The organism is Romboutsia sp. LXY-2, assembly GCF_056171995.1.
The window spans coordinates 57672-490690 of the sequence record NZ_JBKFGI010000006.1 but is presented as its reverse complement, the minus strand read 5'-3'; the positions used below and the strand labels follow the sequence as shown (position 1 = coordinate 490690).

421 protein-coding genes, 2 tRNA genes, 6 riboswitches and 3 other annotated features (1 of these 432 only partly in view) are annotated in these 433019 nt (G+C 28.9%); of the genes, 365 read left to right on the top strand and 58 right to left on the bottom strand.

The genetic code is table 11. The features are described 5' to 3' along the window. The coding region (locus ACI48P_RS13530) for a LysR family transcriptional regulator (protein WP_475216530.1) at window positions 1-307 on the bottom strand (307 nt) is incomplete at its 3' end. A gap of 321 nt (window positions 308-628) precedes the next feature. Between ACI48P_RS13530 and ACI48P_RS13525 the strand changes: the two genes are divergently transcribed. The 3 genes from ACI48P_RS13525 to ACI48P_RS13515 all read left to right on the top strand — a co-directional run bounded on the left by ACI48P_RS13525 (window position 629) and on the right by ACI48P_RS13515 (window position 3505). After that, window positions 629-1369, top strand: a complete 741-nt coding sequence (locus ACI48P_RS13525; protein ID WP_475216528.1) for a hypothetical protein — start codon at window positions 629-631, stop codon at window positions 1367-1369. Window positions 1370-1527: 158 nt separating this feature from the next. Further along, complete coding sequence (locus ACI48P_RS13520; RefSeq protein ID WP_475216526.1) at window positions 1528-3228, top strand: ABC transporter ATP-binding protein; 1701 nt, start codon at window positions 1528-1530, stop codon at window positions 3226-3228. A gap of 94 nt (window positions 3229-3322) precedes the next feature. Continuing rightward, window positions 3323-3505 carry a hypothetical protein gene (locus tag ACI48P_RS13515; protein ID WP_475216524.1) on the top strand — a complete coding sequence of 61 codons (183 nt, stop codon included), beginning with the start codon at window positions 3323-3325 and terminating at the stop codon, window positions 3503-3505. A gap of 93 nt (window positions 3506-3598) precedes the next feature. Here the strand turns inward: ACI48P_RS13515 and ACI48P_RS13510 are convergent. Further along, window positions 3599-3685, bottom strand: a tRNA-Leu gene (locus ACI48P_RS13510). Window positions 3686-3837: 152 nt separating this feature from the next. Between ACI48P_RS13510 and polA the strand changes: the two genes are divergently transcribed. The 26 genes from polA (at window position 3838) to ACI48P_RS13380 (ending at window position 29400) form a co-directional block, all read left to right on the top strand. Beyond that, a complete protein-coding gene (polA, locus tag ACI48P_RS13505) occupies window positions 3838-6486 on the top strand; it encodes a DNA polymerase I (RefSeq protein ID WP_475216522.1) in 2649 nt (882 codons plus the stop codon). An 8-nt stretch (window positions 6487-6494) separates the two neighbouring features. After that, on the top strand, window positions 6495-7097 hold the full coding sequence (coaE, locus tag ACI48P_RS13500; protein ID WP_475216520.1) for a dephospho-CoA kinase: 603 nt from the start codon (window positions 6495-6497) through the stop codon (window positions 7095-7097). Then, on the top strand, window positions 7090-7644 hold the full coding sequence (locus ACI48P_RS13495) for a lytic transglycosylase domain-containing protein (RefSeq protein WP_475216518.1): 555 nt from the start codon (window positions 7090-7092) through the stop codon (window positions 7642-7644). Before coaE ends, ACI48P_RS13495 begins: the two co-directional genes overlap by 8 nt. Further along, window positions 7644-9332 (top strand): ABC transporter substrate-binding protein, encoded by a 1689-nt coding sequence (locus ACI48P_RS13490; protein ID WP_475216516.1) that lies wholly within the window; start codon window positions 7644-7646, stop codon window positions 9330-9332. Before ACI48P_RS13495 ends, ACI48P_RS13490 begins: the two co-directional genes overlap by 1 nt. 146 nt (window positions 9333-9478) lie before the next feature. Next, entirely contained in the window at window positions 9479-9691 is a 213-nt protein-coding gene (locus ACI48P_RS13485; RefSeq protein WP_475216514.1) for a heavy-metal-associated domain-containing protein, read from the top strand. A gap of 285 nt (window positions 9692-9976) precedes the next feature. Next, the gene (locus ACI48P_RS13480) at window positions 9977-10582 is read left to right on the top strand and encodes a hypothetical protein (RefSeq protein WP_475216512.1); all 606 of its coding nucleotides are present in this window, start codon (window positions 9977-9979) and stop codon (window positions 10580-10582) included. An 88-nt stretch (window positions 10583-10670) separates the two neighbouring features. Then, on the top strand, window positions 10671-11426 hold the full coding sequence (locus ACI48P_RS13475; RefSeq protein ID WP_475216510.1) for an endonuclease/exonuclease/phosphatase family protein: 756 nt from the start codon (window positions 10671-10673) through the stop codon (window positions 11424-11426). 111 nt (window positions 11427-11537) lie between these two features. Continuing rightward, window positions 11538-12524, top strand: coding sequence for a C40 family peptidase (locus tag ACI48P_RS13470; RefSeq protein ID WP_475216508.1), 987 nt, complete (start codon window positions 11538-11540; stop codon window positions 12522-12524). A 109-nt stretch (window positions 12525-12633) separates the two neighbouring features. Further along, window positions 12634-13611, top strand: a complete 978-nt coding sequence (locus ACI48P_RS13465; RefSeq protein WP_475216506.1) for a hypothetical protein — start codon at window positions 12634-12636, stop codon at window positions 13609-13611. Between the two features lie 166 nt (window positions 13612-13777). Further along, a complete protein-coding gene (gene rsxC, locus ACI48P_RS13460) occupies window positions 13778-15115 on the top strand; it encodes an electron transport complex subunit RsxC (protein ID WP_475216504.1) in 1338 nt (445 codons plus the stop codon). A gap of 21 nt (window positions 15116-15136) precedes the next feature. Next, window positions 15137-16132 carry an RnfABCDGE type electron transport complex subunit D gene (locus ACI48P_RS13455; protein ID WP_475216502.1) on the top strand — a complete coding sequence of 332 codons (996 nt, stop codon included), beginning with the start codon at window positions 15137-15139 and terminating at the stop codon, window positions 16130-16132. Next, a complete protein-coding gene (locus tag ACI48P_RS13450) occupies window positions 16132-16704 on the top strand; it encodes an RnfABCDGE type electron transport complex subunit G (protein ID WP_475216500.1) in 573 nt (190 codons plus the stop codon). Before ACI48P_RS13455 ends, ACI48P_RS13450 begins: the two co-directional genes overlap by 1 nt. Window positions 16705-16717: 13 nt before the next feature. Then, window positions 16718-17311 carry an electron transport complex subunit RsxE gene (gene rsxE / locus ACI48P_RS13445; protein WP_475216498.1) on the top strand — a complete coding sequence of 198 codons (594 nt, stop codon included), beginning with the start codon at window positions 16718-16720 and terminating at the stop codon, window positions 17309-17311. Between the two features lie 14 nt (window positions 17312-17325). Continuing rightward, window positions 17326-17901 (top strand): electron transport complex subunit RsxA, encoded by a 576-nt coding sequence (gene rsxA / locus ACI48P_RS13440; protein ID WP_475216497.1) that lies wholly within the window; start codon window positions 17326-17328, stop codon window positions 17899-17901. Window positions 17902-17919: 18 nt separating this feature from the next. After that, complete coding sequence (locus tag ACI48P_RS13435; protein WP_475216496.1) at window positions 17920-18891, top strand: RnfABCDGE type electron transport complex subunit B; 972 nt, start codon at window positions 17920-17922, stop codon at window positions 18889-18891. A 167-nt stretch (window positions 18892-19058) separates the two neighbouring features. Beyond that, the gene (locus ACI48P_RS13430) at window positions 19059-19643 is read left to right on the top strand and encodes a Maf family protein (RefSeq protein ID WP_475216494.1); all 585 of its coding nucleotides are present in this window, start codon (window positions 19059-19061) and stop codon (window positions 19641-19643) included. A 35-nt stretch (window positions 19644-19678) separates the two neighbouring features. Beyond that, on the top strand, window positions 19679-20347 hold the full coding sequence (radC, locus tag ACI48P_RS13425) for a RadC family protein (protein WP_475216492.1): 669 nt from the start codon (window positions 19679-19681) through the stop codon (window positions 20345-20347). 29 nt (window positions 20348-20376) lie between these two features. Next, a complete protein-coding gene (locus tag ACI48P_RS13420; protein ID WP_475216490.1) occupies window positions 20377-21453 on the top strand; it encodes a rod shape-determining protein in 1077 nt (358 codons plus the stop codon). A gap of 9 nt (window positions 21454-21462) precedes the next feature. Beyond that, window positions 21463-22359 carry a rod shape-determining protein MreC gene (mreC, locus tag ACI48P_RS13415; RefSeq protein WP_475216488.1) on the top strand — a complete coding sequence of 299 codons (897 nt, stop codon included), beginning with the start codon at window positions 21463-21465 and terminating at the stop codon, window positions 22357-22359. Between the two features lie 15 nt (window positions 22360-22374). Continuing rightward, window positions 22375-22863: a rod shape-determining protein MreD gene (gene mreD / locus ACI48P_RS13410; RefSeq protein WP_475216486.1), complete on the top strand. Its 489-nt coding sequence runs from the start codon at window positions 22375-22377 to the stop codon at window positions 22861-22863. An 11-nt stretch (window positions 22864-22874) separates the two neighbouring features. Beyond that, the gene (locus tag ACI48P_RS13405) at window positions 22875-25889 is read left to right on the top strand and encodes a penicillin-binding transpeptidase domain-containing protein (RefSeq protein ID WP_475216484.1); all 3015 of its coding nucleotides are present in this window, start codon (window positions 22875-22877) and stop codon (window positions 25887-25889) included. Between the two features lie 59 nt (window positions 25890-25948). Then, complete coding sequence (locus tag ACI48P_RS13400) at window positions 25949-26629, top strand: septum site-determining protein MinC (protein ID WP_475216482.1); 681 nt, start codon at window positions 25949-25951, stop codon at window positions 26627-26629. A gap of 38 nt (window positions 26630-26667) precedes the next feature. Next, window positions 26668-27465 (top strand): septum site-determining protein MinD, encoded by a 798-nt coding sequence (gene minD, locus ACI48P_RS13395; RefSeq protein WP_475216480.1) that lies wholly within the window; start codon window positions 26668-26670, stop codon window positions 27463-27465. An 18-nt stretch (window positions 27466-27483) separates the two neighbouring features. Then, on the top strand, window positions 27484-27768 hold the full coding sequence (minE, locus tag ACI48P_RS13390; RefSeq protein ID WP_475216478.1) for a cell division topological specificity factor MinE: 285 nt from the start codon (window positions 27484-27486) through the stop codon (window positions 27766-27768). An 80-nt stretch (window positions 27769-27848) separates the two neighbouring features. Next, a complete protein-coding gene (gene rodA, locus ACI48P_RS13385; RefSeq protein WP_475216476.1) occupies window positions 27849-28967 on the top strand; it encodes a rod shape-determining protein RodA in 1119 nt (372 codons plus the stop codon). A gap of 19 nt (window positions 28968-28986) precedes the next feature. Beyond that, window positions 28987-29400 carry a methylglyoxal synthase gene (locus tag ACI48P_RS13380; RefSeq protein ID WP_475216474.1) on the top strand — a complete coding sequence of 138 codons (414 nt, stop codon included), beginning with the start codon at window positions 28987-28989 and terminating at the stop codon, window positions 29398-29400. An 86-nt stretch (window positions 29401-29486) separates the two neighbouring features. On the opposite strand, the gene ACI48P_RS13375 is transcribed toward ACI48P_RS13380, so the two are convergent. Continuing rightward, window positions 29487-30680 (bottom strand): FprA family A-type flavoprotein, encoded by a 1194-nt coding sequence (locus tag ACI48P_RS13375; RefSeq protein WP_475216472.1) that lies wholly within the window; start codon window positions 30678-30680, stop codon window positions 29487-29489. 359 nt (window positions 30681-31039) lie between these two features. Between ACI48P_RS13375 and ACI48P_RS13370 the strand changes: the two genes are divergently transcribed. From ACI48P_RS13370 to ACI48P_RS13330, 9 genes are all read left to right on the top strand, one after another. Beyond that, window positions 31040-32887, top strand: a complete 1848-nt coding sequence (locus tag ACI48P_RS13370) for a TIGR03960 family B12-binding radical SAM protein (protein WP_475216471.1) — start codon at window positions 31040-31042, stop codon at window positions 32885-32887. 1 nt (window position 32888) lies between these two features. Then, window positions 32889-33587, top strand: coding sequence for a TIGR03936 family radical SAM-associated protein (locus tag ACI48P_RS13365; RefSeq protein ID WP_475216469.1), 699 nt, complete (start codon window positions 32889-32891; stop codon window positions 33585-33587). Window positions 33588-33691: 104 nt separating this feature from the next. Next, window positions 33692-35095: an Rne/Rng family ribonuclease gene (locus ACI48P_RS13360; protein ID WP_475216467.1), complete on the top strand. Its 1404-nt coding sequence runs from the start codon at window positions 33692-33694 to the stop codon at window positions 35093-35095. Window positions 35096-35211: 116 nt separating this feature from the next. Further along, window positions 35212-35523, top strand: a complete 312-nt coding sequence (gene rplU, locus ACI48P_RS13355) for a 50S ribosomal protein L21 (protein ID WP_475216465.1) — start codon at window positions 35212-35214, stop codon at window positions 35521-35523. Between the two features lie 7 nt (window positions 35524-35530). Continuing rightward, entirely contained in the window at window positions 35531-35848 is a 318-nt protein-coding gene (locus ACI48P_RS13350) for a ribosomal-processing cysteine protease Prp (RefSeq protein WP_475216464.1), read from the top strand. A 13-nt stretch (window positions 35849-35861) separates the two neighbouring features. Next, entirely contained in the window at window positions 35862-36152 is a 291-nt protein-coding gene (rpmA, locus tag ACI48P_RS13345) for a 50S ribosomal protein L27 (protein WP_475212533.1), read from the top strand. Between the two features lie 118 nt (window positions 36153-36270). Then, window positions 36271-37548: a GTPase ObgE gene (obgE, locus tag ACI48P_RS13340; RefSeq protein ID WP_475216462.1), complete on the top strand. Its 1278-nt coding sequence runs from the start codon at window positions 36271-36273 to the stop codon at window positions 37546-37548. A 23-nt stretch (window positions 37549-37571) separates the two neighbouring features. Then, on the top strand, window positions 37572-37940 hold the full coding sequence (locus ACI48P_RS13335; protein ID WP_475216460.1) for a YhbY family RNA-binding protein: 369 nt from the start codon (window positions 37572-37574) through the stop codon (window positions 37938-37940). Window positions 37941-38311: 371 nt separating this feature from the next. Next, window positions 38312-39646, top strand: coding sequence for a CoA-disulfide reductase (locus tag ACI48P_RS13330; protein ID WP_475216458.1), 1335 nt, complete (start codon window positions 38312-38314; stop codon window positions 39644-39646). Window positions 39647-39734: 88 nt separating this feature from the next. On the opposite strand, the gene ACI48P_RS13325 is transcribed toward ACI48P_RS13330, so the two are convergent. After that, on the bottom strand, window positions 39735-40652 hold the full coding sequence (locus ACI48P_RS13325) for a ribonuclease Z (RefSeq protein WP_475216456.1): 918 nt from the start codon (window positions 40650-40652) through the stop codon (window positions 39735-39737). Window positions 40653-40831: 179 nt separating this feature from the next. Here ACI48P_RS13325 and ACI48P_RS13320 point away from each other — a divergent pair, with 179 nt between their 5' ends. Beyond that, complete coding sequence (locus ACI48P_RS13320) at window positions 40832-41176, top strand: hypothetical protein (protein ID WP_475216454.1); 345 nt, start codon at window positions 40832-40834, stop codon at window positions 41174-41176. A 235-nt stretch (window positions 41177-41411) separates the two neighbouring features. Here the strand turns inward: ACI48P_RS13320 and recX are convergent, their stop codons facing one another. Beyond that, window positions 41412-42050, bottom strand: coding sequence for a recombination regulator RecX (gene recX / locus ACI48P_RS13315; protein ID WP_475216453.1), 639 nt, complete (start codon window positions 42048-42050; stop codon window positions 41412-41414). Between the two features lie 246 nt (window positions 42051-42296). On the opposite strand from recX, the gene nadD reads away from it, so the two are divergent. From nadD to sdaAA, 9 genes are all read left to right on the top strand, one after another. Then, a complete protein-coding gene (gene nadD / locus ACI48P_RS13310; RefSeq protein ID WP_475216451.1) occupies window positions 42297-42986 on the top strand; it encodes a nicotinate-nucleotide adenylyltransferase in 690 nt (229 codons plus the stop codon). Continuing rightward, a complete protein-coding gene (gene yqeK / locus ACI48P_RS13305; RefSeq protein WP_475216449.1) occupies window positions 42987-43571 on the top strand; it encodes a bis(5'-nucleosyl)-tetraphosphatase (symmetrical) YqeK in 585 nt (194 codons plus the stop codon). An 80-nt stretch (window positions 43572-43651) separates the two neighbouring features. Continuing rightward, window positions 43652-44002 (top strand): ribosome silencing factor, encoded by a 351-nt coding sequence (gene rsfS, locus ACI48P_RS13300; protein ID WP_475216447.1) that lies wholly within the window; start codon window positions 43652-43654, stop codon window positions 44000-44002. Window positions 44003-44047: 45 nt separating this feature from the next. Next, window positions 44048-44235: a binding site (T-box leader), on the top strand. Between the two features lie 122 nt (window positions 44236-44357). Beyond that, on the top strand, window positions 44358-46778 hold the full coding sequence (leuS, locus tag ACI48P_RS13295) for a leucine--tRNA ligase (RefSeq protein ID WP_475216445.1): 2421 nt from the start codon (window positions 44358-44360) through the stop codon (window positions 46776-46778). Between the two features lie 202 nt (window positions 46779-46980). Beyond that, complete coding sequence (ilvA, locus tag ACI48P_RS13290; RefSeq protein ID WP_475216443.1) at window positions 46981-48198, top strand: threonine ammonia-lyase; 1218 nt, start codon at window positions 46981-46983, stop codon at window positions 48196-48198. 318 nt (window positions 48199-48516) lie between these two features. Further along, window positions 48517-49734: a threonine ammonia-lyase gene (gene ilvA / locus ACI48P_RS13285; RefSeq protein WP_475216441.1), complete on the top strand. Its 1218-nt coding sequence runs from the start codon at window positions 48517-48519 to the stop codon at window positions 49732-49734. A gap of 130 nt (window positions 49735-49864) precedes the next feature. Then, window positions 49865-50245, top strand: a complete 381-nt coding sequence (locus tag ACI48P_RS13280; RefSeq protein ID WP_475216439.1) for a RidA family protein — start codon at window positions 49865-49867, stop codon at window positions 50243-50245. A 369-nt stretch (window positions 50246-50614) separates the two neighbouring features. Beyond that, window positions 50615-51289, top strand: coding sequence for an L-serine ammonia-lyase, iron-sulfur-dependent subunit beta (gene sdaAB, locus ACI48P_RS13275; protein WP_475216437.1), 675 nt, complete (start codon window positions 50615-50617; stop codon window positions 51287-51289). A 20-nt stretch (window positions 51290-51309) separates the two neighbouring features. Next, on the top strand, window positions 51310-52188 hold the full coding sequence (gene sdaAA / locus ACI48P_RS13270) for an L-serine ammonia-lyase, iron-sulfur-dependent, subunit alpha (RefSeq protein WP_475216435.1): 879 nt from the start codon (window positions 51310-51312) through the stop codon (window positions 52186-52188). A 40-nt stretch (window positions 52189-52228) separates the two neighbouring features. Here sdaAA and ACI48P_RS13265 read toward each other — a convergent pair whose 3' ends face one another. After that, a complete protein-coding gene (locus ACI48P_RS13265) occupies window positions 52229-52474 on the bottom strand; it encodes a hypothetical protein (protein ID WP_475216434.1) in 246 nt (81 codons plus the stop codon). 203 nt (window positions 52475-52677) lie between these two features. Next, window positions 52678-53997, bottom strand: a complete 1320-nt coding sequence (locus tag ACI48P_RS13260) for a D-alanyl-D-alanine carboxypeptidase family protein (RefSeq protein ID WP_475216432.1) — start codon at window positions 53995-53997, stop codon at window positions 52678-52680. Window positions 53998-54078: 81 nt separating this feature from the next. On the opposite strand from ACI48P_RS13260, the gene ACI48P_RS13255 reads away from it, so the two are divergent. The 9 genes from ACI48P_RS13255 to ACI48P_RS13215 all read left to right on the top strand — a co-directional run bounded on the left by ACI48P_RS13255 (window position 54079) and on the right by ACI48P_RS13215 (window position 67070). Then, window positions 54079-54732, top strand: coding sequence for a helix-hairpin-helix domain-containing protein (locus ACI48P_RS13255; protein ID WP_475216430.1), 654 nt, complete (start codon window positions 54079-54081; stop codon window positions 54730-54732). 83 nt (window positions 54733-54815) lie between these two features. After that, the gene (gene selD, locus ACI48P_RS13250) at window positions 54816-55856 is read left to right on the top strand and encodes a selenide, water dikinase SelD (protein ID WP_475216429.1); all 1041 of its coding nucleotides are present in this window, start codon (window positions 54816-54818) and stop codon (window positions 55854-55856) included. Window positions 55857-55908: 52 nt separating this feature from the next. Continuing rightward, the gene (gene selA, locus ACI48P_RS13245; RefSeq protein ID WP_475216540.1) at window positions 55909-57288 is read left to right on the top strand and encodes an L-seryl-tRNA(Sec) selenium transferase; all 1380 of its coding nucleotides are present in this window, start codon (window positions 55909-55911) and stop codon (window positions 57286-57288) included. A 45-nt stretch (window positions 57289-57333) separates the two neighbouring features. Further along, the gene (gene selB, locus ACI48P_RS13240; RefSeq protein WP_475216427.1) at window positions 57334-59217 is read left to right on the top strand and encodes a selenocysteine-specific translation elongation factor; all 1884 of its coding nucleotides are present in this window, start codon (window positions 57334-57336) and stop codon (window positions 59215-59217) included. A gap of 240 nt (window positions 59218-59457) precedes the next feature. After that, a complete protein-coding gene (locus ACI48P_RS13235) occupies window positions 59458-62211 on the top strand; it encodes a sensor histidine kinase (RefSeq protein ID WP_475216425.1) in 2754 nt (917 codons plus the stop codon). A 180-nt stretch (window positions 62212-62391) separates the two neighbouring features. Next, window positions 62392-65010 (top strand): sensor histidine kinase, encoded by a 2619-nt coding sequence (locus ACI48P_RS13230; protein WP_475216423.1) that lies wholly within the window; start codon window positions 62392-62394, stop codon window positions 65008-65010. Between the two features lie 20 nt (window positions 65011-65030). Further along, a complete protein-coding gene (locus tag ACI48P_RS13225) occupies window positions 65031-65705 on the top strand; it encodes a uracil-DNA glycosylase (RefSeq protein WP_475216421.1) in 675 nt (224 codons plus the stop codon). Between the two features lie 207 nt (window positions 65706-65912). Beyond that, on the top strand, window positions 65913-66776 hold the full coding sequence (locus ACI48P_RS13220; RefSeq protein ID WP_475216419.1) for a G5 domain-containing protein: 864 nt from the start codon (window positions 65913-65915) through the stop codon (window positions 66774-66776). Between the two features lie 197 nt (window positions 66777-66973). Further along, window positions 66974-67070: transfer RNA gene (locus tag ACI48P_RS13215), tRNA-Sec, on the top strand. A 17-nt stretch (window positions 67071-67087) separates the two neighbouring features. Here the strand turns inward: ACI48P_RS13215 and ACI48P_RS13210 are convergent. Continuing rightward, window positions 67088-67867: a hypothetical protein gene (locus ACI48P_RS13210; RefSeq protein ID WP_475216417.1), complete on the bottom strand. Its 780-nt coding sequence runs from the start codon at window positions 67865-67867 to the stop codon at window positions 67088-67090. Between the two features lie 83 nt (window positions 67868-67950). On the opposite strand from ACI48P_RS13210, the gene ACI48P_RS13205 reads away from it, so the two are divergent. Continuing rightward, on the top strand, window positions 67951-68658 hold the full coding sequence (locus ACI48P_RS13205; RefSeq protein ID WP_475216415.1) for a tRNA threonylcarbamoyladenosine dehydratase: 708 nt from the start codon (window positions 67951-67953) through the stop codon (window positions 68656-68658). Between the two features lie 36 nt (window positions 68659-68694). Here ACI48P_RS13205 and ACI48P_RS13200 read toward each other — a convergent pair whose 3' ends face one another. Next, complete coding sequence (locus ACI48P_RS13200) at window positions 68695-69444, bottom strand: ComEC/Rec2 family competence protein (protein WP_475216414.1); 750 nt, start codon at window positions 69442-69444, stop codon at window positions 68695-68697. Window positions 69445-69782: 338 nt separating this feature from the next. Here ACI48P_RS13200 and ACI48P_RS13195 point away from each other — a divergent pair, with 338 nt between their 5' ends. From ACI48P_RS13195 to holA, 4 genes are all read left to right on the top strand, one after another. Next, entirely contained in the window at window positions 69783-70688 is a 906-nt protein-coding gene (locus tag ACI48P_RS13195; protein WP_475216412.1) for a DUF2156 domain-containing protein, read from the top strand. A gap of 1 nt (window position 70689) precedes the next feature. Then, window positions 70690-71856: a GNAT family N-acetyltransferase gene (locus ACI48P_RS13190; RefSeq protein WP_475216410.1), complete on the top strand. Its 1167-nt coding sequence runs from the start codon at window positions 70690-70692 to the stop codon at window positions 71854-71856. Between the two features lie 81 nt (window positions 71857-71937). Next, a complete protein-coding gene (locus ACI48P_RS13185) occupies window positions 71938-73194 on the top strand; it encodes a ComEC/Rec2 family competence protein (RefSeq protein WP_475216408.1) in 1257 nt (418 codons plus the stop codon). Then, window positions 73172-74215, top strand: coding sequence for a DNA polymerase III subunit delta (gene holA, locus ACI48P_RS13180; RefSeq protein WP_475216406.1), 1044 nt, complete (start codon window positions 73172-73174; stop codon window positions 74213-74215). Before ACI48P_RS13185 ends, holA begins: the two co-directional genes overlap by 23 nt. 204 nt (window positions 74216-74419) lie before the next feature. Here the strand turns inward: holA and rpsT are convergent, their stop codons facing one another. Continuing rightward, the gene (gene rpsT / locus ACI48P_RS13175; protein ID WP_475216404.1) at window positions 74420-74686 is read right to left on the bottom strand and encodes a 30S ribosomal protein S20; all 267 of its coding nucleotides are present in this window, start codon (window positions 74684-74686) and stop codon (window positions 74420-74422) included. Window positions 74687-74971: 285 nt separating this feature from the next. Here rpsT and gpr point away from each other — a divergent pair, with 285 nt between their 5' ends. The 10 genes from gpr to dnaJ all read left to right on the top strand — a co-directional run bounded on the left by gpr (window position 74972) and on the right by dnaJ (window position 86919). Further along, entirely contained in the window at window positions 74972-75931 is a 960-nt protein-coding gene (gene gpr / locus ACI48P_RS13170; RefSeq protein ID WP_475216403.1) for a GPR endopeptidase, read from the top strand. A gap of 12 nt (window positions 75932-75943) precedes the next feature. Then, window positions 75944-76912, top strand: a complete 969-nt coding sequence (gene spoIIP / locus ACI48P_RS13165; RefSeq protein WP_475216401.1) for a stage II sporulation protein P — start codon at window positions 75944-75946, stop codon at window positions 76910-76912. Between the two features lie 23 nt (window positions 76913-76935). Beyond that, window positions 76936-77193: a hypothetical protein gene (locus tag ACI48P_RS13160; protein ID WP_475216399.1), complete on the top strand. Its 258-nt coding sequence runs from the start codon at window positions 76936-76938 to the stop codon at window positions 77191-77193. 174 nt (window positions 77194-77367) lie between these two features. Further along, complete coding sequence (lepA, locus tag ACI48P_RS13155; protein ID WP_475216397.1) at window positions 77368-79173, top strand: translation elongation factor 4; 1806 nt, start codon at window positions 77368-77370, stop codon at window positions 79171-79173. Window positions 79174-79353: 180 nt separating this feature from the next. After that, entirely contained in the window at window positions 79354-80673 is a 1320-nt protein-coding gene (locus ACI48P_RS13150; RefSeq protein ID WP_475216395.1) for an APC family permease, read from the top strand. Between the two features lie 160 nt (window positions 80674-80833). Next, on the top strand, window positions 80834-81973 hold the full coding sequence (gene hemW / locus ACI48P_RS13145) for a radical SAM family heme chaperone HemW (RefSeq protein WP_475216393.1): 1140 nt from the start codon (window positions 80834-80836) through the stop codon (window positions 81971-81973). Window positions 81974-82074: 101 nt separating this feature from the next. Continuing rightward, on the top strand, window positions 82075-83094 hold the full coding sequence (gene hrcA, locus ACI48P_RS13140) for a heat-inducible transcriptional repressor HrcA (RefSeq protein WP_475216391.1): 1020 nt from the start codon (window positions 82075-82077) through the stop codon (window positions 83092-83094). Window positions 83095-83112: 18 nt separating this feature from the next. Continuing rightward, entirely contained in the window at window positions 83113-83697 is a 585-nt protein-coding gene (grpE, locus tag ACI48P_RS13135; RefSeq protein WP_475216390.1) for a nucleotide exchange factor GrpE, read from the top strand. 61 nt (window positions 83698-83758) lie between these two features. Then, complete coding sequence (gene dnaK / locus ACI48P_RS13130; protein WP_475216388.1) at window positions 83759-85597, top strand: molecular chaperone DnaK; 1839 nt, start codon at window positions 83759-83761, stop codon at window positions 85595-85597. Window positions 85598-85764: 167 nt separating this feature from the next. Next, window positions 85765-86919: a molecular chaperone DnaJ gene (dnaJ, locus tag ACI48P_RS13125; protein WP_475216387.1), complete on the top strand. Its 1155-nt coding sequence runs from the start codon at window positions 85765-85767 to the stop codon at window positions 86917-86919. An 84-nt stretch (window positions 86920-87003) separates the two neighbouring features. Here the strand turns inward: dnaJ and ACI48P_RS13120 are convergent, their stop codons facing one another. Continuing rightward, window positions 87004-87543, bottom strand: coding sequence for a hypothetical protein (locus ACI48P_RS13120; protein ID WP_475216385.1), 540 nt, complete (start codon window positions 87541-87543; stop codon window positions 87004-87006). A gap of 352 nt (window positions 87544-87895) precedes the next feature. On the opposite strand from ACI48P_RS13120, the gene prmA reads away from it, so the two are divergent. The 8 genes from prmA (at window position 87896) to hpf (ending at window position 93462) form a co-directional block, all read left to right on the top strand. Further along, entirely contained in the window at window positions 87896-88834 is a 939-nt protein-coding gene (gene prmA / locus ACI48P_RS13115) for a 50S ribosomal protein L11 methyltransferase (protein ID WP_475216383.1), read from the top strand. 8 nt (window positions 88835-88842) lie between these two features. Next, the gene (locus ACI48P_RS13110; protein ID WP_475216381.1) at window positions 88843-89595 is read left to right on the top strand and encodes an RsmE family RNA methyltransferase; all 753 of its coding nucleotides are present in this window, start codon (window positions 88843-88845) and stop codon (window positions 89593-89595) included. After that, window positions 89596-90894 carry a tRNA (N(6)-L-threonylcarbamoyladenosine(37)-C(2))-methylthiotransferase MtaB gene (gene mtaB / locus ACI48P_RS13105; RefSeq protein WP_475216379.1) on the top strand — a complete coding sequence of 433 codons (1299 nt, stop codon included), beginning with the start codon at window positions 89596-89598 and terminating at the stop codon, window positions 90892-90894. It begins immediately after the preceding gene. Window positions 90895-90935: 41 nt separating this feature from the next. Then, a complete protein-coding gene (locus ACI48P_RS13100; RefSeq protein WP_475216377.1) occupies window positions 90936-91286 on the top strand; it encodes a histidine triad nucleotide-binding protein in 351 nt (116 codons plus the stop codon). A 161-nt stretch (window positions 91287-91447) separates the two neighbouring features. Continuing rightward, a complete protein-coding gene (rpsU, locus tag ACI48P_RS13095) occupies window positions 91448-91627 on the top strand; it encodes a 30S ribosomal protein S21 (protein WP_021125460.1) in 180 nt (59 codons plus the stop codon). Between the two features lie 27 nt (window positions 91628-91654). After that, window positions 91655-92098, top strand: coding sequence for a GatB/YqeY domain-containing protein (locus tag ACI48P_RS13090; RefSeq protein WP_475216372.1), 444 nt, complete (start codon window positions 91655-91657; stop codon window positions 92096-92098). Window positions 92099-92235: 137 nt separating this feature from the next. Next, window positions 92236-92733: a TspO/MBR family protein gene (locus tag ACI48P_RS13085; RefSeq protein WP_475216370.1), complete on the top strand. Its 498-nt coding sequence runs from the start codon at window positions 92236-92238 to the stop codon at window positions 92731-92733. 183 nt (window positions 92734-92916) lie between these two features. Further along, window positions 92917-93462: a ribosome hibernation-promoting factor, HPF/YfiA family gene (gene hpf, locus ACI48P_RS13080; protein ID WP_475216368.1), complete on the top strand. Its 546-nt coding sequence runs from the start codon at window positions 92917-92919 to the stop codon at window positions 93460-93462. A 93-nt stretch (window positions 93463-93555) separates the two neighbouring features. On the opposite strand, the gene ACI48P_RS13075 is transcribed toward hpf, so the two are convergent. After that, the gene (locus ACI48P_RS13075) at window positions 93556-94554 is read right to left on the bottom strand and encodes a hypothetical protein (protein ID WP_475216366.1); all 999 of its coding nucleotides are present in this window, start codon (window positions 94552-94554) and stop codon (window positions 93556-93558) included. A gap of 235 nt (window positions 94555-94789) precedes the next feature. On the opposite strand from ACI48P_RS13075, the gene ACI48P_RS13070 reads away from it, so the two are divergent. The 17 genes from ACI48P_RS13070 to ACI48P_RS12990 all read left to right on the top strand — a co-directional run bounded on the left by ACI48P_RS13070 (window position 94790) and on the right by ACI48P_RS12990 (window position 111037). Continuing rightward, window positions 94790-95026: a YabP/YqfC family sporulation protein gene (locus ACI48P_RS13070; RefSeq protein WP_475216364.1), complete on the top strand. Its 237-nt coding sequence runs from the start codon at window positions 94790-94792 to the stop codon at window positions 95024-95026. Window positions 95027-95038: 12 nt separating this feature from the next. Further along, window positions 95039-96334, top strand: a complete 1296-nt coding sequence (yqfD, locus tag ACI48P_RS13065; RefSeq protein ID WP_475216362.1) for a sporulation protein YqfD — start codon at window positions 95039-95041, stop codon at window positions 96332-96334. A gap of 27 nt (window positions 96335-96361) precedes the next feature. Then, on the top strand, window positions 96362-97363 hold the full coding sequence (locus ACI48P_RS13060; protein WP_475216360.1) for a PhoH family protein: 1002 nt from the start codon (window positions 96362-96364) through the stop codon (window positions 97361-97363). Between the two features lie 56 nt (window positions 97364-97419). Then, the gene (ybeY, locus tag ACI48P_RS13055; protein ID WP_475216358.1) at window positions 97420-97878 is read left to right on the top strand and encodes an rRNA maturation RNase YbeY; all 459 of its coding nucleotides are present in this window, start codon (window positions 97420-97422) and stop codon (window positions 97876-97878) included. Between the two features lie 6 nt (window positions 97879-97884). Beyond that, window positions 97885-98601, top strand: coding sequence for a diacylglycerol kinase (locus tag ACI48P_RS13050; protein WP_475216356.1), 717 nt, complete (start codon window positions 97885-97887; stop codon window positions 98599-98601). Window positions 98602-98788: 187 nt separating this feature from the next. Further along, window positions 98789-99199 carry a cytidine deaminase gene (locus ACI48P_RS13045; RefSeq protein ID WP_475216354.1) on the top strand — a complete coding sequence of 137 codons (411 nt, stop codon included), beginning with the start codon at window positions 98789-98791 and terminating at the stop codon, window positions 99197-99199. A gap of 27 nt (window positions 99200-99226) precedes the next feature. Beyond that, window positions 99227-100117, top strand: a complete 891-nt coding sequence (gene era / locus ACI48P_RS13040) for a GTPase Era (protein ID WP_475216353.1) — start codon at window positions 99227-99229, stop codon at window positions 100115-100117. Window positions 100118-100128: 11 nt separating this feature from the next. Further along, complete coding sequence (gene mgtE / locus ACI48P_RS13035; protein ID WP_475216351.1) at window positions 100129-101508, top strand: magnesium transporter; 1380 nt, start codon at window positions 100129-100131, stop codon at window positions 101506-101508. A 72-nt stretch (window positions 101509-101580) separates the two neighbouring features. Next, on the top strand, window positions 101581-101736 hold the full coding sequence (locus tag ACI48P_RS13030) for a YqzL family protein (RefSeq protein ID WP_475216349.1): 156 nt from the start codon (window positions 101581-101583) through the stop codon (window positions 101734-101736). Beyond that, window positions 101702-102475 (top strand): DNA repair protein RecO, encoded by a 774-nt coding sequence (recO, locus tag ACI48P_RS13025; RefSeq protein WP_475216347.1) that lies wholly within the window; start codon window positions 101702-101704, stop codon window positions 102473-102475. Before ACI48P_RS13030 ends, recO begins: the two co-directional genes overlap by 35 nt. Then, window positions 102468-103070, top strand: a complete 603-nt coding sequence (locus tag ACI48P_RS13020; protein ID WP_475216345.1) for a DUF4342 domain-containing protein — start codon at window positions 102468-102470, stop codon at window positions 103068-103070. Before recO ends, ACI48P_RS13020 begins: the two co-directional genes overlap by 8 nt. 141 nt (window positions 103071-103211) lie before the next feature. Next, window positions 103212-104090 (top strand): glycine--tRNA ligase subunit alpha, encoded by an 879-nt coding sequence (glyQ, locus tag ACI48P_RS13015; protein WP_475216343.1) that lies wholly within the window; start codon window positions 103212-103214, stop codon window positions 104088-104090. Then, window positions 104090-106156 carry a glycine--tRNA ligase subunit beta gene (glyS, locus tag ACI48P_RS13010; protein ID WP_475216341.1) on the top strand — a complete coding sequence of 689 codons (2067 nt, stop codon included), beginning with the start codon at window positions 104090-104092 and terminating at the stop codon, window positions 106154-106156. The genes glyQ and glyS overlap by 1 nt, the downstream gene beginning before the upstream one ends. A 354-nt stretch (window positions 106157-106510) precedes the next feature. After that, window positions 106511-107149, top strand: coding sequence for a transcriptional regulator CcpN (ccpN, locus tag ACI48P_RS13005; protein WP_475216339.1), 639 nt, complete (start codon window positions 106511-106513; stop codon window positions 107147-107149). A 12-nt stretch (window positions 107150-107161) separates the two neighbouring features. Beyond that, a complete protein-coding gene (locus tag ACI48P_RS13000; RefSeq protein WP_475216337.1) occupies window positions 107162-107998 on the top strand; it encodes a pyruvate, water dikinase regulatory protein in 837 nt (278 codons plus the stop codon). Window positions 107999-108042: 44 nt separating this feature from the next. Continuing rightward, on the top strand, window positions 108043-110667 hold the full coding sequence (gene ppdK, locus ACI48P_RS12995) for a pyruvate, phosphate dikinase (protein ID WP_475216335.1): 2625 nt from the start codon (window positions 108043-108045) through the stop codon (window positions 110665-110667). 121 nt (window positions 110668-110788) lie between these two features. Then, a complete protein-coding gene (locus ACI48P_RS12990; RefSeq protein WP_475216333.1) occupies window positions 110789-111037 on the top strand; it encodes a double zinc ribbon domain-containing protein in 249 nt (82 codons plus the stop codon). A gap of 91 nt (window positions 111038-111128) precedes the next feature. Here the strand turns inward: ACI48P_RS12990 and ACI48P_RS12985 are convergent, their stop codons facing one another. Together ACI48P_RS12985 and ACI48P_RS12980 are read right to left on the bottom strand one after the other, a co-directional pair. Beyond that, window positions 111129-113336 (bottom strand): DNA topoisomerase, encoded by a 2208-nt coding sequence (locus tag ACI48P_RS12985; RefSeq protein WP_475216331.1) that lies wholly within the window; start codon window positions 113334-113336, stop codon window positions 111129-111131. A 65-nt stretch (window positions 113337-113401) separates the two neighbouring features. Continuing rightward, entirely contained in the window at window positions 113402-114055 is a 654-nt protein-coding gene (locus ACI48P_RS12980) for a hypothetical protein (protein ID WP_475216329.1), read from the bottom strand. A gap of 83 nt (window positions 114056-114138) precedes the next feature. Here ACI48P_RS12980 and dut point away from each other — a divergent pair, with 83 nt between their 5' ends. Continuing rightward, window positions 114139-114570, top strand: coding sequence for a dUTP diphosphatase (gene dut, locus ACI48P_RS12975; RefSeq protein ID WP_475216327.1), 432 nt, complete (start codon window positions 114139-114141; stop codon window positions 114568-114570). Window positions 114571-114822: 252 nt separating this feature from the next. Continuing rightward, the gene (locus tag ACI48P_RS12970) at window positions 114823-115230 is read left to right on the top strand and encodes a hypothetical protein (RefSeq protein ID WP_475216325.1); all 408 of its coding nucleotides are present in this window, start codon (window positions 114823-114825) and stop codon (window positions 115228-115230) included. Window positions 115231-115266: 36 nt separating this feature from the next. Here the strand turns inward: ACI48P_RS12970 and ACI48P_RS12965 are convergent, their stop codons facing one another. From ACI48P_RS12965 to ACI48P_RS12955, 3 genes are read right to left on the bottom strand one after another with little or no spacing between them, the layout of a single operon-like run. After that, the gene (locus ACI48P_RS12965) at window positions 115267-115839 is read right to left on the bottom strand and encodes a manganese catalase family protein (protein ID WP_475216323.1); all 573 of its coding nucleotides are present in this window, start codon (window positions 115837-115839) and stop codon (window positions 115267-115269) included. Between the two features lie 31 nt (window positions 115840-115870). Beyond that, window positions 115871-116140, bottom strand: coding sequence for a spore coat protein CotJB (locus ACI48P_RS12960; RefSeq protein ID WP_475216322.1), 270 nt, complete (start codon window positions 116138-116140; stop codon window positions 115871-115873). After that, a complete protein-coding gene (locus ACI48P_RS12955; RefSeq protein WP_475216320.1) occupies window positions 116140-116349 on the bottom strand; it encodes a spore coat associated protein CotJA in 210 nt (69 codons plus the stop codon). The genes ACI48P_RS12960 and ACI48P_RS12955 overlap by 1 nt, the downstream gene beginning before the upstream one ends. A gap of 245 nt (window positions 116350-116594) precedes the next feature. Here ACI48P_RS12955 and ACI48P_RS12950 point away from each other — a divergent pair, with 245 nt between their 5' ends. From ACI48P_RS12950 to ACI48P_RS12900, 11 genes are all read left to right on the top strand, one after another. Next, window positions 116595-117455: a tRNA 2-thiocytidine biosynthesis TtcA family protein gene (locus ACI48P_RS12950; RefSeq protein ID WP_475216319.1), complete on the top strand. Its 861-nt coding sequence runs from the start codon at window positions 116595-116597 to the stop codon at window positions 117453-117455. 164 nt (window positions 117456-117619) lie between these two features. After that, a complete protein-coding gene (locus tag ACI48P_RS12945; RefSeq protein ID WP_475216317.1) occupies window positions 117620-118645 on the top strand; it encodes a 3'-5' exonuclease in 1026 nt (341 codons plus the stop codon). A 124-nt stretch (window positions 118646-118769) separates the two neighbouring features. Then, window positions 118770-119972, top strand: a complete 1203-nt coding sequence (locus ACI48P_RS12940) for an MORN repeat-containing protein (RefSeq protein WP_475216315.1) — start codon at window positions 118770-118772, stop codon at window positions 119970-119972. Between the two features lie 28 nt (window positions 119973-120000). After that, on the top strand, window positions 120001-120954 hold the full coding sequence (locus tag ACI48P_RS12935; RefSeq protein ID WP_475216313.1) for a S8 family peptidase: 954 nt from the start codon (window positions 120001-120003) through the stop codon (window positions 120952-120954). Window positions 120955-121156: 202 nt separating this feature from the next. Next, a complete protein-coding gene (ftsE, locus tag ACI48P_RS12930; RefSeq protein ID WP_475216311.1) occupies window positions 121157-121843 on the top strand; it encodes a cell division ATP-binding protein FtsE in 687 nt (228 codons plus the stop codon). After that, complete coding sequence (gene ftsX / locus ACI48P_RS12925; RefSeq protein ID WP_475216309.1) at window positions 121827-122723, top strand: permease-like cell division protein FtsX; 897 nt, start codon at window positions 121827-121829, stop codon at window positions 122721-122723. Before ftsE ends, ftsX begins: the two co-directional genes overlap by 17 nt. A gap of 46 nt (window positions 122724-122769) precedes the next feature. Then, window positions 122770-123852: a murein hydrolase activator EnvC family protein gene (locus ACI48P_RS12920; RefSeq protein WP_475216307.1), complete on the top strand. Its 1083-nt coding sequence runs from the start codon at window positions 122770-122772 to the stop codon at window positions 123850-123852. A 29-nt stretch (window positions 123853-123881) separates the two neighbouring features. Continuing rightward, complete coding sequence (locus ACI48P_RS12915; RefSeq protein WP_475216305.1) at window positions 123882-124388, top strand: 3'-5' exonuclease; 507 nt, start codon at window positions 123882-123884, stop codon at window positions 124386-124388. A gap of 145 nt (window positions 124389-124533) precedes the next feature. Beyond that, the gene (locus ACI48P_RS12910) at window positions 124534-124833 is read left to right on the top strand and encodes a hypothetical protein (RefSeq protein ID WP_475216303.1); all 300 of its coding nucleotides are present in this window, start codon (window positions 124534-124536) and stop codon (window positions 124831-124833) included. Next, window positions 124824-125840, top strand: coding sequence for a serine/threonine-protein kinase (locus tag ACI48P_RS12905; RefSeq protein WP_475216301.1), 1017 nt, complete (start codon window positions 124824-124826; stop codon window positions 125838-125840). The genes ACI48P_RS12910 and ACI48P_RS12905 overlap by 10 nt, the downstream gene beginning before the upstream one ends. A 280-nt stretch (window positions 125841-126120) precedes the next feature. Beyond that, a complete protein-coding gene (locus tag ACI48P_RS12900) occupies window positions 126121-126597 on the top strand; it encodes a hypothetical protein (RefSeq protein ID WP_475216299.1) in 477 nt (158 codons plus the stop codon). Window positions 126598-126642: 45 nt separating this feature from the next. Here the strand turns inward: ACI48P_RS12900 and ACI48P_RS12895 are convergent, their stop codons facing one another. Beyond that, on the bottom strand, window positions 126643-126813 hold the full coding sequence (locus ACI48P_RS12895; RefSeq protein ID WP_475216297.1) for a 4Fe-4S binding protein: 171 nt from the start codon (window positions 126811-126813) through the stop codon (window positions 126643-126645). A gap of 151 nt (window positions 126814-126964) precedes the next feature. Here ACI48P_RS12895 and ACI48P_RS12890 point away from each other — a divergent pair, with 151 nt between their 5' ends. Together ACI48P_RS12890 and ACI48P_RS12885 are read left to right on the top strand one after the other, a co-directional pair. Continuing rightward, window positions 126965-127870 (top strand): transglycosylase domain-containing protein, encoded by a 906-nt coding sequence (locus ACI48P_RS12890; RefSeq protein ID WP_475216295.1) that lies wholly within the window; start codon window positions 126965-126967, stop codon window positions 127868-127870. An 11-nt stretch (window positions 127871-127881) separates the two neighbouring features. Continuing rightward, window positions 127882-128301: a DUF3785 family protein gene (locus ACI48P_RS12885; protein WP_475216294.1), complete on the top strand. Its 420-nt coding sequence runs from the start codon at window positions 127882-127884 to the stop codon at window positions 128299-128301. A 44-nt stretch (window positions 128302-128345) separates the two neighbouring features. Here ACI48P_RS12885 and ACI48P_RS12880 read toward each other — a convergent pair whose 3' ends face one another. Further along, a complete protein-coding gene (locus tag ACI48P_RS12880) occupies window positions 128346-128996 on the bottom strand; it encodes an SIMPL domain-containing protein (RefSeq protein WP_475216293.1) in 651 nt (216 codons plus the stop codon). A gap of 134 nt (window positions 128997-129130) precedes the next feature. Here ACI48P_RS12880 and ACI48P_RS12875 point away from each other — a divergent pair, with 134 nt between their 5' ends. From ACI48P_RS12875 to buk, 5 genes are all read left to right on the top strand, one after another. Beyond that, on the top strand, window positions 129131-131068 hold the full coding sequence (locus ACI48P_RS12875; protein WP_475216292.1) for a sigma 54-interacting transcriptional regulator: 1938 nt from the start codon (window positions 129131-129133) through the stop codon (window positions 131066-131068). 242 nt (window positions 131069-131310) lie between these two features. Beyond that, a complete protein-coding gene (locus ACI48P_RS12870; RefSeq protein ID WP_475216291.1) occupies window positions 131311-132600 on the top strand; it encodes a pyridoxal phosphate-dependent aminotransferase in 1290 nt (429 codons plus the stop codon). A 27-nt stretch (window positions 132601-132627) separates the two neighbouring features. Next, window positions 132628-134427, top strand: coding sequence for an indolepyruvate ferredoxin oxidoreductase subunit alpha (iorA, locus tag ACI48P_RS12865; RefSeq protein WP_475216290.1), 1800 nt, complete (start codon window positions 132628-132630; stop codon window positions 134425-134427). 1 nt (window position 134428) lies between these two features. Continuing rightward, on the top strand, window positions 134429-135022 hold the full coding sequence (locus ACI48P_RS12860) for an indolepyruvate oxidoreductase subunit beta (RefSeq protein ID WP_475216289.1): 594 nt from the start codon (window positions 134429-134431) through the stop codon (window positions 135020-135022). An 81-nt stretch (window positions 135023-135103) separates the two neighbouring features. Then, window positions 135104-136189, top strand: a complete 1086-nt coding sequence (gene buk, locus ACI48P_RS12855) for a butyrate kinase (protein ID WP_475216288.1) — start codon at window positions 135104-135106, stop codon at window positions 136187-136189. Window positions 136190-136258: 69 nt separating this feature from the next. Here the strand turns inward: buk and ACI48P_RS12850 are convergent, their stop codons facing one another. Next, a complete protein-coding gene (locus ACI48P_RS12850) occupies window positions 136259-136561 on the bottom strand; it encodes a DUF1540 domain-containing protein (RefSeq protein WP_475216287.1) in 303 nt (100 codons plus the stop codon). Window positions 136562-136622: 61 nt separating this feature from the next. Next, window positions 136623-137051 (bottom strand): hypothetical protein, encoded by a 429-nt coding sequence (locus tag ACI48P_RS12845; RefSeq protein WP_475216286.1) that lies wholly within the window; start codon window positions 137049-137051, stop codon window positions 136623-136625. Window positions 137052-137296: 245 nt separating this feature from the next. Here ACI48P_RS12845 and ACI48P_RS12840 point away from each other — a divergent pair, with 245 nt between their 5' ends. Next, window positions 137297-138475, top strand: a complete 1179-nt coding sequence (locus ACI48P_RS12840; protein WP_475216285.1) for an ion channel — start codon at window positions 137297-137299, stop codon at window positions 138473-138475. Between the two features lie 46 nt (window positions 138476-138521). Here the strand turns inward: ACI48P_RS12840 and yidA are convergent, their stop codons facing one another. After that, complete coding sequence (gene yidA, locus ACI48P_RS12835) at window positions 138522-139343, bottom strand: sugar-phosphatase (RefSeq protein ID WP_475216283.1); 822 nt, start codon at window positions 139341-139343, stop codon at window positions 138522-138524. Between the two features lie 207 nt (window positions 139344-139550). Between yidA and ACI48P_RS12830 the strand changes: the two genes are divergently transcribed. From ACI48P_RS12830 to ACI48P_RS12730, 21 genes are all read left to right on the top strand, one after another. Continuing rightward, window positions 139551-140018 (top strand): MarR family winged helix-turn-helix transcriptional regulator, encoded by a 468-nt coding sequence (locus ACI48P_RS12830; RefSeq protein ID WP_475216282.1) that lies wholly within the window; start codon window positions 139551-139553, stop codon window positions 140016-140018. A 164-nt stretch (window positions 140019-140182) separates the two neighbouring features. Then, the gene (locus ACI48P_RS12825) at window positions 140183-142438 is read left to right on the top strand and encodes an ABC transporter ATP-binding protein (protein ID WP_475216280.1); all 2256 of its coding nucleotides are present in this window, start codon (window positions 140183-140185) and stop codon (window positions 142436-142438) included. After that, complete coding sequence (locus ACI48P_RS12820) at window positions 142431-144281, top strand: ABC transporter ATP-binding protein (RefSeq protein ID WP_475216278.1); 1851 nt, start codon at window positions 142431-142433, stop codon at window positions 144279-144281. The genes ACI48P_RS12825 and ACI48P_RS12820 overlap by 8 nt, the downstream gene beginning before the upstream one ends. 167 nt (window positions 144282-144448) lie before the next feature. Continuing rightward, entirely contained in the window at window positions 144449-146143 is a 1695-nt protein-coding gene (locus tag ACI48P_RS12815) for a M3 family oligoendopeptidase (protein WP_475216276.1), read from the top strand. 288 nt (window positions 146144-146431) lie between these two features. Continuing rightward, window positions 146432-146540, top strand: a riboswitch (glycine riboswitch). Window positions 146541-146632: 92 nt separating this feature from the next. Next, on the top strand, window positions 146633-147004 hold the full coding sequence (locus ACI48P_RS12810; protein WP_475216275.1) for a GrdX family protein: 372 nt from the start codon (window positions 146633-146635) through the stop codon (window positions 147002-147004). Window positions 147005-147029: 25 nt separating this feature from the next. Further along, window positions 147030-147992 carry a thioredoxin-disulfide reductase gene (trxB, locus tag ACI48P_RS12805; protein ID WP_475216273.1) on the top strand — a complete coding sequence of 321 codons (963 nt, stop codon included), beginning with the start codon at window positions 147030-147032 and terminating at the stop codon, window positions 147990-147992. Window positions 147993-148044: 52 nt separating this feature from the next. Then, window positions 148045-148362, top strand: a complete 318-nt coding sequence (gene trxA / locus ACI48P_RS12800) for a thioredoxin TrxA (RefSeq protein WP_475216271.1) — start codon at window positions 148045-148047, stop codon at window positions 148360-148362. 101 nt (window positions 148363-148463) lie between these two features. Beyond that, on the top strand, window positions 148464-149750 hold the full coding sequence (locus tag ACI48P_RS12795) for a glycine/sarcosine/betaine reductase component B subunit (protein ID WP_475216269.1): 1287 nt from the start codon (window positions 148464-148466) through the stop codon (window positions 149748-149750). Between the two features lie 64 nt (window positions 149751-149814). Then, complete coding sequence (grdA, locus tag ACI48P_RS12790) at window positions 149815-150294, top strand: glycine/sarcosine/betaine reductase complex selenoprotein A (protein WP_475216267.1); 480 nt, start codon at window positions 149815-149817, stop codon at window positions 150292-150294. 27 nt (window positions 150295-150321) lie between these two features. Continuing rightward, complete coding sequence (gene grdA, locus ACI48P_RS12785) at window positions 150322-150801, top strand: glycine/sarcosine/betaine reductase complex selenoprotein A (protein WP_475216265.1); 480 nt, start codon at window positions 150322-150324, stop codon at window positions 150799-150801. 27 nt (window positions 150802-150828) lie between these two features. After that, complete coding sequence (grdB, locus tag ACI48P_RS12780) at window positions 150829-152172, top strand: glycine reductase complex selenoprotein B (protein WP_475216264.1); 1344 nt, start codon at window positions 150829-150831, stop codon at window positions 152170-152172. 102 nt (window positions 152173-152274) lie between these two features. Next, a complete protein-coding gene (gene grdC, locus ACI48P_RS12775; protein ID WP_475216262.1) occupies window positions 152275-153807 on the top strand; it encodes a glycine/sarcosine/betaine reductase complex component C subunit beta in 1533 nt (510 codons plus the stop codon). Between the two features lie 10 nt (window positions 153808-153817). Continuing rightward, window positions 153818-154963 carry a glycine/sarcosine/betaine reductase complex component C subunit alpha gene (gene grdD, locus ACI48P_RS12770; RefSeq protein WP_475216261.1) on the top strand — a complete coding sequence of 382 codons (1146 nt, stop codon included), beginning with the start codon at window positions 153818-153820 and terminating at the stop codon, window positions 154961-154963. Window positions 154964-155338: 375 nt separating this feature from the next. Continuing rightward, window positions 155339-155845 carry a DUF8052 family protein gene (locus ACI48P_RS12765; RefSeq protein ID WP_475216538.1) on the top strand — a complete coding sequence of 169 codons (507 nt, stop codon included), beginning with the start codon at window positions 155339-155341 and terminating at the stop codon, window positions 155843-155845. Further along, window positions 155842-157464: a carbon starvation CstA family protein gene (locus tag ACI48P_RS12760; protein WP_475216259.1), complete on the top strand. Its 1623-nt coding sequence runs from the start codon at window positions 155842-155844 to the stop codon at window positions 157462-157464. Before ACI48P_RS12765 ends, ACI48P_RS12760 begins: the two co-directional genes overlap by 4 nt. 146 nt (window positions 157465-157610) lie before the next feature. Further along, window positions 157611-157814 (top strand): hypothetical protein, encoded by a 204-nt coding sequence (locus ACI48P_RS12755; protein WP_475216257.1) that lies wholly within the window; start codon window positions 157611-157613, stop codon window positions 157812-157814. 297 nt (window positions 157815-158111) lie between these two features. Beyond that, the gene (locus ACI48P_RS12750; RefSeq protein ID WP_475216255.1) at window positions 158112-158648 is read left to right on the top strand and encodes a chromate transporter; all 537 of its coding nucleotides are present in this window, start codon (window positions 158112-158114) and stop codon (window positions 158646-158648) included. After that, window positions 158648-159214, top strand: coding sequence for a chromate transporter (locus tag ACI48P_RS12745; RefSeq protein WP_475216254.1), 567 nt, complete (start codon window positions 158648-158650; stop codon window positions 159212-159214). The genes ACI48P_RS12750 and ACI48P_RS12745 overlap by 1 nt, the downstream gene beginning before the upstream one ends. 245 nt (window positions 159215-159459) lie before the next feature. Then, the gene (locus ACI48P_RS12740) at window positions 159460-159933 is read left to right on the top strand and encodes a hypothetical protein (protein ID WP_475216252.1); all 474 of its coding nucleotides are present in this window, start codon (window positions 159460-159462) and stop codon (window positions 159931-159933) included. A gap of 124 nt (window positions 159934-160057) precedes the next feature. Continuing rightward, window positions 160058-160870, top strand: a complete 813-nt coding sequence (locus tag ACI48P_RS12735; protein ID WP_475216251.1) for a phosphotransferase — start codon at window positions 160058-160060, stop codon at window positions 160868-160870. Between the two features lie 61 nt (window positions 160871-160931). Further along, window positions 160932-161033, top strand: a riboswitch (purine riboswitch). A gap of 241 nt (window positions 161034-161274) precedes the next feature. Then, a complete protein-coding gene (locus ACI48P_RS12730) occupies window positions 161275-161847 on the top strand; it encodes a xanthine phosphoribosyltransferase (protein ID WP_475216249.1) in 573 nt (190 codons plus the stop codon). A 69-nt stretch (window positions 161848-161916) separates the two neighbouring features. Here the strand turns inward: ACI48P_RS12730 and ACI48P_RS12725 are convergent, their stop codons facing one another. The 3 genes from ACI48P_RS12725 to ACI48P_RS12715 form a co-directional block, all read right to left on the bottom strand. Continuing rightward, window positions 161917-163011: a DUF5808 domain-containing protein gene (locus tag ACI48P_RS12725; protein WP_475216247.1), complete on the bottom strand. Its 1095-nt coding sequence runs from the start codon at window positions 163009-163011 to the stop codon at window positions 161917-161919. Then, window positions 163004-163393 (bottom strand): GntR family transcriptional regulator, encoded by a 390-nt coding sequence (locus ACI48P_RS12720; RefSeq protein ID WP_475216245.1) that lies wholly within the window; start codon window positions 163391-163393, stop codon window positions 163004-163006. The genes ACI48P_RS12725 and ACI48P_RS12720 overlap by 8 nt, the downstream gene beginning before the upstream one ends. 139 nt (window positions 163394-163532) lie before the next feature. Then, window positions 163533-163718, bottom strand: a complete 186-nt coding sequence (locus ACI48P_RS12715; RefSeq protein ID WP_475216244.1) for a hypothetical protein — start codon at window positions 163716-163718, stop codon at window positions 163533-163535. Between the two features lie 251 nt (window positions 163719-163969). Here ACI48P_RS12715 and ACI48P_RS12710 point away from each other — a divergent pair, with 251 nt between their 5' ends. The 15 genes from ACI48P_RS12710 to ACI48P_RS12640 all read left to right on the top strand — a co-directional run bounded on the left by ACI48P_RS12710 (window position 163970) and on the right by ACI48P_RS12640 (window position 177459). Beyond that, window positions 163970-164638: an HAD family hydrolase gene (locus ACI48P_RS12710; RefSeq protein WP_475216242.1), complete on the top strand. Its 669-nt coding sequence runs from the start codon at window positions 163970-163972 to the stop codon at window positions 164636-164638. Window positions 164639-164671: 33 nt separating this feature from the next. Next, complete coding sequence (locus ACI48P_RS12705) at window positions 164672-165133, top strand: VanZ family protein (protein ID WP_475216241.1); 462 nt, start codon at window positions 164672-164674, stop codon at window positions 165131-165133. A gap of 56 nt (window positions 165134-165189) precedes the next feature. After that, a complete protein-coding gene (locus ACI48P_RS12700; RefSeq protein WP_475216240.1) occupies window positions 165190-165747 on the top strand; it encodes a DNA-3-methyladenine glycosylase I in 558 nt (185 codons plus the stop codon). Window positions 165748-165824: 77 nt separating this feature from the next. After that, a complete protein-coding gene (locus ACI48P_RS12695; RefSeq protein ID WP_475216238.1) occupies window positions 165825-166205 on the top strand; it encodes a VOC family protein in 381 nt (126 codons plus the stop codon). Between the two features lie 175 nt (window positions 166206-166380). Further along, entirely contained in the window at window positions 166381-166995 is a 615-nt protein-coding gene (locus ACI48P_RS12690) for a hypothetical protein (protein ID WP_475216236.1), read from the top strand. A gap of 403 nt (window positions 166996-167398) precedes the next feature. Continuing rightward, window positions 167399-168070 (top strand): DUF969 domain-containing protein, encoded by a 672-nt coding sequence (locus tag ACI48P_RS12685; protein ID WP_475216234.1) that lies wholly within the window; start codon window positions 167399-167401, stop codon window positions 168068-168070. A gap of 17 nt (window positions 168071-168087) precedes the next feature. Next, complete coding sequence (locus ACI48P_RS12680; RefSeq protein ID WP_475216232.1) at window positions 168088-169020, top strand: DUF979 domain-containing protein; 933 nt, start codon at window positions 168088-168090, stop codon at window positions 169018-169020. 52 nt (window positions 169021-169072) lie between these two features. After that, window positions 169073-169714, top strand: a complete 642-nt coding sequence (gene pcp / locus ACI48P_RS12675) for a pyroglutamyl-peptidase I (protein WP_475216231.1) — start codon at window positions 169073-169075, stop codon at window positions 169712-169714. After that, window positions 169708-170124, top strand: a complete 417-nt coding sequence (locus ACI48P_RS12670; protein ID WP_475216230.1) for a gamma-glutamylcyclotransferase family protein — start codon at window positions 169708-169710, stop codon at window positions 170122-170124. The genes pcp and ACI48P_RS12670 overlap by 7 nt, the downstream gene beginning before the upstream one ends. Before the next feature lie 400 nt (window positions 170125-170524). Then, window positions 170525-171355: an ABC transporter permease gene (locus ACI48P_RS12665; RefSeq protein WP_475216228.1), complete on the top strand. Its 831-nt coding sequence runs from the start codon at window positions 170525-170527 to the stop codon at window positions 171353-171355. A 1-nt stretch (window position 171356) separates the two neighbouring features. After that, entirely contained in the window at window positions 171357-172139 is a 783-nt protein-coding gene (locus ACI48P_RS12660) for an ABC transporter permease (protein WP_475216226.1), read from the top strand. Between the two features lie 33 nt (window positions 172140-172172). Then, complete coding sequence (locus tag ACI48P_RS12655; RefSeq protein ID WP_475216225.1) at window positions 172173-173204, top strand: ABC transporter ATP-binding protein; 1032 nt, start codon at window positions 172173-172175, stop codon at window positions 173202-173204. A gap of 31 nt (window positions 173205-173235) precedes the next feature. Next, window positions 173236-174282, top strand: coding sequence for an ABC transporter substrate-binding protein (locus tag ACI48P_RS12650; RefSeq protein WP_475216224.1), 1047 nt, complete (start codon window positions 173236-173238; stop codon window positions 174280-174282). An 18-nt stretch (window positions 174283-174300) separates the two neighbouring features. Further along, window positions 174301-176013, top strand: coding sequence for an adenine deaminase C-terminal domain-containing protein (locus ACI48P_RS12645; protein ID WP_475216222.1), 1713 nt, complete (start codon window positions 174301-174303; stop codon window positions 176011-176013). 111 nt (window positions 176014-176124) lie between these two features. Then, the gene (locus ACI48P_RS12640) at window positions 176125-177459 is read left to right on the top strand and encodes an amidohydrolase (protein WP_475216220.1); all 1335 of its coding nucleotides are present in this window, start codon (window positions 176125-176127) and stop codon (window positions 177457-177459) included. Between the two features lie 173 nt (window positions 177460-177632). Here ACI48P_RS12640 and ACI48P_RS12635 read toward each other — a convergent pair whose 3' ends face one another. From ACI48P_RS12635 to ACI48P_RS12615, 5 genes are all read right to left on the bottom strand, one after another. Continuing rightward, complete coding sequence (locus tag ACI48P_RS12635) at window positions 177633-178775, bottom strand: DUF362 domain-containing protein (protein WP_475216218.1); 1143 nt, start codon at window positions 178773-178775, stop codon at window positions 177633-177635. Between the two features lie 189 nt (window positions 178776-178964). Beyond that, window positions 178965-179399 carry a hypothetical protein gene (locus ACI48P_RS12630; protein WP_475216217.1) on the bottom strand — a complete coding sequence of 145 codons (435 nt, stop codon included), beginning with the start codon at window positions 179397-179399 and terminating at the stop codon, window positions 178965-178967. 194 nt (window positions 179400-179593) lie between these two features. Beyond that, window positions 179594-180745 (bottom strand): C40 family peptidase, encoded by a 1152-nt coding sequence (locus ACI48P_RS12625; RefSeq protein WP_475216215.1) that lies wholly within the window; start codon window positions 180743-180745, stop codon window positions 179594-179596. A gap of 156 nt (window positions 180746-180901) precedes the next feature. Continuing rightward, window positions 180902-181540, bottom strand: coding sequence for a peptidylprolyl isomerase (locus ACI48P_RS12620; RefSeq protein ID WP_475216213.1), 639 nt, complete (start codon window positions 181538-181540; stop codon window positions 180902-180904). Between the two features lie 147 nt (window positions 181541-181687). Then, window positions 181688-182380: a cyclase family protein gene (locus ACI48P_RS12615; protein WP_475216211.1), complete on the bottom strand. Its 693-nt coding sequence runs from the start codon at window positions 182378-182380 to the stop codon at window positions 181688-181690. A gap of 194 nt (window positions 182381-182574) precedes the next feature. On the opposite strand from ACI48P_RS12615, the gene ftcD reads away from it, so the two are divergent. The 12 genes from ftcD to ade (ACI48P_RS12555) all read left to right on the top strand — a co-directional run bounded on the left by ftcD (window position 182575) and on the right by ade (ACI48P_RS12555) (window position 191433). After that, window positions 182575-183519 (top strand): glutamate formimidoyltransferase, encoded by a 945-nt coding sequence (ftcD, locus tag ACI48P_RS12610; RefSeq protein ID WP_475216209.1) that lies wholly within the window; start codon window positions 182575-182577, stop codon window positions 183517-183519. A gap of 11 nt (window positions 183520-183530) precedes the next feature. Continuing rightward, window positions 183531-185078 (top strand): dihydroorotase, encoded by a 1548-nt coding sequence (locus ACI48P_RS12605; protein ID WP_475216207.1) that lies wholly within the window; start codon window positions 183531-183533, stop codon window positions 185076-185078. Window positions 185079-185095: 17 nt separating this feature from the next. Beyond that, window positions 185096-185707: a cysteine hydrolase family protein gene (locus tag ACI48P_RS12600; protein ID WP_475216205.1), complete on the top strand. Its 612-nt coding sequence runs from the start codon at window positions 185096-185098 to the stop codon at window positions 185705-185707. A 73-nt stretch (window positions 185708-185780) separates the two neighbouring features. After that, window positions 185781-186335: a UbiX family flavin prenyltransferase gene (locus tag ACI48P_RS12595; RefSeq protein WP_475216203.1), complete on the top strand. Its 555-nt coding sequence runs from the start codon at window positions 185781-185783 to the stop codon at window positions 186333-186335. Window positions 186336-186338: 3 nt separating this feature from the next. After that, window positions 186339-187679: a UbiD family decarboxylase gene (locus tag ACI48P_RS12590; protein WP_475216201.1), complete on the top strand. Its 1341-nt coding sequence runs from the start codon at window positions 186339-186341 to the stop codon at window positions 187677-187679. A gap of 30 nt (window positions 187680-187709) precedes the next feature. After that, window positions 187710-187988 carry a BMC domain-containing protein gene (locus ACI48P_RS12585; RefSeq protein ID WP_475216199.1) on the top strand — a complete coding sequence of 93 codons (279 nt, stop codon included), beginning with the start codon at window positions 187710-187712 and terminating at the stop codon, window positions 187986-187988. Between the two features lie 12 nt (window positions 187989-188000). Further along, a complete protein-coding gene (locus ACI48P_RS12580) occupies window positions 188001-188363 on the top strand; it encodes a hypothetical protein (RefSeq protein WP_475216198.1) in 363 nt (120 codons plus the stop codon). A gap of 11 nt (window positions 188364-188374) precedes the next feature. Then, window positions 188375-188683: a BMC domain-containing protein gene (locus tag ACI48P_RS12575; RefSeq protein WP_475216196.1), complete on the top strand. Its 309-nt coding sequence runs from the start codon at window positions 188375-188377 to the stop codon at window positions 188681-188683. A 22-nt stretch (window positions 188684-188705) separates the two neighbouring features. Continuing rightward, complete coding sequence (locus ACI48P_RS12570; RefSeq protein ID WP_475216193.1) at window positions 188706-188984, top strand: BMC domain-containing protein; 279 nt, start codon at window positions 188706-188708, stop codon at window positions 188982-188984. Between the two features lie 4 nt (window positions 188985-188988). Continuing rightward, the gene (locus ACI48P_RS12565; protein WP_475216190.1) at window positions 188989-189342 is read left to right on the top strand and encodes a hypothetical protein; all 354 of its coding nucleotides are present in this window, start codon (window positions 188989-188991) and stop codon (window positions 189340-189342) included. Between the two features lie 13 nt (window positions 189343-189355). Then, window positions 189356-189634 (top strand): EutN/CcmL family microcompartment protein, encoded by a 279-nt coding sequence (locus ACI48P_RS12560; RefSeq protein ID WP_475216189.1) that lies wholly within the window; start codon window positions 189356-189358, stop codon window positions 189632-189634. Continuing rightward, entirely contained in the window at window positions 189631-191433 is a 1803-nt protein-coding gene (gene ade, locus ACI48P_RS12555; RefSeq protein WP_475216188.1) for an adenine deaminase, read from the top strand. Before ACI48P_RS12560 ends, ade (ACI48P_RS12555) begins: the two co-directional genes overlap by 4 nt. A gap of 93 nt (window positions 191434-191526) precedes the next feature. On the opposite strand, the gene guaD is transcribed toward ade (ACI48P_RS12555), so the two are convergent. Beyond that, window positions 191527-192777, bottom strand: coding sequence for a guanine deaminase (gene guaD, locus ACI48P_RS12550; protein WP_475216187.1), 1251 nt, complete (start codon window positions 192775-192777; stop codon window positions 191527-191529). 178 nt (window positions 192778-192955) lie between these two features. Between guaD and ACI48P_RS12545 the strand changes: the two genes are divergently transcribed. From ACI48P_RS12545 to ACI48P_RS12385, 33 genes are all read left to right on the top strand, one after another. Then, a complete protein-coding gene (locus tag ACI48P_RS12545; protein ID WP_475216186.1) occupies window positions 192956-193810 on the top strand; it encodes an FAD binding domain-containing protein in 855 nt (284 codons plus the stop codon). A 14-nt stretch (window positions 193811-193824) separates the two neighbouring features. Beyond that, the gene (locus ACI48P_RS12540; RefSeq protein ID WP_475216185.1) at window positions 193825-194283 is read left to right on the top strand and encodes a (2Fe-2S)-binding protein; all 459 of its coding nucleotides are present in this window, start codon (window positions 193825-193827) and stop codon (window positions 194281-194283) included. Beyond that, a complete protein-coding gene (locus ACI48P_RS12535; RefSeq protein ID WP_475216183.1) occupies window positions 194283-196433 on the top strand; it encodes a xanthine dehydrogenase family protein molybdopterin-binding subunit in 2151 nt (716 codons plus the stop codon). Before ACI48P_RS12540 ends, ACI48P_RS12535 begins: the two co-directional genes overlap by 1 nt. Continuing rightward, window positions 196434-198146, top strand: coding sequence for an adenine deaminase (gene ade / locus ACI48P_RS12530; protein WP_475216182.1), 1713 nt, complete (start codon window positions 196434-196436; stop codon window positions 198144-198146). Between the two features lie 294 nt (window positions 198147-198440). After that, complete coding sequence (locus tag ACI48P_RS12525) at window positions 198441-199058, top strand: manganese efflux pump MntP (RefSeq protein WP_475216180.1); 618 nt, start codon at window positions 198441-198443, stop codon at window positions 199056-199058. A 270-nt stretch (window positions 199059-199328) separates the two neighbouring features. Then, on the top strand, window positions 199329-201242 hold the full coding sequence (locus ACI48P_RS12520) for an endonuclease MutS2 (RefSeq protein ID WP_475216178.1): 1914 nt from the start codon (window positions 199329-199331) through the stop codon (window positions 201240-201242). Window positions 201243-201529: 287 nt separating this feature from the next. Next, window positions 201530-203230 (top strand): adenine deaminase, encoded by a 1701-nt coding sequence (gene ade / locus ACI48P_RS12515; RefSeq protein ID WP_475216177.1) that lies wholly within the window; start codon window positions 201530-201532, stop codon window positions 203228-203230. Window positions 203231-203419: 189 nt separating this feature from the next. Continuing rightward, window positions 203420-205753 carry an ATP-dependent DNA helicase gene (locus ACI48P_RS12510; protein ID WP_475216176.1) on the top strand — a complete coding sequence of 778 codons (2334 nt, stop codon included), beginning with the start codon at window positions 203420-203422 and terminating at the stop codon, window positions 205751-205753. Window positions 205754-205844: 91 nt separating this feature from the next. Then, window positions 205845-206060, top strand: a complete 216-nt coding sequence (locus ACI48P_RS12505; RefSeq protein ID WP_475216174.1) for a hypothetical protein — start codon at window positions 205845-205847, stop codon at window positions 206058-206060. A gap of 425 nt (window positions 206061-206485) precedes the next feature. Further along, window positions 206486-208615 (top strand): anaerobic ribonucleoside-triphosphate reductase, encoded by a 2130-nt coding sequence (nrdD, locus tag ACI48P_RS12500; protein ID WP_475216173.1) that lies wholly within the window; start codon window positions 206486-206488, stop codon window positions 208613-208615. 18 nt (window positions 208616-208633) lie between these two features. After that, window positions 208634-209143, top strand: a complete 510-nt coding sequence (gene nrdG / locus ACI48P_RS12495; RefSeq protein WP_475216170.1) for an anaerobic ribonucleoside-triphosphate reductase activating protein — start codon at window positions 208634-208636, stop codon at window positions 209141-209143. A 38-nt stretch (window positions 209144-209181) separates the two neighbouring features. After that, entirely contained in the window at window positions 209182-210033 is an 852-nt protein-coding gene (locus tag ACI48P_RS12490) for a tetrahydrofolate dehydrogenase/cyclohydrolase catalytic domain-containing protein (protein WP_475216169.1), read from the top strand. A gap of 103 nt (window positions 210034-210136) precedes the next feature. After that, a complete protein-coding gene (locus ACI48P_RS12485; RefSeq protein WP_475216167.1) occupies window positions 210137-210751 on the top strand; it encodes a hypothetical protein in 615 nt (204 codons plus the stop codon). Window positions 210752-210930: 179 nt separating this feature from the next. Then, complete coding sequence (locus ACI48P_RS12480; protein WP_475216164.1) at window positions 210931-211734, top strand: HAD family hydrolase; 804 nt, start codon at window positions 210931-210933, stop codon at window positions 211732-211734. Window positions 211735-211760: 26 nt separating this feature from the next. Next, window positions 211761-212036 (top strand): Nif11-like leader peptide family natural product precursor, encoded by a 276-nt coding sequence (locus ACI48P_RS12475; protein WP_475216162.1) that lies wholly within the window; start codon window positions 211761-211763, stop codon window positions 212034-212036. A 120-nt stretch (window positions 212037-212156) separates the two neighbouring features. Further along, window positions 212157-213731, top strand: a complete 1575-nt coding sequence (locus ACI48P_RS12470) for a hypothetical protein (protein WP_475216159.1) — start codon at window positions 212157-212159, stop codon at window positions 213729-213731. Window positions 213732-213847: 116 nt separating this feature from the next. Then, window positions 213848-215941 carry a sensor domain-containing diguanylate cyclase gene (locus ACI48P_RS12465; RefSeq protein ID WP_475216157.1) on the top strand — a complete coding sequence of 698 codons (2094 nt, stop codon included), beginning with the start codon at window positions 213848-213850 and terminating at the stop codon, window positions 215939-215941. 51 nt (window positions 215942-215992) lie between these two features. Continuing rightward, window positions 215993-217015 (top strand): threonine aldolase family protein, encoded by a 1023-nt coding sequence (locus tag ACI48P_RS12460; RefSeq protein ID WP_475216155.1) that lies wholly within the window; start codon window positions 215993-215995, stop codon window positions 217013-217015. Window positions 217016-217063: 48 nt separating this feature from the next. Continuing rightward, window positions 217064-217672: a DUF3786 domain-containing protein gene (locus tag ACI48P_RS12455; protein ID WP_475216153.1), complete on the top strand. Its 609-nt coding sequence runs from the start codon at window positions 217064-217066 to the stop codon at window positions 217670-217672. A gap of 94 nt (window positions 217673-217766) precedes the next feature. After that, window positions 217767-218108 (top strand): hypothetical protein, encoded by a 342-nt coding sequence (locus ACI48P_RS12450; RefSeq protein ID WP_475216151.1) that lies wholly within the window; start codon window positions 217767-217769, stop codon window positions 218106-218108. A gap of 162 nt (window positions 218109-218270) precedes the next feature. Beyond that, a complete protein-coding gene (gene fsa / locus ACI48P_RS12445) occupies window positions 218271-218921 on the top strand; it encodes a fructose-6-phosphate aldolase (RefSeq protein WP_475216149.1) in 651 nt (216 codons plus the stop codon). Between the two features lie 181 nt (window positions 218922-219102). Further along, window positions 219103-222048 (top strand): sigma 54-interacting transcriptional regulator, encoded by a 2946-nt coding sequence (locus ACI48P_RS12440; protein WP_475216148.1) that lies wholly within the window; start codon window positions 219103-219105, stop codon window positions 222046-222048. A 369-nt stretch (window positions 222049-222417) separates the two neighbouring features. Continuing rightward, complete coding sequence (locus ACI48P_RS12435; protein ID WP_475216146.1) at window positions 222418-222876, top strand: PTS sugar transporter subunit IIA; 459 nt, start codon at window positions 222418-222420, stop codon at window positions 222874-222876. Between the two features lie 31 nt (window positions 222877-222907). Continuing rightward, on the top strand, window positions 222908-223186 hold the full coding sequence (locus tag ACI48P_RS12430) for a PTS sugar transporter subunit IIB (RefSeq protein ID WP_475216145.1): 279 nt from the start codon (window positions 222908-222910) through the stop codon (window positions 223184-223186). Between the two features lie 49 nt (window positions 223187-223235). Beyond that, window positions 223236-224510, top strand: a complete 1275-nt coding sequence (locus ACI48P_RS12425) for a PTS galactitol transporter subunit IIC (RefSeq protein ID WP_475216143.1) — start codon at window positions 223236-223238, stop codon at window positions 224508-224510. A gap of 119 nt (window positions 224511-224629) precedes the next feature. Further along, window positions 224630-225697: a galactitol-1-phosphate 5-dehydrogenase gene (locus tag ACI48P_RS12420; RefSeq protein WP_475216142.1), complete on the top strand. Its 1068-nt coding sequence runs from the start codon at window positions 224630-224632 to the stop codon at window positions 225695-225697. After that, window positions 225681-226715 carry a zinc-binding dehydrogenase gene (locus ACI48P_RS12415; protein ID WP_475216140.1) on the top strand — a complete coding sequence of 345 codons (1035 nt, stop codon included), beginning with the start codon at window positions 225681-225683 and terminating at the stop codon, window positions 226713-226715. The genes ACI48P_RS12420 and ACI48P_RS12415 overlap by 17 nt, the downstream gene beginning before the upstream one ends. Window positions 226716-226731: 16 nt before the next feature. After that, window positions 226732-227553: a transketolase gene (locus ACI48P_RS12410; RefSeq protein WP_475216138.1), complete on the top strand. Its 822-nt coding sequence runs from the start codon at window positions 226732-226734 to the stop codon at window positions 227551-227553. Beyond that, entirely contained in the window at window positions 227553-228491 is a 939-nt protein-coding gene (locus tag ACI48P_RS12405; RefSeq protein ID WP_475216136.1) for a transketolase family protein, read from the top strand. Before ACI48P_RS12410 ends, ACI48P_RS12405 begins: the two co-directional genes overlap by 1 nt. 57 nt (window positions 228492-228548) lie before the next feature. Next, window positions 228549-229199, top strand: coding sequence for a ribulose-phosphate 3-epimerase (rpe, locus tag ACI48P_RS12400; protein ID WP_475216134.1), 651 nt, complete (start codon window positions 228549-228551; stop codon window positions 229197-229199). A 69-nt stretch (window positions 229200-229268) separates the two neighbouring features. Beyond that, window positions 229269-229718 (top strand): ribose 5-phosphate isomerase B, encoded by a 450-nt coding sequence (gene rpiB / locus ACI48P_RS12395; RefSeq protein WP_475216132.1) that lies wholly within the window; start codon window positions 229269-229271, stop codon window positions 229716-229718. Window positions 229719-229746: 28 nt separating this feature from the next. Then, entirely contained in the window at window positions 229747-230415 is a 669-nt protein-coding gene (locus ACI48P_RS12390) for a ribulose-phosphate 3-epimerase (protein WP_475216130.1), read from the top strand. A 27-nt stretch (window positions 230416-230442) separates the two neighbouring features. Further along, window positions 230443-231933, top strand: coding sequence for a phosphohexomutase domain-containing protein (locus ACI48P_RS12385; RefSeq protein WP_475216128.1), 1491 nt, complete (start codon window positions 230443-230445; stop codon window positions 231931-231933). A 156-nt stretch (window positions 231934-232089) separates the two neighbouring features. On the opposite strand, the gene ACI48P_RS12380 is transcribed toward ACI48P_RS12385, so the two are convergent. Continuing rightward, a complete protein-coding gene (locus tag ACI48P_RS12380) occupies window positions 232090-233367 on the bottom strand; it encodes a dicarboxylate/amino acid:cation symporter (RefSeq protein WP_475216126.1) in 1278 nt (425 codons plus the stop codon). Between the two features lie 500 nt (window positions 233368-233867). On the opposite strand from ACI48P_RS12380, the gene ACI48P_RS12375 reads away from it, so the two are divergent. Both ACI48P_RS12375 and ACI48P_RS12370 read left to right on the top strand, forming a co-directional pair. Next, the gene (locus tag ACI48P_RS12375; RefSeq protein WP_475216124.1) at window positions 233868-234230 is read left to right on the top strand and encodes a hypothetical protein; all 363 of its coding nucleotides are present in this window, start codon (window positions 233868-233870) and stop codon (window positions 234228-234230) included. 351 nt (window positions 234231-234581) lie between these two features. Then, window positions 234582-235241 carry a lytic transglycosylase domain-containing protein gene (locus ACI48P_RS12370; RefSeq protein WP_475216122.1) on the top strand — a complete coding sequence of 220 codons (660 nt, stop codon included), beginning with the start codon at window positions 234582-234584 and terminating at the stop codon, window positions 235239-235241. Between the two features lie 58 nt (window positions 235242-235299). Here the strand turns inward: ACI48P_RS12370 and ACI48P_RS12365 are convergent, their stop codons facing one another. Continuing rightward, the gene (locus ACI48P_RS12365) at window positions 235300-235995 is read right to left on the bottom strand and encodes a LytR/AlgR family response regulator transcription factor (RefSeq protein WP_475216120.1); all 696 of its coding nucleotides are present in this window, start codon (window positions 235993-235995) and stop codon (window positions 235300-235302) included. Window positions 235996-236211: 216 nt separating this feature from the next. Between ACI48P_RS12365 and ACI48P_RS12360 the strand changes: the two genes are divergently transcribed. The 48 genes from ACI48P_RS12360 (at window position 236212) to ACI48P_RS12125 (ending at window position 281258) form a co-directional block, all read left to right on the top strand. Beyond that, on the top strand, window positions 236212-237522 hold the full coding sequence (locus ACI48P_RS12360; RefSeq protein WP_475216118.1) for an EAL domain-containing protein: 1311 nt from the start codon (window positions 236212-236214) through the stop codon (window positions 237520-237522). A gap of 75 nt (window positions 237523-237597) precedes the next feature. Then, window positions 237598-238020: a YaaR family protein gene (locus ACI48P_RS12355; protein WP_475216116.1), complete on the top strand. Its 423-nt coding sequence runs from the start codon at window positions 237598-237600 to the stop codon at window positions 238018-238020. Window positions 238021-238029: 9 nt separating this feature from the next. Beyond that, window positions 238030-238350 carry a FliM/FliN family flagellar motor switch protein gene (locus tag ACI48P_RS12350; RefSeq protein ID WP_475216114.1) on the top strand — a complete coding sequence of 107 codons (321 nt, stop codon included), beginning with the start codon at window positions 238030-238032 and terminating at the stop codon, window positions 238348-238350. Window positions 238351-238370: 20 nt separating this feature from the next. Continuing rightward, a complete protein-coding gene (gene flgM / locus ACI48P_RS12345; RefSeq protein WP_475216112.1) occupies window positions 238371-238637 on the top strand; it encodes a flagellar biosynthesis anti-sigma factor FlgM in 267 nt (88 codons plus the stop codon). Next, window positions 238638-239051, top strand: a complete 414-nt coding sequence (locus ACI48P_RS12340) for a flagellar protein FlgN (protein ID WP_475216111.1) — start codon at window positions 238638-238640, stop codon at window positions 239049-239051. Window positions 239052-239063: 12 nt separating this feature from the next. Next, entirely contained in the window at window positions 239064-240392 is a 1329-nt protein-coding gene (flgK, locus tag ACI48P_RS12335) for a flagellar hook-associated protein FlgK (RefSeq protein WP_475216110.1), read from the top strand. A gap of 15 nt (window positions 240393-240407) precedes the next feature. Beyond that, entirely contained in the window at window positions 240408-241364 is a 957-nt protein-coding gene (locus ACI48P_RS12330; protein WP_475216108.1) for a flagellin N-terminal helical domain-containing protein, read from the top strand. Window positions 241365-241377: 13 nt separating this feature from the next. Further along, entirely contained in the window at window positions 241378-241749 is a 372-nt protein-coding gene (gene fliW / locus ACI48P_RS12325; RefSeq protein ID WP_475216106.1) for a flagellar assembly protein FliW, read from the top strand. 11 nt (window positions 241750-241760) lie between these two features. After that, window positions 241761-241973 carry a carbon storage regulator CsrA gene (gene csrA, locus ACI48P_RS12320; RefSeq protein ID WP_475216104.1) on the top strand — a complete coding sequence of 71 codons (213 nt, stop codon included), beginning with the start codon at window positions 241761-241763 and terminating at the stop codon, window positions 241971-241973. A gap of 20 nt (window positions 241974-241993) precedes the next feature. Continuing rightward, the gene (fliS, locus tag ACI48P_RS12315; protein WP_475216102.1) at window positions 241994-242377 is read left to right on the top strand and encodes a flagellar export chaperone FliS; all 384 of its coding nucleotides are present in this window, start codon (window positions 241994-241996) and stop codon (window positions 242375-242377) included. A 12-nt stretch (window positions 242378-242389) separates the two neighbouring features. After that, on the top strand, window positions 242390-243892 hold the full coding sequence (gene fliD, locus ACI48P_RS12310) for a flagellar filament capping protein FliD (RefSeq protein WP_475216100.1): 1503 nt from the start codon (window positions 242390-242392) through the stop codon (window positions 243890-243892). A 19-nt stretch (window positions 243893-243911) separates the two neighbouring features. After that, entirely contained in the window at window positions 243912-244229 is a 318-nt protein-coding gene (locus ACI48P_RS12305) for a hypothetical protein (RefSeq protein WP_475216098.1), read from the top strand. A gap of 109 nt (window positions 244230-244338) precedes the next feature. Continuing rightward, entirely contained in the window at window positions 244339-245130 is a 792-nt protein-coding gene (locus tag ACI48P_RS12300; protein WP_475216096.1) for a flagellin N-terminal helical domain-containing protein, read from the top strand. An 83-nt stretch (window positions 245131-245213) separates the two neighbouring features. Then, the gene (locus ACI48P_RS12295; RefSeq protein ID WP_475216095.1) at window positions 245214-247454 is read left to right on the top strand and encodes a glycosyltransferase; all 2241 of its coding nucleotides are present in this window, start codon (window positions 245214-245216) and stop codon (window positions 247452-247454) included. Window positions 247455-247480: 26 nt separating this feature from the next. Next, the gene (locus tag ACI48P_RS12290; protein ID WP_475216093.1) at window positions 247481-250363 is read left to right on the top strand and encodes a methyltransferase domain-containing protein; all 2883 of its coding nucleotides are present in this window, start codon (window positions 247481-247483) and stop codon (window positions 250361-250363) included. Between the two features lie 600 nt (window positions 250364-250963). Then, window positions 250964-251051: riboswitch (cyclic di-GMP riboswitch) on the top strand. Window positions 251052-251391: 340 nt separating this feature from the next. Further along, window positions 251392-251715: a flagellar basal body protein gene (locus ACI48P_RS12285; RefSeq protein WP_475216091.1), complete on the top strand. Its 324-nt coding sequence runs from the start codon at window positions 251392-251394 to the stop codon at window positions 251713-251715. Between the two features lie 4 nt (window positions 251716-251719). Beyond that, complete coding sequence (gene flgC / locus ACI48P_RS12280; protein ID WP_475216089.1) at window positions 251720-252124, top strand: flagellar basal body rod protein FlgC; 405 nt, start codon at window positions 251720-251722, stop codon at window positions 252122-252124. 15 nt (window positions 252125-252139) lie between these two features. Next, window positions 252140-252472 (top strand): flagellar hook-basal body complex protein FliE, encoded by a 333-nt coding sequence (fliE, locus tag ACI48P_RS12275; RefSeq protein ID WP_475216087.1) that lies wholly within the window; start codon window positions 252140-252142, stop codon window positions 252470-252472. A 22-nt stretch (window positions 252473-252494) separates the two neighbouring features. Then, a complete protein-coding gene (gene fliF, locus ACI48P_RS12270) occupies window positions 252495-254045 on the top strand; it encodes a flagellar basal-body MS-ring/collar protein FliF (RefSeq protein ID WP_475216085.1) in 1551 nt (516 codons plus the stop codon). Window positions 254046-254061: 16 nt separating this feature from the next. Next, window positions 254062-255120, top strand: a complete 1059-nt coding sequence (gene fliG / locus ACI48P_RS12265) for a flagellar motor switch protein FliG (protein ID WP_475216083.1) — start codon at window positions 254062-254064, stop codon at window positions 255118-255120. After that, window positions 255101-255895 carry a FliH/SctL family protein gene (locus ACI48P_RS12260; RefSeq protein ID WP_475216081.1) on the top strand — a complete coding sequence of 265 codons (795 nt, stop codon included), beginning with the start codon at window positions 255101-255103 and terminating at the stop codon, window positions 255893-255895. The genes fliG and ACI48P_RS12260 overlap by 20 nt, the downstream gene beginning before the upstream one ends. After that, on the top strand, window positions 255892-257199 hold the full coding sequence (gene fliI, locus ACI48P_RS12255; protein ID WP_475216079.1) for a flagellar protein export ATPase FliI: 1308 nt from the start codon (window positions 255892-255894) through the stop codon (window positions 257197-257199). Before ACI48P_RS12260 ends, fliI begins: the two co-directional genes overlap by 4 nt. 13 nt (window positions 257200-257212) lie before the next feature. Continuing rightward, window positions 257213-257647 (top strand): flagellar export protein FliJ, encoded by a 435-nt coding sequence (gene fliJ, locus ACI48P_RS12250; RefSeq protein ID WP_475216077.1) that lies wholly within the window; start codon window positions 257213-257215, stop codon window positions 257645-257647. Window positions 257648-257712: 65 nt separating this feature from the next. Further along, window positions 257713-258855, top strand: a complete 1143-nt coding sequence (locus ACI48P_RS12245; protein WP_475216075.1) for a flagellar hook-length control protein FliK — start codon at window positions 257713-257715, stop codon at window positions 258853-258855. Window positions 258856-258865: 10 nt separating this feature from the next. Continuing rightward, the gene (locus ACI48P_RS12240) at window positions 258866-259432 is read left to right on the top strand and encodes a flagellar hook assembly protein FlgD (RefSeq protein ID WP_475216073.1); all 567 of its coding nucleotides are present in this window, start codon (window positions 258866-258868) and stop codon (window positions 259430-259432) included. A gap of 4 nt (window positions 259433-259436) precedes the next feature. Next, window positions 259437-260303: a flagellar hook-basal body protein gene (locus tag ACI48P_RS12235; RefSeq protein WP_475216071.1), complete on the top strand. Its 867-nt coding sequence runs from the start codon at window positions 259437-259439 to the stop codon at window positions 260301-260303. Between the two features lie 13 nt (window positions 260304-260316). Further along, complete coding sequence (locus tag ACI48P_RS12230; RefSeq protein WP_475216070.1) at window positions 260317-261132, top strand: motility protein A; 816 nt, start codon at window positions 260317-260319, stop codon at window positions 261130-261132. Next, entirely contained in the window at window positions 261122-261823 is a 702-nt protein-coding gene (locus ACI48P_RS12225) for a flagellar motor protein MotB (protein WP_475216068.1), read from the top strand. Before ACI48P_RS12230 ends, ACI48P_RS12225 begins: the two co-directional genes overlap by 11 nt. Before the next feature lie 5 nt (window positions 261824-261828). Continuing rightward, window positions 261829-262215: a flagellar biosynthetic protein FliO gene (locus ACI48P_RS12220; protein ID WP_475216066.1), complete on the top strand. Its 387-nt coding sequence runs from the start codon at window positions 261829-261831 to the stop codon at window positions 262213-262215. Further along, window positions 262199-262867, top strand: a complete 669-nt coding sequence (gene fliP / locus ACI48P_RS12215) for a flagellar type III secretion system pore protein FliP (RefSeq protein WP_475216064.1) — start codon at window positions 262199-262201, stop codon at window positions 262865-262867. Before ACI48P_RS12220 ends, fliP begins: the two co-directional genes overlap by 17 nt. A 16-nt stretch (window positions 262868-262883) precedes the next feature. After that, entirely contained in the window at window positions 262884-263153 is a 270-nt protein-coding gene (gene fliQ, locus ACI48P_RS12210; protein WP_475216063.1) for a flagellar biosynthesis protein FliQ, read from the top strand. Window positions 263154-263158: 5 nt separating this feature from the next. Next, a complete protein-coding gene (locus tag ACI48P_RS12205; protein ID WP_475216061.1) occupies window positions 263159-264991 on the top strand; it encodes a fused FliR family export protein/FlhB family type III secretion system protein in 1833 nt (610 codons plus the stop codon). A gap of 20 nt (window positions 264992-265011) precedes the next feature. Beyond that, window positions 265012-267072 (top strand): flagellar biosynthesis protein FlhA, encoded by a 2061-nt coding sequence (gene flhA / locus ACI48P_RS12200; protein ID WP_475216060.1) that lies wholly within the window; start codon window positions 265012-265014, stop codon window positions 267070-267072. 16 nt (window positions 267073-267088) lie between these two features. Next, window positions 267089-267802: a sigma-70 family RNA polymerase sigma factor gene (locus ACI48P_RS12195; protein WP_475216058.1), complete on the top strand. Its 714-nt coding sequence runs from the start codon at window positions 267089-267091 to the stop codon at window positions 267800-267802. A 10-nt stretch (window positions 267803-267812) separates the two neighbouring features. Further along, window positions 267813-268586, top strand: coding sequence for a flagellar hook-basal body complex protein (locus ACI48P_RS12190; protein WP_475216056.1), 774 nt, complete (start codon window positions 267813-267815; stop codon window positions 268584-268586). A gap of 12 nt (window positions 268587-268598) precedes the next feature. Further along, window positions 268599-269354, top strand: coding sequence for a flagellar hook-basal body complex protein (locus ACI48P_RS12185; RefSeq protein WP_475216055.1), 756 nt, complete (start codon window positions 268599-268601; stop codon window positions 269352-269354). Window positions 269355-269379: 25 nt separating this feature from the next. Then, window positions 269380-270267: a flagellar motor switch protein FliM gene (locus tag ACI48P_RS12180; protein ID WP_475216054.1), complete on the top strand. Its 888-nt coding sequence runs from the start codon at window positions 269380-269382 to the stop codon at window positions 270265-270267. A gap of 4 nt (window positions 270268-270271) precedes the next feature. Further along, on the top strand, window positions 270272-270535 hold the full coding sequence (locus tag ACI48P_RS12175) for a FliM/FliN family flagellar motor switch protein (protein WP_475216053.1): 264 nt from the start codon (window positions 270272-270274) through the stop codon (window positions 270533-270535). A gap of 28 nt (window positions 270536-270563) precedes the next feature. Beyond that, window positions 270564-271694 (top strand): hypothetical protein, encoded by a 1131-nt coding sequence (locus ACI48P_RS12170; RefSeq protein WP_475216051.1) that lies wholly within the window; start codon window positions 270564-270566, stop codon window positions 271692-271694. A 177-nt stretch (window positions 271695-271871) separates the two neighbouring features. Further along, entirely contained in the window at window positions 271872-273605 is a 1734-nt protein-coding gene (locus ACI48P_RS12165; protein ID WP_475216049.1) for a methyl-accepting chemotaxis protein, read from the top strand. 99 nt (window positions 273606-273704) lie between these two features. Then, window positions 273705-275831 (top strand): chemotaxis protein CheW, encoded by a 2127-nt coding sequence (locus ACI48P_RS12160; RefSeq protein WP_475216047.1) that lies wholly within the window; start codon window positions 273705-273707, stop codon window positions 275829-275831. Between the two features lie 104 nt (window positions 275832-275935). Further along, complete coding sequence (gene cheB / locus ACI48P_RS12155) at window positions 275936-276988, top strand: chemotaxis-specific protein-glutamate methyltransferase CheB (protein WP_475216046.1); 1053 nt, start codon at window positions 275936-275938, stop codon at window positions 276986-276988. A 39-nt stretch (window positions 276989-277027) separates the two neighbouring features. Continuing rightward, entirely contained in the window at window positions 277028-277642 is a 615-nt protein-coding gene (locus tag ACI48P_RS12150; RefSeq protein ID WP_475216044.1) for a chemotaxis protein CheC, read from the top strand. Between the two features lie 11 nt (window positions 277643-277653). Then, window positions 277654-278139: a chemotaxis protein CheD gene (locus tag ACI48P_RS12145; protein WP_475216043.1), complete on the top strand. Its 486-nt coding sequence runs from the start codon at window positions 277654-277656 to the stop codon at window positions 278137-278139. An 18-nt stretch (window positions 278140-278157) separates the two neighbouring features. Then, complete coding sequence (locus ACI48P_RS12140) at window positions 278158-278640, top strand: chemotaxis protein CheW (RefSeq protein WP_475216041.1); 483 nt, start codon at window positions 278158-278160, stop codon at window positions 278638-278640. Continuing rightward, window positions 278624-279433: a CheR family methyltransferase gene (locus tag ACI48P_RS12135; RefSeq protein ID WP_475216040.1), complete on the top strand. Its 810-nt coding sequence runs from the start codon at window positions 278624-278626 to the stop codon at window positions 279431-279433. The genes ACI48P_RS12140 and ACI48P_RS12135 overlap by 17 nt, the downstream gene beginning before the upstream one ends. 271 nt (window positions 279434-279704) lie before the next feature. Beyond that, window positions 279705-280058 carry a response regulator gene (locus ACI48P_RS12130; RefSeq protein ID WP_475216038.1) on the top strand — a complete coding sequence of 118 codons (354 nt, stop codon included), beginning with the start codon at window positions 279705-279707 and terminating at the stop codon, window positions 280056-280058. 270 nt (window positions 280059-280328) lie between these two features. After that, window positions 280329-281258, top strand: a complete 930-nt coding sequence (locus ACI48P_RS12125; RefSeq protein ID WP_475216036.1) for a polysaccharide deacetylase family protein — start codon at window positions 280329-280331, stop codon at window positions 281256-281258. 565 nt (window positions 281259-281823) lie between these two features. Here ACI48P_RS12125 and ACI48P_RS12120 read toward each other — a convergent pair. Together ACI48P_RS12120 and ACI48P_RS12115 are read right to left on the bottom strand one after the other, a co-directional pair. Further along, a complete protein-coding gene (locus ACI48P_RS12120; RefSeq protein WP_475216034.1) occupies window positions 281824-282090 on the bottom strand; it encodes a hypothetical protein in 267 nt (88 codons plus the stop codon). A gap of 95 nt (window positions 282091-282185) precedes the next feature. Then, window positions 282186-283562, bottom strand: coding sequence for an alanine/glycine:cation symporter family protein (locus ACI48P_RS12115; protein ID WP_475216032.1), 1377 nt, complete (start codon window positions 283560-283562; stop codon window positions 282186-282188). A gap of 188 nt (window positions 283563-283750) precedes the next feature. After that, window positions 283751-283838: riboswitch (glycine riboswitch) on the bottom strand. A 265-nt stretch (window positions 283839-284103) separates the two neighbouring features. On the opposite strand from ACI48P_RS12115, the gene ACI48P_RS12110 reads away from it, so the two are divergent. Further along, on the top strand, window positions 284104-286218 hold the full coding sequence (locus ACI48P_RS12110; RefSeq protein ID WP_475216031.1) for a DNA topoisomerase III: 2115 nt from the start codon (window positions 284104-284106) through the stop codon (window positions 286216-286218). Window positions 286219-286352: 134 nt separating this feature from the next. Here ACI48P_RS12110 and srtB read toward each other — a convergent pair whose 3' ends face one another. Beyond that, window positions 286353-287078 carry a class B sortase gene (srtB, locus tag ACI48P_RS12105; RefSeq protein ID WP_475216029.1) on the bottom strand — a complete coding sequence of 242 codons (726 nt, stop codon included), beginning with the start codon at window positions 287076-287078 and terminating at the stop codon, window positions 286353-286355. Window positions 287079-287280: 202 nt separating this feature from the next. On the opposite strand from srtB, the gene ACI48P_RS12100 reads away from it, so the two are divergent. From ACI48P_RS12100 to ACI48P_RS12025, 16 genes are all read left to right on the top strand, one after another. Further along, the gene (locus ACI48P_RS12100; RefSeq protein ID WP_475216027.1) at window positions 287281-288108 is read left to right on the top strand and encodes an Ig-like domain-containing domain; all 828 of its coding nucleotides are present in this window, start codon (window positions 287281-287283) and stop codon (window positions 288106-288108) included. A gap of 1 nt (window position 288109) precedes the next feature. Then, window positions 288110-289117 (top strand): FecCD family ABC transporter permease, encoded by a 1008-nt coding sequence (locus ACI48P_RS12095; protein ID WP_475216026.1) that lies wholly within the window; start codon window positions 288110-288112, stop codon window positions 289115-289117. Continuing rightward, a complete protein-coding gene (locus ACI48P_RS12090) occupies window positions 289118-289912 on the top strand; it encodes an ABC transporter ATP-binding protein (protein WP_475216024.1) in 795 nt (264 codons plus the stop codon). Between the two features lie 20 nt (window positions 289913-289932). Next, window positions 289933-291036, top strand: a complete 1104-nt coding sequence (locus tag ACI48P_RS12085) for an ABC transporter substrate-binding protein (RefSeq protein ID WP_475216022.1) — start codon at window positions 289933-289935, stop codon at window positions 291034-291036. A gap of 11 nt (window positions 291037-291047) precedes the next feature. Beyond that, complete coding sequence (locus ACI48P_RS12080; RefSeq protein WP_475216021.1) at window positions 291048-291779, top strand: hypothetical protein; 732 nt, start codon at window positions 291048-291050, stop codon at window positions 291777-291779. 85 nt (window positions 291780-291864) lie between these two features. Next, on the top strand, window positions 291865-292500 hold the full coding sequence (locus ACI48P_RS12075; RefSeq protein ID WP_475216019.1) for an Ig-like domain-containing domain: 636 nt from the start codon (window positions 291865-291867) through the stop codon (window positions 292498-292500). Window positions 292501-292841: 341 nt separating this feature from the next. Then, entirely contained in the window at window positions 292842-294692 is a 1851-nt protein-coding gene (gene asnB / locus ACI48P_RS12070; RefSeq protein WP_475216017.1) for an asparagine synthase (glutamine-hydrolyzing), read from the top strand. A gap of 107 nt (window positions 294693-294799) precedes the next feature. Further along, the gene (locus ACI48P_RS12065; RefSeq protein WP_475216015.1) at window positions 294800-296809 is read left to right on the top strand and encodes a sensor histidine kinase; all 2010 of its coding nucleotides are present in this window, start codon (window positions 294800-294802) and stop codon (window positions 296807-296809) included. Window positions 296810-296833: 24 nt separating this feature from the next. Beyond that, window positions 296834-297997, top strand: a complete 1164-nt coding sequence (locus tag ACI48P_RS12060; protein ID WP_475216014.1) for a ComEC/Rec2 family competence protein — start codon at window positions 296834-296836, stop codon at window positions 297995-297997. Between the two features lie 54 nt (window positions 297998-298051). After that, window positions 298052-298146, top strand: a riboswitch (TPP riboswitch). 126 nt (window positions 298147-298272) lie between these two features. Continuing rightward, window positions 298273-299058, top strand: a complete 786-nt coding sequence (gene thiM / locus ACI48P_RS12055) for a hydroxyethylthiazole kinase (RefSeq protein WP_475216012.1) — start codon at window positions 298273-298275, stop codon at window positions 299056-299058. A 25-nt stretch (window positions 299059-299083) separates the two neighbouring features. Beyond that, the gene (tenA, locus tag ACI48P_RS12050) at window positions 299084-299749 is read left to right on the top strand and encodes a thiaminase II (protein WP_475216010.1); all 666 of its coding nucleotides are present in this window, start codon (window positions 299084-299086) and stop codon (window positions 299747-299749) included. Beyond that, on the top strand, window positions 299749-300336 hold the full coding sequence (thiT, locus tag ACI48P_RS12045; RefSeq protein WP_475216009.1) for an energy-coupled thiamine transporter ThiT: 588 nt from the start codon (window positions 299749-299751) through the stop codon (window positions 300334-300336). The genes tenA and thiT overlap by 1 nt, the downstream gene beginning before the upstream one ends. A 295-nt stretch (window positions 300337-300631) precedes the next feature. Further along, window positions 300632-302407 carry a BglG family transcription antiterminator gene (locus ACI48P_RS12040; protein ID WP_475216007.1) on the top strand — a complete coding sequence of 592 codons (1776 nt, stop codon included), beginning with the start codon at window positions 300632-300634 and terminating at the stop codon, window positions 302405-302407. Window positions 302408-302507: 100 nt separating this feature from the next. Then, entirely contained in the window at window positions 302508-303428 is a 921-nt protein-coding gene (gene pfkB, locus ACI48P_RS12035) for a 1-phosphofructokinase (protein ID WP_475216004.1), read from the top strand. Window positions 303429-303476: 48 nt separating this feature from the next. Beyond that, entirely contained in the window at window positions 303477-305369 is a 1893-nt protein-coding gene (locus tag ACI48P_RS12030) for a PTS fructose transporter subunit IIABC (RefSeq protein WP_475216000.1), read from the top strand. Window positions 305370-305483: 114 nt separating this feature from the next. Continuing rightward, window positions 305484-306437: a DMT family transporter gene (locus tag ACI48P_RS12025; RefSeq protein ID WP_475215998.1), complete on the top strand. Its 954-nt coding sequence runs from the start codon at window positions 305484-305486 to the stop codon at window positions 306435-306437. A gap of 162 nt (window positions 306438-306599) precedes the next feature. On the opposite strand, the gene ACI48P_RS12020 is transcribed toward ACI48P_RS12025, so the two are convergent. Further along, on the bottom strand, window positions 306600-307595 hold the full coding sequence (locus ACI48P_RS12020; protein ID WP_475215996.1) for a tocopherol cyclase family protein: 996 nt from the start codon (window positions 307593-307595) through the stop codon (window positions 306600-306602). A gap of 95 nt (window positions 307596-307690) precedes the next feature. On the opposite strand from ACI48P_RS12020, the gene ACI48P_RS12015 reads away from it, so the two are divergent. Together ACI48P_RS12015 and ACI48P_RS12010 are read left to right on the top strand one after the other, a co-directional pair. Further along, complete coding sequence (locus ACI48P_RS12015; RefSeq protein WP_475215995.1) at window positions 307691-309223, top strand: FAD-dependent oxidoreductase; 1533 nt, start codon at window positions 307691-307693, stop codon at window positions 309221-309223. 74 nt (window positions 309224-309297) lie between these two features. Then, complete coding sequence (locus ACI48P_RS12010; protein WP_475215993.1) at window positions 309298-309867, top strand: DUF2238 domain-containing protein; 570 nt, start codon at window positions 309298-309300, stop codon at window positions 309865-309867. 80 nt (window positions 309868-309947) lie between these two features. Here ACI48P_RS12010 and ACI48P_RS12005 read toward each other — a convergent pair whose 3' ends face one another. Next, window positions 309948-311189, bottom strand: a complete 1242-nt coding sequence (locus ACI48P_RS12005) for an NAD(P)-dependent oxidoreductase (RefSeq protein ID WP_475215991.1) — start codon at window positions 311187-311189, stop codon at window positions 309948-309950. Between the two features lie 274 nt (window positions 311190-311463). On the opposite strand from ACI48P_RS12005, the gene ACI48P_RS12000 reads away from it, so the two are divergent. The 4 genes from ACI48P_RS12000 (at window position 311464) to ACI48P_RS11985 (ending at window position 314812) form a co-directional block, all read left to right on the top strand. After that, window positions 311464-312486 (top strand): hypothetical protein, encoded by a 1023-nt coding sequence (locus ACI48P_RS12000; RefSeq protein ID WP_475215989.1) that lies wholly within the window; start codon window positions 311464-311466, stop codon window positions 312484-312486. A 105-nt stretch (window positions 312487-312591) separates the two neighbouring features. Further along, on the top strand, window positions 312592-313713 hold the full coding sequence (locus ACI48P_RS11995) for a peptidylprolyl isomerase (RefSeq protein WP_475215988.1): 1122 nt from the start codon (window positions 312592-312594) through the stop codon (window positions 313711-313713). 83 nt (window positions 313714-313796) lie between these two features. Beyond that, the gene (locus ACI48P_RS11990) at window positions 313797-314144 is read left to right on the top strand and encodes a cupin domain-containing protein (protein ID WP_475215986.1); all 348 of its coding nucleotides are present in this window, start codon (window positions 313797-313799) and stop codon (window positions 314142-314144) included. Window positions 314145-314464: 320 nt separating this feature from the next. Beyond that, the gene (locus ACI48P_RS11985) at window positions 314465-314812 is read left to right on the top strand and encodes a hypothetical protein (RefSeq protein ID WP_475215984.1); all 348 of its coding nucleotides are present in this window, start codon (window positions 314465-314467) and stop codon (window positions 314810-314812) included. A 321-nt stretch (window positions 314813-315133) separates the two neighbouring features. On the opposite strand, the gene ACI48P_RS11980 is transcribed toward ACI48P_RS11985, so the two are convergent. Further along, on the bottom strand, window positions 315134-316183 hold the full coding sequence (locus ACI48P_RS11980; protein WP_475215982.1) for a PTS sugar transporter subunit IIC: 1050 nt from the start codon (window positions 316181-316183) through the stop codon (window positions 315134-315136). A 330-nt stretch (window positions 316184-316513) separates the two neighbouring features. Between ACI48P_RS11980 and ACI48P_RS11975 the strand changes: the two genes are divergently transcribed. From ACI48P_RS11975 to ACI48P_RS11960, 4 genes are all read left to right on the top strand, one after another. Then, window positions 316514-318025 (top strand): Ig-like domain-containing protein, encoded by a 1512-nt coding sequence (locus tag ACI48P_RS11975; RefSeq protein ID WP_475215980.1) that lies wholly within the window; start codon window positions 316514-316516, stop codon window positions 318023-318025. 188 nt (window positions 318026-318213) lie between these two features. Further along, window positions 318214-318420, top strand: coding sequence for a hypothetical protein (locus ACI48P_RS11970; RefSeq protein ID WP_475215978.1), 207 nt, complete (start codon window positions 318214-318216; stop codon window positions 318418-318420). A gap of 256 nt (window positions 318421-318676) precedes the next feature. Further along, window positions 318677-319951 (top strand): glutamate 2,3-aminomutase, encoded by a 1275-nt coding sequence (gene eam / locus ACI48P_RS11965; RefSeq protein ID WP_475215976.1) that lies wholly within the window; start codon window positions 318677-318679, stop codon window positions 319949-319951. A 64-nt stretch (window positions 319952-320015) separates the two neighbouring features. Then, entirely contained in the window at window positions 320016-320615 is a 600-nt protein-coding gene (locus tag ACI48P_RS11960) for a DUF4397 domain-containing protein (RefSeq protein WP_475215974.1), read from the top strand. A 116-nt stretch (window positions 320616-320731) separates the two neighbouring features. On the opposite strand, the gene ACI48P_RS11955 is transcribed toward ACI48P_RS11960, so the two are convergent. Together ACI48P_RS11955 and ACI48P_RS11950 are read right to left on the bottom strand one after the other, a co-directional pair. Then, entirely contained in the window at window positions 320732-321079 is a 348-nt protein-coding gene (locus tag ACI48P_RS11955) for a hypothetical protein (protein ID WP_475215973.1), read from the bottom strand. A gap of 215 nt (window positions 321080-321294) precedes the next feature. Beyond that, window positions 321295-322398, bottom strand: coding sequence for an AI-2E family transporter (locus ACI48P_RS11950; protein WP_475215971.1), 1104 nt, complete (start codon window positions 322396-322398; stop codon window positions 321295-321297). 179 nt (window positions 322399-322577) lie between these two features. On the opposite strand from ACI48P_RS11950, the gene cspBA reads away from it, so the two are divergent. The 3 genes from cspBA to ACI48P_RS11935 all read left to right on the top strand — a co-directional run bounded on the left by cspBA (window position 322578) and on the right by ACI48P_RS11935 (window position 327847). Further along, a complete protein-coding gene (cspBA, locus tag ACI48P_RS11945) occupies window positions 322578-325880 on the top strand; it encodes a bifunctional germination protease/germinant receptor pseudoprotease CspBA (protein ID WP_475215969.1) in 3303 nt (1100 codons plus the stop codon). 30 nt (window positions 325881-325910) lie between these two features. Continuing rightward, window positions 325911-327566, top strand: a complete 1656-nt coding sequence (gene cspC / locus ACI48P_RS11940) for a bile acid germinant receptor pseudoprotease CspC (RefSeq protein ID WP_475215967.1) — start codon at window positions 325911-325913, stop codon at window positions 327564-327566. Window positions 327567-327652: 86 nt separating this feature from the next. Further along, complete coding sequence (locus ACI48P_RS11935; protein ID WP_475215965.1) at window positions 327653-327847, top strand: CDIF630_02480 family spore surface protein; 195 nt, start codon at window positions 327653-327655, stop codon at window positions 327845-327847. 54 nt (window positions 327848-327901) lie between these two features. Here ACI48P_RS11935 and ACI48P_RS11930 read toward each other — a convergent pair whose 3' ends face one another. Next, on the bottom strand, window positions 327902-328303 hold the full coding sequence (locus ACI48P_RS11930; protein WP_475215963.1) for a hypothetical protein: 402 nt from the start codon (window positions 328301-328303) through the stop codon (window positions 327902-327904). Between the two features lie 326 nt (window positions 328304-328629). Further along, window positions 328630-328868: a binding site (T-box leader), on the top strand. 132 nt (window positions 328869-329000) lie between these two features. Between ACI48P_RS11930 and asnS the strand changes: the two genes are divergently transcribed. The 5 genes from asnS (at window position 329001) to ACI48P_RS11905 (ending at window position 334668) form a co-directional block, all read left to right on the top strand. Beyond that, window positions 329001-330401: an asparagine--tRNA ligase gene (gene asnS / locus ACI48P_RS11925; RefSeq protein ID WP_475215961.1), complete on the top strand. Its 1401-nt coding sequence runs from the start codon at window positions 329001-329003 to the stop codon at window positions 330399-330401. 202 nt (window positions 330402-330603) lie between these two features. Next, complete coding sequence (locus ACI48P_RS11920; RefSeq protein WP_475215959.1) at window positions 330604-331770, top strand: AI-2E family transporter; 1167 nt, start codon at window positions 330604-330606, stop codon at window positions 331768-331770. A 223-nt stretch (window positions 331771-331993) separates the two neighbouring features. Continuing rightward, a complete protein-coding gene (locus ACI48P_RS11915) occupies window positions 331994-333280 on the top strand; it encodes a hypothetical protein (protein ID WP_475215958.1) in 1287 nt (428 codons plus the stop codon). Window positions 333281-333305: 25 nt separating this feature from the next. Continuing rightward, window positions 333306-333764, top strand: coding sequence for a zinc ribbon domain-containing protein (locus ACI48P_RS11910; RefSeq protein ID WP_475215956.1), 459 nt, complete (start codon window positions 333306-333308; stop codon window positions 333762-333764). A 49-nt stretch (window positions 333765-333813) separates the two neighbouring features. Further along, complete coding sequence (locus ACI48P_RS11905; protein WP_475215954.1) at window positions 333814-334668, top strand: alpha/beta hydrolase; 855 nt, start codon at window positions 333814-333816, stop codon at window positions 334666-334668. Window positions 334669-334798: 130 nt separating this feature from the next. On the opposite strand, the gene ACI48P_RS11900 is transcribed toward ACI48P_RS11905, so the two are convergent. Further along, window positions 334799-336370: an oligosaccharide flippase family protein gene (locus tag ACI48P_RS11900; RefSeq protein ID WP_475215952.1), complete on the bottom strand. Its 1572-nt coding sequence runs from the start codon at window positions 336368-336370 to the stop codon at window positions 334799-334801. Between the two features lie 158 nt (window positions 336371-336528). On the opposite strand from ACI48P_RS11900, the gene ACI48P_RS11895 reads away from it, so the two are divergent. The 6 genes from ACI48P_RS11895 (at window position 336529) to ACI48P_RS11870 (ending at window position 343021) form a co-directional block, all read left to right on the top strand. Further along, window positions 336529-336714 (top strand): hypothetical protein, encoded by a 186-nt coding sequence (locus ACI48P_RS11895; protein WP_475215951.1) that lies wholly within the window; start codon window positions 336529-336531, stop codon window positions 336712-336714. A 286-nt stretch (window positions 336715-337000) separates the two neighbouring features. Then, entirely contained in the window at window positions 337001-338326 is a 1326-nt protein-coding gene (locus ACI48P_RS11890; protein WP_475215949.1) for an amidohydrolase, read from the top strand. Then, window positions 338319-339434 carry a BMP family ABC transporter substrate-binding protein gene (locus tag ACI48P_RS11885; RefSeq protein ID WP_475215947.1) on the top strand — a complete coding sequence of 372 codons (1116 nt, stop codon included), beginning with the start codon at window positions 338319-338321 and terminating at the stop codon, window positions 339432-339434. Before ACI48P_RS11890 ends, ACI48P_RS11885 begins: the two co-directional genes overlap by 8 nt. 29 nt (window positions 339435-339463) lie before the next feature. Continuing rightward, a complete protein-coding gene (locus ACI48P_RS11880; RefSeq protein WP_475215945.1) occupies window positions 339464-341017 on the top strand; it encodes an ABC transporter ATP-binding protein in 1554 nt (517 codons plus the stop codon). Beyond that, complete coding sequence (locus ACI48P_RS11875; RefSeq protein ID WP_475215943.1) at window positions 341010-342101, top strand: ABC transporter permease; 1092 nt, start codon at window positions 341010-341012, stop codon at window positions 342099-342101. Before ACI48P_RS11880 ends, ACI48P_RS11875 begins: the two co-directional genes overlap by 8 nt. Window positions 342102-342103: 2 nt before the next feature. Next, complete coding sequence (locus ACI48P_RS11870) at window positions 342104-343021, top strand: ABC transporter permease (protein ID WP_475215941.1); 918 nt, start codon at window positions 342104-342106, stop codon at window positions 343019-343021. Between the two features lie 27 nt (window positions 343022-343048). Here ACI48P_RS11870 and ACI48P_RS11865 read toward each other — a convergent pair whose 3' ends face one another. Beyond that, window positions 343049-343357: a MazG-like family protein gene (locus ACI48P_RS11865; RefSeq protein WP_475215939.1), complete on the bottom strand. Its 309-nt coding sequence runs from the start codon at window positions 343355-343357 to the stop codon at window positions 343049-343051. A 108-nt stretch (window positions 343358-343465) separates the two neighbouring features. On the opposite strand from ACI48P_RS11865, the gene uvsE reads away from it, so the two are divergent. The 19 genes from uvsE (at window position 343466) to ACI48P_RS11770 (ending at window position 364333) form a co-directional block, all read left to right on the top strand. Continuing rightward, window positions 343466-344425 (top strand): UV DNA damage repair endonuclease UvsE, encoded by a 960-nt coding sequence (uvsE, locus tag ACI48P_RS11860; RefSeq protein ID WP_475215937.1) that lies wholly within the window; start codon window positions 343466-343468, stop codon window positions 344423-344425. Between the two features lie 521 nt (window positions 344426-344946). Beyond that, window positions 344947-346446: an aminotransferase class I/II-fold pyridoxal phosphate-dependent enzyme gene (locus tag ACI48P_RS11855; protein ID WP_475215935.1), complete on the top strand. Its 1500-nt coding sequence runs from the start codon at window positions 344947-344949 to the stop codon at window positions 346444-346446. Window positions 346447-346479: 33 nt separating this feature from the next. Next, window positions 346480-346893 carry an adenosylmethionine decarboxylase gene (gene speD, locus ACI48P_RS11850; RefSeq protein WP_475215934.1) on the top strand — a complete coding sequence of 138 codons (414 nt, stop codon included), beginning with the start codon at window positions 346480-346482 and terminating at the stop codon, window positions 346891-346893. 254 nt (window positions 346894-347147) lie between these two features. Further along, on the top strand, window positions 347148-347999 hold the full coding sequence (gene speE / locus ACI48P_RS11845; protein ID WP_475215932.1) for a polyamine aminopropyltransferase: 852 nt from the start codon (window positions 347148-347150) through the stop codon (window positions 347997-347999). Further along, window positions 347989-348876: an agmatinase gene (speB, locus tag ACI48P_RS11840; RefSeq protein ID WP_475215930.1), complete on the top strand. Its 888-nt coding sequence runs from the start codon at window positions 347989-347991 to the stop codon at window positions 348874-348876. Before speE ends, speB begins: the two co-directional genes overlap by 11 nt. A gap of 15 nt (window positions 348877-348891) precedes the next feature. Continuing rightward, complete coding sequence (metK, locus tag ACI48P_RS11835) at window positions 348892-350079, top strand: methionine adenosyltransferase (RefSeq protein WP_475215928.1); 1188 nt, start codon at window positions 348892-348894, stop codon at window positions 350077-350079. Window positions 350080-350323: 244 nt separating this feature from the next. Next, on the top strand, window positions 350324-350608 hold the full coding sequence (locus ACI48P_RS11830; RefSeq protein ID WP_475215926.1) for a hypothetical protein: 285 nt from the start codon (window positions 350324-350326) through the stop codon (window positions 350606-350608). 15 nt (window positions 350609-350623) lie between these two features. After that, window positions 350624-350908, top strand: coding sequence for a hypothetical protein (locus tag ACI48P_RS11825; protein ID WP_475215925.1), 285 nt, complete (start codon window positions 350624-350626; stop codon window positions 350906-350908). Between the two features lie 153 nt (window positions 350909-351061). Next, a complete protein-coding gene (locus ACI48P_RS11820; protein WP_475215923.1) occupies window positions 351062-352693 on the top strand; it encodes an RNA polymerase sigma factor in 1632 nt (543 codons plus the stop codon). Window positions 352694-352960: 267 nt separating this feature from the next. Next, window positions 352961-353506 carry an RNA polymerase sigma factor gene (locus ACI48P_RS11815; protein ID WP_475215921.1) on the top strand — a complete coding sequence of 182 codons (546 nt, stop codon included), beginning with the start codon at window positions 352961-352963 and terminating at the stop codon, window positions 353504-353506. Between the two features lie 82 nt (window positions 353507-353588). Then, window positions 353589-354335: a hypothetical protein gene (locus ACI48P_RS11810; RefSeq protein ID WP_475215919.1), complete on the top strand. Its 747-nt coding sequence runs from the start codon at window positions 353589-353591 to the stop codon at window positions 354333-354335. Window positions 354336-354626: 291 nt separating this feature from the next. Then, window positions 354627-355499 carry an ABC transporter ATP-binding protein gene (locus tag ACI48P_RS11805; RefSeq protein WP_475215917.1) on the top strand — a complete coding sequence of 291 codons (873 nt, stop codon included), beginning with the start codon at window positions 354627-354629 and terminating at the stop codon, window positions 355497-355499. 2 nt (window positions 355500-355501) lie between these two features. Continuing rightward, a complete protein-coding gene (locus ACI48P_RS11800) occupies window positions 355502-356776 on the top strand; it encodes a hypothetical protein (protein WP_475215915.1) in 1275 nt (424 codons plus the stop codon). A gap of 12 nt (window positions 356777-356788) precedes the next feature. Next, entirely contained in the window at window positions 356789-357958 is a 1170-nt protein-coding gene (locus ACI48P_RS11795) for a hypothetical protein (RefSeq protein ID WP_475215914.1), read from the top strand. 333 nt (window positions 357959-358291) lie between these two features. Then, a complete protein-coding gene (locus ACI48P_RS11790) occupies window positions 358292-359746 on the top strand; it encodes a DEAD/DEAH box helicase (RefSeq protein WP_475215912.1) in 1455 nt (484 codons plus the stop codon). A gap of 23 nt (window positions 359747-359769) precedes the next feature. After that, window positions 359770-360630, top strand: coding sequence for a RelA/SpoT domain-containing protein (locus ACI48P_RS11785; protein WP_475215910.1), 861 nt, complete (start codon window positions 359770-359772; stop codon window positions 360628-360630). Between the two features lie 419 nt (window positions 360631-361049). Further along, a complete protein-coding gene (locus ACI48P_RS11780) occupies window positions 361050-361823 on the top strand; it encodes a MerR family DNA-binding transcriptional regulator (protein WP_475215908.1) in 774 nt (257 codons plus the stop codon). An 85-nt stretch (window positions 361824-361908) separates the two neighbouring features. Continuing rightward, on the top strand, window positions 361909-363267 hold the full coding sequence (locus ACI48P_RS11775; protein ID WP_475215906.1) for an MATE family efflux transporter: 1359 nt from the start codon (window positions 361909-361911) through the stop codon (window positions 363265-363267). A 220-nt stretch (window positions 363268-363487) separates the two neighbouring features. Next, window positions 363488-364333, top strand: a complete 846-nt coding sequence (locus ACI48P_RS11770) for a lysophospholipase (RefSeq protein ID WP_475215904.1) — start codon at window positions 363488-363490, stop codon at window positions 364331-364333. A 169-nt stretch (window positions 364334-364502) separates the two neighbouring features. Here the strand turns inward: ACI48P_RS11770 and nhaC are convergent, their stop codons facing one another. Beyond that, window positions 364503-365942: a Na+/H+ antiporter NhaC gene (nhaC, locus tag ACI48P_RS11765; RefSeq protein WP_475215903.1), complete on the bottom strand. Its 1440-nt coding sequence runs from the start codon at window positions 365940-365942 to the stop codon at window positions 364503-364505. 125 nt (window positions 365943-366067) lie between these two features. Further along, a riboswitch (Lysine riboswitch) is annotated at window positions 366068-366241 on the bottom strand. 187 nt (window positions 366242-366428) lie between these two features. Between nhaC and ACI48P_RS11760 the strand changes: the two genes are divergently transcribed. Next, window positions 366429-367037 (top strand): ribonuclease H1 domain-containing protein, encoded by a 609-nt coding sequence (locus ACI48P_RS11760; protein ID WP_475215901.1) that lies wholly within the window; start codon window positions 366429-366431, stop codon window positions 367035-367037. Window positions 367038-367141: 104 nt separating this feature from the next. On the opposite strand, the gene ACI48P_RS11755 is transcribed toward ACI48P_RS11760, so the two are convergent. Further along, entirely contained in the window at window positions 367142-368944 is a 1803-nt protein-coding gene (locus tag ACI48P_RS11755; protein WP_475215899.1) for a peroxiredoxin, read from the bottom strand. A gap of 215 nt (window positions 368945-369159) precedes the next feature. On the opposite strand from ACI48P_RS11755, the gene ACI48P_RS11750 reads away from it, so the two are divergent. The 16 genes from ACI48P_RS11750 to ACI48P_RS11675 all read left to right on the top strand — a co-directional run bounded on the left by ACI48P_RS11750 (window position 369160) and on the right by ACI48P_RS11675 (window position 384948). Continuing rightward, window positions 369160-369441 (top strand): hypothetical protein, encoded by a 282-nt coding sequence (locus ACI48P_RS11750; protein WP_475215897.1) that lies wholly within the window; start codon window positions 369160-369162, stop codon window positions 369439-369441. 155 nt (window positions 369442-369596) lie between these two features. Beyond that, window positions 369597-370358, top strand: coding sequence for a protein phosphatase 2C domain-containing protein (locus tag ACI48P_RS11745; RefSeq protein ID WP_475215896.1), 762 nt, complete (start codon window positions 369597-369599; stop codon window positions 370356-370358). A 4-nt stretch (window positions 370359-370362) separates the two neighbouring features. Further along, on the top strand, window positions 370363-370587 hold the full coding sequence (locus ACI48P_RS11740; RefSeq protein WP_475215895.1) for a hypothetical protein: 225 nt from the start codon (window positions 370363-370365) through the stop codon (window positions 370585-370587). 475 nt (window positions 370588-371062) lie between these two features. After that, entirely contained in the window at window positions 371063-372457 is a 1395-nt protein-coding gene (locus ACI48P_RS11735; protein WP_475215893.1) for a UbiD family decarboxylase, read from the top strand. A 114-nt stretch (window positions 372458-372571) separates the two neighbouring features. Beyond that, window positions 372572-374053, top strand: a complete 1482-nt coding sequence (locus ACI48P_RS11730; RefSeq protein ID WP_475215891.1) for a VanW family protein — start codon at window positions 372572-372574, stop codon at window positions 374051-374053. Window positions 374054-374097: 44 nt separating this feature from the next. Beyond that, the gene (locus tag ACI48P_RS11725; RefSeq protein WP_475215890.1) at window positions 374098-374691 is read left to right on the top strand and encodes a GAF domain-containing protein; all 594 of its coding nucleotides are present in this window, start codon (window positions 374098-374100) and stop codon (window positions 374689-374691) included. 161 nt (window positions 374692-374852) lie between these two features. After that, window positions 374853-376241 carry an aldehyde dehydrogenase gene (locus tag ACI48P_RS11720; RefSeq protein ID WP_475215888.1) on the top strand — a complete coding sequence of 463 codons (1389 nt, stop codon included), beginning with the start codon at window positions 374853-374855 and terminating at the stop codon, window positions 376239-376241. A 133-nt stretch (window positions 376242-376374) separates the two neighbouring features. After that, the gene (locus ACI48P_RS11715) at window positions 376375-377727 is read left to right on the top strand and encodes a tetratricopeptide repeat protein (protein WP_475215887.1); all 1353 of its coding nucleotides are present in this window, start codon (window positions 376375-376377) and stop codon (window positions 377725-377727) included. Between the two features lie 158 nt (window positions 377728-377885). Continuing rightward, a complete protein-coding gene (locus ACI48P_RS11710; RefSeq protein WP_475215885.1) occupies window positions 377886-378863 on the top strand; it encodes a WG repeat-containing protein in 978 nt (325 codons plus the stop codon). Between the two features lie 115 nt (window positions 378864-378978). Beyond that, complete coding sequence (locus ACI48P_RS11705; RefSeq protein ID WP_475215883.1) at window positions 378979-379350, top strand: CidA/LrgA family protein; 372 nt, start codon at window positions 378979-378981, stop codon at window positions 379348-379350. Further along, a complete protein-coding gene (locus ACI48P_RS11700) occupies window positions 379343-380032 on the top strand; it encodes an LrgB family protein (protein WP_475215882.1) in 690 nt (229 codons plus the stop codon). The genes ACI48P_RS11705 and ACI48P_RS11700 overlap by 8 nt, the downstream gene beginning before the upstream one ends. A gap of 481 nt (window positions 380033-380513) precedes the next feature. Beyond that, window positions 380514-381380 carry a YitT family protein gene (locus ACI48P_RS11695; protein WP_475215880.1) on the top strand — a complete coding sequence of 289 codons (867 nt, stop codon included), beginning with the start codon at window positions 380514-380516 and terminating at the stop codon, window positions 381378-381380. A gap of 379 nt (window positions 381381-381759) precedes the next feature. Then, a complete protein-coding gene (locus ACI48P_RS11690) occupies window positions 381760-382530 on the top strand; it encodes an MORN repeat-containing protein (RefSeq protein WP_475215878.1) in 771 nt (256 codons plus the stop codon). Window positions 382531-382767: 237 nt separating this feature from the next. Next, window positions 382768-383784, top strand: a complete 1017-nt coding sequence (locus ACI48P_RS11685; RefSeq protein ID WP_475215876.1) for a CAP domain-containing protein — start codon at window positions 382768-382770, stop codon at window positions 383782-383784. A 23-nt stretch (window positions 383785-383807) separates the two neighbouring features. Then, the gene (locus tag ACI48P_RS11680; protein WP_475215874.1) at window positions 383808-384500 is read left to right on the top strand and encodes a polysaccharide deacetylase family protein; all 693 of its coding nucleotides are present in this window, start codon (window positions 383808-383810) and stop codon (window positions 384498-384500) included. Window positions 384501-384624: 124 nt separating this feature from the next. Next, window positions 384625-384948: a hypothetical protein gene (locus tag ACI48P_RS11675; protein WP_475215873.1), complete on the top strand. Its 324-nt coding sequence runs from the start codon at window positions 384625-384627 to the stop codon at window positions 384946-384948. Between the two features lie 62 nt (window positions 384949-385010). On the opposite strand, the gene ACI48P_RS11670 is transcribed toward ACI48P_RS11675, so the two are convergent. After that, a complete protein-coding gene (locus tag ACI48P_RS11670; RefSeq protein WP_475215871.1) occupies window positions 385011-385193 on the bottom strand; it encodes a hypothetical protein in 183 nt (60 codons plus the stop codon). A 295-nt stretch (window positions 385194-385488) separates the two neighbouring features. On the opposite strand from ACI48P_RS11670, the gene ACI48P_RS11665 reads away from it, so the two are divergent. The 11 genes from ACI48P_RS11665 (at window position 385489) to rpoD (ending at window position 395295) form a co-directional block, all read left to right on the top strand. Next, window positions 385489-386073: an anthranilate synthase component II gene (locus ACI48P_RS11665; protein WP_475215870.1), complete on the top strand. Its 585-nt coding sequence runs from the start codon at window positions 385489-385491 to the stop codon at window positions 386071-386073. Between the two features lies 1 nt (window position 386074). Then, window positions 386075-387424, top strand: coding sequence for an aminodeoxychorismate synthase component I (gene pabB / locus ACI48P_RS11660; protein ID WP_475215868.1), 1350 nt, complete (start codon window positions 386075-386077; stop codon window positions 387422-387424). Then, window positions 387414-388166, top strand: a complete 753-nt coding sequence (locus ACI48P_RS11655; protein WP_475215866.1) for an aminotransferase class IV — start codon at window positions 387414-387416, stop codon at window positions 388164-388166. The genes pabB and ACI48P_RS11655 overlap by 11 nt, the downstream gene beginning before the upstream one ends. A gap of 12 nt (window positions 388167-388178) precedes the next feature. Beyond that, window positions 388179-388880 carry a hypothetical protein gene (locus ACI48P_RS11650; RefSeq protein WP_475215864.1) on the top strand — a complete coding sequence of 234 codons (702 nt, stop codon included), beginning with the start codon at window positions 388179-388181 and terminating at the stop codon, window positions 388878-388880. A gap of 17 nt (window positions 388881-388897) precedes the next feature. Then, window positions 388898-389470 carry a GTP cyclohydrolase I FolE gene (gene folE, locus ACI48P_RS11645; RefSeq protein ID WP_475215862.1) on the top strand — a complete coding sequence of 191 codons (573 nt, stop codon included), beginning with the start codon at window positions 388898-388900 and terminating at the stop codon, window positions 389468-389470. A gap of 21 nt (window positions 389471-389491) precedes the next feature. After that, window positions 389492-390283 (top strand): dihydropteroate synthase, encoded by a 792-nt coding sequence (gene folP / locus ACI48P_RS11640; RefSeq protein ID WP_475215860.1) that lies wholly within the window; start codon window positions 389492-389494, stop codon window positions 390281-390283. An 11-nt stretch (window positions 390284-390294) separates the two neighbouring features. Continuing rightward, window positions 390295-390660, top strand: a complete 366-nt coding sequence (folB, locus tag ACI48P_RS11635) for a dihydroneopterin aldolase (RefSeq protein WP_475215859.1) — start codon at window positions 390295-390297, stop codon at window positions 390658-390660. After that, the gene (folK, locus tag ACI48P_RS11630) at window positions 390653-391165 is read left to right on the top strand and encodes a 2-amino-4-hydroxy-6-hydroxymethyldihydropteridine diphosphokinase (RefSeq protein WP_475215857.1); all 513 of its coding nucleotides are present in this window, start codon (window positions 390653-390655) and stop codon (window positions 391163-391165) included. Before folB ends, folK begins: the two co-directional genes overlap by 8 nt. Then, window positions 391140-391919: a 3-deoxy-7-phosphoheptulonate synthase gene (gene aroF / locus ACI48P_RS11625; RefSeq protein ID WP_475215855.1), complete on the top strand. Its 780-nt coding sequence runs from the start codon at window positions 391140-391142 to the stop codon at window positions 391917-391919. Before folK ends, aroF begins: the two co-directional genes overlap by 26 nt. Window positions 391920-392268: 349 nt before the next feature. Continuing rightward, on the top strand, window positions 392269-394107 hold the full coding sequence (dnaG, locus tag ACI48P_RS11620; protein ID WP_475215853.1) for a DNA primase: 1839 nt from the start codon (window positions 392269-392271) through the stop codon (window positions 394105-394107). 21 nt (window positions 394108-394128) lie between these two features. After that, complete coding sequence (gene rpoD, locus ACI48P_RS11615; RefSeq protein WP_475215851.1) at window positions 394129-395295, top strand: RNA polymerase sigma factor RpoD; 1167 nt, start codon at window positions 394129-394131, stop codon at window positions 395293-395295. Window positions 395296-395388: 93 nt separating this feature from the next. On the opposite strand, the gene ACI48P_RS11610 is transcribed toward rpoD, so the two are convergent. Then, window positions 395389-395577: a hypothetical protein gene (locus ACI48P_RS11610; protein WP_475215849.1), complete on the bottom strand. Its 189-nt coding sequence runs from the start codon at window positions 395575-395577 to the stop codon at window positions 395389-395391. Between the two features lie 95 nt (window positions 395578-395672). Between ACI48P_RS11610 and ACI48P_RS11605 the strand changes: the two genes are divergently transcribed. From ACI48P_RS11605 to ACI48P_RS11595, 3 genes are read left to right on the top strand one after another with little or no spacing between them, the layout of a single operon-like run. Next, window positions 395673-396359, top strand: coding sequence for a tRNA (adenine(22)-N(1))-methyltransferase (locus ACI48P_RS11605; protein ID WP_475215847.1), 687 nt, complete (start codon window positions 395673-395675; stop codon window positions 396357-396359). A gap of 20 nt (window positions 396360-396379) precedes the next feature. Continuing rightward, on the top strand, window positions 396380-397477 hold the full coding sequence (locus ACI48P_RS11600; protein WP_475215845.1) for a Nif3-like dinuclear metal center hexameric protein: 1098 nt from the start codon (window positions 396380-396382) through the stop codon (window positions 397475-397477). A gap of 55 nt (window positions 397478-397532) precedes the next feature. Then, window positions 397533-398111 carry a flavodoxin family protein gene (locus tag ACI48P_RS11595; protein WP_475215844.1) on the top strand — a complete coding sequence of 193 codons (579 nt, stop codon included), beginning with the start codon at window positions 397533-397535 and terminating at the stop codon, window positions 398109-398111. 103 nt (window positions 398112-398214) lie between these two features. On the opposite strand, the gene ACI48P_RS11590 is transcribed toward ACI48P_RS11595, so the two are convergent. After that, window positions 398215-398688, bottom strand: coding sequence for a pyridoxamine 5'-phosphate oxidase family protein (locus tag ACI48P_RS11590; protein ID WP_475215843.1), 474 nt, complete (start codon window positions 398686-398688; stop codon window positions 398215-398217). A 222-nt stretch (window positions 398689-398910) separates the two neighbouring features. Then, window positions 398911-399178: a binding site (T-box leader), on the top strand. Window positions 399179-399317: 139 nt separating this feature from the next. On the opposite strand from ACI48P_RS11590, the gene ACI48P_RS11585 reads away from it, so the two are divergent. The 3 genes from ACI48P_RS11585 to ACI48P_RS11575 all read left to right on the top strand — a co-directional run bounded on the left by ACI48P_RS11585 (window position 399318) and on the right by ACI48P_RS11575 (window position 401827). Then, window positions 399318-399872: a tryptophan transporter gene (locus ACI48P_RS11585; protein ID WP_475215841.1), complete on the top strand. Its 555-nt coding sequence runs from the start codon at window positions 399318-399320 to the stop codon at window positions 399870-399872. A 197-nt stretch (window positions 399873-400069) separates the two neighbouring features. After that, window positions 400070-401416, top strand: coding sequence for an MATE family efflux transporter (locus ACI48P_RS11580; protein WP_475215839.1), 1347 nt, complete (start codon window positions 400070-400072; stop codon window positions 401414-401416). A gap of 288 nt (window positions 401417-401704) precedes the next feature. Continuing rightward, on the top strand, window positions 401705-401827 hold the full coding sequence (locus tag ACI48P_RS11575) for a DUF4177 domain-containing protein (RefSeq protein ID WP_475216536.1): 123 nt from the start codon (window positions 401705-401707) through the stop codon (window positions 401825-401827). Window positions 401828-402060: 233 nt separating this feature from the next. Here ACI48P_RS11575 and ACI48P_RS11570 read toward each other — a convergent pair whose 3' ends face one another. Next, on the bottom strand, window positions 402061-402375 hold the full coding sequence (locus ACI48P_RS11570) for a phage holin, LLH family (RefSeq protein WP_475215837.1): 315 nt from the start codon (window positions 402373-402375) through the stop codon (window positions 402061-402063). 124 nt (window positions 402376-402499) lie between these two features. On the opposite strand from ACI48P_RS11570, the gene ACI48P_RS11565 reads away from it, so the two are divergent. Beyond that, the gene (locus ACI48P_RS11565) at window positions 402500-402955 is read left to right on the top strand and encodes a hypothetical protein (protein WP_475215835.1); all 456 of its coding nucleotides are present in this window, start codon (window positions 402500-402502) and stop codon (window positions 402953-402955) included. A gap of 166 nt (window positions 402956-403121) precedes the next feature. Here ACI48P_RS11565 and ACI48P_RS11560 read toward each other — a convergent pair whose 3' ends face one another. Next, the gene (locus tag ACI48P_RS11560) at window positions 403122-405278 is read right to left on the bottom strand and encodes a YhgE/Pip domain-containing protein (RefSeq protein WP_475215833.1); all 2157 of its coding nucleotides are present in this window, start codon (window positions 405276-405278) and stop codon (window positions 403122-403124) included. A 335-nt stretch (window positions 405279-405613) separates the two neighbouring features. Between ACI48P_RS11560 and ACI48P_RS11555 the strand changes: the two genes are divergently transcribed. The 10 genes from ACI48P_RS11555 (at window position 405614) to ACI48P_RS11510 (ending at window position 416626) form a co-directional block, all read left to right on the top strand. Next, complete coding sequence (locus ACI48P_RS11555) at window positions 405614-407341, top strand: ABC transporter ATP-binding protein (protein ID WP_475215831.1); 1728 nt, start codon at window positions 405614-405616, stop codon at window positions 407339-407341. Continuing rightward, window positions 407338-409122, top strand: coding sequence for an ABC transporter ATP-binding protein (locus tag ACI48P_RS11550; RefSeq protein WP_475215830.1), 1785 nt, complete (start codon window positions 407338-407340; stop codon window positions 409120-409122). The genes ACI48P_RS11555 and ACI48P_RS11550 overlap by 4 nt, the downstream gene beginning before the upstream one ends. 460 nt (window positions 409123-409582) lie before the next feature. Next, the gene (locus ACI48P_RS11545) at window positions 409583-410065 is read left to right on the top strand and encodes a C-GCAxxG-C-C family protein (RefSeq protein WP_475216534.1); all 483 of its coding nucleotides are present in this window, start codon (window positions 409583-409585) and stop codon (window positions 410063-410065) included. Between the two features lie 11 nt (window positions 410066-410076). Beyond that, entirely contained in the window at window positions 410077-411057 is a 981-nt protein-coding gene (locus ACI48P_RS11540) for a TDT family transporter (RefSeq protein WP_475215828.1), read from the top strand. 215 nt (window positions 411058-411272) lie between these two features. Continuing rightward, on the top strand, window positions 411273-412586 hold the full coding sequence (locus ACI48P_RS11535) for a rhodanese-like domain-containing protein (RefSeq protein WP_475215827.1): 1314 nt from the start codon (window positions 411273-411275) through the stop codon (window positions 412584-412586). Between the two features lie 2 nt (window positions 412587-412588). Further along, window positions 412589-412996, top strand: a complete 408-nt coding sequence (locus tag ACI48P_RS11530; RefSeq protein WP_475215826.1) for a hypothetical protein — start codon at window positions 412589-412591, stop codon at window positions 412994-412996. A 172-nt stretch (window positions 412997-413168) separates the two neighbouring features. Then, entirely contained in the window at window positions 413169-414560 is a 1392-nt protein-coding gene (locus ACI48P_RS11525; protein WP_475215824.1) for a Na+/H+ antiporter NhaC family protein, read from the top strand. Window positions 414561-414654: 94 nt separating this feature from the next. Continuing rightward, a complete protein-coding gene (locus ACI48P_RS11520) occupies window positions 414655-415065 on the top strand; it encodes a DUF2628 domain-containing protein (RefSeq protein ID WP_475215822.1) in 411 nt (136 codons plus the stop codon). A gap of 32 nt (window positions 415066-415097) precedes the next feature. Next, window positions 415098-415658: a nitroreductase gene (locus tag ACI48P_RS11515; protein ID WP_475215820.1), complete on the top strand. Its 561-nt coding sequence runs from the start codon at window positions 415098-415100 to the stop codon at window positions 415656-415658. Between the two features lie 260 nt (window positions 415659-415918). Further along, the gene (locus ACI48P_RS11510) at window positions 415919-416626 is read left to right on the top strand and encodes a 5'-methylthioadenosine/adenosylhomocysteine nucleosidase (RefSeq protein ID WP_475215818.1); all 708 of its coding nucleotides are present in this window, start codon (window positions 415919-415921) and stop codon (window positions 416624-416626) included. 193 nt (window positions 416627-416819) lie between these two features. Here ACI48P_RS11510 and ACI48P_RS11505 read toward each other — a convergent pair whose 3' ends face one another. After that, a complete protein-coding gene (locus tag ACI48P_RS11505) occupies window positions 416820-417395 on the bottom strand; it encodes a manganese efflux pump MntP (protein WP_475215816.1) in 576 nt (191 codons plus the stop codon). 211 nt (window positions 417396-417606) lie between these two features. Between ACI48P_RS11505 and ACI48P_RS11500 the strand changes: the two genes are divergently transcribed. From ACI48P_RS11500 to phoU, 6 genes are all read left to right on the top strand, one after another. Continuing rightward, a complete protein-coding gene (locus ACI48P_RS11500; protein WP_475215814.1) occupies window positions 417607-418152 on the top strand; it encodes an NADH peroxidase in 546 nt (181 codons plus the stop codon). Window positions 418153-418430: 278 nt separating this feature from the next. Then, window positions 418431-419258 (top strand): phosphate ABC transporter substrate-binding protein, encoded by an 828-nt coding sequence (locus ACI48P_RS11495; RefSeq protein ID WP_475215812.1) that lies wholly within the window; start codon window positions 418431-418433, stop codon window positions 419256-419258. A gap of 124 nt (window positions 419259-419382) precedes the next feature. Then, window positions 419383-420282, top strand: a complete 900-nt coding sequence (gene pstC / locus ACI48P_RS11490) for a phosphate ABC transporter permease subunit PstC (protein WP_475215811.1) — start codon at window positions 419383-419385, stop codon at window positions 420280-420282. 1 nt (window position 420283) lies between these two features. Further along, window positions 420284-421108: a phosphate ABC transporter permease PstA gene (pstA, locus tag ACI48P_RS11485; protein ID WP_475215809.1), complete on the top strand. Its 825-nt coding sequence runs from the start codon at window positions 420284-420286 to the stop codon at window positions 421106-421108. A gap of 12 nt (window positions 421109-421120) precedes the next feature. Beyond that, on the top strand, window positions 421121-421879 hold the full coding sequence (gene pstB, locus ACI48P_RS11480) for a phosphate ABC transporter ATP-binding protein PstB (protein ID WP_475215808.1): 759 nt from the start codon (window positions 421121-421123) through the stop codon (window positions 421877-421879). Window positions 421880-421897: 18 nt separating this feature from the next. After that, a complete protein-coding gene (gene phoU / locus ACI48P_RS11475) occupies window positions 421898-422551 on the top strand; it encodes a phosphate signaling complex protein PhoU (protein WP_475215806.1) in 654 nt (217 codons plus the stop codon). A gap of 67 nt (window positions 422552-422618) precedes the next feature. Here the strand turns inward: phoU and ACI48P_RS11470 are convergent, their stop codons facing one another. The 5 genes from ACI48P_RS11470 to ACI48P_RS11450 all read right to left on the bottom strand — a co-directional run bounded on the left by ACI48P_RS11470 (window position 422619) and on the right by ACI48P_RS11450 (window position 427198). After that, window positions 422619-423200: a hypothetical protein gene (locus tag ACI48P_RS11470; protein WP_475215805.1), complete on the bottom strand. Its 582-nt coding sequence runs from the start codon at window positions 423198-423200 to the stop codon at window positions 422619-422621. Window positions 423201-423286: 86 nt separating this feature from the next. Then, on the bottom strand, window positions 423287-424663 hold the full coding sequence (gene hydG, locus ACI48P_RS11465) for a [FeFe] hydrogenase H-cluster radical SAM maturase HydG (RefSeq protein ID WP_475215803.1): 1377 nt from the start codon (window positions 424661-424663) through the stop codon (window positions 423287-423289). 1 nt (window position 424664) lies between these two features. Further along, a complete protein-coding gene (gene hydE, locus ACI48P_RS11460) occupies window positions 424665-425720 on the bottom strand; it encodes a [FeFe] hydrogenase H-cluster radical SAM maturase HydE (RefSeq protein ID WP_475215802.1) in 1056 nt (351 codons plus the stop codon). Beyond that, a complete protein-coding gene (gene hydF, locus ACI48P_RS11455) occupies window positions 425710-426933 on the bottom strand; it encodes a [FeFe] hydrogenase H-cluster maturation GTPase HydF (RefSeq protein WP_475215800.1) in 1224 nt (407 codons plus the stop codon). Before hydF ends, hydE begins: the two co-directional genes overlap by 11 nt. A 4-nt stretch (window positions 426934-426937) precedes the next feature. Next, a complete protein-coding gene (locus ACI48P_RS11450) occupies window positions 426938-427198 on the bottom strand; it encodes a TM1266 family iron-only hydrogenase system putative regulator (RefSeq protein WP_475215798.1) in 261 nt (86 codons plus the stop codon). 655 nt (window positions 427199-427853) lie between these two features. Here ACI48P_RS11450 and ACI48P_RS11445 point away from each other — a divergent pair. The 4 genes from ACI48P_RS11445 (at window position 427854) to ACI48P_RS11430 (ending at window position 430986) form a co-directional block, all read left to right on the top strand. After that, window positions 427854-428015 carry a hypothetical protein gene (locus tag ACI48P_RS11445; protein ID WP_475215796.1) on the top strand — a complete coding sequence of 54 codons (162 nt, stop codon included), beginning with the start codon at window positions 427854-427856 and terminating at the stop codon, window positions 428013-428015. Between the two features lie 429 nt (window positions 428016-428444). Beyond that, on the top strand, window positions 428445-429074 hold the full coding sequence (locus ACI48P_RS11440) for an endonuclease/exonuclease/phosphatase family protein (RefSeq protein WP_475215794.1): 630 nt from the start codon (window positions 428445-428447) through the stop codon (window positions 429072-429074). Between the two features lie 96 nt (window positions 429075-429170). Further along, window positions 429171-430463: a VanW family protein gene (locus tag ACI48P_RS11435; RefSeq protein WP_475215792.1), complete on the top strand. Its 1293-nt coding sequence runs from the start codon at window positions 429171-429173 to the stop codon at window positions 430461-430463. 175 nt (window positions 430464-430638) lie between these two features. Beyond that, window positions 430639-430986 (top strand): ASCH domain-containing protein, encoded by a 348-nt coding sequence (locus ACI48P_RS11430; RefSeq protein ID WP_475215790.1) that lies wholly within the window; start codon window positions 430639-430641, stop codon window positions 430984-430986. A gap of 90 nt (window positions 430987-431076) precedes the next feature. Here ACI48P_RS11430 and ACI48P_RS11425 read toward each other — a convergent pair whose 3' ends face one another. Then, window positions 431077-431820: a lysophospholipid acyltransferase family protein gene (locus ACI48P_RS11425; RefSeq protein ID WP_475215789.1), complete on the bottom strand. Its 744-nt coding sequence runs from the start codon at window positions 431818-431820 to the stop codon at window positions 431077-431079. A gap of 623 nt (window positions 431821-432443) precedes the next feature. On the opposite strand from ACI48P_RS11425, the gene ACI48P_RS11420 reads away from it, so the two are divergent. Beyond that, window positions 432444-433019: the 5' portion of a protein kinase domain-containing protein gene (locus ACI48P_RS11420; RefSeq protein ID WP_475215787.1), read on the top strand. It continues 375 nt past the right edge of the window; only the first 576 of its 951 coding nucleotides appear in the window; it begins with the start codon at window positions 432444-432446; the stop codon falls past the right edge of the window.

The window sequence follows — 433019 nt, the reverse complement described above, 5'->3', positions numbered from 1 at the left end:
TTTCTGGTATGGAACTACACGCTATATCTATCATACCTTCTATTTTGCCCGAGTACTCCTTTATATCATATATGGCTCTCTTACAGTTGTTAAGTATACCAATTGCATGTTCGTAAAGTATTTCTCCTGATTTAGTCAATGTAATACTTTTATTACTTCTATTTACAAGAATACTTCCTAGTTCTTTCTCGAGATTTTGAATATGAGCACTCACAGTAGGTTGAGTTAAAAAAAGTTCTCTAGCAGCTTTAGAAAAACTTTGATGCTTAACTACTGATACGAATACTTCTAGTTGTTTAAAATCCATTAGTATATCCCCCTTAAGTTTTCTAATTATATTATAACATATATGTCTAAAAACCATAAAATAAATACTTTTTTATAAAAAATATAAAAACTAAGTTGGTATTTTGATTATTTAGTAAATATTTGGTATAATATATTAAAACCGTAAATATATATCATGAAAAAGGTTTTGTATTTACAAAAAAATTACAGATAATGTATATGTGTTATTAAAGTATGGGATTTGCTATATAATTTAATAAGGAGCATATTATTTTGATGGTACAATAGTCCAGACTTATTAAGATATATTTAATAAATTTTATGAAAGGGGGACTGATGTATGAACCTTAAGAACAAAGTTCTTTGTTTAATAGCTTTAAGTATGTTTGTTATTGGTTGCAATATTAATAGTGATGATGCTATTGAACCAGTCGCTGATAAAGCTACTCAACAAAAAACAATGACAAAAGTACAAAATGATGTCAATGAAATTATGAATAAGGATTATGATTATATAATACAAAATATGGGAATACCATATTGTACGACTTATTATGTTGATACTAAAGAATTAGATGAAAATAGTATTGATAGTTTAGATGATATAAGAGTAGCTACTGATTTAAGAATGGTTTATCCTAAATATTCCTCAAATAATGAATTGGCTAATAGTGCTTTATATATTGAACTACATAATAACAATGTCATAGAAGTACAAACATATGAGTTTTCTAAATATGACATAAAAGCTGAGCAGATAAGAAATAATATTGATTTAATTGTAGATATGTACGATGATAATCTTGCTATTCAATTAAATACAGTACAAGGCAATGATTTTAACAAATATATTGGGTTAAAATTAGATGAATTAAATGATATTGTAAACCTTGAGTTATCAAATTTTGAAGTATACGATAAATATAGAGAAAGTATGGTTATGGGATTCATTTTAGATGATAAAAGTGATGATACACATAATATTTTAACTATATATGAATCGGATAATGTTATCAAAGATATAAAAATAGTAGATGAAAATCAAATTATTAATACTATAAAAGAAAAACTGATTAAATAGTTTTAAAAAGGTTATAAATAGTTTATACATATAAGCTATTTATAACCTTTTTATTTATTGTTTAAAATATAGTCTTAATAATGGTATTGTTCATAATAATCAAACAATTTATTATGATATAATAATAGATATGTAAAAAATGGAAGGGAGTAAGCGTAGTGATAAAAGAATTTATAAAATATTATAAGCCATATAAAAAACTGTTTATTCTAGATTTACTAGCGGCTTTTTTATTTGCGCTTTGTAATTTAGTTTATCCGATGATAACTAGAAATATTATGGATGAGGTAGTTCCAAATAAAGATCTAAGGATGTTAATAATATTTGGGATTACACTTGTAGCAATATTTATTTTAAAAGCAGGATTAAATTATTTTATGCAGTATTGGGGGCATGTTGTTGGAGTTAGAATGCAAGCTGATATGAGAGGATATGTATTCACTCATTTGCAAAAGCTTCCGAACTCATATTTTGATAATAATAAGACCGGTATAATTATGTCTAGAATAATAAATGATTTAATGGAAATATCAGAGTTAGCTCACCATGGTCCTGAGGATCTATTTATTTCATTAATAATGTTAGGTGGTTCATTCTTTATATTACTAGGAATAGACGTCAAACTTACCTTAATAATATTTGCGGTATTACCTTTTGTAATATGGTTTGCTATATCTCAAAGAAAAAAAATGCAAAATGCGTTTATGGAAACTAGGATAAAAACAGGTGATGTAAATGCCACTTTAGAGAATAGTATTGCTGGTATGAGGGTAACAAAATCTTTCTGTACTGAAAGAGAAGAATTAGAAAAGTTTAAGAAGAGCAATAACGTATTTAGATATGCAAGAGAAGGTGCATATAAAGTTATGGCTCAATATTTTTCAGGGATGAACTTATTTATGGATGTTCTAGAGCTACTTGCACTAGTAGCAGGAGGATACTATACATTCACAGGGAAAATAACTTTAGGTGATTATACAGCGTATATATTATATGTAAAAATGTTTATTGAACCAATTAAAAAACTTATAAACTTTACAGAACAATATCAAAGTGGTATGACAGGGTTTGAAAGATTTAGAGAAATAGTAAATGAGGAATCTGAAAAAGAAAATAATAACCCAATAGAGTTAAAAGATGTTAAAGGTAATATTGATATAGAAAATGTATCTTTTGTCTATGAAGATGAAACTGAAGTTTTAAATAATATTAGTTTATCAATAGATGCCGGGAAAACAATAGCTTTAGTTGGTCCATCAGGTGGAGGTAAAACTACATTATGTAGCCTTATACCAAGGTTTTATGACTATGAACAAGGTGATATTAAAATCGATGGAAAAAGTGTAAGAGATATTAGTTTAAAGTCACTTAGAAAAAATATTGGTATAGTTCAACAAGATGTATTCTTATTTACGGGAACGATAAAAGAAAACATACTATGTGGTAATCCGAAGGCAAGTGATGAAGACATAGTATCTGCGGCTAAAAAAGCAAGAATACATGATTTTATAGAAACACTTCCAGATGGATATGATACTTATATTGGAGAACGTGGTGTTAAGTTATCTGGTGGTCAAAAACAAAGGGTTTCTATAGCTAGAATATTCTTAAAAAATCCACCAATAATTATTTTAGATGAAGCAACATCAGCATTAGATAATGTAACTGAAAGAGAAATACAAGCCTCGCTAGAAGAATTAAGTAAGGACAGAACAAACTTAGTTGTTGCACATAGATTAAGTACAATAAAAAATGCAGATGAAATAATAGTTCTTACAGATAAAGGCATAGAAGAAAGAGGAAGTCATGAAGAGTTAATAAATAAAAATGGTATATACAGTAGACTTCATAAAAAATAACAAATCTTAATTTTAAAATATTATAGAATAGTAAGTGGCTATACTGGACAAATTAAAAATAGTTATATGCATAACTATGACAGGAGGCCTTTACATGAAGAATAATAAAAACAGGGAAAAAGATAGACCAAAATCTAATGCAGAAATGAGAAAAATACATTTTGAGCATGGTTCAGAAATAGGAATAGTAGATGGACAAAAAATAGGAGCTAAAGATTCAGGAACTAATAAAACTAAAGCACAAAAACAATACCATAAGGCTAAAAAAGCAGATTAATTAAAAAGGGGTATGAAAAATTGTTTTTCATACCCCTTTTTGTGTCATAAATAATAATAAGAGTTTGAGTAGTAACTCAAACTCTTAATTTATTGGTGCCGGATGTGGGACTTGAACCCACACGATATCACTATCAACGGATTTTGAGTCCGCCCCGTCTGCCGATTCCAGCAATCCGGCATAAATAATATACTATCATTATAACAATATAGTATATCGTTTGCAATATATTTATGTTAATATACTTTTCATATTGTGGTAATATTAAATAATAGGATATTGGTATATAATAACTATATACAAAAAAATGAAAGACCTTAGGAGTGATAAATTTGGATAAGAGATTAGTTATAATAGATGGAAACTCAATAATAAATAGAGCATTTTATGCTTTACCAGAGATGAATAACAAAGAAGGATTAAAAACAAACGCTATATATGGATTCACTACTATGCTTTTTAAGATTATAGACACATATAAGCCGACCCATATTAGTGTTGCATTTGATAGAAAAGCACCTACTTTTAGACACATTGAGTATAAAGAGTATAAAGCAGGAAGAAAAAAAATGCCTGATGAACTTAGAGAACAGTTTGAACCTTTAAAGCAATTACTTGATAAATTTAATATACATAGATTAGAAATGGATGGATATGAAGCTGATGATATTATAGGTACAGTTTCAAAAAAAGCTGAAGAAGATGGGTACAAAGTATACATAGTTACTGGAGATAAAGATGCTATACAACTAGCATCGAATAATACAACAACTTTAATAACTAAAAAGGGGATTGGAGAAGTAGAAGAATATAATTACGATTCTGTTTTAGAAAAATATGAGATGACACCTACTCAATTTATAGACTTAAAAGGCCTTATGGGTGATAAGTCTGATAATATACCTGGAGTTCCTGGGATTGGGGAAAAAACAGGGATAAAGCTTATTAAGGAATATTCTAATATAGAAAATTTAATAGAGAATGTAGATAAATTAAAAGGCAGTGTAAAGACAAAAATCCAAGAAAATAGTGAACTGGCTACTATGAGTAAAAGATTGGCAACAATAATTAGAGATGTGCCAATTGATACAAATCTAGATGAGCTAGTTTTTGGAGATTACAATAAAGATGATGTATTAGGATTATTTAGATATTTTGGATTTAATAGTTTAGTATCAAGATTAGTTGAATTAGAGGGTGGAGAAGAAATCAAAGAAACTAATCAACCTCTAAATATAAAAGAGCTTGAAGACTTTGATAAGTTTATTTTAGAAGCAAAATCTCAGAAGAGTATAATATTAAAGACTGTGAAAAAGAAAGGTAATATGCTAGAGAAAAACATATTGTACATGTTCATAAGCTTAGACGGAGAAAACATATACTATATTAAGGAAGAAGGATTACATAGAATTGAGGAGATACTTTCAAGTAGTGAAATTAAAAAATATGGATATAATCTAAAAGATGATTATTTAGCACTAAGAAGTTATGGAATACTGTTAGACAATATGAACTTTGATATTACTATAGCTGAGTACTTAATAGATTCAACTTCATCGACTTCATATGAATGCAGTGCAATCGCAATGAAATATCTTACTAAAAAGGTAAAGACTAATGAAGAGTTATTAGGTAAAGGTGTTAAAGCTAAAGGATTTGAAGATTTAGACTTTGATGAATTATCAAATCACATAGGCAAAATAATTAATACTGTAAAAGGTGTATTGCCTATAATGGAAAAAAGCCTTATAGAAATGAACATGGATGGCTTATTTTATCATGTAGAAATGCCCTTAGTAGAAGTATTAGGATCAATGGAATTTGAGGGTATTAAAGTTGATAAGGAAAAATTAAATGAACTGGGATTAGAATTTAAAGAAATCATTAGTAATCTAGAGAAAGAGATATTTGAGTTAGCAGGAGAAGTGTTTAACATTAATTCTCCAAAGCAACTTGGGGTAATATTGTTTGAAAAATTACAGTTACCAGTAATTAAAAAGACTAAAACTGGGTATTCAACTAATGCAGAGGTATTAGATAAGCTAAAAGATAATCATCCGATAGTTGAAAAAATAACTGAATATAGACAAATAGTAAAGCTTAATTCAACATATGTAGAAGGTCTATTAGCTATAATTAATCCTATAAGTAATAGAATACATTCATCATTTAATCAAACTATTACTACAACAGGAAGGATATCTTCAACAGATCCGAATCTGCAAAATATACCAGTTAGGATGGAGATAGGAAGAAACATTAGAAAAGTCTTTATAGCAGATAATGGATGTAGATTAGTAGACGCGGATTACTCACAAGTTGAATTGAGAGTTCTTGCGCATATGAGTCAAGATGAAAATATGATAGATGCATTTAATCATGATGAAGATATACATACAAAAACTGCATCACAAGTATTTAACGTACCAATGGAAGAAGTAACTAGTGAAATTAGAAGCGCAGCAAAGGCAGTTAACTTTGGAATAGTATACGGAATAAGTGATTTTGCATTATCGGAAGATTTACATATACCAATTAAACAAGCAAAAGAATATATAGAAAATTATTTAGCTAAGTATCATAAGATTAAAGAGTTTATGGATAATACCATTGAAAAAGCAAGTGAAGATGGCTATGTAATAACACTGTTAAATAGAAGACGATATATTCCAGAAATTAAATCAAGTAATTTTATGGAAAGAAATAGAGGAAAAAGATTTGCCATGAATGCTCCTATACAAGGTAGTGCAGCAGATATAATTAAGATAGCTATGGTCAATGTTTACAAAAAACTTGAAGAACAAGGTCTGAAATCTAAGCTAATACTTCAAGTACACGATGAACTGATTGTAGAAACTGTTAGTGAAGAAGTTGATTTAGTTAAGAAAATTGTAAAAGAAGAAATGGAAAATGCTGTTGCTATGGATGTACATTTAGATGTTGATTTAAATGAAGGTAGCTCTTGGTATGAAACAAAGTAGGTGGATTAATGTTGGTTTTGGGGCTTACAGGCAATATTGGGTGTGGTAAAAGTAGCGTAACTAAAATATTTCAAGAAAAGGGCATAGACGTTGTTGATGCTGACATAATATCTAGGAAAATATTTGAGGATAAAGATCTTTTAAAAGAAGTATTTGATTATTTTGGAGATGGCATAAAGAATGATGATAATACTTTAAATAGAAAAGCTTTGGGAAATATTGTGTTTAATGATAGTGAAAAGTTAATTAAACTTAATAGCTTTACGCATCCAAGGATAAGAAATAAAATACAGTATGAAATAGAAAATATCTTTAAAGAAAATAAAAAAATAGCAGTAATAGATGCAGCTCTGATTGTTGAAGGTGGATATTTAGAGTTTATCGATAAGTTACTGGTTATAACATGTCAAGAAGAAATACAAATAGAGAGAATTCAAAGAAGAGATAATTGTAGTAGAGAAGAAGCTATAAGTAGAATGAATTCTCAAATAAGCCAAAGTGAAAAGGCTAAATATGGAGACTACATAATAGATAATTCGGGGACATTGGAACAATTAAAAGAGAACACTCAAAAATTTATTATGTATATGAAGGAGAATTGGTGTGAATAAAAAGAGGGTTTTAATTCTATTCATAGCTATAGCCTTATTTGCAGCATTACTTATAGAAAGTGATAATTTCAAAAAAATAATATATCCTAAAAAATACTCTGTTTATGTAGAAAAATACTCTGAAGAATTTGAAATAAATGAAAACTTGGTGTATAGTGTTATGAAAGCAGAAAGTAAATTTGATAAGGATGCAATATCAAGAAAAGGTGCCAAAGGCCTAATGCAAATAAGTGATATAACTAAGGACTGGGCAATTGAAGAGTTAGGATTGGGTGATATTGATATATATGATCCTGAAAATAATATAAAAATAGGATGTTGGTATCTTAAGAAGCTATATAAAGAATTTGGTGATTTAGACTTAGTAATAGCTGCATATAATGGTGGTTCGGGTAATGTTACTAGGTGGCTAAAAAATAATGAATATAGTAGTGATGGTAAACATTTAGATAGTATACCTTTTCAAGAAACATCTACATATGTAAAAAAGGTAAGAAAAAATTATGACATGTACAATGATATATATAGCAAGGAAGGAACTAACTAATGAAGAAATTTAAACTTTTAGCTATACTTTTAGCTGTTTTATTAGTGGCGGTTGGTTGTAAAAGTGAAGAAGATACAGTTACAACAAAGGAAGAAACTCCGAGCGCAGTTAATTCAGATTTTATAAGTTTAACTATGGTTAAGCCAGAAACTATAAATCCTATAATAAATAAAGATAAGTCTGTTGGGTACATAACAAACTTAATATATGATGGTTTATTTACAATAGATGAGAATTATGATATTGTTCCTCAATTAGTAGATGAATTCGGGGTTTCTCAAGATGGAAGTAAAATAAGCATAAAATTAAAAGATGCTACTTGGCATGATGGAACTCCTGTTACATCTAAAGATGTTGCGTTTACGGTGGATTTAATAAAAAAGAACTCTCAAAGCCCGTATAAGGTATTTGTAGAAAATATTTCATCAGTATCTATAACTAACGATAAAGAGTTTAGTATTAAATTTGCAAATAATTATGCGTTTTCTATGGATACGCTTATATTCCCTATTGTATCGAAAAATCAATTAAATTCAGCGTCAAGCTCTAGTTTAAGTGAGTATAAGAATAATTTAGTTGGAAACGGACCATACAAAATAGAAGAATACAAAGAACGTGAAAGTATAACTTTATCAGTTAATGAAAATTACTATGAGAAACTTCCAGACACTATGAAAAATGTTAAGGTAACAATGGTACCAGACAAAGAATCACAAGTTGCTATGGTAACAGCATTACAAAGTGATATAGGAAATATAGCTTTAGATGATTTAAGTAAGTTTCAAGAAAAAGAATTTAATGTAACCAACTATGAAGGAAGAGGTTATGAGTCTATACTTTTCAATTATGACAATGTATTCTTAAGAGACATTAACTTTAGAAAAGCTATAGCTCATGCTATTGATAGAAATCAAATATTAGAAGAGGGGTATATGGAAGATGCTACTATAGCTAATTTCCCTCTAAATTCAAATTCAAAATACTATGATAAATCTATTGAACCTTTAGAGTATAATAAGGATAAGGCTAAAAAGTACTTAGAAAGTGTACAGCCGTTAAGTGAAGATGAGCTAAAGGCTATACAAGATAAGGAATTACAGGAAAATCAATCTGAAAATGAAAGTCAAGATAAAGTAACTAGCGATGATTCATCTTCAGCTAATGAAACTAATAAAAATGAGAAAAAAGAAAAAACACCAGAAGAAGTGAAAAAAATGATCTCAGAATTAAATCTTAAGATAATAGTAAATAAGGATAATAGTGAGAGAAAGAAATCTGGCTATGTTATTGTTAACAACTTAAAAGCTGTAGGGATAAAAAGTACATTAGTAGAACTAAGTCCTGAAGATATGGATAAGGCATTAAGTGAAAAGGATTATGATTTAGCACTAGTAGGGTGGGAATTGTCAATAGTGCCAGACGCTACTTCAATAATTGAAAATAGTGGATATAGTGATGAACAATTAAATAACTACTTATCATCGTTAAGAAATGCTACATCACAAAATCAAATACAAGATATTTATAAATCTATTCAAAATTATGTAAAAGATAATGTAGCATTTATTAGCTTAGTTATTAGAGATAATTATGTGGTTACAAATAGACGATTAGAAGGGAATATCGCTCCTAATGATTATGATGTCTATGAAGGAATATCCAACTTAAACATTAAAAAGAGTAAATAAAAATAAAAGTGGACACTTTCGAAAGTATCCACTTTTATTTTTTTTTGATGACCAAAAATAATTCATTAAATCAAAAAATAAGTTAATAATAATCTTAGAAAGTATGCTATAATACCCGTATAGGGTATATAAGGAGGTGTTATTAAATGAAGAAAAAAATATTAGTAAATGGAATGAGCTGTGGACATTGTGTTAATCATTTGAAAACAGCATTAGCTGAAGATATAGAAGGAATAGAAGTTATAGAAGTGAGCTTAGAAGATAAGTGTGCTATAGTGGATATGCAAGAAAATGTATCTGAAGAAAGCTTAAGATTATTAATAGAAGACTTAGGGTATGAATTAGTAGGAATAGAATAATTTTAAAGAGACTGGATACAGTCTCTTTTTTTTGAATTAATTAAAATTAAGTAAAAAAAGACTTCTATTGGGGGAATTAATAGAAGTCTTAAAATGGGGGAGATTGAGTATGTTTGATTTTACATTATTATTATATCCACACTCAATAAATATATACATTTATACACCGTAATTTTATGAAATTATATATTAAGGTATATAGAATATATTATGAAAATTGGCCAAGAAGGTAACTCACCTTTGAAAAAAAAATGAATATAATAGTATTAACTAAGGGGGGGTATCATGGAGCCTAGAGGATATAAAGATGATTTAAGAAAAGTGATACTTGATATGGCCCAAAAAGAACTTGAAAATTATGTATCTCAAAAAGGAGCACAAAAATACTTTGAGGGTAATGTTGATAAAGTTATAAATGAAAATATCAAAAAGTTCAATCAAGGTATTGGTGTAAATAAAACATATTCAAGAATAATAAGACATGGTGCATATCAAGAAAATATGTCTTCAATAGCAAGGACAATAAAGAAGGAAGAGTTGTTTAAGTCTAAGAACGAATTAGTTAAATTTGCGAGATACTTAGGGATTAATGTAAATATGAAAGCACCATATAACCAAATTCTTAAAAAGGTAGCTGGCCATATACACAATAACAGAGATTCATATGCAAAAAAATATATGGTTTATAAAAGAGGTAATGATGAGTTTATATTAGAACCAGAGCAGATAAAGAGTGATTTAATAGAAAGTTATAGATCTAAGGCTAGAGAAGATATGAAATCCATTGCAAAACTTTTAAATATAGGAATAGATGAAGAGGATGGAGCAGAAGACATAAGAAAAAAAGTAATAAATTCTATAATAAAAGATAAACTATCTAGGAATAAATAAATAATAAAAATTAGAGACGCTAGAATAGCGTCTTTAATTTTTATATTGGCATATACTATAAAAGATAATAATTGAGGAGATGATGAACATGATAGTAAAAAGGACGATAATCATAATATCAATAGTATTAGCAATCATCATAACTTCTAATATAGAGAGACAGATATTTCCTCCGAAATACGAAATTAAAATAGTTAGCTATAATATACACAGTGGATTAAATAAAGATATGTACCCGACTTTATTTGATATAATCGATTTTTTAAGAATTTCTAATGCAGATGTAATATGTTTGCAGGAAGTTAATGAATCTGCAAAGGTAGGATTTCAAGTTAGTAGCTTAAAGGAAGAATTAAATATGAATTCTCATTTTGCTGCCAATGTAGTTAACTTTGGCTCTAATTATGGAATGGTGACATATTCTAAATATCCGATTAAAAGCGAAAATCACATATATCTTCATAGTGAGAGGGAGCAAAGAGGAATATTACATACAGTAATTAAGATTGGAAGTAAAAATTTAAATGTTATAAATGTCCATTTAGGGCTTGGAAAGGAAGAAAGAGAAATACAATTAAAAGAATTAATCCAATTTGTTAAGGAGTTAGGTGATGAACCTTATGTAGTTGTAGGTGATTTTAATGAGGGAAACATATCAGTAGAGGATGAATTGCTAAAGGATGCAGCAAAAGAATTAAACAAATCAAACACTTTAACGTTTGCAACTGGATTAGATAGAATTGATTATATATTTGTATCACCAAACATAGAGGTATTAGACTATGAAGTTTTAATAAAAAGTATGTCAGATCACTATCCTATAGTAGCTAAGCTAAGAATATAGACAGAAAGTTGTCATATTACTTTACATTTAATAGCAATATAAGCTATCATTAAAATATAAAGAAAAAAATGGTATAATATGACAATTATAAAGGTGTAAGGGGGAAACACTGTGAAGAAAACTATTGCGACTTTAGGTATAGGTGCGGTTGCATTCGCTATGGGTTCTATAGAAGCTAGTGCAATGGAAAAGGGAACTATAAATACTAGCGCTTTAAACATAAGGACTGGTCCAAGTACAGACTATAATAGAATAGATAAAGCATACAAAGGAAATGTAGTAGAAATTTTAGAAAAGTCAAATGGATGGTATAAAGTAAAGCTATCAAATGGAACAATAGGATGGGGAAGTGGACAATACATTACAGTTAGTGGACAGCAAACTAAACCACCTATATCAACGCCATCTACAAACACTAGGGGGAAGATTACTGCTAGTCCAAGACTTAATATTAGAAGTGGGCCAAGTACTAGTTATTCAATTTTAACTACTTCTAATTATGGTGATGTAGTTGAGTTAATTGAAAAATCAAATGGATGGTACAAGGTAAAACTATCAAATGGAACGACAGGATGGGGTAGTGGTCAATATATTGTTGAAATAAATAACTCATCAGGCAATACAAATAATAATAATAACTCAAATAATAATAATAATAACTCGAATAGTGGTAATAACAATACAAGTAAACCTGAAGATACTAAACCACCAGTATCATCAAATCGAGAAGCTGTTGTCAACTTAGCTTATGACTTAATTGGAAAACCTTACGGATGGGGTGGGAATGGACCTGATAATTTTGATTGTTCTGGCTTTACTAAGTATGTTTATAGCAAATCAGAAGGTAAAAATATACCGAGAGTATCTAGAGACCAAGCCAAATATGGTGTAGAGATTTCTAGGGAAAATTATGCACCAGGAGATTTAGTATACTTTGATACTGATTATGATGGAGTAGTTAATCATGTAGGAATTTATGTAGGCAATAATGAATTTATTCATGCAAGTGGAACACCTACAAATCCTGATACTGTAATAAAAGAAAGTCTATCAAGTAATTATTGGACTAAAGTTTTAGTAGGGGCAAGAAGATTTTAATAATATATAAAGAATATCTCTAAAAAATATAGAGATATTCTTTTTTTGTTCATAAAATGCTTTGTTCTTAAATATATATTATTAATAATAATATTAGGGGGACAAACTAATGAATAGAAGAAAAAAGATTTACAGGGGATTTAATAGAAGAAATAAAGTAAATCAAGCAAAAGTTGCTTCGGTAATAGTTCTATTACTGGTTGCAGGAATAGCTGGAGGATATGGATACATAAAGTTAAAAGATATAGATATAGTTGAAAAATTTACTAGCAGTAGTAGTAAAATAATTGCTAGTATTACTTCTAAATTACCTTTTTTAGAAAAATTAGATTTTTCAGATAAGTTAGACTCAGATGTAATAACATCTGGTGATATTTCAAAAGAGTTAGGTGAATTAGAAAAAGAATCAGATAAAAAAGAAGATGTCGAGAGTAGCAATGTGGAGGAAACTGATGATATAAAGTTAGCTAAAACAGATGGATGGAATTTTTATACAATTCAAGTTGCTTCAGTACAAGATGATAAAGAGCTTGTGAAAATAGAAAATGAATTAAATGAAAAGAAGATACCATGCTCTATAGTAGAAGTTGATGGCATGAAAAAGGTACAAACTTATTCTTTTTTTGAAAAAGATGATACAAGAGCGTATTTAGAAGAAGTAAAAGGTATTTATCCAGATGCATTTTTATCTGAAATGAAAATACCAATGCTGTCATTAGAATATACAAATAAGTATGAATACGTAGGTGAAATATCTAGCCAATTAAACAAATTAATAACAAATTTTAAAGATGAATCAGATTTTTGGAAAAAAAATAAAGAGAGTATAAATAAAGAAGAATACAATAAAATATTAACTAGTAGAAGTGATATTATTAAGTCTATTGAAAAGGAAGTGGAGAAGATTGATTACTCAGGAATGGAATCCTTCAAAGATAGCTTGACTAAATATATTAACGATGTAAATGAGAATATAACACAATCTTCTAAAGCCGCTAACGAGGAACAGTATTATATTAGCAAAGCTAATTATGTATCTTGTATGCAAGGATATTTTTCGTTTATTAATATAATAAAAGGGGTATAAAATAGGGTCGTTTTTAACGACCTTTTTTTATTTTATAGTACAATTCAATACAAAAAATTATATTGCTGTGTCGACAATAAATTAACAATTGTATTTTTTAATGTTTTTTATAGTATAATTAGTATATCTTAAATAAAATATTTTTGTTTAATAAGGGGGTAAAAAAATGAAGCTCTTAACTTTCAGAGGGGGTATACATCCTCCATATAGAAAAGAGTACTCAAACCAAAAACAACTTGAGAAAGCACAATGTCCTAAAGTAGTTTATATACCTCTGCAACAACATATAGGAGCACCAGCAAACGCTATTGTTGAAGTGGGAGAAGAAGTGAAACTTGGGCAGAAGATAGGTGAACAACAAGGATTTGTTTCATGTAATGTTCACTCATCAGTATCAGGTAAGGTTATTGCGATTGAGCAACGCGAAGTTCCAGGAGGAACAGGTCTATGTGTTGTAATTGAAAACGATTTTAAAGATGAAATACATGAAAGTGTAGTTCCAAAAGGAGACCTAGAAAATCTAAAAAAGGAAGAGATTATTGGTATTATCAAAGAAGCAGGGATAGTTGGTATGGGGGGAGCTACATTTCCAACGCATGTCAAAATATCACCACCACCAGATAAAAAAATAGACGTAGTTATATTAAATGGAGCAGAATGTGAGCCATATTTAACAGCTGACCACAGGTTAATGTTAGAACATCCTGAAGATGTAGTATATGGACTTAGAGCTCTAATGAAAGCATTGAGTGTTGAAAAAGGATATATAGGAATAGAAGTAAATAAACCAGATGCACTTGAAGCGGTAAAAAATGTTGCCAAGAGTTATAGCAACATTGAAGTAGTAAGTTTAGAAGTTAAATACCCTCAGGGTGCAGAAAAACAACTTATTTACGCATGTACAGGCAGAGAAGTACCATCAGGTGGTTTACCAATGGATGCAGGTGCTGTAGTAAATAACGTAGGTACAGCAGCTCAAATAGCTAAATCTATTAAGACGGGGATGCCGTTAGTAGATAGGATTACTACAGTTACAGGAAGCTGTATAGCTGAACCTAAAAATCTAGTAACAAGAGTTGGAACACTAGTGTCAGAAATAATAGAACAATGTGGTGGCTTCAAGGAAAGTGAAAAGTTAGGCAAAGTTATAATGGGTGGTCCTATGATGGGTATAACTCAATATACAATAGATATACCTACAAATAAAGGATCTTCAGGAATATTATGTTTAAACGAAGAAGAGTCTCGTACGCCAAAGCCTCAAAATTGTTTGAGATGCGGTAAATGTTTAAGCGTTTGTCCTGCATTTTTACAACCTCTGTATATAAGTGCATATTCATTAAAAAATGATTTTGCAAATGCAGAAGAATATAGAGCTCTTGATTGTATAGAATGTGGATCTTGTTCATTTATTTGTCCTGCAAGAAGACCATTACTTCAATCAATAAGAAATGCAAAAAAAGAAATATTAACAATGAAGAGAAAGCAAGCAGCTAATAAATAAATAGAGTTTGGGGGAACAATGATGGATAATAAGTTGATAGTATCATCTTCTCCTCATGTGAGAAGCAATGAAGATACGTCTTATATTATGAAGCAAGTTGTAATAGCGCTTCTTCCAGCAGCACTAGCAGGAGTATACTTTTTTAGATTAAGTGCATTAAACGTTATGTTTTTCTGTATACTTGGAGCAGTTGGATCAGAATTTCTGTATCAAAAAATTACTAAGCAAGAAAGTACAATCGGAGACTTCTCAGCAGTCGTTACTGGTTTACTACTTGCGTTCAACGTACCAGCATCTCTGCCTTGGTGGATGTGTTTAATAGGTAGTGCCTTTGCTATTATAGTAGTTAAAATGATATTTGGTGGTATAGGGAATAACTTTATGAACCCTGCATTAGCAGCTAGGGCGTTCTTATTAGCTTCTTTCCCAGTTGCAATGACTACTTGGACAAAAACAGGAGTTAACTGGGTTAGTTCAGGAAGTTTAGATGCTGTTACTACGGCTACTCCTTTAAGCTTCTTAAAATTGTCAGCATTAGATAGTGCAGCGCAAGGGGTAGATCTTTTATCAACAAATGGAATAAGCTTAACTGATATGTTAATTGGTAATATAGGTGGATGTATAGGTGAAACATCAGCAATATTAATATTACTTGGTGGGCTTTACTTAATGTATAAGGGAATTATAAATTATGTAATACCAGTATTTTATATAGCTACAGTATTTTTATTAACATTTGTATTAGGTGGATTTAACTTTAACTTTGCAATTTATGAGCTATTAGCAGGTGGTCTTATGTTAGGTGGATTCTTCATGTTAACAGATTACACTACTTCACCGATGACTACAAAAGGTCAAATAATATATGCAGTAATTGCAGGTATATTAACTGCGGTTATAAGATTATTTGGTGGATACCCAGAAGGTGTGTCATATTCAATATTACTTGTAAACGTATTGACTCCGCTTATAGATAAATATGTTAACAATAGAGTGTTTGGGGAGGTGTCTAAGTAATGAATAATATAGCAAAACTAGGAGCAACTTTATTTGCAATATGTGCAGTAGCAGCATTAGCTCTTGGATTAACTAATAAAATTACAGCACCTATTATAGAAGAAAGAAATATTCAAGCTAATAATGAAGCTAGACAAATAGTATTACCTGATGCCACTGATTTTAAAAAGATGGATGATGCTGTATTTAACCAAACTTCAGTTAAAGATGTAGTTGGTGAGGTATACGAAGGTTTAAATGGATCAGAATTAGTAGGATATACTGTTAAAACTTTACCTAAAGGATATGGTGGAGAAATAGAGCTTATTGTTGGTATATCAAAGGATGGAACTATAACAGGTATAAACATAGGAAGTATGTCTGAAACGCCTGGACTAGGATCTAAAGCTGCAGAGCCGGCATTTAAAGATCAATTCAATGATAAAGCTACAAAAGAGCTAACTCTTGTAAAAGGTAAGGTATCTTCAGATACAGATATACAAGCAATTTCAGGTGCAACTATTACATCTACAGCGGTTACTAATGGGGTAAATGCTGCTATAGAAGTGTATAATAGTTCACTTAATAAATAGAGGGGGTTAATTTATGAATTTAGCTAAGCTACTAAAAAATGGGCTAATAGATGAAAACCCAATTTTTGTTCAAGTTATTGGTATGTGTCCTACTCTGGCTGTTACTACATCAGCAATAAATGGATTAGGAATGGGACTTTCAACTACAGCAGTTTTACTTTGTTCGAATTTAGTTATTTCTCTAATGAGAAAATTTATACCATCAAAAATAAGAATACCTGCATTTGTAGTAGTAATAGCAACATTTGTTACTATAGTAGGTATGTTATTAAAAGCTTATATACCAGCTCTTGATGCAGCGCTTGGGTTATTTATACCACTGATTGTTGTTAACTGCTTAATACTAGCAAGAGCTGAAAGTTTTGCATCAAAAAATGGTCCTGTAGCATCTGCAGTTGATGGTATAGGTATGGGGCTTGGATTTACTATGGCACTTACAATCTTAGGTGCAGTAAGAGAAATACTTGGAAATGGTAGTTTATTTGGTTGGGCATTATTTGGTGCATCTTATCAACCAGCATTATTATTTATATTACCACCAGGTGCCTTTTTAACATTAGGATTCTTATTAGCAGGATTCAATAAATTAAAGAATAAGAAAGCATAGTGGGGGTGTAATATATGAATTTAATACTTTTATTTCTAAGTGTTGTTCTTGTAAATAACGTTATAACATCTCAATTTATGGGTATATGTCCTTTCTTAGGTGTTTCTAAAAAAGTTGAGACAGCCGTTGGAATGGGAGCAGCAGTTACATTTGTTTTAACTTTAGCTTCAATAATAACATACTTTATACAAAAATTATTAATAAGTACTAACGTTGCGTTTTTACAAACTATAGCGTTTATATTAGTAATAGCATCTATAGTTCAGTTCGTTGAGATGGTTATTCAAAAGATGAGTCCATCTTTATACCAAGCTTTAGGTGTATTCTTACCATTAATAACAACAAACTGTGCGGTACTTGGTATAGCATTAGTTAACGTTCAAAATGGATATAACTTAATAGAAACAATTGTAAATGGATTTGGAGCAGGTGTAGGATTTACATTAGCAATAGTTCTATTTGCAGGAATTAGAGAAAGACTAGAGTTAGCTGATATTCCTGAAGCATTCAAAGGCTTCCCTATAACTCTTATATCAGCGAGTTTAATGTCAATAGCTTTCCTAGGATTCACAGGGCTTATAAAGCTATAAAAATGGGGGGTGAAGTTTATGGAATTATTTAATTCAGTATTAGTTCTAGGAGCATTAGGATTAATATTTGGTGCAGTACTTGCATATGCATCTAAAAAGTTTGCAGTTGAGGTAGATGAAAGAGTAGAACAAATATTAGAAGCTCTTCCAGGTGCTAACTGTGGTGGATGTGGTTACCCAGGGTGTGGTGGTCTTGCAACTGCAATAGTTGAAGGAAAAGCAGCAGTTAATGGTTGTCCTGTTGGAGGTTCTGAATGTGCATCAAAAATAGGAGAAATAATGGGAATAGTAGCTTCGGCAGAAGAAAAAATAGTAGCGAAAGTTATTTGTAAAGGAAACTGCCAAAGCGCTAAAAATAAATATGAATACGAAGGTATATCAGATTGTAGAGCTGCAAGTGTATTAAATGGTGGTCCAAAGTCATGTAAGTTTGGTTGTTTAGGGCTTGGTACCTGTAAGGATGTTTGCAACTTTGATGCAATAACGATACAAGATGGTGTAGCTGTAATTGATGAGGAAAAATGTGTACTTTGTGGAAAATGCATAGATGTTTGTCCAAAACAATTAATAGGCAAAAAGCCAGCAAAGCAAGAAGTAGTAGTTGAGTGTAATAGTAGAGAATTTGGAAAAGCAGTTAAAGAAAAATGTAGCGTTGGATGTATAGGTTGTGGACTTTGTGTAAAAGCATGTAAGTTTGATGCCATTGAATTTGAAAATAAAATTGCAAAAGTATTATATGATAAGTGTGTAGGATGTATGGCTTGTGTGGAAAAATGTCCAACAAAAGTAATAAAAGGTGACTTAAGTAAGAGAGTAAAAGTTACAATTGAAGAAGAACTTTGCGTTGGATGTACGATTTGTAAGAAACAATGTAAATTTGATGCTATAGAAGGTTCATTAAAGGAAAAGCATAAAATAGATCCTGACAAATGTGTTGGATGCCATTTATGTATGCAAAAATGTCCTAAAAAGGCTATTAAAACTGTATAATATGGATAGAATAAAGGTGTGGAGTTTCTGCACCTTTATCTTTTTGTGAAAAAGTATACAAAAATAACAATAGTGTAACTAAAAGGTTCGACATAAGAGTTGAATTTTTTACAATATAGTGATAGACTTAATAGGGATAAATTCTAAGTAAAAGGCGAGGTGGATAAATGGATATTATCTTAGCATCGGCATCTCCTAGAAGGAAGGAAATTTTAGGGAATACAAATGTTGAATTTACTGTCATCAAAAGTGAAATAGATGAGGTTATTTTAGATAATGAGAAGCCTCAACAGGTTGTTATGAGACTAGCCTTTGAAAAGTGTTTAGATATTGCATCTAAACATGAAGAGGATTTGGTTATTGGAGCAGATACTATAGTTGTACTAGATGATAAAATACTTGGTAAGCCTAAAGATGAAAATGAAGCTTATAGAATGATTAAGTCATTGTCAAATAGAACTCATCAAGTTATAACAGGTATTAGCTTAATAAATCTACAAAGCAATACAAAAATAATTGACTGTGTAGTTAGTAATGTGAAATTTAAAGATTTATCTGAGGAGGACATAAGAGATTATTTACAAACAAATGAGTCTTTAGATAAAGCCGGAGCTTATGGTATACAAGGTTACGGAGCTTTGCTAGTTGAAGAAATACAAGGAGACTATTTTAATATAGTTGGACTACCTATTTCTAAGCTAAGTGATTTACTTAAAGAACATTTTGGAATTAATCTTTTTTATGGAGGATGATCTAACTGAGTCAGTCTTTTGAGTTGAATTTATCGATGAAAGATATAGCATCAGAGGAAAGACCTAGAGAAAAAATGCTTGCTAAGGGTGAAAAGAGTTTATCGAATTCTGAATTATTGGCAATACTCCTTAGAACAGGCACAAAACATAAAAATGCTATTGAGTTAGCGCATTATATTATCAACAAAGATGCACAAGGAATAAGATATCTACACGAAATGACGATAGAAGAACTTTGTGAAATAGACGGTGTTGGAATATCTAAGGCTACACAAATTAAAGCTGCTTTAGAATTAGGTGTGAGAGTTGCTAGCTTTAAGCCATTGAAGTATAAGGTTAAAAATCCATGGGATATCTATAAATACTACATGGATAGTCTAAGATATAGTAAAAAGGAAATATTTAAAGTGGTACTTCTAAACACAAAAAATGAAATAATTACTGATATTGATGTATCGGTAGGAACATTAAATTCTTCTCTTGTACATCCGAGAGAGGTATTTAGAGAAGCTATAAAACGAAGCACCAATAAAATTATCTTAATACATAACCACCCTTCAGGCAGTGTAGAGCCATCTAACGAAGATAAGAATATTACTTCAAGACTTATAAAATGTGGAGAAATAATAGGTATTGAAGTTATTGATCATATAATTATTGGCGATGGATTATACTTTAGTTTTAAGGAAAATATGATAATTTGATTTTATAGAAAGTAGGAAGGAGAATTAAAATGGCTAAGGAAAACAAGGAAAAGAAAGAGAAAAAGGGATTAGGTTCGTTTTTTGGATTTAAAAAAATGACAAAAGATATGGGGATAGATTTAGGTACTGCAAACACTTTAGTTTATATAAAAGGGCAAGGAATAGTGGTTAGAGAACCATCTGTTGTTGCAATAAGAGATGACAGTAAAGAGGTTTTAGCTGTTGGAGAAGAAGCTAAGAGAATGATAGGTAGAACACCTGGAAACATTGTAGCTATAAGACCTATGAAAGATGGAGTTATAGCTGATTTTGATGTTACTCAATCAATGTTAAGTTACTTTATACAAAAAGCTGCATCAAAAAAAGGTGTGGTAAGTCCAAGAATAGCAATCTGTGTTCCTTTCGGAGTTACAGAAGTTGAAAAGAGAGCTATAGAAGAAGCAGCAAGACAAGCAGGAGCTAGAGATGCTTATCTTATAGAAGAACCAATGGCAGCAGCTATAGGTGCTGGTCTTAGAGTTGAAGAGCCAGAAGGTAATATGGTAGTAGATATCGGTGGAGGTACTACAGAAATAGCTATAATATCTTTAGGTGGTATAGTTACAGCTAAATCTATAAGAATAGGTGGAGATGAGTTTGATGAATCTATAGTAAGTTATGTTAAGAAAGAATATAACTTAATGATAGGTGAAAGAACTGCTGAAGATGTTAAGATAAACATAGGATCAACATTCAAAGATGATCAAGAAGCTAACATGCAAATAAGAGGTAGAGATTTAATATCTGGTCTTCCTAAAACTATAGAAATTTCTTCTACAGAAGTAAGAGATGCTTTAAAAGAGCCAATAAACTCTATAGTAGATGCAATAAAATCTACATTAGAAAAGACACCACCAGAATTAGCATCAGACATAATGGAAAACGGAATAATGTTAACTGGAGGGGGAGCTTTACTAAGAGGTTTAGATAAGTTAGTTAAGCAAGAAACAGGAATGCCTGTTCAAATAGCAGAAAACCCATTAGACTGCGTTGCATTAGGAACAGGGAAATCTGTAGAAGATCAAGAAATATTTGAAAAAGTATTAATGATGCAAAATAGAAAGTAATTAAAGTGGGTGATAACCTTGAAATTCGATAAAAATAAAAAAGAAAAAAAGAGGTTCAATGTTAAAGTGATAGCAACATCGGTAGTTGCTATCACTTTAATTGGAATTGTGGGAATATCTATTGGGAGATTTTCTGGAGTAAATCAATTGAATTTTGGTGTAGTTTCGGATACTGTAACCATTGTTCAAGAAAATTTAAACAAAGGATTTTCATTTTTAAAAGACAATTTTGAAGAACTTATTAACTATAGGAAAAATGCTAGTAATTTAGCTAGCCTTCAAGAAGAAAATGAAAAGTTAGAAAAATATATTATTGAGCTAACGAGACAGTTAGACGAAACGGAATCTTTAGAAAACTTAAAAAAGTCACTTAACTTTATCGATGAAACTTACAAAGCTAGTACTGTAGCATCAAGTGTAGTTGGTAAAAATGACGGAAACTGGTACGATACTTTTGTAATAGGTGTTGGAAGTAGCTCAGGAGTTAAAAAAGATAGTGTGGTTATGAACGGTAGTGGATTAGTAGGATTAGTTTATGAGGTGTCAGAAAACTACAGTAAGGCTATTTCTCTACTAGATACTAAGTCGTCAGTAAGTTTTAAACTACTTAAAGATTCTAACTTTAAAGGTGTTATAACACAGAATACAGCAATGGCTGATAAAGAAAATTATAAAAATCAAGGTCTCCTTCAAGGGTACATGTTTGATTCATCGTACAATGTGTTACCAGGGGATGTTGTAGTTACTTCAGGATTAGGGTTATATCCAGAGGGAATACCGATAGGTGAGATAGACAAAGTAATTGATGATAAAAATAAATCTCTAAAATACGTGGTTGTAAAACCTTATGTTGATTTTAAAAATGTAGATGACGTTGTAGTCGTTGAACCAAGAAATATAAAGTAAAGGGGATAATCAGCAATGAAAAGAGTTTTACTATGTATTTTAGGTATACTTTTAGTAGCGATAGAAGGCAGTATTACCAATTATATAGATATATTTGGTGTAAGCTTTAATTTAGCATTAATATTTATGACGATAATTGCTCTATATTTAGATGAACTAGAGGTCGGGATTATTGGAGCAATTATTGGTCTTACAAAAGATATTGTTTTAGGTGGAGTATTTGGATTAAATGCCCTAATCTTATTTTCAATATCTTATGGTATAAGTCATCTTAAGGATAAAATTTACAAAGAAAGTTATATTACTATATTTGCGTTAGTTTATATAACAAGCTTATTTGACTCAATGGTAAATATTACGGGAGCTACATTAGTTTTTAACAGTTATGGAATAGGAAATATGGTATTAAAAGGACTATTATTAATACCGATGTTAAATAGTTTATTAAGCTTAGTTATATATAAAGTATTTAAGAAAAATATATATAAGCTTAAAAAAGATTAGTTGGTGATTGAATGGAAGAAAAGAAGAAAGTCGATAGACTGAGTATAATAAAAAACATTATACTTATAGTATTTGTAGTTATATCTATAAAAATATTATATATGACTACATTTAAGTATGAACACTATACAACATTAGCTGAAAATAAAACATATAAAGAGCTTCCTGTTAAAGCCCCTAGAGGTGAGATAAGAGATAAATATGGAAGATTGTTGGCTGGAAATACTAATCAATTTACTGTTCAAGTTTCAGGTAATGGGATAAATAGGAAAGATGAAAATAATAAATCTATGGCTAATGATATATGCCTAAACTTAATTAATATTTTAGAACAAAATAATGAAGAGTACATAGATGAGTTTCCTATATATATTGAAAATGGTAAATATTACTACACTTATGATAAAAATATACGTCAATGGAAGTCAGATAATGAGATTCCACAAGGTTTAAATGCAAAAGAAAGTTTTTATTATTTAGTAGATAGATTGATATCAGAAGAAATATTATCTATAGAAGATAAAAGATTAGATGCATCAAAACTTCAAGCTAAATTAAATGAAAATGGATACTATCCTCCAATCCTAATTAGCAAATGGATATTTACGGAAGAGAGAAATAAGAGAGATTGGTTAGGTAGTTACAAGATCACGGATTATGAAACTAGCGCAGAAGACGCATTTAAAGAAATTAGAAACAACAAAAAAATCTATGATATAGACGAGAATTTAAGTAATGAAGATGCTAGAAAAATAATGGTTGTAAGAAATTTAATAAAGTCTCAAGGATACTCTCAGTACAATCCTGTAACAATAGCAAAAGATATTAGTCAAGAAACAATATCGCAATTAGAAGAGAAAGCAATGGAATTACCGGGTGTATCTGTAGCTGTAGAACCTGTAAGATACTATCCAAATGGAACATTAGCATCACATATAATAGGACATATGGGTAAAATGTCTTCAGATGAAGAGCGAGTATATCTAAATGAAAAAGAAAAGAAATACTATAAAGGAGACTTTGTAGGAAAGACAGGTATAGAACAATATTATGAAGATCAACTTCGTGGGGTTGATGGATATCAAACGGTACAAGTTGATGCTTTAGGTAGAATTACTAAAAAACTTGATGTATCTGAATCTAAGTCTGGTGATACGGTGTATTTAAGTTTAGATATGGATTTACAAAAGGTTGCTGAAGATTCTCTAAAAAATGCTGTTCAGGTTGCAAATAAAGGCGGAACTTTCAAAAGTGAATATGGGGATAAAAGTTTCTCAACATCACAGCCTAATGCAAAATCAGGAGCAATTATGGCAATAGACCTTAATAGTGGTGATGTTTTAGCGATGGCTAGTTATCCGGATTTTGACCCAAATATGTTTGTATCTGGAATATCATATGAAGATTATGAAAGTTTACAACCGAAAAATAAAAATGATGTACTTGCTCCAAATAATCTTGTTAACTTAAATACTCAGGCAGCATTCCAGCCTGGATCTACATTCAAAATGGTTACAGGTATGGCAGCTTTAGATAATGGGCTAAGTCCAAATTATGCAATTAATGACCCTGGGGTTATAAGACTTGGAACAAGAAATTTCGCCGATTATGTTTGGCATAAATCAAGAAGTAACCATGGATATACAGACTTATACAAGGCTATACAAGAGTCTTGTAATATATATTTCTACACAATAGCTAGTGGTAAAAACTGGACAGGTGGTAAAGATCCAAACGTGAAAATTGATGCAGAAGATGTTTTAGAATATGCAAAATTATTTGGACTTGATGATTTCACAGGTTTAAATGAAGAAATAGGAGAAAAAAGAGGTCGTGTACCAAGTAAAGAAAGTAAGTTAACAAGTACACAAGCTTTATTAAGAAGTGCTCTTACAAGAGAAATGGCCAATGACTTTACTGATATAAGTAAGGAGAAAAATCCTAAAGAATATGCAGAGAGAATAGAAGAAATAGTTAGCTGGGCTGGTGAAGAGAATACACCAGGCAGAGGTGAAACTATGGAGAGATTGAAAAAGCTTAATGTAAAAGAAAATAGAATAGAACCTGTAGCTGATATGGCTGTTTTTAGTTACTTTAACTTTGCAAAATGGAGTACAGCGGATACATTTAACTTAGCTATAGGGCAAGGTGAAAATGCTTATACTCCTGCTCAAATATTAAGATTTGCTGCATCAGTAGCTAATGGAGGGAAATTACTAGAGCTATCTGTAGTAGATAGAGTTATATCTAGTAATTACTCGTCAGTAGATATAGATGAGAATAAATCGGAAAATATAGATTTTAATGACCCAGAAAAACTAAAAGACTTAATGAAGGGTATGGAGAGAACTGGACTTGAGGGTACCGCTAAAAGTGTATTTAAAGATTTCCCTGTAACAACGGGTATAAAAACAGGTACGGCGGAGAAGAGTGGTAAAATACCTACAGAAAATGAATATGATTATTTATTAAGTCATGTTGGGGCTTATGGTGTTTCAAGTAAAGATGCTGTAGAGTTAGCGAATAAATTAAAAGCAGAAAAAGAAGCTGATCTTTCTAAGGATAAAGAAGAAGAAATAAAGAAACAACTTGAAAATGAAGATTTAGAAGAAGCTGATAGAAATAAATTAGAAGAGCAATTAAAAGATGGTATCAGTGTGAAATTAGAAGATACTGATAAAGTTAATGCATCTTATTTGAGAAAAGCTATAAAAGAGTTGAATCCTAAGCTTAGTGATGAAACTATAGATAGTTACAAAACGAATTATGGGGCGTTTTCATGGAGTGTTGCTTATGCTCCAGCAGATAATCCTGAAATAGCAATTGTATGCATGATACCTCAAGGTAACGAGAGTGTATACTCATTACTACCTATTAGGGAAATAATGGGGACATATTTTGGTTTATCAAAATCTAGTACTGAAGAAAATGTAGAAGTAGGAAATTCTACAGACTCTGAAGAACAAAAAAATACTAATTTAGATAACAATAAAGATATAAATTTTGCATCTCAAATAAAAAAATAAGAGGAATTGAAGATTTTTTGAAGAATATATAAAAATGATATATCACTCTGGAGGTTGTGATGTCTTTGATAGCGTTTGAAGCCCAAGAACTTGTGGAGTTCAAAGGTAATAAAAGAGGGATAATAATAAACATCAAAAGAGAAGCACCTTTTGATGAGGTGAAACAAAATATAATTGATAGGCTAGAATCATCTGTAGGTTTTTTTAATGGGGCAAAAATTGCTTCTATAAACTGTGATTACTTAACTGATATACAAATTATTGAGATAAAACATGATATTACATCAAAATTTGATGTTGAGTTTATTGAAGAACAGGTAAAGCAAGTAATTACTAATTTTCAAACTAAATATGTAAATAATTTGAGATCTGGAGAAAATGTAGAGTTTGAGGGAGATGTTGTTGTGATGAGTGATATGAAATCAGGATCACAAGTAAGTTCTACTTCGAATGTTGTAATTATGGGTGATATTAGCTCAGGTGCAAGAGTGGTAGCCGGAGGTAATGTTATAGTAATGGGGATGATAAAAGGATTTGTGTATGCAGGAGCAAGTGGTAATGACAACGCTTATGTAGTGGCGAATAATTTAAATCCTAAGATTCTTAAAATAGCAAATAATATGGCGGAAGCTCCGGATGATGATAATTTCGTAGAAAATAAGAAAATTAACCCAGAAATAGCCTTTGTAAGTAATGGAAGAATAGTGATAGAAAGTTACTTACCAAAAACAATAAAATAAATATATAAATAATAGTTAGATTCGTAGGGGGTAGTATTATGAGCGAAGTTATAGTTATAACATCTGGTAAAGGTGGAGTTGGAAAAACTACTACCGCAGCAAATTTAGGAACAGCTCTTAGTTTAGAGGGCAAAAAGACAGTTATTGTTGATGCTGATATTGGACTTAGAAACTTAGACGTAGTTATGGGTCTTGAAAATAGAATAGTTTACGACATAGTAGATGTAGTAGAAGGTACTTGTAGATTAAAGCAAGCATTAATCAAAGATAAAAGATTTGATAATTTATACTTATTACCAGCAGCTCAAACAAGAGACAAAAATGCAGTAACTGTAGAGCAGATGAAAGATTTATGTGATAAGTTAAAAGAATCATTTGATTTCATAATAATGGATTGTCCAGCTGGTATAGAACAAGGATTTAAGAATGCTATAGCTGGTGCTGATAGAGCTATAGTTGTAACAAATCCAGAAGTATCTGCAGTAAGAGATGCGGATAGAATAATAGGTCTATTAGAAGCTAATGAAATAAAAGATATACGTTTAGTAATAAATAGAATTAGACAAGATATGGTTAAGCGTGGAGATATGATGGATAAACAAGACATCATAGATATACTTGCGATAGAATTATTAGGATTAGTACCTGATGATGAGAGTATAATAGTATCTACTAATAAAGGTGAACCAGCAATACTTGATGCAAAGTCAGATGCTGGACAAGCATATAAAAACATTAGTAAGAGAATATTGGGTGAAAATATACCGATGGAAGAAATAGAAACTGAAAGTGGATTTTTTAGTAAAATTAAGAAAATGTTTGGTATGGCCAAGTAGTAAAGGGGGATATTATCCATGTTAGATATATTTAAAGTTTTTTCTAACGATGCCAAAACTAGTAAGTCTGTAGCTAAAGAAAGACTAAAGTTAGTTTTAGTACATGATAGAGTGGATTGTTCTCCACAACTTTTAGATATGATAAAGACAGATATTTTAAAAGTAATTTCTAATTATGCTGAAATAGAGGAGACTGGACTTGAAATAAAAATGTCTAAGTCTAGAGGGGATCAAGAAGATATGCCAGTGTCAGCTTTGGTTGCCAATATACCTTTAAAGCATATTAAAGATAGAAGAATGTAGATTGGATTTTAAAGGGGGGGTATCCTTATTGGCTATGCCCCCTTATTTAATTTTCTAAAAGTAAGAAAGACGGTGATATTTTGATCGATTATAAGTCAACCATAAAGTTAATAAAAGAGATAGATTGGAAGCTTATTTTAATAGTTATGGCTATATTTGCTTTTGGACTAGTTGTTTTAAGTAGTGCTACTCATGCAAATAAATCAGGTAGTTACTCTCAGTTAATAAAGCAAGGTATAGCTTTCGCGTTAGGCCTTGGTATGATAGTATTAATATTATTAATAGATTACAATGTATTGGGTAAGTACTATAAGGGCCTATATGTAATTGGTTTAATATTATTAGTTGCTGTTTTAATACCAGGTATTGGAGCAGAAAGAGGAGGAGCTAGATCTTGGGTTGAACTTGGTCCTCTAGATTTTCAAACATCAGAGTTAGTAAAATTAACATTTATATTAAGTTATGCAAAAATAGTAGAATCTAAAAGGGGAAAGCTTAATAACTTAAAGGAGATTATTTCTGTAGTAATATATGCTATACCTTTCATTGGATTGTTATTTGCGCAGCCGGATCTAGGTACCGCTATAGTTTTTAGTTGTATAATCTTAGGAATGCTATTTACAGCAGGTTTAGATATAGGATTAATTAAGAAGGCTGCAATTATATTCTTAGTATCACTGCCTGTAATGTATATGTTAATGGCTCCACATCAAAAAGATAGAATAGAAGCATTCTTAAATCCTGAGGATGTTACTTTAAAAGGTAATTATCAAGTAATGCAGTCTCTTATTGCTATAGGGTCAGGTGGCCCGACAGGTAAGGGATTATATAATGGAACTCAAAATCAGGAAGGATATCTACCTGTTCAAGATAGTGATTTTATATTTGCTGTAATAGGTGAAGAGCTAGGGGCAATTGGTATGATTGCTGTAATAGGTTTATATATTCTATTTTTAACGAGGATGATTTATATAGCCAGAGAGGCGAAGGATTTTTATGGAACCTTGATTGTAATAGGGGTTATGAGCATGTTTGCATATCAGGTAATTCAAAATATTGGTATGACGGTTGCTTTAATACCTGTCACAGGGGTTACATTACCATTTATTAGTTATGGAGGGAGTTCTTTACTAACTTCTATGGCCAATTTAGGATTAGTACTAAATGTATGTATGAGAAAGAAAAAAATAAACTTTTAATATATAAATGGAGGGGTATATGAATATAGCATTAGTAGCACATGACCAAATGAAAAATACTATGGTGGGATTTTGTATAGGGTATGAAGAGATACTTAAAAAGTATGGTCTTTATGCAACAGGGACAACAGGTAAGAGAATAATGGATGAAACTAGTCTTAATATTAATAGGTTAGCTTCAGGCCCACTTGGTGGAGATCAACAAATAGGATCTTTAATTGTTAGTCAGGACATAGATTTAGTAATCTTTTTAAGGGATCCACTTACATCTCAAGCTCATGAGACAGATATACAAGCTTTAATTAGATTATGTGATGTATATTATGTACCAGTAGCTACAAATTTAGCCTCGGCTGAAATATTTATAAAAGCCTTAGATAGAGGGGAACTTTCTTGGAGAGAGGTAAGAAAAACTAAAAGCCAAAGAGTTTAATAATTAATAAATAAAAAGCATGATAAAACTATCATGCTTTTTTTTATATAAATTTAATATTAAATTTATATAGTTCTATATGATTATTATTTTAATAATTTTCCAAAGCTAGCTCCAAATTCAAAACAATCATTTAAAGTCTCAGTACATGGAGAGAATTTTTTCTTTAAGCTTTCAATAGGCATTTTGAAAGTCATAGCTTTTAGTATACCTTCAGCCATTGTTATACCTTCACCACTCCATCCGAAAGAACCGAATACTCCGGCTATCTTACCTTGGTTAGCCATTGGATCTATTACAGAGAATAAATCCCACATAGGTTTAACCATTGTCTTATTTATAGTAGGAGAACCTAATATTATTACTTTAGACATTACTACAGTATCATGCATTTCTTTTAAACTCATAGTTTCTAAATCATATAATTTAGCTTTAACACCCTCAGCAAGTAGTCCTTTTTCTATATTCTTTGCCATTTCTAAAGTATTGCTGTAAGCAGATAAATAGAATACTGCTGCTTGATTTTGGTTTGTAGTGTTCATAACTTCTGTTGACCAGTCTAAGTATCTCTTAACAGCATCCATAGGATTTTGAGATAATATTGGTCCATGAGAAGTTAATATTGTATCAAAATCAATGTTTAAGTTTACAACTTTGTCTATAGCGCTTAATACGTGTTTAGCAAAAGGCTTAACTATACAGTCATAATAATGTTTAGATGATTTTAAGTAATCTTCACTTTCAACAGCCTTAGCATCTGTACTAGCAAAGTGACATCCGAAAGCATCACAAGTAAATAAAGTTTTATCTTCTTCAACATAAGTAAACATAGTGTCAGCCCAGTGTAAGAAAGGTGCAGTTATAAATCTTATATTTCTTTTACCTATATTTAATACTTCGCCATCAGTTATCACGTGGCACTTAAATGGCTTATTTATTTGTCCATCTAGGTATAATTTTGCAGCTTTTGTACAATATACTTCTATATTAGGATTTAAATCTAATATATACTTTAAGCTTCCTGCGTGGTCTGGTTCAGTATGGTGAACAACTACATAGTCAATATCTTCTACTTTAGTTACTTTTTCTATGTTGCTTATAAATTCATCCTTAAAATTAGGCTTTACAGTATCGAATAAAACAGTTTTTTCATCCTTTATTATATATGAATTGTAAGTAGTACCAAACTCAGTTTCCATTATTATGTCAAATACTTCTAAATCCTTATCTACAACACCAGTAAAGTAAATATCTTTTTTTATTTCGAATACATTATTCATTTAATAACCTCCTAAAATTCTCATCATGCATATTGTATACCCAATCTTTTAGTTCTAAAACATATAAACAAAAAATATCATAGGTATATATTGCCACTGAGATAATTTATATATTCACTAAGTCTATTATAACTCTAATTTAGAGAAGAAAGATAAAAAAAATACAAATTATTACTATATTAATATAACAAATTGGAAAAACTAGAAAATAGTATTATTATGTATTTAAAAAATAATATTAAATTGAAGTCTTAATGAAATTATAATAAAATTTTGATACATAATATCATATGGTGTATAATAATAGTTATGCTTAAATAAATTATAAACAATAAACTTACTGGAGGTTTTCATAATAAATGAACGAAAAAGTAGATTTAAAAAGAATTCTTAAAAAAGTAGAAAAACCTGCTAGATATCTTGGTAATGAAGTAAACTCAATACATAAAGATACTAGTAATAATGACTTAATAAGATATGCTCAATGTTTCCCGGATCTTTATGAAGTTGGGATGAGTCACTTAGGAAGTCATATTTTATATCATGTTATTAATAAGAATGAAAATGTATACTGTGAAAGAGTATACTCACCTGCTGTAGACATGGAAAAAATGATGAGAGAAAGAAACATACCAATGTTTGCTTTAGAATCAAGAGAGCCGATAACAAACTTTGATTTTGTTACATTTACACTACAATATGAGCTTTCTTACACGAACATATTAAATATATTAGATTTAGCTAATATACCTCTATTAAAAGAAGAAAGAAAGTTAGAAGATCCATTTGTAATGGTAGGTGGACCTTGCGCATATAATGCAGAGCCTTTAGCTGACTTCGTAGATATAGTAATACTAGGAGAAGGTGAAGAAGTTAACTTAGAAGTAATAAATGAATATAAAGCTTGGAAAGAAAACAAAACTTCTAGAGAAGATTTCTTATATAGAATATCTAAGATAGAAGGAGTTTATATACCAAGTTTCTACGATGTTACATATAATGAAGATGGCACTGTAAAGGAAGTTGTGCCAAATAGAGATAATATACCGGCTAAGCCACATAAGAGAATAATAAAAGACGTTGAGACTGTTGAATATCCAGAGAAGCTTATAGTTCCATATATAGAAACAGTACATGATAGAGTAGTATTAGAACTATTTAGAGGATGTACAAGAGGGTGTAGATTCTGTCAAGCAGGAATGATTTATAGACCTATAAGAGAAAAGAGCGTTGATAGATTAAAGGAAATAGTAGAGAAGCTTATTAAAAATACTGGCTACGATGAAATATCATTATCTTCATTAAGTACTAGTGATTATAGTGAATTATCAGAGCTTACTGATCACTTAGTAGAAGAATATGCTACTAAGAATATAGGTATATCACTTCCATCATTAAGATTAGATAACTTCTCTATGGAGATAGCGGAAAAGATACAACAAGTAAGAAAATCTGGACTTACTTTTGCACCAGAAGCCGGAACTCAAAGACTTAGAGATGTTATAAATAAAGGTGTTACAGAAGAAGATTTAGCAAATGCAACAAGAAAAGCATTTGAAATGGGATGGAATAGCGTTAAGTTATACTTCATGATAGGTCTCCCTACTGAAACATATGATGATTTAGATGGTATTGCAAACCTTGCATATGATGTTATAGACACTTATAGAAGTGTACATGGTGGAAAGATAAGAAGAGCATTTGGAGTTACTGTAAGTACATCTACATTCGTTCCGAAGCCTTTTACACCTTTCCAATGGCATGGACAAGATACTACTGAAGAAGTAGTTGAAAAGCAAAGACATTTAGTAAGAAAATTAAAGAATGGAAATATAAAATACAATTACCATGACTCTAAAACAAGCTTAATGGAAGCTGTAATAGCTAGAGGAGATAGAAAAATAGGTAAAGTAATTTATGATGCATTTAAAGCTGGAGCTAAGTTTGATGGATGGTCAGAATACTTTAGCTTAGATACATGGAAAGAAGCTATGGAAAAGAACGGTCTTTCTATAGAATTCTATGCTCATAGAGATAGAGAATATGATGAAGTATTCCCTTGGGATCATATAGATGTTGGTGTTAGCAAAAAGTTCTTAATAAGAGAAAATGATAAGGCTAAAGAAGATACTATATCTTTAGATTGTAGACACAAGTGTAATGGTTGTGGAATTAATGCACACGACATCGGAAGGGGGTTATGTTAATATGAGTAAAATAATAAGACTTAAGTTTAAAAAAGAAGGAGATATGATATACATATCACATCTTGATTTACAAAGACTATTACAAAGAGCTTGTAGAAGAGCTGAAATAAATGTATCACATTCTCAAGGGTTTAATCCTCATCCTAAGATGAGTTATGGGAATGCCTTAGCACTTGGTACAGAAAGTCAAGGAGAGTACGTAGATATAGAAATAGAGGATGATTTTACTGCAGAAGAAATATTAACTAAATTAAATAGTACACTTCCTGTAGGAATTGAGTTTATAAAAGCGCAAGAAATAACGCCTCAAACTCCTTCGTTAGCATCAACTATAGAATATGGTGAATATATATTTAATATAGAGTTAGATAAGCCTTTATCAAAAGAATATGTTAAAGGTAAGTTATTAGATTTTATGAGCCAAGAGGAAATAATAATAACAAAGAAAAATAAAAAAGGTAGAATGGTAGAGTCTGATATTAGACCAATGATAAAGACTTTTGACATATTAAGCTTAGAAGGTAATAACATTACTCTTGAAGCAACGATAGCAACAGGATCTAAAGCTAACTTAAATACGAATATATTTATACCTAAAATATTAGGAATGTTAGAAATAGAAATGGATCCACTAGATGTAGACATATTAAGAAGAGATTTATATGTAGTAGAAGACGGGCAGTTAGTTTCTCCTATGTAGATTATAAAAAAGGTGGGCGCTTAGCCCACCTTTTAAAATGTAATAAAGTATTTGATTAGTGTTATAATAATAGTTATAAATATATAAGCTTAGGAAGTGAAATAATGAAAAAAATAGTAATTGAATCTTTAGTATCATCACAAAAAACTGCAATAATAGAAGATGATAAACTAATGGAATTATTAATAGAGGATAATATCAAAAGTAAGACAGTTTCAAATATATATAGGGGAGTAGTAAAAAAAGTATTACCAGGAATAGATGCATGTTTTATAGATATTGGTTTTGAAAAGCTAGCATACTTACAACTAAAAAATAACAAAGAAATAAAAGCTGGTCAGGATATATTGGTGCAAATCAATAAAGAAGAGATAGGAACAAAAGGTGCAAAACTTAATACAGAAATAAGTTTAGCAGGAAGATATTTAGTTTATATACCTTCTAATGATAGAGTAACTATTTCTAATAAAATTACCAATGAAAAAGAAAGATTTAGACTAAAAAAAATAGCTAATTCTATAAATAAAGATAAATTAGGATTAATTATAAGAACAGAAGCTCAAGGTTGTAGTATAGAAGAACTAGAAGCTGATATAGACGAGTTAAGAGTGAAATATGAAGAGATTTCAAAAGAATATATACTAGGTATAGGACCTAAATTACTTTATCAAGAAATGGATTTTGCAACTAAATATGTAAAAGATAATATTAATGATGAAGTAGAAAAAATAATAACTAATAGTAATGAAAAATATGAAGAGTTAAAAGGAATAATAAAAAATATTAACAAAGAATATATAAGTAAGTTAATATTAGAAGAAAATAAAGATATATTTGACTTACATAGAATATCAAATGAAATAGAAAAAACTTTAAATAAAAAGGTTTGGTTAAAAAGTGGAGGCTATTTAATTATAGAAAGAACAGAAGCCCTTACTGTTATTGATGTTAACACTGGAAAATTTACAGGAAGTATAAAGTTAGATGAGACAGTTTTTAAAACAAACTTAGAGGCAGCTATTGAAATAGCAAGACAACTAAGGCTTAGAGATATAGGTGGAATAATAATAATTGATTTTATAGATATGCATAAAAAGCAATACAAGGATGAAGTGTTAAAGGTACTAGATGAAGAACTTAAAAAAGAAAAAAGAAAAACAGAAGTCTTAGGTATGACAAAACTTGGGTTAGTCGAAGTTGCGAGAAGAAGAGATAAAGATTCAATAGATAAATATTATTTAACACAGTGTAATGATTGTGAAGGTAGTGCTACTACAAAATCGATAAATAGCATTTTAGATGATATTGAGAAAGAAGTAATGAGAATTAAAGAACATACAAATTACAAAAAAATTAATATAGAAATGAATAAAGATGAATATTTAATTATAAATAAAAATTTTATGGATATAATTGATAAAATAAGTAAAAAGTATGATATAATCTTAGTGCTAGAGTCTAGCAATACATTAAGTAACAAAAAATTAAATATTATTTTTAATACTTAGTTGACAAAACGACAAAAAAAGAGTATTATTAATAACTGTAATGCCGCACAGGAAAGGTCATAAACCTCTTAGAAGGTACCTTTTATGGCGAGTTTAAGACCGAGGAGGTGTATTTAATGTACGCTATAGTAAAGACTGGTGGAAAGCAATATAAAGTTTCTGAAGGTGATGTTTTATTCGTTGAAAAGTTAGAAGCTAACGCAGGTGATGTTGTTACTTTAAACGAAGTATTAGCTTGCACTAAAGATGGAGAGTTAGTAGTAGGATCTCCAGTTGTTGAAGGTGCTTCTGTTCAAGCTAAAGTTGTTGAACAAGGTAAAGCTAAGAAAATAATAGTTTTCAAGTATAAGGCTAAGAAAGACTACAGAAGAAAGCAAGGACATCGTCAACCATACACTAAGATAGTTATCGAAAAGATAAACGCTTAATTGTAGGATGATAAAAGTAAAATATTATTATAACGATGACTTTTTGCTTAAAGGATTCTGTTTAAAGGGACATGCTGACTATGCCGAAATCGGATATGATATAGTATGTGCTGCAGCTACTTCTCAAAGTATTGCTGTAATAAACTCTTTAGACAAGTTAGTTAAAGTTGAATTTGAAACAGTAGTTGGACAAGAAGGTCATATAGAATGTGTTGTTAAAGATGCATTTATAAAAGACTCTCAATTACTATTAAATCATTTTCAATTAGCTATTCAAGAAATTAAACGGGAATACCCAAAAAATATAAAAATCTTAAAAAAGTAGGGGGTGACTCCATATGTTAAAAATGAACTTACAGTTACTTGCATCTAAGAAAGGGGTAGGGTCTTCTAAAAACGGTAGAGATTCTATAGCTAAGAGATTAGGTGTTAAGAGATACGACGGACAATTAGTAACTGCTGGAAGTATAATAGTAAGACAAAGAGGTACTAAGATACATCCAGGAACTAACGTAGGTATAGGTGGCGATGACACTTTATTTGCATTAGTTGATGGTACTGTTAAATTCGAAAGAAAAGATAAGAAAAGAAAGAAAGTTAGTGTATACCCAGTTTCAATAGCTGAGTAATATATTAAAAAAGGAGTGTATCTGCACTCCTTTTTCTTGTAAATAGAGATAAAAGTATTTATCTTCGTATTATTGGAGATAATAAATAAAAAAAGTTTTAATCAAGTAGGTGATTAATATGTTTATAGATAAAGCTAGAATATTTGTTAAGGCCGGAAATGGCGGAAATGGTGCGGTAGCTTTTAGAAAAGAAAAATACGTTCCAGCTGGTGGACCAGAAGGCGGAGACGGTGGAAATGGTGCAAGTGTAATATTTGAAGTTGATTTAGGTCTTAGAACTCTTATGGATTTTAAATATCAAAGAAAGTACCATGCCGAGCCTGGTGGAGATGGAACAAAAGGAAGAAGAGCAGGAAAGAATGGAGATGACTTAGTACTTAAGGTACCTCCAGGAACAATAATTAGAGATGAAGAAACTAATTTAATATTAGCGGATTTAAAAGAAGAAGGCGATAGAGCTGTTATTGCAAAAGGTGGTAGAGGTGGTAAAGGTAACCAACACTTTGCTAATGCAGTAAGACAAGCTCCAGCTTTTGCTAAGTCTGGAACAGATGGACAAGAAAGATGGGTAACACTTGAGCTTAAAATGATAGCTGACGTGGGACTTTTAGGTTTCCCTAACGTAGGAAAATCTACTTTCTTATCAGTTGTAACTGCAGCTAAGCCAAAAATAGCTAATTATCACTTTACAACATTAACGCCAAATTTAGGAGTTGTTCAAACTAAGTTTGGAGATAGTTTTGTATTAGCGGATATACCGGGACTTATTGAAGGTGCCGCTGAAGGAGTTGGACTTGGTCATGACTTCTTAAGACACGTTGAAAGAACTAAAGTTTTAATACATATAGTTGATATATCAGGTATAGAAGGTAGAGATGCTTTAGAAGATTTTGACAAAATAAACTCAGAATTAGCAATGTATAACGAAAAATTAGCTTCAAGACCTCAAGTGGTCGTTGCTAATAAAATAGATATATTAGAAGATGAGAGTATATTTGAAGAATTTAAAAACGAGCTAGAAGGCAGAGGATACAAAGTATTCAAAATGTCAGCAGCGACACGTCAAGGAATTGATGACGTTATAGCATATGTTTCTCAGTTATTACAAGAAGCTGAAGAAATTGAGTTAGTTTCTGAAGAAGAAATGTATAGACCAGAATTAGATATAAAAGAAGATGAAGGTTTATCAATAGAAATAGAAGATGGAGTATATGTTGTTACAGGTAAATCACTTAGAAGAATTATGTACTCTGTTAACTTTGATGATATGGAATCTCTACAATACTTCCAAAAAGCTATGGAAAGCCAAGGTGTATTCGATAGACTTAGAGAAATGGGTATAGAAGATGGAGATACAGTTAGAATTTACGAAATAGAATTTGAATTCTACAACTAGGATTTAAGATACGAGGTGACAAAATGTTAAAAGGAAAGCAAAGAGCATACTTAAGATCTTTAGCTAACACTTTAAAACCTACTACTCAAATAGGTAAAGAAGGTGTAACAGAAAGCTTCTTAGATCAATTAGATAATATGTTAAAAACTAGAGAACTAGTTAAGGTTACTATACTTGAAAATGCAGGTCTAGATACTAAAGAAACTGCAAATGCAGTATGTGAAGCTTTAAGAGCGGAATTTGTTCAAGCTATAGGATCTAAGTTTACTGTATATAAAAAGAATAATGAAGAACCAAAGATATTCTTCCCAGGACATGAGCAAGCAAAAGCTAAAGTTAAGCAAGCAAATGTGACTAAAAAAGGAAAACCAACTAAAAAATCTGTAAGATAATATTAGTTAAAATAGGCATCTGTTAATACAGGTGTCTTTTTACGTTAAAAGTAATACCATTAAAATATTTTATTGAGATAAAAGTAATAAAATGTTAAAATGAGAAAAAAATATATTTTCTTATTGTTTTGGGTATATATAGAGATAAAAAGATGACAATAATGATTAGATGTCAATGAACACAGATAAAAATAAATAGATAGACAGATAGTATACGAAAAATAGATACCTAAAAATGTAAAAAATAATTATATTAATATAGATATAAAGTTTAAAAAATGTTAAGATAATAACTATATTACTATATATATTAATGTATATTTATTAAAATGCTTAATTAATATTAAGTGACTTATTTGAGGAGGACAATAATGAGAGTAATAATAATCGGTGGTGTAGCTGCTGGTATGAGTGCTGCAGCAAAATTAAAAAGAATGAAACCAGAATATGAAGTTGTAGTATATGAAAAAACGGATGTAGTATCTTTTGGGGCATGTGGATTACCATACTTTGTTGGAGGATTCTTTGATGATGCAAATAACATGATTGCTAGAAGTCCAGAAAAGTTTAAAGAGTCAGGAATTGACTTGAATATATTCCACGAAGTTACAAATGTGGATTCTAACGCAAAGAAAATAACTGTAAAAAATGTACGAACAGGAGAAACTTTCGAAGATTCTTATGATAAACTAATGATAGCAACAGGAGCGAGTGGTATAATACCTCCTATAAAGAATGTTAAGCTTGAAAACGTATCTACATTAAAAAGCTTAGAAGATGGGATAAAAGTAAAGGAACTATTAAACAAAGAAGAAAATAAAAATGTTGTAATAATAGGTGCTGGATTCATAGGATTAGAAGCTGTAGAAGCTGCTAAAAAATTAGGAAAGAATGCGACTGTAATACAATTAGAAGATAGAATATTACCACAAGTATTTGATAAAGAGATTACTGATGTATTAGAAGAAGAAATAAGAAATCATGATGTAGACTTAAGATTAGAAGAAATAGCTTCTGAATTTGTAGGAGAAACAAAAGTAGAAAAGGTAATAACAAACAAAGGTGAAATAGATGCTGATGTTGTTATAATAGCAACCGGAGTAAGACCAAATACAGCATTCTTAAAAGAAACTGGTATAGAAATGTTACCTAATGGAGCTATAATAGTTGATGAATACGGTAAAACTTCAGTAGAAGATATATATGCAGCAGGTGACTGTGCTACTATCAAAAATATAGTAAGTAATCAAGATGTATATGTACCTTTAGCTACAGGAGCAAACAAGCTAGGTAGAATAGTCGGAGAAAACTTAGCTGGTGAAAATAATGCATTCCAAGGTTCTTTATCATCAAGTTGTATAAAAGTTATGGATATGGAAGCAGCTGCAACTGGAATAACAGAAGCAGGTGCACAAAAATTAGGATTGGATTATAAAGTTAAGTTTATATCTGATTTTAACCAAACTAACTACTATCCAGGCAGAAATAAAATATATGTAAAACTTGTTTATGATGCAAAAACTAAGGTTATCTTAGGTGGGCAAGTTGCAGGATTTAAAGATTCTGTACAGAGAACTAATGTTATAGCGGCGGCTATATTTGGTAAACTAACTACTAGCCAATTAGGAATGCTAGATTTATGTTATGCGCCACCATTTGCTAGAACTTGGGACGTTTTAAACGTTGCAGGTAATGTTTGTAAATAATAAATTATAAAATAATGGAGAAGGGTGATTTTAAATCAAACTTCTCCTTTTTGTTAATAAATTAGAAATTGAATGAAAATAAAATATATTAGTCTTTAAACTGTAGTTTTAACTGAAGCCTGTCATATCCAATTATAGTATTTTCAAATACACTTGTAGCGTTTTCTAAGTATTCATTAGGATTTTCTAGAGAAGGGCTGAAGTGTGTTAATAAAAGTGTATCTACATTACCTAGTCTAGCTAGATTAGCAGCTTCTCTAAATGTCATATGTTTATTTTTAACAGCTTTAGAGATATCCATATCATCGCCATACATAGCTTCACATATAAATACATTACTGCCAGCAATAAATTCTGGGATTGAAAAAACAGGTCTTGTATCAGTAATATAGCTAATTTTAATACCCTTTCTATCATCTCCCAAAACCATATCAGGGAAATACTCTCTTCCTTCAAATACCATGCTATTACCACATTGAAGCTTTTGCCACAGTAACTTAGGAACATTATTTAACATAGCTTTTTCTATATTAAATTTAGGCGTTCTTTTAATATATAAGCTATAACCTAAACACTCTGTGGAGTGATCAAGTTTAGTTGCGTTTATTTCTATATCCTTAAGATGATCATTAACTAAAGAAAAACTTCCTTGAGGATTTTCAATAATATTAATTTTGTAGGGTAAATAATCTATTAATAATCTTATAGCCTTCATAGCATCTTTTATTCCATATGGACCAACAATAGTTAAGTCTTCTGTACGAGAACTATTACCTATTGTAGACAGTAATCCTAGAAGACCAACTATATGATCTCCATGTAAGTGACTAATAAATATTAAGTCTACATTTTTAAAACCGCAGTTTTTCATCCTCATGGAAACTTGAGTCCCTTCTCCGCAATCAAAAAGTATTTTTCTACCTTTATAATTTATGAAAAGTGAAGATAAAAACCTGTTAGGCATGGGCATGTTACCACCACAGCCAAGTAAAATTAAATCTATCATAATTAATCTCCTTTGAAGATAAAAGTAAAATATATGTATAATTATAAGTATAGGATATAGTATGCTATAAAACTATAAAAAAAATTTATTAAATTGTATGTTATTTATATTACTTAAATTTGTAAAATCCATAAATATTATATATAATTAATGTTATAGAGATAACAAAGGAGAAATACATGACTAAATGCAATGATGAAAAAATGCTCAAGCTTATGCTTTGGAAAGATATATTAATAATCCCTATTTATACAGTTCTATTTTATAACTCAAAAGCAATTTTTTTGGCACTAATAGCTATAGATAGATGTATCAATATTTTTCTTTCAATAAAATCCATAAAAATAGAACCTCTTATAGATAAAGCGTTAGAATCTGAAGAGTCAAAAATAATGCAGTTATTAATTTTTGTTGCAATAACAGGAGTAACGCTATACATACTAATATTTATTAAACATAGAAAATTATTTTATATATTGATATTGCTAGAACTAATTGACTATATTATTTCTAAAGTATTATAGTCTATATATTATATAAATTAAATTTTTTATTAAAATAAAAGGGATAAATAAATGTATGATTTGATCATAAATTTATTTATCCCTTCTTAGAATATAATTATTTTACGCTGTCTTGTTTATATAGTTGAATTGCGTTATATATACCTAAAACAAAACTAAGTATTCCTACAATAAGTTTCATTAAAAAATCCTCCTGTTACTAACAGAATCAATTAGTAATATTATAGCATATTGCTTATATATCATACTCACTAGTATTTAGCAGTTTATTTAAAACCCTTTTAATAATATCATAATCAAAGCCTTTGTAGGCAAGATGTTGAGAAATTTTTTGATATATTTTTCTTGAATCTTCATTTTTTACTCTGTCGTATCTTTTTTTAGCTAAATACATTGCATTTTCAAATTCTACATCGCTATCAATTTCATTAACTGCATTATTAATTTCATCTCTGTCAATGCCTTTATTGTAAAGGTTTTGCTTTATTCTATTTTTACCGCATTTATTTAAATTTACATTTGTATTAACTATTTTCTGAGCCAAGAGAGAATCATTAATAAAATTGTATTTTTTTAAAAAATCAATAACCTGTTCTATACACTCTTCTTCGTAATCATCGGATAGTTTTTCTTTTATTTTTTTTTCTGATTGATCAGCCTTAGATAGTATGCTTAAAGCTTTGTTTTTCGCTTTAATAAACATTTCATCGCTAAGTATAGAATGTAAATGTTCTTGGTCGATTACATCGCCTTTTTTTATATTATATGTAAAAACCAATTCTTTAAATATAGCTATAAAAAATTCTCCATCAACATATATATTAACTCTATCGTCATTTTTCTTTTGTGCTTCGATTTTTGTAATTATTGCCATGATAAATCTCCTTTAATGTGAAATTATAATACCATAAATAACATAACTTTATAATTTGAAACTTATTATATAAAAATACTTATATAAAAGTAAAATATATTAAGTGAAAGTATGTTAAAAAATTATTTTTTAAAGTATTTTTTAATATTATAAATATAATTATATACTAAAAAAAGTATTTATTATCTTTAATAAATAAAAAAAAGTGATACAATAGTATTATAATTGCAATAAAGGAGACAAACTATGAGGATTAATGATCTAGTTAATAAATCTCAGTTGGAAAATAGCCTTAAGCTAGATAGATTTACTAAGGATACTAGCAAAATGAAGTTAGGTATAATGGGAGGTACATTTGACCCGATACACTATGCTCATTTAGCTACAGCAGAGTTTATTAGAGATAAATATAAATTAGATAAGATACTTTTTATACCATCGGGGAACCCTCCTCACAAGGTAGAAAACGTTACTGACAAATATGACAGATATAACATGGTTCTACTTGCAACATGTCGTAATGAAGACTTTTTAGTATCAGACGTTGAAATAGAAAGAAATAAAAAAACTTACACAGTAGACACTCTAAAATATTTAAAGAAAACTTATGAAAATGCTCAAATATATTTTATCACTGGTGCAGATGCAATTTGTGACATAGAAAATTGGAAAAATGTAAAAGAGAACTTTAAGCTAGCAACATTTATTGCAGCAACAAGGCCGGGTATTAGTTTACTAAAAGCACAAGAAAAAATTGAAACATTAATAAAAAAGTATGATGCTAATATTATAAGTGTATATGTTCCTTCACTGGATATATCATCAACGTATATTAGAGATCAATTAAAAGAAGGTAAATCAGTAAGATATTTAGTTCCAGAGAACGTGGAAGAATATATGAATAAAAATAAATTATATAAATGTGGAGATGAGTAGATGAATTTAGAAATGATAAATGAAAAATTAAATTTAATGCTACCACAGGTAAGAATGAATCACTCGATAAATGTAGCTAATTGTGCTGTAAAGTTAAGTGAAATTTACAATGTAGATCCAGGGAAGGCTTACTTAGCTGGATTAATTCATGACTGTGCAAAATACCTAGATAAAAAAACAAGATGTGATTATGTTGAAAAATATGAAATATATTTAGATGAATTAGAAGAAGGGAGTTCTGCATTATCTCATAGTGTAATAGGGTCATATATTGCTAAGTATGAGTTTGATGTGGATGATGAAGATATAATTAATGCAATAAAATATCATACTACAGGTAGAGAAAATATGAGTATGCTAGAAAAAATAATATATATTGCGGATTTAATAGAAGAAGGTAGAAAATTTCCAATAGTAGGTAGACTAAGAGAGCTTACTTTTGGAAAAGATTTAGATAGAGCGTTGTTGGTTTCATTTGACAATACTATAAAATTTGTAATAGACAATAATCAACTGATACATCCAAGAACTGTCAGTGCTAGAAACTACATAATAAGTGATATTTTAAAGAAAGAAAATAAATAATAAAAATACATTAGTGTATAAAGTAGTATTTATGGTATAATTATTAAATGTGCTTAAAATTAGGAAAGGTAGGAAATAATATGACAGTAGAACAAATAACAAAAGTTATATATGATGCAATAGATGATAAATTAGGGCAAGATATAGCTATAATAAATATAGGTAAAGTTTCAAGTTTATGTGATTATTTTGTAATAGCTACAGCTTCTTCTCAAAGACAAGTAAAAGCTATAGCTGATAATGTAGAAGATGAATTAACTAAGCTTGGATTAGAGCCAAGAGGAAAAGAAGGATACGATTCTCAAGTTTGGGTACTTCTTGATTATGGTGATGTTATAGTTCACGTATTCAACGAAGAAAATAGAGGATTCTATAACTTAGAAAAATTATGGAAAGATGCTCCTTACGTAGATATTGACACTTTAGCATAATAATGATAATATAATTTATTATAAATTAAAAAAATTCAAATATTTATAAATAGACTAGAGTAGTAAAAGATTATATTTTTTCAGAGAGTTAGTGGATGGTGTGAACTAATAAAAAATAACTTTGAACTTGCTAGATGAAATCTATTTAGCCGTAGTTGGCATAAAAACTATCTAAGAGAGTCTTTTTTAAGGCTAATTAGGGTGGTACCGCGAATATAATCCTCGTCCCTAAACGTAAGTTTAGTGATTGAGGATTTTTTTATTACAATAATAAAATCATAAACTACTAAAACTATAAAATTATGGATAATATAACGAATATAGTTTAGGAAGTAAAATAATAGGAGGATAAAAGATGAGCGTTTATAAGCCAAATGAAATTGAGCAAAAATGGCAAAAAACTTGGGAAGAAAATGGACAATACAAAACAGATACTAATGATACTAGTAAACCTAAATACTATGCATTAGAAATGTTCCCTTATCCATCAGGAAACCTACATATGGGTCATGTTAGAAACTATTCTATAGGAGATGTTGTTGCTAGATTTAAAAAGATGCAAGGGTACAATGTACTTCATCCAATGGGATGGGATTCATTTGGACTTCCTGCAGAAAATGCAGCTATAAAACATGGTGTGCATCCAGATAAGTGGACTATGGAAAATATAGCGGATATGAGGGAGCAATTAAAGACTTTAGGTCTTAGCTTTGACTGGGATAGAGAAATAGCTACATCTACACCAGAATATTACAAGTTTACTCAACAAATATTCTTAAAGATGTTAGAACATGGACTTGCTTATAAGAAAAAATCTTTCGTAAACTGGTGTCCATCTTGTGAAACAGTTCTTGCTAATGAGCAAGTTGTACAAGGTGCATGTGAAAGATGTGATTCAGTGGTAGTAAAGAAAGACTTAGAACAATGGTACTTCAAAACTACTCACTTTGCTGAAGAATTATTACAAGATATAGATACTTTAGATGGTTGGCCAGATAAAGTTAAAACAATGCAAAAGAACTGGATAGGAAAAAGTACTGGAGCAGAAATAACTTTCGATATAGATGGAAGTGACAAGTCTATAACAGTATTTACAACTAGACCAGATACTACATATGGAGTATCTTACATGGTACTTGCACCAGAACATGAACTAGTTAAGGAATTAGTTGCTGGAACAGACTATGAAGAAGCTGTAGATGCATTTGTTAAAAAGATGCATACTATGACTGAAATAGAAAGAACTTCAAGCGACGTTGAAAAAGAAGGAATGTTCATAGGTAAATATGTTATAAACCCATTAAACGGAAAGAAAGTTCAATTATGGATAGCAAATTATGTTCTTGCTGACTATGGTACAGGTGCAGTTATGGCAGTTCCAGCACATGATGAAAGAGACTCTGAATTTGCAGCTAAATATAACTTAGAAGTAGTTGAAGTAATAAATGAAGATAACATAATGGTAAACTCAGCGGAATTTGATGGAATGGATGCATCTAAAGCTTTCGATGCAATAATAGAAAAAATAGAAGCAATGGGAAGAGGAAAGAAAACAGTTAACTATAGATTAAGAGACTGGTTACTTTCAAGACAAAGATACTGGGGATGTCCAATACCTGTATTATATTGTGAAGACTGTGGTATTGTTCCTGAAAAGAATGAAAACTTACCAGTATTATTACCAACAGATGTAGAGTTTACAGGTAAAGGTGAATCACCACTTACAACATCAAAAACATTTATGAATGCTACTTGTCCATGTTGTGGAAAGCCTGCTAGAAGAGAAGCAGACACAATGGATACTTTCGTAGATTCTTCTTGGTATTTCTTAAGATATATAGATCCTAAAAATACTGAAGAACCATTTGGTAAAGATGCAGTTAACAACTGGATGCCAGTTGACCAATATATAGGTGGAGTAGAGCATGCTATCCTACATCTTCTTTATGCTAGATTCTTTGTAAAGGCATTTAATGAAATGGGAATGTTAGATTTCAAGGAGCCTTTCAAGAACTTATTAACTCAAGGTATGGTTCTAAAAGATGGAACTAAGATGAGTAAGTCAAAAGGAAATGTTGTTGCACCGGTAGAAATAATAGAAGAATACGGAGTTGATACAGCTAGATTATTCGTATTATTTGCAGCACCACCAGAAAGAGACTTAGAATGGTCAGATCAAGGTGTTGAAGGATGCTTCAGATTCTTAAACAGAGTATATAGATTAGTAGATGAATTAAAAGATATAGCTAAGTCTGATGCTACTTTAGGTGATTTAACTAAAGAAGATAAAGCTATGAGATACACAATCAATGCTACATTAAAGAAAGTTACTGAAGACTTAAATGAAAAGTTTGGATTCAATACTGCTATATCTGCATTAATGGAATTAATAAACGAAATGTACAAGTACAAAGAGTTAGATAATAGAAATGATGCAGTAATAAAAGAAGGTATAGAAAATATAATAACTATACTTGCTCCATTTGCTCCTCATATAGGTGAAGAATTATGGAAGATGATAGGTAAAGAAGGAAGTATCTTTGATATATCTTGGCCAAAATATGATGAATCAGCTTTAGTTAAAGATGAAATAGAAGTTGTAGTTCAGATAAATGGTAAAGTAAGAGGAAAATTAAGCATAGGTGCTAACATTTCAAGAGAAGAAATGGAAGCAATAGCTATGAATGATGAAAAAATAAAAGCATTAGTTGAAGGAAAGACAATAGTTAAGGTTGTAGCAGTTCCTAAGAAACTAGTTAATATAGTTGTAAAATAATAAAAAAAATTTATTATAAGCCTTTAAAGTATGTACAATATGTACATCTTTGAAGGCTTTTTTACGTATCATGAAATTATGATGGATAGTAACTCAAAAAATAGATTTAAAAAATATCAAATAATAAAATATTATCTAGTAAATTGATTATAGATGGTATATCATATAAGTGACAAAAAAACGTTTTACAAGGGGGATTTTTATGTTAAACATAACACTAAAGGACATTCAAGAAGCAAGGGATACAATTAAAGGTATAGTAAAACAAACTGATATACTAGAAAGTACAAAATTAAGTATTAAAACAGGTGCAAATATATATTATAAATGTGAAAATTTACAAAAAACAGGTTCATTCAAAATAAGGGGAGCTTGTAATAAAATAGCAAATCTCACAGAAGAAGAAAAAACAAATGGTGTAATAGCATCAAGCGCAGGAAATCATGCTCAAGGGGTTGCACTTGGTGCAAAAATGAGTGGAATAAATGCCACGATAGTAATGCCAGCAACTGCACCATTAGCTAAGGTTACAGCGACAAGAAGCTATGGAGCAGAAGTTGTTTTACATGGTGAGGTGTATGATGATGCATATGCTAAAGCTGTTGAAATTCAAGAAAAAAGTAATGCAACTTTTCTACATCCATTTAATGATAAATATGTAATAGCAGGTCAAGGTACAATTGCTCTTGAGGTATTTGAACAATTAGATAATAATGTTGATACAATAATATGTCCAATAGGTGGAGGTGGAATAATAGCAGGAATAGCAGTAGCAGCAAAAGCTATAAATCCTGATGTTAAAATTGTTGGTGTACAAACTTCAAACATTCCATCAATGTATGAATCAAAGAAAAATGGAAAAGTGACTACAGCCTTTAATGCACCGACTATAGCAGATGGTATTGCAGTGAAGACTCCAGGAGATAAGACCTTTGAAATAATAAAAGAGCTAGTTGATGAGATAGTAGTTGTAGAAGAAAGTGAAATAGCTCAAGGGATGTTATTCTTAATGGAAAACCAAAAAGTAGTAGCAGAAGGATCAGGAGCTGTTAGTACAGCAGCGTTACTTAGTGAAAAGTATGTACCTTCAAAAGATGAAAATGTAGTTTGTGTTATATCTGGGGGAAATGTTGATGTAAATACACTGTATAGAGTTATAGGATGTGCACTAGCTAAAGAGGGTAGAAGATATTCATTTAGTACTATAATGGTAGATAAACCAGGTGGATTTTTCGAACTAGCTAAAATAATATGTGAAAACAATGCGAATATTTTAAATGCAAATCAATCTAAGTTATCATCGGGTGGAGAAATAGGAAAACAAATGGCGGAATTTACTTTAGAAACATTTGATCATAATCATATTAAAAAAATAAAAGAAGATATAGAAAAAAGTGGATTTATATTAAATGAATTATAAATTTTTATAATAATAAAAAATTGATAATTGTTAAAAATAAAAATATGTTTATATTTTATAACTTTTAAAATGAAATATGATAAAGTAAAATATTCATTATTTGTAATAAATTTAAGGATAAACTATAAAATTATCTAATTAAATAAAATAAAATGAATAAAATGCTTAAAAACGTTATCAATTATTACACTTTTATATGAATTTCGACAAGTAAAAAAATTACAAAAAAGCGTTTTCATATTGATTTTTATAAAAAAAGCATATAAAATAGCAATTGTTAGAAATAAAAATAAATTCATTTTATAGGAGAGTACTAAAATGGAATATGTGACATTACAAGACATTAGAGAAGCAAGAGAAACGATAAAGGATATTGTAAAGAAAACTGATATATTGGAAAGCGTTAAACTTAGTACGATGACTGGTGCTAATATATATTATAAATGTGAAAATTTACAAAAAACAGGTTCTTTTAAAGTTAGGGGAGCATGCAACAAGATAGCAAATCTTACAGAAGAAGAAAAAGCAAAAGGTGTAATAGCATCAAGTGCAGGAAATCATGCACAAGGTGTTGCACTAGGTGCAAGAATGAGTGGAATAAACGCTACAATAGTTATGCCTTCAACTGCACCACTTGCAAAGGTTACTGCTACTAAAGGATATGGAGCTGAAGTAGTATTAAATGGATTAGTATATGATGATGCATATGCTAAGGCTGTTGAAATACAAAAAGAAACAGGGGCTACATTCTTACATCCATTTAATGACAAACATGTTATAGCTGGACAAGGAACTATCGCATTAGAAATATTTGAACAATTAGATAGTAAAGTTGATACAATAATATGTCCAATAGGCGGAGGAGGAATAATAGCTGGGATTGCTGTTGCAGCAAAAGCTTTAAATCCTAACGTTAAAATAGTAGGAGTTCAAACTGCTAATATACCTTCAATGAAGGCATCTATGGAAGCAGGACAAGTAACTACTGCATTTAAAGATACAACTATAGCAGACGGTATAGCTGTTAAAACACCAGGAGACAAGACATTTGAAATAATAAAAGAATTAGTTGATGAAGTAGTAGTAGTAGAGGAAGCTGAAATAGCTCAAGGAATACTATATTTAATGGAAAATCAAAAAGTAGTAGCAGAAGGATCTGGAGCAGTTAGTACAGCAGCTCTTTTAAGTAAGAAATATGTACCATCAAAAGACGAAAATGTAGTTTGTGTAATATCTGGAGGAAATGTAGATGTTAACACATTATACAGAGTAATAGGAACTGCCTTAGCTAAAGAAGGAAGAAGATATTCATTCAATACAGTTATACAAGATAAACCAGGCGGACTTGCAGAATTAACTAGAATAATAAGTTCAAATGATGGAAATATACTAAGTGCTAACATATCAAGACTTTCTACTGGTGGTGCATTAGGTACTCAAAGTGCGGAGTTAGTATTAGAAACATTTAACCATGAGCATATAGAAAAAATCAAAAATGCTGTAACTGAACACGGATTTAAAATTATAGAAATGTAATAATAAAAAATTATGCAGGTAAAAAAATTGTCAAAAACTAATTCTTTTACCTGCAAAAAAATTATATACAATAAAAAGACACTAATATATAATTATAATTGAATATTTATAACTCAAGGAGGAATTACAAATGAAAAACCAAATAATACATACAGAAAATGCTCCTAAAGCAATAGGACCATACTCTCAAGCTGTTAAAGCTGGAAACATGATATTCGTATCAGGACAAGTTCCATTCGTACCAGAAACTATGGAAATAGTTGAAGGAGATGTTAAAGCTCAAACAGCTCAATCTTTAAAAAATGTTGAAGCTATATTAAAAGAAGCTGGAGCAGATTTCTCTCATGTAGTTAAGTCTACAGTATTCATAAAAGATATGAACGAATTTGCAGCTATAAATGAAGTATATGCTGAATTCTTCGGTGAAAACAAGCCAGCTAGAGCTTGTGTTGAAGTAGCAAGATTACCTAAGGATGTTAAGGTAGAAATAGAAGTAATAGCTGTAATATAATTAAAGAGATGGCTAGTTGAAAGACTAGCCATTTTAAATTCACAAATTTGCGCGAAAAATGTCGAATTTTAAGAAAATTGTAATATTTTTAAAATGAAATAATTAGAAATAATAAAATTAGAAAAAGTAGTTTTCAAAAGTGAAAATTTTTTATATAATAATGAATATATATGTCGAAGAAATGCGCATATATGTTTGACAAAGATAAATACTATTTATATAAATATAAAATTAATTTTTAAACATACTATAAGTATTAGGTAAGCGTTTGACAATTTAGATGCTTTTTAAATTAATTTTTAAATAGTTGACATTAAATAAAATTTTAAAAACAAATTTAAGAGACATTTCAAGGAAAGAGGTAACATAATGGCTAAAGATTATAGTGTATTTGATATCGTAGGTCCTAACATGATAGGACCATCTAGTTCTCATACGGCAGGAGCTGCTAGACTAGGAAAGATTGCATCTAAGATTGCAGGTAAACCTGTAAAGGAAGTAAAATTCTTACTACATGGATCATTTGCAGAAACTTATAAAGGTCATGGTACCGATAAAGCATTAGTTGGTGGTATATTAGGATTCCAACCAGATGATGCAAGAATAAAGAATTCATTTGAATTAGCAGCTGAGCAAGGTGTTAAATTCGAATTCATAAAAAGTGATTTAGGAGATAATGTACATCCTAATACAGTTAAGATGTTAATGACATTAGAAGATGGTTCTGAATCAAATGTAATGGGTGCTTCTATAGGTGGAGGTAACATAAAACTTACAGAGATGGATGGATTAGCTTTAGACTTTAACGGGTCAAGAGCTGCTGTAGTATTAGAAATAAAAGATATACCGGGTGCAGTATCTTTCGTAACAGGATTACTTGCTCATAACAATAAGAACATAGCAACAATGTCAACAAATAAACCAGCTAAATCAGAATATACATTTGTTACTATAGAAACGGATGATCAATTAGAAGCAGATGTTATAGATCAACTAAAGAAATTTGAAGTTGTGGCTAAGGTTGTAGTACTAGATAAATTCTAATTAGTAAGGAGACAGGAAAAATGAAATATAACTTCACAAGCGGAGCAGAATTATTAGAAAAATGTAACGAATTTAACATGTCTATGAGTGAGATATGTATAGCTAGAGAAGCAGAACTTTTAGGTGTAACTAAAGAAGAAGTAAGAGAAAAAATGGCAGTAAGTTTAGAAATAATGAAAGCAGCTACTGAAAAAGCTGTTGAAGAAGATATAAAATCTATGGGTGGACTTATAGGTGGAGAAGCTAAGAAATTAACTAAATACAGAGGACTTGGAAGAAGTGTATGTGGAGAGTTAATGAATAAAGCTATGGTTGCTGCAATGGGAACAATGGAAGTTAACGCTTCTATGGGTCTTATAGTTGCTGCTCCAACAGCAGGTTCTTGTGGTATATTACCAGGAGCTGTTGTAACAATAGGAAAAGAATATGGATTCAGTGATGATGAAATGATAGATGCTTTATTTGCTGCATCTGCTATAGGTGTAATAATAACTAGAAATGCTACTGTTTCAGGAGCTGAAGGTGGATGTCAAGCTGAGACTGGTGCAGCTGCTGCAATGGCTTCTGCTGGTGTTGTAGAAATGATGGGTGGATCTGTAGAGCAAGCTGTACATGCTGCATCACATTGTTTACAAAACGTTATGGGACTTGTATGTGACCCAATAGCAGGTCTTGTTGAGGCACCTTGTCAAGGTAGAAATGCTATAGGTGTTGCAAATGCTTTAATATCAGCTGAATTATGCTTAGCTGGAATATTAAACATAATACCATTTGATGAAACAGTTGAAGCTATGTACAAAGTAGGAAAGACATTACCAATGGAGTTAAGAGAAACTGCATTAGGTGGAGTTGCTGCTACTTGTACTGGATGTTCTTTAACAACTAAAATATTCGGATAATAAAAAAGAGGTATACTGTGAAAACAGTAAACCTCTTTTTTTAATAATTTATTCCTGCTGGTTTTACATTTCCTTTATCATGAGAGCTACAAGGAGTAACTCCATAAACCATATCACATTGTGGACACTTGTCTACATGAGTATTCATAGTAAAAGTATTTTCGCAATTAGAACATTTTAATTCTAATGGAGTTCTTAGAGGAAAAGTGTCTTTTCCTTTACTTCTAACTAAATCAACAACACTTTTACCATTATTTTTATCTGTATTAGCACATCCGCAACTCATAATTCTACCTCCAAGGTCATATTAAATAAATATAAAATATCTTATTGAATTATAACTGTTTGAGCAGAAAAAGTCTGTAACCTTTGATACAAAAATGTAAAAATGCATAATAAATACATGTAACACGAGAAACTAAATTCAAATGAATTACTTGAATAAAAAAATAAGGAAAAGCAGATTAAATTGCTTTTCCTCTTTTTTATTTATTTTCTTTTCTTTTTATTATAATTTATATTATATATATTTTTTCTATTTTTTCTATTTTTTCTTCTGATATTTTTTCGAATTATTAGTATTACAACTATTATTGTAAGTATGATTATAACAATTACAGCTAGCTTAAGTATGTTTAAAAAAGCTTTATTCTCTGTTATAAATGAAAAAATACTATTTACATTGTCGGTTGCAATTAAATCAATATTAGATTCAAGGGTATTATCTTTATAAATTTCCAAAGTACCAACTTTATCACCTTTTTTTATTGGTAAGTTGATATTATCCAGCTTAACATTAGTTTTATAATCATCTACTTTACTTTTTTTTGAAAGTACAACTTTATAGCTATGTGCAGGTTCGTAAACTAATTTGCCTTGTTTGCTAAATTTAACGTCAATACTATCAGTAAAGTCTGATTTGTTAACTATAGTAGCTGACTTAAAATTATCTAACCCATAATCTATTAGAGTTCTAGAATCAAGATAAACATCATTTCCCACTGTTTTAAATACTGCAGATATTACTCTCATATTATCTTTTACTGCACTAGATAGAAGGCATCTTCCAGCATCATCAGTGAAGCCAGTTTTAATACCATCCACAATGTCATATTTAATTGGGATTTCTTGGCCTTTATAATTTATCTTCTCAGATGAATTAAAAAATTTGTTACTATTAAGAAATGATCTTTCATACTCATAAAATTCATTAGGCTTATATTTAACGTATTTCAAATTAACCATTTCTCTAAAAATGTTATTGTTCATGGCTTCTCTAGCCATAAGTGCCATATCATAAGCTGTTGTATAATGATTTTCATCAGGTAATCCATGTGGATTATTAAAGTGAGTGTTTTTTGCTCCTATTGATTTTGCTTCGTTATTCATTAGCTCTACAAATTTTTCTATTGAGCCACTTACATAATTAGCTAGAACATAGGCAACATCGTTTGATGAATGGACTAATAAACTTTCTAACAATTCTTTAACCGTAAAAGACTCACCATTTCTAAGATACATACTAGTACCTTCTATAGGTGGCAGATTTTCAATTTTAATAACGTCATTTAAATCAGAAACATATTTAAGTACTACATATGCAGTCCAAGCTTTAGTAGTAGAAGCTGGATATAGCTTTTCAGAACCATTTTTATCATACAAGACTGTACCAGTTTCGTAGTCCATTAAAACAGCATATTGTGCTGTTAAAGTGGGCTCTGTTTCGTTAGCATAAGATATATTTACTGAGTTAAAAAATGTTGTAAAGGTCAAAAGAAATGCCACTATAAGTGATAGAATTCTTTTCATCTGTTAACCTCCAAATTTTTAAACTTATATTTTAGTATAACATATTTTAGGCAATAATCAAAAGAAAGGAGTGATTAAACTGTGAAAAAAATAGTGATTTTCTCGATATTACTTATAGTATCAGTTAGTTTGGTACTATTTAAGGAAAATGTTAACATAAATGATGATGTTTATGTAGTAAGTAATAGTGAAAGTAAAGATAAAGAAAGTATATTAGTAAAAGAAGATAGTAAAACTAAAGAGATTAATAACAAAACTGAAGAAATTAATATTAAAGATGAAAATGTAAATAAAAAAGAAATAACTGTTTATATAAGTGGAGAAGTAGTTAATCCAGGGATAGTTAGTATTAAAAATGATAAGCGCCTTTATGATGCAGTACAAGAACTAGGTGGTGTTACAGAAAATGCTGACTTAAATAGAATAAATCTAGCTATTAAACTAAATGATGAACAACATTATATTATACCTAAAATAGGAGAAAATACTGGAATAGAGAAGGAAGCTAAGTATTTAGATGAAGACAAAAATGATGAAAATAAAAAAATAAATATTAATATGGCGGATATACAAGAGTTAGATAATCTACCAGGCGTTGGAGAAGCCACTGCTAATAAAATAGTAAAATACAGAGAAGAAAAAAGCGGGTTTAATTCTATTGAAGAAATTAAAAATGTAAATGGAATTGGTGATAAAAAATATGAGGACATTAAGGATTTAATTTGTGTAGAATAGGTTCAAAAACCAACAATATCTATTAATAAACTACATAAAATATGTTATTATTAGTATGTATGAGTTATGGGAAGGAGAGCATTATGAAAGTTTTAGAGAGATTAACAGAAATGACAACATCAGGTGGTTGAGCAGCAAAAATAGGTCCAGAGGTTCTGGCATCAGTTTTATCTCAATTACCCAAAAATGAGAACACAGAAAATTTAATAGTGGGATTAGACACAGCAGATGATGCTGCAGTATATAAATTAAATGATGAAATGGCATTAATACAAACTTTAGACTTCTTTACACCAATGGTAGATGATCCATATGTTTTTGGTCAAATAGCAGCATCAAATTCATTATCAGATGTTTATGCTATGGGAGGGAAACCTACAGTGGCTATGAATATAGTTTGTTTCCCGTCGTGTCATGATATGGATGTGCTTGCAGAAATTCTTAAAGGTGGATTTGAAAAGGTTAAGGAAAGCGGTGCTCTTTTAGTTGGAGGTCACACTGTAGACGATAAAGAGCCTAAATATGGGCTTTCAGTTTCAGGGTTAGTCCACCCTGATAAAGTTTTATCAAATGCAACTGCTAAACCAGGTGACAAATTAGTCCTTACTAAACCTATAGGAGTTGGTATTTTAAATACTGCTATGAAAGAGAATATGGTAGATAAGGAAATTGGAGATAGAGTTATAGAAGTAATGATACATCTAAACAAATATGCAGCTATGAGCTTTGAAAATTTTGAAGTTAACTCTGTAACTGATATAACAGGATTCGGATTATTAGGTCATGTTTTAGAAATGGCAAAAGCTTCAGAGGTTAGCATAGAAATAGATTCTAAAGAAGTACCTATATTAGATGGAGCATTAGAAATGGCAAATATGGGGATTATACCAGCGGGAATGTATAGAAATAAACAATATATTTCTAAAGATGTAGAATTAATAGGTATTGATGTTGCAATGGAAGATATATTATATGATCCGCAAACATCAGGAGGTTTACTAATATCTGTAAAATCTGAGTTAGCAGAAGCACTTGTTGAAGATATGAAAAAAAATGGTTCTATAGAAGCTAAGATAATAGGAGAAGTTAGATCTAAGGGAGATAAATACATTAAAGTAGTATAACAAAATAAAAGAGGGATGAGTGATTGTTTTGAATAAAAGAGAATTATTTGCAATGTTACCGTCAGTTGATGAGGTACTAGGGGACCATAAAATAGTAGAAATAATAGATGAGTACCCAAGAAGTTTAGTGTTAGAGTCTATAAGACAAGCGATAGATTATAAAAGAAAATCAATTGTAAATCTAAAAGATAGTGAAATAGAAAATTTTAAAGTTACTAATGAAGAGATAATACAAAACTCTGTTAATAATGTAAGAATGAATTACTCATTATCTTTAAAGAAGGTAATAAATGCAACAGGAACTGTGATTCACACAAATCTTGGTAGATCTCTGCTTAGCGAAAGTATTAAGGATGAGGTTTGGGATGCGGCATCTAGATATTCAAATTTAGAATACAACCTAGATGAAGGTGAAAGAGGATCAAGATATTCTCACCTAACAAAAACAATAAAAAGATTAACTGGAGCAGAGGATGTGCTAGTAGTTAATAACAATGCTGCAGCTGTTCTTTTAGTTTTAAGTACTATGGCGAAAGATGGTGAAGCAATAGTTTCTCGTGGTGAGTTAGTTGAAGTTGGAGGTTCTTTTAGAATTCCAAGCATAATGGCTCTTAGTGGTGCTAATTTAGTGGAAATAGGAGCAACAAATAAAACACACTTAAAAGATTATGAAGAAGCAATAAGTGAAGAAACGAAGGTTATAATGAAAGTTCATACTAGCAACTACAGAATATTAGGATTTACTGATAGTGTTTCAATAGAGGAACTTTCTAAATTAGGAAAGAAAAATAATATTCCTGTAATTGAAGACTTAGGTAGTGGTGTATTCATAGATGTTTCTAAATACGGTCTAACATATGAGCCAACAGTATTAGATTCAATAAAACAAGGTGCTGATATAGTTACCTTTAGTGGTGATAAGATGCTTGGAGGCCCACAGGCAGGAATTATAGTTGGTAAAAAAGAATACATAGAAAAAATGAAGAAAAATCAGTTAACTAGAGCATTAAGAGTTGATAAGCTTACTATATGTGCTCTTGAAGCCACTTTAAGAATGTATTTAGATGAAGAAAAAGCAATAAAGAATATACCTACTCTTAAAATGCTAACTTATAAATTAGAAGAGTTAGAAGCTAAGGGTGAAGAGTTATTCAATAAAATAAACTCATTAAACCTTGATGCTATCATAAATCTTGAAGATGGATTTTCTCAAGTTGGAGGAGGTTCAATGCCTCTAGAAACAATTAAATCAAAGGTAATAAGTATTACACCGAATAACATGAATGTATCAACTCTAGAAAAGCGACTAAGGTTAAGTGATGCACATATTATCGCAAGGGTATATGATAATAAATATGTATTAGACGTAAGAACGATTTTTGAAGAGGAATTTGATGTTATAGTTGATCAACTGAAAAATGCGTTTAAATAATATATAGATATAAAAAGAGTAAAGAAGCTTAATAGGGGGCTAAAAATGAAAAATGTAGTAATAGGAACAGCGGGTCATATAGACCATGGTAAAACAACGCTAATAAAAGCTCTGACGGGTAGAGATACGGATACTTTAGATGAAGAAAAGAAGAGAGGTATTTCTATAAACTTAGGTTTTACATACTTTGATTTACCGAGCAATAAAAGAGCTGGTATAGTAGACGTACCAGGTCATGAAAAATTTATAAAGAACATGTTAGCAGGTGCATCTGGATTAGATATGGTTCTTTTAGTTGTAGCTGCTGATGAAGGTGTTATGCCACAAACTGTAGAGCATTTGGATATACTTACATTCTTAAATATTAAAAATGGAGTGATTGTACTTACTAAATCTGATACAGTAGATGATGACTTTAGAGAGTTAGTAAAAGATGATATTTTAGAAAAAGTAAAAGGCACATTCTTAGAAAATGCTAAAATAATCGAAGTAGATTCTATATCTAAAAGAGGCATAAAAGAACTAGTTGAGACTATAGATTTAATGAGTAATGAAATAGAAGATAAAAATGAAACATCTCCAGCTAGATTAAATATAGATAGAGTATTTTCTGTTAAAGGATTTGGAACAGTAATAACAGGAACTTTACTTGAAGGAAAAATAAATGTAGATGATGATTTACAAATTTATCCACAAGGAATAAAAACTAAAATAAGAAGCATACAAGTACATGGTAAAAGTGTTGAAACTGCTTATGCTGGACAAAGAACAGCAATAAACATATCAAATGTAAAAGTAGAAGAAATAAATAGAGGAGATGTATTGGCATCACTTAATTCTCTAGAAGAATCTATGATGCTTGATGTGAAAATTACTTTAGTTAAGCATGGTGGAAAAACACTAAAACACTGGGATAGATTAAGATTATATCATGGTACTAGAGAAATATTATGTAGAGCAGTTCCTTTAGATAAAGAAATAATTGAAAATGGAGAAACTGGATTTGTTCAATTAAGATTAGAAGAAAGTATTGTATCTAAAAAAGGTGATAATTTTGTTATTAGATGTTATTCCCCAATGGAGACTATTGGTGGAGGGGTAATAATAGATACAGCACCAAAAAAACACAAGAAGTTTGATACTAGTGTCATTGAAGCTCTAAAGGTTAAAGAAAAAGGTGAGCTAAAAGATATAATAGAGGAATATTTAAAGGTCAATAAGTCAAATTATCCTACTATAAAGGATATAATGAGTTATAGTGGTGATAATGAAGAAAATATCAAGAAAGCTATAGAAATTCTTTTACAAGAAAATAAAGTAATAAACATAAATAATATGTACATGCATATTACTAAGTATAGTAAGTTAAAGGAAGACACTATAAAACTTTTAGAAGAATATCATAAGAAATATAGATTAAGAAAAGGTATTTTAAAAGAAGAGGTAAGATCTAAGGTAGAAAGTAAATTTAAAACAAGAGAAATGGATATTTTACTTGATATTTTTGTATCAGAAGGGATAATAAAAGTTTTTGATAATATAGTATGTTTAAAGGATTTTGAAGTTATTTTGAATGATAAGCAAAAAGATATAAAAAATAAAATCCAAAAAAGACTTAAATCAGTTGGATTATCTGAAATACTGACTATAGAAGAAATTTGCGAAAATAATCAATACTATAAAGAAGTGTTTGAAGCTATGATTGGTGAAGATATAGAAAAATTAGATGATACTTATGTTATGGATAAAGAGCTATATATAAGTACCAAGAATAAACTAGTAGAATATCTTAATGATAATAAAGAAATAACTTTAGGTGAATATAGAGACTTGGTAAATTCTAGTAGAAAGAATTGTATGATAATACTAGAAAATTTTGACAGAAACAAAGTAACAAAGAGAATAGAAAATAAGAGAGTATTGTTCTAATTAGATATTAAAGTTAGGCATAGGGTATTGGAATTTATAATTTCGGTACTCTATGCTTTTTTACGTACAAATAATTTATAATGTATCATTATTTGTGTTATTAAATAATTTTAAGTCCGACAAAAGAGAAGTTAATTTCTTTTAATATAACAAAATACATAAATTACCATTAAATGATGAGGTGAAATTACATTTATAGTATAATGAATAGAGAGTTGATTTTGGGGGGAGTGTCAGAAGTTGAGGTATTCAATTAATAAAATTGATGAAAAATATATGATTGGTAGAAGATATATAACATTTTTTGTATTTATTTTAGCAATGTTTACTTTTGTTCATATCGCAGATGGAGGTAGATCAGGAGACATACTACACTCTATTTATGCAATTATACTTATAGCAATGGGTATAATAATTTTTAACACAATGAAATTTAATGCAGATAGAATGTCAAAATATTTAGGCTTAATATGTGGTATAGCTGGTTTGGTAGAAATAGCATATTTGGCATTAAGCATGGAAATGGTGATAGATGGAGAAATTACTATACTCATAGTTGGAAGTGCTTATCTATCTATTATTGGAGATATATTGCCTATTTTAGCCGTATATTTTTCTCTAAAATTTAGAAAAAGAAAAAATAATATTGTATCAGATATATTAAGGTTGATAATTATAACTTGTTTATTTGTAAGTTGTACTTTTTTGATGACTAATCTGGTTGATTTATTTGATATAGTAAACACAGATGCTTTTGGCAAAACTTATTTTATAGAAGTAGTCGTTTCAATATTTATTATTATTGTTTCAAGATTAATTATAAATATATTAAAAAAAGATGATGAATTAGATGAAAAACACGAAAAAAATTATTTTAGAAGAATAGCTATTATAATTGCTTTATCAAGGATGCCTATGTTGCTTCATCCAATAATAAAAAACATTTATTTAGAAGATGTATTAAGTCAATTTATAATCAATACGGCAATGTATTATTTTTATAAATACATTATATACTCAAATGTAAAGAAACCTTATTTAAGGTTAAATTATACAAGTGAACAATTAAAGGAAAAAGCTGAAAATTTAAAAAAGAACAATAAAAAACTATTGCTTGAAACTGAAGTAATTCAGAATCTGAAAGAAAACCTTAGCCTAAAAGAAGAAAAATTAAAGTGTACACTAAATAATTCGCCAAATTCGATAATTGTATTTAATGAGAGTGGAGATATAACTTTTGGTAACGAGACTTTTGAAGAAACTTTTAATAAAAATGAATGCACCAATGTGATCTGCTTTAAATCTAAGATTATTAACTATGATGAATTTAAAAATAATATTGATGATATTTTGAATAGGCCATGTAGTAAAGAAGGATATATTAATACCTTTGATAACAAGGTATATTTAGTAAGATATACTCCATTAGTCATTAAGTATAAGTTAGAAGGGATTTTATGTATATTAATAGATAAAACGAATATTAAAGAGTTTCAGTATGAATTAATAAGTGCTAATGAGAGATATGATTCTTTTTTAGAACTTATTGATGATGGCATAATAGTTTTTGAAGATGGAAAAAAAGTATACTCTAATAACGCATGTAAGAAGATATTTGATAACTCTATAGATAAATTAGATTACAAAATAGGGAATAAAGAAGAAGAAGAAATTAAAATGGATGATAAAGAAATATATGTGAAAACTAACGTACTAGAGTACTATAAAAATGATAAAAACAAAACTGTAATAGCTATAAAAGATATAACTGATAAAAAAGTTAGTCAAATTAAGTTAAAAAAAAATCAGGAATCATATGAACGATTTATTGATATTTTACCTGACGGAATTTGTATTTTAGATGAAAAACTAGATATATATTATGCTAATAAATCATTGCTAGATATGACAGAGTATATAAACATAGAAGATATTAATGGCAAAAATATTAAAGATATAATCTCACTAAATGAGGAAAGTGAAAGAGAAATATATGTTGTATTAAGAAAAGTATTTGAAAAAAATAGGCACGTATTGCTAATAGATTATGACTTAATTACCAAGTCCAATAAAAAAATCGAAGTAGAAGCTAATGCTTTCCCTTTTTCTGTAAATGATAAAAAACATATAATATTTATTCTAAAAGATTTAACTAATAAAAAAACATCTGAAATTGCAGAAAAAGAACTAGTAAACATTTTAAAAAGGGATAGGGTGAAAACTGAATTTTTTGCTAATATGTCTCATGAACTTAAAACTCCTTTAAATGTTATATCAAGTTCTAACCAGTTAGTAGAGTCTTTTTATAAAAGTGGAAAAATAGATGACTATAATGATAATATTAAGTATCACTTAGAGTTAGTAAAACAAAATTCATATAGGCTTCAAAGGCTTATAAATAATATTATTGACTTAACCAAGATGGATTCGGGTTATTATAATTTAAATTTAGATGAGCATAACATTGTGATGGTAATTGAAGACTTAATTATGAAAGTAGCTAGTTATGCAAATCGTAAAAATATTAGTCTTATATTTGATACTGATATGGAAGAGATAAATATGGATATAGATAAGTCTCAAATTGAAAGAGTGATGCTTAACTTATTGTCTAACTGTATAAAATTTACAAACATAGGTGGAAGTATAAGTGTATACGTTTACTATAAATTTGAGGAAATTGTTATAAAAGTAAAAGATACAGGGGTTGGAATTCCTGAGGACAAATTAGACTTGATTTTTGAGGAATTTGCACAAGCTGACAGAACTTTATCTAGGAATACAGAAGGTAGTGGTATAGGTCTTGCTATAGTTAAAAATCTTGTGGAATTACATGGTGGTAATATTAAAGTAAAAAGTGAGATAAACGAAGGAACAGAATTTAATATAAGGTTACCTATAAAAAGTATTAGTAGCTGTAACAAGGAAGAAGATAGAAGTATTTACAATATTGATGAAAAGATTAATATTGAATTTTCGGATATATATTATTAAATTAGGAGATTATGAATGGAGAACTTAAGGTTAAAACACAAATCTTCAATTGAATTGAAGAATATATTATGTATTATTTGTTTAACACTAGTGCTAGTAATTAGTTACCATTATAATATTTCTTATAATTTTTTGGTTTTCATACTAAAATGCGCTCTTTGCACATTGACAGTAGTTCTTATGTTAAATAGTGGTGAAAAACAAAAAGGGTATGTATTTTTTATTGGTATAGGATATATTTTTGTTAATATATATGAGTTTGTTGGGGTTATATATGGAAAACGACAACTTTTTTCAGCCGATATGATTGTAGATGCTACATTGATTGAGTTAGTGGTATTTATTATAGCTATAAATTATATATCAAAGAATGACATTATTAATAAATATTTACTTAAAATAATCGTATTTAGCTTACTAATGATTGCAATTACATGTAGATTTAGTTCAAATGCAGTTATTTTAATGGTATTATTGAATCTGCTATTGATAATGTACATGTATATAAGGGGAAAAAATAATGAAAATGAAATAAGTGAAGAATTTGATAATGTAAAAAAAATGTTGATGCTAAGAACGGTTCATTGTGTTTGTATTTTTATTTATAGTTTTATGGGAGAGCAATATTATATAATAAAAGTGCTATCAGATACTGCTAGTATAATTCAAATATATTTGATTTATAAAATTATAATAAAGAAGAACTTAATAAATCCCTATTTAGATATACTTCAAAATAATGAAAAGATAGAGCATCAAAATATTGTGGAAAGTAACGCTAATGTTATACTCGAAAAAATGAAGGAACTTCAAGAGGGAATAAACGAAAAATTAGTTTATAAAGAAGAATTATATCAGTCTATATTAGAGTCTACACCAAATGGTATTGTAATTTTTGATAAAGATGGAGAAATTAAAGAGTATAATGAATCTTTTAGAAAAATAGTTAATAGTAAAGGAGATATGTTAGATGATATATCTAAAAATATTATGGACTATAGCAAATTTATTAAGAATGCAGTGGATGTATGTAAAGAAAAAATCAGTATTGATGATGAGATAATTACGAATAAAAATAAGATTTATAAATGTTCATATTATTTTAATAGCAAAGATGAAAGTTGCGTATGTAACTTATTAGATATTACTCAAGAAAAGAATATATCAAAGCAATTATTAAATTTAAAGGAAGAATACGAAGATTTAATTAATAATGTAGGTGTTCCGGTTTATATATTTGATGGAGAGGAAAATATCATAAATTATACTAAATCATATAAAGAATTTTTTGATCAAATTGATTTATACTTAGGTGAGGATAATGAAAATATTGATATAGATGAAAAAAATACATATAAGATATTCGAAGATGATTTAGATATTTATAATGAATCAAGAAGAATGACTAAAAAAGCTAAAGATGATAGTGAATTAAATAATGATGGGTATTTAAGATATAGAGTAATAGACCACTTAGGAAATATTCTATGGATAGAATCGAGAACGAAAATATTTTATGATCATAATAAAAAATTTATTTTAAAGAGCTACGATAATATTACTGAATATATAAAGGCAAAAGAATACTTAAAAAAAACTAACAAACTGTATGAATCATTATTAGATAGTGTTCCTGAAGCTATATACTTGGAGGACTTAGATAATAATACTTACGCTTTTGTAAATAAAAAATTCAAAGATATATTTGATATTAATGATAATGTCAGCGAACTTGGATTGTGCAGACAAGACTTAATGAGAGTACATCCAGAATATGAAGATATTTCTTTGGAAGGATTGGTCAGAATAAAAGATAATAAAATATCTGATTATGAGAACATAAAATACATAAATATGAGTGGAGAAATAATAGATTCAAAGTCTGCGAGTATTCCTTTTATGTTGGACAATAAGGTATATAAGCTTACTATAATAAAAGACATGAATGATATTAAAAACTTAGAAAATTTAAGAGTAAAAATTCAAGAAAGAAGAAAGATTGATAAAATGAAAATGGAGTTTTTTGTGAACATGTCTCATGAATTAAAGACTCCGCTAAATTTAATATTTACAAGTACTCAATTGATAGAAAATTTACTTGAACAAGGTAAGATAAATGATTTTGATAAGAAGATAAGTAAACATGTTAGTCTTACAAAGCAAAATAGTTATAGGCTGCTTAAAATAATAAGCGATTTAATAGATTTCACAAAGATGGAATCGGGATATTATAAGCTTAGAATGGAAAATAAAGATATTGTATCATTAGTTGAGGATATAACTATGTCTGTGGTTACATACGCAAAATCCAAAGATATAAATTTAATATTTGATACAGAGATAGAAGAATTGGTTATGTCAGTAGATATAAATGCAATTGAAAGAATATTATTAAATATTTTGTCTAATGCAATAAAGTTTACTGAGTCTGGAGGATATATTTATGTAAATCTGTTTGAAAAAGATAATAAGATTGACATAGAAATAAAAGATACAGGCATAGGAATAGAAGAAGATAAGATAAATTTAATTTTCGAAAGATTTAATAATGTTAATAAAGGATTTATTGGTAATGTTTATGGTAGTGGAATAGGGTTATCTATGGTGAAATCTATGATAAATTTAATTCAAGGAGAGATAAAGGTAGAAAGTAAGTATGGTGAGGGGACTAAGTTTACAATTACACTAAATATTAATGAATTAAATCAATGTAATTCTATACCGGATAAAGAATACTATAATAAAAATAACTCAAATGTAGAAAGATTAATAGTAGATATGACTGACATATATAATTAAATAATTAAGTAGGTGATAATATGGTTAAGCTAGGTAATGATTGGGATGAATTGTTAAAAGATGAATTTAGTAAAGAATATTATTTAAAATTAAGAAATTTTTTAATAAACGAGTATAACACACGAACAATATATCCTGACAGTCAGAATATATTTGAAGCATTAAAGCATACGTCATATAAGGATACAAAAGTATTGATATTAGGGCAAGACCCATATCATGGAGAGAATCAAGCGCATGGGTTAGCTTTTTCTGTTCAGCCTAATGTAAAAACTCCGCCATCTTTATTAAATATGTATAAAGAATTGAGAGATGATTTGAATTGTTTTATTCCTAACAATGGATATCTTATTCCTTGGGCGGATCAGGGAGTTTTACTATTAAATACAGTACTTACGGTAAGAGCTCATGAAGCTAATTCGCATAAGAACATAGGATGGGAGATATTTACGGATAAAGTGATTGAGCTTTTAAATGAAAGAAAAGATCCTGTTATATTTGTATTATGGGGAGCGAATGCAAGAAAGAAAAAAGAAATAATTGATAGTACTAAACACTATATACTGGAAGCCCCTCATCCAAGTCCATTATCAGCTTCAAGAGGATTTTTTGGATGTGGCCACTTCTCAAAAATTAATGAAATATTAGGAAATCTAAATAAAAAAACAGTTGATTGGCAGATACAAAATATATAGATTTAAAATATAAAATTTAATACAAAAATGTAACAAAAAAGTTACAACTTTAAAAGTGCTTAAATAGTTGGAAATACTAGATAAGCACTTTTTTTATTTTTTGTCAAGTTGACATATGATAACAAAATGGTTACAATTTAGTTACACAAAATAAAAATTTTAGAGGATTTATATATAAAATATTAAAGTTTTAAAAGGAGAAAAATTATGAATTTGAAAAATACAAAAACATTAAAAGTCTCGATTATGGCCGGTATATTATCAGTAGGATTATTAGCAGGAGTATACTCGGCATTAGAAAAAGAAGTTACTTTAGTAGTAAAGGGAGAAGAAAAGAAGGTTACTACTTTTAAAAGTAATGTAGAAGAACTTTTAAAAGAGCAAAATATAAAATATGATACTAACGATATAATAAGTGAAAAGCTAGATGCAAAGTTAAATGATAATATGAACGTAGAAGTTATCGATGTTACAACAGAAACTGTAAGAGAGGCAGAACAAGTTGATTTTGAAGTCCAATTTGTTGAAGATTCTAACTTAGAAAAAGGGACTACTAAAGTTCAACAAGAAGGAGTCGTTGGTTCTAAAGATCTTGTTTATACAGTGACATATCATAATGGGAAGCAAGTAGAAAAGAAATTTGTTGAGGAGAAAGTTGCTACAGAACCTCAAAATAAAATAGTTAAAAAAGGTACTAAAGTAGAAGTTCAAGTAGCTTCATCAAGAGGTGAAAGTACAAGAGCTAATGCTACAACTACATCATCTAACAAAACAAGTAACACAACAAATAGCTTAAGTAGTAAAGGTAAGCATATGAGCGTAGTCGCTACAGCTTATAGTGGCGATTCAGTTACATCTACTGGTACAACTCCTAAATGGGGAACGATAGCTGTAGATCCAAGTGTTATTCCATATGGAACAAAGGTTTATATACCTCAATTTGGTATGACATTCGTAGCAGAAGATACAGGTAGTGCAATAAAAGGAAATAAAATAGATATATTTATGCCAGATGCATCTAAGGTTAGTAGTTGGGGAAGAAAAACAATAGATATATATATTGTTGGATAATACAACATTTAAAAGGATATTTACAAATGTAAATATCCTTTTTGTGTATGAGGAATAAATATAAGGGTTCAAAAAATGGTTCTTTCATATAGAATAAAACTATATATAAAAAAATAATATTGCAAAATTCTATAAAACTATTGATTAAAAGATCAAAAAATGGTAATATAAATACATCAGGAAAAGCTTTATACCACGGGGGTGGATGGGTGCCGGTGTGCCCTCTAGTCTTCAAAACTAGTATGAGGGGTTAAGAGCCTCTTGGGTGGGTTCGATTCCCACGCACTCCCGCCATTAATTAAAAAAGAACTCTAATTGAGTTCTTTTTTTGCGTTATCTATTTCAACTATTTCAAAAAGATTATTTTTAGGATTCCATTGATAAATTTCTTTTATGATTTTTTTATCAATTTCAGTATATTCTTTAGAGTTATTAAGTAAAGATAGTTTTTCTTTACTTAAAGTTTTTGTGGTTATACATAAGATTCTTGGTAGATCGCCATCTAAAAAATCAATAGATGAGTTCTCTATTTCTTGCAAAGTATTATTATCTTCTTCATCCCTCATAGTTTTCGATATATAAATGTCTTTAGAAAAAATAGGTGAGTACTCATTATTTATATTGCTATATATTTCTAAAAACTTTCTTTCATTAAAATTAGCAGAAGTACTTATATCACTTTGTTCAATAATAAGAAAGTCATTATAAAAATAAAATTTATCGATAGAAGCTAATTTATCAATTATAAATGAAAACTTATATTCATCACTATTTATTTTGTCATAAAAGGCTATAAAAGAAACTTGTTGAGGTAAAGATAAGGTAAAAGCAACTTTGTTATCAGGTGCATTAGGTATGTTAGGAATAAAACTTACATTTATGTATTCTGCATATTTTATGAAATTATTTTTATTAGCATCTTTTAAAATGTTTACAATTAAATTATAATTATCATTATTGTGTATAAAAGTATTTGCATAAGAGACGGGTATTATATTAATAGTATTGTTGTATTTAATAAGTGATAGATTAGCGAATGCTAGTAAATTAATAATAACTAAAAAAGATAGCAGGCTTATTATTTTTTTCAAAAGAAACCTCCTTTCTAAATTGGATTTAATAGTAAAATATATTCTGCTTAATTAAAATAAATAACTATAGGAGAAAGATACGTATGGAAAAGAATTTTACAACTAGAACGGGATTAATAATAGGAGAAGATGGAGTCGAAAAATTAAAAGGAAAAAATGTAATTGTATTTGGAGTTGGTGGAGTTGGAAGTTTTGCTGCTGAAGCAATAGCAAGAGCAGGTGTTGGAAGTATGACAATAGTAGACTTTGATGATGTTGATATAACGAATATAAATAGACAATTGCCAGCACTGCATTCTACAGTTGGTAAATATAAAGTTGAAGTTATGAAAGAAAGAATTTTAGATATAAATCCAGATATTAATATTAAAGCAATAAGAGAAGTATACAATAAAGATACTAGTGAAAGCATACTTACAGAAGATTATGACTACGTTGTAGATGCCATTGACATGGTAACATCAAAAATACATTTAATAGAAACTTGTAAGGCTAAAAATTTAGAAATTATAAGTTCAATGGGTATGGGTAATAAATTAGATCCAACGAAAATAATTGTGACTGATGTACATAAAACTCATACTTGCCCATTAGCGAAGGTAATGAGAAGAGAATTAAAAGATAGAAGAATAAAAAAATTAAAGGTTGTTTACTCAACTGAGCAACCTCAAGAGTTGAAGAAGAGGATAATGAATGGTAAGAAAATTACTCCTGGAAGTGTGTCTTTTGTGCCGTCAGTAGGAGGTCTTATAATAGCTTCTGTTGTAATAAATGATTTATTGAATAGTTAATAATAAATGTAAAAGGAACAATAATTATTGTTCCTTTTAATTATATTTTTTCTTTGTAAATATTGATTCGCCGTCACTATAAAATACAAGGTCACCATTTAAATCTGTTCTGTATGTTAAAATATTAAAATTGCTTAGGTTATCTAAAGTGCCTTGGTGAGGATGACCGTATTGATTTTTATACCCACAAGAAATTGCTGCAACATCAGGTGTAGTTTGAGCTAAAAATTCAGGGTTTGTAGAGGAGCTACTTCCATGGTGGGCTACTTTTAAAAAATCCACATCATCTAATTGAAAATTATTTAATATATCCAGCTCATTGGATATTTCAGAATCTCCCGTAAATAAAAAAGATTTATCTTTAAAATTTAGCTTTAAGACAAGTGAATTTAAATTACTATCATCTTGTATATAAGAAGGGCTTAAAACTTCTAATAATATATTATCATCTATATTTATAAGATCTCCTTTATATAAGTAACTAATATCGATATTCTGAGAGTCACAAGACGTAATGAGATTATAAAAAGCGGTATGATCAGATGATGCTTCAGGCATATAAACATCATTTACCTGGAAGTTGTTAATAACGTAATCTAAGCTTCCTATGTGGTCAGTATCTGGGTGTGATGCAAATACCATATCGAGTTTCTTTATCTTCTCTTTTTTTAAATAACTCTTTAATATTCTTTCGCTATCCTCATCTCCTGAATCGATTAATATATTCTTTGAGCTCGGGGTTTTAATTAAAATACTATCGCCTTGTCCTACATCTATTATATGCACTGATAAAAGTTGCTCTTTGCCACAACTAGTAATAAATGGTATCATAGATAATATGATAATGATTATTATGGTCCTAAAAATAAAAATCACACCTTTCATTGTATGTTTAAGAAATAATTAGATGGGTAATATAAGTTATACAAAGTTATTATCTTTAAATTTTGACTAAAAAATATTAAAACATACAATATATTAACATATTATATTGAATACTAGTAACTATTAATTATGATGCTTACAGCAAAGTGTAAATTTATTAAGTGAGTATATATTAATAGTGTGAATTAATTTTATATATGGCAATGATGCAAAGAACGTGAACAATTTAGGAGGATATTATGGATTTTAAAGACATTACGATAGATTCGAAAAAAGAGCTACAACCATATTTTGATATGGTAGATTATGAAGCCTGTGAATATTGCTTTACAACATTATTTATGTGGCAGCATGTTTATAAAACAGGGTATTATATAGGAGAAGATTTTGCGGTAATAGTAGGGGAATATGAAGGAGATAGTTTCTCGATATTACCTTTAGCTAAAAGAGATAAGCTTTCTAAGGTAATTGATTTTGTAATAGAATATTTTGAAAAGGTGAATAAAAAAATATATTTAAGAGGAATTACAAAAGAAGTTAAGGAAATTTTAGAAAAAGATTATCCAAATAAATTTGACTATATAGAAGAGCGTGACTTATTTGATTATGTATATGATGCTGAAAGTCTAAGAACTTTAGCTGGTAGAAAAAATGTTAAGAAGAGGAATCATATAAATTCGTTTTTAAAAGAATATGAAGGTAGATATGAATATAAATTACTAGAAAAAGAACATTTTGATGAATGTTTAGAATTAATCAAAGAGTGGACTAGTAACAAAGAGGACAATGATAATTTAGATGAAGGAATTGACGATGAGCTTTTAGGAATCAAGAAATTATTTGCTAATTATGATTTAGTAAAAGACACATTAAAAATTGGTGGGATATTTATAGATAACAAACTAGAAGCTTTTACAATGGGAGAATTATTAAACCCTAATATGGCACTAGTTCATATAGAAAAAGCTAATCCTAATATTAGAGGTTTATATCCATATATTAATCAACATTTTTTAATTAATGAGTTTAATGATGTGGATTTTGTAAATAGAGAAGAAGATTTAGGAATACCGGGACTTAGAAAAGCTAAACTATCTTATCACCCTTGTAGATTTGTTGAAAAGTATACCGTTAGGGAGGCATAATATGAATATTAGATATGCTAGAGGTGAAGATTTAAAAAGTATAAAAGAAATATGGAGCTATTGTTTTAATGATGGCCCTACATTTATGGACTACTATTTTGGTAATAAGTATAATGAAAATAACACTGTTGTTGTTGAGGATAAAGAAGAAGTTGTTTCTTCTCTTCAGCTAAATCAATATAGAATAAAGTTAAACGATATAAGTTATGATACCTCATATGTAGTAGGTGTATCTACTTTTCCTCAAGTAAGAGGAAGAGGTTATATGAAAAATATAATGGATTTTATGTTAAAAGAGCTATACAGAAAAGGGCAGTTAGTATCTATACTTATGCCTATAGATTATAGATTATATAGAAAATATGGATATGAACATTGTTATGACCAAATAGAATACAAAATCGATATAGATGATTTAAGTAGATTTAAATTAAGTGGAAGTATGTGTAAAGTTAATTTTGATCATATTAAAGATATGATCGAAATTAACAATGAATTCTTAGCTGACGTAAATGGTAATGTTTTAAGAGATGAAAAGTATTATGAAAACTTATTTAAAGAGATAAATAGTGAAGGTGGACATGTATATATTAATAAAAATAAAGAGTATGAAGGATATATAATTTATTTTTTAAATGGAGACAAAATGTTTGTAAGGGAAATGTTTTATAAAAATATTGAATCTCTTAAGTCTATGTTAAAGTTTATTTATAATCACAATACACAGTGTAAGAGTGTTATTATATCAGCGCCAATAAATGATAAAATAAGGCTAGTATTAGATAATCCAAAAACTTGTGAAATAAAAATAAAGCCTTTTATGATGGGAAGGATAATAAACCTAAAAGAATACTTAGAAAGTTTGGAATTAAGTAATAATATTAACATTTCTGCTAATGTAAATATAGAAGATAAATTTATTCCTGAAAATGATGGATTGTTTAATATTAATGTGGAAAATGGAAAGGTTAGTGTTAAGAAAATAGATGGAAAAGAAAATATAACTTTTAGTATTAATACTATATCACAGATGGCTTTTTCGTATATAGATATAAAGGAAGCTTTAATACTAAATAATATAGATAAAAGTTATATAGATGAAGACTTAGTGGTTTTATTTAAGACTATATTTGATAAAAAAAATAATTATATTAATGAATATGTATAAAGAGATGCTTATGGCATCTTTTTTTGTTTAAAAAACATATTTATGAAGATAATCTAAATAAAAATATTGTTAGGAGGATTTATGAGAAGACCATTATTATTAATACTAATTATAATAATAGGCATATCATTTTTATATACGAATATAACATCTTTAGACACAACGAAAGATAAAGATATTATAATTATAGAAGGGGTAGTAAAGCAGGAGATTCAAAAGAAAAAGTATAATGAATATAAAATAGATAAATTCTTAATAAGGGACTATAGTAAGAATAAAGATATAAAAGTAGGTCAAATCATAAAAGTAACTGGTCAGTTTAACAGTCTAGACAAAATGAAATATGAAGACTTTGATTATGGAAGATATGTGAAAAGTACTGGATATAAAGGTATAATATACATAAAGAGTTATAAGGTTATAGGAAATAATATAATATATACCAATTTGGAAAATATAAAATCTTATATTAGAAATACGAGTAGATATTTATATAAGGCGAACTCGGATTTTATTAATTCATTATTTATAGGTGAAAAAGAACAACTAAGTGAAGAAGAAAAGGATATGTTCTCGAGAACTGGTACTAGCCATATAATTGCTATCTCAGGATTACATACAGGAATTATTTGCTCAATGATAGTTTTTATTATTAGGAATATAAATAAAATATACAAATTGTTAGTTTTATCATTAGTCATGTTTTTGTACTGTGTGATGGTTGGATTACCTCCATCAATAGTGAGAGCTATGGCATTCATTGTGATTTTATATCTATCGGTATTTTTAGATAAGAAAAAAGATTCTATATCAACATTATCGATGATTGGTATATTTTTAGTTATAAATAATCCTTATATTATATATAATGTTAGTTTTCAATTGTCTTTTTTGGCTACATTGTCTATAATATATTTCTATGGTTATATAAACAACATTATTAATTTTAAAGTTATTTCTTTAACACTAGCAGCAAATATTTTAACATTACCAATAGTATATTACAATTTCGGTGGAATACCAATGCTATCTATTATAAGTAATGTTATTATTGTGCCTTTTATAGGTGTTATAATGTACATGAGTATCGTAAGCTTACTTGTGTTTAAAATTAGTTTATATATAGCAAAAATAATCGCTTATATAAATATTCTAATAATAAATACTATATATTTTTTATTAGAAAAACTAAGTAGCTTAGATTTTGCTTACATAGAAATAGATAATCCAAAGGTATTTTATGTAATTTTATATTACATAGTAGTATTTTTATATATGATATATAAAGAATTACAGGTTATGAAGGAGCAGGAAAATGAACTACAAGGATATTATTAAAAACATTAAAGATAGAAATCTTGAAAAAATGTATCTTTTTCATGGTAGAGAATATTATCTTATAGATAACGGAGTAAAAGTAATAAAAGACAACTTAGAAGAAAGTATGCTAGACTTCAACCTAGATGTTATAGATGGAAAAGAAACTACTCTAGACCAAGTTATAAGCTCTATAGAGACACTTCCATTTATGGATGAAAAAAAAGTAGTAATAATTAAAGATTTTGAGCTATTAAAAGGAAAGAAAAAGAATTTTACTGACGCGGATGAAAAATATTTAATAGAGCATTTAGACAATATACCAGAAACTACAGTTATTGTATTTGTAGTATATGGAGAAATAGATAAAAGAAAGTCTTTAGTAAAAAAAATAGATAAGAAGGGTATAGTTTTTAATTGTGATAAATTATCCGATATGGATCTATTTAAATGGGTTAAAAAGCAATTTGAAGCTAATGAGGCCCATATAGATAACCCTCAAATAATGTATTTCATAGACCAAGAAGGATACAGAGATAAAAGTAGTGAAAAAACATTGTCTGATTTACAAAATGAGATAAATAAAATAAGTTCTTTTGTTGGTAAGGGAAATCAGGTAACTAATGAAATAATAGATAAATTATCTCAAAAGAAAGTTGAAAATGATATATTTAAGCTGATAGATTGCATAGGTGAAAAAAGATCATCCAATGCTATAAAAATATTAAATGATATGATACAAGAAGGAGAGTCAGTTCTTGGAATCTTTGCTATGATAGCTAAACAATTTAAAGTGGTTATTCAAGTAAGACAACTTCAAAATGAGGGATATACAACAAAAGTAATATCTGAAAAATTAAAAATACATCCTTTTGTTGCTGGTAAGGCTCTAAAACAAGCTATTAGTTTTAGTGATGATATAATAGTAGATATGTTAAATTATATTTTAGAAAGTGATTACAAGATAAAAAATGGATTAGTTAGAGATACTTTAGCTGTAGAAATGTTAGTAAGTAAATATTGTCAGAGAAAAATAAGTTAGTATATATTAGATAACAATAAAAAACCTAGATAAAATAGTAGAGTTTATACTATGTATCTAGGCTTTTTTTATATTAATTTAAATAGAGTTTTTATCACATTTAAAAAAGATAAATTTATTAAAATTAATAATTTGTGATAAAAAGATAAAAAACCCTTGATATGAATCAAGGGTTAATATCTATTGAGAAATATAAACGGTTAATTAAGCGTTCATTCCGTTTAATTTTTGAGCTAACTTAGCTACTTTTCTAGCTGCAGCGTTCTTGTGTATAGTTCCTTTAGAAGCTACTTGGTATATTCTCTTTTGAGCATATTGGAACTTAGCAACAGCCTCTTCTCTGTTACCTGCAGTAACAGCTTCTTCGAATCTTCTTATTGCAGTTTTAACTTGAGATTTTCTAGCTCTATTTAAAGCAGTTTTCTTTTCGATAACTTTTATTCTCTTCTTAGCTGATTTTATGTTTGCCACCGTGTTCACCCCCTCGTGTGTGTTTTTATTATATTCATCGTCAACATATTAGATTTTAACAGAAATAAATCTAAAAATCAAGGATAATTATTTATTACTTTATATAAATTTTAACCTTATATAACATTTGTTACTTTTGACTTTTTAGATTATAACCTATATAAAAATAATTTACAACATAGAACTTAATTATTCAAAGATTTGTAAATTTATAATTTTTAGTTATAAAATACTAAAAAATGTTAACAATTATAAATATCTTTAAGATAATACGTGGAGGTTAATATGTTTAAAATTAGGACGGATCTAGCTTTAGAAGCGAAAGAAATGTATCAAGAGAGTGCAGATAAGACTAATGAAATACCAGGAGTTAAAATAGAAAACAAAGAATTTGAAAATTGTATAGTAACGAAAGTTGAAATAATAGATGAACAAGGATCACAAATAATGAATAAGGGTATTGGAAAATACGTAACCTTAGAAAGTAATTTAATGAAATTCGATGATGATGAATCTAGAGAGGAAATGATAGCTTATCTTAAAGATGAGTTGGTAGACATACTTGGAATGGACAAAACTAAAAAAACATTAGTTATTGGTTTAGGAAACTGGAATATTACATCTGACGCCCTAGGACCAAAATCTGTATCAAAAACACTTGTAACAAGACATATATTTAAAAATTACAATAAAGACTATGATGATGATTTTACTGAGGTTGCAGGATTAAGTCCAGGGGTTATGGGAATAACTGGTATAGAAACTGGAGAAATAGTGAAATCTATTGTTGATAGAATAAAGCCAGATAGAGTGATAGCAATAGATGCTTTGGCATCAAGAAAAATGGAAAGAGTAAATGCTACAATACAAATCTCAACAGCAGGAATAGCACCTGGTGGAGGTGTAGGTAATAAAAGACAAGCATTAAATAAAGAATATTTAGGCGTAGATGTTATAGCAATAGGAGTACCTACAGTAGTAGATGCAGCTACTCTTGCTAATGATGTATTAGATGTAGCAATAGATAACTTAATGTCTCAATCAGAAGAATCAGAAAACTTTTATAATATGTTAAAGAAACTTAAAGAAGAAGAAAAATATATGCTAATAAGGGATTCTCTTGATCCATATGATAAAAACTTAGTTGTAACACCAAAGGATATAGATGAGACAATCGAAAATTTATCAGTAATAATTAGTGAAGGATTAAATAGATCTCTTCATCCAGGTAGGATCACCAAATAAGGAGGAAAAAGAATGTTAAAAAAACGCATAAGAGCTACAGCTATAATTTGCGTGCTTATTTGTATTTTACCAACAATATCTTGTGCACTAGATAAAGACGAATTTATAAAATTCCTTATAAATTCATCATATCCGGAGACTAAAAATCAAAATCCTGTAGATATCAATAAAGATGATACTAGTGAGAGTAAAAAACAAGATAAGGTTGAAAAAGAAGATAAAAGTAAAAATAATGAGGAGCAAGATGATTATATAAAAGTTCATATTGGTGAAGAAAATTTACCTAATATAAATACATCTAATGAAAGTAAGCAAGTAGCAAGTAGTGAATATAAAAATGATTTAAGAATTACAAAGGAAAAACCTAGCATATTGATATATCACACTCATAGTACTGAAGCATATTCAAATTATCCAGAAAACAATTATAAGTCTACAGATAAAAATAAATCTGTAATGTCAGTTGGTAGTGTATTAACAGATGAATTAAGTAAAAAAGGTTGGGGAGTAGCCCACACTACTAAGTATAATGATTCATCATATAATGATTCTTATCCGACTAGTTTGAAGACAATACAGGATATTAAATCAAATTATGATTCAATAAAAATAGCAATAGACTTACATAGAGACGCAAGGACTCTGGATACTGCGGAAATTAAGAAAACACAACATGAAAATTTTACAACAACTATAAATGGAGAAAAAGTAGCTAAATTTTTCTTTGTAGTTGGTGCAAAAAATGAAAATGTAAATGAAATTAAAGCTTTAGCTGAAGATATAACGAAGCTTGCGGAATCAAAATATCCAGGAATAACAATGCCTGTAATGGTAAAGCCTTATGGTAAGTATAATCAATTTGTAGCAGAAAACCATATGTTAGTAGAAGTAGGAAGTAATGCTACAAGTATACAAGAGGCACAAGCATCAGCAAAATATATCGCTAATATATTAGATGAATACTTTAAAGAATATAAATAGAGAGTAAATAGTAGGATATTATAATGAGTCGATTAGAAAAGACTTTAGAAAAAAAATCTAAGAAAAAGAAATTTAGAACAATTAGTAAAGTAATATTTATATTTTTCTTAGTTATAAATGCGATGATTTGTGTTTTAGTAATAGATATAAATGCAAAAAAAATGTTAGGACAAGAAATTAAAATACAAGATACTATAAATAGCGCGAAAACTTATATAGAGAATGCTATGGAGAATATTGATAACTTATCAGAAAGTATTAAGGCTCAAATAAAAAGATAATAAGAGTAAGGCTTATTGAAAAATAGGTCTTATTTTTTTGTTTATTGGAAATTATATAAAATATATAGATAATAATGTATTAAAATTTACAATTATAAAGTAACTTATATTTACATAAAAGAGGATATATTATAAAATAAAAGTTATGATAATAATCATAAAGGAGGAAATAAGGTGGACAACAAACAAAGTAGAACTAGGAATTTTAGTATAATAGCGCATATAGATCATGGTAAGTCTACCTTAGCTGATAGATTAATACAGAAGACAGGGCTTGTTAGTGATAGAGAAATGAAAGATCAGTTATTAGATAACATGGATCTTGAAAGAGAAAGAGGAATCACAATAAAGCTTCAAAACATTAGATTAGTGTATAAAGCTAAGGATGGAAATGAATATTACTTAAATCTAATAGATACTCCAGGACACGTAGACTTTAACTATGAGGTATCTAGAAGTTTAGCAGCTTGTGAAGGAGCATTATTAGTAGTGGATGCGGCGCAAGGTGTTGAAGCACAAACTTTAGCTAATGTTTATTTAGCTCTAGATCAAGATTTAGAAATATTACCAGTAATAAATAAGATAGATCTTCCAAGTGCGAGACCAGACGAAATAAAGCAAGAAATAGAAGATATAATAGGACTTGATGCAAGTGAAGCACCATTAATATCTGCTAAGAGCGGTTTAAATATTGAGGATGTACTAGAAGCGATAGTAGAAAAGGTACCTGCACCTACAGGTGACAAGGAAGCTCCTTTAAAGGCTTTAATATTCGACTCATACTATGATGCATACAAAGGTGTTGTAGCATATGTTAGAGTATTCGAAGGAACTGTTAAAAAAGGTATGACAATAAAAATGATGAATACTAACAAGAAGTTTGAAGTAACTGAAGTTGGTGTTATGGCTCCAGGGCAAAGAGAACTTGATGAACTTACTGCTGGAGATGTTGGATATATAGCGGCGAGTATAAAAGATATAAGAAGTTGTCATGTTGGTGATACGATAACTGATGCAAATAACCCGACTGACCTTGCAATGGCAGGATATAAAAAAGCTACACCGATGGTATACTGTGGTATATATCCAGGTGAAGGTGAAAAGTATGAAAACGTAAGAGATGCACTTGAAAAAATGCAAATAAATGACGCGGCATTAGAGTTTGAAGCTGAAACTTCAGCAGCGTTAGGATTTGGTTTTAGATGTGGTTTCTTAGGATTACTTCATATGGAAATAATACAAGAAAGATTAGAAAGAGAATACGACTTAAGTCTTGTAACAACAGCTCCTTCTGTTATATATAGAGTAACTAAAACTGATGGAGAAGTAGTAATGATACAAAATCCTACTAACTTACCAGAAGTATCTGAAATAAATATGATAGAAGAACCTATAGTTAAAGGTGATATAATAGTTCCTAAAGATTATGTTGGTGTAGTTATGGAACTTTGCCAAGAGAGACGTGGAACTATGATAAACATGGAGTACATAGATGATAAGAGAGTAATGCTACATTATGATCTTCCTCTTAACGAAGTTGTTTATGATTTCTTTGATGCTTTAAAGTCAAGAACAAGAGGTTATGGATCTCTAGATTATGAAATAAAAGGATACACTCCTTCTAAGCTTGTTAAGCTAGATATATTAATAAATAAAGAACAAGTTGATGCACTTAGCTTTATAGTACATGAAAGTCGTGCTTACCATAGAGGAAAAGCTATGTGTGAAAAACTTAAAAATGAAATACCAAGACATCAATTTGCTGTGCCTATCCAAGCTGCAGTAGGTAACAAAGTAGTTGCTAGAGAAACTATAAGTGCACTTAGAAAAGACGTTCTTGCTAAGTGTTACGGAGGAGATATATCTCGTAAGAAGAAACTTCTTGAAAAGCAAAAAGAAGGTAAGAAACGTATGAGACAAATAGGATCTGTAGAAGTTCCTCAAAAAGCATTTATGTCAGTATTAAAATTAGATGAATAATACTAAAAAAGTCAAGGTTTAAAAAACTTTGGCTTTTTGGTTTTTTTGTTAATATTATTATTTGATTGTTGTTGAATGATGTTATATATATACAATTTTAAATAATTAAAAACAACTTGGGAATAATATTAAAATAAAGTTATATGAATCATTTTTGATCATAAATTAAGGAGGGTTTACATGAGTAATCAACTAAAAAAAACACTAGGCTTGTCAGCTGCCCTTTCTACAGTTGTAGGTATGGTTATAGGTTCAGGAGTATTCTTCAAACCACAAGCTATATATACTGCTACTAATGGAGCACCAGGACTTGGTATAATAGCGTGGATATTAGGTGGAATAATAACTATTACAGCAGGTCTAACTGCAGCAGAAGTATCTGCAGCAATACCTAGAACTGGTGGTATGATGGTTTATATTGAAGAAATATACGGAAAAAAATTAGGATTTTTAACTGGTTGGATGCAAACAGTTTTATTCTTCCCAGGTACAATTGCAGCATTAGCAGTGATATTTGCTAAGCAAGTTGCAGAGTTATTAGGCTATAATGCAGGAAACATGTCAGTGGTACTTCCTGTAGCAATTGCAATAATATTATTTTTAGCATTATTAAACACTATAGGATCTTCAATGGGAGGTGCTATACAAACTGTATCTACAGTAGCGAAATTATTACCTTTAATATTAATAATGGTATTTGGATTTATAAAAGGAAATGGAAATCCTGTACTTGAACCGATGGTAGGATCTGGAGTAACAGTAACAGTAACAGGAGCAGTAGGACAAGTATTAATAGCGACTTTATTCGCATATGATGGATGGATAAATGTTGGTGCAATAGCTGGAGAAATGAAAAATCCTGATAAGGACTTACCAAGAGCTATTGTAGGTGGATTATCTATAGTTATGGCAGTATATATAATAATAAATCTAGCATATTTATGGGTAGCCCCAGCTGGTGAGTTAGCTACTGCTACAGCGCCTGCAGCATTAGTTGCAACAAAAATATTTGGAGATATAGGTGGTAAAATAATAACTGTTGGTATACTAATATCTGTATTTGGAACACTAAATGGATATTTATTAACAGGACCAAGAGTACCATATACATTAGCTAAACAAAATACATTACCATTTAGTTCTAAGTTTGAAAAATTAAACAAAGGTGGAGTTCCGGCTAATGCAATATGGTTAGTAGCGATATTAGCATGTTTATATGCATTATCTGGTCAATTCAATCTTTTAACGGACTTAACAGTATTTATAATTTGGGTATTCTACGTATTAACATTTATAGGTGTTATGAAGCTTAGAAAAGAACAACCGAACTTAAATAGACCTTATAGAGTGCCTCTATATCCAATAATACCGCTAATAGCAATAGCTGGTGGATTATTTGTAATAGTAAATCAACTTTTTACTGCTACAGCAATAGCATTAGGTGGTATAGTTGTAACTCTAATAGGTATACCAGTATATTCATATATGAGTAAAAAATAGATAAAAACTAATATAGGATATCTCACATAAATATAATTTGATGAGATATCCTATTTCTTTTAATCAAATACTATAGAAAGTTTATCTATAATAGGTTAATGTATTTATATAGTAAGAATATAGTGATTGATTTTTAATCAATAGAGGAAAGAGGGCTAATATGTTAGGATTATATGTACATATACCATTTTGTATAAGTAAATGTAAATACTGTGATTTTAATTCGTACAAAATGAACAAAATGTCTAAGGAAACTTATTTAAGTGATTTAAAGATAGAAATGTCTATGTATAAAAATGAATTAGAAAAAAATAATATTAAAGATGAAATTAGCAGTGTATTTTTGGGTGGAGGTACACCTAGTATATTAAGTGGCGAAGAATTAAAAGAGATATTTAAAAATATCTATGAAAATTTTAATATAAAAGAAGATGCAGAAATAACAATAGAATGTAATCCTGGTACCATTACAAAAGAAAAGCTATTAGCTATGAAAGAAATAGGAATAAATAGACTTAGTATAGGATTACAAGCAGTACAAAATCACCATCTAGAAAATATTGGTAGGATACATACGTATGAAGAGTTTGAAAAAAACTATAAAGAAGCTATTGAAGTCGGATTTGATAATATAAATATAGATCTTATGTATTGTTTACCAAATCAAAGTATTGATGATTGGAAGGAAACATTAGAAAAAATTATAACATTAAATCCATCACATATTTCGGCATATTCTCTTATATTAGAAGAGGGTACACAGCTATATGATATGTATGAAAAAAATGAGTTTGAGTTAATTGACGAAGATACAGATATTAATCTTTATAACCATACAATAGAATATCTAAAGGAGAAAGGTTATTATCAGTATGAAATTTCAAATTATGCAAAACCTAATAAAGAGTGTAAACATAATATTTTATATTGGAAGTGTGACTCATACATTGGATTAGGTCCTGGTGCTTCTGGGTATTTAAATAATGTAAGATATAACAATGTAGAGGGGTTAAGTGATTATCATGAGAAAATCATGAATAATGAAAAGCCAATAGACCATAAAGAAAATTTAAGTAATGAAGATAAGATACAAGAAAAAATATTTATGGGACTAAGAATGAACGAAGGTATAAAATATGAAGACTTTAAAAATCAATTTAATATTGATTTTAAAAATAAATATGAAAGTCAAATAGATAAATTAACACAAAGAAATTTAATAAAAGAAAGTAAAGATGGAATAAAGCTTACGCAAAAAGGCAGAGAAATCTCAAATAGTGTATTTGTAGAATTTATATAATATCTTAAAAGTGTTGACAAAATAAATTTATAGTGGTATATAATATATATAATCTTTTTAGCACTCGGAAAAAGTGAGTGCTAACAGCGAGGAGGTGCTATATGGAACTAAATGAAAGAAAACTTAATATCCTCAAAGCGATAGTTAAAGATTATATAGAAACAGCAGAAGCTGTAGGGTCTAGAACTATATCAAAAAAACATGATTTAGGGATTAGTGCTGCTACCATTAGAAATGAAATGGCTGACTTAGAAGAGTTAGGTTATCTTATTCAACCGCATACTTCAGCTGGTAGAGTACCTTCGGAAAAAGGCTATAAGTTATATGTAGATTTATTAATGGCTCAAAGTGAGTTAAGCTTACAAGAGAAGGTATTAATAGAGAAAGCCGTACAAGACAACGTAAATCATATAAAAGATTTAATTCATGAGACCTCTAAGCTATTATCTCAGCTTACTAACTATACTACTGTTGCTGTAACAAAAAGTATGACAAACCACAGTATAATTAAGCATATACAGTTAGTTTCAATGAATGATAATAATATATTGCTTATAGTAGTTACGGATAAGGGAGATATAAAAAATGCTAATTTAGCTACAAATGTTTATTTAGATCAATCTAAATTAAATTTAATCTCTGATAATCTTACTAAAAAACTTTCAGGGAAGACTATAACAGATTTAGATGATAGATTAATAGCATTTATTAAATATGAAATAAGTGAGTATTCTGCATTAATAGATGAGCTTGTAGATGCATTAAACTTTAATATGTCAGATGAAGACCTTGCAGTAACTTTAAATGGAGCTACTAATATATTCAGTTATCCTGAATTCAATGATGTAATAAAGGCCAGATCTTTCTTGAATATGCTTGAACAAAAAGAAACAGTGGCACAAATGATTAAATCAAAAGGAATTCAAAAAGATAATGTTAATATAATTATAGGTAGTGATAATGAATGTAATGTTGCTAAAGATTGTAGTATTGTAACAGCAACTTATAATATAGGCTCTGACATGATGGGACGGATAAGCTTTATAGGTCCTACAAGAATGGATTATGCCAAAATTTATGCAATAATCAACTACATGAGCTTATTGCTTAATAAAAAATAAACTGAGGGGTGTAGTATCTTGGAAGAAAAAAATATACATCAAGAAGAAATAAATGAAGAAAAAGATACTTCAATTAATGAGGAGCCAAAGGCTGAAGAAGTTAATGAAGAAGTAAATGAAGAAACTAGTAATGATGATAATGTTAGAGACATAAACTCAAAACTTGAAGAAAAAAAGCTACAAGATGAGTTAGATGAAGTTAACGAACAATATCAAAGATTACAGGCTGAATATGCAAACTATAGAAGAAGAACTCAACAAGAGAAAGAAACGATAGGATTATTTGCAAATGAAAAGATAGTAACTGACTTAGTGCCAGTTATAGATAGTATGGAAAGAGCTCTTGAAGCTTGTGAAGATAAAGAAAATAGCATGTATAAAGGTATAGACCTTGTACACAAGCAGTTATTAAGTACACTTACAAAATTTGGTGTTGAAGAAATAGAAGCTCAAGATCAAGATTTTGATCCAAATCTACATTTAGCAGTAATGCAAGAAAGTGTAGATGGAGTAGAACCAAACAAAGTAGTAATGGTTCTTCAAAAAGGATATAAGCTAGGAACTAAAATAGTAAGACCTACTATGGTAAAAGTTTCTTGCTAGTTAAAATAAATTAAAAAATAAAACTATTAAAATTAATATATAATTTTAGGAGGATTCAATCATGGGAAAAATAATAGGAATAGACTTAGGAACAACTAACTCTTGTGTTGCTGTTTTAGAAGGTGGAGAGCCACAAATAATAGCAAACAACGAAGGTATGAGAACAACTCCATCAGTTGTTGCATTCACTAAGGATGGAGAAAGAATAGTAGGAGAGCCAGCTAAAAGACAAGCTGTAACAAATGCAGATAGAACAATAATATCAATAAAAACTCACATGGGTACAGACCACAAAGTTGACATAGATGGTAAAGGATATACTCCACAAGAAATATCAGCTATAACATTACAAAAATTAAAGGCTGATGCTGAAAGTTACTTAGGTCAACCTGTAACAGAAGCTGTTATAACAGTTCCAGCTTACTTCACAGATGCTCAAAGACAAGCAACTAAAGATGCAGGTAGAATAGCAGGTCTTGATGTTAAGAGAATAATAAATGAGCCAACTGCAGCAGCACTTGCATACGGAATGGACAAATTAGATCAAGAAAAGAAAATATTAGTATTCGACTTAGGTGGAGGAACATTTGACGTATCTATACTTGAAATAGGAGATGGAACTTTTGAAGTTTTAGCTACTGCAGGTAACAATAGATTAGGTGGAGATGACTTCGACCAAATAGTAATAGATTACTTAGCTGATGAATTTAAAAAAGCTGAAGGTGTAGATTTAAGAAATGATAAGATGGCTCTTCAAAGATTAAAAGAAGCTGCTGAAAAGGCTAAGAAAGAATTATCTTCAACTATGTCTTCAAACATAAACTTACCTTTCATAACAGCTACAGCTGAAGGACCAAAGCACTTAAATATAGACTTATCAAGAGCTAAGTTTGAAGAATTAACAAGAGGTTTAGTAGAAAAAACTATGGAACCAACTAAGAGAGCATTACAAGATGCAGGGCTTTCTACAAGTGAAATAGATGATGTATTATTAGTAGGTGGATCTACAAGAATACCAGCAGTTCAAGAAGCTGTTAAGAAGTTTATAGGAAAAGAACCTCACAAAGGTATAAATCCAGATGAATGTGTTGCGGCTGGTGCTGCTATACAAGCAGGAGTTTTAGCTGGAGATGTTAAAGACTTATTATTACTTGATGTTACTCCATTATCTCTTGGTATAGAAACTTTAGGTAATGTATTCACTAAGATAATAGAAAGAAATACAACAATACCAACTAAGAAGTCTCAAGTATTCTCAACTGCTGCAGATAACCAAACTGCTGTTGACATACATGTTCTTCAAGGTGAAAGAAGTATGTCTTACGACAACACTACTTTAGGAAGATTCCAATTAACAGATATACCGCCAGCTCAAAGAGGAATACCTCAAATAGAAGTTACTTTTGATATAGATGCTAACGGTATAGTTCACGTTACTGCTAAAGATTTAGGAACTGGTAAAGAACAAAAAGTTACTATAACTTCAGGAACTAACTTAAGTGAAGAAGAAATAGAAAGAAAAGTAAAAGAAGCTGAAATGAATGCTGAAGCTGATAAGCAAAAGAAAGATAAAATAGAAGCATTAAACCAAGCTGAATCTACAATATATCAAACAGAAAAGACTTTAAATGAACTTGGAGATAAAGTAAGTGCTGATGATAAATCAAATATAGAAGCTGCTATAGCTGATTTAAAAGCTGTAAAAGATAGAGAAGATGCTACAGGCGAAGAAATAAGAAAAGCTATGGATGAAGTTATGAACAAATTCCAAAAGGTATCTGAGCAAATGTACCAACAAGCAGCAGCAGAACAAGCAGCAGCTGGTGAAGCTCAAAACGAAGGACCTAAGGATGATAATATAGTTGATGCTGATTTTACAGAAGTAAATGACGAAAAATAGGTTACACAAATAAATTGATTGTATATAATTAATATAAAGGAATAATAATGTTCCGATAAAGTAAAGTTCATTATTAATAATGTTCAATTGCTTAAATAAATAATAATAGCTTGTAGCTTTAATATACTACAAGCTATTATTTTGTAAGATAAAGGTGGTGACAAAACTTGAGTACTAAAAGAGATTACTATGATGTCTTAGGTGTAAGTAAGAGTGCAGAGGCACAAGAAATAAAAAAAGCTTATAGAAAATTAGCTATGAAATATCATCCAGATAGAAATCCTGGTGATGCAGAGGCGGAAGAAAAATTCAAAGAAGTTAGTGAAGCTTATGAAGTTTTATCAGATGAGACTAAGAGACAAACTTATGATCAGTTTGGTCATGCAGGAATGAATGGTCAAGGTGGTTTTGGTGGCCAAGGTGGATTCGGTGGTCAAGGCTTTGGTGGATTTGAAGATATATTTGGAGATATATTTGGAGATATGTTTGGAGGCGGATTCGGCGGTGGTAGACCGAGAAGAAGAGGGCCTGAACGTGGTGCAGATATAAGACAAAATGTTAATATAACTTTTGAAGAGGCGGCATTTGGTAAGAAAACTTCTATAAAAATAAATAGAAGTGAAGAATGTGATGAATGTCATGGAAGTGGAGCAAAGGCTGGAACATCTAAGAAAACTTGTCCAACATGTAACGGAGCAGGAGAAGTTAGAACTGTTCAAAGAACTCCTTTCGGTAATATAGCTAGTTCAAGACCTTGTACAGCATGTGATGGTGAAGGGGAAGTTGTAGAATCACCATGTAATAAGTGTCATGGAAAAGGTAATGTAAGAAAAGTTAAGACTATTGAAGTTGATATACCAGCAGGTATAGATGATGGTCAAATGATAAAACTTGGAGGTCAAGGTGAAGTAGGTAGTAAGGGTGGACCTAGAGGAGACCTTTACATTTCAGTATCTGTTCAACCTCATCCTTTATTTACAAGAGAAGGCAATGATATTTACTTTGAAATGCCAGTGACTTTTGTTCAAGCGGCATTAGGTGATGAAATAGAAGTTCCTACATTAGATGGAAAAGTTAAGTATACTGTACCAGAGGGAACTCAAACAGGAACAGTATTTAGATTAAGAGAAAAAGGTATACCAAGATTAAGAGGAAACTCTAGAGGTGACCAATATGTTAAGGTAGTGGTTGACACTCCTAAGAAATTAAATGAAAAGCAAAAAGATATCTTAAGGGAATTCGCTAAAGAATGCGGAGAAGATGTTCATGAAAAGAAAAGAACTTTTGGCCAAAAAATTGAAGATATGTTTAAAAAAAAGTAAAAAAAGGCTCTAGGTTATTTTCCTAGAGCTTTTTGTATAAATAATTTTATTTAAGATAATTATTTAAGATAATTAAGGTGCGTATTAAGAAATAAGAGCTACCACTTTTATTTGGTTAAAGATACTTTGAGATAATGTATTCATGATTATTTCGTCTAAGTTCATTCCTTTTAAAGCTAAGAAAGTAATAAAAGCATTAACAAGCACTTCTTCATAAGTTGATTTATAAGCTTCTAAATCTTTTAAATAATCTTTATTTCTTATTGAATTATTAATTAGAATTAATTCATCTATTGTACAAAACATTACTGCCATAACAGTAGTAGATTGTATATGTATCTTTTTTAAAGCCTCATATCTTTGTAAGCAAAAGTTATTAAGTTCATTTATTATTTTGCTTTTTTCATCAATAGATGCATTTTCCAGCTCTTCTTTTGTCTTGTCATATACAAAATAACACTTTTGATATATTTCATCTTTCTTTAATGAGTTATCATGTAATAGAGAATTTAACTTTCTATTATCTTCAACTTCTTGGTTATCATTATTTAATTTTAAATGGCTATATTTAGTTGATATTATTTGTAGTTCTTTAAATAAATCTAATGTTTCTATCCTGTTCATATTAAATCCCCTTTTGTTAATTGAATAATATATCTATGTAATAATAATAGTACAAATAAAGTATATAATAAAGTAAATATTAAGATAAATATGAATTTTCTACAAAAGTATTATTATAATATATAAAATAAATACTATGTTTAAATAAAACTAAGATAAAGAAGATAGAAGATATAATGATTTAGTATTCTTAATGGTTGACAAGAAATGTATAATAAGAAATATAGGAAATTATAAATATTTTACTATTACAAAATAGATTAAAGAATGGTATTAAAGATAATAATAATTATGATATAATAAAGTTTATCAAAAAAATTAGGAAAATTAACATAAGGATGGTGCTAGATAGATGAAATGGGCAGAAATTACTATTAAAACTTCAACAGAAGCAGTTGAAGCTATAACTAATATATTATATGAGCAAAATGTAGGTGGAGTATCTATAGAAGATCCTAAAGATTTTAAATTCCAAAAGAAAAATGAATTTGATTGGGATTTCGTTGAAGAAGAAATATTTAATAGTGGATACGATGGTGTAATAATAAAAACGTACATAACTGAAGAAAGAGATGTAACTGAAGACATAAATTTAATAAAAGAAAAAATACACGGATTAAAAGAGTTTGGTATTGATATAGGTGAAGGTATAGTAGAACTTTCAGAAGTTGATGAAGAAGATTGGGCAAATGAGTGGAAAAATTATTATAAACCAACAAAAGTGGGTAAACATATAGTTGTTAAACCTACATGGGAAGAATATGATGCAGAAGAATCTGATTTAATAATAGAATTAGATCCAGGTATGGCATTCGGTACGGGTACACATGAAACTACATCAATGTGTATGGTTGAACTTGAAAAATATGTAAAACCAGATTCTAAAGTGTTTGATATTGGTTGTGGAAGTGGAATACTTGCTATAGCTGCTGCAAAGCTTGGGGCGAAAGAAGTTTTAGCTGTAGATTTAGACGAAGTAGCTGTAAAGGTATCTAAAGAAAATGTTGAATTAAACAATGTTGAAGATAACGTAGTTGTAAAGCACGGAAACTTAATGGATGTTGTTAAGGATAGAGCAGATATAGTTGTTGCAAACATAATAGCTGACATAATAAAAATACTTGCAAAAGATGTTCATAACTTTATGAAAGAAGATGCAGTATTTATTTCTTCTGGTATAATCCATGCTAAAGTAGATGAAGTAAAGGCAAGCTTAGAAGAAAATGGATTTGAAATAATAGAGGTTCAATCACTTGGCGAATGGAACGCAATAGTTTCTAAACTTAAGTAGGTGACAATATGGATAGATTTTTTGTTGAAAAGAATAACATAAATTTAGAGAATAACACTTGTGTAATAGAAGGCGAAGATGTTAAACATATTTCAAAAGTGTTAAGATGTAAAGTTGGAGAACAACTTGAAGTTTGTGACTGCAATAATAGCGAATATCTATGTGAGATAACTAATATAGATAAGGACATAGTAAACTTAGATATAATAGAAAAGATAGATATAAAGAGAGAGTCGGATATAAAGGTAAAATTATACCAAGGTCTTCCTAAAGGACCTAAAATGGAAATGATACTTCAAAAATTAACTGAAGTAGGTGTTGATGAAATAATTTTAGTTCAGACTAAAAGAAGTGTAGCAAAAGTTGATGATAAAAAAGAAGATAAGAAAATAGAGCGTTGGGAAAGAATTATTTATGAAGCTGCTAAGCAAAGTAAAAGAGGACAACTTCCAAAATTAAGAGGCGTTTTAAGCTTTAAAGAAGCTCTAGAAGATATGAAAAGTAATGACATGAATATATGTCCTTATGAAAATGAAAGAACAGTATCGATAAAAAATGCTATAAAAGATGCTAATATAAATAATATTGGTATCTTTGTTGGTCCTGAAGGTGGATTTGCAGAAGAGGAAATTGAAAAAATACAAGATATAGACTCTAAGGTTGTATCACTAGGACCTAGAATTTTGAGAACTGAGACAGCATCAGTTGTTGCTTCTTCCATAGTTTTATATGAACTAAGTGACTTAGGAGGAAATGAATAAATGAAAAAAGTAGCTTTTTACACATTAGGTTGTAAAGTAAATCAATATGAAACAGACGCTATGCTTGAATTATTTGAAAAAGATGGATATGAGCAAGTAGAAAGCGAAGATTATGCAGATGTTTATGTTATAAACACATGTACAGTTACACATATGAGTGATAGAAAATCTCGTCAATATATAAGAAGGGTTAAAAAGAAAAACCCAAATGCTATTATTGCCGTTGTAGGTTGCTATTCTCAAGTATCGCCAGAAGAAATACTTGAAATAGAAGAAGTAAACTTAGTAATGGGTACTAATGATAGAAGAAAGATAGTAGAAGAAATAAAGAAAATAGATGTAAATCAAAAAGCAAGTACTGTTGATGATATAATGAAAGTTAAAGCTTTTGAAGAAATAGAAATAAGCCAAACAAACGGAAAAACTAGAGCATTTATGAAGATACAAGATGGATGTGATAGATTCTGTACTTACTGTATAATACCTTATGCAAGAGGAAGAGTAAGAAGTAGAGATATAGAAAGTATAACTAATGAAGTTAAGAAACTAGTTGAAAATGGATACAAAGAATTTGTTTTAACAGGAATTCACGTAGCATCATATGGAAAAGATTTAAGAAATGATGAAATAAAGTTATTAGACGTTATTAAGCAAATAAATGAAATAGACGGAGTTGAAAGGATAAGATTAAGTTCTGTTGAACCTATATTATTCACTGATGAATTTGTAAACGAAGTTAAAAGTATGGAAAAAGTATGTCCTCATTATCATTTATCATTACAAAGTGGATGTGATGAAACATTAAAAAGAATGAATAGAAGATATACTACAGAAGAATATAAGGCAATAGTTGATAGATTAAGAGAAAATATACCTAATGTAGCAATAACTACTGATGTAATTGTAGGGTTTCCTGGAGAAACTAATGATGAGTTCAATAAAACTTATGAATTCTTAAGGGACATAGAACTTTCTCAAATGCATATTTTTAAATATTCACCGAGAAAAGGTACTCCAGCTGCTACAATGGATAATCAAATAGATCCACAAATGAAGCAGTTTAGAAGTGATAAATTATTAAATCTTAGTAAAGAAAACTTTGAAAAATTTGCTAGCAAATTTATAGGTACTGAGCTTGATGTATTATTTGAACAAAATATTTTAGAAAATAAATACGAAGGCTTAACTCCAAACTATATAAGAGTAGTAGTGGATTCTACTGAAGACATACAAGGACAAATACGTAAAGTTAAAATAACAGACGTAAAAAATGAGTATGTTGAAGGAATCTTAGTATAATATGTAGAAAGTTAAACTTATATAGATTGGAGGTGTGGTTTATGAGTTGTATATTTTGCAAAATAATAAATGGTGAAATCCCATGTAGCAAAGTTTATGAAGATGATAAGGTATTGGCCTTTAATGATATAAATCCAGTTGCACCTGTGCATATATTAGTCATACCGAAGAAGCACTATGAGAGTATAATAGATATAGAAGATTCAGAAATGGATATAATTGCTCATGTGCATAGAGTGATAAACAAAATAGCAAATGAACAAGAATTCGCTAAAGATGGATTTAGAATAATCAATAATTGTGGAGAAAATGGTGGTCAGGAAGTGAAACATATTCACTATCATATTTTAGCTGGAAAAAAGCTACCCTTATATGAGGCTACCCAAAAGTAGAAATAAATCAAAATTTAGTTTTCTTCTTGATAAAATATACTTGAAAAAAATAAAAGATTGGTTTATAATAAATGAAGTGTGAGGTTGTAATGCATTTATGCAGATATAATCGTAGTTACAGTCCCAGCATAATTCGCGCTATCGGAGGGAGGGAAAAAGAAATGTCAGAAGTAAGAGTAAGAGAAAATGAAACATTAGACAGCGCTTTAAGAAGATTTAAGCGTTCATGTGCAATGTCTGGCATCATGTCTGAAGTTAGAAAAAGAGAGCACTATGATAAGCCAAGCGTTAGACGTAAAAAGAAGGCAGAAGCAGCAAGAAGAAAAAACGCTAAGAAATAGTAAATAAGAGTTAAAGAGGTGAAGGGAATGTCCCTTAAAGAAAAGTTACAAGAAGATTTAAAGTCTTCAATGAAAAACAAAGATACAGTTAAAAAGTCTGTAGTAACTTTAATAAGAGCTTCTATAAAGCAATTTGAAGTAGACAATAGAGTTGAGCTTGATGATGAAGGTATTATTGATGTAATATCTAAACAAATGAAGCAAAGAAGAGATGCTCTAGTTGAATTCGAAAAAGCAGGAAGAGAAGACTTAGTAAATGAAACAGAAGCTGAAATCGAAGTTTTAAAAGAGTACCTACCTCAACAGTTAAGCGAAGAAGAGCTAAACGAAATAGTTAAAAATACTATATCACAAGTAGGAGCTACTTCTATGAAAGATATGGGAAAAATAATGTCGGTTATTAAACCTTTAACAAAAGGTAGAGCTGACGGCAAACTAATAAATGAGTTAGTGAAAGCTAACTTACAATAGATTAAAAGCCTAGAGGAAACTCTAGGCTTTTTATATTAAAAAAATACCTAATAATTTTACTAATATAATTAATGTAATAATATATACTCCTTGTACATATTTATAAAATAAAGAGATAATGAAAGAGGGGGAAGAAGTTGATTATATCAGTAAAAGAAATTAGGAATTTTTTTATATGCGTGCTAATACCTTTAGCTGTTGGATATGCTAGTAGTTTAATATCAAGTGTTTTAGCAGGGTTAAATAGTGCCCAATACTATTCTCAACTAATAAAGCCTGGATTTGCACCGCCAGGTTATGTTTTTCCTGTAGTTTGGACAATTTTATATATTTTAATGGGAGTATCATCATATTTAATTTTAAAAAAAGGCCATGATTTATCTAAAGTTAAAGATGGAATGTTTTACTACTGGTTACAGTTAGCTCTAAATTTTTTATGGAGTATTTTATTTTTTGGACTAGACTTAAGATTTACAGCATTAGTATGCTTAATTATTATGATAGTAGTTGTAATGATTATGATTGTAAAATTTGCAAAAGTTGATAAAAGAGCTGCATATCTTAATATACCTTATTTAATATGGTTATTTTATGCAATGTTTTTAAACTATTTCATATGGATGATAAATAAATAAAAAATAAGCAATTTAATCAATTATAGCATAGCTGTTACATATATTAGATATAACCACTCATATACATGAAAATTTTTCTCTATAAGCATTGATATCATAATAGAAAATAAAGACGGTTTAAAATAGACTAATATTTTCTTGTATAGTGATACTAAATCAATGGGCTTGAAGGGAGAGGTTATAATGAACATAATAGTGTCAGGAAGGCAGATAAAGCTAACTGAAGAGATAAAGAGCTATATTGACATTAAATTGAGTAGGTTAGAAAAATACCTTAATCAAGAATCTCAAGTAAAAGTTACAATAAGTGAAAATAGAGATATGCAAAAAGTAGAAATGACTATAATACCATTAAATGGTCCTATTGTAAGAGCAGAACAAGTTCAAGATGATTTGTACGTAGCTATAGATATTGTATATGATAAGTTGTATATGCAGCTAGAAAAATATAAAAATAGAACTCAAGATAAAACTCAAAGTAATAGAACTACAAGAATAAAAGAAGAATACATTCTAAAAGAAGATTCATATTTTTGTGAAGATGAGGATAGTTTTGTAATAGAAAGATGGAAAAAATTTAACATTAAACCAATGAGTCATCAAGAGGCCATATTACAAATGGAACTAATAGGCCATACATTTTATATGTTTAGAAATCAAGATACCTATGAAATAAATGTTGCATATAAAAGGGACAGTGGAGGATATGGAATAATAGAGCATGAATAAATAAAAAAATACTGAGATTATATCTCAGTATTTTTATTTGAGAATTATATAGGCTAATATGAATAATAAATTACTTCACTGGCATATAAAATTTTATAATAAATATATTTCTTGTACATATATGTGTTTAGAATCTATTGTTATATATAAGTTCTTTATAGTATTTCTGTTAGAATCTAGAATATTGTACTTAAATTTGTATGACTCGGGAATATTCATATATGAGTAAATATTAAGGTAATTATCATCAAAAACTAGATTATTAAATTTGTCACCTAATTTTTGAGAAAGATAGTCATTAGAATAATTTTGTGCTTCTTCTTTTGATATATGAGGGACAACTTGTGCTGAATCTATTATTGTTTGATATAAATAGAAAATTTGAGATTTTTTCTCCCGAACGCGAACTTTAAAGGATCGTTCATTAGATTTGAAAAAAAGTTGATAAAATTTGTTTTCAGGGTTATTGCGAAAAAATATTTCATAGTGTTCATTAGTTATTAACGTATCGTCTAATTTATAATTAAAGAACGTATCAATTGTACTAATGCACATATCTCTTATCAATTCATAAGTTAAATTTTCTGTATTTGATTCATCAACAAAATTTTTACTTAAACTATCTATATCTATATAGGTACTGTTTAAGCTAAAATTATACTCTTTAGTGTCTCTATGGACTTTTGAGGGGGATAAGGTTTTAGGGTCAAAAGAATAGAAGCAATTAATTAATGAAATAAAGTTAAAATAACTTGTAATTAAGGAATTTAGAAGTTGTTGGCACAGTTTATTATTAGATGATTTCTTTAGGATCTTAAGGCTTTCTATAATCTCAAAGTAATACTCTAGTAGTACGATAAAATAATCTGAGCAAGGCTTATCGACTTTAGCGGTATGAATATTTTCTAAATCTATAGTATCAACATGAGAATATTCATATAGATATACCATTATCTTAATATTTCTTTGATTTTCACATTGCATTGTAGATAAAAAATTCATATATTCATTGGAATTTGAATTTATTAAAGTATTAAGTAAAAAATCTACACATATACATTTCTGAACTATGTTAATAAAATCCTTTTTCATGTTAATCACCCTTCCTATAGAAAATAGTTGCATAATACTTATATTATTCGAAATTTAATAATAAGTTTACATTTAATAAAAAATGTTGTTCAATATGAAAAAATAAGTAACACTTTTGTAGATTTTAAAATAAATTTATTATTGTAAGTAAATACAAATAAGATTTTATGTATAAAACCTCAAAATAGTAATTTAAGAAAATAATTAACATAAAATATATTAAGGGGGTATGTGTATGGTAGAAATATCAACAGATTTACAAGTGAACCAGCCTACAGTAACCATGATTGGTTCTACTTTTATTAGTATAGAGAATTATTTATCTATTATTACTTATGATACGGTTCTCATTAAAATAAAAACAAGGCTAAAAACTATTAAAATATCTGGAGACAAACTTTCATTAAAATATATTACGGATAGCGAGATAGGTATAAAAGGAATTATTTATAGTGTGGAGTATGTAGATTAGGAGGAGATACGCATGATAAGTTATATTAGAGGGTATTATGTTATAACAGTAGAAGGTATTGGTACAGAACGTTTTTTAAATCACCTTATAAGAAATAAGATTAATGTTTATAATGTTACTAAAATAAGCAACACAAAGATACAGTTTCATGTAGATAGACAAGATATTAAATTATTTAAACAAGTATATAAAGGCAGTAACTTTGAAGTTAAGGTAAAACAAAAGACAGGTATACCTTTTATTATGAAAAGGATATACAAGTATAAGGGAATGTGGATATGTGCTATATTGTCGCTATGTTTATTAATGCTAACGTCTCAATTTGTCACAGATATATATATTCAGTCACCAGAGGGAATTAAGGAAGAAGAACTTAGAAAAGAGTTATATGAAGCTGGGCTTAAACCGGGCATGTATAAGAAGGGAATAGATAGAAAAGAAATACGAGATCAAATAATGAAAAAATTTGATGATGTGGCATATGTATCTATTAATGTAAAAGGAACCAATATATTTGTAACAATAACTAAAAAGGCAGAAACTTTAAAATCAACAGAAGAATCAAATTATTGTAATATTATTGCAGAAAAAAATGGTATAATAGAAAAGGTAATACCAAGAAGTGGTAATGCAGTAGTTAACCCTGGAGACATAGTGCAAAAAGGTGATATGCTTATAACAGGTGCAAATTCAAAGTCTGTTCCAGAGGTATGGGCAAGCACTTTTTATGAAGTTAAAAAAAGTGCAAGTTACATAGATACAGAGAAAGAAAAAACAGGAGATAGTAAAAAAGTTTATACATTTAGTTTTTATGATAAAAAATATACTATGAGAAGAAATATAAAGTATAGTGATTATGTTATAGAAAATAATGAGCATAAACTTACTATAGGTGATTATACATTCCCTTTGAAAATAAATGTAAGTACTTTTTATGAAACAAAAAATGTAAAAGTAGAAAAAGATAAAGAAGAGCTTAAAGAAGAATTAGCTAAACAAGTTTTAAATGAGTTAGATTACATAATTCCAGCTTCGGCTAAAATAGTTGATGTAAAACATAATTACAATTTAAATAAAAACATATTGGAATACTCCATAACTGTACAAACTAGCGAAAATATTGTACAAATATATCCTCTTACAAAAGCTCAAGCAGAACAATTTATCAATGAGGAAAAATCCAAAGAAGGAGAAGAGAGCGTTCCTTCTAATCCACAAAAAATTCCAAAGAATGATATTAGAAACGAAATTGGTCATGATAATAGTAACGAACAAAGTACAAATGAACAAAATAATAATGAACAATAAATAGAAGACCTAAGGAGGAAGAATTAATTGATAGTACAAAAGAAATTTATAGTGTCTGAAGAAAAGTTTGAAAGAGAATTATTTGGGAATTTTGATGAGAATGTTAAACTAATTGAAGAAACATTAAATATAGATGTAATATTAAGAGAAGGCAATATTGTTCTTATGGGTGAAGAAAAAAATATAGACTCTGCTTTGAAATTAATGAATGAATTGCACCAGACTGTAATGAATGGTAAGCACTTAGATAAGCAAAGTATATCTTATTCATTATCTTTATTAATGGAAGGTAGTGAGAAGAAAATTAAGGAGCTAGAAGATACTATAGTAATTACACAGAAAGGCAAATCAGTTCAACCTAAGACTTTAGGTCAAAAAGAATATATAGAATTAATTAAGAATAATGATATAACATTTGGAGTAGGGCCTGCTGGGACAGGAAAAACGTATTTAGCAGTGGCTATGGCTGTAAAGGCCTTTAAAAAAGATGAAGTTAGTAGAATAATACTTACAAGGCCGGCGGTTGAAGCAGGTGAAAATCTAGGATTCTTACCTGGAGATTTAAAAGATAAAGTTGACCCATACTTAAGACCATTATACGATGCTTTATTTGATATGTTAGGACCAGATAAATTTAATAAATATTTAGAAAGAGGTACAATAGAAGTAGCACCATTAGCTTTTATGAGAGGTAGAACTTTAGACAATGCATTTATTATACTAGATGAAGCTCAAAATACGACGCCAGAGCAAATGAAAATGTTCTTAACAAGACTTGGATTTGGTTCAAGAGCTGTTGTTACAGGAGATTTAACTCAAACAGACTTACCTGATAAAAAGAGAAGCGGACTTTTACATGCGACAGAGGTGTTACAAGGAGTACCTGGCATAGGAAGCATAATGCTAACAGACAGAGATGTTGTGAGACACGAATTAGTACAAAGAATAATTAGGGCATATGAAAAATATGATAAAAAAGAAGAAATTAAGCAAACTAAAAAACAAGAAAAGACTTCATATAAGAAGTAATTATATGGTAAAATACTTTAGCGCGTTAATATACTAAAGAAGAAGTAGGTGTTGTTATGGAAATTATTTTAGATGATAGACAAGATAAAATAAAAGTAGATGAAGAATTAATTGAAAAAATAAAAGACATAATAGTTGAATGTTTAGATTACGAAGGATACGATGATGACTATGAAGTAAGTTTATCATTTGTTGATAATAAGGAAATACATCAGTTAAATAGAGATTTTAGAGGTGTTGATAGAGCAACAGATGTTTTATCATTTCCTTTATTAACGGATGAATTTGATGTTGAAATAGAAGAAGAGTCTCTTGGTGATATAGTAATATCTCTTGAGAGAGCTTTAGAGCAAAGTATAGACTATAATCATAGCTTTGAAAGAGAAGTATGCTTTTTAGTATGTCATAGTATGTTCCATTTATTAGGTTATGATCACGATACAGAAGAAAACACTAAAGAAATGAGATCTAAGGAAGAACATATATTAAATAAGCTAAACATAACAAGGGAGTAAGTTTTTATGAAACCACAAAAAACTCGTCAGGGGATAATTAAGGCTTTTAATGCTGCAATTGAGGGAATATTGTATACCTTTAAGTTCGAGAGGAATATGAAAATACACTATTTTGTGGCGGCAATAGTTTTTATAGCAAGTTTGTATTTTGATTTTTCTAAAATCGAAATGCTAATGCTACTTTTTGCAATAAGTTTAGTAATTATATCTGAGATGTTTAATACGGCAATAGAAAAAACAATTGATATGATAACTGATGAATATCATGTATTAGCTAAGATAGCAAAAGACGTAGCAGCAGGAGGCGTATTAATTGCAACCTTAAACTCTGTTGTAGTAGGTTATATTTTATTCTATGAGAATTTAACAGAAATATCAGAGGCGCTTTTTTATACAATAAGAAGATCAGAACTTCATATAACATTAATATGTATAGTATTAGTATTAATTGCAGTAGTAGTAGTAAAATCACTTACATCTACAGGAACGCCTTTAAAAGGTGGTATGCCAAGTGGTCATGCTGCTTTAGCATTTGCTTTAGCAACAGCTATTACTTTAATGACTGAAAGGGTAGTTTCATCAACTTTAGCCTATCTTATGGCAGTACTAGTTGCACAAAGTAGGATAGAAGGAAAAATACATACTTTTTGGGAAACTATAGCAGGAGCAATATTAGGAGTACTAATAGGAATAGTTGTTTTTCAAATTGGTATGTTCTATTAAAAAAGAAGTCTTCAAGACTTCTTTTTTATGTTATAATGTAAGGTACTAAATAAAAGCCTATAAAAATTAAAGAAATTATGATATTATAAGAATATTTATTGTCTATTTTTTATAATATAAATTTATAGATATAAAAAGTAAGATTCATTGGCTTAATTCATAAGATATAGAAAATGGGAGGCACATAATGAATAATAAAGAATTATTAAAAATAGCAGAAGAAATGAGAGACTTCTCATATAGTCCATATTCTAACTTTAAAGTTGGAGCAGCACTATTAACTAAAAGTGGTAAAGTTTATACTGGATGTAACATAGAGTGCGCATCAATAGGAGGAACTAACTGTGCTGAAAGAACAGCACTTTTCAAGGCTATATCAGAAGGTGAAAAAGAAGTAGAAGCTATAGCTATAGCAAGTAGTAACTCTGAAAAAGATGAGCCAACTTATCCTTGCGGTATATGTAGGCAGGTAATAATAGAATTTGGACCGGATATAAAAATAATAACTGGATATACAGAAGGAAAAATATATGAGTGTAAAATAAGTGATTTAATACCTCATTATTTTTCTGGAAGCGACTTTATAGATAATAAATAATCACATAAGATAACGAGGAGAATTAACATGTTTAAATCAGGATTTGTCAGCATTGTAGGAAGACCAAACGTAGGGAAATCTACACTTATGAATAATGTAGTTGGAGAAAAAATCGCAATAATGAGTGATAAGCCGCAAACTACAAGAAACACAATACAAGCAGTATATACAAATGAAGAGTGTCAAATAGTATTTTTAGATACACCAGGAATTCATAAGCCTAAAAATAAATTAGGTGAGTTTATGGTAAAATCAGCAACAGATGCATTTAAAAATGTAGATGTAGTATTATTTGTTGTCGATGATTCTAAAAAGATAGGACCTGGAGACAGAAAGATAATAGAAGACTTAAGAAACATAAAAGCGCCAGTGGTTTTAATTATAAATAAAATAGACCAACTAGAAGAAGCAGATTTATTTGATATAATGAAGATGTACCATGCAGAGGGAGTATTTAAAGAAATAGTTCCTATATCAGCTCTTAAGGGTAGAAATATAAAAGAATTATTAAAGGTTGTTCAAAACTATTTAGAAGAAGGACCAAAATATTTCCCTGATTATATGATAACAGATCAACCAGAGAGAGTATTAGTATCAGAACTAATAAGAGAAAAAGTATTACATTATGTTCATGATGAAATACCTCATGGTGTTGCAGTAGATATTGAAAGAATGAAATCTAGAAAAGATAAAGAAATAGTTGATGTTTCTGCAGTAATATACTGTGAAAGAGATTCACATAAAGGTATAATAATAGGTAAGAATGGTAGAAAACTAAAAGGAATAGGAAAGTCTGCAAGAGAAGATATGGAATTGCTTTTAGGATCTCAAATAAATCTTCAATTATGGGTTAAAGTAAAAGAGAATTGGAGAAATTTACAAAATTACGTTAGTGATTTTGGATACAATGATAAATAAAGGTGGGTTATATGGATAGGAAACAGGATGCGTCCAAAGATTTGCTTTATGAAGTAAAGCTTCTAATTGAAAATAATAAAATTCTAGAGGTAAGAGAATTACTTGAAGAGTATCATATAATTGATATTTTTGATGTTATGGAATATCTAGATGAAGATATGAAGATAAAACTATTTGAGGTACTGCCAATAGACATGGCAGCATCAATTCTAGAAGAAAGTGATGTTGAGTTTTTTAGCTCAATATTATCAAAAATAGATATTGAACATAGAAGAAACATTTTAGAACTTATGTCTTTAGATGATATGGCAGATATTTTAAGTCAATTAGAAGAAAAAGAAAGATATGAAGTTATGGAACTCTTAAGCCAGGAAGATGCTGATGATATTAAAGAATTATTAATATATGAAGAAGAATCAACTGGTGGGATTATGACTACGGGATATATAGAAGTAAATAAAGATATGACTGCTAAAGATGCGATCGAACATATGAGAAAAAATGCAGAGGATGCTGAAACAATCTATTATATATATGTAGTTGACAATGAAGAAAGGCTAGTTGGAGTTTTATCTTTAAGAGAATTAATAACAGCTAGAGATTCTAATATTGTTGAAGAGTTGATGAGTGAAAATATCATTTCTGTTTATGTAGATGAAGATAGAGAAGAAGCGGTTAGGCTAGTATCTAAGTATAACCTAATAGCTATTCCGGTTATAGATAGAGAGCAGAGATTAAAAGGAATTATCACTGTAGACGATATAATTGATGTTATGGAAGAAGAAGCCACTGAAGATATGTATAAGTTTGCAGGAACTTCTGAGCAAGAAAGAGAAGTAGTAGAAAAGGTGAATCCAACACCTAAAGAGCAGATAATATCATCAGTAAGAGCTAGAATTCCTTGGCTTTTTATTACACTAATAGGTGGATTATTTTCAACATTAATACTTTCAAACTTAGATTTTATAATGAATCCTACTTATGCACCTTTAGTATTCTTCATTCCTTTAGTAATAGGAATGGGTGGTAATATAGGTACACAGGCTTCAGCACTGACTGTTATGGCAATGTCAAATAAAAATGTAGATTTTAATAATGTGATAAGAGAGGGTGTAGTAGGACTTATAACAGGAATACTATGCAGTATTATAATAGGAATTGTTACGTTTGTATTTATCAAAGACATAAATATAGTATTAATAGTTTCAATATCACTATTTATTAATATGATATTAGGTGCAATGATAGGGGCATTTATGCCAGTATTATTAAAAAAGATGGACTTAGATCCTTCAATAGTATCGGCGCCATTAATATCTACAGCACTTGATATAACTTCTATTACTATATACTTTGTAGTAACAACTATAATATTGTCAAAAATTGTTTAATAACTTAATGTATTATTTACCCTCTTCTTACTAAAAATATAAATATAAGCGTAAGGAGGGGGTTTTTTAAAAATGAACAATTTATGTTGGGAAGTTTTTAAAAATACGGGTAGCATAGAAGCCTACCTATATTTGCGTGACAGAGAAAACTTACAAGACGAAAATGAAAGTATGAGGGAGATAAATAACAACAATGATAGTATTGAATACCCAGGGGATAGTACTTAAAGCGGTTAGATATGAAGAAAATGATGTAATATTAACTTTGTTTACTAGAAAACTGGGAAAAGTAGCTGCACTAGCTAAGGGAGCTAAAAAAAATAAAAGCTCTCTTTTATCCTCATCGCAGCTTTTTTCCTATTCTAACTTTACATTAAAAAAACAAGGTAATATGTATAGGGTAAGTCAAGGTGATATTATAAAGAGTTTTTATGACCTATCATATGATATTGAGGCATTTTCATATTCTACTTATGTTACAAAGCTAGTAGAAAGTTCCACAGTTGAGAATCAAACTAATAATAGATTGTTTGTACTACTTGCTCAAACCTTATATTTATATACGCAAGAAGATGCAGACAAAAAATTTATTACTCATGCATTTGAACTAAAATTTCTAGATTATATAGGATTTAAGCCTGTAGTAACTAGATGTATTAATTGCCAAAGTAAAGAATTAAAAGATTCTGTTTTTAACATTCACGAAGGTGGAGTATTATGTAGAAATTGTAGTGAAATATTTGAAGATAATTCTAAAATAGATTTAACAACTATCAGACTTATGGAATATATATTAAGTAACGATATACTACAATGCAGTAAAGCAAAAGTATCAAAGTATATAGTATATGAGTTACAAAATATATTAAAGGCATATTTAAATGTTTATGTTGACAACATTAATTTAAAATCACTATACTTATTGCAAAGTATACAAAATGATAAGGGAGTTGATAAGGGTGAGTAATATAACTATTGAAAAGCTAGATGCAATATTAGAAAGAGTACCAAGTGCTACTTATTCTGAAGCGAAAGAAGCATTACTTCAAAGTGATGGAGATGTAATTGAAGCAATAATATTACTAGAAAGTAAAAGTTATAGTAGTAAGGCAAAGAAAAAAGTTGAAGATGTGTTTTCTAAAGACATGTTCTCAAAGGACTCTGAAGACTTAAAAGAAATAACTAATCAATTAAAAGAGTTACTAAAGAAAAGTAGTGTAATAAGAATAATGGTAGAAAAAAATGGAAAAGTTATAGTTAATATACCTTTAACATTAGGAGTTGTAGGAATAGCTCTAGGACCATTATATACATTAGTTGGTTTATCTGCTGCTGTTATTGGTAAATATCACATAAAAATACAAAATGAAGATGATGGTTCAGTTGTAGATCTAGGCGAATTAAACGAAGAAAAATTAAATATGTTAAAGCAAATGCTAACTAACACTGCGAAAGAAGTAAAAGACGTAGTAGTTGATAAGAAAAAAGACAATAAAGATATAACTGACGAACTAATGAAAGAATTTGATGATATGAATAATGAAAAAGACGAACAAAAATAGGTAGATACCAGTGTCTAGGTTGACAAATTTTACACTATTTGATATTCTAAAAGTTATAAAAGAACTATTTATTGGCCTTTCGTGTAGACGAAAGGCTTTGTTGTTATAAAATAAGCAAATGAAAAAACAGGAGGTATTATTATGAATTTTCAAAATATGATACTAACATTGCAAGACTACTGGGCTAAGCAAGGATGTATCATGATGCAACCTTATGATGTTGAAAAAGGTGCTGGGACAATGAACCCTAATACACTTTTAAGATCTTTAGGTCCAGAACCTTGGACAGTGTGTTATGTGGAGCCGTCTAGAAGACCAGCAGATGGTAGATACGGAGAAAACCCAAACAGATTATATCAACATCACCAATTCCAAGTTATATTAAAGCCATCTCCTGATAATATACAAGAGTTATATTTAGGAAGTTTAGAGGCTATAGGAATAAATCCAATGGAGCATGACATAAGATTCGTTGAAGACAACTGGGAAGCAGCTACAGTTGGAGCATGGGGACTTGGATGGGAAGTATGGCTAGATGGTATGGAAATAACTCAGTTTACATATTTCCAACAAGTTGGAGGTATCGAGTGTGAGCTTGAAACTGGAGAAATAACATACGGACTTGAAAGATTAGCAATGTACATACAAGAAGTAGACAGTGTTTATGATTTAAAATGGAATGATGAAATAACATATGGAGATGTATTCAAAAAAGCAGAGTACGAAAACTCAATGTATGCGTTTGAAGAATGTGACGCAGAAATGTTATTTAATTTATTTGACATATATGAAAAAGAAGCATTAAGACTTATAGAAAGAGGTTTAGTAATACCTGCATATGATTATGTTTTAAAATGCTCTCATACCTTTAATACACTAGATGCAAGAGGAGCTATAGGGGTTAGCCAAAGAGCTTCATTTATAGGTAAAGTTAGAAATATGACTAAAGAAGTAGCTTCAGTATATGTAAAACAAAGAGAAGAAATGGGATACCCTCTTATAAAGGAAGGTGACAAGTAATGAGTAAATATCTTTTATTTGAAATTGGTGTTGAAGAAATGCCATCAAGATTTGTAAGCAGTACTTTAGACCAATTAAAGAATAATTTAAATAAATCACTAAATGAAAATAGAGTAGAATTTGATAATATAGAAACTTTTGGTACACCTAGAAGATTAACTTTAGTAGTTAAAGGTATAAGTGATAAGCAAAGCAACTTAGAAGAAGAAGTAAAAGGACCTTCTAAGAAAATAGCTTTAGATACAGATGGAAACTTTACAAAGCCTGCACTTGGATTTATGAAGAGTAAGGGATTAAAAGAAGAAGAAGTTTGCTTTAAGCAAATGGGTAAAGATGAATATCTTTACGGAACTATAAGACAAGAAGGAAAAGAAACAAGTGAAGTATTAAAGAACATATTACCTGATTGTATAAAGAATGTTACATTCCCAAAGGCAATGCGTTGGGGTGGAAAGAACATGAGATTTGTTAGACCTATAAGATGGATGGTAACTTTATTAAATGATGATGTTTTAGAAATATACTTAGAAGGAATAGTATCATCTAATAAAACAAAAGGTCATAGATTCTTAGGTCAAAGTGAATTTGAAGTAAGTTCTTTAGAAGACTACTACAATAAGTTAGAAGAAAACTTTGTTATATTAGACCAAGAAAAGAGAAAAGAGCTTATTAAGAAGCAATGTATAGAAGTTGCAAATAAATTAGGTGGAGAAGTTGAATTTGACGAAGATTTACTTGAAGAAATAACACACTTAGTTGAATATCCTACTGCTTTCTATGGAGAATTTGATGAGGATTATGCAAAATTACCTAAAGAAGTAGTAACTACCCCTATGAAAGAGCATCAAAGATACTTCCCAGTATTAAAAGATGGTAAACTACTTCCTAACTTTATAGCAGTTAGAAATGGTGATGCTCATTGTATAGAAAAAGTTAAAGCTGGTAATGAAAAAGTTTTAGAAGCTAGACTTGCAGATGCATTATTCTTCTACAAAGAAGATACTAAGAAGAACTTAGAAAGCTATTGTGATAAGTTAAAAACTGTTGTTTTCCAAGCTAAGCTAGGAACAATATATGATAAGTCATTAAGAATAGAAAGTTTAAGTAACAACATAATAAATGCATTAAACTTATCAAGTGAGGCTGATGATACTAAGAGAGCAGCTAGAATATTAAAGGCTGACTTAGTAACAGGTATGGTATTTGAATTCACTGAATTACAAGGTATTATGGGTAGAGAATATGCTAAAGTAAGTGGAGAAAACGAAGCTGTTTGTGAAGCTATATTTGAGCATTACTTACCAAGATTTGCAGGAGATATACTTCCTCAAACTAACCCTGGTATTGTATTATCTATATCTGATAAATTAGATTCTATAGCAGGATTCTTTGCAATAGGTATACAACCTACAGGATCTCAGGACCCTTATGCTTTAAGACGTCAAGCTTTAGGTATATTAAGCATACTTATGGATAAAAAACTAGACGTTAATTTAGAGGAATTAGTAGGATTTGCTTTAGATAACTATAGTGAATTAGAATTCAATAAAGAAGAAGTAACAGCTCAAATAATGGAATTCTTCAAAGAAAGAATTAAAAACTTATTTAGAGAATTAGGAATAAGATATGATGTAATAGATGCTGTATTAAGTTCAGAGATAAACGACATTAGTGATATGCACACTAGAGCTGTTGAACTTAATAACTGGTTACAAAAAGACGAATTAGTTGAAATGTTAACTGCTTTCAACAGAGTATCAACATTAGCTCAAAAATCTGATAGCAGTGAAGTAAACGAAAATCTATTAAAAGAAGAAGCAGAAGTAAACTTATATAATGAATTTAAAAATACAAAAGAAAAAGTTGAAAAGTTATTATTAGATAAAAATTATAGTGAAGCTTTAGATGCTTTTGCATCATTAAGACCTGTAATAGATAATATGTTTGACAATGTAATGGTTATGGATAAAGATGAAGCTATTAAAAACAACAGACTAGCTTTATTAAGACAAATCTATGAAACAATGTTAAAAATATGCGATTTATCTAAGATTGTATATAAGTAAGCAAAATGCCACTAGAATTAGTGGCATTTCTTTGTTTTTTGAACTTTTTATTGAAAAAACTTATTATTACACACAATACATATGTAATAAGTGGGAAATAATAATAAAAAAATTAATATAAAGTGCTTAATATATAGAAATATATATTATAATATTAGATGAACATAAACAATTTAGCTGCATTATTTAATATGTATAGCCCATTAATACATATAAAATAGATATAGTGTACACTAAATAATAAAAAATATATCACATTTATACAAAAAAGAGTTTACAATATGGCTTATATGAACATATAATATAAATATATAAGCTTAATATTGATTTAAAAGTATAGCACAAAGAAAGAAGGTGATTATTATTCAACTTAATCAAAGACAATTAAAGATAATTGATATAGTAAAAGCAAATGAGCCAATAACTAGTGAGAGTATTGCAGCTCACCTAAATCTAACTCGTGCTACACTGAGATCAGATTTAGCTATATTAACTATGACAGGTATACTAGATGCTAGACCTAAGGTTGGATATTTTTATTCTGGAGTTAGTGAGATAAACTTAATCAATAATAAACTTAAGGATAAAAAAGTTGAAGATATAATGAGCATGCCTATAGTAGTAAAAAAAGATATTAGTATATATGATGTTATAGTTACTATGTTTTTATCAGATGTAGGTAGTATTTTTATTATAGATGACAATGAAAATTTATGTGGTGTAGTTTCTAGAAAAGACTTATTAAAAGCTACTATAGGAGGAAATGATATAAATAAGATGCCTATAGGAATGATAATGACTAGAACGCCAAATGTAATAACTATTAGTAAAGATGAAGACATTATTATAGCAGTGAAAAAGTTAATAGAGCATGAAGTTGATTCCGTACCGGTAGTTGAATATAGCAAAGATGATGAAAACCATATAAAGGTAGTTGGAAGACTATCAAAAACTAATATAACAAAACTATTCTTAGAAATAGTGGACAATTAAGGAGGAATATATATGGAGAATTTAATTGTTTATGTAATTTCAGACTCGGTAGGAGAAACTGCTCAACAAGTTACTAAAGCTGCTGTATCTCAGTTTACGATAAATGAAGATTTTGAAATAAGAAGATTTCCTTATGTGGTAGATGATAAATTTTTATTAGACGTTCTAAGTAGTGCTAAAAGTGAGGATGCAATAATAGTTTATACACTAGTAGATGAAAAACTACTAAATACAACAAAAGAATATTGTGAGAAGGAAGGATTAAGTCATGTAGATTTAATGACTCCAATATTAAAGGAAATAGCTAAAAAGACTAATACAAAGCCTAAGAGAGAACCAGGTATAATCAGAAAGTTAGATGACTCATACTTTAAAAGAGTTGAAGCAATAGAATTTGCAGTCAAATATGATGATGGGAAAGACCCAAGAGGTATATTAAAAGCAGATATAGTTTTACTTGGAATATCAAGAACATCGAAGACTCCTTTAAGTATGTATTTAGCTAATAAAAACATGAAGGTAGCAAATGTACCTTTAGTTCCTGAAATACCAATACCAAAGGAAGTATTTGAAATAAATCCTAAAAAAATAATTGGACTTACTAACACGCCTGAAAAGTTAAACCAAATAAGACAAGAAAGACTAAAAGCTTTAGGTCTTTCAAGTAATGCAAGTTATGCAAATCTTGAAAGAATACTACAAGAACTTGATTATTCTGAAGAGGTAATGAAAAAGGTTGGATGCCCTGTTATTGATGTATCAAGTAAGGCAATAGAAGAAACTGCAGGTATAATACTAGATATACTAAAAGAAAATGGGCTTAATATATACAAGGATAAAGAAAGATAAAATGTATAAATGTGATAAAAAATAAGTGAATGGGGGATTAAATAATGGAAGCTAAATATGTTTATAGTTTTAATGAAGGTAACAAAGAGATGAAAAATTTATTAGGAGGCAAGGGAGCTAACTTAGCAGAAATGACTAAAATAGGTTTACCAGTACCTCCTGGATTTACAATAACAACTAATGCATGTAACGATTATTATGAAAATAAAGAAATAATAAGAGATGAAATAGTTAAAGAGATAGATAACCACTTAGAAAATTTAGAAAAGCAATTAGAAAAGCAATTAGGATGCAATGAAAATCCACTATTAATATCTGTTCGTTCAGGTGCAGTATTCTCAATGCCAGGAATGATGGATACAATATTAAACCTTGGTTTAAATGATACTAGTGTAGTAGCATTATGTGAAGCAACACAAAATGAAAGATTTGCTTATGATAGTTACAGAAGATTTATTCAAATGTTTTCAGATGTAGCTATGGGTGTTCCTAAATACAAATTTGAAAACATATTAGACAAAGTAAAAGAGTCAAAAGGCTATAAGTTTGACACAGACTTAAAAGTAGAAGATTTAAAGGAAGTAGTAAGACAGTATAAAGAAGTTTATAAAAAAGAAATTAAAACTGAATTCCCACAAGAACCAAAAGAGCAGTTACTATTAGCAATAAAAGCTGTATTTAAATCTTGGAATAATCCTCGTGCAATGGTATATAGAAAACTACATGATATACCTCATAATTTAGGTACTGCAGTTAATATTCAATCAATGGTATTTGGAAATATGGGTGAAACTAGTGGTACAGGAGTTGCATTTACTAGAAACCCATCAACAGGAGAAAATAAATTGTTTGGTGAATTCTTAATGAATGCACAAGGAGAAGACGTTGTTGCAGGGATAAGAACACCTCAAGATATTTCTACACTTAAAGAAGTTATGCCTAAAGCATACGATGAATTTGTGAAAATAACGGCTATACTTGAAAATCATTATAAAGATATGCAAGATATAGAGTTTACTATAGAGAGAGAAAAATTATATATACTACAAACTAGAAATGGAAAAAGAACAGCTACAGCAGCTATAAGCATAGCAGTTGATTTAGTTGAAGATAATATAATAGATGAAAAAGAAGCTATATTAAGAATAGAGCCTAATCAATTAGACCAACTATTACATCCAAACTTCGAAAGTAAATCTTTAAAAAGTGCTACAGTAATTGCTAAAGGACTTCCAGCATCACCTGGAGCTAGTAGTGGTAAAGTATACTTTAATGCTGAAGATGTAATAAAAGCTGCTGAAAATGGTGAAAATGCTATATTAGTAAGATTAGAAACATCACCTGAAGATATAGAAGGTATGATTTGTGCTCAAGGCATACTTACTGCTAGAGGTGGTATGACATCTCATGCAGCCGTAGTAGCAAGAGGAATGGGTAAATGTTGTGTAGCAGGCTGTGGTGAAATAAAAGTAGACGAATACAATAAAGAAATAAGAACAGAAGATGTGGTAATAAAAGAAGGTGAATATATTTCTTTAGATGGTTCAACTGGTTGTGTATATATAGGAGAAGTTAAGAAAACAGAAGTTGCTTTAACAGGAAACTTTGAGAAACTAATGACTTGGGTTGATAAATATAAAACTATGATGGTAAGAACTAATGCAGATAATCCTAGAGATGCTAAAACAGCTTTAAGCTTTGGTGCAGAAGGTATAGGTTTATGTAGAACTGAGCATATGTTCTTTGAAGAAGATAGAATACCAGCAGTAAGAGAAATGATATTATCTAAGACTCTAGAGCAAAGATTAGTAGCTTTAGAAAAACTTTTACCGATGCAAAGAGAAGATTTCACTGAAATGTTTAAGGTAATGGATGGTAAGAGCGTAAATATAAGATTATTAGATCCACCACTACATGAATTCTTACCTCATGATGAAGAAACAATAGAAGAATTAGCTAAGTCTATGGATATTCCTAAAAGTGAAATTAAGAAAAGAATAGTAGATTTAGATGAGTTTAATCCAATGTTAGGACATAGAGGTTGTAGACTTGCAATAACATTCCCAGAAATATGTGAAATGCAAGCGAAAGCAATAATACAAGGTGCTATAGAAGCTACAAGACAAGGGGCTATTGTAAAACCTGAAATAATGATTCCTCTAGTAGGAGAAATAAATGAATTTAAGATAATAAGAGATATAATAAAAGAAACAGCAGATAAGATAATAGAAGAAGAAAATGTAGATGTAGAATATACTATAGGAACAATGATTGAAATACCAAGAGCATGTCTTCTTGCTGATGAAATAGCTAAAGAAGCAGACTTCTTCAGCTTTGGAACAAATGACTTAACACAAATGACTTTTGGATATTCAAGAGATGACTCTAGTAAGTTCTTAGGTGAATATGTAAATAGAGAAATACTTGAAAAAGACCCATTCCAAGTTCTAGACCAAAGAGGTGTAGGTAAGCTTGTACAAATGGGAGTTAAATTAGGTAAGTCAGTAAAACCTAATATTAAGCTAGGTATTTGTGGAGAGCATGGAGGAGAACCTAGTTCAGTGGAGTTCTGTTATAATACTGGATTAAACTATGTATCTTGTTCGCCATACAGAGTACCAATAGCAAGACTTGCAGCAGCTCAAGCTGCAATAAGAAACCCTAGATAAATTTAAAAATTATTTTATAATACTCCTTTATTTAGTCAATGACATGTGAAACTTATTTAAGCCAACATCATAGATTAATAAAGGAGTATTTTAATGTAAGTTAATAGATGGGGGAGATAAAATGACTAAATGTCCAAGATGTGGAAAAGAAGTATCGTCAAGACCAGGTACAATTTGCCCAAGATGTGGATTGAAGGTTTCTCAAGTACTAGCAAAAACTAGATGTCCGGAACCGAGTTGCAGGGCATTAGTATCAAAAAAATTAGAGTATTGTCCGAAATGTGGTTGCAAATTAAAAGGATATAATATTTCAGAAATAATGAAAATGGCTAGATCCAAAATAGACGAAACTTTTTATGATAAAGATTAATAATTAATATAGTAGTATTACAATAAAAAGGGAAAAGAAGCAATGTTATTGATTCTTTTCCCTTTTTATATAAATTATTTTTTAATTATATTTAGTTTCCTTTATCAACTTCAAGATCCCATCCAAAATATCCATTTGGTTTTTTAGAGTATTTTAGTGTTGCATCGAATTTAGTTCCTTGCTTTGATGTTAATGATTTAACCTTAGCTTGTCCATTTTTTAGTATGCTTTTTACCATGGTTTTATTTGGTTTTTTCTTATAGTATTCTAAGAATTTATCATTTTTCCATATTCCAAATTTACATTCTTTATAGTTTGTGCATATAAATCCTTTTTCTGATTCTAAAACATTATTTTGACAGATAGGGCATTTACCTAAAGAATCAGTTTTACTATCACTAGAAGTTGTTTTTTTTGATCGTGTGCTAGCTTTTGAATTTTCTTTAGCACTATTTTTAGAAGACTCCTTAGTAAATTTCTTTGTCTTTGGGTTATATACATAGTTTTCAGTACTTATATTTTTAGGTCTATCTCTTTTTATAAGTTCAACATTTTGAACAATAAAGCTCATAATATTAGTTAAATATTCTTTTCTAGTAAATTGACCTTTTTGAATATCGCTTAAGCTTTTTTCAAGTTTACCAGTATAGTCTACGTCGAATAAGTCTTTTACAGGGAAAATTTCAACTAAGTTTTTACCTAAATCTGTTACAAAATAAGACTTTCCTTTTTTATTAACATATCCAACTTGAGAAATCTTTTTTAATACATCTGCACGAGTAGCAGATGTACCTATAGAATAACCTGACAATACAGTAGTATCATCGTCAGATACATTTTTACCACAGTTTTTCATAGCTTTAAGTAAAGTATCTTCAGTATATGGTTTAGGTGGTGTAGTTTGCTTTGTTAATGGTTTTATTTCAAGAACATCAACAATATCATTCTTATTCATCATAGGAAGTAAGTCGTCCTTTTCTTCCTTATTATAAACTTCAAGATAACCCTTAGTTTTTAAAACCTTTCCTTTAGTTAAGAAAAGTCCATCATCTACCTTTGTCTTAATTTCAGTATTTTCAAATTCAGCAGGTGGCATAAAGTTAGCTATAAATCTATCTTTAATTGCATTATAAACTATTGATTCATCGTTGCTTAAATTTGTAGGGATGATATAAGTTGGAATTATGGCACTATGGCTATCTACTTTTGAAGAGTCGAAGACTCTTTTTGTTTTAGCAAACTTAATTTTATTTTCGTAAGGTAATCCAACTTTTAGTTTATCTAATGTTTGAGAAACCTTAGTAGTTAAACTTTCTTCAAGATAAATAGAATCCGTTCTAGGGTAAGTAATATATCCACCCTTACCTTTTCCTTCATAAAGGGATTGACACACGCTTAGAACCTTATCTGAAGTGAAATTAGAGTGTTTAGAAGTAATATATCCTTGAAGAGAAGTTAAACTGAATAGCTTAGGTGCATATTCCTTAGACATAGTGACTTTTTTATCACTAATAACCCCAGTAGATGAAGTAATATTATTAATTGCTTCATTGGCTTCTTCTTCTGTATCAAATTTACTTTCTTTACCTTTTATATATTTACCTTTATATTCGCCATTTTCACATTTGAAAAGACCTTCAATTTCGTAGTAGGTTTTTGGGATAAAATTAGCTATTTCCATATCTCTATCATAAACTAATTTTACAGTAGGTAAAATTACACGACCTATGTTTAAAAGCTTACCATTTCCATATTTAAGAGTAGCAGCAGAAGTAAAGTTAATACCTATTAGCCAATCGGTAATAAGTCTTGTATATCCAGCTGCTTGTAGATTTCTCATTTCTGAGTCATCTTTAAGGTTATTGATACCTCTTGTTATATCCTCAGGTGTCCATTCGTTTACTAATATTCTTTTTACAGGTTTTTTATTTTTTGCTAATAAGAATATTAAGAATGATATTAATTCACCCTCTCTATCGTTATCGGTTGCATTTATTACATATTCTATATCGTCTCTATGTAAAAGATTTTTAACTATATCAAACTGCTTCTTTTTTGAAGCATCCACTTTAAATTTAAACTTATCTGGTGGGATAAAAGGAAAATTATCCATTCTCCATGAACCTGAATATCTATCTTTATCGTAGTCTTTCATATCATAGAGCCCTACTAGATGACCAACGGCATAAGTGACAATATATCCGTTACCCTCGAAATACCCGTCTTGCCTAGTCTTTGCTCCTAAGAAAGATGCTATAGTTTTTGCAACGGACGGTTTTTCTGCTAGTATTATTTTCATATAAACCTCCTTAAAAAACACTATTTAATATCTTATCACAAAAAAATAATAGACTGCAAGGCAGTCTAGTAATTAAAGTTAAAATTATTATTTTTATTAGTAAGACCTTTTAAGTAGTATTCAGATAGATTACAGTACAAAGATTCTTCAAGTAATCTAACAAATGATATATGTGTAGCATTTAATGCGTTATTATTTTTTATGTGATAATTTAATGTTGGACCTGTAATAGTACAAGCAACTCTAGGTTCGATGTATACTCTTTGAGTATCACATAATGAAGTAAAAATCTCATAACAGTTTGTAGAGTCAATTAAATATGATTTATACACACTATTAATAAGGTTTGGATAAAACATATATAAATCTGAAACACAATCAAGTTCATTATTAGTTGGATAAAATTCTTTATATCCGCCTAATATAATATAAACATTATCATTATATAATCCTTTAAATGTACTAATTAATTGTTTTGTAACTTCATTTACTTCTGATGGTAAATATAAATATAAAGGATGACTATCATCTACAACAATGTTTAAATTATCTAGTAAATTATATACTGTTGTAGAACTTACATTAGCAATGTATTCATAGTTTAAGGTATGGAACATAATAAATAGATTACCAAGTATTTTTGTATCATATATTACTTCAAGTTTTTGTTTCATCCATGGTATAGGAATTAGATTAATATTATTACTAAAATTATTCATAAAAAACCTCCAAAAAGTCTATAATCCATATGTATTTGGGTATATAATATTTGTATGCAAAAGCTAAAAAAGGAGAGATCATATTGTACACAGTAAAGATAAAGAAATTAAATGAAGATGCTATAATCCCAAACTTTGCACACGAAGGTGATGCTGGTATGGATTTATATTCGATAGAAGAGGTTGTTATTCCTTCTAGAAAAACAGCACTTATTAAAACTGGTATATCTATTCAATTACCAGAGATGACAGAAGCTCAAGTAAGACCAAGAAGTGGTTTAGCTTTAAAGCATGGTATAACTGTATTAAATTCACCGGGAACTATAGATGAAGGATATAGAGGTGAAATAGGTGTTATACTTATCAATCATGGAGAGTGTGACTTTGTAGTTACAAAACATATGAAAATTGCTCAAATGGTTGTGAAGCCAATATACGATATAAATATTGAAGAAGTAAAAGATTTAAATAACTCAGATAGAGGACAAGGTGGCTTTGGATCGACTGGTTTCTAAAAGTTATAATAGGATATGAGAAAAGGTATATACAGATAATTAAATTATCTGTATATACCTTTTTATGTATAGCTAATTTATAGAGGAAAGTAAATTTTTTACTATTATATAATATCTTTATAAGACATAAAGTTTGTGTGAATATTTACAAAATAAGGTATTAATAAAATTCTGAATAATTATTTAAATGAAATGTAAAAATAATAGGGTGATTAATTGTTAAAAAATAAAATGAATATAAGGAGTAATATAATGGATAGGGTAACTGATTTTTATCAATACAAATACAGTAGAAACTGTTATTATGTAGATTTATTTATCAATAGAGTTGCTCTTATGACTATTGAAGAGGCACTCGATGAACGCTTAAGTAGTTTATCTCTTACAAAAGATTCAGAATGTGCATACATGAGGCTAAAAGAACACTTCCAAAACTCAAGAACTCAATCTTCTTCTCCATATGTAGAAGTAAGAATCAACAAATGTTATTTAAAGTATATAAAAAATCTTTATAATCATTTCTTTGATAGATATGATTATGCACCACTTAAAATTTTAAATGAATACCTACACATGTTTCTAATTGGTGAATTAGAAAATATATCAGAATTTAGCGTTCTAAATGAAGATATCAAAGTTAGGGTATTATCAACAATATAAAGAAGCTCTCCTACAATAAAAGGAGAGCTTTTTATATTAAAATGTTCTTTGACCTTCTTCAAAATCATAAACGTCCATTAGTGCCTCACCGAATCTTTGGTAATGAACTATTTCTCTTTCCCCTAAGAATCTTAAGACATCTATTATATCAACATCATCAGTCATATTAATTAAATGATAATATGTTGCTAAAGCTTTTTGTTCAGCAGCCATATCTTCATGTAAATCAGTAACAGGATTTCCCATAACTGCTATTGGTGCTGTACTAAAAGGTATTCCATTAGAATCAGCAGGGAAAATACCGAATCCATTTTGTGCATAGTTAGAGCCAAGACCAGCAGCTTTTAGCTGTTGAGGTGTAGCATCATAAGTTAATTGATAAACCATAGTTGCAATTATTTCAACATGAGCAAGTTCTTCCGTACCAATATCAGTAAGAAGAGCACGAGATTTGCCTGTAGGCATAGTATATCTTTGGCTTAAATATCTTATAGCTGCACCTAATTCACCATTAGGACCACCAAATTGAGTTATAAGGTACTTAGCCATTGTTGGGTCAGTTGTCTTTAGATTAACCGGATGTTGTAGTGTTTTTTGATATATCCACATAAAATTTCAATCCTCCCAATATTATAAAAATCTAATTGTAAAATTCTTTATCCCAAGGCCATGGTTGATTAACCCATTGCCATGGATATTTACTCGGTGCATAACCAAAATTAGTTAATGGCCCATATTTATTTTCATAAGCACATCTAGCTTGTGCAAATTGTACGCATAAAGTATTATAAGTGTTTATAGCATTTTTATCGTCTGGGTTGTTGTCTAAGTATAGATTCATATCTAAGCAAGCAAAGCAAAGCTCTTCTACACTTCTTAATAGGTCTTGTCTACTAGTAGATTGTCTCATTATCTTTTACCTCCAGATCTTTTTTTAGGTGTTGAGTATAAATCTTTATTATACATTTTAGAGTCTAATAAATTTAACTCTGGAAATATAGTTCCATACTTTAATGCAGCAGAAAGGTTATACATCTTAGTAAAAACTTGGTCATTAACATATGGTCTTGCCAATTCACAACCACAGTTTTTCGATACTCCTCTGTCTTTATTCTCCATTGAAAAACCCCCTTGTCAATTTAGATAGAGTGTGACTATCTAATAACATCATATTCAGGCAGTATTAATTGGTTACAAGAATAATAAGTTTATTAAATATAAAAGTTAAATTAATAATAACTTTATATGATAAATGATAAAATATAGGTATAAATTGTATTACTATAAATACAGGTATCACTTGAATTACATATAAGGTTTATGATAAAATAATTTGCATGTTCACAGAAAAAAGAGGTGATTTAGTGAGTGATTTAGCAGGAAAGGGCTGTGAAATTATAGTACCTTTTGAGGAAAGGCAGCCATTAAGAGACATAGAAAGAAGTATAATAAAAAGATACAGAAAACATTTATGGTCAAAATTTATCAAAGCAGTAAGAGATTATAAATTAGTAGAAGAAGGCGACAAAATTGCTGTTGCTATATCAGGTGGTAAAGATAGTTTACTTATGGCAAAAATGTTCCAGGAATTAAAAAGACATGGTCAAGTTAATTTTGAATTAGAATTTATAGCTATGGACCCTGGATATCATAAAGATATAAGGCAACTACTTGTAGATAACTGTGAGTATTTAGATATTCCAATACATTTATTTGATTCAAGAATATTTGAAATAGCAGATGAAATAGCTAGTGATTATCCTTGCTATATGTGCGCTAGAATGAGAAGAGGGGCACTATATTCTAAGGCTGAAGAATTAGGATGTAACAAACTTGCTTTAGGTCATCATTATGATGATGTAATTGAAACTACAATGATGAATTTATTATGTGCTGGGAACTTTAAAACAATGTTGCCAAAATTAAATTCTACAAACTTTGATGGAATTCAAATAATAAGACCTCTTTATTATATAAGAGAAGAAAATATAATAAGATTTATACAAAATAGCGGAATATGGCCACTAAACTGCGCTTGTATGGTTGCAGCTAAAAAGACTGGTAACAAAAGATATGAAATAAAAGATTTAATAAAGAGCTTAGAGCCAAACTTTAAAGATGTAGAAAAATCTATATTCAAAGCAGCTGAAAATGTAAATATTGATTCAGTTTTAGGATGGCAACAAGATGGTGTGAAGCATTCATTCCTTGAAAAATACGAGTAAACAAAAAACCGTTGATATTAATCAACGGTTTTTTTAGGGCTTACAATATACCTTAAAGATATAAATATTAATTAATGTTCATGATTTTGAAAATACATTCTTTTAAAAATTTTAGATAGAAGACTTCTTATATGATAGAATATATATATAGGTAGTTAGAAAGGGTGGGTTTATTGAAGAGAATATATATTGACTTTGAAATGAATATGCCTAATAGTAAGACAAAAAAAGATTTACTTAAGGCAGATTTAATAGCTATTGGAGCAATTAAATATGATGTAAATACGGGGGAAATAGATAAATTCAAATCGCTAATTAAGCCGATAATTAGTACAGAAGTATATCCTCATATAGAAGAACTTACTCAAATAACTTCAGAGGCGTTAATTAATGCACCTACATATGAAGAAGTTATGAGAAAGTTTAAAGTATGGCTAGGACAATTTTCGGAAATAGAAGGAATTTATACTTTTGGAAACTTAGACTTAACTTGTTTAAATAATACGGATAAGATAAGTTCTCAAAAATATAACCATCCAAGATTTTTAAATAATATTAGAAGCTTATTTGTTGATATAAAAGACAAATATTTAGATTATGGAATAAGATGTATGAATTATATATCTTTAAAAAATTTATTATCTTATGCGAATGTGGAGTTTAGTGGTGATGCACATGATCCGCTTAATGATGCATATAATTTATATATTTTGGATGATGTATTAGAAAAAGAAGAAAGCATTAGAGATATATTAGTAATTCAAGATGTGATGAAGCCTCCATTCAATGCTGTTAATCCAGAAATGGAAGAAAAGTTTGAAAGTTATAAAAAATACTTCTATAATAATGATGGAAACTACAATATTAATGAATTATCTTTAGAAATAATAAAAACAGTAAATATATATATTAATTCACTTAAAGAAATAGAGATAAATAATATTGAAGTACTTAGAGATATTAATAGAAAACTTGATACAATAGATAAATTAAAAGATATTAATGATGGGTATTTTTATTTATTAGAAAATGTATACTTTGACATTAAGGATTTGCTAGAAGACCTTATGTTATACAAATTAAATGAAGATGAGTACTTAAAAGAAATTGAAAATATAATAGACTTATTTATAGAGGATTTGAGAAAAGAGAATATAGAAATTTATGAATTAATAGAGGAAAGCTGTTGATAATTTGATATCATCAGCTTTCCTCTATTTTTGAATAATAATACAATTGTTATTTTATATGTATATACTTGTATATTTATAAATATAAATTAACATACAGATTATATCTAAGGAGGAAAATAGTATGAAGCAAATTACAAACTATTTAACTACAATAATTACCGTGTTTGTATGTTTATCTTCAATTTTTATATTAATAAATATTACAAAAAAGATAGTAAAACTAAAGAGAGAAAGGTTCAAAAAGAAAATAAACTCTAATTTATGGTCTAGAAGTGATGTTATTGAAATTAATGCAAATAAGGTAGAAGATAATAACAAAAAATCATACAAGCTTGAAGGGGAAAAAATATGTAAGTATGATAATGGAGATATTTATAAAGGTGAACTTATGAACGGTCAAAAAAATGGTTTTGGTGTTTGTGTTTTTTCTAATAAAGAACGATATGAAGGACTATGGAAAAATGACAAAATGAATAGTATAGGAAAGTATATTTTTAATGATGGTTCAATATATAGTGGTGATTTTAAAGAAGGAGTTATAGAAGGTATAGGTACATATACATATATTAATAAAGATATATATAAGGGGAGTTTTCAAGATAACAGAAGGCATGGAAAAGGAGTATTATACTACAATGATGGCAGTAAGTATATAGGATTATGGATTGATGATAAAAAATGTGGTAAAGGAAAAATTATAAAGTCTAATGGAGATGTTTATGAGGGTGAATTTTATAATAACAAATTAAATGGTAAGGGAAGTTATACTTATAGCGATGGGTGTAGTTACATAGGAGACTTTAAAGATAATGTATATCATGGACATGGTTGTTTTGTTGATATTAGTGGGGATATATATGAAGGTGAGTATAAGTATGGACTAAGAAGTGGCAATGGAATATTAAAGTTTAGAAATAAAGATGTATATGAAGGTAAATTTAAGGATGACTTTTTTGATGGCAGAGGAAGATATACATATAGTGATAATAGTATATATGATGGAGATTATAAAGTTGGTATGAGAGATGGAATAGGAACTTATACATGCAAAGATTATAGATACATTGGGGAGTGGAAAAAAGATAACAAAGGTAAAATAGGAAGCTATTACTTGAAATCAGGAGCTAGCGTTGAAGTCACAATTATTAATAATAAAATAATTGAAGGTAAGTACCAACATGATAGTGAAAGTGAAGTAATGTACATATATAATGTAGATATTGACGGAAATAAAGAAGATGAATTTATTAAAAATATAAGTACTTATCTAAAAAAGAAACGTAATGCTCCAATCACAATTACTACATCAAATATATATAATTAAATATAATACTAATTTGGAGTGGTATATTATGAAAAGTAAAAATGAAGATTTAAACGTAAAATTACTACCGTTTATTTTAAACAATGAGGTAAGGGGAAATAATGTAAAAATGCCATATGGGGTTACTATGATAAATGCTAAAAGTTTTTGGGATGAATCTAGTAGGGGTGAAGGAATAACTATAGCAGTAATAGATTCAGGATGTGATATAAATCATGAAAGTCTTAAAAATAATATTATTGGAGTTAGAAATTTTACTTCTGAAGATGGTAAAGATCCAAATATAGTTATTGATAGAGTAGGCCATGGAACACATGTAACAGGTACTATTGTTGCAAATGGAAACAATAACACAATATTAGGTGTAGCTCCTAGTGCAAACATATATGTACTTAAGGCGATTGATAGAACTGGTTCGGGGAAATTAAGTTGGGTAGTTAATGCAATATACTATGCAATTGAAAAAAAAGTAGATATTATCTCAATGTCTCTAGGCATGCCTGGAAATAGTGATAAACTTGAAAAAGCAGTAAAGGAAGCTATTAAACATAATATATTAGTAGTATGTGCTGCCGGTAATGATGGAGATGGAAATGCAAATGATTTTGAGTATTCTTACCCTGCTGCATATGTTGATGTAATATCAGTAGGTGCTGTAGACAAAAAAAGAAATCCTGCCAGCTTTAGTAACTCAAACCCAGTTATAGATGTTGTTGCTCCTGGAGTAGATATAGTATCGACATTTCCAAATAACCAGTTTGCATCACTTAGCGGAACTAGTATGGCAACACCTCATGTTAGTGGAAGTTTGGCATTACTAAAAAATTGGTCTAGAAAAGAGTTTCAAAGGGAACTAACGCAGGAAGAAATCTACGCACAACTAATAAAACATACAGTAACGCTTAATTTTGAGAGAACAGTTCAAGGAAATGGGCTAGTATATTTAAAGGATAACAAAAATAAAAAAAATACAAAATATTAAAAATAGATACTAAAAAACTCTTAAGTATATATAACTTAGTCGTAAGTTTATACATAAGAGTTTTTTTTATATCATAAAATGATATAATGTATTAGGAAGTTACAAATTAGTTACGAAATAGTTACAAAAAGTGTTATAATTAATATAACTAAATAAAAAAATGACATAAGATTAGATCTTTTAAAGTAATGGAGTGATAAAAGTGATTAAATTTACTAATGTAGATAAAGAATATTCTGATGGCAAAAAATCATTATCAAATATTAACTTAGGAATAATGCAAGGTGAGTTTGTCTTTTTAGTTGGTCATTCAGGTGCGGGTAAATCTACTTTACTTAAGCTTATGACGAGAGAAGAAAAAATATCATCAGGCAGGCTATCAGTATTAGGTGAAGAAGTAACAAAAATTAAAACTAGTAAAATACACAACTATAGAAGGAATTTAGGTATAGTTTTTCAAGAATTTAGATTGTTAAAAGATAAAACTGTGTATGAAAATGTTGAGATAGCAATGAGAGTAGTTGGAACTAATCCTAAAAAGATAAGGCCTAGAGTAATGGAGGTTTTACATAAAGTAGGAATAGCGGATAAACATAATAAATATCCTTCAGAATTATCAGGAGGAGAATGTCAAAGAGTTGGGATAGCTAGAGCTATTGTAAATAAGCCTTCAATAATAATTGCAGATGAGTGTACAGGAAACTTAGATTTAGATAACTCTATACAAATATTAAAACTATTAACTGATATTAATGCTGAAGGAGTTACTATAATTATGGCAACTCATGATATTGAAATATTAAAGCTATTTCCTAGAAGAATTATAGAAGTTGAAAAAGGAAAAATAATTAGCGACACAAAGAGGGATTCATATGAAGTTAATTTCTAAAAGTTTATATAGCATAAAGCAAGGAATAAAAGGTGTGTTTAGCACAAAAATGATGAGTTTTTTATCAGTAATCTCTGTAGCATCATCATTGATTATACTAGGGATAGTTTTGACTCTAGTTTTAAATGTAAATCAATTTATGAATGTAACACAAGATGAAATAAATGAAATAAGAGTATCTATACAACCGGATTTAGAAAAAGAGAAAGTTGACGAATTAAAGCAAAGTATCAATAAGATTACAGGTGTAAAAGAGATTGTTTATAAAACTAAAGAAGAATCATTTGACAGCATGAAAAAGAGTTGGGGAGAAGATGCATATTTATTGGATGGTATAGACAATCCTTTAGATGATTATTATGTAGTTACAATCGAAAACCCAGAAGAAATAAAAACAATATCAGCGAAAATATTAACAATAGAAGGTACAAAAGATGTTGAATATTACCAAGATATTATGGAAAACTTCTTAAGTATTTCTAATAGCATAAAGAAATTTAGTGTAATACTGATGGCTTGTCTTTTATTAATATGTCTTGTAATAATATCTAACACAATAAAAAGTAGAGTATACAGTAAGAAAGAAGAGATACAGATAATAAAATATGTTGGAGCAAGTAATGGGTTTGTTATTGCGCCGTTTATTGTTGAAGGATTTATAATAGGATTAGCAGGTGCTGCTTTATCTGTTGGAGCATGTGTTGGAATGTATGGTTATATATTAGATACTATTGCAGCAGTATTAAACTCTATAATGGGTGACATAGTTTTACCTTTAACTAGTATCTCTACATCATTAGTATTAGTACTGGTTATAACTGGAATTTCTGTTGGAGTTTTAGGAAGTATTCTATCTGTAAAAAGACATTTAAAAGTATAATTTACCGACTAAGAGTATAAAAACTAAAGATTTGGGGGAAGATTTTGTGAAAAAGTTAATATCAATCATAACTGTTTGCTCTGTTTTAATGAGTACAACATTTATATATGCAGCTGGAGAAAAAGAAAATTTAGATAACAAACTTGAAGAAAATAGACAAGAACAGGCAACACTAGATAAGAAAATAGAAGCCTTAAATTCTAGAATAACAGAAATAGAAAATAATATTAAAGAAACTAACAATAAAATAAGTCAAATAGATTCTGAGAGTGAAAGCACTAGAGCTGAAATATCAAAGCTTGAAAATCAGATAAAAGAGAATGAAGAATACTTAGGGAAAAGATTAAAAGTGATAAATAATAATTATTCTCTAGGATATTTAAAAGTAATATTAAGTAGTAATTCATTATCAGATTTCTTTAACAATATTTATATTATTAAGCAAGTTGTTAATCAAGATAAAGAAGTATTGAAAGTTCTAGACGAAAATAAAATTGAAATAGAACAAAAAGAAGCAGAGTTAAAAGAAAAGAAGAATGAACAAGAAGAATTAAAAAAACTATTAGAAAAAGATAGTCAGACTGTTTCTGAAGATAAAGTAGAAGTAGAAAAATTAAAACAAGAGCTTCTTAAAGAAGAAGAAGGTTTACAAAAAGAAATAGAAGATATAATAGCTAAGCAACAAGCTCAAAACAATCAAAATAACCAAAATAACTCTAATACACAACCCGGAGGAGTAATATCAAATGGTTCTTGGCCAGTGCCAGGATATAGTAGAATAAGTTCTGGATATGGATATAGAAACCACCCAATACTTAATGTTCAAGAATTCCATACGGGTATAGATATACCTGCACCAATGGGTACTCCTGCAGTTGCAATTGATAACGGAACTATTATATACTCAGGAGTAAAAGGTAGTTATGGTAATACAATAATGATACAACATGATGATGGTAAAGTATCTTTATACGCACATAATAGTCAACTTATAGCATCTGTTGGTCAAAGAGTAGAAAAGGGACAAGTTGTGTCAAAGATTGGTTCTACAGGAATGTCAACAGGGCCACACTTACACTTCGAAATAAGAATAAATGGTAAGCATGTTAATCCAGTAGACTATTTATAATTACACTTATTTTATAGAAGGAGAATGAAATGAACGAATATGTAGTTGTAGATTTAGAGACTACAGGTCTTGATCCATATAAAGGTTGCGAGATTATAGAAATAGGAATTACAGAAATAATTAACAATAAAATTGTTAGAAATTATTCTAGATTTGTAAAGCCTAAAAATCAAATTCCTCAGTTTATAACTGATATAACTAATATTAGCAATGAAATGGTAGAAAATGAAGAAAGTATAGAAAAAGTTTTACCTAGGTTTAGAAATTATATTGGAAATAGAACTATAATAGCTCATAATGCAAAATTTGATTTGAAATTCTTAAATTATTACTTAGAAGAGTTAAGATTGGAAAAAATTGATAATTTTATTTGCACATTAGAACTATTAAAGAAAAATAAAACCTATAAAGGGAAGAATAAAAAACTAGAAACAGCATGTGCATATTACAATATAGAAAATAAAAATGCACATAGAGCTGATAGTGATACATTGGCTACAGCTAAACTTTTTTTAATAATAAAAGATGAACAATAATAAAAGAAGCATAAAGATGATTTATCATTTTTATGCTTCTTTTAATTTATTAATATATAAATTTTATCCAAAAACTAGTGTTTAATAATATAAGAACATCATAGTATATAAAAGGGCAGATTATTTTCTCTGGGGAGTTGAGGTAATGATTTTTATGGATTTGGAGATATTTATAGATAAAATTGAGTTTGATATATATGCTATAGAAAATCAGCAAAAACTAGAAAAAATAAGAAATAATATTATACTACCTAGATCTTTTAATATCGGTAGCAAGCTAGTTTATATAAGGCAGTTACTTAATACTTTAATTAAGCAATATAATGTAGGAAATGCTCATATAAATATAGAAAACAACATAGGTATAGACATAATCGAATATATAAAGATAGAGGGCGTAGTTGAAGAAGCTCTTTCAAATTGTGGGGTAGAGATATGGAGATAAATCCTAAATTAAATCTAAGAATATTAAAAAAAATAGATTCAGAAGGGGTAAATTCTGCACTTTATTTAGTAGAAGATACTCAACTTGGCTCTAAGTTTATTTTAAAACAAATCGATAAAAGTAAATTTAAAAATCCGGATAGATATTTTGAAGAATCACAAAAGACTTATAACTCGAAGCATCCAAATATTATGCCAATAAAACATGCAACATATGATGATAAATATATATATATTACTATGCCATTTTTTGAAAATGGATCATTATATCATGTACTTGAAACTAGAAATTTAAGTATAAGAGAAGTAATAAAATACTCATTAGACTTTTTATCCGCAATTCAATACATACATAGTATTGGGATTATACATTGTGATATTAAGCCTAATAATATATTGATAAGTGAAGAAGGAAAAGCTGTAATGACTGATTTTGGATCTGCATTATACTTAAATAGTAGAGGGAATGCTAAACTTAAAAATGTTTACTATAAACACATAGCGCCTGAGCAATGTACAAACTCAACTATTGATAAAAAAATAGATATTTACCAGATAGGAACTACATTATATAGAATGTGTAATGGTAATGAGGAATATAACAATCAAGTTAAAAAGTATAAAGATTTAAATAGTCTTAAGTTAGCCTGTGCAAGAGGAAAATTTCCAATAAGAAAAAAATATTTACCTCATGTGCCAAAGTCTATGATAAATATAATTGAAAAATGTTTAAACGTTAATCCTAATGATAGATATGATGATGTCCTAGATATAATGAATGAATTAAGTTGTATAGAAAATAACCTAGACTGGGTATATGAGAAAATAAACAAAGAAAAGTATAAATGGACTAAAAATAAGCTGGGAGAAAAAATTAATATATTTTTATATAAAGAAGAAAATTCATGGTATGTAAATTGTAATAAAAATATTATGAGTGTAGTTGATAGCAAGGCTAAGGGATATAGAGAAATTAGAAATATTATAAAAATGAACGAAAAAAAATAGCCTTACTTCAATCCGATCAAGTAAGGCTATAAAAGGGGTAAAATATATTATAAAAAGGGGTTTATTAGGGAATATATTTTATTTGGGGAGTAAAATAATCGGTTATTAGGGGAATAACCTTGAATTAATAATAACAAATTTCGACAAATAGTGCAATACTTTTTTCAAAATTCGACAAAAATATTTTCGTTATTTAACTATACAATATTCATATTTGTTTGAATAAATGTATGAAAAATATTTCCATGCATAAACTAAGACTGTACGTAAGGAGGAGTTTATGCATAAATCTAATATTTTAATAATTGTATTGTGCTTATTTACTTTTACTACTATAACTTGTCATAGTATGGAGATATATAATAATTGTAAATATATATATCTACAGGATTATGAAAAAGAAAATCTATATATAGAAGTACTAGACATTAGTATAAAAGATGAGAAAATAAACATAGGAGAAAAATATCCTGCATATGCAATTGTTACAATGGAAGTGAAAAATAATAGTTTAGTTAATATGGAGCTATCAAACTTTGATATATATCCATATCAAAATGAATCACCAACAAAGTATTTCGTAAGCACAAATAAAGAAAATATTAATGGTTTTATAGGAAGTTTAGGAAGTAGAGAAAGTAAAATTGTAAAAATGGGAATTGCTTTAAATAATGTTTATGATCCTATTATGTTAAAGATCATAAATGACTATGAGGATACTAATAAACTATTAATTAAGAAAATGAATATAAAATAGAAATAACTCCTTATCACATTATGATAAGGAGTTATTTTGTATGTATTATTCTGGTTGAGGAGCATCAACTGGACATACACTATTACATGCACCACATTCTATACATACTCCAGCGTCGATAACATATTTATCATCACCAGCAGTTATACAGTTAACTGGACATTCTGGTTCACAAGCACCACAACTTATACAAGCATCAGTTATAAAATAAGCCATATTTATTTCCTCCTTTTATTGAATTCAAAATATATAATACCCATAAAGTAACATAAATATTCATATTGACTTAAATTTAATCTTACAATTTTGTTCTTTGATTTATTTGTCGTAAGAAGGTATAATTAATCTATATATGAGGAGGAAGAATATGAGTTATGACGATAATAAAATAAGGCGAAGAAAAGTAAGTAGTAGCCAAGCTTCAATTTCAAAGCCAGTAGTAAGTGATAAAACATATGAGAAAAATAAAAAAACACATTCAATAAATAGGGAAAAAATACATGAACAAAGCTCTAATTACTCAGAGAGAAGGGCAGAAAAGAAAAGAAAAGCTAAAAAAGAAAAAAATATAAAAATATTGAAGAGTTTATTAGTAGCGATACTAGTAGTTATTGTAATAGCATCTACTGTAGGATCAGCTATAGTATTTTCAGTTGTTAAAGATGCTCCTAAAGTAACAAAGGAATTATTGAAGTCAAATTATATAAGTAGTGAAACAGTAAGTATCGATGAGATACCAATTAACTTGAGAAATGCTATCGTGGCAATTGAAGATGAAAGATTTTACAAACATAATGGAGTAGATATAATTTCACTTGGAAGATCAGTATTACACAATTTATTTACTGAAACTACCCAAGGCGGAAGTACTATAGACATGCAAGTTTCGAAAAATTTATTAACAAGTGAAGAAAAAACTATTCAAAGAAAAATAATAGATATGTATAACGCTATTCAAATGAACAAAATTATGTCAAAAGATGAGATACTTGAAGCATATTTAAATAATATCTATTTAGGGAGATCTTCTTATGGAGTAGCAAAAGGAGCTAAAGTTTTCTTTGGCAAAAATGTTTCTGATTTAAGTTTGGCGGAGTCGGCAATGTTAGTAGGAATTACTAATAACCCAGCACGATATATGGAACATAGTCAAGCTAAGAAAAGACAAGAAACTGTATTATATAAAATGTATGAACTAGGATATATTACAGAATCAGAATATAAAAAAGCTAAGAGAGACCCAGTTCCATTTATATCTGAAATAGGACAATAAAGAGGTGTATAATGAGTTTATTTAAATTTAATTATGATGAAAATGAATATGTATTAGAAGTGAAAAACTGTAGTGCAGTGATTAATGATGAAGAAAAACCAGTTCAAAATTTTGAACTAAAAACAATATTAGAACTTCTAAATGAATGTGAAGAGATTGATTTTGATGTGGAATACTACCAAGAGGCATGTCCAGCATGTCTAAAGGGGGTAAAAGAAAAAGAAAAATTCTTCCCATTTTTAGAATATCATTTTTATATATTCACTAAAGACGGGAAATATGTAATAAGTGACATAAGTAAAGATTATAAAGGGCTTTCATTTAATAAATTAACGAGAGCCAAAAAAGTAGATGATAGTTACATAGTTAGTATAATAGCTTGTAAAAATTGTCTAGATTATATAGTACAAATAGAAAATTGTATAGTTTAATAAAAAGGTATCTCATTAATATTTTTAATGAGATACCTTTTTTATTAATAAACATATGTAGCAAATGTAGCTTCTATTTCTGAAGTTACTTTAATAATACCAGGTGTAATCTCTGGTGAATAAGCATAGTTTCCTGGAGTAGGATATGTAACTGAATAAAGGGAAGAGCTATTCTCATGTATTTTATATGGAATATTATTATACTTAACATTGAAGCTTTTTGCTAATAATGATGCTTTATTAACAGCATCTTGAGTTGCTTTTTTCAAAGCTTTATTGTAATAAAATTGAGGATTTGATAATTTAAAATTGACAGTAATATTATCATTAGCCCCATTTTCAATAGCTAAAGAATATATATCGTTAAGCTTAGCAAAATCGTTAGTAGTTACTGTTATAATGTGACTGACCTTATAAGATAAAAAAGTATTATTAATATAATCATAATTTCTAGTTACTGAAATATCGTTAGTTGAGATATTTTCCTTAGATACGCCGTAATCAAGTAAGCTTGTTAGTATATTATTATAAGTCCTATCATTTTGTTCTTGAGCTTCTTCTAAGCTTTTATTTTCTGTTGTAATACCTATGCTTAATACTGCGAGATCGGCTTGAGTTTCAATTGTACCTGTACCAATAACTGACATAGACCCAGTTTGACCATTTACAGGCATTCTCATATTTCTAAATTGCATAATATAACCCCCATAAAATAAGTATATTCTTTAGGACAATTATATTCAGAATAAGCTAAATATATGAGATAATATATATAGATTAGCCTAAAAAGTTAATTATTAGAGATATGTTTTAGGGGAGAGATAATATAGTGAGAAAAAGGATAGGGGTTATTGCATCAGATAATGAGTTAAAAAAAAGAATAGAAGAGTTATATGCAAGTGATGTTGAAAATGGAAATATAATTATAGATATTATTAATGTTGAGCTTTTAGAAAACCAAGGTAGAATACTTGTTGAAAAGGGAGCACAAGCCATAATAGGAAGAGGTGGAGGATACAAACTCATTTTAGAAACTGTAAATGTACCTGTAATACCTCTTAATATGAAAGCAATAGATTTACTAAAAGCGATAAATAGTGCTAGTAGTAAAGGAAAGGAAATAATATTAATATTAGGACATGATGAAATATTCTTTAATTATGAAGAGTGGAGAAATATATTAAATCTTGATATAAAAGAAGAATGGTTTAAGTCAAAGTTTGAAATAAGAAATAAGGTTTTAAAGTACATAGATAAGAAAGATGATATAGTAATAGTTGGAAGTGGAATAGCTTGTTCTTTTGCAAAGCAATATGGTATTGATAATGTATTTATTAATGCCAGTGATGAATCAATAAAAGAATCTATAGAATATACAAAAAAATTATTAGAATCTTTAGAGGAAGAAAAATTCAATAATGAAGTGCTTACAAACGTCTTGGATGGCGTTAAAGATGGAGTAATTGCCATCGATAATAAAGGACGAATTGTTTTATACAATGAAAGTGCAGGTAAGATATTTAAAGAAGATAAAAAAGATGTATTTAATAAATATATATTAGATGTTTTTCCACATATGGATTGGCTTGTAGAGTGCTTACACAAGATGGAAGATAGCGAAAGAAAAATAAGACATATCGATAATCTAATTGTAAATACTAGAGCTAATGTAATTAGAGTAGATAATAATGTCTATGGTATATTAGGCATTATCCAGGATATTACAAAATTACAAAACCTAGAAAGAAAGATAAGAATTGATTTAAATAAAAAAGGATTATATGCTAAATACAGCTTCAGCGATTTCATACATAAAGATAAGGTAACTCACGAATTTATCAAAGAAGCGAAAAAAATTGGTAAAAGTGACTATACAGTTTTACTTTATGGAGAAAGTGGAGTTGGAAAAGAAATACTAGCGCAAAGTATTCATAATATAAGCAATAGAAAAGAAAGGCCTTTTGTGGCAATAAATTGTGCAACGATAGCAGAAAGCCTTCTTGAAAGTGAACTTTTTGGATATGAGGAAGGTTCATTTACTGGAGCGAGAAAAGGTGGTAAATTAGGGTTGTTTGAATTGGCTCATGGAGGAACAGTATTCTTAGACGAAATAAATAGTCTTCCACTTAATTTACAAACTAAGTTATTAAGGGTGATTGAAGAAAGGCAAATTATGAGAATTGGTTCAGACAGAATAATACCATTAGATATAAGGATTATAGCTGCTACCAATGAATCATTAATAGAGAAGATTAATACAGGATCTTTCAGAGCAGATTTGTTTTATAGATTAAGTAGTTTAGAGATAAACATACCTCCACTAAGAGAAAGAGAAGAGGATATAATTCTTCTATTTGAACATTTTGTAAAAGAAATATTAGAAGATAGAAGTTTAAACGGCATAAGTAGCATTAATGGAGATTACGAATTATCTTGTTTGGAAATTGAAAAACTAAAAAAATATAATTGGCCAGGAAATGTCAGAGAATTGAAGAATGTTGCAAAAAAATATGTTATAACTGGCAAAATTAAATTAAGCAACCTAAATATTATTGAAAATAAAAGTAATATATCTTCAATAAAAAATATAAAAGATGATACTATTGATGTATCAAATTTACAAATCAACATAAAAGAAGTAAATAGATATGTAGAGGAAAAATTAATTAGTATGCTTTTAGAGCAAGGTATTACTAAAAGTGAGGTTGCTAAAATTTTAGGAATAAGTAGAACAGCATTATGGAAAAAAAATAATAAGAACAATTGATTTATTTACAAGAAATAGTGTTAACTTTAATTAACTGATGTTTATTAAAGTTAACATTGTTTGTTCTTTTATAAAATATAACTTTAAACAAAAATAAGAAAATGTAAAATTCAGATTATTTGTTAAAGTATTTTTGGATTTTTATATATATTAATTAGGATTATATATAAAAAGTTAAATAATGGCATTATTATTGCTTAATAAGAAGATAAGCAAATTGAATATTGTTTAAGGGGGCTGTTATGAAAAAAGGTATGGCGGCAGGTCACGCAGTGTGGCCTAGAGAAAAGGATATTATATTTAACTTATCGGAAAGAGCACAAAGAGCAGAAAAAAATCTTGGCAGGGAAAACGTTATTAACGCTACGATAGGATCGTTAATGGATGATTATGGAAGATTAATAACTATGGATAGTGTATTTAATGAATTTAAATCATTACCAAATAGTGATATAGCAGCATATGCATCTTTAGAAGGTCAGCCGGATTATTTAGAAGCTGTAAAAAAAGCATGTTTTAAAGAGTATGCACCTGATGCTTATATAAGAGCTGTTGCATCACCAGGAGGAAGTGGCTCTATAAAATTAGCATTATGGAATTATACAAACTGGGGAGATGAAATACTAACTTCAGATTGGTTTTGGAGTCCATATGTAAGTATTTGTGAAGAGGTAGGGAGAAAGGTAACAACATATAAGTTATTTGACAGCGACAATAAATTCAATTTCAATTCATTTAAATCAAAATTCATGGAAATAGCATCAAAGCAAGAGAGGATTTTTGCATTACTAAATACACCAGCACATAATCCAACAGGATATAGTGTTTCAGATGATGAATGGGATAATATACTAGACTTATCAAAAGAAGTAGCAAAAGATGAGAATAAAAAAATAATATTATTTGTAGATGTTGCTTATATTGACTTTGCAAGTGATGATAATAAAAGCAGAAAGTTCTTTAAGAAGTTTGAAAATCTACCATCGAATATATTAGTAATAGTTGGATTTAGTATGTCTAAAGGATTTACAGCTTATGGAATGAGAATGGGAGCAGCAATATCTATCACATCTGATGAGAATATATCTGAAGAGTTTTACTATTCATGTGTACATTCATGTAGAGCAAACTGGTCAAATTGTAATAGAGGAGCAATGTCTTTATTATGCAATATAGTTAATGACACAGAAAAATATAAAGAATATAGTGAAGAAAAAAATAGATATAAAAAAATGCTAAGAACTAGAGCAGATGCTTTTGTTGAGGAAGCTAAAAAGATAGATCTTGATATACTTCCATACATAGATGGATTCTTTGTAAGTATACCATGTGAAAATCCTAGAGAAGTTTGTGAGGAGTTAACAAAGGATAACGTATATGTTGTTCCACTAAAAATGGGGCTTAGATTTGCAGTTTGTGCTGTATCAGAAAGTAAATGTAGAATAGCGCCAAGTATAATAAAAAATGCATTAAATTATATTGAAGGTAAAAATTCAATAAGTAAAGAGGAAAGTTTATCTACAGCAGAATAAAAACTAATAGATATGGGGGATAAATATATGAAGGTTTTAATGACAGGTAATGAAGCAATAGCTCGTGGAGCTTATGAAGCTGGCGTAAAATATGCATCTGCATATCCAGGTACGCCAAGTACTGAAATTTTAGAAAATGTAGCTACATACAAAGGGGATATTGTAGCTGAATGGGCTCCAAATGAAAAGGTAGCACTTGAAGCAGTAATTGGAGGATCTATAGCAGGAGCTAGAACTATGGCTTCTATGAAACATGTAGGTATAAATGTTGCAGCAGATCCACTATTTACATTTGCTTATACTGGTGTTAATGGGGGAATGGTATTAATATCAGCAGATGAACCAGGAATGCATTCATCTCAAAATGAACAAGACAATAGAAATTATGCAAAATTTGCTAAAATAGCTTTGTTTGAGCCATCAACAAGCCAAGAAGCAAAGGATATGTTAAAAGAAGCATTCGAGGTAAGTGAAAAATACGATACACCTGTTTTATATAGAGTAACGACTAGATTATGTCATTCAAAAGGTATAGTCGAGTGTAGTGATAGAGTAGAAGTAGGAATAAAAGATTATGTAAAAAATACTCAAAAAACTCTTACAGTGCCAGCTCATGCAAGAAATTTAAGATTATCAGTTGAAGAAAGATTAGGAAAGTTAGCGGATTATTCTAATAATACTAATTTAAATTATTATGAAATAAACGATACTAAAATAGGTGTTGTAGCTTCAGGAATGTGTCATACATTTGCAAAAGAAGTATTTGGAGAAGATGCATCATACATGAAGTTAGGATTTACTAACCCACTTCCGATAGAAAAGATTAAAGAGTTTGCTTCTAAAGTAGATAAAATTTATGTAATAGAAGAAAATGATCCATTCATTGAAGAGCAAATGAAAGCAGCAGGAATAGATTGTACTGGAAAAGAGTTATTGCCTGTATATGGAGAGATGACTCCAGATGTAATAAGACAATCGATATTTGGTAAAATGAATGATACTATAGATTTTAATGAAGAGTTAGTTGTACCAAGACCTCCAGGATTATGTGCAGGATGTCCACATAGAGGGTTCTTCTACGAACTTGGAAAAAGAAAAAATGTACTTATATCTGGAGACATAGGATGTTATACTTTAGGGTTTGCACCTCCATATAATGCTATGGATACAGTTGTTTGTATGGGAGCTAGCTTAAGTACTGGCCATGGTGCACAAAAAGTATTTAATATGAAAGAAGATAATAAGATGAGAGTTGTAGGAGTATTAGGTGATTCTACATTCTTCCATACAGGAGTAAACTCTTTATTAGATGTTGTTTATAATAGAGGAAACTCAATATCAGTAATATTAGATAATAGAACAACTGGTATGACAGGTCATCAACAAAATCCAGGAACAGGATATACACTTCAAGGAGAAGTTACTAATGAGGTTGATATAGAGGCATTAGTTAAGGCTTGTGGAGTTAAGCATATAAGAAGCATAGATCCAAATAATTTAAGTTTAGTAAAAGAAACCTTAGATTGGGCATTTGAACTAGATGAACCATCAGTAATAATAACTAGATATCCTTGTGTTTTAAAAAGATTCTCTAAGCAAGATATTGAAGAATTTAATAATCCATTTACATCTAAGTGTGAGGTTGATAAAGAAAGCTGTATAGGGTGTAAGCTTTGTATCAAAACTGGATGTCCAGCATTATCATTTAATAAAGAAGAAAAATTAGTAACAATAGATAAGAACCAATGTGTAGGATGTAATGTATGCTCACAAGTATGTCCTAAGGATGCTATATCTAATAATGCTACAAGCAAGGAGGTAATGTAAAATGACTAAAAGTATATTATTAGTAGGAGTAGGTGGACAGGGAACTATACTTGCAAGTAAATTATTGACTACTGGCTTAATGGAAGCTGGATATGATGTAAAAATGAGTGAAATTCACGGAATGAGCCAAAGAGGTGGTTCAGTATCATCTCAAGTTAGATATGGTGAAAAAGTATATTCGCCAGTTATAGAAATCGGTGGTGCTGATATATTAGTTTCTTTTGAAAAAATGGAAGCTTTAAGATGGATGAAATATCTTAAGCCAGGCGGGAAAATTATAACAAATAATTATAGAATGGATTCTATACCAATACTAACTGGTAACTGCGAATATAAGGAAAAAGAAATAGAAGAAGAGTTAGAAAGATTAGGAGCAACAGTATTAAATGCAGCAGAAGTAGCAGTAGAGCTTGGGAATGCAAAGGTAATGAATATAATACTTTTAGGTGCATTAGTAAAGTCTATGAACTTAGAAGAAATAAACTGGGAAAAAATAATAAGAGACAATGTAAAAGAAAAATTCATAGACATCAACCTGAAAGCTTTTGAAGAAGGAATGAAGTTAGTTTCTGATGAAGCTATAGCATTAGGATAATTATAAATAAGCTATTGTGTAGGGTACTCACAATAGCTTATTTAGGTAAAGCATCATAAGAAAATATTAAGGGGGATAATAATGGATTATAGAATATTAGCAATAAATCCAGGATCTACATCTACAAAAATTGCGGTTTATGATAATGATAAACAAATATTAGTTCATGGTATAGACCATCCAGCTAGTGAAATAGCAAAATATGAAAAAATACAAGATCAATTTGATATGAGAAAAAATGAGGTTTTAAAAGTACTTAAAGAAAATAGTATAGATATAAAAACCCTAAGTGCTGTTGTTGGGAGAGGAGGAATTCTTCCACCTGTTAAATCAGGAGCATACTTAGTAAATGATGAAATGGCAGATAAACTAAAAAATAGACCTGTTTTAGAGCATGCATCAAACTTAGGAGGATTAATTTCCTTTGAAATAGCTAATGAATTAGGAATTAATGCATACATATATGATTCTGTAGCCGTTGATGAACTTACTGATGTAGCAAGATTATCAGGAGTAGCTGGAATGGATAGAACTTGTTTAAGTCATGCTTTAAACTCTAGAGCTATGGCGATAAAATATTCTAAAGATATTAGCAAAAAATACATTGATTTGAATCTGATAGTTGCTCATCTTGGAGGTGGAATTTCTCTAAGTGTTCATGAAAAGGGTAGAATGGTAGATATAGTATCAGATGATGAAGGACCATTTTCACCAGAAAGGTCAGGAAGAGTTCCTTGTAAGCAACTTATAGATAGATGTTTTAGTGGAAAGTATACACACAAAGAGATGCTTAAGCTTATAAGAGGCAAGGGTGGAATAGTCTCTTATTTAAATACTGTTGATGTTAGAGAAGTTGAGGCTATGATAGATGGCGGCAATAAAGAAGCTAAACTTGTTCATGAGGCTATGATATATCAAATAGCTAAAGGTATTGGAGAATTAGCAACTGTTGTTGACGGAAAAGTAGATGCGATAATCATAACAGGGGGGATTGCTTATTCTAATAAAATTACTTCTATGATTAAAAAGAAGGTAGAATTTATTGCACCAGTAGAGATATATGCAGGTGAAAATGAGTTAGAATCATTAGCTTTAGGAACATTAAGAGTTCTTAGAGGAGAAGAGAAAGCAAAGCTTTATTGTGAAAATGAATTAGCAGAAGCATAATTGTAAATTCTGGTTATATAAAATATGGGAGAAGATTATATCTTCTCCCATATTATGTATCAATGGTTACTAGCAACGAAAAGTTTCGCAACTAGCATTTTGAGCATTTATTTGAACAGCTGGAGCTTTACAACATTCATTTTCGTTGTGAGTACAGTCACAAGCACCACATTTAATATCTTCTGTTCCTACACAGTCACAATCATTACTGCAATTAGTAAAACCAGCAACGCTTTTATCTTGGAATGATGCACAAGTTGTATTAGATGTAGTTTTAGCATGAGCACCATGTACATTTATTCCGCCTGCGTAACAAGATCCGCTATTGTTAAATGCACAATTAGATGCAGAACAAGTTAAATTATTAGCCATATTATTTACCTCCTAATTTTTAATTCTAGATTATTATGTGGAAGTAAAAAAAATTTATTCATTATCTAGGCATGCAATCAGAACATATTATCATCACATCATTTAATGTTTCTCTCCCTAGATTTTTTTTCAAATGAATTACATCTACATTCTCAAGGCAACCACAAATACTACATTTATGGTTATATTCAGAAAGGGCATATTCCTTAAATAGTAGCCAATGAGCAGATTTTAAATAGTCTTCGTAATCAACCCTTAGGCATGTTTCTAAGAAATTTATGTATAAATTATCGATGTCTAAAGTTGTTAATTTAGTATGCTCTGGTGAAAAATAGTCGCAATAACCAGAAGCTTCAGGTATTGTATCTAACATTATGCATTTAATATCATATCTATAATCTTCATCTGGTCCATTAAAAGATAAATGTGTACAAAAGGAACAGCAATTCTTTGGTAAACTTTCTTCCAACTCTTTAAGTTTATTATTCATATTATACCCCCACCTAAATAATTATAAATTCATCTCAATGTTTGAAAATATTAAATACTAAAGCCATTTGTAAAACAGCTTGGCTTACAATTAAAAAATATTTAGCTTATAAATGTATATTGTTTAATCAAGAATAATATTCTAAAAAAATAAAACTATAGAAAAGAAAATGAAGAAGGATTTAATATAGATATAAAGTATTGTTATATATATTACTAATTTAAAAATTTAAGGTGAAAATAACAATGAAGAATAATGAAAGTAAAAAATATAAAATTAATATAGAAATAGAAAATCGATTGAAATATAATTTAGAAAAATATAATATACTTTTGAGTAAATATGAAAAAGAAAATAATCTTGGAGGTATAAAAGAAAATAATGTAAATAACGAATTGGATTATTATATTGAAATGAATGATTATATAATCTTTAAAAATATTAATAATAAGTCTATTATATCTAAAACCGAAAATATAATTACAGGGGCTATTATAAACTATGATAAATTTTGTGACTGTAAGCTAAAAAATTTAGTATTTGTAAATTGTTCTTTTTATGGAACTGTATTTAGTAATTGTTCTTTTAAAAATGTAGTTTTTGATAAATGTGATTTTTCTGATCCATCAGGATTTATTGCATTGTTTAAAGAAGATTGTAGCTTTAGTGAGTGTAGTTTTAAAAATTGTAATTTGGAAAAGAGTATATTTATAAATACATCATTTGATAAAACAAAGTTTATACTAAGTAATCTAAAAAGCTCAATTTTAAAAGAAAATAATATTAAAGATATAATAATATCAGATTGTGATATGAGAAGTATTAAAATTATTGAATCTAGAATGGAATGCCTATTATTTGAAGATGAATTTTTAACAAAACTAGATGAAGAAAGTTTTATTGATGAAATATTTATTGGCAAAGGTGATAAAGATTTAGAAAAAATTTATAAAATATATAAAGATATATCTACAAAGTTTGAAGCAAATAGATTACCAAATAAAGCTGGAGAATATTATTATTTATATAAAATGCTTGAAAATAAGACTTTAAGGGGATTAGATAAGATAAAATCTTATATTTACTGGATGTTATGTGGATATGGTGAAAAGCCAACTTATGCTTTGATTACATCTATTGAAATAGTATTAGTATTTACTTTATTATATATGTTTACAGGTTTAAGTATTGGAGCTGAAATTATAGACTATGATATTTTAATACTTAAAGACTTACCTTCTTCTGAATTGGTACTTGATTTTCTAAGGTCTTTATATTTTAGTGTTGTAACATTTACAACAGTTGGATATGGAGATATCACGCCTATTGGTTATAGTGTTTTTTTATCAGGAATTGAAATGTTTCTAGGGGTTACAATGGTTGGGATTTGGACGGCCACTTTAGCTAGAAAAATAACAAGATAATAGTAAAATAAAGAGGAGTTACCTTTAACAAGTAACTCCTTTTATATTATATAGCTTTATTTAATAAAAATTTCTCTATAGTTTTAGCTACCCCATGATTATTATTAGTATCAGTAACATAGTCAGCTATTTCTTTTATACTATCACGAGCATTTCCCATTGCAACACCAAGTCCTGCTAGTTTTATCATGTGTTGGTCATTTTCTTCATCACCAACAGCTATAGTTTTTTCTATAGGAAGATCTATGTTGTTGCATAGTGCTTTAAGGGCAGTCCCTTTATTAGCTTTTTTGTTTAGAAATTCTAAGAAAAATGGAGCAGATCTTACTATTGTATAATCTTCATACATTTTTTTAGGAATATTAGAAATTATTTCCTCTAATCTTTCAGGCTCATCTACAATCATTATTTTACAGAATTTTATGTTTTCATCAATATCTTCTTTACTTCTATATTCTATAGAAATGTTGTTAAGATTTGATTCATGTATAGTATATTTATGTGGTGTTTCTTGTGGTGTTATTAAGTTTGTAGGTGTACTTATGTGTATATTTGTATTAAAAGGTTTAAAAATTTGGTCATATATTATGTTAAAATCTTCAACAGTCATATCTATATCAGCTATAACTTTTTTACTTTTAACTTCTTGGACTACTGCACCATTAAAACATATAACATAATCTCCATCATCAGTTAAATTTAATTTTTCTAATAAAGGAGTAACTCCTGGAAGAGGTCTTCCTGTAGAAAGTACCACTTTAAATCCTTGTTTCTTTGCTTCCTGTATTGATTCATAAACATTCGACGTTATTTCTTTTTCACTATTTAATAAAGTACCATCTATATCTAAGGCAATAAGTTTATACATAGTCATCCTCCCAAGTATTTTATAAAAGTTTTTAATAGAAAACTTTAATTATAACGAACAATGAAATTATATCACATTTATAAAAATGAACAAAATAAATCTTATATAAAAAATATGTTAGTCGACTAAATATTTTTCTGAATGTATTGAAATAATATAAGTAATAGTATAAGATAATAGTTAGCTGACTAACTAAAGGAGGAAATAATGGTTTGTAATTTTGGGAATTCAATAAATGACATCTTATTTAAGCTAGTACATACACATTTTTTAAGAGTGCATTCATATCTTGATAAGATAGGTTTACATCCAGGTCAAACAAAATTATTATTAATTTTGAGAAATTTAAATGGATTAAGTCAAAGAGAGATTTGTGAAAAATTAAATGTGAAGCCATCAACTATTACAGTTATGATAAAGAGGATGGAAAAAACTGAGTTTATAGAGAGAAAAAGTGATGAAAACGATCAAAGAATCTCACGAATATTTATTACAGAAAAAGGTTTGGAAGTATGCAAGTTATTAGAAGATATAAATAAGGAAATAGAAAAAGAATGCTTTATCAATTTTACGGAAGAAGAAATTGATAAAGCAAAAAAGCTAATATCTAAGATGACAGATAATTTGATGGCAGCAAATGATAGAAGCAACCATTTAAATGATAAAGAGTTTTAATCTTAGCTTTAGAAAGTCTTATTAATTAATATAAGGAAGACTTTTTTACGATATGAATCGCTTTTTACTTTGGCATAAGAATAAAAATGGTTTAACAAACCTAGTTGCTTAAGGGAAGTGAATTTTTTATAAATCTAGCATAAGTACGGGAGGAAATTGAGTAAATGTTTAAGCTATTTAAGTATTTAAAGAAATCCGTAGTACCTGTTATAGCAATAGTTTTATTGTTAGTAGTTCAGGCAGTATGTGATTTATCCTTACCAGACTATACATCTAAGATAGTCAATGTAGGGATTCAGCAAGGAGGAGTAGAAAATGCTGTTCCTAGTGTAATTAGAAAAAGTGAATTAGATAAACTAATGATTTTTATGAGTGAGGATGATAAAAAAGGTGTTTTAGATAATTATGATCTATTAGATAAATCGTCACTTAGCGAAGAAGACTATAAAAAGTATGAAAAAGATTATCCAATAATAAAGGAGGAATCTTTATATAAGTTAAATACTAAAAATGAAGAAACATTAGATAAACTAAATAATATATTTGGTAAACCTATGATAATGGTATCAGGCTTAGAAAGTGATAGTGACCAGTCTAAAATGATAAAGCAACAACTATTACAAAACTTACCTCCACAAATGGCTTCAAGTGAAGATGTAGATGTATTTAATATTCTTTCTATGATGCCTAGTGAACAAATAGATGCTATGAAGGAAAAACTAGATGATCAATTTAAAGATTTTCCAGATAGTATGATAACTCAAAGTGCTGTTTCATTTGTGAAAGCCGAGTATGAAAAAGTAGGTATAGATACAGAGAAAAATCAAAATGTATATATATTAATAGCTGGTGCTAAAATGCTTGGAATAGCATTAATAAGTATGATGACCACTGTAGCTGTTGGTTTCTTAGGTGCAAGAGTTGCCGCCAATCTTGGTAAAGATCTTAGAAGTGGTGTATTTAGAAAAGTTATGTCTTTCTCTAATGAGGAATTAACTAAGTTTTCTACTGCTTCACTAATAACTAGAAGTACTAATGATATCCAACAAATACAAATGCTTATGGTTATGTTGCTTAGAATAGTAATTTATGCTCCAATATTAGGTATTGGCGGTGTAATGAAAGTAATGAATACTAATACATCAATGGCTTGGATCATAGGTGTAGCTGTAGCTGCTATTTCATGTGTTGTATTATTCTTATTTGCAGTAGTAATGCCTAAGTTTAAATTAGTACAAAAACTAGTTGATAGATTAAATTTAGTTACTAGAGAAATACTTACAGGAATTCCGGTTATACGTGCTTTTAGTACAGTAGACCATGAGGAAAAAAGATTTGATAAAGCAAATATAGATTTAACTAAAACAAATTTATTTGTTAACAGAACAATGGCTTGTATGATGCCAATGATGATGTTAATAATGAACCTTATTACGTTATTAATAGTATATAAAGGTGCATATAGTATTGATTCAGGTGCAATGCAGGTTGGAGATATGATGGCGTTTATGCAATACACAATGCAAATAATAATGTCATTCTTAATGATATCTATGGTTTCAATAATGTTACCAAGGGCTTCTGTATCAGCAACTCGTATAGATGAAGTATTAACTGCTAATTTATCTATACAAGATCCAAAAGAAGAACAAAAATTTGATGACAATAAAAAAGGTGTTGTTGAATTTAAAAATGTTTCATTTAAATATCCGGATGCTGAAGAAAATACAATATCTAATGTTACATTTACAGCTAAGCCAGGTCAAACTACTGCATTTATAGGTAGTACAGGTAGTGGTAAATCTACATTAGTTAATCTAATACCGAGATTATTTGATGTAAGCGATGGTGAAATATTATTAGATGGTGTAGATATTAGAAGTGTATCTCAGCATGAATTAAGAAATAAAATAGGATATGTACCACAAAAAGGTGTATTATTCAGTGGTACTATAGAATCTAATATAAAATATGGTAAAGAAAATGCAAGTGAAGAAGAGATGATAAAAGCGGCAAGAATTGCTCAAGCTACTGAGTTTATAAATGCTAAGCCAGAAGGGTATTCTACAGAAATATCTCAAGGTGGAACTAACGTATCTGGAGGACAAAAGCAAAGATTATCGATTGCAAGAGCAATAGCTAAAGATCCAGAAGTTTATATATTTGATGATAGTTTCTCGGCACTTGACTATAAGACAGATACTACCCTTCGTAAAGCATTAAAAACTGAAATATCAGATAGTACAGTATTAATAGTAGCTCAAAGAATAAGTACTATTTTACATGCAGAACAAATTATTGTTTTAGACGAAGGTAAAGTAGTAGGAATAGGAACTCACCAAGAGCTTCTAAAAAATTGTGAGGTTTATAACCAAATAGCTTTATCACAACTTTCTAAGGAGGAGCTAGCACATGAGTAATGAAAAACCAAGAAGAGGTATGGGGGGCCCAATGGGGAGACCTGGTATACCTGGAGAAAAAGCAAAAGATTTTAAAGGTACAATGAAAAAATTAGGCTCATATTTAGCAAAATATAAGCTTTCAATAATTATAGTAATAATATTCGCCATCGGAAGTGCAGCCTTTTCAATAGTTGGGCCTAAAATATTAGGTAAAGCAACAACTAAAATATTTGAAGGCTTAGTAGGGAAAATTTCTGGTGGTTCAGGGATAGACTTTGATGCAATAGGAAAAATAATTGCAACATTAGTAGTTCTTTATTTAATTAGTGCGGCATTTTCATTTGTTCAAGGATATATAATGAGTGGTATTTCACAAAAAATATCTTACAATTTAAGAAAAGACTTATCTACTAAAATAAATAGATTGCCAATGAAATACTTTGATACAAAAACTCATGGAGAAGTATTATCTAGGGTTACTAATGATATTGATACCTTAAGCCAAAGTTTAAATCAAAGTATGACACAATTAATATCTTCTGTTATCACATTAATTGGGGTATTAATAATGATGTTATCAATAAGCGTTAGTATGACATTAGTTTCAATGATAATATTACCAATATCAATGATATTAATGTCTGTAATAGTTAAGAAATCACAAAAGCACTTCAAAGCTCAACAAGAATATTTAGGTCATGTTAATGGTCATGTTGAAGAACTTTACGGTGGACACAATATTGTAAAAGTATTCAATGGAGAAGAAAAAGCTACTGAAGAATTTGATAAGCTAAATGAAACTTTATATAATTCAGCATGGAAATCTCAATTTTTATCTGGTATGATGCAACCTATAATGATGTTCATAGGAAATCTAGGATATGTTGTAGTTTCTATAATGGGTGGATATTTAACTATAAGAAACAGTATTGAAGTTGGAGATATTCAATCATTTATTCAATACGTAAGAAACTTCTCTCAACCTTTAGCGCAAATAGCTCAAGTTGCTAACTTATTACAATCTACAGCTGCAGCTTCTGAAAGGGTATTTGAATTCTTAGAAGAAGAGGAAGAAGATCAAACTGTAGAAAATCCAGTTTCAATAACTAATTTAAATGGTGAAATAGACTTTAAAAATGTTAACTTTGGATATAAATCAGACAAAACAATAATAAATGATTTTACAGCTCACGTTATGCCAGGCCAAAAAGTTGCAATAGTAGGCCCAACAGGTGCAGGAAAAACTACTATAGTTAAACTTTTAATGAGATTCTACGATGTAAATAGTGGATCAATAATGATAGATGGAAATAACCTTAAAGATTTTAACCGTAATGAACTAAGAGAAATGTTTGGTATGGTACTACAAGATACATGGTTATTTAATGGGTGTGTAAAAGAAAATATTAGATATGGTAAGCTTGATGCTACTGATGAAGAAGTTATAAAGGCAGCTAAAGCAGCTCATGTTCACCACTTTATTAAAACATTACCAGGTGGATACAACATGGAGCTAAATGAAGAATCAAGTAACGTATCTCAAGGTCAAAAGCAGTTATTAACGATAGCACGTGCTATACTAGCTGATCCTAAGATATTAATACTAGATGAAGCTACAAGTTCTGTTGATACGAGAACAGAAGTATTAATACAAAAAGCTATGGAAAACTTAATGGAAGGAAGAACAAGTTTTGTTATAGCTCATAGATTATCAACAATAAGAGATGCAGATTTAATACTTGTTATGAATAATGGAGATATAGTAGAGCAAGGAAGCCATGAGGAACTTTTAGAAGCCGGTGGATTCTATGCTAACTTATATAATTCTCAATTTGAAAGAGACGATGTAGAAGCTGTATAAAAAGTTTGATAAAAAGCAGAAGATTAGAGACACCTTAAATACATTAGTATTTGAGGTGTTTTTTACATAAAAAAATTTAGAAGAAAGTTATTAAAAAACATAAATATGAGAATTTGATTATAAATAAAAACTAATATATAATTAGAATTTAAGATAGGAGTGATAAAATGAAATTTAAAGATTTTAAATATAAAAGACCCTGTTATGAAATAGTTAAAGAGGAATTTTTAAAAATAATTAGGGAAATTAATGAAAGTGATACATATGAGATTCAAAGTAAAAATATAAATAAGCTTAATGAACTTAGAAATGATATAAAAAGTATATCAACTATAGCATCCATAAATTATAGTATTAATACACAAGATACTTTCTTCAAAGAAGAAAGAGAATATTGGGATGAATATTTACCATACTACGATGAATTAAATTCGTACTTTTATAAATCCATTGTAAATTCAAAATTTAAAGAAGATATTATTAATGAGTATGGAATGCAATTTTATAAAATTGCAAGTTATTCATTAAAATCTTTCTCTTCTGAAATAATAAATGAACTTCAAGAAGAAAACAAGCTATGCTCAGAATATACTAGATTACTTGCAAGTGCTAAAATACATTTTGATGGAGAAGATAAAAATCTTTCAGGGATTCAAACATATATGATATCGAAGGATAGAGATGTTAGAATTAAATCATCAGAAGCTTTTTATAGATATTTTGAGGAAAATGAAGAAAAATTTGATGATATATTCGATAAGCTAGTTAAAATAAGAGATTCAATTGCAAGAAAGCTTAAATTTAATAACTTTGTAGAGCTTGGTTATATAAGAATGATGAGAACAGAATATGATTCTAATATGGTAAAAGTATTTAGGCAACAAGTTCTTGATTATATAGTTCCGGTAGCATCAAAACTTTACAAAAAGCAAGGAAAAAGATTAGGAATAGATAAACTTACTTATGTAGATGAAAATATAGAGTTTTTAAGTGGTAATGCTAAACCAAAAGGAAATGATGAATATATAATTAATTGTGGGCATAAGATGTATGCAGAGTTATCTAAAGAAACTAAAGATTTCTTTGAATTTATGTTAGAAAATGAGCTTATGGATTTAGTTACTAAGCCGAATAAAGGTGCAGGAGGATATTGTACTTATATTCCAAAATATAAATCACCATTTATTTTCTCTAACTTTAATCAAACAGCAGATGATATTGATGTACTTACACATGAAGCAGGGCATGCTTTTCAATTATATATGTCAAGAGATATAGAAATGCCAGAAATAAACTTTCCAACACTAGATAGCTGTGAGATACATTCTATGAGTATGGAGTTTATAACTTACCCATGGATGGAATTATTCTTCAAGGAAGATAGCGATAAATATAAATTTGCTCATATGTCAAATGCTATAAAATTTATTCCTTATGGGATTGTAGTAGATGAATTCCAACATGTTATTTATGAAAATCCAAAACTTAGTAAAGATGAAAGAAAGAAAGTTTGGAGACAAATAGAAAGTAAATATCTGCCTCATAAAGATTATGAAAATAACGAATTTTTAGAAAAAGGAGGCTGGTGGTTTAAGCAAGGGCATATTTTCAAAAATCCTTTTTACTATATAGATTATACATTGGCACAAATTTGTGCACTTCAATTCTTTGAAAAAACTATGAATGATAATACTAATGCTTGGAATGACTATTTAAATATATGTAAGGTTGGAGGAACTAAATCATTTTTAGAAATAATCGACATAGGAAATTTAAAATCACCTTTTGAGAAAAACTCAGTTGAAAATGTAATTAATTATATTAGTGATTGGTTCGACAAAATTGATGACAAAAAAAAATAATTATTTATTAAAATATATAAAAAAACATACAAAAATATAAAAGAATATATAAATCTTCATAGAAAATATCAATAAATTTAAAAAAATATATAGATAAAAATGATGGTTAAAAATATTGAAATTTGAACATTTCATGAGAAAATTTTAACAAAAACATCAAAACAATGGTAAAAAAATGGAAAAATTATTATTGAAACATATTAGAAAAGGTTATATACTACAAGTATAAAGACAAATAAGTCTTAAATACACATCACTTAAGAAAGTCAAAATATAAAAATTTACCGGTTGAAGAACATGGAAGACAACTTCTGAAAAGGAGTGACCGAAGGGACAAATTTGAATCTATCCAAGAAATTCAAATGAAATTCTCAGGTAAAAGGACTGTGTTTGGACGGATCTCTGAACAATGATTATTTACAGAGGGTACAATTGGAATTGTGCCCTCTGTTTTTTGTTAATAAAAACTTAAGAAAGAGAGTGGGATATATGTTAATAGTTACAAATAACCCAATGGTAAAAGAAAATACATTAAATAGAGAACTTTTATTTAAAGAGTTGACTTACGTACAAATACTAGAGGAATGTAGAAACTTAATACATTCTGGTTATGAACTTTTAACACATCCATTATACGGGAGTGTTAAGCCAAATGAGACACCATATCGAAGCATAATTTTAAAAAAAGCAAATAACCTAGATATAAATTCAGTGACATTAATAGAAGACGCAATAGCAACAGCAATGAAATTCCAAGGCAATAAAGTCACTCCTAACTGGCCAGAAAGAGTTATGGATGATTTTAAAGTAATAGATTTTGACATTTTCAGTAATACATTACAACGAATAGAGTATGTATAACAAATTACAAGGGGGATGTAGAGAAATGGAAAACGTTTATGACATAGTTATAATTGGTTGTGGACCAGCAGGATTATCTGCAGGATTATATGGGGCTAGAGCTAAACTAAAAACTTTAATATTAGAAAAAAGTAAAACGGGTGGACAAATAGTTACTACTCATGAAATAGCAAACTATCCAGGTTCAGTACCAAATGCTTCAGGACCAAGCTTAATAGCAAGAATGGTTGAGCAATGTAAGGACTTTGGAGCTGAAATGGTTAAAGATAATATAGTAGAAGTTGATTTTAGCCAAGATATAAAGGTATTAAAGGGTGAAAAAGAAGAATATAGAGCTAAAGCAGTAATAATAGCTACTGGAGCTACTCCTAAAAAAATAGGATGTCCAGGTGAAATAGAACTTACTGGTAAAGGAGTATCTTACTGTGCAACTTGCGATGCAGATTTCTTTGAAGATTTCGAAGTATTCGTAGTTGGAGGCGGAGATAGTGCTTTAGAAGAAGGTATGTACTTAACTAAGTTTGCTAGAAAGGTAACAATAGTACATAGAAGAGATGCATTTAGATGTGCTAAATCTGTTGAAGAAAAAGCTAGAGCTAACTCTAAGATAGAGTTTATGTTAGATACAGTAATAGAAGAAATAAAAGGTGATGGAATAGTAGAATCAGTAGTATTTAAAAATACTAAGACTGGTGAGACTAATGAGTACTTTGCAGATGAAGAAGATGGAACAATGGGAATATTTGGTTTCGTTGGTCTAGATGCTCAAACTAAATTATTTGATGGGCATATAGAAATGGATGAAAAAGGATATATCTTAACAGATGCAGATATGAGAACTAATGTCGAAGGCGTTTTCGCAGCTGGGGACTGTAGACAAAAAACTTTAAGACAGGTAGTAACTGCAACTAATGATGGGGCTATCGCTACTATAGTAGCTGAAAAATATATTGAACATAAATTTAGCCATGAAGAAGCTACAGTATAAAACTTTGATTATACTAAACTAAAAATTCTATAAAAACTAAGGGGGTTTTAAAATGTTAGCATTAGATAAAAGCACTTTTGAAGAAGAAGTATTAAAAGGTGAAGGAATAATATTTGTTGATTTCTGGAGTGAAGGGTGTGAACCTTGTAAAGCTTTAATGCCAGATGTTCACAAATTAGCTGAAACATATGGGGATAAAATAAAATTCTGTGCTATGGATACTACAAAAGCTAGAAGAGTAGCAATAAAAGAGAAAGTATTAGGACTTCCAACATTAGCTATATATAAAGATGGCGTTAAAGTAGATGAAGTTACTAAGGATGATGCAACTATACCAAATATAGAAGCAATGATAAAGAAACATTATTAAGATTTAGAAGTATTAAAGTAGCTATAACTTTGAGATAATCTAAATCTTTGGGTTATCTCAATTGTATATAAATTAAGAACAAATATCAGGGGGGTGCACTTATGCGTCTTGAATTAGGAAAAATCTTTATTAAAGATGTACAGTTTGGTGAAGTAACTGAAGTTAAAGAGGGAGTTTTATTCATCAATAAAGAAGAGATGATAAGAGAAATAGGTGGAGATGAGCACATAAAATCAATAGATTTAGAATTAGCTCGTCCAGGTGAAAGTATAAGAATAACACCTGTAAAAGATGTTATAGAGCCAAGAGTTAAAGTTGAAGGAAAAGGTGGAATATTCCCAGGAATACTTTCTAAAGTAGATACTGTAGGAGAAGGTAGAACTCATGTATTAAAAGGTGCTGCTGTTGTTACTACAGGTAAAATAGTTGGATTCCAAGAAGGTATAATAGATATGACAGGGGTAGGAGCTGATTACACTCCATTCTCTAAATTAAATAACGTGGTTGTTATAGCTGAACCAATAGATGGATTAAAGCAATATGATCATGAAAAAGCAGTAAGAATGATAGGATTTAAAGCTGCTGCATACTTAGGAGAAGCTGCTAGAAACCTTACTCCAGATGAAGTATCATCATATGAAACTAAACCATTATTAGAGTCAATTGTTGAATATCCTGAATTACCTAAGGTAGGATATGTGTACATGCTTCAAACTCAAGGATTATTACATGATACATATGTTTACGGAGTTGATGCTAAGCAAATAGTACCAACATTATTATATCCAACTGAAATAATGGATGGAGCTATAGTAAGTGGTAACTGTGTTTCTGCTTGTGATAAAAATCCAACTTACGTTCACGTAAATAACGGAGTTGTAGAAGAGTTATACGCTCAACATGGAAAAGAAATAAACTTTGTTGGTGTAATAATAACTAACGAAAACGTATACCTTGCAGATAAAGAAAGATCTTCTAACTGGACTGCAAAATTATGTAAATACTTAGGATTAGATGCTGTTATAGTATCTCAAGAAGGATTTGGTAACCCAGATACTGACTTAATAATGAACTGTAAGAAAATAGAAATGCAAGATGTAAAAACTGTTATAGTAACAGATGAATATGCTGGTAGAGATGGAGCTTCTCAATCACTTGCAGATGCTGACGTTAGAGCAAATGCTGTTGTTACTGGTGGGAATGCAAACCAAGTAGTTGTATTACCTAAGTTAGACAAAGTAATAGGTCACGTAGATGTAGTAGACGTAATAGCTGGTGGAGCTGCTGGAAGTTTAAGAGAAGATGGAAGTATAGAAGTTGAAATCCAAGCTATAACTGGTGCTACTAATGAAACAGGATTTGGATATTTAACTGCAACAACTTACTAAGAAGAATATAGATTTATATAAGAATATTATAGAGAGATTTTTTATAAGCAATAGGGGGATCATTATGAGCGCATTAGCAAATAAAAAGGTTCTTATAATAGGTGACCGTGACGGTATACCAGGACCTGCAATAGAAGAGTGTGTAAAGACAGTTGATGGTGTAGAAGTAGTATTCTCTTCAACTGAGTGTTTTGTCTGAACGGCTGCTGGGGCTATGGACTTAGAAAATCAAAACAGAGTAAAAGATGCTGCTGATAAATACGGAGCTGAAAATGTTGTGATTTTACTAGGTGCTGCTGAAGCCGAAGCTGCAGGTCTTGCAGCTGAAACAGTAACTGCGGGTGACCCAACGTTTGCTGGACCACTTGCTGGAGTTGAATTAGGACTTAGCGTATATCACGTTGTTGAACCAGATGTTAAGGAATTATTCGATGAATCAGTTTATGAAGATCAAGTTGGAATGATGGAAATGGTTCTAGAAGTTGATGAAATAGTAGAAGAGATGAACAGTATAAGAGGTCAATTCTGCAAATATAATGGATAAGATAAAGTTTTAAAGGGGGATAAGAATATGAGCGCATTAGCGAATAAAAAGGTTCTTATAATAGGTGACCGTGATGGTATACCAGGACCTGCGATAGAAGAATGTGTAAAAACAGTTGATGGTGTAGAAGTAGTATTCTCTTCAACTGAGTGTTTTGTCTGAACGGCTGCTGGGGCTATGGACTTAGAAAATCAAAACAGAGTAAAAGATGCTGCTGATAAATACGGAGCTGAAAATGTTGTGATTTTACTAGGTGCTGCTGAAGCCGAAGCTGCAGGTCTTGCAGCTGAAACAGTAACTGCGGGTGACCCAACGTTTGCTGGACCACTTGCTGGAGTTGAATTAGGACTTAGCGTATATCACGTTGTTGAACCAGATGTTAAGGAATTATTCGATGAATCAGTTTATGAAGAACAAGTTGGAATGATGGAAATGGTTTTAGAGGTTGATGAAATAGTAGAAGAGATGAATAGCATAAGAGGTCAATTCTGCAAATACAATGGCTAAGATAAACTCAAGAAGGGGTGAATAAATATGGGAAAACTAAGAGTAGTTCATTACGTTAATCAGTTCTTCGCTGGTATCGGGGGAGAAGAGAAGGCTGACACTAAGCCACATGTGGCTGAAAAATTACCACCAATAAGTGCTAACTTAGACAAATTATTAGGTGAAGATATAGAAATAGTTGCAACAGTAGTATGTGGAGATAGTTACTTCAATGAAAATATAGATTCTGCAAGTAATGAAGTATTAGAAATGATAAAAGGATTTGAACCACAACTATTCATAGCAGGACCTGCATTTAATGCTGGAAGATATGGAGTTGCTGCTGGAACAATAACTAAAGTTGTTCAAGAAGCATTAAATATACCATGTTTAACTGCAATGTATGTTGAAAATCCAGGTGCAGATATGTTCAAGAAAGAAGTTTATATAATAGAAACTTCTGACTCTGCAGCAGGAATGAGAAAGGCTCTTCCTAAGGTAGCTGAATTTGCTAAGAAATTAGCAACAGGAGCTAAAATAGGAACTCCAGCAGAAGAAGGATATATGGAAAGAGGAATAAGAGTTAACTACTTCCATGAAGAAAGAGGATCTAAGAGAGCTGTAGATATGTTACTTAAGAAGATAAAAGGTGAAGATTTCGTAACAGAATATCCAATGCCTAACTTCGATAGAGTAGACCCAAATCCAGCTATAAAAGATTTAGCTACTGCTAAAATAGCTTTAGTAACTTCTGGTGGTATAGTACCAAAAGGTAACCCAGATAGAATAGAATCTTCTTCAGCTTCTAAGTATGGTGAATATTCAATAGCAGAGTTTGATGATTTAACAGAAGAAACTCATGAAACTGCTCATGGTGGATATGATCCAGTATACGCTAACTTAGACTCAGATAGAGTTTTACCAGTTGACGTATTAAGAGACTTAGAAAAAGAAGGAAAAATAGGAAAGTTATATGACTACTTCTATACAACAACAGGAAATGGAACAGCTGTTGCTAGTTCTAAAGCATTTGCTGCTGAATTCAGTGCAAAATTAAAAGCTGATGGTGTAGATGCTGTAATCTTAACTTCTACGTGAGGTACTTGTACTCGTTGCGGTGCAACGATGGTAAAAGAAATAGAAAGAGCTGGAATACCTGTAGTACACATGTGTACTGTAGTTCCAATATCTTTAACAGTTGGTGCTAACAGAATAGTTCCAACAATAGCAATACCACATCCACTTGGAAACCCAAAGCTTGATGCTAAAGAAGAAAAAGCATTAAGAAGAAGATTAGTTGAAAGAGCTTTAGTTGCTTTAACTGTTGAAGTTGAAGGCCAAACAGTATTTGAAAAAGATATAACTTTAAATGATGTATTAGCTAAAGCTTAATATATAAATAACTATATTTAAAATTAAATAGATGGGCTTTAAGCCCATCTATTTGTAAGAAACTTAACAAAAATTATAGAAACTAAGCGGGGGTGCAACAATATGTCTTATCCAGTATTAAAAGGGGCAAGTTATGTACTTATTCATACTCCAGATATGATAGTGCAAAATGGTAGTACTTGTGCAGTAGAAAGAGCTACACATCCAGATTCAGAATTCTTAAAAGAAATAACAAATCACATAAGAAGCTACGAAGACGTAGTTAATTACATGCCAAACCAAGTTTACATAGGAAACAATAGACCAGAAGAATTAAAAGATTTAGCAATGCCATGGTGCCAACAAGAAACAACAGGAACTAGAAATGGAAAGCTTGGGGAAATAATGCCTCAAGATGAATTCTTTGCATTAATGCAAATATGTGATGCTTTTGATTTAGTAAAATTATCTCAAGCATTTATTGATGTAGTAAAACCTAAAATTGAGAATAACTACCCAGAGCTTGCTCCATTTATAGGAAAGTTAAAGGGTGATGATATAGAAGAAGGAAAAGAGCTAGTAGCTTCTCATATAGCTGAAGGATTATACCATGAAGGTGAGTTTATAGGATATATAAAGAGAGCTCATGATGTAGATGTTAACTTAAATGCTCATACTATGCTTGAAAACTTAGTTGTTAAAGCATCAGGAGTATTATCAGCTCTACATTTAGTAAGAAGTAGTAAAATAGATCCATTAAGTATAGATTATGTAATAGAATGTTCTGAAGAAGCTTGTGGTGATATAAACCAAAGAGGTGGAGGAAACTTCGCAAAATCTATAGCTGAAATGGCTGGACTTAATAATGCAACAGGTTCTGATACAAGGGGATTCTGTGCTGCTCCAACTCATGCATTAATACAAGCTTCTGCTTTAGTTAAGGCTGGAGTTCACAAGAATGTTATGGTTGTTGCAGGTGGAGCAAGTGCAAAACTTGGAATGAATGCTAAAGACCACATAAAGAAAGGTCTTCCAGTATTAGAAGACGTTGTTGGAGGATTTGCAGTACTTGTATCTGAAAATGATGGAGTTAGTCCAATAGTTAGAACTGACTTAACAGGAAAGCATACTGTTGGAACAGGATCTTCTCCTCAAGCTGTTATGACAGCTTTAATAACATCTGGATTAGATAGAGCTAACTTAAAAATAACAGATGTAGATGTATTCTCTGTTGAAATGCAAAACCCAGATATAACTAAGCCAGCAGGAGCAGGAGATGTTCCAGAAGCAAACTATAAAATGATAGGTGCACTTGCTGTTAAGCGTGGTGACTTAGAAAAGAAAGATTTAAAAGATTTTGTTGCTAATAAAGGATTACCAGGATGGGCTCCTACTCAAGGACATATACCATCAGGGGCTCCTTATATAGGATTCTTAATAGATGATTTAACTACTGGAGATAAAAACAGAGCTATGATAGTTGGTAAGGGAAGTTTATTCTTAGGAAGAATGACTAACTTATTCGATGGAGTATCTTTCATAGCAGAAAGAAATACAGGAGTTACTGAAGAAACTTCAGGTATATCTAAAGATGAAATCAAGAAAATAATTGCTGAGGCAATGAGAAATCTAGCATTAGGAATGATGGAAGAATAGGGGTGAGGATATGTCAAAAAAAATTATAGCAGATGTATTCTTAGAAGTCGCTAATGCAATAGAAAGCGGAGAATTTGGTAAGAAGATAAGAATAGGTTTAACTACATTAGGAAGTGAACATGGTGTAGAAAATCTTGTTAATGGAGCACATCTAGCTAAGTCAAATTTATTTGATATAGTACTTATAGGACCTAAGGTTGATACAGACCTTGAAGTAGTAGAAGTTAATTCTGAAAGTGATATGCATGCAAAAATGGAAGAGTTATTAGATTCAGGTTACATAGATGCATGTGTTACAATGCACTACAATTTCCCTATAGGAGTATCTACTGTAGGTAGAGTCGTAACTCCTGCTAAGGGTAGAGAAATGATACTTGCTACTACTACAGGAACAAGTGCTACTAATAGAATAGAGGCAATGGTTAGAAATGCTATATATGGAATTTCAACTGCGAAATCTATAGGAATCAAGAATCCTAAAGTAGGAATACTTAATGTTGATGGAGCAAGACAAGTTGAAAAATGCTTAAAAGAATTACAAGCAAATGGATATGATATTACTTTTGCTGAATCAATAAGAGCAGATGGTGGATCTGTAATGAGAGGAAATGACCTTCTTGTAGGAGCACCAGATGTTATGGTAACTGATACTTTATCAGGAAACATATTCATGAAGGTATTCTCTTCATTCACTACAGGTGGAGATTATGAAGCTCATGGATTTGGATATGGTCCTGGTGTAGGTGAAGATTACGATAGAAGAGTATTAATATTATCAAGAGCTTCAGGTTCGCCTGTTGTTGCAAATGCGTTAAAATATGCTTATGATGTAGTAAAAGGTGATATAACAAGTTTATCTAAAGCTGAATTTGTAAATGTTAAAAAAGCTAAGTTTGATGATATAATAGCTTCTGTAACTAAAAAAGAAGTTAAGGTAGAAAAAGAAGAAGTTAAAATGCCAGATAAAGAAGTTGTAACTTGTCAAATATCAGGTATAGATATAATGGATTTAGAAGATGCAGTAAGTGAATTATGGAAAAATGGAATCTATGCTGAGAGTGGAATGGGATGCACTGGTCCAATAGTATTAGTAAATGATTCTAAAGGAGAAATAGCAGTACAAACATTATTAAAAGCTGGATATACTGCAAAGTAATATAAATTAAAAACGCTTAGTTTACACCAGAAAGAGCTTCGATTAATCGAAGCTCTTTTTTTCGCTTAAGGATATTATAATACTTCTAATTATGTGGATAACTTCTGAACCTAAGTAGTATAAATAAACTGGTTTTGAGCGTTAAAACGATTTTGAGCAACGACGAAGTCGTTGGCTACATGAAGTGATTCGCAGACGTAGTCGCTCAAGTAAAGCGAATTTTTTATCGATAATGTAAGAAAATTTTTAGCGATTATTGTGGAATAATAATGTAATTAAAATATAAATACTTTGTATAAGTTTGTAGTAAAATTTTATATATAATATTTTGTATACAGTTGCGATTTGGTTGATTAGGTACTATCATTAATGTAAATAAGAGGAGGTGATAATATTTTAGATAAGCTAAAAGACTCTCTTAAAAATTCATTTAACATATATGATAATTATGCCGTAGAAAATTATGATTTTGATTTTATGGGAGAGTTTAATTTAACAAACACAAAGTATTTTTTGAGTAAAGATAAAGTCATATACTCATATGAAAATAATGAGTATCTATTTGCGAAAGAAATAAACAACCTATCTAAAGAATATCTAAATGATAAAATATTTCCATTCGTAGAGTATTCACTAAAAAATTTAGTAAAAACTAATGAAAATCATATGTCTTCAATAGTAACACTATTTATTAACACGAATTCTATTGACCAAGATACAAAGAAGATAATACGTAAATTTAAAAAAAGAAAAAGTTATAAATTTGGACTTCAAGGTTATGCCTCAGCTAGGGTTATTGTAATGGATAAATGCAATAATGAATTAATATATAATTCGGAAGCAAAAGAAATCATAAATTATTATAAGGAGGTACTTAAATGAATTCCTTTACACTTTTAATAGGTAGTTCAGTGATATTATTAATAGCTTATATATGTTATGGAGGATATCTTGCTAAAAAATGGGGAATAGATGATAGTAAAAAAACACCAGCTCATACTAAAAGGGATGGAGTAGATTATGTTCCAGCTAAGGCGCCAGTATTAATAGGACATCACTTTGCATCTATCGCAGGTGCTGGTCCTATAGTTGGACCAATACAAGCCGCTATATTTGGATGGATACCTGTAACGCTTTGGGTTATAATAGGTAGTATTTTCTTTGGCGGAGTTCAGGACTTTGGTTCTTTATTTGCATCTATTAGACATGATGGTAAATCAATAGGAGAGATAATAGAAGCAAACATGGGTAAAAAAGGTAAAAAATTATTCGCACTTTTCGCTTGGTTAACATTAATACTTGTTGTAGCAGCATTTGCAAATATAGTTGCTGATAACTTTGTATCTACACCTCAAGCTGCAAGTGCATCAGTATTTTTTATGATACTAGCTGTATTATTTGGATTAGCGGTATATAGATTTAAAATGCCTCTATTACCTGCAACAATAGTTGGTGTAATACTTTTATTTGGATGCATATACCTAGGATTCTTATTCCCATTAGCTCTTTCTAAAAAAACTTGGATTATTCTTTTACTTATATATATATTTGTAGCTTCAGTAACTCCAGTATGGATATTGCTTCAACCAAGAGATTATTTGAATTCATTTTTATTATATGCAATGATTATAGGGGCCTTATTAGGAATAGTTATATTAAGACCAGAAATACAAATGGATGGATTTGTTGGATTTAATGTAAATGGTCAGTATTTATTCCCTGTGTTATTTGTTACAGTAGCTTGTGGTGCTATATCAGGATTCCACTCTTTGGTAGGGTCAGGTACATCAGCAAAACAATTATACAAAGAATCAGATGCTAAAAAAGTTGGATATGGATCAATGCTTATAGAAGGTTTATTAGCTATAGTTGCTTTAATAACAGTAGCATATATCTCAAATGCTCAATTTGGAGACCTATTAGCTAATGGTGGACCAGTTAACGTATTCTCTGAAGGTATAGCAAACTTTATGGTATCATTTGGAATACCATTTACTATAGGTAAAACATTTACAGCTCTTGCAATATCAGCATTTGCATTAACATCTTTAGATACAGCAACTAGATTAGGACGATTTATATTCCAAGAGTTCTTTGATACTAATGGAATGGCTGATAAAGAAGCTAGTGAGAAGAATATATTATCTAATAAATATGTATCAACAATTATTACTGTAGCATGTTCAGGACTACTAGCGGTTATGGGATATGAAAAAATATGGCCAATATTCGGTTCTGCAAATCAACTTCTAGCAGCTATAGCTTTGATGGCAATAGCTATATGGCTTTATAATACAAAGAGAGGATGCAAGGAGTTTATAATACCAATAGTATTTATGTTTATAGTTACAATTGTTTCACTGATATTTAACATAAAAGCTAATATAGGTGTAAATTATCCATTAGTATTTATTGCGGTTGCATTATTAATACTTGCATTAATATTAATAAAAGAAGCAATAAGCTTCCTAAAAAATAAAAAAGAAGACGCTACTAGTTAGTTAATTTTTGGCATATAGTCTTATCAGGCTATATGCCAATTATATTTATAAATTCAAAATAAATACTAGAGATAATCTAGGAGAGTATATATGAATTTATTTTACAAATAATAATAATTAATCACACTAAAGAAAGGATAATTGACATGAAAAGCAAACAGAATAAAAAAAATGATAATGATGAGTTTGTATTTTTAGATGAATATGATGACCAATATCAAGAAATTAAAGATAGTTTAGATATTACAGATAGTACAGATAGTGAAACAACTGATGTACTTGGTTTTAGAGTAGTTAATACAAATAATGCATATCCAGAAAAAAATAGTAATAAGCAAACTAGACATTAACATTTAATGTAGTAAGATTTAGAAGTAAATAATATATAAATCTATGGTATGGAATAAATATTTCATGCCATAGAATAATGTTAATTACTATGCTAAAAAACTACATATATCAATTATTAAATATGAATGTTTTATTTGATGACTTACAATTTATTTAAAAAAATTACAATAGAGTAAAATATTTCCTGGAAAATAATCTATATTTATTAAAATAGCCAAAAAGTAAGACATATATATACATTTAAAAAACTTGAAGAAAATAGAATTATATGGTAAGAATAAATAGGAGGTGGGGTAATGAACGAGTTATTCGATTTATTTAAAACATTTTGTAGAATAGGTGGACTAACATTTGGTGGGGGATATGCAATGCTTCCTATGTTACAAAAAGAAGTAGTTGAAGAAAAAGAATGGGCAACTAGCGAAGAGTTATTGGACTATTATGCTGTTGGTCAAGCTACTCCTGGAATAATAGCTGTAAATACAGCTACATTTGTTGGATATAAAGTAAGAGGAGTAATAGGAGCACTATTTGCGACTACAGGTGTAGTTTTCCCATCATTTATAATAATAATGACAATTGCTACATTCCTACAAAATTTCTCTAAGTATTTAATTGTGCAGCATGCTTTTGCTGGGATTAGGGTGGCAGTAGGAGTATTAATTTTAGAAGCAATAATAACTTTATTTAAGAAGTCTGTTGTAGACAAAACAGGAATTATAATTTTTATAGTGACTGTAATAGTAGGAGTTTTATTTAATATTTCACCAATCTATATTGTTATATCATCATGTCTATTGGGGCTGCTACTTTCATATAGGAGAGAAAAATAATGATTACATATATACAATTATTCTTTGAGTTTTTTAAAACAGGATTATTTGCAGTAGGTGGAGGACTTGCGACTCTTCCTTTTTTATCTGATATTGCAGAAAGATATCCTTGGTTTAATCAAGCTATGCTTGCTGATATGATAGCCGTGTCTCAGTCAACACCAGGCCCTATAGGTATAAATATGGCAACATATGCAGGATTTGAAGCTAAAGGGATTTTAGGATCTCTAGTTGCTACTACTGCCTTAGTTTTACCATCATTTATTATAATATTAATAGTAGCGCATTTTTTAAAGAGATTTAGGGAGAGTAAAGTAGTTAATAGTGTATTTGTTGGACTAAGACCAACGGTAACTGGATTAATTGCAATTGCATGGTTTGAGATAATGAGACTTTCGGTTTTAACTATTGATAAATTTATTGAAAGTAAAAAAATTTTACACATATTTGATTATAAAGCTTTAATATTGTTTGTTGCGCTATTTATAGTGTCAAGAAAGTATAAAAAACATCCGGCCTTATATTTAGCTATAGGAGCAGTTGCAGGAATATTATTTGGATTATAGAAATATGTATTTTTATAAGCATTGAAATAAAGATATAGAAATAAAAAATAAATTAAAACGTATGAAGTTGTAGATGTATTCTATGACTTTTTTGTGTACTAATATTTGTTTTGATAGATTATATAACTTTAATTTATATTTTAAATAAATATATCTATGATATTATATGTAATATAATCCTGGATTAGAGTGGTATAATTTGTATGTTACTACACAAAATAGTAAATAAAGAAAGGATGATAAATATGAACAAATTTAAATTTATTTTTACTTTATTACTATCATTGTGCTTTATATTAAGTAATACATACATTTCGAGTGCACTAGATTATTATGACTTGAAGTTTGAAAAAAAATCAGAAAATATAGTTAAAGGTGAATTTGAAAAAATAGGTGATGACATATTATTAACTGATGACACTGAAATGACCATAATACTTAATAAGAAATATAAGCCTATAATAAATATAACCTTAAATAAGGATGAAGAAGATGCCATAAGTTATTCTTTGGGAACTAAGTGGAATGAAGAAATAAAAATAAACAAAGAAGAAGATATTAATTTAAATGGAAGTAACGATACATATATAATGGTAAGGCCTGTTTACAAAGAAATTACTGGTATATTAGTAAAAGACTATATATCATGGGAAAGTAAAAAAGAAATAAGTATAAAAATACCTGTAGATATGGAATATACATTTAAAAATATAGAGTAAGATAAATTGACAATGGAAATGACTTTACAAAAGCATTAAATAAGTTTACTATATTACTAAGAAAACGTTTTGCAAAATTATGGAAAACGTTAAACTTATTAAAAGGGAAAATGGGGATATGATGTTGAGTAAAGTTGAAGAAAATATATTTGATTTATTAAAAATAAATTCATTACCAAATGAATTAGAACAATACATAGCTGGAAGTAATATATCTAATAAGAGTTTTAGTGAAAAAAATAAAGTTTTATTTATAGAAGATAAAGGGATATATTTAAAAATATCAGAAAAGGAATCACTAAGAGGGGAGTATGAAAATACGTTTTTCTTTAACAATCTAGGTGTTGCCGGAGAAATAGTTGATTATTTAAATGATGATAACTACGATTACTTGCTTATAAAAGAATTAAATGGTGAAAGTGGTATAAGTGATTATCATGTAAATAATCCTAAAAAACTGGTAGCTAAATTTGCAGAGCACCTTAGAATGATACATGAGTTAAAGTATGAAAGTTCACCTCAAATAAACAGAACTGAGCAGATGATGAAGCAGTGTAATATTAATATTAGAGAAGATAAAATAGATATGGAAGATTTCTTTAATAAATATGGATTTACGCCGAATCAAGGTTTATTAATGTTAGACAGCTTAAAGCCTTCTTGTATTAATGATGTATATATTCATGGTGAATATTGCTTACCTAATATTATAATGAAAGATTATGAGTTTAGTGGAATAATAAATATGAATTTAAGTGGCATAGGCGATAGACACTTTGACATTATCAGTGCAATAAAGAGTTTAGGAACTAGTTTGAAAACTAGAGAATATGATGAATTATTTTTTGACGCATATGGAAGAGAGTTGATAGATAAGGACAGATTAGCCTTTGCTAAATTGTTATTAATATTAAGTAATAATGTAGTACTTTCTTAAATATTGTAGAAAAAGAAGAAACTATTGTTGAATTAAATATAAGTATAATATATAATTAAAAGAAATAATTTAATATATTACCTGTATATTTTTGAAAATATGGTTCAATTGTTTCTACTGGGCTACCGTAAATTGCCTGACTACAGGAGTACTATAAGTAAATAACTACTATTGCTTTGAATTTTCATGCTCCTGTCAATATTTTGATAGGAGCTTTTTTACGTATCAGGAAACTATAATAGATCATAATCTTTGAATAACCCATACGACCAAGTGATACTGATGCACCTATAGTAAGTAAAAAAGCTTTTGAGCAACGGGATGTGAGCTTGCTGAGCAGACGTTGGCGACATGAGCGAAGCGAATTTTTTATATATACAGATAAGAATTTTAGGAGGAGTAATATGGAGTCATTAAAAAATAAGATAATCAAAGAAGGTAGTGTACGAGGGAATGATATTTTAAAAGTAGATTGCTTTTTAAATCACCAAATAGATGTAGCTTTCTTAAATGAGATAGGGAAAGAATTTAAGAATAGATTTAAAGATGATAAAATAGACAAAATACTTACTATAGAAGCATCAGGCATAGCTATTGCTTCAATTGCATCTCAACACTTTGGAAATGTTCCAGTTGTATTTGCTAAAAAGGTAGAATCTAAGAATCTTGACACTGAGGTATATGAAACAAAAGTATATTCATTTACTAAAGGTAAAGAATATAGTGTAAAAGTATCTAAAAGATATTTAAACGAAGGCGAGAATATACTAGTACTTGATGATTTCTTGGCTAATGGTAGAGCAGCATTAGGCCTAAAAGATTTAGTTGATCAAGCAAATGCAAACTTAGTTGGTATTGGTATAGTTATCGAAAAAGGATTCCAAGATGGAAGAGCAGAAATTGAAAAAACAGGATCAAGAGTAGAGTCTTTAGCAATAATAGATTCTATAGAAAATGGAAGCGTAACTTTTAAATAATTTTTAATTAATGAATATAAAAAGCCATCTGTAAAATATTTTAAAGATGGCTTTTATTTATATTGATTATTATAGAAAGGCTAATGACATTAAAACTAATAAAAATGGAAGAATAAAGAATAATTTACCCTTAGTAGTTCCAACATTTATAGTCCATCCAACACCAAATCTTTTTTGTACGAATAATGAAGGATCATTAGGATTGTTATATAAGGATCCGAATATCCACAAATCATCATTATCATCAACAGAATAGACTGCATTCTTACTTTTTGTAGGAGATTTATAATATAAATAAGTAAGATATATTGATGATAATACTATTGCTATTGTGCATACCCACATAATATAAGTGTTTATATTTCCACCGTTAAATGTAGCCATAAGTATAACTATAAACATTACTTGAGTAAATAGATTTAATATAAAGAAAGTAATAGCATATTTATTTAAAATATATAAGTTTTGCTTTTTACTTTCATCTACATTGTCAACAGTTAGCTTTATTCTACTTTTTAAAGAACCTATAGCAGAAATATATACTACAAATCCGATACCGATCATCATTAAAGTTTGCGAAAGAACTTTAACTAGCGATTTTTCACTAAATGCATCTGCAGTACCACTAAAGCCCCAGTGTGTAGGTATTATATCTGGTATAGAGTCGTATTGCAATATCATATTTAATCCAACTAAGCATAGTGCAATTAATGGAACTAAAAATAAAATAGAATACTTATTTATAATTCTATTTTTTTCATTAATAAACTCAGTGTCTAATAAAACATTAGTTTTTATTATATCCACATCGGATGAACTTAGAGAAAGTTCTGCTTTAATTACCTTTACCTTATTATGAATATATACATACACTATGAATTGATATATACAAAATCCTAGAATAGGAACTAGTGAAGAAAAAACATATGCTTTAAAAGTATATATTGATATTATTGTTATTATTGCAAATACAACAAAGCCAATAGTCACTAGAATCTTAAATTTTTTGTCTAAGGTTTTAAATTCAGTTTTATTGAAATAATCGCTATTTAAGCTTACTCCGTAAAATTGTCTTTTTCCACTTAAAGCTTGGGTAAAGTATATTAAAATATAAATTAAAAATAATGTTGGAATGTTAACAAGTAAAGCCATTGCACTATTCATAATCTTTCACCCCATATTTATTAAATAATTCATTACTATACTCTAAAAATTCTTCACGAGACATACCTGTAAGATAAGATTGTGCAACCAATAAGTCCAGCATTGATTTAATTTTAGTATTATTATTTTCACTTTTTGGAAGAGGTAAATTATTAACTATTGCACCTTTTCTTCTATCAATATTTATATAACCTTCATCTTTAAGTAGATTATAAGATTTGTTTACAGTATGAAGGTTTACACCTATTTCTTCAGCCATATTTCTAACAGATGGCAATGATTCATTAATTTTTAAATCACCATTAGCTATTGATTTTATAATTTCTTCTCTGATTTGGGTATATATTGGAATATCACTATTAAAATCTAAATTCAATATCATATTTAGCACCTCCTATTATTAATATATTTATATTATAAATATATTTGTTATATATATTATATAACAAAAAAATAAAATTTTACAACTAAATATTTACAATAAAAAAAGCCTTCACTAATTGAAGGCTTAATAAATATTATTAAAACAATCTTGTATTTTTATCGTTGAATTCAGAATCTCTCTTTCTAATTATTTTTCTAATATCATCTTCATTTAAGTTAGTTTTAGCTACTATTTCAGACATTCCTACATTATTTTGAAGTAAGTCCTTAGCATATTCTACGGCTTTTTCATATTCACCTTTTTTAAATTTATTATTTTTCATAAGTTACAGCTCCTTATTGATTTATGTATTACATAGTTAGTATTACAAATAATAAAAAAAATATTATTATGTAGAGATATAAATATTTGCATTTAAGTAATAATTAAGATTTAGAATAGAATTAGATGTTATTACAAAATAAATTTTTTATGATTTTGGACTTTTATGAAATGTATATGAATTTATGGAATAAGGTATCTTACTTATTGTATAATTAAGTATTACTAGAAATACAAATATTGGAGGGAAATATGAGAGATATAAAAGGTGTAATATTTGATATGGATGGAGTAATCTTTGATACAGAAAGAATTTATTTAGATACATGGACTAAGGTTTTTAAAAATCATGGATATGACATGACTAAAGATATGTATATATCTGTAATGGGGATTGGTCGCCAAAATGTTATCAATAAATTTAGGAATCATTATGGAAATGATATACCAATAATGCAAATGTATAAAGAAAAGGATGAAGAGTTATATAAGTTTTTGGATGAAAATGAATTACCTGTAAAATCAGGAGTATATGAATTATTAGAGTATTTAAAAGAGAATAAATATAAAATAGCTTTAGCAACATCAGCTAAAAGAGACAGAGCAACAAGCCATTTAAAAGAGGCAAACATAGAAGAAAAATTTGATGCTATAGTATGTGGAGATGATATTAGCAATTATAAGCCGAATCCTGAGATATTTTTAAAGGCATCAGAAAAATTAGGATTAGATCCAAGTGAATGTATAGTAGTAGAAGATTCTCCAGCAGGCTTAAAGGCTGCATACAATGCTAGAATAAGAGCAATTCACATACCAGACCTAAAAATTGCCGATGGAGAAATGAAAAAGCATACCCACAAATCATTTGATAACTTATTAAATGTTATAAAGTATCTAAATGATAATAATAAAAGGATTTAAATGAAAATACATGACACCAAGGAAGGTAAAAATATGAAAAATAAGAAATTTTTTATCTTAGCATTATTGTGGATGGCTATGATTTTTTATATGTCAAATCAGCCAGCTCATATATCATCAGCCCAGTCTAGTGGAGTAATAGAAATGCTAAGTGGTATACCGATAGTAGGTAATGTAATAAAAAAAATGATAGAGCTGGATATTGCTCAATTTATTATACGAAAGGCAGCTCATTTATCAGCTTTTTGTATTTTAGCAATATTAATTTTTATGTCACTGTATAATGATATTAAAATGATCAATATAGTAGCTTTTAAGTCCATGTTATTTACTTTTTTATATGCTTGTACTGATGAGTTTCATCAGTTTTTTATACCTGGAAGAAGCAGCGAGTTTAGAGATGTAATGATAGATAGCACAGGTGGATTTATAGGTATAATTATTGTATATATAATTATTAAATTAGCTAATAAGAAATGTAGAACCAAATACTAATACTTAAAATAATTAACTTGCATAGTTAAGCGGGTTATAAATGTGGAGAAATTTTAATGAAAAGATGTGACTGGTGTAAATCTGAAGAAATATATGTAAAATACCATGATGAAGAATGGGGTGTGCCTGTTCATGAGGATAGGATTCACTTTGAATATTTAGTATTAGAATCAGCTCAATCAGGTTTAAGTTGGCTAACGATACTTAAAAAAAGAGAGAACTACAGGAAAGCATATGATTACTTTGATTACGAAAAAGTAGCTTTATATGATGAATGTAAGATTTGTGAGCTGATTACCAATGAAGGGATAATTAGAAATAGAAAAAAGATAGAAGCATCAATTAATAATGCAAAGAAGTTTATAGAAATTAGAAATGAGTTTGGAAGTTTTGATGAATATATTTGGAAATTTGTTGATAATAAGATTATTGTTAATAGCTATAGTGATGTATCTAAGCTTCCTGCAAGTTCAGAACTATCGGATATAATTAGTAAAGATCTTAAAAAGAGAGGATTTAGGTTTTTAGGATCAATTACAATATATTCATATTTGCAGGCTGTTGGTTTAATAAATGACCATATTGATTCATGCTTTAGAAAGAAAAAATTTTAAATTATAATAGACTGACTATCAAAGTTATGTTAGTCTTTAAAAGAAATTATTATTTACATATATCAAGGGAGAAAGACATGATAAACAAGATTGCTAAGTTTACAGTATATGTAAACGATCAACAAGAAGCCAAGAAATTCTGGACAGAAAAGTTAAACTTTGTGGTAAAGATAGATGCTACAGAAGGAGAATTAACATGGATAGAAGTTGCTCCAAAAGAAAGTGAATGGGTAACTCTAGTATTATATGATAAGAACCTAATGAAAAAGCAAAATCCATCAGCTAATGTGGACTACAGAACAGTAATATTAAGCACTGAAGATTTAGATAATGCTCATAAGCAAATGAAAGCTAATGGAGTAGAAGTAACTGATATAATAACTACAGACTACGCAAAATTATTTACTTTTAAAGATCAAGATAATAACGAATATATATTAAGAGAAGATAAATTCTAATAAATGATAGAAGCTGCATTAAGAGGATGTTAAATTAAATAACCTTTTTATGCAGCTTTTTGTGTTAAATTATTCTTTATAAAAAGAGAGTATTCATAATTATTTTTAAATTTGACTATATGAGTTATAATAATATTGCTAGTTAAATAGTATTATGTAAGAAAGGAGGAATATATTGAAAAGAGAAGAAAATATAGAAAAAGTTTATGATTTAGATATAGTAACATTTTTATTAAATAGCCAACTATATAAATTGGCCTTAGAACTTTCCATAGGAAGAAAACTTAAGAGTAATGTAATTAGATGGTTTAATGAAATGAATACATTAACGGTAGCAGAAAGAGTAAATTATATTTTTAATAATAAGTATGAAGAAGAATTTTTTAGATTATGGTTTTCAATTAGCAATATATTCGTATTTCTTAGAAGTAGATTTTATGAAAAATCAAAGTATTTAACCAAAAGAGAAGAAAAAAATAAAATGCTTAAAGAGAAAGTAATGCTAGCTATAGCTTTTGAGGAGCAGGCTAACCCTCAGACTTTCTATTTCTCTCAAATTTTTTTAAAGAATGTTTTAACTAGAGCAGGATTTTTTATATCACGGATTTTATTATATGCTTATGTTATTTTTGCAATTATATTTAATATTTGGACTAAAATTATATGTATTTTAATGGGTTTATTGTTATTATGTAAAGCATTATATAAAATTGATATAGAATTAGACTTTAGAAAAACAATGATAATAACTTTCATAGTTTTATCGATATTTAATATTATAGTACTATAGAAGGGTTTGTAATTAAAAATTAACGAGCCCTTTTTTTCGTGTACGGAAAAAATTTATCTAAATGATTTTTTATCATATGAAATAAATAAACTTTATATTGAATATTACATGAAATTAAATTTATAATCATATGAATTTAAATATTTTAAAATTTAATAATTAATAAAAAAAATATTTTGTTAACATTTTTATTTTTTATGAAATCGTTATATTTAGCCGTTTTCAAAGAAAAATTCTAAGTTTTAAATGTATAAAATATTCAGTTAATTTGTTTAAGATCTAAATAAGGGCATTGAAATATTGTCAGAAATATTATATAATTCCAAACAAGAGAAAAAAATGTAGAAAGATATCGAAAAAGGATGAAAAAAATCTACACATTTAAAAGAAAGGAAGAATAATTATGATAAAACTAATAGGTGTTTTAATAGTAGTTATAGGTTTTATATTTAGAATTGAAACACTTTTTACAGTGTTAGTTGCAGGTTTAGCAACAGGAATAGTAGCTGGTTTAGATATAAACCAAATATTAACTATACTAGGGGAATCATTTGTAGCAAATAGAGCAGTATCATTATTTATACTGACTTTACCAGTAATAGGTATATTAGAGAGATACGGATTAAAGCAAAGAGCAGTACACTTAATAGAAAAGCTAGGAAAACTAACTACAGGTGGAGTATTAAGCATATATATGCTAGCTAGACAAATAGCAGGAGCATTATCTATAAGAATGAGTGGGCATCCACAATTTGTTAGACCACTAGTTAACCCTATGGCCCAAGCAGCTGGAACTGCTAAGCATGGTGAATTAGATGAACAAGATGAAGAAACAATAAAAGCGTTATCAGCAGCTTCAGAAAACTATGGTAACTTCTTTGGACAAAACTTATTTGCAGGAAGTAGTGGAGTTTTATTAATAGCTTCAACACTTACTCAATTTGGATACGATGTTACAGAACTAGAAATAGCTAAAGCAAGTATAATAATGGTTGTAGTAGCATTTTTAATATCTGCACTTCAAAACTACTTATTAGATAAGAAGTTAGATAAAAAATATAGAAAAAATAGCTAAATAAGGAGGATATCACAGTGCAAAACTTTATAAATATATCATTAGAACTTTTTTACGCAGCTATGGGTCTTTTAATGATAGTTATAGCATTTAAATCATTTAAGACAATAAATAGCAGTAAGAGATATGGAACAGCATTATTCTGGATATTAATAGCTATGCCATTTATATTCGGAAAAGTATTACCAGCAAATATTGTTGGTTTAATATTAATATTATCAAGTTTATTAACAGTTACAAAGCAAGTTGTATTTGCAAAATACGATATGCCAACTGAAGAATTTGGAGAAAAACAAGCAAGCAAACTTAAGAATAAAATATTCTGGCCATCATTAGTATTAGCATTTGCAGCAGTTGTAGTTGCAATGAGCTTAAAGAACTTCTCAAGTTCTTCTCAATTTGCTATAGGTGTTGGAGCAGTAATAGCATTAATATCTGCGTTTATGATAACTAGAGCAAAAGTTACAACTTCAGTAGAAGATGGAGCTAGATTACTTCAACAAATGGGGCCAACAAGTATGTTACCTCAATTACTAGTTGCACTTGGTGCATTATTTACTCAAGCTGGAGTAGGAGAAGTTATATCAGAAATGATATCAGGAGTAGTGCCTGCTGACAGTAGATTCTTTGGAGTAGTTGCTTACTGTATAGGTATGGCAGTATTTACTATGATAATGGGTAACGCATTTGCAGCATTCTCAGTAATAACTGCAGGTATAGGTATACCATTTGTATTAGCTCAAGGAGCAAATCCTGCAATAGTAGGAGCACTTGCATTAACAGCAGGATACTGTGGAACATTATTAACTCCAATGGCTGCAAACTTCAATATAGTGCCAGCAGCATTACTTGAAGCTAAGAGTCAATATAGTGTTATTAAATATCAAGCTCCAGTAGCTATAATATTATTAGTAATTCACATATTTGCAATGTACTTCTTAGCATTCTAAGATATAATAAAGATAAAAAGTAATAAAATAGGCAATACAGGAGGACGTTAAAATGAAAATATTATTAACAGGATTTGATCCATTTGGTGGAGAACCAGTAAATCCAGCAGAAGAAGCTGTAAAAATGGTAAGTGATAAAATAAATGGAGCTGAAGTAATAAAAATAACTATTCCAACAGTTCAAACTAAGTCTGTAAAAGCTATAGAGGAAGCTATTGAAGCACATAACCCTGACATAGTAATATCAGTAGGCCAAGCTGGAGGAAGATTTGACATAACTCCTGAGAGAGTAGCAATAAATATGGATGATTTTAGAATTAAAGATAATGAAGGAAATCAACCAACTGATGAAATAATAGAAGCTGATGGACAAGCAGCATATTTCTCAAACTTACCAATAAAAGCAATGGTTAAACATATGAATGAAAATCATATACCTGCTTCAGTTTCTAATACAGCTGGGACATTTGTTTGTAACCATGTTATGTATGGAATAATGTATATGATAGATAAAAAATATCCTAACATAAAAGGTGGATTCATCCATATACCATATATGACATCTCAAGTTATAGATAAGAAAAATATGCCATACATGTCTTTAAATGATATTGTTAGAGGGTTAGAATTAGCTTTAGAAGCTTGTACTTTATACAATGAAGATATAAAGGCAGTAGGTGGAGAAATATGCTAGTAGAAAAAATATTTGTCTATGGAAGTTTAAGAAGTGATATGTTTAACTACGATAAACTTCTTAAGGGAAAAGTATCTAAAGTCTACAAAGGTACAATAACTGGTGAATTATTTCATTTAGAAAATAAGGGATATCCAGCTGTTATACCAGGAAGTAATATAATTCAAGGTGAGCTAATGGAATTAAATAACTTTGAGAAGAGTTTAGTGGAATTAGATGAACTAGAAAATTATACTGAAGAAAATAATACTAATTGTGAGTATTTAAGAAAAGTAGTAGATGTTAAGTTAGAAGACGGAACTTCTGAAAAAGCATATTACTATGAATACAATCCAAAGGCCGATATAAACAGTAAAGATGTATTAATTACAGTTGGACATGGTGACTGGAAAAATCACATGAATAGATAGTTTTAAATGGATATAAAAAAGCTAGAGCAAAATATTGCTCTAGCTTTTTTACTTTTAATATGAAAATATGCTTAAATTGGATAAAGTTCGTGTTTTGGTTGAGTGAAGTCGTCCTATTATTTTACATCGTTAATTATATACCATTATATGACCCTTTTATAATAATTAATTATATAAGGGTATTTTTTATATAAACTTTAATTATTATAAATAAAAATGCAATATTTAAATTCACAAAAATAAATAAAAATGAATAATGAAACTGTAATGACGGCTTAACGTTTGTTATAATACGAAATAATAATAAATATATTGACAAAAAATGAGTAAAAAAGTAGAATATACTTAAAAGTTAAAAAATTAAAAAAATAATCAGCATAAGGAGAGGGAGACATAATATATGAAGAAAAAAGGTTATTATATGTTATTTATACCATGTTTAGTATTAATAACATACTTTATGATAGTACCTTTGATGGGGTCGATAATACCGACATTTACGAATTTGACAAATGGAATGTTCGGAGAATATGCAAGGTTTTTTAAAGATGAATATATGATAGAGATATTTTTTAGAACTGTAAAAATATCTGTAATATCATCTATAATATGTATGATTATTGGTGTACCAGTATCATATTACATATCAAGAACATCTAAAAAGTTAAGAGGATTGTTTATAGCACTTACAATATTTCCAATATTAACAAATTCGGTAGTTCGTTCATTTGCATGGATGAGTATCTTAGGTAAAAATGGGGTTATCAACACTTTACTTATGAAGCTTAACTTAATAGGTGAGCCACTATCACTTTTATATACAGAGGGAGCCATTATAGTTGGTACTATATATATATTCCTACCTTTAATGATAATCTCTTTAGTTGGAGTTATGGAAAATGTAGACAATGACTTACTGGAAGCGGCCGAAAGTCTAGGGGCTAGTAAAATAAAGGCATTTTTCAAAGTTATATTCCCACTTAGTTTACCTGGGCTTATAGTTGGGACGGTATTAGTATTTACAGGTTCATTAACAGCATATACAACACCTCAATTATTAGGAGGAAACAAAAATACTGTTCTAGCAACACTTATATATCAAAAGACTATGACATTAGGTGATTGGCAAGGAGCTGCAGTAGTTGCAACTATAATGATAGTAGTTACTTTAATTGTTGTTAAGACTATTAACTCACTTGCATCAAGACTAGATAAGAGAGGTGTATCTTAAAATGAAGAAAAATAAGTTATTAACAGTGTTCGTAATATTAGTATATATATTCTTATTTGCACCATTAGTAATTATAGCTATGACTAGTATAGGGACTGAAAATTATATAGCATTTCCACCAAAAGGATTTAGTTTACAATGGTTTATAAATGTTTTTAAGTCAGAGTCATTTATGAATAGTATGATTACTAGCTTAGTAATATCTACTATAGCAACATTAGCAGCATTAGTTATAGGAATGCCAGCAGCTTATGGACTTAGTAGATATGACTTTAAAGGTAAAGGTGCTTTAAAAAGTTTCTTTTTCTCACCATTAATGATTCCTGCTATAGTAGTTGGTTTTTCATTATTCCAATTTTTATTGGTGAAGCTAAATCTTTCAGTTTATATGAGTTTATTTATAGGACATACATTAGTAATTATTCCTTATATTATAAGGGTTATAGGTTCTAGCTTAGAGGTATTTGATTATTCAATAGAAGAAGCGGCTATGAGCTTAGGTTGTAAAAAGAGCCAAACATTTTTTAAGGTAGTATTACCGAATATAACATCAGGTGTAATGGCAGCATTTATGCTAGCTTTTATAAACTCATTTAATAATGTTCCAGTTTCTATGTTTTTAACAGGACCTGGGGTAAGTACATTACCAATAACTATGATGAACTATGTTGAGTATAATTATGACCCAACTGTATCAGCATTATCAGTTATCTTAATGTTGCTTACTGTTGTAGTAATGTACATATTAGAAAAGACTTTAGGTCTTAGCAATTTTTCAGGGTAGTCATAATTAATATCAACTTGGAGGATACATAAAATGGATTTAATAAATTTACAAAATATAAATGTTTCATATGATAAAAAAAATAACATACTAGAAAACTTAAACTTAAAAGTAAAAAAGGGTGAATTAGTATCACTTCTTGGTCCTAGTGGATGTGGTAAAACTACAACATTAAGAGTAGTTGCTGGTTTTATAGAGCCAACAGCAGGTAAGTTTTTATTAGGAGATAAGGATTATACTAATATACCAGTACATAATAGAAATTTTGGTCTGGTTTTCCAAAGCTATGCATTATTCCCACACTTAACAGTTGAGGAAAATGTAGCCTTTGGTCTTAAGATGAAAAAGATGACCAAAGATGAGATAAAATCAAAGGTTGATGAAATATTAAAAACTGTAGATATGGATCACCTAGCTAAAAGATATCCCAAAGAGCTATCAGGTGGACAAAGACAAAGGGTTGCTATAGCAAGAGCATTAGTCATAGAACCAAGTTTACTTCTTTTAGATGAGCCACTTAGTAACTTAGATGCTAAGTTAAGATTAAAAATGAGAGTTGAAATAAGAAAACTTCAACAAAAGCTTGGAATAACAACACTATTTGTTACACATGATCAAGAAGAGTGTTTCTCAATTTCTGATAAAGTAGCGGTTCTTAATAAAGGGGTTATAGAACAATTTGATACTCCTGAAAATATTTATTCAAATCCAGCTACAGAGTTTGTTGCAAGGTTTGTTGGTTTTGAAAACTTTATTGATTTAAAAAAATCTTCAAAAAATACTTATGTTAGCAAGTCTAATGTTGAGTTTAGTGTTGATAGGAGTAAAGATAAAGAAGAAGTTAAAGCTACTATTAGACCAGATGATATAAAGATAGTTGAGGAGAATTTAGAAAATACTGTTGAAGGTATAGTTGAGGTAAGAACTTTCTTAGGTAAGGCTTATCAATATGATGTTAAAACAGAAATAGGAAATTTAACTGTAAACAGTGAAAATACAGATATATATGAAAAGGGTAACAAAATAAAGCTTCACTTGCCATCAAGTAAGATAGTTTTATTATAAAAATTAAATTTAAACAACAGAGGAGAAGGTCATGAATAAGAAAATAGTATCATTATTATTAACGGGAATACTTAGTGCAACAGCTTTAGTAGGATGTTCAAAATCATCTGATTCAGGAAGTAATGACAAGCTTGTTATATCAACTTGGGGATTAAATGAGGATGTTTTAAAAGAAACAGTATTTGAACCTTTTGCAAAAGAAAAGGGAATAGAAATAGTTTTAGAAGTAGGAAACAATTCTGAAAGATTAACTAAAATGAGAAACAATCCAAACTCAAATATAGACATTACATACTTAGCAGAATCATTTGCAGAACAAGGTATAGAAGCAGGAATATTTGAGGAGCTAGATTATTCTAAAATACCTAATGCTAATAATATAAATGAAAAGGCTAAGGCAACAGTAGAAAGCGGATATGGGCCTGCTTATACATTAAACAGTATAGGGATAGTAGTAGATAAAGAAGCTGGAATAGAAATAAATTCATGGGAAGATTTGTGGAAGCCTGAATTAAAAGGTAAAATAGCAATACCAGATATAACAACTACTAATGGACCAGCTATGGTATCTATAGGAGCAGATAAAGCAGGAGTTGATATAACTAAAGATAATGGAGAAGCTGCATTTAAAGAATTAGAAAAATTAAAGCCAAATGTTGTAAAAACTTACAGTAAATCATCTGACTTAGCTAATATGTTCTCAAGTGGAGAAATAGTAGCAGCTGTAGCATCGGACTTTGCATTTGAAACAATAGCAAAAGCTAAGCCATCAGTTATAAATGTAATACCAGAATCAGGAACATACTTAAACTTTAATACAATAAACATAAATAAAAACTCAAAAAATAAAGATTTAGCATATGAATTTATAAATTATGCATTAAGCAAAGAAGTTCAAGAAAGAACTGCAAAAGCATTAAGTGAATCACCTATAAACACGAAAGTTGAATTATCTGAAGAAGATGCTAAAGGTTTAACTTATGGAAATGTTTTAGATAGTGCTAAGACTATAGATTTTAAAGCTGTAAATCCATTAATGACTGAGTGGGTTGACAAGTGGAATAGAATAATGAATTAATATTAATTAGGCATGACTATGAATGTAGACTTAATTATAAAAAATTTAAACGTATATAACTCTTATTTAAAAAGATTTATAAAATCAGATGTATTAATACATGAAGGTAAATTTATTCATATAGGCTATGAATATAATGATAGGCTAACATGTGAAAATATTATAGATGGTGATAGTAAATATATTATACCCGGTTTAGTAGATATACATATGCACATAGAAAGTTCTATGACTATTCCGAGTGAATTTTCAAAATATGCTATAAAACATGGGGTTACTACAGTAGTAGCTGACCCACATGAAATAGCAAATGTATTTGGTATAGATGGAATAAAAGAATTTATGAAAGAAGATGAAAAACTAGATATATTTTATGGAATACCAAGTTCTGTTCCTTCTACAAATAAAGAGTTAGAAACTACGGGAGATACAATAACATTAAAAGAAATTAAAGAGCTAATTAAAGAAGATAAAATTATTTGTCTTGGGGAAGTAATGAATTTTAAGGATTTAATAGAAGATAAAAACTCTGATATAAACCAAATTATAAACTACGTTAATCAAAACAAAAAAATGCCTCTAGAAGGTCATTGCCCTAAGATTGAGGGAGTTGATTTATCTTTATACATTTATAGAGGAGTAAATGGAGATCATACTCAACAAACGGTAAAATCATTAGAAGAAAAAATCAAAAATGGTATGTTTATAGAAATGCAACATAAGTCTATGACTAAAGAAAATATAGATTATTTAATAGAAAATAATTTATACGAACATTTTTGTTTGGCAACAGACGATGTAATGGCAGATAAACTATTAGAAGGTCATCTAAATAAATTAGTTATAGAAGCTATAAACTTAGGTATGTCAATTGAAAATGCAATATATGTAGCTACATACACTCCAGCAAGAAGAATGAATCTTTTTGATAGAGGGGTTATAGCTCCAGGTAAAATAGCTGATTTTATAATAATTGATGATCTGGATAAATTTGAAATTAATGAAGTTTATAAAGATGGAGATCTAGTTTATAGTAAGTCAAAAGGATTAGAAGAAAAGTATTTTAATAGTAAAAGTAAAATAAATAAAGAATTTTATAATAGTATAAAACTAAAAAATATAAGTAAAGATGATTTATTAGTTAAAGTACCTAAAAAATATAAAGATAAAGTAACTTGTAGGACTATGAAAGTATCTAAAAATACTACATTTACACAAGAATGCGAGAAAGTTTTGGATATAAAAGATGATATTTTAAACTGGGAAAATTCTGACTGTGCTTTAATAGCCGTGTTTGAAAGATACGGCAAAAATAATAATGTGGCATTTGGACTAGTTGAGGGATGTATTATAAAAGAAGGTGCAATAGCAACAACTTGGGCACATGACCATCATAATCTTATGGTTATGGGACATAACTTAGATGATATGGTAGCAGCAACTAATGAAGTAATAAGTTCAAAAGGTGGATATGCTGTAGCTAATGATAATAAAATACTAGCAAAATTAGAGTTGCCTATAGGTGGTATTGTAAGTGATGAAAGTATTTCTATTTTAGGTAATAAGCTAAATTTAGTAAGAGACGCTATGAAAGATTTAGGATACGATCATATGAATGAAATAATGTCATTTAGTACATTATCGTTACCAGTTAGCCCAGAACTTAAAATAACTGATAAAGGACTCGTAAATGTTAGAAATAGTAAGATAGTTTCTTTATTTAAAGATTAAAATAAAAAAATATATATATATTATTAGATTAGACTATGTTTCAAGCATAGTCTAATTTATTAATTATATATAAATTATTTGAGTAAAAGCAATATAGTAGTGGAGGATTTTATGAACTTAAAAAGTGGCATTATAGTAATTGAAAATGTAACAATACTTACAATGAATGAAAATAAAGATATTATAGAAAATGGATTAGTAATAATAAAAGATAACAAAATAGATTATGTTGGAAACAAAAAAATAAGTGAAATAATAGAAAAAGAAACAGAAGTAACAACAATAGATGGTAAAAATTCTATATTAATGCCAGGTATGATAAATTGCCATACTCATGTTTCTATGGTTCCCTTTAGAAGCTTGGCAGATGATTGTAAAGATAGGTTAAAAAGATATTTATTTCCACTAGAACAAAAACTAGTAGACAAGAATCTTACTTATATTGGTGCAAAATATGGTATAGCAGAAATGCTTTTAGGTGGAGTAACTACGTTTTGTGATATGTATTATTTCGAAGATGAAGTAGCGAAAGCATCTAAAGAAATGAATATGAGAGCTGTAGTTTGTGAAACTGTAGTTGATTTTGTAGGCCCAAATTCTAATAAACCTTATGATGGATTAGATTATTCAAGATGGTTTATTGAAAAATGGAAAAATGATGATTTAATAATACCAGGAATAGCACCTCATGCAATATATACAAATAGCGATGAAAGTTTAAAAGAAGCTTATGAAATAAGCAAAAAATACAATGTACCAATGATGATGCATGTAGCAGAAATGGATTATGAAGTAAAAGAATATAAGGAAAAATATAATTTAACACCAGTCAAGTATTTAGATAAGTTAGGTATTTTAGATTCAAACTTTATATCAGCTCATACTGTATTAGTGGATGATGAAGATATAAAGATACTAAAAGAAAGAAATGTAAAAGTTTCTCATAATGTAGGTGCAAACTCAAAAGGTGCTAAGGGAGTTGCTCCTATTATTAAAATGATGAAAGAAAATATAGATATAGGTCTTGGTACTGATGGTCCTATGAGTGGAAATACTTTGGACATAATAACTCAAATGACTCAAGTAGGAAAAGTACATAAGTTATTTAATAATGATAGAACATTATTACCTTCAATAGAAATAGTAGAGATGGCTACAATTGGTGGAGCTAAGGTCCTTGGTATTGATAAAGAAGTAGGAAGTATAGAAGTTGGGAAAAAGGCTGATATAACAATTATAGAAACAGAATCTGTAAACATGCAACCTATATATGATTATTATTCTACTATAGTTTATAGTGCTAATCCAAGTAATGTGGATACTGTTATTGTGGATGGAAAGATTGTTGTTAAAGATAAAAGACTTATAAGCTCTGATTTTAAAAAAATAAGAAATGATTTGATGTCGTTAAAAGAAAAAATAGATAATGTGGCTAAAACTCTTTAGGTAATATACCTACCTCGATTTCCACGAGGTAGGTGTATTTTTAGATTTTTATCTAGCATATTTTTTATCTTTTTCAAGCTCTTAGATATTTACAATTAATTTTATATCTTCTGTTTATATTAATATCCTCCCAGAAGTTATTCGAAGGCTTAGCAGTTCAAGCAAATCGAATTTTATTTTATAAACTTATATATAAAAGGTCTTCTTACTTTAATTGCTTTTTTAGGACATAACTCATGACAACAAAAACATCGTATACACACATCTAAATCAATATTAGGTAATTTATTTTCCATATTTATAACTTGAGGAGGACATACTCTAGAGCACTCTCCACATCCTATACATTTATTATTTACTACAATAGGCTTTCCTGCAAGTTTTTTATTTACAAAAACTTCTATACTCTTTGGTACCATACCTCTTAAAAAACTAATACTTTTAGTAGTTGGGATTTTGTAGTCAGTTATTATTTTATCTTCTATTTTTTCTCCTAATACATTTATATCAGTAAAATCTTTAGATATTAATTTTCTTTCAACGCTTCTTTGAACTGTCGGTACTTCAAGAGGATCTAGGTTTATTATTTTACATGCGACTACATCTAAAGCATAAGGGTTGGTAGAGCCTAGTATTAATCCTACTTTACGAGGAGTACCAGCTGAAGGTCCTTCTCCTTCCATACCTATAACACCATCCATAATAGTAAGGGAAGGTGATACATATTCACAAATGTCTACTAGTGCTTCTGTGAAGTCTTTAACTTCAGGCATTTTAAAGTGATATTCAGCTTTAGATACACCAGGAATTACTCCAAATAAGTTCTTTACTCCTCCTGTGAAAGTTGCCATCATATGGGTTTTAAGTTTACAAACATTAATAACATGATCAACTTCTGTTATTGGTTTTATTACATTCATGTATTTTAGTATTTTACCATTTTTATTTTCAACTTTTATTTCTGATGTATCATAGTTTAGGTTAATACCTAAATCATTACAAACATCCTCTATGCCACAAGTTTTATAAACTCCTTTTAGAGCGTTTATTGTATATGGCCCACCTGGGCTATCTCCAACAATAATATTACAATCTAATTTTAGTAGTTCCTCTGCTAAAATTTTTAGTATCATAGGATGAGTAGTAGTTACTTCATTAGGATTTTTTTTCATCAATAAATTTAACTTTATAAACACAGTACTATTTCTTTTTATGTATTTTTCTAATCCACCTAAATCTTCTAATAATTTTATCATAGAACTTTGAACTTCTTCGTACCTATAATCATTACAACTCCTTAAGACAACATTTTTCATAATTTCTCCTTCATAATTACTATATTTTAATTAAATCTTAATTAGTAACAATATATATAAATTATAAGGTTTATGGATTTTATTGTAAATTATCAACTTCTTTTATTACTATAAAAAGGTTGGATATAGCTATCCAACCTTTATTATAATGTATTATTTAATTTTTATAGTTATATTGTTACTTTGGAATTATACAATACTAGGATAATAGTAATTAGCTTCTAAAGACTCTAAATAAGAACAGAATGATTTAAATTCTTCAATACTTTTAATTTCTTTTAAACTTCTAATATCTATCATATTATTACTAGGCTTATGAAGTAGAAAGCCCATGTCATAAATTTCACATTCTAAGAATCCTTTTTCAAAGTCATACTTATAAGGCGTATACTTATCAATGTTGTTTTCGAAATACTTAATTTTAGCATAGCATAACCTATTAATATAAAAAAGTAGGGCTAATGCAGAATGTTTTTTAGCAAATTTATGAGAAAAATAATTAACAGTATGGTATTTATCGTGTCTTAGTTGCCATATTAAATCTTCACTGCAAGTTAATGAGTATTTGTCTATAAGTTTAATTTTATCTATACTTAGCTCTCTTTTTAATGATTCGTCTCTCATATTTTCACCCCTAGTAAAATTATATGTTTATAATAATATGGTAATATATTATTAAGAATTAATAAAATAGGTATTATAAATACTTGAGAGTAGGTATATTAATAAAATCAATACATTCTATTGTAAATCAATTTTAAGGAATCTAGTTAAAAAAATAAAAGAGAGAATAACTATAGTTATTCTCTCTTAACATATTATAATACTCTTTTAGACCAAAGATAAGTTTTGTTCCAATAAGATGTGTTTATATTTGCTTTTTGAACGTTTTCACCTGGTTGAGGTGCATGAATCATTTCATTGTTTCCAATGTATATACCAACATGTGATACATTACCACTTCCATCTGTACTAGAGAAGATTAAGTCACCAGGTTGAAGTTGAGATTTGTTAACAGTTGTTCCAACTGTAGATTGCTCTCTAGATGTTCTTGGTAAATTAACTCCTGCGGCATTTTTATATACATAATATACTAATCCTGAACAGTCAAATGAATTAGGTCCTTCAGCACCCCAAACATAAGGTTTACCTATTTGGCTAAGTGCTAAATTTACAACAGCATTTTGCTTACTTGTAGAGGGGTTTGAAGTTGATCCTTGATCATTTGATGAATCTTGATTACCTGAAGATGATTTAGTGATATAGTCAGCACTAGACCATCCTATGTTTCCATTTGATAATTTTACTTTATACCATCTATTAGAACTTCCAAGTAATTCTACTTTATTATTCTTATATAATTTACCTATTACAGAATAACTAGTGCTAGCGCCATTTCTTACATTTAAAACATCCGTAGTTACAATACCATAACCTAAAGATGAATTGCCAGTTGAACCTTGGTTATTTGATGAATCTTGATCATTTGATGATGTTTTATTGATATAATCTCCGCTAGACCATCCAGTAGATCCATTAGATAGCTTTATTTTATACCATCCATTTGAAGATGATAATAGTTCTACCTTATCATTTTTATGTATTTTTCCTATTATAGAGTAGTTAGTACCAGCGCCACTTCTTACATTTAAAGTCGCAGTATTAACAACACCATAACCTAAAGAACCTTGATTATTAGAAGATCCCTTTGATATATAGTCACCACTAGACCATCCAGTAGATCCGTTAGATAATCTTACTTGATGCCATCCATTTGAAGATTGAAGTATTTCTACTGTATTACCTCTATATAATTTACCTATTACTGAATGATTTGTGCTTGGACCGCTTCTTACATTCAATACATCAGTAGTAACTGTTCCTTTTTCAGCTGCATAAACATCTGTAGCTCCCATTGCAAGTGCTACAGAACTTAAACCTATAGACATTACTACGCTTTTTTTTATCATTCATTTCCTCCTTTGTAGTTTAAAGTTAAATTTTGTTTGTAATATATGTTTATTCGACAAAATATTACTATAACCATACTACTATAAGGGACATTATTTGTAAACATTAAGCAAAAAAATAAGGATAGATTAAATTAATAATCTATCCTTAGGATTTTACTGCATTTTTTCAGGCTCTGCGTATTTTTCACCTTTTGTATCTACTTTTATTGATTTTATTACTACTTTATTTACAGGAGCATCATTAGCTCCAGTTTCTACTTTTTCTATCTTTTTAACTACATCCATACCGTTAATTACTTTACCAAAAGCAGCATACTCACCATCTAAGCTAGGAGTATCTTCAGCCATTATAAAGAATTGACTTCCTGCACTATCTTTTTGTTGGGTTCTAGCCATAGATAATACACCCTCAGTATGTTGTAAATCATTATAGAAGCCATTGCTTCCGAATTCACCTTTTATGCTATATCCAGGTCCACCCATACCTGTACCTTCTGGATCTCCACCTTGAATCATGAAACCTTCAATAATTCTATGGAAAGTAAGGTTGTCATAAAACCCACTATTAGCAAGAAAAATAAAATTGTTAACAGTATTTGGAGCTATATGAGGATATAATTCAGCCTCAATAGTACCAAAACCTTCAACTTCTATTGTTGCTATTGGGAGTTGTTCTGGAGGTGTTCTAACTTCGTCATTTGAAGGTTCTTCAGCTTTCTTAGAACAACCTGCTACAGCTAAAGCACCAATAAGTAAAGCACTTAATAATCCTAACTTAAACTTTTTCTTCATATGTAATACCACCTTTATGTTAATTCTCGGTTTATTATATCATAATAATATTATAAAAAAATAGACCAGTCGTTAACTTAATTAATAATTTTAATTATTAGATAGATAGTGGTATTAACTTATTTAAAAGATATATTTTTTGATTGATTATTTCTCCACTAAAGCAATAGCTCTTATAGGTGAGCCAGATCCTGCTCTAATTTTTAGTGGTAGACCAAAATATAAAAATCTTTTATTAACAACTTTATCTAAGTTACATAAGTTTTCTGTGTTTGTTATATCATACTCACCGCATACTAAATGGCCAGAAAAATCTAAATCATCAGGATGATCTATGGCTGGTGCATCAACACCAATATTAACAACGCCACATTTTGCTAGATATTTAGCAGCTTCATAGCTAAGACCAGAGTATTCTGTTTGCCATTTATCAGTTCCGAAATTTCTATCATAATGTCCTGTATACATTAATAAAATATCTCCCTTTATTATTTCTTCCTTTGATTTATTTAAAGCACCTTTTATATCTTCAACTTCTATGTATCTACTATAAGGTATATGCGATAAATCTAAGCATATTGCACTTCCAAAAAAATATTCTAATGGCATATTTTCAATAGTATTGCCACTAGGCTTGTATTCCCAAACAGCATCACAATGTGTGCCGCCATGTTCACTAATTAGTAGGTTCCTAGCAGAAAAGCCTAGCTTAGTACTGCCTGTTTTTTCCATGTTTTCTTCATGAGTCATGTTAGTCATTATAAAGGTTGGTTGATGCATGGGAAATACAGACATACCTTGAAAAATCTCTTGAGATAAATCTATAACTTCTAAACTCATATAAATCCTCCTAAAAACTTTATTTAATAAGTTATATTCATTAACATGTGAAAATATAATTTATTAAACAAGTATATAAAAAACAATTATAGAACTTTTAAAAGAGTTTATGAGGAAAAGATAAATGAAGATTTGCTTGTTTTAATAATTTATCTACTTATAAAAGTAAATTTAAAGATAAGGAGATAATTAAGATGGAAAAGAAAAAATATGTATTAGCAGTACCTAATTTTAGCGAAGGGGCTAGAAGTGAGGTTATTGAAAGTGTAGTAGATGAAGTAAGAAAAGTAGAAGGAGTAAAACTTGTTAGCTACGAACCAGAGCAAGACTTTAACAGAACAGTGGTTACATTTATAGGAGAGCCAGAGCCAGTCAAAACTGCATTAGTTAATATGGCTGCAAAGTCTATAGAACTAATTGATATGAGAAATCATAAAGGGACACATCCAAGAATAGGAGCACAAGATACACTTCCTATATTCCCATTTAAAGATATTACAATTGAAGAGTGTGTAGAATTAGCAAAAGAAATAGGTAAAGAGTTACATGAAAAAACTAAGATACCTGTATTCTTTGCTGGAGAAGCTGCAAGAAATAATGATAGAAAAGCATTTGCTTACATAAGAGCAGGTCAATATGAAGGTTTAAGAGATTTATTAAAAGAGTATAAAAATAATGAAGATAAAAAAGAAGAATATGAAAATAGAAAGCCAGACTTAAGTGTAGATGGCTTGTTAAGTGAGAGTGCAGGCGGAACAATTTGTAGTGCAGAAACTGACGGACTTACTGCTTATAATATATTTTTAGGAACAGAAAACATTCAGATTGCCAAGGAAATAGCAAAAGGTTTAAGAGGTCCAAGTGGAGGATTTACTACTATAAGAGCTGTGGGAATAAAATTCCCTGAAAGAGAAGGTGTAGTAGTATCTATGAATCTTCTTGATTGTTCTAAAACACCTATGCATAGAGCTTATGAGTTTGTAAAGCGTGAAGCTGAAAGATATGGAGTAATGGTAACAGGTACAGAGTTAGTAGGTCCTATAAAATTAGATTATATACTAGATAGTTTCCAGTATTTCTTTAGACTGGAAGGATTTAGAAAAGAACAGATACTAGAAACTCATTTAATGGATATGTAGGGGGATTGTTTATGTTTGATGTAATTATAAAAAATGCTAGAATACCTCAAGGTGATAATACTGTACTTACTAATATATTAGTAAAAGATGAGAAAATAGCAGGGTTTATTGATGATATAACTATGGTTGATGGTAAAGAAATAATAGATGCAAATGGGAATTTAACACTTCCTGGATGTATTGACTCACATACACATTTTATGTATCAAGGTTTCCCTCATAGAGAAAACTTCTTAACTGGTACAGCTGCTGCGGCAACAGGAGGTGTAACAACAATAATTGATATGCCTTGTTGCTCAGTGCCTTCAGCAAGAAGCGTAGAACAACTTAAAACAAAGATAGGAATTTGTGGACCTCAAGCTGTAGTGGACTATGCAATGTGGGGAGGCGTAACAGGTGAAGATGTAAGAGAAGGATGGCTGCATAATGTACAGGAACAAGCAGATTATGGGGTAGTAGCATTTAAAGTATATATGACTCCATCAGTGCCAACATATCCAAGAGTTACAGATCCGGAAATGTTTGAATGTTTTAAGGCAGTATCTAAAACAGGTCTTCCGATTGGTATTCATGCAGAAAATTATGCAATGTGTGACTTTTATGTAAATAGATTTAAGGAAGAAGGAAGATTAGATGGACCAGCTTGGGCAGAAGCAAGAATGGAACTTGCTGAAAAGGTTGCTATAGAGCTTGGAATAAGTTTTGCTGAAGCGAGTGGTGCTAGACTTCATATAGTTCATATGAGTACTGGAGTAGGTGCAAAACTAGTAAGAGAAGCTAAGATTAAAGGATTAGATGTTACAAGTGAATCTTGTCCACATTATTTAACATTAAACTATCAAGAAGCAATGACTAAGTATGGACCGCTTGCCAAAATAGCACCACCTTTGAGAACTAAAAAAGATAATGAAGAGCAATGGGAAGGTATAAATAATGGAAGTATAGATTTTATAGCTACTGACCATGCGCCATATGAGATTGAAAGTGAAAAATTAAAAGAAGGTATGAATATTTGGACTTCATTCCCTGGAATACCTGGTGTTGAAACTATGGTACCAGTAATTGTTAGTGAAGGATATAATAAAGGAAAAATATCATTAAGTAAATTAGTAGATATATTAAGTACAAATGCAGCTAAGCACTATGGTCTATATCCAAAGAAGGGTGCTTTAAATATAGGGTCTGATGCAGATTTTACTATTATAGACTTAGATAAAGAATGGATAGTAGATCCAAAAACAATGGTATCTATGTGTGGATATACCCCGCTTGAAGGAATGAACCTTAAAGGAAAAGTATTTAAAACAGTAGTTAGAGGTCATTTAACATATGAAGATGGAGAAGATGGCATTCTATCGAAATTAGATAACTATGACGTAGTATTTAATAACCCTGATGAATTAACTAGTAAAGAATATGATGTAAGTTATAGAAAAGAGCATCCAGAAGTGATAGTTGATCATGTTAAAAATATTAAGGGAATAATGGTCAAACCTGGATTTGGAAAATTTGTTAAGAGACAACAAATAATGAAGTTAGATAAGAAAATTACTTATTAATAGGAGGAAATTTAAGTATGCCAAGACATGGAATAGTTGTTATAGATATGTTGAATGATTTTGTAGGAGAAAGTGCACCACTAAGATGTCCAGGAGGAGAGAAAATAATTCCTGACTTACAAAAATTATTTAAATGGGTAAGAGAAAGAAATGCAAGAGGACTTGATGATATTCAATTAATTCATATACAAGAGGCTCACAGAAAAAATGATGCAGATTTTAGAGTAAGACCTCGTCACGCAGTTAAAGGAACTTGGGGATCTGATTTTATAAAGGAACTATATCCTGAAGGCGAAGAATATATAGTTCAAAAAAGAAGACATAGTGGGTTTGCTCATACGGATTTAGATTTATATTTAAGAGAAGAAAATTTAGATACAGTTGTAGTAACTGGTGTATGGACTAATGTTTGTGTTAGAAGTACAGCAAGTGATGCACTGTACAATGCATATAAGGTCATAACTTTAAGCGATGGTGTTCATTCTAAAAATGATGAAATGCATGAAAATGGATTAAAGGATTTAAGCATATTTACTAAAATAATGACAATTGATGAGTATATTAATGCTTGGGAAAATGGATTAGACCCATGGATAGGTGGAGGAGACACAGAAAATAAAGTAGAGTAAATGTTAATAGGTAGGACTACTTAAAGTAGGCCTACCTAAATTTAAACAATAAAACTTTATAAGGAGAAGTTTTATGAAAATAATAGTTGGAATTTCTGGAGGAAGTGGTGCGATTTATGCACTTGGAATTTTACAAGGATTAAAAGAACTTAATATAGAAACTCATTTAGTTGTATCTAATATGGGAGAGTATGTTGTAAACCATGAGTGTGGTGTAAGTTTAGACGAGCTTAAAAAAATGGCAAGTTTTTATTATGAAAATTATGATTTAGCAGCTCCAATAGCAAGTGGATCCTTCAAAACTGATGGAATGATAATAGTTCCTTGTTCAATGAAAACACTGGCATCTATAACTATGGGTTATAGTGATTCTCTATTAACTAGAGCAGCGGATGTTTGTATAAAGGATAGAAGGAGATTGGTTATATTGCCAAGGGAAACTCCTCTTAGCTCTATACATTTAGAGAATATGTTAAAGCTATCAAACTTAGGAGTAAGTATAATGCCACCAACACCAGGTTTTTATAATCATCCACAAAATATAAGCGATATAGTTACTTCAATAGTCGGTAGAGCCCTAGATCAACTAGATATAGAACATAGTTTGTTACAAAGATGGGGTGAGTAATATATGGAAACACAAATGTTAAGATATACTATGGATAAATTAGAAAGTTTAGGTTATTTAAAAAACTGTAATAAAGAAGTTGATCCTAAATTTGAGCTAGGCGCAGTATTAAGATATTTTGATAATGAAGTTCCTATAAAATTTAATAATATTAAAAATCATAATATTAGCTTAGTCGGTGGACTATATGGAAATCGAAAAATATTTTATGATCTAATGGATACTAATAGAGAAGGAAGAATATTTAAAATAATAAATTCAATTACGAACCCATGCGAAGTGTTAAGAGTTAATACAGGACCAATAAAAGAAAATATTATAACTAATAATATAGATATAACTAAAATGTTTCCAATACCAACATCTCATGAAAAAGATTCGTCTAGCTTTATAACAGCAGGAATGCTAATAGTAAAAGATCCAGAAAGTAATGATACACATATGGCTGTTAGAAGATTTCAAGTAAACTCAAAAACTAATATTAGTACATTAATATCAAAAGCATCACCACATTTAAGAAAAATAATAGATGATAGCAATGAGAAGAATATTAAAATACCTTGTGCAGTGGTTTTAGGATATGATGCAGAGTTTTTAATAGCTTCACAAATAAGTTCTTCAAAATATGGTTTGGACAAATATAAGGTTTATAGTTCTTTAAAAGGAGAACCTTTAAAAGTTATCAAATGCCATAGTGTAGATATTGAAGTACCTACATTTTGCGAAATAGTACTTGAGGGATACATAGTACCAGGTAAAAAAGTTACGGAAGGTCCTTTTGGTGAGTTGATGGGATATTATGGAGAAATAGCTCCTAATCCAGTTATGGAAATAACCACAGTAATGCATAGAAATAACCCTATATACCAACATGCTTTTCCTTGCAGAGAAGAGCATTTATCCAACGGATTAATAAGAGAAGTTGAAATATACAGTGCATTAAAAGATATTGTAGATGTAGACGACGTAAATGTTACTGTTGGTGGTGGATGTAGACTTCATTCCATAATTAGTATTAATAAAAAAAATGAAGGTGATGGAAAGAGTGCAATACTTGCTTCTCTTGGAAGTAGTAAAGATTTAAAGCATGTAGTTATAGTAGATGATGATATAGATATATACAATCACAAAAGTGTGGAGTTAGCTTTATCATCAAGAGTTCAAGCTAGTGAAGATGTAGTGATAATAAAAAATGCTTTAGGTAGTGGTCTAGAAGCATCTCATGTTAATAAAGGACTTACAGACAAAATGGGAATAGATGCTACTAAACCATTAAATAATAGTCTATTTGATATGTCTATTATACCTGAATATGAATGTATAGATATAAATAATTATTTTTAATAAAAATACAGCCGATAGCTTTTAAAAGAGGTGAGAGATTTGAAGTCTACTAAAGCAATAGGAATGATAGAAGTGAGAAGTTTGATAGGAGCAATTCAAGCTGCTGATACAATGGTTAAATCTGCAGATGTTGAACTTGTGGATATAGATATTGTAGGATCTGGAATTGTAGCGGCAATAGTCGTTGGGGATGTAGCAGCAGTTACTTCTGCGGTCGAAAATGGAAAAGAAAGTGCTAGTAAAATAGCTGAAATAGTCTCGACGAATGTAATAGCTAGACCTCATGAAGAAGTAAACAAAATATTATAGGTGGTGAGATAAATGATAAATCATCTAACAAAAAGTATTATGAGTAATATTTCAAATAAAGCTATTAATATCCAAGAAGATAAAGTTAATAAAAAAGTAGAAAACGTAAATAAAGACGAAGAAAAGCTACTAAAAGAAATACTTTATAAAAATCAGAATAAAACTAATCTAAAATCTTTAAAAGAAAAACAAAACAATTTAAACTATCTTAAAAATGAAAATCCTATAAATAAAGTATCAGAAGCTGAAAAAAAATTAAATAATATAGAAATGAAAACTATTGGAAGTTTAAGTAAAAAAAGTGACTTTACAGAAGAAAATAATAAAAGTAATAAAAATATAAAAATGGTTAGTATAAAAGATCTAGCTAAATAAGGGGGATTAGGATGAGAAAAGCCCTAGGAATGATTGAAGCAATAGGACTAACTACAGCAATTGCAGCATTAGATAGCGCAGCCAAAGCAGCAGATGTAACTTTAATAGGTTTTGATAAAGTTATAGGTGTTGATAAAGCCGTAAGCGTAACCATCCATATAGTAGGTGAAGTAGCAGCAGTAAATGCAGCTATAGACGCAGGTGTTAATGCTGGCAATAGAGTAGGTAAAGTTGTTTCAAGTAGGACTATTGCAAGACCACATGAAGAAATAGATTTTTTAATAGAAGAATTTAAAAATAATCTTAAAAAAAAAGAATAAATAATTTGGGGAGGAAAAATTTATGAGTCAAGCTCTAGGAATGATAGAAACAAAAGGTTTAGTTGGTGCAGTAGAAGCAGCAGATGCTATGGTGAAGTCTGCAAATGTCACACTAATGGGATACGAAAAAGTAGGTTTTGGTTTGGTAACAGTAATGGTAAGTGGTGATGTAGGAGCAGTAAAAGCGGCAACAGAGGCAGGCGCTGAAGCAGCAAGACATGTTGGAGAACTACATTCTGTTCATGTAATACCTAGACCACATTCAGAAGTTGAAAGAGTAATATTAAAAAGTAAAGAATAAATAAATGGAAAATAAAAAAAATTTAACTCAAAACATTTTAAAAAGTATTAGTAATACTATAAATGAAATGAAAGAGTTTTATCCATTTATTACAGTTCCTATAAATCACCCTAAAATTAATGAAATAATAAAGCTACTTAATAGTGAAGAAAAAACATCTACAAATACTAGTCATAATTTAAAAGAACTAGATAAGCAAAGTGATTGTGATGATCATAAATCAGTAATAACTTTAAGTGATATAACTCAAATAAATGAAAAAAAACTAATTATACCCAAAAACGCTATAATAACACCTATGGCACTTGACTACATAAAGCAAAAAAACATAGATATTATATTTTATGAAAATGAATAATGGTGGTATGAATATGCAAATAGGAAAAGTGATTGGAACGGTAGTAGCAACAAGAAAAGATGAAACCTTAGTAGGAAGTAAATTATTAATAACTCAACCATTAAATATAAAAGAAGAAAGTGATGGCAAGCCTTTAGTTGCTGTAGATACAGTTGGTGCTGGTATAGGGGAATTAGTTATTTATACAGAAGGTACGGCAGCTAGAAATGCAGCAGGAAAATATGATTCTTCAATAAATGCAGCAATAATTGGGATAATCGATAATATTGACGTATGGGAGGATGAACTTTGAAATATATAAAAAAGGCTATGGAGTATAAGGAGCTAGTAGATACTCTTATGAGCGATAAGTATCATGCAGATATTGTTTTGTATGGTGGCAAAGTTATAAATGTATTAACTAAAGAGATATATGAAGCAGACGTAGCAATAAAGGGAAAATATATATTACTAGTTGGAAATTGTGAAGATTTAATAAGCAAAGATACTATAGTTGTAGATGTTAGAGGTAAGTATGTATCACCTGGTTTTATTGATTCACATATGCATTTTGAAAGTAGTATGCTTACAGTTACAGAGTTTTCTAGACTATCAATACCTTCAGGTACTACTACCTTAATAGCAGATCCTCATGAAATAGGAAATGCACTAGGTCCTATTGGAATGAAAGCCATGGCAGATGAAGCAAGTTATGTTCCTAATCACGTTAGATTTGTTGTACCTTGCTTAACTCCAGATTGTCCCAGTTTAGAAACGGCAGGGGTAGATGTAACTTCTAAGGATATGGAGGATCTACTAAATTATAAAAATATTATAGGTATTGGAGAGCTTCAAGGCTTTAGCAATGCTAAACATGTATATAATAATAGTCCTGAGATAATTACGGATCTAATCACATCAACTATGTATGCTAAAAGTATAAATAAAGTAGTAGATGGAAATGCACCAGAATTATTTGGAAAAGACTTAGCAGCTCATATTATATGTGCAGGTGGAAAGTGCTCTTGCCATGAAACTACAACTAAAGAAGAATGTGTTGAAAAGCTAAGACAAGGTGTGTATGTATTCATGAGAGAAGGATCTACTCAAAAAAATATGTCAGAGTGTATAAGAGCAATTACTGAGGATAAGTTAGATTCTAGAAGATGTATATTAGCTACTGATGATATGGTAGCAGAGGATTTAGAAAAATTAGGCCATATGAATGAAATAGTAAAAAGAACTATAAAACAAGGTATTAACCCTGTTGAAGCAATACAAATGGTTACAATAAATCCAGCTACATATTTTGGTCTAGAAGATAGAGGGATATTATCACCTGCAAAAATTGCTGATATTGCAATAATAAATGATTTAGAAGAAATGGATGTGGAGGGTGTATTTATAGAAGGTAAATTAGTAGCAGCAGAAGGTGAAATATTAATACCAATGCCTAAATATACATATCCACTAGATGTAAAAAATTCTGTGAAAAGAGACAAAGTAACAAAGTCTCAATTAGAAATAAAATCTGATAAAAGAGAAGTTTTAGTTAGATGTATAGAAGCGATTCCTGATCAAAATCTTACTGGTGCTAGTGAGGAAGTAGTAAAAGTAAGTTCAGGAGTTGTAGAAGCTGATATACATAATGATATATTATATATAGCTTGCTTAGAAAGATACGGAAGAAATAATAATATTGGAAAGGCATTTGTTAAAGGTTTTGGACTTGTAAAGGGTGCTTTTGCAGAAAGTGTAGCTCATGATACACATAATATTATTGCAGTTGGAACAAATCTAAATGACTTGGAAGTTTCTATTAATGCAGTTATAGATATGGGTGGTGGAATAGCAGTTGCAAATAATGGAAGAGTATTAGAAGAACTTAGATTACCAGTTGGAGGTTTAATAACTGATGAACTTAGTGGAAGTGAAGTAAGTGAAAAAATATCTATTCTTGAAAAAGCTGTAAATAATCTTGGAGGTAAAATACATGCTCCATTTATGCATTTATCCTTCTTAGCATTATCAACAAGCCCAAAATGGAAAATAACAGATAAAGGCTTAGTAGATGTAAATAACTTTGAGATATTAAATCCTATTGTAGACTAAACTATATATTTTTTAGATAAATCAATTAAATATAATTTTATTAAATAAAAGGCTGTATGAAATTAATTTATCATACAGCCTATTTATTTAATTTTATATTAATCGGCCACAAACATATCTATGAATAATATTTCTATCATCTCCTAGGTATATAAATCTTTCTAATCTTTCCATCAAATTATAGCTATCTATATTAAGATTAGAATCATCTATAACTAGAGCATCGAAATCATAGCCATTTTCAAAGCTTCCTACCTTACCAAAGAAGGAACCGCCACCCTTTGTAGCCAAATAAAAGGCTTCACTTAGCTTTAAAAATTCATGGTCTTTATTATTTACCCAAAGTAATTTAGAAAACTCAATAGCATATACTATAGTTTTAAAGATAGAAAAGCTGTGTCCACCACTTACATCGCTTCCAAGTCCAAGTTTAACATTATTATTTAGAAGCTTCCTAATAGGCATTATTCCACTTGCTAAGTTTGCATTTGAAGTAGGGCAATGAACAGCATAAACATTTTTATTTTTCATTAAATCAATTTCTTCATCTGTCAAATGGATACAGTGTGCCATAAGTGTAGGATTATCGCCAAATAAGTAATTTTTATCGTATACGTCAGCATAGTGCTTAGAATCAGGATGAAGCTCCTTAACCCAGTGAATTTCACCAATATTTTCACATAAATGAGATTGAATAGGTATGTTATTTTCTTTAGATAAATTTCCTAATGAATTTAGCAAGCTTTCGCTACAAGTAGGAACAAATCTAGGAGTAATTATCGGTTTAACTAAATCAGAAATGTTATTATATTTATTTATAATTTCAATTGTGCCAGAGATAGAGTCTTCTGTATTTTCACAAAGACTATCTATGCAGTTTCTATCCATGTTTACTTTTCCAATATATCCACCTAACCCTTTTTCCATAAATAGATCCATAAGCTTCATTGTAGAATCTTTATGAATAGTTGCGAATACACAGGCTCTAGTAGTTCCATTTTTATATAGTTCATCAACAAACATAGAATACATTTTTTCACTGTAATTTACATCCTTATATTTGGACTCCTCAGGAAATGTATATTCATCTAACCATGGTAGTAGCTCTTTATCCATAGCAATACCAACGTTCCTAAACTGAGGAGCGTGACAATGTAGGTCATTCATACCAGGTATAATTAACTTATCTCCATAGTCAATTACTTCATAGGACTTATAATCTCCAGGCAAGCTATTATAAACATTAATAACCTTGTTATTGTCTATTAGTATATAACCATTTTTAATTATTTTAAATTTTTCATATGTAGGGGCAAAAATTATATTTCCTTTAATAAGTTTCATATAGCACCTCCCAAGAAAAAATAAATATATGAAATATATTTATTAGTAATGTATATGAAAGAAATAATTTATTTATGTTTTTTCATATGAATTCAGTGATAGATAGGTATTAAAAGTCATATGTTTAAATAAATAGATTTTTGTTTGTTAAATTTGATTTAATAAATTGGAGGTTATTATGATAAAAGAGGTACATAAGCCTTATACCTTAAATGAAGCTTTGGATTTATTAGAGAATAATAAGGCTAAAATATTAGCAGGAGGAACAGATTTAATATTAGAGGCTAAGAATGATAGATTTGATAAAGAAATCTTAGTAGATATTTCTGATATTGAAGAATTAAAGTATGTTGAAGCTAGGGACAATAAAGTAAGGATAGGGGCATGTACTACCTGTAGTGAATTGATAAAATATGAATTTATGGATAGAAATTTATCTGGGTTAAAGAAAGCCTGTAAATCATTAGGTTCACCACAGATTAGAAATAAAGCAACTATAGGAGGAAACATTTGTAATGCTTCTCCTAGTGCAGACATAATACCACCACTAGTAGCATTAGATTCTAGTGTTTATATTAAAAGTAAATATGGGGAAAGAAAAATAAAATTAATAGACTTAGTTAGTAATAGGGATTTAGCTATAAAAGATAACGAAATATTAACATATATAGAGTTTGAAAAATTAAATAAAAATCAGTACTTATCTTTCTATAAATTAGGTCTAAGAAAGTCATTAGCAATATCTAGAATTTCCGCTAGTGTATGTGTAGACATAGAAGAAGGTAAATTCTCAAATATAAAAGTTTCTTTAGGTTCTATAAGTAATATGGCTATAAGAGCTTATGAAGTTGAAGAACACCTTAAAGGAAAATTTATAGAAAAAAATATTATAAATGAAGCTTTAGATATATTAGAAAAAAATGTAGAAAAGTCATTAAAAAATAGAAGTACTATGGAGTTTAAATCCTATGCAGTTAAAGGTGTTTTAAAAGAAGCTATAGATGAAGCTATAAATTCATACAATGCTATTTAAAATAGGGAGGTATTATGAAAAAAGTAAGTTTAAATATTAATAATAAGGTTTTTGATGTTGATATAAATGAAGATGAGAGACTAGTAGATGTACTTAGAAATAGACTTAATTTAACAGGTACAAAGGAAGGCTGCTCAGAAGGGGAATGTGGAGCTTGTTCTGTAATTATTGATGGTGAAGTAGTTAACTCTTGTTTAATACTAGCAGCCACAGTTGAGAACAAAGATATTATTACTATTGAAGGTGTTAATGATGATTATATAAAACAAGCTTTTATTGATGAAGGTGCAGTTCAGTGTGGATTTTGTACACCAGGAATGATATTAAGTGCAAAATCAATATTAGATAAAAATAATTCACCAACTAAGGAGGAAATAAGAGAGGCTGTATCAGGGAATTTGTGCAGATGTACAGGTTACAATAAGATAGTTGATGCTATATATCGTGCATCAATATTAAGGGGAGATAAATAGTGAAAGTAGTTGGTAATAATATAAAAAGAATTGAGGCTATGGACAAAGTAAATGGTAAAGCCATATACCCTCAAGATATATATTTTGAAAATATGCTTTATGGAAAAACTCTACGTTCGTCAAAACCTCATGCTTATATAGAAGTAGATATTAGTGATGCTAGCGAAATGGATGGTGTAATAAAAATTTTTACAGCAAAAGACTTACCATATAATCATCATGGAGTAGTATTTAAAGATCATGAAGTTTTTTGTAGTAAAAAGGTTAGGAGAATAGGTGACCCAATTGCATTTGTAGTAGCAACATCTAATGAAATAGCAGAAAGAGCTATAAAATATATAAAAGTAGATTATAAAGAAATCGAACCAGTTTTTGATCCAGTAGAAGCTATGAGTAAAGAAAGCCCAAAAGTTCATGATAATGAAAGTAATATTGTTTATCATTTTAAATTGAGAAAGGGAGATGTAGAAGAAGCTTTTAAAAATTGTGATGTAATAGTAGAAAATGAATATAAAGTACCTCAAGTTGATCATGCTTTTTTACAGCCAGAAAGTGGTGTTGCTCTTATTGATGAAAATGATAATTTAATACTATATACATCAACTCAATATCCTCATTTTGATGTGATTGAAATATCTGAAGCTATAAATATAGATAAGAATAAAATAAAAATAATTAACTGTGCTGTAGGTGGTGCTTTTGGAGGAAGAGAAGACATTACCATGCAGATACATTTGTCATTAGCAGCTCAACATTTAAAAATGCCAATCAAAACAGTCTATACAAGGGAAGAATCCTTTGCAGCCCATTCTAAAAGACATTCAATGATTATGAAATATAAAACAGGTGCAACCAAAGATGGAAAAATAAAAGTCGTAAAAGCATGTATCATTGGAGACACAGGAGCATATGCTTCCTGGGCAATAAACGTGATGCGTAAAGCGGGAGTACACGCAACAGGTCCTTATGAAGTAGATAATGTTTATGTAGATAGCTATGCAGTATATACTAATAATCCTATAAGTGGGGCTATGAGAGGGTTTGGAGTAACTCAAATACCAGTAGCTTATGAGCAACAAATGGATATTATTGCTGAAAAATTAAATATAAGTCCTGTAGAAATAAGGAAAAGAAATATTTTTAGAAAAGGTAGTAAAACAGCAACAAATCAATTGTTGGAAGAAAATGTAGTTCTTGAAAAGTGTATCGATGAAGTTTGCAAAGAAATTGATTTAGACAATGAGGGGACAGGAATTGGAATAATGTATTATGGAACAGGCTATGGAAATGGATTCCCTGATGTATCTAATTGTAAAGCTAAAATAAATAGTGAAGGTAAAATGGAACTATATGTAGGTGTAACAGAAGTCGGCCAAGGCGCTAAGACTATTATGAGTCAAATAGGAGCAGAAACAATAGGAATAAGTATTGATGATGTAATATTAATTCATGAAGATACATCGTTAGCACTAGATGCAGGCACAGCTGCAGCAAGCCGACAAACTTATAACACTGGAAATGCTATAAAAATAGCTTGTGAAAAATTAAGAGAAGAATTAAATAAACACTGTAAGGGTAGATTTGATTTGAGAGATATATATGAAAAAGTTGGAGAAGAGAAGCTTACAGTAGAGGGGTCCTTTGTAGCTAATACTACGCAGATGAATGAAGAAACTGGAGAGGGGAATCCTTATTGGCCTTATACTTATGGAGCTTGTGGAGTAGAACTTGATATAAATGAAAATACAGGTGAAGTTAATATATTAAAAGCGGTCATAGCTCAAGATGTAGGAAAAGCAATAAATCCAAATTTGGTCGAAGGTCAGATGGATGGTGGATTTGCAATGGGGATAGGATATACATTAATGGAAGACTTAAATGTTGTAAGAGGGGAAGTTAAAAATAATAAATTATCAAAATATCTAATACCTACATCTCTAGATACTATAGATTTTAAAAAAGTCATTGTGGAAGATGAGGATTTAACAGGACCATTTGGAGCAAAGGGCATAGGAGAGCCTGTTATGATACCTGTAGCACCTGCAATACTCAATGCAATCGCAAGTAAGAGTAACATTAGAATAAAAGAATTACCTGCAAACTGCGATAAAATAGCTGTAGCTATTAAGAATAGAAAAAGAGGTGAATAAATGGATACTAAAAACCTTATTGACCTAGCTATTAAAAACAAAAAAGCTGAGTTAGTTTTAAAAAATGGAAAAGTTGTTAATGTTTTTTCCCATGAAATAGTTAATGGTGATGTAGCAATTAATGAAGGAATAATTGTTGGTATAGGAAACTATAGCGGAGTTAATGAAATTGACTTAGAAGGTAAATTTATAGCTCCAGGTCTTATAGATTCACATGTTCATATTGAATCATCTATGGTAACACCAAAGGAGTTTGCAAAAGCTATTGTACCAAGAGGAACTACTACAATAATCGCAGACCCTCATGAAATTGCAAATGTATGTGGACTAGAGGGAATAGGGTATATGCTAGAAGATGGTGAGGATATTCCACTAGATATATATTATATGTTGCCATCATGTGTACCAGCTACTAACTTTGAAAGCTCTGGAGCCATTCTTAATGCCGATGACCTAGAAAAGTTTATAGATAATCCAAGGATTTTAGGTTTAGGAGAGATGATGAATTACCCTGGAGTAATATACAAAGATGAAGAGGTAATGAAAAAACTAAATTTAGCAACTATTAATAATAAATATATAGATGGTCATGGACCAAATATAAAAAATGGAGAATTAAATGCTTATGTCATTAGTGGAGTAAGAACAGAGCATGAATGTTCAACAGTTGATGAAATGATAGATAGATTAAGATTAGGAATGTATGTGATGATAAGAGAAGGCTCTGCTGCTAGAAACTTAGAAACATTAGTAAGAGGAATAAACAACTATAATATTCAAAGATGCTTATTTTGTACTGATGATAAGCATCCAGAGGATATACTAGGCAAGGGCCATATTGACAATAATATAAGACTAGCAATACAGAATGGAATAGACCCAATATCTGCTATACAGATGGCAACAATAAATGCTGCTACTTGCTATAATCTAAAAAATACTGGTGCTATAGCTCCAGGCTATTTTGCAGACTTGATAATAGTAAATGATTTAAAGGAATTTAATATCCAGAAGGTATATAAAAAGGGAATTTTAGTTGGAGAAAATAAAAGGCCACTTTTCAGTACAAAAAGTAATTATAATCCTAACGTTAATAATACAGTGAAGATAAGTGAAATAAATAAGAAAAACTTAAGTATAAAATTAAATAAGGATATAGTAAATGTAATAAGATTACTTCCTCATAACTTGGTAACAGAAAAAGTAGTTAGGAAGGTAGATGTAGAAAATAATGAATTTAAGTATAATGATAAATTAGATATTTTAAAATTAGTAGTAATTGAAAGACATAATAACACTAATAATATAGGGCTTGGTCTTGTAGAGAATTTTAGTCTTAATAATGGTGCCATTGCAACTACTATAGCTCATGACTCACACAATATTATTGTAGTTGGTGACAATGATGATGATATACTAAATGCGATTAAGGAAGTTGAAAAAATAAAAGGTGGTATTGCTATTTCTTCAAATAGAAAAATACTTGATAAATTACCTCTACCAATAGGAGGAATAATGAGTGATAAAGATATTGAATATGTTGATGATAAGTTAAGAAATATGATGGATATAGCTCATAATAAATTAAATGTAAATAGAGATATTGATCCATTTATGACTTTATCATTTTTAGCATTACCTGTTATACCTCAGATTAAATTAACGGACAAAGGCTTATTTGATGTTATGAATTTTAACTTTATGGATATATAATTCTAGTAATTTTTAGTTTTAATAAATTTATATATAGATATTATAATTATGTAATCTCGGAATAAACTGTTTGTAATTAATATATAAATATATTATAATGTAACTAATGTAAATATTATTTTTCAGCTTTGCTGAGGGAGTAGTTTGCACTGGACGGTGTGGCTAGATCAACATAATGACTTTTTAGTCTGGTCTAGTCTTAAAAAACGAGACTCATGCATGCTTATTTAAGCATGCGTAAGTCTCGTTTTTTTGTGCGGTAAAAGCTATATAATTAAATATGGAGGAGAAGTTATGAGTATAACAGTAATTTTATTAACAGCAGTTGCACTTTCTATGGATGCTTTAGCAGTATCTATAACCAAAGGTATGACAATTAAAAAATTAACTAAAAGTTTGGGGATTAAAATAGCTTTAGCCTTTGGACTATTCCAAGGTCTTATGCCACTTTTAGGTTGGATGATGGGAATTGGGTTTGAAAAATATATTAAATCTGTTGACCACTGGATTGCACTAATATTATTAAGTATTTTAGGATTAAAGATGATTATTGAATTTATAAAATCTAAAAAAGAAGAAGAAACTCAAGCTGAGTTAGAGTATAGCGCGACTAGTGTGGAAGAAATAAGCAATAAAGAATTATTAATGCTTGCTATAGCAACAAGTATAGATGCATTAGCCATTGGAATTAGCTTTGCATTTTTAAATGTAAGTATATTGCCAGCTTCTATAATTATAGCTCTAATAACATTCTTAATATGTATAGCTGGAGTTTTCGTTGGCCATAAGGTTGGAGATATATTTAATGGCTATGCGGAGTTTGTAGGAGGAATAATATTAATTCTTATAGGTGTAAATATATTTAATGAACATACTCAAATAATAAGTAATTTAATAAATAACATATTTTAATTTAAAATAGTAACCATTATTTTTGGATAATATATTCTAGAATAGTGGTTATTATTTTATAGCGTTATTTGTGTTGAAAAATCCATAATTATATGTAATAATTTATTAATGCTTAATAACTAAAAAAGGAGATATTTTATGAAAAAAAATAGATATAATGAGTCGGGAGTTAAGCTTCTTGGTAAATAAGGAGTTTATCTGAATTTATAAATCCTTATTTATCAAGTCGCTATTAAAAACTAAATAGTCTTATAAATAAAGGAGAAAGAAATGAATAATACTACATTTGAAAAATTACAACTAGAACAATTAAAGGAATTAGTTAAAATATATTGCGTAAGCTCACTTGGGAAAAATCTAATAGACAAATTAGAACCAAGTGGAAATTATAATATTGTAAAAAGAAGATTAAAAGAAAATATAGAAGCTAGAAAAATACTAGAAAATAGTAATCATGTACCTTTAGAAGGGTTATTTAATATTATTCCTATTATAGATAAAGTAGATAAAGGTATGATATTAGAACCTCTAGAGTTAATACGTATAGAAGATTTTTTAAGAGGTTGTAGAAAAATAAAATCTTTTATGGTGGATAAAGAGTTTTATTCCCCAACACTTAGCTCTTATGCTTTAAACATAACTGAGTGTAAAAATATTGAAGAAGAAATAAAGTATTGTATAAAAAACAACAAAGTAGATTCTGAGGCAAGCAAAGAATTAAAAAAGATAAGAAGAAATATTGAAATTGCTGAAGGGAAAGTAAAGGAAAGACTGAATAAATTCTTAACTTCTAGTGTTAACAAAAAATATATACAAGAGTTTATTATTAGTAAAAGAGATGACAGATATGTTATACCTATTAAAGCTTCCTTTAAAAATGAAGTTGATGGAGTAATACTAGATACTTCATCAAAAGGAAATACTGTATTTATAGAGCCAAGAAGTGTTTCAAAGTATAGCTTAGAATTAATTACCTTAAAATCAGAAGAATCAATAGAAGAGTATAAGATTTTATCTTATTTAACAGAGTTAGTTTTTGAAAAGATACAAAATATTAAACTTAATATAGAAATAATTTCAGAATATGATATGGTATTTGCAAAAGCTAAATACAGTCAAAATGTTAAAGGAACAACTCCAAAAATAAATAATAAGGGTTATATTAACATAGTAAATGGTAAACATCCTTTACTAAATGGTAATGTAGTACCTCTTAATTTTAGAATAGGAAAAGACTACAGGAGTTTAGTAATAACAGGGCCTAATGCAGGTGGAAAAACAATAGCATTAAAAACTGTAGGATTATTAACTCTTATGACGCAATGTGGTTTTGATATTTCGGCAGATGAAGATACTGATATATGTGTATTTGAAAAAGTATTTGTGGATATTGGAGATAACCAAAGTATTGAAAATTCACTTAGTACATTTTCTTCACATATACAAAATATATCTAATATTATGTCTAGTGCAAATAGCTCTACACTTTTATTATTTGATGAAATAGGTTCTGGAACAGATCCAAATGAAGGTGCAGGTCTAGCAATAGCAATACTAGAAGAATTTTATAAAATGGGATGTATAACTGTTGCATCTACACATTATGGTGAAATAAAGAAATTTTCAACAGACCATCCTGAATTTGAAAATGCAGGAATGATGTTTGATAAAGAAACTTTAGAGCCTATGTATAAGTTAACTATTGGTAAGTCAGAAGACAGTAATGCCTTATTTATTTCAAAAAAAATGGGAATAAAAGATAGAGTATTAAAAAAAGCTAAAGATTATATAAACAATAAAAATTACAGCCTAGATTTAGTAGATAGAAATAAAATAAATAAATCAGAGATAATAACTGATGATGTAAAGATAATAGATATACCATTGTATGAAATAGGAGACAAAGTTACTTTATTAGATAAAGAAGGAACTGGAATTATTTATAAGCCAGTAGATAAATTTAATAATGTAGAAGTTTTATATAACGAAGAGTTTATAACTGTTAATGCAAAAAGAATAAGTTTACAATTAAAGGCTAAAGATTTATATCCCCAAGGATATAACTTAAATACTTTATTTGTTAGCTACAAAGATTTAAAGTTAGAGCGCGATATACAAAGAGGATCTAAAAAAGCATTAAAAAATATACAAAAAGAAATAAGAAAAAATAAACAGAATAATTAATAATAAACAAAGCTATCTCGTATAAGAGGTAGCTTTTTATAATGCTAATAAATTAAAGTTATTTATCGTAATAGCTAAATTTTATTAATTATTTAAAACAAACATTGACATATTATTAGGTGGAATATATAATTATTAAAAATTAAGATAATTTTTAAAATAAAAATTATAAAAACATTAAAAAATAAACAGACTATTATGAATTAATTCTAGGGGGACATTTAATACTAAAAAATTAATTATAATAGTTATTTTTATACAATATAACAAATATGAGGAGAGCTAATATGTTAAATTTACAAAAATCATGCAATGTTGCAGCAGGTAGAGAAAAAGCAAGTATCGTATTTAAAAATGCAAATGTAGTTAATGTGTTTACAGAAGAAATAATAAAAGGTGACGTGGCAATATATAATGATACAATTGTAGGGATTGGTAAATATGATGGAGATAGGGAAATAGACTGTAGCGATAAGTATATATGCCCTGGATTTATTGATGCTCATATGCATATAGAATCAACTATGGTTATGCCACATGAACTATCAAAAATTCTCCTTAGAGCAGGAACAACATCAGTAATAGCGGATCCTCATGAAATAGTAAATGTTAAAGGTAGTAAGGCAATAGAATTTTTAATAAATGCTACAGAAAATGTTCCTATGAACATATATATAATGCTTCCTTCATCAGTTCCAGCTACAAAATTTGAAACCAATGGAAGTGAATTTACTTCAGAAGATGTAAAAAAGTATATTAATCATCCTAGAGTATTAGGTTTAGGCGAAGTAATGTGCTTTAATGATGTAATAGCTGGAGAAAGTGAAATATTAAATAAAATAAAACATAGCAATAATAAAATATGTGATGGTCATGCCCCAAATGTATATGGAAAAAGATTACAAGCATATGCTTGTGCTGGAGTAGAAACAGACCATGAATGTACGACTTTTGAAGAAGCTTATGAAAAAGTACAGGCAGGATTAAAAATACTAGTTAGAGAAGGTAGTGCCGCTAAAAACTTAGAAAATATAATTACAGGATTAAATAATAGTAAATTACCAATAGACAAATTCATGTTCTGTACAGATGACAAGCATTTAGATGATGTAAAGAAAAATGGGCATATAAGTTATAATGTAAAACGTGCAATAGAGTGTGGAATGGAGCCTATAAAAGCAATAAAACTAGCAACATATAACAGTGCAAAAACTTATGGACTAAAGAAAACAGGAGCAATTGCACCGGGATATAAAGCAGACATGTTAATATTAAATGATTTAAATAATATTGATATATTTAGTATATATAAAGATGGAAATATAGTAGATGATAGTACCTTTAATAATTACGATTATAAAATAGAAGATATAGACATGTTAAATACAGTTAATTTTAAAGAAGTCTCAATAGAAGATTTAGGATTAGAGGCTAAGGAAAAAAATTATATTATTGGTAATGTACCATACCAACTTTTAACAGAAAGATTATATGAAAAATTACCACAAGAAAATGGATATTTTAAACCTAATAAAGAATACTCAAAGCTATGTGTAGTTGAAAGACATAAAGGGACAGGGAATGTTTCGGTAGCACCATTTAAAGGTTTTGGAATAGAAAATGGAGCTATAGCAACTACTGTTGCACATGACTCTCATAATATTATTGTAGCTGGAGACAATGATGAAGATATATTATTAGCAGTAAATAGATTAAAAGAAATACAAGGTGGATATGTAATTACTTCAGATGGAAAGGTAGTTGGAGAATTACAATTAGATGTAGCAGGATTAATGAGTAGATTAAGTTGTGAAGAAGTAGAACATATTACAAATGAAATGATAATTACATCGAGAAATATGGGCATTCCAGAGCATATTGACCCATTTATTACACTTTCTTTTATGGCATTACCAGTTATACCACAAGTTAGACTTACAGATTTAGGACTATTTGATGTAGACTCATTTACAATGTTAAATGATTAATAAAACATATAAAGATATTTATAAATAATTATTATTGAAGGGTATTGTTTTTAGCAATACCCTTTAATGATATCTTATGAAATATAATTGATACTAACAATAAGATTAATAATATGAAATTTATATTGAGTAGCTATGATATAATAAAATCATTATTTAAATACAGTAAAAGGAGGGAATCCTCTTATTATGAAAAATCAAGTAAAAATATCAATAAGAAGCTTAGTAGAATTTATAATGAGGCATGGTAGTATTGATAATAGATATGTTGGTTCCGTTAAAGCAATTGAAGGAATAAGAGGACATCAAAAGATTCAAAAATCTTATGGTGATAATTATAGTGCGGAAGTTCCTCTTAAACATAACTTTACCTATGAGGGGCTAGATATATTAGTAGAAGGTAGAGCAGACGGAATACTATTAGAAAATGAAAAGATAATAATTGATGAAATAAAAACAACAACAAAAGATTTATTATTAATTGATGAAGATTTTAATCATCTTCACTGGGCACAAGCAAAGTGTTATGGATACATATACTGTCTACAAAATGATTTAAAAGAAATAGATATTCAAATAACCTATTATAATATAGATAGTAAATCAACTCGTATACTTAGAAAAAGTTATACATTTGAAAAATTGAAGAGTTTTTTCTATTGGCTTATAGATGAATATAAATACTGGGCAAAATTAGAAAGTGATTGGATAGAAAAAAGAAATAAATCTATAAAAAATCTAACATTTCCTTTTGAAGAATATAGACCAGGGCAAAGAGATTTGGCAGTAAGAGTGTATAAAAGTATTACTGATAGTAAAAAATGTTTTGCACAAGCACCTACAGGAACAGGAAAAACAATATCAACATTATTCCCAGCTATTAAAGCTATGGGAGAAGAGCATACTTCAAAAATATTTTATTTAACAGCAAAAACTATTACAAGAGAAGTTGCACAAAGTAGTGTTGATTTGATGAGAATAAAAAACTTATATATTAAAGCAGTAACAATTACGGCAAAAGAAAAAGTATGTAAAATGGAAGTAGTTAATTGTAATCCTGACTATTGTATTTATGCAAAGGGTTACTATGATAAAATTAATGATTGTTTAAAAGAAATTTTTAATAAATATGATGATTATGGAAGAGATAATATTGATAAAATAAGTGAAGAATATAAACTTTGTCCCTTTGAATTATGCTTAGATTTAACATTATTAAGCGATATTATAATTTGTGATTATAACTATGTTTTTGATCCTAAAGTATATTTAAAAAGGTTTTTTGATGTAAAATCTACGGATTATACTTTTTTAATTGATGAAGCACATAACTTAGTAGATAGAGCTCGAGAAATGTATTCTTCAATCTTATATAATGAGAAGATAACTAAAGTTAAAAAAACGCTTAGAAAAAAAGATAAAAAGTTATACAAAATCCTTAAAGAGGTGGAAGAACAATTAAATGAAAAAATAGATTTATTAGAAATATTAGAAGAAGATAATTTAGTTGAAAAAGAATATCCTATAGAATTATGTAATTTGCTTAGTATGTTTTTGAAAGTTGCAGATGAATATTTAGCAATATCAAAAGAAGACGATGAAGACCTAATGGATTTGTATTTTGATATACACGGATTTATATCAATAAGTGAAATATATGATGAAAATTACGTAACTATATTCAAAAAGGACTATAATGGTATAACTACTAAATTGTATTGTGTTAATCCATCAAAATCTATAGTAGAAAAAATGAAAAAAAGTAAAAGTTCTATAATTTTTTCAGCAACATTAATTCCTATGGATTATTTTAAAGAAATGTATGGTAGCAGCGAAGAAGATTTTATTATTAATCTCAAGAGTCCATTTGATATTAACAATAGATTACTTATGATTGGAGATAATATTTCAACTACTTATAATAAAAGAAATGAAACAAGTGTAGATATAATAAAATATATTGCTAACACTGTTAGCTGCAAAAAGGGAAATTATATGGTGTTTTTCCCATCATATAAATACATGGAATTAGTATATGAAAAAATGAAAGATAAATATCCTAATATTAATGTAATTATTCAAGAAAGCAATATGAGTGAAGAAGCTAAGGAAGATTTTTTATCTATGTTTGATGAAAATAATGAAGATACCCATGTTGGATTTTGTGTATTGGGAGGTCATTTTTCAGAAGGAATAGACTTAACTAATGACAAATTAATAGGTGTTATTGTTGTAGGAGTAGGAATGCCTCAAATTGGGATTGATAGAGATATAATCAAAAATCACTGGAATGAAAATAATAAAGGATTTGATTATGCTTATATATATCCTGGTATGATAAAAGTACTTCAAGCAGCAGGAAGATGTATTAGGACGGATGAAGACAAGGGAATAATACTGTTATTAGATAGTAGATATTCGCAAGCTAGATATAAAAAATTATTTCCATATGAGTGGTATCCAAATATCAGCGTTAAAAAAAGTGATGATGTTTTAGATTTGTGTAATAATTTTTGGAATTAAAAACCTCTTAAATATATCAACAATAATAAATTTTATTTTTGATATATGGGAAACCTAGTTTTAAGAAAACTTTAAAAGAGGTGACATAATAATGAGAGAAAATTCAAAATCTGGTGGTATGAAAGATTTAGTTAAACAGTTCTTATATACTGAAAGTGAAAATACTAATACTGATAGAGAAAAGGTTGTAGAAATTGATCCATGTGGTCATAAAACTATAACTAATAAGGCTGGTGCAGGTCCAGAGGTAAAAAATAAAATAAATAACCACTATCAATCTGAAGGTGTTGGTAGAGAATTTAAATAAAAAAAATAATATTATCATTATATACTCCCTTTATAGTAAACAGTTAAAAAATAAAAACTGTAGCTATAAAGGGAGTATATTTTTATGTCAATAGAATTATAAAAAATAAAAAAGTTTTCTAAATTTCATTTAGAGAAAAAAAAGTGTATAATAATATATAATAATCATTATCGAAAAAAGATTTATTTAGCTGAAAAAGTCATACGTTATATAATAATGTGTGAACTTTTTTACGTATAAATAAATTATGATAGGTCATAATCTGTCTATAATTCATGCACAAGAGTGACAACAATAAACCAATAGTAAGTAAATTGAAATCGCCGACGTAGTCGCTTAAAAAAGCTTTTGAGCAACGGACAGAGTCGTTGGCGACATGAGTGAAGCGAATTTTTTACGTTGACATATAAGTAAAGGAGACATACATGATAAAAGAATTAAAGATAATTAAAAGAAATGGAAGTATAGTTGATTTTGATAAAAGAAAAATAGAAAGTGCAATTTTAAAAGCAATGAGATATGGTAGTGGAATTTATGAAGATAGCATTGCAAAGAAGATAGCAGATGAAATTGAATCTATGTGTTATCAAAGTGCACTTTCACCTACTGTATATCAAATAGAAGAAAAAGTATATGGTATGTTAATAAATAATAAACAAGATCTTACGGCCAAGGCATATGAAGGATATAGAGCGGTTCAATCTTTTAAAAGAGAAACAAATACAACAGATAATAGCATACTTGGGCTCTTAGACAGAAGTAATGAAGATGTACTAAATGAAAATTCAAATAAAAACGGACTATTAGCAACAACACAAAGGGACTTAATAGCAGGAGAAGTTTCTAAAGATATAGCTAGAAGAAAATTAATACCAGCTCACATAGTACAAGCTCACGATGAGGGAGTATTACACTATCATGATATGGACTATGCAATGCAATCAATTCACAACTGCATGTTAATTAATTTAGAAGATATGTTAAATAATGGTACAGTTATTAACAATAAGATGATAGAAAAACCTAAGTCATTTATTACGGCCTGTACTATAGTAACGCAGATTATAGGACAAATAGCAAGTGGTCAATATGGAGGAAGCTCTATAACCATAAGACATATAGCTCCATTCTTAAGATTCTCTTATGAAAAATATTTAAATAAGTATAAAGAAAAATATCCAGAAGAATTAGCTACAGAGCTAGCACAAGATAGGATGATGGATGAATTAAAGTCAGGAATTCAAACTATAAGATACCAACTATCTACGCTACACACAAGTAATGGCCAATCTCCTTTTACAACTATTTATTTAGAAATAGCTGAAGGTGAAGAGTATGAACATGAGATGGCATTAATATGTGAAGAAATGATAGTTCAAAGACTTGAAGGAATGAAAAACTATAAAGGTCAAGAAATAGGAGAAGAGTTCCCAAAACTAGTATATTTATTAGATGACCATAATTGCTTAGAAGGTGGCAAATACGATTATATTACAAAGCTCGCTGCAAAATGTAATACAAAAAGATTAGTTCCAGATTATCAAAGTGCAAAAATAATGAGACAAAATTATGAAGGAAACACATTCCCACCAATGGGTTGTCGTTCTCATTTAAGTCCATATAAAGACGAAAATGGTAATTACAAATGGTATGGTAGATTTAACCAAGGGGTAATATCTCTTAATTTAGTACAAGTAGCACTTACTGCAGGCATGAATATGGAAAAGTTCTGGCAAGTATTAGATGAAAGATTAGAACTTTGTAGAGATGCATTAATGGTTAGACATAATCTTTTACTAGGTACAATTTCAGACGTTTCTCCTATACATTGGCAACATGGTGGGCTTGCAAGGTTAGAAAAGGGCGAGAAAATAGATAATTTATTAAGAAATGGATATTCTACATTGTCACTTGGATATGTAGGAATTTATGAAATGACTCAAGCAATGCTAGGTGTTTCTCATACTACTAAAGAAGGTGAAGAATTTGCACTAAAGGTAATGAATCATCTTAATGAGGCATGTACAAAATGGAAAAAAGAAACTGGACTTGGTTTTGGATTATATGGAACTCCAGGAGAAAGTTTAACTTCAAGATTCTGTAGAATTGATAAGCAAAAATTTGGAGAAATTAAAAATGTAACGGATAGAATGTACTATACAAACTCTTACCACGTACATGTTGCAGAAGAAATAGATGCATTTACAAAGCTTAAGTTTGAAAGTCAATTCCATGATATTAGTTCTGGTGGATGTATAAGCTATATTGAGGTTCCTGATATGAGTAAAAACATAGGTGCGGTTAAGCAAATTATAAATTATATTTATCATAATATACAATATGCTGAAATAAATACTAAACCAGATATTTGTTTCAAATGCAATTACTCAGGGGAAATAAAATTAGATGATAATTTAGAGTGGTATTGTCCAAACTGTGGGAATAAAAACAAAGAAGAAATGCAAGTAATGAGAAGAACATGTGGATATATTGGATCTAATATGTGGGGAAAAGGTCGTACTCAAGAAATCGGAGAAAGAGTACTTCATTTATAGATTACAGGAGTGATAAATTTGAGGTTTTCAAAAATTAAAGATAATGACATAGCAAATGGTTCGGGAATAAATATGTCTCTTTGGACACAAGGATGTCCTCATCATTGTAGAGGATGTTTTAATATTGAAACTTGGGACTATAATGGTGGAAGAGAATTTAATCATGAAGATTTAAGATATATAATTAATAACATTAATAAAAATAATATAAACAGAAACTTATCTATATTAGGAGGAGAGCCCCTATGCCCTCCTAATATAGAAGGTGTTTTAGAAGTTTGTATAGAATTTAAAAAAGTATATCCAAATAAGAAAATATATTTATGGACAGGATATGAATTTGAAAACTTTAATGAAGCTCAAAAAGAAATCTTAAAGTATATTGATGTATTAATTGATGGTAAATTTGAAGAAAGCAAAAAGAATATTACATTATTCTTAAGAGGGTCAAGTAATCAGAGAATAATAAATGTAAAAGACTCAGTAATTAATAATAGTGTAGTATTATATAATGAAAAATCATTATAAAAATATTTACAAAGAAATACTTTTCAAGGAGAAATAATATGACAGTAATAATAGATGCAATAAAAATGTGTGAAGAAAGTATAAAATATCAACAAGAACAAGTAGAAAAAATATCTAAGCTGATAAATAGAAAGCCTGAATTTGTAATTATAAATGCTTCTGATGATGAAGGAAATGCAAGATACATAAAAGGAAAAATAGCAGAAGGCGAAAAAGTTGGACTAAAAGTAAGTTCAATAAAATTAGAATCAAACTGTAATGATGAAGATGTTTTAGAAATAATAAACAGATGTAATGAAAATAAAATACCAGTAATCCTTCAATTACCAACTTTTAATCATTTAGACACAAATAAACTTCTTAGTGCAATAGAAGATGAAGTAGATGCAGATTGCTTTAATGCAAAATGGATTGGTGAAATAAATTTAGGAAATGATAAAAAGTTAGCACCAGCAACGCCTAAAGGTGTTATATCTATACTAGAATACCATAAAGTTGAGATGGAAGGAAAAGTAGCTTTAGTAATAGGTAAATCTAATCATGTTGGAAAGCCATTATGTGCTATGCTAATGAATAGAGGGGCCACATTAATAAATGCAAATAGTAAAACTAAAGATTTAGGGGCATTAGTAAGACAAGCAGATATAATAATATCTTGTGTTGGAAAAACTGATTTGATTGATGCAAATGATATAAAAGAAGGTGCAGTAGCTATTGGGGTAGGATTTACATACATAGGAAGAAAGCAAATATTAGACTTTGATGTAGATAAAGTTTTATCTTTAAATAAAGCGGATTTAGTTTCTAATAGAATTAATTGTACTGGAAAAGCTACAATAAACGCTTTAATAGATAATGTTATTGAACTTTATAAATTAAATTTTAAATAATAATTACCAATGTAAATAGTGGTAAGTTTATAAAAAGTAGTGAAAAAGTTACAGTTTTGTAATATTATATAGGAAATAAATCTAGGGCTAGGAGGGCTAATTTATGAGTATAAAGAAAAATATTTTAGCAATGGCAATAGCATCTATAATGGTTTTTCCTATATTTAATACAGCATATGCTACTAGTAATAATATAGATAATGAATCAAAAGTAGAATATGATGAAGTTATATTTAGCGATTGGTATAAAGATGGTCAAAATATAATTATTAGAGATGATTATGCAAGTGACATGAATAATTCATTTATAGTAGAAGATTATGAAACAGGTAAAAAATTTAATATGATAAGAACAGGAGGTTCTAATCATGCAGATGTAGAACCTGTAAGTATAGATGATTCTAAAATAATAAAAGAAATATGGGGTGGATTTAGTTGGAGTAGAAGACCAGTACTAATTCATATAGATGGGAAAGTATACGGTGCATCAATGACAGCTATGCCTCATGCAGGATTAGATAGTGAGCCGGCTAGAGCGTACACTGAAAAAAATAGAAGTGATGGTTATGGCAAAGGTATAAACTATGATTCTGTAAAGGGAAATGATGTTGATGGTCATATGGATATTCATTTACTAAACTCAATGACTCATAATTCTAAAAAATTGGATAGTGCACACCAAAATAATATTAAGTTGCTAATGGATAAATTTAATTAAGACTATGAGGCGTATAGACAGTTTTGTTTGTACGCTTTATTTATATATTAATTGTATTTTTATTTAAATATAATTAATATAACCCTAAATTGATTTAATAGTATACGGTGGTATTAGTTAAATTAATTTGGTAAAATATTATTAATGACAATTTAATAAGGTAATCGGAGGATTTTTTAGTGATAAAATTAATAGCATCAGATATGGACGGAACGTTATTAGACTCAAAAAAAAATATTAATAATGAGTTTTATGATGTTTTGGAAAGAATTAGTGAGAAAAATATACTATTTGCAGCTGTAAGTGGGAGAGAATTAAGATCACTTAAAAATGTATTTAAAGATGTAGATAGAGATATTATATTTGCTTCAAATAATGGAAATCTTATTATGTACAAGGATGAAGTACTATTTGAAAATTATATAGAAAAACATATGATAAATAAAATAGCACCTATTGTAAGAAAAGTATCTAAACACAACACAATATATTGTTCTAAAGATGTTATCTATAGTGAGAGTATACTTCCGGCAATAGTTGGGGCTAAATGGAAGTTAAAGGTTAAAGTAGTAAGAGACGTAACTAAAGTAGATGATAAAATACTTAAAGTAACTACATTTGGACCAGAAAAGGTAGTGAATAGAGGTCTTAAAGCTTTTGAAGTGCTAAATAAAGAACTTATGATAACACCTTCTGGGTCAACGTGTTTTGATATCTGTAAACTGGGTGGAAATAAAAAGCAAGCTATAAAAATATTACAAGATAGATTTAATGTTGATTATGAAGAAACTATGGTATTTGGGGATCATATGAATGATTTTGAAATGATGGATTCAGCATATTATAGTTATGCTATGGAAAATGCAAAAATAGACATTAAAAATAAAGCAAGATTTATTGCGAAGAGTAATGATGAAAATGGAGTAGTTGAAGTTATAAAAGACGTTGTGCTTGGTAAAGATGCTTTAAGCTTAAATATATAGAAATTATTACAAAAGGATGGGGTATTATGAATGAGAAATTAATTAGAATTTTAAACGAGGCAAGAATAAATCCTAAACTTAAGCAAGCTCTTATTGACACTAGAAGCGCAAAAGATCCAATGGATGCTTTTTGCAATACTATTACATCTTTCGGATTCCAAATGACTATAGGGGAGATATTTGAAATTGGTGAAGAATATACTTCAAATTTACTTAAAAGTTGTAATGGAGGGGCTGTGTACCCAATTGAAGGCTGGGATGATTGGTATGAAGATTTTTTTATTTCACTTAGTTATAAATAAAATTTATATTTTAAATTAATTATTATTAACTAAGAAAAATATAGCAAAAATTGTAACTTCTTCATATGTTATAGTGAATAGATATATCTATTCACTATAATATATGAAGGTGATGTATATATGTATAATTTTGATAATATCACACCAACAAATGGATTTGATTCACAAAATCTAATTAATGCAAGACAAAATAACTATGCATGGTCAATGAGTGAACTAGGAGAATATATATATGTTGGTACAGGACGAAATATTCTATTAACTGTTATAAGAACAATATTCCCATCTGCTAACTTACCAATATCAATAGACCCAATCGAAACTGACTATCAAGCTGAAATATGGAGATACAAAAAAGATGGAACTCAGCCATGGGAACAAGTATTCAAGACAGAAGACCCTGGTATTTATGGATTTAGATTTATGATAAATTTTGCGGCTTTTGGTGGATTCCCAGCATTATATGCTGCAGGTGCATCAGTAAATGGAGAAGTGATTATATATAAATCTGTAAACGGAGTAGATTGGAAGACTGTAACAAATGAAGTTAAACCTTCAGGAACGATACAAGGAACATCCTCAAGAGCAATGGTTGTACACGATGGGAAATTGTATTTAGCGACAGTTGATGAAACTGGAACAATACCGGATGCATTATTGTATAGTAGTAAAGATCCAGAATTTTATCTATGGGAACTAGAGACTAAATTAAGTTCTACACCAGGTTACGATCCAGACAAAAATCCACAAGGTAACATAACTAATATGGAAGTTTTTAATAAGCGTATTTATGTAGCAACAAGCACTGAAGATGGTGTTCAAGTTTGGAGAACGGATTCAGAAGAACCGAGATTTAATGATTGGACTTTAATAGTAGATAAAGGTTTTGGTGATGAATCTAACAAATACAGTTTGGCAATAGGTGTATTTAAAAACTACCTATACGTAAGTGGAACAAAAGAATTACCGTTATCTTGGGCTATTCCTAGAGGATGCGATATTATAAGAATTGATAAGCATGATAATTGGGAATTGGTAGTAGGAGGAATACCTTTTGAACCTGCTATTCCAACAAATGGTGAAAGAGGGAAGAGTATATCTGGTTTATGGTCAGGATTTAATAACCCATTTAACGTATATGCTTGGCAAATAAAAGAATATAAAGGTAAATTATATATTACTACTTTTGATGACTCAACAAATATGCAAGTAATACTTGAGTTGATTTTGGCAAATAGAGAAGCGGTTGAAATGATGATAGGTAAGTTTATAACTGCAATTCTTATAAATGTATATACTTTAGTGGTTGAAACTTTAGCTTTAGTTGACTATCCTTTTGGATTTGATATGTACGTATCAAGTGATGGTAAGAAATTTAAACCATTATTCCTAAATGGATTATATAACAGATATAATTATGGTGGTAGAATGCTTCATGTAGATTGTGAAAATGATTTATATTTAGGAACTGCTAATCCTTTCCAAGGTCTTGAAGTATATAAATATGACAATTGTAGCAACTATTGTGGGTGCGATTGTAGTAATTATAATATATATAAAGAAGAAAAACATTTTGATGAAAAATATTTAGAAATAAGCAAAGAAATAGAACAATATTTTGATTTATTGGCAGAGCATAAATCTGAAATTGAAGAGATGTTTAATAAGTTATTAAATGGAAGAAGATTTAGATAGTATAATTAACAATTGAGGAAATAACTTGGAGCATGTAATATTATTGCTCCAAGTTTATTTATTAAAAATAATGTCTAATTTTTTGCATAATAACCAAGGGTTAAGGGGGATAATGAATGGAAAATTATGTAGAATTAGAGCCGCATTTTGAAAAATTGAAATCAGATGAGAATTACATAGATTATTTTTATAATTTTAATAGAGACAACCTTAGAACATATCCGGATTTAGCAAAAGAAGCAATTGAAAAGGCTCATATAATATGTAAAGAGAAAAAATATGATAGTGGTTGTGCATGGTGTCTATTATCATTAGGATGGTATTACCATGATAGATGTATGTATGATGAAGCCATAGATTTTCATACAAAAGCGAATGATATTTTTGTACAAAAAAACAATGCAAAGGGGACTTCAAGATCATGTAATGCGCTATTAGCAGACTACACTGCTATAGGCATGCTAGATTTAGCTATAGAGCATGGATTAACGGGAATAGGGATATCAGAAAAATATAAAGATGATGAGATTTTAATTCCTCTAACTATTAATACAGCAATGGCATATTTAGATAGTAAGTTTTATAAAGAATGTGTGGATTTAATTAAAAGACTAGATAACGTATGGAATAAAATAGAGCCAGAGCATTTAGCTATTATTTATAATGCATTAGCTGAAGTTGAAGTAAAACTTGAAAACTTAAGAGCTGCAGATGGATATTGTCAAAAAGCATGTGAGTTAATAGAAGAACATAATTTAATAGTGATTAAAAATGAAAATTTATTTGTACGAGCAGAGATAGACTGGAAGATAGGTATGTATGAAAATGTGGAGACGTATTACCAAGAGGCGCTAGTTTTATCAATAAAATATAATAATATAAGTATGATATTAAAAATATTAAGTAGCTGGTCTAGCTATTATTCTTCAATAAATGACTATGAAAATGCAGAGAAAAAATTACTGAAAGCAATTGAAGAAGGTAAAAAAGTTAACTCTAAATTTTCAATAAAGGAAATTTATTATCAGTTAAGTATTTTATATGAAAATATGGAACGATACAAAGATGCATATGAAGCAATGAATATATATGCTCAGTATGAAAAAGAAGTCTTTAATCACAATAGTAGTTTGTGGTTTGCAAAACTTCATAACAAAAAGATAACTGATGAAGCGAAAGCGTATAAAGTTTTATACGATGAAATGAAAATAATATCTAATATAGGACAAAAAATAACGTCAAACTTAAAAATAGAAAATACACTAGAGTCAATTTATAAAGAAGTAAATCTATTAGTAGACGCAGATATTTTTGGAATAGCCTTATATAAAGAGGAAATTAACAGATTAGACTATGAGTATTTTATTGAAAGAGGCGAAAAAATAAACTATGGTTTGATTTCTGTTGAAGAAGAATATAGCTTTGGGTCATATTGCTATAATAATAAAACAGATATTATTATTAATGATATATATAGCGATTATAAAAAATATCTTAAGCGTGAACTAAATAAAAAAGACTGCAATAAAGAAGTTGCTCACTCGGCAATATTTTCTTCCTTAATTGTGGAAGACAAAGTTATAGGTATAATAAGTGTTCAAAATTACAATAAAAATGCTTATAGTAGTAATGATTTAAATAAGCTAAAAATATTAACTTCATATATAGCAATTGCACTTCAAAATGCTAAATTATTTGAAAAGGTAGAATATCTTGCTACTCATGATAGTTTAACAGGTGTTTTAAATAGAAGCGAGATACTTACTAAAGGAAAGAAAAACTGCGTGGATAAATTGAAAGATAAAGAGTCATCTGGCATAATTATGTTAGACGTTGATCTTTTTAAAAATGTAAATGATAGATATGGTCATTTAACCGGTGATTATATACTAAAGGAAGTAGCTCAAACAATTAAATCTCAGATTAGAGACACTGACTATATTGGTAGATACGGAGGAGAGGAATTTTTAATTTTACTTCCAAATACAAATATAGAAGAAGCTAAAAAAATTGGAGAGAGAATAAGAAAATCAGTTGAAGATAAGGAGTTTAAGGTTGATAAAAATCACATAAATGTTACCTGTAGCTTGGGGGTATGTGAGACAAATAAATATAATAAATTATCTTTTTATGAAGCAGTAAAGTTTGCAGATGAAGCTTTATATAAAGCAAAATACTCAGGACGAAATTGTGTGGTAGAATATAAATAAGTAGATATTACACGAATATAATTTGACGAAGTAAAGGGGACTAGATGAAAAATGTATAGCTTAAAAAATGACTATAGTGAAGGAGCTCATCCTAAAATAATTGAAGCGCTAGTAAAAACAAACTTAGAACAGACAGATGGATATGGTGAAGACATATATTGTGCAGAGGCAATAAGATTAATTAAAGAGAAAATTAATAATGAGAATGTGGATATCCATTTTATACCTGGCGGAACACAAACTAATTTAACAGCAATCGGTGCATTTTTAAGACCTCATGAAGCATGCATATCATGTAACACAGGGCATATTAATGCAAATGAGACAGGTTCTATTGAAGCTACGGGACATAAGGTAATTACAGTAGAATCAAATGATGGTAAATTGAGAAGAGCAGACGTAGAAGCTGTTTTAAGAAAACATAATAATGAACATATGACTAAGGCAAAATTAGTTTATATATCAAACTCTACTGAAATAGGAACAGTATATACAAAAAATGAGTTGAAAGAATTAAGTAATGTTTGTAAGGAAAATAAACTAATATTATTCATGGATGGTGCTAGACTAGGTTCAGCACTTTGCACTAAAAGTAATGATTTAAGTTTAGAAGATATATCAAAGTTTACTGATGCATTTTATATTGGAGGCACGAAAAATGGTGCATTAATTGGTGAAGCATTAGTAATTTGTAGTGATAATCTAAAAGAAGATTTTAGATATAACTTAAAGCAAAGGGGAGCAATGTTAGCTAAAGGGAGATTATTAGGAATTCAATTTGTAGAATTATTTAAAGATGATTTATTCTTCGACATTGGTAATTATGCAAATGATATGGCGGATATGCTTAGGGAAGGTATTGATAATTTAGGATATAAGTATTTAATTGATTCTGAGTCTAATCAAATATTCCCTATACTACCTAATAAAGTTATAGAAAAATTAAAAGAAAAATATTCTTTTGCTATATGGTCAAGTGAGGATGAATATAATTCATGTATTAGACTAGTAACATCTTGGGCAACTAAAAAGGAGGTTGTTCAAGAATTTGTAAAAGACTTAAGCAATATATAACAGCCAGGAGAAATCCTGGCTTTATTTTAAATTTAGGGGGATAAGCATATGGAAAGTAATTATATTGTTGCATACAAAAATGAGTGGAAAAAGCTTAAAGAAAAAAATCTACATGAAGTAGCAAAGCTATTAGATGTAGAGTACTTAGAAGAAAAGCATCAGATTGTAGTTGTATTTTTGTATGAAGAATATATAGTTGATTTTAAGTCAGAAAAAATATATAAGAAAAATAATGGTGAAGTTCCAAGTATTAGTACATGCATTATAATCCTTAATTACTTAACATTTTGTGAAAGTCTAATATTACCATCAACTAAATGGGTAAGTCTTAAAGAATTACCAAATGGTGGTGCTTTATTTTATCCGGCTTTTCATAAAAGTGCTATTGTAAACTTAATAAATAAATTTGGATTTAATAGCCATGATTTTATTGTTAGTGGTAACGATATAGGATGTAAAATAGGTGACTTTGGAGATAAAAGTATTATATTTAGGGTTTTGCCTAAAATTTCATTATGCTTTGTATTATGGGAAGGTGATGAAGAGATAGCTCCTAATGCTACAATACTTTTTGAATCATCTATTCAGCATCTACTACATATTGAAACCATAATTGGATTAGGAATGTTTGTATGTGACAAGTTAATTGAAAGATAATTTACATAATATTGTTTTAAATTTGTAAAGTTTAATATAAAATTCCTTAAAATAGAGAATACTATAATTAGTATGCTTAGATGGAGGAATTATTTTGAAAAATATAAAGTTAATTACAATAGTAATATTACTAATTATAGCTAATTTATATGTATTTAATTCCATTATATTTGATATTAAATATAGTAAATTAATAAATGAATATAGTCAGTTATCGTATGAATATAGAGAATTAGAAAATAAATATATTGAACAAGAAGAAAAGTTACAAGAAGTAATGCTAATGAATTCTGAAAAAAATTTAACATTAAAAGAAAAATTGAAGTTAATATTTAGCATAAATGATAAAAAAATATCTAACATAAAAGAGAAACTTAAAATATATGACTTTGGAAATATACTGGAAATAGTTAAAAATATAACTTTTAGCAATTAGCTATAACTTATGTTATACTTCATAATAGAGGCGTAAAGTACAGAAAAAATTAATTAATTGGGGAGAATACTGTACTAAATATTATTTATACATAGGGTTTATATAAGTAAGTATATTATTAGGAATAATAAGAAAAATACTAAAACCAAGGAGGTTTATGAAATGAGATTTTTTATAGACACAGCAAATGTAGAGGAAATAAAAGAAGCTAATGATTTAGGTGTTATCTGCGGAGTAACAACAAATCCATCCCTAATTGTTAAAGAAGGTAGAGACTTTATTGAAGTAGTAAAAGAAATAACTAATATTGTAGACGGCCCTGTAAGTGCTGAAGTTATAAGCTTAGACCATGAAAATATGGTTAAGGAAGCAGAAAAATTATCAAAAATACATAAAAATATTGTTATTAAAATACCAATGACAGCTGAAGGATTAAAGGCAACTAAGATATTATCTCAAAGAGGTATTAAGACTAATGTAACATTAATATTCTCTGCAGGACAAGCACTTTTAGCTGCAAGAGCTGGAGCTACATATGTAAGTCCATTTGTAGGTAGAATTGATGATATAGGTAAAAATGGTTTAGAATTAATAGAAGAGATCGTTGAAATATTTAGCGTTAATGCTATAGATACTCAAATAATAGTGGCAAGTGTAAGAAATCCAATACATGTATCTGAAGCAGCAAGGCTTGGAGCTGACATAGCTACAGTACCATTAAAGGTAATCAAGCAAATGATAAGTCATCCTTTAACAGATAAAGGGATAGAAGGATTTATGAAAGACTGGGAAGGTTCTTCATTAAAGTTATAAAATAAAAGACTACAATTATTTAAATTGTAGTCTTTTATTTTGTTATTTTCTTAATTTTATAATTATTTTATATTTTAATATTTACTAAAAATTATTTAAAGTATAAAATGATATAAATTAGAGAATTGGATAGTAAAAGGGGGGATAAAAGTATATATTAAATAATTTTAGGGGGACAATTATGAATAATATATTAAAGGCGATAGAAAGAGAAGACAAAAAAAATCCTTATACAGATCAGGAGCTGGCTGATCTCCTAAATTTAAAAAGGTCTGAGATTATAGCGATTAGAAAAAAACATAATATATTAGATTCAAGAGAAAGACGTAAGAAGATATTACTAAAAGACTTAATAGAAGTAATGGAAGAAAATAAAAATCTCTCGGAACGAAAGATAGCAGAGATACTTGTTAATAAGGGATACAATATCTCAAGAAGTGGAATATCGAAATTTATCAAAGAGGAAAATGTTTGCAATAGATCGGTAGCGAGTGAGAAAAAAGAAAATAATAAGCAAGTTAAAAATAATATTAAAAAAAATAAAGTCAGCCTATCAGATCAAGATGGTTTTGAGGATTTAATAGGGATAGAAGGAAGTTTAAAAGATAAAATTAATTTAGCTAAATCAGCAATAATGTATCCTCCAAATGGACTTCATACAATAATATATGGAGAAACTGGTGTTGGTAAAAGTGAATTAGCTACTTGTATGCATAAGTATGCTATTAAAAATAAAATAAGAACAGACAATAGTCCTTTCATAGTTTTTAACTGTGCAGACTATGCTGAAAATCCCAATTTACTGATTGCACAATTATTTGGAGTTGTAAAAGGTGCTTACACTGGAGCAGATTCCAGTAGAGAGGGTTTAGTTGAAAAAGCTAATGGTGGTATATTATTTTTAGATGAAATACATAGACTACCATCTGCAGGTCAAGAAATATTATTCTCATTAATAGATAGAGGAGAGTATAGACGCTTAGGTGAAAGTAATACAAATAGAAAAGCAAATGTTTTAATAATAAGTGCGACTACAGAAAATCCTGACTCAAATTTATTACAGACATTTAGACGACGTATACCTATGGTAATCAATTTACCAAATATGAGTGAAAGACCATTATCAGAGAGACACGAAATAATTTTAAAATTCTTTGAAAGAGAAGCAAAAAGAGTTAATAAGAATTTTATGGTAACAAAGGAAGTTATGTTATCTTTAATGAATTATAAGTGTAGTGGAAATATAGGTCAGTTAAAAAGTGATATTCAAGTTACTTGTGCTAGAGCCTATAGTAGAGTAGGCATTAATAATGATAATGTAATCATAGACCTGGACAATTTAAGAGAGTATATAAAAGCTGGTTATTATGAAAGTTTAAATTCAAGGAAAGATGAAAATGAATTTAAAGTAGATGATGTGTACATAGATATTACAGAAGCTTTAGATAAGAAGAATAATATATTATCTCAAACTGAGATGAGTGAAATATATAATTATGCAGAAAAAGAGTTGAAGCTATTAGAGCGCAAATGTTCTAATACCGATGAGTTAAAGGACATGTTCATTAAAAAATTAGACTTGAAATTTAATGATATTAAAAATAGTAGAAATCTTTCAAATAGAAGGAAGTTTACTAATATAGAAAATCAAATTGATGAAGATACTTTAAAAATAATAGATAAAGTAATGGATTTCTTAAAGCAACAGTATAGACATATAAATCAAAGTCTTTATCTTGCATTAGCAATACATATAGAACATGCTATTGAAAGAATGAAATCAGGTAAAAATATTATAAATCCAAGTTTGGATAGGATAAAAGTTTCCATGCCAACTGAATATGAAATATCTAGATATATTATTGGTATTTTAGAAGAACATACGGGAATGATTTTCCCTGAAGATGAATTAGGCTATTTGGCTTATTATGTTAATAAGTTCTGTTTTAGTGAGGAGACTATTGAGGCTGTAAAAGTAGTAATAGTAACTCACGGTAAAGTTGGAATAGAAATGGCTAAAGTTGTAAATTACATATTAGGAATAGAATGTACAGTAGGCTTAGAAATAGATTTATCAATACCTGGACATGAAGGTGTGGAAAATGTTATTGGAGAAATAAAGAAAATTAATGCACCAAAAGGTATTTTACTTTTAGTTGATATGGGATCACTAATAATACTAGGAGATGAATTAGAAAAAAGAATAGGTATTCGTTGTAAAACTATAAGTAGAGTGGATACTTTATTGTCAATGGAAGCAGCAAAACTAGCAACAATTCAAGGTCTTAGTCTAGATGCTATTATGGCAAGCTTAAGTAAAAACAAAAGTTATTCACTTATTAGTACTAATAAAATTAATTACAACAAGAATTTAGGTAAGGATAATAAGAGAAATATTATTATAGCAGTTTGTTTAAGTGGAGTAGGTACAGCATCAAAGATAAAAGAGCATATTGAAAAATCTCTTAATGATGTACAAGATGATATTGATGTAAAAGCTTTAGGTTTCTTTGGAAATGAGGATTTAGAAGTTATACTTAAGAGAATAGAAGATGATTACAATATACTGCTTATTTGTGGGACAGTTAATATTGACTATAAAAATGTTCCTTTCATACCATATTATGATGTATTTGGAAGTCATGGAAAAAACAAGGTGTTAGAATATTTAAGCTCTAAAAATATGATAGAACAAAAAAATGATAATATACAAAATCTTATTCATGAAGATTTAATATTATATAATTTTGAGGGAATATCAAAAGAATATACTATAGATACATTAGTATCTAAGCTTGAAGAAGGTGGATATGTAGATTCAAAATATATATTAAGTGTTTACAAAAGAGAAGTTATGGGTAGCGTAGTGATGCAATCTAAAGTGGCACTTCCTCATGGTTTACCAGAGCATGTAATAAAACCTGCGATTGCAGTGGCAAAATTAAATAAACCGATTGTATGGGATGAACAATATATGGTTGATTTAGTAATTTTACTAGCAATGAAGGAAAATAATAAGCAAGAAATAAGAGCCTTAGTATCAAAGATACATGACAAAAACATTTTAGAAAGTTTAATAACATCAAAAGATAGCAAAAGTATAAAAGCTTTATTAAGTTGTAGTTAAGACAATCTTGATATAGAAGATAAAAGAGGCATATTGCCTCTTTTTATTATTTAAAAAAATATTAAACAAAATAAACCAATAAGAATTACAAAATAAACCATAATATTAAAACAAAAAAAACCACCATACAAAAACAATAAAAACCAAAATATTAAATAAAATAAATACAAAATGGATAGTTAAGTTGGTAACAAATAAATTAATAAAAAAAAATATTGTTACTAAAGTAGTTGAATTTTAACAATTTTAGGAAAATGTTTTCTTAAGATTTAAGCTTTAATAACTAAAAAAACCAAAAGGTGGCACGTTAAATGCTATATATAATGGCAAGAAAACAAATAAACATACTAATCGAAAGGAGGTATACAAGTGGAATTTGTTAATTTAGTAAACGCAAACACTATAAATATAAATTTAGATTGTTCTACCAAAGAAGAGTTTTTTAAGATAGTGCATGATAAGGTGTTTGACTTAGGATATGTAACAGAAGAATATTATGAAAAAATACTTGAAAGAGAGGGGATATTCCCAACTGGAATTAACCTTGGTGATTATGGAGTAGCTATACCTCATACTGACGCTGATTATACCAAAGAAGAATTTATATCAATCTGTACTTTTAAAGATACAATGGTGTTAAATTCTATGGAAGATCAAAATGAACAAGTACCTATTAAGTTAGCATTTGTATTGGGGTTAAATCAACCACATAGTCAGCTTAAAGTGTTAACAGAGTTAATGAGTATAATTCAAAATCAAGAAATAGTTAACCAATTAATAAAAGCTCAAAGCAGTGAAGAAGTACTAAATATATTAAGTGCAATATAAAGAAATTATTAAAAATTTAGGGGGAAACAAAATGTCAAAGAAAATATTAGTAGCATGTGGAGCAGGGATAGCAACTTCAACAGTAGTTTGTGATAAGGTAGAAAAATTAGTTAAGGAAAATAAAATAGACGCAACAATAGTGCAATGTAAAATAGCAGAGGTAGCTTCTCTTCAAAGCGATGCAGATTTAATAGTAACAACTACAATATTACCAAGAGAATATGATATACCAGCAATAAAAGCTACAGCATATATAACAGGAATAAACGCAAAAGCTTTAGATGAAAAAATCTTAAGCTATTTAAGATAGTATAAATTCAGCTTAAGATTATATAAAAAATTTAAAGGGGGATGTGCAAATGGATCAATTATTAGAAGTGGTTCAGTATATACTGAACATGGGACCGACGGTAATCTTACCAATTACAATTTTAATTTTAGGACTTATATTTAAAGTAAGCTTTACAAAATCATTAAAATCTGGTTTAACGATAGGAATTGGGTTTGTAGGTATAAACTTAGTTGCAGGACTATTAACTAGTACTTTAGGACCAGCGGCACAAGCAATGGTTGAAAGATTTGGTTTAAGTTTAACAATAATAGATGTTGGTTGGCCAACTACAGCTGGAGCTACATGGGCATCACCAGTTGCACCAATAATAATACCAGTGTGTTTATTAGTAAACTTAATATTAATATACTTCAACAGAACTAAAGTATTAAATATAGATATATGGAACTACTGGCACTTCATAGTAGCAGGTGCTTTTGGATATATAGTAACAGGAAGTTTAGCTTGGGCTATAATATGTGCAATAATAATGGAATTACTTGTCCTTTGGGTTGCTGATAAAACAGCCAAAGATTGCGAAGAATTCTTTGGATTAGAAGGTATAACTTTACCTACAGGTTCGACTTGTTCTTATGCTCCACTTGGATATGTAGTTAGTAGAGTAGTAAATAAAATACCAGGAATAAATAAGTTACATGCGGATCCAGATTCTATCCAAAAGAGATTTGGTATATTTGGAGAACCGATGATGATGGGGGTAATTTTAGGTTTAATACTAGGATTACTTGCTGGATATGATGTTGCAGGGACTTTCCAAGTAGGTATATCTATGGGTGGTGTTATGCTACTTATGCCTAGAATGGTTAAGATACTTATGGAAGGGTTAATGCCAATATCAGAAGCAATAAGAGATTTCTTACAAAAGAAATACGAAGGAAGAGATTTATACATAGGACTAGATGCAGCACTAGCAGTAGGTCATCCAGCTGTTATGTCTACAGCATTAATACTTGTTCCTATTACATTATTCTTAGCAGTTATTTTACCTGGAAATAGAGTTTTACCATTTGGTGACTTAGCAACAATACCATTCTATATAGCATTTATAGTATGTTTTAGTAGAGGTAACATAGTTCACTCCGTAATAACAGGTACTATATGTATTGCTTTCGCATTATTAATGGCTACAGATATGGCTACAGTTCATACTCAATTATTAGTTGATGCAAACATGATGCCTGATGGAGCTACATTAGTATCAAGTTTAGATGCAGGTGGTAACTTATTTAAGTGGCTGATATTCAAGCTATCTGAAATAGTTAATATGATAGGGATATTTTAATATATAAACTATAAAAGTTACTCTTTTCTAAAGGAATGCGAAAATTAAATATTTAGCAAACTTTTAGAAGAGAGTAATATTTTTTTAGATAATACAATCAAATGAGTTGGGGGGATATTATGAAAGCAGCAGTACTACATGGTACAAATGATTTAAGATGTGAACAGATTGAAATACGCCCAGTAGAAAGTGATGAAGTGAGAATAAAGGTTATGGCGGCGGGGATATGTGGGTCAGATCCACCAAGAGTTTTAAATAATTGGAAATATCCATTACCAGCAATACCAGGACATGAATTTGCGGGTTGTGTTGTTGAAGTAGGTGAAAATGTAAGTAATGTAAAAGTTGGAGACAGAGTTGTTGCAATACCATTCTTACCTTGTAATGAATGTGAATTTTGTAAAAGAGGTCTATTTTCATTGTGTGATGATCATGGGATGTTAGGAGCTAAAACTTATGGTGCATTTGCAGAATATACAAATATTAAAGCAACTAATGTTTTAAATATAGGAAATATGGACTATGAAGATGCAGCAATGATAGAGCCTCTTGCAGTTGCAATGCATGGGGTATTAAATATAAAACCTGAAGTAGGGGATACAGTTGCTGTACTTGGAAGTGGGACACTTGGTCAATTAGTAATTCAAGCACTAAAAGTAGCTGGTGTTGGAAAAGTAATAGCTGTAGATATAAGTGAAAATAAATTAAAAGAAGCTAGCCAAGTTGGTGCAGATGTTTTAGTAAATGGAAAAGAAGTGAACACAGTAGAAAAAATAATGGCGCTTACAGATGGTCATGGTGTTGATATCGCACTAGAATGTGCAGGTTCTAAAATTACTCAAGAGCAATGTTTACTTATAGCTAAAAAGAAAAGTAAAATAGGATACTTAGGAATAGCTTACTCAGATATTCATTTATCAGAAGAAGCTTTTGAGAATATTTTCAGAAAAGAGTTAGAGCTAAAAGGATTCTGGAACTCATATTCAGCTCCTTTCCCAGGAAAAGAATGGACTAAGAGTATTGAACTAGTTAATGAAGGTAAAATCAAATTAAAAGAGATGGTATCTCATAGATTCTCATTAGAAGATGCCTATGAAGCTTTTGAAATGATAAGAGATAGAAAAGAAAACTTTAATAAAATACTAATATTACCTCAGGGGGTGGAAGTAAGTGAAAGCTGTTGTTAAGACTAGTCCAGGTTATGATAATGTAGAGGTACTAGAGAGAGAAGAGCCGAAAGCCACTGGAGATAAAGTAAAAATTAAAGTTGAATACAGTGGAATATGTGGGTCAGATATACACTCCTTTAAAGGTGAATATAAAAATATAAAAGCTCCAGTAACATTAGGTCATGAATTTTCTGGAGTAGTTGTAGAAGTAGGAGAAGATGTAAAAAACGTTAAGGTTGGAGATAAAGTAACATCAGAGACTACGTTTGAGACTTGCGGAAGTTGTATATATTGTGAAAGTAAAGATTATAACTTATGTTCAACAAGAAAAGGAATAGGAACACAAGTAGACGGAAGTTTTGCAGAATATGTTTTATCAAGAGAAGAGAGTGTCCATGTTCTTCCAGAAAATGTATCACTATTAGCGGCTGCCCTAACTGAGCCTCTAGCATGCTGCGCACATGCGGCTATGGAAAAAACAACTGTAAATCAAAATGAAGTAGTATTAATAATAGGACCGGGTCCAATAGGATTACTTCTTGCTCAAGTTGTTAAAGCTCAAGGCGCTAAGGTTATCATGTCTGGTGTTGAAAAAGATGGAGATAGATTAGAAATAGCAAAAAACTTAGGCGTTGATAGAACTGTAAATGTAATGGCTGAAAAATTAAATGACGTAGTTTTAGAGATGACAAATGGAAATGGTGTTCATAAAGTATTTGATTGCTCGGGGTTCATGCCGGCTGTAAATGAAGCATTAAAATTAATAAGAAAAAAAGGTGTATTTGTTCAAGTTGGATTATTTGCTAAGCAAATGAATGAAATGGATCAAGAATCAATAATACAAAGAGAATTAGAATATATAGGAAGTAGATCGCAAAAACCAAGCTCGTGGATAAAAGCCATAGATTTATTATCGACAGGTAAAGTAAATGCTGAAGCATTAGTAACTAAAGTGGTAGGATTAGAGCAGTTTAGAGAAGGTATAGAATCTCTAATGAGTGGTAGTGAAATAAAAGTAGTTGTAAAATCAGAATAAAAAGGAAGAGATTAATATGAATATTAATGAACTTAAAAATCATTCGAATAATATTAGGAAAAATATAGTCAAAATGGTTGGTACAGCAGGAAGCGGACATCCAGGTGGATCATTATCTATAGCTGATATAATGACAGTATTATATTTTGATAAAATGAATATAGATTTAGCAAATCCAACTATGGAAAATAGAGATAGATTTGTACTATCTAAAGGTCATGCTGCACCAGCTTTATATGCGACTTTAGCTGAAAGAGGATTTTTTAAAGAAGAAGAATTATTAACATTAAGAAAGATAGGTTCAAGATTACAAGGTCATCCTGATATGAAAAAATTGCCTGGAGTAGATATGTCTACAGGATCTTTAGGTCAAGGGCTATCGGCCGCTAATGGAATGGCAATAGCAGGTAAACTAGATAATAAAGATTATACAGTATACGCAGTTCTTGGAGATGGAGAAATACAAGAAGGACAAATATGGGAAGCAGCGATGTCATCCTCTCACTTTGACTTAGATAACCTAGTAGTATTTATTGACTTAAATGGATTACAAATAGATGGATCAAATGAAGATGTAATGAATATTAGCCCTGTTGATAGTAAGTTTGAAGCATTTGGTTGGAATGTAGAAGTAGTAGATGGTCATAACATAGAAGAATTATCAAATGCAGTAGATAAAGTAAAAAGTGTAAAAGGTAAACCTAGCGTAATAATAGCAAAAACAGTAAAAGGCAAAGGTGTATCATTTATGGAAAATAATGTTGCATGGCATGGTTCAGCTCCAAATACAGAACAAACAATAATGGCATTAGATGAGTTAAATGGAGGTGAAATGTAATGGGAGTAGCAACAAGAGAAGCCTATGGTCAAGCTATTAAGGATTTGGCAGAAAATAAAAATATAGTGGTATTAGATGCAGACCTAGGAAAGGCTACAAAAAGTTTAGAATTTAAAAAAGTTGCAGAGGATCGCTTCTTTGATATGGGTATAGCTGAATGTGACATGATAGGAACAGCAGCTGGTCTTGCAACATGTGGGAAAATACCTTTTGCTAGTACATTTGCAGTATTTGCTGCAGGAAGAGCTTACGAACAAATAAGAAACTCTGTAGCATATCCAAATCTAAATGTTAAGATAGCTGCTACACATGCAGGGATTACTGTTGGAGAAGATGGAGGAAGTCATCAAGCAATAGAGGATATTTCGTTAATGAGAAGTATTCCAAATATGGTAGTAATAAATCCAGCAGATGCAATAGAAGCAAGACAAGTAATTTTTGCAGCTGTAGAATATAATGGTCCTGTATATATAAGGTTAGGAAGAGCGGCTACTCCAAATATATATGATGAAAATTATTCTTTCAAAATAGGAAAAGGAAATGTAATAAAAGAAGGATCGGATATATCAATAATTGCTACGGGAATAATGGTAGCAGAAGCACTAGAAGCTGCAAAAGAATTAGAGAGTGAAAATATAAATGTAGAGGTAGTAAATATATCTACAATAAAACCAATAGATGAAGCATTAATAAAAGAGGTAGCAATTAAAACTAAAAAAGTGATAACTGTAGAAGAGCATAGTATTATAGGTGGATTAGGTTCAGCAGTTTGCGAAGTTTTATCAGAAACACCAAATGTAGTAGTAAGAAGAATGGGAGTTAAAGATGTATTTGGTCAATCAGGTAAGCCAGCTGAGTTATTAAAACACTATGGATTGACTAAAGAACATCTAAAGGAAAATATAAAAGAATTAGTTAAAGAAAATATATTAGTATAAGCTAAATCTTTCATAAAGATGTAAATTACTTAAAATTAAATATGAATGAGGTATAAAATGAGTATTAAGATATGTCCATCGTTGCTTTCTGCCAATGTATGTAATTTAGAAAAAGATATAAATACATTGGATAGTAAAAATATTGAAATACTGCACATAGATATAATGGATGGTAATTTTGTTCCAAACATTACCTTTGGTATATACCAAGTGGAGGCTCTTAGAAAAATCACTAATGCTGAGTTTGATGCTCACTTAATGGTAGAAGATCCAGATAAATTTGTAGAAGCCTTAGTGGAAGCAGGTGTAAATGGAATTACTGTTCATGTAGAGACGTGTAAGCACCTATACAAAACTATTAGATATATAAAGAGTTTTGGAATAAAAGCTGGAGTAGCCTTAAATCCTTCTACACCTATACATTGTTTAGAATATGTTCTTCCTATGCTAAATAGAGTACTGATAATGTCTGTAGAGCCTGGATTTGGAGGGCAAGAATTTATACCATTTAGTATAGATAAAATTAATATCTTAAATAATATAAAAAAAGAAAAAAACTATGACTTTGATATTCAGGTAGATGGTGGAATAAATGATCATAATATTAAAGCTGTAGTTGATGCAGGTGTAAATGAAATTGTTATGGGATCATCAATATTTAATGGAAATATAGAGTCTAATATTGATAGATTAAGATCTAGATTTTAAAGAAATAATTAGGTGGAAGAGATTCTCTTCCACCTAATTTTATACTAATTATTTTTAGGAGAGAACAATATGAAAATATCTATAGGATGCGATCATGGTGGATATGAGTTAAAAGAGTTTATTAAAGAACGTTTAATAAATAAAGGGATAGAAGTATCTGATGTAGGAACTTATTCTAATGAAAGTGTAGATTTTCCTATATTTGCGAGTAAGGTATGCAAGGATATTCAAAGCGATGAATCAGGTTTAGGAATATTATGCTGTGGCACAGGGATAGGTATGTCTATAGTAGCGAATAAATATAAAGGTATTAGAGCGGCTGTGGTTTCTGATTGTTTTTCAGCAAAAGCAACTAGAGAACATAATAATACTAATGTTATATGTTTAGGAGAAAGAGTAATTGGTAAAAGTTTAGCATTAAAAATAGTTGAAGAGTGGATTGATGCTGAACATTATGGAGAAAGGCACAAAAAAAGGTTGGAAATGGTAGAAGAAATAGAAAGAAATAATATGAAATAAGAATATTTATTATTGGGGGGATGTGTTTATGCCTATACTTTGTGCTTCAATAATGTGCGCAGATCAAATGAGACTTAAGGAAGAACTGGATTTATTAGAATCATCAGGCGTTGAATTACTACATTGTGATGTTATGGATGGAATATTTGTAAATAATTTAGCTATGGGGCCTGAAATACTGCAATCAATTAGTGAAAATACCAAAATACCTTTAGATATACACTTAGCAACAGAAACACCACATATATATATAGATATGATGAGTAGGATTAAGCCTAAGTATATTTCATTTCATGTAGAAGCAAGTAAAGATGTAAAAAAAGATATAAATAAAATAAAAGAATATGGAATAGGACCTGTTTTAGCTATTAGCCCAAAAACGCCATTAGAAGAGATAGAAGAGTATATTACGTTAGTAGATGGAATATTAGTCATGACAGTGAATCCTGGATTTGCAGGGCAGAAGTTTAATAAAGATGTACTAGTCAAACTTAAAGAATTAACAAAATTACTTACAAATTATGAGAATCCACCTTTTGTAGAGGTTGATGGAAATATAAATGATAGTACTATTAAAGCAATGAAAGATAGCAAAATAGATATTTATGTATTAGGAACATCTGGTTTATTTAATAATAAAGAGCCAAGATGTTATAAAGATAAACTAAATAATTTGAAAAAAATTATTAATGATTAAAATTTTATAAATATCAGGGAGATAGCTATGGATAGATTATATAAATTACAGAATGGTACAGATATAAGAGGTATAGCTTGTGAAAATAAGGATAAAGAAGTTAACTTAACGAAGATTGAAGTAGAAAAAATATCAAGGGCATTTTGTTTATGGTTAGAAAGAAAACACCCAAATCAAAAAATGAAGATATCTATTGGATGTGATTCTAGAATAACAGGCGAATTATTTAGGAATACCTGTATTGATGCTATTTCAAAGCAGGGATGCGATATTGTTGATTGCAGTATGGCAACTACACCGTCAATGTTTATGACAACAATAATGGATGAATATAATTGTAATGGTGCAATAATGATTACTGCAAGTCATCTACCTTATTACTATAATGGAATGAAATTTTTTACTTCTAATGGTGGTTTAGAGAAAAGCGAAATTAAAGAAATACTAGATATTGCAGATTCTAATGAAGAAAAATTAGATAAATTTATTACTGTTTCAAGTATAACAAGGAAAGATTTAATAAAGGATTATTCTAATATACTTGTAGATAAAATAAGAAGAGAAGCAAATAATATGAAAGATTATAATAATCCATTAAAAGGTCTTAAGATAATAGTAGATGCTGGAAATGGTGCAGGAGGATTCTTTGCAAAAGATGTTCTTGAACAGCTAGGAGCATGCACAGAAGGTAGTCAGTTTTTGGAACCAGATGGGATGTTTCCTAATCATATCCCGAATCCAGAAAATAGTGAAGCAATGAAAAGTATTTCTAATGCAGTATTAAATAACAAAAGTGATTTAGGTATAATTTTTGATACAGATGTGGATAGAGCAGCTATAGTTGATAGTAATGGTAAATGTATAAATAAGAATAGCCTAATAGCATTAATCTCAGCTATAATTTTAGAAGAAAATCCTAACACTTATATTGTTACGGATTCCGTTACATCTGAAGGATTAGCTAAATTTATAAATGAAAAAGGCGGAAAACATCACAGGTTTAAAAGGGGATATAAAAATGTTATTAATGAAGCTATAAGGTTGAATAATGAAGGAGAAGAATGTCACCTTGCTATTGAAACCTCAGGTCATGCGACTTTTAGAGAAAATTATTTCTTAGATGATGGAGCATATCTTATAGCGAAAATTTTGATGAAAGTGTCTAAGTTATTAAATGAACAAAAAAATATAGATGAATTGATAAGAAGTCTAGAACAACCTAAGTCTGAAAAAGAATTAAGAATAGGTATAAATGTTGAAGAGTATAGACCATATGCAGAGTCTATAATAGAAGAGATTAAAAAATATGTTGAAAGTGATAAGAATTATAGTATTGAACCTAATAATTATGAAGGAATTAGAGTTAACTATAAAAAAAATGGTTGGTTCTTAATTAGATTATCACTTCATGAACCATTATTAGTATTAAATATAGAATCTGATGATTATAATGGATCAAGTGAAATATATGAAAATCTAAAAGGAATTTTATCTAAGTATGAATTAATTGGGCTGTAAAACTTAATTGATAAATAAAAAAGTGGTAGCAATGCTACCACTTTTTTATATAATACCCACTGCTTTCAACTTGAGCAAATGGATGTGAGCTTATCGAGCAGACGTTGGCGACATGAGCGAAGCGAATTTTTTATTTGATAGAATCATTAAAATATTTTAAGCATCTTTTGTTATAATATTATCATCTTCTCCGTAGTACATATCTAAGTCTAATTCACCTTCACTTTTACTTACTACTAGTGTACATGCACAGTCTCCCATAACATTTACAGTAGTTCTAGTCATATCAAGTAATCTATCAACACCCATAATTAAACCAATGCCTTCTAAAGGTAGACCAACAGATGTTAACACCATTGAAAGAGTTATCATACCTACACCTGGAACCCCTGCAGTACCTATTGAAGCTAGCGTAGCTGTAAGTATTATTGTAAGAAGTTGATTTATACCTAAATCTATTCCATATATTTGAGCAATGAATATACAAGCAACACCTTGCATAATAGCAGTACCATCCATATTTATCGTAGCACCTAAAGGAAGTGTAAATGATGCTACAGAATTATGAACACCTAATTCTTCCATAGTCTCTATTGTTAGAGGAAGTGCAGCACTACTTGATGACGTTGAGAATGTTACTCCAGCAACATTAGCAAACTTCTTAAAGAATGGCTTAAGCTTAAGTCCACTCAAAGACTTAACCATACAAGTATAGACTACGAAGCCTTGAATAGCTAAGGCAAGTAATACAGCAAACATGTATTTAATTAATGATAAAATAGCATCGAAACCAACTGTAGCAAATGTATTAGTTATTAATGCGAATACCCCGTAAGGTGCAAGAATCATTATTAAGCTAACCATTTTCATACATACTTCATTTAATGATTCGAATAAATCTTTAACTGGATTAGCCTTTTTACCTATTAAACTTATTGATATACCAACTAATAATGCAAATAAAATTATCTGTAGCATTTCACCATTAGCTAATGCTTGAATTGGATTTGAAGGAATCATACCAAGAATTATATCTACTAATGATTTACTTTCTGCTATAGTCGTTTCTGTAGTAACAAGGCTAGACATATCAAGTCCTAAGCCTGGATTGATTAATTTACCTACACCAAGTGCAATAGTAATTGCAACTGCAGTTGTAACTAAATAGAAGCACATTGTTTTTATACCTATTCTACCTAATTTCTTAACATCACCCATAGATGAAGCTCCACAAACTATTGAAACGAATACTAGTGGTACCACTAACATTTTTATAGCATTAATAAATCCAGTACCCATTATTTTTATTATTCCGCCTAATAAAATGGTATCCTTTAGTGTTCCAGAAGGAATTTTTTTTAGTAAGATACCGAAAATAGCACCTAGTATAATTCCAATAAATATTTTTGACGTAAGACTTAATTTCTTTTTCATAATTATCCTCCTTAATTGTTTACAAGTTTGTATTATTCCGAAGCAAAGTAAATTCTAATATTTAGAAAAATAATAACAGATTAGTTAGAAAAATGCAAGAAATAAAAAATATTATTCAAAAATATAATTTGTAATATGGAGTGATTGAGTTACAACTTGTGGAAAAAATAAAATTGTAACCTAGATATTGCTTGAATTTAACGATATTGTGATGTGTGACAATGAATGAGGTATTATTTATAATCTAAAATGAAGTTACTCTGTACAAAGAAAAATATGAATATTATAAAAAAAAATATTCATATTATGGTAGGGGTAGTAATGGGGAGATATAAGGGGACTTATAAATAAAAGTTACATGGCTGTAACCATATTTACGAATTTGTAATCTAAAGTAACAGTGGTGTAACTGTTATATGGACATGCATTATGATAATATTTAAATATAGAAACAACAAAAGAAAAATAATAAAATTTACATATATAAGGATGTGGTCGATATGAAAAAAGCAATAATGGTATTATCAATTTTATGTGGTGGTTTATTAGTAGCAAATCCAATAGTAACAAGCTTTGCCCAAGATCAAACTACGGTAGCTAACAACAAAACAGAACAAAGTAATGTAGAAGTAGTAAAAGAATTAAATATAGATCAAGCTAAAGAAGTTTTAGAAATATATAATCCTAGTATAAAATATAGCTTCCAAGGAGACGAAAATACTTTTACAGTTTTAAAAGATAAAGGACTTGAAGGATATGTATTTTTAGGTAATGTAGATGGAGATTTAGGATACTTTGTAGATAAAAATAGTGCTAATGTGTACTATTTCCATCCAAGTGGATATTTAGATATAATACTATAAGATAATTAATAAGATGTCTCTAAGATTTTTAGAGACATTTTTTATGCTTAAATATATTAAAATACTTGGGAAAGTATGGATAACTTATGAACCCAAGCAATATCAATAAACTGGTTTTGAGCATAAAAAATATTTTGAGCAACGGACGAAGTCGTTAGCGACATGAGCGAAGCGAATTTTTTATCGCAAGGAGATTATAATATTTTAAAATATGTAGAAAACTCGCGTATAATAGTAATGTACATAGTTTCATTGAATGAGAAACTTTTTTATTAATTGCGTTTTATATAAAGGAGTTTAAGATTGGTCCGTATATAAGGTTATAAAATAAATTTGAGGTGAATGAATAAGATGATTGATAATATACAACTGTTGCAAATGACGTCAAATTTAGCAATGGGTGGGACAAATAGCTGTAACTGTGAAAATAGTAATAGTGGTGCATTTGATATGGTAATGATAAGCTTATTAAAAGCAGTGTCGCAAAATAATAAAGATAATAACTTTGGTATAAATAATATACAAAATAACACTATAAACTTAGAAACTCAAAATAGTATTCAAAACACTAATAAGATACAATCATCATATAAAGATGATGATGTAAATAAAAAGATAGACAATGCGATAAGAATATCTTCTAAGAAGTATGGAGTAGATGAAAACTTAATAAGAGCAATAATAAAGGTTGAATCAAACTTTAATCCAAATACTGTATCGAGTGCAGGAGCTAAAGGTCTTATGCAATTAATGCCGTTTAACTGTAAAGACTTAGGGGTTATGAATCCATTTGATATATATCAGAATATAGATGGTGGCACTAGGCATATCAAAGAGTATATAGATAAATATGACGGTGATATACAAATGGGATTGATGGCATATAACGGAGGACCTACTAGAATGGCTAAAAGAGGTGTGAAATCTATAAATGATATATATAAAATGCCTAAAGAAACTCAAAATTATGTACCGAAGGTAATGAAATATTATATAGGAGAAGCGGTATAATAAAAATGAGTTAGCATTATTGCTATCTCATTTTTATAAACTATGGCTAGATTATTAATTATATTAAATTTAGCATAGTTAAAAGATTATTCTTTAAATCATTAAATCTATTAATAGAAACAGGAATAGTATTAGAGTTTATTGTAATATTACTTTTACTCAATTTAGTTATTTTTTCAATGTTAATTATATAGTTTTTATGACAAATAAAAAACCTAGAATCATTTAACTTTTTATGTATATGATTTAATTGATGATTATAATTGATAGTATCAATAGTAGTGTGTATGACACTACTATTTTTATTAGCTTCTATAAATAAAATAGTATTATAATCTATATCGTCTAATGTTGTGTATTGAATTTTCTTAGTCATATAATTTAATTCTTGCACACATAAAGAAAGTTCATCCTCAAGTGATGAATAATTTACAGGGCTTAAGACATATCTAAAATCCTTAAGAAAAAAACCATTTATCATAAAATCTACAATTTCAGGGATAAAGATTATCTTTACATCTTTATTATAATTTGTGCATTTATTATGAATATCATAAATTAAACTCTTATTTTTTAAATCTGTAGATATTAAAATAATATCAAAATTAAATGTAAGATTATGTAGAAAACTTTCAATGGAATCAAACTTGTAAAGGTTGTAATTAAATTTATTTATTGATAAGAATTTATTTAAATATGTATTTAATACGTTCATTTCTTTAATATCATTACAGCATACTCCTATATTAAACATAAAAATCTCCTCCTAAATTCCTTTGTAAATGATAATATATAAATTGTAATCTGAAATACAAAGATATATTCTTTATAGAATTATTGATTATTTTTATAAAATATATTCAAATGCTTAATATATTATCAACAAAACTAAAGAAATATTAAAAAAAGACGTATAGCAGAAGTAAGAAAATAAAAGTTAGCAAAAATGAACTTTAAAGGGGAATTAAGAATGCAATGCTATATGTTAAAATTTGTGGAAATAAAAAATACCTTAAAAAAGATAATTAATGCTTCGAAAAAATTAAATATATCAAAGAATGAGTTAACAGGGGCTTATAACAGAAAGAAGTTTTTTAAGTGCTTGAAAGATAAAAAAAATGGAACATTTATAGAAGTTAAGATTATAGGGATTAGCTTTATAAATCTAAATTGTGGAGTTGAATGTGGAGACAGTGTAATAAGATATATAGAAACGCAATTAGTTAATATTAATAAAAGCTCCATAGTAGGTAGGTTATCAGGAACTAAATTTGGTATATATACAAACGAAATAGATTTAGAAACCATAAAAGATACTATAGAAGAAATTATTGAAACAACAAAGAATATAAACGTGTGTAAAAAAAAAATGAAAATATCATTAAATATTGCAGCTATAACCTACACTAATGATCAATTTAATATAGAAGATTCTAATAATAAAATAGCATTATGTATGTCTAGTGCGATTAAAAATGGCGAAAATAAATATCAAATTTATAATGAAAAATATAAAAGAGATATAAGTATAGAAATGATAGAAAAAGCAATAGATAATGGTGAAATAGTTCTCCACTACCAGCCCAAAGTAGACGTAGTAAGTAACAAAATACAAGGTGTAGAAGCGTTAATACGTTGGTTTAAAAAAGGCAAAATATATATACCTTCACAGGAATTAATTGCATTTACAGAAGAGTCAGGGTACATAAATACACTAGGAAAATGGATTATAAGTAGAGCTTGTAGTGAAATTAAAAAATTAAATGATATAACAAAGTCAGATATAGGTTTATCTATAAATATATCACCGAGACAATTACAAGAAGAAAATTTTTTGAAAGAAGTAAAAGAGAAAATAGACCAACTGGAATTTGATAATAAACTTTTAAAATTTGAAATAACAGAAAATGAAAATATAGATCGTATAGATACAGTACAAACCATATTTAATAGTATAAAAAATATAGGTATAGAAGTTTCTATGGATGACTTTGGTAAGGGATATAATTCAATAGATTATATAAAAAAAAATAATGTAGATGAAATAAAGATTGATAAATCCTTAGTAGTGTATATAAATGATAATCCGAAATTTATAGAGTACTTAATAAATATGATTCACACAACCAATACTTTGGTTGTAGCTGAGGGAGTAGAAGAACAAAATGAATATGAAGCTCTTAAAGAAATGGGATGTGATTTAATACAAGGATATTACTTTTTCAAGCCAATGAACTTAGAAAATTTGATAGAAGTTGTTAAAATAAATAATCAAAAATAAAAATGAATCAAGTGCATTGAGAAAAGGTAAAGAAAATTGCATTGTCTAAACAAATATAAAATACTAGAGGTAGATATGAGAGTAGGAAGTATTGGTATAAATACCAAACTAAACATAGAAAATAAAGGAAATGATACGAAGTCAGGCTTTAGCGAGAACTTCAATCAAGCAAGTAGGTATAAAACAAAAGAAGAACTAGATCAATACCGCAAAGAAATAGAGGTTGTAGGTCAACGGTTAATAACAACACAGAATTTCACTGATGTAGTAAAGTATAAAAAGGCAATAAAAGGATATCTAAAATCAGTAGTAGAGTATGTATATAGTTTAAACAAAAATACAAGCTTCTGGAACAATAACTATTTTACAACGGTAAATACAGTAAATGAAAAGCTAGATAAAATGACAAGAGAACTAGTATATGAACAAAAGCAAAATATAGATATAGCATCAAAAATAGATGAAATAAACGGACTATTGCTAGATATTTACTTATAGGAGGATAAGATGGATAAAGTATTCAAAAATAAAGACATATATGAAGTACAATTTGAACAATTGAAAAAAGGAGAAAAATCTCCACTAAATAGTGTAGATGATGTAATGAATGCTCAGATGAGTATAACGATATTAATGGGATCGAGACACGAAAAAATAGAAAAAATTTTAAATTATAAAGTAGGAGATATAATAGAACTGGATAAAAACGTAGAAGAAGCATTAGATATAAATGTGAATGGAAAAATGGTAGCTAGTGGAGAGAGTATAATAATGGATAACAAACTGGCAATAAGATTATCAAAAATAAAAACGGAAAATGATAATTAAATATTTATAGGGGGTACTTTATGAACATAAACTCAGTACGATTTAGAACTATAGAAAATGTATATAAAAGTAATAAAGTGGAGACAAAACCTAAACAAAATAAACAAACTGACACACTTCAAATATCAGATTTAGGTAAATACTTAAACGAAGTAAGCAGCAAAAACAAAGAAATTAATATAGAAAAAGTAAATGAAATAAAAAAGAGAATAGAAAATGGAACCTATAATGTAGATTCAAAAGAATTAGCTAAAAAAATAATAAGCCATATGAAGGGGGATATATAATTGAACCCAGAGTTAAAAGTAATAATATATGAACAAAAAAGTGTATTAAATAAATTACTTAAACAACTAGATGAGCAATACGATTTAATAATAAGTGAAGACGTAGTGAAAATAGATAAAATTGCCAAAGAGCTAGATGAAACATCTAAAGAATTAGCAAAGTTAGAAATTAATAGAAGAAAAATAATGGGTAGTGATACAAGTATGAAAAATACTATAGAAAAATGCGAAGATGAAAATGTTAAAAAGGCATATGAAGAAATAACAAATTCATTAAAAATGATAGAAATACAAAAAGAAGCAAATGAAACTCTTATAAAGCAAAAACTGTTTTTTACAAAGAAAATGATGAACTTTATAAAACCAAAGAATGGAATAGGAACATACAATGCCTATGGACAAGTAGGTAAATAGGAGGGGAAAATTATGGCAGGATTATTAGGCAGTTTGCATGCAGCAAAATCGGGAATGAGCGTAAGCCAAACGTCAATACAAACAACATCGCATAATATAAATAACATGAATACTCCAGGGTATAGTAGACAAAGAGTAGAACAAAGCGCAAAAAGTGCTTATAGCTACCCAGGATACAACAGTAGTATGGGAGCAGGGCAGATAGGAACTGGAGTTGAAGCTACGGATGTAATAAGAATAAGAAATACATTTTACGACTTTCAGTTTAGAAGTGAATCTCACAACTATGGAGAAACAAGTGTAAAATATGAGCACTATACAAATATGGAAAGTATATTTAATGAACCATCAGAAACATCAATATCAGCATCAATATCAAACTTCTTTAGTAGTTGGCAAGAACTAACTAAAAACCCAACAGATGTTGCGGCCAAGGATATTGTTATTCAAAATAGTAAATATTTAGCAGATAGTATAAGTAATATTAAAGAGAAATTAGATAATCTAAGTGGACAAGCTGAAAAAAAGATTAATGACGATATAAAAGAAATAAATGATATGCTTGGAAAATTAAAAGAATTGGAGAAACATATAAAGATAGTACAAGGTAGTGGTAAATCACCTAACGATTTAATGGATGAAAGAGACAAAATACTAGATGATTTAAGTTTTAAATTAAACTTAAATGATAAAAATGTACAGGCAGCACTAGAAGATGGAAAATTAGAGCTTAGTGAACTTGTAGATACTGATGCAGATGGTAAAATATTAAAAGATCCAGAAGGTAAAATAACTATAAAATTAAACACATCTGGAGAAATGCAAGGTTCATTAGAAATGATAAATAAAGTTAATGAATTTGCATCTAGTTTAACCGAACTTGTAGAAGGAATAGCTGACAATGTAAATAAAATACTTAAGGATAATGGAATAGAGGAATTATTTGTCTTCGATGCTGATTCAGACCCGATTTTAAAAATAAATGATAACATAAAAGATAACCCTAAAGCATGGGATATAACATCAGAAGTAGCATCACAAATGTATAAATTAAAAGACGAAAAAATAACCATAGGTTCAGATGCAATAACCATAGATAAATTCTATAATAATATAATTCAAAAACTAGGAAATGAAGCTCAAGAAGTAATAAGAAATGAGAAAAATCAAAGTAAAATACTTAAAGAGATAGATAATTCAAGATTAAATGTATCTGGAGTTTCACTAGATGAAGAAATGGTTAACCTGGTACAATTTCAACATTCATATAATGCAAGTGCAAAAGTAATATCAACTATAGACTCTTTATTAGATGTAGTAATTAATGGATTAAAAAGATAATTAAGGAGGGGAACTATGAGAATAACTAATTCTTCAATGATAAGAAGTCATATGTATGATACACAGCAAAACTTATCAAGATTAAATAAAATAAATGAGCAATTAAATACAGGTAAAGTAGTAAATAGAGTATCAGATGATCCACATAAAGCTGTAAGAATAATGAATTTGAATAATGAAATAAAATATACAGAAAAGTATAATTATAATATAGATGAGACAGTAGGATGGATGAACACTACAGATGGTTCTTTAGAAAAATTCGGAAACTTACTGGGAGATATAAAACAGGGAATATTAAAGGTAGGAAATGGAACATATTCAAAAGAAGAATACAAAGCTATAAATGCGGAAATGAATGAAAATATAAAAGAAATGGCAGATATTTTGAACACAACTTATGGAGGAAAGTACATGTTTGGTGGAACAAATGTAGATGAACAGCCAGTAAAGTTGATATCAAACCCAGACGGAACAATAAAATTAGAGATAAACCCAAACTCAAACATAGGTGATCTGAAAGCGGATATATCAGATGGAATAAATATTGATTATAATATTTCGGTAGGAGAACTATTCAATGAAACTGATGAACATGGAAATCAAGTTAACTTCCTTGATGAAATAAACAAAATATCTGGTTTAATGAATAAAATAGCTAATGGAACGGAAGATGAAAGTAACCAGGCGAAAGAAGAATTAGTAGGTACTGTGAAAAATAATATAGATGTTTTATTTAATCACTCATTAAATGAAAGAACATCACTAGGGGTTAGGGCCAGCACAGCTGAAAAAGTAAGAGAATTAAATGAGGAAAATATACTTAATATGAAGAGTGTATTATCCTTAGATCAAGATGTAGATCATGTTGAAAAATTTATAGAATTAAAATCAGCTGAGTTGGTATATCAAGCATCTATCCAAGTAGGAGCAAAATTAATACAACCTACTATAATGGACTATTTAAGATAATTAGGAGGATGATATGGATATATTATTTGAAAAAGGTATACCGGGGTTTGAAGAATACAAAACTTTTGTAGTGAATGAAGTAGAAGATAATCCTAAGTTTAAAACAATAATATCAAAAGAAGATTCAAACATAGGATTTGTGTCTATATCTCCTTTTGAAGTAAGAAAAGATTATGAAATAGATTTAAATGATGAGATAATTAAAGCATTAAACATCGAGGAACCTAAAGATGTATTAGTGTTAAACTTAATAACATTAGGAAAAACACTAGATACGAGTACTGTAAACTTAAAAGCTCCTGTTATAATAAATATAAAAAACAATAAAGGTAAACAATTAATATTGCAAGATGATAGATACAAAATAAAAGAACCTTTAATGTAAGGAGTGGGAAAATGTTAGTAATTACTAGAAAAAAAGATGAATCTCTCTTAATAGGAGATGATATAGAAATAAAAATAGTAAAAATAGAAGATGGAAGCGTTAAAATTGCTATAGATGCTCCCGAAGAAAAAACTATACTTAGGAAAGAAATATATGAAAAAGTAAAAAATGAAAACTCAAAGGCAATAACAAAAGTAAACTATATTTTAGAAGTGATAAAGTAATAAAAGTGAGGGGAAAGATTATGTATACGACAAATCCATACAGTGCATATAAACAAAATTCGGTGAACATGTCATCTAAAGAGCAGTTATTATTAATGTTATTAGATGGTGCTGTTAAATATACAAAAATTGCAAAATTAGCTATAATAGAAAGAGATATAGCAAGAGCACATAAAGAGTTAGTTAGAGTTCAAGATATATTCTTAGAACTTATGATAACAATGGACAAAAGTGTGGGAACTTATATGGAAGATTTATATAAGATATATGAATATATAAAAAATGAACTAATTAGGGCTAATATGAAAAAAGATATACAAATAATAGATGAGATACTTCCAGTAATAGAAGAAATTAGAGATATGTGGTACGAAGTGGATAAAAAGATAAAAACTGGCGAATAGGGGGAGATTTTTATGTCAAGTGTAAGTGGTATAAGATTACCAGGTCTAGCCACAGGTATGGACACAGAAGCAATGGTAAAGGAAATGCTTACAGGGGAACAAAACAAAATAGATAAAGTTAAACAAAAAGAACAAATTATAAAATGGCAACAAGATATATATAGAGAAGTTATAAAAGATATACAAGGATTAAATGATAAGTATTTTTCAATAACATCTGAAAACTCAATAATAAAATCTAGTGCATGGAATACTCTAACAGCTTCTAGCTCTAACTCTAGTGTCATAACAGCTACTGGAAGTGCAGGAGCGAATCCTATAAATTATAAATTTGAGGTTATAAAATTAGCTGAGTCAGCTAAAGCAACTGCTGATGGTATTAGGGAAAAAGGTGGTAAAGAGGCTACATTAGAAAGTTTAGGATTAAAAGATACAGAAACTACATTTACTATTAAATATGGCGATGGCGATACACAAGTGTCTGAAGCGATAACAATAAGTAATGGAGATACAATAGAAAGCTTAATAAATAAAATAAATGACGCAACTGGCGGTAATGTAAAAGCATCATATAGTGAAATGACTGGAACATTTTCAATAGAGAGTAAAAGTACAGGTTCTAATAATGGTTTTAAAATTATTGGAAGTTCATTAGACTTCTTAGGATTAAAAGGAAACATGGTAGATGGTAAGTTTACAGGGACTGATTCTGATATTAAAGTCTATGGAAATGATGGAAAGGAAATTATAAATGCACCTATTGATAAAACATCAAATTCATTTACCATAGATGGTATAACGTATAATCTACACTCAGCTAAGGTTGGAGAAATAGTAGAAATAACTTCAACTCAAGATACACAACCTGTAATAGACAACATGAAAGCTTTTGTAGAAGATTATAACAAATTGATGGATAAAACATATAATCTTGTAATACAAAAACCTAATAAAGATTATCGGCCATTAACAGAAGATCAGAAAAAAGATATGTCAGAAGAAGAAATAGAAAAATGGGAGAAGAATGCAAAAGAAGGACTACTTAGAAATGATTCAGAAATGAGAAGATTTATTGATGATATGCAGAAATCAATATTTGGGGAGAGTATACAAGTCTTAAATGAAATGGGTCTTACATCTCATGAAAATTACAATAAAAAAGGTCAAATATCATTAAACGAAGATAAATTTAGAAAATCACTAGAGAATAATGCAGATAGAGTGTATGAAATTTTTGCTAAAGACAATTCTAGTGTAATGGAAAGAATGAAAAACACTATTAAGGATTATGTGGGTAGTTCATCTTCCGTATTTGCAAAAAAAGCAGGTATAGAAAAAACAGCATCAGTAGCTAACAACTTTTATTCAGAACAATTAAAAAGACAAGCAGAGTCTATAAAAAATCTTCAAAGAAAAATGAATAATAAAGAAAATGCTTTATATAAAAAGTTCAGCACATTAGAAGCTAGTATGAATAAACTAAATTCCCAAATGAACTATTTTATGCAGATGTAACTTAGGTGGATGATTAGATATGAATAATATAAAACTATACAAATCTATTTCTTTAGATATAATAAAACTATTTGAAAATAATAGATTAGAAGAACTAGAAAACTTGATGAATGAAAGAGAAAAAATCTTGAAAGAAGAGATAAATAATAAAGAATTTAAAAAAACATTGATAGATGAGGGGATTGTAGATGTAGACCTATCTATTAAAAGGTTAATAAGCGAAAATATAACTAAAGTTAAGCAAGAAATAAGAGAACATAGATTATTAAAGCAAGCAAGTAATTCATATACATATACGAATAAAGAAAAAATAAATATTTTTAATGAAAAAGTATAAAGTTTTAATAAAGCTAGCCGAAATATTATATTGTAAGCGATACTTGGCCAAGTATTTCTAAATAAATAATAAGACAAGGATGTCGAAAAAAACTAAGGAGAGTAGAAAAATGAGAATAAACACTAATATTAATGCTATGATAGCAACAAACCAAATGACAAAGAACACTGCATTAGCAGGGAATTCTATGGAAAAATTGTCTTCAGGATTAAGAATAACTAAAGCTGGAGATGACGCAGCAGGACTTGCTATATCTGAAAAAATGAGATCTCAAATAAGAGGTATGGAACAAGCTGATAGAAATGTACAAGATGGTATATCTATGATACAAACGGCAGAAGGTGCTTTAGAAGAAGCAGGAAACATAGTTCAAAGAATGAGAGAGCTAGGAGTTCAAGCTGGTAATACAACACTAGAAGATGCTGATAGAGATAAAATATCATTAGAGTTAGATGAATTAACAAAAGAAATAGGCAAGATAGGCACAGATACTAAGTTCAACAATACTACAGTATTTACAGCTACTACAGTAACAATACAAGCAGGAGCAAATGATGAAACAAGAACATTTGCAGTAGGAGCGTTAGCTACTACAGTAACTTCAGATGTAGCTGATGCAGCAAAAGCTAAAGCTGTAGTGGATGCAGCAACTGCTGACTTAGCAACTATAAATGAAGCAAGATCAACATTAGGAGCAGTACAAAATAGATTAGAGTACACTTCTTCAAACTTAACAACTTCAACTGAAAACTTATCTGCAGCAGAATCAAGAATAAGAGATGTAGATGTGGCAAAAGAAATGGTTAAGTTATCTAAGTTAAATATATTAAATCAAGCATCTCAGGCAATGGTTGCTCAAGCTAAGCAACAACCAGAGTCTGTAGCTCAATTATTAAGATAATTATATTAAAGTTTTAAAACTAAGGAGTAAAGCATATGCTTTACTCTTTAATTTTAACTTTAATAATATTGAAAGGGAAAAATATGTTACTAAGTATTGTATTGATGATTAAAAATGAAGAAAAATTTTTAGAAAAAACATTAAAAGCATTAGAGAAAATAAGAGAAAAAATTAATAGTGAATTAATAATTTTAGATACAGGTTCTACAGATAGAAGTATAGAAATAGCTAAATTGTATACAGATAAGGTTTATTTTGAAAAGTGGAATGATAACTTTGCCGACATGAGAAATAAATCAATAAGCTACGCAAAGGGTGATTGGATACTTATTTTAGATGCAGATGAAGAGCTGATAGAATGTGAAAATATGGTTAATTTTTTTGAATCAGATTTACATAAAAAGTATAACTGCGCATCTGTAGAACTGAGAAATATAAGTTCAGAAGATTGTAAATCTTATAGTACAGCTTTAAACTTAAGGTTATTCAAGAATGAAAATTTTAAGTATGAAGGTGCTATACATGAACAACCTATGTACAATGAACCTATATACAATAATGTAGCAGTATTTAATCATTATGGGTATTTGTATGTAGATGAAGAATTTAAACAAAAAAAGCTTAAAAGAAATGAAAAAATCTTATTGAATGAGATAAAAAAGAGACCTAATGACCCATATGTAAATTTTCAATTAGCTAAAAACTTCATAGCAATAAGTCAAAGAGAAGAGGCATTATATTATATAGAAAAATCTATGGACTTATATAGTAAATGTGTAAGTATACCAGTTTATGTTTATTCAAATTTAGCGAGGCTTTATATTGACTTAAAATTATTTGATAAATGTGAAAAAGTTTGTACAGAATATTTGCAAGAAAAAGATGATAAAAATATTGATATATATTATTTTTTAGCACTTAGTCAAAGTTTTCTATATAAATATGAAGAAAGTTTGAATAATTATAAAAAATACATATATTTAGTGGATAATTATAATATTTCTACACAAGCAAATAGTATATATGCTGATGGAATCACAGTAGGATTAAAAAAATACGCCGAAGTAAATATAGTCAGAAATTACTATTATTTAGAAAAATATGAAGACGTAATCGAAGAATCAAAAGGTATAGATTATGAAGAAATAAGAGATATAAATGAAATTATATTTGATAGTTTATATAAAGTAAATAAAACAAATGAAATACTAAATATATATAACAAAAAAATATCATCAAAGGTAGATACTAAATATATAGAGTCTAGTCTTGAACGTATGATACTAAAAATAAAGGAAAATGACAAAAAAACTATATATAAATTATTATCAAATATAAACAATAGTTATGGTTTGTTGAATAAGGTAAGGATAGGAGAAAAATTTACAACAAAAGAATTAAGCAGATTATTATTAGATGGAAAACAACCATACTATGGCGATATTATTTATTATACTATAAATAATAATTTAGATATATTAGAATTATTACAAAATGTAAGCTATTCATATATGCAAGATTATTTTAATTATATAGTTTCTTATAAACGAGATTGCATACAAAAACTATATGATTTTTTATTGGAGATCCCTAATACATTAGACTTGAATAAACTTAAGATATGTAGTTGTATATCTAAAGAATTACTTATTAGTGATGGTTTTTATAATGATAAATATGAAGAAATATTTTATATGTATATAACATATAGATATAATTTTATAAGGCGGGTATATAATCCTGATTTATCAGATAAAGAAATATTATATTTACTAAAAGATAAAGAAGATGAATTTATAATTAAAATAAATCTAGCACAAAAGATAAAAGATAAAGATCCGTTATTATATGTAAAAGAAATAAAATCATTGATTTTAGATCATGAAGAATATAAAAAAGCCATAGAAATCCTTGTTGATAAGCTTAGTGAAAGTGTTAACGAAAGTATAGAAATAAAAGAACTTAAAAAACAGTATAAATCGCTTATAGAAAATAGTATAAATAATGGAAATATACAAGATGCAAAACAAATGGTAAATGATTGTGAATATTTGTTTAAGCACGATAGTGAAATATATAATATGAAAGCAATAATAAGTTTAATGGAAGAAGATGCAAAAGAAGCTGAAAATATGCTTAAAAAGTCAATTTTAATTGATAATAATAATTTAAACACATTATACAATATTGCATATTTAAAAGAATATAAAAAAGATACTGATGAGGCTAGGCTATTTTATATAAAAACATTAGAATTGGCTAATGATACAGATATAAAAAATGAACTTAAAGAGAAAATAAATGAGTTAAATCAGTATAATTAACTTTTAAGGATAAGGAGGAATATAACATGATAATAGATAAAGATAATATGATAAACTTAAAAATTAAATTGAAAGAAATTGTTCAAAACTTAATAAATAATGGTCAATTAGATGATGCAGAAGAACAAATTAGAAATTATGAAGAAATTATAAAAGATGATATAGATATACTTTGCATGAAGGTGGTTATAAGCGTATATAGAAATAATCTAGAAAATGCTTTAAAAATAATAGATACTGGATTAAAAATAGATAGCTTAAACATAGATTTATTATATAATAAAGCATATATATATAATCTACAAAATGATAAAGAAAAAGCAATTACATACTATAAAAAAGTTATGAAATATACAGATGATATTTTATTAAGAAATGAGGTTATTGAGCTTTTATCTGAGAACTATAATCAAAATATAAGCAAAAATGATTTAGAGAAAGTTACATTTGTAGTATTGTGTCCAGGGTGGGGTAAAATATTAAAAAGATCACATCATATTGCGACTACATTAAGTGAGCTGGGATATGATGTTTATAGTGTAAGTACAGTACCTGTTATAAATAATAATATAAAAACAAGTTTAGAATATAAGGAATTGTATAAGGGAGTAAATATACATACATTAATAAAGAATGAAGACTATAAAGAAATATCAAGTGACTTTATAAACATAGCTCAAGATATAGTGGATAAAAGTATTAATAAGGTTTTATTTATAACACAAAATCCAAATGATTATTTTATTTTAGGAAGTATAAAAGGTGATTTTGAAATAATATATGAATGTGTAGATGATAACACTGACTTAGAAAATGCATTTTGGTCAAGCACTAAAACTATAGATTATGAACAAGAAATTATGAATAAAGCATCTATTATAACTACAGTAAGTACGTCTTTATATATGAATAAGAGATTTATAGAAAATAGGTCTAATGTATATTTATTAAAAAATGCAGTAAATATATCTGATTTTGAAGACAAAGGGATATATCCTGATGAATTTAAAAATATACCTAAACCAATTGTTTTGCATGTGGGAGTGATATATGATAGATTTGATGAAGAGTTATTATATAAGTTAGTTAGAAAGAATAGAGATAAATCATTTGTAATGGTAGGTACTATAAGTGGCAAGATGCTTCAAGAAAAAGAAGATAATTTATATATATTAGGTCCTAAGAATCATAATGAATTAAAATACTACATGAGGAATAGTGACATTGGTATAGTTCCCTTAAAAGATAACACAGACATGGCTATAAATTGTGACTCTATAAAGATTTATGAATATTTAGCATCAGGTTTACCTGTGATAACTACTAAGTTACCGGATGTATGTTTGTTTGATAAAGCATATATAAAAGCTGCCAGTAAGTTTGACCAATTTAATAAATATATAAATGATATCTTATTAAGCAAAGAAAATTATAAAAATGATATGAAACAATTAATAGAAAGTCACACATGGAATAATAGAGTTATATCTATACTTGATGCATTAAGAGGCAATATAAATGAAAAAGAACAGGATGATGAAATTATAGTAACTATAAGGAAGTCATTTAAAAGAAGCTTAGAACAAGAGTATGATCCATCTATTGAGTCATCATATGCAATGACATACTTCGAAGATGATATTGAAACGTGTTTAAAGCATGCTGAAAATGCTTATAGAAATAGAAATATAAATCATACATTTAGAAATTACATTCAAGCTTTATTAAAATTAGGAAAGATAGATTATGCTGTAAATGAAATATTAAAAAATAATAACATACCTGAAGAATATAGAGCAGAATTAATTAGTCTAGCGAATAATAAAAAGCATAAAGAATTTATAATAAAATTAATTATGAAAGATTATAACTATTTAAGAAAAAATTTAGACTCTTTATATACAAAATCTATATATAGTTTTGAAATAGAGGATTATGTTAAGAGCAATGAGCTATATAGCGATTTATGCGAGAGTAAAAAAGAGATTCACAATACACCTATTGTGAATAGGGATGTAAGTAAGTTATTAGCTATGGCTGGTAAGTGGAAATCATCTGAAAATGTATATTTTAATTCATTAGAATTGATAGATAAGTATTTAAATAGAAAAAGTAGATTGAAAAAACACCAATCTTTATTTGATGTTAATGTAAAAACATGTCATTTGTGTAGCAGTAAAAAATACAAATTAATAGCTAAAAGACCTGATGGAATAGATATTGTTAAATGTGAAGAATGTGGGTTAGTATTCACAAGTAAAAAACCATCTGATGCAAATTTAGGTGAAATATATAAATATGAAAATTATTATAATGGTGGGATATGTGGTTATAGATTTGGATATGAAAATTTAAACAAAAAATTAATGTTTTCGAATAGATGTAACTGGATTAATAAAAATTCTTTAGCTAAAAATAGTATATTGGATATTGGATGCAGTACAGGTGATTTCTTGGAAGTTATGAAAAATAATGGATGGAATACATATGGTATAGAAATTTCCGATTATGCATATAATATTTGTCTTAATAAAGGTATAAATATGTATAATAAGTCATTAATTGATTGTAAACTTGAATCAAATAATTTTGATTGTATAACTATGTGGAGTGTACTAGAGCATTATACTAATCCTATGAGGGAATTAGAAGAGGTATATAGAATATTAAAAGAAGATGGTAAAATATATATTGCTGTTCCGAACAACACAAGAGCGACATTATCCGGAGAAAATTGCTATGAATATAATTTATCATATGAACATTTGATATATTTTGACACAGATCCTTTAATTCAAATGGTTAAGAAAGCTGGGTTTAAAATAGAGCAATGTTTTTATGGGAATTTGGTGCATTTATATGATATGACGCCAATTGGAACACACATATATCTATCTGCTACAAAATAGAAATTATAGCAACTGAGCTACTTTTATTTTAGTACGAACCAAATAGTGTTAGCTGAAAATGTATAAGTTTATACTGTGATATATGAAGAGGATAAGTTGAGGTAAAGAGGAAGTCTAGCTGAGAAGAGTAAAGAAAAAGATATGTTAAAATAAGTACCAGTATGATCATATATAAAAAGATTTGTTACTTAAGCTTAGCATCCAAGTCATGTTAAGAAAACACTGAGAAAATCAATATAATGTCAGATTACTATATAAAAGTGGATGAAACTGCACTTAAGGTAATAGATGACAAAGGTAAAGAGTTGAAATCTAAAAAATATATCTAGATATATAAAACAGGTTTGAATCTCTTTCATAGGATTAAAAATACATATAAAGTAGTTTTAAAAGTTAAATATAATAAAGCCGATAGCAGTGAAATCTAATTTCTAAGCTATCGGCTTTATTATATTAAATTCAAATTATTTATGTAGCTGTAAATTTTTTTGCTCTATAAATAAATAATATAGAAAAGTTATTTATTGTTAAAAATTGTTGCAAATACTTGATAAATATTCGAATATAGTATAATATTATACTAATATGTAAAAAAATGTAAAATTAAATAGGCAAACTTAAAGAAATTTAAGGACGCAAAGCTATAGGGGCTAAGGTTTTAATAAAACTATGTCAGCCAGTTGTCAAAGAGTTTATAACTTTTTGTTATCATTACTGATAAAAAAATATACTCTTTAATAGGGTATTTTTTTATAGGTAAAAACATACTACAAATTAGAAAATATAATATTCGAAAAAATTCTTAAAAGTGAGAAAAATGGAATAAAATGAATAATAAACACTAAAAAACATGTATAATTCCTTATTAAGAGAAAATTAATCGAATATTATATTATATAATTAATTTAGTTATTTTGTTTTAACTATATATAAAGAGTGATGATTTATATTTTAAGTAATTATAACTACTCTTTAGGGTAGTTTTTTTGTTGAAAAAAATATAAAAATGATAAATAAAGGAGGAATATATGGATACATATGGATTAATGAAGATGAGTTTAGATGCTACGGACTTAAGGAGTAAGGTTATCGCGAATAATATTGCTAATATAAATACTGCAGATTATAAAAGAAAGTACGTTACTTTTGAAGAGACTTTAGAGGGGAAGTTAGAAAATGCAAAGATTGAAGTCAAAGTAGATGAAAATTCCATTATGAGGGAAGATGGAAATAACGTAGAACTTGAAAGTGAAAAGGTAAATCAGGCAGCTACTACTCTTCAATACAATGCTTTGGTAAGTTTAACAAATACAAAAATAGCCATGATAAAAAGTGTAATATCGGGGAGGTAATTAGATGAGCGTTTTTAGTGGAGTGAGAATTAGTGCAAGTGGTTTATCTGCTGAGAGAATGAGAATGGATATAATATCTTCAAACGTAGCAAATGCGAAAACCACAAGAACTGAAAACGGTGGAGCATACGTTAGGAAGGTAGCATCATTTGAAGAAAATTATGATGAAAAACTTGGTATGCTAGGTGTGAAAACAGTATCTATAGAGGAAGATAAGTCGCCTCTAAGAAGGTTATATGAGCCTAATCATCCAGATGCAGATGAAGAAGGATATGTTGAATATCCAAATGTTGATTTATTGGTTGAAATGTCTGATTTAATAGCAGCATCTAGGTCATATGAATCTAATATAGATACATTGAATGCTCAAAAAAGTATGATATCAAAGGCTTTAGAAATAGGTAGATAATAAGGAGGAAATATTATGCAGGATATAAGTAGAATAAGTTCTACAAATTTAAATTCTAATCTATTTACAAATAGCATTGGAAATTCTTCGATTAATAATAAACAAGTTGCAGATGATAAGAAGTCTAATTTAGAATTTTTAGATGTTATGAATAATACTTTAAATAAAGTAAATGAATCTCAAGTTAATGCTAATAACATGATAGAGGGATTTATAAAAGGTGATGATTTAGCTATGCATGATGTTATGTTAGCGGTTCAAGAGTCACAAATGTCTATGCAACTTATGTTGGAACTTAGAAATAAGCTATACGAGGCTTACCAAGAAGTAAATAGAGTACAGTTGTAGTCTATTAACAAGGAGTAGATAAATGAATTTACAGGAAATTGCACAAAAGATAAGCGGATTTTTACAAGAAAAGGTAAATCAATTTAAGGAGCTAAAAATAGAAAAGAAAATAGCTCTTATAATAGGGTTCGTTGCTATTATCTCATCTATAGTATTTGGAGTTAAGTACATAAATGACAATAAGTACAAAGTTTTATTTTCGGGCCTAGATTCAAATGATGCATCAGTGATATCTCAAGAATTAGAATCTAGAAAGGTAGAAACTAAAATAGAAGGCGATAGTATATATGTACCAAAAGAAGAAGTTGATAAATTAAGACTTGAATTGTCAAGCAGTATTTCAAATGGTTCAAAAGGGTTTGAAATAATGGATGAAGGTACTTCATTTGGAATGACTGATGAAGAATTTGAAATAAAAAAACAGAGAATGATTCAAGGTGAAATAGAAAGGACAATAAAAACCTTTCCACAGGTTGAAAATGTTAGAGTACATATAACAAATGGGGAACAATCTGTATTTGCTAAGGAGAGTATTCCAGGGAGTGCTGCAGTATCTATAAATTTAAAACCAGGATCAAGCTTAAAGCCGGAACAAATAAGATCAATAATGTCTCTTGTATCGGCAAGTACTTCAAATATACCTAAACAAAATATTGAAGTGGTAGACCAAAATATGAATCTATTATCAGAAGGTTTATTTGATGAAGAAGGCAATGTAACAAGCACTAATTCTAGTGGAATAGATATTGCTAGAAATGCAGAGAAAGATTTAAGTAATGATTTAGAAAAATCTATTGTGAGACTACTTGAACCAATATTTGGTCAAGGTAAGATAAAGGCAAGTGTAAATGCTGATTTGAATTTTGATACTAATGAAAAAACTGAAATTGTAATAGATCCGAATAAGGTCATTAAAAGTGAATCAAGAAGTGAAAATAGTACTACGGAAGAAGGAAATACTGGTGGTGCTGTAGATAATAACATGAATAATGAAGGAAATAGTAAAACTGGAACTACTAAAAGTAAGGAAGAGAATGTAGAGTATGAAGTTGGAAAGACTGAGACAAAAACCATAAAAGCACAAGGCGAGGTAAACAAAATAACAGCATCTGTTGCCATTGACGGGGATTTAGCAAATACTACTATAAAAAATGTCAGAGATATGGTGGCGAACGCTATCGGCATGGATGCTAGCAGAGGTGATGATGTTGCTGTTGTCTCTATGAAATTCGGTTCAAATACAGGAGATAATGCGATAAATAATTTAGAAGATGAAGGAATAAACAAGGTGCTAAAGATGACAGCTTATATAGTTGCAGGAATATTAGTTTTAATAGTAATTTTACTAGTAACTATGTTTATACTTAACAAAAAGAAAAAATCTATTGAAGAGTTTGATGAAGAAGCTGAGATTGATTTAATAAATCAAAAACTGGAAGAAATGGAAAAAACTAGGTTAACTAACATAGAAGATGAACAAGAGGATTTAACATTAGAAGAAGAAGTAAGAAAGTATGCTTCTGAAAATCCAGATCAAGTTACTGAACTTGTAAAGAGTTGGTTAAACGAATAAAAGGTGGTTGTTTAGTTTGGAAAGTGAAGTTGTTAAAACAGGAAATGCATTTGACTTAGGCAATATACCTAAAGTAAGAAAGGTTACTGGGGCTAAAAAAGCAGCAGTACTTTTAATGACTTTGGGAGCTGATGTATCAGCTAGTATAATAAAAAATCTATCAGACAAGAAGATTCAAAGAATTGGGGTTGAAATAGCCAATATAAATACTGTAAATGCTAGAGAAAGAAGAGAAATACTCCAAGAATTCATAGAATTAAATAAGGGTAAAGAATTTGTATTAGAAGGTGGTATAGCATACGCACAAACTCTACTAAATGGAGCTCTTGGCAATCAAAGGGCAAATAAGCTTTTAGAAGGTATAAAATATGATGCTTATACTAAGCTTTTTATGACAGCGAGAAAAGCTGAGCCAGAGCAAATACTTGCATGTATACAAGGAGAAAGTCCTCAAACTATAGCTATAATTCTTGCTCATATTCAACCAGATAAGGCAGCTACGATTTTAAGTGAATTACCTGATAAGATAAAAAATGAAGTTTCACTAAAAATAGGTGCGACTTCATCTGTCTCTCCAAGTGTTATAAAGGCAATTGACAAGGCAGTTGAAGTTAAACTATCAAAGCTTGGTCAAAGAGAGATAGAAAACTCTGGTGGTGTTGATAGCTTAGTAGATATATTAAGCAATGTTGATAGAAAAACAGAAAAAAGTATTATTCAATATATAGAAGAAAGAAACTTGGAACTGGCAGAGGAAATCAAATCTAACATGTTTATATTTGATGATATTGTTAGATTAGAAAATACTGTTGTACAAAGAATTCTTAAAGAAATTAATGTAAAGGATATTGCATTTGCTCTGAAGGGTGCTAATAAAGAAGTAGCAAATGTTATATTTAGGAATCAATCGCAAAGAGCATCTCAAGCTCTTAGAGAAGAAATTGAGATGTTAGGAAAAGTAAAGATATCTCAAGTAGAAGAGGCTCAACAAAATATAGTAAATGTAATTAGAAGACTTGAAGATGCAGGGGAAATAACTTTAACTAGAGGATCAGATGATGAGTTTATTGTGTAGTAGCGTAATTAAGGCTGATGATGTAAAAATAAAAGGTAAAAAAGTAATAAAAGCTTGTACTAAAGCCTCTGATGAAAGTTTAGTAGATGAAGCACAAACTCAAATACAAGAACAATTAGCTGAGAAAGTTTCAAAAGTTGAAGAAGAAATAAAGTTGAAAATGGAACAAGCTCAAATTCAATATGAACAAATTATAAATTCAGCTCATGAGGAAAGTGAAAGGATAATAGAAGAAGGTAATAAAGGTGCATCAAATATAGAGAAGAAAGCTTACGAACAAGGATATAACCAAGGCGTTAAAAATGGTTATGAAGATGGATATAAAGAAGCATATGAAGATAATATTGAAAAAGCTAAGTTAGAAGCTAGTGAAATATTAGAAAAAGCTAGTCAGGTATTATTTGAAGCAAAAGATGAAGTAGTATTACATATGAAGGAAAATAAAAAAAATATAGTTGATCTAGCTATAAGTATATGTGAACAAGTTTTAAGAGAAAAATTTGAAGATACATCTTCACTTAACAATTTAATAATTAGTGCTATTGATGAGTATGAGTTAAGAGAAAACTTTGTTATAAAGGTTAATCCTATATATAAAGAAACCTTGGATGGTGAAATTTTAAATCTTAAAGAAAATTACAAGTTAAATGGTGATGTATTTGTACTAGGTGATGAATCTATTGAAATGGGTAATGCAGTAATAGAAACTATAAAAGGCAAACTTGTTGTTGGAATCGAAAGTGTGTTATCTAAGGTAAAAGAGGAGTTACTATGATTGATATATATTATGAAAAATTGATAAATAAAGTAAAAGATATACCCTCTATCACTTGTGAAGGTAAAGTTAAAAAAATAATAGGACTTACAGTTGAAGTTGAGGGTATAAAAGCTTTTGTAGGCGAATTGTGTATTGTATATAACAACTTAGGAGCGGAAATAAAGTGTGAAGTTGTAGGATTTAGAGATGGTGATGTAATATTGATGCCACTTGGAGAATTGGCAGGTATAGGTCCTGGGTGTAGGGTTGTAGGACAAGGCATACCTCTTAGTGTTAGATGTAGTGAGGAACTTCTAGGTAAGGTATTAGATGGATTAGGAAATCCAATTAATGAGGGGAAAATACTTAGTGGTGAAAGGTACAGTTTATTTAATGAACCTCCTGACCCTATGAAAAGACCTAGAATAACAAATATAATGCCAACGGGTATAAGAGCGATAGATGGTTTTTTGACTTGTGGGGAAGGTCAAAGAATAGGAATATTTGCAGGTAGTGGTGTTGGAAAAAGTACAACACTTGGTATGATTGCAAGAACAGCTAAGGCTGATGTAAATGTTATAGCTTTAATAGGAGAAAGAGGACGAGAAGTTCTTGACTTTATAGAAAGAGATTTAGGCGAAGAAGGCATGAGAAAGTCAGTTGTAGTGTGCGCTACTTCTGATAAATCTCCTTTAGTTAGATTAAAGGGGGCATTAACTGCAACCTCAATAGCAGAGTATTTTAGAGATCAAGGTAAAAAAGTTATACTTATGATGGACTCTGTTACAAGATTTGCTATGGCGCAAAGAGAAGTTGGATTAGCAATAGGAGAGCCTCCAGCACAAAAGGGATATACTCCTTCTGTATTTGCAATGTTGCCTAAGTTAATGGAAAGGACGGGTCTATCAAACAATGGATCGATAACTGCTTTTTATACAGTCCTTGTTGATGGTGATGATTTTAATGAACCTATAGCGGATACTGTAAGAGGTATACTTGATGGACATATTGTACTGTCAAGGCAACTTGCACACAAAAATCACTATCCGGCTATTGATATATTAAATAGTGTAAGTAGACTTATGAAAGAAATCGGTGATGAAAATCATAATAGAGCAGCTTCTTTTGCAAGAGATATACTTGCAACATATAAAGAAGCTGAAGATTTAATAAATATAGGGGCTTATGAAAATGGATCTAATAAAAATATAGATACTTCCATTAAATATATTGGTAATGTAAACAACTTTTTAAAACAAGGTGTAAATGAAGCAACTTCGTTTGAAGATAGTAAAAATTTATTAATAAATATTATTAGCTAGAGGGGACAGTCACATGATCAAGTTTAAGCTTCAAAAGCTTTTAGATATAAGGGAGAAAGATGAAGAAGAGAGCAAGTTACAATATACTCAAGCTCAAAATAAAAAAAGAGCTGTAGAAAATAACTTGAAAAATTTAGAAGTAAGCTATAAAAAATACTCTGATATAAGTAGTATATGTGATGTAGTTACTCAAAAGGTAACTATTAATTATTTATCATCACTTAGTCAATCTATAAAAGAAACAAGCAAACAACTGGAAAAAGAGATTATAAGTACAAGTAAAGCGAAAGAGGATTTTATACAAAAGCAAATTAAAAGAAAAACTCTAGAGAAGCTTAAAGAAAATGAAATAAAAAGAATAAAAGAAGAAGAAGAAAGAATTGAACAAATAACTAATGATGAATTTGCACTGTATGCATATATAAGGAACAGAGTAAATCCATTATAAAGGAATGAATTAATATGAATGTAAATATCTCAACGCAGTTCTTGGGTGATTTCCGAGGAAATGACTTGTTCAAAGAGGTTAAGAATAGCAAAAATGAATTTATTAGCTTCTTTGAAGATATAGAAAATATGAGTGAAGAAGGTAGTATAGATTATGATTTAATTTTAAGTGTATTAAATAATCTAAAGAATTTTGAAAATTTAAATTTAGATGAATTGTATAATTTAAAAGACATAGAAAATATAGATTTTAAAGGTTTAAATTCAGAAAATACAAATGATATTTTTCTAAGTATTATAAACGGTGATTCAAGTGAAAAATTAGTTTTTATAAATGATTTGACTATGAATTTGAGTAGTGATACAAATGATAAATTATTAAATAATATAATAAATATATTGCAGTCTGAAGATACAAATATTAAGGATAGTGAAAATTTAACCATAACAAATTTAAAAAATATTATAAAAAATAGTCTATTAAATCAAGGCGTAAATAATGAAGTAAGCTCAAATAAAACAAGTGATTTAAATAAACAAAGACAAGTAGAAGTTATAAATGAAGATAAGTACAGTCAACTAGAAATTAGTTCTTTAAATAGTAAAAACAATATAATCAAAGAGATTAACATAAATGATAAAAATAAAGATTTAAATACCTTAGAAAATATACTAGATTCAGGAGATAATAATAACTTATTATTTTTAAATAAATCAATATCAAATATAGATACATCTGACAAAAAAGCAGTAGATACACAGCCTATATATACTATAAGACAAGAATTTATAGAAGAAGATACTATAAAAACTATAAAATATTTAAAGGCAAGTGGGCTTGAAGAAATAAAAATAAAAATAAGTCCAAGAGAGCTTGGAGATATGACTATAAAGTTAATAAAAAATGATAATGAGACTAATGTAAATATAACTATAAGTAAAGAAGATGTATTTGAACTAGTTAATAAAAACATAAGTGATATAACTAAGCATTTAAATGAACTAAATATAAAGATTAAAGATATATCAATTGATATAAAAAGTGATAATGAAAATATGTTTTCAGATAATTTAAATCAAGAATTTGATAAAAAAGAACAGCAAGGAAATGACAAAAAAAATAAAAATAAATATAATAAGAACTTTAATCAAGTAGAAGACATAGTTAAAACTTCATTTGAAGAAGAAAGTTTAAATATTTTAATTTAGAGGGGATTAAATGAATAGTTTAACAAGTATTAATAGCGGAGAACGAACGTATCAAACAAAATCAGGCACTGTAACCGAAAATGGAACAGCTGTAATTATGCCAGGTGAAGAAACAAATAAAGATTTATTTCTGAAGATGCTAGTTGCACAGATGCAAAATCAAGATCCATTTAATCCACAAGATCCAACTCAATATGTAACTCAGCTAGCTCAATTTACTATGCTAGAACAAAGTATGGCAATTAATAATAATATGGAATACTTAATAGGTATGACAAATGGCTTATTAATCAATTCGGCTATGAGTGGAGCATCAAACTTAATAGGTAAAGAAGTTGAAGTATATGCTCCTGTTAAGAATGAAGATGGTGAAAATATAGATGTAGAAAATACTCAAGATAATAAAAATACAATAATAGGAGTAGTTGAAGGTGTGCATATAAAAGATGGTGTGGTTTATATGAATGTAAGAGATGAGAAAACAGGGGAAATCGTATCAGTGGAATATGCAGCACTAATAAAAGTAAATGAGAAAAATATGGATTCAGATATAAATAAAGAGAATAAGGGAGAGTAAGTATATGTTAAGATCAATGTATTCAGGGATAAGTGGCATGAAAGCCAATCAAACAAAAATGGACGTTGTTGGTAATAATGTAGCCAATGTTGGGACAACAGCTTTTAAAAAATCTAGTACTAGATTTTCAGATGCGCTATATCAAAGTACTATTTATGCTAGTGCACCAGGAGGCGCAATAGGTGGGGTAAACCCAGGACAAGTTGGTATAGGTACTAAGGTTAGTGGAATATTTAAAAATATGGTTCAAGGCCCAATACAGCCTACAGGAAGACCTACAGATTTAGCTATAGATGGAGATGGATTTTTTACAGTTCAGACAGGTCCAGACCAATATGCATATACAAGAGATGGATCATTTAGCTTAGATATGAATGGCTTCTTAGTAACAGCAGAAGGATATAAAGTATTAGGTAAAGATACAGATAATGATGGGGCATTAGATCCAATAGAAATACCAAAAGAAATGAAAAATGCAGATGGTGAAGTAAAAAAAGTTTTATCATTTAATATATCTAAAGAAGGTAAAATATCATATCTATTAGATGATGGAACAAAAATGCCTTCATACGATGATACTGGAAAACTTATTGCAGGTACTGAACAAATATTGAAAATAGCAGTATTTCAAAATCCAGAAGGATTAGAACAAATAAATGGAAATCTTTACGGAACATCAGCAAACTCAGGCGAGCCTATGGATACAAATGTATTTGGTCAGATAAATCAAGGTGCAATAGAAATGTCAAATGTTGACCTTTCAGAAGAGTTCACAGAAATGATAGTTACGACTAGAGCCTTTCAAGCTGCAAGTAAGGTTATAACAACTAGTGATGAACTATTACAAGAAATAATAAATCTTAAAAGATAGTTAGGTAAATAAAATGAAAAAACAAGATATATTAACACCCATAGGATTAGTTCTAGCAGTAGGGCTTGTTTTATTTGGTGCAGCCCAAGGGGAACAAAGTCTTTTAATATTTGTAGATCCTGCATCATTGCTTATTACTATGGGAGGATCATTTGCAGCAGTCTTAATAACTTTTTCCATGGATGATATGAAAAAATTATTAAAAACAATAAAAATAAGTTTTACATCTAATAATATATACAAAATTGATTTAGTAGACCAATTTAAAGAAATATCAAGGATTATTAGAAAAGATGGAGTACTTGCAATAGAAGACAATGTAGCTGAAATAGAAGATGATTTTTTAAGAAAAGGTCTGGAGCTTGTTATAGATGGAATAGAACCTGAAACTATTAAGGAAATACTGGAATATCAGATGTTAGAGATAGAAAACGGCTACAATAAAGGCGCAAAAATATTCAAAATATGGGGTTCTTACGCACCTGCATTTGGTATGGTAGGTACACTAATAGGTCTTATACAGATGCTTGCGGACTTAGGGACACCTGATGCTATAGCAGGAGGAATGTCAAAGGCACTTATAACAACTTTTTATGGTGCTTTGTTTGCAAATACCGTACTAAATCCAATAGGATTTAATATTCAGGATAAAGGTCAAAAAGATTTAGATTTTAGAGAAATGATGATATGTGGGATAATGAGTATTCAAAATGGAGAAGGAACTAGAGTAATTGAAGAAAAGCTAATAACATTTTTAACTACAGAAGAAAAATTACATTACTATAATAGAGAAATTGATAGTGTTGGAGTTGAGTCAAATGTCGCGTAAAAGAAGAAGGCAAGATGAAGAAGATGTAAATCTTGATAGTTGGCTAGCAACTTATTCAGACACAATAACATTACTTCTAACATTTTTTATACTTCTATATTCTATATCTGTTGTAGATAGCCAAAAGCTAAATGAATTATCAAATGCGCTACAACAATCATTAAAAGGAAATGTTGAAATAACGGAATTAGAAAACCTGGACGATTTACAAGTTCAACAAGGTAATAGTGAGTACGAAGATTTATCTGAAAAGTTAGAAAATATAATACAATCAAATAATCTAACAGATGTTATAAAAATAAGAGAAGAAGAAAGAGGAATAGTTCTTCAACTAGATGAAACTATATTATTTGATTCTGCGGAAGCAGACTTGAAAAGTTATAGCACAGATATTCTAGATCAAGTGACTAGTATAATAGAAAGTGTTGATAATGATATTTTAGTAGAAGGTAATGCAGATAATGTACCTATGTATAGTGAAGAATTTAAATCTAACTGGGAATTATCAACGGCAAGGGCTGTTAATGTTGTAAAGTATTTTGTCAGTACTAAAAATATCGATCCGACTAGATTTTCAGTTAAAGGATATGGAGAATATAATCCTTTAGTTGGAAATGATACACCAGAAAATAGAGCTATAAATAGAAGAGTTGATATATTGATTGTAGAACAAAAGGAGAAACCAGAGTAATTATTATGATGGATAATGTATTGCAGTATATAACAAATCTAATAATATTTATACCAGTTACTATTATATTAATAGTAGTTTCAATAAAGTTTAGTAAAGCAAACTTATCCAATCTAGGTGGATATAAATATATTAGCGTTTTAGAAAGAACAGTTTTAAACAAAGATACTGAAGTATGTGTAATAAAAATAGGTGATGAAGGATGTGTTTTAGTATCATCACCTTCTAAGGTAGAAAATATAAAAGACTTAAGTAAAGAAGAAATAGAAAATATAGAGCAAAAACAAAATGATACCAAAATTAAAATGGTAAAGTTAAATAAGCCTAAAAGTAATAAGTCAAGCTTTAGTAAATTAGCATTAAAGGGGAGTAAATATGGAAACCTTCGTTGATTTTATGGTAACTAATAAAGAGGAATTTACTCCTTTGATAAAGACATTTATAATGTTGACTTTTTTAATGTTTTTGCCAAGTGTAATTTTTATGATGACAAGTTTTGTAAGAATAATTATTACATTTTCATTTTTGAAATCGGCTTTGGGAGCTCAGCAATCCATACCTAATCAAGTATTAATAGGAATTGCAATGGCACTTACAATATTTGTAATGGCGCCAACCATAAATGAAATTAATGACAATGCAATACAGCCGTACCTAAAGGAAGAAATAGAATTTGAAGAAGCGATAGATATTGCACAAGAACCTGTAAGAAACTTTTTATTAAACCAAACAAGAGAAGAAGACATAAATTTATTTGTACAAAGTTCAAATCTGGATAAAGAAAAGCTGACAAAGGAGAATATACCATTTTATGTTTTAGTTCCATCATTTGCAATAAGTGAGCTAAAGACAGCTTTCCAAATAGGATTTTTGATATATTTACCATTCTTATTAATAGATTTAGTAGTTGCAAGTACATTAATGTCAATGGGAATGTTTATGCTTCCTCCTGTTATGATTTCACTACCTTTCAAATTACTTTTATTTATAATGGTAGACGGATGGAATTTATTAATTAAATCGTTGCTTCTAAGTTTTGGATAATTAAGGAGACAATATTATGAATGAAAATATGGTAATGGCGATAGTAAAAGAAGCACTATATACAGGTATGTTAGTAGGAGGACCAGTCCTAATATTATCTCTAATAGTAGGACTTTTAGTAAGTATATTTCAAGCGACAACACAAATACAAGAACAGACATTAACATTTGTTCCTAAATTGATAGTAATAGCCCTTACTTTAGTAGTAGGTGGAAGTTGGATGCTACATGAAATTATGAAATTCACAAATAAAATTATGCATTTGATAGCAACGATAAAGGGGTAGTTTAAGTGATATTTATACTTATATTTATTAGGTTAATAACATTTTTTGCATCTATAAATGTTATATTTCCATCAGGTACGCCAAATGTATTTAAAGTTGCTTTTTCTTTGCTTGTATCATTAGCTTTAGCATCTACTATAAATATAGATGTTGAGGTTAATAGTGTTTATCAGCTAATAAGCTATTCATTTATGGAAACTATAACAGGGTTAGTATTAGGTTATATAACTAGTTTATGTTTTAATAGTTTAAAAATAGCAGGAAGTTTAATTGACCAACAATTGGGATTATCCATGGTTAATATATATGACCCAAATAGTAATAATAATTCTACACTTATAGAAAATATAATGTTCTGGATGGGAATTATGATATTTTTTAGTATGGATGGTCATCATGAACTTATACGTGGAATACATCAAAGCTTTATGATTATAGAAGTTGGCGAATCAATTTTAAATAATAATTTTACATATGTAGTTAATATATTTATTCAGTGTTTTATAATCGGCTTTAGAATAGCTATTCCAATAATTCTATCACTTATTATAACAGATTTGATAATGGGATTAATATCAAGGAGTGTACCACAGTTAAATGTAATGATGCTAGGTATGCCTTTGAAAATTTTAGTAGGCGTAGCTTTTTTTATAATAGCTTTACCATTTATATTAACTGAGATACATAATTTAGTTAATAAAATACCATCAATCTTAGATGGAACATTGAGTATGAATAATAATATTTTAAGTTCCATAGGCCCTATGGGAGTTATATTATCTTCATCAGGAGATAAGACTGAGCAACCTACAGCAAAGAAAAAAAGAGATGCTAGAAAAAAGGGTAATGTTGCGAAAAGTAAAGAGGTAACAACAGCACTAACTTTAGTTGCTATGTTGTTTATTGCATATACTATGTATGATTATATAGTATTAGAGCTTAAAAACTCTCTAGTTGATTATTTAAGTAGTGATTTTATTGTGAACATAGATTATAACACAATTGAAGTATTAGGGATGAGATTATTAATATCGTTTATGAAAATAATTTTACCAATAGGGCTTATTATAATTATATTTGGAGTTATAGGAAATCTTATACAAACAGGATTAATGTTTACAGGAGAAGGATTAAAACCACAACTTTCAAAGTTAAACCCTATAAGTGGTTTTAAAAATATGTTTTCATTAAAAGCACTAGGAAATTTAATTAAAAGTATTTCTGTTATAAGTGTACTTTTTTATATAGGGTATATGTTTTTGAAAAAAAACTTTGAAGGAATTATGAAGAGTTCAGATATTTATCTTCCACACCTTATATATACAATAGGAGACCTTATAAGGAGTTTAATAGGAAGCATAGCTTTAGCAGTAGTTGTTATAGCTATTATTGATTTTGTATATCAAAAATATACACATAATAAAGATTTAAAAATGACTAAACAGGAAGTTAAGGAAGAATATAAACAAATGGAGGGAGACCCTCACATAAAGGGAAAAATAAAACAAAAGCAAAGGCAAATGTCTGCGCAAAGAATGATGCAAGCAGTACCAACATCAACCGTAATAGTAACAAACCCTACTCATATATCTATAGCTATAAGATATGAAAAAGGAAGAGATACTACTCCGATAGTTGTTGCTAAAGGTGCTGATATAGTTGCGTTAAAAATTAGAGAAATAGCAAAAGAAAATGATATACCGATTATAGAAAACAAACCTCTAGCAAGATTAATGTATAAAGAGGTTGAAATAGATAAAGAAATACCACAAGATATGTATCAAGCAGTAGCTGAAGTATTAGTGGCAGTCTATAAGATAAAAAATAAATATAAATAGTCACAAAAAAGAGGTTATAGATGGAAAAAATAAATTTAAAAAAAAGATTTGATGTACTAGTTGGATTTGGTGTTTTAGGTATAGTTCTTATGATAATAATACCTCTTCCACCATTTTTACTAGATATTATGCTAACAATAAATATAGCTTTTTCGATACTAATACTTTTACTTACTCTTTTTTCTACAAATATATTGCAACTATCAATATTTCCAACCATATTACTTGTTACAACATTATTTAGGTTAGGTCTAAATATATCATCTACAAGGCTGATATTAGGACAAGGTGAAGCTGGTAATATAATAGATGCATTTGGTAGCTTTGTTGTCGGTGGCAATTATGTAGTAGGAGTAATAATATTTTTAATTATAATTATAGTTCAGTTTATTGTTATAACGAATGGTTCAAGTAGAGTATCAGAAGTTTCTGCAAGATTTACACTAGATGCAATGCCAGGTAAACAGATGAGTATAGATGCAGATTTGAATGCAGGAATGATGGATGAAAAAACTGCGAGAAAAAAAAGAAAAGAACTTCAAGAAGAAGCAGACTTTTATGGTGCTATGGATGGTGCATCAAAATTTGTAAAGGGAGATGCTATAGCAGGTATAATAGTTACAACTATAAATGTACTTGGTGGAATTATAATAGGTATAGTAATGCTAGATATGAGTTTTTCTGAATCTGTTCAAACTTACATTAGACTAACCATAGGAGATGGGCTAGTTAGCCAGATACCAGCACTTTTGATATCAACATCAGCTGGGATACTAGTAACTAGATCAAGTAGTGATGATAATTTTGGTACTTTACTAGGAAAGCAATTAGTATCTATTCCAAAGGTGCTGTCTATGACAGGTGTAGTATTAATAGTTATGGGGATTATACCAGGTCTTCCTAAATTATCATTTCTTTCACTTGGAATTGGTGGCATTGCTGTAGGATTTTTATTAAGTAAAGAAGAAAAAGATGCATCAAGAGAACTTGAATATATAAAAAATAAAGAACAAGAAGAGGTTGCTACCACTATTGACACAGCTGAAGATGTATCTTCTCTTATAAATGTAGAACCAATAGAAGTTGAAATTGGCTATGGACTTATACCTCTTGCAGATGAAACTAATGGAGGCGACTTATTACAAAGAATAGTTTCGGTAAGAAGACAATGCGCTATTGATATGGGAATTATAGTCCAACCTATAAGAATTAGAGATAATTTGCAACTAAACCCTAATCAATACTGCATAAAGATTAAAGGCAATATAGTAGCATTATATGATTTAATGCCAACAATGCTATTATGTATGAATCCTATGGGGATGAGTATAGATATAGAAGGAATACAAACAAAAGAACCTACATTTGGACTTGATGCAATGTGGATTAATAAAGATAAGGCTGAAGAAGCGGAGTTATACGGATTTACAGTAGTAGATCCAATTACAATATTGGTAACACATTTGCTTGAAATAATAAAACAAAAATCTTATGAACTAATAGGAAGGCAAGAAGTTCAAGATATAATTACTGCTACTAAAGAAAGATATAGTGCAGTAGTAGACGAACTTATACCTGATTTAATGACTTTAGGTGAGGTGCAAAAAGTACTTCAAAATTTACTTAAAGAAAAGATTCCTATAAAAGATAGAGTAACTATACTTGAAACACTAGCAGATCATTCTAGAAATACAAAAGATATAGAACTTTTAACTGAGTATGTAAGAATGGCAATGAGCAGAAGTATATGTTCACAATTAGTAGATGAAAATAATTCGATAACAGTTTGTACACTATCAATGGAAGTTGAGAATTTAATAGGTAATAGCCTGCAAAGATCAGTTAATGGAACATATCCAGCGATAGATCCAGATACTACTAATAAAATATTTACAAATATACAGGATATGACAGAAGGAATAAACTTTGTGAATAATAGACCAATAATACTTGTATCACCCAAAATAAGAGCACCATTTAGAAAGCTAGTCGAAATGGTTTTTCCAAATATAATTATATTATCACTTAACGAAGTACCAAGTGATATTCAAATAAAAGCACAAGGTGTAATTAATATATAATAAGGGGGGGATGATTATGACTGTATGTGAGCAAGAAGAATTTATAATTAATAATATGCCACTTGTAAAGACTATTGCATCTAAATATCACAATAGTAAGGTAGGTATAGAGTATGAAGATTTAGTAAGTTATGGGGTTATGGGGTTGTTAGATGCTATAGGTAAATTTGATGAAAATAGAGGGGCAAAATTTTCAACATATGCATCCATAAGAATATCTTCATTTATAATAGATGAAATAAGAAAGCAGTCTCCAGTATCAAGAATGAATGTAAGTAAGATCAAAGAGTACAACAAAAGTGTTGATATTTTACAAAATAAACTTTCAAGAGAGCCAAGCTTAGATGAAGTATCAAAATATATGGGAGTATCTAAGAAAGATATAGATGATATAAAGAAAAATGTATCAAGTTTAAATATCAAATCTTTGGACAATGTAGTATTTGATAATCAAAAAGAAATGAAGCTTGTAGATACGATAGAAGATAAAAATGAATTATCGCCAAGTAGTGTAGTTGAAAAAAAAGAACTAAAGGAAATAATGGCAAAGGCAATTGATACTTTAAAAGAAAAGGACAAGTTAATATTATCTCTTTATTATTATGAAGAATTAACATTAAAAGAAATAGGTTTAATATTAGGTGTGTCAGAATCAAGGGTATCTCAGATAAATAAAAAAGCAATATCGAGGTTAAAAGAAGCAATGAGAAATCTAAAATATTTAGATTAGGGAGGATGTTATGTTAAGAGGGTTATATTCGTCAGTATCATCAATGATAATGTTACAAGAGAGACAAAGTGTTATAACTAATAATCTAGCCAATATAAGTACAACTGGATACAAAGAAGAAAAATTATTGTCTAAAAGTTTTGATGAAATGTTATTATCGAATAAAGATAAATATATAAATGGGAATCCTGTCAAGCAAGTTTTAGGGGGAGTCAGTTTTGGAGTAAGAATTGATGATACTATAACAAGTTTTAATCAAGGAACTCATAGAGAGACAGATAATAATACTGATTTTGCTATAAATGGAAGAGGATTTTTCAAAGTAGAAGATACAAATGGAAATCAGTTTTATACAAGAGACGGTTCATTCAAAGTAGACTCACAAGGCTACCTTGTAACTAATGGTGGATATTATGTTATGGGAACGAACAATCAAACAGGTATAAATGAGAGGCTTTATATAGGAAATGCAAAAATAGTTGCAACACCAGATAATAATATAATTTTAGATAACAAAAATTCATACAGTTTTAATATAGTTGACTTTGAAAATGAAGGAGATTTAATTAAGTTTGGAAATAATGTATACACAGGTAAAAACCCAATAGACGCAGTGAACTTTAATATAAAACAAGGATATTTGGAAGGTTCTAATGTGGATTTTATAGGTACTACTGCAGAATTAATGGAAACGGTAAAAGAGTTTGAAGCAAACCAAAAGGTCATACAAACGATCGATTCAACTCTTAGTAAAATAGCAAATGAAATAGGTTCAGTCAGATAAGGGGAATAGAACATGTATAATATAATGCACAATAGTAAAAGTGGAATGATGGCAAGTCAAGGAAAAGTTGATATTATATCTAATAATATTGTAAATTCTCAGACTGCAGGATATAAAAAGCTAGAAGCGGGATTCTTAGATTTATATGTAGAAAGTTTAAATAGAAATTCTTATCCAAATAATTCTAAAGACTCCATAACAGGAACAGGAGTAAGAATAACTCAAGAAATAAGAAACTTATCACAAGGTTTTTTAAAAAATACAGAAATAAAAACAAACATGGCTATAGATGGAGAAGGTTTTTTTTGTGTGATTACACCAAATGGAGAGCATGCATTAACAAGAAATGGTGAGTTTAGCTTAGATGCTAATGGTCAGATGGTTGATAACTATGGAAATAAGTTAGATATTAATTATGTTCCTGGACATGAGGGTGTGGATTTATCAAATGGAGATTTAAGTATTAATAAAGCTGGAGAAATATTTTTAGATAATAAGATAGTAGGAAAAGTTGGATTATATAAATACCAAGGTGATAATGATTTATTATCAGTAGGTGATGGATTGTTTTTAGGAAGGGAAGGAGCTATACAGGAAGTAGTTGAAGGCTCAAATATATTACAAGGACATATAGAAATGTCTAATGTAAATATGCAAAATGAAATGACTGATATGATAATGGCACAAAGAGCTTTTCAGTTTAATAGTAGGGGAATGAATGCTATAGATGAAATGTGGAGTATGATAAATAACCTTCAAGGAAGATAGATTTTTGAAAGGAGAATATAAGGGCATGAATAAAGAAGTAAAAGTATATGACTTTAAAAAGCCACAAAGATACTCTAATGATAATATGAGATATTTAGCTCTTATAACGGGAGAGTTTTGTAAAAGTATTAATTTATATTTAGCATATGAGGCTAAAAAGCCAAAGATAAATTGCAAACTAGAAAAAGTGGAACAAACAAATTATGAAGAATTCCTAAAGATGATCTCACAAAACTCAGTAATAGTAGAGCATGCTATAAAACCTTTAGTAGAAGATTTGATATTTCAAATAGATAAAGAAATATCGTTAACGTTAATAGATCTGATGCTAGGAGGAGATGGAACAGTAGAAGATTACAAAAGAGAGCTTACCGAAATAGATAAAGAACTTATGACCCATTGGTGTAATCAATATGTAACAAAGTTACATATTGTAGAAGGATGTGATTATAGAGAAATTTCTAGAATACACACAAATGTAGGTTCTAGTAAAAAATATCCAGTTAGTGAATCTGTTCTTATAGCACATATAAAAATGATGGATGGAGATAACGTTATTGGAAATATGCGTTTTTGTAACCCATATTGCTGTATGGAACCAATACTGGATCAATTATCAACTAAAAAGCTTTTTAAGGATAAAAATATTGAATATGACTTTGAATTTACAAATGCTATATATACTAATGTCTGTGAAGCTGAAACTGAAATGGTTGTAAGCTTAGGTAAATCTTTAATTAGTGTAGAAGAACTGCTAAAATTAAAATTAGGTGATATAATCACTCTAGATACACAAATAGATGGTGATATAGAAGTGTATGTAGAAGACTCAAAGTCATTTAAATGCAAACCAGGACTTATTAAAGATAGAAAAGGTGTTGTAATAACAGACTGTATAAAAAAGGATGTGTAGGAGTATGAGTGAAAATTTAGAAAGAATATTAGATATTGAGCTAAAAGTAGATGTAATACTAGGTAGAACAAAAATGTCCTTGAAAGATATTTTTGAATTAGCTAAAGGGTCATTAATAGAATTAGATACTTTTGATAATCAAGAGGTTGAGATATTTGTAAACGGTAGGCAAATAGGATATGGACAAGTTGTAATAGTAGAACAAAATTTTGGTGTTAAAATAACAAGTATACTAGGAGAAGAAGAGCTAGTAAAAACTCTAGCATAATCTTATACTGTAAAGGATGGTTTTGTAGATGGCTAAGGTGTTAAAAAGTAAATATAATAGCACAGGAGAAAGATGTATAGATGCTTGCCTAAACTACGGACAACTAAGATATTTAAAAGAAGACGGGTCGCCTATAAGTATAGAAATACCTTGTGATAAGTACGAAGAAGCTATAAGTGATTTTAATGAAAGATTAAGAGAAGAATTAATACAAAATACTATAGAACCCAAAGACTTATTAAAAAGAGGAAGTATAACATATAATCAAGCAAAAACTATAGCTAATGAAGGTATAATAAGAGGGTTAGAGTTCTATGAAATTGATGGTAGCGTAGAAACTGAACATATATTAGGGATATCAGGCAGTGTAGAATATGCTTTAGCAATATGGAATGGTGATAGCAGTCAAGAAGCAACGGAAAAAGCAATAGTAAGGGCGTTGATAGTTTATGGAGAAGAGTTTATAAAAAGTATATCGTTACATAATACGGTTGATCCTAGTTCATATATAAAGTTTGCAAAGAGTGTATATTCTACAGGGGATATACTAAATGTAGGTTTATATAAAGCTCAGAGTTATGCAATAGATAAAAAAATATACGAAGATGAATATAGTGTTAAAGAAAGCATAATAGAAAAAATGAAAGAACATATAGAAATACCACTTATTATTATAGGTATATTAATAGGAACAGGGGCTATACAGCATGCGATAGAGTCCGGTATTGAAATAGAAAATAATGTATTATTTATACTTTTAAATATAGTGGTAGTAGGAATATTTGTATCTATAGTTGTGAAAGCTAGTAAATTTATAAAAGAGAAACATGTTAAACGAACTACTCAATCAATAATAGATATGTTTAATGAAGAACTTGAAAAAGTAAGCTATAGCAATTTATTAACTAAAAATGAATATAAGTTAATATTAAAAAATATAACTAAAGGTGAAGTCTCAAAGTTACTTATGGATATGAAAGGTAGTGTTAATAAAAAAATATCAAGTAGTACCATAGTGGCAAAGGAGACTAAATTTATGTTAGATGCTAGAAAAATAATTATATTACCTAATGAATATGAAATAAAAGAGTCTTTAGAAAATCTTGTATCTATATATATGAATAAATTGAATAATGAATATAATATAAAAAATATTTAATAAAAGCGTGTGTAAATTTTTACGAATTTACACGCGCTTTTCTACTTTAATAGACAAATATAAATAATATTTTACATAAAATCTAAAGTATCTATATTGTTAACCGTATAAATTAAAATAAATAATAGTATATTGTACAGGGGAAAACGAATATGAAATTATATGGAGGTATATATTATGAAAAATTTAAAAATTGGTAAAAGGTTGATTATATCTTTTATCATTTTATTAACAATTACGACTATGGCAAACTTTTATTCAGTTAGCCAAATACGAAAAATGAATGGTTTACACGACAAATTATTCACAGGTCCATATGTAGATACAAATGAGTCTTGGTCGATTCGTAGAGATTTGGTAGATATAGCAAGAAATATGAATAATATTTTTTTATATGATGAAGATGCAAAGTATATGGATATAGTTTTGAGTGATCTAGACAGCATAGCTGAAAGTATTGACAAACTTCGTAAATATTCTGTAGAGAATGATCAGACGGTTAATGCTATTGAAAGTGCAACAAAAAAATTAAAGCAAGAATGTGAGAAAATATATGCAGTTTCACAAAGGGAAGGATTTAGTGGTAATGTATCAGATATAGATGAAGTTGAATTTGGTAATGCACTTAATGAAGCTGGACAATTAGCAACTACATTTAATGAGGAAGCAGAAGCTGAGGGTATTCAATTGATTCAGAATATAACTGATATATCAAAAATAATACAAAGAGTTGTTTTACTACTAAATATATTTGTTATAGTAATAGGAATACTAGTGTCTATATATATTACAAGAAGTTTAACAAATCCTATCAAAGAAATAGAATTAGCAGCTAATAAAATGGGAGAAGGAGATTTTGATATTGATATAAGCTACGAATCAAAAGATGAGTTAGGGGTATTATCTAGTATAATGATGGAGCTTAGTACAAAAATAAAAGATATAATAGGAGATACATCTAGTGTATTACAAGAAGTCGCATCTGGTAATTTTGATGTGAAAACTCAAGTAGAGTATATAGGTGTATTTGAAAATATTGAAAATTCTTTAAATATAATAACTGAAGATTTAAGTGAAACAATGTCGCAAATAGGTGTTGCAGCACAAGAAGTAGGTGCGGCATCTTCTCAAGTATCTAGCGGATCTCAAATGTTAGCGCAAGGAGCAACAGAACAAGCAGGTGCAATAGAGGAGTTATCAGCTACAATATCTGATATATCTGAAAAAATACAAACTACAGCGGATAATGCAAAAAAAGCTAACGCTTTAACTTTAAATGCATCACGTGACGTTGAAGAAGGTAATAGACAGATGAAGCAAATGGTACAAGCTATGGATAATATATCAGAATCTTCTCGTGAAATAGGAAGGATAATAAAAACTATAGATGATATAGCTTTTCAAACTAATATACTTGCTTTAAATGCAGCTGTAGAAGCAGCAAGAGCAGGATCTGCTGGTAAAGGATTTGCAGTTGTTGCAGATGAAGTAAGAAACCTTGCGGCAAAATCTGCCCAAGCAGTACAAAGTACATCACAACTTATTGAAAATTCAATAAATGCTGTAGATAATGGTTCTGATATTGTAAATAATACAGCAGAATCTCTTCAAAAAATAATTAAAACAACAAGTAGGACAAGTAAGTTAGTAGATGAGATAGCAAAATCTTGTGAAGAAGAAACAATTGCTATTACACAAATTACAACAGGCATAGATCAGATATCTCAGGTAGTGCAAACGAACTCTGCAACATCAGAAGAAAGTGCAGCTGCAAGTGAAGAATTAAGCGGGCAAGCACAAATGCTAAACTCACTTATAGAAAACTTTAAATTAAAAAATAAATATAGTAACCAAAATAGTATAAGCTTTACAGATGAAGAGTCTGATTATTTTGCACATAGCAAAATTTAATTTAAATATAAAGTATATTTGTAAGTAGAAGGGAAGTTTATAGCTTCCCTTTTGTCTCTTGAAATTTAAAGTTTATTGAAGTAAGCAAAGGAGATTAGTATGAATGAAATAGATTCTTTAACGGAGTTTTATGTACAGGAAAATATGCAGCTATTGGAGCAATTAGAACAAATATTACTTATGGATAGATCAGATAGTGAAGGATTAGGCCAAAGTGAAATAGAGGAAATTTTTCGCGCCATGCATACAATAAAAGGTTCTTCGGGGATGATGGGCTATGATAGTATAACAAAGCTTACGCATAGTATAGAAGATGTTTTTGATGAAATAAGAGGTGGGCGTAAAATTTCTTTAGATATATGGGAAGAGATAATAGATGTTTTATTAGAAAGTATTGATTTTTTGAAAGAAGAAATTCTAAATGTAGCACAAGGTTTACTGCCCGAAGGAAGTATTGATGAACTATATGAAAAAGTCTTAGGATTATTAAATAAAAGTAATGACAAAGACGAATTTATAGTAAAAAATGAAGATTTAAAAATAGAAATTCCATTAAAAGATAGTCTTGTAGTTATAGACGAAAATAGTGAATTTGAAGAAAATAATTTTTGTATAAAGATAATGTTCGAAGAAGGCTGTTTAATGGAAGGCATAAGAGCGCTTGGTGTAGTGACAATATTAGAGGAAATTTGTACTATTGATAAAACAATTCCAGAAGATTTAATGGGAGAGTGTGATGATGCTATAGTAAAGGACGGCTTTAGTATATACATAAAAACAGACAAAAATAAATTAGAAATTGAAGAATGCATAAAAGAAACTATGTTTCTAAAAAGTTTAGAAATTAATGAAATAGAGTCTTATAGTAAAGATGAAAATAAATATGAATTATTAGAAGAAAGCATATTTAAAGAGGATAATTATGAAATTAAAGAAGCAGAAAATAGCAGTGAAGATGCATCCAGTGAAGAGTTAATAGCTAGTACATGTGAAGAAATTAATGAAGAAATCGAGACTAGTTTAGAAATAAAATCTCCTCAAAAACAAGTTAATAAGGTACAAAATAAAAATAGTTATTTAACTGTGAATATAGATAAAGTAGATATGCTTATGAACCTAGTTGGAGAAATCGTCACTACAGAGTCAATGGTAGAAAAACAAGCTCAGATAGCAAATATAAAATCAGAAAACTTTGAAAAACAAGCAAGGAGACTTCATCAATTAACAAATGAATTACAAGATGTAGTTATGTCTATTCGTATGGTGCCTATATCATCTACTTTTACTAAAATGCAAAGAGTAGTAAGAGATATGAGTAGAAAGACAGGGAAATTGGTTGATCTAGTATTAATAGGTGAAGAAACAGAAGTTGATAAAAGTATAATAGAAAACATTTCAGATCCTTTAATGCATATGATTAGAAATAGTATGGACCATGGAATAGAAACTCAAGAAGAACGTATGAAAACTTCAAAACCAGAAAAAGCAACAATTACTCTAGAAGCTAAAAATACTGGTGGAGATGTTGTCATTGTAATAAGAGATGATGGTAGAGGATTAGATAAAGAGGCCATTGTAAAAAAAGCAATTGAAAAAGGCATTACAAATAAAAATATTGAAGACATTAGTGATAAAGAAGCATACAATTTTATATTAGCATCTGGATTTTCTACGAAGGAATCTGTAAGTGAGTTTTCTGGAAGAGGAGTAGGTATGGACGTTGTTTATACCAATATTCGTAAGTTAAGAGGAACAATAACAATAAACAGTGATAAAGGAAAAGGAACGATGTTTGTTCTTCGTATTCCTCTTACATTAGCCATTATCGATGGAATGAAAGTAAAAATAGCTAATGAAACATACATTATTCCATCTCTTAGTATAAAAGAGGTATTTAGACACGGCACATATGAAATTGTTCAGAATCTAAATGGAGAAGAACATAGTATAGTAAGAGGAAATTGTTATCAGGTAAATAGACTTTCAAATATAGTAGGAATAAATTCAGAAAAAACCGATAAAGAAATTATGATTTTAGTAGAATCAGAAATGGGTAGTGTATGTGTAATAGTAGACGATATTTTAGGACAACAACAAGTAGTAATAAAGTCAATTCCAAAACTTCTTACACAATTTGAAAAGGTTCAGTCGTATATATCGGGATGTTCTATTTTAGAAGATGGTTCTATTAGTTTAATATTTGATGTAAATGCCCTTATAAATTAATCAAGTAAAGATTATATTACTTTAGATTTATAATATAAAAATTTGAGAGTTTACTAAAAGTTTTGCAAGTAAGATAGCTTTAAGGTTTAAAGGAGATATAGTCTATGAAAGATAGTAAAAATATAAAAGTATTAGTAATTGATGACTCTAGTGTATTTAGAAGAGTTATATCAAAACATCTTCAAGAATATCAAAATTTAGATGTTGTGGATACTGCTAAAGATTCCTATGAGGCTAGAGACAAAATACTAAAGTTTAAGCCAGATGTATTAACATTAGACATAGAAATGCCAGGTATAGATGGGATAGAATTTTTAAGGATTTTGATGAGTCAATATCCAATTCCTACAATAGTTATAAGCAGTGCAAATGGTAGATGTTTTGAAGCTATAAGTGCTGGAGCAGTTGGATTCGTTGAAAAACCAACTGCAAGCACGATGAGTGATTTCTCAAGAGATTTAGCATCTAAAATTAAAGAAGCTTCTGTAGCTAAGCTAAAAAAAATAAATACTACAACAAATACTTCTTCAACTGATGAGAATACATCTAAAAAAAGAATAATTGATAGTAATATAAATATAAAAAATAACAAAAGTATAATCGCAATAGGAGCATCAATGGGTGGTGTAGAAGCAATTAGTAAATTACTAAAAAAATTGCCATTAGGATTACCGCCTATTGTAATTACTCAGCATATGCCACCAATATTTACGAAAAAATATGCCCAAAGATTAAACGAGGAATGTTTAATAAATGTATCAGAAGGAAAACATGGCCAAGAGCTGCAGAGTGGACATGCATACATAGCTCCTGGGGGATTACAAATGGGTGTCATAAAGAAAAATAACAAATATGTGCTAGAAATAAAGGAAGGAGAAAAAGTAAGTGGACACTGTCCTTCTGTAGACTATTTATTTGAATCTGTGGCTAAAGCTTCTAAAGAAAAAACTATAGGAATTATATTGACAGGCATGGGGTATGATGGAGCTAAAGGGCTACTTGATATAAAAAAAGCTGGAGGATGTACTGTTGGGCAGAATAAACACTCATGTGTTGTTTATGGAATGCCGATGTCAGCCAAAAATATGGGTGCAGTATTAAAAGAAACATCTTTAGATATGATTCCAAATGTAATACTAAATCAATTAAAAAAATAATTAATATAAATCTTAAGATTAGATAGAAAGTAGGTATGTATGGAATTTGAATGTGATAAATTAAATGTATTTCGAGAGCTAAGCAATATAGGATCTGGAAATGCATCATCATCATTAGCGATAATGTTAAATGAATTAGTTGATATAGGAATTCCCAAAAGTGAAATTATTAATTTTTCAGATATAACAAATAGTTATGATTCTCCAGAGGAAATAGTTGTAGGAACTGTTTTACAACTTTCAGGAGATATGGAAGGATTTATTATGGTTATAATGAAAGTTGATTCAGCGCTTAATTTATCATCTAAAGTATCGAATCAAGAAATAAAATGTGATATAAATGATTATAATTCAGTGTGTAATGAATTAAGTTCAATGGGTGAAATTTGTAATATACTTTGCGGAACGTATTTAACAGCAATATCAGATATGACAAATTTAAGTATAGATCCATCTATTCCTTATTTTAGTGTTGATATGGTTATGGCTATAATGAATTTACCTATATCTTTATATGGATCAGTATCTGACTCAATATTATCTATTGAAACAGACTTTTTTACTATAGATAAAAAGATAGAAGGTAAGTATTATTTTATTCCTAAAGTTGACTCATGTAATAAATTATTAGAGGCGCTAGGGTTTAATGTTTAGGTGGGAAATTAATGGGAAATATAATAGTTGGAATAGCGGAATTTAAGGTTATAAAATCTCCAAATAAAATTATGACAGTTGGATTAGGCTCTTGTTGTGGGGTTGTATTATATGATGAAGTAAACAAAATAGCTGGACTGGTACATATATTACTCCCAAATTCTAAAAGTGAAAAAAGTATATTTAACGAAGCTAAATATGCAGATACAGGTATTTTACTACTATATAATGAGATGAAAAAACATGGAGCGAATATAAGATTTATAAAAGCTAAATTAGCAGGTGGTGCTCATATGTTTAACTTTAAAAGTGGGACAAATAGTATATTTACTGTTGGAGAAAAAAACGTAAAATCATGTAAAGAAGTATTAGCAAAATTAAATATTTCTATTGTTTCACAAGATATACTTGGAACTAGTGGAAGAACAATAGTATTCGATACTACCAATAATAACTTATTAGTAAAAACAGTGGGAAAGAATGATATAATTATTTAAAATTAGGGAGACGATGTTATGAATACACAAAGTGAAATAATAGAGAAAAAAACAGATGATTTACATATGCTGTTTGTTGTAAATAATCAAAAATATGCACTACCAGCTAAATATATTATAGAAATTATAGAAATGCAGCCTATAACAGAAGTTCCATTTATTAATACATATATGAAAGGAATAATAAATTTAAGAAGTACAATTATTCCTGTTATGGATGCTAGGTTGAGATTTGGTATAGAACCAATTGGGTATAATGAGAGAACTTGTATTATTATAATAGAAGATGATATGAAAAAAATTGGATTAATAGTAGATGCAGTAAATGAAGTTATAAATATTTCTCCTGATGATAGTATGAAAATGAATTCTAGCAAAAAAGAATTAAGAGATAACTTTATAAAAGGAATAAGTCGCGTAAATAATGAAATTCAATTAATATTAGATTGTGAATCATTACTAAAAATAGCTGAGGATGTAAATTATGAAATTAACGAATAAAGATTTTTTAATATTAAAAAACTTTATGCATAGTAATTATGGAATAAACCTAGAAAATAAAAAAACATTAATTGAAACAAGGCTAGCAATGATGGTAAGTAGATTAGGATTTAGAGATTTTAAAAGCTATATAGATAACTTAATGGAAGATAAGAGTGGTGAGCAAGTATCTTTATTGGTAGATAAGTTAACTACAAATTATACTTATTTTATGCGTGAAGAAATGCACTTTGAGTTTCTGAAAAATTATGTATTTGTTCCAGCATTAAAAAAATTGCCTGTTGGGGGAATAAAAATTTGGTCAGCAGCTTCATCTACTGGTGAAGAAGCTTATTGTACAGCAATGCTTGCAGCTAGTGTATTTGGTGAAAATGCAAAGTTTAAAGTTTCCATAACAGCATCTGATATTTCAAGTAAAGTTTTAAAAGAAGCTACAGAAGGGATTTACTCACAGGATAAAATAACTAAGTTACCATCAGTATGGGCTAAAAATTATTTTAGGAAAGTAAATAGTAAAGACTATATAGTTAATGATAGTATAAAAAAACTAGTTGAATTTAAATACTTTAATTTAAATGGAAATATCGGTTGGTACAAAAATAAGTACGATGTAATATTTTGTAGAAATGTAATGATTTATTTTGATAATCCTACAAATCTAATGTTAGCCAAAAAGCTATATGATTCTCTTAAACCAGGAGGTTATTTGATAATTGGAATGTCTGAAAGTTTATCTAATATTAAAACTGATTTTGAGCGTGTAAAGCCTTCAATATATAAAAAGAAAATATAGGTGAAGTAGAAGTAAAAAAATATGAAAAAGTATTTGTTAGCTAATTGTGAAGCATTTATATGTATGATATCTAAAAAGTAAATATATACAATAATTAACAAATAATACTTTTTATTAATATGGAAATTATGTATAATTATTAATAGCAATGGGTTATAAATAATATTTTAATCAAATAGATTTATGTACATAATTATAGTATTTTTAAAAATAGAAACAAGTGAAAACAAGCAAATATATGGAAAAAATCAGATAAGATGGAGGCAATATTATGAAAAGAGTATTAATCGTAGATGATGCGGCATTTATGCGTATGTCCATTAGAAATATGCTTGAAAAGCATGGATTTGAAATAGTAGGTGAGGCCGAAAATGGTTTAATGGCAATAGAAAAATATAATGAACTACAACCGGATGTAGTAACTATGGATATTACTATGCCAGAAATGGATGGATTACAAGCACTAAGAGAAATAAAGAAAATTGATAAAGGGGCATCCGTTGTTATGGTATCAGCACTAGGTCAAGAAGCTAGGATGAAAGAAGCAATTATTTATGGTGCCAAAGGTTTTATAGTAAAGCCTTTTAAAGAGGAAATGATTGTATCAGCTTTATCTAAATTATAATAGGGATGTCGCACTAAAAAATAGGGCGACGCCCTTTTTTGATAAGTATCAAAAAATCACTGCCTGTGATATAAAGTACCTCCATATGTAGACCGATGTCAGTATTTCTATTACTATTTTTCTAAATAAATTATTTATCTTAGCCGTCAATTCTTTGACGATTACGAAACTGTTACTAATTTGTAAGATTTATTATTATATTTTTCTAGTATAATTTATTTTAGCGAATAACCGACGAAATTAGACAATAATAAAGGGGGGTGCCTTATTTTGAGGAAAAAACAACAAAATATTTATACTAGAAAAAAGAAAAATAACTTTAAAAAAGTAGCAACTATAGTTATAGGGTCATTAATAGTTATAGGTGTGTCAAATACAGTAATAGCTTATGTTGGAGAACAAAGAGAAATTAGGTTAGAAGAAGAGAGAATAGCAGAAGAAAAAAGAATAGCAGAAGAAAAAAAGCGTAAAGAGGAAGAAGAAAAGAAAAAATACATGGTTGGAGTTAACCATGAAGCTAAAAAATACTCTTATGATGCAAAAATAATAGGAGAAAAGCTTAGTAAGTATGATTATTCTAACAATGGGGAGAAAATTGTATTTTTAACTTTTGATGATGGATCTTCTACAACAGTTACACCTAAAGTATTAGATATACTAGAAAGTGAAGATGTAAAGGCTACTTTCTTTGTAACAGGTCAAAACATTGAAAGAGGTGGAGATGCTGCTAAAGAAATAGTTAAGGACGTTTTTGAGCAAGGTAATGCAATAGCAAATCATTCATATAGTCATGATTATAAGAAGCTATATCCTAATAGAACAGTTGATGTTGAGGCTTTTAAGGAAGACTTTAAAAAGACTGATGATTTATTAAAGGATATATTAGGGCCATATTTCTCGACTAGAGTATTAAGATGCCCAGGTGGACACATGTCATGGAAGGGCATGGATGCTTTAGATGCACACCTTGAAGAAAATAACCTAGTATCAATTGACTGGAATGCACTTAATGCTGATGCTGAAGGAAAAAGAAAAGATGCTAAAAAACTTGCAGAACATGCAATAAGAACTTCTGAAGGAAAAGAAATAGTAGTACTATTAATGCATGATACTTATGGAAAGGAAGAAACAATGAAAGCTCTTCCTGAAATAATAAAATACTACAAAGATAACGGATATACATTTAAAACATTGGCTTAACAACTTTGGTCGGACTAAGTATTAAATCAATTCACAAATTAAATATATAAATAAAAAATACTGGATTAAATTAAAATCCAGTATTTTTTATTTATATAGAACTCGTAATAACTTATGATATGTAGTAACTTTTTATTGTATTTTAATAAATTTAATCTATTCTTAAGAAAATCTTAAGATTTTAGTAGGGTTTTTCTTAAGAATTAAATATTATAATATACTTGAGTTTGTAATGATAACATATAAGTAAGTTAGGAGAGAGTTGGGGAGTGTTAAAAAATATTAATAATTATAGCGTTAAATTAATTAGAAGTAAATCATTAATATATAACTGCATATTTATTTTAAGTATGTTTACCATAGTCCAAATAATAGGAGTAGCTGTCTGTTTTAGGTTTTTAAGTGGAAGATTGAGCATGACATTAGGGCTAATGTGTTTATTAAACTTTCTATTATATAAATTTCTTAAATTTTAGAAATAGTATATGCAATCACAAATTGAGCAATTAAAATTTTTTACATAAAAGGCTATATCAATATAATATTGATATAGCCAGTTTTTTGGTTACTTTAAACATTCTATCTTTAATATTCTATTGTATTTTAATATAATATCTTCTAGAGGTTCATTGTCTTTAAGTATAGTGCCTTCTACAAATCCAATGTCTTTATATGTTTTTACTATCTTAATAATATCCTTTTTTATTAAAATACATTGATCGTTTAATTTTAACGAACAGTATGTTATTTTAAATATTTTAATTTTACTTTTATCAATAGTTTCATAAAGAAGATCAGGTGATATATACTTCATTGTTGGATCCGGTCTCATATTATCACTCCTAGATGTAAGATAAAAATATGTCTATATTTTAAAATATGAAAAGGATGTAGCAAAGTTACTAGTTCAAAATATTATTATAAAAATTAAGACGCAGACTTCATAGAATTTTTCGAGTCTTCATTTCTTTTTAAATACTCAAAGTACTTTTTAGTTTCTGATATTACAATTGGAGATAATATAATAAGTGCGATTAAATTAGGTAAAGCCATAAGTCCATTTACAATATCAGCTATTATCCAAACCACTTCTAGTTTTAAAAATGCTCCTAATAGAACCATTAAAACGAAAATTACTCTATATAAATTAATTCCTTTTACTCCAAATAAAAACTCATAACATCTTTCTCCATAGTAACTCCAACCAAGAATTGTTGTAAATGCAAATAAGCTTAAACTAATAGTCAAGAATAAAGGTCCTAATGTTGGTAGTACAGAACTAAAAGCGGCTTGTGTCATTAAAGCTCCATTAAATTCTGATTGCCAAACACCTGAAAGTATAAGTGTAAACCCAGTAAGAGTACATATAATTAGACTGTCTATAAATGTACCAGTCATTGAAATTAAACCTTGTTCTGCAGGCCACTTTGTCCTTGCAGCAGCGGCAGCTATAGGAGCGCTTCCCAAACCAGACTCATTAGAGAATACACCACGTGCAACCCCATTTCTTATTGCCATGGAAACTGTAGAGCCTAAAAATCCACCAATTGCAGCAGATGGACTAAATGCACTTTTAATAATTAATATAAACGTTTCTGGTATTTGATTAAAGAAATTAACAACTACAGCTAAACATATTAATATATATATTATAGACATGGTTGGGACAACCTTACTTGCTACATTAGAAATACTTTGTAGTCCACCAAAAATCACAAATCCAACTATTATGGCTAAAACTACGCCAGTTATTCTTGGATCGATACCAAAGCTACCATTAATAGAATCGGTTATTGAATTAACCTGAGTAAATGTTCCTATTCCAAGAAGAGCAACTAATATACCGCTTATTGCAAAAAATACAGCAAGAGGTCTATACTTATTACCCATACCATTTACTATATAATACATAGGACCACCTGATATCTGACCATTGTTATCTCTAGTCCTATATTTTATAGCTAGTACACCTTCAGCGTATTTTGTTGCCATTCCAAAGAATGCAGCCAGCCACATCCAAAATAAGGCACCAGGACCTCCAGCTTTTATTGCAGTGGCAACCCCTACAATATTACCTGTACCTACTGTTGCAGCAAGTGCTGTACATAAAGCACCGAAGCTTGATATGTCTCCGCTACCACTATTCTCAGCCTTAAAAATTAGTTTAATAGCTTTAGGTAGCTTTAAAACTTGAATGATCCCAAGTTTCACCGTAAATAAAATTCCTGTCCCCACAAGTAGAATTAATAGTGGTGGACCCCATACAAATGAGTTTACATTACTTAATACATCAATTAAATTCATAAAACACCCCTTAAAGTAAATTATAGTGATGAACAACTCCAAATAAAATTTCGGGAATGAATTAATTGACAGGAAACTAATATAAAATTAGATATGATTTAGTAGTGTAATAAAAAAAGCTAAATTGAAAATAATCAATTTAGCTCTGGATACACTTTAACTATGGTATAAGATTATAAATAACCATAGTAAAAATCCCTGTCCTTTTGCCTGAGAGATTGAGCGAATTGCTTTGCCCCTTCGGCGCCCTATATGGGTCTCTCCAGAGTTTCCTAAGCTTTACAGTCACTACTTATAAAAAGTACCTGATATTATTAATCCTTCGGTGTGCACATGGCATCTCTTCTATAAAGCCTCAAACGGAATATGTTGTTGTCGCATTACTTATTACTAATCTAATACAAAAAATACATGATTGTCAATAATAAAATAAATAATAGGATATAATTTATGTAAATATAATAGCAATAAATATTTACATAGTTTATTATAGTAATATGAAAATAATAAGCAAATAGTAAAAATAGAAGAGGTAAAAATTATGTCAAAAACGTTAGTACTAGCAGAAAAACCTTCAGTAGGAAGAGATATAGCTAGAGTATTAGGATGTAAAAATGATAAAAATGGATATATAGAAGGGCCGAAATATATAGTAACCTGGGCTTTAGGTCATTTAGTTACATTAGCAGACCCCGAGAGTTATGGAGATAAATATAAATCTTGGGACATGGAAGATCTCCCTATTGCACCTAAAACCTTAAGAACTGTAGTTATAAAAAAGACTGGAAAGCAGTTTAATACAGTTAAATCTCAAATGAATAGAGACGATGTAGGTGAAATAGTTATTGCAACTGATGCAGGTCGTGAAGGAGAGCTTGTGGCAAGATGGATAATAGATAAAGTTAATGTTAATAAGCCACTTAAACGCCTTTGGATTTCATCAAATACTGATAAAGCAATAAAGGATGGGTTTGCAAAACTAAAAGATGCTAAAGAGTATGAAAATCTGTATTATTCAGCAGTTGCAAGATCTGAAGCAGATTGGATAGTAGGTATTAATGCAACACGTGCACTTACTACTAAGTACAATGCTCAGTTATCTTGTGGAAGAGTGCAAACTCCAACATTAGGTTTAATACTTCAAAGAGAAAAAGAAATTAGAGAATTTAAGCCAAGAGAATATTATACTCTAGAGCTTACAGCATTAAAAGGAAATAGTGATATAAAGTTATTTTGGCAAAATAACAATAGTTATTCAACTTTTAATAAAGAAATAATTGAGAAGATTGAGAAAAAGGTTAATGGTAAAGATGTTAATATAGTTGAAGTTAAAAATAATAATAAAAAGCAGTATTCTCCGGGACTTTATGATTTAACTGAGTTACAAAGAGATGCTAATAAAATATATGGATATTCAGCAAAAGAAACATTATCTATAATGCAAAAGCTTTATGAGCACCATAAAGTTCTTACATATCCAAGAACAGATTCAAGATACTTAACTAGCGATATTGTAGATACTATTAAAGATAGAATAAAGGCTGTAAATGTTAGTGATTACTCAAAAGTTTGTAATAAAGTACTAAAGACAGGTATTAAGGTGAATAAATCTTTTGTCGATGACTCGAAAGTTAGTGACCATCATGCAATAATACCTACAGAAGAAAAAGTATTTTTAGGTGAGCTAAGTGAGAAGGAAAGAAGAATATATGATCTTGTTGTAAAAAGATTCTTATCTGTTTTATTGCCACCATATGAATATATTCAAACAACAGTTAAAGCTCAAGTAGAAGATGAAACTTTTGTTACTAAGGGCAATAATGTTGTAAACCTAGGCTGGAAGGAAAGCTACAAATCTTATGAAGAGGAAGAGGTTTATGAAAGCCTTCCAATACTTAAAGTTGGAGATGTTTTAAGCACAACTAAAGTTAAAATAAATATAGGTAAAACAAATCCACCAGCATTTTTAAATGAAGGTACTTTACTAACTGCGATGGAAAAAAATAACCTAGGGACAGTAGCAACAAGAGCCGATATTATAGAAAAACTTTTCAATTCTTTCTTAATAGAGAAAAAAGGAAAAGACATTCATGTTACTTCAAAGGGAGTACAATTATTAGACTTAGTCCCAAAAGATTTAAAAACTCCGGAATTGACTTCTGAATGGGAAGCAAAACTACAGAAAATATCTAATGGAAAGTTAAGTAAAAATAAATTTATTGATGAAATGAAGAACTATTCAAGTGATATAGTTAAAGAAATCAAGAATAGTGAAAGTAAGTTTAAACATGATAATTTAACAAGAAATAAATGTCCAGAGTGTGGAAAGTTTATGCTTGAGGTAAATGGGAAGAAAGGTAAAATGTTAGTTTGCGAAGATAGAGAGTGCAACACTAGAAAAACTTTATCACAAACTACAAATTCAAGATGTCCAAATTGCCATAAAAAACTTGAACTTCGTGGAGAAGGTGAAGGAAGGATATTCACTTGTAAGTGTGGTTATAGAGAAAAATTATCAGCTTTTAATAAAAGAAAAAAAGAAGAAAAAAATAAGGCATCTAAAGGTGATGTTAAAAAATATTTAAATAATCAAAATAAAAGTCAAGAAAGTTTCAATAATCCATTTGCTGAAGCTTTAGCAAAACTAAGAAGGTAACTAATAGAACAATAATTTCATAAAGAAAATATGTTGCAGATATAAAGTACAAATATAAATTGACCTCCGCGGATAGAATGGTATGCACGGTGGTGTGATCAGGAGCTATATATACTAACTATTTAGCTCCTAATCTATTTAACATCAATAAGTTTACCGTGTACAACAGTGCGAGCATTATTAAATTCATAACTACAGGTAGATAAAGTAATAATTTTTTCAAAAGAAGAAGCCTCAAGTTGCGATTTATATAATGATTTATTGCAAACATCTTTAATATAGTTTTCAAAATCCATATCATTTTCGAATTTAGTTATTAAATAATCATATTCGACACTAGTATAATAAACAGAAAATACTTCATAGATATATTCTGTATCATCTTTAAAGACCCTAATCTTATTATTTTGTGAAAAAAACTCTTCATCTTTAAAATTCTCTAGTTGGGAGAACATTGTATCATTTTTCATGTTGTGTCCATAGATAATAGTGTTTTTATCATTTTCATATGTATTACGATAGTCCATAAAAATACACCCAGAATCTAGTTTATTTCCATAAAAATCTTTATACAGATAAAAGTAATTATCTTTTCCTTGGACAACAGGATAATCGATATTAGTATTATCAACACTTACCCAAAATCTAAAGTCATTATTAAGATGAGATAAGTCTTCTTTTATAGTTTTATCTTCATTTGAATCAATATAGTTAGACTGACCTAAATAAGTGTCCTTCAGCTCATTATAGGTATCATTAGCCATTTTATACTCATTAAACTTTATGTAAATGTTGTAACTGCAGTAAAGAATAATAGAGACTAATACTGTGTTAATGATAGTTTTAGAAAATTTTCTCATCAAATCACCCCATATACCAAAATTAAGTTATATTAAAGTATAGATATTTAGATAGAGAATGTAAATAAAAATAATTTATTATAGAAAGAAATAAATTAGAGGATATTTTAGAATAATATCGAAAAATAGAAATATATGCTAGGTAGAGTAAGGTGATGGAATTATTCATTTTACACAGATAAATTAAGATAGGAGTTTTGATGTGAAAAGATTAACTTTAAAGATAGCTACAATAGTAATAGCAATATTAATGTTTATTACTAATACAGTATTTATTTTAGCAGAAGATAATGGAGATGGTAGTGGAGGGGGTCAAGGAAATCCATTAGAACTAAGAAATCATTCAATTAGCAATGGACAGACAAATGTAAGCGTAAACACTTCGATAAGTTTAGAATTTAGCAAAAATGTAATCAATGCATCTGTAAAAGTAAATAATATGGGGTGTTTTAGCTTAAAGGACGACTATGGAGCTAGTCATCCTATTAATGTTATAATGGCTGATGATCAAGTAGAACCTGATAAAAAGAGGATTATTACCATTAGTGTAGCGACTCATCTTAAGGAAGGAACAAATTATACATTATTTATTTCTAAAAATATTAGATCAAAAAGTGGTGACAATATGATAAATGATATAAGGTTATCATTTACTACAGATGGAAATCAAAAAGAAGAACAACCTATAAAGCCAGAGGAACCTAAACCTTCACAGCCAAGCACTTCTACAAGTAATACACAGGAAAATACAAGTTCTTCTAATGACGATAAGGATCATACTAAAAATGAAATAGCAGATAAAGAAAGTGCTAAGAATGACGTGAAAGCAGAAAATGATAATGTTATAGATAAAAGTGATAATGAGGATGAAACAAGTAGTGAGGAAAGAGTAGAAAATTTAGTGGAAACTTCAAAAGATAACAATGTTGAAAATAATAAAAGTTATAATGCTTTAACCATTTCTTTAATAATAGTAGTAGTTATTATTGGAGTAGGAATATACCTATATATGAAAAAGGTAAAAAAATAATATGAACAATGGTAAAAAAAGATTATATATACTGTTTATTTTTACAGTTATTGTATTTTTTATAACAATATGTATTGGAAGATACGAAATAGAATTAGAAATGGTAGTTAAAAGTATGTATCAAGCAGTATTTAATGTTGATATGAATATTCCAAACGACATATACACTGTTGTAATTGAACTTAGACTTTCTAGAGCTATTCTAGCTACACTTGTTGGAGGTTCCCTTGCAGCTGCTGGTGCGGCATTCCAAGGATTATTTCACAATCCGCTTGTATGTTCAAGTATACTTGGGATATCATCAGGAGCAGGATTTGGTGCGGCACTATCAATTATTTTGTTTACTACAACAGCATTAACGCCTGTTTTTGCATTTTTCTTTGGGATATTAGCAGTTACTCTTAGTTATTTTGTAGGAAGGATTTATAAAAATACTACTAATATCACTTTGGTACTTGGAGGCACTATTGTAAGTAGTATGTTCTCTGCCTTATTACAACTTATGAAGTATGTTGCTGATCCATATAGTCAGCTACCATCTATTACATTTTGGATGATGGGAAGCTTAGGATCAACAAAAAATCAAGATATTTTTATTTATGGAATACCAATGGTAATGGGAATGATAGGACTTTGTATATTGGGCTGGAAAATAAATGTGTTATCAATGGGAGACAGAGAGGCTAAATCATTAGGGGTAAATGTAGATTTGAATAGATTGTTAGTAATAATTTTTGCAACTTTGGCTACTGCTGGTGCAGTATGTGTAAGTGGAGTAGTTGGATGGGTTGGACTAGTCATTCCTCATATTGGTAGAATGATTAATGGAACGGATAATAAAATATTATTACCAACTAGTATTCTATTAGGTAGTTGTTTTATGTTGATTGTTGACACTATATGTAGAACTCTTACTGGAGCAGAGATACCTTTAGGTATAGTGACAGCTCTTTTTGGCGGGCCATTTTTCATATATCTATTAAAGACAACTAAGGGGGCAAATTGGTAGATGGGGATATTAAAAATAAATAACATAAGTTTTTCATATGATAAAAAACAAATATTAGAGGATATATCTTTTAGTGTAGGTGAAGGTGAAATATTTTGTATAGTTGGTCCTAATGGATGTGGCAAATCTACATTATTAGACTGTATTATAGGTGTTAATAAAATAGATTCTGGAAGTATTATCCTTCAAAATCTAGATATAAATAAATATAAGTACAGTGAGGTTGCAAAATATATTTCTTATGTTCCACAATCACATGTAAAGAGCTTTCCATACAGTGTGAAAGACATTGTACTAATGGGTAGAACACATAGCTTTGGATTTGCTTCAAAACCGACTGTAGAAGATAAAGAAGAGGTAATAAATGCTCTAAAAAAAGTAGGAATTGAAGAACTAAAGGATAGAGCATATACATCATTAAGTGGTGGAGAACTTCAGCTTGTTATGATTTCAAGAGCTTTGTATCAGAATTCAAAAATAATAGTTATGGATGAACCTACTGCACACTTAGACTTTTTTTATGAAAATAAAGTATTAAAAATTATTTCAAACTTAGTAAAAGAGGATAACATTTCAGTAATAATGGCTACGCATTTTTTAAATCATCCTTTTTATTTTGAAAATGAAAAAATAAAAACCACTGTGGGTATAATGAATGATAAAAGAATGTTATTTAAAGGCAGGACATCAGAAACTATGACAAAAGAAAAATTAAACCAAGTTTATAATCTTAATGTTAACATAAGTCAGTTTGAGTATAAAGGAAAGACATATAAACAGGTTGTTACTTTATAAATAAAAAAGGGAATGAAGAGATGGGAAGAGAGTATACTGATAATAAAAATATAAAGTTAAAAATTATATTGATGATTATATCGTTGATAATAGTGTTAACGGGCTGTACAAAATCTTTAGATGATCGTAGTGAAATAAAAGAAACAAAAACTGTAATTGACTGCATTGGAAGAGAGGTTGTGGTTCCTAAAAATCCTCAAAGGGTAGCTATTCTATATGCATACACTGGACATGTGGCTACCTTATTAGGTGAAGAAGATAATATTGTAGGGCTAGTAGAAGGTTTAAAACGAGATGTTCTTATGCAAAGAAAAATAGAGAATATAAATAATATTAGCGTCCCCTATAACTCAGGAATAATAAATATAGAAGAACTTATCAAAATTCAGCCAGATGTTGCATTTGTAAGAATGTCAACTGTACAAAATGAGGGAGAAGTTGAAAAGTTAAATAAGGCAAATATTCCTTTTGTAGTAGTAGATTATACAAATATTGAAGAGCAAAAGAAATCTATTAGAGTGATGGGAGAAGTATTAAACAAAAAAGAAGAAGCAGAAAAATATTTAAAATTTTATGAAGATATATTAAATCTAGTTAAAGAGAGAACGTCAATTCTAAACGATGATGAAAAGATAAGAGTGTATCATTCTATAAATGAAGCAGTTAGAACTGATAGTAAGGGAAGTATAGGAGATGAAATAACATCTATGGCAGGACTTATAAATGTATCTACAGATGAAGAATTAAATATTTCAGAAGGCTCTGCTTACTGTACACTAGAGCAAATATATAAGTGGAAACCAGAAGCCATTATTGTTAATGAAGTTAGTGTGAAGGAATACATGTATACAGATAGCAAGTGGACAGGTTTGGGTGCAGTAGAAAATAAGACAGTATATAATTTACCAGTTGGGATATCAAGATGGGCACATCCAGGCTCACTAGAAACACCAATAGCAACACTATACATAGCAAATTTATTTTATCCAGAACTATTTGAAGAAATAGACATTAGTAAAATTACAAAAGATTACTATAGAGATTTTTTTGGACTTGAACTAAGTGTGAAAGATATAGAAGCAATATTATCAGGAGAGGGAATGAGATTAGAAAAAGATAATTAGGGGGGCTTGATATGAGGATATTAATTTGCATTGATGATACGGATAATTTGGAAAGTATTGGAACGGGTCATCACGCACAGAGTCTAAGAGTTAAGATTGAAGAGAATAATTTAGGTAAGACATATTTTATATCTAGGCACCAACTGTATGTGCATAGTGATGTGCCATATACATCTCACAATAGTGCTATGTGTTTTGAAGCAGATGTTGAAGAAGCAAATATAGGGGAAATAATAGAATTAGCTAAAAAACATTTGGTTGAAGTAAGTGCAGATGGGTCAGACCCAGGTCTTTGTGTTGTTGCAAAAGAAAATATTAAAGAACCTGCTAGTCTTATTGCTTATGGAAAAAAAGCAAAGTGTAGTTTGTTAACAAAAAAAGAAGCTTACGAAATGGCACAAAGTCAATGTATACATCTATCTGAACATGGTGGAACAGGTCAAGGTGTGGTAGGAGCTCTCGCAGGTGTAGCACTTAGATATTTTGGAAATGACGGTAGAGTAAAAGGTAAGGTAGAAATAGGTAAGAAAGATGATATACTAACTGTAAATCAAATTAAGGCCATTGGTAATTTTGATAGAGTTGTAACTTTAGATGGAATTGAACTAAAAGGTGAAATAAAATTGACTCTTAGTGAAAGTAAAATAAAAACAGTATTATTAGGATGGAAAAATACTTTATTAGTAAAAAATGTAGAGGGAGTATATTACACTCTAAAAAAAAGTGAGCATAAGTGCTACTAATATATGAGAAATTAGTTAAAATATTTTTTAAAATTATGCTGATGATTAATTAAAATCATATATATAACAAATATAGGGGGAAGATATGAAAAGATCATTAAAAAAATTAGTATGCATTCAAATGGTGTTAGGACTTACAATCCTGGGAGGAACATCTGTATTTGCAGACCAAAGTGAACCATTAGAATTAACTAGCTCTTCAGTAGCTAATGGAGCAGTGAATGTCGCTGTTGATGAGCAAATAGACTTAGTATTCAACAAAAATGTAAATGGAAGTGAAGAAATAATAGCTAACAATAAAAATTGTATTACTCTAGTAGATGGAGAGAGTAATAATGTGAATATTGATGTAATATCAACTTTAGCAGGTAAAGATGCTCCAGATGCAGTAAAAAATACAATATCTGTAAAGCCTTTAGAAAAATTGGAAAATGAAAAAGAATATACATTAACTGTATCAACAAATTTAAAAGCTAATAATAAAAACCAAAAACTAGAAGCACCTGTAGTAATAAAATTTACTACTGCTATTGTAAGTACACCTGAAGAAAAACCTGAACAAAAACCAGAAGAAAAGCCAGAACAAAGTACTGAAACAAATAAACCAGCAGTAGAAAACCCTCAAACAGGAGATTCTTTAAGTATCGGAATGTCATTAGGTATGATAGCTTTATCATCTGCAGGGTTAATAGGATTAAATTATAAAAAAAATAGAAAGTAATTACTTAATTAAAAGAGTGTATACATATTATAAATTATTAAAATATGTATATGCTCTTTTATTAATTTCAGGAACATAGAGAAAATTAAGTAATAAATATTATTATATGGTATATCCAACCGAATATTAATTATAAGGAAGCTAAAAATGTAAAGATGAGTTGTTATTTAATAATATTACATATTAATATATATAAACACTAAAACTAACTAAAAGCATAATATATTGACATTAATCTTCTATGTACTATAATAATAAGGTAGGTTAAAATTGCATAATCTATGATAATAAGAATTTATTAAATTGTTTATATAGATTGAAAAATAGAGGAGTGAAATAATATGTGCGGATTTGCAGGATTTGCAGACAATATATTAAATAAAGATGTTGTATTAGCAGAAATGATGGATGCAATTATCCATAGAGGACCTGACCAAAAAGGTGAGTTTATAGATGATAATGTTGCATTAGGTTTTAGAAGATTAAGTATAATAGATGTAAATAATGGGTTACAACCTTTATACAATGAAGATAATAGCATGGTTTTAGTTTTTAACGGAGAAATCTACAACCATAATGAATTAAGAGATGAATTAAAAGCAAAAGGACATGTATTTAAAACTCACACTGATAGTGAAGTATTAATACATGGATATGAGGAATTTGGAGAATCATTAGTAGAAAAATTGAGAGGTATGTTTGCCTTCGTAATATATGATACAAAAACTAAGAACCTTTTTGCTGCTAGAGACCACTTTGGAATAAAGCCATTCTACTACTGTGAAGTAGATAATAATGGACAACCTGGTTTATTATTTGGTTCTGAAATAAAGAGTTTCTTAAAGCATCCTAACTTTAAAAGAGAAGTTAATAAAGATGCTCTTAAGCCTTACTTAACTTTCCAATACTCTGTTTTAGATGAAACATTCTTTAAAGGAGTATTTAAGTTAAAACCAGGACATTATTTAACTTATAAAGAAGGTAAATTAGAAATAAAGAAATACTGGGATATTGATTTTAATCAAGAAAACATAACTCTAGAGCAAAGTATAAAGAAAATAGAAGATGTAGTTGAAGAATCTGTTGAAGCTCATAGAGACAGTGAAGTACCATTAGGTTCATTCTTATCAGGAGGAGTTGACTCAAGTTATATAGTATCATGCTTAATGCCTGAAAAGACTTTCTCTGTAGGTTTTGCTCAAGAAAAGTTTAATGAATCTAACTTAGCTAAAGACCTATCTGATATGTTAGGAATAGAAAACGTTCAAAAAATAATAACTCCAGATGAATGTTTTGATAAATTATCAACAATACAATACCACTTAGATGAACCACAATCTAACCCATCAACAGTACCACTATACTTCTTAGCAGAACTTGCTAGAGAGCACGTTACAGTTGTATTATCTGGAGAAGGTGCAGACGAAATATTTGGTGGATATGAATGGTACGAAGATGATGCTAAATTAAAAAAATATAAAAAGCTACCAGGATTTATAAGAAAGCCAGCTGCATCAATAGCTAAAAAAATGCCTCAATTTAAAGGTAGAACTACAATAATCAGAGGTGGAAGTCCTGTTGAAGATTATTTCATAGGACAAGCTTTAATATTTGAAGAAAATGAAGCTAAGGATATATTAAAAGATGCATATACTAAGTCACCATCAGTAAGAGAAATAACTAAACCAGTTTATGATAGAGTTAAAGACCAAGATGATGTAACTAAGAAGCAGTATCTAGACTTAAAATTATGGCTGCCAGGAGATATATTATTAAAAGCTGATAAAATGAGTATGGCACACTCTATAGAATTAAGAGTTCCGTTCTTAGATAAAGAAGTTATGAAGGTAGGAGAAGCTATACCTACAAAATATAAAGTTAATGAAGAAAATACAAAGTTTGCTTTAAGAGAAGCAGCTAAAAATAAATTACCGGATGCTTGGGCGAAGAGAGAGAAGAAGGGATTCCCTGTTCCTATAAGATTCTGGTTTAAAGAGGAAAAGTACTACAACTTAGTTAAAGAAGCTTTCACTGCTGATTATGCAGCTGAATTCTTTGATGTAGATAAGATAGTAGCATTACTTGATGACCATTATAATGGAAAAACAAACAATGCGAGAAAGATTTATACAATTTACTCTTTCTTAATTTGGTATAAGAGATTCTTTATAGATGAAAAAGTAGCAAACTAATAAATTCTGTTGAAGTACCTATGTAGCATATCTTAGATATTGTTGCATAGGTATTTTATGTTGATTTAGAAAATGTAATTGTAACATGAAAGAAAGGACAGCATACTATGTATAAATTTAAAGGTAATGATCAGGATACGATTAATAGGCAGAATAAAATTGCGACTATAGGTGTTATATCAATAAGTAGCATCTTTATAGTCTCATATTTTATAGGATTGCATTTATTATTGAATCCACAAGTTATTAGACCTTATGATATATTGATTTTTATTAGAATTTTTTCTGTTGTATTAGCATGTTTAGCCGTTGCAAGTTGTATCTTATGTTATATGAGCAATAACAAAGAAGAAGTGTTTATCATATCGTTGATGTATATTGTATTTATAGTAGATATAGCCCTTGGAAATTTCGATAGTATGACTCTTACTGATTCAGTCATTGATATAAATATATATATTACTATAGCAACATCATTAATAAGGATTAGTATATTAATGATTCTTATATTACCATTTGAAAATACAAGAAGATTAATAATAAACAATAAATTAAAATCATCGATATTTGTATTAATACTATCTTTAATAATATCATTATTAAGAAGTAAAGAAATAATATTTTTAGGTATTCAAACAAAGGAGCAATTTATATTATACAATGCATTTCTTATAGTAGTATACGTTATATTCTCTAGTAGGTTTATTACCAAAAGTTTTAAACAAAAAGAATATATTTATTCAGTAATAAGTGCAAGTATCTTTTTCTTTGCTATAAAGGCAGCATACGCAATAGTTGGTTCTCTATTTCCAATAGTAAATCTTAAATTAATGTCATTATCAATAACATATATAGGGTTTATTGTTTTTATAGGAGGGGTATTAACTGAACTTGCTATGAGTATAAAAAGAAATAAGCGGCTAAAAGATGAGATAAAGATCTTCTATAATTTAGTAGATGAAAGTAAAGATAGTTGTATATTAATACTAGATGAATATGAAAATATTAAATATGTAAATAAGACTGTAGAAAATTATATGAAATACATGTTTGATACTGATGTATTAGAAGTTGAAGAGGCATTTATTAAGCATAAGAATGAGCTAGATAAAGACTTTATAGATAAAATTAGAAATGATGTAAGAACACTTGGCTCTTGGAAAGGTGATATTAAAATACATACTGAAGATATAATTATAGACTGCTTTATTCAGAATATATATACTTACGATGGTAAAGTACATACTGCATGTATGTTCAAAGATATATCACAAAAATTAAGAACAGAAAAAAGATTGATAGAATATGAAAAGATAAAAAATCATGAAACAATAAAAAATGAATTTTTTGCAAATATCTCTCATGAATTAAGAACACCACTAAATATATTTTATTCGACTATACAATTGCTTGATATGAAGAGTAAAGATACATCAAATAACTTTGTTGAGGTTTATAATAACCATAAGCAGTGCTTAAAAACCAATTGTCAAAGAATGTTAAGACTAATAAACAATATATTAGATATAACTAAAATTGACGTAGGTTTTACTATACCGAAATTTGTTAATTGTGATATTGTTGCTCTTGTAGAAGACATAACATTATCTGTTATTAACTATGCTAATCCAAAGGACATATCAATAATATTTGATACAGAAATGGAAGAACATAAAATAAAGTGTGATCCAGCAATGATTGAGAGAGCTATGTTAAACTTACTATCTAATGCAATTAAATTTACTAAAGAAAATGGAAATATATTTGTAAGTATGCATTATGATAAAGAATGGGTTCACATTAGAGTAAAAGATGATGGAATTGGTATTCCACTTGAGATACAGGGAATAATTTTTGATAGATTTATTCAAGGAGACAAGTCTTTAACTAGACTTAATGAAGGAAGTGGAATAGGGCTTAGTATTGTAAAGTCAATAGTAGAATTAAATGGTGGAGAGATATATTTAGAAAGTGATGAAGAGAATGGAACGGAATTTGAAATATTGCTTCCAAATAGAATGCTATTAGATGATAACTTAGATGAAGAATCTATATATGAAATTGATATTCAAAAAATAGAACTTGAACTTTCTGATATATACAAGCTATATGAATAAAATGAAATTTAATTGGGGGAAGAAATGACTAAAAATTTAAAATCAAAATTTATTAGTTTTTTACTGATAGCAACATTAGCTTTAACGGGGTGTAGCAATAATATTAGTAAAAAAGAAGAAAATATAAGTGTACCAAAAGATGTAGTTTTAAATAATTCAAGTGAAAACAATCAACAAGATAACAACATATCTGATTGTGTTGTGACTTATATAAACACAGGAAATAGCGATGCAATATTGATAGAACAAAATGGAAAATACTTATTGATAGACTCAGGAGATAATGATGATGAGTCTTATATGGTAAATTACTTAAAAAATAAAAACATATCTAAGTTAGATTACTTTATACTTACACATTTTGATGCTGACCATATAGGCGGAGCAGATAAAATAATTGACAATATGGATATAGGTAAGTTATTTGTTCCAAATGGAGATGCAGATACTAAAACGTATAGAGATTTTATCCAATCATCAGCTAACAAAAATGTATATCCATCTGTACCGCTAGAAGGTACGAAATTCAATTTAGGAAGTGCCGTTTTTGAAATTTATAATACCGATGGTGGAGAGAATAAAAATGATGATTCATTAGTTGTAAAAATAACTAATGGAGAAGATGTTTTTGCATTTATGGGTGATGCTGGGCAAGTTATAGAAAATAAGATAGTAAATAAGCTTGGAGATGTAGATGTTTTAAAGGCAGGGCATCATGGTAGTCATACTTCGAGTGGATATGATTTTGTTAAAGCAATAGACCCGGAATATGCAATAATATTAGTAGGAAAAAATAATAAGTATGGCCATCCTCATAAGGAGACTATGGACACTTTTGAAAAACTTAACATAAAAGTACACAGAAGTGATGAATGTGGAGAAGTTGTGTTTAAGTCTAGTGGGAATGGGGTATCTACAGATTGTAGTAATGGAAGCTATAGTATTGGAGAAAATAGTAAATATAGCGAAAGTTCTAATAACGACCAAACCGTTAATGACAAAAAAAGTGAAGAAGTAGTAAAAGATAATCAAGTTATTGCAAATAGTTCTACTGTTTATTGGACTCCAAATGGATCTGTATACCATACAACACAGAATTGCTCTACATTATCTAAGAGCAAAAATATATTAAATGGAACAATAGCAGAAAGTGGCAAACCAAGAGTTTGTAAAAGCTGTGGTAATTAATAAAAAAGTTGACAAAATTAGTCAAAGGTTTATAATGAAAGTATAATAAAATATAAAATTAGCTAGGGGAGCCATATGGCTGAGAGGATAATCCGACCCTTATACCTGATCTGGATAATGCCAGCGTAGGAAAGCTTAAATATAAACGTAATGAACATTAAAGATATGTTGTATTTGTTTGTAAGTAAAAGCTATACCTACCTGGGTATAGCTTTTTTTACGTATTAGGAAATTATAACAGCTAATTTTAGAATAATTATTAGGGGGAATAGAAAATGTTTAAATTAATTGAGAGAGTTAAAGAAGTGAATCCGCTAGTATTGCATTACACAAATTATGTAACAATAAATGATTGTGCAAACACTACTTTAGCGGTAGGTGCAAGTCCATTAATGAGTTCATCATATGAAGAAGTGGAAGATATTGTTAGCGTCTGTAATTCTGTAGTAATAAATATTGGTACAATGAATAGTGGACTAGTAGATTTATATGTTTTAGCAGGAAAAGCTGCAAATAAATATAATAAGCCTGTGATCTTAGATCCTGTAGGAGTATTTGCTACTAAAGCTAGAACAGAATTAACTAACAAACTTTTAAATGAAGTTAAGTTTGATGTTGTCAAAGGAAATGTAGCTGAAATTAAGTTTATAGGGGGATTCGATGTAAACGGAAAAGGTGTGGACTCATTTGATGATGAGGTAGATGCTACAGAGATTATAAAAAAAGTTGCTAAAAAGCTAGAATGTGTAGTTGTGGCAACTGGTAAAGTAGATATAGTTACAGATGGAGAAGAATTATACAAAGTAGAAAATGGTGATGAGAAGTTAAAGAACATAACTGGTACAGGATGCATGACGGCAAGTTTAATAGGTAGTTACTTACCTTGTAGTGAAAATAAGTTAGAGGCTGCAACTATGGGTGTACTTACAATGTCATTATCAGGTGAACTTGCAAACAAGCAAAATCCGCCTATAGGAACTTTTAGAGTCAACTTAATGAATGAAATATATGAACTAAATACAGAAAAGTTAGAAAAATATTCTAGATTACAAAAAGCTTAGATAATAGACTGGAGGAGATTAAATTATGTTATTTACGGATTACCTATTTGAAGGAAGTAGAGATATATGGGAGGCTTACTTAGAGCATCCGTTTTTAATAGAACTTGCAAAGGGAAATTTAGATAAAGAAAAGTTTAAAGACTACTTAATACAAGACTACTTATATCTAAAAGAGTATGCAAAGGTATTTTGTATGGCTGTTGTAAAATGTAAAACATTAAAAGAGATGAGAACTTTTTATGATGGTGTAGATGGAATAATAAATGACGAAACCGCTACTCACATAACTTACCTTAAAAACTTTGGAGTGGATATTGAAACACTAGAAAGTTATGAATATCATATGACAAATGAAAGTTACACTAGTTATATGAAAGGTATTGCTATGACTGGAAGTGTTCAAGAAATAGCAGCTACAATATTACCATGTACATGGAGCTATAGTTTTATAGGAACTCGTTTAAAGGAAAAGTATAAGGACTCATATGAAGATAACTTCTTTAAACCTTGGATAGAGACATATAGTAATGAAGGATACACTGAATTTACTAACTTATGGATAGATTTTACTAATGAATTATGCAAAGACTTAAGTGAGTCTGAAAAAGAAACATTAAGAACAATATTTAGAAAATCAAGTATTTATGAGATGGATTTCTGGAATATGGCTTACGAAGGAGGGTGTAAATAGTGAATACTGTATTACTTATTTTATGTTTAATTCCATTGATATACTATGTTGTGAGCATGAGAAATTACAAGTTTACAACTAAAGAAATGGTTAGCATTGCTATGTTTAGTGGTATTAGCTATATGTTATCATTAATACCTATTATCCAATACCCGCAAGGTGGGGGGATAAATATGTTTTCTATGTTGCCTCTCCTATTAGTATCATTACTTTATTCTAGGCAGGCAGGGCTTACAGCTGGATTAATAACAGGAGTTATTAGTATGTTAATAGGTGGATATATTATGCATCCAGCTCAAGTAATATTAGATTATATACTTCCTTATATGGCTTTAGGTCTTAGTGATATATTAGGAAAAGATGATAAGAAAAAAATTATATTTGGTTGTTTAGTAGCAGTATTATTAAATGTGTTATCTCACTTTTTATCAGGTTATATATTCTTTGGTCAGTTTGCTCCAGAAGGAATGGGACCAGCGTTATATTCATTCTTATATAACTTCTCTGGTCATGGTGTAGAAGGAATTTTATGTATAGTAATATTATCTGTATTACCATTTAATAGGCTAAAGCAATTAGCAAGATAAATAATGGCTCTCTCAAAGTTGTATTTGAGAGGGCTTTTTTACGTATAAGGAAATTATGATAGATCATAATCTTTGTATAATTTATGCAACTAAGTGATACCAATAAATTAACCTCTAAGTAAAAAAGATTTTTGAGCAACGGGAGAAGTAGTTGGCTACATGAAGTGATTCACAGACGTAGTCGCTCAAGTGAAGCGAGTTTTTGTTTGAAAAAATTTGATATTATGTTAGTATAGAAGGATGATTGTACATAATAAAACTAGACTTTAATTTAATGTAAAGGTGAGTTAGAGATATGAATATTACATCAAGACAGTTAAATATAATAAAAATATTATTAGGAAGTAGCGAGACTATTAGCAGTATGGCTTTAAGCCAAGAAATAGGATGTTCTACTAAAACTATTCAAAGTGAGATAAAAGATATTAATAAACTTCTTAAAAACGGAAGAATAACATCTATAAGAGGTGTTGGTTATAAAATTGAAGGTAGCATTGATGAATTAAATTTAGATAGAGATGTTTATAATGACATTGGTAGAGTGCAGTACATATTAAGAGAAATGTTTAAAATAAGTAGTCAAAAAGAAAATACTATAAGACTTGAAGATCTAGCTGATTCTATGTATGTAAGTCTTTCAACAATTAAGAACGATATAAAAGAAGTGAAAATAATTTTTGATAAATACAATATTGAAGTAGCAAAAAAACATAAACAAGGGTTATATTTAAATGCTGATGAGGCAGATATTGTAAAAGCTATAGTTGATATTTGCAATAAAAAAGAATATGAGATAAGTGTAAATGATTTTCTTATAGATGATATAAAAAATAATATTTTTGCAATAAAAAAAATCTTATTAAATTCTTTAGAAGATGAAAAATTAATAATAACTGATGCAGAGTTTAAAAATATGTTTAACTACATATTAATTAGTTTAAGTAGAAATAATACTAATGAAAAAGAGAAATACATTAAAGAAAGTGTAGTTACTTATAAAAAACTAAGAGCATTGATAATTAACAATGATGAAAATAAAGATAAAATAATTAATTCTATAAAAGAATTTTGTAAAAACTTGAAAGTAGCAACATCAATTGATATAAGTGAAGATAAGGTATTTGAAGAGTGTTTATATAATCATATAAGTAATATGGAGAAGAAATTAAAACTGGGCATAAATCAATCTTCAATTAGTGCAGTAGAAATAAAATTAAAATATCCTTTTGCTTTTGAGCTAGCTAAAATTGCTAAGAAAACCATAGAAAAACATTTAAGTATAGACATTAGTGAAGATGAAGTAGCAAACATTGCTCTTCACGTTGGAGGCGCATTAGAAAGAGCTTCTTATAATGATGAAGAAAAAGTACTAAAAACAATTATTGTATGTACATCAGGAATAGGCACTTCCATGCTTATAAAAGCAAAACTAGAAAATATTTTTAAGGATAAGCTAGAAATTAAAAAAATTATACCTTCATACTTGATAGATTATATCAGTGCAATAGATATAGATTTTGTTATTTCTACAGTTCCATTAGTAATAGAAGATATTCCAGTTATTAATGTATCTCCTATGCTTACAGACAAAGAAATAAAAAAGATAGAAAAATACATAGAAAATAAAAAAATATATGAAGACATAGAAATAAAGAATTTATTTGATAAAGAGATATTTTTTACTAATATTAACTTAATCAATAAAGACGAGATTATTGACTTTATGTCCAATGAATTACTCCAAAGAGGATATATAGATGAAGAAATGAAGAATTCCTACTCTGAAAGAGAGAAAATAGCTACTACAGAAATAGGAAATATGGTATGTATACCTCATGGAGCCAATGGAAAAATATATGAGAGTAAGATTGCTGTTGGAATATTAAAAAAGCCTGTTAACTGGGAGCTAGGTGAAGTAAGGTTAGTTATTATGTTAGCAGTAGACAAAGATAAAATATTAGATTATGAAGATTTATTTTTAAATATTTATCGTAGAGTAGACTCAATAGCTAAAGTAATAAGTATATGTGAAAATAAGAATTATGATAAGTTTTTAAATATGTTTAAGTAATTAAGATAAATTTCTCTTTTGATTAAGGGAAATTTTTTGACTTTTAGGGAAAATGATTTCAATGTATTATAAAGATAAGAAATGAAGAGGAGCGAAAAATATGATATATACAGTGACTTTAAATCCTTCAATAGACTATGTTATAAAATTAGATAACTTAAATACAGGAGATATCAACAGAGCAAGTGAAGAATATGTATATCCAGGCGGAAAGGGTATTAATGTTTCTTTAATATTAAAAGAACTAGGATATAAAAGTACTGCTTTAGGATTTGTAAGCGGATTTACAGGCCAATATATAAGTGATATCTTAAGAGAAAAAGATTTAGAAGCTGATTTTATAAAGGTTAAATCAGGTTTTACAAGAATAAATGTAAAAGTAAAATGTAATGAAGAAACTGAAATTAATGGTCAAGGACCAAATATATCAGAAGAAAATTTAGAAGAATTATATTCTAAAATAGACAAGTTAACGAGTGAAGATATTTTGGTACTAGCGGGAAGTATTCCATCTACACTTGATGAAAAGCTTTATGAGAATATAATGAGTAGAATTAAAGAAAAAAATATTAAGGTAGTAGTAGATGCAACGAAAAATTTATTACTGAATGTATTGAAATATAATCCATTTTTAATAAAGCCAAATAACCATGAATTAGAAGAGATGTTTGGTGTAAAGCTAAAAACAATAGACGATATTGTAACTTATGCTAAAAAACTTAAAAGTTTAGGGGCTCAAAATGTTCTAATATCTATGGGTGGAGAAGGTGCCTTATTAATAACGGAAAATGATGAAGTGTTAAAAAGCTCAGTAGCAAAAGGTAGTGTTAAAAACTCAGTAGGTGCAGGAGATTCAATGGTTGCTGGGTTTATAGCAGGATATTTAAACAGCAATAAGTATGAGGAAGCCATTAAATTAGGAGCTGCAAGTGGAAGTGCAACAGCATTCTCTTATGATTTAGCAGCAAAAGATTTTATAGAGGAACTAAAGCCTCAAATAAAAGTTGAAAAACTAAGTTAATAAATAATGACATAAATAAAAATACAATACAGAAAGGAATTACTGACAATGAAAATAGTAGATTTATTAAATAAAAAGTCTATAAGCTTAAGTCTAAAGCAAAGTAGTAAATTAGAAGTTATAGATAATCTTGTAGCATTAGTAAATAATAGTGGAAACTTAAATAATAAAGAAGAATATAAAAAAGCAATATTAGCTCGTGAAGAGCTAAGCACTACAGGAATAGGAGAGGGAATAGCAATACCTCATGCGAAAACTAGCGCAGTAAATAATGCATGTATCGCAGCTGCAGTATGTAAAGAAGGAATAGATTATGAATCTTTTGATGGAAGTTTATCAAATTTATTCTTTATGATAGCTGCACCAGATGGAGCAAATAATACTCACTTAGAAGTATTATCAAGATTATCAACAATACTTATGGATGAAGAATTTAGAAATGATTTAATAAATGCTAAAAGTGAAGAAGAATTTATAGCGTTAATAGATAAAAAAGAAATAGAAAAATTCCCAGAAGAAGAAGTTGTAGAAGTAGTTAAAGAGAAGAAATCGGAATACCCAACAGTACTTGCTGTTACAGCTTGTCCAACAGGTATAGCTCATACATTTATGGCTGCAGAAAGCTTAGCAAAAATGGGAGATAAAAAAGGAGTTTCTATAAAGGTAGAAACTAATGGGTCTTCAGGAGCTAAAAATATATTAACTAAAGAAGAAATAGAAAATGCAACTTGTATAATAGTAGCAGCTGACAAGAAAGTTGAAATGGCTAGATTTGAAGGCAAGAAAGTGATAATTACTAAGGTTGCAAATGGAATACACAAAGCAGATGAATTAATAGATAGAGCTTCAAGAGGAGATGCACAAATATATCATCATAGTGGAGCAAATGATGCAGTAGAAAGCAACGAAGAAGAATCTTCATTAAGAAAAGTATATAAACATTTAATGAATGGTGTATCAAACATGTTACCATTCGTTGTAAGTGGTGGTATATTAATAGCTTTAGCATTTTTATTTGATGATTATACAATAAACCCAGCTAACTTTGGTTCAAATACTCCTTTAGCAGCATTCTTAAAAGGAATAGGAGACTTTGCCTTTGGATTTATGTTACCGGTACTTGCTGGATATATAGCATACTCTATAGGAGACAGACCGGCTCTAGTTGTAGGTTTTGTTGGTGGTGTAATGGCTAAAGAGGGTGGAGCAGGATTTTTAGGTGCTTTACTTGCAGGTTTTATAGCAGGATATTTAGTTGTTGGACTTAAAAAAGTATTTAGCAAGTTACCTCAGTCTTTAGATGGTATAAAGCCAGTATTATTATTCCCACTGTTTGGTACACTTTTAATAGGTATAATAATGACATTTGTTGTAATGCCTCCAGTAGTTGCTATAAATGATGCAATGGTATCTTTCTTAGCAAGTCTTGGAGATAGCTCTAAGATACTATTAGGATTAGTGCTTGGTGGAATGATGGCTATAGATATGGGTGGTCCTATAAATAAGGCGGCATATGTATTTGGTGTAGCATCGTTAGATGCAGGTCAATTTGAAATAATGGCAGCTGTAATGGCTGGTGGTATGGTTCCACCACTTGCAATAGCATTAGCTACAACATTCTTTAAAAATAGATTTACAAGAGAACAAAGAGACTCAGGTAAAGTAAACTATGTAATGGGATTATCATTTATAACAGAAGGTGCGATACCATTTGCAGCAGCTGACCCACTTCATGTAATACCAGCATGTGTAGTAGGTTCTGCAACAGCAGGAGCATTAAGTATGTTATTTGGTGCAGCACTTCGTGCACCACACGGTGGAATATTCGTAGTTCCAGTTGTATCAAATCCATTAGGATATTTAGGTGCAATAATAATAGGTTCAGTAGTTGGAATGTTATTATTATCAATATTAAAAAAGCCAATAGATAAAGAAGCATAATAATTTAAGCATGAATTCAAAAGAATTCATGCTTTTCTGCGTTATTATTACTTTCTGTACATAAATATTAATAGAGCAAGAATTTATTAATATTTAAGAGAGAAGGTATAAAAAATGAAAAAAGGTTATTTATACATTGGTTTAACAACAATTTTATTTAGTACCATGGAAATAGCACTAAAGCAGATAGGCCGTAGTTTTAATCCAATTCAACTTACATTAAGTAGATTTTTAGTGGGAGGATTAATACTGCTACCATTTGCACTAAAAAATATTAAAGAAGAGGAGATGCAACTTAGCATAGATGATATAAAACAGTTTGTACTACTTGGATTTATGTGTGTAGTAGTTAGTATGAGTTTGTATCAAATGGCAGTTGGAAATACAAAGGCATCAGTAGTAGCGGTATTATTTAGCTGTAATCCTGTTTTTACAATGATGCTTGCTTATTTAATATTAAAAGAAAATATAAATAAATATAATATTTTATCCTTATTATTGCAGGTTATTGGAATAATTGTAATAATAAATCCATTTAACGCAAAACTAAGTATATCAGGGATTTCATTAACATTACTATCTGCAATAACATTTTCAATTTATGGAGTATTTGGAAAAAAACTTTGCTCAAAACTTGGAGGTTTAGTAGTTACATGTGGAAGTTTTATATTAGGAAGCATAGAAATGTTATTAATAGTCTTCTTAGGTAAAGTAGATTTTATATCAACCTACATATCAAAAACACCATTATCAGTATTTTCAGAAGTACCATTACTTCAAGGATATTCATTAGAAAAATTACCTTACATAGTATATATCTATATTTTTGTAACAGGAATAGGATTTATGCTATATTTTAAAGGAATGGAAGAAAAATCAGCATCAATAGGCTCCCTAGTTTTTTTCTTCAAACCAGTATTATCACCAATACTAGCCTTTCTTATATTAAAAGAAATAATACCAATAAACATGATAATAGGAATAATATTTATAATAATAGGAGCAATATCATCAATACTACCCAAAATATTAAATGAAAGATTATCAACTATAGAAAATATTGAATAGTATCTTACCTAGCGTCTACACCAAAAGATGATGTTAATTAAGTTTTAGCAAAATAACCAGCGGAGGTTGGATAAATAGGTTCAACTGACATTTGCAGGCCCGCTCTTGGACTGCATGGAAGTGAAACTATTTATCCGACCGGAGCGGTATTTTACAAAAAAACTAATTAACATCATCAATCACATCCATTTTTGAGCCACCATATTCTACGCCAGTATTTTTACCAATACCTTTAAATATAATATTGCCACTAGCGATATCTTCTAATATCATTTCAACAGTTCCAGATAAAGTTTCTTTTACCAGAGGAATCATATGGCCATTTTTAGGAGCCATGCAGAGCACAAAATCAGAAAGGTCTGTCTTAGTTTTTAATGTTAATTGCAAATTACCTTTAGCTGCCACCAACTCAACATCTTGACCAAGACTTTTTAAAAGCAGTTTACTGTTATTGATAGTAGTAAAACTAATAAATTTACTGTTAATAGTAACTCCAATTAAAAATCCTCTAAAATCCCTTATAGGAAAAGGAATTGTAGCTAATGAGCAAGTAACACTAACGCTTTTATTTTCAAAACTATTGCTTTGAATCCAAATCCAAGACTTAGGGAAACTCTTACCCCAATTTTTTTCTATATATACTTTTCCACCTGTAAAATCAACAATCTCTCCATCTATTTTTAAGGATCCTTCTATTTCACCATTAAGAGCGCACACTTGGCTATAGCACTCCATAAACAATAGGTAGTTATAAAATCCCATACTACCTGGATTAACTATAGAATCTGGCCAAGATATAATATTTTTTAAATTAAGGGTACCTTTAATTTCTTTAGCTTTACCACTCCTATTGTAATCTAAGGATAGGTGAATTTTATCTAAGGAAAAAACATTGGATTTTATATTAACATTAAAATTATTATTGTTGTATCCAAAGGATTTTTCATCGAATTTTAAATACTGGTAGCTATTATTTCTACCATCAACTATTTGAATAAAACTATGGTTTTGACTAATATTTTGACCTAAAGCTATGCCAGGAATAAAAGCAAATTTATATAAACTATTTTTATCAACTATTTTAAAATACCAACCTTCAAAGAAATTACTTTTCTTCTTAGCTCCATGATATAAATTGGGATTAAGTATTGTTTTCATTTTTTACCTCCAAATAAGCATTATTTATAATAATTGCTAATTTTTAGGGGAATTATACTTATATAACTAATATTTAAAAAAGAAGGAGAATTAAAATGAATGATATAAATCAGTCATACTGGATTTCTAGTTCAAAGGGAGACAACTTTAATAAATTAGAACATGATATAGAAACAGAGGTTGTAATAGTCGGAGGAGGAATAACAGGTGTAACAAGTGCATATTTGTTAGCAAAAGAAGGAATTGATGTTGTATTAGTTGATGCAGATAAAATTGCTATGGGAAGCTCTGGCAGAAATACTGGTAAGGTGACAGTACAGCATGATGATTTTTATTGGCAAATTGAAAAAAAATATGGTCTAGAAGCAGCAAAGTTATACTATGATGCAAATAATGAAGGTTTGAATTTTATAGAAAGTAGTATAAAGGAAAATAATATAAATTGTAACTTTGAAAGATTACCATCATATATATTTACTGAAAAAGATTCTTTTGTAGATGATATAAAAAAAGAATATGATGTTTGTAAAAAGATTGGCATTGATTGTTACTATCATAGTAACTTAGATTTACCTTTAGATATAAAAGCAGCTATTAGCTTTAATAATCAAGCTCAATTTAACCCAAAACAATATATAGATGGTTTAGCAAAGGCAGCTGGCAAATTAGGTACAAAGATTTATGAAAATACTACGATTGTAGACTTAATGCTAAATAAAGGTTTCGAATGTAAATGTAGGGATGGACATATCATAAAATCAAAGAAGGTTATAATTGCATCTCATGCTCCATGGTATGATGGTCTAAATTTATTCTTTGCAAAAGAAGTATCGGAAAGATCTTATCTTTTAGCAGGAGATTTAAATATAGATTTGCCTAAAGGAATGTTTATTAATTTAGAACAGCCTTCAAGAACATTTAGATGCTATGAAGGAGAAGGAAAGAGGTTGTTAATTATTGGAGGAGGAGATCATAAGGTAGGTCAAGGTGGCAAAGAAAGTGAAATATATAATACCTTAAAAAATTACGCGAATAAGGTTTTTGAAGTAGATAATTTTAGGTATCAATGGTCAGCTCAAGACTGTATGAGTTTTGATAACTTGCCATTTATAGGTAGAATATCATCTGAAGAAGATGATATATATGTAGCTACTGGATATTCTAAGTGGGGTATTACTAATGGTGTATCTGCTGCAATTATTATTAAAGATTTAATAACAAAAGGAAGCTCAAGGTATGAAGAAGTTTTTAACCCTTCAAGAAAAGGAGGTTTCTTTACTAAAGACTTTATTAAAGAAAATGTGAATGTGGCCATAAATATGGTAAGTGGTAAATTAAAATTAGGTAGTGATAATATGCCTAAGGAAAAAGGTGAAGGTAAAATTGTAAATATAGAGGGTAAAAGATATGGGGCCTATAGAAACTTTGATAATGAATTATACATTGTAGATATTACATGTACTCACCTTGGATGTGAGCTTACATTTAATGGTGCAGAAAAAACATGGGATTGCCCTTGTCATGGTTCTAGATTTGATTATGAAGGAAATATTGTTGAAGGACCGGCTCTTAAGCCCCTAAAAAGATATGGTGATGGTAATAATGACATTAATCCAAAATTCATATAAAAATCAAATTGGATAAGTTATAAATGTGTTATACTAATAGCTAAAATTATAGTCAAAATATGGGGGCAAATAAAATGAAAGAAAGTAAACTGGCAAATATTGCAACATGGATTTCATATGTGCTATATATAGGATCCATTGCATTATTTATAAATGAAAGAAATTTATTCAACATAGTGATATGCATTGCATGTATATTACTTACATTAGTACTTAAAATTATAAATAGAAAGTTTAAAAACTTTTTAGATGATCAACTTTATATTGTAATGATAGCTTTTGTTTTAATATCCTCACTATTAGGATCATGTTATGGGTTTTACAGTATAAATCATTATGATGATTTCCTTCATATATGGTCTGGATTTATTGCATGTAGCTTTGCATACTCATTATTAGCTTTCTTTAATAATAAAGATCAAATAGATAATATGAATAAAATATTTATTATTATCTATTTACTAATGTTTAGTGTAGCAGTAGCTGGATTTTGGGAAATAGGTGAGTTTACAATGGACAATCTTTTAGGAACTAATACTCAAGTAGGTGGCTTAACTGACACAATGATAGATATGATAGATGGGCTTGTTGGAGCAGTAATAATGATACCTTTTATAATGAATAGAATAAAAAAAATTAAATAACTTTTTATATATTAAAAGGATATTTCAAAATATGTATTTTGAAATATCCTTTATTATTAATATAAATATATTGAATTATACTATTTAATAAACTTTTTTAAATATTCATCCATTGAATTAGATACTTTTTTAGCGGCAACAGTTGCCTCAATAACAGTAGCTGCACCGTGAGTAACATCACCACAAGCAAAAACACCTTCGCGTGTAGTATGACCTTCATCATCAGTTACTAATAACCCGCTTCTTTGAATTTCAAGGCCAGCATTATTTGCAACGATTGTATTTCTAGCAACCTGACTAACTGCTACAAGTATAGAATCACATTTATATAATTTTTCACTATTTTCTACGTTAACTAAAGATGTGCTTCCATCTTCATTTGTTACTTTCTTTGTATCTATTAATATAATACCATCTTCAACAATTTCTACAGGAGCCTTAAAAGTATCAAATAATACTCCTTCTTCTTTAGCCTCTTGTATTTCATGTTTAGTAGCTGTCATATCAGAAAAATCACGTCTATAAGTAATATATACCTCAGAAGAACCATAGTACTTAGCACTTCTTGCAGCATCCATAGCTACATTTCCTGCACCTATTACTATAACTTTATCACCTAAATCATAACTTTGTGGAGTTCTTAAATAATCAATAGCATAATGAACATGACCAAACGTTTCACCTTTGATATTAAGTTTTCTAGGATTCCAAACTCCAGTACCTATAAAGATAGATTTATATCCATCTTCAAATAACTTATCTAGAGTTACTACTGGACCTACAAGAGCATTTATTTTTATTTTTACGCCTAGCTCTTTTAATCTTTTTCCTAATAAATCAATATTTGTTCTAGGTAGCCTAAACTCAGGTATTCCATAAGTTAATATTCCGCCTATCTTTTCATTTTTTTCAAATATTGTAACATCATAACCTCTAGTAGCAAGTTCAAGGGCTACAGTTATTCCAGCCGGACCAGATCCTATAATTGCGACCTTAACTCCATTACTTTTTGGTTTTTCCATTTTTAAACTACTTAAGTACTGAGATGAAATTTCATGTTCAATCTCATGGAATCTTACAGGTTCACCTTTTATACCTTTTATACAATTACCTCTACATTGATCTTCATGTGGGCATACTATTGCACAAATTGATGATAATGGATTATTCTCAAATAATATTTTACCTGCTTCTTCTAAATTACCTTCCTTATAAAGCTTAATTACTTCTGGAATAGGTGTATCTATAGGACAGTTTTTTTGACACCTAGCATTTTTACAAAGCAGACAGTTGTTTGCTTCATTAAGTAAATTAATTTTCATGCATTCACCTCGCTGATAATATGTATCTAAAAATTCATATGATTTTTAATATTATACCACAAAGTAAATAGAATAAAACTTAAATATTAAAAAGAGGTTTTTTGACTTAGAGGGAAAATAATTAATAATATATGTAGAAGTTAATAAAATATTTAAGACAAAATAAGACAAATTCTTCTAACACCTTAGTTTACTATTAGTCTATATTTTAGTAATATATTATAAGACGAAATAATTTTAGGGTAAATATAATCAGTTTTAGGAGGAAATTTAATTGTTAAAAAAATTTTTAAAATTAATAAAGAAAAATGATGTAACAGAAGATGTATCAATACCTTTAGATAATGAAAAGGAAGAAATAGAAAATATAGAAGTTAAATCTAATGAAGAAAGCAATGAAATTGATTGTAATGGCAGCACTGCAGTTGCTATAGAAGAAGAGCTTGAAACAGAAACTATTACAGAAAATGAAAATATAGGAGAGCAACTAATAACCCCTAGCCATAATAATTTAGATACACATATTGAAGAAAATATTGTTGAGGACAACGAAGTTGAAGAACTAAGGGAAATAATTTTCGATGGGTTAAATTTAGTTAAATGTTCTGAAGAAGAAAATGAAATAATTGAGAATCGTATAGATGATAATAGTGGCGAGGAGAAAGATAACAGTATAGACATTAAACTTGTAAAGGAAATAAAAATAAAAAGGGAAAAATCTATTAAAGCTATAGATTTATATACCCAAGAAGAACAGATATTTAATACACATAAAGAATGCAGCAGAAAGCTTAAGATACCTTTAGGATACATAAAAGAAAATCTAAAATACGGGTATACAGACTATTTAGGAGAAGCAATAAAATATTTAAGTAAAGAGTTAAACTCAGGTGAAGTTAGTGATGAGAGTTTTGATTATTTGAATAACAATAAGAACCCTATGGAGCTATATAATACATTAAATAATAGAATATTTACTTCTAGAATTTCTGAGAAAAAAAGAGATGTTATTTTATCAAGTGATAAAATCGAGCCAATAAAAATGCATTACAGGTTTGAGTGTTTAGATGAAGAGTATGATGACTATTTCATGAAATATAAGTCTATAATACAAAGGGGCGGAAAGAAAAAGATAGAGTTGGTAGATAAAAAAGGTGAAGCTATAGAAATATTTAAGTCTTTAGATGAGTGTTCTACGTATATAGGCAAAGAAAGGTCTGAAATTGTAGATATGCTTAAATATGGAGAAACAAAGGTTGGAAGGTATGAAATTAGATACAGTTTAAGAAATGTTTAAGTTCACATTAAATTCATAACACTTTCATTCAGTATTCACCTGTATTTTTTTTATATAAGTTAAAATAAAATAGTATGAAGAATTAATTATATTTAGGAGGAAGCAATGTCGGAAGATAAAAAATTACCAAAAGAAGAAGAAAAAGCAAGTTTAATAGTAGAAAGTGAAGCTACAGGCAATGATGCTAGCAATAAGGAATCTATAAATGATAGTTCTGTAAAAGAAGGTAAAATGGGTATATTAAAGAATAATAAATTTAGAACATCGATGATTTCAGTAGCGGTAGGAGTATTATGCTTAGGAGTAGGATATGCTTCAGGGAAAGAAGTAGGTAGAGGTCTACCAGCTACTTCGAAAAGCTATTCAAGTAGTAAAGTAATGGCAACAGTTGGTGAAAATAAAATTACAGGTGCTGATTTAGCATATAGAATGGATCCTGTATTCTATTTAAATGGGAAAGATGCCATGAGTGAAGATCAAATAGTAGCTTATGAACAAAGTATGCTTGATTATATGACAACAACAGAAGTACTTTATCTTGAAGGTAAGGCTGAAAACATAGAAGTTACTGAAGAAGAGATACAAAATGAATATGATAGCTTAATGACTAGTATAGAATCTACTTTTAAAATGACAAAAGATGAGTATATAGAAACATTTAAAACTAGCGAAGAATATATTAAGGCTGATTTAGAAAAAGAGTTAATAGCGGTAAAATACATAGGACAAGCTTCAGATGTAAGTGATAAAGAAGCTAAAAACTACTATGACAAAAATAAAGATGAATTCCTTCAGACAAGGGCATCTCACATATTAATACAAAATAGAGATGATGAAGGGAAAGAAGTAAGCGAAGAACAAAAAGCTGCTAACAAAGAAAAAGCGCAAGGAATATTAGACAGAATAAAAGCCGGTGAAGATTTTGCAATATTAGCTAAGGAATATTCACAAGATGTTAGTGCTACAAAAGGAGGAGACTTAGATTTCTTTGGAAAAGGTGAAATGGTAGAGCCTTTTGAAAATGCAGCATTTGCTCTAAAAGTTGGTGAAGTTTCGCCTGAACTTGTAGAAACTGATTATGGATATCATATTATTAAAAAGACTGATGAGCAATATGACGAATTTGATGAGATTAAAGAGGATATAAAAGAAAACTTATCTCGTGAAAAGCAAAATAATTTAATTACTGATTTGTTTGAAAAATATAATGTAGATGTGAAAGAATAATATAAAAAAAGACATAAATGGAGAGCATTTATGTCTTTTTTATTATGATATAATTATTTTATATAAATAAGGGGGATATTAATATGATAATAAAAGAAAAAGAGCTAGAAGTAAAAAGTTTTGATAATTTAAGAGGAGGAGATGGTACTGTAAAAATGCAGTATCTAATTAAAGATGAGCTTTTAAAGGATAAATGTAAGCTATTTAGTAAGATTACTATACCGGTAGAATGTTCAATAGGATTACATGATCATACTACAGATTTTGAAGTTTACTATATATTATCTGGTAAAGGGCAAGTTAATGATAACGGGGAGGTAAAAGAAGTTAATGTAGGAGATGTTATATATACATCAGACGGCCAAAAACATGATATCAAAAATATAGGAAATAAAGAGTTAGTATTTATTGCAGTAGTAATAAATGAATAAATTAAAATAAAAATCAGCTGAAAATACGAAGCTTTTTATTAAAACCACAGAATAATATCTGTGAATTTTTATTATGTCTCTACTATAAATTTCGACTAATATTTGCCTTTAATACTATGGATGATAAAATAGTTTAAATATGTACTTTTATTTATTTTTGTACTTCCATTTTTGCCAATAGCACTATTAGGTTATTGGTTATATACAAGATTTAAAGCTGTTAAATACTTGTGGAAAGAAAAAAATAATTATAGCGATATCAATGATTGCTTTAAAAATAAAAAAATATTGGTGCACTGTTACTGGCAATAGTTTGTTTAGTGATTGTACCAATTGGTTTAGTTGGTTTTACAAAGGATTTTGATAAAAATGAAAAGATAAGACAAGAAGAAAAATTAGTTTTAGAAGTGCAGGAAGACATAGAATTAGAGCAAAAAAAGTATGATAGTGCGAGAAATAAAGCATTAGATACTAGATATAGGATACCAAAAGAAATAGATAAGGCTGAATTTGTAGATAGTACATGTATATTATCTAAAGAAGATATAGAAAAATATAATATTACGGATGAAGAGATTGCAAAATTTGAAAAAGATAGAGAATTAGCAATTATTGAATATAAAGATAAGAATATGGTGCAAAGCTTTGAGAAAAAAGCTAAGGAGTAGGTTTTATAAAATGCTACTAGTAGTATTTATAAAATAATTACAAGTGATAAAGCAGAAGGTTATGGGTTTAATGAAGATAAGAGTGAAGCAACAGTTAGAGGTTATTACAAAGCTAGAACATTGCAGTTGGTTTATGTTACCGGTATTTTTGATATAAAATTTGATGTTAAAACTAAAGAAATAATTGGGGTTGATTTAGGTAAAGAAACTATAGATATTACTAAGCATCCTAGAGAAAATTATATTTATTATTTAAAATAAAAGCTCACAATTATTTAATTGTGAGCTTTGTTTTAATTTGAACAGTTACAAGTGTTATATTTATAAATCAAGCTTTAAGTCACCAGGCTTTATTAGATTTTTCTTTCTCATAAATTCAGAAATTATAAGTGTAATAACTGCTGGCAAAATAAATTGAAGTAATAATATTCCTATCCACATAGATGGACCTTGACGTCCGACACCCTCCATTGCAGTTATTGTTCCTATTTGTCCGACTAAACCAGAAGTACCCATTCCAGCGCCTATAGGTATATTTTCTAATTTGAAAACTGTTGTTGAAAGAGGCCCTAAAATGAATGATGCAACAGTTGGAGGAATCCATATCTTATAATTCTTAATTATATTAGGCATCTGAAGCATAGAAGTTCCAAGACCTTGAGCTGCAAGTCCTCCTACCCCATTTTCTCTATAACTCATTACAGCAAATCCAACCATTTGACAACAACATCCTACTGTAGCAGCTCCACCAGCTAAACCACTAAGACCAAGCATTATACAAATAGCAGCACTACTTATAGGTAGGGTTAAAGCTATACCAACCAAGGTAGACACTAGTGCACCCATTATGATTGGTTGCATTTCAGTAGTTTGTATTATTATATTACCAAATGTAGTCATAAATGAAGAAATTACTGGTCCGATAAATTGTGAAGCTAGAACACCTATTAAAATAGTAGTTGCAGGAGTAACTAGTATATCTATCTTAGTTTCTTTTGAAATAAGCTTGCCACATTCAGTTGCAAGAACTGTTGATATAAACGCTCCTACAGGTCCACCTAAATCATTTCCACAAGCTCCAACTAGTGCACAAGAAAACATTACAAGGGGAGGTGCTTTTAGAGCATATGCAATAGCAACACCAATTGCTGGACCTGTAACTTGTTTTGCAAGCGGATATATAGTCTCAGTGAAAAGAATAATTCCAAACTTATCTCCTATAGTATTGAAGATTGTACCAATTAGTAGTGATGAAAAAAGTCCTAAAGCCATGTAACTTAGTGCATCAATTAAGTATCGTTGAGCTGTAATCTCGATATTTTTATTTTTAATGAAAGTTTTAAAAGTTCCTTTGTTTTGAATTACATCCAAAGTGTGAGTCCTCCTAGATAAATATTTTATATTAATAATTATATATCTTTTCATCTGACAAGACAAATGTTATTTCACCAATTTTTATATTGTTAATTTATATGGCGATAGGTTTAAAAATTCCATCTTATGGTTTATAATTAGATAAAGAAATAATGAAAATAATAAATATTTATTGTAATTTGTAAATTAAGTAAAGAAATTAGAAAATTATATTTAAAGGACAAATTAAACAATATAATGAATTAATAAATATATTTAGAATTATATTGCATTATATAAGATTCATAAACCTAAAATATATAATATGATGAGCCAAGGAAGGGATAAATGAAGCTAATGAAAAATGAAAAATTTAAAAAAATTGCTATTATTATATCAATTCCATTACTGCTTATTGCACAATACTATCTTTTTAGCTCTGGGATATTAAGACCAATGCTAAAAGGTATTGAGATTCAAATTGTAAGCGGGGACTACATACCAGATATAGATAAATATGTAGTTCAGATAGATGAAACTGTAAAGTTATCAATGGGTAAATATATAAAAATACCAAATTACTCAAAAGAACCGATTCTAACCTTTAGGGTATTGGACAATAAAGATGTATTGTCCATTGAAGGTGATGAGATGACTGGATTAAAAGAAGGTTATGCATCAATTGGAGTAATGCATGGAGATAGCCTACTTAAAAAAGCAACTATTAAAGTAGTAAAGCCGAAAGTTGAAAATCTAGAATTAATAATAGATGAAGACCTTGTATATGTTGGTGACATTGCTAAACTAAGCTCAAAAGTAGAAACAGATTACAAGCAATTTGATGATTTAAGTAAAGTAGATTATTATAGTAGTAATGAAGATGTTTTAACTATAGAAAATAACAAAGTGAAGGCAGTAGGTATAGGAACTGCAACTGTGTATGCAAAATATGGAGAAGATGAAGATCCTCGTACTTTCAATATTAGAGCCAGAGTTGCATCAATAAATATTGAAAACAAAATAGAAATAGAAGAAGGGCAAACAGCCAAGTTAAATCCAAAGATTATTACATCTCCTAAGGGCTTAAAGCATCCTAAGATTGAGTATGCACTAGTAGGGTCAAAGTTGCCTATTAGTAGAGCTATAGCGCTTTATAGTGACGGAACAATAGTGGGGCTACAAGAAGGAGAAGAAGAAATAAAGATAACCTGTGGTAATAAGGATTTAATAATTACAGTAAAAGTAAATAAAGTGTCTATAGAAAATAAAAAGATAGAAAACTTAGAAGTTAGGGAAGAAATAGTAGGAAATAACCTAATATTAACTGCTACCTTTGATTATATTAAAGGTGTAAATGATTATGAATTGTATTTAAGAAATAACTCATTAAATGAAAAAGAATTTAATGCAGTTCAAAATGTAACAGTTAAAGATGATAATTCAGGGATACCAACAAGAATAGAAATAACGTATCAAATAGATATTTCGAATTTAGAAGAAATAGATATTGAGTTATTTGTAGTTGGCTTAAATGAAAATGGTAAAACTCAGCCTAGCGATATAAAAAGAATTAGATATCCTAAAGAATCAGAATCTATTAAAAATCTGATGGGTTATTTTGATAACGACAATAATATTATAAAAATCACATGGGATCCTATTAATATTGATGGTGTAACATACAACATATATGCAAAAGATAACCTTAAAAATGAAGATAAATTTACACTTGTGGGAGAAGGAAGCACAGATAGTGAATATACAATTAATACTACTGGTGAAAGTATTGAACTAGAAGTATATATTGAAGCAGAATACAATGGTAAGATTATAAAAAGTAATACTATAACAATAAAATAGTTAATTAAAAGTAAGGCTTAAATTATATTTAAGCCTTACTTTTTTCACACTTAAAGGAAAATTTATATGTAGGGAATTCTTTGTTATGCACCTTGTACACTCAAAAATGAAGGAATAAATATCTTGAATGTACGTATAGTTTATTAATAAATACTTATTCTAAACTATATTTCAAGGGAGATGTTATAGTGAAAAGAAGATGTGAACAAATAAATATAGCCTCAAAGGATTTAGCAGAGGAAGCTTTTAAAGCTTATTCTGGTAAGAGAGATTATAAAAGAGCTATAGAAATTTACTGCTTACTAGCTGAGTCTATTTGTGTTCCTAATGATATATCTAGATTTTCTAAAAACATGTTAGGTAGACTTAGTAAAAAAATTGAAGAAAATACTTAAAATTGCAAATCTCGCATAAGTTATTATGCGAGATTTAATTTTTATTTGTATTTTATTGTAATGAATATTTTAGTATGTTATTATTAGATTAACAAAATTTTTAATAGAAACACTTATCTTAATGTATACCATCTTATAAAATTTTCACAGAAAGTTTTATACGGGACAAAAAAGGAGACGCTATTTTAATTAATTATTAATAATTATATTAAATAATTATACATAAGAAAGGGGGAAGTCAGGGGAGTAACGCCTGATGAAAAAAATGACAAATGAAAGCAAAAGGATATCAAAAGAAAGAGCAAATCAACTAAAATCTAGAATAAGTGATTATACAAAAATCGTATCAAGTATTCCAAAAGGACTAGAAAATGAAGAAATAATTAATGAAAGAAAAAAAAGAATATTAGAAGTATTAGGTGGTTCAGAAGCAGATTGGAATAACTATCAATGGCAACTATCCAATAGAATCCATGACGTTCATACATTGTGTAAAATACTAAATATTACTGAAAAGGAAATAAAGCAAATCGAAAAAGTTCAAAAGTTATTTAGATGGGCAATTTCTCCATATTATTTATCTTTAATTGATCCACAAGATATTTATGATCCAATTAAATTAATGTCAATTCCTTCAATAATAGAGCTAGATGACAGCCAAGATGATTTAGATCCGATGGGAGAAGAATTTACAAACCCAGCAGGAAGCATTACTAGAAGATACCCAGATAGATTAATAATCAATGTGACCAATGAGTGCGCAATGTATTGTAGACATTGTCAGAGAAGGAGAAATATAGGCCAAGAGGACTGTCACCAATCAAAATCTATAATTAAAGAATCTATTGATTATATTAGGCAAAATGAGGAAATAAGAGATGTTCTTATAACAGGAGGAGATCCACTTACATTAAAGGATGATTACCTAGAATGGATAATAAGTGAAATTAGAAGTATACCTCATGTGGATTATATAAGACTAGGATCAAGAACTTTAGTAACAATGCCTCAAAGAATAACTGATAATTTCTGTAATATGATAAAAAAATACCATCCAATTTATATTAATACGCACTTTAATCACCCTATGGAAATAACAAAAGAAACTAAAAATGCTTGTGAGAAGCTTGCTAATGCAGGTATTCCTTTAGGAAACCAAGCTGTATTATTAAATGGTGTAAATAATGATAAATACGTTATGAGATGTTTGAACCACGAATTATTAAAAATAAGAGTAAAACCATATTATATATTCCATAGTAAGCATGTAAAAGGAACTAAGCACTTTAATACATCTGTAGATGAAGGTATGGAGATTATGGAGCATTTAAGAGGATATACCTCTGGTATGGCAATACCAACATATATAATAAATGCGCCAAAGGGAAAAGGGAAAACACCATTGCTTCCTCAATATCTTGTATCAAAGGGTAGTGACTATATTACTATTAGAACTTGGGAAGGCGAAGTTATAAAGGTTGATGATGAAAAAGCAGTAGATATTAAAGGTTTAATAGAAAAGTATATATAAGATAGTATCAAAATTTACATTTAGATAATACCTTAATAGTATCAAGCTTAAAGGGGGATTATAAATGAGAAATTTTGATGAAAATTATTCTCTAGTAAGAATGTTACATGCAGTCCCAGGGCTAGAGACTGTAGATATATATCTAAATCAAGATCCATTTTTTTATAATATGAGATTTACAAATTTTAGCCCGTATGTTTATGTGCCTAAAGGAAAATATTTGATGCAAGTATTTCCTAGGGATAAAAAAACTAATCCTATATTTGAACAGGAAGTTGAAATTGATGGAGGTAAATTATTGACTGTTGCTCTTATCGGCGAAAGAGAGCAATTAGAAATATTACCTATAGAAGAAGATACAGAAGTACCAGAAGGAAATCAATCTAAGGTTAGATTAGTTAATTTGGTACCAAATGGATTGTATATTAATGTGTATTTTGACGATGAAATATTTGTTTCAGAAAGTAATTTTAGAGATATTTCACCTTATGAATTAATGGCCCCAGGAACTTACAGAGTAGAAATTGAATTAGTAGAAAATAATCAACTCATAAGAAAGCTTAGAATAACAATTAATCCAAGCCGAATATATACAATTTATGCAATAGGAAATAAACCAAATTTTCAGCTATTCCAGTCTTTAGATGGAGCAACCTTCTTATAAATATAAAAACTTATGGATACAAAAAGATCAAGTATATAACAGTTTATGTTATATACTTGATCTTTTTTGAGAGATTACATATAGAATAAAAAATTTTATGAAGGAAATTCTTCAAATTATTTTTTGTTAACTAATTCAAGATATCCACTTGGGTGGAAATAGTATATTTCATTAGTTTTATCATTTACAAAGTATCCTATATCTGTAGGTACATCTGGTAAAAATACATACCCAGTAAGATTTTTTTCTTTTAATGCATCAAATTGGCTAGCATCTCCTTGAAATATATAATTTACTTCATTATTGTATTTGATAAGAAGCTCTTTTGCTTCTTCTTGTGTCAATTTAGCTTGTTGTTCTGTTTTAACATCAGTCAATGTATCAGCAAAGATAAACTGCTTTACTGGTTCTGAAATAAAAATGCTTCCACATAAAATAGATAAAATTATAATTACTTTTTTCATAACTCCACCATCTTTCATAATAGCTTATAAAGCTTGTATTAATACTGAATGTATCTATATTTAAATATTACCAAATTTTAGAGAAATATAACAGTTACATACCTGTTACTTTCGATTACAGAATCGTAACTAATTTCTGATGACATATAGGATACAAAATAATTATATGCAAAAAAAACTTAGTAGATGTCATTTCTACTAAGTTTTTTGCATAATTATTCTTCTATTTCAGTTTTTAATATGCTATATTTATATTCAGTAAATTTAACTAGATATATTTTTATTACGCCCATAATTGGAACAGATAGTATCATACCTGGAATTCCAAAGAAACCTCCACCAACTGTTACTGCTAAAATTGTTAAAAAAGGACTAAGACCTAGTTGGCCACCTACAATTTTAGGTTCAATTATTGCAACCTCTACTTGCTGAACTAGTAGTAAGTAAGCTAATGAGAATAAAGCAACTGTTGGATTGTAAAATAAATTTATAATTACAACAGGAGTCATTCCTATAACAGGTCCAAAATAAGGTATTAGATTCATAAACCCTATAAGTGTACCAAATAATAGAGCATATTTAGATTTTAATAAGTAAAGCCCTGCAGCTGATAACACACCAACAATAAAAGAATCTAGAATTTTTCCTGAGAAATACTTACCAATATTAGAGTTTAGAGTTCTCCCAACTTCTAAAGTAAAGTCTCCAAATCTTTTTCCTAAAGTAACATACATTAATTTTGTTAAGAAATCAAAGAAGCTTTCTTTTTCTAAAAGAATGTAGAAACAAATAATAAAAGCTAAAACAAATTGAACAATAAACTTTCCTACTGAAAAAGTAGTAGAGAAAACTTGTCCAAGATAACCTACAAATAAATTACTTAACTCCGGTATTGCGGACATAATATTATCGCCAATTTTCTTTAAAGTTTGAGGATCAACATTTTTTAAGCTTTGTCCTAAATCTAAAAAGAAATTTTGTGTTTGTGTAACATAAACTGGTATTTGATTAACTATATCTATAATACTGCTAATTATAGCTGGTACTGTGAAAAGCACAAATGATCCTATTAAAACTAACAAAATACTATATGTAAATAGTAATGCATATATCCGTTTAAAATTTAACCTGTTCTCTAAAAAGTTAATAAGTGGATTAAACATATAGGCAAGTACAAAAGCTATAACAAATGGTGTTAGTAGCGACAATAACAAGTTAAATACAGCAAAGAAATAACTATAGTTATCTATAAATTTAATCAAAATATAAGACACAACTACTGTGAGAACAACGTTTAAGTATATTTTCTTATCTTTCAATTTAACACATCCTTTTTTTATTTTCTTTTGTTTAGTTTCTAGTTTTTTTACTATTAATACAATATTATACTATTTATTTGAATAGATATCAGTATTTAATATAAAAAAAAATAATTAGCATATATATAAATGAGATAAAAATACGTGTACTTTTGTATAAGTGAAGATTTACCTGGGAGGTGATTAATATAGATTTTGAAGTAATTGTAAAATATAACGGAGATATTTTGAAAATAGAAAAAGAACTTGGAGTATCAGTAGAAGTACTAAACCAAGGGTATGCAATAATAACTGCAAAAACACAAGAAGATATTGAGAAGTTATTATTATATCCTGAAATAGAATATATTGAGAAACCATTTATTTTACAGGCGCAAGATACTCAGAGTTTTTCAAGTACAGGAATAACTAGCTTTAAAAATAAATCAGGATTAACTGGTAAAGGAACTCTATTAGGTATTATTGATTCTGGAATAGATTATACTTTGCCCGTTTTTCGAGATGCAAACAATAAATCTAAAATATTATATTACTGGGATCAGTCTATAGATGGTAACCCACCAATTGGGTTCAATGAAGGTTCTGTTTACACTAATGAAGATATTAATAAAGCCTTAGATGGACAGATGTATATTCCTATATCTACAACTAGTTCTCATGGTACACATGTGTCAGGAATTTGCGCATCTATTGCAAATGAGGCTAACTTAATAGTAGTAAGGGTAGGTCATAGACAAACCGATACATTCTCTAAGAGTACAGAATTCATGAGAGCATTAAAATTTATTTTAGATAAGGCGCTAGAACTAAAAATGCCAGTGGCTATTAACATAAGCTACGGAAGTAATGAAGGTTCGCATAGAGGACTATCACTATTTGAACAGTATATAGATGATATGTGTCTGGTATGGAAAAATAATATAGTTGTTGCAGCTGGTAATAATGCAGATAAGGGAGGACATAAGCATATACAAATTACGCCTATTGAAAATAAAGAAGTTGAGATAGTGATAGGAGAGAGTGAGCGAATATTAAATATTAATATTTGGCCAAATTTTGCAGATGATTTTAAAGTATATTTAGTTAATCCCTCAAACGAAAAGACTCAAGCAATTTCTTTATCAAGTAGACAAGTAAATAACACAATATCAGGTACTAAAATATTAGGGATTTTTTTTGAAATAGCGCCATACTCATTAACTAGAAGAATAAGTTTCAATTTATCTTCAACAAGGCAAATAACTCCAGGCATATGGAAACTAATATTTGAGCCTGTAAATATAGTTGTAGGAGATATAGATATATATCTTCCTACATCTGAAGGTCTAAGTAGAGATACTAGATTTTTAGAGCCGAGTACGTCTTTAACAGTAACAGTTCCAGGAACTGCGAGTAGAGCGCTTACAGTAGGTAGCTATAACTCAAGATCAGACACTGTATCTATATTCTCAGGAGAAGGTGATGTGGAGAGGTGTGTTTTTAAACCGGATATATTGGCTCCAGGAGAGGATATTGTTTCATACTTACCAGGAGGAACTACAGGAGCACTTAGTGGAACTAGTATGGCAACACCTCATGTTACAGGCGTATGTGCTCTCCTTATGGAGTGGGGAATCGTTAAAGGAAACGATTTATTCTTATACTCACAAAAACTAAAATCTGTTTTATTGAGAGGCGCTAGAAGAAAACAAAATGTAAAACATCCAAATAATTATTCTGGTTTTGGTTTTTTAGATTTATCTAATTTAGAGATTTATACAGAGCAAAGTGCAAATGAAGAGTCAATTTATGTATTTAATGAAAGAAAGTCTTCTCGAAGTCAAAAAAGATCACCAGGAATAATAAGGGGTATAAATATATTTCATGAACCTGGATTTGATGAAGAATATAAAAGTGTAGGTTTGAGTAATAAAAAACTTAAAATAAGTGATACTTTAGATGTGATTTTTATTGATGATATTGAAGAGTTTAATATTAATTCTTTATTGACATTATCATCAGTAATAAGAAGTGAAAGTACTATTCGAATGGCATCCTTTAGCGAGGTGAGTCAGGGGACGACTAATGGAGTTATAGCTACAGAAGAAATAGGAGTAAACTTTTTTAAGAATAACCCTAATATTTCAATAACAGGCAAAGGTGTAATAATTGCAGTCATAGATAGTGGTATAGACTATTTACATGAAGATTTTATATATCCAGATGGAACATCTAAAATATTGTATTTATGGGATCAATCTAAAGATGGAAATCCTCCAAAAGGCTACTATATAGGTACAGAGTATACTAGAGAAGATATTAATAAAGCTATTGCTAATAAGGATGCAAGTTTATCAATTGATGAAGTTGGAAGTGGAACTATGCTCAGTGGCATATGTGCAGGGCTTGGAAATATAAATAAAGACTATGCAGGGGTTGCACAAGATTCAGAGTTAATTATTGTTAAATTAGGAAAAATAGATGGATATTACAATAATGCTATGAATACTGCGGCAGCTGAATATGTTTATAATAAATCTTTAGAGCAAAAAAAGCCAATAGTTATAAATTCATCTATAGGTAGTAATAGCCAGGCGGGTTTTACAACAAGGGTTACAAGTGAGAGTGCTTTTTACGTTAGAGGGCTAGCTCTAGTAAATGCTGCAGGTAATGAAGGAAATACACAAACTCATGCATCAGGAAAAGTTCCTTTGGTTGGGGAAACTAAAGAGGTTGAAATAGAATTAGGCACTGATGAAGAAGAAATAGAGATACAAGTGTGGATAGATCGACCATATAAAGTTGATATTATTGTCATTTCTCCGACAGGCGAGGAAAGTAAAAATGCAGGAGCATCTAATATTAATGAGGTAGTGGGAATTTACGATTTAGAAGGAACAAGTTATTCAATAAATTATGTATTTCCAACATCATACTCTGGTCAGCAATTTACAAGCATAGTATTAACTAATGCAAAAAAAGGTATTTGGAAAATTAAGTTAATAGGGTCATATACAACAGCAGCTAATTATAATATATATTTACCAAACAGAGTATTTATAAATAAAACAACAAAGTTTAGAGAAGCAGATCCACAATTTACAATAAATTTTCCAGCAACATATGATGATATTATTACAGTAGGTGCTTATAACATAAGTAATAATAGTTTGTGGCCATCATCATCAAGAGGACCTAATCTTGCGGGAATAATTAAGCCTGATATTGTAGCACCAGGAGTTAATATTATAGCTCCTTATCCTGGTAATACCTATGGAACTATAACAGGAACAGCACCAGCAGCTGCACACGTTTCAGGAGCAGTGGCAATGTTTTATCAATACACATTTGTAGACGGAAAATATAAAAATAAAGCTTTTATAGAAATAGTGAAATCATATATGAAAATGGGAGCAAAGACAAGCCTAAATATAAACTATCCAAATACATCAGTAGGATACGGATTACTAAATGTAAGAGGAATGTTTGATCAATTTAAATAGAAGGGGGGGAAAATTATCAAATCTTACTACATGATCTATCAAGGAGATATAGAAAAAGCATTTGAATCTAATAATATAGATGAATACATAATTTTAACTCCTCAACTTGCGGTAATATATGTTCCTGATGATTTTAACTATAGAATATTAGATAGAATACCAGAAGTTGCATGGTGGCATGAATCTATTCCTCTTAGTTCATTGATTGAAATAACTAATAACTTAGAAAGTGGAGAATCGGTCACTGTAGCATCTGGAACAGATTATATAAATAAAAACCCATATACAAATATAAGGGGGAGGGGGGTTTTGGTAGCTATAATTGATTCTGGAATAGATTATATGCATCCGGATTTTATTGATAAGGATGGAAATAGCATAATCTTAAGTTTATGGGATCAAGAAAGTGATAAAGGTAATCCACCCAAAGGAATGATTTTTGGAAGTGAATTCACCAATGAAGAAATAAATCAAGCAATAAAAGATAATAATAACACATTAAGTATAGATAAGATTGGAACGGGTACTATTGCAGCAGGAATAGTGGCTGGAAATGGCAGATTAAATCCATTGTATACAGGTGTAGCGCCGGATAGTAAGCTAGTAGTGGTTAAATTAAGGGAATATGAAGGGGAATACAAAAAAGGAAAAATAAATTATACGAATTCAGATTTTTTGGCTGCAATTAAATACGTGACAGACATTGGAGAAAGGGAAAAAAGGCCAATGATAATAAATTTGACTGTTGGAGCAATGTCAAGCTCTACAGCAAATACAAATATATTAGAAGTTTTTAATGTACTAAGTAGAAGCGGATTTATTGTTGTGAGTGGTGCTGGCAACGAGGGTAATACAGATATTCACTACTCAGGGAAATTCAACAGTCTTGATGAAGTAGATGATGTTATTATTCAGGTTGGAGATCAAGAAAATATAGATATAGTTTTGAATACTGTTGGTCCTAATAAAATAAGTGCAATGTTAATATCACCATCCGGAGAAGCAGGCTACACTATTATGTATTCTCCAGATAATTTTCAATATACAGGCAAGTTTAATTTAGAAAATACATCGTATACTATGAAATATATATATCCTTATATTGCTACAGGAGCGCAACGATTAGAAATAAGCTTAAAAAATGTAAAACCTGGAGTTTGGACTTTAAGACTAATTCCAGAGGTGATTACCAGTGGTGAATATGACATATATTTACCTAATAAGAATATAATATCAGGTGATAGTAGGTTTTTAGATCCAGATTCTGTAGCAACATTAACCATGTATGCAGCAGGAGTAAATATTATTACAATAGGAACTTTTAATGATAAAACAGATAGTATGTGGCTAGGATCATCAAAAGGACCGGTCAGAGGAAGAGGTATAAAACCGGATATTGTAGCACCAGGAGTAGATATAATATCTACATATATAAATAGTAGCTACAATACGGGAACAGGAACTGGGGTAAGTTCATCAATTGTTAGTGGAGTAGTAGCATTACTTTCTGAATATCTTATAGATCAAAGTAGTACACCAAGAGGATCGTTATTTACTCAAGTTATAAAAACATATTTAATGTTGGGAGCTACTAAAAAAATAATATATACATATCCAAATATTTCTCAAGGATATGGTATATTAAATTTACAAAAAACAATTGAAGAAATGGCAAATAATTTATAGTATTTACATTTAATACCTAAGATTGCATGAATTTAAATATACAATATCGATAAAACTAAGGAAAAGATATATGTGAGGTGATAAATATGCAATCAAAAAAAGCTACTCCTTTAAGAGGAGAAAATAACAAAAGATTAAATAAGTATAGACCTACTAACAATGAGTCTACGGCAGCATGGGCAGATATTGATAAGATTAGACCAGAAAGCAAAGTATCAGTACCATCTCTTTCTAATGTAGAAGAAGCTAAAGATTGGGTCGATAATGGAAGTAGGCTATAATTGATAGTAAGGCAGTCATAGAATATATGACTGCCTTACTTGTATAAAAAATCCTTATAGATAATCAGTAGGGACAGTAATATAATCACCTGATTTTACTTCGTATGACTTAGATACTATTTCAGGATTTTCTTTGTATATTACCTTTCTAAAATCTTCTATATTATCAATTTTTGTATTATAGTCTTTTATTATATCGTCTAAAGTTTCTCCAGGAGCTACCAAGTGTTTTGTGAGTCTTCTATCTAGCATTACTTTATCATAGGCAATCATATAAGGTCGTTCAACTAGTTTTGATAGTAATGGAATGTTTGATACTAAGTAATTCACAGAGTTATCAACACAAGTAATATAGCTATATACACCACCTTTAAAAACCTCAGATATTGTTTTTTCATCATCTACAACAGGAGCAATAAACAATAAAATTAAAATAAATGTAATAAAATACTTCAAAATAACACCTCCTTTTATTATTATTAATAAATAAGGAAAAGTTAAACAAATATATAAGTAAAAATTATTTAAAATCGTAAAATAATTATAAATTTTATTATTTTAAATAACTAAGGTAATCATAATTTAAAGGTAATTAAAAAATTCGCTTCGCTTGAGCGACTACATCTGCGATTTTATTTTACTTACAATTAGTGTATTGGTATAACTTTATTACAGGGGTTAAATACAGATTATGAACTATTGTAATTTACTTATATGTAAAAAATAATTGACTTAAAATTTATAACTTGGTATAATCTTCTTAAATAATAGGAATAATTTAAATAAAGACTATGAAGAGAAGAGTAAATATAAAAGGTAGTAACAGCGAGTTAGGGATGGTGCAAGCCTAATACGAAATTTATATTGAAGAACATCTCGGAGTCTCTAACCGAAAGTTTTTAATCAGTAGGCTTAGACGGAAGGTCCCGTTATCGACTATAAGCATAGCTTAACTAAGAGGTCAATATTATTGACAATTAGGGTGGTACCGCGAGAGAATTATAAGTCTTTCGTCCCTTTACATTGGGATGAAGGGCTTTTTTTAATACAAAAATAAGCAGCATCCTTATGACTAAGTAATCGATATAGTTTTGGCACTGTAGGTGCAAACTAAAATTAAGAATTCTTGAACATATAAAAGGAGGAAAAACATATGCAAAAACAATTTATAACAGTAAAAGAATTATACAGAGAAAAAGAACAGTACATAGGAAAAAATGTATCTGTAGCTGGATGGATAAGATTATCTAGAACATCTAAAAACTTCGGGTTTATAGAACTAAATGATGGAAGTTTCTTCAAAAATATGCAAGTAGTAATTGCAGAAGATAAATTAGAAAATTTTAAGGAAATATCAAAATTACCAATAAGTTCTTCAATATTAGTAGAAGGTGAATTAGTAGCTACAGAAGGTGCTAAGCAGCCTGTAGAAATACATGCAACAAATGTAGTGGTAGAAGGTGAATCAGATAGTTCATACCCATTACAAAAGAAAAGACATACTCTTGAATACTTAAGAACAATAGCTCACTTAAGACCAAGAAGTAATACTTTCTCAGCAGTATTTAGAGTAAGAAGTTTAGCAGCTTATGCTATACACAAGTTCTTCCAAGAAAGAAACTTTGTATATGCTCATTCACCAATAATAACAGGAAGTGACTGTGAAGGTGCTGGAGAAATGTTTAGAATAACAACTATGGATCTAAACGATATTCCAAAAACTGAAGATGGTGCTATAGATTATTCTAAAGACTTCTTCGGTAAAGAAGCAAACTTAACAGTTAGTGGTCAGTTAAACGGTGAAATAATGGCTCATGCATTTAGAAATGTTTATACATTTGGACCAACATTTAGAGCTGAAAATTCATTCACTCAAAGACATGCGTCAGAATTCTGGATGATAGAGCCTGAAATATGCTTTGCTGATTTAGAAGACAACATGGAACTTGCAGAAGACATGATAAAATATATAATAAACTATGTTATGGAAAATGCTCCAGAAGAAATGGAATTCTTCAACAGTTTCATAGACAAAGGATTATTAGATAGATTAAACAATGTTGTGAATTCTGAATTTACAAGACTTACTTATACAAAAGCAGTTGAGTTATTACAAGAGTCAGGTAAAGAGTTTGAATATCCAGTTACATGGGGAGATGACTTACAAACTGAACATGAAAGATACTTAACAGAAGAAATATATAAAGCTCCAGTATTTGTAACTGATTATCCAAAAGATATAAAAGCATTCTACATGAGAATGAATGAAGATGGTAAAACAGTTAGAGCTATGGACTTATTAGTTCCAGGAGTTGGAGAAATAGTTGGTGGTTCTCAAAGGGAAGAAAGAGAAGAAAAACTATTAGAAAGAATTGAAGAAATGGGATTAAACAAGGAAGATTACTGGTGGTACTTAGAACTTAGAAAGTTCGGAACAGCTACTCACTCAGGATTCGGATTAGGATTCGAAAGAATCATAATGTATATGACTGGTATGTCTAACATAAGAGACGTAATACCTTTCCCAAGAACTCCAAAGAACGCTGAATTCTAGATTTTACTATGGTCATTTCAAAATTACATATTTTGAAATGACCTTTTTATGTTCAATATGAATATTATATGAATTATTAGTCAACAAACTTTACATATAGAAAATCTACATTTATAATAAAAGAATATGGTTTTATACTAAAAAAATTAGCAATGAAATATTAGTGACTTTAGAGTAAAAATGAAGTTACCAGGAGGAAAAAATGAAAATAAATTGGAATAACAAGTATACAACAATTTCAGTATATGCATTCTTAGTAGTATGTTGTAGTATATTATTCTTTAGCGCAGTATCTGAAATGGAAGCTTGGATAACAAAGATAAATGAGTATATAGGTATATTACAACCATTTATGATAGGATTTGTAATTGCATATTTACTAAATTTTGTATTAAAATTCTATGAAGAGAAAGTATTTAACTTAAATAAATTAAGTACGATAAAAGACAAATCTAAAAGAGGTCTTGGTATATTACTTACTTATATTACTGCAGGAATAATATTATATTTATTCACACAGTTTGTTGTACCTCAACTAGTTGATAGTATAGTAGGATTGGCTAACGATATTCCTAGGTATGTAGCGAATTTAACTACAGTAATTGATGATTTAAGTAAGCAATTTAATATTGAAGAACAATATTTAAGTCTTGCAAAAGAAAAGTTCAATGAAGTGGTTACATTTATAATAAATTTAGGTGCGAACTTAATTCCTATATTAGGAAACTTTGTAATGATAATAGCATCAAGTATATGGAATATTGTTTTAGGTATAATTATATCTATATACCTATTAATAGATAAAGAAAAGTTCTTTGGGTTAGGTAAGAAAATCACTTATGCTATATTTAGTGAAGAACATGCAAATAGCTTAATAAAATTAACGCATAGAAGTAATAATACTTTTGGTAGATTCTTAAGTGGAAAGATTGTAGACTCAGCAATTATAGGAGCTTTAACATTTGTTATTGTTACAGCATTTAGAATGCCATACACAATATTAATTTCTGTAATAATAGGTGTAACTAATATTATTCCGTTCTTTGGTCCTTTCTTAGGAGCTATACCAGCTGCAATAATAATATTATTTGTATCGCCTATAAAAGCAGTTTGGTTTATATTTATAATTATAGTAATACAACAAGTAGATGGAAATATTATAGGACCAAAAATACTTGGAGACTCAATAGGTATAGGAGCGTTTTGGATACTATTCTCTGTACTTATTGCTGGAAAGCTATTAGGTTTACTTGGTATGATAATAGGTGTACCTGTATTTGCTATAATTTACTTTATAGTTAAAGATTTTGTAGAAGCAAAACTAAAAAAGAAGGGGCTTCCTACCGAGACCTTGGACTACATGAAATAAATAACTAACTAAACTTAAAATACACCTTTACTAATTATTAGTGAGGTGTATTTTAATATACTTAATTTTTAGTTAAGGTACAGTTAAGTATTCTTTGATACAATAGAGCAAGAATGTGTAAAATGCGTGAAATAGGTTGGATGATTTTCCTGATTTGATTACATAGCGTAAAGGAATTAATACATGCAGAAGTAAAGAAAAGGTTTAATAATGGAGGATAAATATGGATGGAAAAGAGCTAAATACACAAAAAAATTGTAATTATTCTAAAGAAGATGGAAGGATAATGACAGAATTAGATTTAGAAAAATACAGCATAAAGAAGAATGAATTAGGCTGTTGCAATAACTGTGGTTCTGAAAATGATAACCTAGGAAGCTATTGTAAAAATTGTGGAGCAAAATTATATAGTATTTGTGAAAATAATAGTAATAAGAAGTATTTTTATGATATAAAAAAGATATTAATTACATGTTTAAGTTCTGTATTTATTTTATATATAGCTTCCTTAATATATAAAGGTATTATCTTTATGGAAGGGAAAGAGCTAAATGAATTAGTTAATCCTCTACACATATTACTAGCAATGAATTTAGGGAATGTTGATATATTTACAACATCAATGATTTCTTCAGGGACTGTTAATATTAAAGCAGGTATGGTTGTAATGGTTGTACTTCCTATAATTACATTGGCAGTTACGAACTTAATATTTATGAAAGAATCTAATGATAGCATTAAATCTATATCAGCTAATTCTATTGCGATTGGTTTATGTTATGGTGTTATTTTAGCTATATTGAGTGCTTTTAGTAAGGTGCGTATAAACACGGGCGATAACTTTTTATATTCAAGTGCAGTAGTATACGGATTTAGTACTATTAGTTTACTAGTACATGGATTTGTACTTGGCTTTATAAGTACATTTACGGTAGGATTATTTAAAGTGAGAGATAAAAATGTTAATATAGAAATAATAAAAACATCAATCAAAACTGTAGGACTAGGAATTGGATGTACTTTGATTATACTCATGATTTTAAGTTTCTTTAATAGAGGCTATATTCATGAATTAGGATTATACAGCTATGTTAATAAGATATCTTTTGGAGTAGTAGTTATACAATTAGCAGTGTATCTTTGGGCATTTGCAAATTTAGTGCCTGTAACTATTGGAAATATAACACTTTCCTTATTAGGATTAGGTAGCAGAAGTTTATCTTTAGATACAAAACTAGTTCTAATTTCCTTTATTTTCGTTTCTGCTTTGATTTTATTAGTGGCAGGCAACAAGCTTAAGCTAAAGTATAGAGATGATGGTATAAGGCTAGTGAGTATGTTTAGTTTAACATACTCACTAATTATGGGAATATTAGCGTTAATATCAACAATAACAGTTAGTGGAAATAGTACATATTCATTATCTATGGGATTTGGAATTGTTGTGGCAGTAATTGTGTCGTATATATATAGTTTTATAATCACTTTGGTAGGATATAAACTTAGTTAATAAGGTATTTATAAGGAGAATATTTATGATAAAAATAGAAAATAGATTTATAAAAACTAAAGGAAATAATAGTCTAGAAAATAGAACATTAGTTGATGAAATAAAAGAAGCAGAAAAAGAAAAAGCAAAAATATTTATGGAAATGGGAATTTTACTTTATCAAAAAATTAGAGAAAATACTATTGAAGATGCCAGTTTTGAAAAAATGAGTGATGAGTTAGTTGAATTAGATAAACTAATATATAATAATAGACTAAAGATTGAGGGAGCTAATCTACAAAATCATAAATCAACTTGTGATTGTGGAAATATAATTGATGAAGACAGTAAATTTTGCTCTCAGTGTGGTCAGATGATCGAAAAAGATGAAGGAATAAGAGCTATAAAATGTCTATCGTGTGATAGTGAACTAGATGTAGACTCAAAATATTGTGTATGCTGTGGTAGTAAATTAAACAATCAAATTTATATTGATGAAAAATAGTTTTATATATGATAAACTATAGTGGTATTTAATTTATTGGAGGTATAGTATGAGTGAAGATGTAAAGGTAAAAGACGATAAGATATATGAGACTTTCAGTATCACTATGGAGCTAGAAAGACCTTTACTTGTTGATGAAGAAGAGGATAACTCTTCTAAAATACCAAAGAAAAAAACTATATATAGAAATATATTGATAGGTACAGTTGCTTTATTAATAACTGGAGTTATTGTTTTTCTTATATGGGCAAGTAATTCTTATAAACCTCAAGACGCTGCTAAACACGCATTAATAAGTGATAACACTGTAGATGTTAAAATATCAGACTATATATCCTTTACACCTAAAAATGTAGATGCGACAAAAGGATTTATTTTTTACCCAGGAGCAAAGGTAGAACCAGAAGCTTATGCACCTTTAGCAAGAAAGGTTGCAGAACAAGGATATGAAGTTATTATTGCAAAAATGCCATTTAATTTAGCTATCTTCTCTCCAAATGAAGCTAGAAAGATTGTAGATGATTACAAAAATATTGAGAGCTGGACAATAGGAGGTCATTCTTTAGGTGGAGTGATGGCATCTAAGTTTGCTAGTGATAATAAATATATAGATGGAGTGGTTCTTTTAGCATCATATCCAATGGGGGATGAGCTTAAAAACTTAGGCAAAGAAGTAGTTTCTATATGGGGAAGTAGTGATGGAGTTTTAAATTTTGAAAGCCTTTATAATTCAAAGGCTAATTTACCACAGGATACAACTTATGTTGAAGTAGAAGGTGGAAATCATGCTCAATTTGGTGATTATGGAAAACAAAGTGGAGATAGTGATGCACTTATAAGTCAAGATGAGCAAATGGAATTAGCAGCAAAGAGTATAATAGACTTTATGAATAAACTTAAATAATAAAATAAGAGGATATATCAAATGATTATTTGATATATCCTCTTATTTTATGTAATAGTATATAGTTTAATTGAATTTAAACTATATACTATTACAATTATATTATACAGTTGGCTTATTTATACTTTGATTAGAAGTGTTTATAAACATTTATGTTGTTCCATTCAACTTGTTTAATTTCTTGCCTAAATCCATCTACAAACCACATTATATCTTTTTTTCTTATGCATCCTATAATATAAAGTAAAACAAAGTATATTGATATAATACAAATTATTTGAAGTGTTAACATTGAGCTTAAACTGAAGAAGTTAAAAGAATATTTAACTATGTAACAAGATAAAGAAATACAAATTGATGGCTTAATCAACCAATCTATAAGTTGAAAGTTTAAACCTGTTACTTTAAGAAGCCTGTTTATACTCAAGGACGAATTTAATATTGTACTTGCAAATAGTACAATAATGAATCCTTCGATTCCTTTTTTAGGTATTAAGTAAAATATCAGAATTATTCTTATGACCATATCAATTAGGTTATATTTTAAAGTACTCATTTGTTGGTTAAGGGCATTTAGACTACCATCTACAACTCTATCTAAATACATCATTGGAATAAGAGGAGCTAGTATTTTCATCATTACGCCAACCTGAGCATCGTTATAAAGAGCTAATCCTAACTCATTAGAAAATATTATGAATAGTCCTGATGCAAATACTGCTATAATCAAAGTGAATTTAAAAACTTTAGAAATTATGTAAATTACAAGTTTGTTTTTATGTAGTGCACTAGCTTCTGCTATCTCTGGTATTATCAATGTTGAAAAAGAAGCTAAAAATATTGCTGGAAAACCAAGTATTGGAAGAACCATTCCTTTTATCATACCGAATATTGATAATGATAATGCATTTGACGATCCAAATTGTCTCAAAGCATTAGGAATAAGGATATCTTCGACAGTTCTTAAAGCCGTTTGTATGTAAGCGCTACAAGCAATAGGAATTGCTATAAAAGCAATATCAAAAAGTCTAAAACCTGGAACTCTAGAAAGTGTTTTTTTGACTTTAGGCTTCTTTTCAAATATGTAAAGTATATAAGAGTATACTGCTGAAAAAATATTCCCAACAGTCATTCCAACTGATATAAGGCAGCAAGTAACTTCTAAGCCCTTGGGTAAAAATATACTTAGTGGAACTATAATAATAGTCATCATTATTAAGGATTCAAAAACATCAGTAGTAACACTTTTTATAACTTTCCTAGCTCCGTAAAAGTAGCCACAAAAACAAGATGCAATACCTGTAAAAGGCAGACCAAAGGCTAAAATTTTAAGTGGTATTATAGCACGAGTATCTTTAATCCATGCTATACTTATAAATTCAGCTCCATTATATAAAAGTATGGAAGTTATGATACTAAAGAAAATACAATATATAACTCCTTTTGAAATAATACTTTTTATATTATTAGCATTACCTTTACCTAGCTCTTCGGCAACTAATCTTGTAGTAGTAACCCTTATACCTGATATTGCCAAAGTTGACGCCATAATATTTATACTCATAATAATTTGGTATAATCCCATACCTTCTGCACCTATTTTATTAGATAGGTAAACTCTAAATCCCATTGAAATAAAGCCGAGTGACATAGTTGAAAAAGTTAGAATTAAAGCGTTTAAAATTAATTTTTTTCTTTTCATAATATTATCTCCTAAAAAAATATAGCATGTTCATATATATGCAATTTGTCCTTATAAAATTATTGATTGATAAAAGTTTACAAATTTTAAAATGAATATGATTAAGTGATAATTGAAAGAATATTAAAGACATCATATTTTAAGGAGGAAATTCATCAATGAATATAAAGAATCCAAATAAGAAAAGTGTTTTTTCATCACAAAGTGAATATTTTAAAGGACTAAATTCATCTAGTCCTGAATTTAAGGCAAAAATGAAGGATGGCCAATTCCAACACTCTCCAGAAGAGAGCAAATATGGAGGAAGCAAAGAAGCTGCAAAAGCTAAAAATATATATAAGTAAAATAAAAGTACCTCAAGATATCACAATATTTTGAGGTATTTTTATTTATTTTTGTTTTAGAATTTAAGAATGGGATATGAGATAAATAGGTTAAAAAATGATTGAATTTCAATATATAATAATAAATATTGTACATTAATTAGAAGGAAATGCTTAATTAGTGTATATTTTTTTTAAAAATACTAATATTTTATTGTAAAACGAATAGTAAATTGGTATAATTATATCGAGAAATGTCGAAAAACGATGAAAATATTATATAAATGTTCGGATTTTGGAGGTGTTTATGGAAGATAAGTTTATGAAAACTATAGACCTAATAAAAGAAGAGATGATTTTATTAAGCGAGTCTATATTTGAAAAGCCAGAATTAGGGTTTAAGGAAGTAAATACTAATAAGGCAATATGTGAAATACTTGAAAAGTACAATGTTACTTATAAAAATGATGTTGCTATGACAGGGATAGTTGCAACACTAGATTCAAAGAAAGAAGGGGCACATATAGGTCTACTATGTGAATTAGATGCAGTACCAACAATAAATCATCAATTTTCAAATCCATTAGATAATGCAGCTCATACATGTGGTCATTATGCTCAAGTAGGAACTATATTAGGAGTATTCCTAGGTCTCAAAGAATCAAATATACTTGAAAACCTAGGGGGGAAAATTTCTTTTATAGCTACACCTGCAGAAGAATACTGTGATTTTGAATATAGTAATAACTTAGTAAAAAATAAAAAGCTTACTTACATATCAGGGAAACAAGAAATGATAAAATTAGGTGTTTTCAATGATGTAGATCTAATAATATCATGTCATACAATGGGAACAGGAACAAATTATTACGCAGAAACAAATTCAACGCTAAATGGCTTCTTAGGAAAGAGGATAACATTCAAAGGTAAATCAGCGCATGCTGGAGCGAATCCAAGTGAAGGTATAAATGCCTTAAATGCAGCAACGCTTGCAATGAGTGGTATAAACTTCTTAAGAGAAACATTTAAGGAAGAAGATGCAATAAGAGTTCACTATGTAATGACACAAGGTGGTACTACTGTAAATTCAGTACCTGAACAGACAATGTTAGATATGTATATAAGAGCTAAAACTTTAGATACAATACTTGAGGTGAATAAAAAGGTAGATAGAGCAATAAGAGGTGGAGCCCTTTCTATAGGATGTGATGTAGAAATCTGTGATACAGGTGGATACTTACCTTTAGTTCAAGATAAAAATCTTAATTCAGTAATAGAAAATAATCTGTTAAAGTTTATGGATGAAGATAGAATATTAAAAAACTGTCACTCATTTGCATCAGGTGATATTGGGGATTTATCGCACTTAGTACCTACAATTCAGGTAGGGGTTGCAGGTTTTGATGGGAATATTCATGGATTTAATTTTAAAACAGAAGATACAAAATTAGCTTATGAAATGCCAATGAAGTATTTGGGAACATCAGTTATAGAATTACTTTCAAATAATGGTGAAGTTGCCAAGAACATAAAAAGTAAATTTGAGTCTAAATTCACTACAAGTGAGTATATAGACTTATTAAATAATTTAAATAAAAATAAATATTACAACTTGGAGGATGAAAATGTTTAAGAAAAAATTAGTTAGTGCCCTTTTAGTTATGAGTATGGGTGTTGCAGCTTTAACAGGTTGCTCAAATGGTTCTGAAGATTCTAAAGGTGGAGACTCTGATAAGGTTAAAGTTTCTCTTTTAGTTACAGGAGCTTTAGGTGACAAAGGTTTCAATGACTCAGCAAACGCAGGAATAAAAGAAATAGAAAAAAAGTTTGGTGACAAAGTAGAAGTAGAAACAATAGAAATGGGATTTGACCAAACTAAATTCGAACCATCTTTAGTAGATGCATCTGAATCTGATGCAGATATAATAATAACTGGTGGATGGGATATGAAAGAACATTTAGAAAAAACAGCTCCATTATATGAAGAAAAGAAATATATAGTATATGATACAGATGTAGATTATGATTCTTATGAATTAGAAAATGTATACTCAATGACATACAAGCAAAATGAAGCAGGTTTCTTAGCAGGAGCATTAGCAGCATCTGTTACTACAAGTGATATGGAATTTGCAAATGCAGAAAAGAAAATAGGATTTGTTGGTGCTAGAGATACATCAGCAGTTATAAATGACTTCTTAGTTGGATATATAGAAGGAGCTAAGTTTATAGATAAAGATGTTAAAGTAGAAGTTTCTTATGTTGGTTCATTTACTGACTCAGCAAAAGCAAAAGAATTAACTTTAGCACAATACACTAATGGTGTTGACGTGGTATTTACTTCAGCGGGACCTGCATCTGTTGGATCAATAGAAGCCGCAGCTCAAAGTAAGAAGTATGTATTAGGTGTTGATAGTGATCAAGCATTAGCGTACGAAGGAAAAGATGAACAACAATATATAATATCTTCAGCTTTAAAAAGAGTTGATAATTCTTTAGTTTTAGCTGTTGAAAAATACTTAAATGATGAACTACCATTTAATACTCATGAAGTATTAGGTATAAAAGAAGATGGTGTAGCACTTGCTAACAATGCTATATACCAAGAAAAAGTTACAGAAGCTATAAGAACTAAATTAGAAGAAGTAGCTAATGAAATGAAAGATGGTAAAATAACTGTTTCTACAGCTTTAGGAATGGAAGAAAAAGATTTAAAAGAAATAATAAATAACGCAAAGTAATAATTATTAACACGTAGGGAGACGAGATTATGAAAAAAGAAATCTTAAAAGCTACAGAGCTTACAAAAGTCTACCCTGGTGGAGTAGTTGCAAATAACGGCGTAAATTTAAGTATAAATGAAGGGGAAATACATGCCTTAATAGGAGAAAATGGTGCAGGTAAATCTACACTTATGAAAATGCTATTTGGTATGATAAGTCCTACTTCAGGGGACATATTTGTTAATGGAAAGAAAGTGGCATTTGGATCTTCAAATGATGCTATTAAGGAAGGTATCGGTATGGTGCATCAGCATTTCATGCTGGTGCCTTCTTTAACAGTAGCAGAAAACCTAATACTTGGACATGAAATTCAAAATATGGGAATTTTAAAAAGAGAAGAAGCTTTTAAGATTACCGAGGAAATATCTAAAAAGTATAATCTTAAGGTTGATGCTAGAGCAAAGGTAGCTGACATAAGTCTTGCCATGAAACAAAAACTAGAAATATTAAAAGCCCTATATAGAGGAGCTAAAATACTTATACTTGATGAGCCTACTGCAGTACTAACTCCTCAGGAAACTGACGAATTATTTGAACAATTAAAGTTACTTAGAGAAAATGGATATACAATAATATTTATTTCTCATAAATTACATGAAGTAAAAGAGCTTTGTAATAGACTTACTGTACTAAGAGACGGAAAAACAATGGGTACGTATTCTGTTAGTGAATTAACTGAACAAGAAATATCAAGATTAATGGTTGGTAGAGATGTTGACTTAAATATCGAAAAAACTCCAAGAGATTTTAAAGCACCAATTCTTAGCGTTAAAAACTTAGAACATACTAATAGTTTTGGTAAAAAAGTAATAAATAATGTTACTTTTACTGTAAGGCAAGGTCAAATACTTGGTGTTGCAGGAATTGAAGGTAATGGACAATCAGAGCTTGTATCAAGTATAGTTGGTGCAATAAAAAATGTTTCAGGACAAATAGAATTAGAAGGCGAAGACATACTTAAGCTTAATATTCTAAAAAGACAAGAAATGGGTATTTCTCATGTTTCTGAAGATAGAATGATATATGGTAGTGCACCAAAATTATCTATAGAAGATAATGCCATATCTAAAATATATGCATCTAAAGAGTTAAAGACTAAGGGACTTATGGATCTTAAAAAGGTTAAAGAATTTACAACTAACTTGGTTCAAGAGTTTAAAGTTAAGCATGATACAACGAAGCAAGCTATAAAAGACTTATCTGGAGGTAACATCCAAAAGGTAATAGTTGGACGTGAATTTTTATATGATCCAAAGCTTCTTATAGTAAACCAACCTACTCGTGGTATAGACGTTGGAGCTATAGAATTTATAAGACATAAAATATTAGATATGAGAGAAGAAAAGAAAGCTGTTTTACTTATATCAGCAGATTTAGGAGAGGTGCTGTCTTTAAGTGATAGTATAATCGTAATGAGTGAAGGTAAGATAGTTGGATATATTGATGATGCAAGTAAAGTTACTGAAGAAGAATTAGGACTTTACATGCTAGGAATTAAAGAAGACAGTAAAGAAGTGATTGGAGGTGCTTACTGTGAATAAAAAATCAAAAAAAAGTTCTAATTTCCTAAAGCACTTTGAATCATTTAGATTATTAATAGCTATTCTTATAGCATTAGCTATAACAGCAGTTATAGTATTTATGGTTAGTGATGACCCTGTTAAAGCACTTACAACATTATTAACAGGACCATTACAATCTAAGAGATACTTCTTTAATGTGCTTGAAATGATGGTACCATTAATGTTTACAGGTTTATCACTAGCACTTGTGTTTAAATCTGGGAACTTCTCAATGATTACAGATGCTTCATTCTACATGGGGGCAGTAATAGCGGTATTTATTGCTATAAAATTACCGCTACCAGCAGTAATACATCCTGCAGTTGCAATAATAGCAGCAGGGATAATTGGTGGTTTAATAGGTATGATACCTGCATTTTGTAGAGTAAAATACAAGGCCAATGAACTTGTTACATCTTTAATGTTAAACTATGTATTCTTCTTTACAGGATTATATATAGTAAACAAATTCTTAATAGATAGAAAAGCTAGTAACTTTGCATCGCTTAAGTTTTTAGAAACATCTAGCTTAGGAAATATAATAGATGGTACTAGACTTCACTATGGATTTATAATAGGATTATTACTTTGTGCTGCTCTTTATATATTCTTAACTCGTACAAAGTGGGGATATGAAATAAGATTAGTAGGAAGTAATATAGACTTTGCTAAATACTCAGGAATAAATACTGGGAGAACTATATTATATACATCATTTATATCAGGTGCAGTAGCAGCTATGGGTGGTGCTATAGAAAAGCTTGGAATGTATAATCGTTTCCAATGGGCCAATGCTCCGTCATATGCTTGGGATGGTGTAATAATAGCTACACTTTCAGGAAATAACCCTAAGTTTATACCATTAGCAGCATTTTTCTTATCTTACCTTAGGGTAGGGGCAGATATAATGTCTAGAAAAACTGATGTTGAAAACGAGCTAGTAGCTATAATACAAGGTATTATAATATTACTAGTTACAGCTGAAAGATTCTTATACTTTATGAAACAAAGAAAAGAGAGTCAACTAGCTCTAGAAAATGCAAAGGCAGAAGGAGGTAAATAATAATGGAAGCTATTTTTGATATATTATTAAACCAAGATTTCTGGTTTGCAGTTTTAAGATCTACAACACCTGTTCTACTTACTACTTTAGGTGCCTTAATTGCTTCAAGAGCTGGAGCTAGAAATATAGCATTAGAAGGTACTATGCTTACTTCCGCTTTAGTTGGGGTAATAGGTAGTGCATTAACTCAAAATGCTTATATAGGTCTTTTGATGGCTATATTATCAGGTATTATAATGAGTAACATACTTGCATACTTTGCATTAAAATTAAAATCGAATATTATACTTACAGGTATAGCACTAAACCTAATGGCATCAGGAGGTACTGTATTTGCTCTATACTTATTTACGGGAGATAAGGGAGCGTCTACATCATTACATTCATTAGCTCTACCTAATATAAATATACCTGTAATAGAAAATATACCTGTAATAGGGAATATCTTATCAGGACATCATTTACTTACTTATGTAGGTTTAATATTAGTTGTATTAATATGGGCTATGTTTAAGTATACTACATTAGGACTTAGAATAAAGGCTGTTGGAGAGTCTCCAGAAGCTGCTGAATCAGTTGGTATACCAGTTAACAAGATTAAATATATAGCACTTACAATGAGTGGGGCCCTTGCTGCTATGGGGGGAGCATTCTTATCTATGGGATATGTTACATTATTCTCAGCGGGTATGACTTCTGGACGTGGATATACAGCACTAGCTACTCAAGCTATGGCTAATGGTAATCCTGTAATAGCTCTTTTAACATCTGGGCTATTTGGATTTAGTGAGAGTTTATCAAACTATCTTCAAGGATTCTCTTTACCAATAGAGTTTATTCAAATGTTACCATACTTAACTATATTTGTAGTTTACGTAGTTTACTGTGCTAATAAAAATAAAGAACAAGATAATCTATAAATAAAAATATACTAGCGTTAATTAACGCTAGTATATTTTTTTTAATAATATGTTTTTTTCAAAGCTACCATATTCTTCTTTCTTTTCAATCATTCTCTTTATTAAATCTTCTGAGCTATATCCGTATTTTTTGCCAATTGTATAAACTATCTCTAATATATCAGCTAGCTCGTCTAAGTCTTGTGTATCAACTAAATCGAATATCGTTTCTTGTAATTTGATGTATAGGTATTCTAAGGCGTGGTCTTTATTAAGAGTGTCTACATCACATTTATTTCCTTGATTTTCTAATATTTGTGGGACATTATCTCTGACTAATTTTCCGAAAGACTCCATGCAAATACCTCCTAGCACAATTTCACATATAAATAAAAATTAATATGGGATATTATAATTCTATTCAGACAAAATAAATATATATCTAAAATTTAAGGAGAAATAAAAATGAGGGTTAGACTTGGATACGTTGCTATTGCATTAAATCTAGGAAAAGTTACATCGTCAAGTACTTTTACTTATGCTAGATATTCAAAGATGCAGTGTGATAAAGAAAGATTAAAGAAGTTAAAAGAGATAACTTATTCAAATATAGAAGCCTTAGAAACAATACTTGATTATAATATTAAGAATAACATACACTTTTATAGATTAACATCGAACCTAATACCTTTAGCTACCCATCCAGAGGTTATGTGGGATTATATGAAGTATTTTGAAAAGGATTTTAAGTATATAGGAAAAATAATAAAAGATAGTAATATTAGGGTTGATGCCCATCCAGATCAATTTAATGTTATTAATAGTGAAAGAAGAGAGGTTGTAGAAAGTACTATTAGAAATCTTAATGTACAAGCAGATTTATTTGAAGCTATGGGAATTGATGATGGAAAGATGGTTATCCATATTGGAAGTGGTCAAGGCGGTAAAGAAGCTAGTGGTGAAAGGTTTATTAATAATTTAAAGGATTTTCATAAAAGGATTAGTGATAGGTTAATATTAGAAAATGATGATAAGGTGTTTACTGCTAAAGATGTATTATACATATGCCAAAGGGCTAATTTACCTATGGTATTAGATGTGCATCATCATGTTTGTAAAAATGATGGAGAGTATATTGGTGATTTGCTAAAGCCAATATTTAATACTTGGGATAATGAGAACCTTCCACCAAAAATACATTTTTCAAGTCCTAGAGAATTTGAAAATGACAGAAAGCATGCAGATTTTATAGATGTAAATTCATTTATTGATTTTCTTCTTATAGCTAAAAATACAGTAGATAGAGATTTTGATGTAATGATTGAAGCTAAGCAGAAAGATGTTGCGCTATTTAAGTTGATTGAAGATATGAAAAAAACTAGAAGTGATTTTAAATATATAGATGATACAACTATAGAGATATAGATTAGCACTAATTTAAAACTGCGAACAATTAAGTTATTAAGGGTAGATAGCATAAAATTATGCATAAATTTTTACGCTTAAACTTAAATGTTCGCAGTTTTTTTGTGAAAATATGAAAAAAATATAGGCTTATAAAAAATATTTTTTATACGATTGAAATTTTATATTAAAAATTTATGTTTTTTAAAATGAGGATTTTTTCAAAAAGCTATTTTGACTAAAAACCTAAAAGGGTTAGAAATACTAAACTCATATAAAATTAATGTAAACTTGAGTTTAGTTATAGTAAACAAATTTAAAATTAATGTAAACTGAATATAAAATAATTGTCGGAGACACTGGCAATACTGGTATACAAAAAATATGGTAAAATTTAAAAAAAATAAAAAAGTTATTGCAATTAAAAAAAAAAGTAACTATAATAAAAAAGGTAAGTTTAATAGAACTAAATTTTAATTATAGAAATAATAAGAAATTCTTATAAAAATTCAAATAAAATTATAAGAAAGGAGGGTGTTATCTTGAGTGTTTACAACAATCAACTTAATGAGATAGATATGTTTGTAAATAGAGATGAGCATGAAAAAGTACCTCTTTTACAAGGATTAAGAGAATATTCAACTAAAAATATTGCTTGCTTTGATGTTCCAGGACATGTAAGAAGTCAAGGTGTGGAGATACTAAACGAATATTTTGGTAAAGACATTATGAAGATGGATATTAACTCATCACCTACTATGGATAATGTCGCTAATCCAAATGGTTTAATCAAAGAAGCTAAAGATTTACTAGCAAAAGCATATAGAGCAGATGAGTCATTTTTTATAACCAATGGCACAACAGCGGCAATACATGCAATGATACTAAGTACAATAAGTCCAGGTGATAAAATACTTTTACCAAGAAACATTCACAAATCTGTAATAAATGCATTAACATTTTGTGGAGGACTACCAGTATTTATTCAGCCTAACTATGACGAAGAGTTTGGCATAAGTCTAAATATTGATTCGGATAAAGTAAAAAAAGCACTAAATGATAATAAAGATATAAAGGCTCTTTTTATTCTGAATCCAACTTATTATGGTTCATGCAGTGACTTAGGTAAAATAGTTGATGTATGTCATAAAGAAGGTGTATTAGTGCTTGTTGATGAAGCCCACGGAGCGCACTTTCCATTCCACGATGATTTGCCGAAATCAGCAATGACAGTAGGAGCTGATATGTCAGCAGTAAGCATACATAAAACTGGAGGAGCTTTAACTCAAGCATCAGCACTTTTAGTAAATAATAAAAATATAGATGCAAAAAAAGTTCAACAGTCAATAAATATGCTACAGTCAACATCAGCATCATACTTACTAATGGCAAGTATTGATGGTGCAAGACACAATTTAATGTTAAATGGTAATGCTCAACTATCAAAAGCATTAAATTTATCAAGATATGCAAAAAGTAAGTTAAAGAAAATTGAAGGAGTAAAAGTTAGTTCTAGTGAAAATCAGGATAACTATTCTTCAATAAATGTTGATGAAACAAAACTTTGTATAAATGTTAATGGTTTAAATTTAACTGGTTTTGAAGTTTATGATTTATTATATAAAGAATTTGGAGTTCAGGTAGAACTAGGTGATATTAATAATATTTTAGCACTTGTTTCTTTAGGAACTACAAAGGCTGATATAGATAAGCTTATAAATGCAATTAAGGTTATAGCTAAAATTCCTAAGAAAGAGAAAAATGCTTTAGATATTGAAGTTAAGCCTATTACCCCAAAAGTAAAATTAAGCCCTAGAGATGCATTTTACTCAAGTAAAGAAAGTATTAAGATAGATGATTGTGTAAATCGAGTAAGCGGAGAATGTATAATGGCATACCCACCGGGAATACCAATTATTGCACCAGGTGAAATTATTACACAAGAAATTATTGATTATATAAAAATTTTAAAAGAAAATAATGCGTATATGACAGATATGAAAGATAAAGAACTTAACACAATACTTGTTGTATGCGAGTAAATACTTTAACAAAATATAAGGAGCGTGAAAAAAATGAAGTTTGAAACTTTAGGAAGACACATATTAGTAGAATACTACAACTGCGATGAGGAGATACTTAGAGATCCAAAACTTATAGAAAAATTTATGAATGATTCTGCACTTAATGCAAAAGCAACAATAGTTGATTCAGTATTTCACCACTTTAACCCATGGGGAGTTTCTGGAGCAGTAATAATAGCAGAATCACACTTAACAATACACACATGGCCAGAATATGGATATGCAGCAGCAGATTTCTTTACTTGTGGTGATATAGATCCATGGAAGAGCTTTGAGTTATTAGAAGAATTATTAAAGGCTGAAAGAAGTGAATCAACAGAAATACCAAGAGGTTTAACAACAAAAATACAAAAATTTGCAAAAAAAGATTTAGGCAATATTACTCATAAGCCGGAAGCTGTATAAATAATAAATACCTAAATAAAAATAAATAAAAATAAAAAATAAATTGGACTAATATTATAACATAAAAATAGAAAATACACAAATTACTATAAAAATATATAAATAAACATAAAGAAAAATAAAAAATAGCAAAAAAATATATAAAGCTATCAAGAAAATAAAGATAAAATTACAAAGTAAAAAGTATTAAATCAAAATATAACTTTTTTAAGTATTATAAACATAAAAATATTAAATAAATTGGAGGAGAGAGTATGGAACTTTGGTACACAGAAGAGTGGACAGAAAATGTACGTTTCTCAATAAAAGCAGAAAGACAATTATATAGTGGTCAATCAGATTTCCAAAGGGTAGATGTTTTCGAAAGTAAAGAATTTGGAAAATTTTTAACACTAGATGGTTTAATGATGGTAAATTACAAAGATGAATTTATTTACCATGATATGATAGTACACGTACCTATGGCTACTAATATGAACATAGAAAATGTATTAGTTATAGGTGGTGGAGATGGAGGTACAGTAAGAGAACTTACTAGATATCCACAAATAAAGAAAATAGATATGGTTGAAATAGATAAAATGGTTGTTGATGTATCTAGAGAGTTTATAGATATATGTGCATGTAAGTTAGATGATGAAAGAGTAAACCTATATTATGAGGATGGAGTTGCTTTTGTTAAAAACTCAAAAGATAAATCATACGACTTAATTATAGTAGATTCTACTGATCCTATAGGACCGGGAGAAGGATTATTCTCAGTAGATTTCTACAATGATTGTTATAGAGTATTAACTGATGATGGTATACTTGTAAATCAAAATGAAAGTCCATATTTTGATTTTAATGCAAAAGAAATGAAAAGAGCTAATGAAAAGATAAATAACTTATTCCCGATAGCTAAGGTTTATCAAGCTCATATACCTACTTATCCATCAGGACACTGGTTATTTGGATTTGCATCTAAAAAATATGATCCTATAAAAAATCAAAACAGAGAAGCTTGGGAAAAGTTAAATCTAAAAACTAAATACTACAACAGTGATTTACATTTTGGAGCATTTATGCTACCTCAGTATGTAAAGGATATGCTTAATGAAAAATAATATGTTCTCTCATATAAAGACATTTATGTGTATGGATAATGAATATGATGAAGCTGATGTAGTAGTGTTTGGAGCAGGATTTGATGGAACTACTTCAAATAGACCGGGAACAAGATTTGCAAGTACTGCAATGAGAAGTGAGTTTTATGGACTAGAAAGCTATAGCCCAATGCTAGATTTAGATTTAGAAGATTTCAAGTTATGTGATATTGGGGATTTAGAATTAAGTATCGGGGATACTAACAAAGTACTTGAGGAAATATATGAAGGTACAAAATCAATAGTAAAAGATGATAAAGTACCTTTTATGATAGGTGGAGAACATTTAGTTACGCTACCGGCATTTAAAGCTGTAAATGAGAAGTATGAAGATATATATGTTCTTCATTTTGATGCTCATACTGACCTTAGAGAAGAATATAATAATAATAAAAATTCTCATGCAACAGTTATAAAAAGAATATGGGATATAATAGGAGACAATAGAATATTCCAGTTTGGAATAAGGTCTGGAACTAAAGAAGAGTTTAAATTCGCACTTGAAGATAAACATACTTATATGGAAGTTTCTACTATAAATACCTTTGAGAATATTGTAAAAAGCTTAAGTGGAAAAAATGTATATTTAACTATAGATTTAGATGTATTAGATCCGTCTATATTCCCTGGTACAGGAACGCCGGAACCAGGTGGAGTAACTTATAGAGAGTTTGAAAATATATTTAGAGTATTAAAAAACTCAGATATAAAATTAGTAGGATGTGACATAGTAGAATTAAGTCCAGATTACGATAATACAAATGTTTCAACAGTTACAGCATGTAAAATATTAAGAGAATTAAGCCTTGTAATAGGAAATAATATAAACAAAAGATAATAGGAGGAAAGAATTATGGCTAGACATTTATTTACTTCAGAATCAGTTACGGAAGGGCATCCAGATAAAATATGTGACCAAATATCAGATGCAATATTAGATTCATTATTAGAGAACGATCCACTTGCGAGAGTTGCTTGTGAGACTACAGTTACTACTGGTCTTGTACTTGTAGCGGGAGAAATAAGTACAAATACATATGTAGATATACCAAAGTTAGTTAGAGAAACTGTAAGAGAAATAGGATATGATAGAGCAAAATACGGATTTGACTGTGACACTTGTGCAGTAATAACTTCTATAGATGAGCAATCTGGAGATATTGCTATGGGAGTTGACGAAGCTTTAGAAAATAGAAGCGGTGAACAAAGTGAAGATGAAATAGAAAAAGTAGGAGCTGGAGACCAAGGTATAATGTTTGGTTTTGCATGTAACGAAACAGAAGAATTAATGCCACTTCCAATATCTTTAGCTCATAAATTAGCGAGAAGATTAACAGAAGTTAGAAAAAATGGTACATTAGCTTACTTAAGACCAGATGGGAAGACTCAGGTTACAGTTGAATACGATGGTAATAAGGTAGTTAGAGTTCATACAATACTTATATCAACTCAACACGGAGAAGAAGTTGATAATGAAACAATAAGAAGAGATTTAATAGAATATGTAATAAAAGCTGTAATACCTTGTGAATTACTTGATGAAGAAACTATAATATACATCAACCCAACAGGAAGATTCGTTGTAGGAGGACCACAAGGAGATACAGGTCTTACTGGAAGAAAAATAATAATAGATACTTACGGAGGATACTCTAGACACGGAGGAGGAGCATTCTCAGGAAAAGATCCAACAAAAGTTGATAGATCAGCAGCTTATGCTGCGAGATATGTAGCTAAAAATATAGTAGCTGCGGGACTTGCAGATAAGTGTGAAATAGAATTAGCTTACGCAATAGGTGTAGCTAAGCCATTATCAATATTCATAGATACTTTTGGAACAGGTAAAGTAAGTGAAGAAAAGTTAGTAGAGCTTGTAAATAAGCACTTTGACTTAAGACCGGGAGCAATAATAAGAGATTTAGAGTTAAGAAAGCCTATGTATAAAAATGTTGCCGCATACGGACACTTTGGTAGAACTGATTTAGATTTACCATGGGAAAGAACAGATAAAGCTGAAATATTAAAAAGTGAAGCTTTATAAATAATACTTATAAAAAGCTTGGTTAATAAATTTAACCAAGCTTTTTTGCGTAACGGACGAAGTCGTTGGAGTAATGGGATAGGAAGTAATTTGACGACGTAGTCGCTTATGTGAAGCGAATTTATGTATAAGAAAAATAGGCAATAAGAATTGTATAATATATCATAAAAGTAACTAAAGTATGAGTACTTCATATATTGATATTAAGAGTTAATAATATAAAAATATTAAGGGGGAAATGATTATGAAGTATTGTTCTTACAAAATAGGATATATAGTTGAAATAACTGATAGCCCAAATGAACCTTATAAATTTATCACTATAGCAAAAGATCCTAATGATATATATACTTATACAAAACTAGTTTATAGTGAACAAACATTAGTACTAGATTGGAACTATAATGAAATTAGTGTAGATGATTTAAGAATAGGGGATCTTGTGGTTGCATATCACTCTAATGCAATGACTATGAGTATACCACCTCAAACTTCAGCTTATATAATTAAAAAATTAAATAGAAATTAATAAGGGGGATTTACTTTGAAGTGCTGTTCATACAGAGTTGGGATGATAGTAGATATTTCAAGTACTTTTAATGACCAATATAAAACTATAACAATAGGAAGTAGCCCTTATGATGTTAATACATTTATTAGGTTGGTGTGTAATGGTACAACTTTGGTACTAGATTCTAGATATCAAGAAATAAGATTAGAAGACTTAGAAGTAGGAGATTTAGTAGTAGTATACCATTCAAATGCAATGACTAAAAGCATACCACCGCAAGCAACAGCATATATAATAAAAAAATTAAATAATGAATAGTTATGAAAAAGCCGCAAAACATAGCGGCTTTTTTTGTTGTTACAATAACTATAGGATTGTAAATTTAATTAAGAGTATAAATCTATAAAAATCCAACCTTTTAAAGTATATGGTGTCTTAATAGATGTAAAGTGATTTGAGGAGGAATTTCTGATGGAAAGGTATGAGGATGTAAGTGAAATTTTAAGCCAATATTTAAAATCTATTCTTAGTTTTACGCTTAAACGTACTAAAACAGTACAGGAGGCAGAGGATCTTGCACAAGAGATAATAATTAAAGTTTATAAGTCATTAAAGAACATAGAAAATATTTATAATGTAGATAGCTATATTTGGCGTATAGCGCATAATACTGTTGCAAATTATTATAGGTCGAAATCAAGAACCTTTGTAGGGATAAATATTGACGATATAGCTGATGTAATAAAGTGTAACAATGAGAGTGTAGAGGAAAATTATATAAAAAATGAGGAAATAAGTAAGCTTAAAGATAAAATCGCATACCTTTCTAAACTACAAAGAGAAATAGTTATTCTCTATTATTATGAAGGTAAAAAGCAAGAAGAGATTTCTCGATTACTAGATATTCCAAAGGGAACAGTAAAATGGCATTTATTTGAGGCAAAAAAAGAATTGAAGAAAGGGATGGAGAAAATGGATAATAAGGTATTAGATTTAAAGTTTAATCCAATAAAGTTTAGCTTTATGAGTGTTAATGGCTCGATAGGTAGAGAAGGAGGAACTAGTAACTTCTTTAAAAGTTCTCTTGCACAAAATATTGTTTATTCTATTTATTATGAAGGAAAGACAATTAATGAAATAGCAGATTTATTAAATGTATCACCAGTTTATATTGAGAGTGAAGTAGAATACTTAGAAGAATATAGTTTTTTAACAAAGTTACCAGGTGATAAATATATTTCAAATATGCTTATAGATGAAGTTACAGAAGAAAGATTATATCTGTTAGATAATATGTATAAAAATGCTAGTAAGCTTATTGCTAATGAGATATTTGATGAAATTATGAAAAGTAAATTATTAGATAGCGAAAGTATATATTACCCAGATAAAGATAAAAATTTTCTAATGTGGACACTGGCACTTTATATTCTTGCTCAATCAGAAAATTGTGAGAAGAATATTATAAAATTTGAAGATGTAGCTACAATACGAAAAGACGGTAGTTGTTATATTGCAAGTGCTAGTATAGAGAGATCATTTTTAAAAAGACCAGATATATTTGAATATAGAGAAAATTGGTTTGGACCAATGTGGAATGAATATGATAATAATATCTTATGGCAAATAAATTCTAAATGGTGTATGAGGAATATAAATATTGATTCATATGCTGATATAGCACAATCAGAGATAAGTTTATTAAAAAGATATGTTAACAAAGATAATTTGTCATCAGAGGAATTTTCACGCTTAGCTGAAAAAGGCTATATAAGAGGTAGTAAAGGTAATGATAAGCTAAATATTGTATATTTAAAAAATAGTGATGTAATAGATGAACTTTTAGATATTGGTTCTAAGATTAAGTTTAGCTATAAAGATGATTTAAAAAATATTAAATATGATTACACAAGAGAAATATTAAAAAATACACCGAAGCATTTAAGAAAAGTAAGAGAAGTTGAGCTTCAAGATATTTTCAAATCTAATGGAGTATTCTTACTATATTGTCTAGTGGAATTATTGGAGTCAAAAAGACTGGTAGATGTTGAAGATGAATATAAGAAAAAAGCACTAAAAACACTTTTAATAACTAATTCTTAAAAAAAGGATAAATGTTTTACTATAAATATAATTTAAATTCAAATATTCAATAAATAATAAACTATAAAGGTAGAAGCATTGCTTCTACTTTTTATAATATAATCAGAATCATGTTTTGCTGCAGGAAATATATCGATTATTATAAATGAACAGGATAAAAGTTCATATTGTAGTTGTATTTTTATATATTTATAAAGTAACAAATTAAAACTATTTTAATATAAATTTCGTATATAATAATTAAGAGAAAATTTAACAAGAGGTAAAATGATGATCAATAAAGAAATAAAACTCATAAAAAATATAAAAAAGAAATCCTGTAAAAGTTGCGCTAATGAGCTGATTTCAAAATATTATAAAGAGATATATGCATACTCATATAAACAAACTTTAGATAAGGAATTATCTATGGATTTAACACAAGAGATATTTATAGGTGTTCTAAAATCAATAAACAGCTATGATGAAAGTAAATCATCATTTAGAACATGGATATATAAAATAGCAACAAACAAGATTGTAGATTATTATAGATCGAAAAACTATAAATACAATAACATAGCAGTACCAATAGAAGATACTACGATAGAAGATAAAGATGATTTTATTAAAAATATAGAAAATAAAGAAGAAGTAGAAAAAGTATTAAATCTAGTAAACTTAATGAAAAGTGATTTACAAGAGATATTTAGATTAAAAATATTCTCAGATTACACATTTACTCAAATAGCGTCAATACTAAAAATACCAGAGTCAACAGTAAAAACTAAGTACTACTCAATAATTAGGAAAATAAAAAGTGAATTTAGTTAAAAGTGGAAAAATTAATTAAATTATAAACTAAGTATGATTAAATAAAATTATAAAAAGCGAGACTAAAATTAAGGAGAAGACAATGGATAAATTTTATATAGATATGCCAAGTGATTTTGAAATAGAAAATCAAATAAACAATATAATTGAACAGAGTATAAAGGAAAAAGAAAGTTTTTATAGTCATATAAAAAACATGTACAAGTCTATTGGGTTTAAATACATATTTCATGACATATCAGAGTTAACATTTGTAGGAATGCTTATGCTAGGCATAATATTACTAATAACAAAAAATATAATACGAGAATCAGATTTAGGTGTAGAAAACTTATATGCATTTATATTTATGACATCACCATTAATATATTTTACAAATGCTGTATTTTCATATATAAATATTAAAGAAAATAATACGTATCAAGTAGAAATGGTTTGTAAATATAATATTTTTCAAGTGGCAGCACTTAGGATGTTAGTATTTAGTATAGTATGTATATTAGTAAACACAGCTATAATAATGATTATTGTAGATAGGATAGTATTTATAAAAGGAATAATGATATCAATAAGCTCACTGTTTTTATTTTCAACATTGGTACTATATTCATTATTAAATATAAAAAACATAATAACTAAGTACTTTGTGGTATTTGGGTGGATAGGATTCAATGGTATACTTTATATGAGCGACTTAAATTTATATAATCAAATACTTTCAAATATACCAACTTATGTATATTGTATAGTTAGTATAGGTGCAGTTCTCTTATATATAAAGAACATAAAAAAATTATTAGTATATAAAAATTTAAATTTAGAAATATAATAAGAAACCAAAACTCTAGCAAATAATGGCTAGAGTTTTTTCGAGTAGCAATATATAAAGTGTTTTGTAAGTATATATATCAAAGCCTATAGAATCTAATAAACCTATAAAATTCAATAAAAATAATATGAAAATATTTTTAAAAAAGTAAAACTATATTAAAATCTATTACGAATATATAAATAGAAAAACAACAAAGGCCTGAAAAGTATCATAAACGTAAATAAGAATAATAGATCTATAAAAGTAGAAATCATATGATTAAAACTATAAATAATTGCGGAGGTAAATATGTTAGCAATAAAAAATGTAAGCAAAAACTATGGAGACTTTTGTGCTCTTAAAAATATAAACATGGATTTTGAAAATGGAGTATACGGACTTCTAGCGCCAAATGGAGCAGGAAAGACTACCTTAATAAAAATGATAGCAACACTAAACTTCCCAACAAGCGGAGAAATACTTTATAACGGAGAAAACATTCAAAATCTAGATGAAGAATATAGAGATATAATAGGATATTTGCCACAAGACTTTGGATACTATAAGAGCTATTCTCCAATAAAATTCTTATCATACATATCAGCATTAAAAGGTATTGATAAAAATAAAACTGATGAAAAAATTAAAGAACTACTAAAACTAGTTGGACTAGGAGAAGTAGGAAATAAAAAAATGAGAAAATTTTCAGGAGGAATGGTACAAAGAGTAGGAATAGCCCAAGCTCTTTTAAACAATCCTAAAATACTAATACTTGATGAGCCAACAGCAGGGCTAGATCCAAAAGAAAGAGTAAGATTTAGAAATCTACTTAGTGAGCTATCAAGAGATAGAATAATAATAGTATCTACTCATATAGTATCAGACATAGAATCTATATCAAATGAAGTAGTAATGATAAAGGACAAGGAGCTACTGTACAAAGATAAAATAGAAAATATTTGTAAAAAAATACATGGAAAAGTATTTGAAACAGAAATAGAAAATAATCAAATGATAGACTTTAGAAAGAAGTATTTCTCACTATCAGAAAAACAAGAAAATGGAAAAATGAAAATAAGATTTATATGCGAAGATAAGTACGATAAAAGATGGAGCTTAGTATATCCAAGTTTAGAAGATGTATTTTTATATGAATATAAAGATGAAGTTACAGGGGTATAGCTATGAATATTAAGTTATATGAATTAAAAAAAGTCATAACATCTCCTGTAATATTAGCACTTACTGTATTATTTGTGCTTTTTAACATTATGAATATTATTAGTAGTTCATATATAAAAGATGACATAAGAGCTATAAATAAGATTATTGGAGACTTTGGTTCCGAGATAATTGAAAATACATTAGAGGAAATGAATTCTCAAAGTGAGCTAAATCTTAAAAAAATAAATAAAATGTCAAAAGACAAATTAAATAAGATTTTTGAGAGCATAGCAGATTTTATAGAAAGTGAAGAATATAACTATAGTATTTATGATAATAAAACTTTTACTAAAGAAGAAAAACAATTTTTTATAGAAGCGAATGCACTAGATTTTTATTCAAGCATAGCTATGAAAACAGTAGAAGAATACGAAAATATAAATATTAAAAATGTAGGTGAGTCTCAAATAAAAGCTTTCGATATAAAAGGTAAGATAGAAAAAGAAATAAGAGAAAACTACAAAAAGCTAGAGACTAGGTTTGAGGAAATAAAAGAAAATAAAGAACATAAAAACTTTTTTTTCTTTGGAAAGCTTTTTAAAACTCACAAACTATTATATAAAGATACTATAAGAACTTGTATATTTGAAATAGTAATATTAGTAGTACTAATAAGTACATATTTAATAAATTATGAGTTTGATAATAAGACAAGCCTTTTGATTTACACAACAAAAAGAGGTAGAAACAACGTAAAAGATAAGTTACTAGTGTGTGTGTTTGCATCATTACTTGTAAGTATTATAGTACTTGGAATTACACTTTTAGCATACTTTATAACCTTTGATTATAATAGTGTACTAAACGTGCCTATAAATAGTGCGTTTAATTGGGATTACAAACTGCCATACATAGGATGGTTTAATATAACATTTATACAGCATTTAGGATTATCACTTTTAGTGATATTAGTTTGTGTACCTATATTTGCATGTATCACGCTAATAATATCTAAGATAGTTAAAAATAGTTATATAGTATTCTTCGTATTTTTCATAGTATTTGGAATCTGTATAATGATACCATCATTAGTTAGTACATCATCACCACTAATTACTAAAGTAGGATATGATGTATTCAACTTAATACTATCGCCTGATAGTTTCTTTATGCAAAGAGGGCCTTTTAATTTGAATAAGTACTACGAGCTTATAACACTATCAGCATGGACTATAATATCAGTGATTGGAAGTAAATTAATAATAAGAAGATTTAAGAAAATAGATATAAACTAGGGAGAGTAGTATATGAGGATAATAACAAATGAAATAAAAAAGATTTTTAATCTTACCAATATACTTGTAGTAATAGTAGCAAGCTTTCTAATATGGAACTTATTTATATACTTTGAAATAGAGCATTTTCCAAATGGACAGCCTATGAATCAACACTATAACAACGCAGTAACTATGTTGAATAAGTATGGTACATCTATGGATGAAAAAGAGTTTGAAGACTATAAAAATATACGAGAAGAAAAATATAAAGAAGCAAGGGATTACTTATTAAGCAATAAACAAGCTATAAACTTAGGTATATCGACTTATGATGAATTTATAGAAAGTGTATCTAGAGAAAATCCTACAGATATAGAGAAAAAAGTAAATGATTTACATTCAAAGATAATGTTTGAAGAAAATGTACCTGTATTTTGGGATTTACAAGCGATAGATTATGAAATAGATAGATATGAAGATAAGCCAAATTGGACAGGTCTAGCATCTCAACACTTAAATAAAAAACAACTAGAAAGACAAAATGAAGTCATAAATAGTGAACAAGTAAACTCTCCACTCAACTTTGTAATACTTAGAAACTATAATGATTTAATAATGGGTGTAACAACACTTATATTAATAAGTGTAGCAATAATGATATCACCTATATTTAGTAGTGATAATAGAAACAAAGTAAACTATATTCAATACAGCTCAAAGATAGGGCGTAAGTTATTTAAGAAAAAGATAATAAGTGGATTAATATCAACAACTATTATAGTAACTACTCAGCTAGGAGTATTCTTTGCAATATATAAATCAAACAACACTTTAATGTTTTGGGATTGTAGCATAAACTCAGTGTTTAGTGATGTATTATCATGGTTTGATTTAACCTTTGGACAGTATATAATACTTTCTGTGGTTATTACTTATATATTAGCTTTAGTGTACTCGGCTATAGCAATGTTTGTATCATCTAAAGTAATAAACTATATTGCACTTATAGGTATTCAAATACCAATATTATTTTCAATAAGTCCAGTTTTATCAGACCTAATGGATGTTATGGCACTTGGTACTAGCGTTTATGTACCTAAGTATACATTACCAATATTATTAGCTATAAGTATTACAGTGGGAACAATACTAATATTACTTGGATATAAAAAAGAAAAAAATTGTGATATTAAAATTTAGATTACTAAAAAATATATTGGCATAAATTTATGTCAATATATTTTTTTACGATTAAGGATATTATAATACTTCGAATTATATGGATAACTTCTCAGCCTAAGTAATATCAATAAACTGGTTTTGAGCGTAAAAAAAGATTTTTAGCAACGGACGAAGTCGTTGGCGACATGAGCGAAGCGAATCTTTTATTTATACATATTTAATATATATAAATGTCAAGTTTAAGTTTTTTACATATAGGGAATGAATAAGTTTAATTATAATTGAAAAAATATTTAAACATAGTAATTATGGTATAATAAAAAAAGAATGTAACAGCTAAGGTGGTAGAAAATGAATAAAAAATTTACAGAATTTAAACTAGATAAAGGTATATTAAAAGCATTAAATAATTTAAATTATATAAATCCATCAAAGGTACAATGTGAAGTAATACCTAGATTATTAGATAAAGAAGATTTAGTAGTAAAATCTAAAACTGGAAGTGGTAAAACTGCTAGTTTTGGGATTCCAATATGTGAAAGTATAGACATAGAAAACACAAATGTACAAGCACTTATAGTAGTACCTACTAGAGAATTAGCTTTGCAAGTTAAAGAAGAAATATCTAATATTGGTAGGCTGAAGAAGGTTAGATGCAGCGCTATATTTGGTAAGCAACCAATAAAGGAACAAATTAGAGAATTAAAGCAAAGAGTACATGTTGTAGTAGCTACACCAGGTAGAATAATAGATCACATAGAAAGAAAAACTATTAGCTTAGAAAATATTAATTTTTTCATTATAGATGAAGCTGATAAAATGCTAAATAAAGGCTTTGTTGAGGATATGGAAAAAATATTAGATGAAATGCCTAGAGATTGTATCAAAGGTTTGTTCTCTGCAACCATTGATAATAATATAGATACTATTTGTCAAAAATATATGAAAAGCCATAAATTAATAGAAATTGAATATAAAGAAGAAATACATAAGAATCAAATAAATGAAAGAGTTATTAAATCTGAAGAAAAGGATAAATATAAAACTCTTAAAAATATTATTCATTCTGAAAATCCAGATACTGTTATTGTATTTTGTAACACAAGAGAAAGAGTTATGAGATTATACAGTAAGATGAAAGAAGACAAGTTTTTAGTCGGTCAGTTACATGGTGAAATGTCTCAGGATAAGAGAATATTTATTATTAAAGATTTTAAGAAGAGTAAATTTAAGGTATTAGTAAGTACAGATGTTGCTGCTAGGGGAATTCATATAGATGATATTTCTTTAGTAATAAACTATGACGTACCTCGTGATAAAGAAAACTATGTACATAGAATAGGAAGAACTGGTAGAAAAGATAGCTTTGGAAAAGCTATAACTATTGTAAGTTCTAAAGATGAAAAATACTTTGAAGAAATAGAAGAATACCTTGATAAGAAGATAGAAATTATTGAAGAAATAAAATATGAAGATATTCAAAAAGGTAGAATAAGTTTTGATGAAAGCTCTAAAAAGTTAGTAAAAGAAAGAAAAAATATCAAAGATGATAAAAAAGTTCATAGTGAAGTGACAAGAATATACTTAAATGCAGGTAAGAAAAAGAAAATAAGAGTCATTGACATAGTTGGAGCATTTAGTAATATTCCTGGAATATTAGGAGAAGACATAGGTGTAATAGATGTTCAAGATTTATGCTCTTATGTAGATATATTAAATCATAAAGGTGAACTAATAGTAAAAAAATACAAAGAAATAAGTATTAAGAAAAAAATGGTAAAAGTAAGAAGGGACAATCAAAACTAAGCTGATCAAAGAAGGGACTAAAGATGCTGTACAAGGAAGAATTTCTTAATAAATATAAAATAGATCAAAATTATTTAATAGAAAATAATATAGAATGGAGTGAACTTGAAAAGATATATGATGACTTTAATAAATATAGAAAAAGTTATGAGACTCAAGCTGATTTAATAGCAAATATACTAAGGGGTCATCATAAAGTTCATTCAGTTAAAACAAGAGTAAAGGATGCAAGTCATCTTATAGAAAAAGTTATAAGAAAAACTGTTGATAGAAGAAAAAAATATGGTGAAGATTTTAATTTTACAGTTGAGAACTACAAAGATGAAATAACTGACTTATTAGGAATAAGGGTAATTCATATTTTTAAAGAGGACTGGGAAGAGATACATAACTTTATTAGTCAAATGTGGAATGTAAATGAGATAGTAGCAAACATAAGAGAAGGCGATAATACAAAGAAATTTGAAGAGCTGGGAATAGAAGTTTGCTCTAGACTATCAGGATATAGATCAGTGCACTATTTAGTAGAATCATATCCAACTTCTAGTAAGGTTATTGCAGAAGTTCAAGTTAGAACAATATTTGAAGAAGGTTATGGTGAAATAGATCATCAGTTAAGATATTCATTAGATAAAATACCAGAACTATTAGAGCAAAATCTTATGTTACTTAATAGAATAGCTGGTAGCTCTGATGAAATGGCATCCTTAATAAATATGTTAAGCAAAAGTTTTAATGATATAACTATAGAATGCCAAGGTAAAATTAATAATAAAGATACCAAATTACTAACACTAAAAAACAAAATAAATAATAATAAGTCTATTTCAGATGAAGTAAAAAATGATTTATTAGATGAAATCAATGATATATTAAATGCTTAGTATAATTTATATTGATATATTTTAAAGAGTGCTAAATATGGCACTCTTTTTTACTTTTAAATGAACTATATCAGCACAATAATTTAGAATAAGTTCTATACATAAGTAATACCATTTAACTCAGTGAGAATGAAGTATTTCATCTACACAGGTATTAAGTAAATAAAATTTATTACTCAATATTGTAGTAATAGAATACGTATATATAAGTAGACCAATAAGATGTTGGAGTATTTAAGGCAATAGGTCTTAGCATGAAAATGATGAAGGATAATAAATTCAATAGATATTAAAAGTTAATATACTAGGGAATTACAATTTAATATAATAAAGCTATTACAACAGCAATAAAAATTTATAAATATTAGGTAAGAGATTTATGATAATATATACATAATAAAATAATTGGAGGAATAAAAGTGCTATTTACTATAGGGCAAGTAACAAAGATGTATGACATAAGTCATGATACATTAAGATACTATGATAAAATAGATTTATTAAAACCAAGTGTAAAAAAAGAAAATGGATATAGATATTACACAATAAGAGAAATAGAATTACTAGAAATAATACTTATAGCAAAACAGCTTGAAATACCTATAAAAGACATAAAAGATACTATAGAAAAAGAAGATGAAAATAGCTATATAGAATTATTTGAAAAGCATAATAGATTATTACAGGAAAAAATAGATTATTTACAGAATTTAAGAAAAGAAATACAAAATTCTATACATACAACCATTAAAATGAGAAATTTTGAAAATGATAAAGAGATTAAATTAAATGAAGAATATATAAATAAAAAAGTAATATACTTTAGTCAAAATGATTATGGACATTTTGGGTGTTTTATAAAAGAGAAAAATTTAATATTTAAAATAAATGACATAGACAATAAAACTATAATAGCAGATGAAAATATGCTGGGATTTGAAATAGAGAATGAAATTATAGATAGCTCTCTACCTTACAAACAAAAAGAGTACATTGGAAGCTATATAACTTTAACAATTAAAGAAAATATAGCGAATATAGAAAAGTATATAATTAAAACTATAGAACAAATTTATGGAAAAGAAGAATATTATAAAAATATAAATATATTTATAGAGTGTATGTTTACTCTATTTAAAAGAAATAATGAAAGTATTTACTTTGTAAAAATATATATAGAAAATAAAAAATAAGTCTTGACTCTAGAACAGGTCAAGACTTTATTATTGTATTGTAATCATAAAGAAATAAATTGTATCAGAAGAGAGGGTGATTATAATGCAAGACAATATATTATTAACTGAAAAAACATCTAAATTATTCATTAAATTTGCAATCCCAGCAATAGTATCTATGGTAATAGCAGGAATGCAAACTATGATAGATGGTATGTTTGTAGGTAACATATTAGGACCAAATGCAATGGCAAGTGTAAATATAGCTCAGCCATTTATGCAACTTATTATAGCTTTAGCTATGATTGTGAGTGTAGGGTCTCAAAGTTATATGGGGCTTAGTTTAGGTGATAGTGAAGTAGAAAAAGCACAAAATGTATTTAAGACATTTGTTATATTTATTTTAGCTGCAGGAGCTATGATAACAGTATTCGGATTAACATTTAATGAGCATATAGCTAAAACACTAGGTGCTAGTGATATTTTAATGAAAGATGTATCAGAATATATTAAAACACTTTCTATATTTACAATTCCAATGGGATTAATGTTCTTATTTGGGTTTACAAATAGAATATTAGAAAAGCCAGATTTATACTTTAAAGGTATGATACTTAGTTTATTTGTAAATATAAGTCTAAATTATGCATTAATATATAAATTAAACCTTGGAATGGAAGGAGCTGCAATTGCAACAGGATTATCTTATTCATCAGCATTTTTAGTTGTAGTTTGGCCAGTTTTAAGCAAGTCAAATATAATAAACATATTTAAAGGTAGATTTGATAAATCTGTTATATACCCAGTTATATATAATGGTTCATCAGAAGGAATAAATGCAATAGCAACTGCTGTTAGTGCGTATTTATTTAATATGGCATTTATGAAAATAGCAGGAGAATCAGGAGTTGCAGCATTTACTGCTATAAACTATGTAGCACAATTTGGAACATTTATAATGTTTGGTATATCAGATGGTATAGGACCAATTTTAAGCTACAATTATGGAAGTAAAAACTATGATAGAGTTAATGAAATCTTGAAATTATCTTCAAAGGTTATAATAGGGATAGGAACTATAATATTCATAGCATTATTTATATTTGGAAGAAACTTAGTTATGATATTTATTCAAGGAAATAATCAAATATTAGATATAGCATCAGTAGGAGCTAAAATATATGCATTTGCATTCTTTATGAATGGATTTAATATAGTAAACTCAGGTTTTTTTACATCTATAGGAAATGCTAAAGACTCAGTAATAGTAGCAGCATCTAGAGGGATAATATTTATAGTTATAGGAATATTTATATTACCTATGATATTTAAAATAAATGGTATATGGATGAGTGTACCTTTTGCAGAGATTATGACTTTCTTTATAGGATTTAGATTACTAAAGAAAGAAAAGAATACTACTGTTGATACAAACAAACAAGTGCAGCATAGTGGAAATTAAATATAATTAACAAGAGTTATTTCAATAAGAAATAGCTCTTTTTTATGTATGCGGAAATTATAGTATTTCATAAAGTGATTAGCAAATTGGTAGACTGAGAGAATAAAATTTTTATATTTAGTATGTGAATTATATTTCATACAAAATAGTGAAGGAATAAACCCAATGAAATAGAAATATGTATGTAAGGAAGAAACCAAAATATAAGAGGAGGTCCTTTATGTCTTTAAGTAAACACCAAATGTATAAAACTTATGATAGCGTTGAGTTAAATATAGCTAGAGATACAGTAGAAAATGCAAAGGCAGTAGTATTAATAGTGCATGGATTAGCAGAACATAGTGGTAGATATGATTATGTAGTTTCAAAGTTGAATAATTATAAATACAGTGTGTACAGATTTGACAATAGAGGGCATGGAAAATCAGGGGGAAAGAAAATATACATAGATGATTACAATAAATTCCCAAGTGATGTAGATGAGGTGGTAGATCTAATAAGAAGTGAAAATGAAAATCTTCCTATTTTCATATTAGGTCATAGCATGGGTGGAATGATAGCTACTTTATATGGTATAAAATATCCAAATAAAGTAGATGGAATTATTTTATCAGCGGGTGTTACAGTAGATAAGGCAGGTATAATGTCATCTAATTGTAATTTAAAACCTGAAGAAATGGTAGAAAACTCTCTTTCTAATTTGATATGTAGCATTAAATATGTCGTAGATGACTATAATAATGATCCGTTGGTGGCAAAAGAAATAAGTGGTAGTATGTTTATACAGTGTAATGAAGCAATAAAATATATTGAAGAAAATAGTCACAAATTTGAGTATCCAACTTTAATATTACATGGTGGAGAAGATAAAATAGTATATCCGGAAGACTCAAAAATATTGTTTAATGATATATGTTCTAAGTATAAGAAATTAAAGATTTATAAAGAAATGTATCATGAAATATTAAATGATGTTAATAAAGATGAAGTATTAATGGATATTAATAATTGGATAAGAAAAGAAATAAAATATATAGAAAAAGATAAACTAGCTAAAAATACTTAAAAATATATAGTTAAGTATACTAAATATTTTTATAAAAATTATTTATATAGAACAATTAAAGTATAAAAGAATAAAGTGAAAATAGGGTACTGTAGATAAGATTGTGTGAATACAAGCTTATCTACAGTACCCTATTTAATAATATATATATTTAAATCATTAATTGATGTTAAATTGCTTCTTGTAATTCTGTATCTTCGTTTATCTCTGACTCATCTAACTTAGTTATACCAAATCCTGTAGCAGCTAAAGTTAAAGATATTATAGGACAAAGTAAGTTAAAGAATGCAAATGGTAAGAATGCAAATGATCCAACTCCAAGAGTAGCTGACATATAAGCACCACATGTATTCCATGGAATTAATGGTGATGTTATAGTTGCACTATCTTCTAAAGCACGAGATAAGTTTTTAGCAGCTAAGCCTTGCTTTCTATATGCATCTCTATACATACTTCCTGGAATAACTATAGCTAAATACTGATCTGCTACTGCTAAGTTTGTACCTATACAAGTAAATATTGTAGCAAATATTAATCCGAATGTTCCTTTTGCAACTTTTAATATTGCAGCAGCTAAAGTTTCAAGCATTCCTGATTTTTCAAGTATACCACCAGTAACTAAAGCACATAACATAAGTGAAACTGTACCTAACATACTATCTAAACCACCACGAGTAAGTAGTTCATCAACAAATGCCATTCCTGTATCTGCAACGTAACCACCTTTTGCAGCCACTATTACATCTGCTATTGAAGCATCTTGGAATATTACTGAAACTAAACCACCAAGTAGTGTACCCATTATTAAAGCAGGTATTGCTGGAACCTTAAATATTACCATAACTATTACAGCTACTGGAACTAAAAGTAATAATGGAGATAATGTATTGTAATTTCCTGCTAATGCAGTTTGTATTTGAGTTATTTGTGAAGTATCTATTTGTGCACCTGCATATTTGAATCCTAATATAGCATATAAAATAAGAGCTATTACTAAAGCAGGAACTGTTGAATATAACATATGATTTATATGTTCAAATAATGTAGTTCCAGCCATTGCAGGAGCTAAGTTTGTTGTATCTGATAATGGAGACATTTTATCACCAAAGTATGCACCCGATATTATAGCACCAGCTATTATTGGAGCAGGTATACCAAGGGCACTACCTATACCTAATAAAGCTATACCTATTGTACCAGCTGTAGTCCAAGATGAACCAGTAGCTATTGATACTATTGCACATATTAATGTTGAAGCTACTAAGAATATACCTGGAGATAATATGTTAAGACCCCAGTAAATCATACTTGGAACTATTCCTGAAAGTATCCAAGTTCCTATAAGCATACCAACTACTAAAAGTATAAGAATAGAAGACATTGTCATATTTATAGTAGATAATATTCCTTCTTCTAATTCTTTCCATGAAAATCCTAATCTAAAAACTGCTATAGAACCGGCAAATATACCACCTATAACTAATGGGATATGAGCAGATATTTCATAATCCTTTAATATTACTAAGCATGTAACTAATACTGATACTAGAAATCCTATACATAGTAATGAGTCAAATAATGTTGCTTGTCTTTTTGTTCTTGATGTCATTGTGAATCCTCCCTTAAATTTTACTCGAATATAACGGTCTGAAGAATTTAGGGAAATAAAAAAGTCTAGGGCGAAAGAAATTCTACCCTAGACATAAGTATGCGAAAACATAACATTATACTTAATCTAAAGATAGCCCTCCACAAATTAATGTGACAGTGACATACATATTTTGTATGCCCCCAACATGTAAGAATTAAAGCGTTACTTACATATTTCGGCATTATTACCTTTTATCTTGCTTCTACGTGCTTAACTCCACAAAACTACTTATTAATAATGCAACCTCTACCGTTAGTTATATCCGATATTTATTTGTTAAGTAGGATTATAGCACAAAATTAAAAGGTTAGCAAATAGGAAAAGAAAAAAATGTAGAAAAAAGTAAAATAATATACCTTTCAAATAATATTCATTTATTATACAATAAGTAGTACCTGTGATGGTTGAAAGTAAAATGGATAGATATATCTTTTATATATAGGAGTGGTTAAATTGAGTAAAAAAAAATATTATGCAGTTAGAAAAGGTAAGAAAATAGGTATCTTTAACACTTGGGATGCATGTAAAGAACAAGTAAATGGATTTTCAGGCGCGGAGTATAAAAGTTTTCCAACTATGGAAGAAGCAAATGAGTATGTTTATGGCAAACAAACTATAAAATTTGAAAATGAAGAAAGTACAATAGAAGCATATGTAGATGGAAGTTATGAACACTCTTTAAAAGCATATGGTTCAGGTATTGTAATTCTTAAAAATGGTGAAGTAAAAGAAACTTTTAGTGTTAAAGGTGATGATAAAGATTTAGTAGGTATGAGAAATGTAGCGGGGGAGATAGAAGCATCTAAAATAGCTATGATGTATTGTATAGAGAATAATATAGAAAATTTAATATTATACTTTGATTATGAAGGAATAGAAAAGTGGTGCACTGGTGTATGGAAAACTAATAAAGAAGGAACTATAGAATATAAAAAATTCTATGATGCTGCAAAAGAAAAGCTTAATGTTAAATTCGTAAAAGTTAGAGCGCATAGTGGAGACAAGTATAATGAAGTAGCTGATAAATTAGCTAAAAGAGCTTTAGGAATATAAAATAAATTATTTATAGAAGTTTTATTTATTATATAATATGTATTTTGAATTATAAAAAGGCATGAGATTTTTCTCATGCCTATTTAACAAGTATTATATATAAATTATTTTAAAATATCACCATAGCTATTTAAAACTTCATCTTGCAGTTTTTCAGGATCATTTATTGCTAAATCCATAGAATTAGCTAATATATTTGCTTGGTCATAAGGTGATGTCCATGAGAATATACCGCCTAAGCAATTTCTAAGAACATATTGTCCTTTAAGGTATATTGATAGAGGATCATCATAGGACATTGCAAACTGTCCATCTTTAATTAGATATACTGCTTGAGCATCTTCATCGAAATTAAATTCATATCCATTTTTATTTATGAAATTTTTTCTAAGGTCATCATATGTCTTTGTTACCTTTGCACCTAGCCTTCCATAGAATGGAACTCCTAATAATATTTTTTCAGGAGGCATACCAGCTGCTTCTAAGTTATTAACCCATATATCAACGCTATAACCAGGAAGAGCAAGTTTTGACTCATATAGGTTTGCTTGATGTCTCTTACCTAGTTCACCAGTTTCTCCAGCAGTAAAGTCATAGCTCATAAGATTAAAATAATCTAATAAAGGTGCAATTTTATTTATTTCTGCACTTCTTGTAATATAACCTTTATCACCAGGACCGGCAACACTTAACCATTTATCATTACCAATTACATCTCTTATTGCAGTAAGAAGTAATGTAAAGTTTTCTCTGTCTTCTGGTCTAGATTTTATACCTGCAGCACCTACAGCAGGGTATTCCCAGTCTATATCAACTCCATCTAGTTTATATTGATTTATAAGTTTATTTACTTGTCTTGCAAAATTATATCTTGAAGCAGGTGTAAGAGCCGCATCAGAGAATCCTTCAGCACCCCATCCGCCTATTGCGGCAATGACTTTTAATTCAGGCTTTGTCTTTCTTAAAGCTAGTAATTCATTTAAATATTTTGGTGTAGGAACATATAAAGTACCATCAGGTTTTATTTCTACAAAAGCATATATAACGGCATCTAGTAATTTAGGGTCTACGTTTCTAGGATTACCAAAAACATATTCCATAACTATAGGAGCTACATCTGGACAGAAATTGACATCATATGGTTGGTTATTGATATCCTCTATCTGAGGTCTGGATGAATTTTGTTCTGATGATTTTTTTACTTTTTTGTTTTTCATGTTTTTGTTAGGTAAATAGTCATAGCCACCAGATTCTAAAGAATTATCTCTATTATCAGGCACAAAGCATAAATACCAATCCATGCAAGAATATTTTTTATCACAATTTTTTACTCTAGCCTTCAAATCCTTGTAAGTTTTAGGATATGGTAGGATTACAGGCATACCTGGGAACCAATTAGCAGGAGTAACAACATTATCTCTATCACTTGTTTGTAAAGCTTCTATAATTCTAAGTATTTCAGGGATATTTCTACCTGTAGTTAATGGATAATAAAGAATAGTTCTTAGTATTTGTTTATCATCTATTATAAAAACTGAACGAATAGTAGATGTATTGCTCATAGGCTCAGAAATCATTCCATACAATTTTGATATTTGCATGTCTCGATCTTCAATTATTGGAAATGGTATTTCAACTCCTGTATGACAATATATGTTATAAACCCATGCTAAATGAGAGCTATTACTATCGATGCTTAATCCTAGTAGCTCTGTATTTCTACTTTTAAATTCTTTATAGTACTTTGCAAAACATAAAAACTCTGTAGTACAAACTGGTGTAAAATCACCAGGATGGGAAAATAGAACCACCCATTTTCCTGTATAGTCTGATAATTTTATAGGTCCAAAAGTTGTATTTGCAGTAAAATCAGGAGCTTTTGATCCTAAACTTGGCAGACATGGCATAAAAATCACCCCTTAATTAAAGAAAATATTATTTAATCTATTGTATTAATTAGAGATAACTAGTGTTACTAAGAAAAGCAAGTGCAAAATTTGTAGAAAAAAAATTGTTCTTTTTCCAACAAAATACCACAATAAAAATTGATATTTTTCTACTTATTTGATATTATTATATAAAGTAGAATTGTAAATATATGTTAGTATATGGGGTGAATGGGTTGAAAAAAGTCCTAAGAATTATTTTAACGTCAACGGCAATATGTTTTTCTTTAACTTTTGCATTAATAATTATAAACGCTATTATGGGCATATTTGTTCGATTAGATTATTACTTTACTATAGCATGGGTGTTGACTGCATGCTTAAGTTTAGGGCTAATACTATTTGACTCAAAGAAAATATTCTCAAAGAAAAAGAGAGTTGTAAATAGAGCAAAAGCTAATAAAAATATAGGACAAAGAAAACAACAAACAAGTCAATCAAGAAGAAAAATATCATAATAATAAAAGCACATGTAAATATTGTGCTTTTTTTATTGCATTTTTATATATTAATCATTTATTTATTAATTTAAAGTAAGTATTTGTGTATAAATTCATTTTTATTTTAATAAGAAATAAGTATGGAATAGATTGAATGTTACAGGAGGTTACTTATGGATATATTTGATGCAAGTATAGTTGGTTATAAAAATAAAATTAAAAGATCTAAATCGCAAGATTATGTTGATTATAAAATAATAGATAATGGAGTGATATGTGCAGTTGCTGATGGTCATAGTACTAGTTATTTTAAGCATAGTGATATTGGTTCAAAGTTTGCATGTCAGGTAGCAATACAAGTATTAGAGAATATTCCTAAAAAACTAGATTTATTGCTTGAGAAATTAGATAATGGAGAAATACAAAAAGAAATAAATGATAAATGGAATAATATGGTCAATGAACATTATAAGAAAACATATCCAGTGGTTTTTAAAACTGAGTATATAAAATATTCTACAACATTAATAGCGGCACTAATAAGTGATAGTTTTAGGCTATATTTGAAGATTGGCGATGGGGGAGTAGTAGAAAAAGTAAATGAAAAATTTAGGAAGGTATTAGATGTTCCTCAAAAACAAGTTGTTGATTCTTTTGGAAGAGAAGAAGCTTATATTAATATGGTATATGATTTAAAAATTAATAATAAAGAAGAGGATAATCCTAATTGGATAATACTTTTTACTGATGGATATGAAAACTCATATTTTTCAGATGAAGATATGTACAATAGCTTGCAAAAAACTATTTCAAAATATAATAGTAATATTTTTTCTAAAGCACGTCTTAAGAATAATTATAAAAATTATCTAAATAAGTTAAGTAAAGATGTGACCCAAGATGACATTAGTATAATTTTTGTAGGTCTAAAATAAATAAATGCTCCCGACTAATAAAAGTTTCACTAGTCGGGGGCATTATAATATAGATAAAGGTGCTACAGGTAAAAATGAAATAAGTTATATGATAAGCAATAATAATGAAGTTAGTTTTCATGTAGTAGTTGGTGACATAGAGGCTATACAAGGGATACCATTTAATAGAAATGCATGGCATTGTGGCGATGGAAATGGGACAGGCAACAGAAAAATTGAAACAACATAAATACTGGAGTGGTAAAAGGGAAGATACAGATACATTTGCTACATTTAAGAATGCATCAAAATTAGTGTAATATATTTTATAAGTAAAATATACTTATGTTTAATAATTTAAAATTATATTAAAATATATATGAAGTAGTAAGTAGAATCCCTACTACTTCTATATGTGTGCCTGTCATGGGCACTTTTTTATGCTTAAGGATATTATAATACTTCGAATTATGTGGGTAATTTTTGAACCTAAGTAATATCAATAAACGGGTTTTGAGCGTAAAAAAAGATTTTGAGCAACTGATGAAGTCGTTGGCGAAATGAGCAAAGCGAATTTTTTATTTTATGATAGAATAAATTTTATAATAAAATATTTAGAAACATGATTTGATTTAATCTATAAATATATGTAAATACTTTATAGATATGATATAATAAATATCAAAATGCTTATGTAAATATTGTAAAACGGAGAGGGAAATAGAATGAGCTTCAAAGAATTGTTTGATAAATCAGTAGACTTTATAGATGAGAAAAGAAAGTATATAGCTACCATTTCATTGTCACTGTTAGGGTTAATAGTATTACTAGTACTATTTTTTTTAAGTAGTGATGAACTAAGTGTCAGTAAAGAATCAACTGCATTATTAAATAGTATAGAGCAAAGAAAGTATAGTGCTGCCATTAATTATTATAATGATGTGGAAAAAGAGTTTTCTGAAGCTAAAATGAATAGATTTAACAAATCTGTATCAAAGAAAATTAATAAGTTATTATTAACTAATGGAGATAAGTATATCAATGGCCAAATTAATAAAGAACATTTTATTGGTTTGGTAAATATGATTAATTCTCTAGAAGCAATTGAAATTGATTCAGATAAAATAATAGATCAAGCTAAAAGAGTTAATGAAATGTATAGGGATGAAAATATCACTTATGATGTTGCAGTTTCGTATATTAATTCAGCATCTAGTTTAAGCACTATTGGAAACGAGTTAAATGAATATAAACAACAAATAAAAATACTTAATGACTCTAGATCTATTTATGAAAGTTCAGTAAAAAATCAGGAAATTAAAAAGTATTATGAAGCAATTACAGGATTTGATAAGGTATTGGAAGAAGATAAGAAATATTATAACTTAGCTCAAAAAGCTAAATCAAAATGTATTGAGGATATGTATGATTATTATATTGGAGAAGCAAAAGATAATAATTCCAAAGGCAATTATGAGAAGGCGCTTCAATATATTGACTATCTAAAGCCTTATTACAGTGATGATGAAGAAGTTTTATCATTAGAGAAAGAATATAAGAAAAATCTGTCTTTATACACACTATCATCAGATGATATTGTAAATATAATTGTTAAAAAAGGTGATAAGGAAAAAGAAAGTATATCAGTTAATTCATTTCAACAAATGATAGGTGATGAAAAATATTATTATGTTGAAGTGTATGAATATGAAACATTAATTGATGAAATATTAATAGAAGCAAAAACAAAAAAAGTATATTCTTATAAAGATGGTAAAAAGGATTTCAACTCAAACTTAGGCGATGGATACTTTAAAGTGTTAGAAGATGGAAGTGTTCAATTTGCGATTAGTGAAGGTGAAGCTAAATTTTTACTAGAAAGTAAACTTTCAGATAAAGGAAATAGTTATAAGAGTATTTCATTTGTTGATATAGAAAAGGCTAATGACTATATTAATAGTCAAGAAAGTATAAATGATATGCTTGGAAAAAATAAGAATACTTATTACTATGCAGTTCTTAATAAAGGCTTATTTAGAAAAAAAGAAGTCTATGCCATTAATATGTATGATAAAAAGATTTATAGTATATCTAAGAATGGCTTGAAAGAATACAAATAGATATAAACGACAGAAAAAAACAAATGTTTTTTTAACATATTATTAAAGGAGATATTATTACAACATCTAACTTAAATATGTAGAGGAAAATTTGTACGAGGGGAAAGAAGAGTAATGAACAACCAAAAGAGAAAAATATATACTGTTATTGGAGTAATATTTGCCTCGATATTATTATTCTTAGGTATTATGTGTGCACAAATAAGTGGAGATAAAATAGTTAAGAATACTTATATTGACGATGTAAATATTGGAGGATTAACAAAATCTGAAGCAATTGAGAAACTAGATAAAAACCACAATGTGGATAATATTGAATTATCTTATAAAGATAAAGTATGGAATATTGAACCATCTACAGTAGATTTCTCTTATAATATCAATGAAACAGTAGAAAATGCATATAAGCTAAGTAGAAAAGGTAGTTTTTTTGAAAATCTATATTTAACAATAAAATCTAATTTTAATAACAAAAATATATTAGATTTTGAAGTTAAATACAATGAAGATAAGTTAAAAGAAGAAATAGAAAATATAGCTAAAGGTATAGATGTTGAAGTAGAAAATTCAACTATAAATATTAGTGGCTCACAAATAAATATTACTGATGAAAAAGATGGAATGAAAGTAAATATTGATAAGACTATAGAAAATATTAATAAAGATATTTCTAAGGGAATATTTTCAAGTGATATAGTTGTAGAAAATGTTGAGCCAGAGATTAAAAAAGAAGACTTAAAAGAAGTGGATACAGTGCTTGGTAGTTATTCAACTAAAGTAACTGGACCAGTTACAGGAAGACATACAAATATAAGATTGGCAACAGAAAGAACTAGCGATGTGTTATTAATGCCAGGGGATACATTCTCTTATAATGAACACACAGGTCTTAGAAGTGCCGAAAATGGATACCAATATGCACCAGTAATTGTACAGGGTGTACTTCAAGAAGGTTTAGGTGGTGGAGTTTGTCAGGTTTCTTCAACATTATTCAATGCTACTCTTTATGCAGGTCTTGAATATACTCAGTTAAGAAATCACTCAATACCATCAGGATATGTTGATATGGGAAGAGATGCAGTTGTTAGTGATACAGGTCTAGACTTTGTATTTAAAAATAACTTAGAACATCCAGTGTATATTAAAAACTATATGTCAGGTAACACTATTATCTGTCAAGTGTATGGTAGTTCTAAAGATAAGCAAAACATATCAATATCGACTAATACAGATAAAGTAGAGGAGACTCCTGTTAAGAAAGTAGAGGATCCTTCTTTACCTAAGGGAGAAGAAAAAGTAATTGATAAAGGTAGAAATGGTTATAAAGTTTCAACATATAGAATTTATAAAGATGATAATGGTAATGTATTAAGAAAAGAAAAAGTTCTTGTATCAGTATATCCTAAGAGACAAGAGGTTGTGGCTATAGGTACTTTAGAGAAGGAAGAACCAGAAAAACCTGCAGATCCTGTAGAACCAGAAAAACCTGCGGATCCTGTAGAGCCAGAAACACCAGAGGGAGAAACTCCAGTTAACCCAGATGGGCAAAAACCAGAAAATAATGAAACACAACAACCTCAACAACCTCAACAGTAAAAATTGATTACTAAAAGGAATATTAACAGATGGGAGTTTTTGAAATGAAGTTAAATGATATTACAGCCTACATCCAAAATATTTGTGAAAATATTTCTAGAGTGTTAGATGCAGATGTTACTTTAGTTAGCAAAGATTTAACAAGGCTTGCTGGTACTGGGATATTTAATGAAAAAATAGGTGAAACTATATCAAATGAGTCAGTTTATTCTCAAGTTCTAAGAGATGGTAAGCCTTATGTTCTTAATAAAGAGGTAGATGATCATTGTAGTAAATGTTGTAATAAAGAAAAATGTAAAGAACTAGCAGATATCTGTACACCTGTTAAACTTAACGATGAAATACTAGGTGTATTAGGAATTGCAGCATTTAATGAGGAGCAAAAAAATAATTTATTATCTAAAGATAAAGAACTTACAGAGTTAATAAAAAGTATGTCTGATTTAATTTCTTTTAAGCTAGAAGAATTATATAAACATGAAATAAAGTCCATAGATGATATGGAAAAAGAAGCTATAGAAAATGCAATAAAGAAATATGGCAGCAATACAGAAGGTATGAAAAATGTTGCTACGGCTCTAAACATAGGTATAGCTACACTTTATCGCAAAGTAAAAAAGTTTAATATTAAATATTAAGAGGGATAGTTGCAATAAAAATCTTTATTGCAACATCCCTTTTATAGTATTAGAAATTATGAATTATTCAATAGCTTCACATACTTAAATAACTTTGTTAATCATAATATAAAAGAAAAAGGATAGGATTTAAAAAAGTATATATTTAGAAAGGAAAAGTCATGGAGAGATTCACAGATATTGATTCTATATTTAAAGAACAAAAAAATTATTTTAAAAGTAATATTACAAGAGATATTGATTTTAGAATTAAGCAACTTGATAAACTAGAAAAATCTATAAAAGCTTATGAAGATAAAATATTAAAAGCTTTAAAAATGGATTTGGGTAAAAGTGAGTTTGAAGCTTATGAAACGGAAATAGGAGTTGTACTTTCGGAGATTAAGCATATAAAAAAACATATTAAAAATTGGGCAAAGCCTAAAAAGGTAAAGTCATCATTGGCTTCCCCTGGTGGTAAAAGTTATATTTATAGCCAACCATATGGTTTATGTTTAATAATGGCACCTTGGAATTATCCTTTTCAACTTTGTATATCACCTTTAATTGGTGCGATTTCAGCTGGAAATACATGTATAATTAAGCCATCTGAGCTTTCACCAAACACGTCAAAAGTAATCAAGGAAATGATAGGCGAGTATTTTGAGAGAAAATATATAGCTGTTATTGAAGGGGACATTGAAGAAAATAAATACCTACTAGATAAAGATTATGATTATATATTTTTCACTGGAAGCCCAATGGTTGGTAAGATTGTTATGCAATCAGCAGCAAAAAGATTAATACCTTGTACCCTTGAACTTGGAGGAAAAAGTCCTTGTATAGTAGATAAAAATGCCGATATTGAATTAAGTGCAAAGAGAATTGCTTGGGGAAAACTACTTAACTCTGGCCAAACTTGTATTGCCCCTGATTATATTATTGCTCATAAATCTATTAAAAAAGAATTTATAAATAAAATGATAGATACTATTAATACATTTTATAAAGGAAATCCTCTAGAGAGTGATGATTATACAAAAATAATAAATAAAAGGCATTTTGATAGAATATTATCCCTAATAGACTATGAAAAAGTAGTATATGGTGGTAATTATAATTTAGAAAACTCAAAAATAGAGCCAACTATTTTAGATAATGTAAAACTTAGTGACAAAGTTATGGAAGAAGAAATTTTTGGTCCATTAATTCCTATATTAGAATTTGAAAATACTGAGGATTTAATTAGTATTGTAGATAAACATCCAGATCCTTTAGCTATGTATTTATTTACTGAGGATAAAAAATTCGAAGAAGAAATAATAAATTCATTATCTTTTGGAGGGGGATGCATTAATGATACGATAATGCACATTACAAATCCTAATGCACCTTTTGGAGGAATAAGAAATAGTGGAATAGGATCTTATCATGGAGAACAAAGCTTTAAAACTTTTTCACATGAAAAAACTGTACTTAAATCATCTACTAAAGTGGATATGAAGTTTAAATATCCACCATATTCTAAAAAAAGTTTAGCATTAATAAAAAAAGCATTTAAATTTATGTAGAAATTATTACAGAAAAATGGCAAAATATGTATAGTTTTGACTAAAAATATTAATTGTGTTATCTTAGATATATATAAGCTGATGGGAGGCGATTGGTATTTTTGGTCAAAGTATTAAAAATGATATAGAAAATATGCCTAGAAAAGTATTAGACATATCATTAATAGATGAAAATAAAAGTGACTTAACTTTTTTTAATATAGATGAAGATGAAACTAATGAAACATTAAAGGCATTAAAACAAACTTATGTTACTACAAACTATAAAGAAGAAACAATTTTAAATCTGCAAAATGATTTAAATAATAATTCAGATGAAACTTCTAAAGAGCTAAAGTTAGAGTCATATAAGAAATATAACAATGCACTTGATTTAGCAAATAAAAACTATATAACTAGTGCTGTAGATATGATAAGTAAAGCTTTAGAATTAAATCCTAAGGATGTAGACATATTAAACTTAAAGGGATTATTAACTTTATTAAAGTGTGATTTTACAAAGGCTTTTGAAAGTTTTTATACAGGTCTTTGCTATGGAAATAATGAGCTATCAAGAAAGTATGTAGATTTACTTTCTTCAGAAGAATATAATATATTCCTGGGAAGATATAATCACTCAATTAGATTTATTAATGAGGAATTAAACCATGAGTCTATTCAAATACTGGATAATATGATAGTAGAAGATGAAAATTTAATAGAACCTTATGTAATACTAGCACTTTTATATGGAAAACTTGGGAATGTTAAAAAGAAAGAAATCTATTTAGACAAGCTTAAGCAAATAGACAAAGATAACCCTATTTTTGATGAGAAAACAAGCTCAAAGGATGAGGAAGTAAAAAAAGAAGAAAAAAATGAAGTTGTAAAAGCTAAAAAGAAGAATATTATACCTTATGCAGTAATTGGATGTTTAGTTATTGGTATGGGTGCTTTTGCAATTAATTATAAAAATAAATTAGATAATCTTAATTCTAAATTAAGTGAGAAAGAAGAAAAGTTAGATTCTGCTTCAAAAGATTTGGAAGATGCTAATAAAAAATTAGATGAAACAAATAAAGAATTAGATGAAGCAAAAAATACAGAAACAGAAAAAGAATTAGTACTAGCTAGTGAGGAAACTTTATATAACAATGCTCTTCAATTAAAGGCTGCACAAAACTATGAGCAAGCTATTTCTTATTTTGAAAAAGTAGTTGAGAATGGAAAAACTAAAAAATATAAGGCAGAATCTACTTATCAAATAGCAATACTTAATGAGCAGTTAGGAAATGTAGATGAAGCCATAAAGTATTATAGAAAATATATACACACATATACACCAGAAGATCAATACTATGATGATTCATACTACCAATTAGGTATGTTATATTATAATAATAAGCAGCTACAAAAGGCTAAGGATACTTTCTATGGAATGAGAAGTGAAGTTCCTGATAGTATGTATAATAATTCAAGAGTATCTGAAATATTAAAAGAAAAATAGTGATATTTAAGGCGTTAATTTTAACCATACTGGTTTTAATTAATGCCTTTTTGATTTTAAGAAATTTATCAAATAATGAAAGGTGAATACAATGCCCCTAAGATTAATAAAATGAAGTAGTGAGATATTAGTTAATTATTTTGTAGGGGGGGCGAAGTATGGTAGAGAAGGAGCTATTTCTTCCTGTTCTTAAGGATGGAAAGTATGGCTTTATTGATAAAGATACTAATACAATAATAAAACCAAAATATAAATATGTTTCGGAACGGTTTAGAGATGGTTATTGTGTAATAACCTATATCAAAAAGATAAGAAGATCTATAAGATGGGTTTTTGGATATATTGATAAAAATGGAAATGTACAATTATTTTTGCACTTAGAAAGTGCATCAGAGTTTCACGAGGGTTTATCGAGGATAAAAATAAATGGTAACTATGGATATATGGATACATCTTTGAAAGAGGTAATAGATGCAAAATATGATTCAGCAGGAAATTTTAGAGAAGGATTGGCAGGGGTTAAAATAAACAAAAGATGGGGATACCTAAATAAAGATGGAGATATAGAAATAAGCCCTAAATATACATATGTAAGCCAATTTTTTGAAGATAGGGCATTAGTGGAATATAAAAATAAGTATGGCTATATAAATAAAAATGGTGAAAAAATAATATACCCAGAATTTGATATAGCAACGGACTTTTCAGAGGGTCTAGCAGCTGTCAGAATAAATGATAAGTGGGGGTACATTGATAGTAGTGGTAGTTTAAAGATAGATTTATTATTTGACAAAGCAAAGCCATTCTATGAGGGGTTAGCATCTGTATGTGTAGGTAATAAATGGGGATATATAAATATTGATGGGAAATTGGTTATTGATCCTATTTATGACTATGCATGTAATTTTAGTGAAGGATTAGCTAGGTTTAATATTGGTTCAAGTTCATTAAGCAGAGGGATTAGTATGCCTAAAGGTGGTGTATGGGGATTTTTGAATAAATCAGGTAATATTGAAATAATTCCGATGTTTGATTCTATATCTGATTTTGAAGATGGATATGCTCAAGTTATGAATGGAAATTGTAATAATTATATTGATAAAAAAGGAAAATTAATTTTAGACAGCGCAAATTAAATTTGAAAATTATATATCAAAGTAGTAATATATAAAATGTATAGGGAAGGGACTAAGGTCCCTTTGATTTTTTTTATCATCAAAACAAATAAGAGACATACAAAGGGAGGACAAGATGAAATTATTAAATCAATTAGCCTTAATATTTGGTATATGGGCATTAGGAGAATATATTAGCTCCTTTATAAGTGGATTTGTTATCATCCCAGGAAGTATTGTGGGAATGATTCTTTTATTCTTAGCATTACAATTCAAATTAATTAAATTAGATTCAATAAAAGAAATTAGTGATTTGTTTTTAGATAATATGGCAATATTTTTTGTGCCTGCAGGTGTATCTCTTATGAGCTCTATGGACTTAATTAGAGAGAATATATTTGTACTTACTGTAACTATAGTATTAAGTACAACAGCAGTTATGTGCATTACAGGGCTAGTAGTTGAAAATATGATTAGTAAAAGACCGAAGGAGAGAGAAGATGTATAATATTTTAGAAACACCATTATTTGGAATTATATTAACGATTTTATTTTTTAATATAGCAGTATATATTAATAAAAAGACAAATAATCCAGTTCTTAATCCATTATTGGTAACTATAATAGGTATAATAATATTTTTGAATATAACTAAAATACCATATGAAAGTTTTAAAAGTGGCGCAGACAGTATGAATTTCTTTTTAGGGCCAGTTACAATAGTTCTAGCAGTGCCTTTATATAAACAATTTGGACTATTCAAGAAGTATTTAAAAGAAATATTAATAGGCATAAGTTGTGGTGTATTAGTATCTTTCATATCAATAGTAATAATAGGTCGATTTACTAATGCACATATAGATATTATTAATTCATTAATTCCAAAGTCAATAACTACACCTATGGGATTATCATTAGTAAGCACTCTTGATGGTATAGAGTCCATAGCAGTAGTTTCAATAATTTGTACAGGCATATTAGGAGCTATAATTGCACCTTTTGTATTCAAAATAGTAAAAATAAAACACCCTGTTGCTAAAGGGATAGCATTAGGAACATCAGCACATGCGCTTGGTACAACTAAAGCATTAGAATTAGGTGAGGTAGAGGGTGCTATGAGTGGATTATCTATAGGTATTTCTGGAATACTTACAGTTATTTTAATTCCTATAATAATAAACTTCTTTTAAAATCAACTTAAATATAATATAGTATATATAATGAATAAAGTTTAAATATTTTGAAAAATGAATTTCTGATTGCTTTGAATGAAAGATAAGACATTGATATGATGGATTATCTTTCATTTATTTCATATGAGCAATAAATTACTATGTATTTTATAAATATAAACTAAAGGTTATTATAATAAAAAACAAGTATGTAGCATGTATTAACAGTGAGAATAATAAATATAGGAAATTTTATTGACTAGTTAAATTTTGCAAGTTAAGATAGTGTACTTTTTGTGATTTGATAGTAATAAAATTATTTTATCCAAAATATTGAAATAAAGTAAATTTTATAACAAATCACATCAAAAAATACACTAGACATATATTCAAAAGGTAATATAATATATCATGGGATTAATGCTTAGGCAAAGAGCAATTAATAATTAGAAGAAAGTAGTTATGCTAAAAGGCATATAAAACTTGAAGGGAGAAAAAAATGAGTAAAGTAAACACCACTCTGGAAGATAATATTTTTTTAAGATATTGTGTTATTGTTCTAGGAATGGTAATAGCAAGTATAGGGATTAATGGATTCTTAAGACCAGCCCACTTATTAAGTGGAGGAGTTACAGGGGCAGCTGCTACAATAAACTATTTAACAGATATTAATATAGGTTTATTAACATTTATAATTAACATACCTATATTTGTTTTAGGATTTATATACTTAGAGAAAGAATTTTGTATAACTAGTTTAATAAACATGATACTATTCTCTGTATTATTAGGAGCGACTCAAGAAATTGGTCAATTTATACCAGTAAAGGATATATTACTTCAAAGTGTATACGGAGGTTTATTATCAGGTGTAGGTACTGGGTTGGTATTTAGAACAAAATCATCTCAAGGTGGAACTGATATTATTGCAGCCATACTTAAATTTAAAAAGAATATACCTATGAAAGACACTACATTGTCAATAAACATTATATTAGTTTCATTAGGTGGAATATTATTTGGTATGGATTTAGCTTTATATACGTTAATAGGAATGTTTATCAATGCAACTGCAATGAGCTTTGCTAAAGATGCAATGAACTCACAAAAATCTGTAATGGTTATATCAAAGGAAAGTGAACCAATAGCAGATGAAATAATGAAGAATTTGGTTAGAGGGGTTACATTCTTAGAAGCAGAAGGTGCTTATACTCATGAAAAGAAAAAAATTATATATTGTATAGTGTCATCTAATGAAATTCCTAAAATTAAGGAAATAGCACTTAAATATGATAAAAAATCTTTTATATCAGTAAATGATGTAACAGAAGTTAAAGGAAGAGGATTTAAAGAAAAATATTTATAATTTTAGTAAAATGAAGAAAATTAGTGTATAAAAACAATAATTTTTTAATATAATAAAACCAGGAGGAGGATGCTACGTCTCCTCTTAAATACTCTAGAGTGATAAAATCTTATCGGAATCCCTTTACATAAGATGTGTGGGGGAAAGTGTTGCACATATTTAGCAATAATTCTGGACGGGTAGCATATAAGCTATTTATTACAATCGGGTAACGTGGTATGTGTAAAATAGAGTAAACCTATTCGGGTATACTCTATTTTTTTGTTTTTATTATGGTAAATATGGTATTTTTTGCATTATATATAGAAAAGTACATGTAAATTAATATATAATAAGTGTGAAGTAGTAATACTTATTATTACCAGTGGAGGAACAAAATATGAATTTGCCAAAAGAGTACATTAATATATATAGAGAATATTTGAAAACAATTAATGAAATAACAAAAGATGTGAGATCAATAAGACGAAAGCAAAAGTTTATATCTAAGAGTGAAGAAATTAAGAGTGGCCAACTAAGATTAGTAAATCAAAGCAGTAAAAGCAAGATATATACTTTTGAAAATGGTGATACTTATATTGGAAAGTTAGTTGATGGAAAAATGGATGGAAGAGGAACTTTTTCTTTTGTAGATGATAATGACAGAACAGTAGAGTACACAGGAGAATTTAAGGAAGATATGAAGCATGGAAGAGGTATGTATACATTAGCTAATGGTAACGTATACATAGGAAACTTTGAAAATGATTTAATAAGTGGGATAGGTCAAATGTGTTATATTAGCCAAAATGAGTATATTGGTAATTGGGAAAAAGGCTTGAAAAATGGTCATGGAATATATAGATGGAGTGAAGGAACCACTTATATAGGTGAATTTAGAAAAAGTAATATGGATGGGAAAGGTGTTTGCCTTGATAAAGATGGAAATATAATATATGACGGTGAATGGAAAAATAATTTAGTACATGGTCATGGAACATACTATTGGGAAGAGGGAAAATGGTATGTAGGTGAATTTGTTCAAGGTAAGAAGCATGGATTTGGGACATTCTACATAGATAATGAGCTAGCTTATGAAGGAACTTGGAAGTTTGATAAGCCTTGTATATTTAATAGAAGTCTAGATGAAATATTTTCAATAAAACTTTAATATATGAGTTCAAAAAATATAAGGATATATTGTTTTATAGTATAAATTATTAGTTTATAGTCTATAAAATAATATATCCTTTTTTACTTGTACGCAGATTATGTAGGTCTATAATGTGCGTATAATGAAAAATTTAGCGAATAAAAATTATTGGATTATAGGATGATTATTTTTATTAATGTAGAAATAGTTATTAATAAAAAATAGTATATATTAAGAATTCTTAGGAGTGATAAATTGAAAAAAATAATAGCATTAGTTTTAGTTGTGGTAGTATTCTTCCTTTATAACGGAGAATTAAAATATGCTATAGATAAATTTAAAGATAAGAAGTCTGAGGAAATTACTGAAACACTTAGCTATGATGTTGTAGAAGATAATGGTGAATCCACAACATCAAATTCAGAGATTAATATAAAAAATTATGAAGATATAAAAATTGGTGATAGCTTAGAATCTGTTATTAATAAAGTTGGTAAACCAGGAAGAATAGATGAAAGTGAATATAGCTTTAAATGGTATGTCTACAATCAATATGGAGATAAGTTTTTCATGGTAGGAATTGAAGAAGAAAAGGTTGCAGCACTTTATAGTAATTCAATTAATACTTGTGAAAGTGATAAAATTAAACTTGATTATAATAGAGATTATGTTAGAGAAAATTATGAACCATTAGAATACAAGAAAAAAGGAAATACTAGATATATCATTAGCTCTGATGATCAATATGACATAATAAAAAAAGATAAAAAATATATAACTGTTTTTTATGATATTTATGAAGATTATAGAATTTGCGCTTTTCAAGTATTAAATGAAAAGGTAGAAAATAGTTTAGATGGAATATATGCCAAAGAGGATGAAGACTTAAGAAAGGGTCTTGAACTACAAGTTATAGATTTAGCTAATAGTGTTAGAGCACAAAGAAATTTAAACAAGCTAAGTTTTAGCGAAAAGGCCACAGTAAGCTCAAGAAAACATAGCCAAGATATGTTAGAAAAGGATTATTTTGACCATGTAAATAAGGAAAATAAAAATCCATTTGATAGAATGAAAAGTGAAGGTATTGTATATCTTGGAGCAGCTGAAAATATTGCAGCAGGCCAAACAAGTGCAATTTATGCTCATGAAGCATGGATGAATTCTGAAGGACATAGAAAAAATATTTTGGGTAATTATAATAATATAGGAGTTGGAGTGAGTTTTGGTGGTTATTATAGCTTATACTACACTCAAAATTTTTATTATAACTAAAATATTTGAAAGGAAGCTTATATATGAGACGTAAGAAAAATACATTATTAGCAATATTAGCAGCATCAGTATTATTATTCAGTCAAAGTATAAATATATACGCTGAGGAAGAAGAAGTATTTGTAAATCATGGACCTAGAGATAAAAAAGTTATAGCTCTTACGTTTGATGATGGTCCACACCCAAAAGAAACAGACAAAGTACTAGATGTGTTAAAAAAATATGATGTAAAGGGTACCTTCTTTATTGCAGGAAAACATGCTAATTGGTACCAGAAACCTCTTATAAGAGCTAGTGAGGAAGGTCATGAAATAGGAAATCATACTTTTACTCATCCTGATATTTCAAACTTAAGTAGTAGCCAAATACAAGGAGAAATAAAACAGTGTGAAGATATTTTGGAGAAGCTTACAGGTAAAAAGCCTACATTGTTTAGACCTCCATATGGTAGTTATAGAAAAGAAGCATTAGCACAAATAGCCAAAGACTGTGGATATAAAATAATATTATGGTCTACATTAGATGCTAGAGATTGGCAAAACCCTCCAGCATCTAAAATAGCAAGCACTATAACTAATAATGCTAAAAATGGTGATATTATACTTTTACATGATTATGCAACAGATAATACTGTAGAAGCTTTAGAAATTCTTATACCAGAAATGAGAAGTAAAGGATTTGAATTTGTTACAGTATCACAATTATTAGGCGAATAAATAATAACAATAAAAATAATAACTGTTATACATTAAAAAACTTTAAAATATATTTTATAAAGATAAACATTTTTTGAAAGTTTTAATATTATATAATAAGACTATCTTGAGAAGGATTGATTTAATGTATAACAAAATTTATGAAAAGAAAGAATTTATAATATTTCAAGTTAAAGAAGGTTTTATTGCATACAATACAAAGAAGGTTTTTCAAGAGGGTCACACGCACTTAAAGCACTTTGAGGCAGCAAAAACTGCCATAGACCTAGTCATTAATAAGAAGATACCTAAAAGTACAGATGGGTATTATCTAACGAGTTTGATTAGGCTTAGTGAAGATGATATATACATTGACAAGATAAATGAATTGATTAAAACGAGAGAAAATAAAGGTAAAAAAGAAAAGTATGTTAATTCTGGATATAAATTATCAAAAAGGAGCTTATAGCTCCTTTTTTACGTATAAAGAAATTTATAATGGTTTTCAATTTGTGCGAAGGGGTATTTATTTTAATATCCTTTGTACATATTAGATTTATTGCTATAATTATAGTCTATATGTCTATTTCGAGACACTAAATAACTAGTTATACCCTGGCTATCATATAGTTTTAATTTTTTTATTGCCTCTTGCTTTGGCATAGGAGAAGATATAGATTTTGTATCCGATCTAATTATGATATATCTGTTCATTTCAATGCCTCCAATGATAATATATTTGTAATTATTTTTTGTATATAAAGCTTTAATATACCAAATAAAAAACCAATAATTTCATCAAAAAAATCTATGTTTTTTTACATTTTTACCAAAATGGATATTTAGTTGCATACAAAAAAGTAATGTGATAAATTATTTTATAGAAATTAATCTTAAATAACTATAAAAATAAAATTATATATAAAAATTTAACAATAATATACTTATATAAATCATATGATATTAATATTTATATATAGATAAAAATTTAACTTAGGAGGGCATATTAATGATCCTTATGATAGATAATTATGATTCTTTTGTTTATAATTTGGTTCAATATATTGGGGAATTGGGAGAAGAAATAATTGTAAAGAGAAATGATGAAATTAGCCTTGAAGAAATAGAAAAGTTAAACCCTGAGATAATAGTATTATCACCTGGGCCATGCTCTCCTAAAGAGGCTGGGATTTGTATAGATGTTGTGCACCATTTTAAGGGTGTAAAACCAATACTAGGTATTTGTTTAGGACATCAAACGATAGGACATGCATTTGGAGGCAAGGTTATAAGAGCAACTGAGCCAGTACATGGTAAAGTACATAGTATAAACCATACAGACAAAGGAGTATTTGAAGGATTAAACAATCCACTCAATGTAACTAGATACCACTCTCTAATAGTAGAAAAAGAAAGCTTACCTAATGATTTAGAAGTTACAGCATTGACTAAAGATAATGAAATAATGGGAATTAGACATAAAGAATATCTAATTGAAGGCGTTCAATTCCATCCTGAAGCTATTTTATCAGAACAAGGTCATGAAATACTTAGAAACTTCATAAAGAAAGCTAGAGAGGGGATAAAGATATAATATGATAAGAGAAATAAGTACAAAGTTAAATTCTTTTGAGATATTTACAATATTTAAAGATGAAAGTAATAGTTTTATTTTAGATAGTGCAATGGATAAAAATAAATTAGGAAGATATTCTTTTATTAGTAGCAATCCATTTAAAATTCTTAAGTATAAAAACAGCGATAACAATCCTTTAGATGAACTTAAAAAAGAATTAAATAAATATAAAGTAAAAAATGATACAAACCTTCCATTTATAGGTGGAGCAGTAGGTTACTTATCTTATGACCTGGGAAATTATATAGAAAAACTACCTAGAACTGCAACTGATGACACTAATGTGTACGATATGTACTTTGGGCTATATAACCATGTTATAGTAGTAGATCATTTGGAAAATAAAACTTATATTGCATCACCTGATTTAGATATACCTTTAGAGGAAGAGATAATAAACAATATAGAAAAATTAATAATAGAAGCAGAAATAAATGGAATAGACAAAATCTGCTACGAAGAGAAAGAAGTAGAGTCTATTAAATTAACCTCAAACTTTACAAAGGAAGAATTTAAAAATAGTGTTGAAAAAGTAAGAGAGTATATAAAAAAAGGTGATATTTATCAAGCTAATTTAACACAAAGATTTAGTGGGAAAACAAGTTTATCAAGCTTTGAATTATATAGAGATTTAAGAAGAATTAGTCCGGCACCTTTTGGGGCATTTTTAAACTTTGATGAAAATAATATATTATCTAACTCACCAGAAAGATTTATAAAATGTATAGATAATATAGTAGAGACTAGACCAATAAAAGGTACAAGACCAAGAGGTGAAAATGAAGAAGAAGATTTAAAGTTACAAGAGGAATTAAGAAATAGTGAGAAAGATAGAGCGGAATTATTAATGATAGTAGACCTAGAAAGAAATGATATTGGAAGAATATCAAAAATAGGTACTGTTAGGGTTCCAGAGTTGTTTGTAATAGAACCTTATGCAAATGTTAATCACTTAGTATCAACTGTTGTAGGTGAACTAGAAGGAGGTAAGGATGTTGTAGACGTAATAAAAGCAACATTCCCAGGAGGTTCTATAACAGGTGCACCTAAAATTAGAGCTATGGAGATAATTGATGAGCTAGAACCAACACAGAGAAATGTTTATACAGGTTCTATTGGTTATATAGGATTTAACGGAGATATGGACTTAAATATAGCTATAAGAACTATAGTAAAAAAAGAATCTGATGTATATTTCCAAGTTGGTGGGGGGATGACTTGGGATTCTAATCCAGATGATGAATATCAAGAAACCTTAGATAAAGCAAAATCAATTATGAAGGCATTAAGAGGTTATTATGAAGAATAATATATCTTTTGATAGCACTTTATGCAAATTTGGTATTGGGCTATTCGAAACAATAAAAGTTACTGATAAGCCTATAGGTTTAGATTTGCATATGGATAGAATGTATAACTCTATAGAAGCATTAAAACTTAATATAAATTATGAAAGAGAGTTCTTAGAAAAGGAAATTATAGATTACATTTATAAAAATTCAGTTTACAATAAAGCATTAAGAATTACTATATTTGATGAAGGATACAATATCTCAACTAGAGATATTTCTTATAGTAAAGAAGACTATGAGAATGGTTTTAAATTAAATATATCTCCTATAAAGAGAGGAGAAAGTTTGATTTATAAACATAAAACAACTAATTACTTTGAAAATATTTACACTAAAAACTTTGCCAATGAAAATGGATTTGATGATGGATTATTTTTAGACATAAATGGAACTATACTAGAATGCTCAATGAGTAATATATTTTTTATTAAAGATAAAACTATATATACGCCTAGTTTTGAGTTACCAATACTAAATGGTACAATGAAAAAAAGGATTAAAGATATTTGTGGTGAATTAGATATTGAGTTGATAGAAAAAAGAATAAATGTGTCGGAAATAAATTCCTTTAATTTCGTGTTTATTACTAACAGCTTAATGGGTATAATGAAAGTTACACAAATAGAAAATATAATTTATGATAAGGAAAATATGCTATACAACGAGATACTAGCTTGCTCACAATCAAATCATAGTTAGTGGAGAAAGAATATGACGAATAAGATATATAAAATATATAATCAAGAATTAGAAAAAATAATTAAAAACAGCAATACTATTTCAGTGTTTTTAGTTGGATCAAGTAAAAATATAAACTTTAGTTCTCCAAATTTGGATATTAATGATATAGATATATTCGTATTTGTAAATCAAGGAGAAGATCAAGTTAGAGTAGTAAAAGAAATAGAAGGTATTGAGTTTGACATAAACTATTTTTCAAGAAATGGATTTAAAAACTTAATAGACAAAAAAGAATATTTCTTCTTAAATGAAATGAAAGATGCAGTAGTAGTTTATGATAAGCATAGTACAGGAAGTAATATAATAACTTTATGTAAAAGAAAGTATTTAGAGGGTCCTAACAAGCTATCTTATGACGAAAAACAGTTTTTAAAAGTTGAAACTATTTCAAAAATATCTAGACTTGAAAATAAAGAGGTCTATGATGATTTTGAATATGATTTTATAAGAAATTTATACTTAAGGGATCTAATTGTTGCTTATTTTAGTGTAAATGATCTCTGGAAACCTAAAGATAAAAAATTATTGAAAGTATTAAAAGAAGATGATGCTAAATTATATAAAGCTATAAAGGATTATAGTGAAGATGGAAGTTATGAAGATTTAGTTAAAATATGTGATTATGTGTTTAGAGATTTAGATAATTTAAAATCTATAAAATTAACGTACTAGAAATAGGGGGGAAAGTAATGAGTAGTGTAGATAAAGATAAAATAAAAAGAGCAGTAAGGGATATATTAGAGGCAATAGGTGAAGATCCAGATAGAGAAGGATTAATGGATACACCGGATAGAGTAGCAAGAATGTATGAAGAAATATTTTCTGGTCTACATGAAGATCCAAGACAGCATCTAAAAGTATTATTCCAAGATGAAGTACATGAAGAGCTTGTTTTAGTTAGAGATATACCATTTTATTCATGTTGTGAACATCATTTAGTACCTTTCTTTGGAAAAGCTCATGTTGGATATATACCTAAAAATGGAAAACTAACTGGATTATCTAAGATTGCTAGAGTAGTTGAAGCATATGCTAAAAGACCACAATTGCAAGAAAGAATAACTAAAGGAATAGCAGATATTATTATGGAAGAACTTGAGCCATATGGTGTTATTGTTGTAGTTGAAGCTGAACATATGTGCATGACTATGAGAGGTGTTAAAAAGCCTGGTTCAAAAACTATAACATCTGCAGTTAGAGGTATATTTGAAAAAGATATAGCATCAAGAGCTGAAGCTATGAGTTTAATAACAATGAAATAAATATTTTTTAGGAGATAAATTATGTTTGAATACGGGAAAAAAACTTATATAATGGGAATATTAAATGTAACTCCAGACAGTTTTTCTGATGGAGGGGATTTTAGTAACCTTGATAAGGCTATAAAACATGCAAAAGAAATGGTAGATGAAGGCGCTGACATAGTAGATTTAGGTGGAGAATCAACAAGACCTGGTCACAACTATGTCGATGCAAAAGAAGAAATAAAAAGAGTAGTACCTGTTATAACAAGGCTTAAAGAAGAAATAAATGTACCCATATCTATAGACACATATAAGGCTGAGGTAGCAGAAGAAGCACTTAAACTTGGTGTTGAAATGGTAAATGATGTATGGGGATTAAGAAAAGATGAAAATATGGCAAAAACTATTGCTAAATATGATGCTTATGTATGTATAATGCATAATCAAGATAAAACAGATTATGATAAAGACATAATGGAAAGTATAAAAGAGTTTTTAGAAGAAAGTATAAAATTAGGTTTAGAAGCAGGTATAGATAAAAATAAGATTGTTTTAGATCCAGGTATTGGTTTTGGTAAAACATTTGAACAAAACCTTGAAGTTTTAAGAAGACTAGGAGAGTTAAATGAGCTAGGATACCCAGTATTACTTGGAACTTCTAGAAAGTCTGTAATAGGTAATGTTTTAAATGTTGAGCCTAAAGAAAGACTTGAAGGTACTATAGCTACTACTGTACTAGGTGTTAGAGATGGAGTAGACATAGTTAGGGTTCATGATGTGGCTGAAAACTTAAAAGCTGCTAAGATGGCAGATGCAATTTATAGAAAGTAGAGGATAGTTAAATGGATAAAATACTACTTAATAACTTAGGCTTTTATGGCTACCATGGATTATTAAAAGAAGAAAGTGTTTTAGGACAAAAGTTCTTTATTGATATGGAGCTTTATTTAGATACTAAAGAAGCTGGCTTAACTGATGATATGTATAAATCTGTAAGTTATGCTGATGTATATGAAGTTGTAAAAAATATTGTTGAAAATAAAAGATTTAATCTTTTAGAAGCGTTAGCAGAAAATATTACTATAGAAGTTTTAGATAAATTTGAACTTATTAATTCTGTTTTGATAAGAGTAAAAAAACCAGAAGCTCCAGTACCTGGTATATATGATTATTTTGGTGTTGAGATAAGGAGAAGTAGAAATGAATAAGGTGTATCTAGGACTTGGAACTAATATGGGAGATAGAGTAGATCATCTTAAGAGAGCTTGTGCGCTGTTAGATGAAAATAAGGATATAAGAATAAGCAAGAAATCAAAAATATATGAAACGAAAGCTTGGGGATATACAGAACAAGCAGACTTTTTAAATATATGTATAGAATTAAAGACAAGTCTTAGCCCAAAGGAGCTTCATAAGGTTTGTCAATATGTGGAGGAAGCTCTACATAGAAAAAGAATAATTAGGTGGGGACCAAGAACTATAGATGTTGATATATTATTTTTTAATGATATAATATTAGACGATGAAAATTTAACAATACCTCATCCAAGGATTCAAGATAGAGCCTTTGTTCTAATACCATTATTAGATTTAAATGATGAACTTACTATAAAAGGCAAAACTATAGGTAATTACTTAAACTTACTAAAAGATGAGGAAAGACAAGACGTAAAGGAGTTTATAGGTGATGAAAAACAACCTATTAAAGTATAATTCTAAAATAGAAATAAATTCTAATGATAAAAAGATAATAGTAAAAGAAGAACCGCTAATAATAGCAGGTCCTTGTGCAATAGAAAGTTACGAACAACTTTTAGAAACAGCAAAGTTTGTTCAAAGTAAAGGTGCAAATGTTTTAAGAGGTGGAGCATACAAGCCTAGAACTTCACCAAATTCATTTCAAGGTTTAAAAGAAGAAGGTCTTGAAATACTTAAAGCAGTTAAAAAAGAAACTGGTATGGCTATAATTACAGAGCTAATGGATATTAGAGAGCTAGATAAGTTATATGAAGTCAGTGATATTATTCAATTAGGTTCTAGAAATATGCAAAACTTTACTTTACTAAGTGAAGTTGGAAAGCAAGACAAGCCAGTAATGTTAAAAAGAGGAATAGCAGCAACTATTTCAGAGTGGATAGGAGCAGCAGAGTATATTGCTATAGAAGGAAACCATAATATAATAATGTGTGAAAGAGGTATAAGAACTTACAATGATTATACAAGAAATACATTAGACTTAGCTGCAGTACCTATAATACAAAAAGAAACAAACTTACCTGTTGTTGTTGACCCAAGTCATGGAACAGGAGTTAGATATTTAGTAAAACCAATGTCAGTAGCATCACTTGCATGTGGTGCAGACGGTATAATGGTAGAAGTACACCCTAATCCAGAAATGGCATTATCTGATGGAATGCAATCTCTTCATTTTGAAGAATTTGAAGATTTAATGAATGCAATAAAATAATTATATAAAAAATCATATATAATTATAATTTTAGATAGAAAAATCAGTATCTCAAATAATTTATTTGAGGTGCTTTTTTTTGTTAATAAGTTTTTTGAGAAAAAAATAAAAAATCACAAATAAAATAAAAAAACAAGGGTTAAGATATATAAAAATAGGAAAAAGTAATACAATGTTAACAAAAACAGATAATAAGAAAACTTACAGTAATAAAAAGAAATAAAGAAAATTAAAGTTAAAGAAGGATATTAACAAAAAAAGTCGAAATCTGTATAATGAGTATTTGACAAATTAGAAATTTACTGTAAAATAGAAATGTTAACAAAAAAAATCACGTGAAGGTGATAACATGAACGATATAAAAGATGTTATTGAAGAAGTAAAAAGTAGGTGTGATATTTCAGGTGTAATATCAGACTACATAAAAATACAACCTTCGGGCTCGAATTACAAGGGATTATGTCCTTTTCATGGAGAGAAGACGCCATCATTCTACATAAATACTGCTAAGCAGATATATAAATGTTTTGGTTGTCAAGAAGGTGGAGACGTTATTAATTTCGTCATGAAGATAGAGAACCTAGAATTCATGGACGCAGTAAAATTACTAGCTAATAAGTGTGGTATAGAATTAAACACAAACATTGACGAAGAAGCTAGGTTAAAGATAGAAAAAGCAAAAAAATATCAAGACATACATGTTGAAGCCGCTAGATTTTATTTCTCTAATTTAATAAGTAATAAAAATCCAGGCTATCAATATCTAAGAAACAGAGGTCTTGACGATAAAACTATTAAAAAATTTGGATTAGGTTATGCAACTAGTTCATGGAATGAACTTTTAGAACATTTAGAGTCTAAAGGTTACAACAAAGATGAATTAGTTGATTGTGGTCTTGTGGCTTATTCACGGGATGGAAAAAAGGCTTATGATAAGTTTAGAAATAGGGTTATATTTCCAATATTTGACTATAGAGGAAATGTAATAGGTTTTGGTGGAAGAGTTTTAGATGATTCATTACCAAAATATTTAAATTCTCCTGATACTTTGATATTTAATAAAAGGCAAAATCTTTATGGATTGAACTTTGCTAGAAAAAGTATAACTAATAGAACTATAGTTTTAGTTGAAGGATATATGGATTTAATTTCACTTCATCAGTATGGTATAAATAATGTGGTAGCAACACTAGGTACAGCCTTGACAGAGCAACAAGGACAACTAATAAAGAGATATGCTGATACTGCTATAATTTCATATGACTCAGATGATGCTGGAATAAAAGCAACTTTAAGAGCTATAGAAATATTAACTAAACAGGGAATTAACACTAAAGTTTTAAATCTTAAGCAATCTAAAGACCCAGATGAATTTATTAGAAAATATGGTCTGCAAGAATACAATAAGGCAATGGAAGTTTCCACTAACTACATCAAGTATAGGATAGATCATCTTAAGAAAAATTATAATTTAGAAAAAGATGAAGACAGAGTTAAGTTTGCAAAGGAAGCATCTAAAGTAATTAAAGAAATAAAAAGCCCTGTGGAAATAGACTACTATACAAAATATCTAAGCAATTTAATAGATATAAGTGTAGAATCAATAAAAAGGGAAGTTTATGGAAAAGATTACAATAAAGCCTATAATAACAAATCGTACAATAATAATACCAAATACAACAAATATAATATGAATTCGAATAAAAAAGAAGAAAAAGTCATAGATAAGCCAAAAACAATAACAAAAGGAAAGCAATTTGTTGAAGAAACTCTTATAAAAATCATGTTAAATGACAAAACTCTAAGAGATACAATAATTTTAAAGCTTGACGAAAGTGATTTTATTATAAAAGATAGTAAAGAAATTTTGAAATACATAATTAAAAATCAAGAATTGGACAAAATAACTATTGACAAAATCAAAGATTTGAATATATCCGAAGAATACTTAAAAGATTTAGAGTCTATATCATTGGATGTATTAAACTTAAGTGATACTAAAAGTATTGATGAGATAGTAAAAAATGTAAAGAAGAATAGACTACAAGATGAAATAAATAGATTATTACAAGAACAAAAGACAATAGAAGAGAGCAAAAATAATAATGACGTGAAAGAGGTAGATGTTAAGGTTATGGAAATTGCTTTAAAAATAGTTGAAATAAGAAGAATGTTACAAAGATTATAGGAAAGGAAAGGAGGTAGAATTATGGAAACTAAAACACCAAAAAAAGAATCAAAAAGAGTAACGGCAAAATCATTAATAGAAAAAGGTAAAAAGCAAGGTTCATTAACACTTGCTGAAATAATGGAAGCTTTTTCAGAAACAGAATTAGATAAAGATCAAGTTGAAAATCTTTATACTACATTAGGAAACTTAGGGATAGAAGTAGTAGAAAATAAAGATGAAAAGGTTGAAATAGATTTTTCTGCAAACGACGATGATTTAGAATTAGAAAATATAGATTCAGGATCAGAAGAAGAGATGAATGAAGATGCTTCTATGATGGAAATAGAGCATATAGATTTATCATTACCAAAAGGAATAAGTATAGATGACCCTGTAAGAATGTATTTAAAAGAAATTGGTAAAATACCTTTATTAAAGCCACATGAAGAGGTAGAGCTTGCTAAAAGAATGCATGAAGGCGATGAACTAGCTAAGCAAAGATTAGTTGAAGCAAACTTAAGACTTGTTGTAAGTATAGCTAAGAGATATGTTGGAAGAGGAATGCTTTTCTTAGATTTAATCCAAGAAGGAAATTTAGGGCTAATTAAAGCCGTTGAGAAGTTTGACTATGTTAAAGGATTCAAGTTTAGTACTTATGCTACATGGTGGATAAGACAAGCTATAACTCGTGCTATAGCTGACCAAGCCAGAACTATAAGAATACCTGTTCACATGGTTGAAACAATAAATAAGTTAATAAGAGTATCAAGACAATTACTTCAAGAATTAGGAAGAGATCCAAAGCCTGAAGAAATAGCTAAAGAAATGGATATGACTGAAGAAAAAGTTAGAGAGATAATGAAGATTGCTCAAGATCCAGTATCTTTAGAGACTCCAATAGGTGAGGAAGAAGATAGTCATTTAGGAGATTTTATACCAGATGACGATGCTCCAGCACCAGCAGAAGCTGCTGCATATTCGTTATTAAAAGAGCAAATAGAAGAAGTACTTGGTTCATTAAATGAAAGAGAACAAAAAGTATTAAAGCTAAGATTTGGTCTTGAAGATGGAAGAGCTAGAACTCTTGAAGAAGTTGGTAAAGAGTTTGATGTTACAAGAGAAAGAATAAGACAAATAGAAGCTAAGGCTTTAAGAAAACTAAGACATCCAAGCAGATCTAAGAAGCTTAGAGATTATTTAGATTAAAGTTTATATATAAAAAATTCGCCTTAAGTTTTAAGGCGAATTTTTAAGTTATAGATATTTTAAAATAAAAGATTAATAAATGATATAATATTACTAATGCCAATAATTAATTCTCTTTCCATAATTTATTTCCTTTTCTAATTCTTCCTTGGGTTTGTTTTCAATATTACTTTGAGCTTCTTGAATTAGCTTTTGCTCAGTCTCACTTGCCCACAAAGTAGTATTAGCACCCCATTTATAGGTTGGTTTATAATTGGATTTAAATTTGTTTGTTCTAGGCAAATTAAACACCTCCTATTAAATATTATTAGTGTTTTTAGTAATAATATTAGGATAAATAATAAAGAGAATTTATAAAAATGAAAGGATGACAGACTTTGAAATTAACAGATAGATTATTAAAAATAGCATCTATAGTAACAGAAGGTAAAAAAGTAGCAGATATAGGAACGGATCATGGATATATACCTGTTTATTTACTAAACAAAGGAAAAGTACCTTTTGCAATACTTGCAGATGTTAATAAAGGGCCTTTAGAAAATGCAAGAAAAGAAGTTAGAAGAAATGGGTTATTAGAAAAAGTTGACTTAAGATTAGGTTCAGGTATAGAAGTACTTGAAAAAGGAGAAGTTGATGAAGTAATAATAGCAGGTATGGGAGGAATATTAATAAGTGAATTATTAGAAGCTAAAGCAGAAGTTGCTCACTCTTTAGATAAATTAATACTTCAACCTATGCAAGCCCAAAGTGAATTAAGACGTTTTTTACTAAATAATGGTTATGAAATATTAGATGAAGTCTTAGTTAAAGAAGATTTTAGAATATATGAAATTTTAAGTGTAGTATACACTGGTAAAAACACTGATGTAGAAGATGAGATATTCTATGAAGTAGGGAAAAAACTAATAGAAAATAAAGATGAGCTACTTAAAGAATTTATTGATAAAAAAATATTTGCTTACAACTCTATATTACAAAAAATAGAAGGAAAAACTGGTGAAGCAATAGATAAGAAAAGAGAAGACAGTTTAAAAGCTATTGAAAAGTTAAATAAATTAATATAAATCATTAAGGGGATGATAATATGAAATTAAAAAGCCTTATAAAAAAAATAGAAAGTAAATATCCATTAAGTTTAGCTTATGATTGGGATAATGTGGGACTATTAGTAGGAGATTTTGATGCTAATATTAAAAAAGTTCTTGTTACTCTTGAAGCAAATGAAAAAGTTATTGATGAGGCAATAGAAAATAATATTGATTTAATAATAACTCATCATCCATTTATATTTTCAAAGATGAATAAAATAAATACTGGAGACTTTAAAGGTAGACTTATACATAAGCTTATAAAAAAAGATATAGCACTTTATTCAATGCATACAAACTTCGATATAGCATTTGATGGTCTAAATGATTACTTTATGGAAATAATGGGATTTGAAAATTCAAAGGTACTTGAGATAACTAAAAGTGACGTATTATATAAGATAGCTGTATTTGTTCCTGTAAGTCATGTAGATGTAGTTAGAAATGCTTTAGCAAATTCTGGGGCTGGACATATAGGTAATTATAGCAATTGTACTTTTAATAGTGAAGGTGTAGGCACTTTTAAGCCTCTAGAAGGTACTCAGCCGTTTGTTGGACAAGAAGGTAGAGTAGAATGTGTAAATGAGGTTAAAATTGAAACTATAGTACCTCAAAGGCTTCTAGGAGGAGTTATAAGTAATATGATTAATGCTCATCCTTATGAAGAAGTAGCTTATGATATATATAAGTTAGAAAATAAGGGTGAAGGAAGTGGCTTAGGAAGAATATCTAAGCTTAGAGAAAGTATTACCTTAGAAGAATTATGCAATAACATAAAGTCTAAGTTAAATATGGAAAATATAAGAGTTGTAGGGGACATAGAAACTAAGATAAATAAAGTTGCTTTAGTTACAGGTTCTGGTGCTGATATGGTTAAAAAAGCACAGAGACAAGGAGCTCAGGTACTTATTACAGGAGACGTAAAATATCATGATGCACAAGATGCACTAGATATGGGAATGTGCATAGTAGACTGTGGTCACTTTGAGACAGAAGACATATTTAAAGGTGTAATGAAGCGATTCTTAGACAATGTTGAAGAAGTAGAAGTTATAGAAAGTAGCATATATTTAAATCCATTTAAAATTATATAATAAAAATATATAAACTATAGTTATTCATAAAAGTTAAAATAGGGGGATAATTTATATGAAAATTGCTATTGTTTTTCACAGTTCTTGTGGAAGTACATACTTAGTTGCGAGAGAGTACAAAAAAGTTTTAGAAAATATGAATTTAGAAACTAAAATATTTAGGGTTGAAGATAATAAGGGACCATTACTACCTGAGTACTTAGTAAATGCAAAAGAATATATAAATGAGTTTGAGGAAATAGAGATTATTAATAATGGAGAAGAACTATTAGATTATGACGTTATATTTATGGGCTCTCCAACTTATTACGGTAATGTTTCAGGACAAATGAAAATGTTTATGGACAGCTTTACAAACGTATGGATAAATGCACCTTTTAAGGGTACTCACTTTAGTTCATTTACAACTACTGCATCAACATATGGTGGAGGAGAATTTACACTTCAAGCTATGAATATATTTGCTAAACATATGGGAATGACTGTACTATCAGTACCATGTAATATAGGTTGTGACCAACCTGCATATGGAATTATCCATGTTGGTGGTCCAGAGTCAAGTGTAAAGTTAAGCGATGACTTTAAGAATGGAATAAAAAATTATCTAAATAACTTAGATTTATTAAATAAATAGAAAAAAGCCTATAAGCTAATAACAGATTATAGGCTTTTTTACGTATAAATAAATCATGATGATTCATAATCTAAGTACAGATTATGTAGTAAAATAAATTTTATTAATTATTAGGATTGTTACTTTTACCAGTTAAATGATCGATTTCTATTTTTACAACATTAGTAGCCTTTGCTGCTTTTTCTATGTACACTTTACCACTTTCTAAAAACTGTGGTGAATATTTTTTTATTAATTCTAAAAGAGCAAATTTATTTTCTTCATCATCCACAATTGAGGCTTTACCAAATACAATAACGCTTGAATACATGGTACTAAATTTGTCTGGTAGTATAGTAATATCATCCATTATAGAGAAAGACACTTTATTGTTATAAGCTATATTATCTAGCTTATGGCCTTTAGTTGCACTATGGAAATAAATACAATCATTAACATAAACATAGTTAACAGTTACACCATATGGATATCCATTTTCTCCAACTGTTGAAAGTACACCTTCGTTGCATTTTTTTAATATTTCTATACTATCTTCTTTAGAAATTTCTCTACTTTTTTTTCTCATTTCTCTAAACATAAAACCTCCAATAGAATATTTATATATTTTATTTTTGTAAATTATTTTTCTTGAAATTAGGTATATAACTGGATTTAAATTAATTATATATTAATAATCCTTAAAAGAACAATTAATTATTTTAAGAAAAATATTCTAAGGGTGTAACAAAAATAGTATATAAACATATAAATAAACTAGTTGACAGTTTCAAAATAATGGTATAGTATCTTAAATAAGTTAATAAATCCTATGACAAGGGATAGTAGCTAAGTTTAGGTTCAATATAGAGAGCTGAGGATGGTGGAATCTTGGCAAGAAGAAATTTAGTGAATGGGCCTTAGAGGAGTAAATTGAAATCATATTTATGAGAGTAGACTTTACCGTGAGTCGCACGTTATAGCGAATAGGGTATGATAGTACCTGAAAATGAGAGATGTATGGCATAAGTGTATACTTATATTCACCATACATAATTTAGGTGGCAACGCGGATACACTCCGTCCTATTAATTTAGGGCGGAGTTTTTTTATGCAAGGAAAATAAACGAAAGTAGGTGATGATTATGGTATGAAAGTTAGAATTTAGAGACGATGAAGAAGGCCATTGGCAAAACAAATTTAAATTAAATTATATTAGGAGGAATTATCATGAAAACAAATACAAGAAAATTAGTTTTAAATTCAATACTTTTAGCAATGGGGTTATTATTGCACCAAATCACACCTGCATTAGGATTACCAATGCAACCTGATATGGCTTTAGCTATGTTATTTACAATAATGATATTAAACAAAGAGGATTATAAAACTTGCTTAATGGCAGGACTAATAACAGGAATATTCACAGCTTTAACTACAAAGTTCCCAGCAGGTCAAGTTCCAAATATTATAGATAAAGTAGTAACTGCAAATATAATGTATGCAATGATGTATGTAATGTATAGATTACCAATAATAAACAAACTACAAGAAAAGAAAAAAGACTTAGTAATAGCATCAGTTATATTCCCAGTTGGAACATTAGTAAGTGGAACAATATTTTTATTGAGTGCACAAATTTTAGTAGGATTACCTGGTAGTTTAAAAGCTTTATTTATGGTAGCAGTAGCACCAGCAATAGTTATAAACTTAGTAGCAGGAATGTTTTTATATAAAGTTGTAAATATGTCAATAAGCAGAGTAAGTTATCAAAGGGCAAAATAAATATAAAAAAATATAAATAAATAGTTGGAAAGTAGCTTAAACTATAAAAAGCTACTTTCTTAATATAAAAATATTAATAATTATAAATACTAATTAGAATAGAATAAGTAAGGTTAAATAGTTGATTAAGCTAATAGAATTTTATTTATAGATATGATCTTCAGGTTTATTGTAAGTAGCTTGAAAGGAGATATTTTATGGATAAGAAAAAGAAGATATTATTGCATGATGATATTGATAAAGTATTTAGAAAATATCTTATAAACAGTGTATTAGGTATGTTGGTAGTATCTTTTTACATATTAGTAGATACAATGTTTGTCGGACGAGGTATAGGGAGTGAAGGACTTGCAGCTCTTAATATATCAATACCAATTTTTAATGTTTTAAACTCACTAGGATTATTACTTGGAATGGGCGGAGCAACAGCTCTTAGTATAATGGTTGGTAAAAATGATATATATGAAGCGAAAAGAATATTTACACAAACAATTATATTAGCAGTAATAGTAGGGATTATAATTTCGATAATAGGTGTATTATACACAAAAGAAATAGGATACATGCTTGGGGCAACTGAAAAAAGTATAAACTTAGTTAGTGATTATTTAAGTGGAATGTTGTTCTTAAGCTTTAGTTTTATACTAGTTCATACAATAGCATCTTTTGTAAGAAATGATAATAGACCAAGGCTAGTAATGATAGCAACAGTATGTAGTGGAATACTAAATATATTTTTAGATTACTACTTTATTTTCAATTTAAAGCTTGGAATAAAGGGAGCAGCACTAGCTACAGCTATATCATCTGTAATAAATTTATTAATACTATGTACTCATTTTATGAGCAAAAAGTGTACTTTAAAATTTATTAAATTTAGACCTAGAATAAAAAGAATTATAAGAATATTTACCAATGGTATGCCGAGTTTTATAATTGAAATATCTTCTGGAATAGTAATATTTACATTCAACATAGCAATCCTAAAAATGATAGGAGAAATAGGTGTAAGTGCATACAGCATAATTGCTAATGTAGCCTTAATATGTGTATCAATATTCACAGGAGTAGGACAGGCAATACAACCAATAATAAGCATCAACTACGGAGCAGAACAATTTGATAGAGTAGATCACGTAAAAAGACAAGCACTAATATTTGCACTAATAACAGGCTGTGTATTCTATTTACTAGGATTAATGTTCCCAAGGCAAATAGTAAGTATATTTACGAGTGAAACAGGAGAACTACTAAAAATAACAGTAAACGGAATAAGATACTACTTCATAGCCTTTATAATAATGGGAATAAACATAGTAATGGGTTCATACTATCAATCAATAGAATACAGAGTAGCGTCAAATATAATATCATTAGGAAGAGGAATAATATTCTTAATAACAGGATTAATGATATTACCAAGAATACTAGGATTAAATGGAATATGGCTAACAGCAGTATTTGCTGAGCTAATAACATTAATATGTACAATAATATATATCAAATTCAAAAAAAGTAAAAACGACATAGTATTAGATGATTAATAACAACGGGTTAATTTTTAGGAGCAAACTTCAAAAGAAAATTAAAATACACACAGACTTAAACTTTGAATTTTAAATAGTTTAAGTCTTATTTTATTATTAAAAGAATCTTATAGAAAGTAGCATCCAAAGTAGTATACAATTGTTATATAATGTAAAACAGGCGAATAAATAATTAAGATTTAAAAGAGCGGGGGAATAGACGATGTTTGAATATAAATTTATAGAAGTAACATTAAGTCAAGGATTTCTAGCAAAAAAGGTAGCCATTTTGAAAAGTGTAAAGATATTATCAACGAAGAGGCAAAAAACGGATGGAGATTAAAACAAATACTTATGCCACCAGCAGATAGTAGCGGAGTTTACTTACCATGTTGCTATCAAATAATATTTGAAAAAGAAATAGATTAGCAAAAAATAAAAATAATACATATATAAAACACGCCTTCTTTATATTAAATAACAAGTAATTAAAAGTTGGCTGTATAAATGTATTAATAAGCTGTGAAAGCTAGCGAAAGGCAGGAAATATAAGTTCCACTGACATTTGCAGGCCTGTTTTTGCCTGCATGGAAGGGAAATTATATTTCCTGACCGAGCGGTGATTACACAGCTAAAGTTAATACAAATACAGCCATATATTTTTAATTAGTAGTGTTATTTAATAATTTCTTAACCTCATAGACTGCAGTCTCTATTAATCTATCAGCATCAGCCTCACTAATTTTACCACCAGTAAGTTCAACTAGCTTAGCAACAGCTAAAGCTTTTTTATCTACTCCTGCCATATCAGGATTAGTTTGCTCCAAAGCCATAACTACAGTTTTAGCAATTTGATAAAAAGCAGTAAGTTTATCTTGACCTATTTTATTACCTAAAAATCTTATTAAGTAAACTCCACCGCTACCAATAATTAAAGCGATTAAAGCAAGTAATAAATTCATTAAGTTAGCATCCATTAAAATGTCACCTCCAAATTTGAATTTAAATAACAAAAAAATGAAATTTTAAAATAGTATAATTATTATTCAAATAATTGAAATACTATAATATAGGATATGACATAAACAAAGGAGATGTGCTATGATAACTTATTTTCTAAAGAAAAAAATTGAGAAAGAAACAGAAGAACATGGAAAAAAAATGATGATATACGCAGGTATTGCACTAGCTGGTGTTGGAGCATATTGTGTATATAAAGCAGTAAAAAATTCTAGAATGAACTTCGAAGAAGAGGAAGAAAGATATTTATCTCATGAAGATTACGATGAAGATGAATATGCAGAATTATTTGATCAAGCGATTGAAGAAGTAGATAAAAAAGATGCAGAGAAAAAAGATATTGAAAAAAAGGTAGAGGAATTTAATTCAAGAAGAATAAGTTGTGAAAATTGTACTGATACTACACAAGAAGAGATGCAAGATTTTTTAGATAAGGCTAAAGATGGTAAAAAAGATGTTCAGGTAAATCCAGAGGATTATAAAGAAGAAGAGTATGATAAATATGAGTATTATGATGGTCATATAATAGAAAAATAGTAAATACAAAAGATAATACTATAAATTATTTATTAAATAAAATTACTAATAAGCAAATATATAAATAAAAAATATATTAATTATTAATAAAAGTATTATAAATAAAAACTGTATTATTTATAAATCAAATATTATAATATTTTTTAGTAAAAAGGACACTAGATTTCTAGTGTCCTGTTAAATTGCTATCATTAAATTTATGTCTAAACTTTTCTGAAACTCTATTTATAGGTCCTTTTAATAGCACATTTATACAAATTGATGTTATTAAAAATATTGATAATACAACTATGTCTCTAGATAAATTATTCATATAAACTCCAACTACGGCTTCGCGAAGTCCACTTATTGCATATGTGAAAGGTAAAAAAGGATTTACCATTCTAAAAAATGGTGGTGTAACTTCAATAGGAAAGGTTCCACCAGATGCTGCAACTTGAATAACTAATAAAACTACACCAATTGCCTTACCAACATTTCCAAATACAGATACCAATGAGTAAACAATAAATGTAAACACGCAGCTAGTGAAAACTGATAAAAGTACAAATAATGTAGGCTCTACAGTACTTACTCCAAGTACATATAAGTCACCTATACTACAAATAAGAGCTTGTATTATTGCCAAGGTTAAAAATGTAAGACCTCTTCCAAAGTAAACTTCATATGGTTTAAAAGGTCCATGAATCTCCGTTGTAAGTAAAGATAAAAGTAATAAAACACCAACCCATAAAGATAATACGGTATAAAAAGGTGTCATTGCAGAACCATAATTTGCAATAGGGTATAGCTTTTTTGTAACTAAATCAACTGGTTGTTTTAAAAATTCTGATTGAGATATTATATCATTTTTTAGTAAGGCTATAATTTCTTCTACTTCCTTGCTGTTATTTATTTTTGAAATTGCATCTACTAAATCATTTACCATAGATTTAGCTAAAGGTATTTTTTCTTTAATAAAATCTATGCTATCTTTTGCACCATTTGAAAAAGCAAGAGATGTACTTAGTATTTCTTCAACTTCTGGTAAATTAGCTGAGGCCTTGTCTAAAACATCTATAATATTGTTTGCAACTACAATACTTTCTTCAAAAATTTTGTTTATTGGACCGCTAATTTTTAAGTCAAAGTTATATAATAAATTACTAGCTATGATATTAATATCATTACTTAAAGTTAACATATTATTTAATTTATCTAATGATGGTTTTTGACCTGAGGCAATTTGATTTTTGACAGTTTCTAAATCAGTAATTGCAGTATTTAGTTTAGAATTTATGCTATCTAACTGAGCAATTACATCTTTAAGAGGATTACCTGGTGCAAACTTATCTAATTTCTTTAAAAAGCTACTTAAGGTATTAGAAGTATTTGATAAGTTTAATAGTTTGCTACTAAGACTATCTATAATTTCAGGTGCATTATCATAGCCCTTGTTTACTATATCAATAATATTTTGTATAGTGTCTGATGCAGAAGCTGATAAGTCAGATACAATTCCTAAATCAGTTTTTATAGTTGGTGATATCTGGTTAATGCTTCCTTTAGTATCTTCTATAAAAGTTTTCATATCATTTGATAAGTTTTTAGAGTTATTTATTGTTTCTTTTATTAAAGGCATATCACCTTGAAGCTCTTTTACAATATTACCAATTTTTGAAGTAGCATCATAAGCTAAATTAATAGTATTTTCTATATTTGAAAACTTATTTTGAACTTCAACTAAAGAGCTTTCTACTTGAGTTAGTTTAGGTAATTCTTTTTCTAACTGTATACCAACCTCATTAAATATTTCAAAAATTGTCTCACTTACTGTTTTTACTACAGTTTGATTAACTTCTAATTGTATCGTGGATGCTCCCTTATCAGTAATTTTAGGAGCTATGGCATTGATTTTTTCATTAACAGTATAAGTAATAATTCCTTTTTTAACTTCTGAGCTTAAAAGTGAAGTTAAGTCTTTAGAGAAGTTTTCTGGTATTTCTAAAGATGCATAATAAGTGCCAATTTCAACACCATTTAGTGCTGTTTTTTCATCTACAAACTTCCAACCCAAATTTTTATTATCTTTCAATTTGTTTATTAACTCATTCCCTATATTTACTTCCTTATCAAATACATTGCTACCTAAGTCTTTATTGACTACGGCAACAGATATGTTACCTGTACTACCATAGGGGTCCCAAGAGGCTTTAATATTAAACCAAGCATATAAAGAGGGAAGTACGCAAAGACCTATTATAACTATTAATAATGCATAATTTTTTATAATACCATTTATGTCATCCTTGTATATTTTAAATATGTTTTTCAAATAATACACCTCCGTCAATTTATATTTTGTGCAAAAACTAATAATTTACATATATAATTTATAAAGCTTTAGATTTTGAAAAATAAGGAGTAAGATATTATTAGATAGCTTTAACGATCTAGGAAATAAGATTTTTTTCTGATGAATAGGATTATAAGAATAAAATTAGAATAAAATATATATAGAATTACATAAAGTACATATATAAAATTACACAAAACATAGATCCAAAATTAAACGAAGTATAGATAGAATAACTCAAGACACAGATATATAAAGTAAATAAAGTATAGAGATAGAAGAAAATAAAATTAAAGATTAAATGTCATAAGTAGGGAGGGGCTATGAGATATTTTAATAAGTATATAAAAAAATACATTTGGTTATTTCTTTTAGCAGTGTTTTTATTAACTATTGAAGCAATTTGTGATCTTGCTCAACCAACAATTATGGCCCAAATTATTGATGTTGGAATTTACAACAAAGATATTAATTATATTTTATCTACTGGAGCAATAATGATAGGTATAACTTTACTTGGAGCAGTATTTGCAGTACTTAGAAATATTGTATCCACAAATGTATCTCAAAGATTTGCAACAGAGCTTAGAAGTGATATTTTTGTTAAGATAAACCAATTTTCTTTAAGAACTATAGATAAATTTAGTAGAGCGTCATTAATAACTCGTACAACAAATGACGTAACTCAAATACAACATTTTGTACATGGAATGATGAGAGTATTTATCAAATCTCCTATTTTGTGTGTAGGTAGTTTTATTATTGCAATGAAGCTAAACTTTAAGTTGTCATTAATAATATTAGTAGCAATAATTTTCATATTTATAGTTATATTTTCAAATATGAAAATAGGAAATTTATTTTTTAAGAGAGTACAAAAAAGTACAGATAAAGTTAATGGACAGCTTAGACAGTATTTAAGTGGAGTAAAGATAGTTAAGTTATTTAAAAGAGAAGATTATGAAATAAATAAGTTTGAAAAATATAATGAAGAACTATATACAAACAGTACAAAAGCAATTATAAGAGTGGCATTATTTAGACCTACAATAGAATTTATATTAAATATTGCTACAATAGTAATTCTATTAATAGGAGCTAGATTTGTTAATTTAGGGACTCTAAAAGTAGGTGTAATAGTAGCATATATAAACTATATGGCTAGAATACTAACATCTTTAGTTATGATTGCAAATTTACTAAACGTTTTTGTAAGAGCAAGAGCTTCTTATGAAAGAATATTAGAGGTACTTGATAATAATGAGGATACAGATACAGGTGATAAAAAGGAAGACTTTGTTGATGGAGATATTGAGTTTAAGGATGTATGCTTTTCTTATATAGAGGATCATATGGTACTTAAAAATCTTTCTTTTAATATAAAAGAAGGTGAAAAAATCGGAATTATTGGGGAAACAGGCTCTGGCAAAACTGCATTAATTAATTTGATAGCTAAATTATATAAGGTTGATTCTGGAAATATAAGTATAGGTAAAAATAATATTAATGATATTAATGAGCAAAGATTAAGAGATAACATAGGTTTAGTTTTTCAAAGGCCTAGTTTGTTTGGAAAAAGTATAATAGAAAATATAAATCTGGGAAATGAAAATATTAGTATAGAAGACGTGGTAGAGGCTTGTAAAATAGCAGATGCACATGATTTTATTAGTAACTTAGAAAATAACTATAATGAAATAATTTCTCAAGGTGGGAAAAGTCTTTCAGGAGGTCAAAGACAAAGATTAACAATCGCTAGGGCGTTAGTTAAAAAGCCAAAAATATTAATATTAGATGACTGTTATAGCAAAGTGGATATAAGTACAGAAAATAAATTAAAGAAAAATATAAATGAATATATTAAAAATAATAAATCTATTATTATTACAATTTCACAAAAAGTTAGTTCAATAGTAGATTGTGACAGAATAATGGTATTAGATGAAGGAAGTATAGTTGGTTTTGATACTCATGATAACTTATTAAATAATTCTCCTAAATATAAAGAGATTTATGAACTTCAACTTATAGGGAAGGAGGAGATTAAATGAGTGTAAGAGTAGGTGGAAAAAATGAAACTAGATTTAAGAGAAAAGTAAGACCAAGGGATTTTAAAAATACATCTAAGAGAGTACTTTCATTTTTTAAAGATGAGAAAAAACTGGTATTATTAATAGGATTATTAGTTATTATACAGTCCTTAATTGGAATAGGAATTCCCTATTATATTGGAAAGATAATTGATATTATAGAAGAGAGTATGGCTAATTCTATTTTTATGAAGGTAATAACAGTATTAGCATCCTTTTATTTTATTAACTTTGTAGTTGATGTTTTAAGTAGTATACTTACTGCTAAGATGTCTCAAAGAGTAGTTAAAAAGATAAGAAGCAATTTATTTATAAAACTTCAAAATCTACCAATATCATTTTACAATAAAACTTCAAGAGGAGACACTATGAGTAGGTTTACTAATGATGTTGATAATATTAGTAGTGGTATTTCTAGTGCCGTGGTGTCTTTAATTTCTGATATATTAAACATAGTTTTGACTTTTATAATGATGTTACTTTTAAGTGTAGAATTGACAATTTTAAGTTTATTATTAATTCCACTTGTAATGTTTTTGAGTAGATTTATTACTAAGAGAACTAGAATATTGTTTAAAGAACAACAAGTAGAATTAGGAAAGTTAAATGCTCAAGTTGAAGAAGTAATTTCAGATATTAATATAGTAAAAGGATTTAATTATGAAGAAAAAGCTATAAATGACTTTAAAGAAATTAACGATAGGCTTTTTGGTGCATCACTAAAGGCTCAAATATACACGGGTTTATTAATGCCTTTAATGAATGTTATTAGTAACTTTGGTTTTGCTATTGTTTGTATAGCAGGAGGAATTCTTGCTTCCAAAGATTATATTACTGTAGGAGTAATAGCAAGTTTTTTAAGCTATACAAAACAGTTTACTAGACCATTAAATGAAATAGCAAACCTATATAATACCTTCCAATCTGCTATGGCTGGATGTGAAAGAGTTTTTGAAATATTTGATGAAGAAGATGAAAAAAATATTGGTAAATTACATTTAGAAGAATGTTGTGATAGTAATATAGAATTTAAAGATGTTAGTTTTTCTTATGATAAGAAAAATAAAATATTAGATAATATTAACTTGTATATTAAAAAAGGAAGCTCTAATGCTATTATAGGAGAAACTGGAAGTGGAAAAACAACAATAATAAATCTAATTACCAATCTTTACAATATAGATGGTGGAGTTATTATTTTAGATAAGAATAATTTACAAGAATTTGACAAAGAAAGTTTAAGAGATTTTATTGGTGTAGTACCTCAAGAAGTTTATTTATTTAATGATACTATCATGGAAAATATTAGGTATGGAAACTTGGAAGCTAATGAAGAAGAAATTATTAATGCTAGTAAAATCGCTAATGCACATAAATTTATATCAAAATTAAAGAATGGATACAATACATTACTTTCAGAACAAGGTGATGGCTTAAGTGAAGGTCAAAAACAACTTATTAGTATTGCAAGAACAATTCTCAAAAATCCTAATATTTTAATATTGGATGAAGCTACGAGTAGTATAGATACTTCTACAGAAAGGAAGATACAAGAGACTATAAAAGTCATTATGGAAGATAGAACTAGTATTATAATTGCTCATAGACTAAGCACGATTTATCACTGTGATAATATTATAGTGTTAAAAGATGGTAAAATTGCTGAATGTGGTAATCATATGGAACTTATGGAGCAAAAAGGAATATATTATAATAACATCCTATTAACTAAGGGGGGGTAAAATGAAACAATCAAAGATATTGAAAGTTTTACTATTAGTATTAGTAGGAGTAGGTACTTGTGTCTCATTTTTATGTAGAGGCAAAATATTAAAGAAGGACGAATAACAAAAGATTTGTAATAAAACTTAACATAGGCAGTAAATAAATATTGGCTCTATGGAATTAAAAAAGTAGTGTAGGATAATACTGAGATTATTCTATGCAGCTTATAATTTCATAGAGCCTAACTATTTACTAGCTTTTTTCTTTTTAACTTGGCATATGTAATAACTCGTTTTGATTTAATAAAACATGATTATGATATAAACTTGCTATAATTAAAAAAAAAGTTAGAAAAAAGATTATAATAAATAGAATATTTCTATAGTTAAGCCTTAGTGTATTGATAATAACTATTTTACATATGGTTTTATATATAATAAAATTTAGTTGAATATACAAGAAAAGAGGCGAATTTTGGTGATTAAACTAGAAGAAATGGAACAGGTAAAAGATAAGAAAGTAGAAGAAGTAAGAGCAATAGCAGAGGGGTATTTCCAAAGAGGTGAATTTTTCTGTTCAGAGGCAGTAGTAAAGACTATAAATGATTTGCTTGGCAAACCTTTACCAGATGAGATTACAAAGTTAGCTTCAGGATTTCCAATAGGTATAGGAAAGTCTGGATGTCTTTGTGGAGCTGTAAGTGGTGGAGTTATGGCATTAGGTATGGTATATGGAAGAAACCATGGTGAAAGCATGCACGATGAAATGTTTATTCATGCAGCGGATTTACATGATCATATTAAGGGAATATACAAAAGTACTTGTTGCAGAGTAATGGTTAAAAACTTTGAATTTGGATCACCAGAAAGAAAAGCTCATTGTGTAAAAATAACTGGGGAAGTTTGTGCATACATAGCAGAAAAATTAATAGAAAATAATAAAATAGAGTTAAACGATTAGAGGTATAATAAATGAATTCATCAAATACAAATACTTCGAAAAATACTTTTGAGAATATGCCTATAGCGCTAGTTGCAATTTCACTAGGCTTTATGAGTATTTCAACTGCATTAGTTGATTTTGGAATTAGCTGGTTAAGACATATTGCTGTGTTATTTTCAATTGTATGTTTATTTTTAATACTAATAAAAGCAATAAAATATCCTAAAATAGTTAGGAATGAATTAAAACATCCATTATTAGGAAGTATATATCCTACTATATTTATGACATTAATGGTAATGGCTGTATATGTGGTTCAATTTAGTAAACCGGCAGCTCAGATGTTGTGGTTATTTGCAATAATTTCACATTTTTTAATTTCGATAGCATTTTTTATTGAAAGATTAAAAAATTTCAAGCTAGTTGACCTTATACCAAGCTGGTTTATACCTACAGTAGGAATGGGTGTTGCATCAGTTACAAGTAAACCAATGGGACTACCTCAAGTTGCAAATATGGTATTTTATTATTCATTAATACTATTTGTGGTGGTAGGATTATTAATGCTATATAGGTTATTTGCTCTCGAAAAATTAGAAGGACCAAAAAGACCTACTTTGATGATAATGGCTGCACCTGCAAGTATATGCTTAGCATCTTACATAGCAGTATCTGAATCTCCAAATAAAATATTAATATCAATACTAGCGGTAGTAGCTTATATATCAATTATTTGGACATATTTATTTTTACCAAGGTTAATAAAAGCAAAGGCATTACCAGCACTTGCTCCACTAACATTCCCATTGGCTATAGGGGTTATTGCATGTCAAAGATATGTTAAATACTTAGGCAAAATAGGATCACCTCTACAAGGGATGTTAAATAGTTTTGTTTATGTGCAAATAGTAATTGCATTAATTGTAATTTTATATGCAGTATATAAATCTATTACTTTTTTAATAGAAAGCTTTAGCAATAAGGAAGAATTAAAATTACAAAGTAACTAAGAGTGTAATTTAGTTAAAACCACTGTTTAAGTATGCAGTGGTTTTGTTCTAAAATATAAAATTATCTTTTAGATGGTTGTAAAAATTAATAAAAAGGTATTATAGAAAAAAACTATATTGGACATAGTTAGAATAGATACAAGCTATAATTAACTTTGTTAATATTATGATATAATTTAATTTGAATTTATAGTTAATACATTATAGGAGGACTTATGAAACTAAAAAAACTTATTGGACTTGGATTAATATCTGCATTAGTTTTAACAGGATGTTCGAATAACAAGAAAGAAGAAAGCAATAAAGAAGTAGAAGCAAAAAGTATTACAACAGAAGAGGTTGTATCAAATTTAGATAAAGAAGATTGGGTAATAGTAGATACAAGAAGTAATGATGCATTTAATGGATGGATAGAAGATGGAGTTAAAAGAGGTGGACATATAGATGGTGCTACTGATTTTTCTTCTGATTGGCTAGAAGTTAAAGCTGACAATAAAGATGAAACATTAGATAAAGCATTAGAAACTAAAGGTATTACTAAAGAAAAGAATGTAGTATTATATGATGCAAACGGGGAAGATGCAAAAGCTGTAGCATCATACTTAAGTGATAAAGGATTTGAAAATTTATATACATATGATGTTAATGATTATGCAAATGATGATTCATTAAAAATGGAAAGCTATGAAAATTATGATATAGTAGTTCCAGCATGGTGGATAAAAGATGTAATAGATAAAAACTCAACTAACTATAAAATATTTGAAGTTAGCTGGGGAGAAGAATCTGATGATTATAAAAAAGGACATATACCAGGTGCTGTTCATATGAATACAGATGATTTTGAAGAAGGACCTATTTGGAATAGAAAATCGGATAAAGAATTAGAAGCTTTTGCAACTAGCTATGGAATAACTTCAGATACTCAAGTAATATTATATGGAGCTGATCAAATGGCTGCATATAGAGCTGCTGCTATACTTAAATATATGGGTGTAGAAGATGTTAGAGTATTAAATGGTGGATATGCTAAGTGGGAAGAAGCTGGATTTGATGCTGAGAAAGATGTTAATAAAAAGGTAGCTGTAGATTCATTTGGTGTTACAGTACCAGCAAATAAAGATGTAATAATAGATATGGAAGAAGCTAAAAAGATGTTAGCGGATCCTGAAAAAAATACATTAGTTGATGTAAGAAGCTACGATGAATATATAGGAAAAACTCCAGGATATAGTGATATAACTGTTGCAGGTAGAATACCTGGTGATAAATGGGGTAAAGACATATTTGAATATAGAAACATAGACAATACTATGAAAAATAAAGAAGATATAATAAAGATGTGGGAAGAAGAAGGAATAACAACTGATAAAAATCTTGCATTCTTCTGTGGTACAGGATGGAGAGTTGCAGAAGTATTATGGTATACAGATGCAATGGGAATGAAAAACACTACTTTATTTGATGGTGGATGGTATGAATGGATAGCAGATACAGCAAATGAAATAGTAACTGGAGAGGCTAAATAATAGTGAAGATATTTAGAAAAATAGTTACAGGTTTAATATATTTTATAAACCTAGTTTTATTATTAGCACCATTTGTACTAGAGTATTTTGGAAACAAAAAAATGATGATGCATAGATTCTTGTTAAGTAAAAATGTTCAATTTGAAGCAATTTTTACTAATAATAACATGAATATTATAAGAATAATATTTGTAGCTTTTATAGCAATTGGTGTATTTGTATTTATTAAAAATAGAAATAACATTAAGCTTGCTAGTATATCAGTAATATTGTTCTCAATAATAGGTATAATATTGACATTTAAGGATTTTTCACTTAAAGCTTATTACTTTGTTTTACTTTCAATGATAATAAATAGTGGCTTAAGTATGATAAATCTAGGATTAAATGTATCTATAGGAAAAAAATAAAATAAATAATTGTGTAATTAAAGGGAATATATAGACTGATATTTAATTATACATATTGAGAAGTACTATTATTATTTAATAATAGTACTTTTTTTATATAATGAAATTTTGGTTAAATTAAGTGATTTACCAAAGTAGTATAGGTAAAGCGAATTTTTATAAAGGGGGATTTATGGAAGAGTGTAAAATAAACAAAAGATATATATACTTATCAATAATATGTAGTGTATTGCCTATAATACTATGTGTAATATTTGATATTTCACTAGTATATGCTTTTTTATTAGGTGTATTTTCTACATCAATAATATCTATTAAAAGTGGATATACAAAAACTGAGATAAAAAACATAATATTTAAAGGTCTAGCAGACTGTAAAAGCTTATATGTTGTAATTTTATTAATAGGTGCTACAGTATCTGTTTGGCTGTCTTCAGGGGTAGTTCCTTCCTTGATTTATTATGGATTAAACTACTTAAATGGAGTGAACTTCCTTTTTGCTTCTTTTTTATTAATATCATTAACTTCTATATTTATGGGAACAGCAGTAGGAACTATAAGTACTATTGGTTTAGCTATATTAGGATTAGGTAGGGGCTTTGGAATTCCAACACATGTTATTGTGGGGGTGATAGTCTCAGGGGCATTTTTAGCTGATAGAATATCACCGATCTCTGGTATATTAAATTTAACATTAAGCACTACAAATACAGATTATAAAGAATTTTTAAAGTCATCATGTTATACATTAATTCCTACAATTATTATAACAGCAGTGATTTATTTTATATTAGGAAATAAGTATGTGGTTGTAGAAGGAACGAAGGAATCAATAGAATTAATTAGTACCTTAGGTAGTGAGTTTTTCATTTCTCCATACTTACTTTTACTTCCTATAGCAATAATAATATTGTCTGTATTTGGTGTTAAGTCAACTCATTGTATGATAGCTGGAGTATTAGTTGGTGGATTTATTAGTATGTTAGTTCAAGATATAAAATTAATAGAATTATTGAAATATATATTATTTGGATTTAAAGCTAATACACCATCAAGTTTAGTAAATAACATTTTAGTATGTGGTGGGGTTTGGTCTATGGTTTCCGTTACTTTTACAGTTATTGGAGCTATAGCACTAGGAACACTTTTAGAAGGAACAGGAATAATAAGTTATTTAACTAAAGATATAATAAACAAAATAAATAATAGGAAGCAATTAATAATAAAGACGGGGCTTATAAGTGGATTTTTAACTATTTTAACCTGTGACCAAACTGTAGGAATAGTAATTCCATCTAAGTTATTAAAGTCAAAATACCATGAGCTAAATATAAATAAAAGTACATTAGCTAGATGTATATCTGATACAGGTACTATTATTGCACCAATACTTCCTTGGAATATTAATGCATTAATAATAGGGCTGGTGACAGGAGTTTCCTGTGTAGCTTATGCTCCATTTGCTGTGTTATGTTTCATTTCTCCAATAGTGTCTTTATCATCTTCCATGGTAAATAAAATTCAAAGTGAAGGTAGTAAAGAAATAATGGGAGATGTTGATTAAATAAAGTTAGCTTTAGTGATAGTGAAAAATGAATAGTATATGCCTTCAAAATTATGAATAGTTATTTAATAAATATAAATAAGGAGGGATATATATGGATAATGATATGAGGTATTTTATTGATAGCAACTCTACATACTATATGAACAAATATGAAGATATGAAAATGAAGGGTAAAAGAGCTAGTTGGAACTGGTCAGCCTTTATTTTTAGCGGGTATTGGGCTTTGTACAGAAAAATGTATGTAGCAGGACTTTTAATGATGGCAATTAATTATACAATCTCTTTTATACCTGTATTTGGAGATTTATTATCACTACTATTTTGGATATTGGTAGGTGCATATGGCAACAGATTATACTTAGAATATGTTGAAAATAATTTAGTTAATATTAGAAGCTTAGATAGTTATGAAAGGGAAAAGGCATTTAAAAGAAAAGGTGGTACTAATATAATAGTTCCAATAGTAGTAATAATATTATTAGGTACATTTTTATCAGCTTAAAAGTAAGAATTAATATTTATAAGGGGGATAATATGAATATTATAGATGGTATAAATTCAAGGCGAAGTGTTAGGAATTATTTAGATAAGGAAATATCAAGTGAAACTATTGAGAAATTAATATTATTATCAACAAAAGCGGCTACTGGATCTAATTTACAGCCATGGGGATTTGTAATTATTCAAGGAAAAGAAGAAATACAGAAAATGTCTGATGAAACAAAAACATATCTATTAGATAATATTGAGAAATATGATTTTTTGGAAAAATATATTAGCCTTCTTAAGGACCCTAATTTTAGTGTATTTAACAATGCAAATACATTAATACTTATATATGGAAATACACAATCTCACTGGTATGTTTATGATTGTACTTTAGCGGCTTCTAATATTATGTTGGCTGCTCATAGTATGGATATAGGAACTTGTTGGATTGGATTTGCACAAGATACACTTAATAGAAAAGAATTTAAAGAAAAATATAATGTTCCAGAGAACTATGAGTTAGTTTGTCCAATGTCAATTGGCTATATAAAATCTAAGCAAGGGTTACCTAATAGAAAACGACCTATTGTTTTTAATTCTTTATAAATAAACTGTTTAAGTCTTTTTTATTTTAAATTACATACAAATTTACATCATAAATAACATTGTTAATGAATTTATTAATAGTGTTATTTTGTTTTTGATTTAATTTATGTATGTTGGCTTTAACTCAATGAATGTTTAGAGAAACATCTTGAATATAATAATTAGTAAACCATTATTATATAATGTAGATTAAGGATAATTATGCTAGCATATAGCTAAACAGGAATTTACAATTTAGTTAGAGGAGAAAGATATTAAATATGAAAATGAAGATAGGTATTTTATGTGCAGGTGATAGTGAAGTAGCTCCATTTATACCCATGATAGATGATTGTGTACTAACGGAAAAAGCAATGTTGAAATTTTACGAAGGAAAAATTGAAGGAATAGATATTGTTGCTTTATTTAGTGGTGTATGCAAGGTTAATGCTGCTATTGCAACACAAATATTAATAGATACTTATGGATGTAATATTATAGTTAATGCGGGAGTAGCTGGAGGAATGGAGAATAGTCTTGAAATTTTTGATACAGTAATTTCTACTGAAGTAGCTTATCATGATGTTGATGAGGGTATTTTAACAGAATTCCATCCATGGCTGCACTCTATATATTTTAAGTCAGATGAAAAACTCATAACTATAGCACAAAAAAGTATTGCGAACTTTAAGAGTGAGTATAATATTGTATTTGGAAGAATGCTAACTGGTGAAGCATTTATAGAAGAGGAAAGACGAGAATTCATTAATAATAAGTATACTCCACTAACTATAGATATGGAAACTGCAAGTGTTGCCCATGTTTGCTATGTTAATAAGATTCCATTTATTGCAATAAGGACAATTACTGATACAGCGAGTAATTGTGGCATAGATGAATTTGAAAAAAACTGCGATAAAGCATCACAAATATCATCCAATTTAGTTAAATGTATATTAAGAGAATTATATTTAGTTAAAGTACTATAATTAAAATATAGAACAACTAATAAATTTAAAAACTTCTTAAGGTTTAATTTATTTAAATAATTGTGAGGCTTAAATTATAATTTCTAGAGTAGAATTGGTGAAGAATCTTAATATATTCTTAAACGAAAAATAGCAACTACTTTAGATGTAGAAACGCCTAAGATAGTTGCTATTTTAATTATTAATAATTATTTTAGAAAAATAAAGAGGATATAAAGTGAGTATGCTCATTAAAAATATTAAATCCAATTAATATTAATATTATACCTCCTATAATTTGAGCATAATTTTTAAATAATGAGCCTATCTTTTTACCTATTAACACACCAACTAAACATGTCAAAAAAGTAACTACTGCAATAGTTGAGCATATTGGAACTATAGCGATATTCAAAAAAGCAAAACTTACTCCAATTGCTAGTGCATCAATACTTGTAGCAACAGATAATATTAATAATTCCTTTGTATCTAGAGTTGGAGGACCTAGTTCATCATCATTATCTCTAGCATCCATTATCATTTTTATACCAATAAAGCTAAGCAAAAATAATGCTATCCAGTGATCTACTGATTTTATGTAAGATTCAAATCTAATACCTAAAGACCATCCTATTAAAGGCATAACTCCTTGAAATAACCCGAAGAAAAGAGCTATTTTAGAGGCTATTTTAATATCTATTTTTTTTAACGTAATTCCTTTAGTAACAGATACAGCAAATGCATCCATTGAAAGAGCAAAAGCTGTTAGAAATACACTTAAGGCTCCCATAAATTATCCTCCTTTGTAAGTAAATTAGCATAAACATATTGTGCAAATATAAAGTTTAAAATATACCCAAACTTTAGCATTATGTATAAATAAAATTGAGCAAAGGTATACTATAAATGTTATGTAAATAATACAAGCATTATGCTATAAATCATAAGAAACTTTAATTAAATAAAGTACATATTTTGAGGTAATAAGTAGGAGGAAAAAGATGAAAAAGTTTGTATGCTTAGTTTGTGGCTATATATATGAAGGTGAAAAACCGCCTAAAAAATGTCCTGTATGTGGTGTAGGAGCAGAAAAATTTGATGAATTAAAAGATAATGTATATTGGGCTGATGAACATAGAATCGGTATTTCTAAAGGTCTTGATGAGGAGATTATAGAGGGATTAAGAGCAAACTTTATTGGAGAGTGTACAGAGGTTGGTATGTACTTGGCAATGAGTCGCCAAGCTGATAGGGATGGCTATCCAGAGATTGCTGAGGCCTATCATAGAATAGCTTATGAAGAGGCAGAGCATGCTGCTAAATTTGCTGAAATGCTAGGAGAGGTAGTAGCAGATAATACTAGAGATAACTTAGAAGCAAGAGTTGAGGCTGAGTATGGTGCTACTGAAGGTAAATTAAAGCTGGCTAAGAAAGCTAAGGAGCTTGGGATAGATGCTATTCATGATACGGTGCATGAAATGTGCAAAGATGAAGCCCGTCACGGCAAATCATTCCTTGGATTGTTGACTAGATATTTTGGGAAATAGGTTGTGGGTACGACGGGGCGCTCCGGGGTGGATGTGTAAGTTCTGTGCCATGCAGACCAGGAGCGGGTCTGCAAATGGCCTTAGAACTTACACATTCATCCCTTCGCTTGGTCGCACACACAACTTCATTTCACATAAATATCTATTGAAATTGGGCGGTTGGCGGGAAAAGAAAAATATATGGGATTATCATGAAATATAGATAAAAAAATAAATATCTCTTCATTAATATGGTAATACTAGTAATATTGGAAAATTATTAATAATTGGAGGTACATATGTTTAATAAGAAAATTGCTGTTTTATTAACTAGTTTGGCTTTGGTTTGTACTTTAGGTGCGGGATGTTCTAAGGGTGGTACTGAAAGTAAAGGAGCTTCAGTTACTGTTTCTGGTTCTACTTCTGTTGGTCCTTTAATCGAAAAAGAAGCTGAGCAGTTTAAGGCTTCTAATGGTGATATAAGTGTACAAGTAAATCAGTTAGGTTCTTCTGCTGGGATTAAGGATGCTATAAATGGTACTGTACAGATTGGTATGTCTTCTCGTGATTTAAAGAAAGAAGAAAAAGATGCTGGTCTTAAGGAAGTAGAAATAGCTCATGATGGTATAGCAATAATAACTCACAAAGGAAATTCTGTTAAGTCACTTTCTATGGCTCAAATAAAAGATATATATACAGGTAAAATAACAAACTGGAAGGACGTTGGAGGTGCAGACGCTGCTATAGTTGTTGTATCAAGAGAAGATGGTTCTGGTACTCGTGATGCTTTCCAAGAAATAGTAGGATATAAATCAGAAGAACTTACTCCAAACGCACAAATTGGTGATGGATCAGGAAATATAAAAACTACTGTAGCAACAAATGAAAATGCTATAGGATTTATTTCTTTTGAGTATATAGATGATACTATAAAAGCTTTAGATGTTGATGCTGTAGCTCCAAATGCTAGCAATGTAAAAGATGGAAAATATAAAATATCTAGACCGTTCTTATTAGTTTATAAAGAAGATAAAGCAGATGAAAATTCTAAGAAGTTTATAGACTTTATATTAAGCGAAGAAGGTCAAAAGATAGTAGAAGAAAATGGATTAATAAAAATAAAATAATCTAATATATGAATTTAATTAGACTATAGATATAAATGATAATTTAATAAGAAATAAATTGTGTTAATATGGGGCTGTCATTAAATTTTATTTATGGTCAGCCTCTCCATATTTGGAGGCTAACATGGAAACTAAGGACAAGATAAACAACAATAATAATAAGAATAAATATTTTATAGATTCTTTAACTAAAAATATATTCCTAATTAGTGCTTTAATAGCTGTATTAAGCTTGTTGCTGATTATAGGATTTGTTTTTTATAAGGGATTAACTCCATTTGTCTTAAAGGGCTATTCTTTTATAGACTTTTTATTTGGTAAAGAGTGGGTGCCTAGTGCTGATAAATTTGGGATACTGCCTATGATATTATCATCACTACTTGCTACTTTTGGATCATTAATTATTGGTGTGCCAATAGGAATATTAACAGCTGTATTTATAGTTGAGATTGCACCAAAGAAAGTAGGGAAAATAATATCTCCTGCTGTTGAGTTATTAGCAGGCATACCGTCAGTTTTATATGGAGTATTTGGTCTTGCATTTATAGTTCCAAATATTCAAAAGATGTTTAATTTACCAAAGGGACAAAGCTTATTAGCAGTTATTATAGTTTTAGCAATAATGATGCTTCCGACAATAATAGCAGTATCAGAAACAGCCCTTAGAGCAGTACCTAAGGTATTTAAAGAAGGTTCTCTTGCACTTGGTGCATCAAGAACTGAGACTACTTTTAAGGTAGTACTTCCAGCAGCTAAGTCGGGTATATTAGCAGCTGTAGTATTAGGTGTAGGTAGAGCTATAGGAGAAACTATGGCAGTTATATTAGTTGCGGGTAACTCACCAGTAATACCAAAGTCAATAATGGATAGTGTAAGACTTTTAACAACGAATATAGCTCTTGAAATGGGTTATGCATTTGGTACTCATCAAGAAATGTTATTTGCCACAGGAGTAGTGCTATTTACATTTATTTTAATATTAAATTTCATATTAACAAAAATCTCAGGTAAGGCAGGAAGCTAAAATGAGAAAAACTAAAGAAATATTACTTAATATACTAGTATGGTTATCTGCAATCTTTACAATAGCTGTATTAGTTACTATAGTAGGTTTTATATTTATAAAAGGAATTAAATTAATATCACCTAGCTTTTTATTTAGTAGCTACTCAGCAAGTGGTGCTAGTGGAATACTACCAATGATTGTGGCTACTTTGTATATAATCTTTTTATCTGTAGTAATTGCAACTCCAGTAGGGGTTTTGGCAGCAGTATATTTACAAGAATATGCAAAACAAGGGAAAGTGGTAAAGCTAATAAGGTTTGCTACTGAAAGCTTAGCAGGTATACCATCAATAGTTTATGGTTTATTTGGAGGAATATTTTTTGTAGTAGTATTAGGCTTTAATTATTCATTACTATCTGGTGCTTTAACAGTTTCAATAATAATTTTACCAGTAATAATTCGTACAACAGAAGAATCATTAAAGACAGTACCTTCAAATTATAGAGAAGCCTCACTAGGACTTGGTGCAACAAGATTCCAAACCTTATATAAGGTAATTCTTCCTAGTGCCATACCTGGAATTTTATCTGGACTTATTTTATCTATAGGTAGAGTGGTTGGAGAGTCAGCAGCAATACTTCTTACAGCAGGTACTGTGGCACAAATGCCTAGAAGTATATTTGATAGTGCCAGAACACTAACTGTACATGCATACTTAGTTACAAAGGAAAAAGGAAATATAGAAGAGGCAGCTGCAATAGGTATCGTATTAATAGTAATAATTCTAATACTAAATACTGTAGCTAAATTAATTAGTAAAAAAATTAATAAAGCAAATTATTAATGAGGTGCAAAAATGTCACATGATACTAAAATAAGTGTAAAAAACCTAGAGCTATTCTATGGAGATAATAAGGCTTTAAAGGGAATAAATATAGATATTAAAGAAAATGAAGTTACTGCATTTATTGGACCTTCAGGCTGTGGAAAATCTACTTTTTTAAGAACATTAAACAGAATGAATGATTTAATTGATAATGTAAAAATAACTGGAGAAATAAAGTTAGATGGAGAAGATATCTACAAAAGTGATGATGTTATAAAACTTAGAACAAAGGTAGGTATGGTATTTCAAAAGCCTAATCCATTTCCTATGAGTATATACGAAAATGTAGCATATGGACCTAGGGTACATGGTATAAAAGATAAAAAGACTTTGGATAAAATAGTTGAAGATAGCTTAAAAGGTGCTGCAATATGGGATGAAGTTAAGGATAGACTAAAATCTTCTGCCATGGGACTTTCTGGAGGACAACAACAGCGTATATGTATAGCTAGAGCAATTGCAATGAAACCAGAAGTAATTCTTATGGATGAGCCTACATCAGCTCTTGATCCAATTTCTACATTAAAGGTTGAAGAATTAATTCAAGAGATGAAGGGAAAATATACAATAGTAATTGTTACTCACAATATGCAACAAGCAGCTCGTATATCAGACAAAACAGCATTTTTCTTAATTGGAGAATTAGTTGAATTTGATAATACAAATGTTATTTTTACTAATCCTAAAGATAAAAGAACCGAAGACTATATAACAGGTAGATTTGGTTAAAATAAGGAGTTTATTAATATGAATTTAAATAATATGGATTTAAATATCAATAAGCTAAAAGACTATACTATAGATATGATGGATAAATGTGAAAACATAGTTACAAAATCTATAGATGCAATGGTTAATAAAGATGTGGAGTTATCTAAGGAAGTATTGCTTCTTGATGATGATATAGATGATTTAAGATCGATAATAAGAGAGAAGAGTATAGAACTAATAGCCTTAAAACAACCACTAGCTACTGACTTAAGAACAATATATGCATTAGGTGTAATAGCTCTAGAGCTTGAAAGAGTAGGAGACTATGCTGTAAATATTGCAATGGAAAATATAAAAATAGGTAACGATGAGTATGTAGAAGAATTAATAGATATACCTAAGATGAAAAATGTATGTATGTCTATGTTAAGAAGTGCAAAAAAAGCATTTATAGAAAATGATGACAAGCTTGCACATAAAACAGCGCTACAAGATGATATAGTAGATGAACTTTGCGATGATGTTTATATAGATGCTGTAGGAGCGATGAGAAGAGATCCAAAAAATATTAGCCAAGGTGTCCAATTGCTTTTTGTGGGTCGATATTTAGAAAGAATAGGAGATCATATTACTAATATTTGTGAGTTAGTTATATACTCAATTAAAGGTGAAATGATAGAAATTGATTAGATAATAATGAAAATATATACGATTAGTAATCATATATAAAGGGTGTTGCTAAATATATCACAACACCCTAGTTTATATATTCTCTACCGTTTATTAATAATGAAATAGGAATATCATCTCTTAATGTTATATCAAAATATACTTTTTCACCATTTTCCCAGTAAAAATACCCTTGAGCTAATACTTCACTTCCGTTTTTATGCATTGTTTCAGTTATTATAGCTTCAGAATTACTCATATTTAAGATTTTATTTACATCATCTGAAATTATATTTGAATAATGAACAAAGTCATTTTGATTTATTGTAGGGTCTACTGATGTGAAATTACTCCCAGAAGTATTTAAAGAATCAGACCTATTATTTTTTATTGCAAAAGATATAAAGCAAAATATAGCTATAGCAATAATTATTAATATTGGAGATCTGTTTTTAAAAAATACAGATTTAGCCATTCTTTTATTTTTAGTAATTCTATAGGAAATAACTTTTTTATTTTGTGTAGTATTATTTTTAGAGGAAGGTTTGTTGTGTTTTAAATTTTTATTATTCGAGCTTTTGAAACTTTCCCTTTGTTGTTTTATATCTTCAAATTTTATTGTCTTGCTCTTCTTATTTTTACTGATATTTTTATTGCTATCATTATCCAATAAAGCAACCTCCTTCTATTCATATTCACCTAGAATATTTTACGAATCAAATGATAAATATAGAATAAAAGGAAGTAGTGTTTTTTCTACAAGTACAAGTCTCTTTCACCTTGTTTAAGTGCAGAAATATTGTTGATTACGATATTTTTTATATCATCTCTTTCTATTTTGGAGATTTCTTTAGAAATTAAATCTTGCCCTATAGTTATTAATTCTTCATCTCCATAATCAAGTAAAAATTCCATTAAGGTTGTTAGTGCATTTGGTGTACAAACATTGTGTATTTCCTTACTTTTAGCAAGAGCCATAAATCTATCTCCAGTTCTACCAGTACGGTAACATGCTGTACAGTAACTTGGTATATAACCATCTGAAACAAGCTCTTTTAACACTTCCATAGGGCTTCTATGATCTCCAACTTCAAACTGATCTATAGATTCTCCATCTTCATATGCTTTATATCCACCAACTCCTGTCATAGAACCAGCACTTACTTGAGATACACCGTACTTAAGTAGTTCATTTCTCATGTCAGCAGATTCTCTTGTAGACATTATTATTCCTGTAAAAGGAACTGCAAGTCTAGTTATTGCTACTATCTTTTTAAACATTTCATCATCAACTATATGAGGATAATCTTCTAAGCTCATACCTTCAGCTTTTTTTAGTCTTGGGAATGATATTGTATGGAAACCAACACCATATTTTTCTTCTAAATGAGCATTGTGCATCATAAGTCCTAATACCTCAAACTTAGGATCACTTAATCCAAATAATACACCAGCGCCTACATCATCAATACCAGCTTCCATTGCTCTATCAAAAGCTGTTAGATGGTAGTAGTAGTCATTTTTTATAGAGTCACCATGCATTTTTATAAAAGTAGGTTTGTGATATGTTTCTTGGAACAATATATAAGTTCCTATACCTTTTTCTTTTAATTTATTATAGTCATCAACAGTAGTTGCGGCTATGTTTACATTAACTCTTCTTATTGCTCCATTTTCGTTTGTAGTAGAGTAGATTGCATCAAGGGCATCTAAAATATAGTTAATATCACAGTTTTTAGGATCTTCACCAGCTTCAAGTGCTAACCTTTTGTGCCCCATTTTTTCTAGTATTTTAACTTCAGTTTGAATTTCTTCCATAGTAAGTTTTTTTCTTTTAAACTTATTACAAGCACTAAAACCACAGTATGCACATTGATTCACACAGTAGTTAGAAATATACAGTGGAGCAAATAATACAACCCTGTTTCCGTAGATTTCATTTTTTATTTCGCCAGCTATCTTAAATAACTTATCAGTCATAGTTTTATCTTCAACTTGAAGAAGTACCGCTATATCTTCATAAGATAGTTTTTCTCTATTACTTGCCTTATCTAATACCTTTTGTATATCTTCATTTGTAGCATTTTTCGCTTCCTTAAGTACATTTTTTATATAATCATGATTTATAAACATATTATAAACGCCTCCATTCAATATTATCACCGCGAGAGTAATCTACCTCTAGTCCTAAGGACTTTATATTTTCTTCCAAACTTTTATGATATTCGAAAGCTTCTTGGCCTGATGATAACTTGTTGTCGTAAAGAGAGTAATGCTTTCTAAATTCCCTGGGAGATAAGTTTGGCATAATTACATTACAACCAACCATTAACCCTTCATTTCGTCCATTTGAGTCAATAGAAGCTAGGGCAGTAGTTGATGGTAATAAGGCTTTAGGTAATAAAAGCCTTGTAATGCCAAGCATTAGTAATGTCTTATCTAATGGTCCATGTGAATAATCTTTAAAGCTAGTATCATGGTGTGGAATAAAAGGACCAATACCTACCATATGAGGATTTAGTTCTTTTAAATAAAGTAAATCAGATACTAAATTATGGTCATCCTGGAAAGGGGAACCCACCATAAAACCAGCACCAATTTGAAAACCAATTTCTTTTAAATCATTAAGACAATTCATTCTATAAGATAAACTCATTCTTGAAGGATGTAATTTTTCATAATGGTCTTCATTTGCAGTTTCGTGTCTTAGTAAATATCTATCAGCTCCACTATCATAGTATTTTTTATAGGTCTCATAATTCTTTTCACCTAAAGATAGGGTAATAGCACAATCGGGGTAAGATTTTTTTATTGAGGAAATAATGTCACACATAAAATCATCATTATAAAAATTATCTTCTCCTCCTTGTAATACAAAGGTTCTGTAACCTACCTTATATCCTAATTTGCAACACTCTAAGATTTCTTCTTTTTCTAATCTAAATCTAGTTATATTCTTATTAGAAGATCTTATACCACAGTAATAACAATCATTTTTACAGTAGTTAGAAACCTCTATTAATCCTCTCAAAAATACTTTATTATCATAATTTTCTATTCTTCTTTCAAAAGACTTTGAGAAAAGATACTTTTTATTTTCTTCATCAATATTTTTTATTAGAAAAAGTAATTCATCATAGTTTAAGTTGCTTTCTTTGTATAATTTATCTATTAAATCTTTAATCTTCATAAGCAAGCTCCATTACTGGCTTTATGGATCTATCAAGTATTCCTTTAGCATAAGCAATAAGAACACCATAGTTTACTATAGGTACATTATATTCTTTTGCTTTTTCTATACGAGAAAGCATGCAAGCTCTATTCATCATACAAGCACCACAATGTACTACTAAAGCGTATTTTGAAATGTCTTCAGTAAAGGATACACCTGAAGTAAAATCAAAAGTTAATTCTTTTTTAGATCTTTGTCTTATCATATTTGGTATTTTTACAGTACCAATATCATCAATTTGTCTATGATGGGTACAGCCTTCTGCCATTAATATTTTATCGCCGTCTTTTAAATTATCAATAGCATAGGCACCTTTTATTAGCTCAGCTAAATCACCTTTTTGTCTAGCAAATAATATTGAAAAAGAAGTAAGGTCTATATCATCTGGTGTATCCTTAGAGACTTGTTCAAAGGCTTGTGAATCAGTTATTACTAATTTTGGCTTTATAGGTAAGTTTTCTAAGGTACTTTTTAGATTATCTTCTTTAACAACAATTGATATTGCACCAACGTCTAAGATTTCTCTAATAACCTGTTGCTGAGGAAGTATTAGTCTTCCTTTTGGAGCAGCTTTATCAATAGGTACTACTAAAACAACATAGTAATTTGGCTCAACTAAGTTAGTTAATAACTTAAAATCACCACTATTTTCAGGTAAGGTATTAATTATTTCTTTCTTTAAATTATCAAATCCAGTTTTTTCAGTAGAAGATACAGGAACTACTGGACATTTTACCTTGGATTTAATATCTTTAACTAATGCACCAAGATTATTAATTTTATCTATCTTATTTAAAACTAAAACATAAGGTATGTTCTTTGAAGATAAGGTGTCAATAAGATATAAATCTTCCTTATACAAACCAACACTAGCATCAATTACTAAAAGAGCTATATCTGTTTTACTTAAAACATCTAAAGATTTATTTATTCTTAGCTTACCAAGTTCACCAACATCATCAAGACCAGCAGTATCTATAAGAACACAAGGACCAATTGGCAAAATCTCCATAGGTCTAAATACTGGATCAGTAGTAGTACCAGCTACATCTGAAACAATTGCTGCTTGTTGATTGGTAATTGCATTAATAACACTTGATTTACCAGCATTACGCTTTCCAAACAAACCAATGTGAACTCTAACACCTTGAGGAGTAGAATTTAAACTCATGAAATTATCCCCCTTGAATTTCTTTTTTAGAAATACTAGTTTTTACAGATACATGAGGAATGTTGCCGAGCTTACCAGTCAAGCTATTAATAACATCCATCTCACCTACAACTACAACACAAACACTAGATATTCCTACATCATCAAAAGGAATCCCCATTCGCCCTTTGACAATACCTTTAAAGCTAGCTATAACATCATTAAACTGCTGTTGACACAAGCTAGGCTCTTCTAAAATTGCACTAATTACAGCTATTTTTTTCATAAAACCTCCATCTAAAATTCCCAACCCAAGTTTAAGTATTCGTTTCAATATTTATAAGTAGTAGTGTGAGGTAAACTACTACAATCAAAAGTGGGGTATATCACAGTTAATTTTCGAGTAGAGACTTAGCGGAGGGAGGATAGGTAGGTTCTACGAACATTTGCAGGCGGCTTTATGCCTGCATGGTAGTGAACATACCTGTCCTCCCGGAGCGGATCCCTACGGGAAAATTAATTGAAAATACCCCAACAAAAAATATCTTATGGATACTAATTTCCTTTCAGATTAGATTACTCTTTTCTGGTAGGGTTAGTTTGATTAATAGAAACAACTAACTCAAGAAACTCCCATATAATAGCAATAACTCAAGAAAATTAAATCTTAACATATATTGTAGTAAGAAAATTCAAAAATATCTACAGGAAAAAATTCAGATAATAGTATATTAAACAACTGCTTTCCTCATCATTTTATTAATTTCGAAAAAAATCTACAAAAAAATAAATTTACTATTGAAAACGAACAACTGTTTGGTTATAATAAATATAGAACGAGTGTTCTTTTGAAACGCTTGAATAGAAATTATAAAAAATAGGCATATAATTAAGAACTGATAAATATAATTAAGTATAAATATTTTAAGGAGTGGATACCAATGATGATACCAATGAGAAAAATACAAGATATAACTATAGCAAACTTAAAAAATGGAGAAGTTACACTAGCTGAGTTAGATGAAATATATAGAAAAATGGGATTCTCATTTGAAGTAAGTGAAGGGAAATTTACTAAAATAAAGAAGGAAAGATTACATTAATTATTGAGTACATTCTAGATTAAATGATTATAATAAATATAGATTAAGTAGAACATAAATAAATTATGAAAAGATAAATGCATTATAGAAATACAAAAAAATTATAAAGATATACAAATAAGTGATAAAGATGTACATAAGTGACAAATATATAAGTAAATAATTAAAATATAAAATATATAGATATATATAAGACCTAGCTTGGGAGAAAAGACTAAGCTAGGTTTATTTAAAATTTAAGAGCTCATAATTATAAGTTTGTATATAAACATATATTAAAAGAATAAAAAAGGTTTTATCAGTTAAAAGAAATTTTATGAAAGATAAGAGACATATATTTTTGACCTTTTATATTAGACAAGAATAATTAAACTTTGGACAAGGATAAGGTTTAAATCTAAATCTATAAAAATAAAGGGGAAGAGAGTTATGAAGGTATTAACTTATAACATTCATAAAGGAAAGGATGGTAATGACAATTCTACGTTGACTGAAATTGGAACATATTTAAAGCAAGGCGATTATGATATAATATGTTTACAAGAAGTTTTGTATCACCAGTTTAAGAAGCTTAAATCTATTTTAAAAATAGATGGAGTATTTGTAGCTAATGTAAATAAACCTCCACTATTATATGGAGTTTGTATATTTACAAAGTATAAGATTGAAGAAAGTACTCATGTTTTACTTACTAGTAAAAAAGAGCAGAGAGGTTTTTTAAATGTAAATATATGTTTACAAGATGAAAACATTAGTATTATCAATACTCATTTAGGTTTAGATAAAAGTGAAAGATATACACAAATTAGCGAAATACTAGATTATACAAATAGACTTTATGGAAAAGTAGTTATTTGTGGAGACTTTAATGAAAAAAACATTAACTTAAACAGCTTTAGGGATTGTGCAGTAATATGTAACAAATATAATATACCTACGTTTGGTAAATCTCAGGCTAGGATAGATTATATTTTTGTAAATGATAAGTTGAAAATTAAGGAATATCATGTTGATTATATAATGCTATCAGACCATTATCCTGTAATTGGAATAATGTAAAAAATTGTAACAATATAGTTACATGTTCACACAAAACATTGTTTAAGAGGGTATCTTCAAATATAATCTAGTTAGTCTTAAAAATGAGGTGTGAGAATGAGCGACAAAAAGAAAAAAAGCGGTAGGGTAGAAAGACTTAAAAAGTCTAAGAAAAAAAATATTGCTATAGGTGTTTCTGTAGGAGTATTGGGAGTAGGCTTATTAGGTGGGCTGTCTATAAATAATTTTAACAAAAAATATATTTATACAAATGAAATAACAAACAATATTTTTATAGAAGATGTTGAAGTTTCAAATATGAGCAAAGAAGAGGCTTTAGAAGCAGTTAAAAGCAAATATACTCCACAAAATATTAATTTAAATTATGATGGAGATAAATATACAATTTCTCCAAGTGATATTGATTTAAGATATGATATAGAAGAGATTGTAGACTATGCTTATAACTATACTAAAGGGGAATCATATTTTAACAATGTTAAGACTGTGCTAGATCTTAAAAAGAAGAGTATGGATTTTAGCTTAAAATCTGAATACAATGAAGAAAAGCTAAATGATGCTATAAAAAATATTTCAGAATCTATAAATGTAGATATGGTAAATGCAAAAGTTAGAATAAGTGATGGCGGAAGTATATCTGTAAGCCCAAGTACAACAGGTAAAGAAATGGATGTAGAAAATAGTAAAGAAGCCATTGTTAAGAGTATTAAAGATAAGGTTTATGAGAATCTTGAAATAAAGGTAAATATAAATGAACCTAAAGTAAGTACTAGTGATGCTAAGGCGGTAAATACTTTACTTGCAGAGTATACTACTAAGTTTTCGGCAAGCAACCCAGGAAGAAATCATAATATAATGTTATCTGCTAAGAAATCTAGTGACGTTTTATTAATGCCAGGGGAGGAATTTTCTTATAATACTTTAACAGGTATGAGAACTTCTGCAAATGGATATAAAGATGCACCTGTTATTGTAAATAAAAAGTTAGTTGATGCTTTAGGTGGAGGAGTTTGTCAAACTTCATCAACACTATTTAACTCAGTTCTTACATCTGGGTTACAAATAACTTACAGAACTAATCACTCTGTAGCATCTAACTATGTTCCTTTAGGACAAGATGCAATGGTTAACGATGCAGGAACAGACTTTAAATTCAAAAACCCTTATGATTATCCAGTATATGTAAAAAATGTAGTTACAAGTAATTCTATAACTTCTAGAATATATGGAAATGCTTCTAGTAAGCAAAATATAACTGTTAAGGTTGATAATTTTAAGGAAAATGGTCTTGATGCGTCAAAGACTTATAGAGAATATAGAGATGCTTCTGGAAAGGTACTAAGAACAGAATACATCGGAAAAAGTGTATATAAAGAATTAGAAAAATAGATGCGGGAAATGCCGCTAATTATAGGTAGCAGGAAGTAGGAAAAGACATGCGTATTATTTATGGTACGCGTGTTTTTTATGTTGTTATATAATTTGTTTGTTATAATTAAAGGGATGGCTATATAAAATTTTCTTACTTAGCTAAACTTAATAATAAATTAGGGAGATTATTTTAATGAATACACATATTATGAGTCTAAATCCAGTGGCCTTTACATTAATTGAAAGTGGCACTAAGACAATAGAGATGAGGATTTATGATGAGAGAAGACAAAGAATCTTAAAAGGAGATCATATAATTTTTATTAGCACAGATAATGATAACAATCAACTAAGAGTAGCAGTTAAAGAACTTCATAAATATAATAACTTTGATGAGTTATATAAAACGTTTGATAAAGTAAAGCTTGGATATTATGGGGAAGAAATTGCACTTCCTAGTGATATGAATAAATATTACCCAAAAGAAATGATAAAAAAGTATGGTGTTGTTGGAATAGAAGTAGACTTACTTACAAAATAATAACTTACTTGTATAATAAAAAAGAGGATAAATATAAAACTAATAGGTTTTATTTTTATCCTCTTTTTAGATATAAAACTTTTATAATTGCTATGATATTTTCGCTAGAGATACTTTATCCATGCATTCTAGCATTGCTTCTCTAACTACATTTGATACATCTTTTGTTTTTAACTTTGTATTTAAGTGGTCCTTTACTGGTTCAAGTATTTCAACTTTTACTGTTGGGCTATAGAGCTTACCTAACCATCTTGATGATGGGACATAGATATTCTTAGAATTTTTTATTACTATGGGGACAATAGGAACTTGTGATTTTACTGCCATACGGAATGCTCCGTCCTTGAATTCCGCTAGGTCGTCGCTTCTAGTTACTACTCCTTCAGGGAATATGCCTATACTAGATTTTGTTTTTAGTATGTCACAAGCTTCATTTATAGTTTTTATTGCGTTACGGTTGTTTTTTCTATCTAAATATAAGCAATTCAGCATACTAGTCCAGCCTTTTATTAAAAAGAACTTTTCCCAATTAGCTTCCTTTGCTATTATCATTCCAACAGGTCTATCTACTACTGACATCATGACAAATGCATCTACCCAATTAGCATGGTTTGCTACGAATAGCACGTTTCCTTCAGGCAAGTTTTCTTGGCCACTTACTTCTAATTTAATTTTTACTTTATTTAAGGAATTATTTATATACTTTTGAATTACACTAAACTTTTCATCTAAGCTATACTTTTCTGGATTATTTTTAAATTTTATATAAGATGGTATAAGTCCGATTATGCTTGAGATTTGATGAGTAACTCCCTTTACAAATAAGAAATTCATATTGTGAACTTGCCTCCTTTATTTATATTAATTTATACAATAAATACTATTATAACATAAGAATTTAACATTTAAATGAATTTATTATAAAATGAAATATTTAGATAATAAAAAAATATTGTTATAAATTTTACGGGTATCATAATATACAACATGGCCTAAATTTTAGCAATATTATATTAAGTGTAAAGTTAATAAAATTATAGTAGGGTAATAAAAAGCGAAAATTAGGCATTAAATCATAATGATATATTTACAAAAAATACCAATTGATATTACAGGGTATTACTATTTAAATTATTGGTTTTGGGTATATATGGTACGAAATAAAAAAATACCAATAGACTCTAAGGAATTATAAAAGGGGATTTGGTTTGCTAATTTATATTTTGAAAAAAGATATAAAAGTTTAACTATTATAAACGTATATTATGTATTAGAGTAATTATTTTACGATAAATAGTTCGAAATATTACATGATTAGTACATAATAAATAGTCTCTGAAATGGTTTCAGTATATAACTAAATATTATTTTGGTATATTATGTTAAAATATGGAAAAAAATTGTGAAGATTGATATAATTAATTATTATAATTAAATTTATAAAGGTGGTGATAAAAGTGAGATTTATAGGGAATAGGTATGAAGTATTTGATGTTAATGGCGAATTGAAATATAACGTTATGTATCATGCAAGAGACGTTTATGAAAATAGAAAAGTAATAATAAAAATATTTGAACACAACTCAAACATACGTCCTGACTTTATATCAAACTTAATAGATGAATCAACAGTTATAAATGAATTAAACTCACCATATATTCAAAAGATAATAGATGTAGGAGTACACTGCACTGAAGAAACTGTTTTGTATTATATAGTAAGTGAATATAGTGCTGGAATAACTTTAGATAAAATAATATCTGGAAATTACATACACTTAGAAGCCTTAGTTACTATGGGCACACAAATATTAAAAGCCTTAGAGCTTGTTCATAATCATAATTTGTATCATGGAGATTTGAAACCTACTAATATTTTAGTAGACGAATGGTACAACATATTAATCTGCGACTTTGGACTTACAAAAGCAAATCATGGTATAAACTTAAGAATTGAAGGAGATATTAAATATCTTTGCCCACACCAACTAAACATAAATTACTCAGACAAAGAAAGTGATTTCTTTGCATTA

Excerpts from the sequence above, each read along its gene's own strand:
- ACI48P_RS12600 (WP_475216205.1), top strand. The coding sequence starts at position 185,096 with ATGCCAAGACATGGAATAGTTGTTATAGATATGTTGAATGATTTTGTA.
- ACI48P_RS12860 (WP_475216289.1), top strand. The coding sequence starts at position 134,429 with ATGACTAAAAGTATATTATTAGTAGGAGTAGGTGGACAGGGAACTATA.
- ACI48P_RS13225 (WP_475216421.1), top strand. The coding sequence starts at position 65,031 with ATGGTTAAGCTAGGTAATGATTGGGATGAATTGTTAAAAGATGAATTT.
- ACI48P_RS12135 (WP_475216040.1), top strand. The coding sequence starts at position 278,624 with ATGAAATTAACGAATAAAGATTTTTTAATATTAAAAAACTTTATGCAT.
- sdaAB (WP_475216437.1), top strand. The coding sequence starts at position 50,615 with ATGGCTAAAGATTATAGTGTATTTGATATCGTAGGTCCTAACATGATA.
- ACI48P_RS13120 (WP_475216385.1), bottom strand. The coding sequence starts at position 87,543 with ATGAACAGGATAGAAACATTAGATTTATTTAAAGAACTACAAATAATA.
- glyS (WP_475216341.1), top strand. The coding sequence starts at position 104,090 with ATGAGTAAATATCTTTTATTTGAAATTGGTGTTGAAGAAATGCCATCA.
- thiM (WP_475216012.1), top strand. The coding sequence starts at position 298,273 with ATGTTTAAATTAATTGAGAGAGTTAAAGAAGTGAATCCGCTAGTATTG.
- ACI48P_RS12915 (WP_475216305.1), top strand. The coding sequence starts at position 123,882 with ATGAACGAATATGTAGTTGTAGATTTAGAGACTACAGGTCTTGATCCA.
- ACI48P_RS12355 (WP_475216116.1), top strand. The coding sequence starts at position 237,598 with ATGAGAGTAGGAAGTATTGGTATAAATACCAAACTAAACATAGAAAAT.
- eam (WP_475215976.1), top strand. The coding sequence starts at position 318,677 with ATGAAAAAAATGACAAATGAAAGCAAAAGGATATCAAAAGAAAGAGCA.
- ACI48P_RS11700 (WP_475215882.1), top strand. The coding sequence starts at position 379,343 with ATGTATAATATTTTAGAAACACCATTATTTGGAATTATATTAACGATT.
- uvsE (WP_475215937.1), top strand. The coding sequence starts at position 343,466 with ATGAGGGTTAGACTTGGATACGTTGCTATTGCATTAAATCTAGGAAAA.
- ybeY (WP_475216358.1), top strand. The coding sequence starts at position 97,420 with ATGGAAATTATTTTAGATGATAGACAAGATAAAATAAAAGTAGATGAA.
- rpmA (WP_475212533.1), top strand. The coding sequence starts at position 35,862 with ATGTTAAAAATGAACTTACAGTTACTTGCATCTAAGAAAGGGGTAGGG.
- fliW (WP_475216106.1), top strand. The coding sequence starts at position 241,378 with ATGGATATATTATTTGAAAAAGGTATACCGGGGTTTGAAGAATACAAA.
- ACI48P_RS11995 (WP_475215988.1), top strand. The coding sequence starts at position 312,592 with ATGTCGGAAGATAAAAAATTACCAAAAGAAGAAGAAAAAGCAAGTTTA.
- ACI48P_RS11885 (WP_475215947.1), top strand. The coding sequence starts at position 338,319 with ATGTTTAAGAAAAAATTAGTTAGTGCCCTTTTAGTTATGAGTATGGGT.
- ACI48P_RS12430 (WP_475216145.1), top strand. The coding sequence starts at position 222,908 with ATGTCAAAGAAAATATTAGTAGCATGTGGAGCAGGGATAGCAACTTCA.
- ACI48P_RS12575 (WP_475216196.1), top strand. The coding sequence starts at position 188,375 with ATGAGAAAAGCCCTAGGAATGATTGAAGCAATAGGACTAACTACAGCA.
- ACI48P_RS12375 (WP_475216124.1), top strand. The coding sequence starts at position 233,868 with ATGAAAAAAGCAATAATGGTATTATCAATTTTATGTGGTGGTTTATTA.
- ACI48P_RS11745 (WP_475215896.1), top strand. The coding sequence starts at position 369,597 with ATGGATATATTTGATGCAAGTATAGTTGGTTATAAAAATAAAATTAAA.
- ACI48P_RS12795 (WP_475216269.1), top strand. The coding sequence starts at position 148,464 with ATGCGTCTTGAATTAGGAAAAATCTTTATTAAAGATGTACAGTTTGGT.
- ACI48P_RS13450 (WP_475216500.1), top strand. The coding sequence starts at position 16,132 with ATGAATAATATAGCAAAACTAGGAGCAACTTTATTTGCAATATGTGCA.
- ACI48P_RS12420 (WP_475216142.1), top strand. The coding sequence starts at position 224,630 with ATGAAAGCAGCAGTACTACATGGTACAAATGATTTAAGATGTGAACAG.
- ACI48P_RS13485 (WP_475216514.1), top strand. The coding sequence starts at position 9,479 with ATGAAGAAAAAAATATTAGTAAATGGAATGAGCTGTGGACATTGTGTT.
- ACI48P_RS12385 (WP_475216128.1), top strand. The coding sequence starts at position 230,443 with ATGGATAGATTATATAAATTACAGAATGGTACAGATATAAGAGGTATA.
- ACI48P_RS13070 (WP_475216364.1), top strand. The coding sequence starts at position 94,790 with ATGGTAGAAATATCAACAGATTTACAAGTGAACCAGCCTACAGTAACC.
- ACI48P_RS12005 (WP_475215991.1), bottom strand. The coding sequence starts at position 311,189 with ATGAAAATTAATTTACTTAATGAAGCAAACAACTGTCTGCTTTGTAAA.
- ACI48P_RS11565 (WP_475215835.1), top strand. The coding sequence starts at position 402,500 with ATGATAACTTATTTTCTAAAGAAAAAAATTGAGAAAGAAACAGAAGAA.
- ACI48P_RS12560 (WP_475216189.1), top strand. The coding sequence starts at position 189,356 with ATGCAAATAGGAAAAGTGATTGGAACGGTAGTAGCAACAAGAAAAGAT.
- folK (WP_475215857.1), top strand. The coding sequence starts at position 390,653 with ATGAATAAGGTGTATCTAGGACTTGGAACTAATATGGGAGATAGAGTA.
- ACI48P_RS13075 (WP_475216366.1), bottom strand. The coding sequence starts at position 94,554 with ATGAAAAAGGATTTTATTAACATAGTTCAGAAATGTATATGTGTAGAT.
- ACI48P_RS12890 (WP_475216295.1), top strand. The coding sequence starts at position 126,965 with ATGAGTTATGACGATAATAAAATAAGGCGAAGAAAAGTAAGTAGTAGC.
- ACI48P_RS13220 (WP_475216419.1), top strand. The coding sequence starts at position 65,913 with ATGAATTTGAAAAATACAAAAACATTAAAAGTCTCGATTATGGCCGGT.
- ACI48P_RS12305 (WP_475216098.1), top strand. The coding sequence starts at position 243,912 with ATGAATAATATAAAACTATACAAATCTATTTCTTTAGATATAATAAAA.
- ACI48P_RS12160 (WP_475216047.1), top strand. The coding sequence starts at position 273,705 with ATGAATGAAATAGATTCTTTAACGGAGTTTTATGTACAGGAAAATATG.
- ACI48P_RS12010 (WP_475215993.1), top strand. The coding sequence starts at position 309,298 with ATGAAAGAAAGTAAACTGGCAAATATTGCAACATGGATTTCATATGTG.
- ACI48P_RS12075 (WP_475216019.1), top strand. The coding sequence starts at position 291,865 with ATGAAAAGATCATTAAAAAAATTAGTATGCATTCAAATGGTGTTAGGA.
- hemW (WP_475216393.1), top strand. The coding sequence starts at position 80,834 with ATGTTAGGATTATATGTACATATACCATTTTGTATAAGTAAATGTAAA.
- selA (WP_475216540.1), top strand. The coding sequence starts at position 55,909 with ATGTTACCGTCAGTTGATGAGGTACTAGGGGACCATAAAATAGTAGAA.
- ACI48P_RS11935 (WP_475215965.1), top strand. The coding sequence starts at position 327,653 with ATGCAATCAAAAAAAGCTACTCCTTTAAGAGGAGAAAATAACAAAAGA.
- era (WP_475216353.1), top strand. The coding sequence starts at position 99,227 with ATGTTTAAATCAGGATTTGTCAGCATTGTAGGAAGACCAAACGTAGGG.
- ACI48P_RS12090 (WP_475216024.1), top strand. The coding sequence starts at position 289,118 with ATGGGGATATTAAAAATAAATAACATAAGTTTTTCATATGATAAAAAA.
- ACI48P_RS11695 (WP_475215880.1), top strand. The coding sequence starts at position 380,514 with ATGAGTAAAGTAAACACCACTCTGGAAGATAATATTTTTTTAAGATAT.
- ACI48P_RS11495 (WP_475215812.1), top strand. The coding sequence starts at position 418,431 with ATGTTTAATAAGAAAATTGCTGTTTTATTAACTAGTTTGGCTTTGGTT.
- ACI48P_RS12565 (WP_475216190.1), top strand. The coding sequence starts at position 188,989 with ATGGAAAATAAAAAAAATTTAACTCAAAACATTTTAAAAAGTATTAGT.
- fliF (WP_475216085.1), top strand. The coding sequence starts at position 252,495 with ATGAATTTACAGGAAATTGCACAAAAGATAAGCGGATTTTTACAAGAA.
- ACI48P_RS11725 (WP_475215890.1), top strand. The coding sequence starts at position 374,098 with ATGAAGTTAAATGATATTACAGCCTACATCCAAAATATTTGTGAAAAT.
- ACI48P_RS12850 (WP_475216287.1), bottom strand. The coding sequence starts at position 136,561 with ATGGCTAATAATTTAACTTGTTCTGCATCTAATTGTGCATTTAACAAT.
- ACI48P_RS11895 (WP_475215951.1), top strand. The coding sequence starts at position 336,529 with ATGAATATAAAGAATCCAAATAAGAAAAGTGTTTTTTCATCACAAAGT.
- rpoD (WP_475215851.1), top strand. The coding sequence starts at position 394,129 with ATGGAAACTAAAACACCAAAAAAAGAATCAAAAAGAGTAACGGCAAAA.
- ACI48P_RS11865 (WP_475215939.1), bottom strand. The coding sequence starts at position 343,357 with ATGGAGTCTTTCGGAAAATTAGTCAGAGATAATGTCCCACAAATATTA.
- ACI48P_RS12095 (WP_475216026.1), top strand. The coding sequence starts at position 288,110 with ATGAACAATGGTAAAAAAAGATTATATATACTGTTTATTTTTACAGTT.
- ACI48P_RS13405 (WP_475216484.1), top strand. The coding sequence starts at position 22,875 with ATGGAAGAAAAGAAGAAAGTCGATAGACTGAGTATAATAAAAAACATT.
- ilvA (WP_475216443.1), top strand. The coding sequence starts at position 46,981 with ATGTTAAACATAACACTAAAGGACATTCAAGAAGCAAGGGATACAATT.
- ACI48P_RS13205 (WP_475216415.1), top strand. The coding sequence starts at position 67,951 with ATGGAAAAGAATTTTACAACTAGAACGGGATTAATAATAGGAGAAGAT.
- ACI48P_RS12635 (WP_475216218.1), bottom strand. The coding sequence starts at position 178,775 with ATGAAAAATGTTGTCTTAAGGAGTTGTAATGATTATAGGTACGAAGAA.
- ACI48P_RS12665 (WP_475216228.1), top strand. The coding sequence starts at position 170,525 with ATGAAGAAAAAAGGTTATTATATGTTATTTATACCATGTTTAGTATTA.
- ACI48P_RS13430 (WP_475216494.1), top strand. The coding sequence starts at position 19,059 with ATGGATATTATCTTAGCATCGGCATCTCCTAGAAGGAAGGAAATTTTA.
- ACI48P_RS13480 (WP_475216512.1), top strand. The coding sequence starts at position 9,977 with ATGGAGCCTAGAGGATATAAAGATGATTTAAGAAAAGTGATACTTGAT.
- srtB (WP_475216029.1), bottom strand. The coding sequence starts at position 287,078 with ATGAGAAAATTTTCTAAAACTATCATTAACACAGTATTAGTCTCTATT.
- ACI48P_RS12670 (WP_475216230.1), top strand. The coding sequence starts at position 169,708 with ATGCTAGTAGAAAAAATATTTGTCTATGGAAGTTTAAGAAGTGATATG.
- ACI48P_RS12720 (WP_475216245.1), bottom strand. The coding sequence starts at position 163,393 with ATGATATTGAATTTAGATTTTAATAGTGATATTCCAATATATACCCAA.
- mgtE (WP_475216351.1), top strand. The coding sequence starts at position 100,129 with ATGGATAGGAAACAGGATGCGTCCAAAGATTTGCTTTATGAAGTAAAG.
- yqeK (WP_475216449.1), top strand. The coding sequence starts at position 42,987 with ATGAATTTAGAAATGATAAATGAAAAATTAAATTTAATGCTACCACAG.
- ACI48P_RS11430 (WP_475215790.1), top strand. The coding sequence starts at position 430,639 with ATGAATACACATATTATGAGTCTAAATCCAGTGGCCTTTACATTAATT.
- ACI48P_RS12470 (WP_475216159.1), top strand. The coding sequence starts at position 212,157 with ATGTATAATTTTGATAATATCACACCAACAAATGGATTTGATTCACAA.
- ACI48P_RS13475 (WP_475216510.1), top strand. The coding sequence starts at position 10,671 with ATGATAGTAAAAAGGACGATAATCATAATATCAATAGTATTAGCAATC.
- ACI48P_RS13100 (WP_475216377.1), top strand. The coding sequence starts at position 90,936 with ATGAGTTGTATATTTTGCAAAATAATAAATGGTGAAATCCCATGTAGC.
- ACI48P_RS11775 (WP_475215906.1), top strand. The coding sequence starts at position 361,909 with ATGCAAGACAATATATTATTAACTGAAAAAACATCTAAATTATTCATT.
- mtaB (WP_475216379.1), top strand. The coding sequence starts at position 89,596 with ATGAAAAAAGTAGCTTTTTACACATTAGGTTGTAAAGTAAATCAATAT.
- ACI48P_RS12625 (WP_475216215.1), bottom strand. The coding sequence starts at position 180,745 with ATGATAAAAAAAAGCGTAGTAATGTCTATAGGTTTAAGTTCTGTAGCA.
- grdC (WP_475216262.1), top strand. The coding sequence starts at position 152,275 with ATGTCTTATCCAGTATTAAAAGGGGCAAGTTATGTACTTATTCATACT.
- ACI48P_RS12895 (WP_475216297.1), bottom strand. The coding sequence starts at position 126,813 with ATGGCTTATTTTATAACTGATGCTTGTATAAGTTGTGGTGCTTGTGAA.
- ACI48P_RS13230 (WP_475216423.1), top strand. The coding sequence starts at position 62,392 with ATGTTAAATAGTGGTGAAAAACAAAAAGGGTATGTATTTTTTATTGGT.
- ACI48P_RS13160 (WP_475216399.1), top strand. The coding sequence starts at position 76,936 with ATGAGTCGATTAGAAAAGACTTTAGAAAAAAAATCTAAGAAAAAGAAA.
- fliS (WP_475216102.1), top strand. The coding sequence starts at position 241,994 with ATGTATACGACAAATCCATACAGTGCATATAAACAAAATTCGGTGAAC.
- pcp (WP_475216231.1), top strand. The coding sequence starts at position 169,073 with ATGAAAATATTATTAACAGGATTTGATCCATTTGGTGGAGAACCAGTA.
- ACI48P_RS11650 (WP_475215864.1), top strand. The coding sequence starts at position 388,179 with ATGACGAATAAGATATATAAAATATATAATCAAGAATTAGAAAAAATA.
- holA (WP_475216406.1), top strand. The coding sequence starts at position 73,172 with ATGAACTACAAGGATATTATTAAAAACATTAAAGATAGAAATCTTGAA.
- ACI48P_RS11550 (WP_475215830.1), top strand. The coding sequence starts at position 407,338 with ATGAGTGTAAGAGTAGGTGGAAAAAATGAAACTAGATTTAAGAGAAAA.
- ACI48P_RS12290 (WP_475216093.1), top strand. The coding sequence starts at position 247,481 with ATGATAATAGATAAAGATAATATGATAAACTTAAAAATTAAATTGAAA.
- ACI48P_RS12825 (WP_475216280.1), top strand. The coding sequence starts at position 140,183 with ATGTTTAAGCTATTTAAGTATTTAAAGAAATCCGTAGTACCTGTTATA.
- ACI48P_RS11555 (WP_475215831.1), top strand. The coding sequence starts at position 405,614 with ATGAGATATTTTAATAAGTATATAAAAAAATACATTTGGTTATTTCTT.
- hydG (WP_475215803.1), bottom strand. The coding sequence starts at position 424,663 with ATGTTTATAAATCATGATTATATAAAAAATGTACTTAAGGAAGCGAAA.
- ACI48P_RS12505 (WP_475216174.1), top strand. The coding sequence starts at position 205,845 with ATGAGAGAAAATTCAAAATCTGGTGGTATGAAAGATTTAGTTAAACAG.
- ACI48P_RS11790 (WP_475215912.1), top strand. The coding sequence starts at position 358,292 with ATGAATAAAAAATTTACAGAATTTAAACTAGATAAAGGTATATTAAAA.
- ACI48P_RS11505 (WP_475215816.1), bottom strand. The coding sequence starts at position 417,395 with ATGGGAGCCTTAAGTGTATTTCTAACAGCTTTTGCTCTTTCAATGGAT.
- dnaK (WP_475216388.1), top strand. The coding sequence starts at position 83,759 with ATGGGAAAAATAATAGGAATAGACTTAGGAACAACTAACTCTTGTGTT.
- ACI48P_RS13370 (WP_475216471.1), top strand. The coding sequence starts at position 31,040 with ATGAACGAAAAAGTAGATTTAAAAAGAATTCTTAAAAAAGTAGAAAAA.
- ACI48P_RS11890 (WP_475215949.1), top strand. The coding sequence starts at position 337,001 with ATGGAAGATAAGTTTATGAAAACTATAGACCTAATAAAAGAAGAGATG.
- ACI48P_RS12520 (WP_475216178.1), top strand. The coding sequence starts at position 199,329 with ATGAATAATACTACATTTGAAAAATTACAACTAGAACAATTAAAGGAA.
- ACI48P_RS11520 (WP_475215822.1), top strand. The coding sequence starts at position 414,655 with ATGGATAATGATATGAGGTATTTTATTGATAGCAACTCTACATACTAT.
- ACI48P_RS13185 (WP_475216408.1), top strand. The coding sequence starts at position 71,938 with ATGAGAAGACCATTATTATTAATACTAATTATAATAATAGGCATATCA.
- phoU (WP_475215806.1), top strand. The coding sequence starts at position 421,898 with ATGAATTTAAATAATATGGATTTAAATATCAATAAGCTAAAAGACTAT.
- ACI48P_RS12730 (WP_475216249.1), top strand. The coding sequence starts at position 161,275 with ATGGAGTCATTAAAAAATAAGATAATCAAAGAAGGTAGTGTACGAGGG.
- ACI48P_RS12120 (WP_475216034.1), bottom strand. The coding sequence starts at position 282,090 with ATGAGACCGGATCCAACAATGAAGTATATATCACCTGATCTTCTTTAT.
- ACI48P_RS13050 (WP_475216356.1), top strand. The coding sequence starts at position 97,885 with ATGAAACCACAAAAAACTCGTCAGGGGATAATTAAGGCTTTTAATGCT.
- ACI48P_RS12425 (WP_475216143.1), top strand. The coding sequence starts at position 223,236 with ATGGATCAATTATTAGAAGTGGTTCAGTATATACTGAACATGGGACCG.
- ACI48P_RS12990 (WP_475216333.1), top strand. The coding sequence starts at position 110,789 with ATGACTAAATGTCCAAGATGTGGAAAAGAAGTATCGTCAAGACCAGGT.
- flgM (WP_475216112.1), top strand. The coding sequence starts at position 238,371 with ATGAACATAAACTCAGTACGATTTAGAACTATAGAAAATGTATATAAA.
- ACI48P_RS11975 (WP_475215980.1), top strand. The coding sequence starts at position 316,514 with ATGAAGCTAATGAAAAATGAAAAATTTAAAAAAATTGCTATTATTATA.
- ACI48P_RS13190 (WP_475216410.1), top strand. The coding sequence starts at position 70,690 with ATGAATATTAGATATGCTAGAGGTGAAGATTTAAAAAGTATAAAAGAA.
- ACI48P_RS12970 (WP_475216325.1), top strand. The coding sequence starts at position 114,823 with ATGGATAGGGTAACTGATTTTTATCAATACAAATACAGTAGAAACTGT.
- ACI48P_RS12755 (WP_475216257.1), top strand. The coding sequence starts at position 157,611 with ATGAAAAGCAAACAGAATAAAAAAAATGATAATGATGAGTTTGTATTT.
- fsa (WP_475216149.1), top strand. The coding sequence starts at position 218,271 with ATGAGATTTTTTATAGACACAGCAAATGTAGAGGAAATAAAAGAAGCT.
- ACI48P_RS12130 (WP_475216038.1), top strand. The coding sequence starts at position 279,705 with ATGAAAAGAGTATTAATCGTAGATGATGCGGCATTTATGCGTATGTCC.
- ACI48P_RS12960 (WP_475216322.1), bottom strand. The coding sequence starts at position 116,140 with ATGAGACAATCTACTAGTAGACAAGACCTATTAAGAAGTGTAGAAGAG.
- ftcD (WP_475216209.1), top strand. The coding sequence starts at position 182,575 with ATGGAAAAGAAAAAATATGTATTAGCAGTACCTAATTTTAGCGAAGGG.
- ACI48P_RS12455 (WP_475216153.1), top strand. The coding sequence starts at position 217,064 with ATGGAAAGTAATTATATTGTTGCATACAAAAATGAGTGGAAAAAGCTT.
- ACI48P_RS12085 (WP_475216022.1), top strand. The coding sequence starts at position 289,933 with ATGGGAAGAGAGTATACTGATAATAAAAATATAAAGTTAAAAATTATA.
- nadD (WP_475216451.1), top strand. The coding sequence starts at position 42,297 with ATGAGGATTAATGATCTAGTTAATAAATCTCAGTTGGAAAATAGCCTT.
- asnS (WP_475215961.1), top strand. The coding sequence starts at position 329,001 with ATGCAAAAACAATTTATAACAGTAAAAGAATTATACAGAGAAAAAGAA.
- ACI48P_RS12485 (WP_475216167.1), top strand. The coding sequence starts at position 210,137 with ATGAGTATAAAGAAAAATATTTTAGCAATGGCAATAGCATCTATAATG.
- ACI48P_RS12740 (WP_475216252.1), top strand. The coding sequence starts at position 159,460 with ATGAACAAATTTAAATTTATTTTTACTTTATTACTATCATTGTGCTTT.
- ACI48P_RS13350 (WP_475216464.1), top strand. The coding sequence starts at position 35,531 with ATGATAAAAGTAAAATATTATTATAACGATGACTTTTTGCTTAAAGGA.
- ACI48P_RS12985 (WP_475216331.1), bottom strand. The coding sequence starts at position 113,336 with ATGAAAATAATACTAGCAGAAAAACCGTCCGTTGCAAAAACTATAGCA.
- ACI48P_RS13330 (WP_475216458.1), top strand. The coding sequence starts at position 38,312 with ATGAGAGTAATAATAATCGGTGGTGTAGCTGCTGGTATGAGTGCTGCA.
- ACI48P_RS11435 (WP_475215792.1), top strand. The coding sequence starts at position 429,171 with ATGAGCGACAAAAAGAAAAAAAGCGGTAGGGTAGAAAGACTTAAAAAG.
- nrdD (WP_475216173.1), top strand. The coding sequence starts at position 206,486 with ATGATAAAAGAATTAAAGATAATTAAAAGAAATGGAAGTATAGTTGAT.
- ACI48P_RS12810 (WP_475216275.1), top strand. The coding sequence starts at position 146,633 with ATGTTAATAGTTACAAATAACCCAATGGTAAAAGAAAATACATTAAAT.
- ACI48P_RS12240 (WP_475216073.1), top strand. The coding sequence starts at position 258,866 with ATGAATAGTTTAACAAGTATTAATAGCGGAGAACGAACGTATCAAACA.
- ACI48P_RS13365 (WP_475216469.1), top strand. The coding sequence starts at position 32,889 with ATGAGTAAAATAATAAGACTTAAGTTTAAAAAAGAAGGAGATATGATA.
- selB (WP_475216427.1), top strand. The coding sequence starts at position 57,334 with ATGAAAAATGTAGTAATAGGAACAGCGGGTCATATAGACCATGGTAAA.
- ACI48P_RS12060 (WP_475216014.1), top strand. The coding sequence starts at position 296,834 with ATGACTAAAAATTTAAAATCAAAATTTATTAGTTTTTTACTGATAGCA.
- ACI48P_RS12115 (WP_475216032.1), bottom strand. The coding sequence starts at position 283,562 with ATGAATTTAATTGATGTATTAAGTAATGTAAACTCATTTGTATGGGGT.
- ACI48P_RS11880 (WP_475215945.1), top strand. The coding sequence starts at position 339,464 with ATGAAAAAAGAAATCTTAAAAGCTACAGAGCTTACAAAAGTCTACCCT.
- spoIIP (WP_475216401.1), top strand. The coding sequence starts at position 75,944 with ATGTTAAAAAAACGCATAAGAGCTACAGCTATAATTTGCGTGCTTATT.
- ACI48P_RS12905 (WP_475216301.1), top strand. The coding sequence starts at position 124,824 with ATGGAGATAAATCCTAAATTAAATCTAAGAATATTAAAAAAAATAGAT.
- ACI48P_RS13110 (WP_475216381.1), top strand. The coding sequence starts at position 88,843 with ATGGATAGATTTTTTGTTGAAAAGAATAACATAAATTTAGAGAATAAC.
- ACI48P_RS11800 (WP_475215915.1), top strand. The coding sequence starts at position 355,502 with ATGAATATTAAGTTATATGAATTAAAAAAAGTCATAACATCTCCTGTA.
- speD (WP_475215934.1), top strand. The coding sequence starts at position 346,480 with ATGAAGTTTGAAACTTTAGGAAGACACATATTAGTAGAATACTACAAC.
- ACI48P_RS11820 (WP_475215923.1), top strand. The coding sequence starts at position 351,062 with ATGGAAAGGTATGAGGATGTAAGTGAAATTTTAAGCCAATATTTAAAA.
- fliP (WP_475216064.1), top strand. The coding sequence starts at position 262,199 with ATGGAAACCTTCGTTGATTTTATGGTAACTAATAAAGAGGAATTTACT.
- ade (WP_475216177.1), top strand. The coding sequence starts at position 201,530 with ATGTTAAATTTACAAAAATCATGCAATGTTGCAGCAGGTAGAGAAAAA.
- ACI48P_RS12885 (WP_475216294.1), top strand. The coding sequence starts at position 127,882 with ATGAGTTTATTTAAATTTAATTATGATGAAAATGAATATGTATTAGAA.
- ACI48P_RS12330 (WP_475216108.1), top strand. The coding sequence starts at position 240,408 with ATGAGAATAACTAATTCTTCAATGATAAGAAGTCATATGTATGATACA.
- ACI48P_RS12080 (WP_475216021.1), top strand. The coding sequence starts at position 291,048 with ATGAGGATATTAATTTGCATTGATGATACGGATAATTTGGAAAGTATT.
- ftsX (WP_475216309.1), top strand. The coding sequence starts at position 121,827 with ATGAAGTTAATTTCTAAAAGTTTATATAGCATAAAGCAAGGAATAAAA.
- minE (WP_475216478.1), top strand. The coding sequence starts at position 27,484 with ATGTTAGATATATTTAAAGTTTTTTCTAACGATGCCAAAACTAGTAAG.
- obgE (WP_475216462.1), top strand. The coding sequence starts at position 36,271 with ATGTTTATAGATAAAGCTAGAATATTTGTTAAGGCCGGAAATGGCGGA.
- ACI48P_RS11535 (WP_475215827.1), top strand. The coding sequence starts at position 411,273 with ATGAAACTAAAAAAACTTATTGGACTTGGATTAATATCTGCATTAGTT.
- ACI48P_RS12175 (WP_475216053.1), top strand. The coding sequence starts at position 270,272 with ATGAGTGAAAATTTAGAAAGAATATTAGATATTGAGCTAAAAGTAGAT.
- ACI48P_RS12615 (WP_475216211.1), bottom strand. The coding sequence starts at position 182,380 with ATGAGTTTAGAAGTTATAGATTTATCTCAAGAGATTTTTCAAGGTATG.
- ACI48P_RS12605 (WP_475216207.1), top strand. The coding sequence starts at position 183,531 with ATGTTTGATGTAATTATAAAAAATGCTAGAATACCTCAAGGTGATAAT.
- ACI48P_RS11590 (WP_475215843.1), bottom strand. The coding sequence starts at position 398,688 with ATGTTTAGAGAAATGAGAAAAAAAAGTAGAGAAATTTCTAAAGAAGAT.
- ACI48P_RS12170 (WP_475216051.1), top strand. The coding sequence starts at position 270,564 with ATGGCTAAGGTGTTAAAAAGTAAATATAATAGCACAGGAGAAAGATGT.
- rpsU (WP_021125460.1), top strand. The coding sequence starts at position 91,448 with ATGTCAGAAGTAAGAGTAAGAGAAAATGAAACATTAGACAGCGCTTTA.
- ppdK (WP_475216335.1), top strand. The coding sequence starts at position 108,043 with ATGGAAGCTAAATATGTTTATAGTTTTAATGAAGGTAACAAAGAGATG.
- ACI48P_RS11715 (WP_475215887.1), top strand. The coding sequence starts at position 376,375 with ATGCCTAGAAAAGTATTAGACATATCATTAATAGATGAAAATAAAAGT.
- ACI48P_RS12705 (WP_475216241.1), top strand. The coding sequence starts at position 164,672 with ATGAAAAATAAGAAATTTTTTATCTTAGCATTATTGTGGATGGCTATG.
- gpr (WP_475216403.1), top strand. The coding sequence starts at position 74,972 with ATGTTTAAAATTAGGACGGATCTAGCTTTAGAAGCGAAAGAAATGTAT.
- ACI48P_RS13420 (WP_475216490.1), top strand. The coding sequence starts at position 20,377 with ATGGCTAAGGAAAACAAGGAAAAGAAAGAGAAAAAGGGATTAGGTTCG.
- ACI48P_RS11960 (WP_475215974.1), top strand. The coding sequence starts at position 320,016 with ATGAGAAATTTTGATGAAAATTATTCTCTAGTAAGAATGTTACATGCA.
- ACI48P_RS12015 (WP_475215995.1), top strand. The coding sequence starts at position 307,691 with ATGAATGATATAAATCAGTCATACTGGATTTCTAGTTCAAAGGGAGAC.
- ACI48P_RS12715 (WP_475216244.1), bottom strand. The coding sequence starts at position 163,718 with ATGAAAAATAATAAATTTAAAAAAGGTGAATATGAAAAAGCCGTAGAA.
- pstA (WP_475215809.1), top strand. The coding sequence starts at position 420,284 with ATGAGAAAAACTAAAGAAATATTACTTAATATACTAGTATGGTTATCT.
- ACI48P_RS13000 (WP_475216337.1), top strand. The coding sequence starts at position 107,162 with ATGGAGAATTTAATTGTTTATGTAATTTCAGACTCGGTAGGAGAAACT.
- pstB (WP_475215808.1), top strand. The coding sequence starts at position 421,121 with ATGTCACATGATACTAAAATAAGTGTAAAAAACCTAGAGCTATTCTAT.
- ACI48P_RS11525 (WP_475215824.1), top strand. The coding sequence starts at position 413,169 with ATGGAAGAGTGTAAAATAAACAAAAGATATATATACTTATCAATAATA.
- recX (WP_475216453.1), bottom strand. The coding sequence starts at position 42,050 with ATGGCAATAATTACAAAAATCGAAGCACAAAAGAAAAATGACGATAGA.
- minD (WP_475216480.1), top strand. The coding sequence starts at position 26,668 with ATGAGCGAAGTTATAGTTATAACATCTGGTAAAGGTGGAGTTGGAAAA.
- ACI48P_RS13490 (WP_475216516.1), top strand. The coding sequence starts at position 7,644 with ATGAAGAAATTTAAACTTTTAGCTATACTTTTAGCTGTTTTATTAGTG.
- ACI48P_RS12110 (WP_475216031.1), top strand. The coding sequence starts at position 284,104 with ATGTCAAAAACGTTAGTACTAGCAGAAAAACCTTCAGTAGGAAGAGAT.
- ACI48P_RS12840 (WP_475216285.1), top strand. The coding sequence starts at position 137,297 with ATGAAGAATAATGAAAGTAAAAAATATAAAATTAATATAGAAATAGAA.
- ACI48P_RS12370 (WP_475216122.1), top strand. The coding sequence starts at position 234,582 with ATGATTGATAATATACAACTGTTGCAAATGACGTCAAATTTAGCAATG.
- ACI48P_RS11785 (WP_475215910.1), top strand. The coding sequence starts at position 359,770 with ATGCTGTACAAGGAAGAATTTCTTAATAAATATAAAATAGATCAAAAT.
- ACI48P_RS12760 (WP_475216259.1), top strand. The coding sequence starts at position 155,842 with ATGAATTCCTTTACACTTTTAATAGGTAGTTCAGTGATATTATTAATA.
- ACI48P_RS11655 (WP_475215866.1), top strand. The coding sequence starts at position 387,414 with ATGAAGAATAATATATCTTTTGATAGCACTTTATGCAAATTTGGTATT.
- speE (WP_475215932.1), top strand. The coding sequence starts at position 347,148 with ATGGAACTTTGGTACACAGAAGAGTGGACAGAAAATGTACGTTTCTCA.
- ACI48P_RS12870 (WP_475216291.1), top strand. The coding sequence starts at position 131,311 with ATGAAAAAAGGTATGGCGGCAGGTCACGCAGTGTGGCCTAGAGAAAAG.
- tenA (WP_475216010.1), top strand. The coding sequence starts at position 299,084 with ATGTTATTTACGGATTACCTATTTGAAGGAAGTAGAGATATATGGGAG.
- rpiB (WP_475216132.1), top strand. The coding sequence starts at position 229,269 with ATGAAAATATCTATAGGATGCGATCATGGTGGATATGAGTTAAAAGAG.
- ACI48P_RS11770 (WP_475215904.1), top strand. The coding sequence starts at position 363,488 with ATGTCTTTAAGTAAACACCAAATGTATAAAACTTATGATAGCGTTGAG.
- ACI48P_RS12185 (WP_475216055.1), top strand. The coding sequence starts at position 268,599 with ATGTATAATATAATGCACAATAGTAAAAGTGGAATGATGGCAAGTCAA.
- rsxC (WP_475216504.1), top strand. The coding sequence starts at position 13,778 with ATGAAGCTCTTAACTTTCAGAGGGGGTATACATCCTCCATATAGAAAA.
- ACI48P_RS13030 (WP_475216349.1), top strand. The coding sequence starts at position 101,581 with ATGAACAATTTATGTTGGGAAGTTTTTAAAAATACGGGTAGCATAGAA.
- ACI48P_RS13320 (WP_475216454.1), top strand. The coding sequence starts at position 40,832 with ATGACTAAATGCAATGATGAAAAAATGCTCAAGCTTATGCTTTGGAAA.
- ACI48P_RS12965 (WP_475216323.1), bottom strand. The coding sequence starts at position 115,839 with ATGTGGATATATCAAAAAACACTACAACATCCGGTTAATCTAAAGACA.
- ACI48P_RS12900 (WP_475216299.1), top strand. The coding sequence starts at position 126,121 with ATGCATAAATCTAATATTTTAATAATTGTATTGTGCTTATTTACTTTT.
- pfkB (WP_475216004.1), top strand. The coding sequence starts at position 302,508 with ATGATATATACAGTGACTTTAAATCCTTCAATAGACTATGTTATAAAA.
- fliJ (WP_475216077.1), top strand. The coding sequence starts at position 257,213 with ATGATCAAGTTTAAGCTTCAAAAGCTTTTAGATATAAGGGAGAAAGAT.
- ACI48P_RS12630 (WP_475216217.1), bottom strand. The coding sequence starts at position 179,399 with ATGAGAGACGAATCATTAAAAAGAGAGCTAAGTATAGATAAAATTAAA.
- ACI48P_RS13360 (WP_475216467.1), top strand. The coding sequence starts at position 33,692 with ATGAAAAAAATAGTAATTGAATCTTTAGTATCATCACAAAAAACTGCA.
- ACI48P_RS12725 (WP_475216247.1), bottom strand. The coding sequence starts at position 163,011 with ATGAATAGTGCAATGGCTTTACTTGTTAACATTCCAACATTATTTTTA.
- ACI48P_RS13380 (WP_475216474.1), top strand. The coding sequence starts at position 28,987 with ATGAATATAGCATTAGTAGCACATGACCAAATGAAAAATACTATGGTG.
- ACI48P_RS12165 (WP_475216049.1), top strand. The coding sequence starts at position 271,872 with ATGAAAAATTTAAAAATTGGTAAAAGGTTGATTATATCTTTTATCATT.
- ACI48P_RS12620 (WP_475216213.1), bottom strand. The coding sequence starts at position 181,540 with ATGAAGAAAAAGTTTAAGTTAGGATTATTAAGTGCTTTACTTATTGGT.
- ACI48P_RS12235 (WP_475216071.1), top strand. The coding sequence starts at position 259,437 with ATGTTAAGATCAATGTATTCAGGGATAAGTGGCATGAAAGCCAATCAA.
- ACI48P_RS11510 (WP_475215818.1), top strand. The coding sequence starts at position 415,919 with ATGAAAATGAAGATAGGTATTTTATGTGCAGGTGATAGTGAAGTAGCT.
- ACI48P_RS12745 (WP_475216254.1), top strand. The coding sequence starts at position 158,648 with ATGATTACATATATACAATTATTCTTTGAGTTTTTTAAAACAGGATTA.
- iorA (WP_475216290.1), top strand. The coding sequence starts at position 132,628 with ATGAAGGTTTTAATGACAGGTAATGAAGCAATAGCTCGTGGAGCTTAT.
- ACI48P_RS11445 (WP_475215796.1), top strand. The coding sequence starts at position 427,854 with ATGATGATACCAATGAGAAAAATACAAGATATAACTATAGCAAACTTA.
- ACI48P_RS12525 (WP_475216180.1), top strand. The coding sequence starts at position 198,441 with ATGAGTATAACAGTAATTTTATTAACAGCAGTTGCACTTTCTATGGAT.
- ACI48P_RS12640 (WP_475216220.1), top strand. The coding sequence starts at position 176,125 with ATGAACTTAAAAAGTGGCATTATAGTAATTGAAAATGTAACAATACTT.
- ACI48P_RS13280 (WP_475216439.1), top strand. The coding sequence starts at position 49,865 with ATGAAAAACCAAATAATACATACAGAAAATGCTCCTAAAGCAATAGGA.
- guaD (WP_475216187.1), bottom strand. The coding sequence starts at position 192,777 with ATGAAACTTATTAAAGGAAATATAATTTTTGCCCCTACATATGAAAAA.
- ACI48P_RS13325 (WP_475216456.1), bottom strand. The coding sequence starts at position 40,652 with ATGATAGATTTAATTTTACTTGGCTGTGGTGGTAACATGCCCATGCCT.
- ACI48P_RS13335 (WP_475216460.1), top strand. The coding sequence starts at position 37,572 with ATGTTAAAAGGAAAGCAAAGAGCATACTTAAGATCTTTAGCTAACACT.
- ACI48P_RS12570 (WP_475216193.1), top strand. The coding sequence starts at position 188,706 with ATGAGTCAAGCTCTAGGAATGATAGAAACAAAAGGTTTAGTTGGTGCA.
- ACI48P_RS12590 (WP_475216201.1), top strand. The coding sequence starts at position 186,339 with ATGGAAACACAAATGTTAAGATATACTATGGATAAATTAGAAAGTTTA.
- speB (WP_475215930.1), top strand. The coding sequence starts at position 347,989 with ATGAAAAATAATATGTTCTCTCATATAAAGACATTTATGTGTATGGAT.
- ACI48P_RS11500 (WP_475215814.1), top strand. The coding sequence starts at position 417,607 with ATGAAAAAGTTTGTATGCTTAGTTTGTGGCTATATATATGAAGGTGAA.
- aroF (WP_475215855.1), top strand. The coding sequence starts at position 391,140 with ATGAAAAACAACCTATTAAAGTATAATTCTAAAATAGAAATAAATTCT.
- glyQ (WP_475216343.1), top strand. The coding sequence starts at position 103,212 with ATGAATTTTCAAAATATGATACTAACATTGCAAGACTACTGGGCTAAG.
- ACI48P_RS12955 (WP_475216320.1), bottom strand. The coding sequence starts at position 116,349 with ATGGAGAATAAAGACAGAGGAGTATCGAAAAACTGTGGTTGTGAATTG.
- rsxE (WP_475216498.1), top strand. The coding sequence starts at position 16,718 with ATGAATTTAGCTAAGCTACTAAAAAATGGGCTAATAGATGAAAACCCA.
- ACI48P_RS12465 (WP_475216157.1), top strand. The coding sequence starts at position 213,848 with ATGGAAAATTATGTAGAATTAGAGCCGCATTTTGAAAAATTGAAATCA.
- ACI48P_RS12820 (WP_475216278.1), top strand. The coding sequence starts at position 142,431 with ATGAGTAATGAAAAACCAAGAAGAGGTATGGGGGGCCCAATGGGGAGA.
- cspC (WP_475215967.1), top strand. The coding sequence starts at position 325,911 with ATGATCTATCAAGGAGATATAGAAAAAGCATTTGAATCTAATAATATA.
- ACI48P_RS11735 (WP_475215893.1), top strand. The coding sequence starts at position 371,063 with ATGAGCTTCAAAGAATTGTTTGATAAATCAGTAGACTTTATAGATGAG.
- ade (WP_475216182.1), top strand. The coding sequence starts at position 196,434 with ATGGATACTAAAAACCTTATTGACCTAGCTATTAAAAACAAAAAAGCT.
- mreD (WP_475216486.1), top strand. The coding sequence starts at position 22,375 with ATGAAAAGAGTTTTACTATGTATTTTAGGTATACTTTTAGTAGCGATA.
- ACI48P_RS12405 (WP_475216136.1), top strand. The coding sequence starts at position 227,553 with ATGGGAGTAGCAACAAGAGAAGCCTATGGTCAAGCTATTAAGGATTTG.
- ACI48P_RS11905 (WP_475215954.1), top strand. The coding sequence starts at position 333,814 with ATGAGTGAAGATGTAAAGGTAAAAGACGATAAGATATATGAGACTTTC.
- ACI48P_RS12145 (WP_475216043.1), top strand. The coding sequence starts at position 277,654 with ATGGGAAATATAATAGTTGGAATAGCGGAATTTAAGGTTATAAAATCT.
- ACI48P_RS13375 (WP_475216472.1), bottom strand. The coding sequence starts at position 30,680 with ATGAATAATGTATTCGAAATAAAAAAAGATATTTACTTTACTGGTGTT.
- ACI48P_RS11710 (WP_475215885.1), top strand. The coding sequence starts at position 377,886 with ATGGTAGAGAAGGAGCTATTTCTTCCTGTTCTTAAGGATGGAAAGTAT.
- ACI48P_RS12710 (WP_475216242.1), top strand. The coding sequence starts at position 163,970 with ATGAGAGATATAAAAGGTGTAATATTTGATATGGATGGAGTAATCTTT.
- folE (WP_475215862.1), top strand. The coding sequence starts at position 388,898 with ATGAGTAGTGTAGATAAAGATAAAATAAAAAGAGCAGTAAGGGATATA.
- trxB (WP_475216273.1), top strand. The coding sequence starts at position 147,030 with ATGGAAAACGTTTATGACATAGTTATAATTGGTTGTGGACCAGCAGGA.
- ACI48P_RS12190 (WP_475216056.1), top strand. The coding sequence starts at position 267,813 with ATGTTAAGAGGGTTATATTCGTCAGTATCATCAATGATAATGTTACAA.
- ACI48P_RS13455 (WP_475216502.1), top strand. The coding sequence starts at position 15,137 with ATGGATAATAAGTTGATAGTATCATCTTCTCCTCATGTGAGAAGCAAT.
- ACI48P_RS11810 (WP_475215919.1), top strand. The coding sequence starts at position 353,589 with ATGGATAAATTTTATATAGATATGCCAAGTGATTTTGAAATAGAAAAT.
- ACI48P_RS12410 (WP_475216138.1), top strand. The coding sequence starts at position 226,732 with ATGAATATTAATGAACTTAAAAATCATTCGAATAATATTAGGAAAAAT.
- coaE (WP_475216520.1), top strand. The coding sequence starts at position 6,495 with ATGTTGGTTTTGGGGCTTACAGGCAATATTGGGTGTGGTAAAAGTAGC.
- ACI48P_RS11870 (WP_475215941.1), top strand. The coding sequence starts at position 342,104 with ATGGAAGCTATTTTTGATATATTATTAAACCAAGATTTCTGGTTTGCA.
- ACI48P_RS12460 (WP_475216155.1), top strand. The coding sequence starts at position 215,993 with ATGTATAGCTTAAAAAATGACTATAGTGAAGGAGCTCATCCTAAAATA.
- ACI48P_RS12230 (WP_475216070.1), top strand. The coding sequence starts at position 260,317 with ATGAAAAAACAAGATATATTAACACCCATAGGATTAGTTCTAGCAGTA.
- ACI48P_RS11595 (WP_475215844.1), top strand. The coding sequence starts at position 397,533 with ATGAAAATTGCTATTGTTTTTCACAGTTCTTGTGGAAGTACATACTTA.
- ACI48P_RS12815 (WP_475216276.1), top strand. The coding sequence starts at position 144,449 with ATGAAATTTAAAGATTTTAAATATAAAAGACCCTGTTATGAAATAGTT.
- ACI48P_RS11670 (WP_475215871.1), bottom strand. The coding sequence starts at position 385,193 with ATGAACAGATATATCATAATTAGATCGGATACAAAATCTATATCTTCT.
- trxA (WP_475216271.1), top strand. The coding sequence starts at position 148,045 with ATGTTAGCATTAGATAAAAGCACTTTTGAAGAAGAAGTATTAAAAGGT.
- ACI48P_RS12700 (WP_475216240.1), top strand. The coding sequence starts at position 165,190 with ATGAAAAGATGTGACTGGTGTAAATCTGAAGAAATATATGTAAAATAC.
- ACI48P_RS12645 (WP_475216222.1), top strand. The coding sequence starts at position 174,301 with ATGAATGTAGACTTAATTATAAAAAATTTAAACGTATATAACTCTTAT.
- dnaG (WP_475215853.1), top strand. The coding sequence starts at position 392,269 with ATGAACGATATAAAAGATGTTATTGAAGAAGTAAAAAGTAGGTGTGAT.
- ACI48P_RS11955 (WP_475215973.1), bottom strand. The coding sequence starts at position 321,079 with ATGAAAAAAGTAATTATAATTTTATCTATTTTATGTGGAAGCATTTTT.
- yidA (WP_475216283.1), bottom strand. The coding sequence starts at position 139,343 with ATGTATAAACTTATTGCCTTAGATATAGATGGTACTTTATTAAATAGT.
- metK (WP_475215928.1), top strand. The coding sequence starts at position 348,892 with ATGGCTAGACATTTATTTACTTCAGAATCAGTTACGGAAGGGCATCCA.
- ilvA (WP_475216441.1), top strand. The coding sequence starts at position 48,517 with ATGGAATATGTGACATTACAAGACATTAGAGAAGCAAGAGAAACGATA.
- ACI48P_RS12360 (WP_475216118.1), top strand. The coding sequence starts at position 236,212 with ATGCAATGCTATATGTTAAAATTTGTGGAAATAAAAAATACCTTAAAA.
- buk (WP_475216288.1), top strand. The coding sequence starts at position 135,104 with ATGGATTATAGAATATTAGCAATAAATCCAGGATCTACATCTACAAAA.
- pabB (WP_475215868.1), top strand. The coding sequence starts at position 386,075 with ATGATAAGAGAAATAAGTACAAAGTTAAATTCTTTTGAGATATTTACA.
- ACI48P_RS11755 (WP_475215899.1), bottom strand. The coding sequence starts at position 368,944 with ATGCCATGTCTGCCAAGTTTAGGATCAAAAGCTCCTGATTTTACTGCA.
- ACI48P_RS12540 (WP_475216185.1), top strand. The coding sequence starts at position 193,825 with ATGAAAAAAGTAAGTTTAAATATTAATAATAAGGTTTTTGATGTTGAT.
- ACI48P_RS12910 (WP_475216303.1), top strand. The coding sequence starts at position 124,534 with ATGATTTTTATGGATTTGGAGATATTTATAGATAAAATTGAGTTTGAT.
- ACI48P_RS11425 (WP_475215789.1), bottom strand. The coding sequence starts at position 431,820 with ATGAATTTCTTATTTGTAAAGGGAGTTACTCATCAAATCTCAAGCATA.
- ACI48P_RS12040 (WP_475216007.1), top strand. The coding sequence starts at position 300,632 with ATGAATATTACATCAAGACAGTTAAATATAATAAAAATATTATTAGGA.
- ACI48P_RS12390 (WP_475216130.1), top strand. The coding sequence starts at position 229,747 with ATGCCTATACTTTGTGCTTCAATAATGTGCGCAGATCAAATGAGACTT.
- ACI48P_RS12685 (WP_475216234.1), top strand. The coding sequence starts at position 167,399 with ATGATAAAACTAATAGGTGTTTTAATAGTAGTTATAGGTTTTATATTT.
- ACI48P_RS11580 (WP_475215839.1), top strand. The coding sequence starts at position 400,070 with ATGGATAAGAAAAAGAAGATATTATTGCATGATGATATTGATAAAGTA.
- recO (WP_475216347.1), top strand. The coding sequence starts at position 101,702 with ATGATAGTATTGAATACCCAGGGGATAGTACTTAAAGCGGTTAGATAT.
- ACI48P_RS12880 (WP_475216293.1), bottom strand. The coding sequence starts at position 128,996 with ATGCAATTTAGAAATATGAGAATGCCTGTAAATGGTCAAACTGGGTCT.
- ACI48P_RS13195 (WP_475216412.1), top strand. The coding sequence starts at position 69,783 with ATGGATTTTAAAGACATTACGATAGATTCGAAAAAAGAGCTACAACCA.
- ACI48P_RS12025 (WP_475215998.1), top strand. The coding sequence starts at position 305,484 with ATGAAAAAAGGTTATTTATACATTGGTTTAACAACAATTTTATTTAGT.
- ACI48P_RS13090 (WP_475216372.1), top strand. The coding sequence starts at position 91,655 with ATGTCCCTTAAAGAAAAGTTACAAGAAGATTTAAAGTCTTCAATGAAA.
- ACI48P_RS12350 (WP_475216114.1), top strand. The coding sequence starts at position 238,030 with ATGGATAAAGTATTCAAAAATAAAGACATATATGAAGTACAATTTGAA.
- ACI48P_RS11900 (WP_475215952.1), bottom strand. The coding sequence starts at position 336,370 with ATGAAAAGAAAAAAATTAATTTTAAACGCTTTAATTCTAACTTTTTCA.
- flgK (WP_475216110.1), top strand. The coding sequence starts at position 239,064 with ATGGCAGGATTATTAGGCAGTTTGCATGCAGCAAAATCGGGAATGAGC.
- folP (WP_475215860.1), top strand. The coding sequence starts at position 389,492 with ATGTTTGAATACGGGAAAAAAACTTATATAATGGGAATATTAAATGTA.
- ACI48P_RS11540 (WP_475215828.1), top strand. The coding sequence starts at position 410,077 with ATGAATTCATCAAATACAAATACTTCGAAAAATACTTTTGAGAATATG.
- ACI48P_RS11795 (WP_475215914.1), top strand. The coding sequence starts at position 356,789 with ATGAGGATAATAACAAATGAAATAAAAAAGATTTTTAATCTTACCAAT.
- ACI48P_RS11920 (WP_475215959.1), top strand. The coding sequence starts at position 330,604 with ATGAAAATAAATTGGAATAACAAGTATACAACAATTTCAGTATATGCA.
- ACI48P_RS13260 (WP_475216432.1), bottom strand. The coding sequence starts at position 53,997 with ATGAAAAGAATTCTATCACTTATAGTGGCATTTCTTTTGACCTTTACA.
- ACI48P_RS12510 (WP_475216176.1), top strand. The coding sequence starts at position 203,420 with ATGAAAAATCAAGTAAAAATATCAATAAGAAGCTTAGTAGAATTTATA.
- ACI48P_RS11440 (WP_475215794.1), top strand. The coding sequence starts at position 428,445 with ATGAAGGTATTAACTTATAACATTCATAAAGGAAAGGATGGTAATGAC.
- ACI48P_RS12490 (WP_475216169.1), top strand. The coding sequence starts at position 209,182 with ATGACAGTAATAATAGATGCAATAAAAATGTGTGAAGAAAGTATAAAA.
- ACI48P_RS11915 (WP_475215958.1), top strand. The coding sequence starts at position 331,994 with ATGGATGGAAAAGAGCTAAATACACAAAAAAATTGTAATTATTCTAAA.
- ACI48P_RS11740 (WP_475215895.1), top strand. The coding sequence starts at position 370,363 with ATGCTCCCGACTAATAAAAGTTTCACTAGTCGGGGGCATTATAATATA.
- rpe (WP_475216134.1), top strand. The coding sequence starts at position 228,549 with ATGAGTATTAAGATATGTCCATCGTTGCTTTCTGCCAATGTATGTAAT.
- ACI48P_RS12030 (WP_475216000.1), top strand. The coding sequence starts at position 303,477 with ATGAAAATAGTAGATTTATTAAATAAAAAGTCTATAAGCTTAAGTCTA.
- ACI48P_RS12380 (WP_475216126.1), bottom strand. The coding sequence starts at position 233,367 with ATGAAAAAGAAATTAAGTCTTACGTCAAAAATATTTATTGGAATTATA.
- nhaC (WP_475215903.1), bottom strand. The coding sequence starts at position 365,942 with ATGACATCAAGAACAAAAAGACAAGCAACATTATTTGACTCATTACTA.
- ACI48P_RS12020 (WP_475215996.1), bottom strand. The coding sequence starts at position 307,595 with ATGAAAACAATACTTAATCCCAATTTATATCATGGAGCTAAGAAGAAA.
- ACI48P_RS12150 (WP_475216044.1), top strand. The coding sequence starts at position 277,028 with ATGGAATTTGAATGTGATAAATTAAATGTATTTCGAGAGCTAAGCAAT.
- fliE (WP_475216087.1), top strand. The coding sequence starts at position 252,140 with ATGCAGGATATAAGTAGAATAAGTTCTACAAATTTAAATTCTAATCTA.
- ACI48P_RS11830 (WP_475215926.1), top strand. The coding sequence starts at position 350,324 with ATGAAGTATTGTTCTTACAAAATAGGATATATAGTTGAAATAACTGAT.
- ACI48P_RS12660 (WP_475216226.1), top strand. The coding sequence starts at position 171,357 with ATGAAGAAAAATAAGTTATTAACAGTGTTCGTAATATTAGTATATATA.
- ACI48P_RS12295 (WP_475216095.1), top strand. The coding sequence starts at position 245,214 with ATGTTACTAAGTATTGTATTGATGATTAAAAATGAAGAAAAATTTTTA.
- asnB (WP_475216017.1), top strand. The coding sequence starts at position 292,842 with ATGTGCGGATTTGCAGGATTTGCAGACAATATATTAAATAAAGATGTT.
- ACI48P_RS11665 (WP_475215870.1), top strand. The coding sequence starts at position 385,489 with ATGATCCTTATGATAGATAATTATGATTCTTTTGTTTATAATTTGGTT.
- hrcA (WP_475216391.1), top strand. The coding sequence starts at position 82,075 with ATGGAACTAAATGAAAGAAAACTTAATATCCTCAAAGCGATAGTTAAA.
- flgC (WP_475216089.1), top strand. The coding sequence starts at position 251,720 with ATGAGCGTTTTTAGTGGAGTGAGAATTAGTGCAAGTGGTTTATCTGCT.
- ACI48P_RS13465 (WP_475216506.1), top strand. The coding sequence starts at position 12,634 with ATGAATAGAAGAAAAAAGATTTACAGGGGATTTAATAGAAGAAATAAA.
- ACI48P_RS12650 (WP_475216224.1), top strand. The coding sequence starts at position 173,236 with ATGAATAAGAAAATAGTATCATTATTATTAACGGGAATACTTAGTGCA.
- ACI48P_RS12580 (WP_475216198.1), top strand. The coding sequence starts at position 188,001 with ATGATAAATCATCTAACAAAAAGTATTATGAGTAATATTTCAAATAAA.
- ACI48P_RS11805 (WP_475215917.1), top strand. The coding sequence starts at position 354,627 with ATGTTAGCAATAAAAAATGTAAGCAAAAACTATGGAGACTTTTGTGCT.
- ACI48P_RS12195 (WP_475216058.1), top strand. The coding sequence starts at position 267,089 with ATGACTGTATGTGAGCAAGAAGAATTTATAATTAATAATATGCCACTT.
- ACI48P_RS11585 (WP_475215841.1), top strand. The coding sequence starts at position 399,318 with ATGAAAACAAATACAAGAAAATTAGTTTTAAATTCAATACTTTTAGCA.
- ACI48P_RS12365 (WP_475216120.1), bottom strand. The coding sequence starts at position 235,995 with ATGTTTAATATAGGAGTATGCTGTAATGATATTAAAGAAATGAACGTA.
- ACI48P_RS11910 (WP_475215956.1), top strand. The coding sequence starts at position 333,306 with ATGATAAAAATAGAAAATAGATTTATAAAAACTAAAGGAAATAATAGT.
- ACI48P_RS13515 (WP_475216524.1), top strand. The coding sequence starts at position 3,323 with ATGAAGAATAATAAAAACAGGGAAAAAGATAGACCAAAATCTAATGCA.
- ACI48P_RS11600 (WP_475215845.1), top strand. The coding sequence starts at position 396,380 with ATGAAATTAAAAAGCCTTATAAAAAAAATAGAAAGTAAATATCCATTA.
- ACI48P_RS12980 (WP_475216329.1), bottom strand. The coding sequence starts at position 114,055 with ATGAATAATTTTAGTAATAATATTAATCTAATTCCTATACCATGGATG.
- grdD (WP_475216261.1), top strand. The coding sequence starts at position 153,818 with ATGTCAAAAAAAATTATAGCAGATGTATTCTTAGAAGTCGCTAATGCA.
- flhA (WP_475216060.1), top strand. The coding sequence starts at position 265,012 with ATGGAAAAAATAAATTTAAAAAAAAGATTTGATGTACTAGTTGGATTT.
- ACI48P_RS13435 (WP_475216496.1), top strand. The coding sequence starts at position 17,920 with ATGGAATTATTTAATTCAGTATTAGTTCTAGGAGCATTAGGATTAATA.
- ACI48P_RS13045 (WP_475216354.1), top strand. The coding sequence starts at position 98,789 with ATGAATAATAAAGAATTATTAAAAATAGCAGAAGAAATGAGAGACTTC.
- ACI48P_RS12440 (WP_475216148.1), top strand. The coding sequence starts at position 219,103 with ATGAATAATATATTAAAGGCGATAGAAAGAGAAGACAAAAAAAATCCT.
- ACI48P_RS11680 (WP_475215874.1), top strand. The coding sequence starts at position 383,808 with ATGAGACGTAAGAAAAATACATTATTAGCAATATTAGCAGCATCAGTA.
- ACI48P_RS12225 (WP_475216068.1), top strand. The coding sequence starts at position 261,122 with ATGTCGCGTAAAAGAAGAAGGCAAGATGAAGAAGATGTAAATCTTGAT.
- rsfS (WP_475216447.1), top strand. The coding sequence starts at position 43,652 with ATGACAGTAGAACAAATAACAAAAGTTATATATGATGCAATAGATGAT.
- ACI48P_RS12940 (WP_475216315.1), top strand. The coding sequence starts at position 118,770 with ATGAAGCAAATTACAAACTATTTAACTACAATAATTACCGTGTTTGTA.
- ACI48P_RS12830 (WP_475216282.1), top strand. The coding sequence starts at position 139,551 with ATGGTTTGTAATTTTGGGAATTCAATAAATGACATCTTATTTAAGCTA.
- hydE (WP_475215802.1), bottom strand. The coding sequence starts at position 425,720 with ATGAAGATTAAAGATTTAATAGATAAATTATACAAAGAAAGCAACTTA.
- ACI48P_RS11730 (WP_475215891.1), top strand. The coding sequence starts at position 372,572 with ATGAACAACCAAAAGAGAAAAATATATACTGTTATTGGAGTAATATTT.
- ACI48P_RS12695 (WP_475216238.1), top strand. The coding sequence starts at position 165,825 with ATGATAAACAAGATTGCTAAGTTTACAGTATATGTAAACGATCAACAA.
- ACI48P_RS11675 (WP_475215873.1), top strand. The coding sequence starts at position 384,625 with ATGTATAACAAAATTTATGAAAAGAAAGAATTTATAATATTTCAAGTT.
- ACI48P_RS11705 (WP_475215883.1), top strand. The coding sequence starts at position 378,979 with ATGAAATTATTAAATCAATTAGCCTTAATATTTGGTATATGGGCATTA.
- ACI48P_RS12750 (WP_475216255.1), top strand. The coding sequence starts at position 158,112 with ATGAACGAGTTATTCGATTTATTTAAAACATTTTGTAGAATAGGTGGA.
- yqfD (WP_475216362.1), top strand. The coding sequence starts at position 95,039 with ATGATAAGTTATATTAGAGGGTATTATGTTATAACAGTAGAAGGTATT.
- ACI48P_RS12065 (WP_475216015.1), top strand. The coding sequence starts at position 294,800 with ATGTATAAATTTAAAGGTAATGATCAGGATACGATTAATAGGCAGAAT.
- ACI48P_RS11815 (WP_475215921.1), top strand. The coding sequence starts at position 352,961 with ATGATGATCAATAAAGAAATAAAACTCATAAAAAATATAAAAAAGAAA.
- hydF (WP_475215800.1), bottom strand. The coding sequence starts at position 426,933 with ATGAGTTTAAATTCTACTCCTCAAGGTGTTAGAGTTCACATTGGTTTG.
- ACI48P_RS12180 (WP_475216054.1), top strand. The coding sequence starts at position 269,380 with ATGAATAAAGAAGTAAAAGTATATGACTTTAAAAAGCCACAAAGATAC.
- pstC (WP_475215811.1), top strand. The coding sequence starts at position 419,383 with ATGGAAACTAAGGACAAGATAAACAACAATAATAATAAGAATAAATAT.
- fliQ (WP_475216063.1), top strand. The coding sequence starts at position 262,884 with ATGAATGAAAATATGGTAATGGCGATAGTAAAAGAAGCACTATATACA.
- rsxA (WP_475216497.1), top strand. The coding sequence starts at position 17,326 with ATGAATTTAATACTTTTATTTCTAAGTGTTGTTCTTGTAAATAACGTT.
- csrA (WP_475216104.1), top strand. The coding sequence starts at position 241,761 with ATGTTAGTAATTACTAGAAAAAAAGATGAATCTCTCTTAATAGGAGAT.
- ACI48P_RS12595 (WP_475216203.1), top strand. The coding sequence starts at position 185,781 with ATGAAAATAATAGTTGGAATTTCTGGAGGAAGTGGTGCGATTTATGCA.
- ACI48P_RS11515 (WP_475215820.1), top strand. The coding sequence starts at position 415,098 with ATGAATATTATAGATGGTATAAATTCAAGGCGAAGTGTTAGGAATTAT.
- ACI48P_RS12545 (WP_475216186.1), top strand. The coding sequence starts at position 192,956 with ATGATAAAAGAGGTACATAAGCCTTATACCTTAAATGAAGCTTTGGAT.
- ACI48P_RS12300 (WP_475216096.1), top strand. The coding sequence starts at position 244,339 with ATGAGAATAAACACTAATATTAATGCTATGATAGCAACAAACCAAATG.
- ACI48P_RS13525 (WP_475216528.1), top strand. The coding sequence starts at position 629 with ATGAACCTTAAGAACAAAGTTCTTTGTTTAATAGCTTTAAGTATGTTT.
- ACI48P_RS11570 (WP_475215837.1), bottom strand. The coding sequence starts at position 402,375 with ATGGATGCTAACTTAATGAATTTATTACTTGCTTTAATCGCTTTAATT.
- ACI48P_RS12140 (WP_475216041.1), top strand. The coding sequence starts at position 278,158 with ATGAATACACAAAGTGAAATAATAGAGAAAAAAACAGATGATTTACAT.
- ACI48P_RS13150 (WP_475216395.1), top strand. The coding sequence starts at position 79,354 with ATGAGTAATCAACTAAAAAAAACACTAGGCTTGTCAGCTGCCCTTTCT.
- fliD (WP_475216100.1), top strand. The coding sequence starts at position 242,390 with ATGTCAAGTGTAAGTGGTATAAGATTACCAGGTCTAGCCACAGGTATG.
- radC (WP_475216492.1), top strand. The coding sequence starts at position 19,679 with ATGAAAGATATAGCATCAGAGGAAAGACCTAGAGAAAAAATGCTTGCT.
- sdaAA (WP_475216435.1), top strand. The coding sequence starts at position 51,310 with ATGAAATATAACTTCACAAGCGGAGCAGAATTATTAGAAAAATGTAAC.
- ACI48P_RS11690 (WP_475215878.1), top strand. The coding sequence starts at position 381,760 with ATGAATTTGCCAAAAGAGTACATTAATATATATAGAGAATATTTGAAA.
- rplU (WP_475216465.1), top strand. The coding sequence starts at position 35,212 with ATGTACGCTATAGTAAAGACTGGTGGAAAGCAATATAAAGTTTCTGAA.
- ACI48P_RS12935 (WP_475216313.1), top strand. The coding sequence starts at position 120,001 with ATGAAAAGTAAAAATGAAGATTTAAACGTAAAATTACTACCGTTTATT.
- ACI48P_RS13265 (WP_475216434.1), bottom strand. The coding sequence starts at position 52,474 with ATGAGTTGCGGATGTGCTAATACAGATAAAAATAATGGTAAAAGTGTT.
- ACI48P_RS12285 (WP_475216091.1), top strand. The coding sequence starts at position 251,392 with ATGGATACATATGGATTAATGAAGATGAGTTTAGATGCTACGGACTTA.
- prmA (WP_475216383.1), top strand. The coding sequence starts at position 87,896 with ATGAAATGGGCAGAAATTACTATTAAAACTTCAACAGAAGCAGTTGAA.
- ACI48P_RS12220 (WP_475216066.1), top strand. The coding sequence starts at position 261,829 with ATGATGGATAATGTATTGCAGTATATAACAAATCTAATAATATTTATA.
- ACI48P_RS11990 (WP_475215986.1), top strand. The coding sequence starts at position 313,797 with ATGATAATAAAAGAAAAAGAGCTAGAAGTAAAAAGTTTTGATAATTTA.
- ACI48P_RS12655 (WP_475216225.1), top strand. The coding sequence starts at position 172,173 with ATGGATTTAATAAATTTACAAAATATAAATGTTTCATATGATAAAAAA.
- ACI48P_RS13400 (WP_475216482.1), top strand. The coding sequence starts at position 25,949 with ATGTCTTTGATAGCGTTTGAAGCCCAAGAACTTGTGGAGTTCAAAGGT.
- cheB (WP_475216046.1), top strand. The coding sequence starts at position 275,936 with ATGAAAGATAGTAAAAATATAAAAGTATTAGTAATTGATGACTCTAGT.
- hpf (WP_475216368.1), top strand. The coding sequence starts at position 92,917 with ATGAACATAATAGTGTCAGGAAGGCAGATAAAGCTAACTGAAGAGATA.
- fliI (WP_475216079.1), top strand. The coding sequence starts at position 255,892 with ATGATTGATATATATTATGAAAAATTGATAAATAAAGTAAAAGATATA.
- folB (WP_475215859.1), top strand. The coding sequence starts at position 390,295 with ATGGATAAAATACTACTTAATAACTTAGGCTTTTATGGCTACCATGGA.
- ACI48P_RS11720 (WP_475215888.1), top strand. The coding sequence starts at position 374,853 with ATGGAGAGATTCACAGATATTGATTCTATATTTAAAGAACAAAAAAAT.
- leuS (WP_475216445.1), top strand. The coding sequence starts at position 44,358 with ATGAGCGTTTATAAGCCAAATGAAATTGAGCAAAAATGGCAAAAAACT.
- ACI48P_RS12845 (WP_475216286.1), bottom strand. The coding sequence starts at position 137,051 with ATGAATAATAAACTTAAAGAGTTGGAAGAAAGTTTACCAAAGAATTGC.
- ACI48P_RS12475 (WP_475216162.1), top strand. The coding sequence starts at position 211,761 with ATGAATGAGAAATTAATTAGAATTTTAAACGAGGCAAGAATAAATCCT.
- ACI48P_RS11450 (WP_475215798.1), bottom strand. The coding sequence starts at position 427,198 with ATGAAAAAAATAGCTGTAATTAGTGCAATTTTAGAAGAGCCTAGCTTG.
- ACI48P_RS12260 (WP_475216081.1), top strand. The coding sequence starts at position 255,101 with ATGATGAGTTTATTGTGTAGTAGCGTAATTAAGGCTGATGATGTAAAA.